This is a genomic window from Paenibacillus uliginis N3/975 (assembly GCF_900177425.1).
Lineage (GTDB): Bacteria > Bacillota > Bacilli > Paenibacillales > Paenibacillaceae > Paenibacillus_AQ > Paenibacillus_AQ uliginis.
In genome coordinates, this window is sequence record NZ_LT840184.1 from 1,174,490 (window position 1) to 1,635,862 (window position 461,373).

The following is a 461,373-nucleotide window of genomic DNA, read 5'->3' on the forward strand; positions in this document are numbered from 1 at the left end:
ACGGTGTTTTTTAACCCGATGGGTCTAGCGATCTTCGACATAGGGGTCGCGGGTTATTACTGGGCTAAGGCGCAAAGGCTTGGCAGCGGTGTGAAGCTCGATCAAGGGGAATAAATGTAGACATGACGGGAAGATTATTGTTATAATGAGACCAATTCATTCCAAGAACTGTGAGGTAACCTATACGATGAAGTAAGACACCCTTTCTTTCGACAACTGCAAGCGTTAATGCAGGCGTTTTCTCTACGGCGGTAGAGGGGAAGATTTGGTGTGTCTGAAAAAGACGATACGGTGAACTTCATTCGTATGAATCGGCGAGATTTGATAGGGGTAATTGCTTCTTTGGTGTACCAATGAAGTGGCTGTGTGTGGAATGAACAGCATGTGTACTTATTCCCTGTAAATTCGCACTTATTTCAGATATACACTTTTCCAATCATCTGCCGCAGACGTCGTCTGCGGTTTTTTCGTGAGTTTTCACATGAAAGGATGAGGAATATGACCATTATATTAAAGGCTTCCGATATCAGCATTGAACTACAAGGAACTCCGTTGTTTTCAAATATTCAATTAGAGGTAGCTGAAGGGGAACGGGTTGCTCTGTTTGGCAGAAACGGCTCGGGGAAATCGACACTTTTGTCCATATTGACAGGGGATACGGAACCAACAACTGGACGTGTTGAAGCACGTTTATCACGAAATCGTTGGGGCTGGCTTAAACAGCAAGACCAACCAGAAGATCATATGACAGCGCTAGAAACAGTTCGGCGAGGCAGTAACGAAGCATTATGGCATCTGAAGCATGAATTAGCCGAGCAAGAGCAGCTAATGCAACAGGCCAGTCAGGATCAGAGTGCAGAGTTGCTGGAAAGATACGGTCAGCTGCTTGACGAATATGAGACAAAAAATGGTTTTCAGTGGGAAACCGAGGTTGAAAAAGCGATGACCATGCTCGGGATTCATTCTGAGCTGTGGACCGTTTCATTCCGCGAATTAAGCGGTGGGCAAAAGACCCGGGCTCAACTCGCTGCCTTGTTAGTATCAGAGCCGCAGCTGCTTCTGTTGGATGAGCCGACCAACCATCTAGATGGGGAGAGCCTTCTGTGGTTGGAACAATGGTTGCTTTCTTATAAAGGAACCGTTCTGTTCGTGTCCCATGACCGGGTATTCATGGATAAGGTAGCTACGGCAATCTGTGAATTAACTTCCGAAGGCTTGAAACGGTATAAAGGCGGTTATAGCGCATACCAGCAGGAGAAGGAGCGAGAATTGCGGGAACAGGAGGCGCTGCACCGTAAGCAGGAACTAGCTCGTAAAGCCCTGGAGGAGTCCATCCGGAGATATCAGGAGTGGTTTCATCAGGCGCATAATTCGGCTGGGGACAACAACGAAGTGAAAATCACAGCGAGTTTCTACAAGGCTAAAGCGAAAAAGAACATTTCCCGCTATCATGCGAAGCAGAAGGCGCTGGAGCGTCTTGAAGCCGAGAGCGTGGATAAGCCACGGAATGATTCTAAACTCAATATGAAGCTTGGCGGGGAAACGTTGGGTGCACGAATGCTGATTCGTGTAGAAGATCTGAGCTTTGGATTTGGAGACGGGCTTCTTTTTAACAAGCTTTCTTTTCAATTGTCCCGCGGTGATCGCTTGGCGGTTCGCGGTCCTAACGGAAGTGGCAAGACAACGCTGCTTAAGCTGCTAATGGGTGATATTGAACCGTCTGAAGGCAAGGTGATACAGCATCCGGCGTTAAAAATCGGATATTTCTCACAAGAGCTGGAAGGATTAAGTTTGGAAACGACCCTACTGGACAGTTTGTTGATGCTCCCCGACATGACGCAAAGCCGGGCGAGAACACTACTGGGATGCTTTTTGTTCAGTCGGGATGATGTATTCAAAAAGATAGGCGATTTAAGCATGGGTGAGAAATGCAGAGCCGCTTTTCTGAAATTGTATTTTAGCGGTGCTCATCTCCTGGTGCTTGACGAACCAACCAATTACCTCGATGTGGATACCAGGGAAGTGATTGAAGCGGTACTTGGAGATTACCCTGGTGCCATTGCGCTTGTATCCCATGACCGTTTTCTCGTTCGGAAGCTGTCGAATCGACTGCTTACATTGGCCTCTGGAAAAGATCCCGTATGGTTTGAAGGCAGCGCAGAAGAGGAAGAGGAGCAGATGTCTCGAACCCGTGTTATCAGGGGGGACAGCCAGAAGGAGAATCGGCGGATGGAGCTGGAGTTCCGGATTCAGGAGCTTTTGGAATCCACCCCGGACAGCAGCGATAAAGAAGCCGAGCAATTGGTTGAAATACGTGCGTTGCGACATGAGCTGGAACAGCTACGTGGCTAAACTTCACCGCATCATGCTTGGGATTGAGCCGAGCATGATGCGGTGTCATTGATTAACTGATGTTATTTTCGCATGAGTAATCTGGTTTAGGAGATGACAACAATGACTGTAGATGAAATCGTAAAGTACGTTAGCAATGAACTGGAACATGTACCCGGGGTGGTCGGTATCGTTCTTGGCGGATCAAGAGCCAGGGGGAACCATAAGCCGGCCTCCGATATCGACATCGGTATTTATTACGATGAACAGGCTGGTTTTGATATCGAAGAGATGAATCGAGTAGCTGAAAAATTGGATGATGAACAAAGAGGGAAATTAGTTACGCCATTAGGCGGCTGGGGTCCATGGGTAAATGCCGGGGGCTGGCTTGCTGTTCAGGGGTATCATGTCGACCTGATTCTTAGAGATATTCACAGAGTTTCGGGCGTCATTGATGAATGTTTGTCAGGCGTAGTATCAACGCATTATCATGCTGGTCATCCACATGCTTTTCTAAATGTAATGTACATGGGGGAGATATCGATATGTAGAGTACTGGTGGACCCCATCGGTAAAATACGAAATCTAAAAGCCAAAACGACACCTTACCCCAAAGCATTGCAGGATGCATTGATCGGATATTTCAGGTTTGAAGCATCTTTTTCTTTGATGCACGCTGACAGCAATGTTAACAAAGATGATATCTCATATGTAGCGGGCTGCTGCTTCCGGACGATATCCTGCTTAAATCAGGTGCTGTTCGCAAAGAATAAGGAATACTGTATCAATGAGAAAAAAGCGGTGGCCTTAGTGGATAGTTTTCAAATGAAACCGAAGGATTACAAGCTGCGTGTTGATAAAATTATGACGCTCCTGTCTTCAGAGCAAGACTGTACAAGAGAAGGTGTAGATATGCTTGGTCAGCTTGTTCAAGAAACTGAAATGCTGATTGATCGACACTGATCCACGGAGTACTTTTTACTCATCTGTAAAATAGGCATATGAACTTGTCATGAGAGGCATAATTGAATATAATATAGACTATATATGCTGAAAAATGTAAATGCGTAGATGGAGAAGAGTAAGCAGTGCCTCTTTACAGGGAGGAGACGCCACAGATTGAGAGCGTTTCTATGGAAACAGGCTGCTGAAGTTCGCTCCGGAGCAGTTCCCTGAACGCGGCTTAGACTGATCAGTAGGGGATAACGGGTTCCGACACGTTATGTCGGTTAAAGTGAGCATGCGGCTGATGGCTGCTGAATAACGGAAGTTGTTCGAGTTATGTATTAGCGTGCTAACAAGGGTGGTACCACGGTCTTTTCGTCCCTTTCGGGAGAAAAGGCCTTTTTTTGTTGAGTTGAACTACTTTTTACTTCACTGAGATGAAGAAGGGGGCACAAGAGGCTATGAAAGAAAAATTGGAAGCATTGAAGCAGGAGGCATTGGCCCAACTGCAGGAGGTAACAGATCCGCAAAGTTTAAATGATCTACGGGTCAAATACTTGGGAAAAAAAGGTGCCTTGACTGAAATTTTAAGAGGGATGGGATCTCTGAGCGCTGAAGAGCGTCCGGTTATCGGCCAGGTCGCAAACGAAGTGCGTGGAGCCATCGAAGAAGTTATCACAAGCAAACAGGAGGATTTTCAGCGTAAAGAAACCGAAGAGCGTCTGCGCGCGGAAAAGGTGGATGTTACACTGCCAGGACGCAAACTTGCTCAAGGTGCGGTTCACCCGCTGAGCAGAGTTATCCAAGATATCGAGGATGTTTTTATCGGGATGGGATACCGTGTAGCAGAAGGCCCTGAGGTAGAGACTGACTATTTCAACTTCGAAGCGCTGAATCTTCCTAAGAACCACCCTGCTCGTGATATGCAGGACTCCTTCTATTTGACTGAAGATCTGCTGATGCGTACACAGACATCGCCGGTTCAGGCTCGCACGATGCTGGACATGAAGGGCGAAACGCCTGTTAAAATTATATGCCCTGGTCGTGTATTCCGTCGTGATGATGACGATGCAACACACTCCTTCCAGTTCCACCAAATTGAAGGGCTTGTGATCGGACGCAATATTCGCATGAGTGATTTAAAAGGTACTCTGTTGCAATTTGTACGCGAAATGTTCGGGGACAATACACAAATTCGTCTTCGTCCGAGTTTCTTCCCGTTCACAGAACCGAGTGCAGAAGTGGATGTATCTTGTGTGAGATGCGGGGGCAGTGGCTGTCGTGTATGCAAGCACACGGGCTGGCTGGAAATTCTGGGCTGTGGAATGGTTCATCCAAAGGTACTGGAGATGGGCGGATATGATCCGGAGCAGTATAGCGGTTTTGCCTTCGGAATGGGTGTTGAACGGATTGCGATGTTGAAATACGGTGTTGATGACATCCGTCATTTCTTCAATAACGATATGTCATTCTTGAAGCAGTTCGCACGGATATAACTTTAAACAAAAGAAGGAAGTGAACGGTAATGAGAGTATCAACGGAATGGTTGTCTGATTATATTTCTCTGGAAGGTGTACCAGCTGAAGAGCTGGCAAGTCGTATCACCTCGGCGGGTATCGAAATCGACGTGATCGAGGATCGCAATCAGGGAATTAATAAAGTAGTTGTTGGATATGTAAAGAGCAAAGAAAAGCACCCTGATGCGGACAAACTGAACATTTGTATCGTGGATGCTGGACAAGAAGAAGATCTGCAGATCGTGTGCGGCGCTAAGAATGTGGATGCAGGTCAAAAGGTGCCTGTCGCTATGGTTGGTGCAAAGCTTCCTGGAGGATTGGATATTAAAAAAGCGAAGCTGCGCGGCGTCCTTTCACAAGGCATGATTTGTTCCGCGAAAGAGCTTGGCATGAATGATAAGCTGCTCCCTAAAGAGCTGCAGGAAGGAATATTAGTGCTGCCGGAAGGAACAGATGTCGGCGTACCAATTGTAAATGTGCTTGGACTTAATGACCAAGTGCTTGAACTGGATTTGACTCCGAACCGGTCCGATTGTCTTAGCATGCTAGGAGCTGCTTATGAGGTGAGTGCGATTCTGGGAAGAGAAATCACTCTCCCTAAGCCTGAGAAGGAACTGGTAGAAGTTAGTGATCCGGCGGCGAAACATATCTCCGTATCGATTGAGGCGGAAGAGCAGTGTCCTCATTATGCTGCCCGTTATATTACAGGCGTTAAAGTTGGCACTTCGCCCCTTTGGATGCAAAATCGCTTGATGGCTGCCGGCGTTCGCCCGATCAACAATATTGTTGATATTACTAACTACGTTATGCTGGAATACGGACAGCCGCTGCATGCATTTGATGGTGATCAATTGACTGATGGTTCTGTACTTGTCCGTATGGCTAAAGCCGGCGAAACGATGACGACACTTGACGGTCAGGAGAGACGTTTGGAGCCGCATATGCTGGTCATTACAGCAGGCGGTAAACCTGTAGCTCTGGCAGGCGTTATGGGTGGACTGGATTCTGAAGTGACAGACAATACGGTAAACATTTTCCTGGAATCGGCAAAATTCGATGGTGGAACGGTTCGTAAAACATCACGTCAGCTGGGCCTCCGTTCTGAAGCAAGCTCCCGCTTTGAGAAAGAAGTAGATCCAGCCAGAGTCATTCCGGCACTGAATCGTGCGGCTGCCTTAATAGCCAAATATGCCGGAGGAACTGTGCATCAAGGGATTGTAGAAGCTGGAGCAGTTGATTCCAAACCGAAATTGATTGAGCTTTCTCTTGAGAAACTGAACTCTTATCTCGGCACAGACCTGTCTTTGCTCGAAGTCAAAACGATTTTTGCCCGTCTGCATTTCGCATGTGGTGACGCGGCTACCGGTTTGATTGAGGTGGAAGTTCCAACGCGTCGAGGTGACATTCAGTTAGATGTAGATCTGATTGAGGAAATTGCCCGTCTTTACGGATACGACAATATCCCTACAACTGCAATTGAAGGACCGACGACACCGGGGGCATTGACGAAATCACAGGCTATCCGCCGTGGAATCCGTCGTATGCTGACTCACGCTGGATGGCAGGAAGTACTTGGATATTCATTCATCCACCCTCAGCAGTCGGAAACGTTCACGTCACTCGGGGACGGAGGAAAAGCGGTGAAGCTGGCGATGCCAATGAGCGAGGACCGTGGCGTACTCCGCACGAGCCTGATTCCACAGCTGCTGGATATCGCTGTTTACAATGCTAACCGCAAACATCCGGATCTTGCGATGTTTGAGATCGGAAACGTGTTCCATACACATGAAGATACATTAACAAAGCAACCGCTGGAACGTCCTGTGCTTGGACTCCTTCTGACAGGACGCCTTGGAAGCAAGCAGTGGAATATGCAGCCTGAAAAGGTTGATTTCTTCGATCTGAAAGGTGCGTTAGAAACGGTATTTGAAATGCTTGGTCTGGATGGCGAGCAGATCACTTATGCGGCCGACCAGCCTGATGGCTTCCATCCTGGACGTTCTGCATCCGTATATGTTCAGAACGGAAGTACCAAAGTGAAGCTTGGAACACTCGGCCAGGTTCATCCTCAGCTTCAGCAAGATAAAGATCTCGAAGATACGTATGTAGCTGAAATTTTGCTGGATCCGCTTTACGAACTCGCTAACAGCCGCGTACAATACCGTGATCTTCCGCGATTCCCGGCTATGGAACGAGATTTAGCGGTAGTAGTCGATGAAGCGGTAGAAGCTGGATCGCTGATCAGAGTTATCCGCGAACATGCAGGCGAGCTGCTTCAGAATGTACAAGTGTTTGACGTCTTCACCGGCAGCAAATTGGGTGAAGGAAAGAAGAGTGTGGCTATATCCCTCACGTATCGTCATCAGGAGCGGACGCTTACCGATGAGGAAGTTGCGGCAGCAAATGAAAAAGCAGTTCAGGCGCTAGAGCAAACTTTTGGCGCGGAATTGAGAAAATAGAAGGAATTGGGGAAAGCCGCATCGAATTACACATTCGATGCGGTTTTTTTTAAGATAAGAAAGTATAAACACCGGAATAAAATGCATCCTGATCTCGCAAAAAAACTACCGCTAAATGCGGTCTGTCTTCTTTGGAGGTACGTCGATGACGTTTTTCTTTTACATTTAAGATATCTTGATAGTCAGGAGAACAGACTACCTGATCGATAAATATACAGTCGAAAATACGGTCTAGCTTACTTGGAGTTCGTCTAGAATGACTTTCTCATATATAATGTAGAAAGAGGAAAGACCGTAAAGACACCTTAGAATCAACACACAATTGAAGGAGGGCACAACAGTGACTACACCGGATCGTACACGTGTTACCGTAGAAATTTACGGAACTTCCTATAAACTAGTTGGCAGCAGCAGTGATTATATGAAACAGGTAGCCAATTATGTCGATGATCGTATGCGCACTATATCGAAGGCTCATTCCCGTTTGGATACGCCTAGGATTGCCGTACTTGCTGCCGTGCATATGGCTGAGGAAGCTGTTCAAATGCAGCAGTTCCAGAACGAGGTTAAACTTCTTACGGCTGAACGGAGTGAACTTCGCTCCGAATTGGCCCGTATTCAAACTTTGCAATTAGAGCAGCAGGAATCATACGAGAAGAAGAACGAAGAGCTTGAACGCAAACTTAATGAACAGACCCTGCTTGCATCAGAGCTTGGAACTGTAAAAGAGAATTTAACTGCGGAATCCGAGCGTATGAAAGAGCTTCTACAGAAAGAATCTGCGCGGGTGGCAGATATCCAGAAGGAGAAACAGCAGCTGGAGCAGAGACTTACCCAACAGAGTAGTGATTTGGAGAAGCGTCATAAACAGGCGTTGGAGGAAATGAAGCGTCAGCATGAAGTGCAGATCCAGCAGATGCAAAAAAATCATAAGCAATCCACAGAGCAGCTGGAGCAAAATTACAAGCGTGCTTCCCAGCAGGCGGAACAGAAGCATACTCAGTCTGTTCAACAACTGGAGCAGAACTACAAGCAGTCTTCTGCACAGCAGGATCAGCAGCATAAAACGGCTATTCAGGCCTTGGAGAAGAAACTTGCGGAACAACAAAGTAACGCGAACAACCTGCAATCCCGTCTGACTGTAACGGAGAAAGAGCTTTCCACACTAAAGGGAGAGTCATCCAAGCTGAAGGAGAATCTTCAACATTCACGGCAGCAGCTTGAAAGTTCCACCAAAGAGCTGAAGACTTCCAAGGATAATGCAGAACAGTTAGCTAGAGAACGGGATTCTCTAAAGCAGGAGGCTGTGAAGTCGGAGGAAGAACGACGCCGGCTCCAGAAGTTGGTCGTAGATGCGAACCAAAGTTCCCGCAAGCTGCATGATGATATTCAGCGTCTGAATGCTGAGGTCAAATCATGGAGTACTCTTGCTGAGCAGCGTAAAGAGGAAATCGGAGATTTAGAAATGCGCATGGTTGAAGCGCTTGAGGTTTCTGAAACTTTAGAAGAGGGCATGAAGACTCTTCAGGAAGAATTGAATGTTCTGAAAGACGAAGCGGCACGTGACGTGGCCCGGCGTCAGTCATCTGAACAGGAGCGGCGTGAACTTCAACTCAAAGTCGAAGAGCTGGAGAAGAGTAGCCGAGAGGCTTCGACCCAGGAGGCAGAGACCCGTAAACTGTACGCCATGCTTGAAGAAGAATATGACACCGTATCCGGTCAGTTGGACCAGCTACGCAAGTCGGCATCTGAACGAGAAAACCGTGAACAAGAACACAGTGAGCTTCTAAGGTTGGCAGAGGAAGAGTTGGCTATGTGGCGAAGTAAATACGAGACTCTGGTCAATGAACGGGAACAATGGGAGCAGACGGAGGGGACACTGAAGGAGGAGATGGACTCCTGGCGTCAGGAAGTAGCAGCGTCCCGTCAGACGTGTGAACTGCTGGAAGATGAGAAGAAAGCCACGTCCGAGGAGCTTTCTCAGTTAGGTGAACAGTATGAGCTGGTAATGCATCAACATCGACTGTTGCAAGCAGAAATTGAAATTCAGCGTGAGAAGTCGGACAAGCTGGAGGAGGAACACCGGAAGCTTCAGGAAGAGTATTCTAAGCTTCAGGTTGAATATAATGAATGGATTGAATTGATAGAGCAGGATCACCGTTGACACCCGAGAACCTTGTCACGGGAAACATTGCTGTGAAATTCGTTTCAGGATAAAACAAACCTCCAGATTCACAAGTGACTTTCCCTTGGAATTCTGGAGGTTATTATCGTGCTTATGATCGAAAAGAGGTGTCCTACTCTTCGATAATAAGTTTGGAGATCATTTTTGTATGTCCAGGACCGCACATGATGGAGCAGGAGATATCGAATTCGCCTGTTTTATCTGGTGTTACAACAGCTGTATTATTTTTGCTGTCGAGTTGTAGGTTAAGTACAGGAATCAGTACACCATGATTGCCTTCTTCATTTTTGAAAGTAATCTTTACAGGAACACCCTTTTTAAGTGTGTACTCAGGCTGATCAAACTGGTAGTTTGATCCGCTAATTACAAGCTCTGCTTCAGGTGCAACACCTGTATCTGTTACTCCGGTTCCGTTGGTTGGAGCAGCTTCTTTATCTCCGCCGCAGGCCGCCAAAAGAAGCAGCAGCATACAGGATGTGATTAATGCAAGCGTTTTTTTCATATCATTCTCTCCTAACTATTAATATTATGTGTCAATTACTTCTATATGATAACGTAAAAAAATGGTTTATGCGCAGAAATGAATATGAATAATTAGTGAACTTACAGAAATAAAAGAGATTTCTCTTGACATGAACAAGCCCCTGTTCGTAGGGGAACAGGGGCGTTGTTTTTGAAAGCCGGATTATTTCTGTTCGCTTTTGGTCTCATCGAAAGGCCAGGCGATAGGGATGAACAGGTCAATGATTCCAATGACGAGTGCGGCAAGAAGAGCTCCTAAGACCGTTACTCTGACATCGGCTATAAAGAACTGGGCGACGTAAATGACCAGCGCACTGACCAGAAAACCGACGATTCCCCGTCCGAATGGTGTGACCCGTGTCCCGAATACACTTTCAACAATCCAACCCAAACCAGCAATAATCAGAGCCAGCAGCAGGGCGCTACCGAATCCGCCAACGTTGAATTGGGGAACGATCCACCCGACAAGCATTAGAACAAGGGCAGAAACGATAAATCGAACGACATGCCCGAGAAACTGCATCGATCGTACCTCCTTATATGCTGCAATCATGCGCAAAATTATTTTGTTCAGATGTACTCTGAGTTATGTGTGGAAGGATTTATTGAAATAATCCCTATAAATGGCGAAAATTCAAGGTCTCGGCTATAATAAAGGCATTGATTGAGAGGAGTTGTGAACTTCTTGGATGACAAGATTTTGCATACGTTGGAATATCGAAAAATTTTAAATACATTGTCACAATACACCCAAACTTCCATGGGTAAGGCAACAACGGAACAGTTGAAGCCATCGGTCCAATTAGACGACGTTAAACAGCTGCTTGCGGCTACTGACCAGGCCTACACGGTAGACCGGTTGAAAGGAAGCCCATCGTTTGGCGGAATAACGGATATTACAGACTCGCTGAAACGTGCCCGGATCGGCGGAACACTCAGTCCCCATGAACTGCTGGCTGTAGCGAATACCATCATGGGGTCGCGCCGACTAAAGCGATTTATTGCGCAGATCCATGAAGACGAACCCGTTGAAATTTTATATAACCTGAGTGATTTGATTTCGGAACAAAAGTCGTTGGAAGATGGCATCAAGGCATGTATAGACGAAAGTGCTGAAGTTATGGATTCGGCCAGTTCGGAACTGTCTCAAATCCGTCGTGAACTGAGAAATGGAGAGGTACGTATCCGTGAAAAGCTCGACGGTATGATCCGCTCACAGTCGGTATCCAAGATGCTGCAGGATCAACTTATAACGATCCGGGGAGATCGTTTTGTTATCCCGGTAAAAGCGGAATATCGTTCTTATTTCGGCGGGATTGTACATGATCAGTCCGGATCGGGAGCAACTTTGTTTATTGAACCGGAGTCCATCGTAGCGATGAACAACAAGCTGCGTGAGACGCGTATGAAAGAAGAACGAGAAATTGAAGTGATTTTACAAAAATTAACCGCTCTGGTTGGCGATCAGGCCGATCTGCTCAGTATCGATATTGATATTACCGGTCAGCTTGATTTTATCTTTGCCAAAGCCCGGCTGGCTCATGTTATGAAGGCCTCCTTGCCACGTATGAATGACCGTGGTTATTTGAAACTTAAAAAAGGCCGGCATCCGCTTATTCCGATCGACCAGGTCGTTCCGATTGATGTGGAATTGGGTAACTCATACACGTCCATCATCGTTACTGGTCCGAATACGGGCGGTAAGACCGTTACGCTCAAAACCATTGGATTGCTCAATCTGATGGCGATGTCCGGCATGTTCATACCGGCCGAGGAAGGAAGCCAGATGTGTGTGTTTGATGCGATTTACGCAGACATCGGTGACGAGCAGAGCATTGAGCAAAGCCTAAGTACCTTCTCCAGCCATATGACGAATATTATCCGGATTTTGAAAAATATGACTCCGAAAAGTCTGGTGCTGCTGGATGAGGTCGGTGCGGGAACGGATCCGGCTGAAGGGTCAGCTCTGGCTATAGCTATTCTGGAGCACATTCACCGGATGGAATGCCGGATGATTGCCACAACCCACTACTCTGAGTTGAAGGCGTATGCTTACGAACGAAAAGGGATCATTAATGCCAGCATGGAGTTTGACATTAATACACTGAGTCCAACCTACCGCCTTCTGATCGGTGTTCCGGGTCGAAGTAACGCTTTTGCCATTGCAGAACGGCTTGGTCTTCCGGGGATGATTCTGGATTATGCCCGCGGTGAAGTGAAAGAAGAAGATCAGCGGGTAGAGCATATGATTGCATCTCTTGAAGAGAATCGTCATGCAGCTGAGACCGAGCGTATGAAGGCAGAAGTTCTTCGTAAAGAAATGGAGGAACTGCGGAGCCGGCATAATCACGAACTTGCAAAGCTTGAGGAACAGCGGGATAAATGGGTTGAAAAGGCCCGTCAGGATGCCAAGAAGATTGTGGATAAAGCCCGGAGCGAAGCAGAAGATATTATTACAGATCTGCGTAAACTCGCTCAAGAAGAGGGTGCTTCGGTTAAAGAACATAAACTTATTGCGGCGCGTAAACGTCTGGATGAAGCAGAGCCTGAGCAGAAACGGAAGACGGCTGGAAAGCGCAGCGCCACCGAGAGACGTTCGATCGAACCTGGTGACGAGGTTATGGTATACAGCCTCAATCAGAAAGGCCATGTCGTTGAACTGGCTGGCCCCAAAGAAGCTCTTGTCCAGCTGGGCATTATGAAGATGAAGGTATCTTTAGAGGATCTGGAGCTTGTGTCCGCTCCGGCATCTGCCAAGAAACCCCAAGGTCAACGTCATGTTACGACACTGAAGCGTACCCGTGATGAAAATATCCGTAAAGAGCTTGATCTTCGCGGGGCGAACCTGGAAGAAGCTCTCATCGAAGTGGACCGGTTTATGGATGAAGCGTTTTTGGGCAATCTTGGCCAAGTTTCTATCATCCACGGCAAAGGGACGGGAATTTTACGGACAGGTATTCAGGATTATTTGCGGAAACATAAGCATGTAAAAACCTACCGTCTTGGAAATTACGGGGAAGGCGGAACAGGGGTTACGATTGCGGAACTGAAATAGTGCAATATATTAGGAACCGATGCTTTCTCTAACTCGTATACAACTATAGCATCTGCATTACGGCCGGTGAACCGTTTATCTTAAGGTGATGCCGACTTCGGGGAGGAACGCGGGGAATGATGGAGAGTATTGATCAGTTGCTGGAACACCCTGTGGGTGTTCTTGTCGGCTATTTCTCGGTTGCGATTTTAGCGTTGATCGTATATTTGGCCTGCTTTGAGGTGGTCACAAAATACAATTGCTGGGATGAAATTCGAAAAGGAAATGTTGCTGCAGCGATGGCTACCGGCGGCAAAATATTCGGCATATGTAATGTAATGCGGTATAGTATTGAGTCCAATACGTCCGTTTATGATATGATCAAATGGTCCTTCTTGGGGTTCATTTTGCTGTTAGCTGCGTATTTACTGCTCGAGTTTTTGACACCGGTGTTTTCAGTAGATGAAGAAATCGGCAAAGATAATCGGGCGGTTGGATTGATTGTTCTGATCATTACCGTGTCCTTGTCATATGTAATAGGCGCGAGCATTATGTAAATTTTGGAGGAACATGGCCATGAAATATTTACCGCGGGTGTTGTTCGCGGCAGCCTTGATCTTTTTCCTGTCAGGCATTGTATACTTGATGTGGAATTAATGTATACGATCTTTTTGGATCGTTTGAATAATGAAAGGGATGAATGAGTTTATGGAACCAACTATATGTCCATGGTGCCAGACTGAGATTGTATGGGATGAGGAGATTGGTCCAGAAGAGAACTGTCCGCACTGTGATAATGAATTAAAGGGCTATCGTACGCTCAGCGTCCCACTTGATGGAGATGATGAGGAGAATGGGCATCAGGAAGAGTTTGATGAGTCTTACAATGATTTTGATAGCAGCGACATATTAAACAAACCGTTCTGGGGATCTGAAGATGGAGCGGTACCAGCTATACGAACGTTGGACAAGTATGGGGAAGCCCATGATCTCATGGCATACGAGGAGTCTGTGGAGCAGGTGCTGGATCATCAGGATGAGACACCCGAATGCTTCCATTGCCGGGAATATATGATGCTCGCGGGAACACAGCGTGTAAGTGGAGAAGGTTTTGATCCTACATTAATCCCATTCATGAAGGGGCCTTTGCTGAAACCTCCGTTTAATATGAATGTATATATTTGTTCAGGATGCTTCCAGGTGCAGTATAGTCTCACAGAAGACGACCGTCTTCGGTTGATTGAAGGGTTGACGAAAAGCAAATAGGCAGGCAGCCTGAAGAGGCCACTCAAGGATTCTCATCCTTGAGTGGCTTTTTTGTGGTCTTCAAAAAAATTTGGGGGCAAGAGCGATTGTAGGAACGATTCGTACACGTAGCGTCTTACAACAGACAATAGTCTTTAAGAATAAGTTACCAATTCCGCTTTTTAGGTTATGAACCATTCCGAGGTTGGGCAACTTAACCTGGAATAACAAGTCGGCTGCTGAGGAGGGCGAGTTTATGAAAGCGCCTAAGGACCGCCAAGTGGTTCTCTTGTTGGCGGTAAACGGTATGTTTGTACTAGCTGGCGCATTGTCAGGAACTTTTCTGAACATATATTTTTGGAAAAGCAGACAGGATTACTTGATGATCGCCTGGTTCACGATGGCGCAGCAGATCGCGCTGGGATTGACGTTTTGGATTGCGGGCAAGTGGGTGAAGGAAGGTAATAAAATGAACGCACTTCGGCTGGGAATCGCCGTGTCAGGTTTGTTTTATTTGTTTATTCTGGGTACCGGACAGAATGCGGTTCATTATATTTGGCCGCTGGGCCTGCTGTTGGGAACGTCTCTGGGATTATTTTGGCTTGCATTTAACGTTGTTTATTTTGAGGTGACAGACGCTGGGAATCGCGATTGGTTCAATGGCTGGGTCGGTTTGCTTGGATCTATGATCGGAATATTAGGTCCATGGGTATCTGGCTGGCTGATCACATTGCTGCATGGTGAGAAAGGATACCGGTTAATTTTCACCATGTCTATGGTTATATTCGGCTGCACAGTCCTGCTCAGTTTTTTTCTCAAAAAGAGAGAAGTCAGCGGCCAATATGACTGGATTGAAGGAATTAAACGATTAAAGGAAGTTGACGGAACCTGGCGCTTTGCCATGGGCGGGTTGGTCATGCAGGGAATTCGAGAGGGCGTGTTCTCCTTTCTCATCTTTCTACTTGTGTATTCAGCAACAAGTCAGGAAGCCAAAGTTGGACAATTTATGCTCATCACTTCTGCAGTATCACTGGTCAGCTACTGGGCTGCAGGGAAATGGTTTAAGCCGGCTTACCGAAGCTACGGAATGCTGGTGGGGGCCATAATCATGCTGCTTGTGATCTTACCGCTGCTGTGGAAGGTAAACTACACGACCCTTCTTATTCTAGGCGTAGGCACATCTTTATTTATACCATTGTACATGCTCCCGGCGATCTCGGTCAGTTTTGATCTGATGGGAACGAACCGCAATAATGCGGAGAAAAGAGTGGAGCTTGTTGTTGTAAGAGAAATCAGCCTGATGGTCGGAAGAATAGCTGGTCTTCTTATATTCATCGGTGTGTTATCTTTCCGGCAGGATCCCTTGACCGTCACGCTGCTGTTGTTAGTGCTGGGTATGTCACCTATAGGAACTTGGGTGTTTATGCGAAAAATTATGAAAAGCCGGCAGCCAGCCGCTTAAAAAAGAAAGCCTCCGTCGGCAAAACTGCGGAGGCTTTCTTTCATGTTCCTTTTTTAATTGCATGAAGAATTAGTCTTTAATGAACGGGTTAGAGAGAACCAATTCAGCTCTTCAGGCTCGCTGCCATTAGCCACCTCCGCAAGCAGATCAGCAGCTAACATGCTGTACACTGTCCCGCTGCCGCCATAGCCCTCAATAAAATAACTGTGAGGGAAATGAGGATGCCGGCCAATGAGAGGAATTCCATCCTGAGTGGAAGCGAAAACACCGGCCCAAGAACAAGCCACTGAAATTTTTCCTAATTCAGGAAAAAGGTCGTGGATATCCTTCAGAAGGCGTCGGCTTCGGGTTGTAAGATTCACATCAGGACATCCAGATTCATGAAGTGGTTCATCCAGTCCACCTGCCATGATCCGGTTGTCCTGCGTTGTGCGCATATAAAGATAAGGACGGCTGCTCTCCCAAATTAAGGCGCGTTCATACCATGAGGATAAATCCTGTATCGGCTCGGTCATGATTGCATAGGTACTTTTCAGTGATGCTATGCGGTCTGGCTTCCACTCCTGTGTTTCATACCCGGCAGCCCAGATCAGAATCCTGGCGTGGATGCTACCGTGTTTTGTTTTTACAGTGGCGCCATTGTCTGAGTATTCAATGTTCTCGGTACCGCTGTGCTCAAATACCCGCAGTCCTTGGTGGACAGCGTCACTGACGAGGCCGTGTACCAGCTTATACGGATTCACTTCAGCATCTCTTTGCGTATATATAGCAGCAGGTTTGGAAAATGGAAAGTGTGACTTAATGGTCTGTCGATCCCAATACTCGACGTTAAAGCCGTGGCGAGTAAGTGTATCGTATTCATTGCGTATTTTTCCCGCATCATCCTCCGTGCTGGCATAATAGAGACTGCTACGATGCCTGAATTCCGTATCGACAGAAAGGCTGCTGGCGATTTCAGACAAGCGGTTTACTGATCTTTCACACATTCTGTAAAAGCCAGTTCCTTTATGCTCTCCGAGCGTTTGGATAAGCTCTGTCAATGTATCATCGTTCATAAAGTGAAGAAGTCCGGTATTGGCTGAAGTGCTGCCTTTTCCGATGCACCCTTTTTCAAGCAGAATTGTATCTGCTCCCTGCTTGGACAAAATATAAGATACGAGCGCACCACTTATACCGCCTCCTATGACCAGCACATCACATGAGAGATTGCTCTCCAGCTGAGAGAAACGCTGAATATCTTGGCCGCTCCATGGCGTATTGCCTCCGGTTAACTTCATGAAATGCACCTTCCCGTATATAGACTTCGAAGTGAACTCATTACACTGTATCCTCAGTATGATCTTCCTTCAGACATTTATTGCGTGACATAGAAATAAACGAACAAGCCATACTACACATGTACACCTAATATGGAAGGGGGATAATAAATGAATACCATGCCATCCAATAACCAACTAAAGCCTCTTACTTCGAAGGAATTAGATTACATCGTCGATTGTATTTCTAATGAGAGCTCGCTCGCCAAGCATTGCGCTGCAACAGCAGCATCCATTCAGAATCCGACTGTACAGCAGACAATTATGGGATTACTGCACAAGCATGAAAACCATATGGATACATTGATTCAAACGCTACAGAGTCATCAAAGCGTCGCACCTACCCAGTCTCAGTAAGATTCCATCACATAAAAAATGTTTAAGGAGGAAGTTCATATGCCATCCCCAAATGAGGGTTCCTTCCTGCCGGAAGAGGATTTGCTCAACACCATCTTGGATGGGTTGAAACGTACTGTAAGTGAATACACGACAGCAACAACGGAATCGGCATGCCCGACCGTTCGCAGTATGTTCAGTAATTTGACTGCCGAAACGCTCAAAATGCAAGGGGAAATGTACCAACTGATCGAACAGCAGAATCAGTATGCTGCTCCTGTGCCTCATGCCATGAAGAGTGATGTAGATAAGCAACTGCAGGAGATGCAAAACACAGTTCAGCAAACTCGTCAGCTCATTAGTCAAAAAACATCCGGGCTGGCTCCTACTTCACATGCTCCTAATGTACCTATGCATCAGTCCAACGTTCAACCTACACATTAATATGTAACCCGTGTACTAAACTTTAGCAAAGAGGAACCGACTATCTAAACGGCGTATGCCGGAAGGCAGTCGGTTTTTCTTTGCACAGACCGCCCGAATTATTGTAATATAAGTATTAATCTCTTTACAGGAATCCGGCTATGGCCGAATTGCTGAAATAAACGCTGGAGGACTACGAATGGAAGAGCTAAGCGAATTGAAATTGAAAGTGCTTGACCTGTTGAAAGAGGACGCGAGAAGATCTCCGGCTCTCTTGTCTACTTTGCTCGGCGTAGAGGAAGAGGAAGTGAAGGTCGCAATTGCGGAACTGGAAAATGACCATGTTATCGTAAAATATGCGACGATCGTTAACTGGGGCAAGGTGGAGGAAGAAAAGGTCACCGCACTCATTGAAGTGCAGATTACACCAGAGCGCGGGAGAGGTTTTGAGGGAATTGCAGAGCGAATTTATTTATTTCCTCAAGTGAAATCCGTATATTTGATGTCAGGGGCGTATGATCTCCTTGTAGAAGTGGAAGGCCGTAATTTGAGAGAGGTTGCGAACTTTGTGTCTGAGAAGTTGTCACCCATTGACTCGGTGTTATCGACCAAAACGAATTTTATTCTTAAAAAATATAAACAAGACGGGATTATCTATGAAGAACGTCAAGAAGACAATCGTCTCCTGATCTCGCCGTAAAGGAAGAGTGTGTATGATTGTGAACGAAGAGCATCTTAAAGAAAACAGCAGGAAGCCGATGGATTCCTATTTGGCACCATTGGTTCGTGATATTCAACCATCAGGTATTCGTAAGTTTTTTGATTTGGTAAGCGGCAATAAGGATATTATTACTCTTGGTGTTGGCGAGCCTGATTTTGTAACGCCATGGCATGTTCGTGAAGCATGTATGTATTCGCTGGAGCGGGGATTTACCGGTTATACCTCGAACGCAGGTATGCCTGAGCTGCGTGAAGTGATTGCCAAATATCTTCATGACAGCTTTCACGTTGCCTACGACCCGAAGGATGAGATCATCGTTACGGTTGGCGGAAGTGAAGCTATCGACTTGGCGCTGCGGGCACTCATCGTTCCAGGAGATGAAATTCTCATACCTGAACCATCCTATATTTCTTACTCACCGATTACGTCCATCGGCGGAGGGGTTTCTGTCGGAATTGAAACGACCGCGGAGAATCATTTTAAACTGACGGCTGAGGCGCTGGAAGCCAAGATTACGCCGAAATCCAAAATATTGATTTTGTGTTATCCTAGCAATCCGACAGGCACAACGATGACCTATGAAGATTGGCTTCCAATTGCCAAGGTTGTAGAGAAGCATGATTTGATTGTGATTTCGGATGAGATCTATGCTGAATTAACCTATGATGGAAAACACGTCAGCTTCGCATCGATTCCAGGTATGAAGGATCGTACTATCTTGGTCAGCGGCTTTTCGAAAGCTTTTGCAATGACCGGCTGGAGAATGGGTTATGTTTGTGCTCATCCGGATCTGATCAGTGCTATGCTAAAAATACATCAGTATACGGTAATGTGTGCGCCTGCTATGGGACAAGTGGCTGCGCTTGAAGCACTTACCAACGGTATGGAGGAGAAGGACCGGATGATGGAGTCCTACAACCAGCGCCGTAGACTGATCGTTAAAGGCTTGTGTGATATCGGATTGGACTGTCACGAGCCACAGGGAGCGTTCTATGCTTTTCCAAGCATTAAACGTACCGGCTTGTCTTCGGATGAATTTGCCCAGCGCCTGCTGACGGAAGCTAAAGTTGCCGCTGTTCCAGGTTCCGTATTCGGACTTGGCGGTGAAGGTTTTATCCGGTGTTCTTATGCGACGTCGATTTCTCAGCTCAGTGAAGCTTTGGAACGTATGGGTAAATTTGTGGAGAAATTAACTTGAGAAGAAGATAGTTGTTTCATTTCCTTGAATTAACAAAAGTTTTACTTTTCATTACAGATATCTATGTTATAATTTTGTTTTGGGAGCATTATTTCACTTATCCAAGGAGGGATTGCCAGTGTATTGTGATTACGAATTGTCGCCATACCGTGGTGATTTTGTAGCCGAAGGCCAAGAGCATGGTAAATGGTCAATTAAATCAGCTAAATCCACTCCGCAGGATATTTCCTTGGAAGAAGAGATTCATATGCTCCGTCGTAAAATGGAACAGCTTTTTTTGCAAGAGCAGTCTTTTACATCGGAGATCGTAATTGAGATCAGCAGCTTGCTGGACTTAAAGATCAACGAATATATGAAGGCACACCCGAAGAAAAAATTATAAAATGTAATTATATAAAAGGAGACCTGATCAGGTCTCCTTTTTGTTTTACTGAGCGAGATTCATCTGTACATCAAGTTATGTTATAGTGAAGCATAACCAAAATTGAAGCCTGGCCTATGAGGGATAACAAGGCTAGCTGCAAACGGAGGAATGAAAAATGAAAGTATATACAAAAACCGGAGATAAAGGTGAAACGTCAATTATCGGCGGCCGAGTGCCTAAAGATGATCCACGCATTGAAGCCTATGGAACAATAGATGAACTGAACAGCTTTACGGGGCAGGCTGTCTTTTTGGCACAAGAGGCTGGTTTTGAGGAGCTTCGCGAACAACTGCTGCAGATACAGCACGAACTGTTTGACTGCGGATCGGATCTCGCGTATGCGAAGCATAGTGAGGACAAATACAAAGTGAGCGGACCGCTGGTGGAGAGACTGGAAGAGTGGATGGACCAATTTGAACTGGAGAATCCGCCGTTGGAGCGGTTTATTCTGCCAGGTGGCTCTGCTTTGTCTTCAGCACTTCATGTGTGCCGGACGGTATGTCGCCGTGCTGAGCGGCTCACTGTGACGCTTGCTCGAACGACTGAAATTAATCCTGAGGTACGTATGTATCTGAACCGCCTATCTGACTACTTCTTTGTGACAGCACGTACGGCTAATGTTCGAGCAGGTATGCCGGATGTGGAATATGTACGAAGCGGAAAGGTGTTCCGATAATATATGGAGTTGTACTACCCGCCAATTGCTTATATAGTGCCTGTAAGCGAAGACGGCATGCTTCTGAAAACCATTTTGCAAAAACGGATGGGTGTATCACGAAAGCTCTTGTCCCGGCTCAAGCTGACCGAACAGGGAATTATGCTGAACGGAACAAGGGTTTATATCAGTGTGAAAGTTCGAGCAGGTGATGTGGTGGAAATCCGTATGGAGCAGGAGCGCTCGGACGATATTTTGCCGCAGCCCATGCATTTGGATATATTATTTGAGGATGAGCATTTACTTGTCGTCAATAAAGCAGCGGGTACGATTGTGCACCCAACCCATGGCCATTACACGGATACATTGGCGAACGGCGTTGTTCATTATTGGCAGCTGAAGGGCTGGAATTACCGCTTCAGGGCGATTCACCGTCTGGATCAGGAAACATCGGGTGTACTTGCCATCGCCAAAAACCCTTATATCCACCAGCATGTATCGGAGCAAATGATAGCCGGAACCGTCGATAAAAGATATCTGGCACTCGTTCACAGTGTTCCCCAGCCGACAGAAGGGAATATTGACGGCCCAATCGACCGGGATCCGCTGGATCCTCACCGTCGTATTGTCACGCCGGACGGCTATCCTTCGTTAACCCGTTATACTGTTCGTGAGGTTTATCGCGGAGCGTCTCTGGTAGAGCTGAAACTGGAGACGGGGAGGACGCACCAGATCCGTGTACATATGAGCAGCATCGGATGCCCGTTAATCGGAGATAAGATGTACCGGCATCCGATTTATACGGCACCACCTTTGGTGGAGAACGGTAAACCCGTTCAAATCGGCACTTTATTTGATGAAGCAGATCTCACGAACATAACTTGTCTAGACGAAGGGATTGATCGGCAAGCACTGCATGCGGAGCTTCTCACTTTTGTCCACCCGATTAAAGGAGATGTGATGACCTTTCGCGCACCGATTCCGGAGGATATAAAGTGGCTGCTAGAGCGATTGGGTGAAGAAGGAACAGATGCCGACGAGAATAACTGCTAGACAAAATAGAAGGAGAGTTTAAATCAAATGAGTCAATTGATCGTATATCAATATCCCAAGTGCAGCACATGCAGAAATGCGGTGAAATGGCTGCAAAATGAAGGACATGACCTCACACTCCGGCATATTAAAGACGAGCCACCTACACCAGAGGAACTGGCTGAATTAATTGATAAAAGTGGTTTCGAGCTAAAGAAATTTTTCAACACGAGCGGTGAGGTATACAAGCAAATGTCTTTAAAGGACAAGCTTCCAAGTATGCCTGTAGAGGAACAGATTAAGCTGCTGTCATCCAATGGAATGCTTATTAAGCGTCCAATCGTATCTGATGGAACGCGGGTGACCGTAGGGTTTAAAGAGGAACTGTTCAAGGATGCATGGAAGGCTTTGTAGGCATCGGTGAAATCAAGTAATTTACGATTGAGCTCGGAGACAATAAATGTTTCCGGGCATTTTTTGTATCTATGAACAGGTTTTCAAATGGAAATATTATATGAATTGCGGGACACTACGAAATAGGCAGATATGGTATAATGACATATTGAGATTATGATATAACAAGATTTTGAACATATTAGCAAGGGGCGATTTATTACAGTGAACACAACGAAACAACCTTCTCTGATGCTCGTCGACGGTATGGCCTTATTGTTCCGAGCTTACTATGCTACGGCTACTAGTGGTTATATCCGCCGAACCAAGGCAGGGGTTCCTACAAATGCTATTTACGGATTCCTTCGCTATTTGTGGGACGCTATTGACACATTTCAACCAACACACGTGGCCTGCTGCTGGGATATGGCTGCAAAAACGTTCCGCAGCGACCAGTTTGCAGCTTATAAAGGCAATCGGCCTGAAGCGCCAGAGGATCTGATTCCCCAGTTCTCCCTTATTCGTGAAGTCACAGATTGCCTTGGCATTCCGAACCTTGGCGTTGAGGGCTTTGAGGCCGATGACTGTATCGGAACACTGGCTTGTCGTTTCGGCAGTGATATGAATGTTATGATATTATCAGGCGACCATGATCTGCTTCAGCTTGTAGATGAACGGACTTCGGTCATCATTATGAAAAAAGGACACGGCAATTATTTGGTATACACTCCGGAGACGCTGTACCAGGAAAAAGGGCTTTCCCCACGTCAGGTTATTGATGTCAAAGGTCTAATGGGCGATACGAGTGATAACTATCCGGGTGTGCGTGGAATCGGTGAGAAAACGGCCATGAAGCTGATTCAGGAATACGAAACAATCGAAGGTATACTCGCAAATATGGATTCTCTTACGAAGAGTGTTCGGGGCAAAATTGAAGCGGATCTTGAAATGCTGCACCTATCTAGATCTCTCGCAGCTATTCATTGTGAAGTACCTGTGGATTGCGATCTGGACTTGTGCCTTCTTGAGATAGACGATGAGCGTGTCCTGTCCAAGCTTGAGGAGCTTGAGATGAAGAGCTTAAGTCATCTGATGGGAGTGGCACTGGTGCCATGATCGATAGATGATGCCTTTTGGCTGTGGGTGTGGCTGTCTGTAAAACATCACTGTGTTCCAGTATAATTATATTTTATACTGGGAACAGCAGCGGCCGATGGATGCACCGTGCTGTATTCTGTGGTAAAACGATGGTAGAAATTTATCATGCTGTAGGTAACGGGCGGCCAACCCAGAACGAACCGAAAAAACATAATGAATATGACATCATACACCTTGGAGAGGATGAACTCACATGATACTTGGAGCAATTGAAGCTGGCGGCACAAAATTTGTATGCGGAATCGGTAAGGAGGATGGTACGGTTATCGAACGTACGAGCTTCCCGACCACAACGCCGGAAGAAACGATGGCGCAAGTGTTTTCGTTTTTTGCAGACAAAGGGGTGGAAGCCATCGGTGCAGGCTTTTTTGGACCGATCGATCCGGTAAAAGGAAGCCCTACATATGGCTCTATAACAACAACGCCGAAGCCGCACTGGAGCAATTTCAATGTGGTGAAAGCGCTGGAGGAGCGTTTCAACGTACCGATCGGTTTTGATACGGACGTAAATGGTGCAGCGCTTGGAGAACATACCTGGGGAGCGGCTCAAGGTCTTAACAGCTGTTTGTACATCACGATTGGAACCGGTGTTGGTGCCGGAGCAGTTGTGGATGGAAAGCTGATTCATGGTTTATCTCACCCTGAAATGGGTCATATCATTGTACGCCGTCATCCAGATGACAAGTACGAAGGTACTTGCCCTTATCACAGTGATTGCCTGGAAGGTCTGGCTGCAGGCCCATCCCTTGGAAGACGCTGGGGGGTTGCAGGAGCTGAGCTGACACCGGATCATCCGGCTTGGGAGATGGAAGCTTATTATCTTGCACAGGCATTGATGAACTATGTGCTGATCCTTTCACCTGAAAGAATTGTGATGGGCGGAGGGGTTATGAAGCAGCAGCAACTGTTCCCACTGATCCATAAGAAGTTGCAGGAAATGCTGGCGGGCTACGTTTCGCATCCAAGCCTGAACCAGGACATTGCCCAGTTTATCGTACCACCGCAGTTGGGTGACAACGCAGGTCTGTGTGGTGCATTGGCACTGGCCAAGCTGGCTGTAGACGAGGCTTCGAAGTAATTTTTGAGAGTAAGGCAGAGGATACTGTCGCATAAGTAATTTATAGGCCGCCTTGAGGATTGATCCTCAGGCGGCTTTGTTTGATTTTTGGGGAGATGAACGCGTACAGATTACAGCGTGCGGTGCGGCGTTGGGTGCCGCCGATTTACTACCTGAGTACTTAAACGCTGCGGACTGGCGTTCCGCTATTTTATGATTTTTGCCACAATCAAGAAAGAATGAGGACAGGTAAGCCGTTATTTGCTTGATATCGTGTTGATAGGTGCATGATTTTACCGAATAACGGAATCTGAGTCCTCATTTACCAAAAAAAGCTTCTTAATGGTGTAAATAGCGGATCTGTAGTCCGGAATGGCGGATGCCTTTGCCGCATCGGACACATGCGATAGAGTAGAGTACTTGGCTGTATATCTCTTTTAGAAAGTAATCAAAGTTTTTTGTTTCACATTTAATTACAGTGAATTTTGGAATGCGCAGTACAAAATTTTAGATCTGATATTACTTAACGACAATCTGGAGACAACGGCGATGGAACGACGGCTGACCACGTAGCGTGATAAATTAGGTGAACTTGTTGAGAAGAGAGAGCATCTTATAGACCACCTACATAGAGAAAATGAAATGATGCACACGTACGAAGGAGCGGAGAGGGCAGACGATTGTGGACAAGCGATAGCGATCGCCTAAAAGCTTTCCGTAGGAAAGCTAGCATCGAAAGCGTGTACCTCTGGATTGTTACCGATAAAAAAAAATCAGAATAATCTGGAGACAACAGCGATGGGAACAACGTCTGACCTCGCAGCGTGCCAAGAACAACAACTGTAGCTTAAATCTATAGCATCCAGCTAGGTTATACTATACACTTGTTAAAAGAATGCCAAGAAAAAGTGTGGTGACTGTTTTGTTTAAAATTATGTTAATTGAGGATGACATGACCTTATTTAAGGAGATTAAAGAAAGGCTATCACAGTGGTCTTATGAAGTGCATGGAATCCATGATTTTAGCAATGTCGTGCATGAGTTTACCGCGATTAAGCCGGATCTAGTTATCATAGATATCCAACTGCCGAAATTTGATGGCTTTCATTGGTGCCGAATGATTCGTTCCCATTCCAACGTTCCGATTATATTTTTATCGTCACGAGATCATCCTACCGATATGGTTATGTCTATGCAGCTAGGCGCTGATGATTTTGTTCAGAAACCATTTCACTTTGACGTACTAATCGCGAAGATTCAAGCCATTCTTCGCCGCGTATATAATTATAATACCGAACGAATCGAACTCAGATCCTGGCGAGGTGCAACGGTGGAATACGTGAAAAATACCGTGACTAATGATAAGGGTTCCATTGAACTGACAAAAAATGAAATGTTTATACTGAAGGTGCTTATTGAGCGGAAGAATCAAATTGTCAGCCGGGAAGATATTATTAAAAGCTTGTGGGATAATGAGCATTTTGTGAGTGATAATACGTTAACCGTCAACGTTAACCGCTTGCGCAAAAAGCTGGAGAATATCGCGCTCGACCCTTTCATTGAAACAAAGGTTGGACAAGGGTATATGGCTACGGAAGAGGCGAACTCGTATGGTTAAGAAATATGTTGTGGAGAGACGAAGCTGGATAATGCTTTTCTTGTTTCTACAGCTGCTTATTCTCTTCGTTGCCTTCGTTGATTCTTCAATCCCCTTTATGTCTATCCTATATATAGTGTTTTTGTCCACACTTATTTTCACAGGTTTTTTCCTTATAAGGTATCATAATGAAACCAAATTTTATAAAAGTATTGAAGTATGGGATCAATCGAATGGGTTCTCGGCGCTTGCAGAAGCAGAGAGCCCTTTTGAAAAAATTGTGGAAGAGAGCGTTATTGCTCAGAACGAGCTATACCGAAACGAACTTTCCCAGCGCCTGATCGAAGTGGAGCAGGAGAAAGACGAATTGTTGTCCTGGATTCATGAAGTAAAAACTCCTCTCACAACGATGCAGCTAATGATTGAACGCTCTAATGATGAAACTTTAAAAGGACAATTGATGTATGAGTGGCTGCGTATTCACCTGCTGCTTGATCAGCAGCTGCACCAAAAGCGCATACCTTTTATTAAAAATGATTTGTATATAGAGCAAGCTGCATTAGAGCCAGTCATTTTCAAAGAAATTAAAGAACTGAAAATTTGGTGTATGCAAAAAGGAATAGGCTTCGATGTTACCCTTCAGGTCGCCGAAGTGCTGACGGATGCCAAATGGCTTGGTTTTATAATCAGGCAGCTGTTAACGAACGCTGTTAAATACAGCGAAATCTCCGACATTATCATTGAAAGTGATTATGACGACGACGGTCAAGCCAAGCTTGTGATCAAGGATTTTGGCCGTGGAATTGATCCGAAAGATCTGCCTCGCATATTCGATAAAGGTTTTACATCAACAACCCAGCATCAAGATAGTGCTGCGACCGGAATGGGTCTATATTTATCACAAAAGGTGGCTGACTCTTTATCCATCCGTATAGATGTGTCCTCGGAGCTTGGGGTTGGTACAACATTTACGTTAACGTTTCCCAAAAAAAATGAATTTGTGAGTATCACAAGCATGTGACAGGAATGTCACATGCTTTTATGATTTGTTCGGAGAATCGAAGGATTTGTTCGGAGAGCTGTTTTATGATGAAAGTAAGAAAAAGGAGTGAGTGAAATTGGTAATATTAGAATCTAATAAAATTTATAAAAGTTATGGCAACAAGCTTAATAAGCAAGAAGTGTTGAAAGGCATCGATATTAGCGTAGACAAAGGCGAGTTCGTGAGTATTATGGGGGCATCCGGATCAGGTAAAACGACGCTGCTTAATGTACTTTCGTCCATTGATAAAGTGAGCCAGGGAACCATTAAAATCGAGGGAAAAGAATTTACAGGAATGAAAGAAAAGCAGCTGGCTGAATTTAGAAAGCACCATTTGGGCTTTATCTTTCAGGAATATAACCTGCTAGACACTCTGACTGTTAAAGAGAACGTGCTGCTGCCGTTATCCATCAAAAACGTATCCAAAAAAGATGCTGACCAAAAATTTAAAACGGTGGCAACGGAGCTTGGTATTTTTGAACTGAAGGACAAGTATCCCAATGAAATATCAGGGGGGCAGAAGCAGCGGACATCCGCAGCCCGTGCCTTTATTCATGAACCAAGCATTATTTTTGCGGATGAGCCGACAGGCGCGCTGGACTCCAAATCAGCTTCCGATTTATTGAATAAGCTGAGCCAATTAAATCAGAAACTCGCGGCAACCATTATTATGGTTACCCATGATCCGGTTGCTGCCAGCTACTGCAGCAGAGTTATTTTTATTAAAGATGGACAGATTTACACACAACTGAACAAAGGTGAGGAGTCAAGACAAGCCTTTTTCAATGATATTATAAAAACACAAGGTGTTCTGGGTGGTGTTCAAAATGAGCATTAACTCTCTCATCTTCCGAAATCTGAAAAAGAACATAAAAAATTATTTTCTCTATGTGTTTGCCCTGATTTTTAGTGTGGCGCTGTACTTTGCCTTTGTCACTTTGCAGTATGATCCGGCGATGGAAGAATTGAAAGGATCGATGAAAGGCGCTGCAGCTTTAAAAGCTGCCTCGGTCCTGCTCGTTGCGATTGTTGCGATTTTTCTTCTGTATGCAAACAACATTTTCATCAAACGCAGAAGTAAAGAAATTGGGCTGTTTCAATTAATCGGGATGACCAAAGGGGAAATATTCAAGATTCTCACTTTGGAGAACTTAATGCTCTATTTCGGATCCATGCTGATCGGTATTTTTGCAGGATTCTCGGTTTCCCGGCTCATTCTTATGGTTTTGTTCAAAGTAACAGATGTAAAGTCAGAAGCTACTCTAAGGTTTTCAACGGAAGCGTTAATCCAAACGGTTATTGTGTTTGCCGTGGTTTACATTCTCATCATGATCATGAATTATACGTTCATTAAAAGACAGAGCATTTTATCCTTGTTCCGTGCCGTTTCGACCACTCAGGAAAAAGTGAAAAAAATGTCCATGTTCGAGATGTTGATGGGGCTGGCAGGAATCGGGTTAATCCTTTATGGTTACTATCTATCGACGGATATGTTCAGCGGTAAACTAACACAAATGAATGAATTGTTTATGACGATGATTTTGATTTTGGGTTCGGTTATTATCGGGACATATTTGTTCTACAAAGGCTCAGTCAGCTTCATTTTTAATATGATTCGTAAAAGCAAGGACGGGTATTTGTCACTGAATGAGGTGCTGTCTCTCTCATCCATCATGTTCCGCATGAAGTCGAATGCTTTATTGCTAACGGTTATAACAACGGTTTCCGCTCTGGCGATTGGATTGCTGTCACTGAGTTATATTTCCTACTATTCGGCCGAAAAATCAGCGGAACAAAGCGTGCCTAACGATTTCGTTGTCACTAGCCCCGAACACAAAAAACAATTTACAGAAGCATTGTCAGCTCAAAATATTGTTTACGATGAGATTCAGAGAAACGTTTTACATGTGAATGTAGATGTATCTCAATTAGGCTCTAAGCTAGAGGGAAAGGACGCCGAAAGCATGGTCCTTGCCGTGGTAAGTGAAAAACAGGTAGAGGGAATGGACCTAACTCCGAAGGAGACACTTTTTACTGGTACTAATGATACAGTTGATAAGTTTGTTGGATTAAAAGAATCAGGAAACATTATTTTACATGGAAAGACCAGCTCGATTGAGCAAAAATTAATAGGAACCAGTAAGGAAGCGATACTGTCATGGTATTTTAACAGTGGCGGATTGCCTACGGCGATTGTGGATGATTCGGTCTATCAAAAGCTGGTTCAGGATATGGACCCTAAGCTCCAGAAAGAATATTCCGATTATTTCGGTATTGATATTAAGGATGAAACGAAGATTGAGCAAGCAAACGAGATTTTTTACGAATTGAATTTTGACGGAGAAGCGATGTCGCAGAGTGATCTCAGCACTACGCAGAAAGCTAATATGGGACTGATCATGTTTGTTGTCGGGTTCTTAGGCCTTACGTTCCTCATTACATCCGGATGTATTCTTTACTTTAAGCAAATGGATGAAGCCGAAGAGGAGAGAGGTAATTACACGATCTTAAGAAAGCTTGGATTTACGCAAGGAAATTTACTGCGGGGTATTCAAGTGAAACAGCTTTTTAATTTTGGTATTCCTCTCATCATCGGATTATCCCATGGCTATTTTGCTGTCCAATCCGGGTGGTTCTTTTTCGGGACAGAGCTGTGGACACCAATGATCATCGTTATGCTGTTGTATACGGCATTGTACTCTATCTTTGGGTTGTTATCCGTGCTCTTTTACAAAAAAGTTATTAAAGAGGCCCTGTAAAATCCTTAACGTTATAGCTTAGTTGGCATCGAAAGTATACGCTCCTTTGTCCCCGAATTTCTTCCGCTAAGAAATAAATCTAGAAATTCGGGGGCAAGAGCGATTGTAGGAACGATTCGTACGCGTAGCGTCTTACAACAGACGAAGGGGAATCCTAGGTCGATGGACCGTAAGGGATCCCCTTTTCTGTTTATTGCAAACTGATTAATCAGTAAAATGAGCATCTCCCAGCACCAGTGTCAGAAATTCACGCAAATCTTCTGCCTGATCCCGTTCCAGACTAAACGTGCGCTCGAGGTACCCTTCCTGCTCTAGATCATCGGCAGCCAAAATGGCAGTTCTTCCGAACTGCAGGTCGGTAACTAACTTCTTCCCATAGAAATAGTTCGTGGTCGTAACGGCCAGATCGAAACGTTTGAGTGATGGGCCGATGAACGTGACGAAACGGGTAGATGTGGACTCAGTACTATCGGATAAAAAATCAAGCTGCTGCGATTCCCCGGTCATATCGGCAATTCACTCCTTCCAAGGATGTTTGTTGTCCATTATACAAGAAAAGTTGAGACAACCTATATAACATTTTGATTTTATAACATCCCCATTGACGTTGTTACAAATTATGGTATCATGATGGGTAAACAGTATAACGGATGTTTTAAACGAGGGAAGCACCTTTCTGACGCTACGGCGGGAAAGGTGCTTTTTTTTGCGTTGTACTGATACAAAATAAATGACGGGAGGTTAATGGATGTGCAGATTGTTTTTATGAATCAGATGTCTAGAAATGATGGGGCGAGTGATGAGAACAGCGCACAAGTGTGGATTGGGGAGGAGGAAGGAATGTGGCGATTGGGCTGGCGAGATATCGAGCCAGATGGACATGCGCAGGATGATGATTGGTATGAGGGAAGCTCATGGCAGGAGCTGTTGTGTGTGTACCGTCACCGCCTTACCATGAAACTAAGTGAAGGTTACCGGCCGGTGATCGAAGGAATATTTCATGAGCCGGAAGATTCCAAAGGGAAGAATCACGCGGCCCTGAAGCTCCAATGCTACAGTGAGCTGTACGGATCGGAGGAGCTGTATACAGAGCTGTGTGCCTGGCGCCGAAGGAAAGCGGCCGCTGGACGTAAAGCCCCTTATTTTATAGCGAGTAACCGTGTGCTTCGCCTCATTAGCGCCTTTACGCCTCAGACAGAGGAAGAGCTGCTTCAGCTGCCGGGGATCGGGTCAAATAAGGCTGCTGAGCATGGTGCCGACTGGATAGAAATGACATCCAAGTTGGAAAGAATTACAGCGTTTCCGCTAGATTGGGTATTTCGTCAGCTGAAGGAGGAGGAGTTTTTGTCTTGGCTCTATAAGCAGAAAGAGCATAAGTATAAACAGGAACTGGAGAACTATCGTATGAGCCGGACGATGCTGATGGGCATAGCGGAAGGCTTGACACTGGATCAACTGAGTCAGAATACGGGAATGTCGCGCAGAGATTTGGTCGAACATTTGGAAGGGCTAGAGAAGGAAGGATACGATACTGAACTTCTTATCCGTATGGAGCTTGAGAGCATGCCGGATACGGAACAATCGGCCATCTGGAAAGCTTTTGAGGAACTGGGAGACACTTTTCTTAAACCAGTAATGCAGCGTGTATATGGTCAGGAACCAGCAGCGGAGGGCGGTATGGAGCAGCGGTACGAGCGTCTTCGCCTAATCCGGATCCGGTTCCGTCGGCAGCATTTTGAGAAGCGCGACGCCGTGTAGACTATGCCAAAACGGGTGCCTTCCGTGAATGGAGGACACCCGTTTTTAGCGTTTCATAACCATTCTTTTTTACGGAACAGATAGTACATGCCTGACCCGAGAAAGATCATAAGTCCGAGAACGGCAAAGTACGAATACTTCCAATGTAATTCAGGCATATTGTCAAAGTTCATGCCGTATATTCCAGTAATTACGGTAAGCGGCATGAAGATGGTGGTCATGGCAGTAAAAACTCTCATAATTTCGTTCGCCCGGTTCGCAATACTGGACTGATAAGCTTCTCGAAGGTTACTCATCAGATCGCGGTAGGTTTCAAACGTCTCGGATATTTTCACAGCATTCTCGTAAATATCGCTGAAGTACTTTTGTAGTTGATCATCGATCAGGCGCAGGTCTTTTTTGTTCAGCGTGTTGATGACTTCCTTCTGGGGTCCAAGTACTTTTTTCAGCCACAAAATCTCGCTTCGCAAACCGATAATTTCATTCAAATGTGATTTCTTGGTATGCATCAATATGTCTTCTTCAAGCTGATCGATGCGTGCCTCAATCCGGTCACCAACCGTAAAGTAGTTGTCTGTGACCAGGTCAATCAAAATGTATAGGAACCGGTCCGGTGAGTTTGCTTCATCTTCCCACAGAAGGGGCTTCACAGCCCGGAGTTCATGAATTTTCTGCTTGGTTACAGTAATGATAAAATGTCTTCCCAGAAAAATGTTCAGGGCCCGGAGGAAAATCTCCTCATCGTCAAAGCGGATGCTGTTTACTACGATAAAATAGTGGTTTTCGTATATTTCAATCTTTGGGCGCTGCTCTTCTTCACTCTGGGAGTCTTCAACTGCCAGGTCGTGCAGAGAGAATAGGGGCTGGAGTTCCGCCAAGTCTTCCACATCGGCATCGATCCAGTAAAACCCGTCAGTAGGGGCTGTAAGTGTCGTTTTAATGTCGTCGATGGGGGTAAAAACACCCGAATTCACCAACCGGATTTTCATCTGATATCACTCCTTTAATTCACTGCTTGCGCATACTCGAATAAAGGCATAGGGGTATCAGCTTACCGGTATACCGGCAGGTGTTCTGAATAATTCGGCATAAAGGCTTCTATAAGAGCGCATGAAAAATAACGCTGCCCGCCACCGGTGAGCTGATCTTGGTCCTATGCGGTTTTTCGTCACTCACATCCAGCTTATGGCTCGGGTCACCGTCCATCCTCCATGTCACCTCTTTCATATGGTTAATTAGCACTTGTCTAGTATAACGCTGGGGTTATTACCTTTCAAGGTGGAATTAAGCGTAAGATACTTCCTTGTACAGGGTATGGAAGAAGGAGGTGAGACGTTACATTTTTTTAGCTCAAAGCTTCTTGACGAAAAAATGTTCTTGATTTAAAGTAATAATCAGTATTAACAGATGACAACTTCATACAGCTAAATCTTATCAAGAGCAGGTGGAGGGACTAGCCCTATGAAACCCGGCAACCGGCGGCAATATCGCACGGTGCTAATTCTTGCAGGATGTACGCGACCTTATCGTTAAGGACCGCGAAATTCTGACAGATGAGAGAGGCGCATAGTTTACGTATACGTACATATGACCTTTCTCATTAGAGATAGGTCATTTTTGCGTTACTTTGGCCTTCTCTGACTTTTTGTAATCAACTATTTATTAACCCGAAGGAGGAGTAATTATGCCGATCAAAATTCCAGACACACTGCCTGCAAAGGAAATTCTTGCTGGGGAGAACATTTTTGTAATGGATGAAAGCCATGCGTTTCATCAAGATATCCGCCCGCTGCGGATTGCCATTCTGAATTTGATGCCGACCAAGGAAACGACGGAGACACAGCTGCTTCGCCTGATCGGTAATTCACCGCTTCAGGTGGATGTTGTCCTACTTCATCCGGGATCTCATACTTCTAAAAATACCCCGGCAGAGCATTTGGAGTCGTTCTATAAAACATTTGAGGAAGTAAAGCATCGCCGCTTTGACGGCATGATCATTACGGGTGCGCCTGTCGAGCAGCTTCATTTTGAAGAAGTGAACTATTGGAATGAGCTCACCGAAATTTTTGAATGGAGTAAGAGGAATGTAACCTCGACCCTTCACATATGTTGGGCTTCCCAGGCGGGTCTTTACTATCATTATGGTGTACCGAAATACAGTCTTTCCGAAAAATGCTTCGGTGTGTTCTCCCACACCGTAAACGAACCGACGGTAAAACTTCTTCGGGGCTTTGATGAGGTGTTCTATGCCCCTCATTCCAGGCATACCGAAGTGCGCCGGGAAGATGTCGAGCAGTCGGTTCAACTTGAAATTTTGTCTGAATCCGAGGAGGCTGGCATTTATCTGGTAGCCTCAAAGGACGGTAGACAAGTGTTTGTAACAGGGCACTCGGAGTATGATTCTGATTCGCTTCGGTGGGAATATGAACGGGATGCTGCGAAAGGATTGGACGTTGCACTTCCACGCCATTATTACCCGAAGGATGACCCGAATATAAAACCGCCGTCCGTTTGGAGAGCCCATGCGAATTTATTATTCTCTAATTGGCTGAATTACTATGTATATCAAGAAACGCCTTATGATATTGGACCGCAAATCTAGAGAGAAAAGAAAAGTAATGTTAAAAGGAGGAGCGAACATGGAGAAGAAACAACTGAGAATTGAAAGCAGGCTGGCTCAAATTGGTTCAGTAGAGGAGCCGGTGACGGGAGCCATTAATTTTCCGATCTATCCAGCTACAGCATTCCGTCACCCGAAGTTGGGTCAAAGCACAGGCTTCGATTATTCCCGTACGAAAAGTCCGACAAGACAGGTTCTGGAGGAAGCGGCGGCTGCATTGGAATCAGGGGATGCCGGGTTTGCCTGCAGTTCTGGGATGGCGGCATTACAGACTGTGTTCGCCCTCTTCGGACAGGGTGATCATCTTATCGTATCACTGGATTTATACGGAGGCACTTACCGTCTGATCGAAAAAATATTGTCCAGGTATGGAGTAAGCGCAACTTATGTCGATACGAATGATATGGACGCGCTGGAGCAGTCCAGAAAACCGAACACAAAAGCGGTCATTATCGAGACGCCAACGAACCCGCTGATGATGATAACAGATATTGAGGCTGTCTGTAGTTGGGCCCGGCATCATGGCCTGATCAGTATTGTGGATAACACGCTGCTGACACCGTTCTTTCAGAGACCTATCGAGCTTGGAGCTGATATCGTTGTACACAGCGCAACCAAATATTTGGGAGGGCACAACGATGTGCTAGCAGGATTAATCGTTACCAAGGGGAAAGAGCTGTCAGAGGAAATTGCCTTTTTACACAATTCGATCGGGGCGGTGCTGGGTCCGACGGACTCTTACCAACTGATGCGCGGCATGAAAACACTGGCGCTTAGAATGGAGCGTCATGAAAGCAATGCAATGGCTATGGCAATGTTTCTCAAGGAGCATCCGGCAGTATCCGAGGTATTCTACCCGGCATTTCCTGATCATCCGGGATATGAAGTTCAGCAGAAGCAGTCCAGTGGAAATACAGGTATTTTTTCTTTCAAAGTGAAGGATGCAAGGTATGTTGAGCCTTTGCTTCGTCATATCAAGCTGATTGCTTTTGCCGAGAGCCTGGGAGGGGTTGAATCTTTAATGACCTATCCGGCGGTTCAGACACATGCCGACATCCCGCTGGAGATACGCGAAGCTGTTGGCGTGGATGACCGATTACTTCGTTTCTCCGTAGGTATTGAGCATGCAGACGATTTAATTGCGGATCTGGATGCCGCTCTAAATGCTGCTGCAGCTGAAATAGAAGGAGGAGCATAGAGATGAGTCAAGACAACCAGAACAGACATCCCCTTAGATTTGAAACCAGACTGCTTCATTTCGGAGGAGAAATTGACCCCACAACGGGCGCTTCCAGTGTTCCGATTTATCAAGCCTCTACGTTCCATCATGAGGATGTGTTTGCCCCGCCGGTTCATGATTACAGCAGATCCGGCAACCCGACACGACAAGTGTTGGAGGATTATATAGCATTGCTGGAAGGCGGTGTTCAAGGCTTTGCCTATGCATCAGGTATGGCGGCAATCTCAAGCACATTCATGATGCTCTCGGCGGGAGATCATATCATCGTGACAGAGGATGTATACGGCGGTACATATCGATTGCTAACGAGCATATTGAACCGAATGGGCATGGAATGCACATTCGTGGATATGACCGATCTGGAGCAGGTGAAGAGAGCATTAAAATCCAACACAAAGGCCGTATATATGGAAACTCCTTCGAATCCGACATTAAAAATAACAGATATCGGCGCAATAACGGCTTGGGCTCAGAATCACGGACTATTAACGATACTGGATAATACTTTTATGACTCCGTACTATCAACGGCCGATTGAACAGGGAGTAGATATCGTTCTTCATAGCGCAACCAAATTTCTTGGAGGACACAGCGATGTGCTGGCAGGCTTGGCTGTTGCCCGAACCGAGAGCATTGGAGTGCAGCTGAAGCAGCTTCAGAATGGACTCGGAACTGTGCTTGGCGTACAGGATTCCTGGCTGCTGATGCGTGGCATGAAAACGCTGGGCGCACGTATGACACATAGTGAGCAAAGTGCTGCTAAACTTGCTGCATGGCTTACCGGACGAAATGATATTGAGGCGGTATACTATCCGGGTTTGCTGAATCATCCGGGACGCGAGATTCATGAGAAGCAGTGCAGCGGTTATGGTGCGGTCGTATCGTTTGATGTAGGATCAGGTGAACGAGCCAAGAAAGTGCTGAATGCGGTTAGACTGCCTCTGGTAGCTGTAAGCTTGGGTGCAGTAGAGAGTATTCTCTCTTATCCTGCAATGATGTCCCATGCTGCAATGGGAGAGAAAGTACGCCATGAACGTGGGATCACCGACGGGTTGCTTCGTTTTTCGGTCGGGTTGGAAGATATTGATGATCTTATTGCTGATTTGGATGGAGCACTTGGAGTGTTCAGATGACATAATTTGTAGAATGGCATCCAGTAATCTGGATGTCGTTTTTACTTCCTTTATGTGGTACGATGAAAAAGTTATTATATGTAGGCAAGTGAGATTCACTGTCTTTTAGCCGTGATAAGGGAGGATCCTATATATGAGCACTGTTAATAGTATTCTGGATAAAGCGCTGCGAGGTGAGCGCTTGAATCTGGAAGATACCGTGACACTCTTTGAGAGTGATGAGATTGAAAAAATCGGTCATGCCGCCAATGTTATGACCAAACGGCTGCATCCTGATCCGATTACGACCTTCGTTATTGGACGGAACGTAAACTACACGAATGTGTGTGATGTGTACTGCCGATTCTGTGCTTTTTACCGCAGACCGGGACATGAAGAAGGATACGTATTGTCCGATGAGGAGATTTTCCAAAAAATTCAGGAAACTGAAGATGTGAATGGAACGGAGATTTTAATGCAGGGCGGAACCAACCCAAATCTATCGTTCAGTTACTATACGGATTTGCTTCGCAACATCAAGAAACGTTTTCCTAACATTACGATGCACTCCTTCTCACCGGCAGAGATTGTAAAAATGATGGACGTGTCAGGGCTTAGCATGGAAGAAGTTGTTCGTGATCTACGAGATGCTGGTCTGGATTCGCTGCCTGGCGGCGGGGCTGAAATTTTGGACGACCGTATCCGTCAGAAAGTCAGTAAGCTGAAGGGTAGCTGGCGCCAGTGGATGGACGTCATGCAGACGGCACACAAGCTTGGAATGAATACGACAGCAACTATGGTTATCGGGTTGGGTGAATCGATGGAGCAAAGAGCTCTTCATTTGCTTCGGATACGTGATGCCCAAGACGAATGTATTCAGAACGGATGGAACTCCAAGGGCTTCCTTGCCTTTATACCTTTTACCTTCCAGCCGGATAACACGAACCTGAAGCGCGAACGCGAGACGCCTGAGGCATACTTGAAATCAGTTGCGATCGGTCGTCTGGCTATCGATAATGTTCCGAATCTCCAATCCTCATGGGTGACGATGGGGCCGGAAATTGGCAAGCTGTCTCTGTCATACGGCTGCAACGACTTCGGTAGCACGATGATGGAAGAAAATGTGGTTTCTTCAGCTGGAGCGGTGTATAAAGTGAACATCGAGTCCATTTTGAAGCTGATCCGCGAGAGTGGTAATATCCCTGCCCAGCGGAACACGAAGTATGATATTCTGCGTGTGTTTAATGACAATAGCACCGTTGATCGCGATTTTGTGATGCAGAATTAATACGTATCCTAACATTAAGCCCTCTCTCCCGATGGTATCGTGGAGACAGGGCTTTTTTTACGGTGAAACCGTTTCTACTTGCGTGACTTCATCAAGCAAACCCCGTCAGAACAGGCAGGAGATCAACTTGCTTCTTTTTCCAAAAATCAGTTCCGTATATCCCCCCTCAGGTCCCCATATACTGAAACAGGGAACCCGAAAGGAGCGATTCCATGGAACTGTTCAGCATATCGGTCAATACACGGACTGACGGTGAAAAAGAAGCCTTTTACCGTATCTTGTCAGACAAGCAGAAAGAGTTACATAAACAATGCAGGCAGTTGAAGTTTTCGTTCAGCGCTTCGAGAGATCGGGTCATTTGGACGTGTTCCGGAAAGCTGCCGCTCACGGCATGGACCTCATCCGCTGAGATGGTGCGCAGGCTGGTATCTGAAGCGGCAGCAGCTTACATCTTGGAGGAGAAAGAGCAGGATATTGCAGCCCGGCTGCTGCTTTCGGAATTTGAGTTCAATGATAATGAAGAATCCGAGCGTGTTCTGCAATGGTTTTTGATGTTGCTTGCAAAGGATGACAATCCGTCAGGTGATTATTCACAGCAGCGCAGGCGGAAGCTGAAGGACAGTATATTTGTCTGCCTGTCGGAGTCTCCTGATCTGAATTTGGATGGCTTTATGACCTTTCGGATGCAGTCATATGAACAGGAGCTAAGGGAAATGGCGGAGTATGCGGTAGATGAGTTCATGCTGGATCAGCAATATGAGGAGTTTGTAAGTCTGCTTAAATATTTTGTGTATTTTCAGGAGCCGCTTATGCCTTTAGTCCACGTCGTGCATAAGGGAGGAGAGGATTTCCTTCTGCTCGACGGCAGCCTAAGACCGATCGAGAAGATGCGGGACGAAGGGCTGGTTATGGAACGGCTCGATCAGGATATGGAATTTGAGGATATGGTCGTTAGTACGTTGATCTCGGTATCCCCTGCACGTATGATCATTCATACACGGGAGCCGGACCTTCCGGTTATTGTCACACTGGCACATATTTTTGATAACCGGGCGGAGGTGTGCATCAGCTGTCCTGAATGCAGCCCCTTTCTTGGAAGCTTGGCTAATGATGACTTGACGTTCCCGGCAAAACGGGATTATAATAACTGATAAATTCACGTAAAAAGCATCGACAAAGACATGGATCAAGCAGGCTAAGACCGACCAGAGAGAGGAAACAAGGCTGTAATTTCCTCCGGTACGCTATTGATTTACCCCTTTGTAGCTGCGTTGTCGAAATGTCCTTGGATACTGTATAAAGTGTTCTAGAGAGAGTAGGCTTCGCCGGTTCATTACCGTTACCCAATGCCAACGAAGGATCTTCTCAGAGCAGTAGATACATGACTGTTTCTGGAGATCGAACTAGGGTGGAACCACGAGTATAACACTCGTCCCTTTGCGGGACGGGTGTTTTTTATGTTGTCCTGCAGGTGTGGATCATAAGGATCAAACGTGAAATTAAACAATGATTCTTTCAGGAGGAATGCAGGATGGCTATTAGCATTAAGCTTCCGGACGGCTCCGTCCGGGAATATTCGGAAGGCAGCAGCATTGAAGATGTGGCGGCTTCCATCAGCAGCGGACTTAGAAAAAATGCCGTTGCGGGTAAATTGAACGGTCAAGTGGTTGATTTGTCTACACCTCTTGAGGAGGGCGCTCTCATTGAAATTGTGACCCAAGATTCACCGGATGGTCTTGAGGTAATGCGTCATAGTACTGCGCACCTAATGGCCCAGGCCACAAAGCGCTTGTTCGGCGCAAAGGCAGTTAAGCTTGGAGTCGGTCCTGTAATTGAGGATGGCTTTTACTACGATATGGATCTTGAGGAACCGCTGAATCCAGAGGACCTCCAAAAGATTGAAAAAGAAATGGAGCGCATTATCGGGGAAAACCTTCCGATTGTTCGCAAAGAGGTAAGCCGTGAAGAAGCACTCCGCATTTTCGGCGAGCTGGAGGACCCTTATAAGTTGGAGTTGATCAATGCTCTGCCTGAGGACAGTGTCATCTCCATTTATGAACAGGGTGAATTCTTTGACCTATGCCGCGGCCCTCATGTGCCTTCCACTGGCAAAATCAAAGTATTCAAACTGATGAATGTGGCTGGAGCTTACTGGCGCGGTGACAGCAAGAACAAAATGTTGCAGCGGGTATACGGTACTGCATTTGTGAAAAAGGCTCAGCTTGATGAACACCTCCATTTTCTGGAAGAAGCTAAAAAACGTGATCATCGCAAGCTTGGTAAAGAGCTTGAAATGTTTACCTTCTCCCAGCTTGTTGGCCAAGGCCTGCCGATTTGGCTGCCAAATGGCGCGAAGCTCCGCCGTACCCTGGAGCGTTATATTGTGGACATGGAGGAGCGTCTCGGATACCAGCACGTATATACACCGGTTCTTGGCAACGTGGAGCTGTACAAGACGTCCGGACATTTGGAGCACTATGAGGAAGACATGTTCCCTAGAATGGTTATGGACAATGAGGAACTTGTGCTCCGTCCGATGAACTGCCCTCACCATATGATGGTGTACAAGAGCAGTATGCATAGTTACCGTGATCTTCCGATCCGTATTGCGGAGCTTGGTATGCAGCATCGCTACGAAATGTCTGGAGCACTGACTGGTCTTCACCGTGTTCGCGCCATGACTTTGAACGATTCTCATATTTTCTGCCGTCCGGATCAGATTAAGGAAGAATTTGCACGAGTTATCGAGCTGATCATGACCGTGTACAAGGACTTTGGTATTAACGATTACCGTTTCCGTTTGTCTTACCGCGATCCACAGGATACCGAGAAATATTTCCCGAACGACGAAATGTGGGAAATGTCCCAGCGTATGCTGCGTGAAGTTGTGGAAAGCTTGGATATGCCGTTTTACGAAGCGGAAGGTGAAGCCGCATTCTATGGTCCAAAGCTGGACGTTCAGGTTCGTACGGCGCTCGGCAAGGAGGAGACTTTGTCCACTGTTCAACTGGACTTCCTGCTTCCGGAACGTTTTGAGCTTGAATATGTAGGCGACGACGGACAAAAGCATCGCCCGGTCGTTATCCACCGCGGTATTCTTGGAACGATGGAACGGTTTACGGCATTCCTGCTGGAGAACTTTGCCGGAGCATTGCCATTGTGGCTTTCTCCTGTACAGGTTAAAGTCATTCCGGTATCGACTGCTTTCGAAGATTACGCGAAGGAAGTGGCAGACCGACTCAAGTTAGCAGGCGTTTCCGTAGAACCAGATTTGCGTAATGAGAAGCTCGGTTACAAAATCCGTGAAGCACAGCTTGAAAAAGTGCCGTACATGTTCATCGTAGGAGAGAATGAGATGAATGCAAAAGCTGTATCCGTACGTAAGCGTGGTGAAGGAGATCTTGGCGCTCAAGTTCTAGATGAAGTCATACTCAAGCTCCAAGAAGAGATCAACAACCGCGTAGTTTAATTTTTCGAACATCTCTTGAAACAAGTAATATAGATATCTCATAGGCCTCTGTCATGTAACGTATAAACCTTTTGGAAAATGGGAAACCTCACTAGCAAGGGGGAGGTTCTCAAATGAACAATTGGAAAACATGGCAGAGGTTTTTAATATGCATTTTACTATCAGGGTTCTTGTATAGCTTTGGCACATCTGAAACAAACGCTTCAACGATGACGCCGGTGTCTCCAGATTCTTATGGATTCAGTGTTCGTGATCAGTTGCAAGCAGGCGGTGAAGAAGAGGTCATTGAAGGAAGCAACTTTAGCGAGATGTCGAGTTTTTATGCATTCAGTGCTGTAGGACTTGGGAATATCAATCACTACTTGCTACCGCCGCAGTTATCGGCAGAGAATGAGGATAACGAAGCCAAACAACACAACAAAAAACGGGTGCCTTCCATGGCGGTTTCAGCTCCAAAGGAAGATCAAGTTCTCCGTACTGTAAAAGTAACAGCTACCGGTTATACCGCGGGTTATGAATCAACCGGCAAAAACCCGGGACATCCGCAGTACGGGCTCACCTACTCTGGCGTAAAGGTTAAGCGGGATAAAAACAAGGTGTCGACAATTGCAGCTGATCCGGATGTGTTTCCTATGGGAAGTATTTTGTACATTCCTGATTATGGTTACGGTGTAGTAGCTGACACTGGTTCTGCTATTAAAGGTGAAAAGATTGATCTATACTTTGCCACTACGAAGCAGGTATTTAAAGAATGGGGCAAAAAGGACGTCGAGGTACAGGTAATTAAACGCGGAAACGGCAAATGTACTGAAGAAATGTTGCACAGACTTGACGAAGCAATTGAAACGTACCGGTTTCTGCCTTCTTCCGTGTTGGAAGAAGCTATCTAAGGTAGGATATTACATTCTCGGTTAGCTGGAATAATGGCCGCCTGTCCATCACATACTATTGTTCGGGGAGACGTTCCCCGAAGAGGATGATGGTATTGCTGAACAGGGAGGTGAATACCGTGGCTAAGAAAAGCAAAGTGCAGGAAAACTACAAAACCCCAAACGAAAAGTTTAATGCCGAGTTTGCTGAGGAGAATAGCACTTCTGTCTCCCAAAAAGGCTCCCAGAAAGTTCAAGAGAACTTTAAGACGCCAAACGAAAAGTTTGACGCTGAGTTTGCCGAGTTCGGCGAGAGTAGCACAAACAGAGCTAACCGCTAAACATCAGCATCATATGCTTAACGCAAACAAGACCTTCGCAAATATATGCGGGGGTCTTGTTTTTCCATAATGATCCATTTGCCTCGGTCCCGAGACCGAGGCATGTTTCATCCCGCCGCCGCTATCCATGCAGTATCACTTGTTGTACACTGTAATCAAAGGAAAAATACGAAATGAAAAGCAGGAGGATGCTGCATATGAATAGAAGAGGATGGAACCAACTGACTGGCGGGCTTCTTCTCATTGGCGTGGGAGTGTACTTTATACTTCAACAAATGGGCGTTATTGATTTGAATCTAGGACACCTGATTTCCACATATTGGCCAGTAATTCTGATTTGGGTCGGACTGCAGGGATTTATGTCTCGTCCGAAACATGGAGGAGCGATGTGGGGATCAATAGTGCCGCTGATTATCGGTCTGTTTTTTCTTGGACGGAACTTAGACATGGTCGACTTTTCGTTTGGGGACCTGGTAAAATATGCGCTTCCTGTCATATTAATCGGGTATGGGTTATCAGTCATTTTTAAGCCAAAGAATCACCAACCGCCAAGTCCACCCAAGCACTATAAAAGGGAAGAGGACAAAAGAGTGAATGATATCCCAGAGGTTCCGCAAGCACCGAAAATGGAATCTTCGCTGGATGAAATGTTTGAACGGACTTTTGGAAAAAAGAAAGACCGGGAGAAAGATTCTAGACCGGAGCAGGAGGAATTCATCATCCATGAACAGCATCATCATAAGGCTCATCATAAGTATGATCATAAAGAGTACAGAGAGCGTAAGGAAAGCTGGAATGACCATGGATGGAATCATGGCGATACGATAAATAAATCAGCCTTTATCGGCGACGTGCATATGGGGAATGAATATTTCACCCTCAAACCGACTAACATTTCGCAGTTTATTGGGGATACGGTGCTGGATTTAACCAAAGCTCAAATTCCTTATGGGGAAACCAAAATCAATATTTCGGCTTTTATCGGAGATGTTAAGGTGTTTGTTCCTAATGATTCGGATCTTGGCGTATATGTACAAACGAGTTCATTTATCGGCGATATGTCGGTTCTTGGGCAGACCCGCAGCGGTTTCATGAGCAGCGCTGGGATGGAAAGCCCGCACTACAGGGAAGCAGGAAAGAAGCTTCGTATCAACGTCAGCGTATTTATTGGTGATGTAAAAGTGAACAAGGTAGGGTAAGAATATGAGTTTTATTAAGAACACTAAGTGGGTGCTAATGCTTTACTTTTTGTTGATTGGAGCTGCGGTGGCTGTGTTTTTATATGTCGCAGACCAAGGAGGGTACATTATAATTGAAGATAACCGGCTGTGGGTCTATTACACGGTCGGTATCGTTCTGTTTACAGGAATTGCGGGATATATCGCAGGCCAGCGTATTCAGAGGCCGCTGGACCTGCTGCATTTGAATATGCTGCAGGTTGCTAAGGGCAATCTGACTGTACGGATGCCGGCTGCGGAGGATGCTTCATTTGCACGGGTGTATGGAGAATTTAATGGTATGACAGAAGCGCTTGAGAAGAAAATGAAAATTCTTCAGCGGCTTGGGGAACAGGATGTTATTGAAAAAGAAATCGCTGCGGAAGCTGCTGTTCTGGAAGAACGCAGAAGAATGGCCCGGGATTTGCATGACACGGTCAGTCAGCAGCTGTTCGCTATTCATATGTCGGCATCCTCTCTGCCAGGTGTCATGAAAAAAAATCCGGAGCATGGCGATAAAGTGTTGGAGCAGTTGATCTCGATGTCACATACAGCCCAGAAACAAATGAGAGCTTTAATCGCTCAGCTGCGACCGGTCGAGCTTGAGGGAAAAACATTGGAAGAAGCGCTGGAGCGTTGGTTTCCTGACTATTGCCGTCAAAACAGCTTAAAAGGTGTGAAGGATGTTGAGCTGTATGACGGGCTATCCGAAGCGATAGAGCATCAGCTCTTTCTCATTATTCAGGAGGCTGTGGCTAACATTGTGAAGCATGCCGGTGCGAGTCTTGTGAGCATGTCGCTCCGTGAGGAACAGAAACGGGTCGTGTTAAGCATAAGCGACGACGGAATGGGCTTTGATGAAATGACACAAAGACAGGGCTCGTATGGCTTGTCTACGATGCGTGAACGGGCCGAAAAACTAGGAGGCCAAGTGGATATCATCAGCCGCCGGGGGGCTGGAACGACTGTCAGAGTACATATACCGTTGTTTGAAAATTTGGGTGAGGATGAAGGACGCGCTGATTCTGGTGAAAAAAGTCGGGACGGGCTGGATTCATCAGGAGCGATAGGGGGAGAATAAATGAGTGTGATCAAAATACTGCTTGTTGATGATCATGATATGGTTCGGATGGGATTGAAAACGTATTTGTCACTGGATCCGTCTTTTGAAGTGATCGGGGAAGCTGCAAATGGATTAGAAGTACTTGAATATCTTAGAAACGTTGAGGTGGAGACCAAGCCTGATCTGATATTGATGGATCTGATGATGCCCGTTATGAACGGAGCCGAAACGACACGGGCGGTCATGACGGAATTTCCAGAGCAGAAGATTGTCATCCTGACAAGCTTTTTGGAGGATAACCTGGTGGTGGAATGCGTTGAAGCGGGCGCGGTCAGTTATGTGCTGAAAACCGTTTCTGCAGATGAACTTATCTATGCTCTGCAGGGTGCATACCGGGGGATGCCTGTTATGACGAAGGATGTATCGGAAGCTTTGACCCGGGGAATCCGCCAACATATGGTTCAGGAAGATCACTCGGGACTTACGGAACGTGAGAAGGAAGTGCTTCTACTTATAGCCGAAGGAAAAAGCAACAAGGAAATTGGCGAAGAACTTCATATCAGTATTAAAACGGTCAAAACTCATGTCAGTAATCTGCTGATGAAATGCGAGCTGGATGACCGGACACAGCTGGCTATTTACGCTCACCGAAAAGGATGGGTTAATACAAACTGATTGTAAATTTTATTTTTTTGTTTTATCCGTTTTTATCTCCCTTTTAATTGTTTTTAAGGTGTTATTAAGGTTTATAGTACACAATAAGAACAGATAAAACATTAAACACCTGCAGATGGTCAGGTGATCTAATAGGAGGTAAGAATATGGACGATCAGAGAAATCGGTTTGGTCAGAATGATGAGGAACAAACCAATGAGCCGCAAGAACGTCTGGATCAGTCATCGGACAACTCTTCTTATTATTATTCGTATGGCCCGTTTAAGTCTATCAGTGGTGAAGATGACCGGAATGAAGGGCATGATTCTAATGGACGACGTGAACCGCAAGAAGTGGAGATCACAGCTCCACAGCCGGTAAGACCCGTCCCATCCCCAAGCTATTCAGCCGGAGCTTCTGGCCAGGGAGATGGAGGTGGAAACGGCAGAGGGGGTTCCCTTCCAGAGAAGACCTCGAGCGGACAATGGAACTTCAATCATAAACCAAAGAGTTCTGTTAAAACAGTGCTCCTGTCATTCCTTGCAGGTATGCTCGTTATTACCGGTCTGATGTTTGCAGCAGACAGAGCTAATCTGTTCACTCCTGAAGCCGCAATCATGTCCCAGGCAGCCGGAAATGAGAACGTAAAGTCGGCTCTGGCACCTGCAGATGAGAACAGTGCTTCTACGACGTCAGCGCAAATCCCTTCTAACCCCGGCGATGTAGCGTCCGTAGTTGATGAAGCGAGTCCTGCCGTCGTACTGATTGAAACGCTTGTAAAGAGTAATGGGCAAAGACAAAACAGCTCGAATATGGATGATCCGTTATTCCGTTACTTCTTCGGCGATCAGTCGAACCAAGGAAGCAACGGCAGCAATGAAGGCAGCAACAATGAATCTTCTCAGCTGCAGCCATCTGGTATCGGTTCCGGATTTATTTTCGACAAGTCCGGATACATTTTAACGAATGAGCACGTGGTTCACGGCGCTGATGTCATTCAAGTTACTCTCCAGGATAACAAAAAACCTTATGAAGCCAAACTGCTTGGCTCGAGTTATGAGCTGGACTTAGCCGTATTGAAAATCGAAGGAGATGGAGATTTTCCAGCTGTAAATCTCGGAGATTCGGATGATCTGAAAGTCGGAGAGTGGCTGGTTGCCATTGGTAACCCGCATGGTTTTGAACATACGGTAACAGCCGGTGTACTTAGCTCCAAAGAGCGTGATATTGATATTTCAGGTCAGAATGGTGAGAAGGACCGGAACTATGAACATCTGCTGCAAACCGATGCTTCAATTAACCCCGGAAACTCAGGCGGCCCACTGCTTAACTTGAAGGGTGAGGTCATCGGCATGAATGTCGCAGTTAGTTCAGAGGCGCAGGGTATCGGATTCGCGATCCCTTCCAAGACGATCAGCGAAGTTCTGGATTATCTCAAAAATGATCAAGAGGTTCCGAAAACCCCAATTCCTTTCATCGGAGCAAGACTTGGAACCTTGACACCGCAAGTATCTCAGCAGCTCGGTACGGATGTGACGGAAGGTTCTTATGTTGATAGTATTGTATTCCGTTCCCCGGCTTATGAAGCGGATCTCCGCCAGTATGATATTGTCACAGGAGCTGATGGGACGAAATACGCTACATCCCAGGATTTGATTGAGTTTATTCAATCGAAGAAAGTCGGGGATAAGATTACGCTGAATGTGGTGCGGAACGGGAAGAAACTGGATCTGCCGTTAACGATCGGTGACCGGAATGAATTCGAAACTTCCCAGCAGCAACAGCCATAAAGAAAACAAGGAGACAAGCGGAAGGGAGAGTCCCTTCCGCTTGTGCTGTTCTCTAGGGCATGGATATAATGGGGTTGTAAGAGAAACGATAGAACACAAATAAGAGGAGATATCCGAATGCGATCCCGAATTTTAATAGTAGATGATGATGAGAAGATTATTTCTATGCTAAGGCGCGGCCTTGCCTTTGAAGGGTATGACGTCCATACGGCTTCAAATGGTGCTGAAGGTTTGAGAATGGTGCTGAAAGAAGAGCCGGACGTTGTAATATTGGACGTCATGATGCCTCAGGTGGATGGATTTGAAGCGCTCCGCAGGCTTAGAGAAGGTGGAAGCAAGATCCCCGTATTGATGCTTACCGCGAAAGACGAGGTCGAAAACCGGGTTAAGGGACTGGATACAGGAGCGGATGATTATTTGGTCAAGCCGTTTGCACTTGAGGAACTGCTTGCGCGCGTTCGAGCGCTACTACGCCGGAAAACGGGCGAAGAGTCAGGGACACAGAAAATAATGTATGAGGACCTGACTATGGATGCCGATGCAAGAGAAGTAATCCGGGACGGGAAAAGACTGGAGCTGACGGCCAAAGAATTTGAGCTCCTTCATTTGTTTATGATGAATCCAAAGCGGGTGTTGTCCCGTGACTTGATTATGGATAAAATCTGGGGCTATGATTACAGCGGCGAATCGAATGTACTGGAAGTTTATATCGCAATGCTTCGTCAAAAAACAGAAGAGCACGGTGGTAAAAGGTTGATACAGACGATCCGCGGAGCGGGGTATATTTTACGGGGGGATACGTAACATGTCTATTCGGCTGCGTCTTACAGCATGGTACTCCGGTATCCTGTTTATAACGCTGCTTGCATTCAGTCTGGCTGTGTATGGTTTTGTTCATTTATACACCTATGATGAATTGAAATCGCGGATTCAGCAGCAGTATAACAAAATCCGCCCTGTGCCCACCATCAATGAAGACGGCAGTATGGGCTTTACCCCGGACCGATCTTCCACGATGCGTATGGAGGAGGCGGACCTTTACGTTCAATCCTACACGTATCAAAATGAGCGAACGTGGTTGTCAGATAACATGAGGCTTAGAGGGCTTGAATTCGAAGTTCCTACGGTCTCCAAAGCGAAAAAGGAGCAGGGCTTCAAAAAGAAGAATGTCGCAGGGTACCCGTTTATTGTGTATCAAGACTTTGTTTATACACAGGATAACCAGATATACGGATGGCTTCAGGTCGGAGCCTATACTGGGAGCGTTGAAAAAACGCTCGCCCGGCTGAAATCCATTCTGTTCACAGGTTCCTTGGCTACACTCATCATTGCTTCGACCCTAGGTCTTTTCCTGGCTCGAAAATCGATGAAACCGATTCAAACGGTAGCCGATGCCGCCAACCAGATTCAGAAAGGGACAGATCTCAGTGTCAGGATTGAGTATGACGGCCCACAGGATGAGATTGGAAGGCTTATTGGCACATTCAACGGCATGCTAGAAAGAACGGAAGGTTTCTATAAAGAATTGGACGATGCCTACGCGGCACAGCGCAGATTTGTCTCGGATGCGTCTCATGAGCTGAGGACACCTCTTACGACCATCCGGGGAAATGTAGATTTGCTTCATAAAATCTGGGCCGGATCACCATCCGAGCGCCCGGATATGGATGAGGAAACGTTGAAGCAGATAGTCGTTGAGGCTGTTGGGGATATTTCAGATGAGGCGAAACGAATGAGCCGTCTGTTGTCCGATATGCTCTCCCTTGCGCGTGCGGATACGGGTCAGACCTTCGAGAAGGATCCTATAGCTCTGCAGCCATTAATTGAAGAGGTGGTTCGACGGGCCAATTTCCTTCCGAGGAAGGCCGAGTGGCATACCGGCGATTTGTCGGTGCTAAATGGGGTTTACGTGGAAGGTAACCGCGACTATTTGCAGCAGATGCTGTTCATTTTTATAGAAAATGGCTTTAAATATACACCGGAGGGTGAGGTCAGACTGGATGTAATCCTGTACAAGGGCCAGGTAGGTATCCGCTTTTTGGATACAGGAATCGGGATGGACAAGGATGAAATTCCATATATATTTGAACGGTTTTACCGTGCTGATCAATCCAGGGGGGTAACCGAGGGGACCGGGCTTGGATTGTCGATTGCGAAATGGATTATCGACGTGCATGAGGGATCGGTAGAAGTCGTAACTAGACGGGGAGAAGGAAGCACGTTCATCGTCTGGCTGCCGACAATCTTTGCTCCTCCGCTGGAATAGAGTATAATGAAAGGGATTGTGACGCATAAGCAGAAAGCAGGTGAAGACCATGGAAGTGATCAAAATCTCTCCGCGCGGTTACTGTTACGGCGTTGTGGACGCAATGGTACTGGCACGGCAGGCAGCGAAAAATTTGGATCTTCCGCGGCCTATATATATATTAGGTATGATTGTTCATAACAGTCATGTTACGCAGTCCTTTGAGGACGAGGGCATTATAACACTGGACGGTCCGAACCGGATGGAAATATTGAATCAGGTCGACAAAGGCACCGTCATATTTACGGCTCACGGCGTTTCGCCGGAAGTGCGCAAGCTGGCCCGTGATAGGGGTCTGACAACGCTTGACGCAACTTGTCCGGATGTAACAAAGACGCATGATTTAATTCGAGAGAAGGTAGCCGAAGGGTATTCGATTATTTATATCGGCAAGAAAGGTCATCCCGAGCCGGAAGGCGCTATAGGTGTTGCTCCGAATCACGTCCATTTGATAGAGAAGGAAGAAGAGATAGACACTCTGCAAGTGGATCCTGGCCGGATAATCATCACAAACCAGACGACGATGAGCCAGTGGGACATCAAACACATTATGAAACGGCTGCTGGAGAAATACCCAGGTGCCGAAATTCATAATGAAATCTGTCTCGCGACACAGGTCCGGCAGGAAGCGGTGGCCGAACAAGCAGGTCAGGCTGATCTCGTTATCGTCGTGGGCGATCCGCGCAGCAACAACTCGAATCGGCTTGCCCAGGTATCCGAGGAGATTGCAGGAGTAACGGCATACCGAATCGGTGATATCACGGAACTGAAGCGTGAGTGGCTCGAAGGCATAAGTAAGGTTGCGGTCACGTCTGGTGCATCTACGCCAACACCGATTACCAAGGAAGTTATCGCGTATTTGGAACAATATGAACATGATCAGCCCGATACATGGGAGGTTAAAAGAACCGTCAATATGAGCAAGCTGCTTCCTCCGGTAAGGTCGAAGAATGCTACATCCTCCAGTTGACCGTTGTTTAGTATCATTTGTTTTGTTATGTATAACCCGTTGCGGCACTTTCGCTTCGGGTTTTTTTTTGTGCCTTTAATGGTCAATAAGTGAAAACGCTTCACAACTCGATTGTTGAGTATCATATTTCGTTGAATAGGCAAATAGTAAGAGCGGTTTCATTTCGCTAGAATTAAAGCATACAAGAAATCAGTCGGGGGAGGAACAGACATGGCTCAGATATCCGTTGAAAGGGAACATGTTCCAAGACGGAAACGAAACAACATCCTGATCCGGTTTATACAACAGTGGGATATTCAATTGATGGTACTTCCAGCAATGTTGCTCATTTTCATCTTTAGCTACATTCCAATGTATGGCGTGCTAATGGCTTTTCAAGACTATAATCTCTTTGGAGGTATGGGTGAGAGTCCATGGGTAGGACTTAAGCACTTTCGGATGTTCTTCGAGTCTCCTGAATTTTTTAATGTCATGAGAAACACCATTGCCATCAGTCTTTTGAAATTTTTTATCGGGTTTCCAGCTCCGATCTTGCTCGCTTTGATGCTGAATGAGATCCGGCATATGGCATTTAAACGAATTGTACAAACTGTCAGCTATCTTCCGCATTTTCTATCATGGGTTATTGTGTCAGGTTTTGTAATGTCTCTCCTGTCCACAGATAACGGAAGTATCAATATACTGCTGCAAAAGCTCAATCTTATCGAAGATCCGGTAAGTTTTCTATCCATTCCTGAATACTTCTGGGGCATTCTGGTGACGACAGGGGTTTGGAAGGAAATCGGATTTGCTTCGATTGTATATCTGGCTGCCATTGCGGGTGTTGATCCGTCTATGTATGAAGCGGCTGATATGGACGGTGCAAGTAAGTTACGTCAGATTTTTACGATTACACTTCCGACGATTATGCCGGTTGTTATCATCTTTATGATTCTTGCGATCGGTAACTTGCTTACTGCTGGTTTCGAAGACATTTTGCTCCTTGGTGTGAATCCGGTTCTCCGTGAGGTATCTGATGTTATTGATACATACGTTTATCGAGTCGGTATTCAGAATTCCCGTTTCTCATACGCTACCGCAGTCGGACTGTTCAAAGCCGTAATCAGCGTCGGTCTGTTGACCATAGCGAACTTCGTTGCACGTAAATCAGGAAACAGTCTATGGTAGTATTTAGGCCTCTAGTTGAAAGGAGCGAATTATCTTGGTACGTCTAAGTTTTGGAGACCGTCTAATGGTCATCATGATATATGTCATTCTGGCGTTGCTTGCATTCTCAACATTTTATCCGTTCTGGAATGCTGCGGTTATCTCATTTAACAAAGGTGCCGATACAGCGCTTGGCGGCATTACCTTCTGGCCCAGGGAATTTACATTGGAGAATTACAAAATTGTATTTAACGATGAACGCTTGCTGAACGGCTTTTATATTTCCGTGATGCGGACCGTTGTAGGTACAATTGCATCAATCATTACGACTGCGATCTTAGCTTATGGCATGACTAAAAAAGAGTTGATCGGCCGTAGATATTACATGATCTTGTGCATCATCACGATGTACTTCAGTGGTGGATTGATTCCGAGTTTCTTGTTGACCCGCAGCCTGGGATTAATGGATACCTTCTGGGTGTTTATCATACCGTCACTGGTTAGCGTCTGGAACATGATTATATTTAAAACCTTTTTTCAAGGACTTCCCGGTGGCTTGGAGGAGTCAGCCAAAATCGACGGATGCGGCAACTGGGGAACGTTCTTCCGGATCGTGCTTCCGCTTTCAGGTCCAGTCATCGCTACTTTGTCTTTATTTACAGCAGTTAACCATTGGAATGATTGGTTCTATCCGAGTATTTACATCAACAATGAAAATCTGTTGCCAATACAAACGATGCTTAAACAAATCCTTAATACGAATATCGTATCGGATCAGATCGGTAACTTGGATTCAGCGGCACAGGGCCAACTTCAAAAAATGCAGAGTGTCACATCTAAGTCACTGTCGATGGCTACGATGATGATTGCCACATTACCTATCATTATGGTATATCCTTTTGTTCAAAAATATTTTGTCAAAGGTGTATTGGTAGGTTCATTAAAAGAGTAGAGTTGCTTCATAATCGATGTTAAAAGCTAAAGCTTTAACATAAAACCATGGGCATTGCGAAAGGGGAAGAAAGAGAGATGAGGTTGAAAAAAAGGGCACTGACGTCAACAATGACGGCTTTGTTGGCAGGAGCAATGATACTTACCGGATGTGCTGGAGGCACTGGGGGAAAAACAGCAAGCGAAGGGGCTAAAGAACCTGAGAAGACAGAAACTCCAACAACAGAAAGCAAATACGTTGTAGGCCAAAACCCCTTGGATTTTACTTTGTATGGTCATTATGATTGGTATACGATGCCTCCATGGGGTGGAGACGATGCCTCAAAGTACATCAAGGAAACTATGAAAGTTAACGTAACACCGATTCAATCCGGTGGTAACGCAGCCCAAAAATTCAATACGATGATTGCATCGAATTCATTGCCTGATATTATTTGGATGGACCGCGGCTCGGATGTAGAGAAGCTTCGCCAGGCCGGCTTGCTGGTTCCTTACGATGAGTATCTTGATAAATATCCGAATCTGAAAGAATGGCTCGGAGAAGCCGGGATTAATATGCTTCGTTCGGAAGACGGCAAACTGTATCAGTTCCCGAACTGGTATTCAAGCCAGCCGTACGGTAATGCCGGTTATGTTGTCAACAAAAAAATCTATACAGAATTGGGCTCTCCAAAATTGGAGACAACAGATGATTTGTACAAGTACCTGGTAATGGTTAAAGAAAAGTATCCAAATGTAGTTCCGTTTGACCCACATTTAGCGAAAGACGGACAAGGACTGGACATATTGTACACCGCTTTTGCTGAAAATGCGCAAAGTCGCTGGATTGGTATTCGCGGCGTACCTCAAGGTGATAAACTGACTTCCATCTTTACGGATCCGATATTCCGGGAATCTATGCAGTATTCTGCTAAATTGTTCCGTGAGAAATTGATGTCCCAAGATGCGATGACACAAACCGCCGACCAGGTAAAAGAAAAGATGAATACGGGCAGAGTGGCTGTATATGCTTCTGCAAGTCCTACGGAAAATGCGATGAACGCTCATCCTTTGCTGACAGCTAACGACCCTGAAGCAGGTTACTTTATGATCTGGCCGATTCACAAAGAGGGACTAGATAAAAACAAAATCTTCCCGGGTACGTATACTCAGCTCGGATGGAACGTAAGCGTAATTACAAAATCAGCGAAAGATCCGGAAGCTCTCTTTGCTTTCCTCGACTGGTATACAAGTCCTGAAGGACAACGTATCCAGATGTGGGGACCTGAAGGAAAATATTGGCAAGGCCTTGAAGATGATGGCTTAACACCAAAGTTCACAGAACAATATACAACCGATGCAGAAGGTTTGGCTAAATTGCAAGCGATCACAACCAATATTCAGTGGACTGGTAACACGATTTATGTTGACCAAGCAAAAGCTAAATTCGAAAGCACTTTGCCCGAAGAACAGCGTAACTGGTCTACACGTTGGCAGCATGAAATTACATGGAAAACACAATCGAACGCTACAGAGTTCATCAATTTGGATCCAATGCCGGATAGTGAGGAAGGAATTATCCGTCAGCGTGTCGAAGATATTTACTTAGAGGCAAGAGCTAAAGCCCTTTATGCTAAAGATGATGCGGAAGTCATTTCCGTCCTGGATAAAGCAGAAGCAGATGCACAGGATGCTGGCTACGCAAAATTGCTAGAATATAAAACACAGAAATGGCAAGAAAATCTCAAAAAAATGGACGGGAATTAATGATTAATTCCTGATCACCTACTGGGTATACTGCACTTGCAGTATACCCTTAGGGTTTTTGTGAGGGGTGAACAGACTCATGTATAAAGTATTATTAGCCGACGATGAGATTTTGGATTTGGAAGGAATGAGGAGCTTCATACCTTGGGAGTCTCTGGGTATGTCTGTTGTAGATAGTGTGAATAACGGGTTTGCAGCCTGTGAAGTTCTAGAGAAACAAGAGATAGACATTCTAGTAACGGATATACGGATGCCGAATATGACGGGGCTGGAGTTAGCTCAAAGAGCGCTTGAAACGCAAGAAGAAATACGTATTATATTTGTAAGCGGTTACCAAGACTTCGGTTACGTTAAGCAAGCCATAGCATTGAATGCTTGCAGTTATGTTCTGAAACCGATGGATGACAAAGAACTGATTGATGCGCTGAATAAAGTTCGCCGCGAGTTGGATAAAAGCAAGGAACATCAAATAACTGAACTTGCTTATCAGCAGATGGTGCCCATAGTCAAGAATCAGTATCTTCTTCAGCTGTTGGAGAAACCTTACGAGGTTGTTCCTCTGGACGTCCTTAATAAAGAGTATCGACTGAATGAAATGGCATGGCCTGTGTGTGTAGCATTGCTGGAGATCGACGATGTGTCTTGGCAGCTTAATCATTTAGAGGAGACCGATAAACGAAACATGGCAGATCATTTTTTCACACGATTGCATACACTTCTTGCGGAACAAGAGATTCATCATGTATGCAAAGTAACAGATCATCGGACTGCCATACTTCTTGATGAAAGAAATGATAAAGTTATCGCAAGCAAGATCCTAGATCAATTGAAAGAGGAATTTCCATTTACCGTAACCGTTGGGGTAAGCAACCCTGTAAACGGGCTGCAGGACTTGCATCCGTCTTACCGTCAGGCTGTAGCGGCATTGGATTATAAGATGTTCCGTGGAAAAGGAAAATGGATACCTTATGGGGATGTTCCTTCCGAAGATATAAAGGATGCTGAAAATTTATATATCCGGCTGGATTCATTGCTCAGCGCGATGACAAATTATGAGCTTGTACGGATCTATGACGAGCTGGATGCACTGCTACTGCTGGCATCTAGCTTACGTTCTAAATTTACGATTCGAAATTTCGCCATGTATATCATCCTAAAGCTCGACGAGCATCTGCATACCATTAATGAGGACTTATTTAAAATATCAGGCATGGAATTCAAGAACCTTGATGTTTTACTTCAGTTTGAGACGATTGATGATATTTTTTCATGGTTAAAGAGACTCGTTTTTGAAATATCGGAGCAGCTGCACAATCGGAAGCACTCCAAAAATGGACGTTTGATTCAAGAAATTATCGAGGATGTAAGGGGACGGCTTCATGAGAGCATTACCCTTCGGGATATAGCAAACCGATTTTCATTTTCACCCAATTATTTAGGGCTTCTCTTTAAAGAAGAGACGGGTCATAACTTTAGTGATTATGTAATTGCGATGCGCATGGAGAAAGCCAGGGATTTGCTGCGAAATACGAATCTCAAAATTTATGAAATCGCATCTCAAACGGGATATCAATATCTCCCTTATTTCAGTCGTCAGTTCAAGGAAACGTATGGAATGACCCCGCTGGAATACAGACGAAGTCTTTCATGATCGATAAGCAGGGGCGTGTGCAGCATGTGGGCTAAAAACAAAATATCACAGATGTCGTTTGGGTATAAGTTAATGCTATCTTACTGCATTCTCATTATGATCCCTGTTATTCTCATCGGCAACGTCGCCAACCGGATATATACGGAATCTATAAGAGAGCAGACCCGCAGCATTATTCAAGGGACTCTTCACCAGATGAAAAACAATATTGCATTTAAGATGGAGGATACGAAACGGATATCGGACATGCTTTATTTTGATTATTATCTTGCAAGAGTGCTCCGCCATTATGAAGAAGGATGGTCCAGCTACGACTCAACAAAAAATATACTTGTACCGAAATTTCAAACCGCAGTGGAGACGGCAAACCGGCGTATGTGGCTGTCTGTATACCTTAAAAATGATACAATCCCTGAAGTATACAACCTGTATGAAAATGTGAACCCGCTCGATACCAAAGCAAGGTTATACGATATTTATCAATACAAACGGTTAGTAGATAAAGAATGGTATATCAATTTTCCATCAGATGAGGTGTATGGAACAACACTGCAATGGAGGCAAATTGAAGAAGACAGCAAATATGGCAATATCTCACTCCTTCGAAGAATTATAGATGTTGGCGGAGATAAGTATCCCTATGAAGAAATTGGATTTATGCGGATCAGCGTATCTCTTAAAGATTTGTTTGATGGCGTGGATTTTCAAAAAATAGGGGAAGGCACCACGATATATATTTCGGACCCCAGCAGCCATGTTATTGTATCATCAGGATCAGATGGTGTTTCGGAAGTTGCGGCATTAAACCAGCTAAGCAGGAACGAAGATGACCTTATTATCCGTGATAGCTTGCCAGGGTTAGATATGGAACTTGTGGCTATAATACCCGCAGATATCGTTGAAAAGGACTCCGTTAAAGTTCGAAATCTGACGTTGTTTATTGGTTTGGGATGTGTTGTCATCTTCTTTTTCCTAAGTGTTATCGTATCCCGTTATTTCGGAAAAAGGGTATCAAAAATTGTGAAGGTTGTGGACTCTTTTCAGGAAGGGGAGTTCCATAAGCGGATCTATTTTAAAGGCAATGACGAATTCACAAAAATTGCTTCGGCTCTAAATGAGATGGGTAATAATATTGGCAGGTTGATCCGCGAGGTTTATTTGGCCGACCTGCAGAAAAAAGAGGCGGAACTGGAGTCCCTTCATGCGCAAATCAATCCACATTTTTTATATAATACGCTGTCTTCAATCAGCCGACTGGCTAAATTTGGGAAGCTGGAGAAGCTGCAACGGATGGTGCTTGATCTAGCTAAGTTTTATCGTCTTTCGCTTAATGATGGCAGGAATGTTATCCCTGTAAAGAATGAACTGGAGCAGGCTCAGGCTTATATTGATATTCAAAAAATCAAATATGAAAGCCGGATGCAGGTACAGTACGACATCGCCCCAGAGCTTGTACGTTATGAGACGGTAAAGCTGATTCTGCAGCCCTTCATCGAAAATGTGCTAGAGCACGCCTGGATGGGGGACAACATTTATATTCGGATTAGTGGGCGCGTAACAGACGAGGGTCTTGAGTTTAAAATTATCGATAACGGTGTCGGCTTTCCACCTGGAATGATAAAGGAGCTGACTGGCGCCCAGGATTTGACGAATGCCGGCTACGGTTGTAAAAATGTCGATCAGCGGATTAAGCTGCACTATGGTCAGCAATACGGAGTAACCCTGTTCAGCCGCCCCGGAATAGGAACGACGGTGAGAATTATAATTCCATTGGTTAAGCGCCAAGTAGCAGAGGGGCGAAGCAAAAATACTTGATTGGATTGGATCCCTATTTGTCAGTCATTGATTTTGGCTTGACGAGTAGGGATATTTTTAGTATATTTGCTTTATTGCTTAAAAGCTTAAAAGCTAACAAGCGCGAAAGCGAATTATCAACGTAAATGATGAATGAAAAGATAAAATTTAGAAAGAAGGCTGTATATATGATCGTCATTACATCTAATCAAATTCCAGAGGAACAATTCCGTCAAATTGTAGGAGAAATCGAGAAAGAAGGACTTCAAGTCCATGTCTCTAGAGGAGCTGACCACACAGTAATCGGTCTCATCGGCAGTGTGAATCCAAAACTTTCAGAGCATCTTCGGCAAATGAAGGGTGTAAAGAATGTTGTTAAGATTACTAAATCCTATAAGCTGGCAAGCCGGGATTTCCATCCTGAAGACACAGTGATTGATATCAAAGGTGTCAAGATCGGAGGCGGCAATCTGGTTGTAATGGGCGGGCCTTGTGCGGTAGAATCTGCAGAGCAGATTGATGAAATTGCCAAGCTGGTCAAAGCTGCTGGTGGTCAGGTGCTTCGAGGAGGCGCGTTTAAGCCTCGTACGGGACCTTACAGCTTTCAAGGTATTGGAGTGGAAGGTCTTATTATGATGGCTGAAGCGGGAGAAAGACATGGCCTGCTTACGATTACAGAAGTAATGACACCGGAATATGTGGACGTCTGCGCAGAATATGCTGACATTTTGCAAGTAGGAACCCGAAATATGCAAAATTTCGATCTGCTGCGGAAGCTGGGCACCTGTGGCAAGCCGGTGCTGCTGAAGCGCGGGTTCAGCTCAACCTATGATGAATTCCTCAATGCAGCTGAATACATTCTTGCAGGCGGTAATCCGAATGTAATGTTGTGTGAGCGCGGAATCCGAACATTCGAGACTTATACTCGTAATACACTTGATTTGTCTGCCATCCCTGCCCTGCAGCAGCTGAGTCATCTGCCGGTTATATCTGACCCTAGTCACGGAACAGGCCGACGTGAGCTTGTTGAGCCTATGTCGAAGGCTTCCGTTGCAGCTGGTGCGGACGGACTTATCGTCGAAATGCATACCGATCCGGACAATTCCATGACTGGTGACGGTGTTCAATCTCTGTTCCCGGACCAGTTCGCGGAGCTGCTTAAAGACCTGGAGAAACTTGCGCCTATCGTGGGAAAAACCTTTAACACCACTAAAGCTCCTGCTGCAGAATTCCAACGGGTTTAGGCCATACAGTTCAATAAAGGCGTCTTTCTTAGGAAAGGCGTTTTTTATTTGTGTGTAAGTATATATAGAATATTATGTTATGTTATATAACACGGATTCAGAAAATACCTTACATGAGTATTGACGTTACGCATTATGGCAGAATATAATGACTGAAAAGAAATCAAAAGATGATGAACATTCACTAGTGATACTATGTTTAATGTTCGGAAATTAGGAGGAAGAGACATGTCGGCTGAAAATGTAATGAAGATGATTCAAGAGAACAACATTGAGTGGGTTGATTTTCGCTTTGTAGATTTGTCGGGACGTGCGCACCATATTACCCTGCCGGCATCCGAAGTGGATGAAGAAACGTTTGTAAACGGGGTAGCCTTTGACGGTTCATCCATTGCAGGCTTCCGGGGAATTGAAGAATCAGATATGGTTATGATGCCGGATCCGGAATCTTGCTACATTGATCCTTTTACCGCGCATCCTACACTTAACATTATGAGCAATATTTATACACCAGATGGTGAAGCATATGAGCGTGATCCCCGTGGGATTGCAGCACGGGCAGAGCAATTTTTGCAGGACAGCGGCGTAGGTACGGCAGCGTTTTTTGCGCCAGAGTCTGAATTTTTCCTGTTTGACGATGTTCGTTATGAAAGCACGATGAACAGCTCCAGCTATGTTGTTGAATCAGAAGAAGCGGCATGGAACACCAACCGTAAAGAAGAGGGCGGCAACCTGGGATTCAAGATTGGAGTCAAAGGAGGATACGTGCCAGTAGCTCCAGTTGACACACAGCAAGATATTCGCAGTGAAATGTGCCGCTTGCTGAACGAAGCTGGTCTTCGTGTAGAGCGTCATCATCATGAGGTAGCGACGGCAGGTCAGGCAGAGATTAACTTCCGTTTTGATACCCTCAAAAAAACAGCGGACAATCTGTTGATTTACAAGTACATTGTTCACAATACTGCACGTCAGTATGGTAAAACAGCTACCTTTATGCCAAAGCCGCTCTTCGGTGATAATGGCAGCGGGATGCATGTTCACCAGTCCATTTTCGATGGAGACACACCTCTCTTTTATGAAAAAGGCGCTTACGCCAATCTGAGCGAAATGGCCATGCATTATATCGGCGGTATTCTATATCATGCTCCAGCCCTGATCGCACTGACGAACCCTAGCACAAACTCCTTTAAGCGCCTTGTTCCAGGATATGAAGCTCCAGTTAACCTGGTATTCTCCAAAGGTAACCGTTCGGCAGCGATCCGGATTCCAGTTGCGGCTGTAACGCCAAAGGGCTGCCGCATTGAGTTCCGTACTCCAGACTCCACCGCAAACCCATATCTGGCCTTCTCCGCTATGCTGATGGCTGGCCTTGACGGTATTAAGCGTAAGATTGATCCGGTAGCACTGGGCTATGGTCCGTTCGACAAGAACATTTACGAGCTGTCTGATGCTGAGAAAAAAGAAATCCGCAGCGTACCAGGCACACTGGATGAAGCGCTGGACGCACTGCAAGCTGACTATGAATTCTTGACTGAAGGCGGCGTGTTCACGAAGGAATTCCTCGATAACTTTATTGAATTGAAGCGCGGTGAAGCCAAAGCAGTATCCATCCGGGTACATCCGCACGAATACTCGCTCTACTACGATATTTAATACAACATGTATGAACAGGAAATACGCCTGCGCATTAAGAGCGTAGGCGTATTTTTTTAGAGATAAGTAACTTATGTCAGTTAAATATTTTGATGATTAAACGTGGAATGTAGAATAAAACATCGGATACCAGGGTGATGATGTCGGCAAACCGTTCAAATTTGGTTCTTCCAAATTTCTTCATTCTTCCACCTCGTTTTTTTGGGAAAAGTTTACTTAAGTTTATCACAAATTTGATTGGCTAGGTTTTAAAAGAATATTTAGAAAATATTTATATTTATCCTTAGGTAAAGTAACAAGTAATATGATAAAACGAAGTTATTATCAATTTATTCCAATCTATATTTGTGTCTTTAAATAGAGAAAAAAGCACTTGCTGCACTTCCGGATTGTTGCTATGATAAGCGAAAATCTTTAGTGAGGTAGATAAAGAAAGGGTGGAGAGTCGTTTGAACAAAAGAGCTTATAATTTTAACGCAGGACCGGCCGCATTGCCGTTGGAAGTACTGGAGCGGGCGCAGGCGGAATTTGTTGATTTTAGGGAGAGCGGCATGTCCATCATGGAAATGTCTCATCGTGGAGCCATTTATGAGTCGGTTCATAAGGAGGCGCAGGAGCGACTTTTAGCTCTACTCGGTAATCCTGATGGTTACAAGGTCTTGTTTCTACAAGGCGGAGCGAGTACCCAGTTCGCCATGATTCCGATGAACTTCCTTGGTCAGGGACAGCAGGCCAACTATGTGATGACTGGGAGCTGGGCTGATAAAGCTTACAAAGAAGCGAAGTTGATCGGTGAGACACATATCGCGGCATCATCTGAAGCTGACAATTACATGTCGCTACCTAAGCTGACTGATATTTCGTTATCTGACAATCCAGCTTACTTGCATATCACTTCCAATGAAACGATTGGAGGAACTCAGTTCAAGCAGTTCCCAGATACCGGATCTGTACCTCTGATTTGCGATATGTCCAGTGACATCTTGAGCCGGCCGTTTGATATGAAACAGTTCGCTATGGTGTATGCCGGAGCTCAGAAAAACCTAGGTCCATCCGGGGTAACCGTTGTGATTGCAAAAGAAGATATGATTACAAGCTCGCCGAAGCATCTTCCAACGATGCTGCGTTACAGTACACATACAAGCAACGACTCGCTGTACAATACACCTCCATCTTTCGGGGTATATATGATTAATGAAGTTCTCAAATGGATTGAAGAACGCGGCGGTTTAGAGGGAATACGTGACCTGAACCGGGAAAAAGCGGCACTTCTCTATGATATGATCGACGGAAGTGAAGGCTTCTATCGTGGCTGTGTGGATGCGGGCAACCGTTCTGACATGAACGTCACATTCCGTTTGGAATCGGAGGAGCTGGAAAAGGCATTCATTAAAGCCTCCGAGCAAGAAGGATTTGTTGGTCTTAAGGGCCACCGCAGTGTAGGGGGATTGCGAGCTTCGATTTATAATGCTGTTCCTTTGGAAAGCTGTAAAGCACTTGTTGATTTTATGGGACATTTTAAGCGGACTCACGGATAAATGCAAACTGAGGAACCTTCCGTCATGACGGAAGGTTCTTTTATGTGATTGCGATGAAATCTGATTTTTAAGTTATAATAGAAGAAAATAGATGAAAAGGGTGGATTGTTACAACATGGCATTACACATCGTACTCGTTGAGCCTGAAATACCGGCCAATACGGGAAATATAGCTAGAACTTGCGCAGCAACCGGGACACATTTGCACTTGGTGCGGCCGTTGGGCTTTAATACGGACGATAAAACACTGAAGCGTGCGGGACTCGATTATTGGTACGCTGTACACATCGAGTATCATGATTCATTTGAGGAGCTTAAGGAGCTTTATCCGGAGGGGCGATTCTTCTACGCATCGACCCAATCGGATAAACGCTATACCGATATTGCTTATCAGGACGGTGACTTCCTCGTATTTGGTAAAGAGACGAAAGGTCTTCCTCCTGAGCTGCTGGCTGCGAATCCCGATCACTGCATTCGTATGCCGATGACGGACAAGGTGCGTTCCTTGAACCTCTCCAATTCGGCAGCAATTGTCGTATTTGAGGCACTTCGCCAGCTGGATTTTCCGGATATGAATTAGGAATAAATGTACTGTTATACACATTTTCTCAGACACGCTACCTATGATGATATTAAAGAAAAGTAAAAAAACAAATAATTTCTTAAAAACTAGCAGGATTCGACAACTTTATATCGAACTATTATACTAGGCCCATTTTATCATATGACTGGGAATAATGCAGAAATTACTTGTTGAACGGAGAGGTGTATCATTGTTATGAAACCTGCTGGTGTTGTACGTAAGGTGGATCAGCTGGGGAGAATCGTCCTGCCCAAATCACTGCGCAAGAGATATCAAATGAACGAGGGCGATCCTGTTGAAATTTTAGTCCAGGGTGACCATATTATTTTGGAACGCTATCGTCCTAAATGCGTATTTTGCGGATCCATGGATGGAGTAAGCGAGTTTAAAGAACGTTATATATGCGCACAATGCATGACCGAGATGAACCAGCTTCCGAAACATGCTTAATGAAGTGCGATGGGGCGCCGCTATTGCGGTGCTTTTTTGTTTTGTTTAGTGCGGACAAAAGAAAAAGCTTCCCCGATTTGAGGAAGCTGCGCCTTACAGGCCTTTGGTTTTATCTTCATTGTACGATGCAGTCAAAATGCCGACCAAGTATAAGACAAGAACCAGAGTGACGATCCAAAAGGTTAAAGAGAAAGACATTTAAGGCCACCTCCTGCTAAGCTATTTCTTATTATACCCAGCCTTGGTGAAAAAATAAATGAGAATATGACGTATATCATAGATTTAGTGCGAAATTATGGTTACTTAAAAAATAAAAAGTGCGTTGGAACGGGTCGAAGTCTTCCATCGGAAGGCTTATTCACAACTCTGCCGTTTAGGATTAAGGAAGAGGAACCGCCTCCGTCCAGATTATAGGCGTCTTTCACACCCAGGTTGTACAGCTTGTTTTGCAACTCCTGTAAAGTTGCGCCTGACTTGCCTTTTTCATCATAACCTTCCGTCACGATAATGAGCAGTTGGTCGTCTTTATAGTTCGCGATGACGGTACGGGGGGCACGTGCTGGTGCCGTTTTCCATTTCTCGGGAATCGGCGTTTTTTTGCCGTTCTTAATCAATACAGGAACGAACGTAGCACCGAACTTGGGATCCAGCTGGTCAAGCTGTTCTTGGCTCCAGAATTTGCCGCCGATCAGTTGGCCGGATTGATTAAGCCCCACGAAGGCCAGATCCTTGAAAGAGGGCTGAAATCCGGTTACATATTTGCCGTCGATGAACGTTGTGCTTAAGGGGTGTCTACCTCCGTTACCGTCGGCATAACCTCCTGCATTAATTCCGGCTACTGCACCATGGCGGGTAACCGCCTGTAACGTCGTTTCGGTAGAGCCGCTTTTCCCAGTGTCGTTTCCGAGCGACATGGCCATTGCGTTTGGATCGTTGAGCTTTACCTTCATGGCGTACCCGTGATACGATCCGGGATTAACTTTGAAGAGTTCGATGTTGATTCGGTCACTGCTGACTCTCTCCGTCGGGACACCCAGCTTGGCCGTAATCCTGCGGTTGTACACTCGTTCTGGCACTTCAGCCTGAGCCGTAGTATCCTTTAGGATACTGCTCATGGCTGCAGTCGTTTGCTGATACAATCTGCCTGTTTTCTCAATGGAAGCAATGGTCTTGTCCACCGTGAGTGCAGCTTGATCCAGGCCTTGGACAATGTGGCCCGTTTCTTCCGATAACCCGGAGTCCGGGACATAAGCGGAAGTATCAAGCTCAAGACGTGGTGGTTCGGATAAAAGCCAAATGCAGAGCGAGGCGCCTATAAACGGCGCAAGGGCAAGCATGAACCACCGGTTGACTTGTTTGGGAGTCATGCGGGTCAATGTTTTCACTTTAATAGCTCCATTTTTCGTTCAAGCTTGTTAAGCTGCTGTTTCACTTCGTTCAGCTGGCTGTACAGCTTATTGCTGTTGTCCGTCTTTCCGCTGGCCTGGTCCTTCGTAAACGTCAGCAGTTCATTGAAGGACTGCACCATACTCTGCATTTCGTTCATCTGCTCAGACAGCTCTGTAAAGCGGCTGTCATATTGGGCCTTTAGGGCCGCCATCTCTCTTTGGGTATCCTGCTGCAGCTGCGCTACCATTTCTTTTTTTAAATGATTGCTGTATGAGTAGGCTCCAGCCACACCTAGCGCAATAAATATGATCCAAAACATCCAAAACCATCGTGCCTTTGGTCCTTTACGAGACGAAGTTTCCCGTGATGAATAAGGAGGTATTGTCTCTGTTTCCAGCGTTGGCATCTCATCACTCCTTGCAATACCTATCATTTTTTCCAGTAATCATTCTATCATGGTAAAAATAATTTCGCAAAGACGAAAAAACATCTATCAATTGTCAAAAATAGATTGCTTATAACGAGGAAAGTGGGATACAATCTGTATAGATTTGTTTATCTAAAGAGATACATATAAGTCGTTTGCCATGCTGTCCTGCCTGGGTCTAAGTCTCTAGAATTATTTTCATCTTATGTCCAGTTCGAAAACGTCCGGCGGGGCTATAGAGCGGCAAACAACGACATTTCGCGTTTCGTATTTTGGATGCTGCAGCAGATTTCCTAAGAATAGCTGCGCTTAACTCTACCAAGATATTAGCTTGTTTGAAATAGGGGGGTTAAAGGATCATGAATCAGGTTTGGCGAGTAGTTATTGTGGGAAGTCATCCTACGAGTATGCTGGGAACCAAATTGATTTTGGAAGAAGAGAAACAATTGAGTGTACTAGGGATGGTTTCTTCCTCTCAGGAAGGAATCAGGATGGTAGGAGAAATCGTGCCTGACCTCGTTTTGCTGGATTACCGGCTTCCGGACACAACTGCCGAAACCGTGCTGGAGCAGATGAAGCTTCTGTCACCGGAGTCTCATGTCATTATTATGACAGATAATGACGGACTTTCATTGCTTCAAGCATTAATCAGCCGAGGAGCGAGTGGACTTTTATCGAAACAGGCGTCTCCTTTCCAGCTTATGCACATGATCGCAGGTCTGCGGGAAGGTGTCACAACGTTGCCGTTGGAATGGGTTAAGCAGGGTATTTGGCCGCTGACTGCCTCGGCAATGTCTGAAGGAGGTCTTCCACTTTCCGAGACGGAAACATTTATCATGGAGCGAATCGTTCAGGGGATTACCTATGATAAAATCGCTCTTGAAATTGAAGTGAGCCGGCGTTCGATAGACAATTATCTTCGCAAAATTTATGTGAAGCTAGGTGTAAGCACAAGAGCCCAAGCTATTGAGAAGTACGCGCTATATACGCACCAAGGACGTCAATTGTATGCTTAAATAGCGACGTAAGTTATAATCGTGAAAGACTAGGAATACCTTAAAGAGGCTGACTAGAATTAAACCGAGGATTTGAAAACGGTTAGAAGGAGGGATTTCGATGCAGTATTCCTTTGCTTCCCGTGCACAGGCCTTATTGTCTTCCCCGCTGCGCAGTATTCGGGAACTTGCGAAGCGGGATTCTTTTATTTCTCTGGCGGAAGAGCTTCCTGCTGAAGAGCTATTCCCTCTGCCGTCACTGGCTGAGGCCGCCAGCTCCGTACTTAACGCCGATCGGCGTTCGCTTCAGTACGGGGAAGCTGAAGGGTATGGTCCGCTGCGTGAATGGCTCAGTCGTGACTGGAGCCGTCGTAAGAAGCTGAACATGTCTCCGGAGCAAATATTGCTGACCACTGGAACCCAGCAAGCACTGGATCTGCTAATCAGGGGGTATGTGGATCCTGGAGATAGCGTTCTTGTGGAAAATCCGACTTCACCGGGCCTGCTCCAAGTGCTTAGGCTGCAGGGTGCTCACATCATTCCGGTGGAGGGGGATTGCAATGGGATCTTACCTGATTCCCTGGAGACTCTTATCGAGGCGAATCATCCGAAACTGCTGCTGGCCGCCCCCAACTTCACGAATCCGACAGGTGTGCTGTGGAGTCTGGAACGACGTAAAGAAGTGCTGCGGTTATGTGAAGCACATGATGTACTAATCGTTGAGGATGATTCGGTCGGGGATTTGTATTTTCCGCAAGGGGGAATATCACCACCGCAGCTTCCATCGCTGATTTCCCTGGAGGAGAAGCAAGGAGATCATGTTCTGTATGTGGGCTCATTCAGTAAAACCGTTGCTCCTGCCCTCCGGACCGGGTGGGCAGTGGGTAATCGGCAGATTATTGAGATGATGACGGCGATTAAACAAATGGCGGATTGGCAGTCCAGTTTGTTAAATCAGCGGCTGCTTCACCATCTATTGGATTCGAAGCATTTTAATTATGACGAGCATATCCTGATGCTGAACAGAGAGTACGGAACACGGCTGAAACTGATGGTTGAGCTGCTCAAACGGAACGCGTGGAAAGACGCGGCTTACAAGGTTCCATCTGGCGGCATGTTCCTGTGGGTGACTCTGCCAGCAGGGCTGAATGGAGACGCGCTGCTGAGAGGCTCTTTGCTGAAGGGGGTTGGTTTCCTGCCCGGCTCCATGTGTTCACCGGGAGATGAGGCTAATGAAAGTATACGTCTGAACTTTACCCATCCCGGAAGAGATGAGCTGCTCCTTGGCATGAACCTGATCAGTGAAGCGGTTATGGAATTTACCGCCCGCAGCTAGTCAATCATTTCAGGAAGCGTTAAATCATAAATAGGGGTTGTCTACAGTATCCAATGTATTGGATACCGTAAACAGCCCCTTTTTGTATGTTCAATGCATATGTAATGATCTTCATCATTTATTTGTGTATGAGGAATAAGGGATGTGTCCAGAGATTGAAGAGGATTCAAGAACGGATGCGTAGTCTTGTAATGCTTGTAAGCCAGTCTTCGTAAGAATATAGCGTCCGCGTCCGACACGGTCGAACCATCCGTAATAATTGTGCTGAAGAATGGCGGCGGTGTTGCCGACTCCGGTTAAGTTCCTTATAGCGGCGGGTGTAATGCCTGATTTGAGAGGGGAATCTGTCTTCGTTCTGCTCTTCTCCGGAAGCTGACTGAGTTCAGAGTCAGAGCCAGGCGCTTCTGTAAGCTTATCTATAACGCTCAACTGCTGTATAGCCGCAGCAACGCGAAGTGCCTTTTCACGGTAGGCTGTAACGAGTTTGGCCCGTGTTACGCCGCCCGTGTTATAATCTCCGCTGCGCTCGCGAAATTCCACCAGCAATTTTTCACGTCTTCTCGGCGCTTTGCGGTCTGTATCGTTCCCTTCACCAGGCTCGCATAGTACTTCTACAAGCGGGGCTTTCGTCTTATAGAACGTAACTGTAATTAGTCCGAGGCCGAGCTTGCGGCACAAGCTGCTTAGCTCCGACCAGCGCTGGTTAACCGCCCCTTTTTTAGCCCGGCTCTTTTCTACGGCCAAGTACACGAGAGGGCTCATCTTGAGACGTTCCAGGCCCTGCAACAGAAGTGCTAGGTTGAATGTTTTTTTCATTTCTACGATCAGCGGCTCATCCAAGCTGTCTTTCATGCCGACCATATCACAATTACGTACTTCGGCTTTGATGTTAAATCCGTGCAGCTCAAAAAAAGTTTTCAATGGAGCGTACAGCTCGGATTCATGTTTTATCGCCATGGCTTTCTCCTTTGTAATTAACATGTCAGAAAGTGCCTGCGGAACTCTATTCCATCAGTATAACATGTCGGGAACGGATGTGCGTATGTACAGGTGACAGCACCCGTATTCGTAGAAAAAGGAAGCTCTTTAGTTCGAAAACTGGTCAACTATTCCGAGTACGCCGCATAGGTATGTAATACACTTTTTCGGTGGTTAAAGGGTTAACGACACGAGTGGAATGGAAGCCAATCCTCATAATCAGAGTCATAGGAGGTAGCGGTATGGATATTTTCAAACGCATAGCATCGTATCGGGCAGAGAGCGATCGTCTGGCGTGGAGCGGCACATTCAGGGAATATATCGAAATAATTAAGAAGGATCCTTCTCCCGCCATGACCGCGCATGCGCGCGTATACGACATGATCGAATCTTATGGATTTGAGGAGAGTGGAGGCCGGAAAAAATACAAATTTTTTGAACAGGAAATATTTGGTCTGGATCGGGCAGTTGAAAAGCTTGTAGAAGAGTACTTTCATTCCGCAGCCCGTAGGCTGGATGTCCGTAAACGGATATTGCTACTGATGGGCCCAGTCAGCGGCGGTAAATCAACGCTCGTCACACTCTTGAAGCGCGGACTTGAGAAGCATTCACGTACAGAAAAGGGAGCTGTATACGCAATATCCGGTTGCCCCATGCATGAAGAACCTCTGCATCTGATCCCGCTCGAGCTGAGGCCTGAAGTGGAGAAACAGCTCGGCGTCCGCATTGAGGGGAATTTATGCCCTTCCTGCCAAATGCGGCTAAAAACGGAGTATGGCGGCGATATAGAGTCGGTAATGGTGGAACGTGTGCTCATCTCGGAGGAGGGCCGAACGGGTATCGGTACATTTAGCCCTTCTGATCCGAAGTCTCAGGACATCGCAGATCTGACAGGGAGTATCGACTTCTCCACCATTACCGAATATGGCTCGGAATCCGATCCACGTGCATACCGCTTTGATGGTGAACTGAACAAGGCGAACCGGGGATTGATGGAATTTCAGGAAATGCTGAAATGTGATGAAAAGTTCCTATGGAATCTGCTTTCCTTGACCCAGGAAGGCAACTTCAAGGCCGGGCGGTTTGCGCTCATTAGTGCGGACGAACTTATTGTAGCCCATACAAACGAAACGGAATATAAAGCTTTTATTGCGAACAAGAAAAATGAGGCGCTCCAATCCCGGATGATCGTTATGCCAATTCCTTATAACCTGAGAGTGAGTGACGAGGAGAAAATATACGATAAACTGATTGGACAAAGCGATATGAAGCATATTCATATTGCACCTCATGCACTGCGATCGGCCGCTATTTTTTCCATACTGACACGCCTGAAGGAAACTAAAAAGCAAGGCATGGACCTGATCAAAAAAATGCGCATGTATGATGGAGAAGAAGTAGAAGGTTACAAGGAAGCCGATTTGAAGGAGATGCAGAGCGAGTATTTGGAAGAAGGTATGTCCGGCGTCGATCCCCGGTATGTCATCAACCGAATTTCGAGTGCTTTGATCAAACAGGATCTTCAGTGCATTAATGCGCTGGATATGCTACGTGCGATTAAGGACGGATTGGATCAGCATGCCTCCATTACGAAGGAAGAACGGGACAAATATTTGAATTTTATTTCTGCTGCACGCAAGGAATACGATGATCTCGCCAAAAAAGAGGTTCAGAAGGCGTTTGTGTATTCTTTCGAGGAGTCTGCTAAAACGTTGTTTGAGAACTATCTCGATAATATCGAAGCGTTCTGTAACTGGAGCAAAATTCGTGATCCACTTACCGATGAGGAGATGGATCCGGATGAAAGACTGATGCGCTCCATTGAGGAACAGATCGGGGTATCTGAGAATGCGAAGAAAGCTTTCCGCGAGGAGATCATGATTCGGATATCCGCATACTCCCGTAAGGGCAAAAAATTCGAGTATCACAATCATGAGCGTCTGCGTGAAGCCATTGAGAAAAAGCTGTTTGCGGACTTGAAAGATATTGTAAAAATCACCACCTCAACCAAAACTCCGGACGCTGTACAGCTCAAGCGAATCAATGAGGTAAGCTCCCGTTTGATTGAGGGGCATGGTTATTGCCCGGTATGCGCGAATGAGCTGCTGCGGTACGTGGGAAGCCTGCTGAACAGATAATGACGAATAGGAAAGCAGCGGCCTTTAGACAAAGGCCGCTTTTGCTGTACAAAAATTGTTCTGTGCGAATTGTGGGCCGTTTCGGAAACGGATTATGCTAAAAGTAATCATATTTTGGGAGAAAAGATAGTTTCTTGGTGCAAATATACATGCAATTGGGCCTTTGGGATTATGTGTCTATAGTAGAAATAGTCTATAATGAACCCATCGAGGTATAAAATTTTGTGATATAGATCACCGAATTAGGAGTGAGATTTTTCGAAATGATCGACGTATCCCCTGAAAGACGCAAACAGTTGGAGTATCTCGGGCTCAGTGACAAGGAACTATTACTTTTGGCTAGTCATCGTGACATCTTTAAAAAAGTGGTGGAAGAAGTCGTTGGACGATTTTATGATCAAATCGGAACACAGCCTGAGCTGATGAAAATTATCGGTATGACTTCGACTGTGGACAGACTGAAAGAAACCCAACGTGTTTACTGGATGTCACTAGCAGATGGAATCGTTGATGACGCATATATCGATAACCGGATTAAAATTGGACAAGTCCATTCCCGGGTTGGTCTGACAACTGACTATTATTTGGGAAGCTACATGGTGTACCTGGACATTGCTACAGACCTGCTGAAACAGATCGTACCAGATGGCTGGATTTATGTTGTTCATGCACTGAGCAAGATGTTCAACCTGGATTCTCAGCTTGTCCTGGAAGCCTATAATATGAAAGAAAAGGAACAAATTCATGCGCTTGCGGCAGAACAAGAGAATATGTTGAAAGCGATTACTGCAGTAGTCCAGGAGCTGACTTTAATGATCGTGGAGCTGGATCAGAGTGCAGCGCTAATGGCGGATAACGCCACTAAGACAGCGGAAGCTCAGGAGAAAGCACATACGCTGACGGGAGAGCTGAACCAGGAGATTCTCCATATCGAGCAAATGGGAACGCTCATCCGGGAAATTTCGGACCAAAGTCATCTGCTCGGTCTGAATGCCGCAATTGAAGCTGCACATGCAGGTGAGTACGGACGGGGATTTGAAGTGGTAGCCGGTGAGGTACGTAAGCTGGCGAAGCATTCCCGGACAGCGATGGAGGAAATTCAGAGCAAGGTGTCGGGCATCATCCGAAAGCTGGAGCAGGTAGAGTATGAATCTGAGCAAACTTCTATTAATGCCCGAAACCAGGCTGCAAGCTCGCAGGAATTGGCGGCCTTCGTCAAGATGATGGAGAAGCTGGCGGAAGATTTGGAAACTCTGCAGCAGAGCTCTGCTGCAAAGGTAGAGGCTGTGGTATCAAAGTAAGGGTGTGCCTATATAATGAAACGCGGAAACAAGTCTGGAAATAAGATGGCGAGTGGAATTTCCATAGGTATTGCTTTAGGTGCTGCGTTTGGTGTAATTTTCGATAATATCGTCATTGGCATCGGTATAGGAATTGCTTTCGGAGCTGGTATCGGGGGTTCAATGCACAGTAGAAGGAAGTGAATTTTGGATATAAGAAGGGTGGGCTCAAAGATTCAATATGTGGGCTCTTCTTTTATTCGTTGTAAGGCGCTACGTGTACGAATCGTTCCTACAATCGCTCTTGCCCCCGAATTTCTTGAATTATTCCTTGGTGGAAGAAATTCGGGAACAAAGGAGCGTATGCTTTCGATGCGAGCTTTCCTTTGGGAAGCTTTTACCGCTACTGCTTTTCCAGAATCGATTCGTCCTCTCCGCTGCTTGCGGCCTAAATAGAATGCCAAGAATACTCGGCTCTAGCCGAAGAATTCTTGGCATTAATTTTACATACGATTATCTAACTGTTGAATGATGTTGGGTGAGGCCCTTAATAACTCATATAAATCGTCGATGAAGCTTTTTTCCGTCGTAGGAGAACATGATTGGTTTAGTCTCGATGACACTGTGCAGGTGCACAGGCTTACCCCACAGGTAATATACATATGGCAGCGTGCGTTCCATATACTTCAGATCCAGCTCTATTCCTTCGTATTGATGTTTAATCATTAATTCCCCGGAACGGTGGTAATCTCCATCCTGTACGACAAGGTAAGGAGACCCGCCGTTTACACGGGAAACGACAAGTTGATCACGGATGTTCTCCCATGACTTGTCGGTTATTTTCCACTCCGGTCCTTTTTTCTCAAAAACATACAGATCGAGGTCGTTAACCAGCTCTTTGGTCAGGTAATTTCGCAAGAACGAGATGTCGGAATCGTATTCGCGGACCTCGAATATTTTTTCCCGATCCCAGCGGCGTTCGATATCCTCGAATATTTTCAGTCCCAGGTAGTACGGGTTCAAGCTATGACGGGACGGCTGTACAACGGAAGCGTTAAGCTTCGCAAATTCCACGGTTTCCTCGCTGGTTAGGTCCATCTCGCGCAGGATGCGTTGATGCCAGTACGAAGCCCAACCTTCATTCATGATCTTGGTCTCCATCTGGGGCCAGAAATACAACATCTCCTCACGCAGCATACTCATGATGTCCCGCTGCCAATCCTCCAATATTTCAGAATGCTCCTGAATGAACCACATGATATCCTTCTCTGGCACAGGTGGAAACCTCCGATGGAGTGACATTTCTTCTGCTGGTTGAACGTTGCTGTCTTGTTCCGTCTCCCAAAGGTCGTCATAGGGTCCAATCGTTTTTTGACGTTTCGCGTCATCCTTTTGTCCTTGGATGATCCTTTCCGTATATCTCTGCTTATCGAGTTTTTCAGGCCTGAGTATTTGCGGATCTACATGCTCCTGGATAGCCAGAACCGCGTCAATGAACTTCTCAACAGCATCCGTTCCATGTTCCAGTTCGTAGCGGGAGATTCGTTCGGCGGTGGCGGACATGCTCTCGACCATGTTGCGGTTGGAGACGGAGAAGCGGGCATTATTTTTGAAGAAATCGCAGTGCGCAAGAACATGAGCAACGATCAACTTGTTCTGGATCAAGGAGTTTCCATCGAGCAAAAAAGCATAACAGGGGTTAGAGTTGATGACCAGCTCGTATATTTTGCTAAGTCCAAAATCGTACTGCATCTTCATTTTGTTAAAGGTTTTTCCGAAGCTCCAATGGCTGAAGCGGGTGGGCATTCCGTATGCCCCAAAGGTGTATATGATGTCTGCCGGGCAGATTTCATAACGCATGGGGTAAAAATCAAGGCCAAAGCCTGTAGCGATCTCCGTTATTTCCGAGATAGCCCGTTCCAGTTCCGCAATCTCGTCTTGATGCACGAGAACTCCCCCCTCTGTAAGTTAAAAAGATGATTCTTATCATATATATGGAGTTTGCGCGGCGATATGCGGATATAAGGCTTAAGTCATGGAGCTCAGAAGGCTGCGCAGGGAATAAAGTCACTTTTTCAAATATACAGAGCTGTAGTTCGAAGGTTGCTTTGACAAAGCTCAAGAAAGCGTGACAAAATATGAGTACTTCACCAAAGGGAAATTGTGGAATCTATGGAGGTACAGTAATGACCGAAGTGGCACTAAATGAGAACAATAAAATGATCCGGGTCATCGGATATCGTGAGCTGTTCTTTCTGATGCACATGCTTGAAAGCAGCGGCATAGCGGGTTTTGCGGATCCGTATCGCGGCTCTCTGAAGGATGAACTGGAAGAGGAATGGGGGCAGTGCAAGCAAAACTTGCTGGAAGCAGGGCTGCTCATACAGAAGGAAGATGAACTCGAAGTCGAGCCTATTATGGAAGTTTTTATGGCGGTTATGGACAGTCCTTATGCGATGAGAATTCAAATCATACGGAGGGGTATATCCGTATATGACGGATATATGCATATGTTGCCGCAGATGGTTATTGAACGGATCGAGGATGAGGAGAAGAGAGATACATTTCGTATTAGCGCTATAGCTAATGTCCAGTCGGCTACGATGTTCCTGGAGCATGTGTTTCCTGCTGATTCATCGGAAGGGCCTCAAGGTTTCGCAGCCCCTTTTACAATTTCAGAGGAAGTATATGATGCTTTGCTTCCTGATGGGGAAGAAGCAGGCACGGACATGAGTATGAACGAAACAGATACGAAACGACTTAAGAGAATGATGGATGAGGCGACAGAGCATGGCAGGTTGACACTGCTCGAGCGGCAGGGACAGGTATGGAAGCAAGAGATGCTGACCTATGGTTTTGGAACTGGCGGAGGATGGATTGCGAAGAGTGATGGAGAGGACGGAGTCCAGGTAGAAAATTACCGGCAAGGGAAGATGGGGCAGGCGATGAAGGCTTTTGTGAAAGACTTGCTTATTAGAATGGAACCAGAAAACGGAGGTTCGGATAATGACCAACATTAAGATTAATCCTGAATAGCTGGATGAAGCAGCAACCCGATTTTTGGTGTCCAGTCTCTGCTTATCTCCTATTTCAAGGTTACATATTTTTTAGATAGCTCGATATATGCTAATTTACCATCTCTTATTACTACATGGACATTGGGAGCTCCGTAATTTCTGAAGATGCCTTATATATGGATTTATGACAATGCCATATCAAGATAATGTGTGGGACTCTTTCTAAAGAACAGTTTGCTCTAGAATTTAATGTTGACTCAACCTATGTGAAGCAGTTGCTAGAAGTTGCCTACGATGAAAAAAATGAAGATGATGTTGATCTTCTGAATTATGTTATGTTTGGATTTAATCTTGTTACAGAAGATTATGTAGACTTACTGTGCAGACTAATGTACGCTCCTTGGCATCATCAACACGAAGATATAGCAATCATATTTCAATCTTTTAGATTTCCACAAACAGTAGAATGTTTATTTAAAACAGCACAAACTCAATTTGAGTATCTAGAATATGACGGAGAATTAAAAAATGAAAGAAGCTTATAAAAGAAAAAAATCCTTGCTCAATTTAATGATAACACAATTAGAATTTATCAAGCTTATAATAGCAGTATTGCAGATGAAGCCGTTAGTTTAGGAACATTTGGTCCGTCCTTCAAAGTAGATAGGATGACTTGGATAAAGCCATCTTTTTTATGGATGATGTATAGGTCAGGGTGGGCAACGAAAAAAGACCAAGAGAGAATATTGGCAATTGATATAAAAAGAACAGGATTTCATGAAATTCTTGAAAATGTAGTTTTATCTTCATTTGAAGAAAGTGTATATGGATCGCATGAAAATTGGAGATCTCAACTTGAAATCTCAGAGGTTAGATGCCAATGGGACCCTGATAGAGATATTTATGGGAAGCCTTTGGATAGACGTGCTATTCAATTAGGTCTCAAGGGTAATATGGTTCTAAATTATGTAAATAATTGGATTGTAAAAATTAGTGATATCACAGAAGAAGTGATAGAGATAAGAGAATCAATAAAATCAAATACTTTTGGAGTAAGTATGTTGCCAAGTGAACATGAATACCCTTTGGATGACGGAGTAAAGGCTATTCTTGGAGTATCATAAAGAAGTTGAAGAACAAACTTGTACTTGAAATAAGGAACATGGGTTAACAATATCTTGATAATGAAAGCTATTGGACTTCGTAGAAATTTGATTACCTTGAGTTGCCCCGTGACGCTACTCAAGGTTTTCTTTTTGTATTTCAAGATGATGATGAGTGGTTTGGAACTGTTGTATTTGATGATAAACTTCCATATTCGTTTCAGTGGTATATAAAATTAATTGCATGTACTTGTGTTAGATGAGAAGGAAATTATTTTATCGGAACTGGATAATGGAAGGTCTGATAAATAATGAGTTCGTTAGATGAATAGGGTGAATAAAAAAGTGATAAGTATAAACAAAAGCGGTAAGTATTCTTTTCATATAAAATTTGATGCCGACGGTGTAGAAGATCTGATTGAAGAGTTGAAGGCAGCTTTGAACGGTATACATGCAAATCTCCGATTAAGTAATGCATCGCGTATAGATCAAAAACAAATACGAAGTCTGACGATTTCATGCAGCAACGAGCAGGATACATTAAGTTACAAAGAATCTGGCTTGTTTCTACAACTGGAGGATGAAGTTATCGAATATATCATGAGCAGGCTGGAACGATGTTTAACAGGAGATGATTTTTATCCTGCTGAGCTTTGCGAAGTGACATTCGGAAACCGTGATATGATGATTTATGGCGAATTGGACCATAGAAACCCTTATGAAATTCGAGTAACTGAGGACGTAAATGAAATATGCCCTGGTTCATACGATCATATGAATAAAATTTCTGAATACCCTCCAGAAACCGGTTTGAAGCTCCTTATTGTACTTATTGAATATGCGTGTAAAGGTACAAATATAGGACCGATCTTATTAGCACGAAGTCAGATTAAAAAGATCCCTTCTTGCTGGCTCGTTTCGTTTTTTCCTGAAGCTACGAAACAAAGTGTTGATTTTAATGATGAATGGGAATTTCGTCGACTATTGGAGCTTGTACATGAGGCGGTACCACAACTGTTAAAAAATTATGTTGAAATCGGATTGGCGTCAGAAAACAAAGAGGTGAAAGAGGCGGCTGAGGATTTTGCTACGAGAGTTATTACTTAGTATAATCCGCCCGTAAATAATGATGCCTTAACTGCTGTAGAAAAAGAGCGGGTGTTAAACTTCCACATATCTATAAGCAATTATTGAACTATTCCAATGGATGGATTTCGGGATAATAGAACATATCGAAGAGTTTTATCATTCCTTTAACGACTAACATTTTAGAATGGAAGGTGAAACAATGGATTATTTAAAGCTAAGCAAAGGGGTGGCACACGCCTTGCGTCACGCTCCCTGGGAGTATGAATTGGAGATGGATTCGGAGGGATGGGTGGAAACGGAACAGTTGGTGATGGCTTTACGGCTGGATAAACAATGGGATTTACTTCAAGCCGGAGATCTGAGCAACATGCTGGATGCTGCCGATAAAAAGCGGTATGAAATCAAGGATGGAAAGATTAGAGCCTTGTATGGTCACTCGTTTCCGCAAAAAATAAAGAAATCTCCGGGAACTCCTCCTCCTGTCGTGTATCATGGAACGCCGAGGCATCTGGTGGAACAAATTATGAATGATGGATTACGGCCCATGGGCAGACAGTATGTGCACCTCGCTGCGGAATCCGATATGGCTATCATGGTCGGTAAGAGGAGGGATTCCGAACCGGTGCTGCTGGGTATTCATGCAGAGATGGCTTCTAAGGACGGTATAATATTTTATCAAGGAAACAATACGGTATGGCTTTCTGACTTTGTTCCTTCCCGATACATTTATATATGTTAGGCGATTAAAAAACCTTGATGAGCTGCTTACGCTGATCAAGGTTTTTTGCATCTTAAAGATTGATAATGATAATGGCAAATACGCCGAGCATAATACCGATTTTGCCGAAGGTGCTAAGCTTTTCCCGGAACAACAGCATGGAGCAGAGGGTGATGGAGACGATAATGCTGCCTTGAACAAGCGGAAAGAGATAGGAGCTTGGTACAACACCTGAGAGAAAAGTCATGATGATATTTCCAATAAGTGATGTCGCGGCCAGCAACACCATGGGCAGTAAATTTTGGCGCAGCACTGTGCCTTCTCCAGAGATCGTGAGGCTTTCCTGTTTCTTCCCGGTCACATATTGAACGGTATACGCTAGAATGTAAAACACAAATGCGGAGCAGAACCCGACGAACATTAAACCGGAGGATTGTGTTCCCTCCATTTGATGCTGGTGGAATTTTTGAATGACTGCAAGTAAACCGTTGAATAAAAAAGTCAACAGACAATACAGCAGCCACTTGTCACTCCGCTTTGTGCTGCCGCCTTCGCTCTTCTGATCGGGGTTTACATTAATGAAGTAAAATGCGGCTAAGAACAGAAGAATAGCAGCCACGGTCGTCAGCGTCATCGCTTCATTAAATGCGATAATGCCTGTAACTGTTGGTATAAGCATACTCGCCGAGAAATAAAACGCTGTATAAGAAAGTGGCCCTGTACTGATCGCCAAATTATAAAAAATGATGGTCAACATAAAACCGAGACCGAATAATATGCCGAACATCAGTGTTTCAGGGCTGATCTGACGGGCTTCAGGCTGAAACAGGCTGAACAGAAGCAGCCCCATCGATGCTATAAAAGTGAACCCAGCATAAATCAGCAGCCGCTCTCTGAGGGGGCCAGCCTTGATAAGTTTCATAGACAAGGTTTGTGTAGAAAACAGCATGATGGTGATTACGATAAGCAAGGTATTCAACAGTAATTCCTCCAGTTATCCAAATCCGTATAATGAGCCGTGCACATCCGTATTAAGTATAGCCAGTGAGCGAAAAACGTGAAATGATCAAATATTAAAGTGACTTTAAAAGTTTAAGATTATGGCTCTAACCCTTGTATTATGTGAACTGGGAGGGGCATGAGAGAAATTATGAATGCGTTTTCTTTATTTTTGTCAGCAGGTTCACATTTTGATGTGTTCAACCTTTAAAAATTGAACGTTACTTTAAATACAGGCTATTTACGGGCGATGGATGCATCCTCCTATAATATGGGCAGGCGAAAGAGATAGCCTAGTTCATCACAACAGGAGGGGGATATACTTGAGATTAGCAAAGAAGCCCAAACCGCAGCGCGCTCCGCTGCGAACGGCAACCGGTAAGAATCTGAAGCTGCTGCTGATCAAGCGCAACTGGGTATTATACTTATTTATACTGCCGGCATTTTTATACTTCTTCATTTTTTCCTACGTGCCCATGTACGGTGTGCAGATTGCGTTCAAAGACTTTATTGCAACAAAAGGTTTCAGTGGGAGTCCGTGGGCGGACCCGATATTTAAACACTTTATTACCTTTTTCAGTTCCACGCGATTTGCAGAGATATTCTGGAATACCATCTCCATTTCATTCTATTATTTACTGGTCAGCTTCCCGGCACCGATTATCTTGGCACTGTTGATCAACGAGGTGAAGAACAACAAATTCAAGAAGCTGGTACAGAACATTACATACATGCCATACTTCATCTCCATGGTTGTACTGGTAGGGATGATTGATCTGTTCTTCTCGAATACGGGACTTGTAAACCAGCTCACTGCTCTAGTCGGTATGGAGCCGATCCATTTTCTTCAGAAGGATAGTCTATTTAACGACATGTATGTGTGGTCAGGCGTCTGGCAGACGACAGGATATGGATCCGTCATTTACTTTGCCGCACTAGCTGGCGTATCGCCAGAGTTACACGAAGCGGCTACGATTGATGGGGCAAGCCGGATTCAACGAATCATCCATGTCAATCTGCCGGCAATCATGCCAACAATTATAATCATGCTGATTATTAGCGTTGGGGGAATCATGAACCTTAGCTTCGAGAAAGTGCTGCTTATGCAGAAGGATATTAATATGGAAGTGTCCGAGGTCATTTCGACATATGTGTACAAACTCGGTATCCAAAAGGCCCAGTATAGCTTATCCTCTGCAGTAGGATTATTCAACAATATCATAAACTTAACACTTCTCATATTAGTAAACCGCTTCTCCCGTAAGGTTGGAGAGAATTCATTATGGTAGGGAGGGAGATTGCATGCTTGTAAAAGAAACCAAGTCCGACAAGGTGTTTAATTCGGTCAACCTTGTTGTTCTGACCGTGATTCTACTTCTGACAATGTATCCGCTCTGGTTTATTGTGAGCGCTTCCATCAGTAATCCTGATTTGGTCAACTCCGGCAAAATGCTGCTGATTCCTAAAGACATTTCCTTCAGTGGATATGCGAACATCTTCAATGATACTAGCATTTTAAGGGGATATCTGAACACGATCGTGTACACGGTGGTAGGAACGATTATAAATGTGACGGTTACGCTGCTTGCTGCGTATTCGTTATCGCGGAAAGATTTCGTAGGAAATAAATTTTTCACCATAATGTTTCTGATTACGATGTTCTTCTCCGGCGGTCTGATTCCTACCTTTATGACGGTCAAAAGTGTAGGTCTTTATAACTCACCATGGGTTATGGTGATTTTGGGGGCAACGTCGATGACCAACATTATTATTAGCCGTACTTTCTTTCAGACAACGATTCCGATTGAGGTGCAGGAAGCGGCACAGATTGATGGATGCTCCAATTTCCGATTGTTTGCTCAGGTGGTGCTGCCGTTGTCCACGGCTATTATCGCCGTTATGGCATTGTTCAGTGCCGTAAATCACTGGAACAGTTATTTCACCGCATTGATCTATTTAAGAGATGATCAATGGCAGCCACTTCAAATCATTTTGCGCGAAACGCTGTTGAAGAGTCAATTCAATGCTGAGCTGCTGCAGCAGGGCGGGGATACTGCCGGATTGCTTCAGGAAGAGCTGCGTGCAGCGGAACAGATCAAATATGCACTTATTGTTGTTGCATCCTTGCCTGTTATGGCTCTGTATCCATTTGTGCAAAAATACTTTGTTAAAGGCGTTACGCTGGGCTCTGTTAAGGGCTGATAACCCATGCTTCACTTACACCGGCAACAAATGATTTTACATATATACTCAAGAGGAGGAAGGATCATGAAAAAGAAAAGCATGCTCGCATTACTACTTAGCACTATTCTGTTTGGAAGTTTATTATCAGGCTGTGCATCTCCAGAGAAAGAAGCAGAAGGGAATAATTCGGAGAATACCCCGGGAGTTGAAGCGGGGCTTCCCGATTATTTGAACCCTGTGGGGGAGTATCCCATCACCAAGGAAAAAATCAAAATTAAAGTGATGGGTAAAAAAGATCCCGGCGGCTCGGATTGGGGCGAGCTGGAGATTTTTAAAAGATTGGCGGAAAAAACGAATATTGAGCTTGAATTTGAGCTTTCAGAGGGCGACTCGTTTAATGAGCAAAAAAATATAGCTCTCGTTGGCGGTGAATATGCGGATATCATCTTGAGAGGGGCAGATAAGACAGATGAAGAAACTTATGGTCCCCAAGGTGTATTTCTTGACCTGACGAACCTGATTGACCAATATGCGCCGAATCTGAAAGCCTTGATGGAGAAGGATCCGGTCATTAAAGCTTCGATTACTTCCATGGATGGAAAAATCTACGGACTACCTTATATTTTTAATACATCAATGACACAAGGGCATCTTGGATTCTTTGACTCTCAATGGATGAAAAATGTAGGAATAGAAAAAGTTCCAACAACGACGGATGAGCTCTATGAAATGTTGAAAGCATTCAAAGAAAAGGATGCGAACGGCAATGGTGATCTGAGTGATGAAATTCCATTCTCTGCAGTCGGACTGAACGCATTTCAGCAGCTCTTGGTGCCTGCATTTACAGGGCTTACAGGAGGAATCGGCTTTGACGTTAATGATGCGGGTGAGGTCGTTTATGTTCCTGCGATGAAAGAGTATAAAGATTTCCTCATATACACGAATAAGCTGTATAAAGAAGGATTGATCGATCCTGAATTCACAACCCAGACATCTCAGCAGTGGCAAGCAAAGGTAAAAGGTGGTCTGGTTGGTATTTACAACGCTTCCCCAACAGTGCTCGATCCAGAGGCAGCTAAGTCGGAGCAACTTAGCCTAGGACCTTTGACTTCACCTGTGAATGACAAAAAAGTGGTTAGATCTCCGTTTAACTTGTACACCAGCAAAGCCATTATTACAGATAAAGCCAAGCATCCAGAAGCTGCCATGAGATTATTGGATATGTTCTACGCAACAGAAGATAAAGCTGTCGATGGTTTTTCAGGCAACACTATATTTGTCGGATATGAAGGTGAACACTGGAAATACACGGATGATACGAAAGCTCAATATGAATGGATTGATCCGATTACGGGTTTTGGAGATATTAATAAATCGATTTCCGTAAACATGGAACTGCCGGGTTACTTGGACTTCATAGCAATGCCAGCCAATAATCCGCTTATGGAAATGAAGGTTACCCAGGTAAAAGAAAAACAAGTCCCTTATTACAGAGATGCTTATCCGGTGAATGCCCGTTTTACAGCCAAAGAATCCGAGAAAGGCAACGTTATCGAGAATGATCTCTTTACTTATGTAACGTTGATGACTACCAAGTTTATTATCGGCGAAGAAAGTCTGGATAACTTCGACAGCTACATTGCTACATTGGACAAAATGGGCCTGCAGGAACTGCTAACCATCAAAACAGATGCGCTGAAAAGATGGAATGAATCATTGAAATAATCGGAGGACTTGCCGTGTTACATCAACTAAGTTGTATCCGGGAGATGACTCAATTACAACCAGACAAGTTGAAGGACGGGGATCTAGCCCTCGTCCTTGGCTATTACGAGCCGGGAGACATCTCGATGCAGTATAAGTGGCGAAGTGACAGTACATTAACGCATAACGGCGGAACCGTGATTGCCCCTGAAGAGTACAGCGAAAGCGGGCGATGGCTACTGATTCACCATGGGGTATGTGATTTTAGATATTTTGGGATAATGAACTCTTCTGTTCCCGCTGACGAGGCGCTCACAACTATGGTGAATGATCCCTCAATTAAATTGATTGAAGGTTATACGGATTTGCGCTTTACGAAGCGCCAGAAGTTTAACCGAAGTGATCTTGAGCTTGATTTTCACAATTGCAACGTGACGGCTCAAGGTATTGAGCCGGCTGCACACAACGATCCCTTCGGTGCGGTCATGCATTTCAGGGGACAGCTTATGGAAGAGAAACAGGAGCTAAACCTGTCACATTCTTTGGAAGAGTTATATGATATATTTGAAGTAGAAGACAGCAGCGCATTTCATCTGTATGATTGGTGGATCGTAACGGTAAACCGATTGACAGGTAGGGAAGAAAAAGAGATCGACAAGATGCTGATGGTGACAGAAATAATTGACGATACTCACGTGCGCTTCAATTACAAAATGGGATGGGAGCTTCAAGAAGGACGGACGCTAACCTATCAAAGGGTAGAGCCTGTTAAAAATGTAAACGTTCGCAATATGGTGTTTTGGGGAAATGACGGAGGTGAAGACAAAGGAGCACAGCCTTTGGTGCTGGAATATGCCGTGAACTGCGACGCCTTTGGCTTACATGCTTATCACACCTACTGGCCTGTTCTTTTGAGAAGGCATAACACGTATTATGTGACTGAAAAATGTTCCCTCAGTAATCCTGTTGAAGTGGTTGTTGGCGGTACAGGCTACTTGACGCAGCAAATTCATTGTCTCTATGGCAAAGTTCGCGACTGTGTCGCAAGCAATGCCCGTCATCTGAATGATTTTACGGGAAGCGCTTACTGCTTGGTAGAGAACTGCCATGGTGATGGTGATTTCCACGGTGCATTTGTAACCCATGGCCAATTCGAGCATGATCTGACCTATATAGGCAATTCAGGTTTGATATCTTTTGCTAATAGTGGGTTTACATGGGGAGATAGCGCCAAGCGAATTACGGTCAAGCGCCACTCCGCCTGCTGGTTTATTTCTTTTGCGAAAGTAACCGATTTGACGTTAGAGGATGTGTATATCACCAAGACGGAAAAATACCCCGAGTGTGGTACCATACTGATCAATGCGGATGGTGCCCAGATACGCGGATGTACGGCCGACCAACTCGTATTCACACAGCGAAGTTCACGGTCCAAGCGTCCTAATGTAGTTCAGGACTGTCACTTTACAGAAGGTGTCGAGATTGTTCGCGAAGGGGATACGGCAGTTACCGCCAAAATACATATCCGCGATGAACTTTAGAAGGGTGGCCGTTCCATGGGACAATTGAAGATCCTCGTTACGATGCCAAAAAATCAAATCTTCTATACTTTTTTTAACGAAGATTTGATTCGGCAGTTGGAAGAAATCGGAGAAGTAATTTGGAATGAAAGCAGTACAACGCATTATACGAAGCAGGAAATTTGCGAGAAAATTAAAGATGTGGATATATGTGTGACAGGCTGGGGTACGCAGGTCCTCGATGAGGACGTGATGAGCTATGCCAATAAGCTGAGAATGGTTGCACATACCGGCGGCTCTGTAAGACCATATGTAACAGATGCCGTGTACGAAAAAGGGATCACGGTCATTAGCGGGAACGAGGTGTTCGCACAGTCGGTAGCCGAGAGTGTAATCGCCTATTCCTTGGCATCCCTACGGGATATTCCGCGGTTTTCCGGAGACCTGAAGAATGGCATTTGGCCTTCCGCCTATTATAACAAAGGATTGCTGGACAGAACGGTTGGCATTGTAGGCTATGGAATGATCTCTAAAATGGTTGTGCAAATGCTTAATCCGTTCAATGTGAAGATTAAGGTATTTTCCCGTCATATCGCTCAGGAGGAACTGGACAAGCACCAAATGGAAAAAGCCGATCTTCCGGAGATTTTCTCCACCTGTGATATCGTCTCGATTCATAGCGGTATGACCAAGGAGAACTATCATCTTATTACTGAGGAGCTCCTGCGCTTAATGCCAGAAGGGTCCCTGCTCGTCAACACGGCCCGTGGTGCTGTTATTGATGAGCCTGCGCTTTGCCGTGTGCTGGCGGAAGGTAAGATCAACGCGGTTCTTGATGTGTACGAGGTTGAGCCTCTGCCGCAAGGACATCCGCTGATGGGGTTTGATAATGCAATTTTGATGCCTCATATGGGAGGGCCGACGATAGACCGCCGTTTGGTTGTCGTTCAAGCACTTATTACGGATATGAGGCGTTACCTGCAAGGCGAACCTTTGAAATGTGAAATAGATCGGGCTTATGCCGGTAAGATGTCCACGCATTAATACGACCATAGAAATGGAATGGGGGACGGCATGACTGCTGTCCCTCTATTTCTAAGTAATAACGGGGAGGAACAAAGGTGGAAATTTACAGTAAAGGGACGCTTGAAGACGCCCAGGATATTATTGATTTTGCAGATTACATATTCAGTAAGTCGACAGCACCGCATGATTTTGCTTCACTGATTCCGAAGCTGTATGGTGAAGGTCGGATGACGCAGCAGTACCACTACCTTGTGAAGGAAGATGGTAAAATTCGCGCGATGTTATGTGTTCTGCCGATTCATTTTAAAGTTGCGGATATAGAGCTTAAGGTTGGCTGTGTAGGTACGGTATCTGTCCATCCGCGGGCAAGGGGAAAAGGATATATGCAGAAGCTGCTCACATTCGCATTGGATGAGATGAAAGCAGAAGGCTATGACTACAGTCTCTTGGGCGGACAAAGACAGCGCTATGAATACTTTGGATATGAGCCAGCAGGGGTGAAGCTAGACTTTACACTGACCAGTGATAATGTCCGGCACAAGTATAGAGGACTGGATGCGGATCATATTACTTTCGAAGAACTAACAGAGGCTTCGGCTCTGTTGGATGATGTTTTTGATTTGTATCAAAAAGGGAAAGTGAGCGGTGCGAGGAACAAAGAGCAGTTCAGTGACCTGCTGCGGACGTGGAATGCCCAGCCTTATGTTATCCTTCATAACGGTATGTTTGCAGGCTATCTCAGCCTGTCCAAGGACAGCGGCATGATCTTTGAGATCGAGCTTACCGATACAGATCTCCTGCCTTCAGTTTCCAAATCGTTGATGGCTTACAAGGGCCTGCCAGATCTGCATTTCACGCTTCCTGCCTATGATAAGGACAAAATTAGACGACTCGGCAGCGTTTGCGATATGTACAAAGTTGGATATCAGCATAATTATAACATGTTCAAATATGCACCGGTTATAGAGGCGTATATGAAGTGTAAAGCGTTAGAGAGTAGGCTCCAAGACGGAAGGTTCGTATTACAGATAGAGAGTGGGGAAACCGTAGACATTCAAGTTCGGAGCGGAGAAGTCATAGTCGAACATATTGACGGAGAGAATTGTGATGTTCAAGCGGACGCTATTCTATCGGCGAGTGAAGCAACGGCTCTGTTATTCTCGCCGCTTAGTTCGTATGCCGGATTTTCAGCTGAGGACGAGAGCCAGCCGAACTGTCCGCAAGGTTGGTTTCCGCTCCCGTTATTTACACCGCCGCAGGATTGCTGCTGATAAGGATTTGAAATACAACGAAGAAGATATCCCGGAAGTAGATTTTTAAATCTCAGAAATAGAGATACCTCTCAAAAAAACGACAAGCAGGACACCCGAGGATTCATTGATATGCTCCCATCATAGTAGACAGTAGAAAAAACAAAAACTTCTACTTCTACCAAGATGGGAGTTTTTATGATGTCCAAAAGGAGTACACCCGGGAACTTGAAATTCTTTCGCTCGCTAAGGAAGTGAATTTCTTCCGTAGAGAAATAATAATTCAAGAAATTCGGGGCAAGAGCGATTGTAGGAACGATTCGTACTCGTAGCGTCTTTCAACAGACGAAACGGCATCTCAGGTCATTGAACTTTTAGGCCATCTCTTTTGATTTGCAGTCCAAACGATAATCACCAGGCGTCATGCCTTCGTACTTCTTGAACAGACGGATAATGCCAGCTTCACTGGCGTAGCCCAAGCGGGATGCGATTTCACGCACCGGCAGATCCGTAGATTCCAGCAATTCCTTGGCGATATTCAGCTTCAGCTTGGCTATGTAATCTTTAACGTTCTCCTGCTTGTACTTCTTGAACACATTGGAGATATACTGCGGTGTAACTTCAAACTCCTGGGACAGCATATTCAGATCCAGCCAGGTTTCACCGGCATGTTGATTAATGTATTCGGCAATCCGGTTAACAAGTTTCTCCGTTTTGCTTACGTTTTTATTTTCCGAGAGCACGGAGATTTTATCAATCGTTTCCATGAACCTGCGTTTGGCGACCTCCATAGAGGAGTGCTGAATCATCTCTTCAATGACATGTTCGTTGGTGGATGGAACTTCCCCTTTGGCTACCAGGAAGAAGTTCATTACCTTCATTAAAGTGGAGGCAACTTCATACAAAAGAAGTTTTGCCGCACCGACTCCGATATTTTTGGAAATGTTAACTTCAAAAATATTGTCCAGAAACTGTTTGGCCTGCTCATAATGACCACTCTTCAGTAAGTTGATGAGCTGATGCTCACTTTCCATGGAATAAAAATAATCAAAGCTCAGGTTTCCTAAATCCTCAAAGCTCATAGTCTCGTAATCATCCCGCAATTTGCTATGTTCCAGGGCTTTTTTAGCCTCATCAAAGCATTTGGGTATGTTTTTCAGCTCTGAATATGCCGTGCTCAAACCGACATTTAGATTCAAATGATAATGCCTGTACGTGAAGTGGATCAGCGCATTCGCCTGCTCTCTTGCGATGGACACTGCCTCAGCCGACTCAAAGTCATCCCTCAATTGGATCAGAAACATAGATTGGTTACGCCCCAAGTCCAGGAAATAACAAGTGAAATGCTTCTTCATAAGTTCACAGCTAACGTTTTCCGCTACGACACGTGCGAGGGAAAGATTTTTCTCGGATAAATTGGTATTGTCCATAAAGAACGGACTGTCCATGTCAATCTCCAATGAGCCGATCAGGTACATATTGGAAGTGAACTCGATACCGATGGACGATAACTGCTGAGCTACATCATCGTAGTTCGTCACCATACCCCGGATCAGATGCAGCAAATAATCACGCCGGACAATCGGAAGCTGTTTTTCGATAATTTCGTTCAGTTCCTTATCATTCTGAATCTGGTCAACAATCGTTTTTTTAATATTCTCATACTCATTTTTACCGCTTACCGAGGTTTGAGCATGAATTTGTATGAGCTCATTGATTTCCTTTAGCGGTTTGTAGCTTCTTTTCGCCAAGTAGCGGACAACGATAAGACCAGCCACTAAATAAATTAAGAAAATCGCTATAAAGTTCATCAAGTAGTTGAGATTTTCCTTAAAATACAGGCTCTTTGGCGTCGAAGCGATATACTTCCAGCCATTTTTCTCGGATACGATTTTATTTAAAATTTCATGACGGGACTCTGCCATTTTATCAAAGCTATCGAGCTTTTGGACATTTAGCGGTGGCACGTCCGGAGAGCTTAGAATTAGACGGTCCTTCTCGTCAAGCACATAAATGTTCGAGTTTGTGACCTGATGTACTTGATTAATTAATGAGAACATATTACTAGCATCCATTAAAAAAATAACTTGTCCTAGCGGCTCCGATTGGGCATTCATCGGAAAAGACTGGATGTAAGGAAGTACATCCACCATATTGCTCTCGTATTGATTCATTTTTTGAATAGGCATATATTCTTGAAAATGATAACCATGCAAATAATCTTCATTAAAGGTTTCATAATCCAAATCTACAAACTGATACATCAGGTCAAAAAATTTCTGGGCTTTCATTTTTATCGTTGGCGTTATGATTTCATCCGTGGAGTTGATGTAAACAAAATAGTCAAATAGAAAATCGCGGGGCTTTTGCTTGCTGGACATATCTTTCATCAGCTCAGCATAGCTGTAGGAAGGAACGCCTTTGGCCACCTGTTCGAGTTTGGAATTAAATACAATCGCGTTGCTCAGTTCTTTTATATAGGATATATCGTCTTCAATATCAGACTTGAGTTGGCCAAGTAAAGTAACTGTCGACAGCTCGGTCTGCATCGTGATTTGTTTATTTATTTTGGCGTAATAGACGAAGGCGCTGGAAAGGGTAAGAATTAGGATAGAGACATATGACAAGACGAAAATAACATAGACGCTGTTTTGTTTTTTTTGTTTTTTCTTGTTGTAAGGTAACAATAGCCCCACGTCCTAGTCTCGTCATTTTTAATAGAAGCCTTTTAAGCTTATCATTCAGTGAAAGCCTTTTCAATAATATTCAAGTAATTGTACTTGACAGGAATGTTCCATACAACTGAAGAATGAGATGAGATCATCCCACGGTTTGATTTATTTACCAAATCGAATGCTTTATAATTAGATCATCTGTAGGACAATGGACATATTAATTATCCTATGGACAATAAATTAGTTGTGAACAAGGGAGGCGTTGTCGATGATTCAATTTCCTAAACCGGATGTGGAGCAGTTCTTTCAAACGTATGTTATTCGTTCCTTCGGAGTCCATGCGGATGAGTCGCGTTTGGTGTTCAGCAGCAGCTTGAACGGCAAGTTTAACTTATGGGCTATCGATATGAATGGGGAGACATCATATCCTTATCCACTTACTTATAACGACCAGATTTGCAGCTTTATTAAGCTGGATCCAGAGGGACGTCATATTTTAACGGCATTTGACCGCGACGGGAATGAAAACTATCAGTTTCATGCGCTTCGCTGGAACGGCGGTGATCCTATGCCGTTGTTTGAAGGGGCCTCGCCAGAGGATAAGCACTACTTCGTTCATTTATCGGAAGATGGAAAACGGCTATATTACAGCACTTCCAAGGATAACCCTTCCTATATGAATTCATGCGTATATGACCTGGAAACGAAGCAGAATAAGCTCTTGATCGAAGGGCAGGATACGACAACCGAACTGGCTGCGGTAAGTCCTGACGAGAAAAGTGTTGTGTATAGCAAAATGTACGCCAATACATATTATTTAAGTTTTGTGAGTCGTGAAGGCGAGGAAGATCAGTGCTTGACTCCTTCACCGGAACAGGTTCATATTGCTGGGGATGTCATCTTCCTGGATAATGACACCCTGTTGTTCGCGACCAACTTTGACTCGGAATTCACTTATATTGCGAAGTATGATATTCCTAATAAAGAATTTAAGCCGCTCCGTCATATTGAGCGGGAGAGCGTCAGCCTGATGCGATATCATAAAGATTCGCGTACGGTCTATGTGGTCACTGAAAAGGGAGTCGAGGATAAGCTGTACGCTTATTCACTGGATAGTGGCGAATTGACGCCAATTCCGCTTCCATCTGATATCGTCGAGCAGCTTTCAGTGGCAAAATCGGGAAATCTGTATCTTCTGGCCCGCGGAGCGGTTAAGCCACATAACATCTACCGCTACCAAGAAGGAGCATGGAATATGCTCACCAGAAATGTCATGACCGGACTGACCGAAGAAGATTTGGTATCTCCTGATGTCATTACATACCAATCGTTTGACGGTATGGAAATTGAGGCGATGCTGTTCCGTGCCAAGGAGCAGCAAGCGAATGGTTATACGGTATTCTGGCCTCACGGCGGGCCTCAGGCGGCTGAACGGAAGCAGTTCCGCGCTATGTTCCAGTACATAATCGCACAGGGTTATAACATCTTCTGTCCGAATTTCCGCGGAAGCACCGGTTACGGAAGCTCTTTTGTGAAGCTGGTAGAGCAGGATTGGGGCGAGGGTCCGCGGAAGGATTGTCTGGCCGGCATGGACTGGTTGTTCGAGCAGGGGATATCAAGCCGTGAGAAGCTCTTCGTTATGGGCGGCAGCTATGGCGGATACATGACGCTACTGCTGGCAGGGCGTAACCCGGAATATTTCCGCGCTGCTATTGATATTGTTGGTGTCAGCAATTTGTTTACATTCTACAATTCTGTACCGGAACACTGGAAGCCAATTATGGAGCTATGGATCGGGGATCCGGAGCGGGACCGTGAACGGTTTATCAAGGATTCGCCGGTTACGTATCTGGATAACATGGTTAATCCAATGCTTATCATCCAGGGGGCTAATGATCCGCGGGTTGTAAAGGAAGAATCGGATCAGATCGTCGAAGCTCTTCGGGCCAAGGGCCGCGATGTGGAGTATCTTGTGTTCGAGGATGAAGGTCACGGAATTACGAAGAAAGCAAATGAGAAAATCGGGTATGCGCGTATGGTTGAGTTCCTTAACCGCTGTCAATAAGTCCTTAGTTAGATTCATTGACAAATTATTAACGGTAGGCCAAGAGATGTCATTTTCTCGGCCTGCCGTTTTATATTAGTACACAGTATCACTTTTTGCTCATAAGTTGATTTTTACGACAATACACTATGCTTAGAAGGTCTGAGCAAGATCCTGACAATCGGCTGTCCGGAATGAACGAAAGCGAAAAACTGAGGAGGAATAAGATGAAAACGCTCACAAACCTGGTGACTGGGAATGCAGACAATAGCAAGGACATGGGGCTGATCATATGCTCTGTTTGCGATGAGTTGATTGACACTTTGCCGACGGATGGTGTGAAGATCATTCATAGCCAGTGCGGTAGGGATGAGTGCAGGGGGACATGTCCTAAGGATTTGTGAGCGAAAGGAATGGTCTTTTATTAACAATTTTTTGGCTGGATCCGAAAGGGTCCAGTTTTTTTATGTGAAAGTCACCTTAAGGCAAGTCTCATTTATTTCTTAGGTTATTTAGCCGATATAAAAAATGAGTGTGCTCGATTAGTAGACCATCCTATCCTTATATTTGTTAAATCGAGGAATTCGTTGATATACTGAAGTAGCATCTGTCTATTCCTTTTGTTGTTCGGTCGAACAACAACAATACAGGGTTATAGATGTTTTTCTCATTTTTCCGCTTCGTTTGACTGCATTAATCGCTGGTGGTGTTAAGAATGATTCATCTCATTATGGCTATTCAAATATTAAGCTTCTTTTTTATTTTTCAATCCATTTCACGCTATTCATTTACAATCAAAGAAATAACAATTTGGTTAGTGATTTTTTTAATGATTGGATTTGTATCCACATATTTTATTGGAGTATGGGGAGCCGTTACGCTATTTTTCTGTTTTATTGGCATGTCCTACTTTAAAAATCATAAAACATTTACCGCTTTAGGTGTTTTTTACGGCGCATATGCGTTGGTCATGAATTCATTTCTAGGTTATCTTGCAGCAGATCCGATTACATGGTTCGTTGAATTTTTATTTAGACAATCATCAGCCAATATTGAGTATCTTCCTTATCTTTTGACAGCGATGGCACCGCCTATTATTAATGAAATCGGGCTTAGATTGGTACGTCGCTATTTTCCGCAGCTTAACAAAGATCTCATACAGGAATCCAGCAAAGTCATTCTTTTTCCGGTAATTGTTCTCTTAATTATTATTATCATTTCGGTATATCCGATTTTATCCATTGGCAATACAACCGGTGAATTTAGTTCCTTCCAAAGAACATTACTCTTAGGCATGTGGTTGCTATTTGTTATTGCTCTGCTGTACATGCAGTTTCAATACAATCATATTCAAAAAAGGGAAATTGAAAGATCTAAAAGTGAGCAATTGGTACAATTAAAAGATTACGCAGCACAGCTAGAGAAAATCTATGATGAATTCAGAGGTTTTCGTCATGACTATGCGAACATCCTATTAACTCTAGAGGACGGGATCTATAGGGAAGACTGGGATCAAGTGAAACAAGTTTATCAACAAACCGTTAAACCGACGAGGCAATTGATGCGTAAGAATGAATACAGCTTTGTTAAGCTGCGAAATCTACATGTCTTCGAGGTTAAAAGTATTTTGGCAGCAAAAATTTTAATGGCTCAACAAATGAAAATTGATGTGACGTTAGAAATTGAAGAACCCATTCATTCGATTCAGATGGAATTGATTTCGTTTACCCGGATTCTTTCCATTTTATTGGATAATGCGATTGAAGCAGCGGCTGAGACGGAAGATCCAAAGCTTTGGATTGTGTTATTGGAAGACCCAACAATTCAACTTATTAAAATTGAAAATAGTAGTAGAGAGAAAGTCAGTTTATGGCGATTGGAAGAACGCGGATATTCAACAAAAGGTAAGGGGCGCGGCTTAGGTTTATACAATGTACAACAAATGTTAAAACAAAATAAGTTTGCTTCACTTGAAACCGAAGTTCAATCTAACGTATTTTCACAAACGCTAATTATAAGAAAGACTGGAGTACGGTCATGAATATATTTATATTAGAGGATAACCTTATCCAGCAGCAACGTTTAGAACGAATTATTAAATCCTTGTCGTTAAAGCATCAGATTCATTATCGAAATATAATTTCGACGGCAAAACCGGATCATTTATTATCGCAAATTGAAAATGCGGCCAATCATCAATTGTATTTTCTAGATTTGGAGATCAAGAATGAAGAGCAAAAAGGATTGGCTGTCGCTAAGGAGATCAGAAAAAAAGATCCCTATGGCACGATTGTTATTGTCACCACCCATTCCGAGTTAGCGCCCAAAACCTTTGCATATCGTGTGGCTGCTTTAGATTTTATTGAAAAAGATTTGCGAGAAGAAGAATTTATTCAAAAAGTTGAAGAGTGTCTATTAATTGCCGATGAGCGCCGAACTATCCCAGTAAGCCCGGATCATTTTTGTTTCGAGAATAAATATACCAGCTTTCAAATTCCTTTTTCAGATATTCTTTATTTCGAGACCATAGAAATTGCACATAAAATACGTTTAATCACGAAATCTAAAGTCCTTGATTTTTATGCTGAATTAAATGAAATTGTCGATTATGATGAACGCCTCTTCCGCTGCCATCGAGCATTTGTCGTTAATTTAGCTAACATTCGATCGATTGATAAAAAGAATAGACTTATTTTGTTTGATGATGATGTGAGTTGTTCCGTTTCAAGAAGATTGCAGAAGGAAACGATTGAAAAGATGGAAGCTTTAAGGGGGAGTGAGTTTCTGAACTAAAGGTTTCTGAAAATGATGAAGTGCTAGAAGCTATTTCTTAAATGGCTGCTGGCACTTCTTTTTTATTTGGAAAGGGTCAAAAAAGAACCGTTTACGAAGGTTAAAGGACTGTTGGTGATATTGCTATCTATAATCGAGCGTAAAAGCCTTATCCTATGAATGTCAAATCCAAGCGGGAATAAGGAGCGAACAGAATAATGGATACCATGATCCAAATCAATCAATTATCAAAATCTTATAAAGGTACCGAAACGGTCTCAAATGTAACGATGCATATCGAAAAAGGTGAAATTTACGGTTTCTTAGGACCGAATGGTGCAGGGAAAACGACGATTATGAAAATGATTCTAAATTTGGTGAAGCCCACATCAGGTGAGATATTGGTGCTAAATCAACCGATATCACATACGTCTTATCAATATTTAAAAAACATCGGCAGTATCATAGAATACCCCGTTTTTTACGAACGTCTAACCGCAGCTGAAAACTTAAAGTTTCATTGTGAATACGCACAGTATCATGGCGAGAATCGGATTCAGGAAGTGTTAGGAATCGTTGGTTTACAAGGGGTGGGAGATAAAAAAATACATGAATTTTCATTAGGAATGAAACAGCGGTTAGGCATTGCCAGAGCCATAATTACAAAGCCGGAAATTTTGATTTTAGATGAGCCCATCAATGGTTTAGACCCTGTGGGAATTAAAGATATTCGGATGCTTTTACTGAAGCTAAAGAATGAGTACGGTATGACAATTTTAGTCTCCAGTCATATTGTTTCAGAGATGGAATCGATTGCGGATACGATCGGAATTATTAATCATGGAAAATTAATAAAGGAAGTTAAAATGTCGGAAATCAGAAAAGAAAGCAATTTAGAGGAGTATTTCCTAAATCTTATCGACGGAGGCAGACAACATGTTTAAACTTATGAGATTAGAATGGGAGAAAAACAATCTAGCAGGGTATTGTGCAAGAGCTGTGATTTGTATGATTATTATTTTTGGAATGGTAGCCGGAATGGCTTTATTGGCAAACGCTCAAAATGAACCTATGTTTTCAAATTTTACAGAATTCATGTCATTGGCTAATATCTTCGTTCGCATTACCTTTGTCGTTTTTTCAAGCATCATCATTTCGAGATTAGTGATTGACGAATATAGGAGCAAAACCATTCAATTGCTATTTACGTATCCCTTGCAACGCAAAAAAGTGATTCAAGCAAAGTTAATGATCGTTCTTAGCTTCTGTTTTTCTTGTGTAGTGATTTCCACATTAATCATTGAAGGATTGACAGTCGTATTGAATCCGACGCTTCATTTATTCGAAACACCCGTGTCGATGGGAGAAATGTTGGCTACCATTCCATCGATTTTAATCGCTTCAGCGATGACAGCTGGCTTAAGCCTTATTCCTTTGTATTTTGGTATGCGTAAAAAGTCTACTGCAACAACAATTACTAGTGCTGTAATCATAGGAACACTGCTTAATGCGATGGTTTCGGATGGAAGCGGCAGCTCTGTATCGATGTTTCAATTTATCGGCGTTCCTGCTATTTTTGGTTTGTTTGGTTTAGCCGTGGCTTATCTATCATATCGTAAAATTGATAGAATAGATCTTTAAGAGAGGTAGTCATGAAAACAAATAAATGGATTTGGTTATTAACGGTAATTGCTTTGGTAGGAGTACTTTACATTACTTCGCAAATTGGATCTAAAAAGTTGGAGATCACAGAACACCTCCCATCGGAAGAAGTTCAGAGCATCGAAATCATGAATGATTCATGGGATATTGAAGTGAAAGAATCGACAGACAATCAAGTTCATGTAGACATTAATGGTAAGCAGAAGGATAAGAAGAAAGTTCCTGTTTCAGTAACTCATCAAGATCATAAATTAATCATTCAACAAAATAAACAAATTGGCGGGGCGTTATCGGCCTTTACTTTTGAAAAAGAGGGAACCATCACGATTTTAGTGCCCAAAAATACAGTAGAACAAGTTACATTGATCAATAAAGAAGGAGATCTCGATATTCATACGTTAGCCACCCAAAAGCTAACCGTTAAAAATCAAGCGGGTAATGTGAAATTCAATCAAGTTGAAGCAGATTCAGGAGTTTTTAATCTAATTGTTGGAGACTTAACCGTAAACAATAGCTCATTTAGGAATTTAGACGTAGTTGCCAAGGCTAATGATCTTTATTTTAACAATACAATCAGCTCCGTTTGGAATGTTTTTTCTGAAAATGGTGAAATCGTTCTAAAGGGGATCGATGAAAAAGGTGAAATGAACGTTGAAACAAAAACGGGTGATATTCAAGTTGGTTATCAAAATGCACCATCCAGCTTGAAAGTAGCAGTAGAAAATACTAAAGGAGATACAACGGTTAACTTGGCGAATCTCTCAACTACAATGAATTCTGATGAGGAAGTAAATGGAACGATTGGCGCTGGAGAGTATCTATTGCATCTCAAAAGTCATTCAGGAAACATTGGTATTAAATAAGGTATGCTGCTCCGCATTGCCCCAATCAGCAGTTTTATGAGCCTGTTTATTATGCCAAGTCAACCAGTATCTCTATAGTCAATACATATTCATTCTGGTACTATTTTTATAATCTACCGGACACACTCCTACTCGGTTTTTAAACAGGCGGCTGAAATAATATTGATTCATATAGCCTACTTTGATCGCCAAATCACCGATTTTGATATTTTGCATGGAGTTATCCAATAATTCCTTCGCTTTCGAGATGCGAAGCTCAGTCAAATATTCCAGAAAAGATACTCCAACCTCTTTTTTCATTCGTTTACTCAAGTAATTGGAATTAATATGAAATAACTCCGCTACATGAGGTACGGCCAGTTCCGGATCATTGTAATGATAGTGGATATATTCTGTTATTTTCGCCATAATTGGCGAGAGATCACAGGAATTCGGGAGCGATTCCTGTGTCATCTCTTTCTTGAGCTTCGTAACTTCGTCAGGATGAAGACTGCACAAGTGATCGTGTAACTTAGCAAGTATTCGGTTTAGATCGCTCTTGGGTACCGGCTTCAGTAAGTAATCATAAGCATGCAATTGCAGGGCTCTTTGCGCATATTTAAAATCATCGTACCCACTAATGATCACCACGACCATGTCAGGATAACGACTCGTTACAAGTTGGACCAGATCAAGGCCATTCAAACCCGGCATGTTAATATCCGCTAGTAATACGTCTGGTGTAGATTGCTCGATTAGAGACAGCGCCTCAGCAGCATTCCTTGCTTCTCCTGATGGTTCAAAAGGCAGCCGACTCTCTTGGATATATTTCCGTAAGCCATTACGGATAATTTTCTCGTCATCCATGATTAGGACTTGCCACATGATTTGTTACCTCCAAGCGGTATATTTATCGTCATACAGGTTATACCTTGTCCACTACTGATCTGCAAACCGTAAAGCTCACCATAAGCAAGTTTGATGCGATGGCTGACACTATATAGACCGAATCCGATCTCTTCGTTTCTGTCTTTTTTTCCGTTCCGCAACGTCTCCTGAAGTGATGCCAGCCTGGATTTAGGAATGTCTACTCCGTTATTCTGGGCGGTGACGATCAGTTGATCCCCTTGTTTATATGCACGAATTGATATTTTACTTTTCTGGTTTGTCAGCGGCTTGATTCCGTGATAAATCGCATTTTCAACGAGTGGTTGAAGGATGAACCGAATGATCTGTTGTTGTTCCAAATGCTTGTCATAGCTCAATTCGTAATCCAGAATATCATCATACCGAACACATTGGATATTTAAGTAGCTCTCGACATGTTGAAATTCTTGTTCCAGTGTTACAAATTGACTGCCGCTGCTGAGCCCAAGCCGGAAATACGTGCTTAAGGATTCTACAATGTCCACCACATCATTTGCGTCATGACTTGCAGCCATCCATTGAATCGTATCCAGTGTGTTATACAGAAAATGGGGCTTAATCTGTTCGTGAATCATCTGCAGCTCCATTTCCTTCTTTTCTTGCTGGGATTGATACAGCTTAATGAGCATTTGATTGAAGCTGCGCCCTAACTCTCCAATCTCATCGCGTCGCTTATCGTTAGAACGCACGCTCCAGTCACCGTCTTCCACTTGTCTCATCAATTGACGCAGCGCCTGAATCGGCTTCGCTATGGAGGAGCCCAGCAATAGGACGAGAATCAAAAAGAAGATACCTACTACAGTTCCTACCATAAGAGCCGACCGCTGGGTCTTCGTCATACCTTGGGTAAGCTGGGATTTCGGCACTTGGAATATGAGCTTCCAGCCCGGAACACCGGCAATCGAAGCCGTAAAGGTAGCCATGTTAGCTCTGGAATCTTCCAGTTCTGGAAATTCCGAATTGACGATAAGCCACCCTCTGCCGTCATACACCAAAATGTCTTGGGCGATTTCTTTCATTTTACCGATAGGAACGGCGGCTGCGATGTAAGCTGTATCTTCATTTACTAGCGGTCCAATACGGTATAGAATAACGACAATCTCTGCTTTGTTGGCTCTAGAAACAATAACGTTACTTACAACGTAAGGAGCATCCGACGAAATCAGTTCTTTATAATAGTCTCGCGTTAATATAGAGAAAGACTTGCTATCCGACGTCCAAGAGTTTCCTTTGAGATCAACAATCCGAATGGACTCGTAGTCATGACCTCGTCGTTGCTCTAGCTTGCGACTTTCGCGTAACAGCTCTTCTCGAGTCCAGTGGTGATCAGAAGCAAGGGTGGCGAGCATTTCGACTTCTCCAATCCGCTGCTGAAACCAATAGGATATTTGTTCGCTCCGGGCATTGACGATTTGCTGTGTCAGTGATTCGTTGAGTGGGACGACCGTTCGTTCCATCTCTATGTATATGGAGCCTAACAACGCAAGGAATAGTAAGAGAAAGCATCCTCCGGCATATAATGTAATTTTTCGTTGTATTGAGTGCATGTCTTTATTACATCATGTTGCATTCCATCTTTAAATGAGAAGTATCACTTGTCCAAAATGTATAAATAAAATCCGAAATGTGCAAATACTTTTGGAGATGCATAGCCTATAATACACATTGTACCTTTTTTCACAATGTCAAAAATACTAGTACAATCAGTATCAGGGGAGGAACTATGAGAAAACACGCGGGTAGAGTATTGTCCATTATTATGGTGCTGGCACTTGTATTTACGATGGCCGCTTGCGGCTCGAAAGAAAACGCAAAGGAAGCATCGAATGGTACGACGACGGCCATTGGGGTAGGTAGTGGTAAGCACGGTGACATTAAAGTTGAGGTAACCTTTACGGATGAAAAAATTATGGATGTGAAGGTTCTGGAGCAGAAGGAAAATGAAGTTCTATCGGAGCCTGTATATACCCACTTGAAGGAAAATGTCATGCAGGCAAATAGTGCAGATGTAGATGTTATTAGCGGATCTAGTGTGACGAGCAAGGGGTATTTGGATGCAATTCAGGATGCGATTGTTAAATCGGGAATTGCGCTGGTGGCAGGCAGTGGAACAGCTGATGCGAAACAGACCGAAGAGTCGGAGCAAACATACGATGTCGTCGTGATCGGCGCGGGTGGTGCCGGCTTTAGTGCAGCGCTTGAAGCAGCAGAGGCCGGAAAAAGCGTAGTTATTCTGGAGAAGATGCCGACCGTTGGCGGTAACACATTGATCTCCGGTGGGGAGATGAATGCTCCTGACAACTGGGTTCAGCATGCACTTGGCATTACCGATGATAGCCCAGAATTATATTATCAGGATACGATGAAGGGTGGCGACAATCTAGGCCAGCCGGAAATCGTGAAGATTTTGTCCGAGCAAGCACTGGGTTCAGCCGAATGGTTACGTGACGAGGTAAAAGTGGAGTTTTTATCCGATCACCTCTTCCAGTTCGGGGGACATTCCCGCAAGCGTGCACTTATTCCTATCGGCCATACAGGAGCGGAATTGATTACGAAGCTCAAGACCAAGGCCGAAGAACTTGGAATTAAGATCAAGACGAACATGAAAGCTGAGAAACTACTAACGGATGAGAGCGGTAAAGTAGTTGGCGTTGATGCGAGTACAAATGGTCAAAAGGTGACCTTCCATGCGAACAAAGGCGTTATCATAGCGACCGGTGGATTTGGTTCTAATATTGAGATGCGTAAGAAATATAATCCTGAGTTGGATGAGAGCTATATGTCTACGGACACGCCAGGGACGACGGGTGACGGGATTGTTATGGCTCAAGCAGTTAACGCAGATATTACGAATATGGAGAATATTCAAACCTATCCGATCTGTGACCCTGTTACAGGTGTAATCTCACTTGTGGCCGATTCTCGGTTTGATGGTGCGATACTGATTAACCAAGGGGGAACACGGTTTGTAGAGGAATTGGAACGACGCGATGTCATATCTAAGGCTATTCTAGCACAAGAAGGGCGTTACGCTTACCAATTCTGGAATCAGGAAATCGCCGATATCGGCAAGACGATCGAAGTGCACCAAGATGAGTATGATCAATTAGTTAAAGAGGGAATGCTCTATAAGGCTGACACGATTGAAGATGCAGCTAATTTCTTCAAGGTAGATGTAGAAACATTGAAAGAGACTATAAGCAAAGTCAACGAGTATGCGAAGACAGGCAAGGATCTTGATTACAACCATCGTGGCGGTTTGGTATCGCTGGAAAAAGGCCCGTATTATATTCAAAAAGCGGTTCCGTCGGTCCATCATACAATGGGTGGATTGGTCATTGATACGAAAGCACATGTTCTGTCGACAGAAGGCACGGTTATTCCGGGACTGTACGCTGCTGGAGAAGTGACAGGCGTTGTTCATGGTGCGAACCGTCTGGGCGGAAATGCCATTTCTGATATTATTACTTACGGCCGGATTGCTGGTCAGGAAGTCGCAAAGTAGAGTGGTGAAATCGTTATAAAGAGGGTAGATGAAAAAGGTGAGCTGATCGTTGAAACAAAAACTGGTGATATTCAAGTTGATTATCATACCGCACCAGCCAGCTTGGAAGTAGCAGTGCAAAATACCAAGGGAGATACAACCGTTAACTTAGCGAATCTCACAACTACGAAAAAAACAGACGAAGAAGTAAATGGAACCATTGGCGCCGGGGAAAATTCAATGCATATCAAAAGCTATTCGGGAAGCATCGGTATTAAATGATCAACCGGCTGTATAATAAAACGGCAGTTCTGCAGGCTTTCGCCAAAGCAGACTGCCGTTTATTATTGGCTCGTATCAGCTTGGTTTCTTGGTATACATAAGTCCGACTGTATGTGGACCGCAGTGACTGCTAATTACGCAGCCTGCAGTGGAAATACTGACTTGTCTTGCGCCTGTCTTTTCTTGAAGAGCTTTTTTAAGCATGAGTGCTTCCGATTCAGCCATAGTATGTACAACGACAATAAGGTCGTTATCCATATCTTGAACGCGATCCAGCGCATTACTCAACATCTGTTCCAAAGCTTTCTCTTTCTTGCCCCGAACTTTATAAGCAGGTATCATGCCGCCGTTAACAACCTTAATAACAGGTCTGATCTTCAGTAAACTTCCAATCACATTTTGCATGCCGGAGCAGCGTCCACCCTTATACAAATAATCAAGTGTATCAATGACAAATTCGCATTCCACTTGATCCGTATAGCTGTTCACCAGATCCACGATTTGCGGAATCGTAGAACCTTCTTTAGCAGCATGGACCGCTTTCATAACCAGAAGTCCGATCCCGCAGGACAGGTTGCGCGAATCAATCACGGTTACCCGGCCTGATGGCAGCTCTTCAGATGCGATGACGGCATTTTGATAAGTAGAGGACAGCTCTGATGAAAGGCTCAAGAATAATATGTCGTCTCCCTGCTCGATAAACGGAGAAAATGCAGCAATAAAATCAGAAGGCGACGGTGCAGCAGTCTTCGGCAGGCTACCTGTTTCTTCAACCTTGGCATATAGCTCTAAAGGTGTAATGTCCACTCCGTCCCTGAAAGAGTCTTCCCCAAACACAACATATAGCGGTACGATGCCGATGTCGTATTCTTCAATCCACGATGACGGTAAGTCACAGGTGCTGTCAGCGAATATTTTTATTTTACCAGACATGAACATCTCCCTTTAACTCTTTTAAATTCCTTTTATTATATCAAGGTTAGGTATGTTTTCAAAGGATAGAAATAGTCCCGTCCAAAAGTTCCAACAGTTCTGTACATTGCAGCGACCGGACCCGAACATCTTATATGAAAAAGCCCCGTTTAGAGGCAGATATCCTCATTACGGGGCTTAAGCTTATTCATCCTTCTATTGATTTGTCTTTGCTGCTTCCAAATAGGTTTTAATAAAAGCTAATGCATTGGTTTCTTTCTCGGATCCGCCACGAATTCCGGCTATCATTTCTGTTTTGGCTAAGGGCAGAGCTTCAGCGAGCGGGCTGTTCATGATATCCACCGCGTACACTTTCTCAGCAGTTTCTTCTTCCAGTTTGGTCTTTACTAGCATATCGGGGGTGACCAGTGACTTGAGCTCGCCCTCAAGTTCCGGTTCCAGACTTCGCGCAATGCCTTGATTGCCGACCCAGTTAAAGGCTGTCTTATCCATAATATACAAATCCGGACGCTCGGTAGTTAGCATAAGCATTGCTTTTTGGAGAAGGGCGACATCATTTGGTGAACCGGAGTCCATTGGAGGAACATACGTGATGTTAACCTGTACCCTTTTCCACTCTGGGAACTGTGCCAAAATGGCATCCTCAATCGGCTTGTAGTCCTGGCCACCGTCAGGGGTCATATAAGAGCCCAAAAACATGACGGATAGATCTACCGGCGGCAGTTTGGCGAGCCGTTCCTGCTCGGCTCGGTGGTTGAAAATACTAATGATTGCATAAATGATAATACCGAGGATAACGAGCCCGCCAAGTACATGGTATCTATAGTAGCGAAAGAAATGTTCCGTCTTCTCCGCAGTTCCTGCCATGCCTTTAAATTTTCCATATTTCTTGCGGCTTATTTCTTCCAGGGAATTGCGTTTTTCCTCATCTAAAATATAATTATATGCCCGTGTTACTTCTGTGAAACGTTCTTCTACTTCATCAGCCTTATCCGGATCCCGTCTTTGCTCGGAACGGGACTGTCGCATGAGCAGGGTATATCGGTCATCAAGTTCTTCTCTGGTTGCTGTTTCCGGAAGTCCCAGCTTCTCAAACGCTTCTTTCATCTGATCCATGAGTATGTCACCTCTTCATATACTGTGAGAGTTTCTTAGTTACCAGTATATAGTGTAACGGCCTCATGATACAAACGATTTAACATAGTACATAGATACTCAGTTCCTGATTTCTTTGTGCGATTACAAAACTATTTAAATAGGACCATTTTGGATTTTTTTTCTATTTAAATCTGACATGGAGTACAGTTTTTACTCAGACAAGCATATGAATAGACATTCCTTCTTTTGGAGCTGTTCATTATGCAGTCTATTATCAAGTATTTTATTATCATTATCGGAAGTGTTCTGATCGCCGCCGGGACGAACTTCTTCCTCGTTCCGTATAAGGTGCTGGATGGCGGGGTCATCGGCATTGCGCTGATCACCAATTATTTGTTCGATTTTCACATTGGCTTTGTTATTATACTGTGCAGCATCCCTATGTTCATGGCTGCTTGGCTATTAAACCGTGCCATCTTTTACAACAGTTTGACGGGAATGTTGATTTCCTCTTTTGTTATTGACCTGTTGTCCCCATTACAGCCTATTTTTCATCCATACTTAGATTGGGGAGCCATTCCCAGTGCTTCGGTCGGCGGTTTTTTGATCGGGACGGGGCTCGGCATCATGCTGCGATTTGAGACAAGCACGGGAGGAACAGATTTGCTCGCCCATTTTCTCGCCCGACGCATTCCCTTAAATGTGGGAGTCATTATTTTATTGATGGATGCCATCATTATCGGAATCGGCGGACTTCTTCTGTCTGGCAGTACGTTTGTTCTATCGATCTTCACGATCATTTCAGGTGGAATAGCTACAGGTCTATGCACAATGAAAAGATGGTCCAGAAAAAAATAAAAAAACCGCAGTGTGCGACATTCACAATAGGATGCGCTCTGCGGTTTTTTCATGTTCTTTATTATGATAAATGCATTATTTCAGATTTGCCTTAGCTTCATAGAAGGCGCGCATGTAAGCTTGAGCTTTCTCGGAGATCAGATTGTAGTCTCCCGCCTTGACGGCTTCTTTGGTTAAATCGGAACCAATGCCGACGGCAAAGGCGCCTGCTTGTACCCACTCAGCCAAATTAACCAAGCTTACACCGCCAGATGGCATAACATTAGCTTGTGGCAGAGGACCCCGCAGAGAAGGAATTACCGATGGAGAGAAGAGGTTGCCCGGGAACAGCTTGACCACATCAACACCAAGCTCCAGCGCAGCTAAAATATCGTTTACGGTGAAAGTTCCCGGCATTACCGGAACCCGATATCGGTTACAGAGAATAATGGTCTCCTTATCTAAGCCTGGAGAAACAATAAATTCAGCGCCAGCCAGAATGGCAAGTCTTGCCGTCTCGGAATCGAGAACCGTACCGGCTCCGATAATGGCGTAATTGTCCGCACTCGGGTCGGCTGATGAGTACTTTTTGGATAACGCTGTAATGGCTTCCATGGCAAATGGCACCGTCAGCGTGATTTCCATAATCTTAATTCCGCCTTCGATGGCCTTTTCCGCCATTCTGACGACCTCTTCCGGCGAATCGCCGCGAAGAACCGCAATAACACCAGCCTCATGGATTTGTTGGATAAGCTTCATTTTTTTCATTCTGTTCACTCCTAGTCTAATTGTCTACATCTGTGTCTGCTCCTTACAAAACTATCGCTCAATATGCTCTGTGTTTCCGCGTCGAAGCTCGACTTCTTCCCAGGTTGGAAGTGCTTCCCAATCGCCGGGTGCTTGGATGACAAGAGAGCCTGTTAATCCGCCTAAACGGATGGATTCCTCGAGAGAATAGCCTTTGGAAAGTCCCGCGAGAAAACCGGCACAAAATCCATCGCCTGCCCCAATGGTATCTACAACCTCATCCACCTTGTCAAATGGAACCGAATGGACATCGCCTTCTCGAACGATAATATTGTTACCGTGAAAGCTTTTAACAACGGTTACAGCTTTAAGCTGACGGAGATTTTGGAGTATCTTATCATCGTCATCCGTCTGATACAAGAGTTTGCATTCATCGTGGCCCGGAAGGAAATAATCACACGATTGTGCCAGCTCCAGCAGAACGGGACGGGCTTGTTCGATATTCCAGAGCTTCAGGCGGAGATTGGGATCAAAGCTGATCTGCACATCATTCTCCTTACACAGGGAGATCACGTGACGAATGGTATCGAGACAGCTTTGGCTCAGGGCAGCCGTAATCCCTGTGAAATGAACGATTCGTGCCTGGGCAATATAAGCAGCATCGACTTGATCAGGAGTCAGCCTGCTTGCTGCAGAGCCTGCACGGTAATAATAAACGGATGATTTTCCTCTGACGGACTCTCGTAACATCAGGCCTGTCGGAGCATTACCAGTATATCGAACCCTGGATACATCTACGCCCTCCCCACGAAGCGTTTTCACAATTCCTTGTGCAATCGGATCTTGTCCCAGTTGTCCGAACCATCCTACTGGACAGCCTAATCTTGCAAGGCCAATGGCTAGATTGCTCTCTGCTCCGCCGAATGATTGGGCCATGGTACCGCCTTGTCCAATCCCCCGAGGGCCTTCTGGATATAATAGTCCCATGGACTCTCCGAAAGTGATGACATCATAGGGACGTTGTGTTTCAGTGGTCATAAACAGGCTGCCTCCTCATACTTACTTATGTATAATTATCACTTTACCTCGCGGTAGTGGATAACTCAATGAAAAAAAGCGCTTTCGGATAAAAGATAATTTAATGACACTGTCTCTAACTTAATATAGGAAAGAATGACTTGTTTTAGAAAATAACTTTTACGAATAATTTATTGGTAGACATACTGCATCAACTGATAAGTGAAGTTAATCCTTTACTGCAGCAAAAAAAGAAAATTAGGGACAGTTATAATTGCCATTTGTGGGGAATAGGATATTTTTGTGTACCGAATTGGGTCATCCATTTGGACAGCAGACAGTCCATTGCAAAAGGAGCCGGTGGCAGCCGGCTCCGGTGACAACAGCCAGCGGGGCGGGGCGGATTATGGTTAAAGTGCTTCAATCAGCCGATAAGAAATAGGATCATTCAAGAAGGGAAGGACCTATTTCTTATTATGGAAAGCAAGCATCGATACAACCAAGGTGGCGAACGAAATCATCAAAGTTAACGCTTCATTCACGCCCATACTTTCACCTCCTTTTCTTCCGCCCCCTTGTCAGCTGGTATTGTAATATATAATATGCCAAATGCTTACATAAAAAGAACTAATTATAGGAAGCGCTTTCACGATTTATTCATAAATATTTGAAAATATCGTCAAATTGAGCAGTTATTTAAAAATTTAAAACAGCTGTAAACGTAGAAGCTTGTATCTATCAACGGGACAGGTGTCTTTTTCGTGTGATATTATAGATGTCACTGATATTGATAGGAAGGCAGGCATGAGCATCACATGAACACAAGATCAGGCAAGTTGTTTGAACAAATGAAGGACCAGGTACTGAACATTATCTTGGAGAGCGGATTAAAACCTCATGACCCGTTACCCTCTGAGGGAGAGCTTGCGGATCGCTTTGGAGTCAGTCGAATGACCGGGAAGCTGGCACTTCAAGCGTTGCAGGAGGAAGGAATCGTGTATCGTCTTCCGAGAAGAGGAACCTTTCTGGCGGATGTGGAACTGGAAGAGTTGAGACAATCGGCAGGTATGAAACTGGCGTATGACTCCAAGCATCCCCGGCGTACCGGTCATTATATTGCTCTGATTGTACCTTCGATCGATGATTATGTCGGTAGCATCATAACTTCTGTCGAACTGGCAGCAAAAGAACAGGGGTTCGAAGTAGTTATCAAAGTTACGGGAGATGAAGCGGCTGAGGCTAAGGCTGTCCGAAGTCTTTCCCGCCAGTCCGATATAACCGGCATCCTGCTGTTTCCGGTCGATCGAAAAATATGCGGCGATCATCTTCTCCGTCTGAAGCTTCAGAAATATCCGATCGTTATTCTGGACCGCCAATTCAATGAAATTGGCTTTGATAGTGTAAGCCACGACCATTACCGCGGTGCCTATGATATGACTTCACATCTGCTGCGTATCGGTCACCGGGAAATCGGGTTTATTACGAGTCATATGAACAAGGTTAGAAGTCGGGAGGAGCGCTATCAAGGATACATAGACGCTCTGCTGGAATGGAAAGTGGAGATACATGCAGATCGGATGCTTTTTATGGAAGTCAATGAGACAGGACTAACGGGAGTAACAGCCAAGCAGACCGCTATTCAAACGTTTCTTAACACAGACTGTAAGCTTACAGCTGTATTTTGCTCGGATGATTTTCTTGCGATGTCCACGTTGAATGCCGCGCTGAGTCTTGGATTCAAACTGCCCGAACGGCTGTCGATTGCCGGATTCTCTAACCATAGCGTGCTGCAGTATGCTCAGTTACGAATGACCACTGTCGGCCAGCCAATGAATGATTTTGGCAGCTCAGCCGTCCGCTTGGTTATGGATCGTTTGGATAATCCGGATGGTGATCCAGTAACCATTAGGCTAAAAACAGAATTAATGACGAGTGATTCCACCATGTCTGTAATTTGATAAGTAATCTCTATAAATCAATTTGTAATAATGTCCATTTGTTAACCCTTTTTCCTAGTGAATCAGCTATGATAGAAATATTAACACTAGGGATATAAGAAGGGAATTTTATATATATGAAAAAATTACTGGGCTCATTTATTGCCGCTGCTTTAATTTCATCGGTCATTCACATATCAGATAGCTCATCTTCTGCATCTGCTGCATCTTCTGCCGTATTGTCGCTTCGGACTGATGAGCAGATCGTTGAGCTGGATACAGATCCTGTAATTAAGAATGGAAACCCTTTCCTACCGGTCTATATGCTAAGAGAATGGTCGGGAATGAAGCTAAAATGGGATCAGAAGAGCAGAAGCGTAACGGTCTGGTCAGATGGCGAACAGTATGTAATGAAGAACGGAAGCAGGACAGTAGTCAACGGAGAAAAGAAAATTACCCTCGACACAGCTGTTTATATTGTTCATGGTCGAGCTATGATTCCAGCCTCGCTGCTGGAGCAGATAACGGGTGCTGAAGTGGAATGGGACAAGGATCTTCAAGCGATTATGGTGAAGTCTAATGGAAAAAGGCCGATTGCAGTGGCGGACAATCGGCCCGATGTAAAGCTTTTTGGGATGGATGAGAAGGACGGTGTTTTTGAAGGGCTTGTATTGGAAGCAGCAGGTAAACGTCATAAGTATAACTGGGAGACACCGTTAAGTTGGAAGGATGTACCCCAGATGACGGTGCAGGACCTGAATAAAGATGGTAAATCAGAAGTTGTGGTTATCCTGAATCAAGGCTCGGGAACCGGGCTGCATGTGCAGGAAATTCATGTGGTCAATCCTGTAAACTTCAAGGAGATACCTGTCGAGTCTCTGGAAGATACGATTAAGAAACGGGTTTCAACCCAGCTGAAAAAAGATGGCGACATGCTTCATGTGACTGTTGATATTAAAGGCTCGCAGAACAATGTGAACATGCATATTCCGGATTTTGATTATGTTGATCAGACCGAGATGGGATTCGGCGCTGTGATGTACTATGCTGTTGAGAATAACAAGCTGGTACTACGTACAGGAGGTAACGTTTCAATTAGTGCATTTATCGGCGATTTAGAAATCACCTATGGTCTCAATAATGGACAATATGTAGCAGAAAAGGTACAGTTTATTCCGTTTGAGGAATACAAACAGTACATACAAGAGCAATAAATTGTAAGCGGATAGAAAGAGCTGTCCTTCGGATTCTTAGTCTTCATACGGACAGCTCTTTGTACAATTTGTCGAGCCTTTGAGAGACATCGGGATTAAGAAAATTTATTTTTTTTCGATAAACGGTTCATAACCCTTTGCTCTAATCGCTGTAACCAGCTCTAATCGCTGTAACCAGCTCTGGGCTCATGCCGAAATTTGATGTTTCATTCGTTTTGTAATTCACGCTAATATTGAAATTTTGTTCTTTATTTCCGATCACAGTTCCTTCCAATATGACTTCGTCAGCTATATATGATGGAAGCATCTTTGATTTCGTTATTTCGACATCCAGCTCATACTTATCTTTTAAATGCTTGATGGCGGTACCTTTGGCTTGATCAATGATTTCTTGGTCTTTAGCGTTTTTAGCGATATTTTTACTGATAATTTGTTGGCATTCTCCCAGCAGAAAAATGATGACCATGAAAAAAAGTAGGTTCATGATTGTTCTGGACTTTATTTTAATTATAACCAGCTCCTTGTCCTTATTGTTGTAAAAAGTGTAGCAATTTGACCCAGAGGTATATTCGTTGAAAAAGACAAACAAGAAAGAAGATGAGCCCAAACGAGTTAAGGAGTCATCTTCTGACAGTGCAATTTTTCTTTGTTCTTTTTATATCATTCATCTATTGATTTATGTTTTCTTTATTTCATATAGGTTAGTCACGATATGCCGTCTACTTGCCTCATGTGTTGAACGTATCGAACCAGTTCCAATTTTTGCTGTTCGATCTCATAGATCCTACGTGACATATCTTCAAAAAAAGTTTCGATCTGGTTCCTGACCACATTCGCTGAATGTCCCTTCCAATCGTGCAGTCGGTCGTATAGTGTTCTGGCTTCCTGTACATCTGTACGCATGCTTGCAAGTAGACCTGACAATTCTCGTTCCGCCTGCAGCAGGTCGTTCAGTTCTAGAAGAATTTCCCCGTTCAAATCTGACTCCTCCCCCGATTGTTATATATACTCTGTTATCTGCCGCAATCAGCTATTGTCTGTCTGTTCGAACAAGTCTGCTTTATGATTGATATAGTGTAATATCTCATTCGTATGCTGGAGATGCGACTGACTCATGGAGACAATAGAGGTATCAAGTTGCTGAACGATCGGCTGCAGACGGCGGCTATGGCTAGAATACATATATCTGGAGAGACTCTGCCGGATTCCTTCCAATTCAGCGTGACACTGCTGGGCATTTAACTTCCACCGTTCTGCGACACTACGAAGCTCTGCTGGCGTAACCTGGATTGTTCCTGCGGATGCTGATCCTGCAGCTGCGGATACAGATGCTCCAGCGGCAAGAGACATTTTTTGAAAAGCAGTCAATGCACTTCCAACTCCGCTAATCATATCCTTCACCTCATCGAAGAGGTTGAAGGAAGAAGGGATTCGTGGTGAATCCACGGGTTCGCCAGTTTTTCCATCAAATACTGGATTGGAAATATATCCATCTTTAAAGTTGTAGCGATCAAGATGATGATAGTTGGGTCCGTCCAAGGTGTTGTAGGCTTTTTCTTTAATACCGACACCATCGTTAGCATCTTTATAGTTGGAGTCAATATAATAGGTCGAACCTACATGGCCTTCATAACCGCCAAATTCACCACTAGCAATAATGTCTCCGGGATGAGCGAAATTGATAATCTGGGAGTCAAAATGACCCTCTTCCGCTTTTCTTCTAGCGTCTGGGGTCAGACTACCCACAACCGAAGGTGCACTGAAGGTAACGGCATTCATTCCTGTATAGGCCGATGCATATTGAGCATTTGCTCCTCCCAAAGAGTGGCCGGTCAAGGTGAAGTTAAGGTGCTCGTATTTGCTCTGCATTTCTTTAGCGTAATCCTCGGCTTGATAGAGCTGATTTGTTCCTGGGAACTGGAAGAATTTATCTACTTCTTTTGAAGCTTCGCCCATCCAGTTATTAAGTTGGGTTATACCTACGGCATCTTCAAATTTAGTAACCTGTTCATCCCAAGGAAGCTTAATTTCTGTCTTTCTGTTTATTTCACCAAGACCGATATCGATATCGTTTAAAAAATCAGGCCCGGAGCGACTAAGCTCTGCGTCTCCTTCTGTTCCTCTAAAAGCTATTACTGCCTGATTTGTTTCATGATTTACGAAAGTAACCGCATCAAATCCGGAAAATGCTTTGCTTTCAGTATCTTCTAATACCTTCCATCCTGGAAGTTCTTCAAGTTCTTGATCCTTTTCTAGATCATCATAGGCTGAGCTGGACATTAATTTGTACGTCTCATCATCGATTCTGGACGATGTAGTCAAGTTACGTACCTCCAGAAATTATTTTTTTTTGATAAACGGTTCATAACCTTTGTCTCTTATCGCTTTAACGAGGTCTGGGCTCATAGCGAAATTTGATGTTTTATTCGTTTTGTAATTGACAGTAATATTGAAATATTGATCTTTACTTCCGATTACGTTTCCTTTCAATCTGACTTCGTCGGCTATATATGCTGGAAGTATTTTTTCCTCCGTAATTTCAACATCTAGCTCATACTTATCTTTTAAATGCTTGATGGCGGTAGCTTTGGCTTGATCAATGATTTCGGCCTCTTCTCTATTACCATTATTAGCGTTATTGTTTTTGTCCATTTGTTGACATCCTCCAAGCAATATAATAATAACGAGAAAACCAAGTAGCGCTATTAATGATCGAGATCTAGCTTTAATAACGTTCAACCCCTTCGAAGTTTGCTGAAAAAACAAACAAGATTGTGGTACCCCTAAAATTTATTTTTTTCGATAAACGGTTCGTAACCCTTGCCTCTTATCGTTGTAACCAGCTCCGGGCTCATGCCGAAATAAAATACTTCGTTTTTTTCGTAATTCACACTAATACCGAAATTTTGTTTTTTACTTCCGATCACATGTCCTTCCAATATGACTTCGCGCCAGCTATATATGATGGAAGCATCTTTGATTGCGTTATCTCGACATCCAGCTCATACTTATTTTTTAAATGTTTGATGGCTGTAGCCTTGGCTTGATCAATGATTTTTTCCTCATTGCTGCTATTTTTGGTCGAGGTCTTGTTAGCTATGGATTGGTATCCTCCAAGCAATAATACGATTACGAATAAGCCAAGAAATATATTTATGGATCGAGATCTGGCTGTAATCATGATCAACCCCTTCGAGGTAACCTGACTTAGGTTATGATAAATAAAAATCCAATAATTGGATGTGTTCAACCTTGAATTCTACAATCTGAAATTGTTTATTTCTATAGGAATAGATGCTCAAATAAATACAGGACTCAAGCGGGGACTTCCTTTTTTAGGTTATTTTTACAACTTTGGACTCATGACAAAATACTCAGTTTCTTTTTTCTCTGTTTTTTACGTGTTAGTTGTATTTATGTGTAAGGATCAAATCCATTGGCTAGGATTGTCTTTTCAAGCTCTGAAGGGTAAAACAATAAATAAAATAAAGAAGCCTCACGCTGTCTTTCGATCATCACGAGGCTTCTTCATCTTTAATTTGCTCTACTTGGGCACGTTTCCTTTTGGATGTTCTTTTTATCTTTAAGAGTAGGGGTTTACGGTAGTAACACAATAACAGACGGAATATAAAATAAACTACGACAGAGGATACAAGACTATTTACAATAGATCCGATTAGGAAGTTTAAGCCCATATCGCCGAGTTTGCTAAAATAATCGGCTAGGACGGAATACTTTCTATCCGGAACAGGTATATGGATTACATCTTGGAGTTTGATAGGTGTCGTAGAAGAGAAGAGATGGCTGACCAGGACTCCGATTTTATAATTAATGAAAAAAAGCAGAGGCCAGAGCAATTGGCCGATGGATGCGGCAATTACAGCGGCTGCCATATTGCCCCGAACCATCCGGCTAAATGCCATGGCAATTAATATATCGATCCCAAAGGTAGGGTACCAGCAAGGAAAAAAACCGGAAGAAAAACCGATAGCAATTTGATGGTCGCTGTTTTTCATACGAAGCAGCGATAAAAAGTAATATTTAAGTGTTCTCAAGAATTTTCGAAGCAATTGAAGTTTCCTCCAGAAGTTGCAGAATGGCAGGCATGGATCATTGCATGATGAAGTGGCTATACAGAACGCAGACAGAAGAAGGGGCCGTGTTGAACGCGGCCCCTTCATTAAATATTGCCTTATTTATAGTATACAGGATCGTTAAAACAAAAGATATGTGACACAGATATTACTTTGACACGCATAGTTATATGTGTTAAGTTGTACTCATCCCAATATGAGGGAGGAAAACAGATGATTGAGTCATTACATAACAGCGACCTGGTTCGCGGTAATATTGATACGTTTATATTGAGGGTGTTAAAAGACGGAGATAATTACGGTTACCAGATTATTAAGGAAATATCTTTACGCGGCAACAATCGCTTTGAGCTGAAGGAGCCCACCTTGTATTCAAGTCTAAGAAGATTGGAGAAGCAGGGTTTCATTACTTCCTATTGGGGAGAAGAGACGCAAGGAGGACGGCGCAAATATTATACGTTAACGGCGGAGGGGCAGGACAGATTCACTCAGAATTGGGAAGAGTGGAAGGCAGCGAGGGAAATTATTGACGTCCTGATTGGTTATGGAAAGGAGCAGTAAATGATGACAAGCAGAAATGATTTAGAAATTTTTGTTGACCGTTTATTTGCGAATCATAGAAAGACCAGAGCCGTATTAGATCTCCGAAACGAAGTTCTTAGTAATTTGGAGGCTAAAGTAACGGATTATATGGACAACGGAATGGAGTATCAGCATGCTGTTTGTCTCGCCATAGAGGATATTGAAGCGATTGATAATTTAATTGATGACAACCAGAAGATATATATTAACCATTTCCGGTATGACATGACGCAGAATGTGCTCTTATACACGTTGATTGCCTGGATTCTAACCATTCCGCTACGGCTTATGCCGATGGGCATGATGGCTAATAACTTGCTTATTTTACTGATCGTACTATCAGGGATATTCTTCTTTCTGTCCCGCAGTAAAAAGGATGAGCAACGGACGGCTATGATCAATACGGTGAGAGTAAAGAGATTGAGTCGTGTAGTGTGGATTATTTGGGGAATATATGCTGCCGTAATTACGGCTTATACGCTGATGACTCGATTTGGCAGTGATTTATGGTTCGGACGAAGTATCCGGATTGATGGCCCTTATGCTTTTTACGTTATCGTATTGGAGATTGTCATCCCACTGATCACTGTAATCATCCCACTGCTGTTTCACAAGGCGGACCGACTTATTCAAAAGTATGAGGTGAGTGAATGATGAGTAAGAAAAACATATGGATTCTTATTCTGCTCATTATTGGAATCGGAGGCATCATTGCCATTGAAGGGTATGCCAAGCCGAAAGCAAGAGAGCAGGCAGCACAGTATGAAGCGGAACAAAAAAGTCCTTATACTCACGATATATCGCGCTCTTTGAAGTTTAGAAGCAAATACATGGGTAACGCCGGGAATATTATTAATCTCAACAACTCTCTCCCGTATAGCGATATGAACAACACATTCCAGCTGTATCCTGATGAATTGACTGCGGAATTGAAATATAAAGTTTTATCGGCTGAGCTTGAAACTGCGAAGCTACAGGAAATGCTCTTATATGTTGCTACTGCGAATTTTGTAATGATTGATAACTTGCAGGCACTGCGCTTGACGTTCGAAGATGCCGTCTTTACGATTCAGAGAAAGACAGTCGAGGAATGGTATGGTGGAGAGGGAAGTCTGGTTTTATTGCAAAATAAACAGAACTGGCGTGAGCTCGTTCAAGACAAAATGAAGGATCGAGAGTTCACTCAAAAGTTTAATGATCAATTGGTGAAACGCGAAGCAGTTCAATAACGTTGAGTAAGGTGATGTAAGCTTCGGGGTTGGAAAAACGGCTCGCAAGGGTTTCAATTGCGAGCCGTTTTTCTTTACTATTGTGTTGTCCCGCCCGCTCTTACACTGCGGCCATACTTGAGGGTGAGTGCCACACCGAATAGCATACCGATAAACGACATGACGGAGACGGATAAGTACAGCGTTTGTCCGCCAAAGGCGTTATAGATAGCTCCTCCTGCATACGATGCAATGATGCCAGAAACCCCAAAGAACAGGAGAGCCAGAACGGTCTGGCCTGTTGCACGCCACTCCTCGGGAACGATCCGGTACAGATACTGGATTGCGGCCGAGTAGAAGATTGGAAAAGTGAACAGCTGCAGAACCTGCAGGTAGGCGAGTACATAAGGATCTGTAACCCATGCCGATATGAAAAACCGCAGAAAATAAAAGGCACCAGCTATCGTAATGATGATAAGTTCTTTTCCTTTCCGAAGCCACCAGAAGCTTAGGGCAAAAATCGCAATTTCGCTCCCAGCAGCGATAAACCAGGCTTGCCCGACTAGCTCTGGACTTCCTCCCAGCTCCTTGATATAAACACCGAGGAACGTGTCATTCATTCGTGCAGGAACGGAGCTGATGAAGACAAGCACGAGGAACAGCAAGGTCTCTTTGTTGCTCAGAAATTTTTTCAGACTGCTAAGAGAAACCGGCTTTCCTGTTACCGGAGCATCGGGCATTCCTATAATGATGATAAAGCTGATAAGTCCGATTCCAGCGAACAGATAGGCAAGACTGTGGGCACCCATATAGGACATGAAATAGCCAGAACATAGCGCCATGACGCCATAGCCGAGTGCACCATATGTACGAATGGAGCCGTAGCTGATTCCGGCAGCCTCCGATACGCGAAAGTTCAAACTTTCTGTTAAGGGATCAATCGGCATCAGGAAAAAATATAACAGCATGGCGAATATAATGAGTATGGAATAGCTGCTTGATGCATATAGCAAGTATCCGATTATGCTGGAGCAAATAAGCAGTAGAAGGAGAACCTTCCGGACCGTTTTGGTCCGGTCACTGATCATCCCCCATAATGGCTGGGCAAATATCGTTATAATACCGCCGCTGCCTACGATAAATCCAATTTGCGCTGGGTTCAATCCTTGCTCAGCTAGATATACGGGTAGAAAGGGAATGAAAATCGCCAGCAGTGCAAAGTATAAGAAGTTGAATGCTCGTAATGATGTGGTTGCTTTCATAAAATGTCCATTACCTCACTTGTTAGATTTGGAGGGGATTTATCCGTTGGCTTTTTCAAAAGTGATTAATATGTCTGCATATGACATGATAACATGGTTTTAGATTTCTATGCAGATTATCACTCCACATCTCGGCAAATGTCCAGTAATACACTAAAATCGCAACATTTTCGCTATGAAAGGTTTTCGTTTTCGAAAAAATTGTTAGAATAGGAATAGCAGGATCTCAAGAATAAGAAAGATATCATTCGATTTAAAGAGAGGAATTTTAAACCTATGATTATTAAACCTAGAACACGCGGTTTTATTTGTACGACCGCCCATCCGGAAGGCTGCGCTCGTCAGGTGCTGGAGCAGGTGGAGTATATTAAGTCCAAACCTGAGATTAAAGGTCCTCGCAATGTTCTCGTCATTGGTGCTTCAACGGGGTACGGTCTTTCAGCGCGTATCGCTGCGGCATTTGGGGCGCACGCCAACACGGTTGGGGTGTATCGTCCGAGCCAGGCAACCGAGAAGAGAACAGCATCAGCCGGATGGTACAATTCAGCTGCGTTTGAGAAAGCGGCGAGGGAAGCCAACCTTAAATCATTCAGTGTAACCGGAGACGCGTTCTCCGATGAGACAAAACAAAGAGTGATCGAGCTGATCCGAAGTGAACTGGGTCATGTGGATCTGGTCGTGTACAGTGTGGCATCGGCTCGACGCACAAATCCGAAGACTGGAGAAGCTGTAAACTCTGTTCTTAAACCTATTGGAGCGACGTATACGAACAAAACGGTCAATTTCCATACTGGGGAAGTAAGTGAAATAACGATCGAGCCGGCAACGGAGCAGGAAGTTCGTGACACGGTTGAGGTTATGGGAGGCGAGGATTGGGAAATGTGGATCCATCAGCTTCGCGAAGCTGGTGTGTTGACAGATAACGTCAAAACGATTGCATACTCCTATATCGGATCGGATATCACACAAGCCGTTTACCGGGATGGCTCAATCGGACAGGCGAAGGATCATCTGGAGGCGACAGCTCAGAAATTGAATGAGGAGCTCTCAGACGGTGGAGGCCGAGCATTCGTATCAGTCAGCAAAGCACTGGTAACGCAGTCCAGTTCAGCGATTCCTGTTGTTCCTCTCTATGTGTCTGCCCTTTATAAGGTCATGAAAGAGAAAGGGCTTCATGAAGGCTGCATCGAACAGACCTACCGGTTGTTTACAGAGCGTTTGTACTCCGGTCAAGAAACCCCGGTCGATGGGAAGGGCCGCATCCGTATTGATGACTGGGAGCTCCGCCCGGATGTGCAGGAAGAAGTGATCAAGTTGTGGGACCAGGTGAGCAGCGAGAACATTCATGAGCTTACGGATCTTGAAGGATACCGTCGCGAGTTCTTCCAGTTGTTTGGTTTTGAAACCGAAGGCGTGGATTATGACGCGGATGTGAATCCGGTTGTGGACATACCTGAAGCACGATAAGCTATTCACAACAGCAGCAAGTTATAAGGCGAGGAGATCCCGAATGATGCGGGATCTTCTCGTTTTTTTTGTATCGCCAACTTTATTCGGGCAGATAAATAAGTTTCGAGAATTTTAAAATCAATAATGTGTTATATGGTTGACGATCTATCCGAGCCGGATTATTATTATCGTGACTGGAGTAAATAGGTTGATGAATTTAGAAAAGAACAATTTTGATCATGAAATATGCTCGTTATACGCCAGATATTGACGTTATATGAGGAGCATTAATCCAATGAAGAAAATAAATAGGGGCGTTTCAATGAAAAAGCACGACCAGGATTTTATGAGACAGCAAAACAAAATAACCGTCTATGAGTTGATTAAGAACGACAGTCCGATATCCAGAGCCTCCATAGCAAAGAAGACAGGAATGAGCCCGACAACAGTCAGCCGGATCGTTGGAGAACTGACGAATCAAGGATATGTTGCGGAATTTGAGCAGATATCTTCTGGACTAGGACGTAAAGCAACAATGCTAGGACTGAAGGGAAATTCTGTTTTGTCCGTTGGAGTGGAGATCGATAAGCACCGGATCAGTCTTGGTGTTGTGGATGTAAATGGCGCCGTAATGGTCTCCAAAGTTCATCACCGGATACCCGAAGAGAGTGTAGAGATGACGCTCTCCACTATTGTCCGTATGCTGCAGGAGACAGTAGAGTCGGAAGGTCTTGATTCCTCCCGTATCGCCGGGATTGGGGTAGGTCTTCCCGGAATCGTTGATAACGAGAATGGCCAAGTGGTTTTCTCTGTACAATTGGGTTGGAGAAACGTTGATATCGCACAACGATTGAAAGCGTTAACAGGATATGAGGTGGCGGTAGATAACGAGCTTAAGGTAAAGGCGCTTGCCGAGCATGTTCGTGGCGCTGCCGCGGGTTCTAAGCGGACAGCTTTGCTTGGTTTCGGAACAGGTGTGGGTTCGGCTCTTATTATTGAGGGCGAGATTTACCGGGGGGAATCCAATAGTGCCGGTGAAATCGGGCATACGACCATTGATCCGAACGGTGCGATGTGTGAATGCGGCAAAGCAGGTTGTCTGCAGACGTATATCATTACAAGCGCGTTGCTGCTTGAAGCGAACAAGATCCGCAAGGTGGATACATTGGAGGAGCTCTTTGAAGCCCGGCGGTCCAAAGAGATGTGGGCTGTACAACTGATCGAGCGTGCACTCACTTATATCGCGATTACTGTGAACAATGTGCTCTGTGTATATAATCCCGACATTGTTATTTTGAGCGGTGAGTTGATCGAGAATTTTCCGGAGATTCGACAGGAGATTGAGGATTTGTGCTTTAACCGATTTGTGTGGGAGCCGCTGCGCGATTCATTCAGCCTGCAATACACTGCCCTTGGAGAAGACGGTGTTATGATCGGTTCCGCTTTGCTGGCTCAGACGCGTTTTTTTTCATTGGAATAGAACGAAAAATTGATGAAAAGGTGGATTGAAAATGACTGGATTTACTGCTTTGGTTGAGGAATATCGGGGCGGGTTGCTGGAAAATGTGCATTACGGGGCAATTAGTGTTGTGGATGAGACAGGGGGAGTGCTTTACAGCACAGGGGATCCTGAGCATGTGACATTTCTCCGCTCTGCCGCTAAACCGTTTCAGGCTATACCGGTAATAAAGCGTCGTATAGATGAGAAGCACGGACTAACTGGGGAAGAAGCCGCGCTATTTGCAGCCTCACATCGGGGTGAAGCCTTTCACATCGACGCCCTGGAATCCATTTTGCGTAAAACAGGCATTCAGGAAGAAGAATTGCACTGCTGCCCGACTTATCCGTTGAATGAAGATGCTAAGTCTCAACGACTGCGTGGGAACGAAGAGAAGCGCCGAGTATTTCATAACTGCTCCGGTAAGCATGCAGGATTGATCGCCCTTAGCAAACATATGGGTTGGGATTCTCAGACATATTACAGACTGGAGCATCCTGTTCAGCAGGAAATCATTGAAACGCTTGCTCTGTTTACCGGGGTTTCGCAAGAGCAGATTGGTCTGGGAGTGGATGGCTGCGGGCTTCCGATTTTTGCGGTACCGTTAAAATCGATTGCTTTAGCATATCTGAAGCTGGTTTGCCCTGATCTGATCCCGAATGAGGAGACACGCCTTGCGGCAGAGCGGATATCCAAGCTGATGAATAATCATCCGAACATGATTGCAGATACCCAATTTGTTTGTTCCACACTATTAAAAGATTCAAATTTGACAGCTAAAGGCGGCGCAAAAGGTGTTTATGGAATTGGACTTCATAAAGAACGAATTGGAATATCGCTGAAGGTATCCGACGGATCGGAGCAGGTATGGCCGAGTATCATTGCATCTATCCTGAGGTTTATTGGATATAGCAACCAGCATACGATCGACAGTTTATATGAGTTGATTCCGAACCAAATCGTAAATGACAACGGTCTGGTAGTCGGTGAGCGCAAGGCGATATTCTCGTTACAAGGTTAAGCAGGGAGGGGATAAATATGCATATTAAGTTGATTGCAGACCGAAAAACGGATGTTCAGATATACCCGTTATATCAGAAAGAAGAGTTTATTTACCCGATCCGCGATGCATACCGGAAAGCAGGCCATACGGTTTGGTTTCTCAGCCGCAGTGAGGAAGATAGAGATATCCTCGTTGTCGGTTTGGGTGAGCGTAACAGGCTGGATCTGGAAACCGTACGGCGGGCGGGAGGTTTGTCCGCACGAAAGATTCAGAAGGAAGGATTGGTGTCGGCTTGTCTCGTTCGAAAGGCAGATCCCGGATGCTGTTCATTCAGTTCAGTGACATCATCCGAGTGGATTCAAGCTTGGTTGGAAGGCTGGTTGCTCGGGCTATACGAATTTAATAAATACCGAACCTCATTCCCACTGCCTGTGGAGGTAACCCTGCAAATTCATCCGGGAGACTGGCCGGAGATGACAGAGAACGAACTACAGCAGGTCATAAGAACGGCTAAAATCCGGGCGGCCGGGACTGTGTTTGCGAGGGACCTCGTGAATGAAACACCTGATTATTTGCATCCGGACCGGATGGTTGAGTGGATAAAAGCTCGTTTTAAGGATATACCCGTAAAGGTCACGGTTTATAGAGGTGAGCAATTAGCGGAACGTCAAATGAACGGCCTTCTCAAAGTGGGGGCAGGGAGCGTTTACCCACCTGCCATGATCGAGCTCCGGTATGAAGGGGATGCGTCACTGCCGCTTATAAGTCTTGTCGGCAAAGGAATCACATTTGATATGGGCGGCATGAATGTAAAGAGCGGTAAAGATATAAGTGATGCGCGAATGGATATGGGAGGTGCAGCGGCAGTTGCTGGTGCAATGGATATTCTTGCTTCACAACGTGCCAAGGTCAATGTGGTGGCGCTGATTGCAGTCGCCGAAAATGTGCCGGATGCCCATGCTATGCTACCTTCTTCAATCGTTACATTCCCGAATGGTATAACGGTTCAGGCAGCTAATACAGATGCAGAAGGAAGGCTGGTGCTTGCGGATGCACTGCTACACGCCGCAGCACTTGGAGCGGTTGAAGCCATTGATATTGCGACGCTTACGGGCAACGTAGGCGCAGCGCTGGGACTGGGTATTGCAGGTATATGGGGTGATGAGGCCATGACACAACGCCTAGTTTCCATCGGTGATCGAAATGGGGAGAGATTGTGGCCGATGCCGCTTATAGATGAATATGAGTCGGAGCTGCATAGCGATTATGCGGATCTTAGTAATATTGGTTCCTCATCACTGGCCGGGGCGATTACCGCAGCACTCTTTATACGCAGGTTCGTCACCAAGCCTATGAAGTGGGTTCATATCGACATGGCTGGAACCGTACAGTATAAAGGGGATGCGGGCTATTCAGCATCAGGTGCTACCGGCTATGGTGCACGTTTGCTTGCCGACTATGTCTTATCGCAGCATTGTACGGGTACACTTTACGAGAATGGTAAGGAGGTATTGTTATGATATTGGAAGTAATCGCGACTACGCTTCAGGATGCTTTGATTGCAGAAGAGTGCGGTGCGGATCGAATTGAACTAATTACAGCGGTAACGGAAGGGGGATTAACCCCCAGCATAGGATTAATCGAGCGTGTAACTGAAAGAGTTAATATTCCGGTTAATGTGATGATTCGTCCTCACAGCCGGTCATTTATTATGGATGACGAGGATTTGGAAACGATGCTGGCAGATATAACTCGAATTAAGACTACCAGAGCGGCAGGGATTGTTATGGGGCCTTTGACATTGGAGGGTACGATTGATGTGCCGGCGCTGGAAAAGTTATTGGCTGAGGCGGGATCTCTGGATGTTACCTATCACCGGGCTTTTGACGAAGCATTGGATCAACTAGCGGCGTATGAGGTGCTTAGCGGCTATTCGCAAATTTCCCGTATCTTGACTTCTGGTGGTCCTTCGCCTGCACCAGAGTCGGTTCCACAACTACAGCGGCTTGTAGAGCGTTCACAGGAAGGCGGGCCTCGAATTCTTGCTGGTTACGGTTTGACGCCGGAAGGGATCCTATCCTTTATTGAAGAAACGGGTGTGAAGGAGGTTCATTTCGGCTCTTCGATTCGGGAAGGACGCCGGGGTCTTGGATTGATTGATGGACCCCTTCTTCGGTCTTTAGCAGATAAACTGCATCAAATAAACTAAGCTGTTAACGGTTTTTATCGGTATACAAAATAACCCGTTTCTTCACTGATGGAGAGACGGGTTCTTCTGTCTTTTTATGAGATGCACACTCGCTTATTTCAATGGAACCTGCTTGGACATTTTTTGGAACTGCTGCAGGTGCGGTGTTACTTTAGATTGAATGCTTTGAAAATATTTTAGTACGGCTTCATGTTTACGCTGCTCTGCTTTCGTGTCGCCTGGGAAGAAGGAGTATTCCTTGTTGACAGACCCGTTTTTATACTGCGCGCTGAACATCCTACCTGTTTTCCATGACTCCAATATGTTCACGTTACTACCCAAAATGGTTAGTGATTCAGTACCGTTTTTGTAGCTGAAACTGTAATCCGGATCGGCTAGCGCATGAATGACGTCATAACCGCTTTGAAGCTGATTGTTTTTGAACGTGCCGGTCTGAATCTGGTTCCATCGTACGGTGCCGTCTGCTAGAGTCACTTTATGGGTCAGTGTACCCGTACCCTCCATTTTGTCCCCGCTCCAGGACCCGCTGTATACGACTTTGTGCTGTTCGCCTTCTTTTATATATTGATTGATATATTTTCCGTTACCGGAACGCTTACCGTTTTTGAAGTCACCTGAGTATTGTTTGCCATCTCCCCAGTTGATGGTTCCGCGTCCGTCTGGCTGGCCATTCTCCACATCACCGTAGTAAGTCGTACGTTCTGAGATATGTATCCATTCCTTGGAGGAAGCGGCCTCGGCAGAAGGTGAAGCTAAAACAAGCGAGGTGGCTGTAAGTGACGCAGAGAGCGCCAATGACAGGGATAAAGCAGCAATTTTTTTCATGGTTTATATTCTCCTTTCAGTTCTCATTCCGTCTTAGATTATTATACTCCTTTCGGATCGGGCGCATCATAAACAAGTAGGCCCCCGGCTTCCATCCGTTGTTACCAGACTACTACGGCATGGCAACAACGGCGGTTCGGTAACCCTTGGAAAATCGAGGTAACCAGGAATTCAGCGGTAATTTCCGGTTTTTATTTTGAAATATCAATAAAACCTTCTCCAAACACATCTCTTACATCGTGGATCGTGACAAAGGCGTTTACATCCTCAGCCCGAACGATTTTTTTAAGACTGGAAACCTCCTGCTTGCTGATCACAATGTAGAGTATATCTTTCGTTTGTCCGGTGTAATAACCGTACCCTCGTAACACCGTCACCCCGCGATCCATGACCTCCGTAACGTGATTTGCGATGCGTTCGTGATGGGCCGAAATGATGGTCACCGCTTTTTTAGGATTCAAGCCTTCGATGATGAACTCCATAGCTTTGGTCCCGATATAGAGGAGGACAACCGTAAACATGACCTTCTCCACCCCAATGACAAAGATGGACATTCCGGCAACGATGAGATCAAAAAACAGCAGGGCATAGCTAACATTCCAATCCCAGTATTTATTCGCGAGACGGGCTAAAATTACTGTACCTGCCGTCGTGCCTCCAACCCTGATAATCAGTCCAATCCCGACACCGGCAAACAGTCCGGCAAAAATAGCATTAATTAAGGGTTCGCTCGAGGATATCTGCCAGTTCTCTGTTAAGTGTAAAAACAGGGCGTTAAAAGCAACAGCGATGATGGTATAGTACGTCGTTCTCTTGTCCAGCAATTTGTAGCCGATGATCAGCAAAATTCCGTTGATAACGATGCTGACAAGTGCCGGGGACCACTGAAATGAATAATACAGAATGATTGAAATCCCGGTAACTCCGCCTTCTCCGAGATCATTGGGAATGACAAACAGATTCACCGCCAGAGCAAAAATAAATCCTCCGACGAGCAGCATAATCATATCAAAAGCTCTTTTTTTCATTCAATTTACCTCCATCACTTCAATAAACTCACAAAAAAAGCGATTAAAGGAAAAAAATCATCCTTTAATCGCTTTATGCAAACAAACATAGATTGCGCAGCTCTTTTGATAATCCCATTATAATGAGCATTGTATGTAATGTAAATGATTTTCTGTTAACGTTGTTGTACAGACGATTAACGATATTACTGAACAGACGAAGCTGCTTGCCTTGAATGCCAGCATCGAGGCTGCTCGGGCAGGTGAAGCTGGACTAGGCTTTGAAGTCGTAGCTACTGAAATTCGCAAGCTCGCGACGCAGTCATTCGAAGCTACTGCACAAATCAAAGATACGATCTCAAATATCAATAATGAATTCTTCAATACGTTATCTATCATGAATACGACTGAAAAGATTGCTAGCAAGCAAAGCCAGATCGTTGCCGATGCAGGCGTTGTTTTCGAAACGATGTTCGTAACGTTCAAGCAGATCGTTAAATTTGTACATACAGTCAACAGCGACATTGAGCAGATGGAACTGTTAAGAGATCATATTGTAAATGCCATTCAAGAAATATCTGACGTTGCTTCAAAGGCAGCTGCAACGACAGAACAGATTGGTGCTTCTTCCTCCGATCAGCTTGCGGCATTCAATTCGTTGCACAAGGCAGCAGAACGGCTTCATTCACTCAGCGAAGTTGTATCTGTCAGCATCGGAAAGTTTAAATTTAGCGAGTAATCACTTTTAAATATCAAGGGCCAGGGGAGACCTACAGAGGTGCATCCCCGGCCCTTAAAGTATCATTTTCTTATACGCAAGTAATAGAGAATGCCGAACGATCTTGAATCTCCACTTACAGGAGATAGTAATTATGTTCCATTCTAAGCCCGCAATTCCACATGCTTCGCCTCGTCTGTTCAGAAACGAAAAGCTTCTGAAAATGGATTTATCATAACAGATGAGCAGCGCATCTGTTATAATAACATCACATCAATTGATAATGATTATCATAATCAAGGAGGCACTCAATGTTAACTCCAACAGCCATGCTTCCCCCGTATTCTTTTCATATACCCATTCGTTTAATTGGATTGGAGAAAGGGATTCCAAGCACCAGCGGGGATAGTCAAGGGGCGGATTACCGAATCGTGATCATCCAGGATGGAGTCGGTATGTTGCACTTGGATGATCGATCGTACCCAATTTCCAGGGGAAGTGTATTTGTCTCTGGTACCTTGCCGGATTTGAAGCTAGAATCGAAAAGAGCAACACCGTTAAGGGGGATTTATATAGAATACCGGTGCATATCTATAGCTGACAGCGCATCTTATGGACTTGATTGCTCTGTTCCGCTTCATGCCATCTCGTCCGAGATTCTAAGAATGGCTGGTGAATTTGAGAGCTTCTGGAGAGGCCCGAATCGAGACGAGCCTTTTCAGATGCAGCTTCTGTTTATTAAACTGCTGCAGGAGATACATAGGGAGATGGAATTCAGGAACTCTTCATTACAACAATCTTGGGTGGAACAAGCTCTTCAGTATATAGAAAAGAATTACCATAAAGATGTAACACGTGAGCAGATGACCGCTCTGTCGGGTGTCAGTCCGGAGCATTTCTCACGCATGTTCCGAAAGCATACCGGACGTACCTTTAATGCTTACCTGACTCTGCTTCGAATTCGCAAAGCGCAAGAACGACTGTTGACCGGATCGCAAGATTTGAATGCGCTGGCGCAGGAGATAGGATATAAGGAGGGCTTGTACTTAAGCCGTAAATTCAAAGAATCCGTCGGCATGTCCCCTACGGTCTACAGACGCAAACCTAAACGTATCACGGCGTTGAACCTTAACCATACCGCATCGTTATTGGCACTTGGCATCATTCCAGAGCTTGGTGTGTATACCCCTTGGCTACAGCAGACTCAATATAACAAGAACTTGAGTACAGGACATCATTTCGATCCACATACGCTCGCCACCGATGGTTACTATGAAGCAGTGGCTTCATCCAGTCCGGATCTGATTATTAGCTACAATTCTGCAGAGGAGAATAAGAGGATGCTCTCTTTGGCGCCTGTTCTGGAACTGCCCTTCAAGACGATGAGCTGGCGTGAACAATTTCGATTCATTGCATGTACTATGAATAAGCAAACGGCGGCAGAGGATTGGCTCTCGCGTTATGACGAACTTGCCGATCGTGTGAATGGTGAGCTGAATCAAGTGCTTGGTGAGCGGGGAACCGCTGTTGTCTGGGAGATATGCACGGACACGGCCTACTGCTTCAGCGGTAGCTTTGGCAGAGGTAGCCAGGTTCTATATGATGATTTCGGATTTCGCCCACCTGAACGGCTAGTGGAGGAGGGCTTGCATCGTGATGGGTTCGTAGAAGTCGATATTGGAGAAATCGCTTCTTATGCTGCAGATCATATTTTTATCACATCACTCCCTAACCACCCATATGGTGAGGAACGCGTCAATGTATTGTTCAGATCACAGGAGTGGCGGAATTTGGATGCAGTCAGGAGCAATCGAGTCTATGTCCTAAATCAGCCCGATTTATTCTTCGGGTATGATCCCATCTCTTCAGAAGCACAGTTGCACGAATTGATGAAGGTGCTGAGACGACATCACAAATTTGCATGAACGGATATCATTTTAAGGCATAGCTATTTAAGGGGACAGGAGGTAAAGTTTATTTGAGAATGATTATCGTTATCGTTAAATGAGGGGGATTTATATTGTTTTCTTTACGTTATTTCAGCAGACGGGGGCTCACGTTGATTACCACCATGCTCATAATGGCACTTATGATCAGTGCCTGTGGAACAACAGAGACAGGTAATGGCAATAACAACACGGAGACTGTACAGACTGCAACCGCTGATCCAGCGCAAGCTGTTGAGACGAATTCGGTGGAAGAATCCAAAGTGAAAACCGTATCTACCATTAATGGAGATATTGAAATTCCGGTACATCCGCAGCGAATTGTCGCTGAAGAATATTTGGGCAGCCTTATTGCGCTTGATGTTATTCCGGTCGGAGCTCCAGGGTTAACAATCAAGAACTACTATTTTAAAGAATCTTTAGAAGGACTCGAGGATATTGGGGATTACGGAAATCCGTCGGTCGAGAAAATCGTGGCCTTAAACCCTGACCTCATCATAACCGGCAATGGAGATAAAAGCTATGAACAGCTTAGCAAAATCGCACCCACCATCGTGATTCCTTACGGGGATTTAAAGAATGCCCACGAAGAGTTGACTTATTTCGGCGAGTTGTTCGGCAAGGAAGAGGAGGCTAAAACCTGGCTGGAGGAGTATGACAAGCGTATTGCAACTGCTAAAGCTAAAGTCGATGCAGCAATTCCTGCGGAAGCCACCTTCAGCATTATGGAAGATGGCGGAAAATCAATCTGGGTGTACGGTGATAATTTCGGCCGTGGCGGTCAGGCTGTATATCAAGCTTTGGGGCGAAAACCTCCGAGCGGGGTGGCCGCGGAAATATTAGAGAAGCAATGGGCTGAGTTAACGGCTGAAATGGTGAGCAAATATGCGGGTGATTATATTATCATGACTTCCAATTCGCGTACGATGGATGATTATAAGGCAGATCCGATCTGGGGCAGTATCCCTGCGGTCAATAAGGGGCAAATGTACGTATGGCCTGAGGAACGCTCCTGGTATTACGATCCGCTTGCAGTTCTTGCTCAAACAGAAGAATTGGCGGAATGGCTCTCCAAAAAGGATAGATAGATACAGCGGTGCTCTCCAACGTCTTGTCATCATACAGGACGTTGGTAGAGCACCTTGTTATTTGATCGTGATGCAAGCAGTCCTTATCAAAGACATTCCCTATATATCCTCCTTGAATCTCCTGTAAGGGGAGATGTTATACTAAGTCACGAAGGTGAATGGCTTGCAATCAAATAGCGTCACGAATTTGCAGAAACATGACGGTACTGATTCCACAACACAACATGGAACGTATTCGATTGGGGAAGCATCCAAAATGATCGGATCCAACGTAAAAACGGTCCGTTACTATGACGAGATCGGTTTACTTAAGGCTACAAGCTATACCGAGGGAAGACATCGACTATATACGAAGGAAGATATATGGCGTTTACAGCTGATTACAACCCTACGTTATCTGGATTTTGGAATTGACGATATAAGCAAGATGATATCTGGAGAAACACCCGTCGACAAAGCTCTCGACTGGCAGATTGAATCCTTGGAGACACAGGTGAGTACGCTCACGAATATGATCTCGATTTTGCGTCAAGCGAAAGAGCATGAAGGTAACTCCCTTCGATATATCCATGACTTGGTGAACGCACGGACAATACGTAGAGAAAAACGAAAACAATTTATAAATGAAACAGTGGTAGCATCCAATTTTTTGGATGGAATTCCACCAGAGTGGAGAACTTCGTTTTTATATTTTTTCAATAAATATATTGTTAATCAAGTAAAAATATCGGCTAAACATACCGTTGCCTGGAATGAATTGCAGGAACTCATCTGTGATCCCCTGTTCATCGCCGATATTAAGAACGACGCGGAGTTCCTCTTTTTTAACCTGATACACCGGCCTCAATTGGATGCAGCTGCCTGGGTTAAGAGGCTTGAGGGGATTCATAACCGGCTGAATACGGCACTGAAGCAGAAGTTATCGGCGGATAGCCCCATCGTACAGGCCATTGTTGAGGACATGGCTATGCTATATGAAAACTCGGAGCAATCGATGGGTAAAAAAGATTTTTTTCGCATCTTTGCCAAACATTCACTAAATCCCACAACAGAGCGTATCGAACGCTTCATTACATTATGTTCCATTCTAAGCCCACAGTTCCACATGCTTTCGAAAGGAAACCACTTACTGCTTCAAGGAATACAGTGGAAGCTTGAACATATGTAAGCAACAATATCGAACAGCCGGGAGCTAGCTGCATGACTGGCAAACACGTTTGAAGTGATGATTCAACGGGGAAAGATCCAGTAGGCAAATCTGGGAGCTTACGGATCAGGTTGTATCATCTGCATAAACCTCCAGCCTGAACGGCACATTGATTATCTATATTTTATTGCGCTATAGCTTTAAAATATTGAAAGACCTGATTTAGTTTCTTCTCGTGTTTGCCTTTCGGACTTTCCATGCTCCCAAATTCGAAAAATTTCACTTTTCGGATGCCCACGTATTGAAGCAGTGCTTTTCTCATGAGAATCTTATGTGCATTACCTAACCAATATAAAGGATAGAAGGCAGGCCCTTTCATGGTAGATATACAAACCGCCGATTTCCCTTTCAGCAACCCTTCTGGCAGTAAGCCCCCATGATCTCGATAGGCAAAATTCGAAGCAAACATTTGGTCAAAATAACCCAAGAGCATTGCGGGAGGACGCCCCCACCAAATCGGATACACAAACACGATTTTATCAGCCCAACGAATTTGCTCCCGGTGCTTCTCTAGCTTAGGATCGATGTGCATATCTCTTCTCCGTTTGTTCTCGTTAAAAACCAGAACCGGATCAAACCCCTCCTCATATAAATCAAGCACCTGAATCTCCGCTATATTTTTGTTCTCGCTGCTCCCTTGGATGACTTTTTGCAAAAATGCATAACTTAGACTCCGATGATTCGGATGCGTATAAATAACTAAAACTTTCATTATGCCACCTCAATACTTATCATTTGATAACCAAATAGTATCACACCATGTTTTTAGTTGTCAAATGATAATTGTATAATGAAAATTAATTTGTTATTGTTTCAATTATGAGGTGATTGTTATGGACAAAGTAGCGCTATTTCATAAATTCGTGACCTTTACGACAGCAGTGCATGAAGTGACGCATGAAATAACTAAAGATATCAAACCGGACGACATTACGCCCGTTCAATATAGCATTCTGGAGTATATCGCGGTTAGCCAACCTGTTACCCTAAGCGAAATTAGCGACTGTAAGCATATCTCCATGCCGAATACGAGCCGTGAGCTTAAGAAATTAACCGAAAAAAATCTGTGCGAAAAATTTGACGTTGCTGAAGACCGGCGCAAGCAATTGATCCGGCTCTCCGAAGCAGGACAGACCATGATGGACGGGGCTTTTCAACGGATCGGGGGACGTTTCCTGGAACGAATCAAGGATGTTTCCGCAGAAGAACTAGAGGACATCGAACGTGCACTGAATGTGCTTCAATCCAAAGTATTTTATGGGGAATAAGCGATTCAGGCCGGCCGTATGATGAACTTACTCAATCAAAATATAAAGGGCACTCCTAATCCAGGAATGCCCTCTTTCCCTTGCAGGCGCCGCAAGACCATTTCAAAAATATCAAACAGGGTGTGTGATGCTTTACCGAACAGCTGAGGGGTATCTACCCTTGGGCTATTCGTATTCAGTATCATAAACTTCGGTCTCAGCCTTTCTGCAACGTAAACTCTGGATGGTCGCCAATATTTTGCTCCAATAGCTAAATGGCTGTTGCTTTAAATAGTGATCGAAGAAATCCAGCGAGTAATCGTTAATGAGGCGGTAAGCCTTTCGGATATCGACTCCTTCCATTTTTTCATATAGCGGTGAAAATAGATATAAATCGGAGAAGCCCATATGCTTCATATTATTTATTTTCATCCAATAATTACCACCAACGGGTACATGCTCGTACCGTGGTAGAGTTTCCTCTACAAACTTGATAAACTCCTTATCACTCGAATTCCGTGCGTCTCTTAGTGAGTCATCGGCGCTCATCATCATAAATGGCTTCTTCAGCCCGTCTGCCGGAACCCGGAGTTTGCCATATAGAACGCCGTCCATATTGAGAGCTACTTTGATTCTGGAATCCGTCATTAGCATCTGGGTGCTTGTCGCCCCACCGAAGGAATGACCAAACATCCCCACATTCTGCATATCCATTCGGCCTGAAAAACGGTGATCCGGATCATTCTTGGCCAGCTTCTCCACTTGATCCAGCACAAACTTCGCGTCTTCCACCCATCCTTCATTGGCTTTATCTAAATAGGCGATCGAGTTCGTATCTTGCGGCATATAATTTGCCACACGACCGTCAGAAAAAATGGAGGCGGTGCTGCTGTAAGAGTGATCCATACCTACCACGATATATCCTTGACTGACTAATTGTTCGATCTGAAAGGTGTTCTGATTTTTATGTCCACTAAATCCATGTGAGAAAAGAAGCACCGGATAAGCGGGTTCCTGATTGGAAATCTCCGCGTTCTCAATGGCATGCGTTTTGACATAACCAAAAGTTGAAAACAACAGTTTAGGCAGATTCAGAATCTTACTATAGCCCTCTGCAAAAACATCCGCGTTGGGAATATAAGGGGCTACATTTCCTTTGGCTGTCGAATCAGCAGGATACCAGATCTGTACCATTAACTCGCGCTTGTCGCCAATCTCCGGTGTCAGAGTTTCTTCCCGCTGCTCATCCTTCCAATCGTAGGTGACGGTGCCGATTTTGTACGGTCCAGTTGGCTTATCGAAGGTGAATACCGGAAGCAGGAGAGGCAGCGCCACGGCGATGATAGAATAAAGAGCTGCGAGCGTCGTAATAAGTACAAGGCGAACAGGAGATGCTTTCTTTTTCACTTCCTTCGGTTTAAGGTAGTGCCTGATAGTGAGGATAGCGATAGGAATGAATGTCATTGCATAGGCAGGAATCATCTGCCAACGTATGCCTTCGACGAGTCCGTGTGTCAGCATGAATATGGCGGAAATGCCGAAACCAATGAGCAGTCCTCGCAGTGACTTGTTTCTAGCAAATATCAACCAACCGAGCAATAGGACATTAAAGATGATAAACAATATTTCAAAAGACCTCATAAGATAAAACCCCCTAGTTACTGTTCTTGGTGCCTTCTGGTTCAAAGTATAAGACCTCCTGTAAGAGGACAATCAACACTTATTTTTCAATCCATCAGAGAGCCAAGAAGAAACAAGAGTCGCACCATGTAACAATGGGATAGAACGTTTATCGGGTCTTATCCGGTTGCTAACTTCATTCCTATTCCGCCGCTATTCCTACGCTTGCTCGTGCCGCTGCCGATACTGACCCGGGGTTATACCCTCCAGCTTCTTGAACGTTCGGTTGAAGTATGACGGCTGATAGCCGATTGCTTCCGCGATTTCGTTCATCATCATATCGGTTTTGACAAGCATTTCCTTCGCGCGGTTTATTTTCAAGGCCGTGACATAATCTACGTAGTTAGAGCCGATCATTTGCTTGAACGCACGGCTCAACTGCGAAGTGCTGACCCCCGCTTCGACGGCTATCGTCTCGAGTGATAGTTCGTTCATGAAGTTGTCCTCAATGCGGGCAAGGACATCTTCCACAAGCTGCTTCATCGTCGTGTTGTAGCTCTTGGTTAGCGAATCGATATACGGCCGGATAATTTTGCTCTGGAACCAGTCGAGGCACGCCTTCGTATCGCGGAGCGCGCTCAGCTCCTCGTACAGCCGGGCGCCGTCATAGACGGCATACGGATTATGTCCGGCCTGCAGCATGGCGCGGTGAATGTTGCCCATAAGCCGCATCAACCCCTGATGCACGAGCCATTCGGCCGCTCCGCCTGCTTGCATGGCGGCAACGAAACGCTCGAGTCCTTTCATTGCCTCGTCTTCCAGTCCCATGTTGAGCGCATGTATCAAGTCCTGTTCTAGTTCAATTGGGAACTGGACCCGGTCAACCAACTCCGGCTGGGATAATACTTGCTCCGCTTCGAGCAACTGGCTAGCGGCGTCGAAGACACGATAACGCAATGCCCGCCGCGCCTGCTCCAAAGCATACGGCACGTCTGTCCATCGTTCGGTTGGGCCGCTCATTACGATGGTCGCCTTTAGACGGAGCACGTCGCGTAGGGCGCGCTCATACTGCCTGCACAGTCGGCGGAGCGACTCCCGCCCCTCCGTTTCCGATGCAGGCTGCGGTAGAATGAGCACGACACCGAAGGATCCATCGTCGAAGGCAAGTGTATGCGCGAAGTCAGAAACATCCTCTGACAATTCCTCTACGGCATTAATGGCGGCATACGCCAGTAAATCATCGTCCTTGTCAGACAGAGGAGTACGCTCTTCGCCGAGCGGGTGCTGGCGGAAGACGACGGCGGCGAATCGCTTGCCCTCGATGTCCACGCCGAAGTTATGCAGCTTTGACGTCAACTCCGCCTCCGTCAAGTGCGTGGCCTGTCCGGTGACGAAGCGGTTGATGAATGCCTCGCGAAGGGCCGGCACGGACTGATTCAACCGGCTCTGGAGCGACTCGTTCGCGAACCGGTATTGCTTCCACTCGTGCTCGATATAATCGAGCTCGTTGCGCACGGCCGCGTCCGGTTTCCGCCAGCTGGCAAGCATATCCATGACCCGCCGGATCGGATTATAAATCCGTCTTGTTGCGTACCAGCTCAGAACAAGAGCGGCTACCAGCACTACGGAGAAACAGATAAGAATAATGTGCGTGTACGCCTTGGTCGGAGCAGTGATAACCGATCGTGGCGTGCCAGAGACGAACGTCCAGCCGCTGCCGAGCTTCTCGAACGTGACGGCATTAACGAGCAGTGTATCTCCGTTCAAAGGAACTTCCCAACCTTCTGGCGGCAAGCTGCCTTCCTCAGCTTCAGACAGCTCGCTGCGGATAGCATCAAGCGCTTCGGGGGATTGGGCAGCACGCTCGGACTGGCCGATGACGTGCCCTTCGCTGTCGAGCAGGACTGCCACCTTATCCGTATCGGTGAAGAGGTGCAGCTTTGACGGATTCAAATAAATGACGATCGCCCCATACGGCGTTGCGCCGTTATAAGGCAGTTTCATGACGATGGCATGGGTGGAGCCGCCTTGCTGGAACGGGGTATCCAACTGATGTGTCCAGAAGATGCCGGCGTCGGCATCCATAAGTGCCTGCCACTGTTTCAACTCCACTGTGTCCTCCAATGTACGGGCGCCGAGCGACGTCTGCAGCACCTTGGCTTGCTTGTCCACATACAAATACACCTGATCGATAAGAGGATCAGCGTTCTGAACGAGCGACAGCATATCCAGGAGCTGATTCGTCTCTTCGAAGCGATTGGCGAAGTCCATGTCGGACAATGTCGGCTTGAAATGCGGCTTCACGACCATCTGTACCGCGTATTGGATAAGCTGTCCGAACTGATTGTCGATTTGCTTGGCCGCATCCATCAGGGCTTCCTCGTTCTTCAATTGAAACTGCTTGACCAAATGCTGATTGCCGAAATACAAATAGGCCGCGCTAATGACTGTTATCGGCAGAGATGTCAGCAGCACGGCAAGAACCATGCTCTGCCAATAGAACACTCCTTTCTCTGCGAACTGCTTCATCCAAGGATGCCTCATCTTTAAGTTCCTCCTTGTCGCTCCCACGAATGCCTGTACTTCGGTACAACTCGTTTATATCATAAATATACTTAATCGGAATCAGCTTGAAAAGGTTTTCATTGCTCTCACAAGACAGGTACGTTCGATTTCCGCTGCAGAAAAAAAGTGCAATCTGGGGAAATTGATACCTGTTTCACAGCGATAGCAATATAGAAAAGCCTTGTCCGATGAGGCTTTCAGCCGTTGAAGCGGATGGGGATCGCCATGACGCTCCGAGCGGAAAAAAAGTCAAATTGCACGGAATTATGATAGCGTTTACATTGAGGTTAACCGTTTCGGAAATGACATCGTTAGCATGAACATGAAAGTGAGGTTTTTATATGAATCGACAAGATATCGCCGCAAACGCCGCGGGGAAGAAGGGTGGCTCTGTCTCTACTAAACGGATGGGGCGACGGAGCGTTTGGGCGGATGTCAAGCGGGAGAAGTATCTACTTTTCCTAGCTTTGCCAGGCGTCATTTTCTTCATTATTTTTAAGTATATTCCGATTACGAACTTGGTTATTGCCTTTCAGGACTATTCACCGTATTTCGGTATAACGGGGAGTCCATGGGTCGGATTCGAACACTTCAGCCGTTTTTTCAGCAATGAAGATTTTTATATGCTGCTGCGCAACACACTGGCCATAAGTTTTCTGAATTTAATTTTCTTCTTTCCGGCACCCATCATTCTGTCCATCATGCTGAATGAAGTGCGCAATTCCATCGTCAAGCGGACGGTGCAGTCGCTGATTTACATTCCGCACTTTCTGTCTTGGGTACTCATTTATGGCTTGACGTTCCTCATGTTCTCTCAATCCGAGGGCTTGGTGAACAAATTTATGATTTCCATGGGTAATGACACGATAGATATTTTGTCCAACCCCAATTATTTCTGGGGAATGCTGACTGCGCAGTCCATATGGAAAGAAGTCGGCTGGGGCACGATTATTTTCCTCGCGGCTATCGCCGGCATCGATCCGCAGTTGTATGAAGCAGCCGTCATGGACGGGGCGGGACGGATGCGCCGCATTTGGCATATTACGCTGCCCGGCATGCGCAACGTCATTATGATTCTGTTCATTCTTCGTCTCGGGACAATTATGGATACGGGCTTCGAGCAGATTTATCTTATGATGAACGCAGCGGTGTCGAATGTGGCCGAAGTGTTCGACACGTATGTGTACCGAGTCGGCATCAAGCAAGGGGAATTTAGTTACAGTACAGCCATCGGCCTGTTTAAATCGCTTGTCGGCGTTATCCTCGTCGTGACGGCCAACAAAGTAGCGAAGAAATTCGGGCAAGACAGCCTGTATTGACGGGTGAAAGTAATGCGCATGAGAGGAGTCGAGCTTCATGAGAGATTTAGGCTGGAAAGACCGCCTGTTTAACATTACCAACGTATCGTTATTGCTGCTGATCAGTTTGGCAACTGTATTTCCCATTTATTATACGGTTGTACTGTCCTTTACGGATCCAACGGAGTATTACAGCCGGCCGCTTATCCTGTTTCCGCAGAATTGGACGCTTGATGCCTACAAGCATCTGTTGTCGAACGGTCTGTTTATGAGCTCGCTTGGCATGAGCACGTTTCTCGCTACAGCGGGGACGGCGTTTAGCCTTATTGTAACGGGCGGGTTGGCTTATGCCTTGTCGCGAAAGCGCCTCCCGTTCCGCAAAACGATTATGTTTCTTATTCTACTGACTTTTCTGTTCCAGCCGGGCCTGGTGCCGCTGTACTTGATTGTCCGCAATTTGGGGCTCATAGACAGCGCGTGGTCGCTTATCCTCCCGGCTCTCACGAGCGCTTGGTACGTACTCTTGATGAAGGGCTTCTTTGACAGCATTCCGGACAGTCTGGAAGAAGCGGGACGCATTGACGGCTGCAATGAAATCGGTGTCTTCTGGCGTATTATGTTGCCGTTGTCGCTGCCGGCGTTGGTGGCGTTCGGACTGTTTTTCGCGGTCGGATATTGGAATACGTACTTCAACGCCCTTATGTTCATCAACGATCAGACGAAGTGGCCTCTGCAGGTACTGCTACAGAATATGTTGGTGGATCCGTCGACGATGGGTGGAGGAACAGGTGGGCTGGAGTTTCGCTTAAACCGTCAAATGCCTTCTGAGACGCTCAAGATGGCGGCGGTCGTTATCGCGACCGTGCCGATTATGCTGGTGTATCCATTCTTACAGAAGCATTTCGCCAAAGGCGCGATGGTCGGTTCTGTCAAAGAATGATAATGATATAAGGATGCACAAGGTTAAATACCATGACAAGGTGAAAAAGGGGAGGGTCCACACATGCAAATCAAACACAAAAAGTTGACATCTGTGCTCAAAACGTCGATGCTGCTTCTGTTGGCAAGCTCGGTGCTGCTGTCGGGGTGCGGCGGCGGTAAGGACAACGCGTCTGGTCAAGCAGGCGATGGTAGCCCAACAAAGATTACGATGCAGACACTGAACTACGCGCAGGATATGGTGGACAAGAGCAGTCCGCTCTGGCAGGAGCTTGAGAAGAAGACGAATACGGAGCTCAGCATTACGTGGCTCACGCCGACGACGATCCAGGACAAAGTGAACGTGATGCTTGCTTCGGGGGACTTGCCGGACGTGACGTTTGTCGAAACCCTCAACAACTCGCAGCTTCAGAAGATGATCCAGCAAGGAGTGTTCTGGGATTTGACGCCGTATATTAAGGATTATCCGAATCTAAGCAGCCCGCAGCTCGCACAGATGTGGGAGGATTCGAAGGTTGGCGGCAAAAACTATGCCATTCCGCGCTATTACCCGAGCTATGGCGGGGGGATGTTCCCGATGCTGCGCAAGGATTGGTTGGACAAGCTGGGCTTAGAGGCGCCGACAACGATGGACGAGTTGTTCGACGTGTTGGTGGCGTTTAGAGACAAGGATCCGAACGGAAATGGTCAGAAAGATGAAATTCCTTACGCAACGACACCAGCTTCTCTTCTCTTCATGTATGGCATTTATAACGAAACATTAGGCAACTGGAAGTTGAAGGATGGCAAGCTTGTACCAGTCATTACAGAGGATGCATCCCGCGACGCGCTTCTCTGGATTAAAAAGGCATTCGACGAGGGGCTGTTACCGAAAGATTTTGCCATTATGAAGTTTTCCCAAGTGGTTGATCTCGTGCGCGGCGGCAAGGTGGGTGCGAGTGACTTTTCGATGAATGCGGTATGGGGACACGGCAAGGTAATCCGTGATGCGATTCCGAAAGCTGAACTTATTCCAACTGCGTATTTAGAGAACCCGAACGGCTACAAATATACGCCATCTGGCTCGTCGTATTATGGGGTGTATCTTATTCCGAAGAAAGTGCCTGAAGAGAAAGTGAAGAAGATTCTTGAGGTGTTCGATTATGGCAACAGTCCGGAAGGTAACGTCATGCTGTATCATGGCATGCAAGGTGTTCACTACAATGAGGAAAATGGAAAGAAAGTACTTACGGAACAGGGTAAAAAAGATATGGTGGGCGATGGCAATATGTCGAGCTTGTTCCATCTCATCAGTGACGATATGTCGATCGGCGAAGTCGGCATGCCGGACGACTTGTATGAGCGCAACGTGCAGATCGTGAACGAACGCAAGAAGATTGTGGTGCCGGAGCCAGCGAGAGGATTGTATTCAGACGCGTATAACCGTCTCTATCCGGAGATTGAGAAGAAAGTCGATGACATACGTACGAAGGTCATCATCGGCCAAGAAACGATCGAGGCGTACGATCAATTCATCGAGCAATTGAAGCAGGATAAAAACTTACAGCTCATTACTGAAGAAATGAACAAAGAATATGAGAAGAAGATTGCGAAGTAAGTAATTGACAGAGAGGTGCGCCTTTGTATGGCGTACCTCTTTATATTTTTTTGTACTTTTTGAACAAACAAGTATTGATATTGTGTCCTTAAAAAGTCTGTAAATGTAAAATCATTGACAGTTATAATTAGGCTCTACTAGTATTAAAGTCAGCTATCAAAATGTACACCAATGAATGTGAAGTCGAAACATCTAACAATAGTGAAAGGAGTGTATTGGGGAAAAGCAGATGAAACAGAATACTAATGTGAGAGAGGGAGATGAAATGATGTATTCATTATTTCGGAAATCAATGCTCTGGTGTCTGTCGGTACTTATTCTAATCTCTATGTTTTTGAGCAGTTCCGGACGAGCAGAGGCGAGCAACGCCGATACCACATTCGGACAGCCGGTTGATCTGGGATCTCCGATACAACAGATCAGCATTTTTGATAGTGCGTATAACAAGGTTAATGGCAATGATTATATGTATACAACAGTGAGTGGTACACCCGCAGTGCTGAACGTAATCAATCTCAGCACTTATGAAATCGTGGATACACTACCGCTGAAGGGCAGTGCACAGGCATGGGTACATAAAGCGGATAAAAATGGAAGCGTTTACGTGGGGTCGACCTCCAATATTTTGTATCGTTATGACTCATCAAGCGGGAAGATTGAAGAGCTGGGAGCGCCCATACCGGGAGAAGGTGGCATCTGGTCTATGACACTTGATGATGATGGGAACGTATATGGAGGAACTTTTCCTGGCGGGAAGATTTTTAAGTATGATGTTACTCAAAAACAATTTATTAATTTCGGCAGCGCAGTTGAAGGACAGCAATATGTTCGGTCAATGGCTTTCCATAACGGATCGATCTATGCTGGTACAGGCTCAACCGGACATTTGATTAAGATGGATCCGACAAGCGGCGCAAAAGAAGAAATTCCGCTGAAACCAATACCGGGCGTAAGTGAATATCCATTTGTTTACAATCTTGATGTGGCGGGAGATTACTTGTTTGCCCATTTATCAGGCGGCTCCATAAAGCAGTTGATTGTCTATGATCTGGTCAAGAAGGAGTGGCTTGACGTTGTTATAGATGGATTCGACGGCGTTAAAGTATCTCCGGAACTGAACGGAAAAGTTTATTTATTGAAAAGTCAAAAACTGGTGTCCTTTGACCTTACCTCTCATGAAGTGAGAGATACAGGCATCTCACAGGTCATGTCTATGAAAAATTCCGGTTGGATTGGTTCAGACATTCAAAATATGAAACTAGCCAGCATCCAATTCAATGGCATCGTCACTTTGATGCAGCCTGAACAAGGCGTTCGTGAAGAACTTCATCCAATTGTGGAAGGGCAAAGCGCACCTCTTCATATTCTTGAAAAAGGTCCGGACGGAAATCTGTACATGAGTGCTTACCCTAGCGCCAACGGTGCACGTTATAATCCGGTAACCAAGTCCCGCGAAATGTTTACAATGAATCAGGCAGAAAGTATGGGGGCCTACCGGGATAAGCTTTATATTGGCATATACCCTAGTGCTCAGATCCATGAACTCACTCCTGACCTTCCTATCAAGCCAAATGAAAATCCGATATACAAGTTCAGTATCGGTGAAGAACAGGATCGGCCGTATGTGTTTGCAGCAGGGGATGACAAAGTGTTTTTCGGAACGGTGCCTTTATACGGTAAACTCGGAGGTTCATTAGTGACTTACGAACCTGCCTCTGTTACATCGGTTACATATTCGGTTTACAGAAATGTTGTCGAGGACCAGAGCATTGTCGGTCTGGCATACAGAGACGGAAAGGTTTATGGATCCACCAGTATTCATGGCGGACTTGGCATAGAACCTACAGCAACCGAGGCTAAAATGTTTGTCTGGGATACGGTAACAGACAGCAAAATAACTGAATTTACTCCAGACCTGTCAACTGCTCTTAAAAATCCGGTTATGATCAGCGGTTTAACCTTTGGTCCTGACGGGTTGCTCTGGGCAGCGGCAGACGGAATCATATTTGCGGTGAACCCGGAAACGCTGGAAATCGAGAAAGAAGCTTCAATATATCCGGAAGTGCAAGATTACGGCAAGTGGAATCCTATACACCTGCGATGGGGACAAGATGGACTGTTATATACAGATCTATACGGAAAGATAACTGTGCTCAATATCAGTACGATGGAAGTTGTGTACACTGGTCCTAAAACTAACTATATGACCATCGGAGATGATGGAAACATCTATTATGTTGAAGGAACCCGTCTAAAAATGATTCCAGTCAATGACAGCGGAACAGAACAACCCGGAACTAAACCTTCCACAGATGTGAATGGTGATGGTAAGGTCAATCTCCTCGATTTAATGATGGTTGCAAAACATGCTGGTAGTCCTGTTTCGGATACAATCTCTTATTTAGATATGAATGGAGACGGAATGATAGATGTGGCAGATGTCGGATTAATAGGCTTATCGATGATGGAGAATTGATTCCAAGAATGAGGAGAGGGTAGATCAATGATGAAATGGATGCGAATCACCATACCTGCTATAATGCTGTGCCTCATCATGGCAGTTGCTTCCCCAGCTGCGGCGGATGCTGTTACTAAAGGAGGAGATGAAAGCGTTATCTCACTAAAAACTGAAACTTCTACAGTATCCAAAGGTGATGTGGTGAAAATAAAGGTTTCGGTCCACCATGTTACAGATTTATATGGTATTCAGTTCCGCGTGAAGTATGACGCATCAAAATTGGCGTTGAAAGAAGCTGTAGCGGTTGGAGGATATAACGATTTTGGCGGTAAAAAGACAGATGCCGATAAGGGAACGGTTCTCCTGCCTCTGCTGCGGGAGCAAGTGTCAAATGTGTCAGAAGTACCTGCTCTAGATATAGCTGAACTAAGCTTTACCGCTCATGAGGCGGGTAAGGCAACTGTCGAGCTGCTAGAGATAAAGGCAGTTTCAACGGAGTCTTTTAAGAATGAAGCAGGATTGAAAGATTTGAAGGCAATTACAATGATCGTTCAGGGTCCACTGAACATATCCGTCCAGGGTTCCACGAATCCAGGCGTGCCTTCAAATCCCGATACTCCCTCATCTCCAAGCACACCGGTAAACCCTGGGGGTCAGAATACAGCAGATGGTGATTTAACCAAGGCTCTCAAGGAAATTGAACAAATGCTTAATAAACGTCAGTTGAAAGAGGCGGTATCAGCGGTCAGCAGTTTGTTTGCAAAAGAAATCCCTTCTTTCTCGGTCGACAAGCGGACGCAGTGGGAAGCCACGTTTAAGAAACTGATCGAAGATCTTCAACGGAGTGTAACCCTGGGAACAGATTCCTCAGACGGATCTGCCATAATAAACGATGAATCCTTGCAGTTTGCCGTGAGATCTATAACGGATCTGCTAGCACTGTCCAAGAGGCTTGGCCTGCAAACAGAAGGAGACAAGCTTATCATCTTACCGCTTGCTTCAAATACAAAGTCGGCGACGTCACTTCACATGACGCCAGAACAAATGGTGCTGTTAGAAAAGAACGGAATGACGATGGTATTGGAGTGGGCACAGGGTAAGGTGAAGGTTTATCCTGAATCGCTTCCGAAGAAAAGTGCTGTACGGATAAGTCTTTCTTCCTCATCTTCAACGGTTAAAGAATACAGCAACGAACTGCGTCATCTTGTTTCCTATAACCTTGCTGTGTCGACGGTGGCAGGGGCTGAGAACGTATCTGTTACTCAATTGCCGGGTACTATGGACCTTGTCCTTCCATTCAAAGCAGCAGATGGACAGCTCCATAAACTGGGCGTTTATGAGTGGGATGAGCAAACCGGTTCTTGGAAATACATGCGGAACGCCAAGCAGACGAATGGGCTGTATGAGCTTGGCGTCAATAAACCGGGTACTTATGCGATTATGGAATATTCCGTGGATTATACAGACATTCAGAAATTATATAACGAGGCAAAACACGCGGTTGAAGCATTAACAGCGAAGCATTTAATGTTCGGAACAGGGGAGGGGAAATTTTCACCTAACCAAGAAATTACACGTGCTGAATTCACTTCGTTGTTGGTAAGAGCGATGAATCTTGAAGTTTCAACCAAGGCACCGAATGTATTTAAGGATGTAAAACCGGGAGCATGGTATACCGGAGAGGTGTATGCGGCCTGGGAAGCGGGAATCGTCAAAGGGAGCGGCAATAGCTTCCAACCTAATGAGAAACTGACCCGGGAGCAAATGGCCGTTATGCTGATGAATGCAATCGGCGCTGCCGGAAAGGAAGCAGTTTCAGAAGGCCATAACAAATTCCGGGATGATGATCAGATTAGCAGCTGGGCGAAAGAAGCCATCTATTCCGCTAAGGAAAAAGGATTCATTAAAGGTAACGCCCTTAATAACTATTCTCCGAAGGAACATGCTTCCCGTTCAGAAGCGGCAATCATATTGCTTCGCTGGATAAACCAACTATAAGGAGGGAGTCTATTGAAACTTTTACAGCAAGGGTTGATTATATTTACCGCCTTTATTCTTTTGATGACAACGGTGCTCACCGTCTCTGATGTTCCAACGGCTGATGCTGCGAGTGGATTCCAAACAAAAGAGATTGAAATTCCAAATGCCGGATTTGAGGAAGAGGTTATCGATTCTGTTATACCGGGATGGAAGCCTTTGTGGCAGCCTTATGAAGATGCTTACTATGAAGTGACGACTGACCGCGCTTTTTCGGGAAAGAGCAGCGTGAGATTTAGAGATACATCAACAACAAAAGGAGCAATCATTCAGAGCGCTCTCTTGCCAGTCAAACCGGGAACGGAATACACCGCTTCTGCAATGATGTATCTTGAAGAACCTACCGTAGCGGCAACACTGCTCCTTCGTTTTTTTGATGAGGATGGTAAGCAGGTAGGAACTGATACTTTATTCCATTATCGAAGTCCTAAAAATGAGTGGTTTAAAGGCGAGGTAAAGGGGATTGCACCTGAAAACGCAAAATATGCATCCGTCTTTGCATCACTTAGTAATTTTTTTACCGCGGTCGCTTATTATGATGACTTCAAATTGACCTATGAACAGCAGGATATGAGTCTGTCGCTACTCGCACCTGCTTCAACAACGAAAGACAAACCGGTTACAGTAAATATTTCGGTAAATGATGCCGTGAATCTTTATGCGGCCGACCTGAGTCTCACCTATGATACAAAGGCTCTGAAGGTTACCGAAGTTAAGCTTGATCCGGAATTTGAAGATGGTCAGGAGGCTTTTCTGACTTGGAAGGATCAAAACGGAAAGCTTCGGATTATTGCTTCTCAGCTCAAAAACCATTCTTTAAACGGTAATAAGACCATCGCGAATTTAACATTCCAGGTGCTGGACCAGACAGGAAATACAACGCTTACTATTCAGCGAGACTCTATTCTTGCACCTGTTAATGCTCAGGTTGATCAAGATCTTGTCCTGTTGCCGAGTGATGTCAAAGCCAGGATTACAATCATGGATAGTGAGGAAGACTTGAACCGCGACGGGGTGGTGAATCTGGTTGATTTGTTGCTGATCGGAAAAAACGTAGATAAGAAGCCGGACGGAGATATTCAACACTATGATCTGAATGGGGATGGAAGCATCGATATCACGGATGTTGGCTTAGTTGCTCTTAAAGTGATGAAAAACTAATTTTCTTCTGAAATAACGAAGTTGTTACAAAATTTTTATGAGGAGGAATACGGTGCATATGAAGCTGAAAAAATGGATGATGCTATCATTCGCTATCTTAATAATATCTTCTGTAACGTTCTCCGGCGCTTTACCCGCAGGAGCGGCGAGCGGAGAGCCAGTTCGATTCAAGGGTAAAACTTTTGGACAACCGGTAGATCTCGGCGTGCCTGTATCCAGAGTAGCCGTTAGTGATGCTGTGGTCGGCAAAGAGGATGGAAGAGATGTATTTTATACAACCGTTAATGGTGACACGTCTATATTCAATGTCGTGGATGTTATGGACAACAAATTAATCCGTTCTTTTCCATTAGACGGAACCCAGCAAAGCTGGAGACATACGATCGCCCCGGACGGAACCGTGTATATCGCCGGGATTACGACATCCGGACAAACCAAAGGCGACTTATGGGCATATTCGCCCCTTACGAAAACCGTACAAAATTTAGGAGAGCCGATTAAAGGAGAGAAATCGATCTGGACCTTGACCACGGATGAGAAGGGGAATGTGTATGGCGGTACCTTTCAAAGCGGCAAAGTGTTTAAGTATGATCCAATGAACAAAAAATTCCGTGATTATGGCAGTATGGTTCAAGGACAGGAATATGTCCGGTCTATTGCATATCATGAAGGTTATGTTTATGCCGGAATCGGAACAAAGGGCGATGTGGTCCGCCTGAATGTGGAGACCGGCGAGAAGCAGGTCATCTCCGATGGAGTGGCAGCCTTACTCGGTGTAGAAGCGAGTGCTGTTCCTTTTGCCTATGACATGACAGTTGTGAATGGATTGTTGGCCGTCAAGTTTGGCGATCCGTCCATGACGCTGCTGTTCTACGATTTGACAACAAAAGAGTGGCTGCCTCACAAAGTCGGGAAGGATGCCGGAGGCGTTACAGGCGCTGGCGTCTTTTCATTTAATCAGTTGGTTGCGAGAGACAACAAATTGTATGTACCCGCCAATGGTCATGTGACGGAAGTCAATCTGGATACGTTCGAAACGCGTCTGACCGCCATCAAGTATGGAACGTCGTTCCGGGGCGCAGGATGGGTGGAATTCGACACGAACGGCAAAGAGCAGTCCTTTGTGACGATGAAGGGCAACGGCGATTACAGCATTTTTAATGTTGTGGACGAGACGATTGAAAACTTCCCGTCCGTTCTGCAGGGACAGCCGAATCCGATTCACAATATCGAACAGGGACCTGACGAAAAGCTGTATATGTCCGGTTATCCGGGAGGCATGGCAGCCCAATTCGATCCAGTAACCCTTAAATACACAACGTTTGTCCTCGAACAAGCCGAGGGTATGATCGCCCATGGAAATGATATGTATTTTGGCGTATATCCGGGAGGACATGTCTATAAAGCAGATACGACACAATCTGTACCCAAAGCCGAAAAGGTATTTACCATTGGTGATCATCAGGATCGGCCTTATATAATGAAGACGATGGAAGACAAAATCATGATCGGGACCATTCCGGACTACGGGCAGCTTGGCGGAGCGCTTACGATTTACGATCCGGTTACAGACAAGCATGAGGTATTCCGGGATATCGTCAAAAACCAGAGCATTGTCGGACTCGCCTATAAGGATGGGTATATTTACGGCTCCACGACGGTGCACGGCGGATTGGGCATTTCGCCATCGGAACGATCCGCTAAAATGTTCGTTTGGGATGTGGCTAACAAGAAGAAAGTGACCGAATTTACGCTGGATATTCCGGGGTTAAGCAATCCGCCGATGATCAGCGGACTGACGGTGGGGCCGGACGGGAATATTTGGGGCGGCGTGAACGGGGTTTTGTTTAAGCTGGATCCGAAAACCTATGAACTGATCGATTATAAAAATATTTATTCGGACATTAACAATTACGGCATGTGGCGTCCTTATCATTCCTACTGGAGCAAAGACGGACTGTTGTACATGGACCTTGCCGACCGGATTACAATCATCGATCCCAAAACCATGGATCATGTTCGTTTAGTTCCTGACAGCATGGAAGTGAAATTCATGAGTACCGCAGTAGACGCGAACGGCAACGAAAATATTTATTATGCGGATGCGTCAAGCATGGGAAATCTGATGATGATCCCAATTTCGGATGCTGAATATGAAAATGCCGGTCAGCTGAAGCTGGCTGCGCCCGCCTCAGCGGGATCTGGGCAGACGGTTTCCTTGACACTTCAGATGGAGCAAGCGTCTCAATTATATGCTTTCAAGGCAAAAATTCAATATGAAACAGATAAATGGGAAGTCGTTAATGTCCGTGCAACTGAGGCCTGGAAAGACCAAGGCTATCTGACGTGGTCGGATGAGGAGGGGATCATTACCCTAGTGGGAACCCAACTAAAAGAGAATAGTATTAACGGTGATGCCAGCCTTGCTGAAATTACATTAAAAGCCATCGGAGCTGAAGGTGATACTGCTATTACGCTGTTAAAGGGAGCGGAAACGATTCGTTTAGACGGTGATCAGACAGGACATATTGATGTGATCGGGCAGGATAAGCCCATAAATATTTCGATAGGCTTATCGAAAATTCCGGAAGACTTCAATGGTGACAACAAGGTTGACGTGCTTGATCTGATGCTGATTTCGAAACAGGTTGGACTTTCGATTCAAGATCAAAACCGCCATATGGATTTGAATGGGGATGGAAAGATCGATGTAGCAGACATGGCACTTGTCGGTCTTAAGATTATGAATTAAGGATGGCATTGACCGCTATAGCACTAACAAAAAGAACCCGCGCCCTGCGCGGGTTCTTTTATATTATTCATTTCCCTTAGCTACCGGGTTCTCTGGATACGAGGTCCAATCACTTCAGCTTCCTCCGTACAGCTTCACGTTTTCGCATCCTACTTATTTCAGCGCAACGAAGTTCGGGCAGGCGGATACGCCTGAGCCGCAATAGGTACCAACGATTATTCAACCGTATCAACTTTTTTTCAACTGCACGCATGCGAAGTAAAAACAGCAGTCCATACGAAAAGATAACGATTGTCGTCTTCGTCCTTCTCTGGTTACAATTCAATCCGTAAGACCATATCCATACCGGGGAGGAACGCAAACATGAAGCAGATTAAAGATGAAGGTATTCAGGATGCCGGCAGGTATGACCGTACACCGCAGCTGACCAAAGAGCGCTGCAAAGAGGCGATGGACTTTATTTTGGGACAGGTGGACCGTAATCTTGAAACATTCGAAGGCACTTTTCCTTCCGAAGCCAGTACGAACAACATTTATAGGCAGGTTGGAAATACCGAATGGACGCCGGCGTTCTGGACGGGGATGCTATGGCTTGCCTACGAAACGACAGGGGATGAGAAATACCGCCTGGCGGCCGAAAATCAGCTGGGCAGCTACAAGCAGCGGGTGGAAGAACGCCGTTACACAGATACGCATGATTTGGGTTTTCTCTACACATTGTCCTGCGTCTCTGCTTACAAATTGACCGGAAATGAAGAGGCCAAGCAGCTTGCTTTGGCAGCCGCGGAGCTTCTTTACTTCCGCTATTTGGATAAAGCGGGGATCATTCAGGCATGGGGGAATTTAAGCGATCCAAGGCAGCGGGGCCGGATGATTATCGACTGCTTGATGAATCTGCCGCTGTTATATTGGGCCAGCGAAGTGTCCGGTGAACATAAATATCATGATGCTGCGGCTTCCCATGTCCAGATGGCGGCACAATATTTGATCAGGGAGGATGCATCCAGCTTCCATACCTTTTATATGGATACCGAAACGGGTGAACCGAAGTATGGCTCCACTTCGCAAGGGTATGCGGACGATTCCTGCTGGTCGCGCGGGCAAGCCTGGGGGATGTACGGCTTCCCGTTATCTTACGGCTATACGGATGATTTCGAGTTGATTGAGCTGACGAAAAAAATTACGAATTATTTCTTAAACCGGCTGCCGCAAGACTATGTCAGCTATTGGGATTTGATCTTTACTGAAGGCGAAGAAGAGAGGGACAGCTCCGCCGCCGCCATTGCCGTCTGCGGCCTGCTGGAAACTGCCGGGCATCTGCCGTTGGCCGATTCCCTTAAACGGCTGTATGAAAACGCAGCCCTGCTCATACTGGAATCCTTGATCGACAATTACATGACGCGCGAAACGCCGGAATCCAACGGCATTCTGCTGCATGCGGTGTACAGCAAGCCGGGAAATAACGGCGTGGACGAGTGCTGTATCTGGGGCGATTACTACATGTATGAAGCGCTTGTCCGGGTCACCAAAGACTGGAAGCCATATTGGTAGAAGGGGAACGGTAACGATGGGGAAAGCAAGTGGCGCGGAGAACGGGAACAATCATGCAGGGATAAACGGGAGGGATCCGCGGACGGCATGGTGGACCGAGGCGAGATTTGGCATGTTCATCCACTGGGGATTATATGCGCTTCCGGCGCAAGGCGAATGGATCATGTATGCGCAAAAGACGCCGGTATGTGAATATGAGCAGCTGGCGCAGCAATTCAATCCAACGGAGTTCGATGCCAAAGCTTGGGTATCCCTGGCGAAGGATGCGGGCATGCGTTACATCGTCATTACGGCCAAACATCATGACGGCTTCACGATGTATCACTCGAAAGCAGATCCATTTAATATCGTGGACTCGACGCCTTTCAACCGGGATCCGATGAAGGAACTGGCCGAGGCCTGCCGGGAAGCGGACATCGTCTTATGTTTCTATTATTCGCATGTGATCGATTGGCATCATCCGCATGCCGTTCATAAAGAGCATAACAATACATGGGATTACAAGCTGGAGGAGAAGCGATTTACTGAATATTGGGAAGGAAAAGCAAAACCGCAAATAAAGGAACTTCTTACGGAATACGGCTGGGTCGGCCTATTGTGGTTCGATACGGCCGGAGGTTTGTCCGAGGAGGACAGCAAGGACATCGTAGAACATGTGCGCAGTCTTCAGCCGGACTGTGTAATCAATTCAAGGGTGTCCCATTACATGGGAATGGGCGATTACGTGTCCAAGGGAGACAATGAAATCGGAATGAGTGGCGAGGACACGAGACCTTGGGAGACGCCGATGACGCTGAACCTGTCCTGGGGATATACGACCCGGGATCAGATATGGAAAACAGCGGATGTATTAATTCAAAAGCTCGTCCATGTCATCGGGAAAGGAGGCAACCTGCTGCTTAATGTCGGACCGACTCCGCAAGGAACCATCCCGGAACGGTCTGCGGAACGTCTGCGGGAGGTCGGCGAGTGGACCCACCGCAATGCGGAAGCGGTATACAGTACGGAAGGTAGCCCTTTCCCATGTGAGCTGGATTGGGGGGCAATTACAACAAAGCCGGGACGGATGTATCTTCATATTCATAATGCCAAGTGGCCGGTGGGCAGTCTGCGGTTGTGTGGTATCCGAAATAAGGTATGGATGTCCCGCATGCACAAATAAGCATTCTCCGGGCTGCTGACGAAGAGCAGGAACTTCCCGCGCTGCGGTGTGCGGAATGGAATTTCAAGCTGATCGCGCCTGGCACATACGAATTGATGCTCGTCAGTTTTAAGCGTTATGACAAGGAATGGGCTGATTTGTATACGGAGCCCCTTCTGCTCGAAGCGGCCGGACAAAGTATCGTCAAAAATCTTGTGGAAGATGCGGTGGATGAGCATTCTCCGTCGTGCCAGCATCCGTATACCGCCGTTTTGTCTCGGATCGGATATGTCACCTGGGAACAGGCTGGAATGCAAACGTTGGTGATTGGCTCGTCCAAACTGAAGGATCCATCCCCCCGGTTTACGGAAATTTGGCATGCCGATCCGGTCAAACTCCGGGCAATACGGCTTGTACGCGTCGCTGATTAGGAAAAATTGCTTCGCATGAATCAGATGATACACATTGCTGAAAAACCCCGACACGACAGGCTATTTCTGCCCGGTTGCGATGAACCGATCTTAAGAAAAGATAGAAAAATGAAGATTCGTCAGTCCGGAAATCTTACGAAAATACAAGGCTGATGAAAATGTTCCAGTTTCTTGTGAAGGGGACTTCTCCCTATACTTTAGATACCGGCTTGATCGAAATAAAACCAAAGTCCGGCGATTTAGTAACAATCAAAAAGGAGGCGCTTACATGATGGGGAAAGGAAAAAAATTAGGAACCGTTGTATTAGCAGCTACTTTGGTTTTATCGCTTGCGGCATGCGGAAGCAGTTCCGGAAATGAACAGCCAAAAGGGGGCACATCAGCAGAGAATCAGGCGGGCGAGACGAAAAAGCTTACAAATCTCACCTATTGGGTAAGCATGCATTCCGCAGTAGCGGCTCAAATGAAAACATATGCCGAGATGGGCATGTACAAGGAGCTGGAGAACATTACCGGCGTGAAAGTGGAATTCCAGCATCCGCCAACAGATGCGGCCCAAGCGCAAGAGCAGTTTAACTTGATGATGGTTTCCGAAAAGCTGCCGGATGTGATCGAAACTTCATGGATTGGATATCCGGGAGGACCGGAGAAAGCCATTCAAGACAATAAAATTATTAAATTAAATGATCTGATCGATCAACATGCACCAAATTTGAAAAAGCTGCTGGAAGAGAATCCCGATTGGAAAAAGCAGGTGACGACGGATGACGGAAGCTTGTTTATGTTTCCGTTCTTCCGGGGCGGCGAAAAGGTACAGGTGTTCTATGGACCTTCGGTCCGCAAGGACTGGCTGGATAAGCTTGGACTGGAAGTTCCTACAACCATTGATGAATGGCATGAAGTGCTGAAGGCTTTTAAAGAAAAAGATCCGAATGGTAACGGCAAGGCGGATGAAATCCCGCTTTATTTCACTAAGGATGACGTAGGCGTTGGCGCTCCTTTCCTGGGAGCCTGGGGAATCAACTACGGTTTCTATCAAATCGATAATCAAGTGAAATACGGTCCGATCCAGCCGGAATATAAAGAGTTTCTGGTCACGTTGAACCAGTGGTATAAAGAAGGACTGCTGGATAAGGATTTTGCGGCTCCGAACGACAAGCTGTTTGACGCCAAATTGACGGGCGACCAACTTGGTGCGGCTCCTACATATAATGGTGGCGGTATCGGTAAATATGCCAATCTGATGAAGGATAAAGACCCGAATTTCAATCTGGTGGCTGCTCCGTATCCGGTACTGAACAAGGGCGATAAGGCGATCTGGGGACAAAAGGATTTTGCCACGAACGGCTTTGGTGCCGCCATCTCGACAAGCAATACGAATCCGATCGAAACGGTAAAATGGCTTGACTATGCTTATGGTGAAAAAGGAGATCTGCTGTTCAACTACGGCAAGGAAGGCGAAGCTTATAAAATGGAAAACGGCAAGGCGGTCTTTTTGCCGGAAGTGCTGAATCCTCCAAGCGGGGTCAGCTTGCAGCAGTCGTTTGCCAAGCATAACCGTTCAACCTGGAGCGCGCCATTCGTTCTGAGTGATGATTTCCAAATGCAATATCTGGCTTTGCCGAACCAGCGGGAGGCGCTGGAGGTTTGGTCTCAGCCGACAGGTGAACGCAGAATGCCGCTCGTCACGCCAACCAAAGATGAAAGCTCGCAGTACGCTTCGCTCATGACGGATATCAACACTTACCGGGATGAAATGTTCTTGAAGTTTATTATGGGGGCCGAGCCGCTCGAGAACTTCGATAAATACGTGAAGAAAATTGAGACCATGGGTATCGAAGATGCGATCAAAATTCAACAGGCAGCTCTTGACCGGTTCAACAAGCGGTAATCGTTCCAGCAAGGCAAGTGCCTTTCGGCCCGGGGGATGAGCGGTTCATCTCCCGGTTTTTCAAAAATTCCGGAAAAACTTTACGAGAATTACGACATGGAAAGGCAGGGAGACGAATGTGGCAGGAAATAAATAAAAAGCCGATGAACAAGCGGCCGGCGAAAAGCAACATGGATCTTTCCAAAGGTCAAATCATACGGAAGGACCTGCGCCGGAACTGGATCATTTACTTGATGGCGCTGCCCGTCATTGCCTATTATCTTATTTTTCACTACGGTCCGATGTACGGTTTGCAAATCGCGTTTAAAGACTTTGCGCCTGCCGACGGCATATGGGGAAGTCCATGGGTCGGATTCAAGCATTTCGATAGTTTTTTTAACGGCATCTATTTCTGGAGACTGATCCGGAATACCGTGCTGATCAATGTCTACGACCTGATTTTCGGGTTCCCGTCAGCGATCATCTTGGCCATTCTGTTGAATGAAATCCGAAAAATGATGTTCAAACGCGTTGTTCAAACGATTTCTTATTTGCCGCATTTTATATCGATCGTTGTTGTTGCGGGCATGCTGTTTGATTTTTTGAGCCGTGACGGCCTGATCAACCAACTGTTGGGTTTTATCGGGGTTGAACCGATTGACTTCCTGAAGGAAGCCGGCTGGTTCCGGTTTATTTTCGTATCGTCCGGCATTTGGCAGGGTGTGGGCTGGGGCTCCATCATTTATTTGGCTGCGATTGCCAATATCGATCCGACGTTATATGAAGCGGCTAAAATTGACGGGGCGAACCGCTGGAAGCAAATTTTCCATATTACGATCCCGGGAATTATGCCTACGATCGTGATCATGTTCATTCTGAATATGGGCAGCCTGTTGTCGGTCGGCAGCGAAAAGGTGCTCCTGCTGTATAACCCGCTCACTTATGAAACGGCGGACGTGATTTCCACTTACGTATACCGCAAAGGTATTTTGGAGGCAAGTTACAGCTTCTCGGCGGCGGTTGGTTTGTTTAACTCCGTCATCAGTTTGATTTTGATCGTGTCAGCGAATGCCATCAGCAAACGTGTATCCGAAAATAAATTGTGGTAAGGAGGAATCAAACAATGGGCGCACAAACAACAGGTGAAAAAGTATTCAGCGTTATTAATACGCTGCTGATGCTGCTTCTTTGTTTCGTTACGTTATACCCGTTTTTGTATGTTCTGTTTGCCTCCTTAAGTGAGGCATCGAGTTTTATTCAACACCGGGGCATGCTGCTGAAGCCGCTCGGATTCAACCTGGAAGCATACAAAGCGGTTTTCCAAAATCCGATGATTACGAGCGGTTACAGGAACACGCTCTTCTACGTGGCGGCCGGAACGGCAATCAATCTGTTGATGACGGCACTTGGGGCATACGTGCTTTCCCGTCGAAATTTGTATTTCAAAAATGTGATGATGTTCGGGATTGTACTGACGATGGTGTTCAGCGGCGGATTGATTCCGAATTATATTCTGATCAATAAGCTGGGGATGATGAATACACCGTGGGCTCTGCTGATTCCCGGCGCCATCTCCACCTTTAATATGATCATTATGAGAACCGCTTTTCAGGGAGTGCCGGTTTCCTTGGAAGAGTCGGCTAGAATCGATGGAGCCGGGGAACTTACCATTCTGTTTCGAATCGTCATTCCACTGTCTATGCCGGTGATTGCGGTCATGATTTTATGGTATGCGGTTGGACATTGGAACTCATACTTTTCGGCGCTGGTCTATTTGCGGGACCGTACCATGTATCCGCTGCAGCTGATTTTGCGTGAAATTTTGATTGCCAATTCGACGGACTCGATGTCAACGGGCGTCGCAGCGGACGATAAATATGCGATTGGCGAGACGATCAAATATGCAACGATTATCGTTTCCACGCTGCCGATTATTTGCTTGTATCCTTTCCTGCAAAAATACTTCGTCAAAGGGGTATTGATCGGCGCCATTAAGGAATAAAATGGTGTCCACCCCTTACCGATTGCATTATAATGAATTTAAATAATCATTTTTACACATTAAATGCATGAAATGGTAGGGGGGGATGCTTGTTGAAAAGGCTGCTTCGTCCGCTTGGATTCCGCAATTTGAGAAGTGTATGGATGACGATGTTAATCTCCAACCTGGTTCTTCTGCTGATCCCTGTATCGATGGGAGCTTTTCTGTATACCAAAGTGGAAGCAAGCCTGCAAAATGAGGCTAACCGTTCTAACCAAGCGATGTTGGAGCAGCTTAAGCTGTCTTTGGACAGCAAACTGAACGAAGTGAAAAAACTTGCCCAGCAGATTGTTTTCGATCCGAAGCTCGAGTATTTATTAAAGCTGAATGAGGATCAAAACAGCCCGGACCGCTATAAATTTATCGAATTTATGCGAGACACGATGTCCCGGCCGGGCAACATAACCAACTTTATATTGGATTATTACGTATACTTCCGCAACAGCGATCTGGTACTGAAGTCCGGTCTGTTGACGGACTCGCATAAATTTTATGATATGTATTACAGCTACCAGGGTATGTCATATGAGCAGTGGCGGGAAGGGATGCTGACCAGCTTTCACACGATGGCATATCTGCCTTCGGCTACACTGCTCCGGCGCGCGGAATATGATCCCATGCAAAGCATCCAGAAAACGCCGCTGAACGTCATTACGTTTACGCAATCTCTCCCCGGACGCGACCGGAGCGACATTACGGGTAGTTTTGTCATTTTGATCGATGAAAGCCAAATCAAAGCGATGTTTGCCCAGATTGAATCCGCAAGCGACAGTTCGATCTATATCGTTGACGGTGATGGGAGAACCATCATGGCATCGGATAAGGAGCCACTCCCTTCGCAGCTTTTGTCACGGATCAACGGGAATGGAGGTCTGTTCAACCAAACCTTGAACGGGGACCCGAAAGTTATTTCGTATACCCCTTCCCAAGAGGAAGGTTGGAAATATGTTTTAGTTACGCCAAGAAGCGTTTTTATGCAGCAAGTTATTCTGATTAAAAACTGGACGATCATTTTGTTTGCCTTATGCCTTACCGTCGGCTTGTCGGCCGCTTTTATCTTTACATACCGAAACTACAGCCCGCTGCGAAGAGCGGTGAACACCATTCTCAGAGGGAAAAATTGGAGCGGCAAACCGTCTGTAAATGAATACGACTTTATTTTGCAAACCATTGAAGGCTCTCTTCATGAAGAAAAGACGCTGCGTAGCATGTTGGCCCAGCAAACTCCTGTCATACGTTCCAATTATCTTTCGCGTCTGATCCGGGGACAAATGGACGTGGATACCTCGGAGAAGGGCGGGCAAGCGCTGATGTTTATGGACATTTCATTTGTAAGCGATTACTTTGCGGTGATCGTTGTCCAGCTTGACAGCATTTTGAGGTTCAACGAGGAGCAAAGCGAGGAGATGTGGGCGCTCGCCAGATTTATCGTCTCCAACATCGGCATGGATATCATCCAAGAGCCGCATAAGGCTTTTGCCGTCGAGCTGGACCACGACCGGGTGGCCTTGCTGAACAACTTTTCGTCGGAACAGCCCGAGAATGCGGAGCAGGTCATCAAGGAGATGTCTGAGTCGCTGAAAAACCTGATCGAGCAGCGGTTCAAAATTGATATTACCGTGGCCGTCGGTCTTCCGCACGTCGGGGCGAAGAGCGTTGGCGAGAGTTATGCGGAAGCGGTAGCGGCACTTGAATACCGCATCATTAAAGGCGGAGGGACGATTATCTACTTTCAGGATATTACGAACGTCCACTCGCATTATTACTATCCGATCGACATCGAGGTGCAGCTGATCAATTTCGTCCGCAGCGGGGACATGGAAAATGTTCTTAAGCTGCTGGACACGATTTACATGATGAACTTTGAGTCAGGCAGCATTACGCCGGAATTCGGCAGATGCCTGTTCTTTAACATCACAAGCACGTTTTTGAAGATCATCAATTCAACCGGGACGGACCAGCATGATATTTTAGGACGGGATATTGACCTTGTAAAGGATATTTTTTCGTATGAGACCGCGGAGGGCATGCAGCAGCGCATCAAAAAACTGTATGAATTGCTGACCGAATCGCTTGTCACGGATCGTACCGATCATTGCATTCAGCTGCTGCAGGATATGGAGCAATTTTTGGAGGAGAATTTCACGGACCCGAATATGGGCCTTGGCATGATGGCCGAACGCTTTGAGATGACGCCTCAATATGTATCTACTTTTTACAAAAAGCATAGCGGCATCAACCTTAGCGACTATATTGCCAGAAAAAGAATTGAGCTTGCCAAGCAGCATATGTGCGACAAGGACCTCACCAACGCCCGGATCGCGCTGCTTGTCGGATATACAAGCGACGTTGTTTTTATCCGTGCCTTTAAAAAGCTTGAAGGGGTTACGCCGGGCAGGTACCGTGAGAACATGCTGTCTTATGCTTCCGATGACGTCGGATAATGGGATGCCATTGTTCTGCTTTGCAGATTCCGGCAATGAGGTGTGGCATCTGCCATTTGGTGCTAATGTTGCGTTTTTTTCGATCAGCAAAAAAAAAAGGAGGCAGTTTCCTTGGGAATTCCCAAAGAAACAGCCTCCTTTTTTGTACCTTGAGAGCCCACGTCTGAAGCGGGCTCTTTGTTTTTATTCCTCTCCCGTTGCAATCGGATTGTCCTCATACGAGATCCAATCGCTCCAGCTGCCCCCGTACAGCTTCACATTCGTGAAGCCTGCTTCTTCCAGAGCGAGCACGTTCGGGCAAGCAGAGACGCCGGATCCGCAGTACACAATTACATCCTTATCCTTCGGAACGTCGTGGAAGCGCTGCAGAATTTCCTCGATGCTGATCCAGCGTCCTTGTTCATTCAAAAGCTCTTTCCAAAAGTAATTCACAGCTCCTGGGATGTGACCAGCGACGGGATCAATGGGCTCCTCGACGCCCTCATAACGGCGTTGTTCCCGGGAATCGATGAGATAAGCCGATCCGTTGTTGATTGCTTGTATGACGTCCTCAACATCCACCAGCATGGTCTGCTGGATTTCCGGTTCATAACGGACCGGAATGACGACCGGTGTTTCTGCCGTCACCGGGTAACTCGCGTTCTTCCACGCCGAGAACCCTTGATCCATAATATAAACGTTCTGGTGCCCCGTATATTTCAACATCCACCAAAGCCGGCTGGCTACCATGCCGCTCTGATCATCGTATATGACAACACGTTTTTCTTTATCGATGCCTGCATGGCCGAGCTTCCCGGCAAATACGTTCATGTCCGGCAAGGGATGGCGTCCGCCATGCGATGAAAGGGGGGATGAGAGGTCTTTATCCAAATCCAAGTATACTGCGCGTGGAATATGCCCCTCCTTGTAACCCTGCCTTCCGGTTTCGGGCTGCCCTAATGTAAAACGGCAGTCAACAATGACCAGGTCCGGTTCAAACATTCGGGCAAGGAGCCACTTCATGGATACAATATATTTCATAAAGAAAGGCACCGCCTTTGCTGAAATGTACATGGGATTTATATTAAGCTGCAGCCAGCTGCTCCATGAATTGGTTGAGTTGACCGAAAGATTTGGATAGAGTAGTGGCCGCCACTTCATGTTTGGTAGCAAGCTCGGTTTGAGTGACAGGAATATCGAGCGCACGTGTGTACAGCTGATCCAAAGCTGCCTTAAAGCCGCCCGGTTTGCGGAAACGCGGGGACTCCTTCATACAGAAGCCGTTCCAGAGAATGAGCACGTTAAAAAGAACGACCATTTTTTCTTTCTCATTGAACTCATAATCGTTGTATAACTGCGGGAATAGTTCTTCCGCCAACTCGCGGTAAGAATCATTGTCCCATTTCATTTCCCGAAGCGAAGCCAAGAACTCCGTTAACGTAGACGGTGCGTTCAGCATAGCCTGCTTCTCTTCATGGGAAGGTTCGATATGATGGGGTTGTCTTTCTGCCTCGCGGTCTTTCTCAAGACAACATTTTTTGTATTTTTTGCCGCTGCCGCAGTGACAGGCATCATTTCTACCTATCTTGTTCAAAAAACTCACTCCTCAAATGGTTGTTTAACGGATAGTTAATTATTACTCATCTATATCATCATAAAAGATAATATAAAATTTGACCACCTGTTGAACTGGGATTACCCTGTATTTTCGATAATTTCTTATAAAAAAAGACAAAATTAAGGCTTATTCCCTTCTTTGAAAGAGAAGGGAATAAGCCTTTTGGGTGAATTAACCATGTTCTTCTATTCAACAGGTATAAGTGCGAGTGTTTACTTTTTAATGGCATTCATAATAAGAGAGGTGTATGCAGCAGCTCCTTCAGGCTCCAGATGTACACGGTCTGATCTGAAATATTCGGGATGATCCTTACTTGCAGCATACCAATCCACAAGCGTGGTATTCGTGAACTTCTTGCTGGTCTCAGCCAGCATGGTGTTTACGTTGCGCTCCCAGTCTCTTGGAACTTTAGTGTTTACAAGAATTACTTGTTTGGCCGTGCTCAAGGAACTGAGCAGAGACTTCAAATCCTTCTCAGCAAAAGCTCCGTTCGTTCCCAGGCCAATGATTACGACCCCGTTCAGCCGTCCTTTGGCTTTTAGCCCTGGGATTAGCTCATCCGCCTGATACATTTGCCGGCCGATCTTGGCATCAATCATTATTCCGGGAAGCTGTTTTTGCAGATAAGGCGTGACACCGACCATTACAGAATCGCCTATCGCTGTGACGGATGATCCGTCCTGAGGCTTTTGGGTACCGCCGCCTGGCTGTTTCGAGTTGTTGGGTTTCTTGGCTGTACTATCCGATGGTTTGTTGCCTGGTATCTTGGATTTATCCGGATTCTCGGCAGGTTTTTCCTTTTCGGGTGTACCTGGTTTACCGGTAGACTCGTTTCCATTCTTGCTGCCATCGGGATTCTTAGCTGCTGGCTCTTTATGTACAGGATTTTCTGTTGGCACAGCTGCCTGGTCCTCTTCAGGATTCTGGTCAGGCTTGGGTTTCTTTACAGGTGTTGCTCCTTGATCTCCGGAAGTAGCCGTACTGTCCGGAGGGGTGTCATTACCTTGGGAAGGAGCTTCTATACTGTTATCCTGTTCTGGCTCTACAGCTGGATCAGCAGGGGGCATAAGGACGTCCACGAGAGCTTCTTCGGATTCCTGAGCCGTTGTAGCACCGGAGACGCTTGTCATCATCCCTGCACAAAATATTCCGATCAACACAAGAGTGCTGCATGAAACGACCCAGCTTTTTAGAGAGAGCCGTCCCGGACGCCATTGTGGATGACGCACTTTTTGCCATAGTGTTTTAAGGGCTCCATGGCGAATCGGCTCCTCAATGTACTTCCAGGATAGGGAGGCCAGAATAACGCTGGCTGCAACCTGCAAGGATGTGTGCAAGACGCTGTTCCCTATCGGGTTCCCGTCCGGACTTGTAAGGATAATAACTGGATAATGCCATAGGTAAATGCCGTAGGAACGGACACCGATCCATCGCAGCGGCTTACTCCCTAATATTTTGCCGAGCAGTGCTGCTGGATGAGCCAGGACAGCAACGACGACAGCTGAAGCAAGAGACAAAATGACCATACCGCCCTGATAAAGACTTGCATCATAGCGGTCTGTTTTCCACATCATGTACAAGACGAGGACGAGAGCGGCTGTTCCGGCGGTGTCCAGCCCCAGGCGAACGAAAGGTGAGGCATTGGAGGACCGCTTATAGCTGGGCCAAATAATGGCGAGACCGGCTCCGATCAGCAGTCCAAATGCACGGGTGTCTGTGCCGAAATATACGCGGCTTGGATCTCTGCCAGGCTCGTAAAGCAGTACCATGGTTAACGCTGAAATACTAGCAAGGATGAAGATAAAGTACAACATTTGTCCTCGGCGTGGAAATACACGAAGACCGATCAGCATAATGAGCGGCCATAAAAGATAAAACTGCTCTTCTACCGCCAGGGACCACATGTGTCCCAAGGGAGAAGGAGGGCCGAAGGATTCGAAATAAGATACGTCTTGAAATATAAACTGCCAGTTGCTTATGTATGTGACTGCCGCTGTAACGTCTCCTCGGAGCGTCGACATTCGGGAGTGATCGAATAGAGTAACCCATGCAACAATGATGATAAGCATTGCGAACATGGCTGGAAGCAGCCGCCGGAATCTTCTGTACCAGAAATCTTTCAGGTCGAGTCTGCCATTTGTGCGCCACTGCGCTGCCAGTATATCTGTGATCAAGTAGCCGGAGAGCACGAAAAATATGCTAACTCCCAAGAAACCACCAGGGGCAAATTTAAGGCCCCAATGATAGCTCATGACGCCGATCAACGCCAAAGCTCTAAGTCCATCCAGTCCCGGCATGTAGCGAGATTCTTTTTTCAATGGTTCAGGCACAGGTTATCACCCCTGCCTTGCACGAATTACGGAAGTTTTTGTCGTAAAAAAACCGGTTTGCCGCAGTGAAGTTCATATTCACAAACGTCTGGGTGCTATTATACAAGAAAGTCATTTGGAACATGTTTAAACCTTCCCTTTCCAAAACAAGATGTCGTAGGTTAATACTAGCACCGCTGGAAAAAAAGTAGGTGACAAAAAGGTAAACCTGAGGAAACATATCGATGTCAATAAAAAGACAGAATTTTAACTAACCCTCATGTCGAAAAAAAACGAAAGGTAGAAAGAGGTGTCGGCTCGTTGTTAACTACCGTCTGCAGCTCCATAAAGAAGAGGAGGTGTCTGTAACCTCCCCCGTAGCCTTTAATGTGTATTCCAATAATTACTAGCTAATAGCCCCCTCCTTTTTTTTGAAAAAAGTTTTGAGTGCCTCGTAAACCTCGCCTTTGTCCTTGATCACATGGTATAAAAACTGATCCATTTTTATGTTCTTATACGCTGACATCAGCGTGCTGCTGCGGTTGTACTGGTTGACTTCGCCATACCCGAACATATTACTTACTTTGAGAAGCTCACCGATCAGCTTAACACATCGTTCATTATCTGAGGTCAGGTTGTCGCCATCCGAGAAATGAAAGGGATAGATGTTGTATTTGGAAGAGGGATAGCGTGAGTGGATAATATCGAGTGCCTTAATGTAAGCCGAAGAACAGATTGTACCTCCGCTCTCACCACGTGTGAAAAAATCCTGCTCGGTTACTTCTTTGGCTTCCGTATGGTGTGCGATGAACACAATTTCAACTTTTTCGTACTGCCGGCGAAGGAAACGTGTCATCCAGAAGAAGAAGCTGCGGGCACAATACTTCTCGAAGGAGCCCATCGATCCTGATGTATCCATCATGGCAATGATCACTGCATTAGACTCGGGAATGACCGTGTCATCCCACGTTTTATAACGCAGATCGTCAGGACTGATGTGATGAATACCTGGATTGCCTGTTGTAGCATTACGGCGGAGATTTTCCAGAATCGTTCTCTTTTTATCGATATTAGACATGATGCCTTTTTTACGAATATCGTTGAAGACGATGGAATGCGTTTCGATCTGCTCTTTATCCTTGGGCTGAAGCAGCGGGAGCTCGAGTTCTTCGAACAGCATGTTTTCAAGCTCTTCGATACTGACCTCTGTCTCCACCACATCCTGACCCGGCTGGTCTCCGGCCTTCTCTCCCTTTCCGGGTGCCTGTTGTGAAGGATCGCGGCCGAGAACGTCACCAACCTGGCTGTCACCGTCTCCCTGCCCAACATGCTTTTGCTTCTGGTAATTATAAATGAACCGGTACTCGTCAAGGCTGCGGATCGGTACTTTGATAATCTGCTTACCATCCGAGAGAATAATGTTCTCCTCTGTGATGAGATCAGGCAGGTTCTGCTTGATTACTTCCTTGATCTTACGTTGATGGCGAACCTGGTCCTGGTAGCCTTTGCGGTGGAGCGACCAATCTTCACGGGATACGACGAACGACAGGGCATCTTCGTTTTTCACGGACAGGCACCTCCCACTTTCGGCCTATGCCTAATACGGTCATAAGGTCTGTAGTATTTCATTATATTCTCGCAAGCGGTTGTTATGTGAGTGTGGATGGCTGGGAACCCGGTTTTCAGCTTGGTCTATTTTTGAATAACGAAAGAGCCTGCGACAGCTCACATGATGTGTAAACTGTGACAGGCCCTTTTAATAAAATGCATACTCTTTACATTAAGAAAGTGCCTACTACGATGGAAACCCCGATGATGATCGAACGTAGAAGCTGGGCGACCGCCATATTGCCCTTCGCGATTTCTTCGCAAACTTTAAATTGCGGCGTGATCCAGTCAAAGATGAGATATACGAGACAGAGAATGGCCATTCCGATCAGTGACCAAATGATCATCTGCAACCAGGAATGCGAACTGTAGGATACCATGGCAACGATGATACAGAGACCAAGCAACTTGCTTCCCATATAAAGACCTGCTGCCGTATTTCCTCCCGTGATTTCTTTGCGGTCGTCAAAACGTGTCAGAGAACTAAACACGAAATAGCCAATGATAAGTACACCAAGAATAATGCCTAGACCGATGATGACATTGAGTAGATTTAACCCGAAATTTTGCAAAAAGAAGCTCCTCCTTTAAGTTGATGAAATTTATTCTTCAGGTGCGAAGATGGCTGCAGGAAGGTAGTAAGCATCGTCTCCGGTAACCTTTCCTCCTATTCTGGATAAAACGCCGCCGAAGCGGCCGCCCACTACGAAAGCTCCCGTTAGGAGACGACCGCTGTACACACCTTCTTCTGTTTCGACCTCTGCCGAAGGCATAGTCCAGTATTGTTGATAAATCTTTGGTTGATCGCTGTAATACGCCAGAATGTCCGCGTCTTCCTCTGAATCGTGATTACTGTCGGTCGATGAAGGTGCATTAGCATCTTTTTTCTGACTCCCATGAAGCGAGGTTCCTTTCCCTTCACGGCCCCAATAGCTTTTGGCAACATACGGTAAATTCTGCAGCTTAAAGGGCTCAGGACTAAAATAGGTGGGCAAACAGTACGTTGAAATAATCTCAAGTTCTTCAGGTTCAAACAATGTGAATCCACAGTAATCAGCGGTCTGATGATTTCGCTCATACAGCGACCAAAGTGTCGCGAGAAACCCTTTGCTCTGCAAAATGAAATTTTGCGGCGGATTGATTAATCCGATCTTGCCCGCAGATGCCAACTCCAACAGTGCTTCACCGACATTGAGACCCGAGGTCTCATCCCGGTCCTGTGTCAGATACTCAAGCGGGTAAAGCCGGTACCAAATGTCGATTTGGCGTCCGTTATGGTAAAGGCCTTTACCTGGTATGATGTCCAGCTCCTCCAGAGGAGCATAGTGAGCAGGAACGTTCATTCTACGCAGCTGCTCCATCAGATAGAGCGTATTGAAGCGGTCCTCAGGATGCCAATCATAGCAGCTGAATGTAACGGATTTCTCAAGTCCTCGAGCTTTATAAAATTCGGCGAAGGCAGCTAATTCTTCCCCCAACAGCTCTTGCAGGTTAACCGAAGGGCCTTTCCATGATGTATGTCGTTTAAGAATCTGCCCCTCAAGGTAAGCAGACTCCGGAATACCTGTCGGTGTGTCGGCATTGTTCTCGATCATTTTCATCCCTTGCGGTCCGAGGATCCAATCCTGCCTGGTTATTCCGCCTAACGGAATTTCTTCACGGATAAGCGGCAGAAGAGAGGGGGGGATGTCGAGCTGCCGGATCAGATAGCTATCTGGCATGTACCGTTGTACAAAACGCATGGTTTTACGGAATATGGCATCCATCGCTTCTGATGCGGTGCTCAGCTCTGATATTTCTCCAGGACTGTATAGAGCGATAGAAGGGAGGCAGTAGGCCTTTTCGTACATACGGTGATATGACACGATGTTGGAGGTTTCGCCACCGTATACGTCCTCCTGAGTGCTGCCAAGAGGATGTATAGGCCATAATGAATCAGTCATCGTCAATCAGCCTCCTGATCTTACACCGCTCGAGCCGCCGCTGCCGAATCCTGAATGGCTTTTTGAAGAACGGATCGAATCACTTTGAGAACGGGTAAGAGGTGTGCCTTTACCGTGATAAACTCCGGATCCACCGTTATAGTAATAATAGCCGCCGGATGAATCATATTCGCAGTATTCAATATTGGGATCACAGTCATCATAATAGTTGTCCCCGCATCCGGTTAAGGTCGCCGGAACAGCCAGCATTAAAGCAAAAGCCGCTAATCTCATTTTTGAACCGGGGGCCATGTCGTTATTGTTCATCACTATCTGCCTCCTTCAGGAACAGTAAGACTCTATCGTGGGTTGGATCATATATGCTGAATAATATTTCATAGGTCAGACTGCTGAATACTAGATAATGATTGAGAAGGTAGGCGGCGATATCCCGTTTAAACGTGGGAGCGGGAAAAAGCCGATCCGGTGTTTGAAAGGCTGTGCCATCCCAGAGCAGATACTCTATACGGGAGAAGCCAACGGAACTGCTTTTGACAGCAGATTCGATAGCATTGCCGTAGGTCTCCACTTCTTCTGGATTAAAGGATGTAACGTATATGAACTCTCCGGACTGATCATCACTTTCATGGGACAAATGCACGAACAGCTGCCCGGACAAGAGCGTAGCATCGACCAATTTTCTAATAAACAGCTCATCCTGTGAGACCGATGATTCCTCAGCTGGCTTCGATCTTCCACGCTTTTCTTCCGGCCAGACGACATATTTCAATAAATAATAAATAACAATTACCTGCCTTTCTTGATTATCCCGGCGTAAGTCTCGGGATTACAAATAACATACAGCTTCGGATCCTGACCGATGGGATCATCAAGCATGCGGTTAATTCCGAGATTGCCGCGATTAGCGATGAGTGTTGCACCTTGTGTCAGCAGTGCCTCGAAAGCATTTCTGTAGGTGACCCAGGCAGGATCACATGGAATTTCATACAGATCATCTCCGAACCGGCTGCTGAGAAGCTGGGTGTATATCTCTGTACTGCCTTCATGTAATGCGGAACGTACAGCCAAGCGTGATACCGCATCATGGGAAACGATAAAATCATTGATGTTTACATGACGGAAATTGTGAATATGCTTTTCTAGCATAATTTCCACGGTCGTATGTACTTCCGGAGCCAGCCTTTCAATGCTAGAGGAGATTAACAGTGACTTGCCGTCTGTGAGTGAAGGATCGTCGATCCTTATGTCACCAAAGATAATGGCTGATTTCGCCCGTTCGATGCCTGCTTTCCGGAGCGTGTCTTCCGAAGCCGGATCACCGCTTATAAAATGCACTCTCGGATGTTCAACAGGCATTCTGTCCAGATCATCGATCAGGACAATCTCGTTCAGATTTCCGGCACCAAGCAGTTCATCTATCGCAGATTGGGCTTTTTTGTTCCAGTGGATAATGATGATATGGCTCCTATTCGGATAATCCACTTTACCGCTCATCCTCCTTTCTTTGGCGTTTACGAACAGATCTATGATTTTTCCGATAACCAAGCTGAGTAGGCCAATACCGAACAAATACAGAAATATTGCGAATACTTTGCCAGCAGCTGTTACTGGATAAAAGTCACCATAACCGACTGTAGTCAGGGTAGTCATGACATACCAGAAGGCGTTAAACGGATTTTTAAATGTGTCCGGTTCAAGAAGGTACATGATGCATGAAGCCAGGATGATAAATATCCCTGAGAACACAATAAGAAAAGGAGCAGGGAGACGGAACAAACGATTGGACAAACGTCTTAACAGTAGATACAAGATTTTTTTCACCCCGCTTCATATCCCTGAAATTGGATCACTTGGCTATTATATACGGGTTATACGCTGGTCTGCCATAAAAAGATTCAGAAAAATATAAAGGCCCTTAACCTCATAAATAATGAGGTTAAGGGCCTTTATCAGTCGATCAAACGCTGGGTAATATCGCAGGGATTTTATGCTATCCGTTCAGAACGAATACGAAAAGAGCCAGAATTATAAATAGGACGATACCATTAATAATTGCACCGATAACCGAGTGAGATCTTTTGTGGTTTTTGGAGAAGCTTCCAGCCAGTCCTAACAAAAAACCGACCAGATTGATAGCCAGGATAATAACGAACACAGCGGCCAGGGATGTCATGGCTTCGAGTGCCTCCTGAGGTGGTTGTAGTATCGGACCTTCCGGAGTAACATATGGCTCTATCATTGTCGTTCCGAGCGAAGCCATAATAATATAACCCAATAAAGTTATAATAGAGATGATAAAAGATGCAATTCCAAAACGGGATTGTTTTCTGTCCTCTGGTGGGATGAATGTATTCTTAGATTGTTTTGAAGGCTCCTTCGGCTTCGAAGGAGGGGACGGGGTCTGATGGTCCATAATTATTTCTCTCCTTATTCAAACATTTAGTTTCGAATCGTATCTGTATTAATTTTTCACAAAACAGCCGTGAAATCAAGTACTTGCTTTTGTTAGATTGGTGGCAAACGTGTATTCCTTCGGTTAAACTGAATAATAAGTATCGAATACAAGAAAACGCTGTATAAGGAAATGCAAAAGGAGTTGTCAAAAAAGATGCAGAGGACATTCATGGCATGGGGAGCTGTCCTAATGGCACTGTCCGTAGCTATCGGCGCATTCGGCGCTCACATGCTGGAAGGAAGAATCAGTGCGGATGAAATGGCAGTATATGAGACTGGCGTACATTACCACATGATTCATGGTATTGCTGTCATCATTACGGGACTTGCTGCAGGTTTGTTCGGCGAATCCAGAAAGTTGTTCTGGGCCGGTGTGCTGTTTATCGCAGGAGTTCTTATTTTCTCCGGAAGTTTGTATGTGCTGAGCCTGAGCGGAATCAAGTGGCTTGGTGCGATCACGCCGATCGGAGGCGTATCCTTTATTGCCGGCTGGCTGGTTCTTATGTCTTCGGCCTGGTCTGGAAAAAGGACATAGCAATAGGCAGTAAGTAAATCAAAACGGCTTGCCTGTTCCCGTGTGGGGAGGCGAAGCCGTTTTTTTATATGTTCTAGCTGGTACTGAATTCGTCAATTTCATTCACATTAAAAGTATAAACCTGCTTTTCATCCACATGATAAACATTCACCAGCTGATTGCTGTCATCATAGTTGAGAATTCGGCAGGGCAGACTTACCTGTTTACCGTTACGGTTCGCCGTCAGCCTCACAAGGCGGTTATCCTTTGAGTATATTTTTATCCATTCATAAGGGTCACTCTCAGGGGGGACTGGAGTGCTGGCGGCAGCAGGCTTCTTTTCCTTTTCTGGTAAGGAAGCGCCTTTAGCTGAATTAGTCTTGGCGGTATTTTCTTTTTTGGTAGAGGATGATGATTCGTTTAACGTAGAAGACTTAGAGACTTTGGAGATGACAGAGCGTTTTTTGGCTTGGATCAGGGTGTCGATGATTTCACCAAGTTCTAACCCCGATTTGACGCGAAAATCAATGACTTCTTCATGATTGTTTAGCATCTCCAGTAAGTGTTGCAAAGCTAGTGCGTTGGAGCGGCTTTTTATTAGAATATCAACGTTAAATAAAAAACCGTTATCATCAGTAGTTGCGTTATTGTTCATAGGTTTATGGTTCACCAGCTTTCAAAAACTTTCCTAAACACAACTATATCATACCTTTCAGATAATCATAGTCCTAATGTCACGCAGAATTTCATAAAAATGTTTTATTAGCTAGAGACGTTAGCACCATACTGTATCCTACAGAATACACATAATCTTAGCCGTGTGAGGGGAGATGTGTTTCATGGTTACACTATTGCCTATCGAAATTGAGGGACATACCGTCATGGGTGTGGAAGTAAAATTGCCTAAAACTACACTTTTGGCGATTTACACGACTCGCGGATATATTATGTGTGGGGCTCTGGACGTAGGTCTACTTAACCAAAAACTTGGAGACCGCCAGATTATTGCCGGAAGAGCTGTCGGAGTCCGTACACTAGAGGATCTGCTTGAGGCACCATTGGAGTCAGTTACCGTTGAAGCTGAAAAATGGGGGGTTCATCCGGGTTTGAAAGGCAAGGACGCAATCATTCGGATGTTGTAAGAGGTACTGATCTACAAATAAAGGACGATTCCGAATAGAATCGTCCTCTTCTTGGTTGTTTTGTTTATTCAGCGAATAAAGTCTTCAGGTTTTCCGGATATGGAGCCTCTATAATTCCTTTTTCTGTAATAATGGCCGTTACATATTCATGAGGTGTAATATCAAACGCCGGATTGTAAACCTTCACGCCGGATGGAGCCGTTCGTTTACCGAAGCCTTCGGTAATTTCTTCTGCCGGACGTTCTTCGATCGGTATGTCTGCACCCGTCGGTGTGCTCAAGTCGATGGTGGATAAAGGACAGGCTACATAAAATGGTATTCCATGTGCTTTAGCTAAAACAGCGACCCCATAGGTTCCGATCTTGTTGGCGACGTCTCCGTTCGCAGCAACCCTATCGGTTCCCACGATGACAGCCTGTATCCATCCTTTAGACATGACCATGGCCGCCATGTTGTCGGCGAGCAAAGTTACATCAATTCCCGCTTGCTGAAGCTCGAAGGCGGTAAGACGCGCGCCCTGAAGCACAGGTCTAGTCTCATCAGCAAATACTTTAAAGGAAATCCCCTGTTCGTGAGCGAGATACATGGGAGCGAGTGCTGTACCGTATCTGGCTGTTGCCAGACCTCCTGCATTGCAGTGGGTAAGAATGCCCATGCCGTCCTGAATAAGCGGCAGCGCATGTTCACCGATCTGCCGGCATACTTCTTCGTCTTCGGAGCGGATAGCATGAGCTTCAGCGAGAAGTCCTTCATTCAGACTAGTGATATTTTGATTCCCACTGGCAAGTTTCTCGGCAGCCAGTTTCATCCTGTCCAAAGCCCAGAATAAATTGACTGCGGTTGGCCGTGATGTTGCCAGATAAGCACAAGTTTGATGAACATGATTTACCCATTCAGCTGAAACATCGCCTGGATAGCTGTTTGCGCCAAGAACGGCACCGTATGCTGCGGCGATGCCGATGGCTGGGGCTCCGCGGACCTTCATGGAGTGTATTCCTTCCCAGACATCTTCCGGGGTATAGAGCTTCAGGTTGACGATCTCACCCGGAAGAAGCCGCTGATCCAGCATAACAAGATGGTCGCCGCCCCATAGGAGGGATCTTAGCGGGCCAGTTGTTGAATCAAGAATTGTGTTTGTGTTGCTCATATAGACACCCCTATTTCTGTAGTTGCAAGATGTACAAGCTTTAGTAAGTCATCCACGGTACCGATATTCCGGTGGTGGCGGACCAGATTTTTTCCGACAGCGAGTGCTTTACGCTGCGCTGTTTCACGTGCCATATCATTTTCAATTCCATCAATGTCTGCTACATGCGACAATCCGACAATTCTGCGTATCATTTTGCATCCCGCGAAACCTGTAGCATCTCGTAATACCTCAGTTAGGTAATGATCCTGATATCCAGGTGTCCGTGACATTTCGTCAACCAGGTCTTTGTTCCATAGGCTGCGGAAGGATGATTCAAAATGATTCCATACATCCTTAACCATCTCAAGAAGACGTTCTTCTCGTAATGTTAAGTCTTCATTGCTTTGGTTCCATCCCGGTTGGGAAGCATAGTTGAGCAGCAGATTTCCGATTACAGCGCCAATATCAAATCCCATCGGTCCAAAGTAGGCAAATTCGGGATCGATCATCTTGGTAGATTCAGGAGTGACGAAGATACTTCCTGTATGCAAATCTCCGTGAAGGAGGGCTTGGCTGTGTGTCAGGAATTTCTCTCGAAGAAGTGCTACCTCAAAATGAAGAGGAATATCGTTTCGTAAGGCTTCGGCTTCATCTTCAATGCTATCCGAGTAGCTATTGTTGGCTGAGCTGCGGTAAGGATCTTCAAAAATGAGATCTTCCGTAATTTTGCACAAATCCGGATTGACGTAGCGCCCTGCAAGTTCTTTTTTCTCCTGTTGATTCATGCCAAGGTCAGAGGTGTAGAATAGTGTTTTTGCGAGAAATTGACCAATATGCTCCGCAAACCGGGGATATGTAATCCCATCGATTAATCCCTTCCGCATAATGGTATATTGGCTCAGATCCTCCATTATAGTATAAGCAAGTTCGTCTGAATAGGCGAATACCTTTGGAACGAAATCGGGACAAAGCCGATGCTGTATTTCGAGAGATTGTCGTTCAATACGCGCCCGTTCAAGTGATAGAGGCCAGGATTCCCCGACAACCTTTGCATAAGGAACGGCTTGTTTGATAATGATACTTTCAGCGGAATTTTCCGTGGTCACATGGAATACAAGATTTAGATTACCGTCACCGATCTCTCGGCAGTTAAGCACAGCGTTTTCGGAAAAGACCCCGGGAAGGCGTTGCGCAAGCGTGATCGCTTCTTCCGAAGTCAGTGGATGATATGCGGACATAGATGGTCACCTCCATATATAATAGAAAAAAGAAAAACCAACTTTTCTAGTAGGTATAATTCAGTATAACGGCAAACCAGGCACTTTTGTACATTTTTTTAACAATGACTCATTCGGCCTTTGACTTGATTCGGAGCCAGCCCGCTGGGGTAAACTATAAGTAGACGCCCGGCTTATTCGTAAATGTTGATAATTTAAGTGCGTGTTCAAAAAGGTCGGTTTTCAGCACCGAAGCATATGCTTCCGATGTGCGTTTTTTCAAAACGCTTGAGTTGGATGAAGCTAGGGACTGAGGAGCGGAGCTACACGTTTTCGTAGAAAACGTCTTCGGAAGCATCAGCTGTTTTGGGTACGTGAGCACCTAAAATGTTTCCGGAGGAAACATACTTCGTAAGCATCCACTTAGGACCGGCTGAATTCAAAATTCGATGCCGAGCCCACTTCTTGATTCACTTCGTGATCAAAAGCGGACTTTTTGAACAACCTCTTTAAGGGTGAATCATATATGGAAAAGGAAGGGATTACTTATGGCTAAAACTCAATCGACTAAATCGAGCAGCAAAACGAGAAACTCAGGTGTAGAGCAAGCACTGAACCAGCAGGTAGCTAATTTTAATGTCCTCTATGTGAAACTCCATAATTACCATTGGTATGTTGGTGGCGAGCAGTTTTTTTCCCTTCATGCTAAATTCGAAGAACTATATGATGAGGTTACCTTGAAGATGGATGAGGTGGCTGAACGGCTGCTTGCAATCAAAGGACAGCCGGCTGCTACGATGAAAGAATATCTTGAAATCTCTACGATTCAGGAGGCGGCAGGCAATGAGGATACCCGCGGCATGGTGCAGCAGCTCGTAGAGGATTTTGCTACACTTTCTGAGGAACTGCAAGAAGGTATCGAAATTGCCGAGAAAGCGGAGGATATGCCTACTGCTGATATGCTGACAGGCTTCAAAGCGGACTTTGAGAAACATATGTGGATGCTTCGTTCTTTCCTAGGATAAGAAAATAGATTGAACGGGATGACTGGTGGATAAGGTCAAGAAATTCATTCTTTTGTTGAAAAATACAAATATGCCTGGGCAGTCGTAACACCTTAATCCTTCCGAATGTGACAACCGTCTGGTGAGGTACAGTTATTGAACAACGGTGCTGGATGCAGATCGAAAGGGGAGAGGGCTCAGCTTATAGTAACAGCTGTTCCGGGGACAGGCTGTAAAATAAAGGGCTTGGCCGTATAGACGGTCAGGCTTTTTTTATGGACATTGGTGCAATGATAAATATCACACATTGGCTTGTCCGGTTGAATTAAAGTACCTTTTATTATAAGATGGGTTGAGAATCACTGAGAATCAGTTTAGAATAATTATAAATAAATCATCTTGTGATAAATCAGGGCGACCGATCCTGTTATCATATCACACCACTATACTTTTTTCGACGGAGGGAATATCACATGTCAACGAAGTTTGTCATTGAAGGTTTGAAAGCACAAATCGAAGGCAAAGAAATCCTTAAGGGTATTAACCTGGAGATGAATGGCGGTGAAGTACATGCCATCATGGGACCGAACGGAACAGGTAAAAGTACTCTAGCTTCTGCTTTGATGGGTCATCCAAAATACGAAGTTACAGAAGGAAGCGCGACTTTGAACGGTGAAGATCTGCTTGAAATGGAAGTGGATGAGCGCGCTTTGGCAGGATTGTTCCTGGCGATGCAATACCCAAGCGAAATCGCTGGTGTGACCAACTCCGACTTCCTTCGCAGTTCGATCAACGCACGCCGCGGTGAAGGAAATGAGATTTCTCTTATTAAATTCATCCGCCAAATGGAAGGCAAGATGAAAGAGCTTGAGATGAATCCAGAATTTGCTCATCGTTACCTGAACGAAGGCTTCTCCGGCGGTGAGAAGAAACGTAACGAAATTTTGCAGATGATGATGATGGAACCGAAGGTTGTTATTTTGGACGAAATTGACTCCGGTCTGGATATTGACGCACTGAGAATCGTGGCTAACGGTGTTAATGCAATGAAAAACGAAGATCGTGGTTTCTTGATTATTACCCACTATCAGCGTTTGCTTAACTACATCACTCCGGATTTTGTACACGTGATGATGCAAGGACGTATCGTTAAATCCGGTGGTCCTGAATTGGCTCAACGTCTGGAAGCGGAAGGTTACGATTGGATTAAGGAAGAGCTCGGCATTACTGACGAAACTGTAGGTCAAGAAGCGTAAATAGACGGGAGGAGGAGAAGAAATGACTACACAAACCATTCTTCCGGTCAACGCTGAAGCATTGAAGGCACTGTCCGCAAGCAAGCAGGAGCCTGCTTGGGTAACGGAAAGCCGCCTGACATCGCTGGAACTGGCCGGCCAGTTGGAACTGCCTAAGCTGGAGAAGCAGCGGATTGACCGCTGGAACATCCAGGCGTTTGGTGAATACAAGCAAAGTGAGCAGCTTTCGTCTTTTGAAGATCTTCCACAGGAAGCGGCAAAACTTGTCGAAGGTTCAAGAGAAGGCGGACTCGTTATTCAGCGCAACTCGGGTACAGTGTACTCGAAGCTGTCTGAGGAGCTGGCTGCACAAGGCGTCATTTTTACCGATTTGGAAACAGCGGTTAAAGAACATGAGAATCTCGTGAAGCCTTACTTGCACGAGGCTGTGAAACGGGATGAACATTACCTTGCTGCATTGCACGCTGCAACTTGGAACGGTGGAGTATTCCTGTATGTCCCTAAAAATGTAGAGGTAGAACTGCCGCTACAGGCTGTAATGTTGACAGATAACGCTGAAGCGCTGTTTGCACCGCATGTGCTCATCGTTGCTGAAGCGAACAGTCGCGTCACTTATGTAGACAACTATCTATCCAATGGCTTGTCGGGCCATGTTACTCATAACGGTGCTGTTGAAGTGTTTGTTAAAAATGGAGCCAAGGTTCGTTTCGCATCGGTTCACCAACTGACATCGGAAACGACGGATATCACTTACCGCCGTGCAGTTGTTGAGAACGACGGTTCCATCGAATGGATTGTCGGTGAAATGAATGATGGCGACACGGCAAGCGACACGATGAGCGTATTGCAAGGAAACGGTTCCTTGTCGGATCAGAAGGTAATTGCTGTCGGTTCCGGATCCCAGAAGATTAATTACACAACACAAGCACGCCATTTCGGCAAAAGCTCTGCGAGCCAAATGATTACCCGTGCGGTTATGCGTGAAGAGGCTCAAGCGATCATTAACGGAATTACGAAGATCGAGAAGGGTGCAACGAAAGCGGACGGACAGCAAACCGAGCGTGTACTGATGCTCAGTCCGAAAGCACGCGGTGATGCGAACCCAATTCTTCTGATTGATGAAGATGATGTTACCGCAGGACACGCGGCTTCGGTAGGACAAGTGAATCAAGAGCAGATTTACTATCTGATGTCTCGTGGTATTTCCCGTACGACAGCAGAATCCTTGATCATTTACGGTTTCTTGGCGCCGGTAGTAAGCGAGATTCCTTTGGAAGGACTGCGCGACCAGCTTCAAGGACTTGTTGAAAGGAAGCTGGGACAATGAATGCCTCAATCCGAGAACAGTTTCCTATCCTACATCAGGAAATAAACGGGCATCCGCTGGTGTATCTCGATAACGCTGCGACTTCTCAGAAGCCGCGTGCTGTTATTGACGCCGTTAAACACTACTACGAGTGGGAGAACGCCAACGTACACCGTGGCGTTCATACACTTGGTAGCCGGGCAACGGATGCGTATGAAGGAGCCCGAGAGAAAGTTGCCCGATTCATCCATGCGAAAAGCACGGAGGAAATTATTTTTACACGCGGGACAACGACAGCTCTTAACCTGGTAGCCTCATCGTATGCACGTTCCGTCTGCGGACCCGGTGATGAAATCGTTCTGACGGAAATGGAGCATCACAGTAATCTCATACCGTGGCAGCAGGTGGCTCTTGCCGTCGGCGCTACGCTGAAATATATACCGATTCAACCGGATGGTACAATTACATTGGAAGATGTAGAGAAGACCGTAACAAACCGCACCAAGATCGTGGCTATTGCACATGTGTCTAATGTAATGGGTGTGGTTCACCGGGTGAAGGAAATTGCAGAGATTGCTCACCGCAACGGTGCCGTGATCGTTGTCGATGGAGCCCAGAGCACTCCGCACATGAAAGTGGATGTTCAGGATCTGGACTGCGACTTTTACGCTCTGTCTGGGCATAAAATGTGTGCTCCGACTGGTATCGGGGCACTATACGGTAAGAAGGCACTGCTTCAAGAGATGGAGCCGATAGAGTTCGGTGGTGAGATGATCAACGATGTCGGCCTCTATGAGTCCAATTGGAAGGAGCTGCCTTGGAAGTTTGAAGGCGGAACCCCGATTATTGCTGGTGCTGTTGGATTAGGTGCAGCCATAGACTTTCTTGAAGAGATCGGCATGGATGAGATTGAGCGTCATGAAAGCCGCCTCGCGGCTTATGCCATGAACCGTTTGGATGAGATTGAAGGGATTAGCCTGTACGGCCCGCGTAAGCGGGATGTTGGTCTCATCACTTTTAATCTGGGTGATGTCCATCCGCATGATGTCGCAACTGTGCTTGATGCACAAGGCATTGCGATTCGCGCTGGTCATCATTGCTGCCAACCGCTGATGCGCTGGCTCAAGGTGTCTTCTACAGCACGCGCCAGTTTTTATCTGTATAATACAGAAGAAGACGTCGACAGGCTTGTCAGTGCCTTAATCCAGACAAAGGAGTATTTTGGCGATGCAACTTGACGATTTGTACAGACGTGTCATTATGGATCATTATAAAAATCCTCGTAACCGTGGGAAATTCGAAGACGATGCCGTCACGATTGACTTGAACAATCCGACATGCGGAGACCGGATTTCACTGCAGATGAAGGTGGAGGACGGTATTGTAAAAGACGCCAAATATACGGGCGAAGGATGTTCGATCAGCATGTCCTCCGCGTCGATGATGACGGATGCCGTTAAAGGAAAAACGCTGGAAGAAGCTCTTGAGCTGGCTTCCAAATTCTCCTGTCTGATGCAGGGCGAAGATGTGGAATTTGAAGAATATGAAGATATTGAAGCCCTATCCGGTGTGAACAAGTTTCCTGCACGCATCAAATGCGCAACGCTGGCCTGGAATGCACTGCGAAAAGGAATAGACGATACAGAATAGAAACATTAGAACGATAGGGAGGTAAGACGAATGGCCAAAAAAGCTCCTGAAATGGAAGAGTATAAATATGGTTTTCGTGATGAACACAAGGCTGTTTTTCAAACTGGTAAAGGTCTGACTCGCGAAATCGTGACTGAGATTTCTAAGATCAAGAACGAGCCGGAGTGGATGCTTGACTTCCGTCTGAAGTCTTTAGAACAGTTCGAGAAAATGCCAATGCCTAAATGGGGCGGAGATCTCGATGGACTAGATTTCAACGACATCCAATACTATGTAAGACCTTCTGAGAAACAAGGTAAGACCTGGGAAGAGGTTCCTTCCGAGATTAAGGAAACCTTTGACAAGCTGGGTATTCCTGAAGCTGAGCAGAAGTTCCTTGCTGGTGTATCGGCTCAGTACGAATCTGAGGTTGTATACCACAACATGCAAAAGGATCTTGAAGACCAAGGTGTTATCTTTACAGATACCGATACAGCTCTGAGAGAGCATCCTGAAATCTTCAAAGAGTACTTCTCGACCGTAGTTCCACCTACGGACAACAAGTTCGCGGCGTTGAACAGCGCAGTATGGTCCGGCGGTAGCTTTATTTACGTTCCAAAAGGCGTAAAATGTGAAATTCCGCTGCAGGCATACTTCCGTATTAACTCCGAGAATATGGGCCAATTCGAACGTACACTGATCATTGCGGACGAAGACAGCTTTGTTCACTATGTTGAAGGATGTACGGCTCCAATCTATAGCACGAACTCGCTTCACAGTGCAGTTGTTGAGATCATCTGTAAGAAAAATGCACGTGTCCGTTACACGACGATTCAAAACTGGGCTCCGAACATTTACAACCTGGTTACGAAGCGTGCAGTTGCAGAAGAGAACGCGACTATGGAATGGGTAGATGGTAACATTGGTTCCAAGCTGACGATGAAGTATCCTGCCGTTATCCTGAAAGGCCGCGGAGCGAAAGGTATGGTGCTCTCCATCGCTGTTGCCGGTAAAGGCCAGCATCAGGATGCAGGCGCCAAAATGATTCACTTGGCTCCGGATACCACGTCTACAATCGTATCCAAATCGATTAGTAAGCACGGTGGTAAAGTGACTTATCGTGGACTTGCTTCCTTCGGACGCAACGCTGATGGTGCCAAAGCTAACATCCAATGCGACACCTTGATTCTCGATAACGAATCCACATCGGATACAATCCCATATAATGAGATTAAGAATGATAATGTGATGCTGGAGCATGAGGCAACGGTATCCAAGGTGTCCGAGGAACAGTTATTCTATCTCATGAGCCGCGGACTGAGTGAATCGGAAGCGACTCAAATGATCATTATGGGCTTTATCGAGCCGTTCACCAAAGAATTGCCGATGGAATATGCGGTAGAGATGAACCGTCTGATCAAGTTCGAGATGGAAGGCAGCATCGGTTAACCTTGATACACCAAGGTTTTCCTGCTTTGATTTAGGGGTTTGTCCGTTTTTTGTCCGGTTACTTCACATATTGCTCGTACAGGGCAATAGCATCATCTTCAATTTTATCTGTAACATGTAAATACGTGTCCGCTGTGACTTTCACGCTTGCGTGCCCAAGTCGCTCGGACACGTATTTTATTTTTGCGCCGGCTTCAAGCAAAGAACGGCGTGAGTGTGTCTACTTGGATTTCAAGAAAACAATTACCAACATAAACACCCAGCGTATCGAAAACAGAATTTACCCCATGAACTTGTCATCATGAGTTTTCCAAGGAGTATATCGGAAATCGAGTATATGGAATTCAATGATTACTTAATAAAAACGATTATGAAGTCTGACATATAAGTTAAGAGCCGTTGAGGAAGAATCCCACGGCTCTTATTTATTAATCTTCAAATAATTCCTCCACTAGCTTGTCAACTTCACGTCTACGTTTTTTAGTCGCCTGTTTATCGACAGTTATAACGTTCCCACTTATTTGAACAACATCTCCTACATCCGCTTCGCTTGGCAGCAGATGCTTCGGGTATTCGATAGTATGCCCGTCTTCCATTTCGATTTTGGCTATATCGCATTCAATCTGGTCGATAATACCTTTTATCATTCTCCATTACCTCGCAGTCTTAAATATTATATTCTTCCCATCACTCATTGCCGTAATCGTTCCTCGCTTGTCTGTCCGGTATACTTCTACATCCGCTTTCTTTAATCGGTTCGTGACAATCCCCTTCGGGTGACCATATTTGTTATCCTTACCTACGCTGATTACAGCATATTTAGGATCTACGGCCTTTAAAAGTTGGGGAGAGGATGATGTTTCCGAGCCGTGATGCCCGACTTTAAGCACGTCAGCACCCAGTTCCTCAGGAGACTTCAACATATCCGTTTCGCTCTTGTGCTCAGCATCCCCCATGAACAGGAACGAAGTATCTTTGTATGTAACCTTTAGAACAGCGCTCCAGGCATTAAGATCCTTGCCATATTCTCCAATCGGCGTAATGAATTTAGCAGTCACACCATCTAAAGGTAACTCTATCCCTGCCTTTGCTGATTTAATCTTTAGGTTTCTATTCTTCACAGCCATCAAGAAGTCTTTGTATGTGTTCGTGGTATGTGAAACTCGTGGTGCATATACGGACTTGACTGGAATTGCATCTATGACCGTATCTAGTCCGCCAATGTGGTCGGCGTCCGGGTGAGTAGCAATGACCGCATCAAGACTCTCTACACCGAGCTGTTTAAGATAATCTACCACATCGTCGCCCTTGTGGTTGTCTCCACCGTCGATCAATACATGCTGTCCTTTAGGCGTTCGGATCAATGTCGAGTCACCTTGGCCGACGTCCAAATAGTAGACCTGTAACTCACCTGCTGCTTGCTCCTTCGGGAATGCTTGGTTTTCTGGTGTTGTTGCTGTTGGTAAACTCGGGGAGCAGGCAACCAGTACAAATAAAATAAGTCCTAATGATATGTATAGTTTTCTCATGAGACCCTCCTTATGTATAAATTTTAACACATTAAAATAAATAGAAGGACCCTGGGGACGGCGGTTTATGCTGCAAGTCTGCAGATTAAAGGTACGATTCAAAACTTTAAGTATCTTTTGAACGGAAAGAGCTGGAATCACTCCGATAAACCTATTCTGGTGAATGGACAGTATTATCTCCCCGTTAGTGTTGTAAAGGAAGCGACAAAGACAAACGTAACGATTGATAAGGCAAAAGGTACAGTACATATTGGAGAAAATTTAATTAGGTTTCCGAAAAGAATTCACACACTTCAAGGAATGTGTAAGGCGTAGCCCAGTGAGTAAGTGGGAGATGAATTTTCGGTTGAAGATTGGAATCACGATAAAGACCATATTCATGTGATGTTCAAAGCACATCCCAATAGTGAATTGTCAAAATTTCTAAATGCGTATAAAAGTGCTAGTTCTCGATTGATAAAACGTGACTTTCCCATTGTTCGCAAAAAGCTTTGGAAGGAAATGTTTTGGTCAAGAAGCTTCTGTTTGATTACAACAGGCGGCGCATCTAGAAACGATTAAACAGTATATTGAAAAACAAGGCAGAAAGTAGGTGTAGGTAATGTTAAAAGCATACAAGTATCGTATTTATCCGAATGCGGAACAGCGGATATTTTTCGCAAAAACATTTGGTTGTGTACGCTTTGTATATAACAAAATGCTTGCTGATAGAATCAATTCTTATCAAGAATCTCAAAAAAACATGGATAAGTCCATCAAGTATCCTACACCGGCACAATACAAAACAGAATTTCCATTTCTCAAAGAAGTGGATAGCCTTGCTTTAGCTAATGCACAAATGAATCTAAGTAAGGCATATGCTAATTTCTTTCGAGATAAATCTGTGGGATTCCCAAAGTTCAAAAGCAAGAAAGACAACCATAAGAGCTACACGACTAACAATCAAAAGGGAACGGTGAGCATTGGCGGTGGATACTTGAAGATTCCAAAGCTCAAGACGCTAATTAAGATCAATCAACATCGTCAATTCCAAGGGTTGATTAAATCTGTTACCATTTCTCAAACACCGAGCAATAAGTATTTCATCTCTATCTTGGTCGAGGAAAATGAACAATTGTTCCCTAGGCTAGACACTAGTGTAGGGATAGATGTTGGACTCAAGGACTTTGCCATTCTGTCGAACGGAACGAACTATGAGAATCCAAAGTGGTTTCGCAAAGCTGAACAGCGTTTAGCCTTCTTGCAACGTTCGCTGTCTCGTAAAAAGAAAGGCTCAGCAAATCGCAACAAGATGAGGCTTAAGGTTGCCAAGCTTCATGAAAAGATCAATAATCAGCGAAATGACTATCTCCATAAGGTAAGCCATGAGATCACAAACGACAACCAAGTAATGGTGATCGAAGACTTACGTGTGAAGAATATGCTACAAAACCGCAAATTATCTAAAGCGATCAGCGAGGTATCTTGGGCAAAGTTCAGAACGATGCTTGAGTACAAAGCTCAATGGAAAGGTCGTGACATCATCGTTGCGCCTAAGAATTACGCGAGTAGTCAGCTTTGTTCAAACTGCGGATACCAAAACAAAGAAGTCAAAAACGTAAACTTGCGTGAATGGGATTGTCCATCTTGTAACGCACATCACGATAGAGACTTCAATGCAAGTCTGAATCTGCTTAAACTAGCCAACTAATTGGCATTGATCTTCGGGGCAGGAACTGCCCTTGGAGCTTGGTGAATTCATTTGGCTAATAGAAGCAAATGTTACCCAAGAAGCTCCCACTTCAACGAGCATCAGTGAGTAAGTGGTGAGTAGTTCACAGAGGTCATTATAACTAAGGGATCTTTGCCTAGTGTATACCTTTATCCGGAAGCTAAATATCAAACATTGGTTTTAGATATTATGGCAATTGAAGAAGATGCAATCGTTGTCATCAATAACCAAGATAAAAGTGAAGAGATGAAATCTTTATTGATACCCAAAGATTCGAAGGAGCAAATTGAAATAAATATAACCGGGATCAAGAGACTTGACGTAGCAATAAAAGGTAAGGTAGTTGTTTATCCAACTTCTCATTATAAGTAAGCAAGAAAGTGCACCTCCTAAAATGGACATTGGAAAAACCTCCGGGTTGATCTGATTGAAATTTTTGGGGGTGCATTTTTTCTTGGTCATTAAAGGACACATTATTTTTTTTGGGCGAAGGTACCGAATGATTTAAAAGGCTTGAAAAAGTGACACGCGTGTCGTATATTCTAATAAGTAATAAAGTGACACATGTGTCACTCGCTTTATATTAGTAATTCCAGGAGGTACATTTTTATATGGGGTCAAAAGCTGTTGAGAAAAGAAATTATATTTTAGCAAAGGCTACACATGTTTTTATTCGGGAGGGCTATACCTCCGTGACTATGAAAGACATTGTTGAGGAATGTGGTATAAGTCGAGGCGGTTTATACAAATATTTTAGCTCCACTAAAGAAATTTTCGAGGGGATTTTATCGTCTCAGAAAAGCGTAGATCATTCTTATTTTTTTGAGAGCATGAAAAATGAAAAAAATGCCGTAACCATTTTAACTGAATTTTTGCAGCAGCAGAAAGAGGAGTTATTAAATATTGGTAGCACCATCAGGTTAGCCATTTATGAGTTCTTCTTATCTCAAAAAGATAATTCGTTCGAGGGGATTTTAGAGCAGTACTTTAATGTTGCTGTTGCTATGATTTCGAAAACACTCTCCTATGGAATTGAGCGAAAAGAAATAATGCCTCTAGATACAGATGGAATGGCAAGGCAAATTGTGATTTTGCTTGAAGGGTTAACGATTATGGCTTTGAGCATGTCTGTTTCACCAACACTGATAGACGAGCAGATAGACATGATGGTGAAAAGAATAGTTTCAGCTTGAGAATGGAGGACAATAATGAAGCCAATTATCAGGGCAGAAAAAATAATAAAAAAATTCAACAATAACGAAACGGTCTTAAAAGGAATAGACCTGTCCATCTCATCTAATTCGTTCACGGTTATTTTAGGTCAAAGTGGTTCTGGAAAGTCTACATTACTTAATGTTTTATCTGGTCTATTACGTCCGACTTCTGGCAAAGTTTTTTACAATGATATTGATATCACCAAACTAAGCAAAAGAGAACTATCAAATTTAAAGCGCAATGAACTTAGTATTATTTTTCAAAATTATTTATTGCTTGCAGATTTAACCGCCGAAGAAAATATCACAATTGGCATGTCTCATCAAAAAGTAGATCTATCGTATAACGAATTAACAAAAATATTAGGAATTGAGGACATTCTATATAAGTTTCCATCCCAATTATCAGGAGGGCAGCAACAGCGCGTTGCCATTGCAAGAGCGATTATAAAAAAACCTCATGTTCTATTTTGCGATGAAGCTACAGGCTCACTTGATGAAGAAAATAGTAAAATAGTCGTCGCCCTTTTACATGAAATCAAAAAGAGATATGGTGTAACAGTTATTTTTACTACTCACAATTTAAAAATTGCAGAAACGGCAGATCGAGTCATTACGGTGAAAGATGGTGCTGTTTATAAAGATATATGGAATGAAACCCCTTTATCTGCAAATGAAATAGATTGGGAGATCAATTAAATGAAATATTTATTTAAACAGTCATTTACAAGCTTATTAAAAACGAAAAGCAATATTATCATCCTTTTTGCATTGGTAACATTGACGTCTTTTATGTATTTTTTTGTCCAATTCTCAGTAGATGAAAATATGAGTACATTAAATTCAATGATTCAATCAGGCCAGACTTTAACGGATAATCAGGAAAAATTTCTTACAGCTTTACAATCCAATACCATTCTTGCGCGTAGTTTTCTAATTATTTTAATTCTGATAACTGGATTTATTTTCTACATGTTCTATAAACGATATTTTACTCTTCATAAAAAGGAAATCGGATGTTTTAAGGCTCTAGGCTATACTGATCAAACGATATGTTTTATATTCATCTCATTTACTTTCCTAATTTCAATAGTAGGCTCATTGCTAGGAATGATACTAGGATGGTTCGGTTCTGATCTATTACTAACTGCCAGCATTGAAGCTTATTCTGTTGAAAATGTAAAAAAAGGTATTCATCTCTTTAGTTTCATGTTGGGCGTTGTATCAGTAGTTATTGTCTTGTGCGTTATTACAACTTGGGCTTGTTACCAGTTTTATAATAAAGAAACAGCATTACTTCTCAATGGTTCAGACAAGCAAAAAGAAAATCGCTTGGCTGAAAAACTCGTAAATATTGTACCAAAACGTTATAAATTGTCTGTCAGGATAGCAATGAGAAAACCAATAACTATTTTATTAACAATTATTACTGTAGGAATAGTTACATCTTTGTTTGTCATAAGTATTTCTTTAAATTTAAGTAGTAAAAAAGTATATACATCCCAAACAGAAGGACATAGATATAGCTTTGACACAAAATACGACGAGTATCAGACAGACGATGAAAGTAATCATGAAGTTAGCTATTATTTACGAACACCTATCGCCATAGAAATTGAATCTAAACAAGAAGTTGTTCAACAGATCGTTGGAATGGATGGACCTGTCCATCTGCTTGAACTAAAAAATGAACAAGGCACATCATTGACAATTCCAACAGATAATCAAGTTCTAATTAATCCGGCACTCAAGGAACTGTATGGATTCCACAAAGGGGACAAAATTACTTTTACAATTTCTGGACAAAGGCAAACGGCAACCATATTAGATATAGCTGAAAATGCAGAGACGAATTCGATTTATATCTCTAAAAAACAAGTGGCCGAGTGGTTAGGTGTTCCGAAAAACGTTCATACAGGCGTTTTGAGTACGGAGCCTTTAAATATGCACAATGGAAAGACCATCACGATGACAGACAGATTGATAGAATTGGATAAAAATGCGGTATCTAACCGTATGAGTGGGGTCATTAATCAAGTATTGGGATGTATAATTGGCTGCCTTTTAATTTATTTAGTGTTATTACTCCATTTTCAAGAAAAAATAAAAGATATATTAGTATTGGATTTATTAGGATACCAAACAAAGCAAATTAATAAAATGCTAATTAATATTTATAGACCAATTTTGTGCTTCTCATTTATCGTGACACTTTTTCCGAGTATCTGGATAAGCCAATTAATACAAAAGAGACTATCAATACAAACTGGTGACTATATGCCTTTTCAAACAAATGCGATTACTATATTAATAATTTTGTTAATATTAAATGTAATTTATACGTGTGTACAGATGATATTTAATTTCAAAATAAAAAAAATTATAAATCAAGAACAGATAACAGATTATATTTAACTTATTGTATAAAAACTAAATTAGCAGTTCTATATAGAAGAAACCATTCTGATCAATCTTTGTTCAAAATAGTTTCTTTTTGTTTGTCTAACGCACACCTTGTTATTTGTGATTAACATCATAGTATTGGTGTTTTCACGATGGTTTCTAGCCGTAGAATGGTCATGAAATCGCTTTACATTTAACAATTTGTGAATTCAATCACAATGTGAATGTTCGATGCTATAATTAATATAATTCAAATTTTAACATGTTTACCCAGAGTGGTAAGGAGGAACGACTATGGCCAGATTTTTTAACGGAAAAGAAGTCGAACTGTTAGCTCCTGCTGGAACATTTGATATTTTTAAATCAGTTATTGATATGAATTGTGACGCGGTGTATTTTGGTGGACCTTCCCTGAATATGCGTATGATGCGCAAAGGATACAACCTGAGCTATGAGGAAGTTCGTCAAGCAATCGAGATGACACATGAACGCGGCAAGCGTGCGTATGTTACAGTGAACAATCTCATGAATGAAGAGGATCTGGATGAAGCTAAACGTTATTTTGCCTTCTTGAATGAGGCTAAACCCGATGCTATCATTGCACAGGACTTGGCCGTGTTCCCACTCATTCAGAGCATGAATTATACGAATATCCCGGTGCACTCTTCCGTAATGATGAACGTTCACAATATGGATATGATTGAAGCTCTGAAGGAAATGGGGGTAACACGTGTCGTTGCCTCTCGCGAGATGGACCTGCGCACAGCGGAACTTTTACAGTCGAAGACAGACATGGAGTTTGAATACTTTATCCATGGTGACATGTGTACGGTTCACGGAGGGAACTGCTTGATTAGCTCAATGCTGTATGGCAACAGCGCGAACCGTGGACGCTGTATGAAGCCTTGCCGCTGGGATTATCGGGTGAAGAAGGATGGTCATATCTATCCTACGGAATATCCGTTAGCAGCGAAGGACATGTACATGTATGAGCATATTCCAGAGCTCATTAAGTCCGGCATTGTGTCTTTCAAGATTGAAGGACGAATGCGTGACGAGGAGTTTCTCCGCTTGCTTGTCAATAGCTATGGCGATGCAATTGATCGCTATATCGCCGATCCAATCGGCTTTAATCGTAAGCAGGATGCAGAAGCGTTGTATGAGAATCGCAAGCGTGATTTCTCGACAGGCTATGCTTTCGATAAGCCTGGCTTGAATTACATTAACCGCCGTTATGAGGGCACAGGCAAGTTTTACAGCACGGGCAAGGTTTTCAGCACGCCGACAGCGGAGCGTGAGCTTAAGCTTGATCGTGTAGAGCAAGTCCGTGACAGACTGGGCAGTGCAAAGCGTGAAGGAACTGCTCATGCAGCACCTAAGGTGAGCGTCCATGTGAACAATGTCGAACAAGCCCGTGCTGCTCTCGCAGCAGGCGCTGATGTGATATATCTGACCGGAGATGTGTACCAGCCGGATCGTCCTTTTACCCGCGAAGAGATTGAGGCACTTACTGCTGAAAAGGGCCATGCACAAATTCTGCTCGGCATGCCGAGAATGATGACGGAGCTTCATATGGAGCAATACAATCAATTTATTCGTGCGGGTGCAGGCAATGGCTTCTATGGATTGGACGGCTTACTCGTGACAAATATCGGTGCGATGCATAAGTTCCGTGATGTGCAGTTGCCGATGGTTGCGGACTTCAATCTGAACGTATTTAACCATATGTCGGCTGCTCTCTATCATGAGCGTTTCAATATGGAGCGTCTTCATGCTTCGCTTGAGCTTCCTCTGAATGACTTGACGAAGCTGCTGGACAACACGAATGTTCCAATTGAGGTTATTGTGCACGGTTCGCCAATCGTCATGTATCTGGAGCTTGATCTGTACGAGAACACGGAAGTGATGGAATCGATTGGTGAAGAGGATAATAAATTCGTCGATAACCAGTACCTCGTACTTATGACGGATAAAGGGGAGAACCCGGTATACCGCGATTGGAGCGGACGTAATCATCTGGCTCTCTCGAAAGAGCTGTGCTATTTGCCTATGCTAAAGGAATTGCACGAAGCAGGGGTTGATCATTTCCGCATTGAAGGTAAGACTTATACGCCTGAGCAGCTAGGCCATATCGTCTCTGTCTATAAGGAGGCCGTTAAGGATCTGACGCAGTGTGATTCTCTGTTTAAGGGGATGCAGCCCGTTTTTGCAGGCTATACCCTTGGCTCACTGCAGTTCGGTCAAGCGCTTAAGCTAGAGCCAGTAGAGGTATAGGGATTAATTAATATCTGTCTATTTCTGTCATACATCATCGCAGCACTCAAGGAGGGCGGCAGACATCCTTGTCTGCCGCTTCTTGCGGGAAATCATATATACAAAGGGTGGATGAACGTGAGTAACTTGAATCAAGATCATGGTCATAGTCAGCAGGCGTCATATATCGGTCCAGAAGGAGTATTGGAGAAGCGTAAACAATATTTCTTCCCGTGTACGCATCATTTTTATAGAAATCCGCCGCAAATTGTGCGGGGAAAGATGCAATATCTGTATGATGAGCAGGGACGTGAATATGTGGACTTCTTCGCAGGCGTATCTGTCGTTGCCTGCGGACACTGCAATGAGCAGATTACGGCGAAGACGATCGAGCAGCTTCAGACGCTGCAGCATACAACGACGATCTATCTGACGCAGCCAATGGTCGATCTGGCTGAACGGTTAGCGAACGGAGTGCTGCCGGGCAGCCTGAAGCGCACCTTCTTCTGCAATAGTGGATCAGAGGCGAATGAAGGCGCTATGCTGCTTGCTCGGCTGCATACAAAGCGCCGAGACTTTATCGCACTTGAGTACGGATTGCATGGCCGCACGTATCTGACGATGGGCGTGACAGGTATTCCGATGTGGCGCTCGGATGATCACCTGGATACAGGCGTTACGTTCATTCCGCGCCCTTATGATCCGGAACTGGATGATGAGACGGCTGCACGCCGCTCGGTTGAAGCGCTCCGTGAGGTGCTTGACAAGAAGGGAGATACAATCGCAGCGATGATTGTTGAACCTATTCAAGGCAACGGGGGCATGATTACTCCGCCGAATTGGTACTTCCGCGAGGTAAAAGCGCTGCTCGAACAGTATGGCGTTCTGCTCATCGCAGATGAGATTCAGACTGGTTTCGGCCGCACGGGTAAGATGTTCGCCATGGAGCATTACGGCGTCGTGCCGGACATTATGGCGATGGCGAAGGCGCTCGGCAACGGGGTGCCGATCGGAGCGTTTGCGACGACAGATGAGATTGCAGCGAGCTTCAATCGACCGTCGGCGTCTACTTTCGGCGGTAATCCAATGTCAGCTGTGACAGCACTGGCTGTGCTGGATTATATCGAGCATGAAGGCCTGGTTGAGCGTGCGGAGCGGGTGGGCGGACGCCTCATTAAAGGGCTCCGTATCCTGCAGGAGAAGCATCAGCTTATCGTGGATGTACGCGGTAAAGGCTTTATGTGCGGAGCGGAATTGCGCGGAGCAGATGCACAAGCGAGTGCTGACTTGACGGATGCTGTGCTAGAACAGATGAAGGATCTCGGCTATATTATCGGCAAGAACGGCACTGGCCGCAATGTGCTGGCTTTCCAGCCGCCGATCATCATGCCGTCTCAAGACGTTGATGCAATGCTGAAGGCGCTGGACGACGTGTTGACAGCTTGCGAAGCAGGGGAGTGCTGATCCGGTCATGGAACTGATTCGCAAGTTTACGCGCAAGACCCGAATGTTTGGTGAGCTCGTCATGTTTTCGCATACATTATTCTCCCTGCCTTTCGCACTCATCTCGATGGTGTGGGCAGCAGGAGGCATCCCATCCGGGTATGTGCTCCTATGGTCACTTATTGCGCTTGTTGCCGCACGTAACGGCGCCAACGCCTTTAATCGCCTCGTAGATCGGCAATTCGACGCGGCGAATCCGCGTACGGCGCATCGCCATCTGCCGCGCAAGCTGCTGCATGAACGCGAAGTGACGACCTTCGTTGTTGTCAACTTTGCAATTTTCATACTCGCAGCGGGTATGCTGAATCCGCTATGCTTGTGGTTGTCGCCGGTGGCCATCATACTAATCTGCTCGTACTCTTACACAAAGCGCTTTACATGGCTCTGCCACCTGTATCTTGGCTTTACCATCGCCTCCGCACCGATTGGCGCATGGTTCGCTGTAACGGGCGAATTCGCCTTCACGCCATTCGTGATCGGCACGATCGTCATGCTGTGGATCGGCGGCTTCGATATTATCTACGCGACACAGGATATAGAATTCGACCGCGAGACAGGCCTCTGGAGTGTGCCGCGCGTGTTCGGTCTGGATGAAGCGCTCTTTATTGCGCGCGGCTTGCATACGATTATGGTACTTCTGTTATTCTCCCTGTACGTTCTTCAAGACCTCGGTTGGTTGTACCTGATTGGCATCCTGTTCGCGACAATACTGCTTGCAGTTGAGCATAACATCATTAAGCCATCAAATCGCAAGCGGATGAATGTGGCCTCCTACAATTTGAATCAGGTGATCAGTATGGTGATTCTGTTCTGTACGATGGCGGATTATTTTCTAACATAGGTTCATAATACATTCGCTATTACGATTGATTCAAAATAGAAAAGCCTTCCCAGTAGATTAGTCTACTCTACTGGGAAGGCTTTTCTTTCGTTGATGATAATTAAAATAGTATTTCTTGAATCGCGAATTCCCGTTCCTTGGAAAGATCAATAAATCGGTCAGAGGTTTGAACGAGTGGACGGAAATAGTCCGATTGGTTATTCATGATAATGATTCCGGACTCCCCTGAGGAGAGAATGACTTTTTTTCCAATAAAGTTCGGAAGCATGTTCTGGATAAAAGCATGTGAAGGTTTGCCATTCAATTTACCGAAACTAAGGCTATAGAGCTCCCTCAGAACGATAAGCAGTTGTTGTTTGGACTGATAGACCCTGTTGGTTGTCATGGCACTGTAAACGTCCGCTACAGCTGTAATATGAGAGTATGGGTGAATCTGTTCTTCACGAAGGCTCTTTGGATATCCAGTTCCGTCATCCCGTTCATGATGCTGCAGAGCAACAAGTGCTGTAACCTTGTCGTCGATGGACTCGCGAATGATATCATAACCATAAACCGTATGCAGTTTAATCTCCTCGAACTCCTGAGGAGAGAGTTTACCAGGCTTGTCCAGTATTTCTTTCGGTATTTTGCTCTTGCCGATATCGTGCAGATAACCAGCTTTGCCAATGTCATAGGATTCTCTAGAGGAGTAGCCCATCCATGTGGCAAGGTAATAGGAAAGCATACCGACCTGCATGGAATGCTTGTATGTATAATCGTCCTTACCGTTCAGCAGCAGAAGAAGAGAAACGACGTCTTTTTGTCCCATTAAGGAACCAACAACAGGCTGAAATGAATCATCAACGACACTTTTGTTAAATTTTCCGGTTTTAAACGCTTCCATAAAAATAGTGGAAAATCCGTCAATGGCTTGGTCAAAATGCGGTTTGACCTTGCTCAGTGATTCCGGTGTTTCAGACGACGGATCAATAGACAAGAGGATCTCACGGGGTTCAATATCAATATAGTCGATACTATGCTGCAAAAGCCTCGATATTTCCTCGAGCTGAACAATCGTTCCTTTTTTTAGGACATGGACACCATTTCTGTTGAAAATTTCTCGCAGCATTGTATCACCGGGTATCAGGTCCGTGACGTGTACTCTCAAATCATTGCACCTCTTACCTGTGTAATTAAGTATATAGTTTTATTATAAATCAATCTTAGCAAGAAAAAAATGGATTTACAATGACTTATTGACTAACAGTCATTATTGATTGGGTCCCAAGTCCCTGTCTGTGGCCCTTTCCATTGAGACCCGTCTTCCCAGCGTTCTTTCTTCCAAATAGGAACCGTTCGTTTTAATTCCTCGATAGCGTAGCGACTTGCGTCATAACATGTATCACGATGTGGGGAAGAAACGGCAATAACGACACTGATTTCTCCTATATCGACGGTGCCAATCCGGTGTGAAATTGCACATGCTGTACCAGGCCAAGAGGTCTGAATGTTAGAACGGATTTTTTGCATTTCTTGCAATGCCATCGGGATATAAGCCTCGTACTCCAATGTGATAGTGCGAAGGTCGCCTGTCATCTCTCTTGTCGTTCCGACAAAATTCAACGAGGCACCGTGGTTAGGGTGGAGAACTTTTGCGAGTGTATCTTCAGGAGATAATATATCGGTTGTGATGACACACATGCCATCCGGTGTACATCCGGCATATTTCTTGTGCTCCTCTTCATCACTAGGCAATCCGTCACCGCCGGAAACGGGAGGAATCAGAGCTACTTCGTCGGTTTCAGTAATAAGGCTATCCTTAGCTGCGTATTGTTGGTTTACAGCAGCGAATGATATATCGATTAGCGAGCCTGCGTGGGGGTAGGTCTCGCGGATAATAGCTTTAAGCTCTTCGGTACTGATGGGGAATTCCTTGACGGGAACGCTAAGGACAGATGCACCGATTCGGTCTGCTAAACCTGCAAAAAGTAAGACTTGAACGTTATTTTTCATATAGGTTCACCTCGAATTCTTATGGGCTTCAATATACCATAATCACGGTTAAAATGTTATGCTTGTAAGACCGAAAAAATCGATTATGTCACGGGGAGGGGCCGCTATGAGTCAGATGGCGACTGATAAGCTGACGATATTGCACACCAACGATATTCACAGCCATTTTGAAATGATGAGTGCAAATGCGGCAGTTATTTCCCGGGAAAGAAAAGCTGCAGGGGAAGAAGCTGTGTTAGTCCTGGATATAGGTGATCATATGGACAGAGCAGCTGTTGAGACGGAAGGTACGATGGGGCAGGCAAATGTGGATGTGATAAATCTGACCGGCTATGACGCCATCACGATCGGCAATAATGAAGGCCTGACTGTTCCAGTGGAAGCTTTGGAAACAGCCTATTCAGGATTGCTGTGTCCTGTCGTATGTTGCAACATTTTTGAGATTATCGGAGGCAAGCCCCCCGCCTGGATGAAAGAGCATGTCATTCTAGAGAAGAATGGCATTAAGGTCGGAATAACAGGAGCAACGGCAGCTTTTGACAGCTTTTATAAACTTTTGGGTTGGGATGCCAAAGATCCTGAAGCTTCAATTGCGGAACAGGTACAAATCCTGAGAAATCAGGTAGATGTAGTGATTGTCATGTCTCATCTAGGCATTACAGCCGACAAAGCTATAGCAGATCGTGTATCCGGCATCGATATCATTCTGGGCGGTCACACCCACCATGTATTAGAGGAACCATTATTTATTAATGGAACTGCTGTTTGTGGAGCTGGAAAATTCGGTCATTATGTAGGCAAAGTCGAGCTGGAACGCAAAGCTCCACAAGAGCATTTTACCGTTATGAGCGGGCGCTGTATTCCTGTGGAGCGTACGGAGATTGATCCTGAAGTGGAGAATGCGGTGTTAATACATCGTGAACAAGCTGAAGAGCGTTTGCAGGAAGCTGTTGCGGTTACGGATCGAAAGCTTGAAGTGGATTATGAGAAGGAATCCTCATTGGCCAATTTGCTTGCACAGGCGGTTCGCCATCACACGAACACAGATATTGCAATCGTAAATTCCGGACAGCTGCTTGGTCATCTTCCTGCAGGACAGATTAGTGTCGGAATGATACATGGGCTATGTCCATCGCCTATCAATCCTTGCGTTGTGAAGCTTCGTGGCTCCGATATTCTTCAAGCTCTGGAAGAGAGCTTGCTCCCTGAGTTTTATAATAAGAAGATCATGGGCTTTGGCTTTCGGGGAAAAGTCCTTGGAGTTTTGGCTTTAGATGGATTAGAGGTACTGTACAACGAAGCAGGTCTTCATTACCACAAAATAACTCAGGCCAGTATCCAAGGTGTACCGATTGAGAAGGACCGGGAGTATGCTGTTGGAACGCTGGATATGTTCACCTTTAAAGTCGGATATGAAACATTGGCTAAAGGCCAAGATGTACTTTATATGCTTCCTGAGTTCATCCGCGATCTGCTGAGGCAAGAACTTTCGCGCCCTGGAGCGCTGGAGGAAAGCTTTCTTACCCGGTGGTTATCCTGAACATCCGACTATCTTCCTTCGGCCGAGCATACATATGAGTAGGACAAAGCTGAAGGATGAGAGGGGATGGCTATGGATTTTATCGCATCCATTATTTTAGGAATTGTTGAAGGACTTACGGAATTTATTCCGGTATCATCGACGGGGCATATGATCTTAACCGCTAAGGTGATGGGGTATGACGATCAGACACCGATTATGAAGACGTTTGAGATCGTCATTCAGCTCGGTGCGATCCTCGCGATCGCGATTGTTTATTGGAGTCGTATTATGAATCTACTGGGCTGGAGCCATAGTGAACCGTTGATCAAGCAAGGGGTACCGAAGAAGAGATTGAACCTTATGCATGTTATTCTGGGGATAGCTCCGGCTCTCACCGTTGCTTTTTTTGCGAAGGATTTCATTAAAGGTTTGTTTAGCGCCCAAACTGTGCTGTATGCTCTTGTGGCAGGTGGTATATTTATGATGTTTGCGGAGTGGTACAATAAAACAAAATCTCGGATTACTGCCCATGATATGGATGACCTGACGTACAAGCAGGCGCTTTTGATCGGCTTGTATCAGATTATATCGGTGTTGTGGCCCGGTTTCTCCCGTTCAGGCTCGACGATTTCCGGAGGGATGCTGAGCGGAGTGAGCTACAAGGCAGCTGCAGACTTTTCGTTTCTGATTGCAATTCCGATTATGTGTGCGGCGGCAGGGTATGAGCTGTTGAAATCGTATCGTTACTTTACAACAGATGTGCTGGGACTGTTTATTACCGGTTTTATCGTATCATTCGTGGTAGCTTACTTTGTAGTTCTGGCATTTATGAAGCTGATCCAAAAAATCCGGCTGACTCATTTTGCAATCTACCGTTTTGTACTGGCCGCTGTTTTCTGGCTATTTATCATGCAGTAATTAATGCTGTCTGCATTAGTTTGAAATCCTTCATTCACAAACCCCAAGCACAACATTTTTTGGTGCGAAACAATTCATATATCGAATGCAGAGGAAGTGGCAGTTTGCGTCTTATACCCGTAAACTTATTGAAGCCAGGAATGGTTCTTGGCAAAAAAATATACAATAGCGACGGATTGATTCTGCTCGCGGAGGGTGTGAAGCTGACGGATGGTTTAATCCGTCGGTTGGGCGGTCTAGACCTTAGTTATATTTATATAGAGGATGCGAAGACAGAAGATATCGCAATTCCGGAACTGCTGAGCCAGCAGACCAAGCTAGAGGCGATCCGCTCCATCCGAACGGGCTTCAAGAACCTGGAGGAACGGCCAACAATGAAAGGCAGTTTTCTTCATTTGGGCAAAACCTTTTCCGGGATGATGGAGACGATCATGGACGAAATATCGGCGGTGGACGAATCGATGGTGCTACTTACCGATATGAACACGAATGATTTTAACCTGTACCAGCATTCCCTGAATGTATGTCTGTATTCAATGGTGCTTGGCATCTCCTACGGTTACAGCCGGGAGGAAATCAGAGTACTAGGCCTCGGAGCACTGCTGCATGACATCGGCAAAACCCGGATTCCTGCGGGTCTGATTCAGAAGCCGGGACGATTGACCGATGAGGAATTCCGGGAAGTACAGAAGCATACCGAGATTGGATTCAAAATTTTAAAGGACGAGCCGAATATTCCGCTCATCTCTGCGCACTGTGCGCTCCAACATCATGAGCGTCTGGATGGCTCAGGATATCCAAGAGGCCTGAAGGGTCCGGAGACCCATGAATATGCTAAATGGATCGCAATAACCGATTCTTATGACGCGATGACAACACACCGGGTATACAAACCTGCAATGCTGCCTCATCAAGCGGTAGAAGTAATGTACGCCGGTTCGGGAACGCTGTATGAACAAAGTTTTCTTGCAATATTCCGGGATCGGGTTGCCATATATCCTCCAGGGATGACGGTTCAACTTTCAACGGGGGAAACCGGAGTGGTCTCCAAGATTCATTCTGAAGTGCCTCACCGGCCAGTGGTTCGTATATTAAACAACGCTGCCGGGGAGGAACTCAGACAACTCTATGAAATTGACTTGTCGGAATCACTTGCTGTGATGATAGCCGGTACCGGACAGACCAACCCAGATTAATAGAGATGCAAGGAGGATGAACCGTGAATCAACATGGCGAGGAAAATATGTTTTACAGGTGGGGACGTTTTGTTTACCTCTTCCGCCGTGCCATTGTTGCTGCATGGTTTGTTTTGTTCTGCGTCTTAATTCCGTTTGCACTGCAGCTCCCCTCACAACTGCAGCAAAACGGATTCTCACCGGAAGACAGTCCATACCTGATCGGGATCGAGAAGCTTGAGGAAGGGCTGGGCCTGTCTTCAACTACAATCGATATCGTCATCGTAGGCAAAGAAGGCGAGAATCTGACGACAGGAAAGCAGCAGAAGCGGATACTTAATGAACTTGCTCCGCTGCAGGACAAGCCCTATGTTCGTGATATGTTTATCAACATCGCTTCAAGGCAGCCTGGGCAGGATCATATTATTTCTGTAACTGTAATGCTGAATGAAGATACGGTAGAGGCGCTGAAGCATTTTGATGAGATTAGAGCGGACATCCCTCCGATCACAGGAGCAGATACATATCTGACCGGTAATACAGCTGTGTTTGCGGACATGAACGAAGCTGTGAAGAATGATATTTTCACGGCAGAAATTATCGGCTTGCCATTGGCCCTTCTTATTTTGCTGCTTGTCTTTGGCACATTTACGGCAGCAGTGCTGCCGCTGGTTGCAGGTTTGGTCAGCGTAATGGTGACGATGGGCTTGCTTTATTTTGTTGCTGTTTTTGATGGAAGTATCAGCAATTTTCTTCCGAATGTGGTTACCATGCTGGGCCTTGCGGTAGGAATAGATTATGCTCTCTTTGTTGTCAGCCGCTTTCGAGAGGAAATCTCAAAAGGGAACACGGAGCGGGCAATAGCCATTTCATGCGGTTCGGCTGGAAAAGCGGTTGTATTCTCAGGTGCAGCGGTTTGGATCGGTTTTCTAGGCATGGCATTTATTGACTTGCCAATCTTTCGGTCGTTCAGTATCGGTGGAATTGCGGTCGTGCTCGTATCGGTGTTGGCTGCCAATACACTGCTGCCGGCTTTATTATCTATGCTCGGTCCCAAAATCGATACCTTGCCTGTTTTCGGAAGTCGTTTTCGTCATGCTCTTCATGGACGAGGATCGGGCATGTGGCGTAAGATTTCAGCTTTTGTCATGGCAAGGCCTATTATCATTTCCATTTCGGTCATCGTGCTGTTGGTTATTGCTATATATCCGGTCAAATCCATGAAGGTCGAAATTCCGGCGGCGGAGGTGCTGCCGCCATCCTATGAATCCCGTTATGGATATGACCTGTTGAAACAGGCTTATGATATACGGGAATTGAGTTCGATATTGGTAGCCGTTGAATTGCCGGATTCATATGAAACAACGCAAAGCGTCGGGGCAATGAAGAGCTACATGGATCAGGTGCGGCAGCTCCCAGGCGTTCAACGGGTGGAAAGTTACACCAGTGTTTCCCGCGGTAGCGTTGAGCAAGTAACAGAGTACCTGTCGCGTCCAGAGATTCGTCAGCAGCTGGAGAAGTATCATGTTGTTCGGGACAAGATGGCTGCGGCTGCCATTGTACCGAAATATGGCGATTCTGATAAAGTGACAGAAGAACTCATCGTCCAACTGCGAAATATGGATATGCCTGGGATTCAGACTTACATTACGGGAACTCCGCCCTACAAGCTCGATATTGTAGAAAAAATCAGGCAGGGAATACCCTATGTACTTCTGTTTGTGTTTGTTACCACGTATGTCGTGCTACTGTTTGCTTTCCGTTCTGTCATACTTCCGCTGAAGGCGGTAATTATGAACGTCCTCAGTTTAGGAGCTGGACTTGGCATCGTTGTGTGGGTGTTCCAGGAAGGAATGGGCGCTCAGTGGTTTGGAGTTACACACACCGGCTCTATTTTTGCGCTACTGCCCATACTAATCTTTTGCGTCGTATTCGGTATATCTATGGACTACGAGGTTATTCTGCTATCACGTATAATGGAAAGCTACGAGGCTACGGGAGATAATGAGCTAAGTACGGCTGAGGGACTGGAGAACACAGGAGGATTAATTACAAGTGCGGCACTTATTCTGGCCTTTGTCGTAGGGGCGTTTATATTTACAGACAATGAAGTGATGAAAGCCATTGGCCTTGGATTGACTGCCGCCGTCTTGCTGGATGCAACCGTCATTCGGGTATTGCTCGTTCCAGCTTTCATGAAGCTGCTGGGTAAAGCGAATTGGTGGAGTCCGGCATGGATGTTCCGGCGGCGCCATGGTTCAGAGGCTTCGGTAAAATATGACGGAAAGATCGGATCAGATCAAAGCGAGATATAAGGTCGATGCCAATGAGAGTACGGGTTATGGGTATGCTATAATAGAGGAATGGACATTATCCAGACTTTTACGTTACTACATAGATCGATTGTAATTTAAGCATTCGGTTAATAAAAGAAATAAAGGTGGAAAACAATGAGTAATACAGCAAGGTCCTATCAGCCAGTCTTTAAACCACTTTCTCCGAGTTATGACCCGTGGGATCCGATCACATCATTGCGTGATCACGGACGACATGTGCTGACCAGTGTGGAAATGACGGTTACCCATTTATGTAATATGCGCTGTGAGCACTGTGCGGTTGGCGATATGCTTGTCATGAAAGAGGCGCCGATGCTGCCGCTGGATATCATGCTGAAGCGACTGGATGAGGTGGAGCATTTGCAGACAATCAGCATTACAGGAGGAGAGCCGGCTTTTCTAGGTAAAACGGTGGATAACGTTATCGTACCCTTGTTGAAGTATGCCAAGGAGCGCGGCATCCGTACACAGATTAACTCCAATTTGACGCTGGAGCTCGGCAGGTATGAGAAGATGCTGCCCTATCTCGATGTAATGCATATTTCGTTCAATTATTTGAACGGAGATGATTTTCATGAGGTTGGTTTTGCGAACAGTGGACATCCCGTGTCCAAAGAGGCGGCGTATCGACTTTACGACACCATGATGCTCAACTCAGAGAAGCTTAGTAAGGAAGGCATGTTCATCTCGGCCGAGACTATGATTAACTATCGTACGCATGAGAAGCTGGACGGAATTCATACGTTGATCAAGCAGATGGGCTGCAAGCGTCATGAAGTGCATCCGATGTACGCTTCCAATTTCGCAGCTTCACTGCCGGTACTGTCTTTATCTGATATGAAATCGGCGATCCACCGTTTACTCGACGTTCGTGACCCGGATATGTGGATGCTATTTGGCACACTTCCTTTCTTCGCTTGCAATAGCGATAAAAGTGACCAGGAACTGATTTATCGTCTTCGTTCCGAACCGAATGTGACGGTTCGGAACGACCCGGATGGACGGAATCGTGTTAATGTTAACCTGTTCTCGGGTGATGTTTACGTGACTGACTTTGCGGACATTCCTCCTTTTGGAAACATTAAAGACCAAAGGCTTGATGAGATATTTGATGCATGGTCAACGGGTCATCCGTTGAATCAGACGGTAAATTGCCACTGTGACGCTGCAAGTTGCTGTGGTCCGAATTTACTCGTTGCGGATATGTACTATAAGGGTATTGATTTCAAAACAAGAAAAGCTATTACAAACTAGAATCCGAAAGAAGGCGTATTGCAATGGAGGAGTTTGAGGTCGGGAGACTGATTTTAAACCTGCTCTTGGTTTTCCTGCTTGTTCTGTTGAACGGCGTGTTTGTAGCAGCCGAATTTTCTCTCGTCAAGATGCGGCAATCCAGACTAACCCAACTGGTTAGTGAAGGAAACCGCATGGCGGGTGTAGCTCTCAAAGTGAACCGGAAGCTGGATGCTTATTTATCTGCCACGCAGCTCGGTATCACATTAACCTCTTTGGGGCTAGGTTGGATCGGGGAACCGGCCATCTCAAAACTATTAGTAGAGCCACTGATGTATAGGATGGGAATGACAGATGGAGTACTGATTACGACGATTTCCGTCGCTATCGGCTTCTGTATCATTACATTTCTGCATATAGTGTTAGGGGAGCTTGCACCAAAATCATTGGCTATTCAGCGAACAGAAGGAACAGCCCTTCTTTTATCTGCTCCACTTCTGTGGTTTTATCGTATTTTTCTTCCAGTCATCTGGGTTTTGAATGCATCTGCGAACGGTATTTTACGGTTGGTTGGGATCGAACCGGCGAGTGAAGCGGAAGCAGCTCACTCTGAAGAAGAAATACGCATTCTTATGAATGAGAGCGCCAAGAGCGGAGTCATCGATGAGAACGAAATGAAGTTGATGGACAACCTGTTCGATTTTTCCGATCTGCGGGCAAGAGAGGTTATGCTTCCACGTACGGATCTGGATGTCCTGTACACGAATCTATCTTTGGATGAGAATCTGAAAATTTTGACTGAAACGAAGCATTCCCGCTATCCTGTAGCTAGTGAGAACAAGGATCGGATTATCGGGTTCATCCACATTACCGATTTGCTCATGGCCCCTACTGAACAGCAGAGGGATTTAGCCGCTATTGCCAGACCCATCATGGACGTACCGGAGTCAATGGAGATCAGCCAAGTACTCCGTTTAATGCAGACAAGGCATGAGCAGATGGCGCTGGTCGTAGATGAGTATGGAGGAACAGCTGGTATTTTGACAGCAGAGAAGATACTTGAGGAGATTGTCGGGGATTTATATGATGAATTTGAGGACGAGCGTCCTGAAGTGGAAGTGAACGGAGATATGATTTCCGTGGACGGCCGGATGTTAATTGAGCATGTCAACGATCTGACGGGGGTAGTTATTGAGGAGCAGAAGGTTGACTCGATTGGCGGCTGGTTGTTTAAAGAGCTTGAGGGAAACCCGCACAAAGGCAAAAAAATTGTGTTTGACGGTGTTGTCTTTGAAGTTGAGGAGGCCACCCGCTTGCGCATCACTCGTGTAAATATCAACAAAAAGCGCGCTGCGGACCAAGTCTCAGAACCGGAATAAAAAGAACGGAACTTGATGAGTAAGGAGGTGGACTATGTCGGGGAAGCAGTTAGTTTTTATCGGTCTGGGCCTCTTTTTAATCTATGGTATGTTCACCGTAGGGGCCCCTTTTTTACTGGCGTTGATCATTGCTATATCGCTTGAGCCGTTTAACCGTCTTCTAATGAAAAGAGCCCGTCTGAACCGGACAGCCGCAGCAACAATTACTTGTACGCTGTTTTTGCTCGTACTGATGTTCTTGGTTTATATAATGGGCTTACAGGTTTTCGCCCAATTAGTAGAGTATTGGAGTAAGGCTCCTCAGTATTTTGAAGGGGCGAACCATTTTTTGCAAAATACCATTTTACAAGCACAAGGCATGCTAAATGGTATTCAGCCGGGTCTGGCGGATAGTTTAACTGCATTCATGTCTAACATATCATCATATGTGCAGTCTTTGGTTAACACGCTCTCATCCACATTTCTATCATTTGCCAAAACACTGCCTAACTTGTTCGTTACGTCCATTGTTTTCTGCGTTGCACTGTATCTGTTCAGTCTCAGTCTGGACACGATGCGGGCAAGCGTCCTCTCTTTCTTTGACGAGAAGTCACAGTCCCAAGTTAATGAAGTTCTCGGCAGCTTGAAAAGCTCAATCTTCGGTTTTTTGCGGGCTCAGTTAATTCTAAGCTTGTTCACTTATGTGATAACGTTGTTCGGTCTCCTGCTGCTCGGCGTAAATTACCCGCTTGCTATTGCGCTATTGGTTACGATTGTCGATGTTTTACCGATACTTGGCGTGGGCTCGGTGCTCGTTCCATGGGCAATCTACCTGCTGTTTGTAGGCGATCTTTTTACAGGTATAGGGCTTGTTATATTGTTCATTCTCATAACCGTGATCCGGCGTGTTCTGGAGCCTAAGGTTATAGGAGATGCGGTTGGTATCGGAGCACTTCCTGCCCTGATAAGTATGTATGTTGGTTTTAAGCTTGTTGGAGTGATCGGTTTTTTTATCGGACCGTTGGTCATCATTCTATACTCAGCCTTGCGCAAGGCAGGGTTGTTCCAGATTAAGATCAAGTTTTAATAAGGCTGTCGAGAAGCCCTTTTCCCGTTATTTTTGTGGAGAAAAGGGTTTTTTTGTGTTTTCTGAGTTCATTTTCTGGGCGGATGACATATGTTAGTTACGAAGAACCGAGATTTTGTGCTGCTTGAAGTGAAATCCAAATGAAGGAGGAAAATGTTTTGAAACCGAATCCTGAGGAACGTGTGTACGTCCCGTATCGCGGCCCATTTGATCCTTGCCCTCCACTACCATATAGAACTTATGTTGTTCCTGTAAATCAATTCATCGTATTTCAACCGGTCGACTTGCCGCAGTTCAGTCCAGCGGAGGCTCTGAGGCATGGAACGTTGTGGCCTGCTCTCTATAGTCCCTACAATTCTAGAAAACTGAAAGGGGAGTAGATCATGGAGGAAGTCAGACCTAAGCCCGGAGATCCCCGTTATTATGAGCTTCTGGAGCAGCTGCAGGCTATCGATTTTGTGTTGTTGGAGCTCAATCTGTTTCTCAATACACATCCGAATGATCTGAAGAGTATAGAGCAGTATAACAAGCTCGCTCAGGAACGAATGATTTTGGCAAGGCAGTTCCAGGATCTTTATGGTCCTTTGATGAATTTCGGTCACTCTTATACCAGATATCCGTTTCAGTGGTCCGAGACCCCGTGGCCCTGGCAGGTGTAACAGTGTCAGCAGCTGGGCTGTCTCGATATGTCATTCAGCTCGGCTGTCAGTAAGTCTTAGAATAAGGAGGCGGTTCATCCCATGTGGGTATATGAGAAAAAGTTGCAATATCCCGTAAGGGTCAGCAAGTGCGATCCTATGATGGCTAAATTCCTCATTGAACAGTATGGAGGAGCCGATGGAGAGCTGGCGGCGGCTCTGCGGTATTTGAATCAGCGGTATACAATCCCGGAAAAGGTCATTGGTGTACTCAACGATATCGGGACGGAAGAATTTGCCCACTTGGAAATGATAGCAACGATGGTATATAAGCTGACGAAGGATGCTACGGTTGAACAGCTGATGGAAGCAGGCCTCGGAGCCCATTATGCAAATCATGACAAGGCTCTTTATTACGAGAATGCGGGGGGCGTTCCGTTTACTGCAGCCTACATCCAGGCGAAGGGTGACCCCATCGCGGATCTCTATGAGGATATTGCGGCAGAGGAGAAAGCGAGGGCTACATATCAGTGGCTGATCGATATGACGGATGATGTGGATCTGCAGGATGGTTTAAAGTTTTTGCGGGAGAGAGAAATCATTCATGCTATCCGTTTTCGAGAAGCGGTTGAAATTATTAAGGAAGACCGGGGTACGAAAAAAATATTCTGAAAAGCTTGTAATCTGTTGCCTAGAGTACTACCTTGTCTGTTGTTAGACGCTACGCGTACACGTAGCGTCTCTTTATAGTACCTTTCAGGATAAGCCCTCAGTATTGTCGCATTATTCAAGCCTCCAGCAGCAGAGACGACCATACAAAAATTACATACAGCAAAACAGGCAGTGCAATTCCGCCAGCAACGATGAGCCATATGTAAGGAGCGCGCCAGACTTCTTTTATATCCGTTAAACGGTTGGCTCTATGCCTTTTCATCTCCAATTGGTTTAAGAATCGGTTCAAAATCACTCCCCGTTCCTCTTCATCATATTTTTCAAGTTCTGCTTCAATGCAGCTCTGCAGCTCACGAAGCTTCAGGGGAAGATTGTCATGCTTCATGTTGATCATGATCCTTTCTCCTCACGGGTACAGTAAAATAACTGAGATTGTGGATAATAGTATTACCTTAATAAACAACTATATTTGGTAAAAGTTGTACGTTATTTGCCATATATCGATGTCTTTTTATCTAATGCTGTGAGGATATCGTTTGCAGGGGCGGGGGGCATCCTTTATGATGAGGGAAGATTATTACAATCATCATGAGGGAATGAAGGGGATGACAGAGAGATGGAGAGAAACGAGAGTCTGACCAAACCGAAAGCGATGATTTTTGATATGGATGGTACATTGTTTCAGACAGAGACCCTGCTGCTGCCCGCATATCATAAATTGTTCGACATATTGCGGGAGGAAGGTCTTCATAAGGGAGAAACACCGAAAGAAGAATTGATGCTCGGCTGCTTGGGGATGCTGCTTGAGGATATATGGAAAATTGTATTGCCTGATGGCTCTCCGGAAGCCCACCGCCGTGCTGACGAACTGCTGCTTCAATTGGAGCTGGAAGGATTAAAGGAACCAGATGCCGTACTGTATCCCGGTGTGGAGGAGACATTGCAGGAACTTAAGCGCCGTGGAGTTCGTTTGTTTGTAGCGAGCAACGGACTTGAGCATTATGTGAAGGGCATCGCGGACGCACGGAACATCATGCCATTGTTCGAAGAACTTTACAGCGCTGGGCAGCATGGCACGGCTTCGAAGGTGGATTTGGTAGCACTCCTGCTCAAAAACCATGGTATCGAGCGTGCATGGATGGTAGGAGACCGTTCATCCGATGTTGAAGCAGGTAAGAAAAACGGACAGACCGTCATCGGCTGCCAGTACGCAGGGTTCGGAAATGATCAGGAGCTGAAAGGTTCAGACGCTATCATTACATCTTTCCCTGAGCTGTTGAACCTGTATGAAAACGCTGTGGAATAAATGAATTATAAAGTATGAAAGCCCTGCCGATTTGGCAGGGCTTTAAATTTAACTACAAGCAGAGTTCGACAGGGCTACTCTGTTGCTGTTTTAGGGGTTCTTCGAATGATTCGGCTGTTATAGACCCACAGCGCATATTCTAGCGGTCTTATCAAGGATACACGATAAGCATCCTTATCGCCAACCTGTGAAAATACCTCACGTGATGGTTTTGGATTCACTTCCAAAAGCAAGATGCGACCGGATTTATCAACAGCCAGATCAAGCGCAAGTTCACAAAGAGCCCCGTATTTTTCCTCAAGGTAACGGGATACATCTACGCCGAGCATCGCGGAATCCTCCCGTACCTTTTCGCGTTTCTGTATTTCAGGAATCCATTCATCCAACAACTCGTTCATGCCTGTTGCTCTTCCGCCGCCGTGCAGATTCGAAGTCACGCTGTTAATCGCGCCGACACGGCCGACACAACCAGTTACTTCCCATTCTCCGAAACCATTCTTCTGTACGAGCATCCGGTAATCATGAACCCTTCCGCTTGGCAGTTCAAGCGGAATTCCTTCTTGGACCAGATACCGGCCCTTGATATCCCAGCCGGACAGGAATGAACTGAGCATAGCTGCTGGAAGCCTCTTAGGGGTAATGATACTCCGATTTGTGTTTCGGCCGCGGATCTCATAAGAGCCATGGACACCTATGCTTTTGGAGATTCGTAAAATGCCGCGTCCTCCGGTCCCATTGATTGGCTTCAGGTAGACAGCATGATGTTTGCCTAGCATCCGATTGACGTCTCCGATACTGCTCACGAGCATCGTATCCGGCAAATGGGGTCTAAACCGTTTAAGACCGGAAAGTGTCTGATGAACGGTCCATTTATTGCGAAGCGGTCTGTTAAGAAACAAAAGGTGTCTATATCGTGAGCGAAAGCGTAGTAGCTGCTGGAATCGTTCACTTTTTTGAATGCGGCAGCGGTCATAAATCATATGGGGAAAAGGTCGCCACCGTCTGGTCCAGCTGCCGGTATCCGGATTGAACTGCAGCGCATGGATGAGCCCTTGGGATGAATTCACATCAGCAGGTGTAAATACGAACACATCCAGCCCCAGTTCACGTCCTTCCGTAATCATACGCTCATAGACAGGGACCTCTTCAAGCCTTTTCCGGTTGTTCAAGTACAGTGTCAGGATACCTAAGACGGGTTGAGACACAGTGGTTCACCTTCTTGAGTAAGAGTCTAAGTCTAAGTTATTACAGGCACCGACAGGCGTTTCACAGTCTCCGCTCAAGACGAGCGTAGGTTTTCCTGTGGGGCCTTTCTCTAAAGCTACGGCTTGCATACCGGCATGAAAACACATTTTAAGACTTGAATAATTGTCAGCGGCTACCTTGCATCGCAGACGCCCAAGTCTTGACAGCTGGAAGAGGATCAGGGAGGTGCCGATATGCCTGTTCCGGTACAGCGGATGAACAGCAATCAAGCATGCATCCTCTCCGAAACCAGTCACGAAGCAAATACCAACAGGCATCTTGCCATGCTCTCCGCGGACGGTTGCTGCAATAAGAGATGTACCTGGATGTTGCACCTGATCAAACGACATCTTCTGCAAGGTGTTGCACCCTTCACGCGTGAGTCGGCGGTTACCGAAACGGCACATGAAATCATAGCACTGCTCGCGAATGTCCGGCCAGTCTGCCGGATTGACCGGCGAGATGGATGTAATCTCCACTTAATCCCCTCCTTTAATATAAAATTATCTATTTTCTATAAGATACTCGCAGTAATTGAATATCCGTTCGAGTGACCGCTTGCGGATGGCAGGCTCATCAAACTTCATCGGTCTGGAGTTTGCTTCAAAGAACCATAGCTCGCCGGACGTATCTAAGCCGAGATCCATAGACATCTCGCCTAGACTGTAACGGCAGCCTTGCTCTATCTGTTTGGCAATGTGCACGGCCGCGTTCCGCACTTTGCTCAGGATCACTTCGGTTTGTTCCGATCCGAACAGGGGCGGAAGAAGCTTCTCGGGATCCTCAATCGAACCGCCACGTGGAACGTGGGTGGTGATGCTATGGGTACCCGCCATGCGGGCGCCAATTCCAGTGACCCCCCATACGCCGAGATCCGACTTCTGAACCAGAAGCCGAAGGTCGAAAGAACGTCCGTGGACGGCAGTCAGTTCAATTCCTTGCTGGATAATGTAAGGTTCACCTTTAGTCTCTCTATATACACGTTCCCATAACCTCTCAAGTGTTGCCGATTTATAAGTTGTGCTGTTTTTATTGTTTTGAATTTGGAGCCGGTAAGGCATAGGTTTGTTTTTTTGATATCTCAATCTCATGATGCCCTGACCGGCCTTTCCCTCTTCCGGTTTGAGGTAGAGGTAAGAGCAGAGTCTTATCATTTCGTACAGAGACGGCAGACCCTTAAGTTTTTTGGTGACCGGGGCCCATTTCCGGGTCAGCCGTGATTTACCTAACCAGGAGAATAACCGCCGCTTGTTAAAGAAGAACGGATTATAAATATCCATGTTGGGATGACGCATACATTCTTTTATTTTACGCCGTACCTGCGGCTTCATTTCATCTTCACGGTAAGGAATGCGGTTATAGATTACCCGGGGCAGAGGAAACAACCTCTGCTCCCAGGAATGCGGGTCACTGCCAGGCGTAAAACCTCTGACCTTGCCGGAATTCAGCTTTAGATCACGTACGGTGACAACATAGACGAGATATCCCATATCTTTGCCGGTCTTGATGATTTCGTGAAAATTTTGCCGATTACCTCGAAATAGTCGGACGGAATCATGCATTGTAAGAATCGCGACAACAGGTTTGGTATCATCCTCAAGTCGATTGGTCACGAATCATTCCCCCCTGTGGAACCCGCCGAGATACAAGCAGTGCTCAAAAATATGTTCAACCGACGCTTTTCCTTCGACTCGAAGGGAAGGGTGACTGAAGATAGACCTGCCGGGTTTTGAATTGGCTTCAAACATCCAGATTTTTTCATCTTCGTCGATTCCAATGTCAAATCCGATTTCAGCCAGAACATGAGAGTGGTGGTTTTCAATGGCTTCCGCGAGTGTAACGGCCGTCTGCTTAGCTCGCTCCAGAACTTCCCGAGACTTTGAACCAAACGTACGGCCTAAGGCCTGTTCTGGAGTCATCAGTTGACCGCCGTTTTTGATGTGGGTCGTTACGCTTCCCCGCCCGGCCTTCTTGGCTCCAATTCCGACAGTTGACCAGCGGTTTCTGCCGTCTTTATGCATATGGAACCTGAAATCAATAGGGCATCCATCAATTTCAATCAGCCGGATTCCCTGCTGGATAACATAGTTTCTTAGGCCGGAACCGTGCCTGGATTGTAGCAGGCGCATGAGGCTTGTGAATGTAGGAAACTTAAGCAGGGTGTTTCCTCCGGTGCTGCGGTAGCGGGCAAAGTAACCTTTTTTTGGTTGGTAGGTAAGTCGGTAGATCCCGTTGCCGAGGCTTCCGGCGGACGGCTTATAGTACACGAACCGATGGCGCTCCAGCATATCTTTGATTCGTTCCGGGCTTGGATTCGAATACGTTTCAGGCACATACCGTCCTGCTTGCACATCATTTTCCAGTTGGTTATAAATATCTGCTTTATTAAAGAAAGCCCAGTTGAAAAAGGAGATATTTCGCTTCATAAACCGATCCCTCAGCTGATTAGTGAAAGGTGAGAAGTCTGTGCGTCTGCTCGGGAGTCGATTATAGACAACATCCGGAAGCGGTACAGTCTTGCGAACAAATTGGCCGTTTGCGCTCAAAAGGTAGGCATAGACGGTTTCCCTCTGCCAATTGATATCCCCTGGGGCAAAGGCATAAACATACATTTTTTTGTTCCCTTCACGCAGCAGCTGTTTAATGTAAGCTGTTCGCGCACCGAAGGGACTCGAGGGACTGGAGGGGCCATCGGATAATACTCCGACTACCGGTCCGATCTGAATCTCTCCATCCTTAGGCATATGAACATATGCTGGCCCGCTTCTTGGGACGTGAACACTGTTACGGATGCCGGAACTCAAATACAGATGTTTGCCGGAACGCTCAATAGGTTTCAATGAAGCTGATATGGCATTCCTGCCCAGGCGGAGCTGGATTTGTCTCCTGCTTGTAAGACCCAGGCTTCTCATGAGCGAGCCAGACATAAAGACCACTTTTTCGGGCTGATGCGAGAAGTGAACGTTACTAAAAGTCAAACTCATGTATTAACCCTCCTAAGTTGTCGAAGCAATAAATAACGTGCATAACGAAGGGGGTTCTCCACTGACAGCTTTGCTGCCGGAATGTCCCCTGTTTGCCTGAATGCGCGCCGCCCCGGTTTTGAATTGACCTCAAGCAGCCATACCTTTCCGAAACAGTCTATTCCGAAATCGATGCCGAGTTCGCCCAGACGGCCAAATCCGCCTTCAAGAATGGGGGGGATGAGGTCGCTCAGTTGGTTGATACAGGCGATGATATTGTCGGACACGGGAGCGCTGAACTGAGATTCTAGAAAGGAAGGGACGGGTAACGCCGTGCCCCCGCCATGAAGGTTGGAGGTCATTCCTTCGGCCGGACCCTGGCGAACGGCCATCCCTGTTGTAGCCCAACGGCCCCGTGCATTTTTTTGAACCAATACTCTGACATCATAGGGTTTGCCAGCGCAACTGGTTAACTTTAAATATGGCTGAATGATAAAACGGCGGCGTCCGGTGAACTTTTTTACCCAGGATGATAGTTCACCGGTTGGTAAAGTCATCTTGAATATCGAGTTCGATCGGTCTCTTCCTTGTAATACGGTTTCTTCATTACCAGTACAATGCACATAGAGGGTATGTTTGCCATGGGAGCCTCCGCTTGGTTTCAGAAACAGCTTCCCGTCAAACAAGGATAAAGCCTGATTTAATGATTCACTCCCGTTATAGCTTAGGGTATGTGGGAGATAAGGCGAGAGGCACTGTTCACGCTTTAGAAGATTATACACACGGATTTTTCCGGGCAATCCCCGTGACCACATAGACCAACGGCCGTCAGGCAGATCACTCAGGAACGCCGCAGCGGAAGAAGTTTCATCAGTGTTCTTAAATAGGCAGCGGTCGTATATAATGTCCGGGACAGGAAAGTTTCTCTTTTCCCAGCCTCCGCGTCTGTAGGTATAGCCTGAGATTAGGTGATTCAGCTTAACTGAATCTGGTTTATCCTCCGGGAAAAACACAAATACGGTAATGCCGAGGCAGGAAGAGGCCAGGCACAATTCGCGAAGGTATTCCTTTTCCGCGAATGGAGGTGATCCTGTTCTCCGGCATACCATGACACCGAGTGTTCCAATGTAATCAGAGGGCATAGTTGCTCCTTTTTTAAAAGCCAGTCAAGTAATGGCTGTATTGGACAAGGCGAATCGCTGATGGACGGACCTTCTGAACATTGAGCGGAGCATTGTCGCCCTTGGACGGCTTGGAGTTGACTTCAAGAAGCCAGATTCGTCCTGCAGTATCCACCGCTAAATCAATCCCAAGCTCTCCGAAGTGTGAAGGAATCGCTGCTTCAATGCCTTTGGCGATATCGAGTGCAGCCTTCTCCATCCGGTTGCTCGCTGTTAGCTTTGCGGTAGGAGGGATACCGCTCATGGCAAGCGCGTCTTTAACCGTGGACAGCGTTCCTCCACGGGCGAGATTGGATACATAATGATTTCCTCCCGCAACTCTGGCCACAATAGACGTTAAACTCCACTTACCTTTTTTGTTTTTGTGGACGAGCGCGCGAAAGTCCACATTTTTTTTATGGAGTCGGACCAAGTCCAGGCCTTGTTGAATCTGATAGCGGTTTTTTTTGATTTTGCCGGATAGACTGCTGTACAGCTTAGTAAGGGACGAGTAACTATTTTTTTTAATCCCCTCAAGTGAGGTGGTTAGGGTTTGATAGGTGCCGTCTGCCTGGCGGGAGATTCTGATAATACCTTTGCCTAAACTGCCGCGAACCGGTTTTAGAAAGACCATCGGATATGCAGCACACATTTTTTTGAGTATAGGGTAGCTTTTCAGTGAATAGGATTCGGGTAAGTATTTCTTAAGCTTCTCATCCGAGCCCAGTGCATCAAAAACTTCCGTCTTATCCAGGAACTTCTCGTTGAAAATGTGAGTGCCCAGTCTGGATTTTACTTCTTTCATAAAATGCTGTACGCTAGGACTATTCTCCAATTTGCGTGTGGGAAGCCGGTTGTTGACCACATCCGGTGCGGGTACGGGACCCTTCTTCCACCCCTCGTCATATCGTACCCCTTCAAGTGTTGACGGGTTCGGACCGATCATCTCTGGGGTGAAAAAGTATACATACGCACCTAATTTTTGACAGGCATTGACCATCTCCATGCAAAATGATGAGATCGATCCGAAGGGTTTGCTTGGATCCTCTGGATCATAACGGCTTATCATAACTCCGATTACGGGACCGAGTCGCAGTGTTTTGTCGGCGGCGTTGTATTTGACGTTCAGAACCGATTGAGGAAGAAGTCCGGAACTGCTTGACAGGGAAGGGCTTATACGGAGTACAGTCGATTTTATCCCAGGTATGACACGTATCTCCTGCTTGAAGGAGCCGATGGCAAGCTGTATGGGGTGTTCTGTTGGAATTCGGAGCAGTTTTATCAGCTTCTCGCCAAGCTTGATATCGTTATCCTGCAGATTGCCCGAGCGGAACAGTTGAACCGATATCTTGGTTTTGGACATCTTGGATCTCCTTCCGACAACTACTTGATGTCTAGTGGACAGATTGGACTTCATCTGAACATTGCATGTAATTCATCATATGAGGACATATATCCCTTGGTGATTGTACGGATTTGGAAAAAGGGAGGACTTTAAAAATGCCGGACTGGCTGTTTATATTAGTGAACGTGGGGGTGGCTGCGTTTGTCGGCGGCATTACGAACCATTTTGCAATTAAAATGCTCTTCCATCCTCGTGAAGAAATTCGTATACGCGGATGGAGGCTGCCTTTTACGCCTGGACTGATTCCGAAGCGGAAGGAAGAGATTGCGGAATCTCTCGGTAAAGTGGTATCCGATTATCTGGTGACGAGTGAAGGGCTTCAAGAAATGATTCGCAAACCACTTTTTCGTACAAGGGCGGAGGATGCGGTAAACCGGAAGTTGAAGTTGCTTTCGGAGAGCGAGCAGACACTGGGCGATCTGGCATTGAAATTGTGGAGCCCGGAAGAGTGGCAGCAGTTGAAAGATCGTGCTGTTCTGACGGCTCAATCGGTAACGGCCCGCGGGGTGACCGCAGTCTGGTCCGATTATGGCTTAGAAGACAAACCGCTGAAGGATCTGATTCCCGGCTGGTCCGAGGAAACCCGGCAGCGCTGGAGTGAGGTGGCTGCCGAAGCGCTATTAAAGGAGCTTGGGGATACGCTGTTGTCATCGGACGGCCAACGTTTGCTTAAAGAAATGGCTTCTGCGATGATGGATAAGGCAGGGGGATTTCTCGGCACGATGGCCGCTATTTTTGTGGATGAGGACAAGCTGGTTCAGAAATTGACGCCGATGCTGATCGGTCAGCTGGAAGGAAAGAAGGTTCGCCAGACGATCGTTTCTGTTGTATCAGGTAAGCTGGAGCAATATGGAGAAATGTCTCTTGGCCGTGTGGTGGAGGCTGCAGCCGGAGAACTTGGTCCAGGTTTGATTACGCGAAAGCTTGAAGAAACGATTCCGTGGAAAGCATGGATTGAGCGTCTGGAGAATGTCCGGATCACGGATTTCATCACACCCCGGCTTCCTGCGATCGAGGGTGCACTGCCAGGCTTGATCGATAAAGGACTCCGAATGCTTGAGGACGCCGTTCCGGCAGCAATGAAGGCAGTAGATCTGCCAAACCTGGTACAGGAGCAGGTAGAGAAATTTCCGGTTGAACGTCTTGAAGAAGTCATATTGAGCGTATCGGGCCGGGAATTCCGGGCTATAACCTGGCTTGGGGTTCTGCTGGGCGGGCTTATCGGAATGTTTCAGTCGTTCATTACCTTGCTGTGGAGATAAGAGTAAAAAAATAATGTTGCGGTAATAGTCCGCACGGTAGGAGGACAAATATGAATATTTATGACAAGGCGAATGATTTGGCTAGAGCGATGAAGGAAAGTCAAGAAGTACAGGAAATTACCTCTGCAATGAAACTGATTGAAGCTGATCCAGAAAGCAAGCAGATGCTGGATAGCTTCCGTGAGCGTCAGATGGAAGTGCAGCAGCGAATCATGACCGGCGATATGCCTTCACAGGAAGAGATGGAAAAGATGGAGAAGCTGTTTGAAGTGCTGAGTCTTAACCTGAACATCCGCCGTTTGTTTGATGCGGAGCGTCGTTTGAGCATTATTATTGAGGACGTGAACAAAATTATATCAGACAGTCTTCAGCATTTGTATGGGTCAACTCAATCATAATAGTTAACAATCCGCGGCGGATGCCGCGGATTTTTTTGCTCACTCTTCATTCTTCTTTCATATTTTGGACCAGCTCCTCATAGAGTAGATATATAGAGTTCAGAAGAAAGTAGAGGAGCTGTATAACTCATGAAGAAAAAGAAAAGTAAGATTAAGCATTCCGCTTATCTCTTGATTGCGCTGGGGATGCTGGTATATGCGCTGCCGAGCATTTCGTTCGCAGGAGGTTTTTCTTGGGCATCGCTGTTTGGGGCTGTATGGGCCGGATTCGCCCTGTTGGTCATTGCATCGCATCTGCATATTTTGATTGGTGTAGATGAAGCGAAACAGAAGGCATTGGATGAAATCCGAAAGGAAAAGATGAACCAATGGCAGCTAAAATGGCCTGAGGAGCAAAAAAGCCGTGGCGCCTAAAATTACTTCATAGAACATAAAAAAAACCGTTCGCGTTCGCTGGCGAACGGTTTTTTGCTGTGTCGCATGTTATTTTATAATGCATGTCTGGTATAATAGATACAGTATGGTACAGATTGAGTAGGGGGGTGGAACAGTTGGATGTTCGAGATGAGACAATTACGAAGCACGAACAACTTGTACAGCATATCGAAAGTTTAAAGGTAGGAACCAAAATATCAGTCCGGAGGCTCGCCAAAGAGCTTGGTGTAAGTGAAGGTACAGCTTACCGTGCAGTTAAGGAAGCAGAAGGGCTGGGAATTGTTGTAACGAAGGAACGGATCGGAACTGTACGTATTGAGCGGAAGCCGCGGAATATTTCAGAGCAGCTGACCTTCGCTGATGTGGTGGAGATCGTTGAGGGGCATGTACTTGGCGGGGCTGAGGGTCTTAATAAAAGTCTGCATAAGTATGTGATCGGGGCCATGAAGGTTGAAGCGATGGTCCGCTATATTGATGCCGGAAGCCTGATGATTGTCGGAAACCGAGAGGATGCGCATTCTCTGGCCCTCGAGCAAGGAGCAGGTGTACTCATAACAGGTGGTTTTGGGACAAGCCGTGAAGTAAAGCAACTAGCGGACCAGCTGGGACTGCCAATCTTTTCTTCACGTCACGACACCTTCACCGTAGCTTCAATGATCAATCGCGCCATTTTTGACCGGCTAATCAAGAAAAAAATTATGCTTGTCGAGGACATCGCAGGCGAAAAACCGAGAATTCACGCGCTTAAGAGCTCGGTTACAGCTCGAGAGCTTATCGAAATGGCGAAGGAATGCGGAGAACAACGTTTCCCGGTTACGGATGAATGGAACCGTGTCATCGGCATCGTTGGCGTAAAGGATGTTGTCGGACTTGCCGATAATCAGGCGATTGAACGAGCAATTATCCGTAACCCGATTACGGCCACTTTAAAAACATCACTAGCCTCGGCTGCTCAGATTATGATGTGGGAGGGTATTGACTTCCTTCCCATCGTCGACCGCAACCGTAAGCTCGTTGCCACAGTTACACGGAAAGAAGTGCTTGAGGCGATGCGGAATGCCCGTAATCAGCCTCAGCTGGGGGAGACGTTTGATCAGCTGATCTGGAATGGAATGGCTGAAGATCGGGATGGGGAAGGAAATCTGTTCTTTAATGGGTTTATCACACCACAGATGGCGACAGAACTCGGGACGATTTCGCAAGGTGTCCTGACAACAGTTATGAGCCAAGCTGCCTTTAAAGCAGCCAAGGACATTAGCGGTAGTGATCACGTGCTCGATAATCTGTCCACTTATTTCATCCGCCCGATTCAGATTGAGGATCCGATTGTGGTGACGCCGCGACTTCTGGAGATGAGCCGGCGGACTTGCAAGATGGAAATCGAAATCAGTCACCAATCCAACCTGATCGCGAAATCGGTCATGACACTGCAGGCGATAGATCCAGGGTAACGGAACATGTTTCATGCAGGAACACATAACAAAGAGGGCTACTCATCCGGCGGAAGTATATCCGGCCGATGAATAGCCCTTTTTCATTTAAATTGAATGTTTGTATTCTAGCTGCGAGCCGATTTTTGACGGCTGTAATAGCTTTTACTTCTAATGCCAGCAAAAATATTAAAGGCGCCCATTACCATGAAAACAGCCTCAACGATCACTGCGGGAGTGGAGCCGCTGAACATAAGCATGGCAATAAAAGACAGGGCGACCAGCATAATGCCCATATAGATATTCGTCGACGCATGAAAGATACCTCGATCGAGCGGGTCGGACATTTTGCGGGCACGAATGCTGTATAAAGCAGCAGTGATGCAGGAAATGACCAGCACTGCGAATAAGACATAGCGGATAATACCAAGCATGGTAGAAAGGCACTCCTTTGGTATGGACATGGTTACATGAATACTCGTATTGTATCATGAATCTATTCAGATGTGATGTACACTTTAGTTGCCGATATCCACCCAGATCTGCAGAACGCCTTCCATGACCAGCATGGTCCTGATTTTGATCTTGTAGTCTTTATCCCGGACGGTATATATTTTATCATCCAGCAGTGAGCGTGTGAGCTTACTGTCGGTATCGATATCAAATATGCTTCTACCCCGCAGTGCTGCTAGATCTTTACCCATCATCTGAACGATTTCTTTCTCAATGAGGGAATCAATCGGTTCGGATTTTTGTTCCGTTCGGATTTTAATTTCCCGGATGACCGTTGGCTGCTTGCTGTATTTCTTCAACGTCTTGATATCTTCTTCATATTGGAGAATTTGGACTTGCAGGTCTTTGTTATTTATCCATAACTTGTTGTAGCTGGCGTGGTATAACGAATTATAGACGACACTCCCGATGACCATACCGAGAATAAAGATCGAGGCGGCCTGATAAAAAGGACGGAAACGGCGGAACGGAGGCACCCTCATACATTAACTCCGGCTGGAGCAGACCCATTTGACCAGCTCACTGCCCATATGTGCCCCTAAGAATGCGAAGATCAGATACAAAATCTGTTTTATGGCGGGAGACAAATTTCCATCCAGCATATTGCTCTCAATAACACGCATGGGATCAATGGTTCCACCGACAGCGGCAGCAAGTGCCCAAATTTTGATGCGGCCCGCAATGTCAAGCATCGTTAAAGTCGGAGGCTGCATCGAGAGCACGGCGCCAACCCCTCCGACCATAGCCCCCCCAACCACGATGCCGAAAGCTATGAAAAAGTCCAGTATCGCTTTAGATAAAAAAATACTCATCCTTTTTGTCCCCTTTCTTGCCGGGAAGGCGGTGTTGACCGCCTGTCCAGATGCTCCTGATTTCATTCTATGGGCGGGTAGAGCCACATTATGATAAAATAAGAATAAGAATTTAAGGGGCGAAAGGAAGGCGAATGATGAGTACTTTCGTGCATTTGCATGTGCATAGCGAATACAGTCTGCTCGACGGAGCGGCGCGTATTGAAGACCTTGTACGGGAAGCGGCAGCGCTTGGCATGAAATCATTGGCGCTGACCGATCACGGGGTCATGTACGGCGCCGTTCCATTTTATAAATCATGCCAAAAGCATGGCATAAAGCCGATCATCGGATGTGAAGCTTATATTACAGCAGGATCGCGTAAGGAGCGGGGGAGTCGTAAAGACCAGCCTATCTATCACCTCATTCTGCTCGCAAAAAATGAAACCGGCTATCGGAACCTGATGAAGCTTTGCTCCATCGGCCATCTGGAAGGCTATCATTATAGACCTAGAATTGATATGGAGGCGCTCGCGTCTCATCATGAGGGAATTATATGCCTCAGTGCCTGTCTTGGCGGAGAAGTTCCACAGCATTTGCTGCACGGCAGGGAAGCAGAGGCCAAAGCTGCTGCGCTGCGTTATAAGGCTGTTTTCGGAGATGACTATTACCTGGAGCTGCAGGATCACGGATTGCCGGAGCAAAAACGAGTCAATCCCCAACTCATCGCCTTAAGCCGGGAATTAGGCATTCCACTGGCGGCAACAAATGACGTGCACTATTTGACGTCAGCCGATGCGGAAGTACAGGATGTGTTAATCTGTATCGGGACAGGCAAGACGGTGGAGGACGAAGACCGGCTCAGAATCCCGACCAGCCAGCTATATTTGAAGAGCGAAGACGAAATGAAACGGCTGTTCCCTCACGTGCTGGAAGCGGTGGATAACACGGCCGCTATTGCGGAACAGTGCAACCTTGAACTGGAGTTTGGCAGGTCTATTCTTCCGGAATACCGGCCTTTGCCAGAAGGGATGGATGCAGCTTCTTATTTACGGCAGCTGTGCGGTGCCGGTCTTCGTGAACGTTATGAAGGTACAGAGCGCTTCACATCGGCAGATAACCGAGCAGAGCTGGAGCGCCGGCTTGATTATGAGCTGAACATCATTGAGAGTATGGGCTTTAGCGATTATTTTCTTATCGTGTGGGATTTTATCGCATACGCTCACAAGCAGGGCATTGCCGTTGGACCCGGAAGGGGCTCTTCCGCCGGCAGTCTTGTTGCGTATACACTGTGCATAACGAATGTGGACCCAATAAAGTACAATCTGCTCTTTGAACGGTTTTTGAACCCGGAACGTGTCACGATGCCGGATATCGATATTGACTTCAGTGACGAACGACGGGACGAGGTTATTGATTATGTGGTTCATAAGTACGGGCGGGAGCATGTTGCCCAGATTATAACTTTTGGTACGATGGCTGCAAGGGCTGCGGTCAGGGATGTCGGACGTGCATTAAATGTGCCGTATGGAGATGTGGACAGAGCGGCTAAGCTGATTCCGAACCATTTGGGTATCAGCATATCACGAGCGTTGAAAGAAAGCCCTGGTCTGAAAGAACAGTACGATACCAAGCCCAAGGTTCGGGAGCTGCTCGATATGGCGCTCAAAGTGGAGGGGATGCCTCGTCATGCATCAACTCATGCGGCGGGCGTAGTCATATCCCGCGATCCGTTAACCGATGCGGTTCCGCTGCAGGAAGGCAGTGAGAAGACGGCGCTAACCCAGTATTCCATGGAGCATCTGGAAAGCATAGGCCTCCTGAAAATGGACTTTCTCGGGCTTCGGACCTTATCGATTATCGAGCGAACTATGCGCTGGATTGGTGAAGCGGCTCCGGATTTCGAGAAAGTGTCTGATGACGATCCGGGGACCTATCAAATGTTGGGACGCGGTGAAACGACAGGTGTATTTCAGCTGGAATCAGCGGGGATGCGCCGCGTATTGAAGGATTTAAAGCCATCGGCGTTTGAAGACATCGTGTCCGTTCTGGCACTGTACCGCCCCGGTCCGATGGAGTTTATACCGAAATACATTCAGGCCAAGCATGGCATGATTGAACCGGAATACCCGCACCCTGACCTGATCCCGATTCTGGGGGATACCTATGGAATTATTGTTTATCAGGAACAGATTATGCAGATCGCTTCGGCCATGGCGGGATTTTCGCTTGGTGAAGCCGATTTGCTGAGACGAGCGGTATCGAAAAAGAAACGGGAGGTATTAGACAGGGAGCGAGGCCATTTTGTGTCCGGCAGCTTGAAGCAGAATTACAACGAAGAGGATGCAAATCGGGTGTACGATATGATTGTACGCTTTGCGGACTACGGTTTTCCGCGGGCGCACGCAGCTGCTTATGGTGTACTGGCTTTTCAAACAGCTTATCTTAAGGCTCACTATCCGGTTCAATTTATGGCCTCTATGCTGACGGCTGTGATGGGCAGCCATCGGAAAGTGGCGGAGTACGTGCTTGAATCCCATCGTATGAACATTAATGTGATGCCGCCGGACGTGAATGAAAGCAGAGCTTTGTTTACACCGGTATCGGGCCGTTCCGGCTCCGATTCGGATGAAGACAACCTGGCGACTGAAGGACGAAACGGTGGGATTCGCTTCGGACTGGCGGCAATCAAAAATGTTGGGACTCAGGCTGTGGAAAATATCGTCCAGATCCGGGAAGACAAGCCGTTTGAAAGTCTGCTCGATTTCTGCCGCCGGGTTGATCTGCGTGTGTGCAATAAGCGGGTTATCGAATCGCTCATTCAGGCGGGTGCTTTTGATACGCTCCCAGGGCACCGGTCCCAGCTGATAGCTATGCTGGATGAAACCGTAGAAGCTGCCGTGAAGTGGCGGAAAGAACGCGAAGATTTGCAGATACAGCTGTTTGATTTTGTAGAAACGACAAATTGGGACATCGAATATCCGGATATTCCCCCGTATTCTGCGGGACAACAGTTGGAATTGGAACGCGAACTGCTCGGTATGTACCTGTCCGGACACCCGCTCGATGATTACGATCTTTTGCTTGAGAAATCGGGGGCAGACCGGTTGATGGATTTGACGGAAGCGCCGGACGATACGGTGGTTACGGTGGCGGGTATGGTTGTGTCACTGAAGACAATTACGACCAAACAGGGAAAAGCGATGGCTTTCATGGAATGGGAGGATCAGATCGAACGCTGTGAGGTGGTCCTGTTCCCGGAAGTATGGAAACGGAGCGCCCAACTGATTGAGAAGGGGGCACTTCTCGCCCTTCGCGCCAAGGTTCAGCAGCAGGATGAAGGATTTAAGCTGCTGGCTGAGGAGCTGGCTCCTCTAGAGGAAGAGCGGCTGATCCAGCTGATCCGCCGAGGCCGAATCCGTACGGCTTCCGCCGGAAAGAGCGCAGGAGGAACTGCTCCCCAAGGTGCTGGTTCAACTCGCCGGACAACGCCACAAACGTCAACATTAATAGTGTCTCCGACGGATAAACCGATTGTTCAGGATATGGTTTCCCGTACCGATGCGACGCCCCGTACTGCTAACGTTGAGATGAACGCTCGATCTGTAACTGCTGGACGGACGGATTCGGTGAAGCACGAACAGCGCGTCTTTGTGAAGATTACGCGGGAGGCGGAAGATCCGCAGCTATTGACCCGCTTAAAGGAGCTTCTGCAAGAGCACCCGGGACCCGTGGCAACCGTGCTATTTTATGAGCGGAGCCAGAAAGTGCTCGGTCTGAGTGACGCCTACCGGATTAAACCATCCCCTGCATTGTTTACCCGCATGGAGGACATGCTTGGAAAGGATACTGTTAAAGTTAAATAGACGTTACTCCCGTTAAATAAAATTCATGAACGTTTCATACCCCTCCCGCATACACATAGGACACTACAGGACAACAATATCCGGAATATCGTTACCGAGGCCTTTTTCCTATCCAAGGCGCAGCAGCGGTTGTTCCGGTTAACGCGCGGGGGGGATTAGTTATGTCAATGGAATTAGCAGAGGGTATGCTGAACCGAAGAGGCGTCAGTGTATCCTCCATTGCGGATATTGTCTATCGTTTGCAGAGAAAGTATCATCCGACCCTGACGATGGAGCAGTGTGAAGAGAGCGTGCGGGCAGTGCTTGGAAAGAGAGAAGTGCAGTATACACTGTTTACAGGAATTGCGCTGGATGAGCTGGCCGAGCAAAAGCTTCTTCCAGAGCCACTTCAATCGATCATGGAGAAGGATGAACCGCTGTACGGCGTGGATGAAACGATGGCTTTGGGGGTTACGAGTATTTACGGTATGATCGGACTGACCAGCTTCGGTTATTTGGATAAGGAAAAAATAGGAGTTATTGAAACATTGAACGAGAAGACGGACAGCATACATGTGTTTCTTGATGATCTTGTAGCAGGTATTGCCGCTGCCGCTTCTTCACGTATTGCCCATAACAATCCGCAAGCAACCCTTTACACTGTAGAAGGGGATTAATTTTTTTATGTTGCTATACCCCTTTAGATAAGGGGAAATGCTCTTTCTGCCCCCTTCCTCTTTTGTTGAGGTAAAAAGTGAAGTGTGTTATCATTATCCATTATATCGGCACAGGATATGCCTATGGCACGAGATTAGGGGGAACTGAAAGGCATGTGGACGGTAATCTATATCGCGCCAACCGCCAAAGTGGCGGAAATGATTAAAACCAAGCTTACGGAAGAAGGTTTTTTGGTTCAGAGCCGTCCTGTAAATCTTTCCAAACAACAATTTGAGATTTTGGTTCCCTCCGGAGAGCTTGAGGAAGTACAGGAAGTGTTGAATTCGATTTTGCACCCCTAGCTTAAGGGATACATAGCGAAGCTTGTTTATTGGAATCTAAGGAAGTATAAGTTTGACACTATACTTAACTTAGATTTCTCTGCGAAACGTAAGCTTTGCCTGTCAAAGACGGCGAAACCGTTTACGCTTGGAATATAAGTAAGTATAAATTTCATATTGTATACTTGGCTTATATTTCTCGCAGAAACGCCGCCGTCCTTTAAAAAGGACGCCGAAGGCGTTTCTTCTTGGATGTACAGATTTGCTAAGTTTGCGGCCATTCAAATTTGCGGCTGGAGAGGTGTAGTTGTGTTTAAAGATCTGTTTCAGAAAAAAAGAAAATATGCCACCATTCCTTCGGAACGTCTTGGACGGACAGGACAGCCAGAAGAAGGCGAACGTCCGAAACGGGAAATTCCTGAAGGCCTAATGAATAAGTGCAGCAAATGCGGCAGTATTCAATACAGTAAGGAACTTGAGAAAAATCTAAAAGTGTGCTCAGAGTGTGGTCACCATATGCGTTTGAACGCATGGGAGCGCATTGGCATGACGCTGGATGAGACAGGCTTTGAAGAATTTGACGCCGATATGATTTCCGTTGATCCTTTGCAATTTCCTGGTTATGCAGCCAAGTTGGAGCAGCAGAAGATGAAATCAGGCCTTCATGATGCGGTAATCACGGGTAAAGGTTTTATTAGTGAACAACCTGTTATCGTGGCAGTGATGAGTTTCGACTTCTTTACTGGAAGCATGGGATCGGTTGTTGGTGAGAAAATTACCCGGGCGATCGAGTCTGCAACGGATCAAGGGCTACCGCTCATTATTTTCTCTACTTCTGGTGGAGCTCGGATGCAGGAAAGTATTCTCAGCCTGATGCAGATGGCCAAGACGAGTGCAGCACTTTCGCGGTTCAACGAACGGGGTGGCCTCTTTATTTCGGTCATTACAGACCCGACAACAGGTGGTGTTTCAGCTAGCTTTGCATCACTTGGAGATATCAATATTGCTGAACCCGGTGCTGTGTTCGGCTTTGCCGGACGCATCGTTATCGAGCAGACGATACGTCAGAAGCTTCCGGATGATTTCCAGACCGCCGAGTTCAACTTGGCGCACGGTCAGCTGGATATGGTCGTTCATCGCAAGGATCTGCGTACGATGCTTGGAAGATTGTTGGAAATGCACACCTCGAAAGGGGGATTTTGATGTCAGGCGAACTTCCTTTTGAAATGCCGCTTGCAGAAATGCGTAAGAAGATTGAAGAACTAAAGCAGTTCGGACAGGAAAAAGGAATCGATTTTACGGATGAAATCGCTCGTTTGGAAGAACGCTATAGTCGTCTGGAAGAAGAGATCTATTCCTCCATTTCACCTTCACAAAAAATGCATCTGGCCCGACATCAGCAGAGGCCAACTTCGCTTGATCTTATTCAACTGATATTTACCGATTTCATCGAACTGCATGGAGACCGGCTGTACGGTGACGATCTGGCAGTTGTTGGCGGATTGGCTAAGTTGAATGGTATCCCGGTTACAGTTGTGGGCCAACAGCGGGGAAAGGATACGAAAGATAATATCGCCCGTTTCTTCGGAAGCGCGCATCCGGAAGGCTTCAGGAAGGCACTGCGGCTTATGCGGCAGGCTGAGAAGTTTAAGCGTCCTGTGATCACTTTTGTTGATACAAAGGGTGCTTATCCAGGTAATACAGCTGAAGAGAGAGGTCAATCCGAGGCGATTTCCAGTAACCTGAGGGAAATGTCGGCACTCGGAGTGCCTATTGTTTGTGTGGTCATCGGCGAAGGCGGTAGCGGCGGTGCTCTTGCGATGGCCGTAGGTAACCGTGTCCTGATGCTTGAGAATGCGATTTACTCGGCTATTTCACCGAACGGAGCAGCTTCTATCCTGTGGAAAGATGCATCGAAAGCCGACCAGGCTGCACAAGCGATGAAGATTACTGCAGAGGATCTGCTCGAGATGGAAGTCATTGAAGAGATTATCCCGGAACCGAAAGGTGGGGCGCACCGAGGGTATGAAGAGACGGCTTCAGCGATTCAGGATGCACTCGTCCGTCATCTGAAGGAACTGTCTATAATGGATCCTTGTGAGCTGAAAGAAGACCGTTATCGGAAGTTTCGCAAGATCGGCAGTTATGACTATGCAGTGTCCGAACAGACTGATAAGCTCGTTTGAAAGGACTTTCGATTATAGATATATGACAAAATTCCTATACAAACGAGAAGTTTTGTAGTAGATTTAGTTGTTGGAACAGAGATATAGAGAACCCTTGAAAAACGGAGGAAACCCAAATGCGTAAAACTAAAATTGTATGTACTATCGGTCCTTCCAGTGAATCGTTGGAAAACACTAAGAAGCTCATTATGGCCGGCATGAACGTTGCCCGTCTGAACTTCTCCCATGGCGATTTTGATGAGCATGGCAACCGGATCAAAACCATTCGCCAAGCTAGCCAGGAATTGAACAAAACGGTTGCTATCCTTTTGGATACGAAAGGACCAGAAATCCGTACCGGCAAATTGGAAGTGGAACCGGTGGAGCTTGTGCAGGATGAATACATCACACTTACTACCGAAGAAATCCTTGGTGACAAGAACCGTCTCTCCATTACTTACAAAGAACTGCCGGAAGATGTTCATGTGGGATCTACGATTTTGATCGATGATGGTTTGATCGGTCTTACAGTCGTGGAAGTTCAAGGCACTGAGATTAAATGCCGTATCGTTAATGGCGGAACAATCAAGAGTAAAAAAGGCGTAAACGTACCGGGTGTGAACATTTCCCTTCCAGGTATTACTGAAAAGGACGCCAACGATATTATTTTCGGGATCGAGCAGGGCATCGATTTTATCGCAGCTTCCTTCGTTCGTAAAGCCAGTGACGTACTGGAAATCCGCGAACTGTTGAAAAGCCACAACGCTGAGCATGTGCAGATCATCTCTAAAATCGAGAACCAACAGGGTGTGGATAACCTGGATGAAATCCTGGAAGTTTCCGACGGCCTGATGGTAGCCCGTGGTGACTTGGGTGTTGAAATCCCGGCTGAAGAAGTACCTCTTGCGCAAAAACGCATGATCGAAAAATGTAATATTGCAGGAAAACCAGTTATTACGGCAACACAAATGCTGGACTCCATGCAGCGTAACCCGCGCCCAACTCGTGCGGAAGCAAGTGACGTGGCGAATGCGATCTTTGATGGCACGGATGCAATCATGCTTTCAGGTGAAACAGCTGCAGGTAAATATCCAGTAGAATCTGTTCTGACTATGTCCCGTATTGCAGAAAAAGCGGAATCCGCTCTGAACTACCATGACCTGTTCTTGAAGCAACGTATTGCTCAGGACACAAGTATTACAGAAGCGATCAGCCAATCCGTTGCTATTTCCGCATTGGACTTGAACGCGAAAGCGATCATCTCTTCGACAGAATCCGGACAAACCGCACGTATGGTTTCCAAGTACCGTCCTAAGGCTCCTATCGTCGCTGTAACGACGCAGGAGAGAACAATGAGACGTCTAGCATTGTCTTGGGGTGTAACTCCGGTTAAAGGCGAAAGAGCTACGTCTACAGATGAGATGTTTGAATATGCCCTTCAAGGCGGACAAAAATCCGGGCTTGTAAAGGAAGGCGACCTGGTTGTTATTACAGCTGGTGTACCGCTTGGTAAATCCGGTTCTACAAACCTGATTAAAGTTAGTCAAATCCCTGCGCAGAACTAATCTTCTGCCTTGGGTTAGAATAGAGTCGTAAAAAGCAATGGACGAGCAATCGCCCATTGCTTTTTCTATAAATAACGGGGTGAACTTATGCCAAAAGTATCAGATGAACAGGTAAGTCGTTGGTTTACAACATCCTTTCGGGTACGCTATCAAGAAAGCGATCAAATGGGTGTGGTATATCACGCTAACTATTTGAACTGGTTTGAAATTGGAAGAACCGAGATGATTCGGCAGCTGGGATTTACGTACAGGGGAATGGAAGAGGAAGGCGTCCTTCTCCCTCTCGTGGATTTGGATATCCAGTACAAAAGTCCGGCACGATACGATGACCTTGTGACGGTGTTCACACGTATGACGGTTTTCTCGCCGCTTCGGATTCATTACGAGTATGAGGTGCGCCGACTGAATGATGAGGATCGGGGATTGCTGGATACTGTAGGACAGCAAGAAGCAGGAGAGCTTCCGGGAGATAAACTTGTGATCGGCGCAACGCGTCATGTATGGGTGAATAGAGACTGGAAACCAGCAAGACTGGATAAAAATGTTCCCAAGTTGTATGATGCTTTAAGAGGTTCTCTTTTGGGAGGAAAGGAGTAGTAAATCATGTGGAAGTGGATGCTGGCGGCCGTTATTTTTCTGCCTGCCATTGAAATATTCGGATTTTCTTTAGTAGCGGAGCGGGTCGGTGGCATGAATACGCTACTACTGACACTGCTTACCTCCGCCATCGGTGTTGCGATGATGAGATTTGAAGGGCGTAAGGCTATGGAGGATGCCAAACTGAAGATGAACTCGGGTATGGTGCCCGGATTATCGATGGCAGAAGGCCTCTGTATTTTTGCAGGGGGAATTTTACTGATTGTGCCTGGTTTTGTGACAGATATTGTTGGGTTTACATTGATTTTTCCTCTGACACGGCCTTTGTACCGATTCTTGCTGCTGAAGTGGATGAAGAAAAATATGAAGAATGGCAAAATTACGATTTTTCGGCGTTAACATTGGGAATTTTGCAGTTTTTAATTTTTACGAAGACCGGATCCCTGATTGTACAGGGGCCGGTCTTTTCCAATATATGCAATTTTGATATTATCAAATGGAAAAAATCAAGATTCGACAATGATAATTATCACGGTTATAATGGAATTGTAAGTGATTTCAAAAAATAGTTTATGATGTCGATAAAACAATTTGATATAGAGAATGACTCTGTCATTGTTCACATATCAGACATTATCCAGTATGATATGAGAAGGTTTTACGACTGATAACATGGCTATTGGCCTCTTCAAGGTTTTTTCTTTATTATTCGGCTTCATGAAAACATTTTCATGACGATCCAACGCAGTTTATCCCGAACAAAAAGGAGAGATGATGCATGACAGCTACCAAGGGTTTGGAAGGCATTGTAGCCACAACTTCCTCGATCAGCTCGATCTTTGATGGTGTTCTCACATATCGAGGCTATGACATTGATGACCTCGCAGAACATGCCAGTTTTGAGGAAGTGGCTTATTTGCTTTGGTTCGGAAAGCTTCCGAACGCACAAGAGTTACAATCGCTGCAACAGGATTTGAGCAATTACGCGGCTATTCCGGATAAACTGATACAACAAATCAAACTGTATCCGCAAGATGCGAATACGATGGCTGCTCTTCGATCCGCCGTATCTGCTCTCGCACTGTATGACGAAGCTGCAGACGATATGAGCCGTGAAGCAAATGAAAAGAAAGCGGTTCAACTTCAAGCTCAGTTGCCTACAATCATCGCGGCTATCGCACGAGTTCGTCAAGGCAAAGAGCCTGTAGCTCCGAAAGCTGGCGCATCTATTGCTGAGAATTTCCTTTACATGCTCAGAGGCGAGCAACCGGATGAAACCTCGATTAAAGCTCTGGACCAGGCCCTTGTGCTTCACGCCGATCATGAGCTGAACGCTTCAACGTTCGCATCCCGTGTAACCGTGGCTACGCTGTCCGATATTTACTCGGGTGTTACATCCGCTATCGGTGCGCTCAAAGGCCCGCTACATGGAGGAGCTAATGAAGCCGTTATGAAGATGCTGAACGAAGTTGGAACCCTCGATAAAGCAGAAGCCTATATTCAAGAGAAATTGGACAACCGCGAGAAAATCATGGGTTTCGGACACCGTGTATACAAAAACGGCGATCCACGTGCCAAGCATCTGCAAAAAATGTCTCGTGAACTCGGAAAGATGAAGGGTGACACAACCCTGTATGATATGTCAGTTCTGATTGAAGAGACAGTGACCGGCCAGAAGGGTCTGAAGCCCAATGTGGATTTTTACTCGGCATCGGTATATACGCAACTTGGTATCGAACATGAGCTATTCACCCCTATTTTTGCAATCAGCCGCGTTTCCGGATGGACAGCGCATATTCTGGAGCAGTACGACGGTAACCGGATTATCCGTCCGCGCGCAGAGTACACAGGATTAACGGATCAAAAATATGTGCCGGTTGAACTTCGCTAATTAACTATCAATCATGTACAATAGGGGCAGAGAAAACGCTTGAGCGGCACATTTGCCACAGGCAGCGGTATTCTTTGTGCCCTTTACCCGTGTTTTTTAACGGGAATTTTAGAGAAAGTAATTAATTTAAAGGAGGAATTCATACTTATGAAACTTGAGAAATTCGCACTACCTACTGAAGGTGAGAAGATTACGATTGATAACGGCAAACTGCAGGTGCCTAGCAATCCGATTATTCCTTTTATTGAGGGCGACGGGACAGGTCGTGATATTTGGAGAGCATCCAAACGTGTTCTTGACGCGGCTGTAGAGAAAGCTTACAGCGGTTCCAAGAGTATTGCATGGTACGAAGTGTTTGCCGGAGAAAAGGCTTTTAATACATATGGAGAATGGCTTCCAAATGATACGCTGGAGGCAATTCGTGAATATATCGTTGCCATCAAAGGACCACTTACAACGCCAATCGGCGGCGGTATCCGCTCCCTGAACGTGGCTCTGCGCCAGGAGCTTGATCTGTACACTTGCTTGCGTCCTGTTCGCTACTTCAACGGCGTACCTTCTCCGGTGAAGCGTCCTGAGCTTGTAGACATGGTTATCTTCCGTGAGAACACTGAAGACATCTATGCAGGTATCGAGTACAAGGAAGGTTCTGAAGAAGTTAAGAAAATGATCAAATTCCTTCAGGAAGAAATGGGTGCGAACAAAATCCGCTTCCCTGAAACTTCCGGTATCGGTATTAAACCAGTGTCTTCGGAAGGTTCCAAGCGTCTTGTACGTGCTGCAGTTGAATATGCAATCAAGCACGGCCGTAAGAGTGTAACGCTCGTTCACAAAGGCAACATCATGAAGTTTACCGAAGGTGCTTTCAAGAACTGGGGATACGAAGTGGCTGAGCAAGAATTTGGCGATAAAGTATTCACTTGGGCACAGTACGATATTATCAAGGAAAAAGACGGCGTAGATGCAGCCAATGCAGCACAGAAGGCTGCTGAAGAAGCTGGCAAAATCATCGTTAAAGATGCTATTGCTGACATCGCTTTGCAGCAGGTGCTGACTCGTCCTACAGACTTTGATGTGATCGCGACACTGAACCTGAACGGTGACTACCTGTCTGATGCGCTTGCAGCTCAAGTTGGTGGTATCGGTATCGCTCCTGGAGCGAACATTAACTATGTGACAGGACATGCAATCTTTGAAGCTACTCACGGAACTGCTCCGAAGTACGCTGATAAAGACGTCGTTAACCCGGGTTCCGTTATCTTGTCCGGCGTTATGCTCCTTGAGCATCTAGGCTGGCAGGAAGCGGCTGACCTCATCTACAAGGGTATGGGAACATCGATTAATAATAAGACCGTTACGTATGATTTCGCCCGTCTGATGGAAGGCGCTACAGAAGTGAAATGTTCCGAGTTCGCGGACGAAATCATTAAAAACTTGTAAGGGGGATAAACCATCGTGGCAATTACTCGTAAAAAAATTACTGTAATCGGTGCCGGGTTTACCGGAGCGACCACTGCACTTATGCTTGCACAGAAGGAACTTGGAGACGTCGTATTGCTGGATATTCCACAGCTCGAGAACCCTACCAAAGGTAAAGCTCTGGATATGATGGAAGCAAGCCCGGTTCAAGGTTTTGACAGTAACATCGTTGGTACATCCAACTATGAAGATGCTGCTGATTCTGATGTGGTCATTATTACGGCTGGTATAGCCCGTAAACCTGGGATGAGCCGCGATGACCTCGTGAATACCAATGCGGGAATCGTGAAGTCCGTATGTGAGAACGTAAAGAAATTTGCTCCTAACTCAACGGTTATTATTTTGAGCAACCCGGTGGATGCTATGACTTACGTAGCTTACAACACTTTAGGCTTCCCTAAAAATCGTGTAATCGGCCAGTCCGGCGTACTGGATACAGCTCGTTACTGCACATTCATTGCGCAGGAACTTAACGTATCCGTTGAGGATGTACGTGGATTTGTTCTGGGCGGACACGGGGATGACATGGTTCCACTCGTTCGTTACTCCAGCGTTGGCGGTATTCCTATCGACACGCTGATTCCTGCGGATCGTATTGAGGCGATTGTACAACGCACTCGCGTCGGCGGCGGTGAAATCGTCAACTTGCTAGGGAACGGCAGCGCTTACTATGCACCGGCTGCTTCCCTTGTACAGATGACTGAAGCGATTCTGAAGGATAAGAAACGTATCCTGCCGATCATTGCTCTTTTGGAAGGCGAGTACGGCTATGACAACCTGTTTATGGGCGTTCCGGCAATCCTGGGTGGAGACGGCATTGAGAAGGTATTCGAGCTGGAGCTGACATCAGATGAAAAAGCTGCACTCGATAAATCTGCAGAGTCAGTACGCAATGTCACTTCCGTGGTGAAGCTGTAATATACTCCCCTACCTATTTTTGACGATTGAATGACAAAGCAATCCCGTTCCAAATTTTAGGGACGGGATTGCTTTTCTTTATGGCATTTGTTCAGTATAATATGATTCAGTACATTAAATGTAATAAATATCACACTAATAAAATTGGAGGAGTAGTATAATGGATTATAAAATTTTCTTTCTGCTACATATGATCGGAACAGCAGCTGTTGGATTTTACTTGATTCTCCCATTTATCGTGGGTGGCGTTCAAAAACTATCATTGGGCGCACAGGAAGGTGCGGTAAATACGGTTCGCGTAGCTAATCGTTTTGCTCAATATGGTTTAGTCGTTCAGCTTGTAACCGGTGGTTACATGATGTCGAAGGGCGAGTATTCGGTACCTTGGATGATTATCGTTACCGTTCTGCTTCTAGCGATGTTTGCATTCGGCGGTATTATGAGCAAGCCTCTTAAAAGTGCTCTTGCGGGTATCCGTGAGAAACGAGATGTGAAACCCGAAACGGCCAAGCTTCGCACATTTAGCTCGCTGTTGGCACTCAGTTTGATTATTATGATATTCTTCATGGTATACAACCAAGTTATTTAAAAAATATGTTTCATATCAGAAGTCATCCCATTTGATGGGATGGCTTTTTTTGTTTATTTACATTTTTCAAAGGTCTGAGGCTATTGTGTTTGATCAACTCTCGTTTGTGGTTATTAACATATCGTAAAGAGGTTGTGATAATATGCCCGGGCCTAACGCATCCTAATAGGGAAGTATAGTCATGAATAGTAAACAAATGAACTGACCTGAAAGGAGAAATGCACTATGCCACAAGGCGGACAAAAACAAACACTCCCCCCGCAACATCAGGATCATCGTCCCGGAACCGAGTCGGAAATGCATCCACTTCCGGAGTATGAATCCAGCGAGTACAAAGCAGCCGGCAAGCTAAAAGGGAAGGTTGCCTTAATTACTGGGGGTGACAGTGGGATCGGTAGAGCGGTTGCAGTAACCTACGCTAAGGAAGGTGCCGACGTATCTATCGTTTATTTGAGCGAGCATAAAGATGCGGAGGAAACGAAGCGCCAAGTTGAGCAGGAAGGTCGGAAATGTATCCTTATCGCTGGTGATATCGGGGATGAAGCATTTTGCCGGGACTCAGTAAAACAGACCGTAGAGCAGCTTGGTCAATTAGACATTCTAGTTAACAATGCTGCTGAGCAGCGTCTTCAGAAGAAGATCGAGGATATTACCAAAGATCAGCTGGAGCGCACATTCCGAACTAATATTTTTGGGATGTTCTACATGACGAAAGCGGCTATGCCGCATTTTGGCACAGGCAGTGCGATTATTAACACGGCGTCCATTACCGCTTACCGGGGTAGTCCTGAACTCATCGATTATTCATCGACCAAAGGAGCGATCGTGTCCTTTACACGTTCTCTGTCTATGAATGTCGTCGATAAAGGGATCCGTGTCAATGGAGTGGCGCCAGGTCCGATTTGGACTCCGCTCATTCCATCAACGTTCCCGGCAGACCAGGTGAGCAAGTTCGGTGCAAACCAGCCGATGAAGCGACCTGGACAACCGGAAGAGCTAGCACCGGCGTATGTGTATCTGGCTTCTTCTGACTCCTCATATGTCAGTGGACAGATCATCCATATTAACGGCGGTGAGGTTATTAACGGTTAATTCGTCGATTTCCCTAACATCAATAAGGCCCTGTCTACCGCTTCAAGCGGAGGCAGGGCCTTTACGGTTAGATTCTTCTAAAGCCTTGTGGCAGAACGCCTGTGTTGCGAATATTACGGATCTGAGCAAGCGAGAGACGGAAGTTAGCCATAACTAAAGATTCCGCATCTTCCCCTCTAATGATATCATCTAAATCTGCAATGTTTCGGTTACCGCGGAACACTCTGAATTGGCCTCTAAAGTTCGGACGCGAGAATAATACCAAAGTGGCGTTTGGATTCGTAGAGAAGAAGCGAAGACTTTCAATGTCTCCGAACAATCTATCGAGGTTTCTGATTCCGAGGTTACCACGCACTACAAATCTTCTACCCCGATAGTTCTCATCACTGAACAATGCCAGCCTTGGAAACACCTGAGAAATCGAAACTTTTTTCATGTTTGATCACCTCCTTCTCCATCAATATATGTAAGATTGATATTATTGCGTGGTCAGGAGACAGGGGAGAAAAGCTCAATTTGAGAGAATAGTTAAATTTAAAGTAAACCCTTTCATGAACTTTTTTGTATGATATGATAGGACTAAATAAGAGTACTTCAGATCACTTTGCACAGTTAACGGGTTATAAAAGAGAGGGGAAAGTAAACAGACATGAAGCATTTTGAAGAGAGTGTATACAGGCTAATCGTGGAAACCTCGACAAACCTTCCTGGAGATGTTCGAAAAGCGGTCAAACGCGGCCGTGAGGCAGAGGATGCGGCTACCCGTGCGGGTTTGGCGCTGGCAACAATCGCGCAAAATATTGAGATGGCAGAAACGCAAGTTTCGCCGATCTGTCAGGATACGGGCATGCCTACATTTGTTGTACATACTCCTGTAGGGGCCAACCAGATTGAAATGAAGAAGGATATTTTCAAAGCGGTCATCCGGGCTACTCAAGACGGCAAGCTGCGTCCGAACTCTGTGGACTCACTGACAGGTAAGAACAGCGGGGACAATCTGGGGCCGGGAACACCGGTAATTCACTTTGAACAATGGGAAGAGGATACAATTGATATCCGTCTTATACTAAAGGGTGGCGGCTGCGAGAACAAGAACATTCAGTACAGTCTGCCTGCCGAGCTTGAGGGATTGGGTAAAGCCGGACGTGATCTGGATGGGATCCGTAAATGTGTTATGCATGCAGTTTATCAAGCCCAAGGTCAAGGATGCAGCGCAGGTTTCATCGGAGTTGGTATCGGAGGAGACCGTACAACAGGCTACGAGCTGGCTAAGCAGCAGTTGTTCCGGCATATTGAAGATGTAAATCCGAATCCGGATTTGCAAAAGCTGGAGGATTACGTTCTAGATAACGCGAACAAGCTTGGTATCGGTACGATGGGCTTTGGAGGAGAAGTTACGCTTCTCGGATGCAAGGTCGGTGCGATGAACAGGCTTCCGGCAAGCTTCTTTGTCTCGGTTGCTTATAACTGCTGGGCATTCCGCCGTCAAGGCGTGCTGATCGAAGCGGAAAGCGGAGAAATTCAGGAGTGGTTGTATGAAAGCGGAAGCGGGATCGCGATGACCGAAGCTGAGACGGAAGCTGTTACAGTGGCCGCATCGGAGTCTAGCGAAGTTGAAGCAGAGCGTGAAGGAAAGGAAATCGTGCTTCAAACACCGATCAGTGAAGAGCAGATCCGCAGTCTACGGGTAGGAGATGTGGTCGTCATTCGCGGAGAAATGCACACGGGACGCGACGCCCTGCACAAATATTTGATGGATCACGATGCACCGCTGGACCTGAACGGCGCTGTTATTTACCACTGCGGTCCCGTTATGCTTAAAGATGACGAGGGATGGCATGTGAAGGCGGCAGGACCGACCACAAGCATCCGGGAGGAGCCTTACCAAGGAGATATTTTGAAAAAGTTCGGCATCCGGGCAGTCATTGGCAAGGGTGGCATGGGACCCAAAACACTGAAAGCACTTGAAGAGCATGGCGGGGTGTACCTAAACGCGATCGGTGGTGCGGCACAGTACTATGCAGAGTGCATTAAAAAGGTGAACGGCGTCGATTTTATGGAGTTCGGCATACCAGAAGCTATGTGGCATCTTGAGGTAGATGGCTTTGCGGCTATCGTAACGATGGATTCGCACGGCAATAGTCTTCATGCGGATGTCAGCAAGGATTCGGCTGCCAAGCTCGAAATGTTCAAGGAACCTGTTTTCCTTTAATCATAATAAATTTCTTATTTACGTTTACGTATCCTTCGGCAAGTTTGTTGCCGGAGGATATTTTTTGTACTTGTCATATGAACGTTGCGGTTCAGGAAAATGAGGTTTATCATTGAAAACAAAGTAGAAATGAAGTCGGCAGGAGGAGAAGTGTGAAACAATTCGGCTTGTCATTTGCATCTTGGTTCGAACAATACACGTTCATTCTGATACCCGGATCGCTTGTAATGGGCTGGTTTCTGTCAGATCACCTACTGCCGTATGTATCTTCCATCCCATATCTGTTCGGGTATATTACACTGGTGATGGCGCTCGGTTGTGGCATTGGACATCTGCGTGCGGTGATGAGGTATCCACTTCCTGTCATCTTGACGCTACTACTCGCTCATGCTGCTGCCCCGCTGCTGGCGTACGGGCTTGGGACGCTCGTGTTCGGGACACATTCGGAATATACAACCGGACTGGTACTGTTTGCTATTATACCGCTTGGCGTGTCCTCTGTTCTCTGGGTTGGCAGCTCGGGTGGAAGTGTGCCGTTTATTTTGTCTGTTGTTGTGCTGGATACGCTGCTTAGTCCATTGGTTGTTCCTGCACTCATGGAGCTATACTTCGGAACGGCTTCGTTGACCTGGGATATGACGGGTCTCGTGATTGATCTGCTGCAAATGGTTGTGCTACCCACTGTCGTAGGTGTGGTGTTGTATGAGCTGTCGAAAGGCAGAGCTAAAGCTTGGTCAGCTCCAATCGCCCAGCCCTTATCAAAGATTGCCTTTATGCTAGTGGTGATGCTGAATGCTGCAGCCATCGCGCCTCATGCTGCAGGAATGAGGCAGGAGATGGTCATCATTGTACCAATTGTAATTGTACTGATCTGTATTTGTTACGGACTTGGTTATTATGGTGCATTTTCGCTTCCAAATCGAACGAGGGAGATGCAGGTAACGCTGACGTACGCATCCGGTATGCGTAACATCTCGCTCGGTATGGTGCTGGCGACAGCATATTTTTCACCGAAGGCATCGGTACCTGTAGTTCTGTCTATTATGTTTCAGCAGCCGGCGGCCACGATTATTCATTCACTGATCCGCAAGTTCAAGCAAGTGCCTAATTCACCGTTAAAGGAAGAGATGGATGAGACCGTTTCGTAATCGACTTACATTTATTATGATGACACTGATTGGTTTATCCATGCTCGGCGCAGGATTTACGATGGCCAGTATGTTCAAACAATCCCATATTGCCATACAGGAAGAAAACATGGTCCGTGAAATTAATCTCATTCAGGCGACCTTGGATTTCCCGTCCCTCAGCGGAGAGCAGAAAATACAGTATTACACCGAGAAGTCACGTCAGTTGGAGGAATTAGCAGACGCCAGGGTAACATTTATATCGAAAGACGGGACGGTTATAGGTGATTCGGAGAGTAATCCTGAATCGATGGATAACCATGCGTATCGTGAAGAGATGGTTCAAGCGCAGGAGGAAGGAATCGGCAGTACGATTCGTTACAGTAGCACACTTGGGCAAGATATGCTGTATGTAGCGCTGCCTGTAAAGCAGGGAGATTATGACGGATATATCCGTTTGTCCATGAGTTTAAAGGCCGTAGATCAAGGCGTCTGGCAGGGATGGCTTGTTATGGGCGGAGGGCTTGTCATCCTGTTTATCATTGCTGCCCTTGTGAGCTACAAAGTAGCGGCTAATTTGACATCTCCACTTGAGAAAATCACGCGTGTAGCACGGCAAATCACCCGGCAGGATTATGACGCTCGCGTCCCAATTCATCGCAAGGATGAGATCGGCCAGCTGGCACATGCAATCAACGGAATGGCTGACAGCCTTCAGACTCAATTGCAGACGATAAGGGACAACGAGGATCTCCTTCAAAGCGTCCTTAACAATATGACCGGTGGAATTGTGATGCTCAGCCATGACGGAAATATTGTGCTGGTGAACCGGGCGGCGGAGGGAATGCTCGGTGTTAAGGCAGATTATGTGACTGGTAAGTCTTACAGGGAGCTGCGTCAGCATTATGAACTTACCAAGCTTATGGAGGAAGGGCTAGAACACAGAAACAATTTTCGTGAAGAACGCAGTTTGTATTTTCCGGTAGAGTCCATAGTCCGTCTGGACGGAGTATCTATGGTTCAGGACGACGGATCGTACCGCGGGATGCTGTTCCTGCTTCAGGATGTGACTGATATCCGAAGACTGGAGCGGATGCGCAGCGAGTTTGTCGCAAATGTCTCTCACGAACTGAAGACACCGCTGGCGGCGGTGAAAGGTTTTGCCGAGACTTTGCTTGGCGGGGGAGTGAAAGATGAGAAGACCTCACGGTCTTTCCTGCAGATTATTTATGATGAATCCGAGCGGCTAAACCGGTTGATCCGGGACATTCTGGAGTTGTCCAAGATTGAATCCAAGCGGATTGCCATGGAGTTTTCACCGATCCATCTATCTACGTTCTTCGAATCTTTAGTCGAATTTATGCGGCCTGAAGCTGAAAAGAAAAAAATCAGCCTGAGTCTGCATGTTCCGGAAGAGTTGTTTATGGAAGGTGATGAGGATAAGCTTAGACAAATATTTACCAATCTTCTGTCTAATGCTATCAACTACACGCAGGAAGGTGGAAGGGTCCAGCTGATGGCAAGGGATATGCATCCGAATGAACAAGGAGATACCGTTGAGTTTATCGTCAAAGATTCGGGGCTTGGAATTCCGAAAAAAGATCTGCCTCGCATCTTTGAACGGTTCTATCGGGTGGATAAAGCACGTTCCCGGAGCTCAGGTGGAACCGGACTCGGGTTATCAATCGTAAAACACCTCGTTGATCTTCATCACGGGTCCATCAAGGTTGAGAGTGAGCTTGGCCTTGGTAGTTCTTTTGTAATCGAAATGCCGCTTCTTCAAGAAAATGATTAAGAGGTCAGGCTGCTTTTTAACATTGGGATAACATTCTGTTGATATACTGTGACAAGTATTAAAAATATATGGATCTGAGGGCGGGGTTAACATGGCTCAACGTTTGCTTGTTATAGAGGATGAACCGACACTTTCAAGGCTCTTGTCGTATAATTTGACGCAGGAAGGCTTTGATGTCACCGTGGAGGAACACGGAACGGCAGGGTATGACCGGGCGCGTGAGCAATCTTTTGATCTGATATTGCTGGACGTGATGCTTCCGGGCATGAACGGTTTTCTCATTTTGGAGAAGCTTCGTCAACAAGGGATAACGACGCCTATTATTATTTTGACAGCCAAGAATGCCGAGGAAGAGGTTGTGCAAGGCCTTAAAATGGGGGCCGACGATTACATTACGAAGCCTTTCGGTGTATCCGAGTTGTTGGCTAGAGTGTCGGCCGTCATGCGAAGGGTTTCCGGACACACTGAAGAAGTAAAAGAGACTGAAGAGCAGCGAAATGTAATCACACTAGGTCAGCTCGAAATTTTTCCGGATAAATACGAAGTGAAGCTGGGCGGTCAGAACATTAACCTCCGGCCAAAAGAATTTGAAGTGTTGTTATACCTGGCCAGAAAGCCAGGAGTCGTCTTAACCCGGGACGATCTCATGAATGTCGTCTGGGGATTCGACTACATTGGCGGTCAGCGGACAGTTGACGTGCATGTCAGCTCTCTTCGCAAGAAGCTGGAACTGGATCCCGAGTCGGTATTTATTGACTCTATTCGGGGTGTAGGATATAAGCTGGTAGTAAACCCTAAAAAAGCTCCCATCATTACTTAAATGATGAGGGCTTTTTTTATATGTAGGCGAAAAGGTGCATAAAAACTTAAGAGTTTACATTCCCTTCATATTCCAAACACATTCCGTTAATACTATTTCGATAAGATGCGTCTTAAGAACTAGATAAAGGAGTGGGGCTGCATGACGCTGCTTCAACTTAAGACACACGGCACGATGAATACGGAAAGTGATAATAAGCCAGAGCTCCATAATCATCTGACACAATCACAAAACACTACCGCGCTTGTCTTATGCAGGCCGGTTCCAGTCATCGGGATGAATGAGACCTGCCGCGAAGTGATGGACAAGTTCAAGACTAATCGAGAAATACCATGCATGGTTTATTGCAGTGAATCGGGCAAACCTCAAGGACTTATTATGCGGGGGGATATGTACCGCCGTATGACAGGCAGATTTTCCAGAGAAATTTATGATCACCGCCCGGCAATCTGTATTGCAGAAATGCAGCCTATGGTTGTGGATATTTCGCAGCCTCTATCACAACTGCTTCATCAAGCATTGCAACGTCCGGAATCTCAGTTTTATGATTGTGTGCTCATTACAGATCAGGATAAGTTTATCGGTGCTCTCACCGTGAAGGATTTATTGCATCTGTCCACCGTACTGCAAGAAGAAGCGGAGAACAAACGGGAATTTATTTTGAATGAAAACCATCGTCAAACTATTGAGATTGAAGAGTCTTTAAGCCAAGTAGCGGAGGCCGCAGAGGTAACGCAGACCCGAAGTCAAGTGATGAAGGAATGGTCTCAATCCGGAAAAGAGAAGCTGGAACAGGTAAGCAATTCATATACAGGACTAGTCAATGGTATGGAGGAGAGGGCTGGATTTGTCTCGCAGCTTTTACAAAATGCCGACAGTATTTCCTCGATTACCAAGCAAATTACCGAGATCGCTAACCACAGCAGCCTGCTCGCTATAAACGCTTCAATTGAAGCGGCACATGCTGGCGAACACGGGAAAGGGTTTCAGGTTGTCGCTGGTGAAGTTCAAACTTTAGCCAAGCAGACACGGAATTTATCTGAAGACATATCCAGTCTTCTGATCCAAATCCAACATCTCGTTGCAGAAACAGCTGAAGTTACCGCCGCTAGTCTAGAGGAAATCCGTTCCTGTGAGAGTATTGTTGCCGAGGGAGGCGGGATATTTATCCAAATGGAGCAGGTGGTTGACGAGGTAAGGGATGCCGGCAGCCAGGTCTATCATTTGTCAGAGGAAGCGGCTGAACGGGTCAAGCGGGTCAGGAAAGAGATGGACGAAATGAATGTCAGTCATTCCTATGATCCGCAAATTGAGTCTGAAAATCTTGAAAATGGTTAAAAAATTTACACAGAGTTTACAATTCTCGATAACTGAAATTACATTTCAGGATTAATATCAATATTGTAAAGCGGTAAGTAAAGAGACCAGATCTGAAGGAGTGGATAGGTTTGTTTAGTAAAAGGGGTCGTAAAACAGCAGGTATTCTCGTATTGATCATGATGCTGAGCACAGTGCTCGCAGCTTGCGGAGGCGGAGATAAGAAAACAGAAGTCGACAACGCAGGAGCCGGTGATTCACTTACCGGAACGATTGAAATTGATGGATCCAGCACGGTTCATCCGTTGACAGAAGCAATCGCTGAAGAGTTTGGAGCTGTAAACAAAGATGTCCGCATTCCGATTGGAACAGGTGGAACAGGCGCTGGCTTTAAACGGTTCCTGAATGGCGAAATCGCCATTACGAACGCATCCCGTCCGATTAAGGATAAGGAAGCTGCCGAAGCTAAGGAAAAAGGATTTGAATATCTCGAAGTTATGGTAGCCTATGATGGATTGGCTGTCGTTGTAAATCCGGAGAATGATTTTATTGATAAGCTGACTATTGATGAGCTGAAGAAAATATATGAGCCAGAAAGCAAAGTAAAGACATGGGCGGATGTACGTGAAGGTTGGCCTGCTGAGGAAATTAAAATCTACTCTCCTGGTACGGACCATGGAACATTTGATTATTTCACAGAAGTTATTAACGGTGAAGCACAAGTTAGCCGTAATGACAGCCAAATTACATTCAGTGCAGACACCAATGCGATTGTTCAAGGTGTAGCAGGTGATAAACAATCGATCGGTTACTTCGGTTTCTCCTTCTATGAAGAGAACAAAGACAAATTGAAACTGGTTCCTATTGATAACGGAACAGCTACCGTCTCACCAAATACAGATACAATTAAAGATAACAGCTACGCGCCATTGTCCCGTCCTTTGTTCATCTATGTAAGCAAGAAGGAAATGGATCGTCCAGAAGTGAAGGCTTTCCTTGATTTCTACCTGAGCAACGCAGGATCACTGGCTGGTGAGGTTGGATTCGTACCACTTCAAGATGACCAGTATCAACAAGAAAAAGACAAGTTGGCTCAATAAGTCATGGATAGAAAGGGAAGAGAAGAATGAATAAAACATCATCCGTGGCGAGTAGTTCCGGGAAAATGACGTTCCGCAGAAGCAAAACGCGTCTATCCGACAAAATCATACCGATTTTTCTAGGATTATGCGCAGCGCTTTCGGTATTTACCACCATCGGTATTGTGTACACACTTCTACAGGAATCCATCATTTTCTTCAAAGAGGTACCGGTATGGTCCTTCTTGACAGGAACGGTATGGAGCCCTATTCTCTCCCCAAAAGAATTCGGCGTGCTGCCCCTGCTGGGCGGCACATTGCTGATTACAGGCATTGCGATTATATTCGCAGTGCCTATCGGCTTGGCATCCGCTATTTATTTAAATGAATATGCGCCTGCCCGGGTTCGGGGAGTTGTTAAGCCGGTACTGGAAGTGCTGGCTGGTGTGCCGACGATTGTGTACGGTTATTTTGCGCTGGAGACCGTAACACCTTTATTACAAAAAATATTTCCGGATATGAGCCTGTTCAATGCACTGAGTGCAGGTATTGTTGTAGGTATTATGGTGCTGCCTATGATTTCATCTCTTAGTGAAGATGCAATGCGAGCCGTTCCGAAGAGCCTCCGGCACGGAGCCTATGCACTTGGTGCCACCCGATTTGAAGTGGCGCTGAAGATTGTGCTGCCGGCTGCCATGTCCGGTGTTGTTTCTTCGTTCGTGCTGGCATTCTCCCGCGCGATTGGTGAGACCATGATCGTTACAGTTGCCGCAGGGGCAACACCGCGTCTGACAGCCAATCCGCTGGAAAGCATACAAACGATGACTTCATATATCGTTCAGGTCAGCAGCGGTGACGTTCCGCGCGGAACGATTGAATATGGAACGATCTTTGCCGTCGGTCTGACTTTGTTTGTCATTACCTTTTTGCTTAACATCTTGGCGCAGTGGGTTGCTCGCCGCTTCAGGGAGGAATATTAGATGGAATCAATGAATCTGGGCGAAACCAAAGGCATAACCCGGAGACGCCGCGGCGACCGCACCCTGCACCTTGTTTTTCTGATCTGTACAAGTATCGGAATTGTGGCATTGATGGCATTAATCGTGACGATTTTGATGGACGGTCTTCACAGACTTTCGCCAGAACTATTCACAAATTATCCATCACGTATTGCAGCAAAGGCAGGGATGAAATCGCCTATAGTTGGCACGGTTTACTTGCTCTTGCTCATGGCTCCACTGTCATTTATTCTTGGTGTTGGGGCTGCGATATTTCTGGAGGAGTACGCCGGGAAAAGCCGCTGGGTGCGTCTCATTCAGCTAAATATCAGTACGCTTGCAGGCGTTCCTTCTATTATATATGGTATTCTCGGCCTCGCGATTTTCGTCCGCGGTATGGGTCTTGGACGAAGCTTGCTGTCTGGGGTATTGACCATGACATTGCTTGTCTTGCCGATTATTATTGTTTCCTCTCAAGAGGCGCTCCGGGCAGTGCCGAAGAACCGGCGTGATGCATCCTATGCTCTTGGAGCGACGAAGTGGCAGACGGTTTCCAAGTCGGTATTGCCATCCGCCATGCCTGGTATTATGACAGGGGTTATATTGGCATTGTCCCGCGCAATCGGGGAAACGGCACCGCTCATTATGATCGGGGCTCTCACCTATGTAGCCTTTTTGCCAGAAAATCTGCTGGATTCATTCACGGTAATGCCGATTCAAATTTTTAACTGGATATCGAGACCGAGTGCGGAGTTCCATGAACTAGCTGCCTCAGGTATTATTTTGCTGCTGATTATGCTGTTCATTATGAACCTGCTCGCTATCTGGCTGCGGAACAAATATCAGAAGAACACCTAAGACTTTGATGCAACTGCCAAATCGATATCGTGAATGTTCAGAAGAAGGAGACATGATTATTTTATGGAAGCCATAATTCATATTGAGAAATTGAATCTCTATTACGAGTCTTATCATGCGCTGAAAAGTGTGGACCTTGATATACCTGAAAAAACGGTGACGGCGTTTATCGGTCCTTCCGGCTGCGGTAAATCGACATTGCTGCGCACACTCAATCGGATGAACGACATGATCCCGGGCACACGGATTGAGGGCAGCGTAAAGATCGGCGGTACAGAAATTTACAGTGAGGAAGTCCATGTTGAGGCTCTGCGCAAACAGGTCGGCATGGTATTTCAGCAGCCAAACCCTTTTCCTAAATCGATCTATGACAATATCGCTTACGGACCACGCCTGCATGGCATCCGCAACAAGTCAGAACTGGACGGTATTGTGGAGCAGAGTCTTAAACAGGCTGCGCTGTGGGGAGAGGTAAAAGACTATTTGAAACGTTCCGCGTTCAGTCTGTCCGGCGGTCAACAGCAGCGTTTATGTATTGCCCGCGCCTTGGCAGTTCAGCCTGATATTCTGTTGATGGACGAGGCAACTTCGGCATTAGATCCGATCTCAACACTTAAGATTGAGGAATTAGTTCAAGAATTGAAGAGCAAATATACCATTGTCATGGTTACTCACAACATGCACCAGGCCGCGCGGATATCAGGTCGGACAGTATTTTTCCTAAACGGTGAGGTAATTGAGTCGGCAGATACGGATGTATTGTTCTCCACACCTTCTGACGCTCGTACCGAGGATTATATTTCCGGTCGCTTCGGCTGATGGCTTGTTAAATAATGAATTGGAGGGGCATCTTACATGATCCGGAGAATTGAGTTTGATCAGCAGCTCGATGAACTGAGAACGCTGCTGCGGGATATGAGTACGCATATGGAGGAGGCACTGGCGGCTGCCGTGTCATCACTTCAAACATTGGATATGGAAAAAGCTCAAAACGTCGTTAAGCAGGATACCGATTTGAATGCGATGGAAGAGCAAATTATGGATATCGGTTCCCGTCTTATTGTAACTCAGCAGCCTGTAGCGAAGGATTTGCGCCGAATCTTGGTTGCTTTTCGGATTGCGAGTGATCTGGAACGGATGGGTGATCTGGCACGTGACGTTGCGAAGGTAACCATTCGATTGCAAGGCCAACAGCTGATCAAGCCGCTTGTGGACATCCCTCGCATGGCAGATATCGTAAGGTCCATGGTAACGGAATCTATCGAGTCCTATTTGACAGAGAATACGGATATGGCCTATAAGATGGCACAGGTTGATGATCAGGTTGATCATCTTTATAGTGTGATCTTTCATGATCTGTTCTCGCATCTGACTGGTGACCCGGAGTCAGCGAATCAGGCGATGCTGCTCGTCATGGTCGGTCGCTACATTGAACGGATTGCCGATCATGCAACGAATATCGGAGAAAGCACTGTTTATCTGGTGACAGGGCATCGACCAGATCTCAACCAATAAATAAAGCGTCGGCGAAAGCCGACGTTTTTTTATTTTAACTATTTTCTATGAATATACAGGAGACTTAGGCTTGGCCTTCGGTTTTATGGGGAACCTATGTTATCATGTGTGAAGGAAGTTATAAAGGGGTAGGTGCCTGAATGGACAAGTTGATTGTAATTGATGGAAACAACATTATTTACCGTGCGTTTTTTGCGATGCCTCCGCTTACGAATGCCAGCGGGCAGCAGACAAACGCCGTCTATGGATTTACTACGATGCTGCTTCGTCTGATCGACGAGCATAAGCCTACACATATGATGGTTGCATTTGATGCGGGGAAAGAAACGTTCCGTCATGCGGATTTTCAGGATTATAAAGGCAAGCGCGAGAAGACGCCGCCGGAATTGTCTGGACAGTTCCCACTGCTTAAGGAGCTTTTGCAGGGACTTGGAGTAGCCCAATTCGAGATTAAAGGCTATGAAGCCGACGACATCATCGGTACGATTACCCGGCAGGCTGATGAGCAGGGCCGTCAAGTTATGGTCATTTCAGGGGACAAGGATATGCTGCAGCTGGCCTCTGACCACATCACGATTGGCATGGTCCGCAAAGGCGTGACCGAAATTGAACAGTATGGCCTAGCTCAGATTAAAGAGCGATATGACCTGACACCCGAACAGATTATTGATCTAAAAGGTTTGATGGGGGATGCGTCGGATAACATTCCCGGTGTGCCGGGTGTCGGCGAGAAGACGGCACTTAAACTGCTTCATGAGTTCGGTTCCGTTGAGCAGGTATTAGCCCGAACGAACGAGCTCAAGGGCAAAATGAAGGAAAAGATTGAGGACAATGTCGAGTCTGCCATATTGAGCAAAAAACTGGCGACAATATTCCGCGAGGTTCCGCTGGAACAGTCTTGGGATGATATGAAGTTTGATGGACTAAACCAGGAAACCGCCGGACCGGCACTGGCGAAGTTGGAGTTCAAATCGCTGCTAGAGCGATTGAATCTGGATGCAGGCGGGGCAGGTAACGCAGAAGCAGAGCAGCCTGAAGCCGAGGTTGAAGTAGTGACTGTAGATGTGGACCTTCTTCCGGAGGTCGTAAATCTACTTGATCAAATCAGGGTTATGCATGTGGAAACGTATGGAGATAATCCGCATCATGCGAGTGTGATCGGTATCGTACTGGCTACGGAGAACCTTCAATATTATGTTCCGTTCGAACTGTTGAAAGAAGATACGGCTGAACCTATTCGAAACTGGTTGGCTGACAGCAGTATTCCTAAACGGGGTTACGACCTGCACCGTATCGATCTGGCACTTCATTGGCACGGTATCGCTTTTGCCGGTGCATCCTTTGATGTTCATTTGGCTGCATATTTGCTTGATCCTACGGAATCGAACCAAACGCTCAGTGGTTTAGCGGCCAAGTACGGTGTATCTTTTCTTACCTCGGATGAGGATGTGTTTGGAAAAGGCGCGAAATACAAAATACCGGATGTGGAAATCCTCAGCAAACATCTCGCGCGGAAATGTGCAGCTGTTGCTCAGGTTATACCACTGCAGGAGCAGGAGCTGAGCGATAACGAAATGCTGCCGCTATTCCACGAACTTGAAATGCCGCTGTCCCGCATTTTGGCCGACATGGAGAAGCAGGGAATATCGGTTAACGTGGAAGATCTGAAACAACTCGGACGTGAATTCGAAGAGCAGATCAAGTCTTTGGTTGAGAAAATATACGAGATTGCCGGCACGGAGTTCAACTTGAATTCTCCGAAGCAGCTTGGCGAGATTTTGTTCGTGAAGCTGGAGCTACCGGTCGTCAAAAAGACAAAAACCGGTTATTCCACAGATGCGGAAGTGCTCGAGAAGCTGGCGCCATATCATGAAATCGTCCGTTATATTCTCCAGTACCGCACGATTGCGAAGCTCCAATCAACCTATGTCGAGGGATTGCTTAAGGAGATATCGCCGCAAACCGGCAAGGTGCATACGTACTACCGCCAGACCATTGCTGCGACCGGACGGCTTAGCAGCCAATATCCAAACCTGCAAAATATTCCAATCCGGCTGGAAGAAGGACGCAAGCTCCGCAAAGTGTTCGTTCCGTCCGAGCCTGGCTGGTCTATTCTCGCGGCTGACTATTCTCAAATCGAGTTGCGGGTTCTTGCGCATATCTCTGACGACGATCGTCTGAAAGAAGCGTTTTTGCATGACATGGACATTCATACGAAGACCGCTATGGATGTATTCGGTGTAAGCGAAGAAGATGTGGATTCGAACATGCGCCGATCGGCCAAGGCTGTTAACTTCGGTATTGTGTACGGAATCAGTGACTATGGTCTGTCTCAGAACTTGAATATTACACGGAAAGAAGCAGCCAAATTTATCGATCAATACTTCGAGGTATTCCAAGGTGTTCGCCGTTATATGGATGAGATTGTGAAGCAGGCGAAGCAGTACGGATATGTCAAAACACTATTGGAACGAAGACGTTATTTGCCTGAGATCAATGCCAGTAACTTTAACCTTAGATCATTTGCCGAACGGACCGCTATGAATACGCCGATTCAAGGAACGGCAGCTGATGTAATCAAGCTCGCCATGGTTCATATGGATGCGGCGCTGCATGAACGTCAATTGAAGAGCCGTATGCTGCTTCAAGTTCACGATGAATTGGTGTTTGAAGTGCCTGAAGATGAGATGGAAACGATGAAGACACTTGTACCTGAAGTGATGAGCAAGGCGCTGGAATTGGTAGTTCCTCTGAAGTCTGAAGTAAGTTACGGTAAGAACTGGTACGAAGCGAAGTAAGCGGTAGAGCAGCCTTTTTTCCAAAAACCGTGGTCCCGCAGACGCTTCACATCCGTTATAATGGGGAAGAGGTGAAGACATCATGCCGGAATTACCGGAAGTAGAAACGATAAAAAGAACACTTAATCAGCTCATTCGGGGTAAACATATAGATCATGTCACTGTAAATCTTCCGCGGATCATTCAGCGCCCAGATGATAGTGAGGCATTCGCTTTTCTTCTGCAGGGACACACCATTGAAGGTGTAGAACGACGCGGGAAGTTTCTGAGAATCAAACTGGACGGTCTGGTGATCGTCTCCCATCTTCGGATGGAGGGACGATACGGACTTTATTCTTCCGGAGATCCGGTGGAGAAGCATACGCATGTCATTTTTCATTTTGATGATGGGACTGAGCTGCGCTATAAGGATGTTCGTCAGTTTGGAACGATGCATCTGTTCGCTTCAGGGGAGGAATTCAACAATCCTCCGCTTTCGAAGCTGGGCATCGAACCGCTGGACGATACATTTACGCTGAATAAATTTAAAGAAATTATTGGTGTGAAAAAGACCAAAATTAAGGCTGTCCTGTTAAACCAGGCATATATCGTTGGGATCGGTAATATTTATGTAGATGAAGCACTCTTTCGGTCGGGCATTCATCCCGAACGAAACGCCTATACATTAAGCGATGCCGAGTTGGAATCTTTGTATGAGGCTATTATCGACACCCTGTCGGAATCCGTAAAAGCAGGCGGCTCTTCGATTAAATCCTATGTGAACGGACAAGGCGAAATGGGTATGTTCCAGCACAGCCTCCGTATCTACGGACGAAAGGACGAGCCATGCGACAACTGCGGCGGTCCAGTCATGAAGACGGTGGTTGGCGGCCGCGGTACCCATTACTGTCCACGCTGTCAGCCCGTTAAACGTTAAGTCATAGGCGTGCACCCATCCCTTCCTGAATCCATATACTATTGGAGAATAGCCGAAAGACGTGTGATAAAGCTCGTTAACGGCCGGAGGAGGGAAATGGGTGCTCAGTCTTATTTTTTCACCTGTACTGCTGGCTATGGCGCTAAGCCTTGACGGCTTTGGAGCCGGCATTACATACGGGCTGCGTAGAACGAAAATTCCGCTGTTGTCGGTGCTCATTATTTCGCTGTGCTCGGGTCTCGTGCTCTGTATCTCAATGCAGGCTGGGGTATTGTTGCAGCGGGTTTTCTCCCCTGCATTTGCTTCGATTATCGGAGCGGTCATTCTTATTGCGCTCGGATGTTGGTCCTTTATTCAACAGATCAGGTCCAGATCAGATCGTGCGGGTGACGCAGAACCGATATCGCCAAAAGCAAACACAGCAGGTCTTACGGTTCTTGCTGATGGTGCTGGTTCACAGCCCCAAACGGCTGTGTTCTCTCTGGAGATCCGCAAGCTGGGACTTGTTATTCAGATTTTGCGAAGTCCTACACGGGCGGATATGGACGACTCCGGCAGCATTTCATCATGGGAGGCCATGTGGCTTGGGATTGCACTATCCCTGGACGCTTTTGGTGCCGGACTTGGCGCAGCTATGCTCGGATTTTCACCCTTATTGACATCAGGGGTGGTTGCACTGTTTAGTGGACTGTTTCTCGTGCTCGGTATGAAAACCGGGTTTCGGGTTGCTTCCAAAGGCGGTATGAGATTTATCTCATACGCGCCGGCGTTTTTATTAATCTTCATGGGTATAATGAAGTTGTTATGAGGTGAAATCATGAATATCGGTTTAACCGGGGGAATTGCAACAGGTAAAAGCACCGTGTCCTCCATGCTGATCCGGAAGGGGGCACTTCTCGTGGATGCAGATGTAATCGCTCGGGAGGTAATGCTCCCGGGCCATCCGGTTTTGGCAGAGGTGGCCGCGTACTTTGGACAAGATGTGATACAAGCGGACGGGCAGCTGGATCGGAAGAAGCTGGGTGAAATCATTTTTAATGATGATAAAAAACGGCTGGCGCTGAACGGAATTACTCATCCTGCGATACGCCATGAGATACGGAAGCAGATGGCTGATTATGAAGCTGCCTATCCTGATCGACTGGTCGTGGTGGATATTCCGCTGTTGTACGAATCAGAACTGCAGTCACTTTTTGAGAAGGTCATGGTTGTATATGTACCGAGAGAGAAACAGCTCTGTCGTCTAATAGATCGTGATGAGATTACAGAAGAGCGGGCAGAGGCCAGGCTGAATAGCCAGATGGATATTGAACAGAAGAAGAACATGGCGGATTACGTAATCGATAACAGCGGAACCCTTGCAGAGACGAGCCAGCAAGTGGACGAGCTGTGGAACAGGTTATACGGATTATGAGCTGGTTTCGTAAAAAACGTGTGCTGTTGGTTCTGCTGATCTCTTTTGTGGCGGTACTCTTCATGAATAACATCTGGATGACATGGTTATATCCGATTTATTATAAAGATCAAATTCGCGAGCATGCTGTTCACTATGAAGTCGATCCGTTTCTGGTCGCATCCATTATTCGAGTAGAAACCAACTATAAACCGGGTAAGGAGTCTAAAAGAGGGGCTCTCGGGATCATGCAGCTCATGCCAGATACGGCCAATTGGGCGATGGAAATGGCCAAGCTACCGACTGTGACACTGGATAGTGTCAAGCATGAAGCGGATGCCAATATCCAACTCGGCACCTGGTACATTAAGAAGCTCCACGATGAAATGGACGGTAATCCGATTGCTGTTATTGCTGCGTATAACGCAGGGCCGGGAAATGTCCGCAACTGGATAAAGAAGGGGATGTGGGACGGGACATATGAAGACGTCAAGAACATTCCGATAGGGGAAACCCGTCACTATGTACAAAGGGTCATTTATTATTATAATCAATATACCGATGTGTATGATACGTTCTAAAACGGGAAGAACAATAAAAAGAGCATTGGACAGGCTTGAGAACCAAGCCTGTCTAACACTCTTTGAATGAAGAATTAATTATTGACCGGAATATTGACCAGCCAATTGTTGCTCGGCCAGGGTTACCAGACGTTTGGTAATGTATCCCCCGATCGAACCGTTCTCGTAGGAAGTCATGTTACCTTGGTAACCGTCTTGTGGAATGCTGATGCCAAGCTCTTGAGCAACCTCATATTTCATTTGCTCCAGGGCACCAGTTGCACGAGGTACTACCAGGTTGTTGCTGCTTCTGCTGTTACCGCCTTGTCCCATATCTGTTCACCTCCTTGAGTTGGTAAAAGTATTATGTCTCGGAACTGCAATCTTCATAACAATCAATTGCAGTCCAGTTTATGGAAATTAGATTGGAAGCCATGTGATTAGTTCATACAAAGGAAGTGATTTAGCTTTATGAAATGCCCATACTGTAGTTACGCCGGAACGAAGGTGCTTGATTCCCGTCCAGCTAATGAGAATAAATCTATCCGCCGCCGCAGAGAATGCGAGCAGTGCAGCCGCCGTTTCACTACGTTTGAAATGATTGAGGAGACCCCGCTCATGGTCATTAAGAAGGACGGCAGCCGGGAGGAATTCAGTCGAGAGAAAGTACTTCGCGGCTTAATTCGGGCTTGTGAGAAACGCCCTGTATCTGCAGACCAGCTGGATATGATCGTCTCTGAGGTGGAGAGTGCACTCCGTAAAACAGCCGCTGCTGAGGTAGAGAGTCGTCAGATTGGCGAGCTTCTAATGGAACAGTTGTATCCCGTGGATGAGGTAGCCTATGTTCGCTTCGCTTCGGTGTACCGGCACTTTAAAGACATCAACATGTTTATGAAAGAATTGAAAAGTCTGCTATCCAAAGATTCACTGCCGGACTCAAACATTTGATCGGCATGTGTATAGCAGGGTAGAGGAAGTCCTCAAGGATATGAGGACTTTTTCTCATCCAGGAGGGTGAGGAAATAGCGTAACATGTGTAGTAAGATAGGGCTTTGAATGGTGTATAATCGTGATCTATTGAATAAAATTTGTTGTTGCAAGTAGTACAATGCTGTGATATATTATTAAGGTACTATTTTGAAAATAAGTTGCTTAATAAGGGGCCTTAGCTCAGCTGGGAGAGCGCCTGCCTTGCACGCAGGAGGTCAGGGGTTCGATCCCCCTAGGCTCCATACAAAGAAAACCCTTGATGATCAGGGTTTTTTTTATTTTTTTTAAAGAGCTTAAAATGCTGTCGTTAAATGGTTCTGGGGACGAATTGGGGACGAAAATTCAAAATGGAGAAAATACAAAGAACCAATATTGAGGATATGGAATAATCCGTGGCACATACAGATGGTAAAAACAGATACGCATAAAAAGCCGCGGGCGGTAACGAAAGACAATCACGTTATCGGAGAATCCCGATGGTTGTTCAACGTTCTGTCCTGTGTATGTCAATGGGCGTAAAGGGGGGATTATCAATCCCCATAATCCTTATCTGACATAACAAGATTACACAGGTACCATTGAAATGGTCACGTCTGAAATCTCACTTCACCTTTCATTTTGAATCGTGGGCTATGAGGCTTATGGCTGAAATGCCTGTTAATGCTGCTGCGCGTGAACTTAGAGAGCGTGACACAAGATTATGGAGGATCTTACCCCACTATGTAGATGAAGCGATGGAGCAAATTGAACTTAGTGAGTTGAAACGAATTGCTATTGATGAAACCTCATCTCGCCGAGGGCATCGTTACATTACGCTGTTTGTTGACGCGGATACAAAGATCGTGCTATTTGCAACTGAAGGCAAAAGCATGACAACACTAGAACAATTTAAAGCTCATTTAAGAAGAAAAAGCTTTATAGCAGAGCAGATTGAAGAAGTGTGTTGCGATATGTCTCCGGCATTTATCCGTGGAATTGAAACGTGGTTCACCAAATCTGAAATTACGTTTGATAAGTTCTAGGTCATGAAGTTGGTCAATGAAGCTGTTGACGAAGTACGTAAAAAAGAGCAAGAAAAACAGCCGGAACTAAAGCGTACAAAGTATCTCTGGCTCAAGAATGAACGCAATTTGAACGCAGAACAGCGAGAGGCGCTCATTGGTCTTAAAGACTTACATTTAAATACAGGTCGTGCTTACCGATTGAAGTTAGCGTTTACAAGAATTTTGGACGAGCCCGCACATCTTTGCTGATGTATATTTACGTGAATGGATGGGCTGGGCGAGACGCTCCAAGTTAGAGCCAATGATGAAGCTCGCTAAAACAATTAAACAACATGAAGAAGGTATTCTACATTGGTTCCACAGTAAAATGACAAATGGCTTTCTCGAAGGACTGAATGGACTGGTTCAAGCAGCAAAACGAAAAGCCAGAGGATACCGAAACGTTGAAAACTTGATCGCCATGGTGTACATGACTGCGAACAAAGGTCGTTTAGGGCTCGCGGCACGTCGAGCACAATAACCTTTTATCCCTTGTGACCCCGCCTCATAGGTTGAAGAAGCGGTCAAGCGATCTTCTTGAGGGCTTCTTCAACCTATGAGAATCTACATACGGGATAAAAGTTATTAAACTATGTTTTGGCATTCTCCATCCAATAGAGCGAAGAGCCAAAAAGTTCAACACTAATTTTTAGATTGAGCCTCTTTAAATTGATAAAAAAACAATTGATCGCATATGATAAAAACTTGAGATAAGGAAGAATAAACTTTGGAGCCATCCAACCGAGTAGTCATGCTAATGAATTGTCAATCCTTTTTGCTTCAATTGAAAAAGCAGAAATATAAGATCGTCCTCTTGTGGTTGTAGGCTATCCAGAACGACGCGTCGAGTCCAATAGCATAGATGAGCAATTTCTCGATATACAGGCTCCTTGCATGTATTCGCTGACACACTGGATGGTTAAAGCTCATCTTCCGCTGCAAGTGTGATCCTTTTATCTTTCAATAATAATTTCTCTCACAAATGCACTTGTTCAAACGAATGACTTTTATGCAACGAAAAGGTCAGCGTGTGCTGTCCTGTTATATTTTTGTTCATGACTCTCTTTTGCCCCGAATCCATGAATCGATAGCATGTCATTGAAACAGAATCCTTATTCTAAAGGACAACAGTTCCTTTTGGTGCAAATGCTTCTCTATGCGATATTTTACCTGAATGAACCACAACTGCGGTTCCATTCATCCCAACATACGTGTCTTCAAACCAGTTCATACTATTACTGATCTGTTCTGATTCTGCTTGTAAACTTCAGTTCTTGAAATCTCCACTTCATTTTTAGCTTCAATAATCAAATAGTTGTTTACGTATAGGTTCTATACACATCACAACCAACCCCAAACTCCATCTATGGTTCCTGGCTTTCGAACCGAAGCTTTCTATCCAACTCTGCAAATGCATTCTTAAACTGTTTAGAAGTCCCCAGTGCAAAACTTTCTTGCAAACAAAGACTAGATCGAGTAGACGTTCGATCGATCTACATGGTGAAACTGTCAAACATAAGGGTCTCGTCAAAAAGAAATAAACCTTCTTCAGAGCAAATTACTAGGTCAACGATCTGGTTGTCTGTACAACTAAGGGACACCAGTTATAGAAAAAATAAAACTGAGATCATTACCTTATAAAGAAGGAGCGGAGTACAGCGGTTACATTTCACGATCTTCGTTACATCCATGCTTCCCTTCTGCTAAGCAGGGGATGTAAAAGTTGTTCAAGAGCGACTAGGTCACTCAAGTTCTAAGATAACCGACGTTTCATATTCTCGTCGATACAGAATGAAGCTGAAAGGAAACTTTGGGACTTACTATTTAGATATAGATTCTTAAAACCCGATCATTGAGCAGGTTTTATTATGTTAATCATTAAGAATGTAGGCAAAAAGTAGATTGCTTAGATTTTAGGATACTTTTAAAAAACCAGTAGACATTTTAACTGCAGTGTTTTAGCATTATTATTATACTATTTCCCTAATCATTTCCAAATTATTCAAATCTTAATCTAAACTGATTTTATTTACTTTCCTAGAATGAAATAATGGAGGGATTTGATTGTACACTTAATGTAATACATATAGTAGTGTTTTATTTCTAGGGGAAGATAGAATATATGAAAGAGTAGTATATAATTCTGCTGAGAAAGTTGTTATTTTTGCTATAAGAGATGAAAATATCACTCTTAATCAAGATTTCATAGCTGCTCTTTTAAAATTACTGTATAAATCTGTAATTATGAGGAGGGAGAGGTTAAGATCCAACCGAACTTTTTGATAGGGCTATCAGTTGGATGAAACAGTAGGTTTTGATCCTACAATATAAATAATTCCTATCGGCTAGGGAGAGCTTGATGGAAATGATATGATGAAGTACTCTAAATATAAAATATAATGCTTCCTCGCTATACTGGATAGGTAATGTCTGTATAAATATCTACACTGTTATAAAATCATTCCTTAGAGGGGGAAATATCATGCGCAAAAGGATACTCCATATTACTGAAAAGCCGCTGGTAGTTTGCTACGACCCACATCCTCATTCCATAATCCCTGTCAACGAGAATTACATGAACTGGATATATGAAAACTATATTCAACTCAGTTCTTTTAAAAATATTAACGACAGAATTAATTTTACATGGATTGAGTTTATTTTTCTAAATGATTACCACCAAAATAATCCTTTTGTAAACGTTGAGGTAATATCTGATGGAGAAATCATGGATCATATTGACGATTTTATCATCGATTGCATAGACCGGAACAAGTATGTAGGTATTTGTGTAGACCGATTTTATATCCATGAGCATCACGATTACAATCTTTCTCATGAGCCCCATGGGCTTCTCATTTACGGATACGATCTAGAAGAAAAAGTTTTTTATACAATGGACTTTTATAAAGGAATATATTCTTGCAGAAAAGTACCCATTTCAGAAATCGTAAAAGGATATACTGCCGAGACGAATGAACCTAAAGTGATGAGCTTTATTTACGAAGAAAATGTAAAATATGAGTTGGATATCCAGAAAGTATTTAGAGCATTGGAAGATTACTATTTGTCTACCGATCAACATTTCAAAGTGAAATATTCACTCAATCCGGATGTTCCCAAGACATTCGGTCTAGATGTATACAGAGTTCTTAAACAGTTGTATGAAGTAACAGCAATCGAGAAGAAACGCTTAGATATACGTCCACTGCATAACTTGTTTGAGCATAAGAAGAGAATGGTCTATCTGTTAGAGTATTTATCACAGAAAATGTTAATTGAGATTGATCCGAAATGGATTAGCGGCTACAAGGAGATTATGAACGAAGCCGAAAGTCTTAGGAATATGTTAATTAAGATTGAATTAACAAAAAATGATCAATATTCAAATAGGTTCATTCAATCGATTGTAACACTCTCAGACAAGGAGAAGGTCGTACTTGGAGGACTGATTAACCAAATTATAAAGTAGATGCTGACCAAGAACTTTATGGATCTAATCGAAAAAAGGGGGTTCTCAACATAAACCTTTCACCTATTCTAATTTGCTCTTTTATATTATAGGCATTTTAATATGTTTGTCATTTATAGATGGAAAGGATTCAGATTGTAATCAAATACTCCTGCATGCAGGACGAGAGATTTCGTTGGTGGCGAATTTTCCGACAGGCAACCGCTCTCTTAATCTAGATCTGATTTGATTTTGCTGTGAAATTGTGCCACTTGCAGCTGGAGTTGATCACACGCAAGGAGCAAAGCTAATGTATACATGAATCTCAATCCCTTAAGAGGAGTATTAGCCGATTTGATCTATAGTTCCTTCATTTAGCGTGAAAAATTTGCCCAATGGCGTGTAATCCTTATTACCCCAATGCGCCGACGAATTCTACTTTTCTTTTACGTTTCGGGTACGGCATTTCATTCGCGTCTATAATTGTAAGCTATGTATAAGTGGAAGTAATAATTACGTTTGTTACTGGCGTTCTTAATAAAAAAACTGCAAAAACCGAAAACGAAATCAATGATGCCTAGTTTTAAACTAACTAGGCTCTTTCTCTTGCAATTTTATAGCTGATCTAACCATATTTGTTTCCAGGCTTAGACGCGCGTTAGGATACCGAGTTGGACCACAGCTTTTTTGATTCAACGTTAATACGTGTTTCGAGTTGCTTAATAATTAGCGTTTTTCTACCGCCAAGACATTCTTCGCGCCTTGCTTGCGGGGCTCCCCTAGAGAATATCGACACATTCACTAGCTTGCAATGCAGGCTCGAGTTCGATCTTCGTTTCCGTTACCAGTGTGGACTTCGACTGGATCGATCGGCTCCTTCAATTTCTACTTTGAGCCGGGTATTTGCTGAATTAACTAAGAAAGGGATTGCGCAGCGATTATTTGAGGATCTGGTGGCTCAGTGCCAGGAAGTTGAGTTCATCGACGGCACTCATGTCGCCATCGACAGCGCCGCTATTCATGCTTACGAGAAAAAGGAACCGAAGCGAAGCGTAAAAGCGAACTCACGGCAATGCCAACTGGGGAGTGAAGCTCGATATGTTTGGCAACAAGGTTAAGTGGTTTGGATACAAGCTGCATCTGCCTGTCGATGTGAAGAGTGAACTCTCGATGGTGCTCACAGTGACGCCAGCCCATGTGAATGATGGCGATGAGGGCCTATGCTCATGAAGCTTGCAGCAGCCAAAACCAAGGTCCAATTCTTTATGCTGGATGCAGGCTATGACCAAATGAAAAACTACGAAGCTGCCCGGAACGTCAAGGCGCAAGCGATTATTCCACCCAATCCTAGAAATGAAAAAGAACCACACGCGGGTATGACGAGCAAAGGAACGCCCTGTTGTTCCATGGGTTTTCCGATGACGTATTGGGGGCAAGAGAAAGAACGGTTAAAATTCCGCTGTCAGCACGCCACGGGTAAAGTCGATTGCCCTCTGGGCATACGGCTTGTTCCACCTCTAATTACGGAATGGTGGTCAAGGTCAGCACGCAGCAAGACCTTCGTCGTTATGCGTTACCGCACCGGGAAAGCCAGAACTGGAAGCAGTTGTACAACAAGCGAACCAGTGTAGAACATGTAACTCCCGAATGAAGGCTTACTAGGCGCAGACCAATTACATTTTTGGGGCATTCAAAAAGTTACGACTTACCAATATTTGAATGCGATTGTTCTGCTAGCATCGGCGTTGGCTACATTCAGAAAACAATCCAAAAACGCTACTTAAAATTTTATTTTTCTGGAAATTCTGCCCGTCTGTCCATTTATACCTTAAGCTCTCTCAAACTGCGATTTTATTTTAGTCTAACTTTGACTCTGATTCGAAATATGAACTATGCAAAATGCTCGTCTAAGTACCAAGGAGGCTAATGCCTTAGCTCATAAAGGAATTCCGAATAAGTAATTAAATCAACTTTATGGATCTGAAAAATATCCTGTATGTTTAAAAAGATGAATCTTTTGAATCATTTGTTCTCTGTCTTGTGAAAGGTGTATATCTATACTGAGATTGATCAGTTGAGTACTTTAGTGGATTAGGTTTTGCATAATTGATCATCTAACTATTAACTTGGTATAAGGCCAATAAAACAAAAAACCATAACCGTTTAAATAATCGGTAAACGTAGTAATGATTGGAATTGAATGTGCGAAAGAAAAGTTAATAGTTTACAATAAAGTGTTTATAATGGTAAGGTTGTGTGTGATGTGATACATTTCATGAAAATATTTCAAAAATTGACAAATCAAAAGAAAAAGTAGGATAGAATGCTGTTGGTCATGACTAGTGAAATATTCTTTAAAGAGCATATGGAGTTAACATTCTATCTTTTATTTCGAAAAATGGAACTATACTGAGTTACAGATTTGACTCTATGTGACTAATTTACTTCGTGAGGTTAATTCATATGAAATGGTATGTAGCTTTTGTCCAAACAGGAAAAGAAGAAGCTGTAAAAAAACGTTTTTGTGATTTAGATATCAATATTAAAAAATGTTGTGTGCCAAAAAGGAAAGTACCCGAAAAAAAAAATGGTATTGTATATGAATCTATAAAAATTTTGTTTCCAGGTTATGTTTTTTTTTGTACGGAAATAGATTTTAGGACTTATTACCAAATTAACTCTATACCTGGAGTTATTAAGATATTAAATTACTCTAATAAAAAAGATAAGTTAATTTCGAGTGAAGAAAGTAGTCACGATTTGTTTTTTAAATCTGTACCTGATGAGCAAATGAGTATAATATTAGAAATGCTTAATGAGAATGACATAATCGACTACTTGAAAATTTTATTTAGAAATGAAAAAGTTAAAGTTATTTCAGGACCTTGTAAAGGGTTGGAAGGAAGAATAAAGAAAATTGACAAGCATAAAAAGCGGGCAAAGATACAGTTGGATATATTAGGATTAGAGAAAATTGTCGATATAGGTATCGAAATCATTCGACCTATAATATCAACTGATGATACTGATGTTATAAATAATATAGTGGGAAATAAAATGATGGATATCGAGATTAAAATTAAAAAAATTATAATTGAGATTCTAGAACTTCCACATGATATTTCACTAGATAATGATCTAGTTAATATTGGATTGGATTCAATCAGCTTTATTCGTTTAATGGTTAGTTTAGAAAATGATTTTGGGATCGAAGTGCCTGATGAATTTCTTACTATGAAGAAATTTTCAACAATTGATGAGTTGGCTCTTCTTGTTACTAATCAATAATGATGGTTATTCATCGGATTAATAAAAACTAAAATTATATAGAATCGTTGTTTCAGCAAGTAGTGTCGAGATTTTATGGAAGGGCTTTCAATCATGGAACGATGGAGGGTGCCGGTAGCCTGGTGCTGTTTTGCCAAGGTTTCTCAGATGTCTCTGTTCTCGTCCGCTTAGAAGCTGGCTATAAAGATCTGATAATATAAATCGTCTGCTTGATCACAATTTTGCCAAAAACAATGACCTACATATCGAAGTACGTCCGGGAAACACATCTATTTAGGCGCCATCGCCACACCTCCTGAACTTTACATTAAATCTGTTTGAATGGTTAACCGTGTGACGGAACGCACCTAGAGGGATATGGTCAAGTGCTTCTTATTTTTGAGAATGAACTTGCTTTGTTTTGTACGTCACTCGAATGTTCAGAAGAGAAAATCATCGAATTGTACAAAGAGCATGCGGCAAGTGAGCAGTTTCAAAGTGAGAATATATCGGAGATCGACCTAGAGCGTCTCCCCCTGGAAAAATAATGGATGTGAATCTAACGGGGTCAATATTAGGATAACTAAAGTGTCACATAATATTAGTTGCTTCGATTAGTCTCATAGAGTTTTTTTTTAGGATCAAGTCATGTCGTTTTGTGTTGTTTTTTGTTGTGAAATCTTGGTTGAATTTTGTGATATAGTGTGTTATTTTTATCTTGAGCTTACTGAAGATATCTAATATGGTCGAAATTCCCTATAAAAAGTCAAAGATATTTGATTTCGAATTGAAATATCAACAAGAAAAAGCGAAGTTATAAGAATGCATTTAATCGATGTTTAGGCACGTTAAATGTTCAATTTCATAGATTATAGTCTTGTAGTGCATTTTCTTGTGCATGAGCGGGCGAAGCTTTGTCTTAGTAACGATCTAGAAGTGGCAACTTACATAAGTGATAAGGGTCACCATTTAAGAGAAAGAAGTATAACTAGTCTTTCATTGAGTGATAGAGCAAAGATATACTTCTTTTAACAAGTGACAATCAACATTATAGGACCCTGTATTTTATAGTCGAAGGTAAAACCACTCGTTTTGAAGTGACCCCATAAAGTTAGACAGGTTATGTCATTAGGCGACTTGTTGGGCATGAATTCGGTACTGTACCGGACTCATGCCTTTTAGTTTTGCCTTAATACGCTTGTTGTTGTAATAATCGATGTATTTTGATAGCTCTTTTTTAAAATGTGCGATACTTTCAAATTCCTTTAAATACAGAAATTCAGATTTCATGATGCCAAAGAAGTTCTCGATGACAGCGTTGTCGTAGCAGTTACCTTTTCGGGACATACTTTGCTTGATACCGCATTCTTTGAGGGCATGACGATACTGTTTCATCTGATAGTGCCAACCTTGGTCAGAATGAATAAGGGGCTTATCTTCATCTGTTAATCGGCTACATGCTTGATCTAACATCGTTGAAACAAGCGAGTAGACCGGTCTTGAACCGATCGTATACGTAATAATTTCACCATTGTATAGATCTAGCATTGGAGATAAATACAGCTTTTCTCCAAATAATTTAAACTCTGTAATATCTGTAACCCACTTCTCATTTGGCTTTTCAGCGTAAAAGTTACGTTCTAATATGTTCGGTGCAATCTTGCCAACCGTCCCTTTGTACGAACGATATTTTTTCATGCGTACCAAGCATTTTAATCCCAATACTTTCATCAAACGTTGTACCTTTTTATGATTCACACGGTATCCACGATTCACTAACTCGTCACGAATACGACGATAACCATAGCGCCCCTCATGCTCCTCATAAATGGCTTGGATAATGTCTTTTAACTCCGTATCTCTATCTGGCATCCCAAACGTTTTTACCGCGTAATAATACGTGCTACGAGGGATATCTGCTAGCTGTAGAAGTGCTTTCACCGAAAATTCGTTCCTTAGTTCATAGACTACTTGAGCTTTGTCTTGTTTGGTGATTTTTCCTTGTTTTGAACTAAGGCATTCAACTTTTTTAAATATGCATTCTCCATTCGTAAACGCTCTACCTCTGCATGTAAAGCCTCTACAGATCCTTCTACTAACGTTTGATTCTTTTGTTTATTAGATTCTTTTTTCATGGGTGAACGCCCCTTTTTCTTTGGTTGTAGAGCGTCCATTCCATGTAATTCTAAGCTCCTTTGCCAGCTTAAAATGGTACTATGACTCGCAATATTAAATACCGCAGCCGTTTCTCTAACAGACGTCCCAAATTCGTTCATATAATTAAGTACGTCTAGTTTAAACTGTACAGGATATGATGTATAGCCCTTTTTAAAAGCTTCATCACCATGATGCTCATATTGTCTAATCCAGTTTAAAAAGACAGTATGGTGAATACCTATGGATTTTGCGATAGCTTTTAAGCTGTCGGATCCCTTTTGGTAACGCATAACTGCTTGTATTTTTTCATCTGTACTGAATCTGGTCATATAAAAACTGCACCTCCAATAGTTAGATGGTGTCTAACAATTGGGGTGCAGTTCATTTAGACGGGTGGTTTTTGATTTTGGAATTTTTCAGTATAGGGGGAAGATTAACATTGGAAAACACAAACAATAATTTCATTAACTCGTCTCCAAAAACGAATAGACTATACCGAAATAAATGAACTAGCAACGACTATTCAACGACAATTGATTTATTCGTATCATTACCGAACACGAAAAGTCATCCATTCGGCATTGTTATTGGGAAAAGATGTAGAATCTATCCCGTCTTGAAATGACAAGTTTGTCTCATACGATTTTTACAGCATATTTACTTAAGGAAGTGATAAAAAGTTGACTTTAAAACAGAAAATCCCTTTGGTTAGCGTTGTCATGCTCTTATGGAGCAGTTTGCTCACTCCTTTTACGGTGCTAGCATCGCTGTCATCGGATGAGCTGAATAGGCAGCTTGATAAATATATACATGAACGTCAGGAAGCTGCTAAAGTCCCTGGATTGGCAGTCGTTGTTGTACAGGGAGAAAAGATTAGTTACGAGCAATATTCAGGTTACAGCGATGTAGAGGGTAAAAAACGTGTGTCAGCTGACACTGTATTTGAAATAGGATCTAATTCAAAAGCCTTTACCGGATTAGCTATTTTAAATTTGGAGAATGAAGGCTTGATCCGACTGAATGATCCGGTAAGTAAGTATTTGCCCTGGTTCTATATGAATAATCATGGGAAGAAAATCGAAATGACTATTAGCCAGTTACTGTACCATACTTCAGGTATTCCAACAGAAACTATTGGTGATATACCTATATCGAATGCAGATGATGCGTTGGAACAGACAGTGCGGAAGCTTGTTGGCAAAGAGATATTGCATCATAAAACGCTGCAGCCTGGAGAGTATTACACTTACGCTACCATTAACTACGATATTCTTGGACTGATTATACAAGAAGTAACAGGAATGTCGTACGAAGACTATATGCAGCAGAACATTATCCAGCCAATTGGGCTCGAAAATACCTTTGTCAGACATGAAGACGCTGTGAAAAATGGACTTGCAACAGGGTACAAATTGGGATTTCTGAGTCCTCGTGCTTACGAGGCTCCACGGTATCGAGGAAATATACCTGCGGGTTATGTGAACTCTACTCCAGCGGATATTACAAAATGGATGCAGATTCAGCTCGGTGTAGTTAAGCCAGGTGGGTTAGATTCATCGCTTATCGAGAAATCACATGAAATCGATACGACTGTTTCTCCATACTTTGATGGTTCTTCTTATGCAGCTGGTTGGTCAATCTATCAATCAGGTGGCGGAGAAATTACGCATGGTGGAAGCAATCCGAACTTCTCGTCATTTATTATGATGCGGAATGATGGTGAACTAGGTGTCGCGGTTATGGCCAATATGAACTCCGACCATACGGAGTCGATAGCGCGCGGAGTCATGTCAATTTTACGTGATAGAGCGCCAGTTGAGCCGTTGCCTGAAACATACAAAAAATTAGATCAAGTAGCAACTTTTGTACTAGCTGTCTTTAGTTTGGCTGTACTTGGTCTTCTATATATGATGGGTCGCAGTGTTGTAGAAATTCGCAATGGAAAGCGGCGCTGGACTAGTCTAAGCGGCTGGCAAATCGCAAAAGTCAGTAGCTCTGTCATTTTTTTGGTTCTGTATCTAAGTGGTTTGTACTACATGCCGATCGTTCTGCTAGACAAGCTTCCATGGAGCATGCTTTATGTATGGGGGCCGTACTCATTTGTTCCTGCGGTGATTGTTGCAGCTGTTTTTGGAGTGGTTTACACGATTTATCATATCTTGACGCAGTTGTTTACGGTAAAAAAAGAAAAGCCATTTGCTTCACTTCTCATGCTTGGTTTAGTTAGTGGATTCGGTAATGCATTTATTATATTTGTCATTAATCAGTCCTTCGGCAAAGAAGATAATTTGACGAATGGACTTCTTTTTTATTTTGCGCTGGGTATTTTGATGTACGTCTGCGGTCAACGTTATATAAGCACGAAGCTAGTAACACTTACGAACAATCTGGTTTATGAAAAACGAACAGAGCTGATCGGTAAAGTATTAAAAACGCCGTACGAGAAACTGGAGCAAATGGAAGATGGACGCTTGCATGCTGTGTTAAATAACGACACAGAAGAAGTGAGTGGATCTATCAATGTAATTATTTCAGGTGTTATTGCATTTGTGACGTTGATATGCTGCTTTATTTATTTGGGAATGCTTAATCCTTATGCATTGTTGCTTTCCATCGGAGTTATCGTGTTAGTAGCAGGATTATTCTTCTTGCTAGGCAGTAAAGCGGAGAAATTATGGGAAGAATCACGCGACATCCAAACGATATTCTTTCGTATGATAGGCGATATGTTAAAGGGATTCAAGGAGCTTAAGCTAAATCAGAATAAAAATCGAGATTTCGAAGCTCATATGGAAAGCAGCTCGAATTTATATCGACTTAAAAGAACAGAGGCCGACGTAAGGTTCGCAAATGTTAATGTAGTAGGGGAGTTGCTGTTTACGGTAGTTATTGGAGCAGTGGCATTTTTGTTTCCCGTCATTTTTCCTAATTTGCTTACAACGACGGTACAAACGTACGTGTTTGTCTTTCTGTATATGACCGGTCCAGTGAATGGTATTTTGAATGCATATCCAACTTTATTACGGTGTCGTATTTCATGGAAACGAATTAAGGATCTATCTTCTGAAATAGAGCAGCTTCAGGATAGTGAGAACTATGTTGAAAAGGGACACACTTCGAACGATAGTTTAGAGCTTTCAGTTCGCGATGTATGCTACGGATATGGTGGAGAGGAAGATTCTCATTTTTCCGTAGGCCCTTTCGACCTGTCATTCGGTACTGGAACGATTACGTTCATAACGGGTGGAAATGGCAGTGGTAAAACAACACTTGCGAAATTAATTACGGGTTTGTATAAACCAACGGCCGGGGAAATTTCTGTTAATGGAAAAGCCACATCATCAGAAGAATTAGGCAGCATGTTTTCGGCAATATTTAGTGATTACCATTTATTCGAGCGCTTATATGGGATTAATTGTTCTGGTAAGGAGGAGCAAATTGCTTTGTTATTGCAACGACTCCAATTGTCTGACAAAGTCTCGATACAAGACGGGAAGTTCTCGACAACGTTGTTATCTACCGGTCAGAAAAAACGGTTGGCATTGTTGCTTACCTATTTGGAGGATCGGCCAATTTGCTTGTTTGATGAATGGGCGGCTGATCAAGATCCGGAATACCGCAGGCATTTCTATCATGAAATTTTGCCTGAATTGAAGGCTCGTGGAAAATGCATTATTGCGATTACGCATGATGATCGATATTTCCACCTGGCTGATACATTAATCAAGCTTGAAAGGGGAAAAACGGTATTGTCTGAAAATTCTAAGATGTTACTCGTATAGAGCAGCGGTGATCTTTATTAAGAAGAATGTGAAATATCCGTAATAAATAGATGATAGACCACGGATTGAGAGGATGTAATATTTTGAAATTATTTTGTATCCCTTATGCAGGAGGATCGTCTTCGTTTTATTTTTTTTGGAAAAAGACATTAAATGAAGATATAGAGTTAATTCCTCTGGAGTTGGCTGGAAAAGGTAGGCGAATTAGCGAGGATATGTACAAGTCATTTCATGAAATGGTAGATGACGTATACAGTCTGATGTTACCGCACATTAAAGACGGAAGTCCATTTGCTGTGTTTGGACATAGTATGGGAGGAAGCATTGTATATGAAATAGCTGAGAGATTAGAGGTGTTTAACGTTAAACATCTTTTTATTTCAGGATGTAGAGCACCACACTTAAAAAGAGAAGAAAGAAAATTTGAAACTGATGAAGAAATGATACGAACGTTAGTGCAACTAGGTGGGACACCTATTGAATTTTTACGAAATAAAGACTTTGTACAAACATTTTTTCCAATTATTCGTGGAGACTTAAAAAATCTATATGCTCATTCTTTTGAAAAAAAGAAAATAACTACTCCAACTACAATTATGCATGGTACGAAGGAAGACTGTATTATAGATGATGTCTTAATGTGGAATGAATATTTTTACTCAAAGCCTAATATCGAATTTTTCGATGGAGGGCATTTTTTTATTGAAAAATTCGAAAAAGAAGTAACTTATATTATTAATAAAGCACTAATTGAAACGACAAATCAAAATAAGGAGGTTAAATAATGTTTAATAATATTCTAGAGAATGCAGGAAGTACCCCGTTAGTTAACGTTACCATGAATGAATTAGAAAACATAAAGATTTTTTCGAAGATGGAAATGTTTAATCCTACCGGAAGTGTGAAAGATAGAGCAGCGATGTATACACTTAAAAAATTGCTTGAAGATGGGACGATTAATAAGGACACGATTATTATAGAATCTTCTTCCGGGAATTTTGGTCTTGCACTTGCGGCGGCCTGCCGCTACTACGGATTAAAGTTTTATTGTGTTATCGACAAGAATATTATGCCAGACAATGAACGATTAATAGAGGTACTAAGTGAGAAAGTATTTAAAGTAGAAGAAGCAGATGCATATGGCGGTTACTTATTAAATAGAATAAAAAAAGTACATAGTTTAAAAAATGAGATCGCTAATTCTTACTGGATAAATCAATATGAAAACCCAATAAATGCAGAATCTTATTATCAAACATTAGGAACTGAAATTGTGAATTCCGTGGAACATATTGACTTTCTGTTTATGGGAGTAAGCTCAGGAGGGACAATAACAGGGGTATCTAATAAGGTTAAAGAAAAGTTTCCTGATGCAAAAGTTATTGCTGTAGACATTGAAGGTTCGGTCATATTTTGTGATAAATCGGGGAGACGCAGAATACCTGGTATTGGATCTAGTAAATATCCTAAAATACTGGAAAAGGCCCAAATAGACGGACATATAATCGTGAGTGAGTCAGAAACAGTAAAGATGTGCCATTATTTATTCGAAAATATGTATATACTAGCTGGTGGTTCATCAGGTTCTGTTATGGCTGGAATAGTGAAATATTTCACTATTAATCCGGTTAATAGTATGAAAAATGTAGTCACTGTATTTCCTGATAGAGGAGAGAGATATGCAGGTACGATATATAATCCGGATTGGTATTCAAGTCTATTATCAAAAGATAAAGGAGAATTCATATGCTATATCTAAATGAACATGATTTACAAAAAGTAGGTATAAAGTGGGAAGAAACGATCGAAGTGATTCGTAATACTATTCAGTTATTAGACACAGACAATATTGTTCAACCAATAAAGCCATATCTCAGATTTAAAGATCAAAAAAATAGAATCATTGCTATGCCTGCCTATGTAGGGGAAGGCTATGATGTAGCAGGAATTAAGTGGATTGCTAGTTTCCCGGATAATATAAATAAAGGAATTTCTAGAGCGAATAGTGTGGTTATTCTTAACAATGCTGATACGGGACAAGTTAAAGCTATTGTAAATGGTTCTTTGCTTAGTGTTATTCGAACAGTTTCTGTTAGTGGTCTGTTTGTAAAATTATATTTAGAAGCAAAGTCTTTAAAGCGCTTCTCTTTGGGCATCCTTGGTTGGGGGCCGATTGGGCAACATCATTATCAAATGTGTCGTCATTTATTTGAGGATCAAATAGAGAGTATCTATTTATATGATATTAATAACACAAAGTTTCCAGAGGATGTTATGAACGACTCTAAAGTTAGAGTGTGTGGAAACTGGAGAGACGTGTACAGTCAGGCAGATGTGTTCATTACATGTACGGTATCTAGTGAGCGATATATTGACTCTGAGCCAAAGCAGGGTTCTTTATTATTAAATGTATCACTAAGAGATTATAAATCGGGTGTTTATGAATATGTGAAAAACGGAATTGTAGTAGATAGTTGGAAAGAAGTGTGTCGGGAAAATACAGATGTTGAATTATTCCATTTGCAAAACGGATTAATGGAATCAGATGTACTAACTTTCAAAGATATTGTTTCTGATTCTATGCTAGAGAAAATAAACAATGATCAATCGATAATGATAAATCCAATGGGGATGTCTGCGTTTGATATGTCTATTGGGGAGTATTATTTTAGGCTCGCAAGTAAAGAAAACATTGGTCTTCTACTTGAGTGAAGCACGCTTTATAGGTTGGAGCTAAATTATTAATATCATGAAGGGAAGATTACATGCTGCACAAACTTGATCGTGCGAATGTAGAGGATATGTATGAATTAACTCCTCTGCAGTCAGGTATATTATTTCATTATTTAAAGAATCCAGACAGAAATCAATATCATGAGCAAATTAGAATAACCATACAAGGCGAAATTGAGCAAGATTTGTTCATCGAAGCTTGGCAACAAGTTGCTTTTCAAAACGAAATTCTTCGAACGGTATTTAGATGGGAGAATATTTCAAAATCAGTTCAAATTGTATTAAAACAAATTGAGTTGAACTACACATTTTATGATTTGTCGAATGATAGCTGGCAAGAGCAAAATGAAAAGCTTAATCAGCTTGATGTTCTCGATCGTCAACAAGCATTCGACTTACACAACATCCCGTTTCGAATCATGCTTGTTGCGCTTGGAAACAGTCGTTACGAGCTGATTATCAGCAACCATCATATTCTATATGACGGATTTAGCAATGTAGTATTGTTAGAGGAATTTGTTCGTAATTATGAGTTTTTAATAAAAGGGAAAAAAATCCAATTTGCAAGAAAGCCCAAGTTTAAAGATTTTGTCCGGCATATTCACGAAGATGGACTTGGTTCAGAGAAAGAGTCATTCTGGAAAAACTATTTTCAGAACTATGAATCGTACGAGTCGTTCTCTCCGAGTGATGCAGTAGTTAATAGTTTGCCTGCAACGGATAGCTTGCATACATTAATAGACGAGAACCTGCACGAGTCGATTAAATCGTTTGCTATAGCGCATGAGGTTACTCCCGCGATTATTTACTATGCTGCTTGGGGTATTTTGCTACAGCGGTATCATAATACTGATGACATCATATTTGGTGTTCCGATGTCTGTCCGTTCCAATCAGATTGATGGGATCGATAGAATGGTTGGTCTTTATATTAATACTCTCCCTATTCGGATTAATACAGCTAAGGATGACAAGGTATGTGATCTCTTAAGATCGGTAGCCGACTATTTTTATCATAAAGAGCTCTTCCAAAATACAGCGCTTCTAGATATTAAAGCATATAGTGGTAGTGAAGAGAGTATTGGGTTTAACTCGATCTTGGCAATTGAAAATTACAGCAGCAGTCTGGAGATAAAGAGTGAGGCTGCAGGGTTATTGTTATCATTGCATTCTGCTTTTGAACGAACTAATTATGATATGACAGTCCGACTTTCGCTGCTTGGTAAGCCAGAGCTTGACTTGATATATAATTCGTCTGTTTATAATAAAGAATTTGTATCTCAAATGGCGCGTCACTATCTTTATATCATTGAGCAGTTGATTTCAGAATCAAATCTGCTTGTCTCTGAGATCGAGTTACTATCGAATAAAGAGAAACAATTAATTGTAGGCCAGTTTAGCGGTGAAAAGATTGAAAATCATGATGTTTTATCCTTCCGACAGTTGTTAGAGAAGATTGTAGCTATTAAACCGAACCGCAACTGTGTTTATGAACATGGGGAAAATCACACGCAAAGCGTTACCCTTGCCGAAATGTATAAGAAGTCCAAGGACGTAGCAGCACACTTGTTAACTAAAGGCTTGCGTCATCAAGAGCGTGTTGCGGTGTTGATGGATAACTCTAGTAAAATGGTTTATACCTTATTAGGTGTTCTAATGGCAGGGGGAGTATATGTTGCATTGGATCCGGAGTATCCTACTAATCGTATGAAAGCTATACTGGAAGATTGTCAGTGTCAATATGTATTGACATGCTCTGGTATCGAAGTACCACAGGATATTACCGCTAATGTGATTTATGTTGACCAGTTTGGGGGTCAAGGAGAATTGGATCATTCTATACTAAATCAAGTCGTCACTTCTCCTGACGATTTGGCCTATATTTTATATACTTCGGGGTCAACAGGTAAGCCGAAGGGTGTAATGATCGAGCGTGTTTCCGTGTTCCAGCTCTTAAGCTGTCTAGAAAATCAATACAAATGGGATAATAAAGATGTTTTCTTAGTAAGAACATCTTTTACTTTTGACGTTTCGATACCTGAGTTATTCGGATGGTTACTAGCGGACGCTAGTCTTGTTATTCCACAGAAGAACGCAAGCAAGGATCCGGTCTTTCTGTTAGACATTATAAAAACGTACAAAGTATCCCAGATCAATTTCACTCCAGCAATGTTTAATGTATTTATGGAGTATTTGTCTCCAGCCACGATTGCGAAACTAAACAGTGTTAAGCATATTTATTTGGCTGGCGAGCGGCTGCTTGAAAGTACAGTAGATAAATTCCATGCACTTGGAACTAGTGTTACCTTGCACAATTTATATGGTCCAACCGAGTCTACGGTTTATTGTACGCACTTAACAATGGAAAAGGGGTTCGCTGGAAAGGTTACAATTGGTCGTCCTTTGCCTAATGCTCAAATCTACATTGTAGATAACGAACTTAGATTATGCCCTGTTGGTGTGCATGGACAAATCGCGATTGCTGGTACTGGTACTGCAAAAGGGTATTTTGGAAATTCGGAGCTGACCAATTCTAAGTTTATCCCTAATCCGTTTGGAGAAGGAAGGCTGTATTTATCGGGCGATTATGGAAGATGGTTGCCGGATGGGCAAATCGATTACCTTGGTCGAATTGATGGGCAAAATAAATTACGTGGATATCGAATAGAAAATGAGGAAATAGAAAATACGATTTTGAACTACCCTGGAGTTAAAGAGGCTTCGGTTATGATCACTAAGGATTCTAATGGGGTAGATTCTTTGTGCGGCTTTTTTACGTCGAGACAGCTAGAAGACACAGAGAAGATTAAAAAGCATATTGCTTCACAACTACCTTTTTACATGGTTCCTAACTTTTTATTCCAAATTGACCGATTGCCGCTAACGAGCTCTGGTAAAGTGGACAAAAAAGAGTTGCAGAGAATTATGAATGAGGAGAAGCGTATAAACTCAGACTCTCAAGTCTCCTTAAACTCGCAAACGGAACATACTTTATCTCAATTATGGAGCGAGATTCTGGATTTAGAAACTTCAGAAATAGGATTGGATTCGAATTTCTTCCAATTAGGCGGACACTCTTTAAAAGCGATTAAATTAGTAGGGGCTATTCAAAAGCATCTGGATGTCCAACTTAACTTACACACAATCTTCGCTTCACCGTTTTTGAGTTCAATGGCAGATACAATCGACCGTTTAAAATCGAAAACTGATGATAAGTTAACCACACAGTCGCTAGAACAGTATACGAATCTTTTTACTGCCTCAGATGGTCAACAGCGAATGTGGGTCTTGGATAAGATAAGTCCGGGAACTTATCACATTTCAGCTTCTTTTGAAATAAAAGGCGAAATTGATTATTCGCTATTAAATAAGGCGATGAATCAAATTATTGACAGATATGAAAGTCTTAGAACGACTTTTGAAATCGTTGATGATCGCTTATGCCAGCGTATACATCCTGCAGGGCAGCGGTATTTTGAAGCTGAGCGAATCGAAATCCCGATTCAATGGGATGTCCAACTGATTAATGAGAGGCTTCAATTTATTCAATCGAGACCGTTCAACCTGGAGCAAGAGGTATTGTTTAGATTTACCGTATTGGAGCGCACCGAGCAAGAAAATATTCTATCAGTAACGTTCCATCACATTATTTGCGATGAGCAATCGGTCGGCATTATTATGCATGATTTTGCTACTTTATATAAGGGCTCAATTATTGGAGAGTCCATTATATTACCTGAAGTAACGTACCATGCCAAAGATTTTGCATACTGGCAGCAGAAGCAAAGCAGCGAAGATAAGCTGGGACGAGAGTATTGGGGAAAGCAATTTCAACAGAACATTCCACTAACGCGATTCCCAGCTGATTTCACAACAAGCGGCGCAGATATCTCAGTTAGCAGAAAAATCAATGCATACATTGAGAAAGAGCTTTTGGATAAGATAGAAAGAGCCTGCGCAGCAAACGGGGTATCTTTATTCGTTTATATGGCTGCAGCATTGAAAGTATTACTTTATAAAAATACCGCTGAAAAAGATGTCATTATTGGAACGCCTATTTCGGAGCGGGATAGTGGTTTGTGGGGTGATTCGGTTGGATTGTTCCAAAATACAATTCCGTTAATAACCGAAATCAAGGATGATTTATCGTTTAATGACACCTTAGAACTTGTGAAATCCAACTTTATCGAAGCACTTGCTCATAAGCATTATCCGTTTAATAGGATGGTAGAAGACCTGAATGTTGATACATTAGCTCGGAAAACGCCTCTATTTACGGTTATGATTGTTTTGCATGACGATGAGTTGAAGACGGAGAGCATTAGGTTAACCGATGATTTGTCTTTGGGGGAAAGGAACCAAGAGCAGGGACTTGCCAGTTACGATCTTGTGTTTTATATAAAACCGCAAAGTGATCAGATAAGAATCGAGTTGGAATACGACACATCGTTGTATCTCCCATCTCGCATGCAACGAACGTTAGAACACTTTATTACGCTCATTGCTGATTCTGCCGCGAATGGTGTTAATAAGGTCTCAGATCTTAAAATGCTGAGTCAACAAGAAGAATATACGCTTGTTCATGAATACAATAATACGGCGTCAAGCTATGATAGCAATGTTCCAGTGTTTCATTACATTGATAATTATGCCGTCAAATATCCGGAACATACATGCGTGGTATGTGAAGATAATACGTTAACTTACAAAAATGTTGTTGAAAAAACGAATGCCTTAGCTAATTATTTGAATACTGAAAGAAACATGAACGTGGGCGATCATATAGGCGTATTCATGCGGCGCAGCTATTTGTCACCCATTGCCATGATCGGCGTACTTAAGTCAGGTGCGTGTTATGTGCCACTAGACCCTAGTTATCCTCAGGAACGTATTCATTATATGATCGAGGATTCTAAGATCCAACTTTTAATCACAGACGATGAGACAGATTTGAATGGCATTCCTGATTCCATTAAGGTTATTCGTATCTCGGACTCATTCCTAGACGGATATGAGAAAGAGAGAGCGGGATTGGAGACTCATTCTTCAGATCGAGCAGTTGTGCTGTATACATCTGGTTCAACCGGGCTACCTAAAGGAGTTATGCTTAGTCATAAAAATTTAGCAGCATTCATACATTGGGCGCTCAATGAATTTTCGCATTCCCCTTACGAAGTAGGGTATTCTGTAACATCATACTGTTTCGACTTATCCTTATACGAAGTGCTGCTGCCTTTATGCAGCGGAAAGAAAGTCCGTATACTCCAATCTTCAGTAGATATCGCTAAGTATCTGAATGAAGATCGGGGTGTTTTACTAAATACGGTGCCGTCTGTCGTAGAAGGACTATTGAAAAATGACGTTAATTTGGATTCAATCACCGTTTTGAATATGGCGGGCGAACCAATTCCGCTTTCCGTTAAGGAAGGTTTAAATTATAAGAAGATTGAAGTGAGAAATTTATATGGACCAACGGAAGATACGATTTACAGCAGCTGCTATCACATTCACAATGAGAGTAATCTAATTCCGATCGGACGACCAATTCTCAATACTCAAATCTATCTTTTAGATGAATATCTTACTCCAGTTCCGAATGGAGTTGCTGGTGAAATCTGCATTTCAGGTGACGGAATTGCACTAGGATACTGGAACAAACCAGAAATTACAGACCAACGTTTTGTAAGGAATCCTTTTGCAGAAGATCATAACCTCATACTCTACCGGACAGGTGATCTTGGAAAGAGGATGGAAGACGGAAATATTCAATTTATAGGAAGAAAGGATAATCAAATCAAAATAAATGGTTATCGTATTGAACTAGAAGAAATAGAAACCGTCATCAATCAACACGATAAGATACAGGCCGCGACTGTATTAAAGAAAGCGAATGGAGAGCACGCCTATCTTGCAGCATATGTTACATTAAAACGCCATTCATTGATGGAAAATGGAAATGATGTAGTACCTGAAAGAAGTACTGATAATCAAGCGTTATCAGTCGTATCACGTATTCCTGAAGGAAATGAAGCGAAAATATATCAGTTTAGTAAGTGTTACCATACGATCTATGAAGATCAAGCCATGAGTAACCCTGATAAAGTTTCCTTTGTATCTAACGGAAAATCATTTACTTATAACGAAGTCAATGAAATGTCAAACTCACTTGCTCGTTATATGAGGAAGAAAGCAAACATTGAAAGAGAAAAACCTGTAGTTATATTAATGAATCGTTCCATACATTTTGTGACGGCTGTACTGGCAACATGGAAATGTGCTGCAGCTTATGTTCCAATAGATCCGAACAACCCTGATAAGCGTATTTTTGCGATGATTGAACAAATTAATCCCGCTTTAGTTCTAGTTGAATCAGAAGTATTATCAGATTCAGCACTTCATCATATAAGTAAAGCGCATAAAGTTGTTCAGATCGATCGCGAATATGATGCAATTGTTCAGGAAAGTAAACATAATCTCAATCTTCCATCTGATCCATACCAGCTAGCTTACATTTTCTTTACATCAGGCTCAACTGGTACGCCTAAAGGCGCCATGATTGAACATATAGGTATGATAAATCATATGTATGGGAAAATAACCGATTTATCATTAAGTTCTGATTGTGTCATTGCACAGAATGCAAAGCAATCCTTTGACATTTCCATCTGGCAGTTGTTCACGTCAGCATTAGTCGGTGGAAAAACAATTATTTACTCGAATGAACAAGTCCTTGATCCGCGTAAATTCATTAGCAGAATATCTCAAGATAAAGTAAACGTACTTGAAGTTGTACCATCTTATCTGTCACTATTACTTGATTATGCTGACGAGAGTTTGCATCTAGATTTGGACTGTTTAATGGTGACAGGCGAGCAGCTTCATTTGCCGCTTGTACAGAAGTGGTTTGAGCGTTTTACTAATGTACCAATGGTAAATGCCTATGGCCCTACCGAAGCATCGGATGATATTACACATCATTGGATCAAGCAGCCGCCAAGTGAGGGGGTCATTCCTGTGGGAAGTCCATTGCCTAATACAACAATTTATGTTGTGGACGAGGAGATGCGAATCGTTCCACTAGAGGAAAAAGGAGAAATTTGTGTTGCTGGTATCGGCGTAGGAAGAGGTTACTTGAATAACATTGATAAAACAAATGAAGTTTTTATGGAAGATCCGTTTACGAAAGGTAATGGCAGAAAGTTATATCGGACAGGAGACATCGGAGTTCTGATGCCTGATATGACCTTGCGATTTATTGGAAGGAAAGATCAACAAATTAAGCTGCGGGGACATCGTATTGAATTAGGTGAAGTTGAAACGGCCATGATGCAAATCGTTGAAATCAAAGAAGCTGTAGTTGTACATGTTCAAGAAGTAGCAGAAGAAGATGGCTACTTGTGTGCGTATTACACCACGATTGAAAATGATGATGAACAAATGGAAGTAATCATCGCGAATCAGTTAAATAAACGACTTCCTGCTTTTATGATTCCAGAGCATTTCGAACGTATGGAAGAGTTCCCATTAAATCAAAATGGGAAAATAGATCGCAAACAACTTCCTTTGCCATCCAGAAATGCAAGCAAACTGTCTGAAAGTTTGAAACTTTATTTAAGAGATAAGCTTCCTTATTATATGATTCCTGAGGTTGTTAACGTTATGGAACAGTTCCCGAGAACGCCTAATGGGAAAATTGACAGAAAAGCGCTTGAAGCGTTGAAAGACGTCTCACCAGAGTATAAATCGTTGACACATGAGATGGAAACACGTTCGTTAAATAAGTTTCAAGCAAGTATCCTTAAAGCTTGGGAAGCAGTTTTAGACAAGCAAGAGATTTCTATCGAGAGTAATTTTTTTGATCAGGGAGGAAATTCTTTCAAGCTAATGAAAGTCTTCGAGAGTTTGAGCTCGGAATATGAAGGTTTGAAAGTTACTGACCTATTTACGTTCCCGAATGTGAATGAGCTTGCAGGTCACCTCGCCACCTTAACCAGTGGCAACAGCTCGCTTCAGCGTATATTAAATCGGTATGGTATGGAATATAAGCCAATTAAAAAGGAACCATCCAATTCTGGTCATAGCGTGTTTGAAAACAATCGAATTATTATCGAGGGAGATCAGTATAAACAGCTAAAGAAATTAAGTGACAGCATAGGTGGTTCGATTGACTCCATTGTACAGGCTATCTGTTTCTTCCTTACAAAGTATGTGGTTCGCAGTAGGTCAGTTTGCATACAAACGTATAATCCAAGCAACGGACAAATAAGTGTATTACAACCGCCTATGGATAATGTTGAGCGACCTGTAGATCTGTTCAAGTTATTTGCAGAGGGAAGAACAAGTAACAAAGAGTCATATGATTATAAGGCTGTACAAAGTGTTACGAACAGAGATAAGATTTTACCTCTACTTTTTTCATCGAATGCAGGCCATATGGATTTGCAAACGTTGATTAAAGTATACAAATTGTTATTTGAATATGTTGATAATGGGGAAGATCGTGCTGAGATCACGGTTTACTTTGACACGCAGTTAATTGATGGTACAACGAAAACGCAATTTATGATGCTTTTGGAAGCTATGGTAGATAAGTCTTCCAAAATCCCATCGTGAATTTAACATCTTTCCTGTGGGGGGATTAATATGATTAACGAAGTGCAGTTATGTGAAGTGCTGGAAGAGCAAAAGTCTGTTCTTAGGCAATTAATTGAATTGTACGAATATGACTTTAGTGAGTTTAACAATAACGATGTGAATCAGTATGGATATTATGGATACAGTTATTTTGATCATTATTGGTTGGAGCCCGGACGGGTTCCTTTTTTTATATTAGTTAATGGTAATTTGGCTGGATTTATACTTGTGAATAGTTTTTGCTATTGCTTGAAGGAAGAAAACTCACGTTCAATCAGTGAGTTTTTTATTATGCGGAAATACCGCAAGCAAGGTGTTGGCATTAAAGCAGCTCATATGGTGTTCAATCTTATGCCAGGTCATTGGGAAGTATTACAGCATCCAGAGAATCATACATCCCATCATTTTTGGAATCGAGCAATTGATTCTTATACGAACGGTCAGTTTAACATTGAAGCCGGTGAAACTGAAGATTGGGTAGGTCAAGCTATTTTGTTTAAAAATAGCCAATTATCTAAAAAGGATTAATAGTGTAGGAGGTAAGACGATGTCTAAAGATTTATTTGGATTGGACGCTTTGTTAGCTTCAAATGATAGTCTGCATTCTGATCGTAAGAAAAACAATGCTGTAGCCGTGGTTGGTATTGGCCTTCAATTGCCTAAAGCGAATACGATTGAACAATTTTGGAATGTGATTATGGATGGAAAAGATTGTGTGTCAGGACTTCCGGCGAGTAGAATTCCTGATATAGAACAGATTGTGGCTTACGATGAAAAGGATCCGAGTACATTCAGATACTATGAAGCGGCTTTTTTAGATCATATTGATAAATTTGATTACCGTTTTTTTGGGATTACACAAAAGGAAGCTGCTTTAATGGATCCCAACCAACGTATTCTTTTGCAAACGATATGGAAAGCTTTGGATAATTATGGTTGCGCATCTGAACAATTATCAGGTTCCAAAACTGGCGTTTATGTAGGTTACCCATCAAAAAATCGATACTTAGAGATTATTGAAAACGTAGAGCCAGAGTTTGTTGATATGGCAACACCTGGGAATATCATGTCGATTGCAGCAAGTCGAATCTCACATTTATTGAACTTGCAAGGGCCTAATATGTTAGTTGATACTACGTGCTCCTCATCACTAGTTGCTGCCCACCAGGCCTGTAATGCATTGGAGATTGGAGAAATAGATCTTGCTATCGTAGGCGGGATTAATTTGCTGCTGGAACCTTATTACTCGGCAGAGAGAGAATTGCCAGAGATTATTTCATCTACCGGAAGAACGAGTACTTTTGATGCAGATTCGGATGGAACTGGAGTTGGTGAAGGTTCTATTGTAATGATTCTGAAATCTTATGACAAAGCCAGCGCAGACGGTGATCATATCTATGCCGTGATTAAGGGAAGTGCAATTAATCATGATGGGCGTTCTATTGGATTGACCGCACCAAATGTGAATGCACAAAGTGATGTCATTTGTCAGGCATGGGATAAAGCGGGCATTGATCCTAGCACAATTCAATATATTGAAGCACATGGAACAGGCACTAAAATGGGTGATCCAATAGAAATTGAAGCGCTGTCAAAAGCTTTCACTAAATTCACGAACAAAAGGAATTTTTGCGCAGTTAGTTCAGTTAAAACGAACTATGGACATTTGGATTCCGTTGCCGGTCTCTTGGGGTTGTTAAAAGCGGTATTGTCTTTATATTATGAACAAATTCCTTATCAGATCAACTTTAAGAATCCGAACCCGAATATCGACTTTAGCGGGTCACCTTTCTATGTCGCCACTGCTCCATCGCAATGGGAAGAACAAATTCCTAAACGATGTGGAGTAAGTTCATTTGGATTAAGTGGAACAAACTGCCATATGGTATTGGAAAGCTATCCAAGTAATCATTTGCCTGTGCAGAGCGCTGAACCCGGACTCGTTACATTGTCTGCTAAAAATATTGATTCTTTGCAACAAGTAGTTTCAGGCTTTGCAGATTATTTGAAGAAACAGGGGAGCAACTATTCTTTTAATTCGATATGTTATTCGAGCAACATAGGCCGAGACCAATTGGACAATCGGATTGCCATTGTAGCGACGGATGTACAGGATCTGATCGCAAAATTGGACTTCGCGCAGAGTCGATTACGCCAAGGGGGACAATTCGAGGAAAGCACAGATGTGTATATCGGGTTGCAAATAGCTGTCAACAATCAGGAGCGTTACGGGGATCTGGAGCTGAATGACATTGACGGAGACAAGCTATCACAGTTGCGTCATGCTGCAAGACAGTACATTCAAGGTTTCGGGGCTGATTGGAACTCGCTTTATACAAAAGCGTTCCAAGTCAAAGTCCCGATGCCCTCTTATCCATTAAATGAAGAGCGTTGTTGGATTGATTATTCTCGTTATAACAAAAAGGGAGAAAAAGGAGATTATTCAATGGGTTACAACCGTCTAGATGAAATAATTACAAATTTGCGATCATTTATTGCAGAAACTTATGAAATCCCAGAAGAGGAGATCGACAATGAAGCTAATTTCTTTGAACTTGGTATAGATTCGATCTCTATCCTTTCTTTGAAACAGGAAGTTCATGAAAGATACGGTGTGGAAGTTTCGTTTAATCAGCTTTATACAACGATGTCTAGTATCCAGAAATTGTCCGTTCATTTAGATGAATTACTACCTGCTCAAAGCGAAGCTATACCTACTGAAGCTTCGCCTGAACAGATGGTGAAGCCTATTTCAGTTCTGAACAACGGGAGCAGAAATGATTTATTACAGCAGGTTCTGAAAAATCAAATTGATTTACTCTCTTATCTCGTAAAAGAGCAATCAGGCTTGGAGGTTGCACCGACACAAACGTACGAGTTGTCGAAGAGTGTGCCTACGCAGCCGGCTACAGCTCCTTCTTCGGGTGAACAACAGAATAAATTTTTCAGAAGATTTATTGTTAAGGAGGATACAAAGCTTGATGATAAGCAGCTGAGCTATTTAGAAAAGATGATTCCTGAATATAATGCGTACACTCGTAAATCCAAGGCATACGCAGAACAATTTAGACCATACTGGGCTAATGAACGATTGGTACAAGGTTACAGCCAAGTTTGGAAAGAGATCATCTATCCAGTTATTGCTGAACGAGCTGAAGGATCTAAAATATGGGATCTTGATGGAAATGAATATTTGGACTTTGCTATGGGATTTGGGGTAATGTTGCTGGGGTACAATCATCCAGCCATCCGTGAATCGATATCAACTTGTTTAATGGATAAAATTATTATTGGTCCTGTTACTTCACTCGCTGGTGAGGTGGCAAAACTCATTACGAATATAACAGGTGTAGAAAGAGTTGCATTCTATAACTCTGGAACTGAGGCTGTAATGAATTCGGTTAGAATGGCACGTGCAACAACAAATAAAAATAAAATTGTTATTTTTAATGGTTCGTTCCACGGAACATTTGACGGTGTATATGCTCAAAGGGATGTTTCAGCGTCAGGACACAAAAGTAAGCCTATGAGTCTCGGAACCCCTCCAAAAATGGCGGAGGATATAGTCATTTTAGAATATGGTGATCCGAACGCACTCAAAGTTATACAAGAGCATGCCCACGAACTAGCCGGTATACTAGTGGAGCCGGTTCAAAGTAGACGTCCACAGCTGCAGCCGAAACAATTTCTACATGAATTACGCAAAATTGCAGATCAACATAATTTCGCCCTGATATTTGACGAAGTCATTACGGGATTCAGACTTCATCCACAGGGAGCACAAGGTTACTTCGAAGTCGAGGCAGACATTATTGCATATGGGAAAATTGCTGGAGGAGGTATGCCTCTTGGTGTCGTAGGCGGGAAAGCGAAGTTCATTGACCGCGTGGATGGAGGTAATTGGAACTATGGGGATGAAAGCTATCCAAATATGACCTTAATGCATACCGGCGGCACGTTTAACTGCCATCCTCTTACAATGGCGGCAGCTAAGGGAGTATTGCAGTATATTATAGACCATCCTGATCTTTATGATCGGTTAAATAGTCGGACCAATATCATTCAAAAAGAACTGAACGATTTCTTTAGTAGCTATGAAATCCCGTTAGAAATTGTATCTTGTACTTCTATGTTTTCCTTTAAGCCTAAAAGTGATGTTTTGTTCTTGCGCGTTCTATTTTATAAGCTCGCTATGAACGGCATTTATTTATGGGAGGGTGCTACATGTTTCGTTTCAGAAGCACACTCTGATGAAAATATTCTCACATTTATACAAAAAGTGAAGATGTGCTGTATGGAACTCATTGAAGCGGACTGCTTCTCGGTAAAAAAAAAAGTGAACTTCCTTCACAACAGATAGTGATGGCTCCGTCCGAGAAAAAGGTCAAAATGACTGATGAACAAATGTATTTGTTTTTATTCTCACAGCGAAACACAAACGCATTTCATGAATATTGGATCACTTCATTGGAAGGAGAGCTAGATCCGATTCAGTTGGAGAAAGCAGCCCAGATGATTGTTGATCGACATGAAGCGTTGCGAATAACGAAGTTCAAAGATGGGTATCAATATATTTCCTCTCATGTTGACTTTAAGTTAAACCATGTCGATCTATCAGTGACATCTAATTTAAATGATGAGATTATGTTGGGCCATATTAAGAACGAAATTGATCGTCCATTTGATTTGACTGAAGGTCCAGACTCATTGATGCGTTGTACGCTGTTTAAGATAGCTGACAAGCGCTATATTTTTGTATTTGTCGTGCATCATTTAGCTGCTGACGGCTGGTCACTAGGAATCATAAGGGATGAGTTAATTACATTGTATAGCAACGATTCTATGCATTCTAACTTGTTACCTGAACCGGTTTCTTATAGTTCTTATTTAGAATGGGTTGAATCCCGTGGAGCAGAACAGCGAGAGGAATTGGAATCTTTTTGGATAGAGAGACTCTCCAGAACATGCAAACCAAACATGTTTGAGATGACAAATGATTCCTCCCTATTAGGGTCTAAGGGCGTAGAGTCCTTTGTACTTGATGTAGAATTAGTTAATGAACTGAAAAAATTCAGTAAAAAACATGCAATTACACTATATATGAGCTTATTGAGCGCATATCGGATATTACTATATAGATTGTCGGATAACGAAGAGATTGTCATTGGAACTCCTGTATCCGGACAACTGTTAATGGAAGCTAATCATCTAGTAGGGCATTGTGTGAAGATGCTGCCCCTTTATGTAGACTTAGATGATGAAAAAGAAGTAGGTACATTTGTAAAAGAAGTAAAAAATGAAGTGCAAACGGCTACGCAATATCAGCATTTTTCTTATGAAGAGCTGATGAAGCTTGCTCAGAGCCGAAATATTGCGTTATCTCTTCCTGAGATTAAAACGGTATTTAACATGGATAAAAAGCTGCCAGGTTCTATAACTATGCCGGGCTTATCCATAACGAATAATGTTGAGTTAGATGAGCAGCTTGCCATGGAAAGCAAATATAATTTATTTCTCGATATTGTTGAAGATAGTAACGGCGAACTCAATGTGAAATTTGAATTCGACAAAGGCATCATCTCCGAGGAAGTATGTAAAGTCTGGGCTATGTACTATAAAAATTTGCTGGTTCAGATGGTTCAAAACGAAACTATGAAACTATATGAATTGGAAATGTAAATTTAGGCTATTTGCCTATCTAACGTATCCTGAAGTGCGACAGTTGGCCAACTGTCGCACTTTTTCTTAATGCATTGAGAAAAATCTTACTGAGGTGAGAAAGTATGTATCTTCTGAATAGAGATAGCGACCAAGAGTGTTCGTTATCCTTAACAATCTTTAATCAGGAAACTTCATATGACCAACTTAACAGGAAATCGAACCAGATAGCGCATTATTTATGCAGCTTAGGCGTGAATTCGGAGACGGTTATCGGCCTCCATTTATCAGATACAGCAAACTTAATAGCATTTGCTATTGGAGCTTTAAAGTCAGGGGCACAGTTAGCAGTACTTGATAATAAGAAGGCAGATGCAATTCCGTTACATCTATTGATTACAACTTCTGACGAAATGAGCGCTCGAAATTATTCGTCGCATACAACCATAGCTCTGGATCTTCTTGATGAAGAGATCAGCAAACAACCTACTGGAGATATCTGCAATATTCAGAATATGGAGTCAATTGCCCTGCGAGTACCTGTATCTGGGCAGGAAGCTGCAATCTATTCACACACCGATTTCTTAAAATATGTTTTGCAGATTGAAGAACATTTTATTGGTGCGAAGCATTCCAGAGTAATCATTCATACTCACTCCTTAAGTCCGCTTATTGTTTTGGTTCTTGTGTTTATGGGATTACGTTCGACTCGTATAGAATATATCGATATCACAGACAGTCTCGACTATAGCGGAGATAATGAAACGGCTTTATTTATCCATAAAAATGAATGGAGTACGTTATCCCAAAAAGAGCAGAACGATCATCTTTCTTACATTGTGTTAGATGAAAAGCCAATGCTGTGTAAACAGATCGTTACATGGTTGGAGCAGGTGGGAAGCAAGAAGATTACCTTTGGTTATATCTCAAAACATTTATCGCAAATTATGACCTATTTGCATATCGCAAATCAAGAAATAACGTTGAATTCTGATATGGATCTAATGCCAATCGGAAAGTTAATACTACCAGACAGCGGATATGTACTAGACAAGAGACGCAGAAAGTCCCCTGTTGGCGTCAGAGGGGAATTGTTCTTTCAAGTAAAGTCAGGTGAACAATTAAATAATAATTATAACATGAGTCTGTATAGAGCCGGTTTGAGCGCTACGTTAATGCCAAATCAAAATATAATGCTGAATGATTATACAGATAATATAGTCGAAGTTGATGGTGTAAAAATAAATGGTGATTTGATTCAAGATTTGCTCCAGCTTAATGATGATATTTTATTTGTTAAAACCGAGTACGACGAAGTGGATGGACAAATAAAAGTATATGTATCCGTAAGGGAGCAAGAACAGCATATTTTTGAGACCATCCATAAACAAATCCAGATGATAATACCTAGAAGTGCGCATAGAGCAAAAATTTACATCATACAAAATAGTTCAGCTGTTCTATCTGAAGAGATTGATATCAAAACTCTAGAAACAGCAGAGGTTACGCTTGCGGCAAAAAACAGTGAGAATCAGAACGAAGAAAAGATTATTCAAATTATAAAGGAAATACAAGGCTCCAATCATATCGCAGCTGATATAAATTTATTCGAGCAAGGTTTAAATAGTTTGCAGTCACTGCGACTTATTGCGTCGATAAATGCTGAGTTTAGTATTCAGCTTGAACTTTATGATGTATACAACCATCCAACTGTACGAGAAATTGCAGGCTTAATCCAGGATTGTCCTGTCGTAAATGAAGGGATTGAGAAAGCCCCAAATAAAGAGTATTATGAGCTTTCTCTTGTACAAAAACAGATATGGGAAATAAGCAACCTTAAGGAAGGTTCAACTTCCTATAATGAGATTTCTGTACATACGGTAGAGGGTCAATTAAATATAGATGCCTTGAACCGAGCATTCCAAAGTTTGATTGAACGACATGAAAGTTTACGAACGACCTTTGTAACCGTGGATAAAGAGCCAAGACAAAAGATTCATAGTTCAGATGAATACGGCTTTGCACTAGAAAAAATAAATGTAAATAGTAGTGGTGATGTTGAGGAAATTATTAATGAAGAAAAAATGTTTGTATTCGATCTTCCAAACGGACCATTGCTTCGTGCTAGGCTTTTATGTAAATCAGAGAAACAGCAGTATGTTTTAATCATAAATAGGCACCATCTTATTTCAGACGGTTGGTCTGACGCTGTCCTTTTTAATGATTTAATTACGTTGTATAACGCATACGCAACTGGTAGCCATAATCCTCTTATACCACTATCTTTGCAATATAAGGATTATTCAGAATGGCAAAATAATATGTTGCAGTCAAATAAATTTGACGAGCATAAACATTACTGGCAAGAGCGTTTTGGCGGGGAATTAAATCGATTAGAGTTACCGAGATATAAAAACCGTCCTAAAGCGTATTCTTTCACCGGTAAAACCGTTAAATATACTTTTAATCATGATAGAGCTCGTAAAATAGGCAGTCTGGTCAAAAAAAATAGTACCAATCTCTTTACTGCCGTAGTGGGAATACTTAGTGTTATGTTTCATAAGTATACGGGCTTGAATGATATCATACTGGGCACAACTATGGCGGATAGATCCCACATAGGGTTGGAAAAGCAGATCGGTTTCTATGTTAATACGTTACCGATCAGAACGATTATCGAAGAAAACGATAGCTTTCTACAACTTATTGATCATGTCAAAACGGACTTGCAGAGCATGATTAAGTATCGCGACTATCCATTTGATAAAATTGTGAGAGATTTGGATATTAAAACAGAACTGGGTCATATGCCGTTATTTGATATTTTGGTTGAAGTGTTAAACTTCGAGACTCTTCAAAATGAGGGGATAAGCCTTGAAGGAGATATACAGTTACAAAAGTATGAGTGGGAGAATGAAACAAGCGTATATGACTTAAATCTTATGTTTGGCGAAATAAACGAAACGATCCAACTAGAAATCAGATATAATACGGATATTTATGAGGAACAGCAAATTGAGCATATTTGGATGCATTTAAATCAATTGGTTGATCGTATCACAGATGATCCGACGAGTTTAATCCAAAATTATAATATGGTCCCTGACTCAGAACTGAAACTGTTAGAACAATTTAACCTAACTTCTTATCCGATACCTGAAGATACTTTAGTAACGATTATAGAAAGAGAAGCAGTTCACAATCCAACCAAGGCAGTGATACAATTTGGCGACGAAGTTGTGCGGTATGGAGAATTACAACAACGCTCAAATGAAATCGCTCACTTTTTAATGAATACATCGCAAGGTTCGAAAACTGCTGTTCTAATGGATCGTTCACCCGAAATCGTGGAGAGTATTTTGGCAATATGGAAATCTGGTGGGATTTATATTCCTGTGGAACCGAAAAACCCCTATGAACGGATCAAAAATATTATTGATGATGCACAGATTCCATATCTCATATTTAGTAAAAAATATTTAAAAATTGCGAGTCAATTACAGTGGGAATGTCCTAGTTTAACATATATCCTTTGTATTGATAGTGACAATATCGCCAAAGAAGAAGAAGAAAAACGACACTCGATGAATTCCGATCTCTGGAATCAGGTTGTCCAGAGAGCAAGCGACCAAATTGAAGAGGGTGCTTGGTTTAATAGTTATACAGGTAAACCATTCAGTCGGTTGGAAATGGATGAATACGCTGAAAATGCAAAAAACAAGCTGCTTCCATACCTTCATAAACAAGCGAAGGTTTTGGAAATAGGATGTTCTTCAGGAATTACAATGTTCTCTATTGCTCCATATGTGAAAAAGTATGTTGGGATAGATTTGTCGAAAGAAATTATCGAGCGAAATAAGAAGATTGTGGAGAATGAGGGTATTTCTAATATTGAATTGCATTGTAAATATGCACATGAAATAGATGAACTAGAGGATGAAGACTTTGACGTCATTATTTTGAACAGTGTCATTCAAAATTTTAACGGGCTTAATTACTTGCGAAAAGTAATTAACAATATAATTAATAAATCAAAATCCGAAGCACTTATCTTTTTAGGTGACCTTATGGATATTGATAAGAAAGAGGAATTTATCAGCTCATTGGTTGAATTTGAAAGTCAAAACCGAGGTATGGGTTATAAGACATGGAAGGACTGGTCGGAACATTTATTCATTTCTAAAAATTTCTTAAATGAGTTTGTTTACGACATAACTGAAATTGAATCGGTTACTCATTCGGATAAAATATTTACGATTGAAAATGAACTCACGAAATATCGTTTTGATACGACAATCAAAGTCAAAAAAACCTGTGCAAAGGAAAACACGATTTACGATAAGACGAAATATCAATTTGATCGGAATGACCTCAGTAACTATAAATCTGAGAAGCAGTCCATAAACCTCTCGAAATTTGATCAAGAGGCTTATATTATTTATACGTCTGGTTCTACCGGCAAACCGAAAGGTGCAATCGTTGAACATGCTGGAATGGTAAACCATATACATGCAAAAATAAAAGATTTGAAAGTGGATTCTACTGCGGTAATCGCGCAAAATGCGTCACAAGGTTTTGATATATCGATATGGCAATTATTCACTTCTTTGGCGGTTGGGGGAACAACGGTTATTTATAGTGATGATTGTGTAAAGGATCCAGATTTGTTTCTAACTCATATATTTAAAGATGAGATCAATGTGCTTGAGGTTGTACCTTCTTATCTGTCTGTATTGTTAGATGGCATAAAGCAGATGCGTTTAGTTAATCGTGCTGGATCACTCGAATATCTGCTAGTTACGGGAGAAGAAGTAAAAGCAGAGTTAGTAAACAGAGCTTTTGAAATTCTAGAAGATATAATAATTGTCAATGCTTATGGACCAACTGAGGCATCGGATGATATTACTCACTATATTATCAATGAGCCACTTGATAAAAGTACGGTACCTATAGGTAGACCGATTATAAACACAAACATATATATAGTGGATAAGTACATGAATCTATGCCCAGTCGGAGTATGGGGAGAAATTTGTGTTGCCGGAATATGTGTAGGTAAAGGCTATGTAAACGATAAACAAAAAACAGATAAAGTATTTATGAGAAATCCTTTTGTAGACAGCAAGCATGAGAGAATGTATTTAACTGGTGATCTGGGAAGATGGTTGCCTGATGGAACGATAGAATTTTTAGGTAGAAAAGATAAGCAGGTTAAAGTTCGCGGATTTAGGATAGAACTGCAGGAAATTGAAAATACAATCCTGACGTATCCGCAAGTAAAACAGTCTGTTGTATTGGCACTTGATAAACCAGATGGTTCAAAAGAGTTGTGTGCCTATATTGTCGCAAACCATGAGCTAGTAGAGGATACGCTTAAGGAATATCTATATTCAAAGCTTCCTGAATATTCGGTTCCAGCGCATTTCATATCTTTAGAGAAACTTCCGCTCACCATCAACGGTAAAGTGGATCAGAGAAGATTGCCAAAGCCAGAAGGTCATGCTTTACAGCAGCATGCTTATGTCGAACCGACAAATAAGATTGAAAAAGAGCTGCAAACGATTTGGTCCGAAATATTAAGTAATCCCCTTATCGGCATAGATGATGATTTGTTCAAAATCGGGGGACATTCCATTGTAGCTATTAAGATATCTAATAAGATCAGAGAAGTTTTGATGGTTGGTGTACCTTTAAATATCATTTTTGATAAACCAACGATAAGACAGTTGGCATCGTATATTGAGCAACTACCAAATAAATCGTATAACGAAGACAACGCATGGATCGAAATAAATAAAGCGGGCAAAAAAGATAGTTACAAACTCGCCCCTGTTCAGCTGCCTGAATGGTATTTGCATCAACTGGATTCCGAAAGCACGAATTACAACATTCCTATTGAGTTAATGTTTAGAGGTAATTTAAACTTGAAGGCATTTGAGAAGGCTTGGAACAGTTTGATTGAGAAAAATAGTGTGTTTAGAACTACTTTCGATATAACGAACGGAGAACCAATTCAAATCATACATGAGGAGATCAAGTTTGAACTAAGTGAAGTCTATTTTGATTATTCAGATCTACCTAAATATGAGGCATTGAAAAAAGCGGAAGAACTAGCTTTATCTCATGCACATCAAGTTTTTGATTTTACGAATGGACCTATGTTTAGTGTTCAGCTAGTCCAAATAGATCGTGATCATCACTTGTTCTTATTTGCTACCCATCATATTTTATGGGATGAAGTATCTTCAATTAATCTCATCAGTGAATTATCCAGACTGTACAATTCCTTTAATCAGGATATCAATAATCAAGTCATTTCCCAGTCTTCTGAAATCGACTACATCGATTATGTAGAATGGGTGAATTCTTCGCTTGAAAAAGGATTATTTCACAGACAAAGAGACTATTGGTTGGAAAAATTCAAAACGGTTCCAGAACCATTACAATTACCTACTGATTATGTGCGCCCAGAAATTCAAACATTTGAAGGGGCAACAATTTTCGAGGTCATTCATAGCGAACTAAGGGATGAAATCCATAGATTCTGTGAAAAAAATAACATTACAGAATTTATGTTTATTTATGCGGTTCTAAGTTTGCAAATGCACATATTAAGTGGTCAAAATGATTTTGTTTTAAGTTCGCCAATCAGAAATCGTAACCATGAAAAATTGGATAAACTTCTTGGTTCTTTTGCAAGTGCGATCATGCTACGAAGTCAATATAACAAAAATATTTACTTTACTGATTTTATAAGACAAGCCAAAGAAACAGCAGTTGGTGCTTACGAGAATCATTTATATCCAAGTAATTTATTGCTGGAGGATTTAAAATTAAATCGGGATTTGTCTCGTTCTGGATTCTTTTCAATCATGTTTGGTTTACAAAATGATAAAAATGACTTCCTTAAAGAAGATCATTTTGACGGACTCAAAATGGAAGTGCCTTCGGAAATAAAAGTCCATGATAAGGCATCGCGTTTTGACCTTAACCTAGCATACGATGATATTAACGGAGTAATTACAATATACTGCAATTTTAATACAGCACTTTTTAAAGAAAGTACCGTACAAAAAATTGTACAGCAAAATATAAATTTGATGAAACAAGTATTGCAGCAACCAGATAAGCTTCTATCGGAATACAGCTTGGTTTCAACGGAAGAGCTAAACCGAATTGTATTCGAATTTAATGACACTGCAGCGAGTTATGATATTTCTGGCGGCCTTCATAGGAAGTTCGAGGAGAAAGCGGAGAGCGATCCTTATGAAATCGCAATTATTTATGAGAATACGACAATGAGCTATGAAGAATTAAATGCGAGAGCAAACAAACTAGCAAACTATCTCATACGAAATGGAGTAAGGAAAGAAGATAAGATAGGTGTGCTTGCTGCTCCTTGCCCAGATCTTGTGGTGGCCTTGTTAGGAATACTTAAAGCTGGATGCGCTTATGTTCCACTGAATCCAGATTTTCCACCTGCACGAAAGCAATATATCATTCAAGATTGTTCCATTCAAAAAATTGTGCTGGCTGGTCAATTTAAAATCGATTCTCTAAATTTTGAAGGAGAATACGTGTTGTTGGATAGTGCAGAGATCGCTGAGTGTTCTCCATTTAATCCAAATAAAACGATAGATTTAACGCAGTTAGCTTATGTTATATATACATCGGGCACGACGGGTGTTCCAAAGGGCATCGAAATTGAGCATAAAGGTGTATCAAATTTATTGGAATGGACACAGAAAACGTATAGGTTGAACAAAAATGAATCTACGTTGCTGAATACGTCATTCACGTTTGATGTTTCAATTTTAGAGATTTTTTGGCCGCTTACTGTTGGAGCAAAAATAGTTGTTTTAAATGAAGAAAACAGAAACAAACCGGAAGTCATAGCTCAGGCTGTCAATGATCATCAGGTTGCAGTCATTCAATTTGTTCCTTCTTCACTTGAAATGTTCATCAGGGCAAAGAAAACGAACAGTATGACTGATCTGTTAGCTTTAAGGCATGTCATTTGTGGCGGTGAAAAACTGACGAAACGTTTAGTATCTGAATTTTATTCTGTCTTCGACTGCCGTTTGTCAAATCATTACGGTCCTACCGAGATTACAGTAGATGCCGTTGTTTACGATTGCTCTATACCATTTGATGATGAAATTGTACCGATAGGGCGCCCAATTGATAATGTGACGGTATATATATTGGATGAGGATATGAGGGTCGTGCCAGTAGGGGTGGAAGGTGAAATATACATCCATTCTCCTGGATTAGCTAGAGGGTATTTGAATCAAGAGAGCTTGACAGCAGATTCGTTTATTTCCCATCCATTCGAATCCGGTAAGAAATTGTACAGGACGAAAGATCGTGGAAAATATACAGATGACGGTACAATTGTGTACTTAAGCCGTAAAGATGATCAGATAAAAATTCGAGGGAACAGAATAGAGCTTGGTGAGATTGAGAGACAGTTGGATAATATCTCTGGTATCCAGAAAAGCGCAATTCTGTACAATGAAGCGCAGCATGAATTATGTGCCTATATCGAGTTGGAGGAGAAAGACATTCAAGTAACCACTCGTATCGGCGAACGCTTTAAAAAGTATACGGCTAAACAAAGACCGCAGGCTATGGCTCGTGCAGAAGAATTGCATTATAAGGTTTGGCCGGCATTTTTTAGCGGCGATGAAATCAACGTTCGCTACTGGCCGCTGTTGTATACAACGTTCGCAGGCTATCAAATTATGTTGTTTAACGAGAAAGATGAAATTGTAGCAGTAGCTAATTCCATACCTATCCACTGGGACGGAGATATTAATCATCTGCCATCTGGCTGGGATGGGGGACTGGAATCTGGATTTGTTAACCACGGAATCTTAGAGCCTAATACGTTGCTTGTATTGGCAGCGGTTGTGAGCGAAGAAGCTCGTGGAAAAGGATTGAGTACTGAACTTTTAAAGCAGTTTAAGTCATTAGCCCAAGATTATAACCTTGATAAGGTTCTTGTCCCAGTAAGGCCTACAGATAAGGTGAAGCATCCTGACATGAGCTTTAAAGAGTGGTGCACATCAAGAAGAAATGATGGACAACTCGCGGATAGCTGGTTAAGAGTTCATGAAAAGATTGGTGGAGTAACGCTTAAAATTGAAACCCAGTCCCAATTGATCGTGGCCTCGCATGAGAACTGGGAGAAATGGAGTAACCAAAAGTTTGTAAAGAGTGGTGAGTATGTATTACACAATACGCTGCAGCCGGTTCAAATAGATATAGAACGTGGTATTGGGAAATATTACGACCCATGTGTATGGGTAGAGCATCAACCTGCTGAGCAGGAGGAAGCGTGGGAGATTGTTGACGTTGACCTAATCGTGAGTCAGCTTGAGAAATATTTGCCTTCCTATATGCTACCGAAACATTATATGCTGTTGGATCGTTTGCCTTTGAACTCTAATGGGAAAATCGATAAGAAGCAACTTCCACGATTTGAACGGATCGAACGAACCACGACATCTAGAAAACCAAGCACTGAAATGGAGAAACTATTGGCTAATATTTGGGTGGAACTGCTCGATCAGGAGCAAATCGGTGTCGATGATAACTTCTTTGATTTAGGCGGACATTCCTTAATTGCGACCATTATGATCTCAAAATTTGAAATGACTACGGGATTAAAGATTCCTTTAAAAGAGTTTTTGAAAAATCCAACCATTCAATTGTTGGCGGAGTATTTGGAGAGTCAAGTTGACACGAAGGAGAGCGAGCACTCGCATCAGCAAACCATTAAGAAGCAACATGTTATTAATAGGGAAATATCAGAAAAGGATCATGCCCTAACTGTATCAGGGAATGGAAAGGAAGCTCGAATTTCTAATATAGAGCCCTTCAATGACCTTTTCTACAACAATTGTTTGTTCAATTCCTTCTTTCCTGTCATGAGGCATTTTAACAAAAATATTCATTCAGTTCTTGCTAATGATCTAGCAATGTATCACATTGACAATGCGGCTGAAATACCTGTTGTGAGTGCAAGTTACTATTCGCGAAAGCCGCATGATGAGATCATTGTAGAAACGGGAATACAAGCAGACATGCAGCAATACTCAAAGCAATTAATAGATGATATAAAAAGAGCCATACTACAAAATAGACCAGTAATTATCTGGGTGGATTGTTACTTTGAACCATTTAGAAAAGACACATACATGAAGAACCATCTGCAACATACATGGTTAGTATATGGCTTTGATGACAAAAGAAAGATATGCAAGATTATCGAGCATAACCATCGTGATAGCCTGCGCTATGAGCCGATGGAAATTGGCTATGGGGATGTTGTTGCCTGTTACGACGGTTTCCAGACCTATTTTGCGGGGGAAGGAACTCTTCGACCTAGTTACTACGAATTTTATATTGCGGATGAGCATCATTCACAAAGTGAAGATGATATCCGATTACGAGAATGCTATAACATGTTTGCTGTCACGAATAAAAAGATTATTGAAGAGGGACTCAAGCAATTTGAGGAATGGGCGTTACATTTTGAAAGATTAGTACTGTCCATGGATAGAATGAACGAAGTCACAGAGTATTTCCTACCGTCTATCAATAATATATTAAATATTAAGTATGTAGAGAAATATAAAGTGGAGTTCTTGTTTGCAGAGCAGAAGGATATGCACATCTCTCTTGATGTAATAATTAATGCTTGGACTAGTATTCGTACGATTTTAATAAAATTTGCTTATGCGAATAAATTTAATAAGGATCAGCTTGTAGTGATGCATAGACACATGTGTGACATTATTCAACACGAAAAGCAGTTTGTTGAGGGATTAACCTCCTGAATGTATTTGAAGTAGGTAGTTGAAGTCTAAAGCAATTCGGATAATAAACGAATAAAGTGCCCCCTGTATACTGAGGATTGTACCGACAAAGAACAACTCAACAGGAGGCACTTTACATGAAATAGAGGATATAAATTCGATAATGTTTTCATTAGCATCGTAAGTAATGGTCAATGTTAGTCGAAGCTTCGGAGCATGTCTAAGGTGTTGCTATTGCATAGTATTATTATTCTTATGTTTATGAGGAAAAATCATTAACTTAATTGGAACATCTATGTAAAATTATAAACTTGAACATACATTTTTAAATCTGGTTTGTCTTTGGAGGTTTTTATATGAAGAATTCACTAATGACGAATATATTCAATTGTGAGAGGGAGTATTTAGTTAATTTTTGTTCTATAAATAATGGACCTTATACGTGGAAATTTAGTAATATTCATTTACCTGATATGTATTTGCATAATTTCATCTTGATTGAAGTTGAATTTGATGGGATTGAACGTTATATCAATTCTGAAATTGAAAAGGCTCAAAGAAATCACAGTAGTTTTTTGAGAATAGTGACTCCCTTTCAGTTAAGTAATCATACAATCAAAGGTTTATCTTTTAACCCAGAAGAAGGGGCATATGATTACATGGTAATCAATACGCGGGATTTCAAGTTATTACATGGGAATCCAGATTGCCAAATAGAGAGAGCAGTTTCATCGAATATAATCGATGATGGCTTTCTTGTTGATAAGCAAGCCAATCAGCATCTTGAATGGGCGGATTTTTATCAAAGAAGATTCGAAAGAAAAAAGAAAGTATACGAGAAATTTGATCAGAATTTTCAGTTTTATGTTTGTTACCATAATAACGCTCCAATAGGCAAAGTAGAATCAGCGTTTTTGGATGAATTTGTAAAGATTGAAGATTTTGATATTTTGGAGAAGTATCAACGAAAGGGGTTTGGGACATCTGTAATTAAGCACTTGTTGAAGACAGCCAACTCAATGAATATCAACCAAGCGTACTTAATGACTGACGGATCTGATAGCGCGAAGGAGATGTATACCAAATGTGGCTTTGAAAAAGCTGGTGAAGTTTGGGAGTATATATTCTTTTTAGATAAGTAGACACTTTAGCTGAAACATAATTCATGACGAATTTACATGCAGATCGAAGTTAACATACACTACCTAGAGGATTTGTCATGAATTATATTTTTTTAGTAACAAGTGTGTTAAGAACAATCTTTTTCTCAAATTTGAACTGTTACTTAACCTTGATACTGAATCCCTAAATTGAAGTATTCATGGATGAATGGGCGTAATGCGTTTAATTAAATTCGATGATTAGAAGGTATGGGATAGAGATGACTGATTTAGTGAAAGAAAATATATTCAAATATATTCAGGAACTAGAGGGAATAAGGCATCCGGTTACTTCTACTGAGCATATAAATTATACGGCTAAATATATAAAAGAGAGATTCGAAGAGAAAGGGTTGGAGATTTTACCTAATTCATTTAAGTTAAAGGGTTCTGAGGAGTACTTTGAAAATATAGTAGGCTTAATTCGCGGTAAAAATGAAAAAAAACTGGTCATTGGAGCTCATTATGATTCAGTTTACAATTCACCTGGTGCTAATGATAATTTGTCTGGATTATCTGTTTTATTAGAAATCTGCAATTGTTTATCATTAGGGGAAACACCTGAATATAGCATTATATTTGTTGCATTTACATTAGAAGAAGGTAATCCTATCTTGTATAGCAAAAGGAATGAACTATTAAAAAAACATGGTTTAGTAGGCTCACAAGAAAGATATGTTTCATGGCAAACTTATACGAGTGTAAGAGAACTTGAAAAGGTAATCGAACAGCTAGTTTTTAAAGGTTTTAATTACGAGCAGGCTGCACGGTGCGCTGTTAAATTTACAAAGAATTTGAAAGAATCAAGTTCACAACAATTAGAAAAATATTCAAATGACTTAATTGACATGTATACACAATACTCTGAACCAAGTGAGATGAGTCTAATTGGTAGTAAGATTTTCATGGATAGCTATATCACAGGTAATGAGAGTGATGTAGTAGGGATGATCAACCTTGACACATTAGGCTATACGTCAAAAGAGTTTGGTTCACAAGTAATTCCAGAAGCGTTTTTAAAGGCGGATGCAGATTTATTCAATGTAAGCCTCGAAAAAAAAATCGGGAATTTTCTGACGATTATTTCTTCTAGAAATGCTACACATCTAGTAAGTAAATTAACTAATGAATTCAAATGTAACGAGAAGCCTGTTCCATATTACTCTATGAATATTCAAGAACAAGATGTCAAAAAAATATTTCGGAATTATGGAGAATTAATGTCCTCTGATCACGTACACTTTTGGCTAGCAGGTATTCCTGTGCTTTATTTAACTGATACTGGGCGATATAGATATCCGTATTATCATACACCAGCAGATGCATCGGATTATTTAGATTTTGATTTTATGGAAGAAATCACGAAGAAATGTGTGAAATTTATACGGAATTTGTGATATGAGACTACACAATTCAATGATTTGATCACTAATAGAAATTATAGGAGGAGTTAAATATGCATAGTTTAGAAGAAAGCATAACAAAAATTGTTTTAGAGGTTCTAGAATTTCCCGAAGAGAAAATCGGGGCACATGATTTGTGGAATGGATTCGTTTAAGTTTATAATGATTTCCGTTCAAATAGAGAATTTGTTAGGTATAAGTATTGCGGATGAAAAACTGTTATTGGATAATTTTTTGAGTTTAGATTCCATTATCAATCTTGTGGAAGAAAGTAAACAGAACTAATTATGGTTCAAGCTAAAATTATTGGGTGAGCGTCTATTACTATTCTTCTGTTTATAAGGAAAAATCATAATAACTTAATCAAAGGAATATCTGCAAAATTATGAACTTGAACATAGTTTTTGAATTGAGTTCTGGGAGGTATGAAATTTAATGAATGACAATAAAGCGGTATATCCATTAACTCATCCTCAAATAAGGATTTGGTATATTGAACAACAATATCCGCATACTTCAATTCATCATCTTGGTGGACTGGTAAAGATTTGTGGAGTGCCAGATCTATCGGTACTAGAGCAAGCCATTCAACTTTGCATTCAAAAAAATGAAGGTTTACGCTTGCAGATGATAGAGTTGAAAGGTCAACCGTATCAGAAAGTCGATCACCCAGTAAAGGGAAAATTTGACTACGTTGATTTCAGCACAAATCCTCATAGCGCTGAAGAAGAGTGTAAGAAATGGGTTAAAGAAAAAATGGCAAGCCCGTTTATTTTGCTAAACAGTCCATTATATTATTTTGCACTTTGTAAAGTAGCTGAAAATAAATACGGTTATTTAATTAAATTACATCACATTATTTCTGATGGTTGGACGATGAATATTCTGACCAAGCAAATATCAGAATATTACACACAACTTTTAAAGGATGAATCGATTGATCTTCAAGTTGAACATTCTTATTTAGCTTATATTGAGCAAGAACAAGCATATTTGACTTCTAAACGCTTTTCACAAAATAAGCAATTTTGGAAGGAACGATTTGATGATCTGCCTGAATCTTCTTATGAGAGGATAAGTGATGGAATAGCAGGTAAGCGTATGACATATGAGTTGAGCCCTGTACTTTCTACTAAATTGCGAGAGTATACGCAGCGTAATCGTTTCTCGATTAACGCTTTTTTTAATTCGTTAATGATGCTTTATATTCACAAGATGACACAGCAAACGGATATCATTATTGGTTCTCCTGTCCTAAATAGATCGGGACAAGCTGAACGAAAAATGATCGGGATGTTTACTAGTACAATGCCTTTTCGTTTGAAGTTAGATACAAAAGAAACACTCTTAAATGTAATACAAAAAGCTAATAAGGAACTTTTGTCCTGTTTTTTTAATCAAAAGTATCCTTTCGATTTGTTTGTACAGGATATTGAATTGCAAAAAAAAGGAAGAGACAGGCTATTTCATGTTTGTGTTAATTATTACAGTACTAATCTTGTTAATACGTTGGCGGGGATTCCATTGGAAAATAAGGAAGTACACAATGGAAATCAACTTTATTCGCTACAAATGGTCATAAAAGAATGGTCAGACCAAAATGTAATTACGCTTCATTATGATTATAAAATTGATGACTACCGAGATAAAGAAATCGATAGAATGCATCGTTATATGATGTATTTGATGGAGCAGATAATTAGCAATGATGAAATTACTGTTTCTGAAGTTTCTCTATTATCACCAAAAGAAGAACAGCATTTGCTTTATGAGTGGAATAATCCGGAGTATGATAATGTTGAATACGGGACTATTCAACAATACTTTGAGGAACAAGTTGCTAAAACACCTGATCATATTGCTTTAATATTTGAAGAGAAGCAAATAACCTATAGGGAATTAAATGAAAAATCTAATCAATTAGCCCGTTTATTAAGAAGTAAAAATGTAGCCAATGATTGTCCAGTAGCAATACTGGGCAATCATTCTCCAGAAATAATCATTGCAATGTTAGCTGTTTTAAAGGCAGGAAGCTGTTATTTACCAATAGATCCAAAATATCCAGTAGATCGGATTCAGTACATTCTGAATGATGCTAACGTAGCTATACTTTTAACGGATGATTGTTATGAGCCAGAATTGAAATACCAAGGTGAAGTCATTCGTATTGATGAAGGAAATAATTATGTAGGTGATAGGAGTAATTTGAATTCAATTAATAATTCGAATGATTTAGCCTATATTATTTATACGTCAGGTTCTACAGGTAAACCTAAAGGCGTTATGGTTCATCATGAGGGAGTACTAAACTATATTTTCTGGGCTAGTGAACAATATATACATTCACAAAACGAAACGTTTGCATTTTATTCTTCTATAGCATTTGATTTGACGGTCACATCTATTTTCACGCCATTGTTAAATGGAAATTCTATCGTTATTTATGAAAGTAATAATCAAGAATTTATACTTGAGCGTATTTTACAGGATAACCGTACTCATATCATTAAAATGACTCCTGGCCATTTATCTTTATTAGCAAAGTTGAATGTTGATAAATCGGCCATTCGATGTATTATAGTCGGGGGAGAAGAATTAAAAACAAATGTATCTAGCCAAATTTACGATGCATTTAGAGGTCAGGTTGATATTTACAATGAGTATGGCCCAACCGAAACTGTTGTTGGCTGCATGATTCATCGATATGACAGACAACAGGATATTAATGTCTCAGTACCAATAGGGCGTCCAATAAAGAATATACAAATTTATTTATTAGATCAAAACATGAAATTAGTTCCACCAGGTGCATGTGGTGAAATATACATTTCTGGGATGGGAGTTGCTCGAGGGTACTTGGGTCGTGAGACATTGACGGAAGAAAGGTTTCTTCCTAGTCCATTTAAAGAAGGATCAAAAGTTTATAAAACAGGTGATTTGGGAAGATTGCTGGAAAATGAAACAATCGAATATTTGGGCAGAATTGATCAACAAGTAAAAATAAATGGTTACCGGATCGAGACAGGCGAAATAGAGCATTACTTATTAGCTAACGATAAAATATCTGAAGCAGCAGTTATCGCTATTCATGAAGGAGGGGATACTGCTTATTTAACTGCTTTCATCGTACCTAAAATAGATATTTTTATTATCGAGATTCGAAGTTACTTAGCTGAATTATTACCATATTATATGCTCCCGTCTGTGTACAAATTTATAAAAAATATTCCATTGAATAAAAATGGGAAAGTAGATAAATTTGTATTAAATGAAAAAATCAAAATGGATACGATAATAGATGAAGATGGTCGTAATGATACTGAGCTTACAATTTGTAATATTTACAAAGAAGTATTGAATATTAGCAAGGTTAGCATCCATGATCATTTTTATCGTATGGGCGGAGATTCTATCAAAGCAATTCAAGTTACCTCAAAGCTTCGAGAGTTGAACTATCAGGTAAAAGTTCAGGATATTATGACATACCCAACAATTTCAGAATTGGCTATGAAGCTGAAAGAAGGCGGGGAATTCATGGTTCCTCAAGAAACTTGTGAGGGGGAAGTCGGCCCACTTCCTATAGTGTCTTGGTTCTTTGAGCAAAAGTTTCAAAATGTTCATCACTGGAATCAATCGGTTTTTCTCAAAATAAAAAAAATGCTAGATGTTCAAATGCTAGAGTGCATTCTAGTTAAACTTGTTCAACATCACGATTCATTACGGTTAAACTATGATAGTCAATCAGAGTCACTATACTATAATCAGAAGCATTGGATACCTACTGAGATGGTATATCATTATGATCTGTCTAGGTATAATGTGGCAGAGCAACAAACCCTAATTAAATCGATTGGGAAAAAACTAAAAGCTAGTATGAATATTGAATCAAGCATATTATTTAAGGCAGGTCTTATTGATTGCGGGAGCGACAGAGGCCTATATTTACTCCTGACTGCCCACCACTTGGTTATTGATGCAATTTCTTGGAGAATACTGTTGGAGGACTTTGCAAGACTTTATGTTCAACTTGCAGAAAATCAAGCATTAATCCTGCCTTTGAAAACGCACTCAATTCAACGGTGGTCTGAGTGTATGAATAGCTTTAAAGAAAATGAAGGTATGGTGGACTTGGCATACTGGAATAAAGAAACGGAAATCGATTTTTCATTAACCACCACTACTCTGAATCAAGATGAATACCCGGCTGTAAAGGAAACCATATCACAAAGTCTTACAATTCCAGAAACGGAAACATTGTTGACCACAGCTAATATAGCCTATAATACAAAACCTCAGGAGTTATTAGTAACAGCTTTAGTACAGACGTTAGCTCAATTTACGAATATCGATGAGATTCTTATTGAATTAGAAGGACATGGTCGGGAAAATCTTGATTCTAATGTAGACATTACCCGCACCGTTGGATGGTTTACATCGATATATCCGGTCCATTTTAAATGGAAAGAGCAAGCGCTAGACAAGCAGATTGTATCAACTAAAGAAAAGTTGCGAAATATCCCACGGAATGGGATAGGTTACGGGGCTTTGAAATATTTAACAACAACAATCTCGCAACCTCAGAATAAACGAGTTAGATTTAATTATTTAGGTCAGTTTGAGCAGAATACGTACGAAAATGTCTTTGAAATTTCAGACGCAAGTTTGACTGGGGAAGATATAGCAGTTGAAAATGAAATGACTGCAATGATTGATATTGTAGCCTTAGTACTAGAGAAAGAGTTGCGAATAGCTGTTACCTATTCGAATCATCAATTTGATTTGAATGAAATGACTGGATTCGCAACATTATTTGCTAATAACCTTAAGCTTCTTGTCAAGTATTGCAATGGAAAAGAGATTCAGGGATACACACCTTCTGATTTTGACGCCGTAGATCTTTCTCAAGAAGAGCTTGAGATGCTCTTTGAATAGAATAAACAAAGATCAAGACTTCTTAACATTTTCGAGAGACACCCTTTCTAGGTATAGTGATTGGTTAAGCCATTCGCTTTACTGAGTGAAAAGGTGTTTTCTATTTGTTTTAGATCGTTTTTAAAATATATAGATTAAGGAGACAGTATGATTGACTTGAGAACCTCACTAAAGCTGTTACCTGTTGACAACATTAAAATGCATGAAAGTTTTCAACCAACCAGATTGGAAAAAACAATGTCAGCTATATTAAATGAAAAAGTATTGATAAACCCTATAGTCACAACCAGGATCAATGAAAGCGATTATATGATAATTGATGGAGTACATCGCTACCTGTCTTTAAAAGAACTTGGTTTTAAAACAGTTGCTTGCCAAATAGTAAACGAAGTTGATGCGAAGCTTAATATGTGGTCTCATCTTGTAAAAGCGGGTAAATCGCTAAAAGCTATTACGGACAAAAATTTGATAAAAGTGGAAAATGAGATTAATAATAAAAGGTTTGTTTTTAAAATAACGGACTCTAAACAAAAAACTTTGTATTTTTATTTGGATAATGACAAAAACATAATGAATTTTGTTGATGCAATGCACTATGTTGTTGCAAGGTATGACTGTACATGTTTCACAAGAGTTAGTCAAATGAATAAGAGTGAGATTGATGAAGAAGACGTACTTGTAGAGTTTTGTGATTTTAATTTAAAAGAAATAAACAGTCTAATTTTTAATGAGGTTCACTTACCAACTGGTGTAACTCATTTTTCTATAAATAATAGACTGCTAAATTTAAAAATCCCTTTAAAATTTATGGAATCCAATATTAGTGAAAGTGATTGGCAAGGTTTTATTCAATCTACTCAAGAGAAGTTAAGATATTATCCAGAATCAATATATTTTTGTGAATAGCAATCGTTAAGAAGAATTTGGCGGGTCTGTCAATTATTTTGTGTAAACTCAATTACCAAGGAATTCCCCCGAGGGGGAATCGGTGAGTCGGTGCAGACATCGCAAAGAAAACGCATGTTGCAAGAGCCATCGATTTCCGAGAGATTGAGCTAGGTAAGGATTGCGTGTTTCACAACGATCATGCAGGCTTATCTAAGTTAGTGAAGAGGATGAAGGAGCTCAATCAGCAACATACCAAGACTAACGTCATCTTGGGCATTGAGCCAACTGGACACTACTGGTTTCCGCTAGCAGAATACTTGTAGCATGAAGGAATTTGTGTGGTGGTTGTAAATCCTTATCATGTCAGCAGAACGAAAGAGCTTGAAGATAGTTCACCAACGAAAAACGACTGCTAAAGTCATAGCGGACTTAGTGCGAAGTGGCAGATATACTGAGCCTAAGTTACCGACGAAAGAATAAGCAGACTTAAGGATTCTGATGAATACTCGTGAGAAATTGGTGAATAGCCAAGGACAAGTCGAACGACGAATTCAGAATTGGCTGGATCGCTTTTTCCCTGAGTACTCAGAGGTATTTAAAGTGTGGGAAGGTAAAGCGTCACTCATTACCCTGCATGATTTTCCAACTCCAGATGAATCGTAGCAAAGGGCGCATTTGCGATCCTTAGACGTTGGAAACAAGACGTAAAACGAGCTGTGGGAATGAAAAGAGCAGAGGAACTGGTTCAAGTAGCTAACCACTCCATTGGTTTATCAGAGGGTTTAAGCGGTGCTTGATTAGAACTTAAATTTTGCTTGTGCAATACGAGATGTATGCTAGACAACTTGAAGAACTGATGGAGCAAGTCGAACGAGTGCTAGAACAGATTCCAGGTACAACAGAAATGTTGACGATACCAAGGAAATAGAAATAGTTACATTAGCTGGGTTCTTGGCAGAAGTCGGAGACTTGAGTAGCTATGAGCATGAACAGCAGATTATACGGCTAGCAGGCCTAAATCTGAAAGAGAACAGTACTGGTAAAAAGAAAGGTAAATCGACTATAACCAAACGGGGGCGATCTCGATTACGTGCATTACTGTTTCGAGCAGTGATGCCAATGGTAGCGAGTAACCCAGAGTTTAAAGCATTGCACTGTTATCTGACAACCCGAAACCAGAATCCATTAAAGAAGAAACAGTCAATTGTAGCTTTATACGGCAAACTGATACGGGTGCTGCACACATTGGGAACAAAGCAGAAAGTATACAACGCAAATGATGTATTAGGTCCATTAAGACAAAAACAGCTACAGTTTGCTGCTTAACGATTCAAACTAACGCAAATACTCAAAACTTTGAATAGAACGAAATAAACGACAAAAGAAGCACGGAGCAGCCGTAGAAAATATTCCGTAAGGGCAACGACCCAGTATAGGAGCAAGAAACGGCGTCCACCTCTTGAGAGGCAGAACGAAGGAATGTAAGGGCATAGACCCAGCGTGATATGGGAGGGTAAGCTGTCGAGGGAACGGTGTGGATATTCAAGGTGCGGTCATACAACAACACCCATTGATTGGAAACATAGATCCAACCTCTATTCTCGCATAGGCTTTTCCAGAAAATTATGTGACAACTCCATGACTTATTTACCTTTCTTAAGAGTCGATTGTTGAAAATCTAAGAATGAGTGAGTAAATGCGAGAAAACGTTAATTTATAGTGGGGGGAATAAAATATGCACAGTTTAGAAAAGAGCATAACAAAAATTGTTTTAGATGTTCTAGAATTTCATGAAGAGGAAATTGGGATACATGATTGCCTAGAAAATTATGGGATGGATTCAATTAAGTTTATAATGATTTCCGTTCAAATTGAGAATATGTTAGATATAAGTATTGCGGATGAAAAACTGTTATTGGATAATTTTTCTACTCTAGAATCTATTATAAATCTTGTGAAAGAAAGTAAAAAGAACTAATTTGGTTTCATTAAAATATTTGTGGTTAGCAATTAGCTTGTCAGATTTCAAATGAAGAATATGTAAAAAATATTATGTGATCTCATCTTGTAAAAGCAGGTGAATCATAACAAGTGTTCTTGGATTAGAGTTACTGTAAAGGTGTAGAAACTGCCTTTATAGTTGAACAAAAGGGATTCATGTCAATCCAATTAAAAGCAAAGCCAACAAAGGCTCGGCGGGAGTTGATGGAGAAACACTTGCAGAAATCGAAAAGCAAGGAGAACATCTCTTTATCCATGAATGCCAGCGAGTACTCAAGGAAGGTGAGTACCACCCTCAGCCTGTTAGACGACATTACATCCCAAGGAAAGACGGGAAGCAAAGACCGCTCGGGATTCCCACCGTTCGGGACCGCGTAATACAGATGGCAACGAAACTGGTGAATGAACCAATCTTTGAAGCGGATTTCCAGGAATCCTCCTACGGATTTAGGCCAAAGCGAAGCGCGAAACAAGCGTTCGACCGAATTCGGAAAGCATGCAACCGCAAAGGTAATTGGGTAGTTGACGTCGACATCCAAGGCTACTTCCAACATTAATCAAGAGAAACTCATGAAGCTGATGGAAATGCGAACCAGCGACAGGCATTCTTGAAACTCGTGAGGAAGTGGCTAAATGCAGGCGTAATGGAGGAAGGAAAGGTTAGGCGCTCAGACTTGGGTACACCGCAAGGCGGGGTCATTTCACCACTCTTGGCGAATATCTACTTGAACTACTTCGACATACTGTGGGAACGACATGGAAGCGGAATCGGGGAACTTACGCGTTACGCAGATGACCTCGTAGTCGTGTGCAAAACGAAGAAAGAAGCAGACCGGGTGTATAAACTGATAGAAGCTATCATGGAGCGTCTGGAATTAACACTGCACCCGACCAAGACGCGCATTGTCGGACTATGGACAGGAGAAGACGGTTTCGACTTTCTAGGGATGCATCATCGGAAGACGAAGGCCGAAACTTCCAAAGGACAGGTGTACTACACAACACAACAATGGTTGACTCGGGAAGCGGAGGAACGGATCCGGGAAGTGGTAAAGGATCGTCTTGCCCCACCAAACATGCGGCACAAGTCATTTCTTGATCACGTGAAATTTGAATCCGAAGATTCAGGGGTGGCGAAACTACTACTACACAGCCTACAGTGGGCGAAAGCTAGCAAAGTTGGATTGGTACATCCTACAGCGATTTACAAGGTGGTATGCCAGAAAGCGACAGCGCAGAGGTTGGATGAGTTCGTTTCGAGAAGTTAAATATCTTGCCAGTCAATGTGGGCTCAAAACGCTCTTGTAATCTGCATGCACATGAATGACGAATATCGGAAAGCCGTATGAGGGAAAACCTCACGTACGGTTTGATGAGGAGGGGCAGAATGTTCTGCCCTTTACTCTAGTGGAATTGCCTAAGGGAGATAAACCCCTAAGGGCGTTCCGCGCGCAGAAATCCGACAGTAATGGTTACTTCCCCCCTTATTCATCAAAAAATGAATTAGACCGCTTCCCGAATGCAGTATTCGAGAAACGGCCATGAGACAGAACTCTATTTTACTCTTTTTGCCATTTAAATCGACTGTCCTTGTGCTCTTAACTTCTTACGCGTGCTGAGCTTCGCAAGCTCCACAACGATTAGTGGAACGATGGAGAGAATCGTGACAATCACCCAGTGCGTGAAGCTTAGGGAAACGATTTGGAAGATCTCCATCAGTGTAGGAATAATCGCAATTCCGAATATAATCGCAATGGAGAGCATCGCGCACCAGAACAACGAACGGTTGGACATGAATCCAATCGTAAAGATCGATTGGGTGTTGCTTCTCACATTGAAGATATGAACAACGGAGGACCAGCCCAAGATAACAAAGGCCATCGTTTGTCCAACTTCATGTGAAGTCGATACTTGATCCGAAATGTGAACAAACTTTCCGACATAGAAGCCAAGCAATGTCAATACCGTATAGAGTGATGCTTGAAGCGCAATCTTCTTGCCTAATCCGTTCGAGAAGATGCCTGCATTCTTAGAAATCGGCTTCTGACGCATTGTATCCGGCTCCATCTTCTCACGGCTCAAGCAGAAGCCTGGAATCCCATCCGCGACAACGTTAATCAAGAGTAATTGGATGGCGATAACCGGAAGCCCCCAGCCAAACGCAACTGCAATAATCATGATCATAATCTCGGAGAAGTTACAGCTAAGCAAGAAATAGAGTGTCTTGCGGATATTCTCATATACGCGTCTGCCTTCTGCAACTGCATCGACAATCGTTGCAAAGTTATCATCCGTAAGAACCATATCGGAAGCGCTCTTCGCTACATCCGTTCCGGTGATACCCATCGCCGTACCGACATCTGCCGCCTTCAAGGCTGGAGCATCATTTACGCCGTCTCCAGTCATGGCTACCACTTCTCCGTTAGCCTGCCAAGCTTGTACGATACGAATCTTGTCTTCAGGTGAAACACGACCATATACAGAGATATGACGTACCTTTTGCTTCAACTCTACATCGGACATACGCTCAAGCTCAGCTCCAGAGATGGCAAGATCCCCTTCTTTCAAAATACCAATCTCGCGCGCAATCGCCGATGCAGTAGCCATATGGTCACCTGTGATCATGACCGTCTTGATGCCTGCATCCATCGCAGCTTGTACCGCAGCCTTGCTCTCCGGACGAGGAGGGTCGATCATGCCGACCAATCCCGCAAAGCGAAGGCCCTGCTCCAGCTCAGCAGCATCCAGCTGCTCTGGGAGCTCCCCATAATGCTTGTACCCCAGCGCTAGAACACGCAGCGCTTGCTCTGCGAACTGATCATGCACCTCATTCGCTCGAGCCTGATACTCATTAGTGCACGATGCATGAGGGTCTAGCGGAATACGGTCGAAGGCGCCCTTCGTAATGGAGATATATCCGTCCTCCGTGCGATGTACCGTCGTCATAAGCTTGCGTGAGGAATCGAATGGTAGCTCATGCACGCGAGGATACTTCGCCTCAAGCTCGGACTTCTTCGTTCCCTTTTGATGCAGCAAACGAATAATCGCAGTCTCTGTTGGATCTCCAATGATGGTTTCTTCGCCATTATTGAGTTCAATCGATGCATTGCTCGCAAGACTGAACATCGTGAGCAACTCAGTTTCTGTATCATTAAACGCTTCTGTATCTGCCTTCGGTTCGTGAGACACAGCCCAGACCTGCTTAATTGTCATCTGGTTCTGCGTCAACGTTCCAGTCTTGTCAGAACAGATAACCGACGCACTTCCCAATGCTTCTACCGCTGGAATGCGGCGAATGATCGCATTTTTGCGAACCATGTTTTGAATACCAAAGGCTAGCGTAACCGTTACAATAACCGGCAGTGTCTCCGGAACGGCCGCTACCGCCAAGGATACCGCCGTCATCAGCATCTCCATGATCGTCTCTCCATGGAGAAGACCAATACCAAAGATGATGACACCAGATACGACCGCTACCAAACTCAGCTTCTTGCCAAGTTCTATCAGACGCTGCTGGAGTGGCGTCTTGGACTTCTTCGTGTTGTTGAGAAGAGAAGCGATCTTCCCCATCTCTGTCTCCATCCCGGTTGCTACTACTACAGCTCTGCCACGGCCATTCGTAACCAAGCAACCGGAGAAGAGCATATTGACTCGATCCCCTAGCGGATCGGACTCTTTCACCTCTGCCTGTGCATTCTTCTCGGATGGAACACTCTCTCCCGTCAAGGCCGATTCCTCAACGAGCAGGTTGGAACTCTCTATAAGACGGGCGTCTGCAGGAATCATGTCTCCTGCTTCCACCATGATAATATCGCCTGGAACTAGCTCCTTCGAATTGATGGGCTGCAAGATTCCATCTCGTACAACCTTTGCTGCAGGCGTATTCATATTCTTAAGTGCATCAAGCGCCTTCTCTGCACTAAGCTCTTGCCTGATGCCAAGCACGGCGTTTAAGGCTACGATTGCGATGATCACGAGCGGCTCCGCATAGCCATGCCCTTCCGTAACCGCTAGATATGTCGATATCAATGCTGCTACCAACAAGATTATCGTCGTTACCTCAGAAAATTGATGCAGCAGCTTGGCTCCAATGCCCTCTTTTTTCTCCTCTTCGAACTCATTGTAGCCCTTCTGCTGCAGCACCTCTGCTGCCTGCTTGCTGCTAAGGCCATTCTCTCTATTTGTCTTAAGCGCCTTAAAGATATCCTCCAGTTTTCTCTCCATCCACTTCATCAAATGCACCTCTCTTTAAATGATTTCTATTGTCCCCAAAGTCGAATTAACATCTCAATGAGCGTCTCCTTTTTGATATCCAGTCGGACAGGATGTCCGTAACATTCGGCTTTCATCTTTTCAAGAATGATGGCCATGAGCACGCTGTTCGCAATCATGGCGATGGCCTGCAGCTCTTCCTCTGGAATCGAGTCATCTGCCATCTTCGCAAGTTCCTTTTCCAACTCCTCCGTGATGTATTCAAAGATCGACGGATACATGAATTCGAGCTCTTTGCTACCTTTTTCCTTAATGGTGACCAAGAAAAAGTCCTTATGGCTTTCGTAAATATGATTGATGAAATCAATCTTCGCCAGCAATAGCTCTCGGATGTTCTCATGATCGGTATGGAAAAAGGTGTCGACCTCTGTCTTAACCAAGCTCATCTGCTGTTCAAGTGCCTCATGTATAAGTTCATCTTTTCCCTTAAAGTGCTTAAATATAGTCGCTTCATTCACAGAAGCTTGTATGGCGATACATTTCGTGGTGGTTCCCTTAAAACCGTGGAGCGCCATATGTTCAAGAGCAGCTGACATAATTTTATCTCTCGTTGTCAGTTTCATTGCTCATCCTCCTCTCTTATTTGACAAGCAAGTACTTACTTGATATTTAGTTTACGAATATGTACCCATGGTGACTATGATCTACATCACGCGCATTGTTGGAAACTCTCGAGTTGGTTAATGCCAAAAGTCCCCATATTATACAGAAAAGTACCCTATAGGTAGACTTTTTTTTACATGTCCACTCTATAGGGTACCCTTTATTTTTTGCGTTGAAGGGTTGGAAAGACCCCTATTTATTGTTCAGCTTGATGTTCAGCTTTTTGTCAGGCGTTGCCGGTATTCTGTCGGTGTCAAATAAACAAAGCGTTTAAACAATTCAGAAAATCTTCCGGCACTTTGATAGCCTACTGTCCGGGCGATTTCGTTAATAGACAGATCCGTTTTTGTAAGTAACTGTTCTGCTTCAGACGATTTCTATGGTGGACCAGGATGTTTTTCTGTTTAACGATACCATTCTAAACAATATCCGTTATGCGAAACCGGAAGCCACGGAACAAGAGGTTATTGCGGCAGCGAAGGAAGCGGGCTGCCATGCATTCATTGAAAAGCTGGAGCATGGCTACTATACGGTGGCCGGAGAAAACGGCAATAAGTTCTCCGGCGGCGAGAGACAGCGAATATCTATAGCGCGCGCTATATTAAAGGACAGTCCTATTTTGTTGCTAGATGAAGCTACAGCGTCTTTGGATATAGAAAACGAATTGGCTGTAAAAGAAGCCATTAAAAATCTTTTGAGAAAGAAAAAAACAGTCGTGATGATCGCCCATACGCTTTCCATTATTAAAAATGCAGACAAGATTTTGGTGATGGATGGAGGCAAAATGGCAGAAGGGGGAACTCATCAGGAGCTTCTCGAAAAAGGCGGGAAGTATGCGGCCATGTGGCATACGGAGTCCAAGCTAAGTATGGCCTAGTCCAAAAAAATGGGTTTGGGAAATCGCAATAAAAAATACTGTTAATAGAACAGTTGACTTTGACGTCGTGTCGTACTTTAAGGTGGTAATTGAAAGGAGGAAAACATGGAGCTCCAGACAATCAGCGAGGTTACAAAAAGCTATCAAATCTCAACAAGAACACTCAGATACTATGAGCAAATCGGACTGCTTCAGAGCTCGAAGAAAGAGGGATACGCTTATCGCACCTATGATGAAGATTCGTTGAAAAGATTGGAACAAATATTGATCTTACGAAAGCTAAGAATTCCATTAAAAGAAATCCAGAGCGTTTTGCAAAGTAAGGAATCAAGGATAGCAATAGCTGTGTTTCAAGATAAGATCGAAGAACTATCCAATGAAATAACGGCATTGTCTGCGGTTAGGACAGTTTTGGAACAGTTTGTGATCGTTCTCAGAGATCAAACTGGGTTGGCAATGAATCTAGGATTTGCAGATGAAAAGATACGGCAGATGATTGAAACCCTCCCGGGAATAAAAACGAACTTAAAGGAGGAAGTAACCATGAATGATTTGAATATGGTCGACAATCAATTATCACAGCTAAAGGATGTAAGAATTGTGTATTTACCCCCATCTACAGTGGCCTCAATACAATTGGTAGGCGGTACACCGGAATATGATACAGGGGTAAAACTTCAACAATTTATGATTCAGACGAATCTTGCCAGTCTCAAGCTTGATCTACGTCATTATGGCTTTAACCATCCGAATGGAGTTAAACCTGACGGGTCTGACCATGGGTACGAAAGATGGGTCACCATTCCAGACGATATGGAAGTAAATGAATCATTTGTTAAAAAGAAATTTCCTGGCGGTTTATATGCTGCCCATATGATACCTATGGGGAATTTCGAGGAATGGGGTTGGCTTACCGAATGGGTTAATAACAACAGCAATGAATATGAGCCGAATTGGGGAGACCCAGATTGCATGAATGGCTCAATGGAAGAACATTTAAATTACATCAATCAATATAAATTGAGCAATGAAGAAATGGACAAAATCGTTCAATTGGATCTGCTTCTTCCAATTAAAACAAAGTTGAAATAGAACTATGGTTTACTTCGTATTTCACGCAACCTGTTAAGGGTTGCGTTTTTTAGTGTGCCACGAATGGCGATTAACTAGGTGGTGAAAGTCCACTGTGGGGGTTTGTAGTTACCAACCACTAGCCAAGAGCAAAGGTGTCCATCGCGAGGTGGAATCTGAAGGAAGCTGGAGGCCTGTGTACTCAAGGTTCTTGGTCGTATTGAATTTGTTTAGGCATTTTACTTTTATCTCAATAATCCCCTTATTAATTCGAGGAAGAAAACCTTCCAATTGTCGGGATTGGAAAATAAAAAAAGACCGCCAATGGCGGCCGGGAAGGCGCTTTTGACGGTTGTTGCCCTTATGCGAAAAACGAAATAGGAATCATAAAAAACCATAGGAACTGCTTGTACCGCGAATAAACGCTATCTCGTAACCCTGCGCGCTCGACAGATGGAGCGTAAGCTACCTGTTCGTATCCCGCCTTACAACTTCATAATCAGCAGCCGTGTAATTCCCCATATACCACAAGGAAACGCCGTGAAGTCCATAATACTTGGCCAGCCATATCTTGGCTTCGATGCTCTGTTCATCCTCGTACCAGATCAAATGATTGCCGCGTTCATCTTTAAAAGTAATTTTCTCTAAAAAGTAAGGATAGTCAAAAACTGACTTGCTGCCCGTCTTAGCTACCCGCTCCTCCACAAGCTTAATGGCCGGATTTTCAAGTACAACCGTTCCATCTTTGCGTGTAATCCATTGATTCGCTTGCTTGGAGATCCCGAGAACCAGTTTATTCTTCGGAATATCCTTAAGCACAGTCTGGATTGTTTCATTGACTAATGGAAGCGGAGCCGAAGGCAGATCGCTCTCCAAATGCGTATAATCGTAAGCCATCACAATCACTTGATCTGCAATTGCGCCAATTTGGCGTAAGTCATAACCTTTGTACCATTCCGTTGGAGGAACCGTTACCGATAGGGTGAGTCCATCAAGTTCCTGTCTTAATGCCTTCAGAAAGGCAACAAAATCAGACTGCTCTGATGAATTTTTCAATCCCTCAAAATCGATCGAGATCCCAGTAAATCCATACGGATTATTCTTCATCGTATCATGCACGGACTGGATAAAGGCCTTCTGCGCTGGGAGATCCTTCAGAAATTTGCTCAGCTTTTGATCCCTGTTATCGGAAAACACACTCAGCTCTTTCTGAACCTGATACTGATCAGCAATCTGGATGGCAGACTCCCAGCCGCTTGGTACCGAATAAAAACTATTATCCAGATCCAGAGCCGCTATGCCATCTGCCATGTAAGACAGCTCAGACCAACCGAATTTCACTTCATTCAAGAACTGCATCTGCTGAGCCTGCTTGAAGGATTCAATAGCGTAGTAACCAATGCCTGCTACCTCGGTCTCCTTTATTCGCTCATTGATCATTCGTTCGATGATTACAGCGGCTTCTTTGCGTGTTAGCGATGCTTTCGGTCTGAATTTACCTGCTTCGTCGCCAACCATCATGCCGAGCTGGGCGCTGTAATAGAGATCTGCTTGATAGCTTGAATCAATTTGAGTGGCATCTTTGAATTTTCGTTTGTCCGCCTCGGCCTTCCAGCCTGTCTGATTCCAGCTAGCTTGCTCCTGATCATCCAGTTTTTGAAGCAGCATACGACCGGTGAGTACAGCGACTTCTTCTCTTGTAATCTCTTGGGTAGGATTAAATCGGTTGTCCTTGATCATAAAATCAATTAGGTCTTGCTCATAAGCACTTTCAATATAAGGATACGACCAACGGTTCGGATCCCGCATATCTTGTAATTTCATGGTTTGGGTTGTGGAGGAGTCTACTTGAAGCGAAGCCATCAGCATTTTCACAAAAGCTTCTCTCGTAAGAACGGCATCTCCTTTAAACGTACCTTTTCCCATACCTGATATTACACCTAATGTGGATAACTTATAAATACTGCTGGCAGCCCAATCATTCGGAACGTCAGAAAATGCCTGCGTTTGTGCACTATATGCCATTGTACTGCCCGACCCTGCACAAAGCATGATAGCCATAGAAAATGCAACAATCTTTTTAAGCATAATTCCCTCCTATTGTTCGCTTCTCCGATTGAAAACGTCTTGGTGACACGCTTGGTGAACGCCTTCAACTCCTTACTGTGGATTCACGTTACTGATTCTCATAGTCTTTCAGATTGCTAAGGCGAATTCAGATAAACCATCCACAGGCATCCTTATTCTACCATTCCAACCATCTTCTTTATAGTGCTTTTTTACAATGAAGAACCTTCTACTAAACTTTAGATGAGCCTGGTAGCGCCCTGCTTGATGACCCGGCCCTGCTCCATCACAATGACCTGGTCCGTATGGCGGATCGTGGACAGCCGGTGGGCTATGACGATGATCGTCATTTTTATGGTTAGATAGATACACCAAGGAACCAGTGATTTTGGTGTAATGAAAGAACGGATAGGTGTACGATTCAAAATTGAGACGAAAGGTGGATAGACGCGGGACAAGCGATCATTACAATAGAGGAAGAGAGACAGCCAAGAACTGGAGGAAATCAAATGAGCTATGATTTGATGATTTTCGAGCTAAGGCGCCGAAGGAAAGGAAGTCGTTTATGGATGCTTAAAACCAGCCGGCAAGGCGTGGATGAGGCGGTGCCATGTATAATTTCACAGTCTTTGTGAAACCGCTTCCATTTATTTTTTGAAAAAATGCTGGAACTGTCAGTCTGTACGTAACACTAGTCTCCATTGCCTCAAGTATGCAGAGGGCCAACATTACAACCTAGGAGGAAAGACCAGTGAAAAAAAGAAAACTAGCACTTCTATCAGCATTAGTGATGACGCTTTCAACACCTCCCCTTCATGTATTTGCAGGAGACGCCATGCCGCCTACAGGCGATGCTGTCTTTAAGAAGAATCAACCGGTAACCCACGGATATCGAGCTGTGGACATTGAGAATTGGAATCCAGAGACTGACCCGGATGCAGAAAGATTAAGAGCCCATGTGCCTTTGCAAACCAGAAATCAGTCATTTGCACCAACACAAGCCAATCCGAAATTAAGTCCAGAAACCGAGTTTTTTAACTTGACCGGGGATTATGACAACTATTTCTTTGGATCTACACCTTACAATAACGAGTTTTCGAACTATTTATTTAATTTCTGGCAGTATACAGACTATTATGGCGGTTGGCATGGAACAGCAACTGAGGATGTGCCCTCCAACTTATACGACCCTAACGAATCGTGGGAGAAACGAGCATTTGAATTTGGTATCGTAGATTTACCTAATCCGGCTTATACGAATGCTGCCCACAAAAATGGCGTGAAATCCGTAGGCTGCATATTTATTCCGCGCGGAGGACAGCCATATGATCTTTTGCTCAGACAACGAGAAGACGGGACATTCCCCGTAGCTGAGAAGCTGATTGAAATGAAGGAATACTTCGGCTTTGACGGGTATTTCATCAACCAGGAAACCTCGATCAAACCTGAACATATTAAGAAATATAAAGCATTCACAAAAACGTTGATAGATGCAGGGGTATACACACAGTGGTATGACACGGTGGATGACAAGCAGGGGAAACTGACCTATCAGCCTTCGCTTATTCCATCCCACAGCTCTTTTGTTCGAGATGACGAAATGGGCGGAACCATAAATAACTCTGTCTTTATGAACTATAACTGGAATTCGCCGGATGGTTGGAATAATGGAGATAGTACGGATCAAAAGTATATTAAGAAAACTGTTGAAGAAGCGAAACAGAGAGGCATAGATCCGCTAAAAACAGTCTTTTCCGGTGTAGAGGCAGGAATGGGAAGCTTTGGGGGATCCCATAACTCGACTCGCAATATGGATATCATTTTAGATCAAGAGACAGGGAATCCATTGACATCGATTGCAACATTGGGCGGAAATTTCGTTCAGCATGCGCTGGACGAGCATCTAGGCGATCCAAGCAAGAACCTTCGGGGAGATGACGATCATCAGTGGATGATCGCCGAGCGTGAGCGTATGTGGTATACCGGCGTTAAGATTGATCCGACCGATACGGAGGAACAGAAAGGGTACGCAAGACCCGATGTGGGCGTGAAAGACGCCTCGGAATGGACAGGGATTTCCAGATATATCACAGAACGTTCCGTCATTAATGAAAGCACCTTTGTGACGAACTTTAATACGGGGCACGGCATGAAATACTATATGAATGGCAAAGTATCGAATGACGAAGAGTGGTCAAACATCAATTTACAGGATATTCTTCCAACGTGGCAGTGGTGGATCGATACAGAGGGAGCCAAACTGCAAGCGGATTTTGATTATGGGGATGCCGTGGAGAATGGTGATAAATTCACTTATCGACCGATTGGAGGCTACAGAGGTGGAAGCTCACTTGTTCTGAATGGATCACTAGATGCGAAGAACTTCCTGCGTCTTTATAAAACAGATCTGGACGTAAAGAATACAACAACAGCTTCGATTACGTATAACAAAACGTCAGCCGATGATCGTTCTGAGATTCAGTTAGGGGTTATTTTTAAAGATGCTCCCGATCAAGTTGAATATATCGCTGTACCTAATAGCGGTGAGAAAACAAAAGGCTATGTCACAGCAAAACTTGATTTAAGCGCTTACGCGAATCGAGAAATTGCAGTCTTAGGACTTGCGTTTGATCCCAAGGGAGAGTCTGTCCAAGATTATCAAGTCAATATTGGTGAGCTAAAACTCACAGATGGGCAAGATTATACGCCAAGTACGCCAAGTGGAAATGAAGTCAAAAATAGGTTTGATACCAATGAGATCAATGTCGTATGGAATCGAGAAGATTATAGCAAGGTAAAACAATACCATCTTTATGCACAGTTGAATAATGGTAAAGAGGAATTTTTGGGCGGTGTATACGGCGACAATTTTTATGTGAAAAACCTAGATAAACATGTCGTGGCCCTTAAATTAACTGCTGTTGGCCCTGATAATACGGAAAGTGAGCCGGCTATCATTTCTCTTAACAGGAAGGACTTCATTTCAAATGTGAAGGTTAAAGAGAACTCAGAAGGATTGGATATTACCTGGGGCAAAGAAAACCGCGGTAGTAAGATTCGATTCGACTTAAGCTTTACCGATGGCAGACAAGATACGTACACCAAGACGGTAGATAAAAATCTGGCTTCTACCCAATTTGAAGTACCCGTGAAAGACGATGATCGTTACCTCTTAAAAATATCAAATTTGGATTCTACAGGCAAAGCCATTGATACCGTCAGTTACGCAGGTAAAATGAAAGATATTTATTCCGAACCATTCGATGGCAGTTACTATATCGATGGCAGTACATTAGGGATTGATGTTCCTTCATCAAAAGATTGGTGGCATATGTACATTACAATCAATGGCGAGGCGGTAAAACCTAAGAAAGATTATAACGGGACAACAACGGATTACTTTATTAGAGGATATCATGATTTGAATGGACTTGCTGTGCCTAAGCAGGGATCCGTCATTGGTATTACATTGGAAGATTATATGGGGAATATGTCAGAGGTCAAACATATAACCGTAAATTAAGTCAACATATACGGAAGAACCGATATACAATTCGAAAAAACTGGTGAAGAGACCCTGAAGCTACTAGCTGCTTCAAGGTCTCTTTTTTTGATATTATCAACTTTCCAATATTGGACCCGCTCCGCTCGCGGAAAGCGGAGCTGCTAGCACTTATCTCCTTTCGCCCCGCCAAGCATCCAACTGCTTCTGCACTTCTTGCCGTACTTCGTCCATGCCTGCATGCTTTAGCTCCTCGTTAAACTTGGGGAGGATCGTGTCAACATCGACGGAACCCGTCATGAGGCTTGGATAATATTTCTGCCAGACCATTTCGATGTTATCGGTTTGGGCGGTTAGTTTGGATAGATCAGGAGTAAATCCAAGCACGGTGGACTTGATGACGCCAGCGTTGTATTTACGGAATTGATCCCATTTGTCGAGGGGTTCCGGGTTATCGCCGCTCATGGTTTTCAGGATAAACCAATTACCTTGTGTGTATTGTACTCCTGAATAGCTGCTTACAGGCGTATCCGGGATCTCGTCGCCATTGCTGTCTTTGTCGGTAATTAGAACCACTTGCCCATGTTCATCCAGCGTGTAGTGAACGCCTTCAATCCCATAATTGAATAAGTTTCGTATTTCAGGGTCTGTATTGAGAAAATTCAGAAACTTAATGCACTCCACGGGATGCTTGGTATTGGCATTAATGGTCATGATGCCTCCCCGGACGGATTCCGTGGTGACGGTGGTTGGGGTTACGGGATTCGCTACAACCTTGTAGCCGCGATCCTTACTCCAAGTTGTTTCCGAGAGCGGACCGCCGCCTGAGGACTTCCAGAACACTTTGGCCCCTCGTTTGAGTCCTCCAGGCTCTCGCAGTGCGGCGTCCTCGTTAATGAAGCCCTCTTTGTAATAACGCCGTAAGGTATCCAGTACCTGCCGCGCTTCCTGTGTTTCGAAGATATTCACGGCCTGAGCGCCCGGGTCCAGTGATTTTACCATCAAGGGAAGCTTGTGGTTCATAATATATTCGTATCCATGGAGAGCGAAGAAGTTGTGCGAATCCCGATCCAATTCCATGGGTATGTATGCCGGCTCTTCCTGCCCTATCATCCGGAACAACGGGTCAAGCGATTCCAGTGTATTGTACTTGGTAATGTCGATATTGTACTTATTTACGATGGAAGCGGGATACATCCACTGATCACGCACGGCTAACTCTTTATTGGTCGGCACACCGTAAATGCTGCCATCGTTCATACGTACCCCTTGCCAAAAGGTTGGGTCAATGGCGTCGTACATCTCCTTACCCAGGCCTGCAAGGTAGTCATCAAGTCTCAGCCATGCGCCGCGCATCGCGCTGGTTGCATAATCGGGTGCAAAAGCAATGTCAAATGGACTTCCGGCGGATATAAGCGTGTTCAGCCGATCTTCATAATCCTGCCAACCTACCTTGACATACGTGATCGTCACGCCTATTTTACGAGCCATGATTTCATTGATTTTATCATTTACGAGCCGTAGATCCTTATCAGGCTCTCCTATCGTATAATAGATCAGGTTTACCGTGTCATCATCATAGTTATCATCGTTATGACCAGGCTGCCGGAAGCAGCCGGTTGTATATGATGTGAGTAGCAATATAAGACTGATGATCATTAAGATGCGTCTGTGTCTTGGGTGCTTAGACATCGATATCCTCCTTTCTGCAGCGTTCGTTGTTAACCTTTTCCCCGCAGTTCAGAAGGAGATTTTTCGAAAAAGCTGTGAAAGTGCGTATAGAAATAATTGAGATTGTTATAGCCGACGGAAAACGCGATGTAGGAAATTTTCTCATCTGTTGATTGAATTCGTTCTTGTGCAAGAAGCATTCGGTAAGCCATGAGGTATTCTGAAAACTTCATAGCGGTTTCTTTAAGAAACAATTGTCCAAGGTAGGTGCTGTTCATCTGGAAACGCTCTGCCACTGATTTTAAGGTTATATTCTGAGCGTACTCTGTCTTGATCATCAGTAGAATACGGTTGACCAGTTTGGATAAGCTGTCGTAGCTCACACCTAATACCGGATCCTTGTTCAAGCTCTCGCCGTTCATATTACCTATCGAACCGCCCAGATCTTCGACTATGATCTTCTCAATCACTTGCTGTAGCTTGGTACGTTCTACAGGCTTGAGCAGATAGTCTTTGACACCACAGCTAATGGCTTCTTGGGCATACTTAAATTCACTATAACCGCTCATAATAATATATTTTGTAGGGATCTGAAGTTCGTTGAGTCTGCGGATCGCTTCATATCCAAGTTCCTTGCCAATGCAAACATCGAATATGGCGACATCCGGCAGCAGGTCTACCACTTTGGACATGGCCTGCTCCGTAGATTCGCAGGTTTCGATCCGACCAAATCCGTATTGTTTCCAATCCAGGATTCGCTTCATTCCCTCCAAAATCTGAGGTTCGTCATCCACAATCATCAGTTTGTACATGTTCAATCACCTCTTTTGAAATCCGAACAGAAATCTTGACTCCGGCTTCCTTATTATTCTCAATCTCTATAGAAAAGTTGTTTCCATAGAAGAAGTGAAGGCGCGTGTATACGTTGCGTAAACCGATACTATTGGAAGATGCATCATCATGGTTAGACAGTGTGCTTCGTACGCTATTTAAACGCTCCGTAGGAATACCGCGTCCGTTGTCCACGAATTCCAGTACATAACGGTCTTCAGCTTCAAAGCCATTTACGACATACAGATTAAACTCATGATTAGCATTAAAGCCATGGATGAAAAAATTTTCAGCCAAAGGCTGCATCCAGAATTTTACGGTAGGGATCGAGAGTAACGTCGGCTCTACATTGACTTGATAATAAAAACGCTCCGGATACTTAAACTCCATAATCTCTAAATATTTCTGCAGCAATTCCAGTTCGCTTGCAATCGAAATGATATTCTCCTGTTTGACAATTTCACGATAGAGCGTCCCTAACGTAGCAATGGCATCAGCGGTGTCCCTGTCCTGATTAACAAGAGCAGTGGAGCGGATAACCTCTAACGTATTGTATAAAAAATGAGGGTTAATTTGATGTTGAAGCGCTTTCATTTCGGTTTCCTGCTGTTTGATCTTTAGCAAATATTCATTACGGATATGCTTATCTAACTGCTGAATCATATCGTCCAATTCCCGGGCGATCATGCCGTATTCATTTCGACGGTAACGGGCAGGGCGGTTAGGTGTAAAATTGGCCATTTTCACACGTCCGATCGATTGAATGATACGACGCAGAAAGAGGGCATCATCCCGCATATTGTATGCAATGAGAAGGAGGACACTAATCATGGCCGCTAATACGATCAGAAAGATGGTGATCAACATCCCGGCATGCTGACGAATCAGCATGTATAAATCAATGATGCTAACGAATTTGAAATTAAACTTGGTGGATGGAATGGAGACGAAAAAGATATGTTTCAAAGCACCTCTCGAAATAAAACCGTAACTGCGTCCATTCGCCGCAGCCAGACGGGATAGTTCCTCCAGGTCTTGGTCCTCTCCGTTACCGATGAGGTATATATCACCGGAAGGACTGACTGCAGCAGCATTACCTAAGCGAAAACTTTGGACGGATTTAAAGATTTGCTCACTGCTGACCAAGAAGCGCAGCTCTCCGAATTCCTGGGAGCCAAGCGTTGGATCTGACAGTTTCTTACGATATACGAATCCCTTCATAATGGTATCGTGAAAGGTATCATCCGTATTCGGAAGCCCGAATGCAAAGCTTGCAATTCCGTTATCATTAAAACGAACAACATTGCCATACTGGTCGGTATGCAGACTAATCTGCGTTATTTCACCTTGCGCCCAGCTGTACAGATAGGTCTTAACATCCTCCGGAAAGGAAACCAGCGGCTGTGAAAATTGGCTGTTCTGCAGCCTGCTCGTTAAGTAGCCCTCAGCACTGCTGCTTAAAAAGCTGCGAGCATCATCCATCAGACCAGTATTGGAGTAAATACGCTGCATGTAAGCCTCAATCCGGTCGGCATCATACTGCAGCTCATTCTCTACGCGCGAGAAGGCATTAGCCGCCTCTATACGGGCATTGCCGACCCATTGATTCAGCAGCATGGCACAGGTCAGCGTGCCAAGCGTGAGCCCGATGGCCACGACGAAGATGACATAGGCAATAAACTTGTGACGATAGATTTTGATTTGTAAAAAAGAGCCCATACGACACCTCAATTGCAGCAGGTCGCCCGAAATAAGCGTTGCTATATCTCAATTTAACACGATTAACACCAAGCTTCATAGATAGTAAGGAAAAAGCATCCCTTAAGAGTGACTCATTAAGGGATGCGTATGAATTCAAACTTACTTGAAGTAATTGTTAATTTGCTCTTGAGCAGCTTGCATAATCGTGTCCATGCCGGCCGACTTTAATTCAGCCGTGATCTTCGGCACCGTTTTCTCCGGATCGGATGCACCTGTAATGAGTTCATATTTGTATTTATCCCACACAGCTTGGCAATTCGCCACTTCGGTCTGAAGATCGGTGATGTCCAGCGCAAAGCCTAGGACCGTAGAAGAGGTCGCTGCATCGTTCAGTTTTTTAACCTGTTCCCATTGATCTTCAGGAGCGCCTTTCGTAACCGCTAAATTAAAGAATGTACCTTGCGTGTAAGCAGCCAGCGGCCAAGTATCGGATGTACGCTCAATAACCTTCTCACCATCGACCTTATTGTAGTCCACGCCTAACTCACCGAATGCCAGCATATTACGAAGTTTGGGATCCGTATTCACTAATTCGAGGTATTTCAATGCTTCCTTCTTATATTTCGAATTCGCCGAAATCGCGTTTAGTGAGCCTTGTATCGTACTGGTCGTATAAATAGGTCCGTAATGCTGAAACATATCATACTTTTCAATGGCGTCATTGATTTGCCAGCTGACCTCTGCTCCCGGGAATGCCTGGGCTGCAAAGAATGGTCTGCCTTTGTCGTTCTCCGTTTTCGTTGGAGCATCCGGGTTGATGATGCCATCCTGGTACCATCCATGCAGGAACTTCAGATTTGCCATGATATCAGGCTGCTCGAGTACAGAGACAACCGTGCGTGATGCATCGTCAGCTTTTACGCCGATGGGAGGGAAGCCCAATGTCAAATCGTCATAATCATTAAAGAAGCCATTTAAGCCTTCGCCTTGCGTCATTGGCAGCGGATAGAAACTTTTGCCTTCGCCAGCCTTCATGTCATGAAGAGGCTTATCAAGATCCTGCAGTGTCTTGATATTATTGATATCAATATTGTACTTTTGCACATACTTATCATCGAGTACCCAGTACTGCGTTAGTGCTGAATCCTTGTAAGTCGGAACGGAATAATATTTTCCGCCGATTTTAGTACCTTCCCATACCTTTTCAGGAATCAATTTGTACAAGTCAGGCGTGTCACTCTGAACCAGATCCGTGATATCGGCAAATGCGCCCATAGCCACTTGCTTGCTGTATTTACCGCTGTTCGTAAACATGATGTCGAATGGCTCGCCGGTATTCACGATGGTGTTCATTTTTGTGTCCCAATCCCCCCAGCTAGCTACCTTGATGTCAATTTTCACGCCAATCTTCTCGGCCGTGTATTCATTCATAGCATCAATCGCTTTGCTGAAATTATTAGGCACTTGGCCGCCGATGGTCCACCAGGTCAACGTTGGAATATCCTTGCTTGTTGTTTCGGTGTCCTTCGATGTGTCTGGTGTCGCCCCAGATCCATCTGTTGTAGATGCAGGCTTCGAGCCGCCGCAGGCTGCTAAAGCAGTCAACATGAGTGTCAGCACGCACAGTGTAGAGATGAATTTCAAAGATTTCTTCATTCCATTTCCCCCTTTTTTGAAGTTAAATCACCTAAGAGTTGTACAGAGTGATCTATCATAAACCAAGCTTGCTTGGCTTATTTCGTCATTAGCCTTTCACGGCGCCGACCGTCAGGCCGGAAATAAAATACTTCTGGAAGAATGGGTAGGCGAATGCTACAGGCAGCACAATGAGAATGGCGACAGCCATACGGGCCGATTCTTTCGGCATCGTTGCGACGAGCATGGCGTAGCTAACGCCCATACTTGCGGCATTCTTGGCTAGTGCATCTACATTGCTCATTAAGCTGTTTAGCAGCGCTTGCAGAGAATACAGGTTCTGGTTGTCGATATACAGCATCGATTGGAACCAGTCATTCCAGTAAGCAAAGCAGAGAAACAGTCCGATGGTTGCTATTACCGGCAAAGAGATCGGCAGGATGATCGAGAAAAAGATTCGCAGCTGGCTCGCGCCATCAATTTCAGCTGATTCAATCAGCCCATCGGGAATCGTACTTTTGAAGAAGGTTTTACATATGATCACGTTGAACGATGAAACAGCCAGCGGTAGAATAAGTGCCCAGATGCTATCCTTGAGTCCTAATAAATTCGTATTAATGAAGTAGCTGGATACCAAACCTCCATTGAATACCATGGGGATGAATACCACCCAGGTCAAAAAGCCCCTCAGCTTGTAGGTTGGGCGAGAAAGTACATAACCCATAGAGGTGGTCAGCAATACACCGAGCACGGTACCGACCACGGTAACAAGTGCGGATACGCCGAGCGCTCGCAGAATCATCGTCCCTTGCTTGACAATATAGACGTAAGCCTCGGCTGACAAAGCAACCGGCAGCAGATGATATCCTGTCTCACGGATTGACTCTTCACTGGAAAAGGAAATGGATAGAACAACAACTACGGGTATGACACAGAGCAGCGCCAAGATAATAAAAATCAGATTGAAAAAAATGTTCACGACTTTGTTTGTACGGTTAAACTTCTCAAGGCCCGTCTCGTAAGTGGTTTTCGGTGTCATCGTCTTGCCTCCTTACATCATCGCGCTATCCGGATCAATTCTGCGAACAATCCAGTTAGCGACCAGAATAGTAGCACAGCCCAGAACAGACTGCACGAATGCGGCAGCAGAGGCCATCCCTACAGTGGCGCTTTTCAGTTGTTTATACACCATGACATCGATGGTGGTAGACACGTTGAACAGAGAATTGGAATCTCGCGTGACCTGATAGAACAAGCCAAAATCGGTGTAAAATATACGTCCAACGGCTAAAATGAACATCATGACGATAACTAGCTTGAGCATGGGCAATGTAATAAATCTCGTCTGCTGCCAAATGGAAGCGCCATCAATAACAGCTGCTTCATAATAGGTGCTGTCAATACTCGTGATGGTTGCCAGATAAATGACCATACCATAGCCCAAGCCTTTCCAGACATTTAAGAGAATCAGAAAGTACGGCCAATATTTCGGCTCCATATACCAGTTAATAGGATCGCTACCCATACTGACGAGCATTTGATTGACAATCCCTTTATCGAAGCTTAGGAACGCCCAGCCTACGGCAGAAACGACAACCCAAGATAGGAAATAGGGCAGGAACATCATTGTCTGATAGACTTTACTTGCTTTGCGGTTGTGGAGGAGTCCGATCATAATAGCGAATAGAACGGGCAGAACAATGCCTAGTACGATAAAAATAATATTGTATCCGATGGTGTTTCGAATAATGATCCAAGCGTCATTCGATTTGAATAGGAACTCGAAGTTTTTGAAGCCTACCCATGGACTGTTGAACACATTGCTCAAGAAGCCGCCGCTAATCCTGAAATTTATGAAGGCGATAATGATCCCGAACATCGGTAAGAAACTAAACAGGATGTACCAAATCGTGGTCGGCAATGCCAAGAGGGTTAGTTCCGTATCCTGCTTGTGCCAGCGAATCTGTAAGCGCTTTCGTTTATCTTTTGCTTCGACCTTAGAGCTCATGTCTGTCACTCCTTACGGTGTTATCTCGCTTGTATTGCACTTGTTAATTTTCATTGTATAAGAGGAGGATTCGATGCTTCCAGATAACAAACTTGATACTATAGTCAACAAACGTTAGATTCGAAAGAATTCTATTGAAATTTTCCTTGAAGCGGAATCAGATCGGGGTCCAGAATAATTTGGTTTACGAGGCGGTTCCGCATGCCGTTTACTCAACGAGAGTGCCAATTCAAGGTGTGCGTTTACTTCCGAAACGCCCAATTTAAAGGAGTTGGGTAATCATGTCCAGACAACGTTCCATGGAGACCATATTGACCTCTGAGTTCGTATCCATAGGGGAATTAGTACGGCTTACGAATGCTCGCTATAGCACACTGAAATTTTACACAGAAGAAGGTATGCTGCCTTTTGAACAGGCAGAAGAGAATCTGACACGCAGATATAAAAGAGAGGAAACCGTCACACGCATTCTTTTGATTAAAGAACTGAAAACAGGCGGTTTATCTATCCCGCAAATTAAAAAAGCTCTCAACATGGATGAATAAGCAAAATAAGCATGAAATTATCGCATCTATATTCACCTAACTTTCCATAAAAATACCGCATAACATCGGGGTTTCCCGGTGTTTTTTTGTTGTTTGATGGAGCCATATTCATAAGGCCGTCACCCTGTAGATAGGAGCTTGATTAGGTTTTGGTTGCAACTAGCAGGAAATAATTACAATCACTAAAAATTGCTGAAACGTATTTACTCTGCGTTTATATTTAGGTAAACTAACTAATAGTTAATCTAATTAATTGGTTGTCTAATTATTAAGCCGAGAATGGTAATGTCGAATGGAGGGAGAGCATGGATCAGGAGCGTAGTCAAGGTAAACGATTGATTGAGGCTATGGCCAAAATAAAACGTGTGTCATCTAAGCATAAATTTGATGACCTTTTGCCCCAACGCGAATTTTATGTAATGGAAATTATTAATAGTCGAATGCAGTGCAATAACTCCGATGAACAGGAGCAGCTTGCTCCGCCAGGTATTAAAGTATCTGAATTGAGCGAGATATTGCACATTACGATGCCTTCAGTCTCACAGATGATCAATGGTTTAGAGCAGAAAGGCTATGTGAAACGCATCACTACTAAAAATGACCGGCGAGTTGTGTATATAACGCTTGATGTTGAAGGAGAGGCCGCATTAAAAAAAGCCAAAAAAACCTTCTTATCCTTTACCGATGAAATTGTAACTCGGCTTGGACATGAGGAAACAGAGCAGCTTATCACATTATGTACTCGCCTTTACGAGATTATTGGTGACATCAAGAGTCGTCAATCCTAATCATGCCAGTCTGTAAGAACACTCCCCGGATTATCATTCTCGATCTTTACTTAACGATTAGAAAGGAAAGGAACATGTTATGGTTAAACTTGCAAAGTATTTGAAGCCATTCACTGTGTCGCTCATCGTAGCGATTGCGCTGTTGTTCGGACAGGCGCTGTCAGACCTGAATCTGCCGAATTACATGTCTGACATCGTCAACACGGGCATTCAGCAGAACGGTATTGAGAGTGCTGTACCTGAAGCGATCAGCGAGGACGGCTTCGCGCTGATGACCTCCTTAATGAAGGAGCAGGATAAAACGATTGTTGAACAGCATTACTCGCTGGTCAACGCAGGAGATGAGAAGTATCTCGATGAATATCCTCTGCTAGAAAGTCATAATGTATACCTTTTAAAGGATACGGACAGTAGTATCATTGACCAATTGAATCCAATCTTCGGCAGAGCTGCTTCAACCTTCATCGAAATCTCGAAGCAGTTGGCTGCGTCCTCAGGTGATCAAGCTGCTCCTGCTAAAGAGATGGATATGAGCAATATTGATTTCAATGAACTGTACGCATTGACACCTGTATTCCAGCAGCTCCCTGCTGAGAAGCTCGATGAGGCAATCGCATCTGCTAATGAGATGGATCCTGCCATGCAGGTTCAGACGGGAACAGCTTTCGTTAAGCTAATGTACGGTGAACTGGGAATGGATGTAGGCAAGATTCAGAGCATGTACATTATGAAGACAGGATTATTCATGCTTCTGATCGCCTTAGGTGGAGCTATTGCTGCGATTGGTGTCGGATATCTATCTGCACGAGTTGCAGCTGGAGTAGCCAAGAAACTTCGTCGCGATGTGTTCAGTAAGATTGAAAGTTTCTCGAATAATGAGTTTGACAAGTTCTCGACTTCTTCACTTATTACACGTACGACAAACGATATTACGCAGATTCAGATGCTCATTATCATGGGTATTCGTATCTTGTTCTACGCTCCAATCTTAGGGGTAGGCGGCGTTATTATGGTGCTGAGGGAGAATAGCTCCATGACCTGGATTATCGGTTTGGCTGTTGCCCTACTGATTGCGCTAATTGGAGTTGTATTCTCTGTCGCGATGCCGAAGTTCAAGATGATTCAGAAGCTCATTGATAAATTAAATCTCGTTTCGAGAGAAAATTTGAGCGGACTTACGGTTGTACGTGCATTCAGTACACAGGAATTTGAGAAGAAACGTTTTGACAATGCAAACCAAGATTTGACGAAAACGAACTTATTCGTAAACCGCGTCATGGTGTTCATGATGCCAGCTATGATGCTCATAATGAACCTTATTACCTTGCTGATTGTATGGGTCGGTGCTAATCAGGTCGCTGAATCTGCGATGCAAGTAGGGGATATGATGGCGTTTATGCAATATGCAATGCAAATCATTATGTCCTTCTTAATGATCTCGATGATGTTCATTATGGTGCCGCGTGCTTCGGTATCTGCTCAGCGTATCGTAGAAGTGCTGTCAACAAAACCTTCTATTGAAGATCCTGTTCAGACGAAGCCGTTTAAGTCCAATAAGACTGGTGTTGTTGAGTTCCGCGATGTTAGCTTCCATTATCAGGATGCACCGGAAGATGTGCTGACTAATATTACATTCACAGCCAAGCCTGGTGAAACAACAGCATTTATCGGTTCTACAGGTTCAGGCAAATCCACGCTGATTAACTTGATTTCTCGCTTCTATGATGTCACACAAGGTGAAATTATTGTTAACGGTGTTAATGTGAAAGATGTAACACAGCATGATCTTCACGACCAGATTGGTTATGTACCTCAGAAGGGTGTGCTGATGTCAGGCTCGATTGCGAGCAATTTGCGTTATGGAAAGAGAGAAGCTTCCGATGAGGAAGTGCACCTAGCTGCTGAAATTGCTCAAGCCACTGACTTTATTCTCAAGGATGAGGACGGTTTTGAGAAGAAGATATCAGAAGGCGGTGCGAATGTGTCCGGCGGTCAGAAGCAGCGTCTATCGATTGCACGTGCACTTGTGAAGAGACCTCCAATCTATATCTTTGATGACAGTTTTTCCGCGCTTGACTATAAGACCGATATTGCTCTCAGGCAGGCCTTGAAGAAATATACAGGAGACAGCACAGTTCTTATTGTCGCACAGCGCGTTAGTACGATTCGCCATGCAGAACAAATTATTGTATTGGATGAAGGTAAGATCGTCGGAATAGGCACACATGAAGAACTGCTTCAGAACTGCCCGACATACTTGGAGATTGCTTCATCCCAGCTGTCGAAGGAGGAATTGCAATGAGTGAGAAAGCCTCCAAGTTTAGAAAACCGAAGAATAGAGGGCCGATGGGCGGCGGACCTGGTGGACCAGGGATGATGATGCCTGGTGAGAAGGCGAAGGACTTTAAAGGAACCTTTAAGAAGCTGATTGCTTACTTGGGTCAATATAAGATTGCAGTAGCATTCGTTATCCTGTTTGCTATCGGATCTACAATATTCAATATATTAGGACCTAAAATACTTGGTCAAGCAACAACCAAAGTATTCGAAGGTGTCATGAATATAATATCGGGTACAGGTAACGGCATTGACTTTAGTTATATAAGTCAGATTATGTTTATCCTAGTCGTACTCTACATCATCAGTGCACTGTTTGCTTACATTCAAGGTTATATCATGTCTCATGTTTCGATGAAGGTGACTTATAATCTGAGACGTGATATCTCTGAGAAGATTCATAAGCTGCCATTGAAGTACTTTGATAAACGTAATTATGGTGAAGTATTGTCGCATATCACGAATGACGTTGATGCAATCAGCCAGAGCTTGAATCAAAGCTTGACTCAGATCATCACCTCGGTAACGAGCATCATCGGGATTATGATCATGATGTTTACGATCAGCTGGCAGATGGCGTTAGTCGCGCTCTGCGTTCTGCCGATGTCTTTTATCTTTATTATGCTGGTAGTGAAGAAGTCGCAGAAGCACTTCGTTGCACAACAAGAGTCTCTCGGACATGTCAATGGGCACATTGAAGAGATGTATGGTAGCCATACGGTGATGAAGGCGTTCAATGGCGAGGAAGAGTCGCTTAAGAAGTTTGATGAACATAACGAGAAGCTGTACAATTCCGCATGGAAATCGCAATTCCTCTCTGGAATGATGATGCCTATTATGAGCTTTATCGGCAATATTGGGTACGTAGCGATCTGTATTCTCGGTGGATACTTGGCTGCAAATGGCCGAATCTCTGTCGGTGATATCCAAGCCTTTATCCAATATATGCGCCAGTTTACGCAGCCAATTGCGCAGGTTGCGAATATCTCAAACGTCCTGCAGCAGACAGTTGCGGCTGCTGAACGCGTATTTGAATTCTTGGCTGAAGAAGAAGAGCCTGCAGATACGACAACGCCAGCAGATGCTTCTCATGTACAAGGTGCCGTTCGCTTTGAAAATGTTCACTTTGGATACAATCCGGAGAAGACAGTTATTAATAACTTTACAGCAAGTGTTCAACCTGGACAGAAGGTCGCTATCGTTGGACCTACAGGTGCGGGGAAGACAACGATCATTAAGTTGTTAATGCGTTTCTACGATATTCAAGATGGTGCAATCATGATTGATGGCAACGACATCCGTGACTTCACTCGCAAAGACTTGCGCTCGATGTTCGGAATGGTTCTGCAGGATACTTGGTTGTATAACAATACCATTAAGGAAAATATCCGCTACGGTAAGCTCGATGCAACCGATGATGAGCTCTACGCTGCGGCTAAGGCTGCTCAGGTTGATCACTTCATTCGTACGCTGCCTGATGGCTATGACATGGTGCTTAATGAAGAAGCAAGCAATGTGTCACAAGGTCAGAAACAGCTGCTTACGATTGCACGTGCGATCTTGTCCAATCCGAAGATTCTGATCTTGGACGAAGCGACCAGCTCGGTTGACACCCGTACCGAAGTTCTGATTCAAAAAGCGATGGCGAATCTGATGAAGGGACGAACGAGCTTCGTGATTGCTCACCGTCTGTCAACGATTCGGGATGCCGACCTCATCTTTGTGATGAAGGATGGCGATATTATCGAGCAAGGTACGCATGATGAGCTGTTAGCACAGGGCGGCTTCTACGAAAACCTGTACAACAGTCAGTTCTCTGAGGGCGAGGAAGAAGCGAGTTAATGAAGTAAATGAGTCCCCTGCCGCTGTGCGGATCTGTATAGGTTCGATCCCCTAGGCTTCACCTAATACAAATATCAAACACGCCAAATAAGGCGTGTTTTTTTGTGTTTAGTGAGGCTCGGCGTCTGATTTCGGTAACCTGCAGGATATTGGATTTTTTATGTTTACATTAATAGTAACATAGGTTACTATTAACATACGTTATTGATAACAATTAGAGGTGAATTCATGTCTATCCAATATGCAATACTTGGTCTTCTTAGTTGGAAGCCTTCTTCAGGGTATGAACTAAAAAAGATTATTGAAGAATCTTCAACAATGTACTGGTCTGGTAACAACAATCAAATATACAAATCACTTGTAAAGCTACTGGGTGAAGGTCTGGTGACTAACGAGATTCAACATCAGGAGAGTTCTCCATCAAAGAAAATTTATAGTATTACGGATGAAGGACTTGCTAGATTAAGAGAGTGGGTTCTTTCAGAACCGGAAGTTCCTGAGTTCAAGAACACTTTCCTAATTCAATTGGCGTGGGCTGAACAACTAAGTAACGAGGAATTAAATGAATTGCTGATACAATATGAAAGCAAGTTAAACATACACATTTTATTCCAGCAGGAAAAAATTAAACGCGGAGTTATTTCACCTGATAGAAACTCACGTGAAGTATTTTTATGGAATAAGATTTCCGAAAACCTACTTTCCTTCTATCACAATGAACTGAATTGGGTCCAAGGAATTCGTAAAGAACTCTATGAAAAAGAATCGATTGAGGAGCGGATGGTAATGAACTATAAAATTATTGAGAACGGAAACCAAAAATATATCGAGTTTATATCAACCCCAACCCCGTTTAGCACGGAACAGGATGCTGTTGATCTCGTTGCTTTATGCAAAGAAAATGAGACGAATCTTCTTTTGCTGCATAGCCATGTTCTGTCAGAAGACTTTTTCAAACTTAGAACTGGCGTAGCAGGAAATATGATTCAAAAATTTATCAATTATCATGTGAAAACTGCAGCTGTCATTCCAAAAGAGTTGGTTAACAAAGGCAAGTTTAAGGAAATGGTACTCGAATCAAATCATAGTAACCATTTTAGATTTTTTGAAAATAGGGAAGATGCAGAGAGTTGGCTGTTGAAATAATAATGCAATAGACTTCCCTCATAACTGGAACAAGTTTGCTGGTAGGTGGAGGGTACATTGCAGTTTAAGAAAATCGAAACTGCTCCACCATACATAAATTATAGACACGCCAATTGAGGCGTGTTTTTTTATATAATCCAAAAGGAATTTTACGCTATGTATCGAAATTTCTAGATATGGAAAATATGAACAAAATAGAAAGGTGGGACTTCCGGGATAGGCTCACTCTACGTTCGTCCGTAATAGGAAACAATAGTAAACAGTATACATGTAATGCGGTCAAAATGAATGAGAAGGAGAAGGTGACGATGAAAAAGAAAGTCGCTCTTATATTCACTTCCATCTTAGTAATCGCAGCAACTGTCATGTTTATATGGGATCAGAGTAACTCTCAAGTAAAGAATAAGGAACCAAAGCCTGTGCAAAGTGCGACGGTGACTGAAATTCTCAGTGATGAAATTTCTATTGAGGATAAGGCAAAGAAGCTTGTAGCGCTAATGAACGACAAGGAGAAGATAGGCCAACTAGTGATGTATACGCCTACCGTTCAAGCTGATTCTTTTTCCAGTAAAATGATCAAGGAGTATTACGTGGGCAGTGCTCTTTTAAATGGACAGATGAGTAGTGCCGCAAAGACTGCTCAGTTTACGAATCAATTACAGGAATGGGCATCAGAATCCCGATTAGGTATACCTTTATTTATTTCTGGTGATATGGAATATGGAACCGCACAAAGAGTTCCTGGAGAAGCTACGATTCTTCCAAGACAGATGGCAATTGGGGCCACAGGTAATGTCAAGTATGCTGAACAAGCAGCACGGGTAACGGCTATTGAAGCTAAAGCAATGGGCTTTCATTGGAGCTACTCTCCTGTAGTGGATGTAAACTCTAACCTCCAAAACCCGGTTATTGGTGTCCGCTCTTTTGGTGAAAATACGAAGCTGGTTAGCGATATGGCTGTAGCCCAAGTGAAGGGCTATCAAAGCGAAGGAGTGTTATCCAGTGCTAAACATTTTCCGGGGCATGGGGATACCGGCTTCGACACCCATTCAACTCTATCCAAAATATCCTACAGCGAAGACGTACTGCGGCAAGTGCACCTCCCTCCATTTCAAGCGGTAATTAAGCAAGGCATTGAATCTATTATGACATCACATATTATTATCGAAAGCATTGACCCTGAACTACCCGCCACATTATCGGAAAAGGTTCTAACAGGATTATTGCGAGATGATTTAGACTTCGAAGGAATCATTATTACTGACGCAATGATTATGGAAGCCATATCGAAAAATTGGGGAGCGGGTGAAGCTGCAGTTATGGCCGTTAATGCAGGAGCAGATATTGTGATGGCCAATGGCTCTGTAGATGATCAAATCGATACACTGGACTCTCTGTATGAAGCACTTCAGGCTGGAAAAATTGAGAGAAGCCGTGTAGATGAGTCTGTAGAACGAATTGTTACATATAAATTAAAGTTGAACATGTTTCATAATCGCTTTGTAGACGTTGAGAATGCTACCGAAGTGGTAGGAAACGAAGAGCATTGGAAGATCGCAGAGCGTATTGCATTGGATTCCATTACACTAGTTAAGAATGACAACGTACTTCCATTCGATCCGCAAACGAATGAAACAACCCTTGTCGTGAGTGTGGCTTATGCGAATCGAATTGCAGAGACAGTAAAGAGAGTAAGCAAGGGCGAAGTAATTGCTTACCAGGCAGCTCCAGCTACTGGCGAACGATTGGATGCAACAAAAGAAGCTGTTGAGAAAGCCCTTGAACAGGCTAAGAAAGCGGATCGTATTATTGTATTTACTCAGTCGGATCGAGAAATACCGCAAGGGCAAATTGATTTGGTAAACAAGTTAGTTGCAACAGGCAAGCCTGTTGTAGCTGTCTCTCTCGGCAATCCCGGCGACCTTTTGGGCTACTTGGATGTTAAGGCGTATGTGTCAGCATATGCTTTGGATAATTGGTATTGGTTAACGCCCATTCCGGTTTCGTGGGATGCTGCCATTCAGGTCATATTTGGTTCGAAGCCGATGGGTAAATTGCCAGTAACATTAAATACGAGTTACGCGAGAGATTTTGGCTTGAGTTATCCTTAGGTTCCAAGAGAGTATACATACGATATACAGATCAAACATTTGTTAAGCAATACTTCGGGTATACCTGATTATTTTGAGGATAAGCCTAGTGTACATCAGAAGATCTGCTGATCTTTATGAAAGCTCTTGTTAACAATCAGATTATTCAAAAAGAAACCTTGGACATCATGCAACAATGGAACAAAATGTGGATAGGAATGGATTATGGCTATGGGTTGATGAGGATGCATTTTCTTCCATTCACTCGGAAATATATCGGGTGGGGGCATCTTGGTGCGAGTGGCGCCTCCATGCTTTACTTCCCCAACAAGGATGTATATATAATGGGGAGTTTCAATCAAACCGCTTATCAATCCAAAAGCACAAACTATATATTTTTTAACATTCTGCGTAAATTAGCAAAGTATGCTTATAGTTAAGGGAGGTAATTAATCAATACAATTCAACATCATGTAAATGGTTTGAAATGGATTTTTTTCGGTTTGATTTATGGTTCCGACGATAAAAATCTGCTTTGACGGACAGTAAAATGCAAAACTGCCTGTAGACCCGGAATGACCAAGTATTTCTGGTGCAGGGAAAAAGGGTGACATCAGCCGAGACATTTTAACGCGCATCATGCCCTTTCCATACTCTAAAGGGAAAAATTGGATTTTATTCCACTCGATATTTTCAATATTTGACGGTGAAAAAAGTTCTCCATTGAAAAAGGCTTTTAAAAACTTCATCAAATCCGATGCATTAGATATAATTCCGCCGGAAGCTCTTGCACTTGATAGATAGATTGGACGAAATACCTTTTCTTTTCCCATATAGATCGGAGCGAAACTGCTGTCCATTTGACTTAAATAAGTAGATTCAAGCGTTAGCGGCTTTATTATATATTTGTCATATAAGATCTCCAATTTTTCGCCGGATACCTTTTCAGCAATTTTTCCTAGTAAATCAAAATTAAGATCTGAATAATATGCTTCTCCCTCGGTCCCATTGACGAAATGGGCTTCTAACTTTTTGCTACGTTCCAAAATTTCTTCAAAGGTAATCGCCGCATCCTCCTTTACTAATTCATCTTCGTAGGATGTTCCATCCCCGGTTTTTTCCGTGTAATAGTCCGGAAGGCCAGAGGTCTGGGATAATAATTGGCTTACAGTTATCGTACCGGTAGAATCAATCCCTTTATACATGTGCAATTGATCGATCTCGCTTGTATCAAAAAATTGTTCAATCGTATCGTCTAATGACAGTTGTCCTGAATCGATTAGATTAAAAATGACTGCAGCAGTAAACATCTTTGTAATACTGGCGATGGCAAACGGACTATTTTCTTGCATATTGCCCGCTGAATTTTTATATGAGAATTTTCCATCGGCAGATTCGATATTAATCGCCATATCAAATACCTTTTTATTATCAACCGTTCTTTTAAAAATAATATCTAGTTTTTCATTCGTGCTTTTTCCTCTCCAAATGCTTTGAGTTATCACTGTTCCAACAGCAATTGCGAATACAAATAGGATCAATACCATATTATATCCCTCGCTCTATTCTTTGGATTTTAAGATGTCTACGAGCCAATCTGGCTCAGGGCATGGCGTGTCGGGATGCAGTGCTATTTCTTCCGCTATTCCTTGGATCGAACACCAAAAAGCTGTAGACAATGCCCATGCGTTGCCATTTCTAATTTCGCCTATTTTTTGGCCTTCTTCAATCAGAGAGATACTTCTTTTTATGATGTCTATTCGAGCAACCATTTCTTTGGTGACATCCGGTATAGAGTCATTGTTTTGCGCATGTTCCATTAACACAAACATTTTTGCAGACATGGGATTTTGTTTAATGTTATTTAAGATTTCTGCTGCCACTGCCTTAAATATATGAATAGGACTTCCATCTATATCTTCCAAGTTTAATTCTGTTCCTGCACATCCTATCTTGATAAGTTCCTCATAAAGCTTTTCTTTGGATTCAAAATAATGGAACAGCAGCCCCATGCTCATATTGGCTTTTTTTGCAATATCCGCAATTTTAGTAGAACCATAACCTTTACGGATAAATAAATCTAAACCTGCCTCTAAAATATCAATTCTGCGTTGTTCCTTATGTTGAGTGCGTTTATTTACCATCATATCACCTTTCGTTGAAATTAATTTCATTGAATTATTTTTCAACTAAATAATAAATTGGTTTCCGTATTCTGTCAATATTATAAAAAGCTCATTTGGTGAATACATCGAACACGGCTTTAGATTGGACGCAAGCAATTGCAATGAATCACTTGGAAGAGATAATAATCAAAATCCCTGACTCATATTGATGTCAGGGATTTTGATTATATTAAAAAGTGATTGATTCACCATCATTAGGTACTAATATGTTGTTGGAAAGACCTTTTTCATCGATAAAAGCTTTTAATTCTTGTCTTGTTAATAAGCAGTGATTGACAGCCTCCATATGTGAAACGATAATAGTTGATTGTTGAGCTTCCATATAGGTTTGATAGATGTCTTCTTTCGTCATCGTAATAGGATCACCTTGAAGAAATTGTGCAGCGCCTCCATTTACAATAATCACTTCGGGATTATGATGCTTAATGGCATCCTGAACATCACTACACCATACTGTATCTCCTGCAATATATAGCGTTTTTTCATCGGGATGGTTAAAGACAACGCCTGAAACCTCACCCATTAATTTTCCTATTTCGCCTGTCCCATGTTTTCCACTTGTTCTAGTTAAGCTAATGCCCCCAATACTCAAAACACTGGCTAAAGATTCTACATTTTGAAAACCTTCTTTTTTAATGATTTCTACATCTTTTTCAGACTGTGCAATAATTCTAATATTTTTAGGTAATATTTCTATCGCAGCAGAATCAAAATGATCTGGATGTAAGTGAGTGACAATAACGATATCAACCTCAATTATTTCTTCAACAGGGATTGGTAAATCTATTGTTGGATTAAACTTGTCCTGATTCAGAGTGTTTGGAAATGGAGGATAAGTTCCTTTTTTGATAAGAAGGGATCAATTAAAAATTTCTTGTCTGCATAGTTCAAAATAATTGTTGCATTACGTATTTGTCTAATATTCATGCTGTATTCCTCCTTTAATAACCCTCTTCTATAGGATAATATTTAAGGGAGAATGCTGTACATAAATTAAATCAAGAGTATTCTATATAATACTTGAATTATGAAAGAGGCTGCACTTATGTTAGATAACACAGATAAAAAAATCCTTGAAGAGTTATCAAAGAATGGTCGTATAACAATGAAGGAATTAGGTGAGAAAGTTCATTTGACGGGTCAGGCAACTGCATCTAGAGTGTGCAAAATAGAGGAACAAGGTGTAATAGAGGGATACACGATTCATCTAAATCAAATAAAAGCAGGATACTCTCTCCTCTCATGTCTACATATTTATACACATAGTATGGATCATAGACCCTATTTAACATTTATAGAAAAACAACAAAGATTCATCATGAACAATTATAAAATTAGTGGCGAGGGCTGTTATCTCCTGGAGTGTAGGTTTCCAACTAACCATGAGTTGGACCTATTTTTAACCGAATTAAACAAACACGCTAATTATAAGTTATCTATTGTAATTAATAAGTGAAACTAAACTGTAGGGGATTAAAATGAGCGAAGGAAGAAAAAGAGGATGGATATACGTAAATTACATTACTTCATTGCAGTAGCGGAAGAACTTCATTTCAGCCGTGCTGCGGAAAAATTGAATATGACACAGCCACCTTTAAGTCAGCAAATTCAAGACTTGGAAAAAGAACTTGGCGTGAAACTGTTGGAACGCAACAAGAGACAAGTTCGTCTCACACCTGCGGGGGCCGTTTTTTTAGAGGAAGCCAAAATGATTTTATCCCAATTGGAGCGGTCTATTAAAACTACGCAACTGACCAGCCAAGGAATAATCGGACATTTAGTCGTTGGATTTGTAGATTCAGCAGCGGGAGATATAATGGTTGATATTTTGAGAGTATTTCGGGAACGATTCCCGCAAATACAGCTTACTTTATGCGAGATGACTTCTGCCCAGCAATGGCAGGCTTTACATGACGGAACCATTCATGTTGGGTTTCCGCGTTTCATCGAATCGACAAAGCATATCGACTATCGTACCATTACAAACGAATCACTTGTTGCTGTACTGCCCGAACAGCATCCGTTAGCCAGACTGTCTGCAATTTCTGTCCGCTCTTTGGAATTAGAACCGTTCATTTTGTCTCCGCGTTATCTCGGAGTTTCTTTTCATGATCTCATCATTGGTTTCTGTGCACAACATGGCGTTTATCCGAAAGTTGTACAGGAAGCCATTCAGATGTATACCATTGTAAACTTGGTAGCTGCGAATCTGGGCGTTTCCATCGTACCTTCTTCAGTTTCCGTTTTTCAGCGCAGCGGTGTCGTATTTCGGCCATTTGAGGAAAGTGTGCCGCCGGTTCCCCTCTACACTGCTTGGAGAACCGACGTGAATAAGGCCGTCCTATCAGCATTTATTAGGACAGTTGAAGAAGTAAGTTCAATAGCAATTGATAGTAGATAACGTGGTATTTATCCGGTTTTTGCCGGATCGCGCTCAACTAGCCCATCTAATATAGTATCGATTTGTTTCATCATCTCAGAGTCAAGGCGAGTCCCAGCAGCCTTGACGTTTTCTTGTACCTGCTCTGGTTTAGATGCCCCAATAATGGCGGATGATACCTGCGGATTTTGCAGCACCCATGCTATTGCAAGCTGTGGCAATGTCAACCCGGCTTCATGTGCGATAGAGGAGAGCTTAGAAACAGCTAGCAGTACTTCGGTGCGCAGCCATTGACCTGCTAATCGCTCGAAAAATGGAGCTCCCGCCGAAGTTGAAGCACGAGACCCTTGCGGCAACGGTTTGTTTGGCGCATATTTTCCGGAAAGAATTCCTTGTGCAAGAGGTGACCAGACCACCTGCCCGATTCCTTCCCGCTCACAAACGTGAATGACTTCCGATTCGATTACACGCCATAACATCGAGTATTGGGGTTGACTGGCCACTAATGGAACCCTCAACTCCCGCGCTAATGCAGCACCCTTGGCAATCTGGTCTGCCGTCCACTCGCTTATCCCGACATATAGAATTTTTCCTTGGCGAACCAGATCCGAAAAGGCTAGAAAGGTTTCTTCAAGGGATACCGTCGAATCAAAGCGGTGGGCGTAATAAACATCGATGTAATCCGTTTGCAATCTGTTCAGTGAAGCGTGGCAGGCTTCCATAATATGTTTACGGGAAAGACCTCTGTCGTTGTGTCCTGTTCCTGTCGGATGGTAAACCTTGGTGCATAACTCTATGCTCTCTCGACGCATTCCTTTCAAAGCTTGACCTAGTACCGTTTCCGCCCTCGTTTCCGAGTACGCATCCGCAGTATCAAATGTAGTAATCCCCGCATCCAGTGCAGCATGAACACAGGCATAGGCCGTCTCATTATTTACTTGAGCGCCGTGGGTAATCCAGTTACCTAAAGCAATCTCACTTACTTTTAAGCCGCTGGAACCTAATTTTCGATAGATCATCTTTTTTACCTCCTTTAGATAACAATTCGATAGTAGCAAACCTTTATAAATAGGTGAAATATTCTTTTCTATACGTTTTGAGTCAAAAAAAATATTACTGGAGTATGAATTGTTTACAAATCAAACGATACGGAGAGATCATTGCCAATGAGAATGATTATCAATTATAATGAGTCTTAGTTGAAATACAGAATCAAGTCAGGTATGGATGATGATTTTGATCGGGGGAGAACAATAGTTATGAATTTGGATGATCACATCCTGCTTTGGAACCATGTTTTTATAAAAGTAATGGATGTCCGTTTTCAGACAATGGATAAGGGGGAGGAGTTGCCAACCTATCGGCTGCCGGCCAGCGCATTTCTATATACCGTGCGCGGAAGCGCCCGGGTGTGGTTGGATCATAGCGTTCATAGGGTCGAACGATTCCATGTGCTGCATGGCGGAAAGGGGATGTGCCTGAATATCGTCTCGGAGGATGAGCTTGAATACTACATTATTCTTTATAGGGCAATTCTAGCCTTGCCATGCCGCCAGGAGATTCAACAACTACTGGAGAGGGAGAATCCTTTTCAGTATCAATATGCTTTTGCACCGCATCATCCGCTGTCCCTGTACGATAAAGTTGAATTGCTGGAACAGGAGTGGCGTCAGGCATCGGGACTAGGTAAACTGCATGTCAAAGCTTTACTTCATCAATTTGTGTATGAGCTGTTGTCGCAGCTGCACCAGCAAGGGATTCAGCCGCTTAAACCGGATCTGATGGCGCAGGCTGTCGTGTATATCCGCGAGCATTTTAAACAGCCCATCACATTAGAATTGATAGCGGAAGAACTGGAATGCAGCACCGGGCACCTGTCCAGGCTGTTCAAGAAACAGATGCACACCAGTCCTATTCATTATCTTGGTCAAGTACGGGTGGATAGAGCGATGCAGTTGTTACTGCAGACGGACGCTACTTTACAGGAAATTGCGGAGAGCGTAGGGTATCCGGACGCCCATTCGTTAAGCCGTAGTTTCAAAAAATACAAGGGAGTATCTCCTGTCCGTTTCAAAAAAGAGCGGCGGCAGCAACATTGGGATCAGGATTTGCCCATAACGATGCTAAAATATGCCGTTCAAGAGAAACAACCCCCACGCTATAATGAGATTGATTATCAATATCAACATGGTACGAGAGGGGAATTTTTGATGCAAGGAAGGATCAAAATTACAGCGATGACGATGCTGATCTGTTTATCGATGTTGCTGGGAGCCTGTTCAAATCAGGCAAATACACAAGTAGGTTCGCAAACGGAGACCAACCCGACAACAACCCAAACTAAAGGCGATCAGCCGACTGGAGACGGGCAAACAGGAGAGCAAACAAAGACGAGAACGGTAACGACGTTGAAAGGCGATGTAGAAGTACCGGCGAACCCGAAACGGGTAGCTTCAGACCAGTATATGGGGCATCTTTTGAAACTTGGTATCATTCCAGTTGGGGTGAGAAGCTTTATGCTTAGTGAGGCCTGGATCGAGAAAGCGGGTATTTCCAAAGATGTTATTGCCGGAATCGAGGATCTCGGCGAATTTCCTATGAATTTAGAGAAATTGACTTATTTGGAGCCAGACTTAATTATAGGTTCGATCGAAAAGAACATCGAAGACTACCAAAAAATTGGAACTACGGTGTTTCTGCCATATTGGGAAGGCTTATCAACAGCGGGGCCATTGGAGAAATTCCGGAGAATTAGTGAAATCTTCGGAAAGCAGCAGGAAGCGGAGCAATGGATAGCCGAATATGAAAACAAGGTTGAAGAGGCCAAAAAGAAAATTGACGGTATAATCAAAGAAGGTGAGACGGTCTCGATCGTGCAAGTTGCTAATAAATCACTGTATGTGCTTGCGGCGGAAGGCGGCAATTATGGAAGTTCGACCATATATGGGATGTTGAAGTTACCGCCTACGGAAAAAGCCTTGAATATGAAAGAAGGGTTTGAGAATATCTCGCTCGAAGTTTTGCCTGAATATGTGGGGGATCATATATTTGTATACGGTTCAAATGATGAAGGGGCTAATGAAGTATTAAACAGCAACTTGTGGAAGGGACTCCCTGCTGTCAAAAAAGGTCAGGTATATATGTACGGTGGGTTCGGAGAGAAAGGCGATGAATTTGTAATGGAAGATCCTTACTCGATGGAGCTTCAACTTGACACTATTGTAAATATTTTAATAGCCACTAATAAATAGCACTTGAGATTATCCGGGTACAATGTTTGTCTATTCAATCGTTTGACAATACGAAGGACCTTGCCGACTATAAGCTGGCAGGGTCTTTTTCGTTAGTGGAGTACGGTGTTGAAATCTACCGTTAGGGGGTGAACCCCGGAGTTCAGTCCGAGTGGACGGATGTATTCAGCAAAAGATGATGCAGGCTTTGCATATTTCACATTACATTAAGATTGTATAGAATCTGGATTAAGTTTGCTCGTTTACTCAGATAATGCAAGGAAATGAGACAGAGGAGAGAGCAAAAAAATGAACATATTTTCAAAACGTATGACGGCCATTGCACTGACCTTCACCGAGTAACTGGCTTACTAAGCGGTACTGGTTCACTATCGAAAGTATCGGTGAAGCCCGTGAATATAACCCGGAAGAACCACTTTTTGTCGAGATGGACCAAGTCCATATGAGCCGTGTCATCACCAACTTGATTAGCAATACACTCCGATATAATCCGGCGGGAACTGTAATTTATGTGTCATGTGAACAGCAAGACATGATTAATGGTGTAATGGGATCGTAATTTGTTTATTACACCAGGGACATAAACATCAGGAGAAGGTTGCCGATAGCAATGGATCTTAAGGCAGGGCATCATCAGCGATGAGAATATTTATTTCAATTAAACAGTTGACAGAACTTGATGCATTCATTATATTATATGCATGTGCATGCATTTATTATTCTCTTATTGTATTTATGATTTGTGCATGCTAAATCCAGTTGTTATACAAAGAGGAGAGAGATCATGAAAGATTTATTTGCCCCCTATGAAGTTATGGATTTGAAGCTGAAAAACCGGGTAGTTATGCCTCCGATGTGTCAATATTCAGTTAACAATAAAGACGGAATTGCTACCGATTGGCATTATACACATTATGTGAGCCGAGCGATTGGTGGAGCTGGATTGATTATTATTGAAATGACCGATGTTGAGCCTGATGGCCGAATTAGTGATTTTGATCTTGGAATATGGTCCGATGAACAGATTGCCCCGTTGGCCAGAATTGTTGAGGCTTGTCATGCTTATGGTGCCAAGGTAGGTATTCAAATTGCCCACGCAGGACGCAAGGCGGAAGATGCGGTAGTTCCAGTAGCGCCATCAGCAATTCCGTTTAGTACGGAGTCCACAACTCCAAGAGAATTAACGACTACAGAAGTGAAAGCAATGGTCGAGAAATTCCGGCAGGGTGTAGCACGGGCTGTTAAAGCCGGATTTGATGTCATTGAGCTTCATGGCGCGCACGGTTACCTTATTCATCAGTTCCATTCACCGTTAACAAACCATAGAACAGATGAGTACGGACAGGATCTGACTCTGTTCGGTACAGAAGTTATTCGTGCAACCAAAAGTGAAATGCCTGCAGGGATGCCTTTAATCATGCGTATTTCTGCTAAGGAATATGTAGAGGGCGGATATGGAATTAATGAGAGCATAGAGTTTAGTAAGGCGTATAAAGAAGCTGGAGCAGATATTTTCCATGTCAGTACCGGTGGTGAAGGACCCATTGGGATTGGGCCAATGGCAACGAAAGGCAAACCGGGTGCGCATGCCGCTTACCAAGTGCCATTCGCTAGTGCAATCAAGAAGAGTCTGGGTGTACCAGTGATTGCGGTTGGAAGGTTGGATGAGCCGGCGCTTGCCGATGCCGTAATCGGCAATGAAGAGGCTGATCTTGTTGCAGTAGGACGAGGCATGCTGAGAAATCCTTATTGGACGTTAGAGGCTGCTGTACAACTTAATAAGGAGACGGATGTTCCCGAACAGTATAGATTCGGATTTCCCAGAAAGAACAGATAAAGAGCACCGCTAAATATTATGATTATTTTTAGGAGACCTGCCTGATTAGCTCGGGTCTCTTTTTTTACACAAAACTGAGAGCGTTTTGCTCGTTTATGGATATCGTCCTATAAGGACGGCGTGACCGCATCTACTTGACGATTAATGTTACAATGTTAAAATTGTAAGGATAAATTAATTATATTGATCAGTAGCATTAAGCTCAGGAGAGGAATTGTGAGATGGACAACGTTCTTAACAATGACTTTATAAATAATTGGTTGACTTTAACACATATACAAATGAACGTAGCCAATGAATTGGAAGCGAATTTGCAAGAGAAATATCAGTTGTCTTTAAAAGAATTTTATTTACTATTGTTTTTGTCTGAGGCTCCAGAAAAGAAATTAAAATTACAACAACTAGAATCAATGGTTGGTTTAAGTCAAAGTGCCGTTTCCAGACTTGTTAGCCGATTCGAAGCCAGGGGCTGTGGAGCTTTAAAAAGACATGTCTGCGGCGATGATCGCAGAAGTATTTATACCTCGCTTACACCAATAGGTCAAGATAAGCTTGATCGGGCACAAGTAACATTTGAAGAAGTTTTGTTAGCAGCCTTTCCTGAACAAAAGGTTAAACAGTTGCTGCAACAAATGCTCCGTTTAAAACAGAACGAATCTCAGTAAAGCCCGCAGCGGGCTTCTTTTTTTTTGGGGCTCTTTTAAAGATTATTGTTGATATTGATTAAACAGAAGACCTCCAATTTCTTTGGAGGTCAATACGAATTCGAATTTTTTCTATTTTGAGTTTATGTAATAAACCATATTGTCAGTCCATTCATCAAATTCATAAATAACCCCTTTTCTTACACATATCTTCTCATAAGGAAATATGGTTATGAGTAGCAAAGCGGATATTCAGATAATACTTGAATGCACTCTTCTCTCTAGTTAACATAACCGCAATGTTTAATGATAACCAAGTCACATTGCAGATTTGTATTGGAGCATAGATTACCTCGTATATAATAAGTTGACTGGACATACTCAAATTATATCTAATCCTAAGTTCACAGGCGTAGATATGACAGAAAGACTCAAGGCAGCAGGGGAAGGAAATTTTCTCACTGCACTTGGTATAAACAGTTACTCAGAAAGGCGCGCTATTTTTTATGGAAAAATGGAGAATAAATTTAATTTTAATGATAAAATAAGAGGAAATATTCTTCCTTGAATGTGAGTTGTATGTTATGGTGAATATAACGATTCATTCACATTTTTGGGAGTAGGTAGGTTGTATGAAGCACACACAGAAACTAATTAATTCCACCAACATGTTATTACTGATCTCTAGTATTTATTCTTCCTTGACGAAGGCGGAGAAGAAAGTTGCCGATGCTGTACAGAGCAATTCTGAGGAAGCGGTGCTGGCTATAGTGACAGATTTAGCGGAACGAGCAGGTGTAGGAGAAACGTCTGTTATTCGATTTTGCCGGGCTTTAGGGTTAAACGTGGAAATTCAACATGATTCACAAATCATAGCATAAGAGGAATACCCCATAATTATTGTTGGAGGTGATGCTTATAAGAAATTCGGCAAAAAAAATAGAATCATAGATGAGATAAGTTGTATATAAGAGGGAGTGCTTGGGAAGCTGTTTTTTCATGATCAATATGGGGAGGTACGATAATGAGATTAAAGAATACGCTGTCTTTCATCTTATGTTTTGTTCTCATTTTTTCAGGAATGACGTTGAGTGTGTCGGCCGATGAAGCCATCACGGCGAAAGCTTCAAATGGCAACACCATCAGCATTACAGCAGTGAATCGAGCCATCGGAGCTTCAGATGAAATGATTTTGTTTACGCGAGAAAACAGTAGTAAGCTCACAGATTCGAACCCTTACGCGGCTGCCGCAGTCGTGGACTACCATGAAGGTACTTACAGCGTTACGGACGTCACTTATCGTGAAGGTGCTGTACAAATACCGACGAATGGTTTTGTACTGTTTGGTCACGGATCGAGTGAACAGTGGATTAAAGACAATATGAGTCCGGGGGACCCGGTTGAGATTGTTGGCTACACGCTACCTGTACCGGTTGTCGGAGGGCCACAGCTCATCACAGAGCAGGGCAACATACCGATCGACGTTGTAGATCAGGATCAACCGACCAACACCATCGCAGTTTATACACGTCATTTTGGTGAGATGACAAGACCATTCTCTGAAGATACCGTTCAATATATCATCACCAATGAAGTGTCGGTCGTGAAAAGCACATATGATGTTCATGGCCAGAGTGGAACCTACATTCCTGCGAATGGTTATGTCATTTCGGCTTCTGGCAATGCTGCGTCATCCTTGAATTTGGTGGTGGGGCAGTCCGTACAAGCGATTAACGTAGATATTCCTATTCTGCCTAGCAAATATTTGAAAGTGAATGGTATTGCGGTAGGCATTGATAAAATAAATGGACCGCGTGGAGCGGGAGAAGTGGTGTTGTACCAGCCTACTTATGGCGCAACCACCAATCAGAATGCTTGGGGAATGGAGCTTACAGTTGTTGGCAATAAGGTAACCAACGTCGTGGCGATTGCATACGATCCCAACACAGGGGCTTATCTTAATAACAACTCCTCCATTCCATCGGATGGATATGTACTGTCGATTCAATCGGCAAGTCCATTCTATAACCAACTAGCGGGTCAAGTGCGTATTGGTGCAGAGGTTGAGCTCGTGACGGATAGTTTAATTTACCAAGCGGCTAGAACCTCGTTTGATGCATTTAATCCGAAAGTAAAAGAAGATAATCCCGGAGGCTGGGACAATGTTGACAATGTGCCTTATCCAGGATTTCGTGGATTGGATCAGTTGATCGTCTATGATCATAATTATGGCGAGGAGACTGGCACGAACCCATGGGGCAATGAAGTGATTGTTAATGCGGACGGATATGTGACGAACAATGGCGGGAACAACAGTAAAATTCCTGAAGGCGGCTATGTATTATCCGGTCATGGGGTTAAAAACACATGGTTAAAGAATAACGCACTGGTCGGAGCCAAATTGAGTCTAGATTTTGCTAAAAAACAAGTGTTGGTTATTTTTACGCCGGAATCTTACTTAGATAAAGCATCGATAAGTATCGATAGCGCAGAGAAGGCGCTCCAGTTATCCAAGAATCAATTTATGGATGTTCCTTATGCCGAAATTGAACAGGAGATCGTAGAGGCAAAGGGCGTTTATGAATTGGCTAAACAGCGACTAAATGAAAGCGGTACCAACGGATTAATGGATTTACTGAATGACTTGGATCAGAAAGTTACGGATGCAAGCTATATGAATTTTGAGTCTCCGAAAGTACAAACTCGAGGTCTCTGGATGCGGCCGAAGGAGAAGAACTTAGAGCAGGTTCGAGATCATGTGAAGAAAATCAAAGAGACCGGTATCAATGCCATCTATCTAGAAACGTGGTGGGATGGATATACCACTTGGCCAACGTCTTTACCAGATACCGAATTAAATCCTTTGTATGAAGGCTTTGATGTACTTGGAGCATTTATTGAGGAAGGCAAGAAACAGGGGATTGAAATTCATGCCTGGGTGGAGAACTTCTTTGTCGGCGGACCGGTTGTGGTGAATCATCCCGATTGGCGTTTGATAAGCAGACAAGGTATTGATTATGAAGTGGGCATTAACAATGCCAAGTGGTATTGGCTAAATCCAGCACTCCCGCAAGCTAGAGATTTCGTTGCTTCTGTATACGATGAACTCGTCACGAAATATGACATAGCTTCACTGCATTTGGATTATGCGAGGTATCCAGGGTCCGGAGATTACACGAATGATTTTGGTTACGACACGTATACCCGCAATTTGTTCAGCGAGAAATATGGCGTTGATCCGCTTGACCTTCATCCAGGAGATCGCTACTGGGATGAATGGCTACAATTCCGTGCGGACATTATCAATACCTGGGTCGTTCGGGTAGTTAACGAGGCGCATCAAATCAAACCCAAGCTACAAATTACAACTGCGGTATGGCCGAACTATGATGAAGCACCGAAATCGCACGCACAAGAAGCAAAATACTGGTTAGATCATAATTTAATCGATCACTTGTTCCATATGTCTTATGCTCCGGGTTCGGAATTAACAGTAACTGACTTGAGAAACTCCATGGCATTAGCAGGGGACAATGCGTTCGTCTCATCGGGTCTAGACACGTTCCAAGGCAATCCTACATCGGCTGTTGTGGATCAAATTAACGAAGCGACAAAGAATGATGGAGCTGGATCCGGATTATTCGAGTTCGAAGGACTTTTCAATTATAAGTATGACAAGGTGCTGAAGATTGGGGTGTTTCGTAATGAGGCAATTTTGCCTCAATATGATACGACCAAGCCGCTAGCGACCGTGATGGAAGAAATGATCCGTAAAATCAATGAGATTTACGTTCCTTTCCAAGGGATGAGCCGTAAGGACGGCGAGAAACTAATACAGAAACTTGAATCTGCTGTAAAAGATCTACATGTGAATCCCAATATGACGGATGAGACTGCAAGTGACGTGAAACAGAAGATCGACAGCATAAGCAAACTTCTTGCAAGCAACTCGATTAATACAGAAGTAAAGAATCGAATGAAGCATGATTTGGACTATGGCAGTAAAATGATAGACGTCTATTTCTCCAAAACAGCGAAAACGCAATTAAGTAAATTGACGGTGAGCTCGGGGAAGAAGTTAATGAAGTTAACGCCTTCCTTCACACCATCGACGTATGATTACAAGGTAAAGGTCGGTCATTCGTTTACGCAGGTAAACATTACGGCGAGTACAAGTAATCAGAATTCAGTTATTTCCGTGGATGGCAAGCATGTTGAAAATGATTCGGTCATTCCCGTACAACTTAAAGTGGGATCGAATCTGGTTACGTTACAAGTGATGTCCGAAGATGGATTAATGAAAAACTACACGGTAACGATTCAGCGCGCTGGTAATGATAAAGGGAACCACGAAGAATAACGACAGAGTTGAAATTGCAATATTTAAGCTTCATCAATTCCTAATGAATTCACGGGGGGCCGCAGATCAATTTGGCACCCCGAATTTTAAAAATTATATAGTTGAGGTGATCCCAATATGAGTATATCCATGGAAAAAGGTGCAAATGTGTTGTGGGTTGATTTTATCGCGAATGGGGTTCGACTAGCGGATCGTGCAGAGAGGCAGCGCCTTGTTAACAATGCGAAGCAAGCTGGAGTAACCCACTTGGTGGTGGATGCCAAAATCCCCTATGGACATACGACATTCCCAAGTTCTTATGCTTATCATGTAAGTTGCTGGTCGGACGGACGTTATCACGTATGGGAAGGAAGAGACTTTCTTGCGGAAATGATAGAGGAAGCGAGTGTTGTCGGGCTTCAAGTCATTGCCAATATGGATGTATTCGCTGAAGGTACGACGCATTCAAGAGACGGTATCGCTTATGACAAGAAGGATTGGCAGGTCATGCTTTATAATCCGAGTCTTTCTTCGGAATCGGTTGCAGCTGAAAATGCGGATGATGATACGATTTTTGTGAATCCGATTCATGAAGAAGTTCAACTGCACGAACTTGGGATTCTGAAGGAGATTGCCTCGAACTATAAAATTAGTGGTATTGTGCTAGACCGCTGCCGCTATCCGAATGTCTATGGTGATTTTAGCGAATTAAGCAGGAGAGCATTCGAACAATATATTGGGCAGCCGGTAGCACAATGGCCACAGGACATTTTTACCTTACAAGCAGGTACGAAACATATCGAGTATGGGCACTGGTTCGCGAAATGGACGGAATGGCGTGCTCTGAACATTAAACATTTCGTGCAATCTGCTAAGCAAGTTGTTAAATCCACAAATCCAAGTCTGTCGTTCAGCATTTATGTCGGATCGTGGTATCCGTTATATTACAACGAAGGTGTCAATTGGGCCAGTGAAACATATCGTTCGAACTTGCCATGGGCATCAGAAGAATATCATATTTCCGCGTATGCCGATGAATTGGATTTCATTATGACAGGTTGTTATTATCCCGAAGTGCGAATTGAAGAAGCCGTACATAATGGCAGGCCTGCGGAATGGTACAGCGTAGAAGGCGCGATCCAAATGAGCCTAGAGGCAATTAACGGGCAGATTCCAGTCATCGCGAGCTTATATTTGAAGGATTATGAAGGAAACGTTGATCAATTTGAAAAAGCTGTTCGGATGTGCCGAGAACGTACGCACGGTGTCATGTTGTTCGATGTGAGCCATTTGGATGATTATAGCTGGTGGGAGCAACTGGATTCTGTATTATCTGTGAAATCTTGAAGTGAGGGGCGAATGATGGCGGGTTACTATATCAGCATGTGCAGAACGAAGCTACGTCGTATTTCGATCGATTCAAAGCCAACGTGAATAGGAGTCAATACATGTGAAGAAAATAATCTCCTATTATTTAAAAAATAGTGGAGAATTTATTTGATACGTGTTACAATGAACATGCAAGAAGGGAGAAGGTTGCAGGAACGACTCTTATTCCGAAATAATTCATGGATTGGAGCAATTACAGATATAGCGTAGAATAATAAGGCTTTTTTGTAAGCGCTGCCGTTTTCGGACTTACAGTCATTTCTTCTCCTAGCTTTAAGAGATAGTTTATAAAGAAGAGAGGGTGTTGTGGCATGAGTTTCAAAGGTAGAAGGTTGATTTCATTACTATTGGCATCAATGATGATGGTGGGGCTATTGGCGGCGTGTGGTTCGGATTCATCGGGCAACAAGGAAGCTGCTTCAAGTGGGAACAACGATAGCGAGAAGCCCGCGGAACAAGTCACGGTAGAGTTCTGGACAATCTCATTGCAGCCGACCTTCGATGATTACTTCAACAAATTGATTGCGGATTATGAAGCGCAGAATCCGAATGTCAAGATCGATTGGAAGGACTACCCTTACGATGCTGTACTGAACAAGCTCATGACGAATATTGCTGGCGGTGAAGCGCCAGACGTGGTGAACCTTAATACGGAGTTGGCCAATCAGATGGGAACCAAGGACGCATTGGTTGACTTCAACCAAGAGCTGACAGCGGACCAGAAGGCAGCTTATTTCCCGGGGATCTACTCCTCAACGGAAATGAACGACAAAGCGTTCGCACTCCCTTGGTACACCGGATTACCTGTCCTATTCATGAATAAGGATCTGGTGGAGAAAGCTGGACTGAATCCAGATAATCCGCCGAAGACGAAGCAGGAATTGAACGAATGGGGTCGCCAGATTAAAGAGAAGACCGGCGCCTACGGCTATATTTTCACGATGGAAGCGCGTACTCTGTTAGAAGAGAACCTGCCGTTCCTGACTGAGGATTATAAGAAGGCAGCTTTTAATACACCGGAAGTGGAAGAGTATGTCAATGAGAATTTACAGCTGTTAAAAGACGGCGTCATTCCAAAAGACATTATCGACTACGATAAACAAGTGCAATACTTCGCGGGTGAGCAAGTGGCCATGTCCTTATCCAGCTCGCCATTCATTAACAAGATCAAGACAGCCGCGCCGGATGTATACAACAAAATGCTTGCCGTTCCAAGTCCGGTTGGCAAAGCGGGCATCCGCTATTCCAACACGATGAACATTGTCGTGCCTTCGGCAACATCTCATAAGAAAGAAGCGGTCGACTTCGCTGTATTCGTAACGAATGCGGCCAATCAACTGGAATTCTCCAAGCTCGCTAATACATTGCCTTCCACAGTAGAGAGCGCCAAAGATCCGTTCTTCTCGGAAAATGACGGAACTCTGGAAGGGATGGCTAAGGCCGTATCTGCAGTCAGCCTTGATAAAGCCGAGGATTTCTACATCGGCGTTGAGAGTGCCAAAGACGTCAATCAGGCCGTCACCAAAGCATTGCAGGAAATTTATTTGAACGGTGCTGATGCGAAGAAGACATTGACTGAGGTCGAGGGCGAGGTTAACAAAATCTTAGGCAACTAAATACGTCTGAGTGGGCAGGCTTGTCCTGCCCGATTCTTATAGATATAGAACTATCTTTAATAAAGGTGGTGGAGGAGTACTATCATGAAAAAAACATCCTTCTTTACTAGATTCGGCAAGTCGGAAGCGTCAGTGGCTTGGCTCTTCATGACACCGGGTTTGATTCTACTGGCCCTATTTGTCTTCTGGCCGATTATTTATAGCGTACCGCTGGCGCTGACGAATTACTCCGTCATAGGCAAGACCGAGTTTGTCGGTTTGGATAATTTCGTCAAAGCATTGCAGGATAAGAGCTTCATCACATCGCTGGTCAACTCGTTGCTATATGTAATTGTTGTGCCATTTATTCAGATTTTCTCTATTCTTATGGCGATTCTAGTAAATAGCAATGTCAAAGGAATTAAAATCTTCCGTACTGCTTATTACATCCCCGTCGTTACTTCTATGGTTGCAGTAGCGCTTATTTGGGGCTGGCTGCTCAACCAGAATGGGGTCATAAACTATGTGCTGTCCAATGTAGGGTTAATGAAAGAGCGAATTACCTGGCTGTCCAACAAAGATACAGCACTGTGGACACTGATGTTCATTACGATGTGGAAGGGCCTTGGCTACTATATGATGATTTATTTGGCCGGATTGCAATCCATTCCGAAGGATCTGACAGAGGCTGCGACGATTGATGGCGCGAACCGGGCGCAGACGATTCGTAAAATTACAATTCCGCTGTTGAAGCCGTATGTCTTTTTCTGCACGCTTATTTCACTAATGGCGGCAATCCGTGTGTTCGATGAAGTGTTTATCCTGACGAAAGGTGGACCGGGGGATTCAACTTTAACATCGAGCTTGTATATTTATCAGCAAGGCTTCCAACAATTTAATTTTGGCTACTCCTCGGCACTTGGCTTAATTGTCAGCGTCATGATTGCCGCGCTTAGTATTATCATCTTCAGATTCAACCGGAAGGGCGGTGTCAATCCATATTAATGGATGCATGATATGAGAAGAAAACCACTTCGATTAGCGAAATCATTATTGTTGTATGGAGCTTTGATTTTATTTGCCATTTTTATGATGGGACCGTTCCTATGGATCTTCAGTGTGTCGCTTATGCCCGGCAAGAATGTATTCAGCTTTCCGCCGGCGATCTTCCCGACTTTTATCGACTTTGATAATTACGTCCAAGTGTGGAATTACATGGACTTTCCAAGATATTTAATGAATACCGTTATCATTGCTCTGATGGGCGTCGTTATGAACATCTTTTTCTCCTGTCTAACGGCCTACCCGCTCGCCGTATTTCGGTTCAAAGGACGGGATCTTATCTTTGCCTTATTGGTGGCGACGATGATTATCCCAGCTGCAGCCGGGATGGTCGTCAACTACTTAACGGTGAAGGCACTAGGCTTGATGGGCGGGTTTCTTGCAGTCGTGCTTCCTTCAGCGGTTACCGTGTTCAACGTATTCCTAATGAGACAGGCGTTTATGGGCATGCCACATGAGCTGCGCGATTCCGGCAAAGTGGACGGTGCCAGCGAATTTCGTATTTGGCTGCAATTGGCGCTGCCGATTGTGAAGCCGGCGATCGCCGTTATCGGACTATTGGAGTTCATGGGGATGTGGAATAGCTTTCTCTGGCCGATGATTGTGCTTAATGATACGAAGCAGTATCCTATCGCGTCCGCGCTTAGCTTTTTAAATGGCCAATTTTCCTATAATTTTGGCTGGATTGCCGCCGGTACCGTCATTTCGGTTATACCGATTATCATCGTGTTCCTGTGCACCCAGAAATATTACATGGAAGGTGTATCCGGAGCAGTTAAAGGATAGGAGGACACTACTCACATGAGAAAAATTATATATATTCCGCTGGACGAACGTCCGTGCAATTACGAATTTCCGGCACTTCTTGCCGCGGGAACGGATTATCATGTCGTCCGTCCGGATTTGAGCATCATGGGGCTGAAGAAGCGCCCTGGAGACATCGAACAGCTATGGGCCTGGCTATTCGAGCAGGCGCGTGATGCAGACGGAGCGATTGTGGCCTTGGACACATTGCTATACGGAGGAATAATCCCCTCGCGGCTGCATGAGATGACGGAGGAACAATGCGGGGAGCAATTAGAGAAGCTCCGTCAATTGAAGCGGATCAACCCGGCTTTGCATGTATTTGCTTATCAGCTCATTATGCGTTGCCCGCGCTATTCCAGCAGTGATGAAGAACCGGATTATTACGAGAATTGGGGCAGGGAGATTTTCCTGCGCGGATATATCCGCCACCGGTTGGAGCTGGGCATCGCGACAGAAGAAGAGCAGAATGAATTGCAGCAGATTGAGGGCGTTTTGCCTGAATCCATGTGGCAGGACTACACGGAACGCCGTGCTGTTAATTTAACAGCGAATAAGAGAGCAATCGAACTGGTGCAGGACGGGGCCGTCGATTTCATGATCATCCCACAGGATGACTCGGCTCCTTATGGTCTGACTTCTGTGGATCAGCAGCACGTTCGCGAGCATGTCAAGAAGTGTCAGCAGCAGCTGTCCGTCTATATGTATCCCGGGGCCGACGAAGTGGGATGCACGCTACTTGCCCGCATGATCAATCATTTTGAGCGTCGTAAACCACGGGTGCATGTTCATTTTGCCAGTGTGCAAGGGCCGTTAGTGATACCTCTATATGAAGACCGCGTACTATATGAATCGGTCAAATATCAGATTATGGCGGCCGGAGGACTAATGTCGCCTTCCCTGGCAGAAGCCGATATGGCCCTATGCATCAATACACCCGGCGAGAGCATGATGGAGTCGAATGATCAAGGACGGCCCTTTATAGGGTATCAGGTATACCGGAATCTAGTTGAACTGATCGAGGTGGCTGATGATATTGTTCACCATCTCGGCAAGCCTTGTGTTATCGCCGATGTAGCTTATGCCAACGGAGCAGATCTTGAACTGCTGCAGCTGCTTCGCGATAAGAAGCTATTGTTCGAATTGGCCGGTTATGCAGGCTGGAATACAAGTGGTAACACGCTCGGAACTTGCATTGCACAAGGCATGATCTATGCCGTGTATGGCAATACGCCGCAGCATCGCGATTTCCTGTCACTACGCTATGTCGAGGATGGGGGCTATTGTGCCTCCGTGCGTAGGGATGTAAGTGATCGGGTGCTGCCTGGTACGGGATACAATTATTTCTCGATCGACGGACAGCGGGGACAAATCGCCGAGCGAGTCAGAGCTGAATTGACTCGGTTCATCGAGCAGCATTTGCATGATCCAGAGAATAATTATGAGATCGTGATCGACGATTGCTATATGCCTTGGAGTCGGATGTTTGAGGTCGGATTGAAGACCCATGTCCGTGATACTAAGCAAGGACAATAAAGTACGACGAGGGTTCGAGCTTCGCTAATGCTGCGAGGGTCTACAAATTTTGCAAATAACAGAAAAGGTGCATGAACAGCTCAGGTGGATGCTGGAAGCGCCGGAGAAGGAGCCAGCGAGAGATGAATAACGAGCGAATGACAGACGTCGTCGTCCTAGGCGGCGGGTTGGGCGGATGCATGGCCGCATTGGCTGCAGCCAAAATGGGCGTGCGTGTGATCATGACAGAGGAGACGGATTGGCTCGGCGGTCAGCTGACAAGTCAGGCGGTTCCGCCGGATGAACATCAGTGGATCGAGGAATTCGGCTGCACTGAGACGTATCGCGAGTTTCGAGACCGGGTGCGTGCTTATTATCGAGAGAACTATCCGATGTCAGAGGAAGCGAAGAATAATGAACTGCTTAATCCCGGCAACGGTTGGGTAAGCCGCTTATGCCATGAGCCGAAGGTGGCGTTGCGCGTCATCGAGGATATGTTGGCCCCGTATGTGAACAGCGGCCGTATCACGGTATTGTATCATTTCAGACCAACTGCAGCCTCAGTGAACGAGGATCAGATAGAGAGTGTAACCGTTACACATATAAGCTCAGGTGAAGAAGTTGTACTAAGGGGATCATACTTCCTCGATGCTACGGAATGCGGAGATGTGCTGCCATTAGCGGGGGTTGAATATGTGATAGGTGCGGAGTCCAAGCATGAGACAGGGGAGCCGCATGCGCTGGAAGAGGCAAATCCGCTCGATATGCAGTCGATTACCCATGTGTTTGCACTCGATTATGTAGAGGGTGGCGATTTCACAATTGAGAAGCCAGAGCAATATGATTTCTGGCGCAAGTTCGTACCAAAGCATACGAATATTCCGCTGTTAAGCTGGTACGCGAACGATACGGATGACGCGGAGAAAATGAAGGAGTTCGCCCTATTTCCAGGCAGCACGGACGCTTCCGGGCGGGAGCTGTTGTCGCTGTGGACGTATCGTCGTGTCATCGACCCGGCTTTATTTGAGCCTGGGTTATATGAAGGTGATATTACCTTGATTAACTGGCCGCAGAACGATTATTTCTTGGGTTCAATTATTGACGTTCCTGAAGCGGAACGGGAGGAGCATCTGGCAAATGCTAGACAATTAAGCCTCTCATTGATCTACTGGCTCCAGACCGAGACGCCTCGCCCAGACGGAGGAAGAGGGTATCCGGGCATCCGGCTGCGTACGGACGTACTGGGTACGGAGGACGGACTGGCGAAATATCCGTATATTCGCGAGTCGCGCCGGATTAAAGCGATGTATACCATTACTGAGCAGGATGTCAGTAAGGAAATCCGCGGTGAACAAGGGATTTGCCGTTACGATGATAGCGTCGGAGTAGGCAGCTACCATCTAGATGTTCATCTGACGACCGTCACGAACCGGACATTCTATATTCCGAACTATCCGTACGAGATTCCGCTTGGTGCGTTACTGCCGATCCGGGTCAAGAATTTGCTTCCCGCTTGTAAAAATATCGGCACCACTCAAATCACGAACGGATGCTACCGCCTTCACCCGACAGAATGGAATATTGGGGAATCGGTCGGTTATTTAGCGGCCTATGCGCTACAGAATCAAGTGACGCCGCATGAGGTACACGCCAATTCGGAGCATCTTCAGGCCTATCAAGCGCTGATTCAAAGGCAAGGGGTCCAAATCCACTGGCCGGACGATCTGGTTCTTTAACACCGATAGAGTAGAATAAATCAGCAGACAGCCACTCTATTGATAATAAGGGGTGGCTGTTTGCTGATTCTAAGGAAATGGAAGAGTACGTACCCATGCCTTATTGTCTCTGCCGAGTCATGGGACAGGCCTTGTGGTCCTTTTTTTGGTTCGATCTAGATTATCTGCTCAAAGGGTGTTTACAAAGAACATGTATCTGCTATAATCGAAGAAAATAACCATCATTAAAATGAAAAGTGGAGATAATATCCACGAAAAATGCACTACATATTACACAATGAATACCATTTCTTGTTATATGGAGGTTTGCACTATGTTACATTCAATTATTCAAACTTTAAAAGGTGGACTTATTGTTTCCTGTCAAGCTCTTGAGGAAGAACCATTCTACGGAAGTGATTATATGGCCCGCTTTGCTCTAGCGGCTGAAATGGGCAAGGCGGTAGGGATCAGGGCGAATACGCCTCAAGATATTAGAGCGATAAAAAAGGTGACGAATTTGCCGGTTATCGGCTTATGGAAGAAGGAGTATACCGGTTCTGACGTTTACATAACTCCTACCTTAACAGAGGTTGAAGGTATAATCGCTGCTGGAGCCGATATTGTTGCTACGGATGCTACATTACGCAATAGGCCGGGCAATGTTTGTCTTGCGGATTTGGTTAAAGAAATAAGGGAGAAGCACCAAGTACTATTAATGGCAGATGTATCTTCTGTAGCAGAAGGAGTAGAGGCGGAGAGATTGGGTTTTGATCTTATTTCTACTACGCTATCTGGTTATACAGCCTACAGCCCGCAGAGTGAGGAACCAGATATTCAATTAGTTGCTGATTTAAGTCAAATGGTTAGCATTCCCGTATTAGCTGAGGGGAGAATTCATAGTCCTGAACAGACTGTTGAGTCTCTGCGGGCCGGAGCTTACGCAGTTGTAATTGGCGGAGCCATTACCAGGCCGCAATTGATTACTAAGAAATATACTGATGCTATACTTCAATATCATAACGTTCCTGAAATTTAGTCTTTATTATTTTATTTGCAGCAGCCTTTAAACGAGGAGGTTCTATGGATGGGACATACTGGGGAAGTAGCTATAGGTCTGGATATCGGTGGAACAAACATTAAGTCGGGGATTGTAAATGCGGAGGGAGTGGTCATTCACCATTTGAATTGTCCGACGAAGGCAAATGAAGGTGGGGAAGCACTGTTAAATCGAATTGCCGAAATTACGAAGGAATTAGAAAGGTATTCAAGCAGTCAAGGATGGAAGGTAAAAGGTGTCGGCATAGGGACTGCTGGTCAAGTTAATAGTCGGACAGGCGTTGTAATGGGGGCCACAGCTAATTTGCCGGGATGGGCCGGAATGGAGCTTGGAAATCGGCTGCATTCCATGACAGGTTTGTCTGTGTTGATCGATAACGATGCGAATGCCATGGCATTCGGCGAAGCGTGGGTAGGGTCTGGCAGACAATGGAACGATTTCATCTGTGTTACCTTGGGAACGGGAGTAGGCGGTTGCCTGATCATTAATCATAGGCCGTATCAAGGACGGGATGGGTTTGCGGGAGAAATAGGCCATCATGTTATTGAGTACAGTGGTTATCCATGCAATTGCGGAAGAACAGGCTGTTGGGAACAGTATGCTTCTGTTACAGGATTGATGAGAATGGTAGAAGAAGCTGGGGCAGAGCTAAAAGGGATTAGTACCGCGGAAAGTATATTCACATCTGCGCAGGAAGGAAACGAAGCATCTATTCACGTGCTGAGAAGATATACTCAGTATATTGCTGCTGGTCTGGCTAATATGGTCCATAAATTTAATCCAGAGGGGATTGTTATTGGAGGGGCCATTACTCGGCAAGGCGATTTTTTACTTAATCCGGTTCGTGAAAGTCTGTCGCGCCAGCTGCTTCCTGTTTTTAGAGAGAGGGTTCGGGAAATTGAGGTAGTTTCGGCTTCTTTAGGAGATAATGGAGGTGTAGTAGGGGCTGTAGCAGGTTATTTTATTTAAAATTAATTTATTATAGTGTAACTTGTTATAGCATACTAGTTTGCCTTTTAAAGGAATTTGTGTATAACATAAATGTAGGTTAGTCTACAGTATCATTATTTGTTAGGCAACCTGAAAGGAGAATGGATTTGTCTAACGAGCAGGGAATGGGAAAGACGTTGTTATCCATAAGAAGTCATTTTAATGGATTAACCAAAACAGAACAAAAAGTTGCAAATTTTATTCTGGAAAACGCCCAGGATATCATTTATCATTCGGTGACCGAACTTGCAGAGAGAGCGGACGTCGGTGAGACGACGGTGATTCGCTTCTGCCGGAAACTGAAATTCCATGGTTTTCAGGATTTTAAATTATCTCTGGCACAAGATTTGGTTAAGCCTTCCGATCGTTTGTATAATGAAGTTACTGAAGAGGATGATGCAGCGACTTTAAACCGTAAGGTTATATCTATGCATATTGAGACGCTGGAACAAACTTCGGAACTTATTAGTTCAGATCAGTTGGAGAAGACCATTGAACTATTGACTGCAGCTAATCATATTCACTTTTTTGGAGTAGGATCTTCAGGATTGACGGCGTTACAGGCCGCGCATAGTTTCTCTAGGATTGGCAAGCAAAGCTTCGCTAAGACAGATACGCACTTTCAGGCCATGACAGCTGCATTAATGCATCCAGGAGATGTAGCTGTTGGGATATCCATTTCGGGAAGCACCAAAGATACGCTGGAGAACTTAAGCCTAGCCAAGAAAGCGGGCGCCAAAATAGTCGTTATTACCAGTAATGCGCGTTCCCCTATAACCAAACTGGCAGATATCGAACTGTTAATGGTTGCTAGAGAAAATCCATTACAAGGTAGTTCACTTGCTGCAAAGATATCCCAGCTAGCTGTTATTGATATTTTGAATGTCGGGGTTTCTTTAAAAATAAAGGATGAAGCTCTGAAATACCGCGAGATAACGGCAAAATCAATCTCTGAGAAACTGTATTAATGATTAAATCAATAATTTCAATTATAATTAGTCGATAAAATGAGAAAGCTCTCCAATTGCATGGAGAGCTTTTTGTCATTCTATGGCCAGATATTAGGCACTGAATGTTGCCTTCGGTTGTGGATCAGTCGAAGTTGCCAAGTGGATTCGAGAGTGCGTATGACAATGTCATGGCTGCGCATGTGAAGCAAAAAAGAAAGAATCAAGAGATATTGCAGCAAGTTACAGAAATTATTCAAATGGGTACACCAGCTTATAAGGAAGAGGCACGAAATTATTTGTTACCCGTGATTCAGGCTATTCTTTCGGAAAAGACTATACGTACGCAGTATCATACACAGAGTCGAAATGAATTAACAGAGCGAAAAATTGATCCATATTATCACATATGCAAAGAAAATCCATTTCATAAAAAGATTATCTTAGCCAATCGATTTGAACAAGGCGAGCATTGGCTCAATCGAGCTTGTACTGAATGTGGTCCGGTGATGAATGTATTGGTTTACCCTCTAGTCTTCTCTCGTAACTAGGTTCCCCCAGAAGCAGGAAATGTGAATAAAATGTCTTAAATAGTATATAAGTTACAGGTAAAGTGAGGTTTAAAGATGACTACAGATCATTCTTCTTCTGGACAAGCTTTAGGATATGTGTATCAGTTTGACCGTGCGACTTATAGACTATTCCAGTCTGGGGTAGATGTAGTCGAAATCGGAGTCGAAGACATTGATGAAGAGTAAACATGAAAAACCTCTGCTGGGGCTTCGCCCCGGCAGTGGGTGGTCAACTCAGGAGATAATTATAGTATCCCTTTAAGCTTCAAGTAACTGTTCTAAAAGTCTGCATATAATAGGTTTGCCAGAAAAACATAAAATTCGTGTTGTTCATCTTTCGTAGAGGTTGTCACTGGTTTATAAATTTCAATTTCACCTAGTTCGGTTTGAAACTTTTGTACGCTCTCCCACATCGGCTTCACCTCTACAACATATGTATGTTTATAGCAGAGGAAAGTATTAAAAGAATTATTACAAGTTGTCCTAGAAGAAAAGCTCCTTCGTGTAACGTATCTATTGTTATATTACAGCATTTCCTAAACGGGAAAGCCCACTTCTTTAGGTGTGGGATGAAAGTGAGGTCGGATACGGAGTGCCACTAGCCGAAAGGTTTGTGGTGCTTTAAGTATCCGAAAAGTCTATGCCCTTTCTCTGTTGCAGTATATCTGTTCAATTGATACTATATAGACATGAACGAATACAGAAGAACCAACACAACCGTATCTCTACTGAATTATCATTTTTGTGTTCTGCCCACGATACAGAAGAAAGATTTTTCTCAAAGCAGAGGTAGAGCAACGCTTCAAAGAATTAGTACATGAAGTGTGTGCGGAACTAAAAATTGAGATTGTCGCCCTTGAGTGCGATAAAGACCACACTTACATGTTCCTCAGTGCACTACCAACATTAAGTCCTGCCGATATTATGGCGAAAGTGAAAGGGCGCACCTCTAAAAAGCTACGTGAAGAATTTCCACACCTCATGCATTTGCCGAGTTTGTGGACACGTTCATATTTTGTTTCTACTGCTGGAAATGTATCAAGCGAGATGATTAAGCGTTATGTTGAAGAACAAAAGACAAGGGGGTGACGTATATGGCACAGACCATAACAGTTAAGGTAAAGCTACTTCCCACAACAGAACAAATCCAACGATTGAAACAAAGTAGTAACGAGTACATTGGGGTCGTGAATATGCTCATAGCTGAGATGGTTGAAGAAAAGAAAAGTAAATACTCAATTGTTCCGATTCTAAAGAAACCAGTTTGTGTATGGAACAACCAAAACTATTCTTTTGATTTCACGCACATTTCTATTCCACTTATGGTAGAAGGTAAATCCAATCGTGTTAAAATTCGTGCATTATTCATCGACAAAGATAATCGAAATATTGAGTTATTAAAGCATAAACTTGGTACGCTCCGTATCACACAAAACTCAGGTAAGTGGGTAGCGCAAATATCTGTCACGATTCCGACAACTGAAAAAACGGGTACAAGAGTTTTAGGCGTTGATTTAGGACTGAAAGTCTCTGCGGTAGCTATCACAGAAGATGATAAAGTTCGTTTTTTTGGTAACGGACGAGAAAACAAATATAGGAAACGGAAGTTTCGTAGTGTTCGTAAAATACTTGGGAAACAAAAGAAAGTGAATGCTATTCGCAATTTAGACGATAAAGAACAACGATGGATGAAAGACAAAGACCACAAGATCAGTCGCGAAATCGTAAATTTTGCAGTTGAGAATAAGATTTCTGTCATTCGCTTAGAGCAACTAACGAAGATAAGGCAGACGACAAGAACAAGTCGTAAAAACGAAAAGAATCTACATACATGGTCTTTCTATCGTCTATCGACCTTGCCCATGTGGATTCGAGAATCATCGTGATATCGTTGGGGCGATGAATATTCGCTACGCAACTGTGGTTGGCGGTAACAGTCAATCAGCCTAAGATGCTATACGCACTGTCTTAGGAGGGGCGATGACACACCCTAAACTTAAGAGTTGTCCAAAACAGAAATGGATTGAGGGCGTTAACTACTCAAGAATCCCAACTGCGTCAGCAGACTTGCCCCTTTAGGGGTGGGGGTGTCAAAACAGTTTCCTTTTCAAATAATGATCAATAGTGGATCGTGAGAGGGAGCATCATATTGACTTTAGGGAGGAACATATGAAGCCTATTAATAAGTTGATCATTCAGGATGAATTCATCGGCTTTTACTTGCTAAAAGAACTTAATGTTAGACAGACGAGCAGCACTCCTCCGAAAGATTATTTCGACATCGTGCTCTCGGATTCGAGTGGTCAAGTCTCAGCTAAGTATTGGGATGTCACCATACAAGATAAAGAAACATTTTTTCCAATGCAATTAGTGAAGATTCAGGGTACCGTTCAAAGCTATCGAGATCAGCCTCAAGTGAAAATAAGTAAAATCCGCAAAGCCAGAGAGGACGACGGGGTTTCATTAACCGACTTTGTAAGGTCTGCCCCCATACGCCCAGTGGATTTATTACATACCATCAAGCTTACCATTCATGAGATTACCGACCATAAGATCCGAAATATTGTTCAGTTTTGTGTGGACAGGGTTGAAGAGAAGCTAATGCACTATCCTGCGGCGAAAACCTATCACCATGCCTATTTTGCTGGGCTGGCCTATCACATTGTACGCATGCTTGAAATAGGGGATTTTGTATGCAAACAACGGCCATTTCTGAATCCGGATTTATTAAAGGCAGGAATTATTCTGCATGATATCGCAAAACCGGAAGAGATGATTGCTCAGATGGGTATCGTTACCGAATACAGCAACCAAGGAAGACTTCTTGGGCATATCGTCATGGCATCCAATTGGATTGTGGAGGCTGCCGTTACATTCAACATACCTCTCGATTCCGAGATGGTACTCGGTTTACAACACCTGGTGTTATCTCATCATAACTTGGGAGAGTGGGGGAGTCCGGTTCAGCCTCAAACAGCCGAAGCCGTTGCACTGCATTATATTGATATGCTCGATGCCAAGCTGCAGATGGTGGAAGACGCCTTAGACACGACAGTTGAAACCGAACCCTGGACACCCATGATTAGAGGACTTGAAAATAAGTCTATTTATCGTCTGAAGGTGTAATTAACGAAATGATTCAGGATATTGGGCCAAATACTGGATCACTTCATCTGAAATTTCCCAATGGAAGATTGACGTCAATGTAGGGTCTCTAAAAAAAGAATGTACGACGTTATGATTGAATTCAGTAGTATAGGTGACGAAATCTTCCTGAACATGTGAAGCTCGGAGCAATTGAAGGTCGGCTGCCACAGCGAGCGATTCATTAGAGTAATCGAAATCGGCCATACGGATTATTCTTGTTTCATCGTTTTGACTGGTTTTTGCGTGAATCTCCATTTCGCCAGGATTGTATATGATGCTAAAAACCGTATCCTCTCGCTTGGCTGCCTTCAGAGTCTCAAATCCAAAATCGATCATGTTCATGTCGAGTGTAGATTTCTTTGTTCGTTCCCATACCGTCAAAAAGCGTTCCATTGAGTTTTTCTCATATTCGTCACGGTCCGTCCAATTCCGATCTCCAGATATCATTTCCTCAACAGCTTGTAGATAAGCCGTATTTGCTATAACTGGAGTCGACAGATGATCGGTATAAATGTGCATTTGTCCGTCTAATAACTCGATAATCGCACATTCTCCACTTCGATCGGCAATCAGATAATGCAATTTGGATGTGGTCTGGTCAATGCGAATTGTTGTTACTGCTTGCAGTACTTCCTTCACAGTAGCGCAAGTGTCAAGCATATATTGAATCCACTGCAATTCATTAACCGTCGGCTTATCATCCGCAGGCAGGTGTTCCGTTGACCATAACGTCGTCTGTTCTACGACGAGACCCTCCTCATTCATTCCGCCGTTGGGGTTCTCTTTACCGTTCTGGGAAATCGTTATGCTACCATAGCGAGATACCCACGATGCAGGAACCGCCGGTGGCATCATGAGCGCTGTTTTGTGAACACCTCTTTGGTTTGTAAACAGGTAGACACCATCGTATATCACATCTTGATTTTTACAGATAACAATTTTTTCATCCTGTTTCATTTGAAATGCGGTACTCATCACTCAGCCTCCTTTATATTCAAAATGGTTAGGAGAGCGTCTAAATCACGGCTTTTAACTTGATCTAAAAAAGCATTGCATAGGCGAAGGGTTTGCGTATCGGCTTCCTTAACCATTGCAGTAAATTTGTCGATAATCATCTGCTGCTCTTGTTCTTTCTGAAGTTGAATTAGCTTCTCGCGATAAGCTTCCATGTCGGTTTCTTCTTCTGCATTTTCTAGTAGCTCATTAATAAAATGAATTTGAATTTTTATCTTCATATCAATCGACAGGTCTTTCAAGTAAAGGTTGTCATCAACCAGCAGAGTGGGCTCTACGTTGAAATATACTCCAAGGGCTTGAAGCCGCTCCTTGGGAACAGGTCGTCTCTTCTTTACCCAATCGGAGAACTGTTGAGGGGTTATCCCGGCATCTTTACATACATTCGTGTATGAAACTTGATGAATCAGAGCAAGGTATTGCAACGTTGTCATGGATGGAACGGATTTTATTTTCATGGCGCCCTCCCTATTGACATAAAATATGCCATTTGAATACACTTCATTATATCTAAGACATATTTTATGTCAATTCGATATACTTATATCGGTGAATTTCCTGATGAAGTCAATGCGATAATGCTTGACTTTATTAATAAAAATGAGTATTATTTACTGCGTCGACGCAATATCGCGTTTAAGTGTAGACTTGCGATGACTATACCTATTGTAATATGATTCCTTTAAATTTATATTCCCACGTAAATCCAATACAAGCGATGAAGGAAAGAGTAAGCGGAGAAAATTCCTGACAGGGACGGTATGCCACCCGACTGAAAGCATCCGAGCGAACGTTCCCGCCGAAGTTCATTCCTGAGCCGGTATTCTGATAGCTTGCGTTATGGCAGGCGGTAGGAGTACCCGTCCCCTTGCGTTAAAAGGTTCAAGTGAGATATGCGGCTATTTTGAAATATAAGAAAGTATAAGTTTTATACTTGGCTTATATTTCTCGAAGAAACGCTGTCGTTTTTTGAAAAAGACGACAAAGTTGTTCTTCTTAGCATATCTAATAAGGGTGGTACCACGACTCCACGTCCCTTTACGGACGGGAGTTTTTTTGTTTTCAATAGATAAAAAAAGGAGAGAGTCGGTATGAGTCAAGGAAGTTTAGAGCAGTTAAGATTACAATTGGATTCAGTAAATCTTCAGATGTTGGAACTGTTGTCGGAGCGGGCACGTATTTCCCAGGAGATCGGGCAGGAGAAACAAAAGCAGGGAGTTCCTGATTTCGATCCGGTAAGAGAGAAGAAAATGTTGGATGTAATTATCGAAAACAACAATGGCCCTTTTGATAATGAAACGGTTCGGCATTTATTCAAGCAAATTTTTCAAGCGTCGTTAAAACTCCAACAGATCGATCTTAAAAAACATTTGCTGGTCAGCCGTAAAAAGAAGAAAGAGGATACGATTATACATCTGGGTGATACAACCGTTGGCGGTGGTAAACCGGTGATGATTGCAGGACCGTGTTCTGTTGAGAGTTATGAGCAGGTACGTACCGTTGCAGCAGCTCTTAAAGAAGCCGGCATTACCGTAATGCGGGGAGGCGCGTTCAAACCGAGAACTTCTCCTTATGATTTCCAAGGACTCGGGATTGAGGGACTAAAAATTCTAAAAGAGGTTGCGTCCGAGTTCGGACTTAAGACAATCAGTGAGATTGTAGACCCTGCTCATGTTGAGATCGCTTGTGAATACATCGATGTTATTCAAATTGGCGCCAGAAACATGCAAAACTTCGAACTCCTGAAAGCTGCGGGGGATGTGAAAACTCCGATTCTTCTCAAACGTGGTCTGGCTGCCACGATCGATGAATTTGTTCATGCTGCGGAGTACATCGTATCTCGAGGAAATACACAAGTCATGCTGATTGAACGTGGTATTCGTACGTATGAGAAGGCGACAAGAAATACATTGGACATCTCTGCTGTACCTATTCTGAAACAAGAAACTCACCTTCCGGTACTGGTCGATGTGACACATTCAACGGGACGCAAGGATATTCTGGCACCGTGTGCCAAGGCAGCTTTAGCCGCTGGAGCAGACGGTGTCATGGTTGAAGTTCATCCAGATCCTGCAACCGCCTTGTCTGATGCTGCTCAACAGCTGAATATTCCTGAATTCAATGACTTTTATGAGATTGTTAAGAAATCGGGATTGTTATAAAATTGTGCAGATGTGAATTCTGGAAGATTAAGGGTTGACAAAACGCTGTCAATTCCCTAAAATAATTATCAATTTCATATTCAAATGTTTTGATTAGAAATAGTAGAAGTGAAATGACTTTTCAGAGAGCCGTTGGCAGGTGCGAAACGGTAATGTCGTTCCCTTTGAACTCGTCTATGAACAGCTACCTGATCATGTAGGGTTAGCCGGAGTTCCACCGTTACAGGGATAGATGGTGATGGCCATCGAAGAAGATCATTTTGTATAAAATGAATTAGAGTGGTACCGCGGGTTCAACCTCGCCTCTATACGTAGAGGCGGGGTTTTTTTGTTGATTAAATTCCGGGTTTAATCAACCCCGCTTGATATAGATTAACTAAGATCTCCAAGGAGGAATTGCTGATGGACCGCAACATTATTGTATTGGACACTACTTTGCGCGACGGAGAACAAGTTCCGGGCGCCAAACTGAATGTACAACAGAAGGTTGAATTCGCACAGCAGTTGAAACGGTTGAACGTCGATATTATTGAAGCAGGTTTTCCTGCGTCTTCTGCAGGGGATTTTCAATCGGTTCAGGAAATTGCAAGAACCGTAGGCGACAGTGTCTCGATTACCGCACTCGCACGGGCCGTGAAGGGCGATATCGACGCCGTGTATGAAAGTATTAAGCTTGCGCACAATCCGCTAATTCATATTGTGCTTGGCACCTCGAACATCCATGTCGAGAAGAAATTCAACCGCTCCAAGGATGCTGTGCTCCAGATGGGTGTTGATGCGGTCAAGTACGCCAAGACACTGCTGCCTCATGTGCAGTACTCGACGGAGGATGCTTCAAGATCCGACTTTGAATATTTATGGAAAACGATCGAAGCCGTTGTTAGAGCTGGAGCAACGATGATTAATGTACCGGATACGGTCGGTTACGCTGTTCCGGATGAATTCGGTGAGTTGATCCGTAAAATTAACGAGCGCCTGAAAAACCTGGACGATAAGGTAATCCTCAGCGTGCATTGCCATAACGATCTCGGGCTGGCCACGGCCAATACACTCAGCGCTGTGAGAAACGGTGCCGAGAAAGTGGAATGCACTATCAACGGTTTAGGGGAGCGTGCTGGCAACACTTCGCTTGAAGAAGTGGTAATGGGACTAAAAGTCAGGGCAAATCACTTTAACGCTCACACCAATATTCAGTTGAAAGAGCTGATTAGAACCTCCCGATTGCTGACTCATTTGACGGGATTGGATGTGCAGGTGAATAAGGCGATTACGGGTGAAAACGCATTTGCGCACTCCTCCGGTATTCATCAGGATGGACTTCTCAAGGATAAGCAGGTCTATGAGATCATGTCGCCGGAGGAAGTCGGTGCTGATAGTATGGAGCTGATCCTGACCGCCCGTTCCGGAAGACATGCTTTCAAGAATGCTGTTGAGAAATTAGGTTTTGAATCAGGGGAAGATGACGATTTTGAAGCACTGTTCCAAAAATTCCTTACATTGGCCGATGCGAAGAAGGAAGTATATGATCATGACGTATTTTACCTGGTGACCCATCACCGTACTCATGAAGAAGTTAGTAGCCATCTGTACGAGCTGGATTCCTTCCAAGTCGTGACTAATGATCTGTACCCTACGGCAACCGTCAAACTGAAAAAAGGCAATGAGACATTTAAGGACAGCATGGTGGGTGATGGTCCGATTGATGCGCTGTACAGCGCCATCAAAGCATTGGTTGGCTTGGAAGTCCAATTAAAGGATTACAAAATTAACAGTCTGTCGAGGGGGAAAGAGGCCATTGGCCGGGTGAACATCCGGATTGAATACGAAGGCAAAATCTATTCCGGGCGTGCTATGGATACGGATATTATTAAGGCAAGCGCGTTAGCTTTTCTTAACGGAATTAACGCCGTTTTGCTTGACGTTACCCAGGATGTACAGGCGTAAGCCCCATGAAGCCTGCTTAATTCCTGCTATAGAACGGATTATTGCTTGAATTAGAAAGGTGAAGGGAGCTACTCTATATGGAACCCTTAAAAGAAAGGCACAGCGGGTGCAGAATATCTTAGGGGATATGGGATATAGTAATCAAGTTGTGGAGCTGCCTGAAAGCACGCGTACCGCGGAGGAAGCTGCTGCCGCCATCGGATGCGAGGTGGCACAGATTGCGAAGTCGATTATTTTTCGTCTTGCGAATTCAAGCAAACCACTGTTAGTTGTGGCCAGCGGTGTGAACCGTGTCAATGAGAAGAAATTCTCGACCTTACTCCAGGAAAAGCTTAAGAAAGCGGACGCAGACTTTGTGCGGGAGCAGACTGGATTTGTCATTGGAGGAGTGGCTCCAATTGGTCATGTGAGGGAGATCATGACTTTCATCGACGAGGGCCTTTTCCAATACGGAACAGTTTGGGCTGCAGCAGGCCATCCCAAGGCCGTGTTTGAATGCTCACCCGATGAGTTGGTTGCATTCACAGGCGGTCAAGTGATGTCGATTACGTAAACCTCGTCGGTCTGGAGTCTCGGCCTCCATAGTCTTCTGAAGTGAGCGAGGCTTGTCGTGCAACGGTTTGGACATCAATTTGACGCCCCAAAATGACAACGTTTATGCTATGATCAATGGATGGGCGGAAAATTTGGTTCCAAATTTTGCGAAGGAGGAGATGCGATTGACTAAGCTTAAAGATATCGCCGAGCGGGTCGGGGTATCCATATCTACGGTTTCGCGGGCAATCAGTAACGATGCAAGCCGTCCGGTCAGTGAAGAAACCAAGCAGAAAATCCGGGAAGCGGCACTTGAACTTGGTTACAAACAACATGAACCATCCAGAAACGCAAATGATAACAACGCGGCGATCAAGCGGATCGCCTGTATCGTTCCCCAACTCCTGATGGACGACCACCCTTATTTCTCCAAGGTTTTAGTCGGTTTCCATAAAAAAATGGAGGAACTCGGGCAGCCTCCAGCCATTGTTCGTACATGCGAGGAAGTTAATGATGCGGAAAAAATACGGCTAATGCTGAGGGAGACAGGGGCACAGGGGATTGTTGCCATCAGTTGGTACGACGAGGAGCTGTTTGAGCAGATACAGCAGGATGGTGTTGTGATCATGGGGGTGAGCCTGAATGATGAACGGCTGACGGTACCTGTCGTAGACTGTGACCGCATCCTTTCGGCGAGGGCAGCGGTACGCCACTTGATTGACCAAGGACATACGCGGATCGCTTATATCGGGGGCCCCGCATATTCCAAGCAGATGGAGAGCGAAGAACGGTTTGTCGGTTATAAATTTGCGATGCTGGAAGCCAACCTGCAGCTGCGGGAGGAGTGGCTGATGAATACCCGCTGGAATGTGGATCGAAGCTTCAGTAAGATGTCCGAGCTTCTAGGACGGCTTCCAAAGGCGGAATGGCCGACCGCTGTTTTTTGTGCTAGTGATATGCTGGCTATTCCGGCCATGCGTGCCGTTGTTGAGAATCATGGTAGCATACCGGAGGATATCGCGATTGTGGGGATGGACAATATTGATGTGGCCCAGTATACGACTCCGCCGCTAACCTCCGTTTCCGTGCCCAAGTACGAGATCGGCAGGGTAGCTGCTAAATCCATCGTGGATTATTTGGACGGACATTTCCCGATGGCGACCAAAATATTGCTGCCGTGCTCCCTTATTATCCGGGAATCCTCCAGCTTCTCCAGAATTTAAAATTTACATTAGATGTACATTTATATTACATATAATGATAATTATATGCTCAAAAAGCAGCCATCGGTGTGAAAGCCGGCGGCTGCTTTTTGCATTCTTAACCAAAAACCAGGATGGTATTACGCCAAAATAATCCAAAAAAATATTTGACAATACATATTAGCTATATTATCATGAGTGAAAATCAAAGAGACGTTTGGAAAGTCTTTTTAGATTTGGAATCGATATATATTATTCTTCGTTCAAATTAACTCTTGATATGATTGCGTTTTCATATCTTTCATAATAAGGGTATTTCAGAATAGAGCGCATCCTCTTATTGATGATATAAGTCCTTGTGTTGCAGTGGATTTATCTTCCGCATACCAACTATACTCCAAATATAATCCAATTTAATCTCATGATTTGTCCGAAATAAATCCAAACTTGTATGATGACATCCGAATCCTTCGGGTTTTATTTATAGATTGATTTCACGTTATTATAACTGACATACAATGCGTCGGAAATACCGCAATCCACCAACCTGTGACTTAACGGTAGCCGAAGAGCATGGCAGATGCCAGAAAAAATAAGGGGGGAATTCATGAACTAGTACATAGCAGGTCAACAAATACATACCCGAGGTGATGCTCATTGGCTAATACGACCATACAGCCCGCAGTAAATGCGGTACCCGAAACAAAATGTAAGCGCTTCAAGAGGAATCGTATTTTACGTAATTGGCAGCTTTATGTGCTTATTTCTCCCGTCATTGCTTACTACATCCTGTTCCAGTACGTTCCGATGTATGGGATCCAGATCGCCTTTAAGGATTTCATAGCAACTCAAGGGATTTGGGGCAGTCCGTGGGTCGGATTTGAGCACTTTGATCGGTTTTTCAACAGTTATTATTTCTGGCGTCTAATCAAAAACACGCTCGGTATTGGCTTATACACCCTGGCTGTTGGATTTCCGATTCCTATTATTTTGGCTTTGCTCATGAATGAGATCCGAGCTGAAAGATTCAAAAAATTCGTGCAGACGATAACTTATGCTCCGCATTTTCTGTCCACTGTGGTAGTTGTCGGGATGATGATGATCTTTCTGTCACCCCGTTACGGCATCATCAATCATTTTATTGAAATGTTTGGAGGCCAGCCGATCAATTTCATGACCGAGCCATCCTGGTTTAAGTCATTATACGTTCTGTCGGATGTATGGCAGACCATGGGCTGGAGCTCCATTATTTATTTGGCAGCCCTTGCCGGTATTGATAACCAACTGCATGAAGCTGCGCGTGTAGATGGTGCGACACGGCTTCAGCGCATATGGCATATTAACATACCCGGCATCATGCCAACGATTATCATCCTTCTGATTTTGAACATGGGGAGTATCATGGGTATCGGTTTCGAGAAGGTGCTCCTGATGCAAAACAATCTGAACATGGAGAGCTCCGACATTATTGCCACCTATGTCTACCGAATGGGGATTCAGAATGCCGAATATAGCTTCTCGGCAGCGATTGGATTGTTCAATTCCATCATCAACTTTGTCCTGCTGGTTGTTGTGAACTTTATTTCGAAGCGCGTGAGCGAGACAAGTCTTTGGTAAAGAGGGGAGAGTTGAACCATGCAAATTGAATCCAGAGGGGACCGCATTTTTAATGTTATCAACTATTCGATTCTGATCTTGGTCACCATCATCGTTATGTACCCGCTGGTCTTTGTGCTCAGTGCATCGTTTAGCGATCCGCAGGCGGTTCTCCGGGGCGAAATGATGCTGTGGCCAAAGGGGATCAATCTGAACTCATACGAGAAAATATTTCAGAACAAGGATATTATTAGCGGATTTACCAACACGCTTGTTTATACATCGCTTGGCACGCTGATTAACCTTACGATGACTGTCCTAGCGGCCTATCCGCTGTCCCGGAAGGATTTTGTTGGGCGCAATGCCATTATGGCTCTGCTAGTTTTCACCATGTTCTTCAGCGGTGGTCTGATCCCGACGTATTTGCTGATCAAGAACCTCGGTATGCTGAATTCGCTCTGGGTTATGATTATTCCGAATGCGGTATCCATCTGGAACATCATCATTATGAGGACCTTCTTCCAGCAGTCCATACCAGGCGAACTGCAGGAGGCAGCGACTATCGATGGATGCTCGAACATCAAAATTTTGACCCGGATTATCCTGCCGCTCTCCCTGCCGATTATCGCGGTGACTATTTTGTTCTATGCGGTTGGTCATTGGAATGCTTTTTTCAATGCACTGTTGTATTTGTCAGATAAAGATAAATTCCCGCTGCAGCTGATCCTCCGTGAAATCCTGATACAGGGACAAACGAATGATATGGTCAAAATGTCGACGGAATCGGCGATTAAGCAGCAAAGGGAAGTGGAGGGTATTAAATACGCCGTGCTGGTCGTTGCGAATATCCCGATGCTGGCGCTCTATCCGTTCCTTCAGCGGTATTTTGTCAAAGGCGTTATGATTGGGGCCATCAAAGGATAATTCCTTGTATGGATATAGTGTTGGAACATAAAAAAGGGGAGGAAATCGAATGAAGCTTAAGCAATGGGGAAGTCTTCTGTTGAGCTGCATGTTGTCGGTATCATTGGTGGTGGGCTGCAGTTCCAATGGTTCAGGAGGAACGAAAGAACCGGATTCATCGGGAGAAGCCGCGGCCAAGATTAACGAGACGGGATTTCCGATTGTAAACGACAAAATCACGGTCACGGGTTTTGCCGGAAAGTTCTTTGCCAACGCCGACTGGAACAACATTAAGCTGTGGCAGGAATATGAAAAAATGACGAATGTTCATGTGCAGTGGGACACGGTGCAGAAAGACAATTTGGCGGAAAAGCGTAATCTGCTGCTCGCCGGCGGCGATTATCCGGAAATATTCTACGCCTCCGCATTCCCAAGAGCTGACCTGCTGAAGTACGGCAAACAGGGCGCATTTATACCGCTGAATGATCTGATAGATAAATACGCGCCGAATTTTAAAGCGTTGATGGAGAAGTACCCTGTCATCGAGAAGGGGATTACGATGCCGGACGGTAATATTTACGGGCTGCCGACGCTGTTCGATCCGGAGTTCAGATCGGTGCTGTACGGAACGCCTTGGGTGAAGTCGGAGTGGCTCACGAAGCTCGGTATTGCGGAGCCGCAAACGCTGGATGACTTTTATAACATGCTGAAGGCATTTAAGGAGAACGATCCGAACGGAAACGGCCAGAAGGATGAATATGCCTGGGGTGGTGTCAAAACTACCGGCATCGTGAATTATTTGCGCGGTTCGTTTGGCCTCAATTATCACGGGACCTCGAATATTAACGTTGATACCGATCCGGAGAGCGGAAAGGTCCGTTTCATACCGTCTGACCCACGATACAAAGAACTGCTTCAGTTCGTGAACAAGCTGTACAAGGACGGCCTGTTGGAGCAGGATATCATGTCCGTTAAAAGCACTGAAGTGGACGCAAAAGGGATGGAAGGGCTCCTCGGGGTTGTAGATAACGTGGACCCGGTCGCCATTTACAACCAGGAGGGCTATGTCGGACTGCCGGTACTGAAGGGGCCGCACGGAGATCAGATGTTCAGTGCCACAGGCTCACCACTTGGAAATATCGGGATGTTTGTCTTGACAGATAAAGCGAAGAATCCGGAGGCGTTGATCCGCTGGATGGATTACTTCTACAGCGATGAAGGTATCCGAATGTTCTTTATGGGCTGGAAAGACGAGACGTATACGGAAGATGCAGACGGTAATGTGGATTACGTGGACGATATCAAGAACAATCCGGGCGGACTTAATCTGGACCAGGCGGTAGGGCAGTACCTGATTTGGCCTGGCGGATACTATCCTGGCTTTGTAACGCAGAAGTATTTTAAAGGAGCGGAAGGGTTGCCGACGTCCGTAGAAAATGCGAAAAAAGCCGAGCCATACGTCATACCTCAAGACAAGATCTGGCCGCCGTTTAACTTTACAGCTGATGAACAGTCTGAGCTTACCGGCATCCAGGCAGACATTAACACGTACGTGGAGGAGATGAGTGATAAATTTATATCCGGCAATGAGTCCTTTGATAACTGGGACCAATATGTAGCTACTCTGCAAAAAATGGGGCTGGACCGCTACCTGGCCATTTACCAGTCCGCGGCAGATCGATACACCAAATAATGATGTGCACTTGAACATAAAGGAGCGACACGATATGACTCAAATCAATGCCGTATTGATCGGGGCAGGAGCACGCGGCGCCGGGGGCTATGCCCCCTATGCCCTGGATTACCCGCATGAGCTGACCTTTGTAGCTGTAGCCGAGGCTGATCCGGCGCGGAGAATCCGGTTTGCCGAGAAGCACGGTATCCCCCCTGAACGGTGCTATGAATCATGGGAGCCGCTGTTGGCAGAGTCTTGTGTAGCCGATATCGCGGTAATTTGCACGCAGGACCGTATGCATTATGGTCCCACGATGCAGGCTTTAAAGCAAAAGTACCACGTGCTCCTGGAGAAGCCAATGTCTCCGGATCCGAAGGAATGTCTGGAGATGGAGCAGGCGGCTGTTGAAAACGATCGGCTACTGACCATATGTCATGTTCTAAGGTATACCCCTTTTTGGAGTACCATCAAACGGGTGATTCAGCAGGGAACTATTGGAGAGATCGCTTCGATCCAGCTGAACGAGAATGTGGGATATTGGCATATCGCCCACAGCTTTGTAAGGGGGAATTGGAATAATTCCGACAAGGCCAGTCCGATGATTCTAGCCAAATCCTGTCATGACATGGATGTGCTGTCTTGGCTGATGGACCGACCGTGCACGCAGGTCAGCTCCTTTGGCTCATTGATACATTTCCGTGAAGAGCAGGCACCGGAAGGATCGACCGATCGCTGTATCGACTGCAAAGTGGAGTCCACCTGCCCATACTCGGCACCCCGCTTTTATCTGAGTAATGAGTACAAGGGATGGGCAGGGCATTTTACCCAAGAGCTAACCAAGGCGAACATTATTCAGGGACTTCACGAAACGGACTATGGCCGCTGTGTGTATCGGAGCGATAACAATGTGGTCGACCATCAGGTCGTTAATATGGAGTTTGAGGGCGGTGCTACCGCCATGTTCAGCATGTGTGGGTTTACGTATGAACAGGAACGCAGAATTCAGATCATGGGGACCCGTGGCGAGCTCCGGGGAGAGGAAGGGAAAATCACAGTCTTCGATTTTTTAACAGGACAAAAAACGGAGATCACGATTCCTTCACAGTCCAGCGGACATGGCGGGGGCGACAGCGGTATTGTTGCCAGCTTCCTAAATGAGGTCCGTAACTATAACGGGCAAGAGAGTCTGACGTCTGCCAGTGCTTCCGTACGGAGCCATCTCATTGCGTTCGCGGCTGAGAAATCCCGGTTGAATCACGGCCAATCCATTAATCTGAATGAATATGCACAGGAATTGATGGCAAAAGAAGAGACAGCAAAGTAAATCGAGAACTATATTAAAATTGCATTATATGAAAAATTCGTGATAGTTAAAACAGAAGATGTTGCTGATCTTAAGGTCGCAGCTTCACAGTCTATGCGAAGAATAATGAATGAGATGAAACGCCGCTGCGTGATCGCAGCGGCGTTTTTGCGAGAACTGAAGTAAAGGCAGAGTAGCGGAGAGGACGAATCAATTCCGGAGAAGCGGCAGCGATCGCCTTTGTCCCCGAATTTCAACCATGTTACATGTGATTTCAGGAAATTTGGGGGCAACAGCGAGCGGAGGAATGATTCGTACTCGTAGCGCCTTACAACGAATAAGAGGGGCGTTCTAAGATCTTATAATCTTTTGGGACAGCCCCGTTTCACATCTATATCTACACGTATTTTGAAGATCAGAAGCGTGTTAGGTTCTAGAGAGGAAAACCTCTTATTTTGTCGAATAATCAACTATGTTGAAAAATATTCCAAAACTAGAGAGGGGTCATATTGTTGAGGAAGACGTTATATCATATCGTCTTAATCGGTTTGCTGCTTGGTTTGGGTTCAGTCACTTGGACAGCCGGGCAAGCTTCCGCTGCGGATGCTTCGCCCCAGATTAAAGACATCATAGGCAAGAAAACATTATTGATGGAAGACGGCAGCATGTGGTCATTAATTAATGGTAACCAGGTCATTCTTACTCCGGGGAATATCGCATCGATTCACGGTACGGAGTACGAGGGCATGGGAGTGACCCGCGATGGCAAGCTGATTCAGTGGGACATAGGAATGGCTCCACATGTTGTGAAGGACCAGACAGGAGTCAAGCAGGTGGCGGGTAATACATGGCTTAAGACGGATGGAACTGTTTGGCACAGTACAGGAAAAATAAAAGAACTCAACAGCATCTCGTTAATCAGTTACGGAGATCGGGAATTTGCGGCTTTGACCCAAAATGGTGATGTGCTGTTGGAAGACTCCTATAAACCGGGATCTTACAAGAAGCTGGGTACGATATCGGATGCGGCCTTCGTTACAGCTCTGACGGTACATGATAGTCGTGTCGCCTTGTTGTACAACAGCGGTAAAGTTGTTGTGTATGAAGTCCACAACTTTGATGATAACGGTAAAATCATCCCGGTTACGATTGCAGAAGATGCCGTTCATATCGTTTATACCTCAGGAGACCCTACAGATCAATTGTTGGTCACACGTAAGGACGGTACGGTTTGGACTACAGGGAATTACAAGGATCGTTGGAAGTTAGCTAATCAGGTGCCTGGTCTAAGTGATATCGAACAGACAGCTGCACTGGACAATTCCGAGCAATTTTATGCGAAACGCAGCAACGGTAGTTGGGTGATGTTCGACAAGGGGGATGTGAAGCTCGTCGACGTGCCAAGCGTAAAAAAATTGGATGTATCGTTTTCTGATCTGAAGCCGTTTGTGGGTGATAAACTAAATGTCAGCATACAGGAAACATACACAAATGGAGCGAAAATCAAAGTTCCTGCTAGTAAGGCAAACATTGAGGTTGAAAAGCCGCATTTGCTTCAATTACAGTCGAACGACACGCTCAAAGTTCTCGGTGTAGGCGAGACGAAAGTCACGATAACTTCAAATGACATATCGAAAACCGTGACCGTATCCGCCAGTCTGCGTAATAACCTGAAATATTCCAAGCAGGCTGACGGCATCGTGTTTGTGCCTGCTAAATCGGTATTTCAAGCATTAGGCGGCATCGTTTCTTCATCAGGAGGGGGATTGGATGTGAAGCTCGGCGATACAAGTCTGTCGTTTAAGGCGGGCGATACCCAAGCCAAGCTGAACGGACAAGCAATCCAATTAAAAGCGGCTCCTATAAATGATAAACAAGGGACCTTAATCCCTGTCTCGCTGTTGTCAGACGCTCTAGGGGCTAGTACCAAATGGGATAGCAAGTTTAAGCAGGCTGAAATCTCTTTTGGAGAAGCAAGTATGACTGTTGTGTCCTCCGAAACGGCATCGTTAATCAAGAAAGCGGCCCAAGGCAGTCTATCCAGATTTATTGGAAAAACCTATTGGATTAACTATTTCCAAGGATGGGAACGTTTCTCGAAAGTTACAGTAACCGATATTGTACCGGATGACACAGGATCTTTCACGATTCTTTTCAGATCTGCAAAAGGTAAAACTTTGAAGAGTTATTCTATGTCATCTTCCAACGTTTCACAGCTGCTTGCGGATGAGACATATTTTTACAAGTTTGATCCGTACAAGAAATATAAATGGTCCGCATCCACCTGGAAACTGATAAAAGCTGAACAAGTTTCTCTCGGCATGACGAAGGATCAAGTTCGAATGTCAATCGGGAATCCGGGTAGCAAGAGCGTTACTGCTATTAACGGAAATACGATTGAGATATGGGAATACAGCAACTTTGATACGGTTTCTTTCGTGAACGGCAAGGTGTTTTTGATAATTATGTGATGATAAAAAAAGGGAATCCAAAGTTGTTCTTTTGGATTCCCTTTTTCTTGTTTATTTAAACAAAAAAATTAATAGTTGTTAGGAGTATAGAAAATCCCAAAATCGTTCCTACCACAATGCTATGCCGTTTACGATTCATCACAATAATAGCAATATATTCCCGAATCATTGCATTTGGCCAGTAATAGAAAGCGGTTTTTGAACCAATTCCTTGGCTACTTAACCCAGCTTGTTTTGCATATAGGCTAGCACGGAATAGATGGAAATTGTTTGTTGTGAAGATGCTGTTGTATTCGCTACCCTTTAATGAATCCATAATTTGTTTTGAGAAAAGCATATTCTGATATGTATTTACAGAGCGATCTTCTTTCAGCGTGTGCTCAGGAGGAATCCCTTTTTCTATAGCATATATTTGCATAGCTTGGGCTTCAGGAAGGTTTTCATTAGGTCCTTGTCCACCAGAGAAAATAATTGTAGGCGGGGAAGCCACAGTCGCTTGTTTCCTATAAAAATCGATAGCCTTATTAATTCTGCTCGCTAAAAGTGGCGGTACTTTATCGTTAATTAAACCACTCCCAAGAACGATGATGAAATCCTGATTATTTTTTGGTCTGTTAAATTGATACAGAAAATAAGCAGTTAAGAAATTTGTTAAATGAAAAAAGAAATAAACCACAATTAAAGATGCCCCTGAAAACATATATTTGAAGTTCGGGGATAAAAAACGAGCGGGATCAATAATTAAGAATAGGATTAATAATAAAAGACATGTCCCCAAAATAAAAGTTAAACAGTTAGAAAATCGTCGTCCTTCTTTTTTTATAAGAATTTTCGCATTAAGAAATAATCCAATGATTAAAGCAAATAGACCAAACGTTGATATAAAGAGAAAAATGAAAAATGGTGCAATGGCGATTAGCCTGAAAATCGCAATGTCGGAGCTAAATGCCAAATAACAGAAAAAAATAAGAAATGAACAAAAAAACATGTTGAATAAAAAACCGTTTATTATTCTTCTAGGATCTGTTAAATAAAAGCCTAGAAAAGTAATTAGTAAAATAAGAGTAACAATTCCAAGAAACATCACGTTTGTAGACACCTCAATTTTTTATATAAATAATTGTCTTGTTATTATATAATGAAAGTGTTGTAAAACCACCGAAATAATTGATATAGATGACTGATAGCATATCATTTAATATTGCCAAACCATAAAAAATCATTCGAAACTCAGAACTAGATAAATTACATAATCGATAAGAAACAAAAGGAATCCAAATTTGTTCATTTGGATTCCTTTTTTCTACTTCTTATGAACGTCTTACGACAAAAGCGTTGCCTGTCTGGTTGGGACGGGTGGGAATGGAGATGATTCGGTCGTCCTGAACCATTACAACTCTCTCAGCATGGTTTAGCCTTGGGATTTTGCCGTTAACACGGCAGCGAGTAAATGTCACGGCGGTTAAACGGGCTAATCGTGTATTATATCCTCCAACCTGGGGAGCTTCCACGATCCATTCTGCAGAGGCCTGCGGGCCTGTGTAGCGCTGAAGTGTAAGGAAAGTCCAGTTCTGGGTCAAATTTTGAAGGGAAATCAACCATTTGTTGCTGGTGCGCTTGAGAATGATAGCCTTCATGCGGTCTCCGGGATGAACAGGCTTAGCTATAAACGTTGCTGTAGCGGGGAGTATTTCCCACCAAGCATAATATTCGCTTTTCCCATTCACGAAATCATGACCGGTTCCGGTCTGAATCAGGTTTCTATTCTGAAAACCATCAATCCCGATCCAGGCGGAGGAATAAGAAGCGTAGGGAGTAGGCCGAACGAAGGGGACAGTCCACTCTGCTGAAATCCGATGATATGCCCCTTTTTTGCCGGAAAAAGCATATCCGCTCCAATTGCTGGACACCCAGCTTATGCTGCGCCGTACCTTGCTTGATTTTTCTATCTGACAAGGTTGCTGATATTTCATATGATTATAGGTTCTCATCTGTTCACCGCCTTCAAGATGGTTAGTATATTTAATGCTGTTCTGAAAGACGGTGAATGGGTATTCTGTTAAGAATATATTCAATGTTAAGCAATGCAGTGAGAGACTAGAGATTTTCGTGAACGAAAAAAACTGTCCGGCACACATTCATTGAGTGTTGGACAGTTTTTGTGTTTAGATCTAATGAAAGATTGAGGTTATTGGTTACGCTCCATGTTATCTACGTAGTTCTTTGCTTCTAAAAGTGATATCCCTCTCGCTTCCCTCAGCATCTTGATGGCCTTAATCTTCTGATCTGATGTAAGTAATACGCGGAGCCGTTCTTCCAGATCTGCGTCTATGCCATAGGTATTCGGTTCAGAGACTACTGGAGTTACTGATTTGTATGTTTGTGGGTTTTCCGGACGATTCTTCATCCACTCCAGGTCTGATTGTATGTCATTCAGTTTGCTCTGAAGGCTAAAAACTTTAATCAGTAGAAGGAGGGATAGGATGAGTGCGGCAATCGCGATAATTTCGGTAGTTTCCATTTGGTATTCCCCTTTCTTTTAACTATTAAAATGCGTTTAACTTTATATGTGCAACCTCATTCCTCAGTTAGTATATCAGAAGTACATACAAATATAATTAATGTTCTGACAAATGTATATAAATATTGGAATCCCCGATTATTAACCGCCCCTTTCGCAATAAAGTTGAGTCGACCCTTCATTTTACTATGGAGGTTTTTTTATTTGTGATGTTTAAAGTGGTGTATGCGCGCAGCGTCTTACAACATATGCATGGGATTGTCTTGAGTCTACGGGCCTTTTGAGAACCCCCCATTTTTTGTATGATAAAAGTTCAGAATATCCTTATCAATACTTAAATATGCTTTAGTAATGTGTTGTGTAAACGCATACAAATCGGAATCGTTGCAACTAAAAGGAGGGTGAAGAATGAAGAAAGCTAAGAGGTTACTATTTCTTATCGCAATGACGGTCTTATGTGTTTCTGTGTTGTTTGGTTGTACTAGCAAAACGGATAAACCAGCGGATTCCAGTAAACCAGGGACAGGGGAGGGAACACAGACTCCAAAGACAACTATCACCATTACCTTTAGAGATGACGGAATTGGAGAGAATGGAACGTTATATAAATGGATAAAAGAAGTAGCTGCAAGCTACCCTGATAAAAATGTGGAGATCAAACCGGCACCTATTCAGGCGTCTGAAGGAGATTATTTTGCCAAGATCGCTTTAGCATTGAAATCCAAAGATACAGCACCGGATATTGTAACAGAGGACACGTTCATTCTGAACTCGGATGCAAGCGCAGGATTTCTGGAACCGCTAGATGAGCAATTAAAGGGTTGGGAAGATTGGACCAACGGTTCCTTTATTGAAGCTATGAAAAAAGGCGTAACCGCAAGTGACGGAAAGGTATACGGGGTGCCATACAACACGGATTCCAGAGGATTATGGTACAACAAGGATATTTTTAAACAAGCAGGACTTCCGGAAGATTGGCAGCCGAAATCATGGGATGATGTCTTGAATGCAGCGAGAACGATTAAAGAAAAAGCACCTGATGTTGTTCCCATCTGGATGAACATGGGCAAGGCAACAGGAGAGGCGACATCGATGCAGACCTATGAAATGCTTCTGTATGGAACCGGAGAGAGACTTTATGACGATGCTAGCGGGAAATGGATCATTAAGAGCCAAGGGATCATGGATGCGTTGACCTTCATTGAGACAGTGAATAAAGAAAAGCTGGGTCCACCGCTGTCTAAAGTGCTGAACGGTCAAGCAGGAAATACATCGACACGAGAGTATTTGCCGAAAGGCAAGCTGGCGATATCGCTAGACGGTTCATGGATTACGGGCAATTATTTCCCGGAGGGCGCTTCCCCGTGGCCGGAATATAAAGATGTGCTCGGTTTCGCTCCGATGCCGACAAGTCAAGGTCAGGCACCGGGATCGATTACACTCGCCGGAGGCTGGGCGTTATCGATTCCAAGCAATTCGAAGCACAAAGAAGAGGCTTGGAATTTTATCAAGTATGCACTTAATAAAGAGAACACTCAAAAGCTTGTTATCGCTTCAGGCAATATCACGGTCCGTACAGACGTGGCTAAGGATCCTGAATACACGAAAATGCCTTTTAACGAAATTGCAACGGAATATTTGAAAAATGCTGAATTTAGACCTGCTCAGGAAAAATATCCGGAAGTATCAACTCAAATCCAAACCATGGTTGAGTCTGTGACTACGGGAACCTCACCAGCAGATGCGATGAATAAATACGCCCAGGATGTGACCAGAATTGTGGGCGGAGATCATGTAATGGAAAAGTAATTGTAAAGAGCTTGCTCAAGCGAGTCCTTTTGAACGAGAGCGTTTGGGCAAGCTGTTTTTTCAGACCTTCAGCGGGTGGGAGGAGAACCGGAACATGAGCAGTTTGGCAGTTAATGATTTCAATAAGAAGAGACAGACTTATACGTGGCTCTATTTCTTACTTCCTTCAATTGCTATTATGTTAGTGTTTTTTATTTATCCGATCCTGTTAACCTTTTTCTATTCCTTCACGAATCTTGCTTTAACAGGAGAAGCGGCCAAAGATCTGAAATTCATCGGGCTTGATAACTATATTCGTATTGTTGAAGATCCGACAGTCCGGGTGAGCATATGGAACACGATCATCTTCTTGATTGGTTCTGCTGTCATTGGACAACAAGTGTTAGGATTTCTCATTGCTCTATTGATGAAGCATAGAAACAAAACGTTCAGGCGTGTGATTGGAACGATTGTATTAGCCGGCTGGGTAACTCCGGAAATCGTATGCGCTTTATGTTTATACAGCTTTTTCGCGGATGAGGGCACACTCAATGCCATTATTACCTTCTTCGGATTTTCAGAGGTTACCTGGTTGTTTACCGTTCCGATGCTTACCATCATCCTGGCGAATATTTGGCATGGTACAGCGTTCTCCATGCTTGTATTCCAGGCAGCGCTAGACGACGTTCCAACTGAGATCGAAGAAGCGGCCGTTGTGGACGGCGCGTCAAAGTGGAAGATCTTCACGAGAATTATTGTACCGTATATCAAAGGCACGATTACAACAAATATGATGCTGGTTACGTTGCAGACGCTGGGTGTATTCGGACTGATCTATGCGATGACCGGAGGCGGACCAGGTACTTCGACGACCACATTACCTATCTTTATGTACAATCAGGCGTTTGTTAATTATCAGCTTGGTTATGGAACCGCGATATCCTTATTGCTGCTGCTTATTGGTATTGTTTTCAGCCTGCTCTATATTCGATCGATGAAAGAATGAAGGTGAAATGTTCACAAAACTCTGAGGAGAATTCATATGAATGCCAAACAACGTAAAATGATCTATCGAGTGATGCCGTATACGATACTTACTCTGATAGGAATCTGTTTCGTATTGCCGCTGCTGTGGGTTCTTGTTGCCTCTATTGATTCCAATGCGATGCAGTCCCTAAAGCTTCCGACCCGGGTAACCGGGGACAACTATGTTGAAGTGATCACTAGTAGTGAAAATCAGCGTGCCTTTCTGATTGGTCTAATCATGTCCATTGGCCAAGCTGTACTCGTGGTATTGTTGGCACTGCTTGCGGCTTATCCATTATCACGCTATCAAATGAAATATAAGAAGCCGTTTATGCTAACTATACTATTTATGACTTCTCTGCCAATCACGGCTGTAATGGTACCTGTATACCAATTGTTTCTCGGATTGAAGCTGTATGATAACATTTTTGGCGTTATATTGTTTTATGTCGCCTCGTCTATGCCTTATGGAATATGGATGATGAAAAACTTTATGGATTCGGTGCCGAATGATTTAGAAGAAGCTGCCTGGGTGGATGGGGCTTCTATCTTCACCGGGATACGAAAAGTAGTCGCTCCACTAATGGTTCCGGGCATTTGCACGGTCGCGATCTTTACGTTCTCCGGAAGCTGGGGTAATTTCTTTGTGCCGTACATCTTGCTGCAGTCACCCGAGAAATTTCCAGCATCATTAAAGCTGTACCAGTTCTTTGGACAATACGGTATGGTGGATTACGGCAGTTTGGCGGCGTTTTCGGTCTTGTATGCCATTCCAGCTATCATTATGTACATTCTGTCACAGCAGTTTATGTCCAAAGGCTTCGGGCTGCAGGGCGGGACAAAAGGATAGGGGTGAATCATCCGGGGTGAAATGGAACCACGTCGATTAAGACGTGGTTTTTGTACTGATGATTGTAGACAAACTTATCTGTAACGATTAAGTTGCATATTTTCAGTTTTTAGATGATTATAACGAGTAGGAAATGATACATCGGAGGTACACAACATGAGTCAAATTTTCAATGGAATACCGGATGCGCATACCTGGAACAAAGCGGAAGCCATTCATAAAGGTTGGTCCAAAGACAAGAAATATTATATCCAAGACGCAGACGGCGGGGAAATGCTGCTTCGAACGTCTGACATTTCTCAATATGATAAGAAAAAATGGGAATTTGAATCGTTGAAGCAGCTACAACATATTGATGTTCTCATGTCCCGTCCCATTGATTTTGGGGTATGTAATGACGGCCAGTCCGTGTATTCCTTGCTCACTTGGATCGAAGGAGAAGATGCTATTGACGCTCTTCCTTTATTAAGCGCTAAAGATCAATATATGCTCGGTGTAAGGTCAGGAGAGTTTTTAAGAAAAATGCATCAAATTCCTGCCGAGAACAATCACACACCATGGGTAGAGTATTACAATCAAAAGATCGATAAATATATAGCCAACTATAGAGCTTGCGGCATTCATCTAGAGGGAGATGATATCATCATCAACTATGTTGAGCAAAATCGATATTTGTTGGATGACCGCATCTCAACTTCTCAACATGGTGATTATCACATTGGAAATATGATTGTTGCACCAACCGGTGAGTTGGGAATCATTGATTTTAACAGACTTGATTATGGAGATCCGTGGGAGGAATTCAATCGTATTACGTTCGATGCAAGCTTGAGTGGATACTTCGCATCAGGACGTGTTAACGGATATTTTAACGATGATGTACCAGAGGCATTTTTTAGATTGATGGCATTATACATAGCAAGCAACCAGCTTTCATCGATTCACTGGGCGATTCCGTTCGGGGAAGAAGAAGTTGAATTTATGCTGAAAAGAGCAGAAGAGGTTATGGATTGGTATGATGGATTCCAGAATAATGTACCAAACTGGTATATATCAAAATACGTTGAGTAAGACTATTTTTACTTCTGGCTAACGAATGACGAGTAAACTATAATCATAGAATAGACATAAAACAAAACGAGGGAAGCCCATGGAATTTTTGCGAACATTTTTCGCCCAAACTATTGTAAAAAGAATACTTTTTCTTATGCTGGTTGTAATACTGCTATACAGCCTTCGGCACATGCTTAATTTACTGCTTCTCTTGTTCCTAGTTACGTTTGTAATGGGGCGTCTTGAGGGGTTCGTAACGAGAAAGCTCAACCGCCTGTTCCCTGTCTCACCACTAGTGGTAAACATCGCCTTATATCTGCTTTTGGTAATCTCATTGGTGTTTGGCATTTTGAACTTTGTACCTAAGATCGTGGTTCAAGTTGTGGATATGTTCAATAATATTACTCGCTTCATGAATTCTTCCCAGCAGAATGAATTTGTGGAGATGACTGCTGCTGCACTTGAAAAGCTGGATTTCCAAAAATACTTGGGTAACGTAGTGAATTACATTATGATGTTGGGGAAATGGCTGGAAATCATTTTGTTCGTCCTGTTGTTAAGCTTTTTCTATCTGGTCCAAAAAAAGAAAGTTGTACAATTTACGGAGAAATTCCGTCACAGTAAAATTAGCTGGGCTTATAAAGAGTTCTACTATTATGGTAGGAAGTTCACTTCTTCCTTCGGTAAAGTAATTGAAGTTCAACTGCTCATTGCCGTGTTCAACACGGTTTTAACGATCATCGGCCTCTGGATATTAGGTTTTCCGTATTTGTTCGCCCTCACGATTATGGTGTTCCTGTTAAGTCTCATTCCCGTGGCGGGAGTAATTATCTCATTTATTCCCATTGGTATCATTGGATACCAGATTGGCGGTTTGAGTCTGGTGTTATGGACAATCCTTATGATTTTGGTTGTTCATGCCCTCGAGACGTATTTCCTTAATCCAAGATTATATGCGTCCAAAACGAAACTTCCGATGTTCTATACGTTTATTATTCTTATTTTTTCACAGCATTACTTAGGGATATGGGGGCTTATTATTGGTATTCCCATCTTCATGTTTCTGTTGGATGTGCTAGGAGTTGAACAGTCGGAAGAAGCGACTGAATAAAATAGACCACACAAATATCACGTCATTTATGGCGTGTTTTTTTGTTGGTCTGTTGGAGGGATTTTTTAACTAAATGTGACCATTACGCGTCCTTAATTGTGTTAAGGGTAAAAGGAGGTCTAACCCATATGCAGAGTGATTCGCTCCGGCCGGGCGGAGATTTTACAGAAACCTATCAATTGTATGGCAGTATGCTTTTTAAAATAGCGATGATTCACCTTGGCAACAAACAGGATGTGGAGGAAGCTATCCAGGAAACATTCATTAAGCTGATGTATAAATCGCCAGAGTTTAGTGACCAGGAGCATAAAAAAGCTTGGCTGATCCGGGTGATCACGAACCATTGTAAAAACATGCAAGGCAGTCTGTGGCGCAAACGGGTCATCAAGATGGAAAATTTGAATGATTATTTTGAGCAGCCTTCTGACCGAGCACTGATGGATCATGTGATGAGCCTGCCGTTCAAGTACAAGACAGTCATACACCTGTTTTATTATGAAGATTATTCTGTACGGCAGATCGCCGGGATTTTGCAAATAAGTGAATCCGCCGTGAAAATGCGTCTCCAGCGCGGAAGGAAACTGCTAAGAATGGACTTGGAAGGAGAGGACGAATCATGAACCGGAATGAATACAAGACATTGATCAATCAGATTGTGCCTGATGAAGGGCTCGAGCAGCGGATCCTAAAAAAGTTAAAGCGCAAGAACCCCCGCACAATTAGGTTGAGCCGAATGGGAGTTGCTGTCGCTAGTGTGGCAGTCATGATCGGTCTGGGACTTGTTATTTCCTTAGCTTGGAGCAACGAAAAGACACCTGCTACCTATACGATCCGGCCATCTGTGGATAGTCCGGCTCTCAATCAAAAAGAAGATCCGGAGGCAGTGAAGATTCCCAAGATAGAGCTGCCGAAACAATCCAATGCAATGGCGGACATGATCGGCTTAATTGTGTACAAAGGGAATATCTATACCCAGACGGGAACGCGCATTACGCCTGAAACCGCCAAGCAGCTGCGGGGAGATAAACTCGGACGGTCCAAGGCTGGAATCGATGAATGGAGCCAACCTTCTGATTATACGGAGCTTGCATCAACCATAGGAGAAATGGACGTATACTCGGTAAAAGAATACGATGAAGATTTTAGAATCATGTCATATCAAGAGGACGAAGGACAGATCTACGCCGAATTGTATGAGCGTCTGAACGGGATTACGATTGCCACGGGCGGGGATTTATTCGGTAAGCTAAACCTGAAGGGCAGCATTAAATCGGTGAAATGGCAGGATTTTGGCAGCTGGGATATGGGGAAGGACAGCTTTCAGGAGCTTGAAATGGAATCGACGCTGCAGGATTTTGTGAAGAAGTTATATGAGGCAAAGCCTGTTGCCGAAGATCAGTTATATAAGGCCGGAATTTATGAGTCTAAAGCGGAGGATCAGAAATTTCTGTACTTTATGTTGCAAGATGGGACAGAAGTACAGCTAAGATTGTTTAAAAGCGGAAATTATGTAAAATACGCTGCTGCTCCAGTCTTTTTTCAGTTGGAACCTGAAGTTTTCTCTGCCATATGGGAACGAATGTAGCATGATACTAAAGCCCTTGCGCTGCAAGGGTTTTTTTGTTGTCACAATAATGTCAGAGTTAAGCTCATATTTACACAGTTATAAGCAATAAACAACTTACTTTTTCACAGTAACTGTGATAACATAGAATAAAAATAACAGATTACATAAGGAGAGTTTATATATGAACGGAATAGCGAACTCATTCACCGAGCTTTTAAAATCCAGGAGATCTGCAATGAAATTCATTCCGGATGTGAAGATCAGCCGGCAGGAGCTTGAGGAGATGTTCAATCTAGTCAAGTACGCGCCTTCCGCATTTAATTTGCAACATGCCCATTATGCGGTCGTGACAGATCCGGCATTAAAAGAGCAGGTATATGAGGCGTCATACCGGCAGTATAAAGTTCTCACCAGCTCAGCGGCTATTGTGGTTCTGGGCGATCTGGAAGCTTATCATGACATCGGACCGATGAATGAAGGTATGCTGAACCTCGGCATTATAGATAAGTTTGAATTTGATAAGAACGTTCGAGAAGTACATGAGTTGTATGAATCCAGAGGAGAAAATTTCAAGCGGGATGAAGCGATCCGTAACGCAAGTCTGTCTGCTATGCAGTTTATGCTGATTGCTAAGGAGCGGGGATGGGATACTTGTCCGATGATCGGTTTTGACCCTGAAGCGATCCGGCAAACACTTCAAATCCCTGAAAGATACGAACCGGTCATGCTTATTACACTCGGGAAAGAAGACACGAGCAAGCAACGGCCTCGCGGCTATCGCAAACCGAACGGAGAATTTGTAACATATTACGGTGAATAAGTTTGTGGCGTCTATCGCTCAATCCGACAACGAAAATATTTCCAGCTTGTCAAGTATTGTCGAATTATAAATATGAATATTTGTTGACAATATTCGGATGGCGATTGTAAGATAGGATCAAGATGAACATGTGATGGAGAACAGGAGAATCACATAAATTGCGTGTCTTTTGACATGTGGCTTATGTGTTTTTTTGTTCTCTTTTTTTATGGTTCTCATGCCGCGGGTGGATACAGACAGAGATTTTAAAGAAAGGGGTAAATCGATTTGACTAATAATGAAAGCGTTTTATTTGGTAAAAACTCTAAAAGTAGGATTGTCAAAAAAAGAGAACGGGGGGAGCAAGCGTTAGCCTATGCGTTTTTAGCCCCTTCAGTCATTCTGTTTATTATGTTTTTGTTCTACCCGATGCTGAAATCGGTGTATCTCAGTATGACAATAACTGATCCGCGGGGGCAGGTCGCCGAATTTGTATGGTTTGAGAATTTTGCGAAGCTGCTTGGGTCCGAAGCGTTTTATTCGGGGTTGGGTGTTACTTTACTGTTTATTTTGTACACCGTGCCTACTTCACTCGTGTGGTCGCTGTTTCTGGCTGCAGTTACACACAATAAGCTCCGCGGTATGAAGGTGTTCCAGTTTGTATTTTCTCTGCCGATTGTCATATCCGTCGGTACAGGATCTATCATCTGGTTTCTCCTGTTTCATCCGACAGCAGGCATGCTGAATTACTTCTTGAGTCTGGTGAACATCAGTCCGATTCCTTGGCTGACCGATCCATCCTGGGCGCTCATTTCGATCTCGCTGATGACGATATGGATGAACATGGGCTTTCTATACATCGTTCTCTCCAGTGGTCTTCAGGGGGTACCTGAGGAAATTTATGAAAGTGCCAAAATGGACGGTTCCGGCCCGATTCGTACGTTCATTCAAATCGTCCTTCCGCTGCTGTCGCCAACGATCTTTTTTGCGCTTATCGTATCGGTCATCGGCGCTTTTCAGGCATTTGGCCAAATCCATATTCTCACCAAGGGGGGGCCGATCAATTCGACCAACGTGATCGTGTACTCCATTTACCAGGATGCCTTCGTCAATTTCCGTTTCGGCATTGGCAGCGCGCAGGCATTGATTCTGTTTGTCATTATTCTGGCGCTTACATTGCTGCAGTTTAAAGTTCTTGAAAAGAAGGTGCACTATCAATGATAGCCAAAAGAACAACGTCCCTTTTCACATATTTGCTGCTGCTCGTTTTGGCGCTTGTAGTGTTATATCCTCTCCTATTTGCCGTGTTTTCTTCGTTTATGACCGAGCAGGAAGTTTCTAACTTCCCACCGCCGCTTTTTCCATCAAGCTTATACCTGGGGAACTTTGCAGAGGCTGTATCCGGATTTCCGATCGTGCGTTTTATTCTGAACAGCTTTATCGTATCCACGGCGATCATGATTTGTCAGGTGATCACATCAAGTCTTGCAGCGTATGCTTTCTCGTTTCTGAAGTTTAAAGGGAAAGCCTTGCTGTTCGCGCTCTTTCTCTCCACGATGATGATTCCGTGGGAAGTTACAATCATTCCGAATTACTTGACGATCAAGGATTGGGGCTGGATGGACAGTTATCAAGGCCTCATTGTGCCGTTTATGGCAGGCGCATTCGGGGTGTTTCTGCTGCGGCAGTTTTTCCTCCAGCTTCCGGGGGAGCTGTTTGATGCAGCAAAGATTGATGGCTGTGGTCACCTGCGTAATTATTTTTCCATGGTGATTCCGCTGTCACGTTCGGCCATTGCCACTCTGGCGGTATATGTGTTCTTAACCCACTGGAATCATTACTTGTGGCCGCTCCTGATCACGAACAAAGCATCCATGCGAACAGTTCAGATCGGGGTGGCGATGCTGCAGCATGCCGAGGTTATGTCGTGGAACCTGATATTGGCCGGAGTCACACTGGTACTGCTACCATCCTTTATATTGCTGGCTTTCGGAGTCAAACAACTGGTGCGCGGCATTACGGCTGGCGCGGTCAAAGGGTAACTTTTGGTGATTCGCCTGTCTACCAGTCAGGCTTGTCATATAAGTGGATGATTTAAAAAGGGGAGGAAAATGAAGAGATGGGAAAAATGAGATGGGTCAGTCTGCTGCTCGCCACCATGATGCTGCTCATAACGGCCTGTAATGTAAACATGGGCGAGGAAAAAAAACCACAGCCAACCGATAACAAGCCTGGGACCGAAACGGAAGTGAAAGCCGGGACGCAGAAGGTCGTGTTCTGGCATGCGATGGGCGGGGCCAATACGAAGGTTGTTGACCAGCTCGTAGCTAACTTTAATGAATCCCAGGATAAGGTACAGGTTGAAGCTGTGTACCAAGGCAACTATGACGATTTATTAAGCAAGCTGAAGGCGTCCATGGGAACCAATGATGGACCATCTGTTGTGCAGATGTACGAAATCGGTAGCCGGTTCATGATCGATTCCAAGTTGATCAAACCGATGCAGGATTTTATCGACACGGACAAATGGGATGTCAGTCAGCTGGAGTCGAACATCAGCGGATATTATACATTTGATAACAAGCTATACTCCATGCCGTTCAATACGTCGAATCCGATTTTGTACTATAACAAGGATTTGTTCAAGGATGCGGGGCTGGATCCTGAAAATCCACCAAAAACGTTTGAAGAACTGAAAGAAGCAGCGGACACAATTTCGAAAAAAGGAAAAGCGGTTGGTGCAAACTTCGCGATTTACGGCTGGTTTATGGAACAGTTGTTTGCGAACCAAGGTGCAGAATATGTGAACAACGGCAACGGCCGGGACGGACTCGCTACCGAATCGCTTGTGAATACCGAGGCTGGTGTGAAAGTGCTGACCTGGTGGAAGGACCTGATCGATACGAAGGCGGCTAACAACTTGGGACGTAAAACGGACGATTCCAAGAAAGCATTCTCTGCTGGTCAGGTGGCTATGATTCTCGATTCCACTGCAGCCTTGAAAGGGTTGGTTGACAGCAGCACAGGTAAATTTGAAGTAGGTACGGCATTTCTTCCTAAACCGGCAGATGCCAAGGATGGTGGAGTTATCGTTGGCGGCGCCAGTCTGTGGATGATGAACAACCGTCCGGACGAGGAGCAAAAAGCGGCGTGGGAGTTTATCAAGTTCCTGACTTCTCCTTCACAGCAAGCGTACTGGCATATCAATACCGGTTACTTCCCGATTACAACCAAAGCGTATGAGGAAGAAAGCGTGAAGGAAAACCTGAAAAAGTTCCCGCAGTTCCAAACAGCGATTGATCAGCTGCACCAAACGAAATTGAACAAAGCTACGCAGGGGGCGGTGATGGGAGTATTCCCGGAAGCGAGACAGATTGTCGAAGGTGCGATTGAAGAGGTGCTCAACAACAAAAAATCACCACAGCAGGCTCTGGATGATGCGGCAAAAGAAATTACGTCCAAAATCCAAGATTACAATCGTACAGTGAAATAACATGTTCGTGAGAAGCTCTTCCCGATTTCGATTCGGGGAGAGCTCTTTTGTTGGAAAGATATCATTTAAATCGTCGATGTCTCAATTTGATGAAAGATCGCTTTGTTCACAATTTTCCAATTTAGAAGTAATATCATTTTAACGGCGGACTTTGTTTTTAGATCAATCTTCGAGAAGGAGGCACACTATGACAGAACGAATTCCATGCAAAAACCAAGGCTGTTCAGCAACGATATTGCCGAACACAGCTGCAAGAACCGGCGGTTATTGCATGCCGTGCAAGCAGGAGATGGAACGGAAAGAAAGGCAGCGTTATATCGAACAAAATCGCAGAGATGTGGACTTGTATGCGGGAATAACGGATCCGGTGGAAATCCTCAAGATTATGTATCATCATCCCCCGTATGATCCCTTGATTCATTACGTCCCTTACAAATGGAACAAGGAAAAAATTTATCTGTCCTTGACATCGGAGGATGTCAGCAGGATGCTGAATTATGCGATGGATCTGTTGGATTCAGGAGAAAAGGACACGGTGCAGGACATCTTGTTATCGCTAGTTTGCTATAAGAATATGTCGATTGCTGATTATATCCCTAAGCTGATGGAACATGAAATATATTACCCAGGGATATTGTTTAAGGATGCGTCCAAGGAAGTTCGGGATCAATTGCTGGATCAGATACATCATGATCAGGAACACCGTAACCATCTGTTACTGGCTTTGGCTTGGATTGGCGATGAAAAGGTCGTGCAATGTTTTCATCATTGGCGGCAGTCGCCACCGAAATGGGCTAAGGAACTCTTTGTATCTCCTGAGTGTTATTCACAAGAGGCAGGCTGGGAGCTTACCAAGAGTGGGGAGCTCCGGAATTTATTTCACTCCTGCAGCTACGCTGTAGAGAAGGTAGAAGCTGAGGATCATTCCGTTAGGACAATCAATAAACCTGCAATCTTTCTGGAGACTGACTCATCGACCTGTCCATGGTGCGGCAGCAGATTAACGACACTTGTTGATTTGGAAGTTAATCAGCCTTCACTTCACTTTTTGGGTTTAGGTGGAGATAGAGAGGGCAAGACGCTCAAAGTAAACACCTGTGTCAGTTGCAGTTCTTACCATACGATATATATGGACATTGATAGGAACGGAGAGAGCAGATGGAGCACAGCAAATCAAAGGCCCGAATATTTGCCGGACTTGGAACTGGATGATTATGATGATCAAAATATCCATGCGGGTAAACATTTGAGATTAGCCAGCAAGCCTCGCAATAGGTATCATGCCGCAGACTGGACGCTTGAGCCCATCATTTCACAAATAGGCGGACATCCCTCCTGGATTCAGGACGCTGAATATCCGGCTTGTTCCTGCTGCTCTGAAAGCATGACTTTTATTGGGCAGTTGGATTGGGGGGAGGTTGAGGAATACGGTGAGGGAATCTATTATATGTTCTTATGTTCAGATTGCAGGGTCACCGCGACACTATTTCAGCAAACATAACTTGAATGTAAACCGCCAAGAATGACTGTTTTTACATAGAACCTTATTGGAGGAAGTTAGTACACATGAATTATGTAATTGACGGTGATACCAATTTTATGGGGATCGTAAATGCCGATCGTTATACATCCTTTGTAGATTCAGATTGGGATTTGGATTTGGATATGCTGCGGCAACATGTTGCAGAGGAAATGAAGAAAGGCAATGTCATCGTCTGGCAGCTTACCTCGGAAGGTGTTGAGGTGGATTAGGGGCAAGAGTGATTGTAGGAACGATTTGTATATACGTAGCGTCTTAAAACAGACAAAGGGGAGTCCCGGGTCGATAGACCTTTTGGACTCCCTGTCTTTTTTGTTGGTGAAGTACTTCACTGCTTCTGTTAATTCTCATTCAATGCCTCTGCCGCTAGTTGATTTAGTACCGTGTTATCCATCGGGGGATTATGCAATCCTGCACGGATGTCACGGTAGTAACGTTCTAGCGGAAAATCCTTGGACAGACTTGATCCGCCTACGATGCGCATAGCCAGATCCACAACGGATAAAGCATGGTTGGTCACAGTGTATTTAGCGAGTCCAAGCTGTGCCCGCATGGATGATCGGGCGGAAGGGTCGCGGTCCCACCGATCAGCAGCTTCATACATGACCGTTCGGGCAATGCGAAGTTCACTTTCCATTTTTCCAATGGACTGTTGCACGGTTGGAAGGGTGGCAATGGAAGCTTGAACACTGCTTGGTTTATAGGATTTGGCATATTCCAGAGCAAAATCTCTCGCAGCAAGGGCAATGCCCATGTAGCATGCCGGAATGTGAAGAAGCCATCCGCCGCCGTCATCGGTTCCCTTACCAGTAATCCGGGCATTGTCGGCTGCAAAAGCTTCGTGTAACACAACATCATGACTTCCGGTGCCGCGCATACCAAGCGTATTCCAAGTCTCATCGATGGTGGTACGGTCACTCTGATCAATGAGAAATTCTCCAATTGTGTCTTCCTCTGGAACATAGGCGGTTACGACGAATCGATCTAGTATCGGAGAGAGTGTGCTGAATGTTTTACGGCCCGAGATATGCCATCCGCCTTCAGTCCGCACAGCGGTCGTTTCGGGTTTGCCACCGCGACTGGGGCTGCCCGTACCAGCTTCACTGGCGAACACGTTCATCATAGCGCCTTGAGCTACGACGTCCCTGCACAGATCCGCATACAATGCTTCCGGCCATTTTTCGGCCGTTCTTAGATGAAGCATTTGGCCCAGATGCCATCCTACGGCCAAAGCCGTAGAGCCATCGCCGTAAGCGAGCCGCTCCTGCACCTGTACCATCTCGTACAGCGTAATTTCATCACCGCCGTATTGGCGGGGGACGGTTAGTTTCATATAGCCCGCCTGCCGAAGATCGTTAAAATTTTCAAAAGGAAAGCTTCCTTTTGTATCGTGGATCGGTGCTCTTTTTGCAAAGCGTTCGGCCAAGACATCCACCTGTTTCAATCGCTCACGCTCCGCCTCACTTCGTATATAATAATCGATAAAACGAGTCATGGTATGTCACTCCTTCTCGGATCGTATCAATGCATACATTTTATCATAAGAATGAAATAATCCCCAGAAAGCAGGTTGTGTTAAACGGGATTGTAGTTGTCTGGATTTGCTTATTTTCACAAAACTAGTTCCAAAGACGCCGAAAGAACTCAAAAAATCCCGCTGATTTTTGCGGATATTGATCATTATTTCGTGAATGCTCAAATACTAGCTTTTTAAAACGGGCATAAAGCCCGCTTTTTTGTATACCACCAGACCTGTTGTGTTCTGTAATGCACCTTCTATATACTTTTTGTAAGGGGTGCTACCGAAGCTTTTACTATACTACTAGGAATGAATGCTTATATGGAATAACCATTAGGAGGATCAAATCATCATGAAATCTACCATCTGCGATCTTATGGCAGAGCTGGACGAGTTGCTTGAGGACAAGGTGTCGGAGGATCTTAAAGATTTACATCGGAGTTATAAGCTGGGAAAAGGTGCAAGCGAGGAAAGCCTGGACCAATTCGAGAAGAAATTCGGGGTGAAACTGCCTGATGATTTCAGAGGTTTTTACGGCCTTAAGGATGGCAGTGGTTATGCCTTTCATATTTTGTATCCGGGAGATGAACTGGATGAGGAGTTCACTCCGTTTTATCTGATGAGCCTTGAGGAAATGGAAGAAACGAAGTCATATTTCTGTGAGCGGGATGAGCGCTTGGATGAGTATTATTCTAAGGAAGAAATCAGCAAGCTGGACCCCGAGATCAAGCCGTTTCTTTTTCATAAACAATGGTTTCCTTTTGCATCCATGGCGGGAGGCTCACTTTACTTAATGCTGGATTTCGATCCGGCGGAGTCCGGAGATTATGGGCAAGTCATTGTATACGTACATGACCCGGATTTTATCTATTATGTGGCGAAATCTTTTACCGAACTGTTGAAGGAATCCAACCACAATTTGAAAACGAATATTGAAGAGATAGAGTACTGATTGAATACGGGAGGAAAAAGAATGAATTGGTTGAATCAAGAAACCGCAGCTGCTTGGCGTTCGGAAGGACATCGTTATGCCAGGGAGATCAACGAGTATGTCCGGCTCGGAATGGAATCAGGATGGGACAAGAAATTGAAAGAGCCGGAGAACGATTCCCGCAGTAAACTTGCAGCAGATGTCTGGAAGATGATTCGGGAAGCGAACAAGGCAGGAGAGGTGGAACAGCTCCGTCAAGAGCTACCTGCGGCAACATGGCCGCTGGTTGATAGTTACAGGGAGGATACACAAGCAATAAAGTCTATTTCATTTGTAGGTGAATCATCTGTCATCTTCCGTGCCGGAACTTCTTGGGAAGAGGGGGCTGTCTATACAGCTGGCAAGCATGGGATTTGCAAGATGCCGGAGTTAAGCTTAGTCGGACGCTCTGTCCAAGGCTCTGTATACGCGTTGGTCGGGCCGGACGATATCCGGTTGATTCGTAAGCCGGATGTGCAGCTGCAAGGAGAGGAGCTTGCCGTCCTTCCTTGGTCAACGATCAAGCGGCAGCTGAAGGAAGAGATGCCGAATCTGGAGACACTTGCGGATTGTGAGCGGCCGGATCAGATTATTGAGGAAGTCATTCCTTTTTCCGATGGGAGTGGACTGCTACTGGTTAGCAGTGAGGGCATTTATTTGATCGGGAAGGACCGGACGCAGCTGCTTCATCCAAGTGCCAGCGAGCTTGAAGAAAACGAAATGGACAATACCTCCATCGCTATGGCCCACGGCTCTGTTTCTCCTGATGAGCGGTGGCTCGCTTTCGGAAGTCAATCGAGTGATCATCTGCTACTGGACCGGAGTACTGGAAAGGTGCATAGCATTTATCCAGAGTCGAGTTATCCGCATTACAGCGTATTTACTCATGACGGACAGCAGGCATGGTTCAATTCCTGTCATTTTTATAATGGCTCGACTATAAGGGTTCCACTCGATGAAGTGTTATCGGGAGCATCCGATAAGAGGGAGGAATGGCCGCTGGCGGAGGACGGTGCTAGGGTATATGCGGCAGGAGTACTTTCTGACGGCGTTGTGCTGGGGGATGCCTACGGTTATTTACGTATGATTGATGTAGAGGGAGCGGAGCTGTGGCGTCATTTTGTAGGCAGTACGATTTCCGGGATGGCCGTTTCGGATGATGAAGGCGTGTTGGCTGTTGGTACTTACGGTGGAATGCTTCATCTGCTTGATCTCCGGGCGGAATCAATGGATGAGTACAGCATTGGAACCGGAACGATCCGGGAGCTAGGACGATATGTCGTATGGAAGAGTGAAGCGGAGCCTCTGCGGTGGTAGCAGAGAACATGAACTAGGGTGGCTTGCAGAGATGAAAAAAGCGACGATTATAGCTGCTATCCTTGGCGTGACAATGCTTGGATTGGTTATGGGCGGTGGAGGATATTATCTGCTGCTTCGACCGGAAATGGAACATTTATTTTTAGAGCGTCCGCTGTTGTTTATCGTTATGATCGCTGGATGGATCGGACTTTGTAGGAATTATAGTAGGCTTTTCTGCGGTATGGTTGTAGGCTGTTCTCGCCTAAGGGGAAGGAGGAAGGACGATGCAGCGTTTTGTAGACGAGCTCGGATATCCATATTCGTTCTGTTATGTTCTCCATCAGGGAGGACAAGTGGCCGTGAAGTGTCCGGATTGTCGTGGTCTTGCTTACATATACGGAACAGAATGCTTGAAGGAAGTAAGATGCACGAATTGTTTTTATCATGAGAAGGAAAAAGAGCAATTCCGTCATACAGCCAGTGGTGTGTGCGGGACGTGTGAAAGATGGTTTAATGAGGAACTGCATGATGACAAACAGCTTGCCCATAAGCATATTCATATTCCATGTCCTCATTGCGGCGCTTTTAATCAGGTAGCGGTAGAGCAAAAAACCGGATCACGGGTGTATCGTACCGATATTCAGGATGGAAAGGATCCTGTGTTTCATTTGGAGCTTTATTATCTCGATTATTTGCGCGGTAAACCAGTATGGGCGGTGAATCGGGATCATTTGAATTATTTGTTGTCGTACCTGTCGGCCACGCTTCGCGAGAAACCTGTCGGTGCCATGAAATGGACAGCTTCCTATTCAGTGCCCAAATATATGAAGGAAGCGAAGAATAGAGATGCGGTCGTTAAGATTTTACGGAAATTGCAGCAAAAAGCTCCGGTCAAAACGCAGGATGGATAGAAACACCGATTATAAAGAGGAGAGAAAACATGAGGAGAAGAAACCCGGTTTTGAAATTGATCTTGTTTATCGTCGTGGGGATTCTGCTCATTCCGACCTTTTTCATAGCCCGTTCTTTCGGTGTATTCCAGAAGGAAATGGTGCTGACGAAATACAAGCTCGCTGTTGAGGAAGATGGTAAATTGTATGATGCCTGGCCGCTCTTCGGCAGCTTTGCAGCGGTAGATAAGAGGGGAGATGACAGGACCTTTTATTATCGGATTGAAGATAGCAGTACTCATTATCTGTTCCAGCTGGCTTATGGAAAATATGAGACCGTTCCATCAAAGGAAAATCCTTTTATGGCAGGTAACGCCCGGTATGATATGGATGCCAAATTCGTCGAGAAGGAGTATACCAACGCCAATGATTACACGGAGACGTACGTCTTCTATAATAAGCAAAAAGAGCCGGTCTACCGTTATAATCCAGAGGATAAAGCAGATAAGGCGTACATTAAATCAATCATCGCGGCAGGCATGACACGAAACAGCGTCAATGGCGGAAGTAGTGCAGCAAAAGACCCTTATCTAAACGTTACCCGATTGTTCAGGGATAAGCTGGAGATCGAGGTCAAGGTGGAACTGGATGAGGAGAACAAGCTGGCCATTCTTTCGATGGAACCGTTGAAGTAAAGAGAATCTGGGCTACACATACAATGGAAGGGAAGAACGCGAAAATGAAAAAAACATCCGTTACCCAAGAGGTGGATTTAGCCATTTCACATCATCAGATACAGGTGCGTTCCCGTGATTTTGACGAGGACCTCTGTCAGTGGGGGGAACAAAATGTCGAGCAGGGAGCAGTTATTCATCCCGGGTACATCACTTTTGATCCGATCCCGGATGATGCATTTGGAGCTTGGGTGAAGCTTACCTTGTGTGAGAAGTTTGAGGAGGACCCACTTGCCCAGCGACGGATGGTTGTACCTTTTGATGTCATAGAACCGGAGAAGCTGGAGCTTTTGTCTGTGCCCATGAGTGCGATGATCGAGCTTCCCCTTGAACTAAGGCGGTATGCGCTGTATTACGAAATTTGCGAAGATGAAGAAGTTTATTACAGAATGACTTTTGTACCAGAACATGAACCGCTGCAGGCAATGTATCTCATGGATGATGATTGGGGTGGGGAAGCGGGTAAACCACTACGGGAAGGCCGTTGTTAAAAATGATGTTAGTGTTATAGGATGGTCCAAAATTAAATTCTTATAGAGAGGAATGAATCCAGTGACGTTGCAGCAATTGAAATATGTGATTGAGGTAGCCAATCGGGGTTCCATGAACGAAGCTGCGAAGCGATTGTTCATATCTCAGCCAAGCCTCTCAAATGCGATACGTGATTTGGAGGAAGAATTCCAAATTACGATTTTTGAACGTACGAACAAAGGGATTTCATTGTCCAAGGAGGGTGCTGAATTTCTTGGTTATGCCCGGCAGGTTGTAGAGCAGGCAGAGCTTTTGGAGACCCGTTATGTGAATGCGAAACCATCGCCGCAGCACTTTTCGGTATCTACCCAGCATTATGCGTTTGCGGTCAATGCTTTTGTAAATCTGGTTCGAGAGCATGGTCAAGAGGAGTATGAACTTGCTTTGCGGGAAACCAAGACGTATGAAATTATCCAAGATGTCAAAACGCTGCGCAGCGAGATTGGAATCCTATATTTGAATGAGTTTAACGAGAAGGTAATCAATAAGCTGCTCAAAGACGCCGGTTTGCAGTTCAACAGCCTGTTTACGGCTAAACCTCATATTTTTATTAGCATAAAAAACCCGCTGGCCAAGCAGTCCGTCGTGAAGATTGAACAGCTGCAGGACTATCCGTACTTGTCCTTTGATCAGGGGGAGTTTAACTCTTTTCATTTCTCGGAAGAAATTTTGAGTACACTGTCACATAAAAAAAGCATCACAGTGAATGACCGGGCGACCCTGTTTAATCTGTTAATCGGGCTGAATGGATATACGATTTCTACCGGTGTCCTTAGCGCTGATCTGAACGGAAATGAGATCATTCCGGTTCCGCTTGAGAGTGATGAGAGTATCAATGTGGGGTGGATTAGCCATAAAAATATTACGCTATCCAAGCTGGCAATCGCTTATACTGAAGCACTGTATGAGGCTATAGGGGATAGTTAGACCAACCTCTGCACATAAAAAAGGAAGGGAGCCATGTCATTGGCTCCCTTCTTGTATTGCGTTCAAATCAGATATACGTCTCGAGTTTTTCCATACTCGTTGATTTGATACTATGTGGTTAGCTGTTTAGTGCCCTATGAATAGCAGCTCTGTCCTTATGGTCTCTGTGCAGTTGCACATTTCTGGATGAGCGATATCTGCCCTGCGTGAATGCCTGTATGATACATGAGTCTGCCCACAGCTTCGAGCGGTGTTGAAATGCCCATCGGAGACTTGACAGGTTCGTTCCATTTTTCATCAGGCAGCTCTCGCATCGCTTGAATCATATGCTCGTTCGAGGCTTTCAGGATGGCGAGGAGCTCTTCCAAGTTGGTAAACTCATTCTCTGCTCCTGCAGCTCCACGGGCGGTATGGATAATCAGCCCCTCTGGCAGTGGACGATTGAAAAACCAATCGGCGAACATATACTCAACCTCTGCATTATGGCGAAGCATGTAGCCGATAGAGGCATTGCCCAGCTTTAGCGGTAAATCTTGTTCGGGCAGGTTTTTGGCTGTCTGATGAAATCGATCTTGAACAGCATTCCAGATTTGAGATACGGTGGTAAATGTCATCAAGTAACACTCCTTTGTCTGATTTACAATTGTGCTTCGGACGTGTGTCCGTCCCTTGAGACAAGGTCAAATCTGTTACCCGACAGATCGATATCGAACGCTTGACCGAACCCTACCACATAACGCCCCTCGCGTACGGTTAGCTCGAACAGTGAAAAATCCAATCCCTGGAGCATTCGGATCATACTGTCCCCAAAAGACTGACCAAACAAATTAAAAATATCCTCATTTTCTTCGTTTCCTACTTTGATAGCAGTACATGCGAATCTTGCTCTCTGACGAGCAAATAGGTTTCTGGACTGTGATTCGTCCTCGATAAACATGACGTCAACAGCGGGATTGTTCTCGATATGATGGTAATGATTGGCGATTTGACTGATATAGATATAGAGTTTACCGTTCTTTTTCACGAACGGGGCATAGGAGATGAACGGCTGCCCATTTTCATCCAGAGTGCTTAGCATGATTGTCTTTAGGCTATCCGTAAATGTTAAATACTCCAGCTTGATCTTTTCTTTATCCAATTGCTTCATGAATGATCCCTCTACTTTTCTTCAATATATGAATACGTGGGGCGGAACTGCCAACAACATATTCCACTTCGGACTCAACGCCGTATACCTCGCGGATCAATTGTGGGGTGAGCACCTGTTGCGGAGGACCGTATTCACGCATGACGCCATTCTGGATGACAGAGATCTTGTCACTATAGGCACCTGCATGATTCAAATCGTGAAGCACCATGACAACCGTAAGGTTCAATTCACGATTTAGTCTGCTTATAAGCTCAAGCACTTCCAGCTGATGGGCGATATCCAAGTAAGTGGTCGGTTCGTCAAGCAGCAGTACTTTGGGTCGTTGCGCTAGTGCCATGGCAATCCAGGCACGTTGCGCTTCTCCGCCTGACAAGGAGACGATCAATCTGTCCTTGTATTGAAGCATACCAGTCTGTTCAAGCGCCCACCCAATGACCTCCTCATCACTTGAATCGAATCGTTCGTACCACTTCTTGTGTGGAACCCGTCCGTATCCGACCAACTCTTCGACGGTCATGTCTGCTGGACATGAATTCGATTGACAGAGCATGCACATAATGCGAGAAACCTGCTTGGTGCTGAGGGAGGACAACTCTCGGTTCGCAATGCATATACGTCCGCTTTCGCAAGGAATGCTGCGTGACAATCCTTTGAGAATGGTTGACTTGCCTGATCCATTTGGCCCGATAATGGATACAACTTCTCCTTCGTTTACCTCAAGTGAAAAGTTATTAATAATCGTTCGATCTGCATAGCGTATCGTCAGAGACTGAACCTCAAGCATCTAAGTGTCCCCCTTGCGCATCAGGTATAGAAAATATGGACCTCCAAGCATCGCCATCACAATGCCGGCCGGTATTTCAGTGGGTGCGAAAACCGTACGTCCTGCAGTATCTGCGGCGAGCAGGATCAATGCTCCGAGCAGAAGGCTCATCGGCAATGCTTGCTTATAATCAGAACCGACGAGCATGCGGGCGATATGTGGAACGATGAGTCCGACAAAGCCGACAAGTCCGACGGTTGATACGGAGATGGCTGCCAAATAAACGGCTATAAATGAGAGTGTAAACCGGATGCGGTTCAAATTTTGCCCCAGGTTATGTGCGACCTGTTCTCCTAAACGTAAAATATTGGCTTGTCGGATACACAGAATGGCAGCAATCCATCCGATAATGGAATAAGGGAGTAGAACCTTTACCGCAGACATACCTTTGCCGGACAAACTGCCATTCAACCATTGCAAGGCAGAGGGGAGCTGATCGCTGTACAGCAAGGACAACAGCCCTATGACTCCACCGAATACAGCGTTAACGGCTACACCGGACAGAATGATGCGGATGGGTGTGAACCCGGTCCTCCGATTCCATGCCCAGACATAGACTAGGACCGCTGCGATCATACCACCGACAATTGCAGCTAATGGAACCAGTGAAGCGTAACTGGGCTGAGCGAGCAAGATGAACAGTACGGCGACCGCAGCTCCGCTCGATACACCCGTCAGTCCGGGATCAGCTAAGGGATTCAACATGACTGCTTGAAGTAATGCGCCTGAAGCCGCTAAGTTTGCCCCAATCAACAGAGCAAGTAACACTCTTGGGATTCGTATATCCCACAGAATCGTATGATTGGCATCATCCCCATTTCCAAACAAGGTACTCACGGTTTCAGTCGGAGATAACCGGACACTGCCCAGCCCGATAGAAAGCAGAACGGCGGCTATTAGAGCTAGGGCAGTGATCCCGAGGAGTACGGCTTTTCTGATGTGTTTCTCCGTCACTCTGGATTCCTCCGTATCAGTTGTACAAAATTTTGAACATCTCTTCATATGCTTGCGGAGCCTTAACGATCGATGCAATACCGAACAGGCTGTAATCGAGCGCGATCAGCTTGTCGTTCTTGAATGCATCAAGCTTCTCCCAGGCACCGTTTTTCTTGGTGTCCTCCTCGAATTTTTTGGCGACCGCATCTGGATCTCCGTGAGCAACCAATAAAATAACATCCGGATTCGCGGCAACGATGCTTTCCATGTTGAGCGGAATGTAAGTTTCCTTCAGCTTCAGCACATCAGTAACCACATTAGATGCACCGAGTTTCTTCACCAAACTACCAGTGTATGTATTCTCATTCATGAACATGAGTGATTCGGCAGACCCGAACAGGATCATGACGGATGGAGCTTCTTTTCCTTTGGTCTTTTCAATGACGGCATTTTCTTTCTCGTTGAACTGTTGCAGGAATGCTTCTGCTTTGTCTTCTTTCTTGAATAAACGTCCAAGGGTGACCATCGAGAGCTTCAATTCATCTAATGAATCAGCTGGTAAGTAAGCGGATGGCAAGGATGCGGATTTAAACAATTTGTCCAGATTGTCTTTTATGGAAGCTGGGCCAAGTACAAAATCAGGCTGCAATTTGGCAATCTGCTCCAGATCTGGCTGATGGGATGATCCGATACGAGGTACTTGGTCAAAAGCAGCTGGCAGCTGACTGCTTGTAGTTGGAACGCCCACAGGAATGACGCCAAGCTCATTCAACAATTCCGATATGGAGACAGATACCGTCACTACTTTATCAGGCGTTTCCCCTTCAGGCGTCTTCTCTTTGAATTGCGTCAGCAATTCCTGAAGCTTCTCCTCATCAACAGCGACAGAGGATTGTGCTTCTGTGCTTGGAGCTGTTTCAGTGCTTGAAGCTGCTTCCGGGGTCGATGCAGCAGTAGAGGAAGCCGCAGGCTGTGACTGTGATGATGTGCTAGAGGTAGATGGCGTCTGACTGCAGGCAGCGACGAATATTGTGAACAAGGTAAGAATAAGTACAGGTTTAAAACGAGATAGCTTCATGGGATAATTCTCCTTTTCATAACTGATAATGATTATCATTATATTGATAACAATTATCATTATCAATAGGTATTTTAATTTTTTATAAAATAAATTCAAAATGAATGGAATTTATTTTGTGAATTTTATCTAATCTCAGCAATAAAAAGGCATGACGGGGTTCCGCCATGCCTTTTTATCTACGCCTTTACTTCGGTTGTGATATTCCAAGTGACGCCAAATTGATCTGTTACGATTCCGTAAGCAGGGCTCCAGAACGTTTCCTGAAGAGGCATGCGAATCTGGCCGCCTTCTTTTAGAACCTCATAAATCTGCTCAGAGCGCTCCGCTGTAACTGTGGTAATGCAGATCTGAACCTGATTACCCGAATGCACTGGCTGACCCGGAAACGTATCCGAGAACATCAAGTCCGTCTCTCCAACCTTCAAGTTCGCGTGGGATACTCGATCCTTGGCGCCCTCCGGTAAAGGGAAATCAGGGTTGGCCGGCATTTCCCCGAACGTCTGCATCATTACAACTTTGGCATCGAGCGCTTTCTCGTAGAAAGAGATTGCTTCCTTCGCATTTCCATCCAGGATAAGATACGGGTTCATCCGTAGTGTCATGATTTTCTCAGCCACCTTAACCTAATTTGTTTTCATATTTCATTATCACACAAGTGGAATTATTTAATCAAAAATGCACTGTCCAACGATAACGAAACACTGAATTTGCTTCCAATCAATTCTGGTAAATGGAGATGGTTATAGTTTTAAGCTATAGCCAGCTATAGTTAATTGGAGTTACTCTATAGCTGGAAAACTGTGCTATCTTTCTTATAACGATTTTTTACAGATAAATAGTTTAAAGGGGATAGTACAGATGAGCAATTCATTGGAGAGCGCTAAACAAAGAACGGTTACACCTTTCAGGCATGATACGGTCGGTAGTTTTTTGCGTCCGGAGGTGCTGAAAGAGGCTAGAGTCAAATATCAAAACAACGAGATTAGTGCGGATGAACTGCAGAGGGTAGAAGATCGGGAAATTATTAAGCTGGTAGCCAAGCAAAAATCGGTAGGACTGAAAGCCGTAACGGATGGGGAGTTCAGACGCTCCTGGTGGCATCTTGATTTTATGTGGGGGCTAGATGGGGTCGAGAAAGCAAATGCAGATAGAGGATATCAGTTCCAAGGCGAGGAAACTCGTGCAGAAACCGCCCGCTTGTGCGGTAAAGTCGGCTTTTCCAGTCATCCGTTTGTAGAGCACTTCAAATTTCTTAAAGAAGTGGCTGGAGAGGATGCGATCGCTCGCCAGACGATACCGGCACCGGCCCAATTTCTTGCGGAGCTTCAACGTCCAGATAACAAGGCCAGTACCGATTCCTATTACAACAGCACGGAGGAATTGGTAGCTGATATTGCAACGGCATACAATGCAGCTATTCTTGCATTCTATGAGGCGGGCTGCCGCAGTCTTCAACTGGATGACTGCACTTGGGGAATGCTCTGCGACAAGAATTATTGGGAATTAAGACAAGAGGATGTGGCGAAGTTACCTGATATTGCAGAGCTTTACGCCAGTGTTAACAAACAAGCCATTACCGGGCTCCCTGAAGACATGATTGTTACAACGCATGTGTGCCGGGGGAATTACCATTCAACATGGGCATCCTCTGGCAGCTATGAGCCTGTTTCGGAATATCTTTTCGGAATCGATCATATTGACGGATACTATTTGGAGTTTGATACCGATCGTGCGGGGGATTTTACACCGCTGAAACATCTGAAGGACCAGCAGGTTGTACTCGGATTGGTTTCGTCCAAAACGGGTGAGCTTGAAGATAAGCAGGAGATTATTCGCCGAATTAAGGAAGCTGCTCAATATGTGGATCTCAATCATATTTGCCTAAGCCCTCAATGCGGATTTGCTTCTACCGAGGAAGGTAATATTTTAACAGAGGAGCAGCAGTGGAAGAAACTTGAATTCATTAAAGAGATTGCTGATGAAATCTGGAAATAAGGAAATAGAAATACCCCTTTGGGTAGAGTGGAATCCCTTACAGGATATCCGGTTCTCACTCAAAGGGGTGTTCTTGTTAAGAAAACTAGTCTAAAAAGCTAGAGCGCGAATATATTTATACTAGCTTCCAAAGTGCAGGAACATTGGTTGGCTCCCAACCGGTCAGTGAAGTGTGGGATTGGCGACACTCATATACTGAGCCGTTGTAACTTACCTGAGTCCCGGCAGTATATGAAGTGTTTGGCGACCAAGCTTGAACGGCAGGTGCATCTGCCGTTGTCGCACTTACTGAATTACTGGCGGAAGATTCATTGCCGGCTGCGTCAATCGCATGAACGGTAAATGTATAAGCCGTATTTGGACTTAGACCTGATACAGTGTAATCAGTAGTTGTACCGGATACGGTTCCTACCAAGGATGAGCCGCTATAAATTTTATATCCGGTTACGCCCACGTTATCCGTTGACGGGCCCCACATCAGGTTGACACTTGTGGAAGTTGGACTACCCATGACATGCAGATTGCCTGGGGCGGTTGGTGCTTCGGTATCTACTACTACGAGATCCGTGGTCACATTAAGTGCATTACTGGCAATGGACAGATTGCCTGCGGCATCCACAGCCTTTACTGTAAACGTATAGGCTGTATTTGCTGTTAAGCCGGTTACAGTGTAATTCAGGGTAGAACCAGATACCGTTGTGATGAGGGTATTTCCATTGTAGACCTTGTAGCCTGTTACACCTACGTTATCTGAAGAAGCGTTCCATGCCAAGGATACAGTTGTGCTAGTAGTGCCTGTGGAAGCAAGAGAAGACGGTGCAGTCGGAGCTTCCGTATCGATCGGGTTGCTTCCGTTGAAGTTCACATCAATTACGTTGTAAAATGCATTTGGCGTATCTGCAATTTCCCAAACAGCCAGAATGACATGATACCCGGTACGCTGTGGAACATTGCAGGTATCCGAATACGTTGACGGAGGTCGAGTACCATCATAAGTGACAGAACAGAATGGGGTAAGGTCGAAGGAATCACGTGTTAGTGCAGCGTTAGGATTCCAATTTGGTTTCGTTATATAATATTTCCAACTGGAAGTGGCATGGGCAGCAGTCAGCTTCCAGGTAAACGTATTTTGTCCGGAGGACATGTTCACTTTGGCCCATCGGGTAGCGGATTGTTCATCCAGTTTCGGAAAGGCGCCGCCTGCACTTGCAATTTTGCCATCAGCTGGCCCTGCTGCAGGGAAGCCTTTAGGCGCTTCCAAACTTTGAGGCTCATAAATGATCGCTCCGCAATCGGTATTCTGTCCGTTTTTACATAAAATCGCCCGGCTGCCTGGACTGTCGACGTAGCCGTGAGCGGATACTTTTTCCGAGAAGAGAAACATACTTAATGCAGCAACAATCATCATTCCACACAGGGTAAGCAGCTTTACCAACATTGGATTGGATAATCGAATAGAAGTCATTAGGATTAGCCTCCTTTTAATTTGGAATATCATGTTCATTCGGCCATTCGCGTAAAACTATAAATTTAACACCTCCTCCTGTCTAATAATTGATCAGTCGTCTTGGTTGAAAGACACGTAGAACATCACCTCCTTTACTGTATTTACATTTATACAAACTCATAAAGAGTTTATACACGACGGAATTGATCAATAGAATGTGATATGGACATAGAAAAGATAGAATGGATGGCAGAATAGATCCGACGGAAAGAGATCCTAAATAAGGAGAAAGAGTAGTTGTAAGATAGAGGAATGAAATAATTATCAGATAAGTTATGGAAATTACGGAAAAGGTGTTCTGATTATAAACTGAAATGTGAATTTTGTGTGAAGATATTTTCCATTTAATTGAAAATTATAACATTTCGTTTAAAAGTATAAATTTCAAAGTGACATTATGATGCATTAATTCGGTTTGGGCAGCATACTGTAGAGTATAGACTTATCACCCGGGTTGTCATATAATGGGCCTTATTATATCTATGCTTAGACGGGCGGAGATAACGGAGAACCCTTTTTTGCTGAGTATATACTGTCTTCAGTATGTATTCTTGGCGGAAGGGTTCTTTTTTGTACCCTCTTGGATCTCGCACGCACGGGTGTCGATAATGGAGGTAAGGCAATGGATAGCAGGTTCTCGTCAAGTGAACGAACAGTGTATTTGAAGGAGATGTCGGCGGTTAAGTTGGATCTGCTTATCATCGGAGGAGGCATTACAGGAGCTGGCATCGCCTGGGATGCAAGTTGCAGAGGGATGGTAACAGGCCTTGTGGAGATGAATGACTTCGCATCCGGAACGAGCAGTAGGTCTACGAAACTGATTCACGGGGGGCTTAGATATTTAAAGCAAGGTGAGATTCGACTAGTCCGTGAAGTAGGATCGGAACGGGCTCTCCTGCATAAAAGCGCTCCCCATCTTGTAGATCCAATCCCAATGCTGCTGCCTATCTATAAAAAAGGAACATACGGGTATTGGGCAAGCTCATTTGGTCTACTTCTATATGATTGGCTTGCAGGCGTAAAACGCAGTGAGCGCCGAAAAATGTACGGCCTTGAAGATACGAAAAATCTTGAACCGCTCTTCAAGCAAGAGGGGTTAAAAGGTGCAGGCTACTATTATGAGTATCAGACGGATGATGCCCGCTTAACGATTGAAGTGTTGAAGAGCGCCCGAGATAATGGCGCCTTAATGACGAACTATACGAAGGCAACGAAGTTCATTTACCGCGGAGGAAGAGTGGTTGGTGTAAAGGTAAAGGATCTGATTAGTGGAGAGGTCTATTCCATTTACGCCAAAAAAGTTGTGAATGCTGCCGGCCCATGGGTGGATGAAATAAGAATCAAAGATAATTCGCTAAAAGGAAAAAGACTACTTTTGACTAAAGGAGTTCACCTGGTGGTGGATAACAAAAAGCTGCCGGTGAAGCAGGCTGCATATTTCGATGTACCGGGAGGAAGGATGATCTTTGTTATTCCTCGCGGCATGAAAACGTATATTGGCACGACGGATACAGTATACGAAGGGGATATTGGTAGTCCAGGTATTTCAGAGGCTGACCGTAAATACCTACTGAATGCGGTTAACTATACATTTCCGGAAGTCCAACTAAGATTAACCGATATTGAGGCTGCATGGTCTGGTCTTCGTCCGCTGCTCAGAGAAGAAGGCAAGAATTCTTCCGAAATATCCCGAAAAAATGAGATTTTTGTCTCGGATTCGGGACTTATCACTATAGCCGGAGGCAAGCTGACCGGATTTCGAAAAATGGCCGAAAAGGTAGTCAGTCTTGTCTCCAAACAGCTACAGGACGAAGATGGTACGATATTTCCGCCCTGTACGACGGATCGGATACCGATCAGCGGCGGTCTGCTGGACAACGGATCCTATCACGACCTGAAAAAAGCGATGGTGAAACAAGGTCGAACCCTCGGCGTCAATATAGATGATACCTTTGATCTGATGTCACGCTACGGTTCTAACACAAGTGAAATATTCCGATACATACAAAGATCTGATCGGGATGAAATGATGAAAGACCGGCTGCTGCATGCCGAAATTCAGTACTCTATTCATTATGAAATGACATTAACCGCGGTTGATTTTTTATTAAGAAGAACAGGATGGCTGTTATTTGATCGGCAAAAGGCTGAAGTAATCATGGGAAATACAATGATGATGATGAGTGAATTGTTGGATTGGGATGACAGTGAGATCGATAAACAATGGTCTATGTTGCAGGAACAATTGAAATCAACCTGGGACTTATCTGGGGATATCCGAGAAGAGAATTCTATGGTTAGAAGACCTAAGAAAAAGAATCAGGATGAGCCATCACAAACGAGATTTTATGCATAATATTCGATGAATTCGAGTTAAATTTAACATTCATTTTACAAAATTCGCGAATGTCAATGATAATTTCTGTCATAGAAGGGATATACCAAAAATATTCTTGTCAAACAAGTGAACAGATTGTAGTATAACAATATAAGTTTTAGAGCTGGGTAGAGATGATGAGAAGCCCTTTGCATAACTAAAACACTTTCTTTGTAATGAAAGTCGTTTTGTGCAGAGCGCTTCTTATTTTTTTTGTGCCCGGACGATGAAAAAGGGGGATATATGTGAGAAAATTCGGTTTTCTGTTCATCGTATTTGCACTAGTTCTTTCAGCTTGCAACAGTGGGGGAAATACCAAGGGAGAATCCGCTGGCAAGACGGAAAGCGGTGGAAAGGACGGGAAAGTAGAACTTCAATTCTATTTCCCAGTTGCTGTTGGCGGACCGATTACAAAACTGATAGACCAGTTGGCCAGTGATTTTGAAAAGGAAAATGAAAACATCGACATTACGCCGATTTATGGTGGAAGTTATCAGGATACGATGACAAAAGTAGCTACAGCGGTCCAAGGAAATAACTCGCCGGACATTGCGGTTCTTCTATCAACTGACTTGTACACCTTGCTTTCCATGAACGCAATTGAGGATTTGACTCCGCGCTTTTCCAAGGAATACTTCGATGATTTCTATGAAGCTTTCCTAGGGAACACCAAATCAGGAGACACCGTGTGGAGTGTTCCGTTCCAGAGAAGCACGATTGTTATGTACTACAACAAAGATAAGTTCAAGGAAGCAGGACTCGATCCGGAGAAAGCACCAAGTAATTGGAATGAGCTTCGTGAGTATGCCAAAAAGCTGACGAAAGCAGATGGCTCTCAATGGGGAATCGAAATTCCAAGCACAGGCTATCAATACTGGATGCTGCAAGCACTGTCACTGCAATCGGGTGAGAATATCATGTCAAACGACGGGACGAAAGTGATGTTCAACCAACCTCATGTAGAGGAATCGCTGCAGTTCTACATGGATCTCGGACAGAAGGATAAGGTTATGCCAAAAGGAACAATTGAATGGGCAACGGTTCCTTCGGACTTTATCAGCGGAAAGACAGCCATGATGTTCCATACGACAGGCAATCTGACTAAAGTCAAGAACGAAGCGGCATTTGATTTCGGTGTGGCCTTCCTGCCTGCGAACAAGCAGTTCGGATCTCCAACAGGTGGTGGCAACCTGTATGTGTTCAAAGACATTCCGGATGCCAATAAAGAAGCGGCTGCAAAGTTCATCGAGTTTCTGACCAAACCAGAGCGGGTAGCTCAGTGGTCCATCGATACCGGTTATGTTGGAACTACGAAATCTTCGTATGAAACAGATATACTCAAGAAATATGTAGCCGATTTCCCGGCAGCGGCCATTGCCAGAGACCAGTTGGAATATGCGGACAGTGAATTATCTACATATCAGAACGGTCAAGTAACTAAGATATTTAACGATAACATTCAAGCCGCTCTGCTCGGAAACATGACTGCAAAGGAAGCACTGGAAAAGTCACAGCAGCAAGCTGAGGGTATTTTGAAGCAATTTCAAAAATAGAGCGTAAATTTTTGATTAAAGAATAGCAGGTTCACGCAGCGCCGTGAATCGAACCACAATTGAAAGCGCAATCATTGCATTCGCGGCCTGCATTTCTTAAAACTCTCTGAGGTAGAATTGGGGGATTGAATTGGCACAACCAGCCGTACATAGACGCACAAGGCGAAGATTCAATTGGAGGGAAAATGTGTTTGCTTACGCATTGCTGTTTCCTTCACTAATATTTCTTGGAATGTTTACTTTTTACCCGACCTTTAAATCGATTTACTTAAGTTTCTATAATTCAACGTTTGGCAGTCAGACCTTTGTTGGGTTTGACCAGTATTCCAGGGTGCTGCAGGATGAAGTGTTCCATAAAGTAATTAAGAACAACCTCATTTTGGTTATTGGGACGGTGCCAATCAGTATTTTTCTGGCGATATACCTTGCCATTTGGGTGAACAACAAGATGAAAGGAAACGGCATATTGAGAGCGGCCTTTTTCTACCCGACGATCATTCCGATGATTGCGATCGCCAACATTTGGCTGTTCATTTACACCCCCGATTATGGTCTGCTGGATAAGTTCCTGTCCTTTTTCGGAATTGATGGAGTGAATTGGTTGGGAGAACCGGCCTGGGTTATGTACGCAATGATCGGGATGATTATATGGAAGGAAGCCGGATTTTTTATGCTGTTCTATCTTGCCGGATTGCAAAATCTGCCGAGTGAAGTGTATGAGGCCGCAAAGCTTGAAGGAGCACGACCGTTCCAGGTATTCCGCAAAATTACGTTCCCGTTAATCATGCCGACTACGTTGTTCTGTCTTGTCATCGCGACAACAAATTCATTTAAACTGGTCGACCACTTATACATTATGACCAAGGGCGGACCGGACAACGCAAGTAACCTGCTATTGTTCTACATTTATGAAACGGCATTCAGCTTTTGGGATATGGGTGCGGCTTCCGTACTAACGGTTATCCTGCTTGTTATTCTGCTGTCAATCTCAATATTCAATTATGCTTATCTGGATAAGCGCATCCATTACTAGGAGAGGAGAAATTGAACCATGTACCGCGTAATTAACCGACTGCTCGTCATTATTCTGGCTATCATTTTCCTCGTTCCGTTGGTATGGGCTGTAATTACTTCTTTCACACCTTCATCTGAAGTAATTACGCGTGCGAATCCATTTGCTGTTAAAGATCCAACGTTTATGAACTATATTTCGGCTTGGGACACGATTCCTTTTCTTCAATATTACTGGAATACGTTGGTCATCGTTCTAGGGATATTAGTTGTCCAGATGCTGACCGTTACGCTTGCTGCGTATGCTTTTGCGCGTTTGAACTTTATTGGCAAGGGATTAATTTTTATCGTATTTCTCGTTCAGATCATGATTCCGCCGGATATTTTGATCTTTCCGAACTATGCGATTATGAAAGAACTGAATCTGATCGACACAAAACTTGCCATTATGCTGCCTTACTGGGCTTCTTCTTTCGGGGTGTTTCTGCTTCGTCAGACGTTTAAACAAATTCCGCTTGAATTGGATGAAGCGACAAGAGTGGACGGCTGCCGCTGGTGGCAAACGCTGTGGTATGTTTATCTGCCTTCAGCAAAGCCGACGTATATCGCCTTTGGACTCATCTCGGTCAGTACGCACTGGAGCAATTTCATGTGGCCGTTGATCGTAACCAATACAGTGGAATCGCATCCACTTACCGTAGGGATTGCTATCTTTGCTCAATCTTTTGAAACGGGTGCCCAGTGGGGAACAGTTACTGCAGCTACGGTTCTTGTAATCCTTCCACTTCTAATAGCATTTTTCGTTTTCCAAAGACAGTTTGTTGAGAGCTTTATGCATTCAGGCCTTAAGTAGGGAGACATAGTATGGAGATAACACTGATGGGAACTGCTAGTGCGGCTTCCGGAGCAGGTCGTGACAATACTTATCTGCTCATACGAAACGAAGAAGATTGTACGATGGTGGATGTGGGGGGGAACCCGCTAGGGAAACTAAAACAGCTGCAAGTATCCACTCATCAGGTGAAGAGGGTTGTATTTACCCATCTTCATATAGACCATATATATGGACTTCCTTCCTTGCTGTGGGGGATGTGGCTTGACCATCGCACGGAACCGCTTGATGTGTACTGTGATGAGGGGGGCCGTGAATGGTTGAAGCAATGGCTGGAGCATTTGCAGGTGACGGAGTGGGCCATCCGGTTTGAAATACGTATCAAGACATATATATGGAAGCAGCAATCCATTATAGCCGAGGGATCGGAGTGGACGATGTCCGTATTACCGGGCAGACATAGTGTGCCAACCGTTGGCGTAATGATGATTCATGAAGGCAAAGTACTGGTCTATTCGTCGGATACGATGATAAACCCTTGCATTAAGGGGCTCCCAGCCATTGATCTTCTTATTCATGAGGCGACAACAGCACGAATAGAGCTCGAGTCTCACACGAGTCTGGAACAGCTTGTCAGCTACTACAACTGGGCGACAGTTGACCGCGTGACTCTTGTCCATACGACCGATGGTGAACCTTATACAGACATCCTTGAGCAGATGCCAGAGGAGATTTCCCGCAAAATTACGTTGGGTCAGGAGCTGACCACCGTCACATTATAGCGGAAATTACATGCAGAGGAGAAATTAGATGGATCATTTTACAGGTTATATATTCGATTTGGATGGAACGATCTATCTTGGGAATCAAGCGATTGAAGGCGCAGTAGAAACCATTCAATATTTGCAATCGCTGGATAAGAAGCTGCTCTTCTTAACGAACAAGACCATCGAGTCCAGAGAAAATTATTTGAAGAAGCTGAACGGATTCGGCATTAAGATTGGCTTGAACAATATACTGAATCCTGCACTTGTTACGATTCATTATTTGCAAAAGAATCATAACGGAGGAAAAGTGTACGTCATTGGAGAAGAGATATTAAAGCATGAGTTCCGTGAGAACGGAATTGAATTTGCCACATGTCCTGAGGAAACCGATGTGGTGGTCGTCTCTTGGGATCGGGAATTCCATTATAATCATCTGGATTTCGCCTACCAAGCGATTAAAAGTGGTGCGAGTGTTATCGCCACCCACCCGGACCGGACCTGTCCAATGCCCGGCGGCGATGTGCCTGATTGCGGCGGGATGATTGGAGCCATTGAAGGAACGACCGGCATGGAAATCAACGTGGTCATGGGTAAACCTTCGGTGTTAACGGCACTGGCTGCTCTGGATATATTACAGGTTGATGCGAAGGATTGCCTGATGTCGGGAGACCGGCTGGAGACTGATATTTTGATGGGTAACAATGCGGGAATGAGTACCGCACTCGTCCTTACAGGCGTAACCCAGCAGGAGGATTTATCAGTTGTTCAGGTAAAGCCGACGTATGTACTGAATTCTGTCCATGATATTTACCGGAACAGCAGTTTGCAAAACGCGTAAATTTAATATCTGTACCATGTTACACAAAATATGTTGTTACAACGGGAGAACCGGAGAAGTTGTTGCAACAAAGAGGTGAGCATAAATGAAAACTAATGTAAAAGCTAGCGTGAATGGTGCACAACGAATTGCTTATTGTCTGAAGCGTAAACCAATTATTACTTCATTAATGAATATAGATGAACTACCTTCTGTTCTCGAGACCGATTCCAATATCGTATTCATTCTGAAAACGGACATTTTTGTCATTGAATCGATTGTTGAACAAATTCGAGAAGCGGGTAAATTGTCTTTTGTCCATTTTGATCTTATTGACGGAATTGGAAAGGACAAAATGGGTGTGGCCTACTTGGCTGAAAAGGTTGGAATCGACGGTATTGTCACAACGAAAAATACAGCGATCGTTGAGGCGAAGAAGTTAGGGCTACTTACAGTGCAGCGGTTGTTCGTGTTTGACTCGGTGTCACTAGACAACGGAATCAAAATGACAAAGGCATCTGATCCGGATGCAATTGAAGTTTTGCCTGGCATGGTATGTCAGCGAATTATGGACAGAATTCGCATGGAAGTCGATGTGCCTGTTATCGCAGGCGGACTGATGATTGATCTGGAGGATTTTGATACGGCGCTGAAAAGCGGAGTCATTGGAATTTCAACTTCCAGTAAGGAGCTCTGGCGCTGGCAGGATGAGAATATGAGTTAGCAACCTGCCTTCACAGTTCATTTGAAAGATGGGTGAGGGGTTCAATGGTTATTATACAGCTAGATACAGAAACCTTGCTAATGCGCCTGCTGCTGGCTGCATTACTTGGCGGTTTGATCGGTTGGGAGCGTGAGCGGAGAAATAAGCAGGCTGGTTTAAAGACGCATCTGCTCGTGGCTGTGGGGTCTACATTAATTATGCTTACATCCATATACGGTTTTGATAATTCGCTGATTAATCATCCGAATGCCCGATTTGATCCGGCGAGACTGGCTGCCCAAGTGGTGAGCGGTATTGGTTTTCTGGGGGCGGGTGCGATACTGCGGCGTTCCAATCATATTATTTCAGGTCTCACGACTGCGGCTACGTTATGGGTCGCGGCAGCTATTGGTCTTAGTGTGGGGTCAGGTTTTTACTGGCCTGCGGTAATCACGACGGCTATCGTTTTATGCAGCACCCTGATACTAAATAAACTGGAGTCCAGATTTTTGTTCATCAAAAAATCCGGAAGTTTGCGTATTACGATTGAAGCGGGAGACCAGCCGGTTCAGGTCAGTAAGATTACATCACTTTTGCAGAAATCAAACATGTCGGTGGAGCAAATGATCGTAAATGATGATGGGGCTGAAGAAGACTCATCGAAAGTAACGATGGAATTTCGGGTGTTTTCCTTTAACAGCAAAGGGATCGATACTTTATTTGAAAGATTGTGGGAGGTCGAAGGTATTAAGCAGGTCCGCATGAATTGGAGGGATAAAGAATAGCAGGTTTGTTGAAGTGCGCTTAAATAACGTAGGTGATGGCACAAGGCTGCCATGATCCATAAACGAATGTAAGCGTTTACATTAAATTGGGAGGTAGATTATGAGGAATTGGATGAAGAAATGTACCGTTTATACCTTATCGTTTATTTTGATTTTAGGAAACATGACATTTCTAACACCCTTTGAATTTGCAGAAGCCTCAGTGAACACGGAACACGGTACAGATACGGTACCTCCTGCAGCTCCGAGCGGACTTTCGGCAATGCCGGGTGATCAGCAGATCACGTTAAACTGGGGGGCTAATCAAGAGGAGGACATGGCGGAATACCGGATTTATGTCGATGGAGTAAAACATGGAACTGTTACGTCCTCGGTATATACCTACAATGTGTCGCCGCTGGAAGCGGGACGGGAATATGATCTTGCGCTGAGTGCCGTGGACGGATCCGACAATGAATCGGAAAAAGTTACGGTGAAGGCAATCCCTGCAGGAGCTCTTCCGGTCACTGTTCCGAATCTGCTCATTACAGAGCTGGTGCCTGATACATCCAATTTTGTGAGTTATGATGCTTTTGAATTTATCGAACTATACAACGCTGGCGATGGGGCAATTGATCTGAAGGATTATCGGATATTATCGGATAAATGGAATAAGGTCATCGATACGTCAATTGTCATCGGGGCGCGGGAGAGTGTTGTGTTCTGGACCCGGAGAGCGGAGATCGAGCCGCTGACTTGGGAAGCATTTAATAGCTATTATTTCACCTCTTACACCAGCAAATATGTGCCGAATGAACGGTCGTTCATCATCGGAAACGTTGGAGGCCTTGTAAACAGCGGCACACAATCGGTCGTTTTGCAGGACTCTGCCGGAAACGAGGTGGTAAGGGCGCCTTATATAGGCGGCGATGTGGCGGAAGGCAAATCGATTACGTTCACTTATCCTGAGGAAGGTAGTAAGCAGATGAGGCAGCTCGCTTCCAAACAGCAGCCGACACCAGGATGGGTCATTGAAGGGCAAGCACCTCCAAGAGAGAAGGATGATCAAGCGCCTATGAAGCCGACCGGATTAAATGCCGAGGCAGGTAACGGAATAGTCAAGCTTACTTGGGATCCGAATACCGAGCCGGACATTGAACGGTACAACATTTATAAAGACGGTACCTTGGAATTTTCTGTTCCGGCGGATCAACAAATTTTTGAAGTGTACGGTCTGACCGGGAATGTAGCGTACAACTTCGAGGTTACGGGTGTAGACCGCTCGGATTTGGAATCACCGAAGTCGGATGTCGTAACTGCTACCCCTTTCCATCAGAAGGTCACGCAGGTCGAGCGAACTCCGAACCCATTAGACAGCAAGTATAAAATGCTGTGGGACATAAGCGGAGTGGGGCCCGTCATACCTGGACTGAAACAGGATCTGGTTCCGCAAGGGCTTGGTTATTATAAGGAAAAGAACTGGATTCTTGCGGTTTATTATATGGATGATGGAAGACCGGGAACCTTGTCTGTTCTGGATGAAGCTAGCGGTAAGCTCTTGAAGTCTGTCGTCTTGATGAATGAGGATGGAACACCTTATACCGGGCATGCGGGCGGTGTTGCCGTCAGTCCTGGATATGTATGGATTGCTTCCGGGGAGTTTCTGTTCCAGATTAAGCTGGAGGATCTGGTAAAGGCTGAAGACAATGGAGAAATACAGTTTATCGATTCTGTACCCGTTCCTGTTCAAGCTTCATTCAACTATTTTGCGGATGGCGTACTGTGGGTTGGGGAGTTCTACGAGCAGAAAAGTTACCCAACGGATGCGAGCCACACTATGACCAATAGAACAGGTGAAACGTATTATGCCTGGATGGCAGGATATGAGCTTGATCAGACGACAGGCAGTATCTCTTCTGAAGACTGGATTCCGGGTTCAACTACACCGGCTACTCCTGATAAGGTGTTATCCATACCTGGTAAGGTGCAGGGAGCTGTTGTAAGAGAAGACGGCGTCATCTTGAGTACTTCATGGGGCAGAGGAAATGACAGTTTGCTCTATTGGTACAACAATCAGCTTAAAGAGAGTGCCCATGCTACAGCAGCCATCAATGGCCGTGATGTACCGGTATGGTTCCTGGATACTCAGGCCGAGAAAGAGCATAACTCCCGACTTAGCATCGTGCCGATGTCCGAGGGGATCGTCGATGTGGATGGTGAGCTGTACGTTCAATTAGAATCCGGTGCAACGAAATATCGATATACAACGACTTATATTATGGACCGGATGGTTAAAATCAACCTGAATCGCTGGGCAAAGTATGGTCTAGAAGAGCCGCCGGTTGATCCGGGAATTCCTCAAGTGCTGATCTCCCAGTTTATGTACGACGTACCGGGGACTGATGACGGGGCGGAATACATTGTGATCAAGAACTATGAAGAGAAGCCAGTTGATATTAGCGGATTTATGATTGGAGACGGCATCAATCAAACTAAAGGAGAAGGCATGGCGGCTTTTCCTCCGGATACGATCATAAATCCCGGACAAGAAATTATTCTATCGCAGTCAGGTATACGCTTCAAGCAGATTTACGGTACTGTACCGGACTTTGAAACGCCTTGGATCGGGGTGACCCGACCGGTGGATGATCCTGATATTCCGGATTTGCTGCCAACAGACTGGTCGACGGGAATCATCCAGTTGGCTAATGGCGGAGATGAAATTCTGTTGATGAACGCCAAGGCCGACATTGTGGATTTTGTGCCTTATATCATCGACCGGACATACCGAGATGTTTTTTATAAGGCGGTAACGGCAACGGCACCGGGAGATGGAAATGCGATTCATCGGATAGGTAGAACCGGAAGTCTTCCGGCTGATTTTGCCGCAGCGCCGCCATCGCTCGGAGATCGTCCAATACCGCTTCCGACCAGTGACAACTTGCTGATCACTGAGGTCATGTATGATCCGTTGTTTGACGAGGTCTTGGGCGAATTTGTGGAGATAACGAATATTTCTGATCAGGATGTCGATATTAGCGGTTACTATTTGGGTGATGAGGAGACAGAAGGTCAAGCGTCACCTGATGGGATGTTCAATTTTCCAGCAGGAACAGTCATCAAGCCTTATGAGGTGTTACTCATTGCACGCAACGCTAAAGGAGTCGAGGATCTTTACGGAAGGAAAGCGGATTTTGAATTGGAGGATTCGGATTCTTCAGTCGCGAAAATGGAGCCAAACTGCAGCTGGGGCTGCGGCACAATGCAGCTTGCCAACACGGGAGATGAGGTCCTGCTGCTCGACCGGAACAAAAAACTCGTTGACGCCTTTGTATACAAATCTGGAATGTACATGGGGATAAAAGCTCATCGCGGTGTGAACAGCGGCCACTCGCTCGAGAGGATCAACGGAAAAGATACGAAAAACAGTGCCGCCGATTTTGTGGATCAGCCCCGTCCGACACCAGGTGTACTGTTGTTTGGTCCTCAGGGAAGAGAAGATCTGATTCCTGTATCCGATCTGAAGGACAACGTTCTTCAGGTTAAGGAACCACAGAGTGCCGTCGCCGCAGCACCGACCGTTATCGATGCTTCCAACGGCATGCCGGATGAACTTCCTGGAAATATCCCTTCATTTCTGATTCAGGTTCGTTGGTCAGGTAGCGAATTGTATGCAGCCAATCGGAAGATGTCACTCTCGGCAGCACTGGACCGTATTCATGGAAGGATGCTTCCTGTTATTGAAATCAATGAGAATAGCATGGTTCAGCCACTTCATCAGCTTTTAAGTGCCCGTGGAATGACAGATGTGCTTATTGTTTCAACAAACCCGGACATTATTAAGCAGATCAGAGGGTTGAATGATGAATATCGGGGCGCTGTTCGATTTGAAGATTCAAAGCTTAGTAAACAGGATATAAAAGAAATTGTTCGTACCGTGCGCCGAAGCACGGGGGTGGTTGCACTCATTGATCAGCAGGCTTTGACCAAGGAACATGTAAGAAGTCTGTTTGTCCGTTCTGTATCCGTTTGGGGATACGATGTGAAGTCGGAGAGTGAGGCTCACCGCCTGATCTCGATGGGCGTATCAGGGGTTGAAGCATCAGATTCAACAGCAGTTGCTGCAGCACTAGGTAAGTACGATGTTACAGACAGTATTACACAGCAACCGATCATTGTGGCTCACCGCGGTATGAGCGCATTGGCACCCGAAAATACGATGCCCGCTTTTGAGCTTGCGGTAGAGAAGGGTGCAGAAGTGATCGAGTTGGATATTTTGGAGTCCAAGGATGGTGAACTTGTTCTAATTCATGATTATACAGTCGACAGGACAACCAACGGGAAGGGTAGGGTGAGTGAGCTTACCTTGGAACAGTTGAAGAGTCTGACTGCGAATAAAACGAACAATCCGGACTGGCAAAAAGAATATGACAAGTATCCGGATGCTAAGATCCCGACACTTGAGGAAGTACTGACCTTTGCCAAGGGTAAAAATGTGGTCCTTGCTCTTGAAATGAAAGGTTTCGGTCATGAGGATAAAGTAATTGATTTGGTTGAGAAGTATCATATGGAGTCGGATGTTTATGTGACAAGTTTCAGTCAAGATGTGCTGCAGCGGGTTGAACTGGAGAATCCGGAGATCGGCAGAGGTTATACTCTGGATGGAGGTAAACCATCTCCGGCGGAAGCACTTCAGGACGCAGAAAAGGTTGTTACGGATCATGTACAGCTTGGAACGTTTTATTTTGCGAATTATTCCATACTCACACCCGAGTTGATAAGCTACGCCAAACATCGCGGACTTCCGGTCATTGCCTGGACCATTAACAACAAGCAAGGACTTCAGGATGCTGTAAGTATGGGGATTACCGGGTTAATTACCGATTATGCACATTGGATGGACCAAGTGGCTGTAAACATATCCAGCGGGAAAGATTCCTATGAGTTGAAAGTGGGAGAATCATTATCTTTGGAAGATATGAACGCTTTGGTTCATTTTAAAGCTATGGAGCCCGTTCCATTTACAGGTGGCATGCGAATAGTTACCGGCAATGAGGGAGCAGTGTCTCTGGAAAACAGCGGGGGAATTAAAGGACTAAAGCCAGGAACGGTATCAGTGCAATTGTATCTGGACTATAAGCCGTTTAGCATTCCGGTTGATGGAGATCCAGTCGTATTAGACAATACTTGGCGTATGTATTCTGAACCCGTAACGGTAATAGTGAAAAAGGGTGATGGAGGCAATCCCGAAGGACCCGGAAATCCACCGGAAGAACCGGGTTCGTCTGCCCCTTCTACGGGCGGAATAAACGTACCGCCACAGGGAACCGATTCGACGAAGAAAGAATTGCTTGAGCCGACTGAACAGGAACGTAAGGCTGCAAAAGGAAGTTTTACACTTACCGGAGATCAGCACACGTTGATCATTCCTGCGGAGTTCAAGAGCTGGCTTAACACAAATCAGCTTCAAGTACAACGTGATGGGTTTGTACTTACTATCCCTGAGGCCGTTCTGGAAGGTGCTTCCGGAATGATTGACCCGTCTTCAGGAGCAGCTGCGAAAGTAATGATCTCTATCCATCTCCTGGACGCTGAACAAAGTAAACAAGGAGCGGAGCAGTTAGGTCGCCAAGCTTCTGCTGATGTTAAGGCTGTCTCAAGGATGGCAGAATTTCAAATGAAAGTTGTCACGAAGGATGGAGTAACCATTCCAATTGGGGAGCTGAAACAGCCTGTGACAATCAAATTGCCGCTTAACGACAATACGGATCCTTGGCTGGTTGGTTTGTATCATACCGCGGAGGATGGCCGATTCAAGTACGTTAATAGCCGGATAACTGACGAAATTCTGGAAGGGCGAACATCCCTCCTCGGTAAATACACAGCTCTGGAATATCGTAAGACCTTTACGGATGTTCCAGAATCTTTCTGGGCGGCTAAGGTGATCCAGCAGCTTACGGCTAAACATTTGGTGGAAGGTACGGCTGTGGATCGGTTTTCCCCTCAAGACAAAGTAACCCGTGCTCAGTTCGTAACGCTGCTGGCCAGAGCGCTGAATTTGCAGGGTGGGCAAAAGATGCCATTCTCTGATGTGCCTACGGGACAGTGGTATACAGGACCTGTGGCAGCAGCACATGAAGCGGGTCTGATCGAGGGCGTTTCGGCCAGCAGGTTCGCACCGAACCAGACGATTACCCGTGAGGAGATGGCCGTCCTTATGGTGCGCGCTTATCAATATGTATCGAAGGAAAACGGTACAAACGCCCAGCAGATACGTTTTGCCGATGAGGGTGACATCAGCGCCTGGGCACAGGAGTCCGTTCGAAAAGCTGCTCAACTGGGACTGATGCAAGGGCGCAAAGATGGTAATATGGCGCCCAAAGCAATGACAACCCGGGCTGAAAGTGTGCAGGCGCTATACAATTTAATAACATCTTTAAAACGGCTTCCTTAAAGCCTAACAAGTAATAAATGCAGAAGATGGATCTGACAATAATGAGATGATTGGTGGAACATTTCCAATGTATACTAAGCGCATGACGAAGTCTGGAATATGGTTTTTGTCAAAGGAGAAGGAAGGGTGATTAGATGTGAAGAAGTTACCCGGCGTGTTGGCAATAGTCCTCGTGCTGTGCTTGACGTTATCTGGAAACAGTAGTGGCAATACAGCCGCTTTTGCTGCAGTTGATCCCAAGCCTGTAGAAATGATCTCTATAAAAGTGAATGGTGCGCAGCAGTTAGGAGAAGCATTTATTCGCAATGGCCGTATAATGGTACCTCTGCGAACCGTCTCGGAGGCTATGGGTGCCAAAGTGAAATGGAATGCATCAAAGAAATCCGCTTCGGTAGTAAAAGGTAAACATAGCTTTGAACTTTCGGCCGGACAGTTGAAAGCACTGCGAAATGGTAGCCCGATTGTGATGGATACAGAACCAGTTATGAAAGAAGGACATTTGTTCATTCCACTGCGATTCTCGGCAGAAAGTTTGGGCGGTACTGCAAAGTGGAATAGTTCAACGAGAGAAGTCAATATATATCCAGACCTGACTCCTGAACAAGCGAAGCAAGCGGTGAAAGAGTTGGCAGACCAGGTTATTCAGTCTCTGAAGGATCAGGATATTGAACAACTGGCTAAGCTGTCCCACTCGAAGGGAGTAACCTTCTCGCCGTACGCATATGTTGACCGTACAAAGGATGTTACTCTCAGTAAAGAAAAACTATCTGAAGGCTTTGAGAATAAAAAGACGTATCAGTGGGGCAAGTTTGACGGCAGCGGTAAACCAATATCCATGAGCTTTGAGAACTACTATAAGAAGTTTGTTTACAGCCAGGACTTTGCCAAGGCCCCTTACGTTGGGTATAACGAATCGAAGAGTCAAGGGAATACGATTAATAATGCGAGCAAAGTCTATCCTGGAGCGGTGTTCGTTGAATATTACTTTGATGGCATTAACCCTGAATACGGAGGGATAGATTGGCAGAGCCTTCGTCTCGTGTTCCAAAAAGAAGGCAGCAGCTGGGTATTGTCCGGCATTATACATGATGAATGGACCATTTGATAGACTGAAAGAGAGGCTCTTATAGATCGATAAGGGCCTCTCTTTTTAATGTGCACCCAGCATGGGCGCCATCCTTAGGGTGAAAGTCCTGAATGGTGGCTTTCTTTTAGTACTACTCAGGGGAGATCACCATAGGAAGCTGCATAGGCTCCCTTTCTTCCACATACATCCGCTCTCCGATGACGCCTTGCTCTTCTAGCTGTTTTAACTTGGCTCTAGCCTCAGTTTCAGTCGCATAATACCCTGCTTCAACAAAAAAAGTACCTTCTCTATCCTTTAATATCCGAATGTTTTCCCATCCCAACAACGCTTCTTCAGCAGCACCTTGTGTTTCGCCATACGGATGAGAAGCCGTCCGCAGCGAATATACAGGTTGACGTTGCTTTTCCTTAGCGTCATCAGGTGTAATCGTTATGACTACCTGCGCTGGATCTGCGTATTCTTTTACATCATAAGTTATCGCTTTATTGAACGTCACATTGAATCGAATTAAAGAGTCGTCCAGCGTAATAATTTCGTAAGCGTCTTGAATGTATTCGCTCTTCTTTAATGTTTCAAAGTCTTTAACTGCGGAAAATGCTCGCGCACCGCCCACTGAAAAGGTCATCGTATTCGGATACTCCGTAAATTTGACATGAAATGCGTTTACCTTCTCCTGCGTTTGGTTCTGCTTCGTAAAATTCAACGTAATCGTTTCATTGCTGCCTTGCTGTCTTAATGTGATAAAACTAACGTCCGTCGAATCCTGTATCGTACCGCCTTCGGCACTGCCTTTGTTGAATTGCAGTATTTTCACCAGTTTGCCAAGACCGGGTACATCTTCCAGACTATTTGCAAAGGCCGGCATCGTGTTTACACTAATTACGAATATCGCCAATACTGCAGCGGTGCTTGCACTCATCGTCTTCATCCAACGGTTTCTTGTTATTGTACGTTTCCGCTGACTCTTTCCTCTTTCAATCGCCTGCTGCGTAACAGCAGCAAGCTCTGCTGGAATCTCAATATCATGATAGGTTTGTTTCAAACGACTAAGCTCCTTATCCAAGAAATTCACGCTCCCCAAGGTTTACTTTTAATTTCTCTAACCCACGGTATATGATGGACTTTACCGAGCTAATAGGCGTATTCAGCACCTCTGCAACTTCCTTGATCGTCAAATCTTCAAAGTACCGTAGCATAAGTACCGTTTTTGATTTTTCATCAAGCTGTTCCAATGCCTCGAGCAAATCTAGCGCATCGTCTCTTCCTGCCTGCGTGTAGCTGCCTTCGTGCTCCTTATCCATATACACAACTTTTTTAGATTTGCGAATATAGTCTAGTGCGCAGTTTACAGCAATTCTCGTCAGCCACGTGTTAAAATATTGCGGCTGCCTTAACTTGTGTACTGAGATAAAGGCACGATATACAGCCTCTTGTACAATTTCCAGCGCATCTTCTTTATTTCGTACATATGTGTACGCCATCCGGTATACACTTTCTCTTCTTTCTTCTATTAGCAAGGTAAAGCTGTCCTCGTCACCGGCAATCGCTCTTTTTGCTAGTTCGGTTTGATTCACGCGGTTACACACCCTCCTTCTGAATGTATGTGTTTATGACAAACCCGCAGTGCATAGGCACTGCGGGAATATGTCATTACTTCACAGGCATAACCACTTTATTGGTGATCTTTCCAGTAGCTTGATCTACTTCGAACAATTCAACTGTGAGCGGCTTGTCACCGGATAATTTGCTGACAGGGATTGAAATTTTTCGGGTAAATGTTCCCCACTCTGGGCCACCTTTGGATGCTGTTCCGAAGCCTGTTGCTACAATCTTATTACCTTGCTTGACCGCATATTGATAAGTTCCTTCATGTACGCTTGCTTCGCCTTTTACAGTGTAAACGACAGCTGACGATGTTACTTTTGTATTACGAAACACCTGATTTTGTTTTGCTTCGCCGATCTTATTCATAGGAACTGTAAGTTTGTTTACGCTAGCGCCAGTAGCTTGATCTATTACAAACAGTTCAAGTGTCATCGGCTTATCACCGAAAAGCTTGCTTTTCGGAATGGAGATGTATTGTGAGAATGTTCCCCACTCTGGACCACCCTTTGATGCTGTTCCGAAGCCTTTTGCTACAATCTTATTACCTTGCTTGACCGCATATTGATAAGTTCCTTCAAATAAACTTGCTTCACCTTTCACCGTAAATGTGAAAGCCGACTCCATTACTTTAATGTTACGGAACATTTTTTGCTGCTGTTTAGCAGTTGCTTTTTTAACGTGCTGCTGTGTAACGGACTTTGGTTGTGCTTGATCTGCCAAAGTCGTGTTCATAAAGCCCGCGAAAGCGGAACCTGTCAAAATAGTTGCTGTTAAGAGTGCGATTGTTTTGTTTTTCATCATTTTATATACTCTCCTTTGCGTAGCTTACAGCCTAATTTGTTTTTTTATTTTGTAGCTTCATGATGTTTACATAGGTTAGACGCAGAGAGATATCAAAAGGACGCAAAAGCTTAAGGAAATATTGTCCTTGAAAACTACTATAAAAACAATAAGTAAGGAATTAGGAAGTTATTCGAAAAAAAATTCTTGCAATTTTTAAACGAACGGGATATACTCTTAATTACGGTAATTGAAACATCCTCTTAAACAAGAGAGTGTTTTTGATTCCGGAATCAAATCTTCATCATATTTATGAGGAAGATACATACTTGCGGTCGTGGCGGAATTGGCAGACGCGCACGGTTCAGGTCCGTGTGGGCTAACCCCCGTGGAGGTTCGAGTCCTCTCGACCGCATAACCTTAACAATGAACGAGCTCTTGAACTTGTCTTTCCGACAATTCAGGGGATTTTTGTATACTCGGGATTTGCAATGTACTGCTAATGACTTGCGCCGAAGAAATCTTCGAGCTGTAATCGAGATGAGCATAAATGTTTGCGGTAGTGAAATAATGGCTATGCCCCAGACACTCCTGAATTTCCTTCAAGCTGACACCGTTAGCAAAAAAAAATGCTGGCACAACTATGACGAAGATCATGAAATCGAATCCGTCGCAAGTTATGCTTCTTAAGGACGAGCGGATAATGTTGTGTCCATATACCCCAAGTCATGAATTTGAAATAATTGATTAAGAAAACAGAGATCCTGGAATTGACTTTATACGTGATAACTTTTACAATAATGAAAATAATCAAAGGAGCGATAAAACATGGCCTTTCTACAACTGTATTGATTCATACACATATTTTAGAAAAATGCACTCTGGTTGAGGGCATATTTGCTATGTGTATGGGTTAGATATGTTGTAGAAATCTTTTCGTTCTACGGGATATTTATGCCAATTTGAGTACACGGAGCAGCAGTCTGTGTACTTTTTTATTTGGAGGGATTTACATGATGACATTACTTTTTTATTGATACGAGCTTAGCAAGCTAAGCTCGTATCGATGAAGAATCGATACGCTAATTTTAGGAGGTATCGATCAAAATGGAAAAACAGAAATGGAAACGAATATTTTTCGCATTATATACAGGTCAATTTTTTTCTTTGCTGAGTAGTGCTGCTGTTCAGTTCAGCATTATTTGGTGGTTAACAGATACAACCGGTTCACCGCTTGTGTTGGCAGTGGCAGGGATGGCAGGGTTTTTGCCACAAGCGTTGATTGGCCCTTTTGCAGGAACAATTGTTGATCGCTATTCTCGTAAAATGATGATGATTTTGGCAGATATGACGGTTGCAATAGGCAGTTTGTTTTTATTTGTAATGATGTATTTCAACGATTTGAGTAATGTGCTAGTTTTACTCGTCTTAGTTGTTCGCTCACTTGCGACTGCCTTTCATATGCCGGCCATGCAAGCTTCTGTGCCATTACTTGCGCCTGAAGAGCATATGACAAAGGTGGCAGGCTGGGGACAGATGATCAGTTCGATAACCAATGTTGCAGGACCAGCAGTGGGTATGGGCTTGCTTGCCGTTAGTTCGCTGGAGTGGGTACTGCTTTTAGATGTTTTAGGTGCTGTTATTGCTTGCAGTATTTTACTGTTTATTCGCATTCCCAGAGTTTCAAGAACAGAGGAGCAGGGGGCTAACAGTTTTGTAAGGGAAATGAAAGAAGGGTATTACGCCATTGTGAAGCATCCCTTTATTCTAAGGCTAACTATCTTAATGACTGCTGTAGCTGTCCTCTATATCCCGGTAGGAACGTATTTTCCACTTATGGTACGGAATCATTTTGAAAAAGGGGTCGTAGAGGCAGGTATTGTTGAAACTGTCTTTGCAATTGGATTAATTGCTGGAGCTTCGCTTTTAGGTACATTAGGAGATCGTTTTAATAAAATCAAAACGATGGCAGCCGGTATGATGTTGATGGGAATTGCTATATTCATTTCAGGTGTACTCCCGCCGTCAACCTTTTATGTATTTGTTGTCCTAAGTGGCTTAGTTGGTTTATCCGGCCCGTTATTTTCGGCTCCATTCTACGCTTATATTCAAACAGAAATTGAACCGCATTTACTTGGGCGAGTGTTTAGTTTTATTACAAGTCTTTCGTTGCTTGCAACGCCTATTGGGTTAGGTTTGGCCGGAGTATTCACGGAATTAACCAATGTAGCACTATTATTTACGTTGGCAGGTTTTCTGATTATTTTGAATGCAATACTGACTATGAGAGTGAAATAGGAGGAAAGAAACATGCAATTTTTATTATTCTATTGATACGGGCTTGAATTATAAGCTCGTATCGGTCTTAGCTATCGGTACGAAATTACGAATTTCGGAGGTAGCGAACATGGAACAAATCTGTTTTGAATTAGAGAATATTGAAGTGACCTATTTAGATAAAGAAGTGTTGAACATTGAGCGATTGGCTGTACATCAATTTGACCGGATCGGCATTGTCGGGAAAAACGGCGCGGGGAAAAGTACCATGCTGAGATTATTGGCCGGGGAAATTGAGCCTACCAAGGGGAGAGTGAAGTCGCATGTGGAGAGTACCTATTTTAAACAAATCGAAGCTCCCACGGTGATCGAAGTGGACCCCGCCTTGATAGGCAGACTGTCGGTGCCGACCGAATCACCTCAGTTGAGCGGTGGTGAGCAGACCCGGCTGAAGCTAGCAGGGTTATTCACCCATTATCACGAGGCGTTGCTTATTGATGAACCGACGACTCATTTGGACAGGGAAGGCATCGACTTTCTGCTGGACCAATTACGGTACTATTACGGCGTACTGATCATGATTAGCCATGATCGTGATGTGCTGGATGAGTTGGTGACGACCATTTGGGAAGTGGCAGATGGAAAGGTCAAGGTGTATAACGGGAATTATAGCGATTACGCCGAACAAAAGCTCTTGGAACGATCTCAGCAGATGCAAGAGCATGAGCAGTACGTGAAAGAAAAAAGCCGTTTGGAAAAAGCCGCTCAGGAAAAAATGAAAAAAGCTGAAAAAATTGCCCAGGGCGCAGGCCTGTCGAGACGAGAAGTGAACGCCAAACCCAATCGGATGTCCGAGACGAAATCGAAAGGGACGAGTCAAAAGGCGATGCATCGTGTGGCCAAGGCCATTGAACAGCGGATGGAGCAACTACAGGAAGTCGAGGCAGTGCAAGAGGAACGGCCTATTGTATTTCGGCAGGTGGAGGTATTGAAACTTCATAACAAGTTCCCGGTAATGGCGGATCGGCTCACGCTCCAGGTGGAGGGCAAACGGCTGCTGGATGAAGTCAACTTCCAATTTCCGCTTGGACAGAAAATTGCCATTACTGGGGCAAACGGATCGGGCAAGAGTACCTTGCTTCATCATATTGCCTCCAACGGGAAAGGGATTATCCTTTCTCCCAAAGTGCAGATCGGGTATTTTCAGCAATTGAGCTATCAAGTGGCAACCGACGAAACGGTCTTTCAATTTGTGAAAAAGCGATCGGAATATGATGAAGGGTTTCTGCGCAGTGTCCTGCACGCAATGCAATTTGACGGTACGGATATTCAGAAAAAAGTGAAATCACTGAGCGGCGGCGAAATGATCCGCCTTCAGCTTTGCCAGTTGTTTTTAGGCGAATACAACCTGCTGCTGCTTGATGAACCAACGAACTTTTTAGATATTCGTGCGATTGAGGCATTGGAGCATTTTATTCATGCGTATGAAGGAACCATCATTTTTGTTTCTCATGACCAGAGCTTCATTCTAGAAGTGGCGGACATTTGTTACAAGATTGAACGAAAAAAAATGGTGAAAGTCTCTTTAGATTAACCCGGAAAAGTGCTAAAAGCCGCAGGTGCCTATGCACAAACTCTCGTTTTTTAACAGTAAGTATCAAATAAAGCCTACCTACTCGAAGCGTATAGTACTTAGAGCCGGTAGGCTGTTTTTCTGCTATCGATAGGCTCTTTGTTTGCCATGTCCGTTAATGGCCCGAGATCAGCCTAAGATTTTTTCTTAGTTTGCGCCTTATTTCTCGTCTTTGCCGCAGCATTGATGGTTAGTAAGCCGAGGAAGGGTTCGTATCGATGATGATGTAGTCATAGTTGGCTTTCATCCATGGATCCTGGGGGCTTTTATTTATATACTTGCTATATGAGAACTGTACAGTTTTTTATTGAAGACGCAACATCGATCAGTTTTATCGCAGAGGGAGGCAGATGATAATAGCCGGCGGTTACGATAAACACATATTTTACGGTAATAGTATTGAGATACATAGGCAGGATGAAGAGTGTACGATATTTAAGATGAAGGATGATAGCGGTACAGGCGTCATGACGAGCTACGATGTGTTTCCCGGCACTAAGCTCATGTATAATGATTTTCAAATGAAAAGCTGTTTTTCCGAGTTCCGGCCGAATGCACAGATGCTTACGATTAATCATTGTCGTGAAGGTCGGATTGAATGTGAAGTTCAAAATGGTTCTTATATGTACCTAGATGAAGGAGATTTGCAAATCAGCACGAAAAATCATCCTGATCAGACGTTTGGATTTCCGCTGAATGAATATAGAGGCATTACTATCGGTATTTATCTGGATGAAGCCATGAAAGCATCTGCTTCTATATTTGAACCATTTTCAGTCGATCTGCGTTTGCTGTGTGCAAAGTTTTGCAATGAAGACCGCTCATTTCTAATGCGAACTACAGAACCGATCCGACAAATTTTCACAGAGTTGTATGCTGTTCCAGAACTGATCCGAATTCCGTATTTTAGAATTAAAATTATAGAGCTGCTGCTCATTTTAAGTGCCGTAGACGTTTCCGAAGATGGGGAAAGCCGCCCCTATTTTCCTAAAAAGCAAGTGGAGACGGTGAAAGTGATTATGGAATATATTCGTAAGCATTTGGATCGGCATATGACATTGCAAGACTTATCAAGTCGATTTAATATTTCGCAAACGGCGATGAAACTGTGCTTCAAGGCTATTTACGGGCAATCCATCTATGCTTACTTACGAAAGTACAGAATGGAAAGGGCTGCCTATTTACTGAGACACAGCGACGATACTATAACGATCATCGCAGGAAAGGTCGGCTATAGCAATCCGAGCAAGTTTGCAGCGGCATTTAAAGAGATTAAAGGGATGACACCAGCCATGTATCAGAAAGACGTTGTCCGAATGGAGCATACTCAGACGGATTGGAGCGGTTAAACCGCTCTTTTTTTATTTATGATATTAACTATGTAAATGATATTGATTATCAATGAGAAAAAGGATGGTGGACGGCATGGAGAAAGATCTGGCTTATAGCAAGCTTGTACAGCGCAGGAGGGCTGTTTGGAATACAAAGGATATTTTGATCACAGGAATGATTGGCGTTGTGTTTGCTTTTGTTTTGCTTGCCGTGACGTTTGCTTATTTCCCGCTAGCTGCCATATTAGGTCCGGCGTATTCGAGAATAACGGACGGGATTTTTATGATTCCCGGTCTCATGGCTCTTTATCTCATTCGAAAACCTGGTGCTGCTTTCATTTCGATGACGATTGGCGGCCTTGTCATGCTGCCATTTTCACCCTATGGTTTAATCGGAATTGTATGGGCAGCCCTGGCCGGGGTTGAGTGTGAAGTTCCTTTTTTAGCGGTACTGTATAGAAAATATTCAACTCTGTTTTTGATGATAAGCGGCTCGGTCGCCACCATTTTAAGCACTCTTCTTGAATACCCCTTATACGGTCATGCGGCATTATCGATTGGAGTTCAAATCACCATGCTCGTGGTGAGTGCCTTAGGCGGAGCGATCGGTGGAATATTGTCCAAATTGTTGGCAGAGTCGATGTTGAAATTAGGTTTGTTAGCAGATTATCGCAGATCATCATTAGATCATACTTACAGGAAGTGAAACTCATGATTGAAATGCACGATGTTCGCTTTACTTATGCGGGAACAATCAAGCCTGTACTGGACGGCATAGATGTAATGATCGGCAATAATGAAACGGTTTTGCTGCTTGGTGCTTCCGGAGCGGGGAAAAGCTCGCTCGTGCTCTGTTTGAATGGCTTGATTCCTAATAGTATTTATGGGGAATTCAGCGGAGTCGTCCGAGTGGGAGGGAAAGATACATCGATAACGCCGATTGCGGAACTGGCAAGACAAGTCGGCATTGTTTTTCAGGATCCGGAAGCACAACTGGTCACCATGAAAGTGGAAGATGAGATCGCTTTTGGTATGGAAAATTTATGCCTGGATCCCAGCGAAATGGAGCGGAGAATCGAGGCGGCGTTACAGCAAACCGGTTTGTCGGAATTCAGGCAATGGCAGATCGACAAGCTTTCCGGAGGACAAAAACAACGGCTCGCTCTGGCCTCTGTATTATGTATGCAGCCGCGAATTCTCGTCCTGGATGAACCGACGGCAAATCTTGATCCAGAGGGCACGAGGGAATTGTTTGCCGTTCTGCGAAATCTTCGAAAGAGCGGCAATTATACGATTATCATGATCGAACATAAGCTTGACGATGTAATGGATATAGCGGATCGTGTCCTGGTCCTCGGAAAAAATGGAAGGATCATAGCTGATGGTCATCCTCGTAAAGTTTTTTATCACAAGTACGATGAATTAATACAAGAAGGCGTTTGGCTGCCATATAGCGTTAAATTCACCCATGAGTTAAGGAAACGGGGGATTGCCGTAGCCGAAAGTCCGCTTACCGTAAAAGAAACCATAAGCATGCTGGAAAGGATCCGCTTGACAGGCGAGACAGAGGAGCTTGCGCTCCAAGCTGCGACAGGAAGTGTCTCTAGTAGGATTGCTGAAGCTGCTAACCATACAGATACAGCGCATATCTTTGCGGAAGACATGCAGCCCGGCCTGGCAGCAGCGGAAAAGGAGCTTGCCATTGAAATCCGGCCGGCTGAATTCAAACGCAAGAATGAATGCATCTTGCAGCCCATGCATTTGTGTGTGCCCAAGGGTGACTTTCTGGCCATTGTTGGAAAGAACGGAGCGGGCAAGTCGACTCTGGCGCGCTACATGATCAAGCTGCAACAGGCGGGTAAAGGGGTCATCTATTTGCACGGACGCGATCTTGTGGAATGGTCTGTACATAACATAACGAAAGAGATTGGATATGTCTTTCAAAATCCTGAACATCAATTTGTCACGAATCGAGTGTTCGACGAACTGGCCTTTGGACTGAAAGGTATGCAGCTGTCTCCAGATGAAATTTACTCACGAGTTGAACAGATGCTGGATCGATTTGGGCTTAAGAAATATATCGACGCCAATCCATTTCAATTAAGTCATGGCGAGAAACGGCGTTTAAGCACAGCTTCCATGCTCATTACCGGGCAAAGACTGCTAATTTTGGATGAACCAACATTCGGACAAGATGGGCGCAATGCACATCAGCTTATGCAACTGATGAAGGAATTACAAGAGACGGGCCATACCATCATCATCATCTCGCATGATATGGGCTTGATTGCTGAATATGCCGATCACGCAGTAGTTTTGAAGACAGGCAGGCTAATCTTCCACGGAACGGTACAAGCATTGTTTGACCGGAAGGAGTTGCTTGTCGAAGCAGGCCTGAACTTGCCGCCATCTGTGGAAATCGAACGGCAATTTCGGGCGGTATCTGTATGAGTTATCTGCATCGTCTGAATCCCCTTAGCAAATTATTGGCAATAGGCCCGCCAGCCATTTTCCTGGCTTTGACGACCAATGTTTGGACACCGCTGCTGTTTATCATTCTAACGATAGGCATCACGCTTGTGCTGGGGAGAATTCCATTGATGCGTTATGCCAAAGTATGTGCGCCCATGCTGCTCATTGTTCTTGGATTCATTCTTCTGTATCCGCTCTTGGTCAGTGATCAGATCAACGAAGGCTCGGAACTATTATTTTCTTTCGGATTCGTTGAGGTATATGAATCGGGGGTATTATTTGGGTTAGCTACAGGATTAAGGTTGCTTGCCATGCTCGTTCTATCGCTGTTATTCACCTTAACGACAGACACAGCGGATCTTATTCGCGCGCTCATTCAACAATGGAGAGTAGGCTATCGCTTTGGATACGGTACAATGGCTGTTCTTCGTTTCATTCCTATTCTTATGCAGCAGTTTCAGCTTGTCAAAATGGCTCACCAGGTTCGTGGCTATACAGGGAAAGGGGCTCGCAGAATCATGGAACGAACTCAAAGATATGCACTGCCTCTCCTATCCTCATCCTTACGTCACGCAGAACGTATGGCCTATTCTATGGATTCGCGTGCCTTCGGAGCTTACCGAACTCGTACCTATTTTCGCCGATCATTAATGGCGAGACAGGATTTTTTCTTTATAGGAGCCTTTTGGATCGGATCAACCTTGGCAGTCCTCATCCTGTTTCAATTTGACATGCTTGGCAAGCTTTCTTTATTCAAGACATATCATTAGCGGATGTGAATAATATTAATGAAAAATTCAAATTGGGTTTCCATTGTCTGGTCGTTTGCCGATGCCTGTAAAAGTCGGCTGGCGCTCTCTGTAGCGTGTGCAATCATTAGTGTTGCTGGAGGAATTATCCCCTATTTCGGCGTCTACCGAATTATTAATTTGTTTATGACTCATGAAGTTCAGTTTCGTGACATTGTTTTTTGGGCTGGTGTTTGTCTTGGGGGCTATGGGGTGAAGATCATTTTTCATGCTGTTTCAACGACGCTAGCTCATCATGCAGCTTATCAAATCCTGGAATCCATGCGTGTTCGGATTGCTGAACGGCTAATGAAAGCTCCGTTAGGAGCTGTACAGAACCAATCGGTAGGAAAGCTGAAGAATGTCATGATCGATCGGGTAGAAACGATCGAGCTGCCGCTTGCGCATATCATCCCTGAAGGCATTTCAAACCTTTTATTGCCGATTTGCGTGTTTGCGTATTTGCTGTTTATCGATTGGCGGATGGCATTTGCAGCCCTGATAACCGTACCTATTGCAGCAATCGCCTTCGCTTATTTAATGAAGTCCTTTAGTAAGCAATATGCGTCTTACATGGAATCCAGCAATCACGTCAATAGTGTCATTGTAGAGTATGTAGAAGGAATTGAAGTCATCAAAACATTCAATCAATCATCGTCCTCTTATGAAAAGTTTGAGCAAGCCATTCAATCCTTTAAAGACTATACGCTGAGCTGGTTTCGAAATACCTGGAAGCTGATGAATTTCTCCAATGCCGTCTTACCTTCAACCTTGCTCGGTACTGTACCTATCGGGATGTATTTGTATCAGACCGGGACATTGGGTCCTTCTGAGCTGGCGATTTGCTTCATTTTATCCTTAGGGATTGTTGGACCGCTCACGAGCTTCACCTTATTTGTGAATAACGCGAAGACGATCGAATATGCCGTTATGGAAGTGGGTGGATTTTTACAGTTAGAAGAGCTGGAGAATGCATCAGAACAAGTCCAATTCGAGCAATACGGAGTAATCTTTAATGATGTTTCCTTTTCGTATTCAGCGCCTTCGAAAGACTCAGTGTTCGCACAAAACAAGGTGCTCAATTCGATCAATCTAACGTTTCCGGAAGGAAGCTTTACGGCACTGGTAGGCCCTTCGGGAAGCGGGAAATCGACCATTGCCAAATTGATTGCGAGGTTTTGGGATGTAACGGACGGGGAGATTTCGATTGGAAATGTTCCGCTCAAACAAATTCCCCTGGATCAATTAGCGAATACCGTCAGCTTCGTATCGCAAGACAATTTTCTTTTCGATTGCTCCTTGATCGACAACATTCGGCTCGGCGATCCGAATGCGACAGATGAAGAGGTGATTGCAGCGGCTAAGGCCGCTTGCTGCCATGATTTTATCGAGCAATTAGAGCATGGCTATCATTCTCTTGCCGGAGAGGTAGGGGGCAGGCTGTCCGGAGGAGAAAAGCAGCGAGTAGCGATTGCGAGAGCAATGCTAAAAAATGCTCCCATTATCATTTTGGATGAAGCGACCGCTTTTACCGATCCCGAGAATGAGGAGAAGCTGCAGAGGTCGATTGCCGCTTTAACAAAAGGAAAGTCTCTGTTCGTCATTGCCCATAGATTATCAACGATTCAGCATGCGGATCAAATTATCGTGCTCAATCATGGACAGATTGAATCCACAGGAAGTCATAACCAGCTTCTTCAGACATGCGAATTGTACCGGCATATGTGGGAGGCCCATATCGGCGCAAAAGCATGGGCGGCGAGCAGCAGTGCCAAGGAGGTGCATGCCAATGGTTAGATCGATCCAGCGGTTGCTGAATTGGACGGGTACTCGGCGAAAGCGTATCTATATCGGGTTTGTCTATTCTTTTTTCCATACTCTCTTCACCGCCTTGCCTGTCATCATTGCCGCATATAGTTTAAAGCTGATTTTGGAAGATATGAATGGCAAGGAGTCCCTCGCGACAAGCTCTATCGTGTATATCGCCATTTCCATGGTGATCGCTGTGGCCGGCCGTTTTATGTTTGGCTATCTTCGTGCATCCACGCAAGAAAGTGTGGGGTATGAAGTGACGGCTGAACAACGAATTCACATTGGTGGACTCTTAAAGCGGGTATCATTGGGTTTTTTTCATCGTAAAAAAGCGGGAGATATTACTTCGGCTGTAACGACAGATTTATCCTTTATCGAAATGCACGGCATGAAGATGATCGATGTCATCGTAAACGGCTACATCAGTGTATTTACTCTAGTTCTGTGCTTGGCTTTTTATCATTATGCAGTTGCGCTTGTGGCTATTGCAGGCATAGCGTTTTCTGCACTATTCTTAAAATTGCTGCGCAGCAAAAGTGAAGAGAACGCGCCGATTCATCAGCAAGTCAAGGATCGCATGATTTCAGCGACGATTGAGTATATTCGGGGAATGCCTGAAGTGAAAGCCTATCATCAGCAGGGCGTTACGAAAGATAGTATTCATAAGGCGTATGAAATGAGCAAAGAGATCAATATCAAAATCGAAAAAAATTATATGCCGTACAATAGCCTGCATCTGCTCTCCCTTCATGCTGCTTCAACTGGCATCGTTGCCGTCTCAGCATGGCTGGCGATGAATGAAATCATTCCGTTATCGACGATGATCATGATGGTTATTTTTTCATTCGTGATCTTTAATCAGGTTGAAGCGATGAATAACGCCTCCCATGTATTGAAGGTGATTGACGCAACGCTGGACAAGCTGGAAGAGATGAATGAGACGGAATTTCTGGATAAGCATAGTAAAGAAATCCATTTGGAGAAATTTGATATTCAATTCACGAATGTATCGTTTGGCTATGAAGGGCGGCAGGTGATTCGGGACGTTTCCTTTACGGTTCCGGAACATACAACCACGGCAATCGTCGGACCTTCCGGAAGCGGGAAAACAACGCTATGCAAGCTGATCGCGAGATTTTATGATGTGGATCAGGGGCAGATCGAAATCGGCGGAGTAAATATCCGCGAGGTTACGAGTGAAAGCTTGTTGAAAAATATGAGTATCGTATTCCAAAAGGTATATTTGTTTCATGATACCATACTAAACAATATCCGCTTCGGAAAGCCGGATGCCACCTTGGAGGAAGTCGTGGAGGTATCTAAAAAGGCACGCTGCCATGAGTTTATTATGGCATTGCCGGATGGCTATGACACGATGGTTGGAGAAGGCGGATCAACGTTGTCGGGCGGCGAAAAACAACGGCTTTCCATTGCAAGAGCGATGCTGAAAGATGCGCCTATTATTATTCTGGACGAAGCAACGGCAAGTATCGATCCGGAAAACGAGCATGAAATTCAAGCAGCGATCAGTGCGCTAGTTGCAGGAAAGACGATCATTATTATTGCGCATCGCTTGGCGACCATCCAACATGCGGATCAAATTATTGTGCTTGATAATGGCGGAATCGCTCAAAGGGGAGCGCATGAAGACTTGATAAAAGGAGACGGAATTTATAAGAACTTTTTGCAAATAAGAAAAAGAGCAGAAGGTTGGAGTTTATGATTAATTGGTTTGATTTCAGACTTTAGCGTAGAATGAAACGATTCAATGGGGGTATTATCAGCGGGCGTTCCCTTGCGGGACATGCTCATGATAATGCCTTTTCCTTTTACGGCTTCCTGATAACTCATTCATCCCAATCGCGTACGCGGTTCAGGTTCTAGTGCCCGCAAGGGCGTGGAGGTTCGAGTCCTCTCGGCCGCAGCACTAAAGTTGTCAAATGACCGCTATATGCGTCTGCCTCGTAGTAAATCATCAATAAACAACAACTTATATCAAAACTTTCATTATCTTTTCATTTATCATTAATGCAAGGGTAAAGGGGGTGAACAATATGATGCAGGAGATGATAGATTGGATTGAAGACCATCTTTTTGATGATTTTTCTTTAATGAACTTAGGCAATGATATGGGTTATTCACCTTTTTACTGTTCTTTCAAGTTTCATCGAATGGCAGGAATCACTATTAAGAGATATATAGCACTTAGAAAAATATATCTATCTTCTATTGAACTTAAACAAACAAATCAAAAAACGATTGATATTGCGTTTAAATATGGGTATTCATCTCAAGAAGCTTTTACAAGAACTTTTAAACATATATTTGGTATCAGTCCGAATGCCTTTAGAAAAAATCCGCAGCCACTGCAATCCTATGTGAAACTTAATATGAATGGTATAAAGGAGGGTTTTAGGTTGGATATTTCACAGAAATTAAAAATTGAAACTTTACAGAGTAAAATCGCTGGTCAGTTTGATCAGGATATATTGAATATTTTAAATGGACAGATGATGTATGAAGAGTTTTATACACAGCAGCTAATGGGGAAAAGCGACTACGTTCCTTTTAATGAAGCCATGTGTTCCAATGATACCTGTTCCACAATATTCAGTGACGAATTTAATAAAATAAGAGCGTCAGGACATCAAGTATCTTTAAAGGATTATGAGAAAATTACCATTAACACTTTAAAACCTCTATTTGAAAAACAATACAAATGTATTGTTTTATGGTTTGGTGATGACATGTTTTGTCAGATGAATTTACTTACAGTACTAGCATATTTGAAACAAATGGGGTATAAAGGAAAAGTATACTATCATATGGTAAAGGAAACGACTTATGATGTAGAAGAAACTGAGATACGACTAGAAGGTTATAAAGAAATTTATGAACAGGTTTTGATTCAACATCGTATTCCTAATGTTCAACTAATGCCCGTCATGTATCAGGGAATAAAACTTTATTTGGACTATTTAAAGGAAGATAACGAAATTACAGCTTATATAAAAAAACATCTAGATAAGTCTCAGGATGACTTGCTGAAACATTTATTTCATCTTTTCCCGCAATACGGTCTGGGAGATGTTCAATATTTAAGAATCATTAAAACTATTGGAGAAGCATAACATTTTACTAGATAAAAAAGAGCATGTTTTGATAAAATTGAAAACGATTGGATAAATTTTTATATTGCATGGAGAGGGGCTTATCCTGTTCAATTTTGAACGGGAATTAAGCCCCTGAACCATCTTTACTTTTATGAGTTGAAGCGTTTTTACTTATTCAATGCTGTTCGATTGGGTTTAAAAGTGATCTTCCAGGCCTTTTAAAATTCCTGCTGCAAAATCAAGAGATGCTTCATACATGGGTTGGTCATCAAGCACTTTCATAGCGGCTGAATTCGAAATGTATTCAACTTCAACCAGTGCCCTTGGATAATTTTTGTTGGTTGGGTAACGAAGGACTCCTAAACTGCCAACGGCGGCTTTCGTGTCATCTTTTACTCCAATATTTTTCGTTCCGAGGTATTCAACAACTCTTTTCTGAAGCTTTTCTGCGAAAGCTTTGTCACCAGATCTAGTCTGTGCATAGAAGGTTTCTGTACCTTTAGCAGAAGTGCTGCCACTATTAAAATGGATACTGATCACTGCATCAACAGCGTTATCTTGACCTTTTTTCCATCGGTCATTTATTCCGACGGCAGTGTCGCTATTGCGAGTCATAATAACAGTTGCACCGGCACCTTCAATATACGACTTTGCTGATTGTGCAAACAGAAGCGCCAAATCCTTCTCATATTTTGTTTGTCCGTTTACTGTACCGCTGGCACCACTATCACTTCCTCCATGACCTGCATCAATAAGAATCTTTTTTCCCGATAAACTCATTTTTCTCATCCTTTCGCTTTGATTATTTTTGAATCTATTAATGTACAGTGTGTTATCTATCTAGAAAAACAACCTGTTTTGATCATTTAGTTGAATAAAGGAGGGAAAGTATGAATAAAGTTTTATTGCTGATGTTCATGAGTTTATTTATTATTGCGGGTTGCAATAGCAACAGCGATAACCAAGTAACTGTTGAGCTGGATGAGCAATCTATGCTCATTTCTGGCTTGGATTTCACGATCTCAGGCCAAGTAAAAGGACTAAAGCAAAATTACTTTTTTTATCAAATAGAAGATGGACATGGATTTTTGTCTGAGGGAAAGATTGATGTGCAGAAGAATGGAACTTTTAAAACGAGCCTTGCAATAAAATCGCCCACGAATGAATTTGGAGAGCTTACATTCTATTCGGATGCAAATGGCAATGGGGTATTTGATGTTGAGCTTGATACTGAGCAACGTTTAGTTTCCTGCGAACTTACATTTCATAAATCTATTGTAATTCCGCTTTCGACAAACGAAGAAATGAATGAAAGCCAGAAGGAAGACACAGAAATAGTAACCACGCTCTACACAATAAATTTGAATGATTATAAAAATAGAAATGTAAGCGAAATTCCATTCTATTCTTTAGGTAAGATTGAATACATTACAGAAAAGACGGTTAAATCCTTTCAGGAAGGTCATCATCCCTGGTTAGGACATGCCGAAACATTCATTAGTATCAAAGCTTCCAATTTAGTTCCCCCAGCCTATAAAAAAGATAATGAGATAAAAAAAGAGTTCATTCAAATAAAAAAACAAACAGATAATCGTGCTGTAGCAACAATCAAGTTTGATGATAACTTTTTTTACGAAGTGACGGCAGAATCATCAGAGATGACGGGAGGTATTTTCTTTATAACAAATATCGAACTTCACATGCATATAAAAGAAAAATAGGAGGGGGGCTCCTCCTATTTTTAAGAGATAAGGAAGTAATAACATTGGAGTGAACAGCATCCTTATCTCACAAGAAAAACTATCGTTAAGCGCGGTTTATCTTCTTGGAGGTACGTCGATAGACGTTTTTCTTATGCCCAGCGCCACAAAGCATTATTGAGTGATCTAGTGTTGGCTGTACCAGTGACACCCAAGTCGTCCATGATCAATTTGCTCAAATCAATGATTGCGCCATTCACTGTATACTTGCAGTTCGATCCGCATAATTTTGAGCGATCTTTATCTTTATTGGTTTCGGCCCAAGGAACCGTACCCGTATTCCAATATGGATCTGCTAAACAAGTGCCGCAGGGAACCCAAGGTCCCACATCTTTTACCAGGGCTGTAACCGATTTACTTGTACCTGTATTATGAACAATAACATTATCGCTGCAATGACCTGTCTGAGGCAACGCAATATAACGAGAGGGCAAAGTTCCTTGACATGAGACCGTTGTATCATTAAATTCGGATGCTTTTCCCTTAAACCATACTCCGACCAGCTTATTTGCCTGGTCGCCATTCGATGCCTTCACGGTAATTTTTCGAGAACTGCCTGTTGCATAAACGGATGTAATATTAAGATTTGAAGACGTTCCCCGCCCTGAGCTCATGTTAATTGTTCCAATTGTGAATGCAGTGTCACTGGATGTTGAGTTTGCATAGACGGTCAGAGTGCTGTTATAAGCAGTATCAATTGTTCCGTTAGAATTACGAGCAATGACGGAAACGGTGAAATTTTGACGAGCAATGATGCTACCGGGATGAGTCCCCTCGGCTGTAACTACTTTTGGAACGGTGAGTTCTAATATTGCCATATTCCCCTACCTCCTTTTTTTGAAGAACGAAAAAATGTATTCAAGCCCCTGAGCCATTAAATCGCTCTTGTTCACTACATTGTTTGAACTCCCCCAAAAAACAACCAGTACTGCCATATTGATATATTTGTAAAAAAAACTTGTGATCGCAGAGGGTGGATGCTCCTCTTCTTGGTCACAAGCTTTTTCATATTCTCATATGAAATTCTAATCATTATTAATGATGAAATAATTTCCATTTTAGGATAACCTTAGTCTTAGAATGGTATAAGCACATAGACCTATATAATTCACTCTCTTTGTTTGTATCCACATAAAATGACCTTCAAAAAGACAAAATTTAAAATATTTGGATTGCAGGTTGTTTTTTTATGAACTTCCAGCAATGTAAATATATAGATAGTCTGAATTTGAGAGGGGGAGGTCCCATGGCAGTATCATGGCCATCACTTAATCATTCAAATGTAGAGAGAATAACAGTATCACCTCAAAAGTTTTTATTATTTTCCAATGATTTTATTGTCCAGCGTTTTTTTTCATATCCAGAACATTGTCTCCTTCTCAGTTTGTTCTTAAATGGTCAATCCCTGAAATACTGGAAGCAGTTAGAAAATGCATTTTGTGACTTTTATTTTGAAGTCAGGTTTACGAAATATTTGAGCTCTACGATAAAGTATGCTTTTATTGATTATCAAAGGAAAAAGGAGCGCAGAGAAGAACGAAATCCGGTAATTTTCGATATGGAATTGAATGAGGAAAATAATCAAAGTTTTGGCGAAAAATATTCACCTCAAAGCATTAATGATGAAGTTAATGCAAGCCCGAACCCTGAGGACCTTCTTGATTCAATTTCAGATGAAAGCGTATTCAATTCCTTCTCTGATCTAACAATTACTCAGAAAAAAATTCTTACGTACACGTACTCCATGAGTTATTTAGATAAAGAAATTTCAAGAATATTATCTATCTCTCCTCAAGCCGTATCCAAGTCTAGGAACACAGCTTTGGAAAAAATCAGAAGGCGAATGTCTATTATTTACCCAGAACTTTTTATAGAAGGGAGGAAAATAAAATGAATGGCTCAGAATGGTTAATAACGGCAATAAGCAACTTTGGTTTCCCCATTGTTATTACAGGATATTTACTCATACGATTTGAGAAAAAAATCGAAAACCTTAATGATTCTATTCAAGCTCTGGCTCAGGTTATAAGAGATGGAGGTCGAAACAAATGATTGAGGCAGAGAAATATCTAATTGATCTGGTGAAAGAAGCACAAAGTGGAGACCAGAAAGCTTTATTGGCCATCATACATCGATTTTACCCAGCTATAAAAAAAGTAAAGAAGAAGATAAGTTCTCAAGAACAGGAGGATTTGGAACAAGAGCTATTGGAGAAAATAATTCGCGCAATTCTTTTGTACGATTTAAATATGGAAATAGACTTATCTCATTTCAGAGAGAGTATTAAAGCTTTTATGAATGAAAAACATTATGAAGCATAGATACACATGCATTCAGACACATAAATCTATTATTTAATTTGGAGGGATAAAAATGTCTAATCTTGATCATTCAATTCTTTCGGCCGGCAGCAATTATCCGCTTGATTTGTTAGGACTTCCAACAGAATCAGAAAAGATTCGATTAGTTTGTGCAGTCTCTTTAAGTTGCGGTCATTGCCTCCGACTGATGCCAGAACTCAAAATGTTTAATGAGAGCAGCCCCTTTGAGTTTCTTCTCATAACAAATGGTTCAGAAGAAGATAATGAGGTGGTTCGTGAGCAACTTGGCTATAATTTTCATCTTATTTCTTTTGCTGATAGACCATTTGTAGATATTGGTATAGGAGGAACTCCTCAAACGTATTTCATTGACACTCGAGGAAAAGTAATCAGTTACAAAGCTATTCGGCAAGTCAATGATCTTCTGGACTTATGGAAAGAAGGTGATGAAATTGCACGTAGTCGCTCATTATCTTGACATTTTTATAGCCAGTGTTTTCCTTTTCTCTTTTCTTTCAAAAGTAAATCAAATCACCGTGTTTAAATCCGAAATTTTCTCTTATAAAGTTTTACCTGTGTATTTGGTAGCATTAGCTGCATATAGTGTGTTGATCCTTGAATTTGCAATTTTCATAGCTTCTTCAATCAGTTATCCGTCTCTTATAAAAGAATTCATAGTAATAGCTTTATTAGTTTTCTTCACTACATTTTTATGGATCAAGAAGAGAAGAACAGGTAGTTCCACTTGCGGATGTTTTGGTAAAGCTAAAGTATTGAATAATAATCCATTTCTTAGAAATTTCATTTTGATTAGTGTTGTAGTATTAAAGTGTTTCTTACCTTTTTATCATGCAACCGTCTTAGAGTCCATATACACGGTTTTAGGCATTGCAATAATCATGCTGCTAATTAATATCTCTTTATTCTTTGGAGATAAAAAGGAGTGGGCACATTGGAAACAGTAGGCGCAATGCTATATTTGTCAATTATTCTTCTTATTTTGGGCTATATTAAATTCCGGATAGATAGGGCAATGGCTCTCTCAGACTATTCGATATTAAAAGCAGTCATTGAACACAATCATTCATTGCGAATCAATACAGAACAATCTTTTAACATTGTTTTTCTAGATACAAAATCGGATTTGTTCAGCGAAATTGATGCCCAGATTACAAATGCAAACGATAGATTTATTATTGTTTTACGTTCACCTGAATGGTTATTTAAGTTAAAGAGCAACATTTGGAAACAGCACAGCGTGATAGACGGAAAGAGTTTCTATTTAACAACCGCAAATGAGGGGCTTGTACACTACAAAAAGTCAGGAAAAGTATTTTTTTATTCGAAACCCCTTGAATTTCTTGACTATCAAAATGCAAAAACCAGGTTTCTCTCTCGATTAAAAATCAGTGGTAAAGGATGAGCACCAGAATACTGGTATTCTTTGCAATAAAAATCACCGCCCACTTTCCTTGACGGAAATCGAGCGGTGATATTTATGTGTGATGTTTGTTGCAATAATATCAGGTAATTATGGTTAATTATGGTTGACACTTGAATATGAGTGCAATATATTACATGTGTAGTATCTTGAGGGCGAATACTTTTAAGTCAGGGGGAGATTTTAATGAAAAAAATGGGATTGTCCATTGCTGCTTTGCTTATCTTTGGAGCTGTTAATGTTGCATATGCTGCAGACGTAGTGACCATCTTGATTAATGGAAAGAAAATCAGTTCGGAAGCCGTAAAAATTGAAAATGGAACGACATTAGTTCCATTGCGTGTAATTGCAGAAGGCTTGAATCAAAATGTAAATTGGGACCAGCAAACAAAGACAGTAACCATTGATGAAAAGGAGCAGTCTTCCCTAATCACTGGGATTGTTGTTCAGAGAGATCAGGACATTTTTGTAACTGAGTATCCAGAAAGTTCGAGTACAGGGCAAGAGGCTAATCGGGCGATTATTTATAACTTAACAACGTTGTACAATGAAGTATACAGAGGATTTTTGACCGCAGATGTGGATAGCGACATTCGTGTGAAAACTGAAGATGAATTGGATTTTATTAAATATAGTGAAGCCACCCAGGAAGGGAGCGTTTCATCTAGCTATACTTATGTAAGACTAAATAAGCCATCTTATGAGCCTCAGGTTGGTGAGAATGCTCCATCCAGCAAAGATATTTTGTTCTATATAGATGATAAAAAGCCTGAAGACCTTTTCTTAGCAGTTCAGAATCCAAAAAAGTTGAAAGAATGGAAAGTTTATAAAGTAAAAGGCTATGGGAGCTGGCTGCAAAAAGAGATAGATATTTACGTATATGGCTCAAGGGGATTATAGCTTGACTCATATAATGCCTGTGACCGCGTGTTCTAGAGAGACACGCGGTCACAGGCATTTTTAGTCTATCGTCGAAAGTTTCTCTTAGCAATAGTCACTTCGATTGCAGAGGGTGCTCATGTATCCAACCAAGAGATCATAATAAGCCTTATGATCCGAGCCGCCATAACCAGCATCTGCAATGTATTTTGCGCATGAGTTGGCGTCGGGACTGCTCGTTTCTTTAAGATATTTGATTAAATCAGAATAACGGGAGTTGTTCTTCAAGAATCCAGCAAAACCTGTGGCAAAAGTATTTCTACCACAAAATTTTGCCCAACCGTTACTACCTTTACCGATATTACCAGGGGGATTCGAGTCATTCGTGTAAGTCATGTTGGCCCAGTTTTGGTTGTTTTTCTGGGTATTCCCGGTAGCCCAGCCCGATTCTCCTCCCCACAGGCCGAGAATGAGTTTCCCCGGCAAGTTGTGGCAATTCGAGCTTGCGGTGCTCGCCGCAGAACTAAAAGCATCAGCAAATGCTTGAACTTTATCATTGGCATTTGTATTGGGATTGAGGCCGACATTCGTATCCGTTGTTGTTCCACATTTAGCAGAAGATGTAGGAATTGCAGTTACTGCCATAAAAATTCCTCCCTTAAGTGATCCTTTTTAAAGGAGGGGTGTCCAGCAGCCTAAATCACCCCATTTAGCCTACCGGAATTCCTTTATGATTAAATACAGTGTGATGAAGTTCAAAATAAACAACCAGATTCTCTGTTCCATACATCCGATGGCGGAAAAACGTGGATTACGGTTGTCGCTAATTCTACTGCCGGCGGCGGTCCGGCTCCCGGATATTCGCCCGATAAGACCGATGCGCCTAAGAACGAGGGTGTTGCCCCAGGACCGCTGTATGTTGTGGACAGGAACACAGCCGTGATGGGAGGCTACTGTGCGCCTTGTGACAAGCCGAACACCGTAGGGCGGACGACAGACGGCGGGAAGACGTGGGAGAACGGTAAGCAGGCGCTGGAAGGAAGCAGTGGACAATTGCTCGCTATGGCAGACGAAAGCCACGGGTGGATGATCACATTAGACAGTGAGAAACCAGCCATTCTGTACAAGACGACAGACGGAGGCATGCACTGGAAAAAGAGTGGTGTGTTGAGGTTGTAGGTATTAAACGGATGGGCAACTTGTTAATTTTGTCGCGATCTGCGTGTACGGTGTGATCTAAGTGCGAACCAGAGACCAGCCAATACGCCTATTCCGCCGCAAATGGTTACGATCCAAATTAGATTATAGGAATGCCAGCTTAGTAGAAATCCAATCCCACTTCCAAATGTCGTTCCCGCTAGAAGCCCGAGTGCCATACCCGTATCTTTATCTATCATGTATGTAGTTGCTCCTTTAATTGTTTGTTACTTGTATTCCCTAAGAGGAGCTAAATATGTATAAGTTGACAAAAGCTCCGATTCTTGGCGTTGAAGCCTGAATCGGAGCTTTTGTATGAATTAACGGGATGATTTCGTATCCGGATGTAGTACGCAATCAGCGAACAATACGGATTTTGGAATACGGAAGAATAATTCTGCTTTTTCCTGAAAAGCATTGGATGGCAGAGTTCCTTGGTGCAGCCATTTGCGGAATGTTCCTGGATGAACACCGATCCAACGGCTTACATCGCTAACGGACAAATCATGCACCATGCAAAGTCCGGTCAGTATTCGGTTGCTCACAGGCGAACGTGTCAGTGTTCTTTTCATAAAGCGGGAAGGTTCGGGCTGACAAATCAGCGGCGACTTCTCCAGCAGTTCCTCTCTGAACAAAATATGACGTGGGTATCCTAGATAATCGCAAGCTTTCTCAAGATTGTTCTTTCCAGGAATACGACCTTCATATACCCAAGCGCTGACGCTTCGAGAAGAAACGCCCAGCTCCTCGGCTAACTGGGATAATTTAATATCATTGGCCATTAGGATGGCAAGCAGTACGCGGTTACGAATCTGGCAGCGGGTTGGCTTACGGAAACGTTTAACGCGTACGCCTTTTCCCAAATATTTGCGATTGATCAGGGACCACGCCTCGATGGAGTGTTTTTCTTGTTGCGGTTTAGTAGGCATAATTCCTCCGACTTTTTTTACCACCATACTACAATATTCGACAAGGTACTTTCAATAGGCTTCGTCTATCATTTGTTTCCATCTCATGTACTTGAGGCTTTGGGACTGATTTAGTCCCGGAAATTAAAAGATGTGTTTCATTGTCCCATTCTTAGCTAATGTTCGCTTTTAATCCTCATAATAGTCGAATTCCGTTATTACATTCTCTTATCAAGACTCTAAATACGAATGATATTTTATTTTTTTTGTTGACGCATTCGTATTTATGATTTAAATTATGGATGAGTGTTTAACTTGGAAATTGGTACAAATTCGTATATCCCTAAAAATATGGTTTGGGGGTTTCTACAGGGGACCGTAAATTCCTGGCTACGAACGGGGTGCTTTTGCATACCTATTCATAGCTGGGATTTTTTTGTGCCTGCATATTTACATTGGTTGGCCGAAAATTTTAAGCGCCCATCTGCCAGAACAGTATAGTCATACAGGGGGATAAGATGAGTAAATATGATGTGATTGTCGTTGGAGCGGGTCCGGCCGGTATTTTCGCGTGTTATGAATTGACGTTGAAGTCACCACACAGCAAGGTATTGCTGGTAGACAAGGGACATAATATTTACCGGAGAAGCTGTCCGATTCTGGAGGAGAAAATTCAATTGTGCCCGCCTGCTGCGGGGAGAAAGGAATTCGCCGGATGTATGCCTGCTTGCTCCATAACGGCCGGATTTGGCGGGGCTGGGGCTTACAGTGATGGGAAGTTTAACATTACTACGGAGTTCGGCGGTTGGATGACGGACTATTTACCTGGATCCAAAGTACTTGAATTGATTAAATATGTGGATGATATTAACCTGAAACATGGGGCTACTACAGCTGTAACCGATCCGACCACGACAGCTATTAAGGATATAGAGCAGCGCGGTTATGCGGCTGGACTCAAGTTGCTACGTGCTCAGGTACGGCATCTGGGAACGGAGCAGAATCTGGAGATTTTGCAATCCATTTATGAATATTTAACGTCACGAATTGATATGGTCTTCCGGGCTGAAGTGGAAGATTTGAATACCGTTAAGGAGGACGGCGGACACCGAATTACCGGTATTTCCATGAAAGGTGGAGAAATTCATGAAGCCGATCTGGTCATGGTGGCTCCCGGGCGTGACGGATCTGCATGGCTGAGCAGTGTGCTGAAAAAGCGAAGGCTCAAAATGCATAACAATCAGGTAGATGTCGGTGTCCGGGTAGAGACCTCTGATATCGTGATGAGAGAAATTAACGAACATCTGTATGAAGGCAAGTTCATTTACAATACCTCGGTTGGAACCCGTGTGCGTACGTTCTGTAGTAATCCGTCCGGTCATGTGGTGGTGGAGAATCATAGCGGTGTTATGGCTGCTAATGGGCATTCTTATAAAGATCCGGCACTTGGATCATCCAATACGAATTTTGCACTGCTCGTTTCGCATAAATTTACGGAGCCGTTTGATAAACCGAACGAATATGCACGCGAAGTATGCAAACGGGCGAATGATCTGTCAAGCGGGGGTGTTATCGTGCAAAAATATGGCGATGTGCTTAGGGGCCGCAGATCTACGGAAGGCAGAATCCGTGAAGGATTTTTGGAGCCGACTTTAAAAGAGGCTGTTCCAGGAGATTTGGGTCTTGTGCTTCCGTACAATACGATGAAGAGTCTGGTGGAAATGGTTGAGGCTCTGGATAAGGTTACTCCAGGTATCGCCTCTGAGCATACGCTTTTTTACGGGGTGGAAGCGAAGTTTTATTCAGCCCGTCCCAAGCTGAAGGAGACGTTTGAGACTGAGATCAAGGGACTGTATTGCGGCGGAGATGGCGCTGGAATAACCCGTGGTCTGGCTCAGGCTGGAGCAGCGGGAATATGGATCGCACGAAACATGATAGAACGGATGGGGCAGGCGTAAGCACTGAATCCACTAAATGTGCAGAGGCCTTCTTGATGACAGCGATTTCTTTTTTCGGTGGGTAAAGGTATGATAGAATAGGAAACATAACATTTCAGTGACGGAGGAACAGAGCATGATTAAACATATCGTATTTTTCAAATTGAAAGAGCCGACAACGGACAACATCGAACGGACCGTTCAGGTGCTGAGAGATATGCAGGGTAAGATCCCCCAGCTCCGCTCTCTTGAGGTAGGAAGTGATATCATCCGCTCGGAGCGGTCGTATGATCTGGCTTTGATCACGGAGGTGGATTCACTTGAAGATTTACAGGCGTATAATGTGCATCCTGTACACCAGGAAGTCATTCGTTATATCAGCGAAGTAAAAGAATCCTCGATTAGTGTGGATTTCGAAATATAATTACGGTTACTAATCATATTTACATTGAACACTTTTGTAGATCATATATAAGACATGCTGGAGGAGATCAGCCGTGTATTATGTTAACCAGGAACAAATTGAACGGCGTCTAAACGCCATTCCCGAAATTGCCAGTGGGCTGCGACAGGCGGTTGAATCTTGGGACGGGGGTCTCATATTCGGATTAGTCCAGGAGCGGGCTCTTCATTTGGCGATTGAAGTTGTGACAGATGTAGGCAGTTATCTGATCGATGGCTTTATTATGAGGGATGCTAGTAGCTACGAGGACATTATGGATATTACTCATGAAGAAAAAGTGATGACAAGTGAGGTCCATACTGTGCTGCTCGAACTGGTACGGCTGCGTAAACCGCTCGTTCAGGAATATTATGATTGGGAACGCCACACCCTTCACCCGCTGTCATCCGTTCTTCCTGATGTACTGGAGCAGTTTGCAGTGAATGTGCGTGATTATCTCAAGCAGGAACTTTAAACCGCATGATATAATCAGCATTCACACAGTTACATATCATCGTTACTTAATTAGCCTTTGCGCAGGAGATTACTGTGCGGGGCTTTTTTTGGTTCATCTGGAGAGCAGGCAGTACCTCCTCATAAAAAAAATACAATCCTTGTGTCAATACAAGCCCATCCTGCTTATAATGCATCATGCGACTAGGCATTCGCCCGGTCAGCCGGACATTAGGGAGGGTGGACATATGGCGGAATGGAGCGCCTTGGCTGTTGCTGTAGGCATCTTGTTAATTGCTGCCGCGACTATAGGTATTATGCTGCCGGTCAGAAGAATGCTGCTTCGCACTGAGGCAGTGCTTGGAAAGCTGGAAGGCGAATGCACACAGCTGTCGAGGGAAGCCTCAAGGGTGCTGGAGCGGGCCTCGGTATCTTTGGATAGCATCCAGCGTCAGTTGGCGGCAGGTGAATCCATAGCGATATCCATTAGCGAGGCAGCCTCTGTTGTAGTGAAAACTGCCAATGCTGTGCATTCGGTCAGCAAGCGGGCATCGCTGGCTGCAGTCGAGCATATGGAACGGGCCCGTCTGGAGAACGAACGCTGCATCGGTGAAGTATTTCGTTGGTTCGATGCAGGTATGACACTCTGGTACACGTGGAACCGCCGCACTTCCAAGTCAGGTGACGGGCATGCCGATTAGACAAAGAAGGAGAGATGAACAATGAAAGAGAAGAGCAAGGGTCTTTTGTGGGGAGCTTTGATCGGAAGTATTGCCGGCTCTGTGACTGCACTTCTTTTGGCACCAAAATCCGGCAGAGAATTGCGTCAGGATATTGCGGACGGCGCTCGCCAGGTCGGAGGTAAGGTTCAGGAGGTTGCCGGAAAAGTAGGCGAACAGGGAATCAATCTGATTGGCGTGGTAACAGATCGGGCTGAAGGCGTAATCTCTGACATTCAGACATGGCGGAACAAAAAAGAAGGCTGGGTCGCTAATGAAGAGGGAACTGTCCAGGTATCATCTTTTAACGATGACGATGTGATTATTAAGGATGAAGAAGAAGTGTAGTTAGACCGTTAATTAAGCAAGCCCTGATTGAATCCGGGAAACGGATTTTTCAGGGCTGTTTTACTTACTTTGAATGAATCAGCTTGTTGAAGTCTCTGATCATGGTCTTATAATCTTCACTACTCGCCATTTTCTTAACGTATTCGTCCCATTCACTCAATGAAACTTTCCCCATAATGACTTTAATTTTCATGTCGTTCAGTTTGTGAATGAACTCGGTGTGCTGACCCTGGCTCCACAATAGGTTGGCTTCGGGCAGTGTTTGGCCTTTATAGGAGATATTATGCCAGCGAGTGGCTGCTTCTTTATACAATTTCTGTGTTTCAGGGGCAAGGTCATTCAGCAGAGCGTTGGATTTCAGTAGGTCGTTACGGCCGAACAGATTTTGAATGGCGGAGCGGTCTCCTTCTTTCAATCCCTCAATTTCCGCCCATTTGCCGGTTTCCGACATCTCAATTCCTCGGTCCAGCCATTCCAGCACCTTTACGGCGTCCACTTTCGCCATCCTTGATACGATGTACATACCGCCGCCTGCAGAATTCCAAGGAGCAATCTCCGGTGCATTGCTACTAGCCTTCAGTCCTGATAGCGGTGTCCAGCTACCTTGTTTGTCCAGGGTTAGTTTGGCAGCCTCATCGAATTTCAGCACTGCAAGGCCGACATTTTTTTTCTTAACTCCTTCCATAGCCGTCTCGGGATCAATCGTGGCAAAATCTTTGTTTATAAGTCCTTGGGCATACGCACGGGTCAGCCATTCCAAGGCTTGTCGCTGGCCTTTGCTTAACGCATGATCTACGACGGTACCCGATTCTGAAATGCTGAACCGTTCCGGACTTCCAGTAAACGTATGCTCTACCCATGCGAGGGAGCCCAGATTATTAGCGTTCACATATCCGTACATGCCAATTGTGTTGCCTTTGCCATTCCCATCGGGATCTTTATTCACAAATTGTTTCAGTAAGTTAAACATTTCGTCCATTGTTACGGGCTGTTTGCTTCCCAGTGTATCTATCCAGTCTTGGCGCAGAGCAGGGAAGGGGGCATCATTAAGATCAGAGGGTCTTGGGATACCATACACTTTTCCGCCGATTTTACGCACGGCTATATTGGAAGCATCAGTAAGCTCTTTTAAGGATGGATAGGACTGAAGGCTTTCACTTAGATCCAGAGCTATCGACTCCAGCAGATCATCTCGAAATTCATAGGCGTCGCCAAGCAGCATTAATGAATCCATGTCCCCTGCCGCAATTTTAACTTTAGTTTTGTTGGAGAAGTCTTTGGGGCTTGTGAGGTTAATTTGAACATTGGTTTCCCAGTTTTCTTTCATGTATTGAATAAGGGCGGAGGGCTGCCCGGTATTCTCATTATCTGCCTGTGTTCCGACACGTAAATGAATCTGGGCATTGGGATCACGGACTGAAACAAAAGACCCTTTTGCAGTCCAGGTTACCGCTAATCCACAGCTCTGCGCAGTAAAACGGAGAGGAATCCAAAGCTGGTCCTCGTGCACAAATGGTGCCGCGGGGAGAGTGTGAACGGACTGGCCATCTATTTCCGCCTCAGTACGCTGCGCCCAAAATGTAAGGGAAACCTTTCCGGCTTGCTCAGCGGTAAGTTTCTTCTCTGTAACATCCCATGTAACTTGATACCCAAGACTTTTTAGCAGCGGTTCCGCTTGAACCATGACCGTTCCTTTATGGTTTATTGGCTGCCTGCCCACATAAATATTGAGATTGTCAAAATACACAGATGTAGGGGGGCCGTATTTAGTCATACTGGCTGCTTCATATTCCCATGGAGAGCGATCGGCCTGGACCGTCCCGATGAAACTTCCGGATAGCGCAGCGGTGAGCGCGAGAACTGTTAACATTTTTAAAGGTCTGGACAGCGCATTTGAATATTTCTCACCCATAATTATCTCCTCGGATTCCGTTATTATTTTTGAATCACACCTTACATCTACCCAGATGATATGAATATATTCTCGTCTAGAATGGTAAAATCCCCCTCTGGAATAAAAATTAACTATCGAATGATTAGAGAGATTGGAGGAATGATTCGTACGCGTAGCGTCTCATAACAGACTAAGGGGGTGTCCCAGGTCAACGGCCTTTTGGGACACCCCATCTTAAGAGGATATCGGAGGTTTATGATGTAACGTTTCTAACAGCTCGCATAACCGGCTTTTCGTATTGGCATCAGTCAATAAGGTGTTTTCGTATATTGAAAGGAAGGGCTTTGAATTTCATCTTTATATGATTTGTGAAAAATATGGGTAGTTGCCGGAGATACCGGGGGAATGAGCCATGTCCAGTCTCCCGTAACTTCACGCCCTGCTCTGTCCTCCCGTTCCTCAAAGGTACGGAACTGCGCCGCAGCGGTATGATGGTCAACGATGCTGATGCCGGCCTTTTTGTAGGAATAGAGAACGGCATAATTCAGCTCGACTAACGCCCGGTCACGCCACAGTGTTGTTTCGCTGCTAACATTCAATCCCATAAGCCCGGCCAGAAGGGGCAACTTGTTATAGCGATCAGTATCCGCTAAGTTGCGCGCCCCGATCTCCGTTCCCATGTACCATCCGTTAAAAGGTGCCGAAGGGTAGGTAATCCCGCCAACTTCCAAAGACATGTCCGAAATGATGGGCACGGCATACCACCGCAGTCCGAGAGAGGAGAATGAAGGAATATCAGGATGCTCTAACTGAACTTCCAGGACGGCTTCCTCGGGAATGCGATACCATTTTGGTGTATCTTCCCCTCTCTGAATGACAAGGGGCAGGATGTCATATTCAGTTCCAGCACCGGACCAGCCGAGCTGCTGACATTGTTGTGTAAATGAAATGGAGGCCGGATCTCCGGTGATTCCTTCGGGTGTTTCGTAGCCCGCATAGCGGATAAGCTGATGGTTCCAGATCCGGATCGTGTCCTGTCCCGGAGTTGAAGGACCGAATACGGTAATTGTGGGTATGACTTTTCCACCGTTAGTGGCGCTGTTAATATGATGAAGAAGCTGGGATGCTGAATCCTCAGTTGCCCTGCAATTGCGGGCATCTATGACGCGGAGTTTGTCCCAGAACAATCTTCCGATACATCGATTGCTGTTTCGCCAAGCCATTTTCGCACCGTGTTCTAGTTCTTGAAGAGTATGTTCATATGTACCGGTTCGTTCGATTTCGTTCCGGATATTGTCGATTCTTTCTTCCGCCTCTTCGGGTGTCCGGTTCAGCTCTTCGTAACAGCGAAAGATGAATTGTTCAGCGGCTTCTTGTAATTCCAATCTGCCAAGCATATCGTAGTTCACCTGTCTTTCTCTTGTAGGCTCTATAACCTTTATAGTATACGATAATTGATGACTCTCGAGGCCGGGTGATCTTTTCCATTCTGTGGACAATGCCTTGAAATACACTGTGCCCAGATCCTCTCAAAGTTGAAGAAGAGGCAGAATTGGGTTAAGATCTAGGTACGTTTCATGTGGAAACGACATATGGTAACACAGCTAAATGATAAGAATAATGACAAGAAGGAAGCGGTGTGTTCGTGCAGCAAGCAATCGCAATACTAGACTCGGGTGTAGGTGGGCTGACTGTTGTTAAAGAAGTGATGAGACAGCTCCCAAGAGAGAAAATTATTTACTTCGGAGATACTGCCCGTGCACCCTACGGACCCCGTACCAAGGAACAAGTCCGTTTATTTACGGAACAAATCGTAGATTACTTACTTCAATATGATCCCAAAATGATTGTCATCGCGTGCAACACGGCAACTGCAGCGGCGCTTGATTATATCTCAGCAAAAGTGTCTGTTCCGGTGATTGGCGTTATTCATCCGGGAGCCCGCGCGGCGATCAGTGCAACGAAGACCGGGCATGTCGGTGTAATCGGTACGGTAGGAACGATAAACAGCGGTGCTTACACGGCGGCGCTTAAACAGCTGTCACCTTATGTGGAGGTAGAAAGCCAAGCATGCCCCGCGTTAGTACCACTCGTTGAACACGGCTTGTTCCGATCCTCTGACTCGTTTAAGGTCGTACAGGATTCTCTTTACGGCATTCAACAATCAACGATAGACTGCCTGATTCTCGGTTGCACCCATTATCCATTCCTAGTGGATACGATACAGAAGGTCATGGGGCCAGGAGTGAAACTGATTAGCTCCGCAGATGAAACGGCCCGGGAGATCAGCACGATTTTGTATGACAAAGGCCAACTTTCCAGCGGTGAAGATATGCCGATTCATCAGTTTTTTTGCTCAGGTGACGCCGAGATGTTCCAGAGCATCGCAACAGAGTGGCTGGGAGAACAAATAAAGCGGACTCCTGTCGTATGGCAGATTACTAAGTTCTAATCTAATTCCATCTATCAATAATGCAAACACAAACCGGATTCCTTTAGGAGTCCGGTTTTTCACATTAAAAGCACTAACGACGACATTTCGTACAACCTCTGCCACATACATATGCAGTAGACGGCAAATAGGCGGCGGCTATGGCTGCCAGAAAGGAATAACGTCATGCGGCAGTATATCGTGCAAAAAGGGGATACACTTCTAAGGATTGCGGCGAAATATGGCTTGGCTAGGGAACAGCTTATTACTGCTAATCCATGGGCTGGACAGCAGCCTTATCTGCTGCCGGGTCAAATGATGTTTCTTCCGGCGTCATTACGCCGAAGATACGTAATACAGGAAGGAGACAGTCCGGAAAGTATTGCCTGTACATTTCATTTCCAGCCAGAAACGCTGGAGGACATGAACCCCGGGATGTCGATTTATACTTTTCCCATCGGTAAAACGATCGTTCTTCCGCCTTCGAAGCCGAGACATAGGATCAGGTTGTCCGGTGAATATGGACCCCGGGATTTGGCGGTGGATTTGGATGTGCTGACGGCACAATATCCCAAGATCGAATGCAGCACAATTGGAGTTAGTGTTATGGGTAAACCGCTGTATGCGGTCAAAATAGGCGTCGGTCAAAGGCATCTTCATGTGAATGCGTCTTTACATGCGAATGAATGGATCACTACTCCATGTCTTCTTAGGTTTCTGGAAAATTACGCATCGGCCCTAACAGAAGGTTACCATATTGATGGCTATGATCCGGACAAATGGTATCAGAACTATACGCTGTGGCTTGTTCCTATGGCTAACCCGGATGGCGTTGAGCTTGTCCAGGAGGGAGTTTTGCCGGATCATAAGTATTACGATCAGTTATTGCACTGGAACGGTGAAAGGGACGATTTCCGCCGGTGGAAAGCAAACATTCATGGCGTGGACCTGGGTGACCAGTTTCCTGCTCATTGGGAGGAAGAGATAGAGAGACGGGGCAAGACAGCTCCCTGCCCGCAGGATTATGCAGGAACAGCCCCGCTGTGTGAGCCCGAAGCGGAGGCTTTAGCCCGGCACACGCTCCAAATTTCTCCTGTTCGTGCCTTATCACTCCACAGCCAAGGTCAAGAAATATACTGGAATTACCGGGGATATGAGCCGCCAGAAAGTGAGAGATGGGCAGTTACATTAGGTAAGGCTAGCAGCTATCGTCCGGTCAAGCTGCAGGGAAGTGATGCGGGATATAAAGACTGGTTTATACAGCATTTTCGCCGGCCGGGATTCACGGTTGAAATCGGACGGGGAATTAACCCTCTTCCAGTAGAGGACTTCGAGGACTTGTGTGTCGAGGTGGGTTCAATAATGACTGCTTTCATGTCGTTGGATTGAAATGGGAATGAAACTTTTTCAGTAAAAATGCGTAAGCTATACAAGGGGAGACAGCCGCCATGTTTGAGTATTTTGATAATCCGGTGGTTGTCTCTTCTTTCATATCCTGGAATCGCTACTAAGAAATAGGAAAGAAGATAATTCAGATGGGAGGAAACGCCATGAAATGGAGAAAACTGCTATCGCTTCGGCGTTGGTCTCACGTCTTTAAGCGTATATTCAAATACTTGTCCTCACCGCGTGTTCCTATCGGAGACAAGCTGTTGTTCTTTATACCGGCTGTGCTGTACTGGGTGCTGCCTGATATTATGCCGTTTATGCCAATCGATGACATCGGAGTGACCATGCTGCTCATGAACTGGTTCGTAGGTCGGATTGAGCGAAAGTATCCTGAACTGAATTCGGACAACCCCCAGCGTATTCCGCCAGTTCGTTAACGGAAACGTCGCTTGCGAAAACATTCTGTGGGGTCTAAAATGAAATATTGAGTGATTGAAACTTGAGGAGATGAACATAAATGAACTGCAAAATTACCCGCAATGCGGCTAAAGTGATAAAGAGAGAATTGGACAAGGAAGAAAATCAAGACAAAAAACTCCGTGTTGTTATTACACACGCCCATGGTGATCATGCTCATTACGGGCTTGACTTGGATACGCCGAAGGAAAGCGACGAGGTAGTATCAACCGATAAAGAAATCGATGTAATTCTGGAGTCCGGGCAGGAACTCCTTGATGGCGTCAAGATCGATTATTTATACCTCCCACAAGAAGGGTTCGTTATAACCAATCCGTCCAAGGGAAATCACGGCGACCACTAGGTCGTTTAGTAAAGAGGGTTACGAGACATGGCAAATGATATTCGCGTATGTGAAAAATGCAAGACTACTTCACTTAAGACTATTATTCCTAAGTTGAAAAAGCTGGCGCCCGATGCCGACATTAAAGTGGGTTGTAAATCGTACTGTGGGCCCTGCAAGAAACGTGCTTTTGTTTATGTGAACGGTCGTTACATCAGTGCTCCGACAGAGGATGAAGTGCTGGAGAAAGTAAAGCCCTTTATCAAGTAGTGTTCTTAACGGTCTGGCTATAAACGGTTGCTCTGGATTTATATTTCCCCTTTTAGTGAATAGTTCCTCTCGAACACATCCATGCTAAGGATGCAACAGGAACCTTGAAATGAGAAGGGAGCAACCGTCATGAACAGTCACGATTCCAGTCTTCAGTCGAACAATCCGGCCAATAGCGCCATGGACTCGGCAGAGAAATTGCATCGTTCAGTTTCTTCAGCTTTGTCTCATCCCACAGAGCAGCTAATTCAGCAAGCGAACAATTCCTTGGCTCATGCCGAACAGGCTGTCCGTCAAATCAGGGGAAACGCTAATAAGCAAGCTGTTGAATTGGCGGAGGAGATGCTCGGCGAAGAGAAGGAACGTCTGTCCAAGCTTCATTCAAATCAAAGGTAAGAGCACGATCCTGTGCTGCCCGTTAAGAGTCAGACTCTTAACGGGTTTTTTTTAGAGATAAGAAAGTATAAAAAAACACACGAACCATATACTGCTGAACGGTTCGTGCGCTAAAAGGAATTTATTTTTTATCTCGAGGGGAAGCTTTGTACTGCTTGAGCAGGTCATATGTGATAACCTGATCGGATATTTTTAATAATTTGTTAGTTTCCTCATGCCCTTGGCGACAAGCATTGATATCGGTTGGTTGACGTGTCGACAAATTGTAGCAGGTGCCATTCTCAAAACTGCCTGTTTCCGCCGGAATGTAGAATACTTCATTGTCTGAGAATACTCGGCTGCGGAGAGGGATTAAGCGTTTCTGATCTCCCAGAAGGCTGTCTCCCATCAGGTAGTACGGTTCCGGCGAAATTCCGAGCAAATGATAAATCGTTGGTGCTGTGTTCATCATGCCTGCTGCTTCCGGATAAACACCGGCACTACCTCCATCAGGCAGATGGATCAGAAGCGGTACTTGATTCATGATCTGCTCCATATCAAGATCGTTTAGTGGGCGGTCCATAAACTGTTCATACATGGCTTTATCCTTGATGGAATTATCATGATCCCCATAAATAATCAATATCGAAGAATCCCACAGTCCTTGGGTTTTCATCTGTTCCACGAACTTGCCCAGTGCTTGATCAACATAGTGCATGGACTGCAGATAATCCCCAAACATGGTCCCTTGAAACTCACCGGTATCAAGTTGTTGTCTCTCTTTCGGTAATGCATAGGGATGATGGCTGGTTAATGTAATTAAAAAAGAGTAAAATGGCTCCGGTACGTCCTTCATCATGTTTAACGACTGTTTGAAAAAGGATTCATCGCTGACCGACCAACCGATCATCTCATCCTGCTCGAAATCTTTTTTACTGTAATAGCGGTCATAATTCATTTCTTTATACACGGTATGCCGGTTCCAAAAACTGCTGTCATAGGAATGATATACATTTGCTGCATAACCGTGTTCCTTGAGTATCGTTGGTATGGTGTCGTACTCATGGAGAGGGTAGCGTGTAAATACCGAACCCGCCGGAAGCGGAAGCAGGGAACTCTGTGTTACAAAGTCTGCGTCCGAAGTCCGTCCAAGAGCCGTTTGATGGTAAAAGTTGCTATAATACATACTTTCATTTATAAGCTTATTGAAGTTCGGAGTGATTTCTTGTCCGTTAATGGTTTGATTTACTATAAAATTCATGAACGCTTCAACTTGGATCATGATTACATTGCTTCCCTGATATTTACCAAAAGTTGCGTTCGTTGTGCTCAGCTCAGCTTGCTTGTCAAACCATTTCCGATTCTGATCCACTTCCTCTTGATCTAAGACAGGCTGGAGACCTAAATGGTCTTTGGCATATCGGTAGATGTCGTATCCATGAAATCCGATTAGTCCAGTGACGTTATAAAGGGTAACGTTCCACCAATTGCTCTCAAACAGACCGACAGCCCATGTTTTGGATATCTTTTTAATCGGTACAAAAGTGAGAACGAATCCAAGGAGAAGCGCAATTGTACCTGTAATGAATCTGCGAACCGCGACTTTGCGGCGAGAGGTAGTGCCAAAGATAGGCCCTTCCATATACCCCCGTACTCGGCGTTTACGAAAGAAAAGGGATACCGTTAAGGGAACAAGGACGATCCAGTCGATAAAAAAGAACAGATCCCGCCAATGAATCAGCGATCTAATGCTCTCTCCCAGCGATCCTACCTGACCGGCTTGCATAAGAATCGGGACTGTAATGAAATCTTCAAAATAACGGTAAAAGACGAGATCGGCATAAATGATTCCCGTGAGGATTAGGTTCAATAGCATTAATGCGCTGAGCCTGCCTCTCATTGGAAGCCAAAAGGTCCAGAATGATACTAGGATGAGTGAACCGATGGCAATGATATAATCGACCGGATTCATGTCGATATTCTTTACCTGCAGGTTGTAATGCATCAGGACAAGTTTGATAAGCATGATGATGATAAATAAAATGTAGGCCGCGTACCGGTTCTGCAGACTACGGCTCAGTCGGTCTTTAAAGCCTCCCGGCGACAATGTCAGCAAATGGATACCCTCCTTGAAGCGGCTGTAAAAGCCTTATTTTCATATCTAATGAATACTAAAGAACGAAAGCCGCCTATGCAGGCGGCTGTTGTAACAAGACGATGTTGTTAATTATTCAGCCGGGCGTGGACGAGGTGGAAGCGGGCCGAGATATTGCAGGTACTGACACTCAATCCGTCCGTTGAACAGCTTGCGTCGCTTGTCCGCTTTGCGGCCAAAGTAATGCTCGAATTGCTTTGTCGGACTCAAGGCAAAAAAGGACCATGTCGGAATCCGATTGGCCATTCCGCCAAGCTGCCGGACGAGACGTTCCACTTCTTCCTTCTCGCTCAGGCGTTCACCGTAAGGCGGATTGGTAATGAGACAGCCATAGTCGCCTTCTGGCAACGCTTTGGAAGCGGGAAGCACCCGGAAATCGATGACTCCAGCGAGCCCTGCGCTTTTAGCAGCAGCTTTGGCAACTTCAATAGCTTTTGGATCAATGTCGCTGCCAGCCAGTTCGAGCGGAATGTCGTCTGTGACAGCATCAAAGGCCTCATCCCGCGCATCCGCCCAACGATCGCTGCCAATGATGTCCCAATGCTCTGAAGGGAATGAACGACGCAGGCCTGGAGCGATATTCCATGCCATCATAGCCGCTTCGATCAGAATCGTACCTGAACCGCAGCATGGATCATAGAGCGGACGATGCGGGCCCCAGCGGCTTAATTGGATCAGAGCGGAAGCCATCGTTTCCTTTAGTGGTGCTTCGGTAATGAGCTTGCGGTATCCCCGTTTGTGCAGCGCGGGGCCCGTTGTGTCGAGGGTCAAGATAGCCCGGTCCTTGAGCAAGGATACTTCGATGACATATCGCGCACCATTTTCCGGGAACCATTCTGTATGATGGGAAAGCTTAAGCTTTTCTACAATCGCTTTCTTAACGATACCCTGGCAGGCTGGAACGCTGCTCAGTTGTGACTTGTGCGAACGTCCTTCAACAGGAAATTCGCCATTCGCGGGAATCCAGTCTTCCCAAGGAAGAGCCTTGGTCCCTTCAAATAGTTCGTCAAAGGTGAGCGCGTTAAACTCTCCCATTTTGACAAGAATCCGGTCCGACGTACGAAGCCACAGGTTGCAGCGGCAGATGTCGATTAGATCCCCGGAAAATGTCACTCTTCCGTTCTCCACTTCGGTGTCAGTATATCCGAGTTCTTTCAATTCACGTGCAACTACAGCTTCAAGGCCCATGGGGGCGGTAGCGATTAGTTGTAATCGAGACATTAACAAAGTCAACTCCATTTACGGTGTGTACGGCGCAGAAGCACCGTCGGTTCAATTTATATAGTATATGCGATTGTACAAGGCAAGACAATTATCATATGATAGGATTCGTCAGATTCACATTTTTAGCACGTTATTTTGATATTATTTAAAGGAGGATATCTCTTTGCATATGACACCTGATGATTATGTTAGCCAATTATACCCCGAAGATGAAGAATTGCAGCATGTAAAAGAAGTGATACGGGAGCAAGGTATGCCTGAAGTGTCCGTCGCGCCTGCATATGGCCGTCTACTTACTTTGCTGGTCCAGACATCTGGTGCGAAGGAAGTATTGGAAATAGGCGCTCTGGGCGGCTACAGCGGCATCTGCCTCTGTCGCGGTTTAGGTGAAGGCGGAAGACTGACTTCGCTGGAGTTGAAAGAAGAATATGCTTCACTTGCCGGGTCTCATCTGGAGAAGGCAGGATTCAGGGACAAGACGGAATACCGGATCGGGCCGGCAGCGGATAGCCTGGAGCAGCTCAAATTTGAAGGACGCCGCTTCGATTTCTTCTTTATCGATGCAGATAAAGAGAATTATCCGCTTTATCTCGACTATGCGATCGAGCTTGCCAATCCCGGTGCCATTATTGCAGGGGATAACTGTTTTCTGAGAGGGCGGACGCTGGACAGTGACAAAAACGGACCATCCGTGCAAGCTGTTCGAAGCTTCAATGAAACCATAGCTAATGATGAACGGCTGGTCAGCACGCTTTTGCCTGCTTACGACGGCTTGATTCTGGCGCGGGTGAAGTAAGAGGAGATGGAGCTTGTACTAAGTATGTATGGGCAACAAAATGAATGTTCTTTCACCGCTTAACCACGAGGAAGTTTCACAGGAGAGGTACCGTCGCAAGGTAATTTATTAACAGATACTAGCCTTTAGGCATGGGATGAATCGGAGCAAACAACCTATCTCATCTGGTAACAGGGTGAGAGCAGACTTACCCCTTTAGGGGGAGTGTCAATTAAAGGCTTATGGGCATGACACAAAGCGTCTCATAACAGACAAGACAAAAGGGCATCCCAGGTCAGTGACCTTTGGGACAGCCCTATTTTTTATAAGGTTAGTTGGCAGATTGCTATTGATTTCTCCCTCGAAGCTCCTTAGATCAAATCTCAATCAGCCTCAAATGACTTTTCCGATGGCACGGAACGCCGTATTCCCTTATATTTCTCACCTTTGAACATCCGCTCATTCCATCGTGCCAGCAAGAAAAGTGTCTTAGCATCAACGAATTTATAGAATAAATGCGCAATTGCGAAAATTACCAATAGAGTGATAACGGCTGTAAGCAATACATTGATCCCGTAAGGAAGGAAAGTACTGAATTGCAAAAAGATAAAGCTTCCGAATGAACAAATGATAGTAAAGTGCACGAGATACAGCGAGAAAGACACTTTGCCAAGATAAGCGAAAAGCTTGAGGTTAAACAGAGACTGCATGCGGCTCGAATTCAACAAAGCCGTAATTATCAGGAATGATCCTATGACATGATAGAACACGAAGAAAGAGAAGTTAGCCGATTCCCAGACGAGAACGGAGTATAATGTCCCCTGAGGATTGATGTAAGGAAAGGAACCTGCATAAATACCAGTGAATAACATGAGGACGTTAACCCAGGGACGGTTGATATACGCTAGCCAATCCCCATTGCTGTTCTTTAAATCACTCAGAAGCATGCCGAGTACAAAGCCTAGGTAGTATGAATCGATAAAAAAATAGATAAGGATTGCATATCCCGCAAAACGTATACTGCGTCTGCCTAAAATCAACAAAAAGGCAAAGATTAAAAAGGATCCAAGTAGTTCATAAGTCATGGTCCAGAGTACAGGATTGTACTGTGAGCCGTATGTGAAAAAGGTATTGAACAAGCCCTCCTTTAACATGGTCAGCAGGCCGGTGTTGGCCACAAACGGATCCGGCATGGAAGATAGTGTGATTCCGCGAATGTTATCAAAGGCCCCGAGACCAAATATCACGATCAAATAAGCAAGGATTACGGAGAGGAAGGCAGGTGCGGCCAAGCGAAAGTATCTGCGGGTCGCAGAAGAATAAATAATGTGGTTATCTTTCATTTGGAAAAATTTACAGCTAAGCACATATCCGCTTAAAACAAAAAATAGACAAACTGAAAAATTACCATTAAACACTAGATTGAGGGGTGTACGGGCGGCAATGTTCTCAAATGCGAAATGTTCAATCTCCGTTCTGCCTTCAAAGACAGACGGCGCAAACACTTGAAAAAAATGAGATATGACAACGATACAGGCAGCCAAACCTCTCAAGCCATCCAAATATACGATTTTACTCCTCATGTCAAACAACCCACTCCTGACGTTAATTGGGATTTTGATTAATATCGATTTAAATAGAAAGATAATTCAACAAATGTTTCGTGCAGAAAAGAAAAATTTATGGATAATGTTTATATGCACTCACAGCTTTTGCCGATTGTTATGTAAGCGCTTACTTTAACGAAAAGGGAGGAAATTTAGTGGGTATTCATTGGCAGAAAGTAAATGTTGAAGAATTAACGAGCTCGGGTGTGGTCTATTTTAACTCAAAGATGGAGATGTTGGAAGATTTACCTTGCAAAATGTATAAATTGACTTCTCAGAACAGCTTATGGACGCACTGTCATGATTATTTTCAAATCTGGTATTTGGCTAAAGGATCATTTGTGCATACGGTAAACAGTCAGGTTTACGAAATATCGAAAGGAGATATTTTTGTTATCCCACCGTTCACATTACACAGTGTTGAAATCTTTCCAGATCAGGAAATTGAAATTTATGGGTGTGAATTCATGCCTTCTTTTGTGAATGAAAGATTGGAGGATATGCCTACGGAGCCTGCCTTTTTTGATGTAGTTTTCCTCGAATATTTTTTGCGAAAGGAAAGTAATGCTCAGTCAAAAATTACGCTAGATAGCGTAACCGAGGTTACGGTTAGAAATGTGATGGAGGAAATGCTCACGGAATACAAGAGACGATTTCCATTTTTTCAAATTGCGCTTAAAGCCAATCTGCTTCTGTTACTCTCCATTTTGGTGCGGCAAGTAAATGGTGAGCTTGTTAGGGCAGGCTTCGAGAAATCAGAAAAATACAGAGGAATCATGACGAGAGTTGTTGATTATATCCATAACCACTATCACGAAGATTTGAAACTGAATACGTTATGCTCTTTATCCAATTTATCAAGGTCTACTTTTTGCATCCTGTTCAAGGAATGGACAGGGAAGACATTTAACCGGTACGTGACGGATCTTCGTATCCTTCAGGCGATGATGATATTAAAGCAGCCAGAATTATCTGTAACAGATGTTTGCTTTTCTACCGGATTCAATGAGCTGTCTTATTTTTGCAGAATATTCAAGAAGTATACGGGAATATCACCGACAGATTTTCGAAAGCAAGCGATGAAATAGGCTGATAAGAACATACGAT

At 44.2% G+C, this 461,373-nt stretch carries 386 protein-coding genes, 2 tRNA genes, 14 pseudogenes, 2 riboswitches and 2 other annotated features (1 of these 406 running past the window's edge); of the genes and pseudogenes, 297 read left to right on the forward strand and 105 right to left on the reverse strand.

Annotated features, from left to right (window positions below):
- The 6 genes and pseudogenes from B9N86_RS05515 to zapA all read left to right on the forward strand — a co-directional run.
- Positions 1 to 114: pseudogene (locus B9N86_RS05515) on the forward strand (2,3-diaminopropionate biosynthesis protein SbnB) (it extends 860 nt beyond the left edge of the window).
- Between the two features lie 384 nt (positions 115 to 498).
- Positions 499 to 2,352 (forward strand): ribosomal protection-like ABC-F family protein, encoded by a 1,854-nt coding sequence (abc-f, locus tag B9N86_RS05520; RefSeq protein ID WP_208918122.1) that lies wholly within the window; start codon positions 499 to 501, stop codon positions 2,350 to 2,352.
- 102 nt (positions 2,353 to 2,454) lie between these two features.
- Positions 2,455 to 3,294: a nucleotidyltransferase domain-containing protein gene (locus B9N86_RS05525; protein ID WP_208918123.1), complete on the forward strand. Its 840-nt coding sequence runs from the start codon at positions 2,455 to 2,457 to the stop codon at positions 3,292 to 3,294.
- A gap of 96 nt (positions 3,295 to 3,390) precedes the next feature.
- Positions 3,391 to 3,662: a binding site (T-box leader), on the forward strand.
- Between the two features lie 75 nt (positions 3,663 to 3,737).
- A complete protein-coding gene (pheS, locus tag B9N86_RS05530) occupies positions 3,738 to 4,772 on the forward strand; it encodes a phenylalanine--tRNA ligase subunit alpha (RefSeq protein ID WP_208918124.1) in 1,035 nt (344 codons plus the stop codon).
- 29 nt (positions 4,773 to 4,801) lie between these two features.
- Positions 4,802 to 7,252 (forward strand): phenylalanine--tRNA ligase subunit beta, encoded by a 2,451-nt coding sequence (pheT, locus tag B9N86_RS05535; RefSeq protein ID WP_208918125.1) that lies wholly within the window; start codon positions 4,802 to 4,804, stop codon positions 7,250 to 7,252.
- Between the two features lie 340 nt (positions 7,253 to 7,592).
- Positions 7,593 to 9,416, forward strand: coding sequence for a cell division protein ZapA (zapA, locus tag B9N86_RS05540; RefSeq protein WP_208918126.1), 1,824 nt, complete (start codon positions 7,593 to 7,595; stop codon positions 9,414 to 9,416).
- A 133-nt stretch (positions 9,417 to 9,549) separates the two neighbouring features.
- Here zapA and B9N86_RS05545 read toward each other — a convergent pair whose 3' ends face one another.
- The gene (locus tag B9N86_RS05545) at positions 9,550 to 9,939 is read right to left on the reverse strand and encodes a cupredoxin domain-containing protein (protein ID WP_208918127.1); all 390 of its coding nucleotides are present in this window, start codon (positions 9,937 to 9,939) and stop codon (positions 9,550 to 9,552) included.
- A 183-nt stretch (positions 9,940 to 10,122) separates the two neighbouring features.
- A complete protein-coding gene (locus B9N86_RS05550; protein ID WP_208918128.1) occupies positions 10,123 to 10,482 on the reverse strand; it encodes a phage holin family protein in 360 nt (119 codons plus the stop codon).
- A 162-nt stretch (positions 10,483 to 10,644) separates the two neighbouring features.
- Here B9N86_RS05550 and B9N86_RS05555 point away from each other — a divergent pair, with 162 nt between their 5' ends.
- From B9N86_RS05555 to B9N86_RS05570, 4 genes are all read left to right on the forward strand, one after another.
- Positions 10,645 to 13,014, forward strand: a complete 2,370-nt coding sequence (locus tag B9N86_RS05555) for an endonuclease MutS2 (RefSeq protein WP_208918129.1) — start codon at positions 10,645 to 10,647, stop codon at positions 13,012 to 13,014.
- A gap of 116 nt (positions 13,015 to 13,130) precedes the next feature.
- Positions 13,131 to 13,550, forward strand: a complete 420-nt coding sequence (locus B9N86_RS05560; RefSeq protein ID WP_208918130.1) for a DUF350 domain-containing protein — start codon at positions 13,131 to 13,133, stop codon at positions 13,548 to 13,550.
- 151 nt (positions 13,551 to 13,701) lie between these two features.
- Complete coding sequence (locus B9N86_RS05565) at positions 13,702 to 14,259, forward strand: hypothetical protein (RefSeq protein ID WP_208918131.1); 558 nt, start codon at positions 13,702 to 13,704, stop codon at positions 14,257 to 14,259.
- 235 nt (positions 14,260 to 14,494) lie between these two features.
- Complete coding sequence (locus tag B9N86_RS05570) at positions 14,495 to 15,700, forward strand: MFS transporter (RefSeq protein ID WP_208918132.1); 1,206 nt, start codon at positions 14,495 to 14,497, stop codon at positions 15,698 to 15,700.
- A gap of 53 nt (positions 15,701 to 15,753) precedes the next feature.
- Here B9N86_RS05570 and B9N86_RS05575 read toward each other — a convergent pair whose 3' ends face one another.
- Positions 15,754 to 16,977 (reverse strand): NAD(P)/FAD-dependent oxidoreductase, encoded by a 1,224-nt coding sequence (locus tag B9N86_RS05575; protein ID WP_208918133.1) that lies wholly within the window; start codon positions 16,975 to 16,977, stop codon positions 15,754 to 15,756.
- A 150-nt stretch (positions 16,978 to 17,127) separates the two neighbouring features.
- Between B9N86_RS05575 and B9N86_RS05580 the strand changes: the two genes are divergently transcribed.
- The 15 genes from B9N86_RS05580 (at position 17,128) to B9N86_RS05650 (ending at position 29,811) form a co-directional block, all read left to right on the forward strand.
- On the forward strand, positions 17,128 to 17,373 hold the full coding sequence (locus tag B9N86_RS05580; RefSeq protein WP_425298574.1) for a hypothetical protein: 246 nt from the start codon (positions 17,128 to 17,130) through the stop codon (positions 17,371 to 17,373).
- A gap of 39 nt (positions 17,374 to 17,412) precedes the next feature.
- A complete protein-coding gene (locus B9N86_RS05585; protein ID WP_208918134.1) occupies positions 17,413 to 17,796 on the forward strand; it encodes a spore coat protein in 384 nt (127 codons plus the stop codon).
- A 178-nt stretch (positions 17,797 to 17,974) separates the two neighbouring features.
- Positions 17,975 to 18,475 (forward strand): Lrp/AsnC family transcriptional regulator, encoded by a 501-nt coding sequence (locus B9N86_RS05590; RefSeq protein ID WP_208918135.1) that lies wholly within the window; start codon positions 17,975 to 17,977, stop codon positions 18,473 to 18,475.
- A gap of 13 nt (positions 18,476 to 18,488) precedes the next feature.
- The gene (locus tag B9N86_RS05595; protein ID WP_208918136.1) at positions 18,489 to 19,694 is read left to right on the forward strand and encodes an aminotransferase class I/II-fold pyridoxal phosphate-dependent enzyme; all 1,206 of its coding nucleotides are present in this window, start codon (positions 18,489 to 18,491) and stop codon (positions 19,692 to 19,694) included.
- Between the two features lie 118 nt (positions 19,695 to 19,812).
- Complete coding sequence (locus tag B9N86_RS05600) at positions 19,813 to 20,076, forward strand: aspartyl-phosphate phosphatase Spo0E family protein (RefSeq protein ID WP_208918137.1); 264 nt, start codon at positions 19,813 to 19,815, stop codon at positions 20,074 to 20,076.
- Between the two features lie 157 nt (positions 20,077 to 20,233).
- Positions 20,234 to 20,794, forward strand: coding sequence for a cob(I)yrinic acid a,c-diamide adenosyltransferase (locus B9N86_RS05605; RefSeq protein WP_208918138.1), 561 nt, complete (start codon positions 20,234 to 20,236; stop codon positions 20,792 to 20,794).
- A gap of 3 nt (positions 20,795 to 20,797) precedes the next feature.
- Positions 20,798 to 21,826: an RluA family pseudouridine synthase gene (locus tag B9N86_RS05610; RefSeq protein ID WP_208918139.1), complete on the forward strand. Its 1,029-nt coding sequence runs from the start codon at positions 20,798 to 20,800 to the stop codon at positions 21,824 to 21,826.
- A 27-nt stretch (positions 21,827 to 21,853) separates the two neighbouring features.
- Complete coding sequence (locus B9N86_RS05615) at positions 21,854 to 22,219, forward strand: arsenate reductase family protein (protein ID WP_208918140.1); 366 nt, start codon at positions 21,854 to 21,856, stop codon at positions 22,217 to 22,219.
- Between the two features lie 231 nt (positions 22,220 to 22,450).
- Entirely contained in the window at positions 22,451 to 23,314 is an 864-nt protein-coding gene (locus tag B9N86_RS05620; protein ID WP_208920112.1) for a 5'-3' exonuclease, read from the forward strand.
- A 235-nt stretch (positions 23,315 to 23,549) separates the two neighbouring features.
- Entirely contained in the window at positions 23,550 to 24,434 is an 885-nt protein-coding gene (locus B9N86_RS05625; protein WP_277883689.1) for an ROK family protein, read from the forward strand.
- Between the two features lie 52 nt (positions 24,435 to 24,486).
- Positions 24,487 to 24,630 carry a hypothetical protein gene (locus tag B9N86_RS05630; RefSeq protein ID WP_208918141.1) on the forward strand — a complete coding sequence of 48 codons (144 nt, stop codon included), beginning with the start codon at positions 24,487 to 24,489 and terminating at the stop codon, positions 24,628 to 24,630.
- Between the two features lie 705 nt (positions 24,631 to 25,335).
- Positions 25,336 to 26,031, forward strand: a complete 696-nt coding sequence (locus tag B9N86_RS05635; protein WP_208918142.1) for a response regulator transcription factor — start codon at positions 25,336 to 25,338, stop codon at positions 26,029 to 26,031.
- A complete protein-coding gene (locus B9N86_RS05640) occupies positions 26,024 to 27,031 on the forward strand; it encodes a sensor histidine kinase (protein ID WP_208918143.1) in 1,008 nt (335 codons plus the stop codon). Before B9N86_RS05635 ends, B9N86_RS05640 begins: the two co-directional genes overlap by 8 nt.
- A 97-nt stretch (positions 27,032 to 27,128) precedes the next feature.
- Positions 27,129 to 27,890: an ABC transporter ATP-binding protein gene (locus B9N86_RS05645; protein ID WP_208920114.1), complete on the forward strand. Its 762-nt coding sequence runs from the start codon at positions 27,129 to 27,131 to the stop codon at positions 27,888 to 27,890.
- A complete protein-coding gene (locus B9N86_RS05650; protein ID WP_208918144.1) occupies positions 27,880 to 29,811 on the forward strand; it encodes an ABC transporter permease in 1,932 nt (643 codons plus the stop codon). The genes B9N86_RS05645 and B9N86_RS05650 overlap by 11 nt, the downstream gene beginning before the upstream one ends.
- A gap of 204 nt (positions 29,812 to 30,015) precedes the next feature.
- Here the strand turns inward: B9N86_RS05650 and B9N86_RS05655 are convergent, their stop codons facing one another.
- Positions 30,016 to 30,318 (reverse strand): DUF3055 domain-containing protein, encoded by a 303-nt coding sequence (locus B9N86_RS05655; RefSeq protein WP_208918145.1) that lies wholly within the window; start codon positions 30,316 to 30,318, stop codon positions 30,016 to 30,018.
- A 243-nt stretch (positions 30,319 to 30,561) separates the two neighbouring features.
- On the opposite strand from B9N86_RS05655, the gene B9N86_RS05660 reads away from it, so the two are divergent.
- A complete protein-coding gene (locus tag B9N86_RS05660; RefSeq protein WP_208918146.1) occupies positions 30,562 to 31,569 on the forward strand; it encodes an HRDC domain-containing protein in 1,008 nt (335 codons plus the stop codon).
- A gap of 53 nt (positions 31,570 to 31,622) precedes the next feature.
- Here B9N86_RS05660 and corA read toward each other — a convergent pair whose 3' ends face one another.
- A complete protein-coding gene (gene corA / locus B9N86_RS05665; protein ID WP_208918147.1) occupies positions 31,623 to 32,558 on the reverse strand; it encodes a magnesium/cobalt transporter CorA in 936 nt (311 codons plus the stop codon).
- 109 nt (positions 32,559 to 32,667) lie between these two features.
- Entirely contained in the window at positions 32,668 to 32,796 is a 129-nt protein-coding gene (locus B9N86_RS30570) for a hypothetical protein (protein WP_280174970.1), read from the reverse strand.
- A 201-nt stretch (positions 32,797 to 32,997) separates the two neighbouring features.
- Positions 32,998 to 33,129, forward strand: a riboswitch (SAM riboswitch).
- A gap of 124 nt (positions 33,130 to 33,253) precedes the next feature.
- Between B9N86_RS30570 and metA the strand changes: the two genes are divergently transcribed.
- From metA to B9N86_RS05790, 25 genes are all read left to right on the forward strand, one after another.
- Positions 33,254 to 34,171, forward strand: coding sequence for a homoserine O-acetyltransferase MetA (gene metA, locus B9N86_RS05670; protein ID WP_208918148.1), 918 nt, complete (start codon positions 33,254 to 33,256; stop codon positions 34,169 to 34,171).
- Between the two features lie 37 nt (positions 34,172 to 34,208).
- Complete coding sequence (locus B9N86_RS05675; protein WP_208918149.1) at positions 34,209 to 35,387, forward strand: aminotransferase class I/II-fold pyridoxal phosphate-dependent enzyme; 1,179 nt, start codon at positions 34,209 to 34,211, stop codon at positions 35,385 to 35,387.
- A gap of 2 nt (positions 35,388 to 35,389) precedes the next feature.
- Complete coding sequence (locus B9N86_RS05680; RefSeq protein ID WP_208918150.1) at positions 35,390 to 36,562, forward strand: aminotransferase class I/II-fold pyridoxal phosphate-dependent enzyme; 1,173 nt, start codon at positions 35,390 to 35,392, stop codon at positions 36,560 to 36,562.
- Between the two features lie 133 nt (positions 36,563 to 36,695).
- The gene (mqnC, locus tag B9N86_RS05685) at positions 36,696 to 37,829 is read left to right on the forward strand and encodes a cyclic dehypoxanthinyl futalosine synthase (RefSeq protein WP_208918151.1); all 1,134 of its coding nucleotides are present in this window, start codon (positions 36,696 to 36,698) and stop codon (positions 37,827 to 37,829) included.
- A 212-nt stretch (positions 37,830 to 38,041) separates the two neighbouring features.
- Entirely contained in the window at positions 38,042 to 38,980 is a 939-nt protein-coding gene (locus B9N86_RS05690; protein WP_208918152.1) for a putative sporulation protein YtxC, read from the forward strand.
- 380 nt (positions 38,981 to 39,360) lie between these two features.
- Entirely contained in the window at positions 39,361 to 41,298 is a 1,938-nt protein-coding gene (gene thrS, locus B9N86_RS05695; RefSeq protein WP_208918153.1) for a threonine--tRNA ligase, read from the forward strand.
- A 308-nt stretch (positions 41,299 to 41,606) separates the two neighbouring features.
- Entirely contained in the window at positions 41,607 to 42,188 is a 582-nt protein-coding gene (locus B9N86_RS05700) for a 3D domain-containing protein (protein ID WP_425298601.1), read from the forward strand.
- A 119-nt stretch (positions 42,189 to 42,307) separates the two neighbouring features.
- Positions 42,308 to 42,508: a hypothetical protein gene (locus tag B9N86_RS05705; protein ID WP_208918155.1), complete on the forward strand. Its 201-nt coding sequence runs from the start codon at positions 42,308 to 42,310 to the stop codon at positions 42,506 to 42,508.
- 191 nt (positions 42,509 to 42,699) lie between these two features.
- Complete coding sequence (gene liaF, locus B9N86_RS05710; RefSeq protein WP_208920115.1) at positions 42,700 to 43,707, forward strand: cell wall-active antibiotics response protein LiaF; 1,008 nt, start codon at positions 42,700 to 42,702, stop codon at positions 43,705 to 43,707.
- Between the two features lie 4 nt (positions 43,708 to 43,711).
- Positions 43,712 to 44,806, forward strand: coding sequence for a sensor histidine kinase (locus B9N86_RS05715; RefSeq protein ID WP_208918156.1), 1,095 nt, complete (start codon positions 43,712 to 43,714; stop codon positions 44,804 to 44,806).
- Positions 44,807 to 45,463: a response regulator gene (locus B9N86_RS05720; protein ID WP_208918157.1), complete on the forward strand. Its 657-nt coding sequence runs from the start codon at positions 44,807 to 44,809 to the stop codon at positions 45,461 to 45,463. It abuts the gene before it with no gap.
- A 146-nt stretch (positions 45,464 to 45,609) separates the two neighbouring features.
- A complete protein-coding gene (locus tag B9N86_RS05725) occupies positions 45,610 to 47,232 on the forward strand; it encodes a S1C family serine protease (RefSeq protein ID WP_208918158.1) in 1,623 nt (540 codons plus the stop codon).
- A gap of 117 nt (positions 47,233 to 47,349) precedes the next feature.
- Positions 47,350 to 48,036, forward strand: a complete 687-nt coding sequence (locus B9N86_RS05730) for a response regulator transcription factor (protein ID WP_208918159.1) — start codon at positions 47,350 to 47,352, stop codon at positions 48,034 to 48,036.
- A 1-nt stretch (position 48,037) separates the two neighbouring features.
- On the forward strand, positions 48,038 to 49,498 hold the full coding sequence (locus B9N86_RS05735; RefSeq protein ID WP_208918160.1) for a sensor histidine kinase: 1,461 nt from the start codon (positions 48,038 to 48,040) through the stop codon (positions 49,496 to 49,498).
- Positions 49,499 to 49,547: 49 nt separating this feature from the next.
- Positions 49,548 to 50,507, forward strand: coding sequence for a 4-hydroxy-3-methylbut-2-enyl diphosphate reductase (locus tag B9N86_RS05740; RefSeq protein ID WP_208918161.1), 960 nt, complete (start codon positions 49,548 to 49,550; stop codon positions 50,505 to 50,507).
- Between the two features lie 210 nt (positions 50,508 to 50,717).
- Entirely contained in the window at positions 50,718 to 51,674 is a 957-nt protein-coding gene (locus B9N86_RS05745) for an ABC transporter permease (RefSeq protein ID WP_208918162.1), read from the forward strand.
- Positions 51,675 to 51,708: 34 nt separating this feature from the next.
- Positions 51,709 to 52,605, forward strand: coding sequence for a carbohydrate ABC transporter permease (locus B9N86_RS05750; RefSeq protein ID WP_208918163.1), 897 nt, complete (start codon positions 51,709 to 51,711; stop codon positions 52,603 to 52,605).
- 77 nt (positions 52,606 to 52,682) lie between these two features.
- Positions 52,683 to 54,350 (forward strand): extracellular solute-binding protein, encoded by a 1,668-nt coding sequence (locus tag B9N86_RS05755; protein WP_208920116.1) that lies wholly within the window; start codon positions 52,683 to 52,685, stop codon positions 54,348 to 54,350.
- 79 nt (positions 54,351 to 54,429) lie between these two features.
- Positions 54,430 to 56,001, forward strand: coding sequence for a response regulator (locus B9N86_RS05760; RefSeq protein ID WP_208918164.1), 1,572 nt, complete (start codon positions 54,430 to 54,432; stop codon positions 55,999 to 56,001).
- Positions 56,002 to 56,025: 24 nt separating this feature from the next.
- Entirely contained in the window at positions 56,026 to 57,816 is a 1,791-nt protein-coding gene (locus B9N86_RS05765) for a sensor histidine kinase (protein ID WP_244562960.1), read from the forward strand.
- 167 nt (positions 57,817 to 57,983) lie between these two features.
- Positions 57,984 to 59,039: a 3-deoxy-7-phosphoheptulonate synthase gene (gene aroF / locus B9N86_RS05770; protein ID WP_208918165.1), complete on the forward strand. Its 1,056-nt coding sequence runs from the start codon at positions 57,984 to 57,986 to the stop codon at positions 59,037 to 59,039.
- A 228-nt stretch (positions 59,040 to 59,267) separates the two neighbouring features.
- On the forward strand, positions 59,268 to 60,692 hold the full coding sequence (glnA, locus tag B9N86_RS05775) for a type I glutamate--ammonia ligase (RefSeq protein ID WP_208918166.1): 1,425 nt from the start codon (positions 59,268 to 59,270) through the stop codon (positions 60,690 to 60,692).
- 449 nt (positions 60,693 to 61,141) lie between these two features.
- Positions 61,142 to 62,230, forward strand: coding sequence for a 3-phosphoserine/phosphohydroxythreonine transaminase (gene serC / locus B9N86_RS05780; RefSeq protein ID WP_208918167.1), 1,089 nt, complete (start codon positions 61,142 to 61,144; stop codon positions 62,228 to 62,230).
- A gap of 115 nt (positions 62,231 to 62,345) precedes the next feature.
- A complete protein-coding gene (gene trmL, locus B9N86_RS05785; RefSeq protein ID WP_208918168.1) occupies positions 62,346 to 62,810 on the forward strand; it encodes a tRNA (uridine(34)/cytosine(34)/5-carboxymethylaminomethyluridine(34)-2'-O)-methyltransferase TrmL in 465 nt (154 codons plus the stop codon).
- Positions 62,811 to 63,008: 198 nt separating this feature from the next.
- Positions 63,009 to 63,263, forward strand: a complete 255-nt coding sequence (locus B9N86_RS05790; RefSeq protein ID WP_208918169.1) for an AbrB/MazE/SpoVT family DNA-binding domain-containing protein — start codon at positions 63,009 to 63,011, stop codon at positions 63,261 to 63,263.
- A 299-nt stretch (positions 63,264 to 63,562) separates the two neighbouring features.
- Here the strand turns inward: B9N86_RS05790 and B9N86_RS05795 are convergent, their stop codons facing one another.
- Both B9N86_RS05795 and B9N86_RS05800 read right to left on the reverse strand, forming a co-directional pair.
- Positions 63,563 to 64,630, reverse strand: coding sequence for a phosphodiester glycosidase family protein (locus B9N86_RS05795; protein ID WP_244563122.1), 1,068 nt, complete (start codon positions 64,628 to 64,630; stop codon positions 63,563 to 63,565).
- 14 nt (positions 64,631 to 64,644) lie between these two features.
- Positions 64,645 to 65,058, reverse strand: a complete 414-nt coding sequence (locus B9N86_RS05800) for a hypothetical protein (protein ID WP_208918170.1) — start codon at positions 65,056 to 65,058, stop codon at positions 64,645 to 64,647.
- A 380-nt stretch (positions 65,059 to 65,438) separates the two neighbouring features.
- Between B9N86_RS05800 and B9N86_RS05805 the strand changes: the two genes are divergently transcribed.
- Entirely contained in the window at positions 65,439 to 66,095 is a 657-nt protein-coding gene (locus B9N86_RS05805) for a response regulator transcription factor (RefSeq protein ID WP_208918171.1), read from the forward strand.
- A 100-nt stretch (positions 66,096 to 66,195) separates the two neighbouring features.
- The gene (locus tag B9N86_RS05810) at positions 66,196 to 67,410 is read left to right on the forward strand and encodes an aminotransferase-like domain-containing protein (RefSeq protein ID WP_208918172.1); all 1,215 of its coding nucleotides are present in this window, start codon (positions 66,196 to 66,198) and stop codon (positions 67,408 to 67,410) included.
- Positions 67,411 to 67,524: 114 nt separating this feature from the next.
- On the opposite strand, the gene B9N86_RS05815 is transcribed toward B9N86_RS05810, so the two are convergent.
- Positions 67,525 to 68,367, reverse strand: coding sequence for a DUF2161 family putative PD-(D/E)XK-type phosphodiesterase (locus tag B9N86_RS05815; RefSeq protein ID WP_208918173.1), 843 nt, complete (start codon positions 68,365 to 68,367; stop codon positions 67,525 to 67,527).
- A 263-nt stretch (positions 68,368 to 68,630) separates the two neighbouring features.
- On the opposite strand from B9N86_RS05815, the gene B9N86_RS05820 reads away from it, so the two are divergent.
- The 3 genes from B9N86_RS05820 to B9N86_RS05830 all read left to right on the forward strand — a co-directional run bounded on the left by B9N86_RS05820 (position 68,631) and on the right by B9N86_RS05830 (position 72,010).
- Complete coding sequence (locus B9N86_RS05820) at positions 68,631 to 70,526, forward strand: PrkA family serine protein kinase (RefSeq protein WP_208918174.1); 1,896 nt, start codon at positions 68,631 to 68,633, stop codon at positions 70,524 to 70,526.
- A 263-nt stretch (positions 70,527 to 70,789) separates the two neighbouring features.
- A complete protein-coding gene (locus tag B9N86_RS05825; RefSeq protein ID WP_208918175.1) occupies positions 70,790 to 71,827 on the forward strand; it encodes a globin-coupled sensor protein in 1,038 nt (345 codons plus the stop codon).
- A gap of 15 nt (positions 71,828 to 71,842) precedes the next feature.
- Positions 71,843 to 72,010: a glycine zipper domain-containing protein gene (locus B9N86_RS05830; protein ID WP_208918176.1), complete on the forward strand. Its 168-nt coding sequence runs from the start codon at positions 71,843 to 71,845 to the stop codon at positions 72,008 to 72,010.
- A gap of 351 nt (positions 72,011 to 72,361) precedes the next feature.
- Here B9N86_RS05830 and B9N86_RS05835 read toward each other — a convergent pair whose 3' ends face one another.
- On the reverse strand, positions 72,362 to 73,753 hold the full coding sequence (locus B9N86_RS05835; RefSeq protein ID WP_208918177.1) for a SpoVR family protein: 1,392 nt from the start codon (positions 73,751 to 73,753) through the stop codon (positions 72,362 to 72,364).
- Between the two features lie 239 nt (positions 73,754 to 73,992).
- Here B9N86_RS05835 and B9N86_RS05840 point away from each other — a divergent pair, with 239 nt between their 5' ends.
- The 5 genes from B9N86_RS05840 (at position 73,993) to B9N86_RS05860 (ending at position 77,754) form a co-directional block, all read left to right on the forward strand.
- Entirely contained in the window at positions 73,993 to 74,826 is an 834-nt protein-coding gene (locus B9N86_RS05840; RefSeq protein WP_208918178.1) for a hypothetical protein, read from the forward strand.
- 263 nt (positions 74,827 to 75,089) lie between these two features.
- Entirely contained in the window at positions 75,090 to 75,368 is a 279-nt protein-coding gene (locus B9N86_RS05845) for a hypothetical protein (protein ID WP_208918179.1), read from the forward strand.
- A gap of 9 nt (positions 75,369 to 75,377) precedes the next feature.
- Positions 75,378 to 75,947 (forward strand): DUF4291 domain-containing protein, encoded by a 570-nt coding sequence (locus B9N86_RS05850; protein WP_208920119.1) that lies wholly within the window; start codon positions 75,378 to 75,380, stop codon positions 75,945 to 75,947.
- Between the two features lie 303 nt (positions 75,948 to 76,250).
- Positions 76,251 to 77,033 carry a hypothetical protein gene (locus B9N86_RS05855; protein ID WP_210190642.1) on the forward strand — a complete coding sequence of 261 codons (783 nt, stop codon included), beginning with the start codon at positions 76,251 to 76,253 and terminating at the stop codon, positions 77,031 to 77,033.
- 166 nt (positions 77,034 to 77,199) lie between these two features.
- Complete coding sequence (locus B9N86_RS05860) at positions 77,200 to 77,754, forward strand: RNA 2'-phosphotransferase (RefSeq protein WP_244562961.1); 555 nt, start codon at positions 77,200 to 77,202, stop codon at positions 77,752 to 77,754.
- A gap of 52 nt (positions 77,755 to 77,806) precedes the next feature.
- Here the strand turns inward: B9N86_RS05860 and B9N86_RS05865 are convergent, their stop codons facing one another.
- Positions 77,807 to 78,712 carry a hypothetical protein gene (locus B9N86_RS05865; protein ID WP_208918181.1) on the reverse strand — a complete coding sequence of 302 codons (906 nt, stop codon included), beginning with the start codon at positions 78,710 to 78,712 and terminating at the stop codon, positions 77,807 to 77,809.
- Between the two features lie 343 nt (positions 78,713 to 79,055).
- Between B9N86_RS05865 and B9N86_RS05870 the strand changes: the two genes are divergently transcribed.
- From B9N86_RS05870 to B9N86_RS05895, 6 genes are all read left to right on the forward strand, one after another.
- Positions 79,056 to 80,021, forward strand: a complete 966-nt coding sequence (locus B9N86_RS05870; protein ID WP_241930388.1) for an ABC transporter permease — start codon at positions 79,056 to 79,058, stop codon at positions 80,019 to 80,021.
- Between the two features lie 13 nt (positions 80,022 to 80,034).
- Entirely contained in the window at positions 80,035 to 80,934 is a 900-nt protein-coding gene (locus tag B9N86_RS05875) for a carbohydrate ABC transporter permease (RefSeq protein ID WP_208918183.1), read from the forward strand.
- 66 nt (positions 80,935 to 81,000) lie between these two features.
- Positions 81,001 to 82,641, forward strand: coding sequence for an extracellular solute-binding protein (locus B9N86_RS05880; RefSeq protein WP_208918184.1), 1,641 nt, complete (start codon positions 81,001 to 81,003; stop codon positions 82,639 to 82,641).
- A gap of 14 nt (positions 82,642 to 82,655) precedes the next feature.
- Complete coding sequence (locus B9N86_RS05885) at positions 82,656 to 84,161, forward strand: hypothetical protein (protein ID WP_210190643.1); 1,506 nt, start codon at positions 82,656 to 82,658, stop codon at positions 84,159 to 84,161.
- A gap of 15 nt (positions 84,162 to 84,176) precedes the next feature.
- A complete protein-coding gene (locus B9N86_RS05890; RefSeq protein ID WP_208918185.1) occupies positions 84,177 to 85,184 on the forward strand; it encodes a hydroxyacid dehydrogenase in 1,008 nt (335 codons plus the stop codon).
- 77 nt (positions 85,185 to 85,261) lie between these two features.
- Positions 85,262 to 86,437, forward strand: coding sequence for a GNAT family N-acetyltransferase (locus tag B9N86_RS05895; protein ID WP_208918186.1), 1,176 nt, complete (start codon positions 85,262 to 85,264; stop codon positions 86,435 to 86,437).
- Positions 86,438 to 86,790: 353 nt separating this feature from the next.
- Here B9N86_RS05895 and B9N86_RS05900 read toward each other — a convergent pair whose 3' ends face one another.
- Positions 86,791 to 89,112, reverse strand: a complete 2,322-nt coding sequence (locus tag B9N86_RS05900) for a helix-turn-helix transcriptional regulator (RefSeq protein ID WP_208918187.1) — start codon at positions 89,110 to 89,112, stop codon at positions 86,791 to 86,793.
- A gap of 247 nt (positions 89,113 to 89,359) precedes the next feature.
- On the opposite strand from B9N86_RS05900, the gene B9N86_RS05905 reads away from it, so the two are divergent.
- From B9N86_RS05905 to B9N86_RS05935, 7 genes and pseudogenes are all read left to right on the forward strand, one after another.
- Complete coding sequence (locus B9N86_RS05905) at positions 89,360 to 91,156, forward strand: S9 family peptidase (RefSeq protein WP_208918188.1); 1,797 nt, start codon at positions 89,360 to 89,362, stop codon at positions 91,154 to 91,156.
- 206 nt (positions 91,157 to 91,362) lie between these two features.
- Positions 91,363 to 91,539, forward strand: coding sequence for a GapA-binding peptide SR1P (locus B9N86_RS05910; RefSeq protein WP_208918189.1), 177 nt, complete (start codon positions 91,363 to 91,365; stop codon positions 91,537 to 91,539).
- Between the two features lie 311 nt (positions 91,540 to 91,850).
- Positions 91,851 to 93,176, forward strand: a complete 1,326-nt coding sequence (locus tag B9N86_RS05915; RefSeq protein ID WP_208918190.1) for a sensor histidine kinase — start codon at positions 91,851 to 91,853, stop codon at positions 93,174 to 93,176.
- A complete protein-coding gene (locus tag B9N86_RS05920; protein ID WP_208918191.1) occupies positions 93,173 to 93,928 on the forward strand; it encodes a response regulator transcription factor in 756 nt (251 codons plus the stop codon). Before B9N86_RS05915 ends, B9N86_RS05920 begins: the two co-directional genes overlap by 4 nt.
- A gap of 197 nt (positions 93,929 to 94,125) precedes the next feature.
- Positions 94,126 to 94,797: pseudogene (locus B9N86_RS05925) on the forward strand (ABC transporter ATP-binding protein); the annotation flags it as partial.
- 46 nt (positions 94,798 to 94,843) lie between these two features.
- On the forward strand, positions 94,844 to 95,548 hold the full coding sequence (locus B9N86_RS05930; protein ID WP_208918193.1) for an ABC transporter permease: 705 nt from the start codon (positions 94,844 to 94,846) through the stop codon (positions 95,546 to 95,548).
- Between the two features lie 11 nt (positions 95,549 to 95,559).
- Positions 95,560 to 96,432 (forward strand): DUF4097 family beta strand repeat-containing protein, encoded by an 873-nt coding sequence (locus B9N86_RS05935; RefSeq protein WP_208918194.1) that lies wholly within the window; start codon positions 95,560 to 95,562, stop codon positions 96,430 to 96,432.
- A 78-nt stretch (positions 96,433 to 96,510) separates the two neighbouring features.
- Here B9N86_RS05935 and B9N86_RS05940 read toward each other — a convergent pair whose 3' ends face one another.
- Both B9N86_RS05940 and B9N86_RS05945 read right to left on the reverse strand, forming a co-directional pair.
- Positions 96,511 to 97,296 carry a response regulator transcription factor gene (locus B9N86_RS05940; protein ID WP_208918195.1) on the reverse strand — a complete coding sequence of 262 codons (786 nt, stop codon included), beginning with the start codon at positions 97,294 to 97,296 and terminating at the stop codon, positions 96,511 to 96,513.
- Complete coding sequence (locus tag B9N86_RS05945) at positions 97,281 to 98,819, reverse strand: sensor histidine kinase (RefSeq protein WP_208918196.1); 1,539 nt, start codon at positions 98,817 to 98,819, stop codon at positions 97,281 to 97,283. The genes B9N86_RS05940 and B9N86_RS05945 overlap by 16 nt, the downstream gene beginning before the upstream one ends.
- A gap of 242 nt (positions 98,820 to 99,061) precedes the next feature.
- Between B9N86_RS05945 and B9N86_RS05950 the strand changes: the two genes are divergently transcribed.
- Positions 99,062 to 100,843, forward strand: coding sequence for a flavocytochrome c (locus B9N86_RS05950; protein ID WP_208918197.1), 1,782 nt, complete (start codon positions 99,062 to 99,064; stop codon positions 100,841 to 100,843).
- Positions 100,844 to 100,852: 9 nt separating this feature from the next.
- Complete coding sequence (locus tag B9N86_RS30740) at positions 100,853 to 101,104, forward strand: DUF4097 family beta strand repeat-containing protein (protein ID WP_208920122.1); 252 nt, start codon at positions 100,853 to 100,855, stop codon at positions 101,102 to 101,104.
- A 75-nt stretch (positions 101,105 to 101,179) separates the two neighbouring features.
- Here B9N86_RS30740 and B9N86_RS05960 read toward each other — a convergent pair whose 3' ends face one another.
- A complete protein-coding gene (locus B9N86_RS05960) occupies positions 101,180 to 102,037 on the reverse strand; it encodes a DegV family protein (protein ID WP_208918198.1) in 858 nt (285 codons plus the stop codon).
- 195 nt (positions 102,038 to 102,232) lie between these two features.
- Positions 102,233 to 103,153 carry a J domain-containing protein gene (locus B9N86_RS05965; protein WP_208918199.1) on the reverse strand — a complete coding sequence of 307 codons (921 nt, stop codon included), beginning with the start codon at positions 103,151 to 103,153 and terminating at the stop codon, positions 102,233 to 102,235.
- 243 nt (positions 103,154 to 103,396) lie between these two features.
- Between B9N86_RS05965 and B9N86_RS05970 the strand changes: the two genes are divergently transcribed.
- Positions 103,397 to 103,993 carry a YitT family protein gene (locus B9N86_RS05970; RefSeq protein ID WP_208918200.1) on the forward strand — a complete coding sequence of 199 codons (597 nt, stop codon included), beginning with the start codon at positions 103,397 to 103,399 and terminating at the stop codon, positions 103,991 to 103,993.
- 75 nt (positions 103,994 to 104,068) lie between these two features.
- Here B9N86_RS05970 and B9N86_RS05975 read toward each other — a convergent pair whose 3' ends face one another.
- The 3 genes from B9N86_RS05975 to B9N86_RS30920 form a co-directional block, all read right to left on the reverse strand.
- Positions 104,069 to 104,740 carry a bifunctional 2-keto-4-hydroxyglutarate aldolase/2-keto-3-deoxy-6-phosphogluconate aldolase gene (locus tag B9N86_RS05975; protein WP_208918201.1) on the reverse strand — a complete coding sequence of 224 codons (672 nt, stop codon included), beginning with the start codon at positions 104,738 to 104,740 and terminating at the stop codon, positions 104,069 to 104,071.
- Positions 104,741 to 104,791: 51 nt separating this feature from the next.
- Positions 104,792 to 105,757, reverse strand: coding sequence for a sugar kinase (locus B9N86_RS05980; protein ID WP_208918202.1), 966 nt, complete (start codon positions 105,755 to 105,757; stop codon positions 104,792 to 104,794).
- Positions 105,758 to 106,200: 443 nt separating this feature from the next.
- Positions 106,201 to 106,284, reverse strand: coding sequence for a putative holin-like toxin (locus B9N86_RS30920; RefSeq protein WP_379249454.1), 84 nt, complete (start codon positions 106,282 to 106,284; stop codon positions 106,201 to 106,203).
- Positions 106,285 to 106,551: 267 nt separating this feature from the next.
- Between B9N86_RS30920 and B9N86_RS05985 the strand changes: the two genes are divergently transcribed.
- Both B9N86_RS05985 and B9N86_RS05990 read left to right on the forward strand, forming a co-directional pair.
- The gene (locus B9N86_RS05985) at positions 106,552 to 107,694 is read left to right on the forward strand and encodes a GntR family transcriptional regulator (RefSeq protein ID WP_208918203.1); all 1,143 of its coding nucleotides are present in this window, start codon (positions 106,552 to 106,554) and stop codon (positions 107,692 to 107,694) included.
- 116 nt (positions 107,695 to 107,810) lie between these two features.
- Entirely contained in the window at positions 107,811 to 108,887 is a 1,077-nt protein-coding gene (locus B9N86_RS05990) for a copper amine oxidase N-terminal domain-containing protein (protein ID WP_208918204.1), read from the forward strand.
- Between the two features lie 142 nt (positions 108,888 to 109,029).
- Here the strand turns inward: B9N86_RS05990 and B9N86_RS05995 are convergent, their stop codons facing one another.
- From B9N86_RS05995 to B9N86_RS06020, 6 genes are all read right to left on the reverse strand, one after another.
- Positions 109,030 to 109,371 carry a hypothetical protein gene (locus tag B9N86_RS05995; protein WP_244562963.1) on the reverse strand — a complete coding sequence of 114 codons (342 nt, stop codon included), beginning with the start codon at positions 109,369 to 109,371 and terminating at the stop codon, positions 109,030 to 109,032.
- 221 nt (positions 109,372 to 109,592) lie between these two features.
- Complete coding sequence (locus tag B9N86_RS06000) at positions 109,593 to 109,865, reverse strand: hypothetical protein (RefSeq protein ID WP_208918205.1); 273 nt, start codon at positions 109,863 to 109,865, stop codon at positions 109,593 to 109,595.
- A 48-nt stretch (positions 109,866 to 109,913) separates the two neighbouring features.
- On the reverse strand, positions 109,914 to 111,167 hold the full coding sequence (locus tag B9N86_RS06005) for a Tle-like phospholipase domain-containing protein (RefSeq protein WP_208920124.1): 1,254 nt from the start codon (positions 111,165 to 111,167) through the stop codon (positions 109,914 to 109,916).
- A 60-nt stretch (positions 111,168 to 111,227) separates the two neighbouring features.
- Positions 111,228 to 111,539 carry a hypothetical protein gene (locus tag B9N86_RS06010; protein WP_208918206.1) on the reverse strand — a complete coding sequence of 104 codons (312 nt, stop codon included), beginning with the start codon at positions 111,537 to 111,539 and terminating at the stop codon, positions 111,228 to 111,230.
- 271 nt (positions 111,540 to 111,810) lie between these two features.
- The gene (locus B9N86_RS06015; RefSeq protein ID WP_208918207.1) at positions 111,811 to 112,068 is read right to left on the reverse strand and encodes a hypothetical protein; all 258 of its coding nucleotides are present in this window, start codon (positions 112,066 to 112,068) and stop codon (positions 111,811 to 111,813) included.
- A gap of 334 nt (positions 112,069 to 112,402) precedes the next feature.
- A complete protein-coding gene (locus B9N86_RS06020; RefSeq protein WP_244562965.1) occupies positions 112,403 to 112,942 on the reverse strand; it encodes a DUF2062 domain-containing protein in 540 nt (179 codons plus the stop codon).
- Positions 112,943 to 113,194: 252 nt separating this feature from the next.
- Here B9N86_RS06020 and B9N86_RS06025 point away from each other — a divergent pair, with 252 nt between their 5' ends.
- From B9N86_RS06025 to B9N86_RS06035, 3 genes are read left to right on the forward strand one after another with little or no spacing between them, the layout of a single operon-like run.
- Positions 113,195 to 113,542 carry a PadR family transcriptional regulator gene (locus B9N86_RS06025; protein WP_208918209.1) on the forward strand — a complete coding sequence of 116 codons (348 nt, stop codon included), beginning with the start codon at positions 113,195 to 113,197 and terminating at the stop codon, positions 113,540 to 113,542.
- A complete protein-coding gene (locus B9N86_RS06030; RefSeq protein WP_244562966.1) occupies positions 113,543 to 114,217 on the forward strand; it encodes a permease prefix domain 1-containing protein in 675 nt (224 codons plus the stop codon).
- Positions 114,214 to 114,792 carry a DUF4825 domain-containing protein gene (locus tag B9N86_RS06035; RefSeq protein ID WP_244562967.1) on the forward strand — a complete coding sequence of 193 codons (579 nt, stop codon included), beginning with the start codon at positions 114,214 to 114,216 and terminating at the stop codon, positions 114,790 to 114,792. Before B9N86_RS06030 ends, B9N86_RS06035 begins: the two co-directional genes overlap by 4 nt.
- A 77-nt stretch (positions 114,793 to 114,869) precedes the next feature.
- Here the strand turns inward: B9N86_RS06035 and B9N86_RS06040 are convergent, their stop codons facing one another.
- A complete protein-coding gene (locus B9N86_RS06040) occupies positions 114,870 to 116,033 on the reverse strand; it encodes an MFS transporter (RefSeq protein ID WP_208918210.1) in 1,164 nt (387 codons plus the stop codon).
- A gap of 276 nt (positions 116,034 to 116,309) precedes the next feature.
- On the opposite strand from B9N86_RS06040, the gene fabV reads away from it, so the two are divergent.
- The 5 genes from fabV to B9N86_RS06065 all read left to right on the forward strand — a co-directional run bounded on the left by fabV (position 116,310) and on the right by B9N86_RS06065 (position 122,192).
- Positions 116,310 to 117,500, forward strand: coding sequence for an enoyl-ACP reductase FabV (fabV, locus tag B9N86_RS06045; RefSeq protein ID WP_208918211.1), 1,191 nt, complete (start codon positions 116,310 to 116,312; stop codon positions 117,498 to 117,500).
- Between the two features lie 304 nt (positions 117,501 to 117,804).
- Positions 117,805 to 118,962 carry an ROK family transcriptional regulator gene (locus B9N86_RS06050; protein WP_208918212.1) on the forward strand — a complete coding sequence of 386 codons (1,158 nt, stop codon included), beginning with the start codon at positions 117,805 to 117,807 and terminating at the stop codon, positions 118,960 to 118,962.
- A 31-nt stretch (positions 118,963 to 118,993) separates the two neighbouring features.
- Positions 118,994 to 120,001 carry an asparaginase gene (locus tag B9N86_RS06055; protein ID WP_208918213.1) on the forward strand — a complete coding sequence of 336 codons (1,008 nt, stop codon included), beginning with the start codon at positions 118,994 to 118,996 and terminating at the stop codon, positions 119,999 to 120,001.
- Positions 120,002 to 120,018: 17 nt separating this feature from the next.
- Positions 120,019 to 121,503, forward strand: a complete 1,485-nt coding sequence (locus B9N86_RS06060; protein WP_208918214.1) for a leucyl aminopeptidase family protein — start codon at positions 120,019 to 120,021, stop codon at positions 121,501 to 121,503.
- Positions 121,500 to 122,192 (forward strand): copper homeostasis protein CutC, encoded by a 693-nt coding sequence (locus B9N86_RS06065; RefSeq protein ID WP_208918215.1) that lies wholly within the window; start codon positions 121,500 to 121,502, stop codon positions 122,190 to 122,192. Before B9N86_RS06060 ends, B9N86_RS06065 begins: the two co-directional genes overlap by 4 nt.
- Before the next feature lie 93 nt (positions 122,193 to 122,285).
- On the opposite strand, the gene B9N86_RS06070 is transcribed toward B9N86_RS06065, so the two are convergent.
- Together B9N86_RS06070 and B9N86_RS06075 are read right to left on the reverse strand one after the other, a co-directional pair.
- Positions 122,286 to 123,017, reverse strand: coding sequence for an MORN repeat-containing protein (locus tag B9N86_RS06070; protein WP_208918216.1), 732 nt, complete (start codon positions 123,015 to 123,017; stop codon positions 122,286 to 122,288).
- Between the two features lie 191 nt (positions 123,018 to 123,208).
- A complete protein-coding gene (locus tag B9N86_RS06075; RefSeq protein ID WP_208918217.1) occupies positions 123,209 to 124,045 on the reverse strand; it encodes a YitT family protein in 837 nt (278 codons plus the stop codon).
- Between the two features lie 211 nt (positions 124,046 to 124,256).
- On the opposite strand from B9N86_RS06075, the gene B9N86_RS06080 reads away from it, so the two are divergent.
- The 4 genes from B9N86_RS06080 (at position 124,257) to B9N86_RS06095 (ending at position 128,944) form a co-directional block, all read left to right on the forward strand.
- The gene (locus B9N86_RS06080) at positions 124,257 to 124,763 is read left to right on the forward strand and encodes a methyl-accepting chemotaxis protein (protein ID WP_244562968.1); all 507 of its coding nucleotides are present in this window, start codon (positions 124,257 to 124,259) and stop codon (positions 124,761 to 124,763) included.
- Positions 124,764 to 125,053: 290 nt separating this feature from the next.
- Entirely contained in the window at positions 125,054 to 126,667 is a 1,614-nt protein-coding gene (locus B9N86_RS06085; protein ID WP_208918218.1) for a helix-turn-helix domain-containing protein, read from the forward strand.
- A 92-nt stretch (positions 126,668 to 126,759) separates the two neighbouring features.
- The gene (locus tag B9N86_RS06090; protein ID WP_244563124.1) at positions 126,760 to 127,776 is read left to right on the forward strand and encodes an ABC transporter substrate-binding protein; all 1,017 of its coding nucleotides are present in this window, start codon (positions 126,760 to 126,762) and stop codon (positions 127,774 to 127,776) included.
- Between the two features lie 154 nt (positions 127,777 to 127,930).
- Entirely contained in the window at positions 127,931 to 128,944 is a 1,014-nt protein-coding gene (locus B9N86_RS06095; protein ID WP_244562969.1) for a MerR family transcriptional regulator, read from the forward strand.
- A gap of 163 nt (positions 128,945 to 129,107) precedes the next feature.
- Here the strand turns inward: B9N86_RS06095 and B9N86_RS06100 are convergent, their stop codons facing one another.
- Positions 129,108 to 129,695 (reverse strand): NAD(P)H-dependent oxidoreductase, encoded by a 588-nt coding sequence (locus B9N86_RS06100; RefSeq protein ID WP_208918219.1) that lies wholly within the window; start codon positions 129,693 to 129,695, stop codon positions 129,108 to 129,110.
- Between the two features lie 121 nt (positions 129,696 to 129,816).
- Here B9N86_RS06100 and B9N86_RS06105 point away from each other — a divergent pair, with 121 nt between their 5' ends.
- Positions 129,817 to 130,251 carry a MarR family winged helix-turn-helix transcriptional regulator gene (locus B9N86_RS06105; protein WP_208918220.1) on the forward strand — a complete coding sequence of 145 codons (435 nt, stop codon included), beginning with the start codon at positions 129,817 to 129,819 and terminating at the stop codon, positions 130,249 to 130,251.
- 165 nt (positions 130,252 to 130,416) lie between these two features.
- Here the strand turns inward: B9N86_RS06105 and B9N86_RS06110 are convergent, their stop codons facing one another.
- Positions 130,417 to 131,871 carry an alpha/beta hydrolase gene (locus B9N86_RS06110; protein ID WP_244562970.1) on the reverse strand — a complete coding sequence of 485 codons (1,455 nt, stop codon included), beginning with the start codon at positions 131,869 to 131,871 and terminating at the stop codon, positions 130,417 to 130,419.
- 198 nt (positions 131,872 to 132,069) lie between these two features.
- Positions 132,070 to 134,379 carry a helix-turn-helix domain-containing protein gene (locus B9N86_RS06115; protein WP_208918221.1) on the reverse strand — a complete coding sequence of 770 codons (2,310 nt, stop codon included), beginning with the start codon at positions 134,377 to 134,379 and terminating at the stop codon, positions 132,070 to 132,072.
- A gap of 443 nt (positions 134,380 to 134,822) precedes the next feature.
- On the opposite strand from B9N86_RS06115, the gene B9N86_RS06120 reads away from it, so the two are divergent.
- From B9N86_RS06120 to B9N86_RS06150, 7 genes are all read left to right on the forward strand, one after another.
- Positions 134,823 to 135,734, forward strand: a complete 912-nt coding sequence (locus tag B9N86_RS06120) for an ABC transporter permease (RefSeq protein ID WP_244563125.1) — start codon at positions 134,823 to 134,825, stop codon at positions 135,732 to 135,734.
- 37 nt (positions 135,735 to 135,771) lie between these two features.
- The gene (locus tag B9N86_RS06125; protein WP_208918223.1) at positions 135,772 to 136,653 is read left to right on the forward strand and encodes a carbohydrate ABC transporter permease; all 882 of its coding nucleotides are present in this window, start codon (positions 135,772 to 135,774) and stop codon (positions 136,651 to 136,653) included.
- 63 nt (positions 136,654 to 136,716) lie between these two features.
- Complete coding sequence (locus B9N86_RS06130; RefSeq protein ID WP_208918224.1) at positions 136,717 to 138,249, forward strand: extracellular solute-binding protein; 1,533 nt, start codon at positions 136,717 to 136,719, stop codon at positions 138,247 to 138,249.
- Between the two features lie 229 nt (positions 138,250 to 138,478).
- Complete coding sequence (locus B9N86_RS06135) at positions 138,479 to 140,725, forward strand: dockerin type I repeat-containing protein (protein WP_208918225.1); 2,247 nt, start codon at positions 138,479 to 138,481, stop codon at positions 140,723 to 140,725.
- A 27-nt stretch (positions 140,726 to 140,752) separates the two neighbouring features.
- Positions 140,753 to 142,705 carry an S-layer homology domain-containing protein gene (locus B9N86_RS06140; protein WP_208918226.1) on the forward strand — a complete coding sequence of 651 codons (1,953 nt, stop codon included), beginning with the start codon at positions 140,753 to 140,755 and terminating at the stop codon, positions 142,703 to 142,705.
- A 12-nt stretch (positions 142,706 to 142,717) separates the two neighbouring features.
- Positions 142,718 to 143,905: a cohesin domain-containing protein gene (locus B9N86_RS06145; protein ID WP_208918227.1), complete on the forward strand. Its 1,188-nt coding sequence runs from the start codon at positions 142,718 to 142,720 to the stop codon at positions 143,903 to 143,905.
- A gap of 58 nt (positions 143,906 to 143,963) precedes the next feature.
- The gene (locus B9N86_RS06150; RefSeq protein WP_208918228.1) at positions 143,964 to 146,657 is read left to right on the forward strand and encodes a cohesin domain-containing protein; all 2,694 of its coding nucleotides are present in this window, start codon (positions 143,964 to 143,966) and stop codon (positions 146,655 to 146,657) included.
- A gap of 114 nt (positions 146,658 to 146,771) precedes the next feature.
- Here B9N86_RS06150 and B9N86_RS06155 read toward each other — a convergent pair.
- Positions 146,772 to 146,861: pseudogene (locus B9N86_RS06155) on the reverse strand (sulfurtransferase); the annotation flags it as partial.
- 159 nt (positions 146,862 to 147,020) lie between these two features.
- Between B9N86_RS06155 and B9N86_RS06160 the strand changes: the two are divergent.
- From B9N86_RS06160 to B9N86_RS06185, 7 genes are all read left to right on the forward strand, one after another.
- Positions 147,021 to 148,208 carry a glycoside hydrolase family 88 protein gene (locus tag B9N86_RS06160; protein WP_208918229.1) on the forward strand — a complete coding sequence of 396 codons (1,188 nt, stop codon included), beginning with the start codon at positions 147,021 to 147,023 and terminating at the stop codon, positions 148,206 to 148,208.
- A 16-nt stretch (positions 148,209 to 148,224) separates the two neighbouring features.
- The gene (locus B9N86_RS06165) at positions 148,225 to 149,370 is read left to right on the forward strand and encodes an alpha-L-fucosidase (protein WP_244562971.1); all 1,146 of its coding nucleotides are present in this window, start codon (positions 148,225 to 148,227) and stop codon (positions 149,368 to 149,370) included.
- On the forward strand, positions 149,346 to 149,780 hold the full coding sequence (locus tag B9N86_RS30150; RefSeq protein ID WP_244562972.1) for a hypothetical protein: 435 nt from the start codon (positions 149,346 to 149,348) through the stop codon (positions 149,778 to 149,780). Before B9N86_RS06165 ends, B9N86_RS30150 begins: the two co-directional genes overlap by 25 nt.
- A 268-nt stretch (positions 149,781 to 150,048) precedes the next feature.
- A complete protein-coding gene (locus B9N86_RS06170) occupies positions 150,049 to 151,671 on the forward strand; it encodes a type 2 periplasmic-binding domain-containing protein (protein ID WP_208918230.1) in 1,623 nt (540 codons plus the stop codon).
- Between the two features lie 170 nt (positions 151,672 to 151,841).
- A complete protein-coding gene (locus tag B9N86_RS06175) occupies positions 151,842 to 152,759 on the forward strand; it encodes an ABC transporter permease (RefSeq protein ID WP_244562973.1) in 918 nt (305 codons plus the stop codon).
- A gap of 14 nt (positions 152,760 to 152,773) precedes the next feature.
- A complete protein-coding gene (locus B9N86_RS06180) occupies positions 152,774 to 153,652 on the forward strand; it encodes a carbohydrate ABC transporter permease (protein ID WP_208918231.1) in 879 nt (292 codons plus the stop codon).
- Positions 153,653 to 153,741: 89 nt separating this feature from the next.
- Positions 153,742 to 156,135, forward strand: a complete 2,394-nt coding sequence (locus B9N86_RS06185) for a helix-turn-helix domain-containing protein (RefSeq protein WP_244562974.1) — start codon at positions 153,742 to 153,744, stop codon at positions 156,133 to 156,135.
- A gap of 183 nt (positions 156,136 to 156,318) precedes the next feature.
- Here the strand turns inward: B9N86_RS06185 and B9N86_RS06190 are convergent, their stop codons facing one another.
- The 10 genes from B9N86_RS06190 to B9N86_RS06235 form a co-directional block, all read right to left on the reverse strand.
- Positions 156,319 to 157,155: a sulfurtransferase gene (locus B9N86_RS06190; protein WP_208918232.1), complete on the reverse strand. Its 837-nt coding sequence runs from the start codon at positions 157,153 to 157,155 to the stop codon at positions 156,319 to 156,321.
- A 43-nt stretch (positions 157,156 to 157,198) separates the two neighbouring features.
- Positions 157,199 to 157,708 (reverse strand): SEC-C metal-binding domain-containing protein, encoded by a 510-nt coding sequence (locus B9N86_RS30155; RefSeq protein ID WP_244562975.1) that lies wholly within the window; start codon positions 157,706 to 157,708, stop codon positions 157,199 to 157,201.
- Positions 157,709 to 157,944: 236 nt separating this feature from the next.
- Positions 157,945 to 160,062, reverse strand: a complete 2,118-nt coding sequence (locus tag B9N86_RS06200) for an acyltransferase family protein (RefSeq protein WP_342193639.1) — start codon at positions 160,060 to 160,062, stop codon at positions 157,945 to 157,947.
- A 385-nt stretch (positions 160,063 to 160,447) separates the two neighbouring features.
- Positions 160,448 to 161,608 carry a sporulation protein YhbH gene (yhbH, locus tag B9N86_RS06205; RefSeq protein ID WP_208918233.1) on the reverse strand — a complete coding sequence of 387 codons (1,161 nt, stop codon included), beginning with the start codon at positions 161,606 to 161,608 and terminating at the stop codon, positions 160,448 to 160,450.
- A 208-nt stretch (positions 161,609 to 161,816) separates the two neighbouring features.
- A complete protein-coding gene (locus B9N86_RS06210; protein ID WP_208918234.1) occupies positions 161,817 to 162,221 on the reverse strand; it encodes a DUF350 domain-containing protein in 405 nt (134 codons plus the stop codon).
- A 30-nt stretch (positions 162,222 to 162,251) separates the two neighbouring features.
- Positions 162,252 to 163,592: a glutathionylspermidine synthase family protein gene (locus B9N86_RS06215; protein WP_208918235.1), complete on the reverse strand. Its 1,341-nt coding sequence runs from the start codon at positions 163,590 to 163,592 to the stop codon at positions 162,252 to 162,254.
- A gap of 6 nt (positions 163,593 to 163,598) precedes the next feature.
- The gene (locus tag B9N86_RS06220) at positions 163,599 to 163,898 is read right to left on the reverse strand and encodes a hypothetical protein (RefSeq protein ID WP_208918236.1); all 300 of its coding nucleotides are present in this window, start codon (positions 163,896 to 163,898) and stop codon (positions 163,599 to 163,601) included.
- Complete coding sequence (locus B9N86_RS06225; protein ID WP_208918237.1) at positions 163,888 to 164,361, reverse strand: hypothetical protein; 474 nt, start codon at positions 164,359 to 164,361, stop codon at positions 163,888 to 163,890. Before B9N86_RS06225 ends, B9N86_RS06220 begins: the two co-directional genes overlap by 11 nt.
- 17 nt (positions 164,362 to 164,378) lie before the next feature.
- The gene (locus B9N86_RS06230; RefSeq protein ID WP_244562976.1) at positions 164,379 to 165,413 is read right to left on the reverse strand and encodes a potassium channel family protein; all 1,035 of its coding nucleotides are present in this window, start codon (positions 165,411 to 165,413) and stop codon (positions 164,379 to 164,381) included.
- Between the two features lie 169 nt (positions 165,414 to 165,582).
- The gene (locus B9N86_RS06235; RefSeq protein ID WP_208918238.1) at positions 165,583 to 166,005 is read right to left on the reverse strand and encodes a hypothetical protein; all 423 of its coding nucleotides are present in this window, start codon (positions 166,003 to 166,005) and stop codon (positions 165,583 to 165,585) included.
- A 195-nt stretch (positions 166,006 to 166,200) separates the two neighbouring features.
- Here B9N86_RS06235 and B9N86_RS06240 point away from each other — a divergent pair, with 195 nt between their 5' ends.
- Entirely contained in the window at positions 166,201 to 166,581 is a 381-nt protein-coding gene (locus B9N86_RS06240; protein ID WP_208918239.1) for a DUF423 domain-containing protein, read from the forward strand.
- Between the two features lie 73 nt (positions 166,582 to 166,654).
- Here the strand turns inward: B9N86_RS06240 and B9N86_RS06245 are convergent, their stop codons facing one another.
- Positions 166,655 to 167,215, reverse strand: a complete 561-nt coding sequence (locus B9N86_RS06245; protein WP_208918240.1) for a hypothetical protein — start codon at positions 167,213 to 167,215, stop codon at positions 166,655 to 166,657.
- 184 nt (positions 167,216 to 167,399) lie between these two features.
- Here B9N86_RS06245 and B9N86_RS06250 point away from each other — a divergent pair, with 184 nt between their 5' ends.
- On the forward strand, positions 167,400 to 167,702 hold the full coding sequence (locus tag B9N86_RS06250; RefSeq protein ID WP_208918241.1) for a YunC family protein: 303 nt from the start codon (positions 167,400 to 167,402) through the stop codon (positions 167,700 to 167,702).
- Positions 167,703 to 167,766: 64 nt separating this feature from the next.
- Here B9N86_RS06250 and mtnA read toward each other — a convergent pair whose 3' ends face one another.
- On the reverse strand, positions 167,767 to 168,849 hold the full coding sequence (gene mtnA, locus B9N86_RS06255; protein ID WP_208918242.1) for an S-methyl-5-thioribose-1-phosphate isomerase: 1,083 nt from the start codon (positions 168,847 to 168,849) through the stop codon (positions 167,767 to 167,769).
- Entirely contained in the window at positions 168,846 to 170,069 is a 1,224-nt protein-coding gene (mtnK, locus tag B9N86_RS06260) for an S-methyl-5-thioribose kinase (RefSeq protein WP_208918243.1), read from the reverse strand. The genes mtnA and mtnK overlap by 4 nt, the downstream gene beginning before the upstream one ends.
- A 527-nt stretch (positions 170,070 to 170,596) precedes the next feature.
- On the opposite strand from mtnK, the gene B9N86_RS06265 reads away from it, so the two are divergent.
- The 6 genes from B9N86_RS06265 to sufB all read left to right on the forward strand — a co-directional run bounded on the left by B9N86_RS06265 (position 170,597) and on the right by sufB (position 176,692).
- Complete coding sequence (locus B9N86_RS06265; RefSeq protein ID WP_208918244.1) at positions 170,597 to 171,073, forward strand: Dps family protein; 477 nt, start codon at positions 170,597 to 170,599, stop codon at positions 171,071 to 171,073.
- Between the two features lie 452 nt (positions 171,074 to 171,525).
- Positions 171,526 to 172,308, forward strand: a complete 783-nt coding sequence (sufC, locus tag B9N86_RS06270) for a Fe-S cluster assembly ATPase SufC (RefSeq protein WP_208918245.1) — start codon at positions 171,526 to 171,528, stop codon at positions 172,306 to 172,308.
- A 22-nt stretch (positions 172,309 to 172,330) separates the two neighbouring features.
- On the forward strand, positions 172,331 to 173,635 hold the full coding sequence (gene sufD / locus B9N86_RS06275; RefSeq protein ID WP_208918246.1) for a Fe-S cluster assembly protein SufD: 1,305 nt from the start codon (positions 172,331 to 172,333) through the stop codon (positions 173,633 to 173,635).
- The gene (locus B9N86_RS06280) at positions 173,632 to 174,852 is read left to right on the forward strand and encodes a cysteine desulfurase (protein WP_208918247.1); all 1,221 of its coding nucleotides are present in this window, start codon (positions 173,632 to 173,634) and stop codon (positions 174,850 to 174,852) included. The genes sufD and B9N86_RS06280 overlap by 4 nt, the downstream gene beginning before the upstream one ends.
- Positions 174,842 to 175,264: a Fe-S cluster assembly sulfur transfer protein SufU gene (gene sufU, locus B9N86_RS06285; protein WP_208918248.1), complete on the forward strand. Its 423-nt coding sequence runs from the start codon at positions 174,842 to 174,844 to the stop codon at positions 175,262 to 175,264. Before B9N86_RS06280 ends, sufU begins: the two co-directional genes overlap by 11 nt.
- Positions 175,265 to 175,294: 30 nt before the next feature.
- Positions 175,295 to 176,692, forward strand: a complete 1,398-nt coding sequence (gene sufB / locus B9N86_RS06290) for a Fe-S cluster assembly protein SufB (RefSeq protein WP_208918249.1) — start codon at positions 175,295 to 175,297, stop codon at positions 176,690 to 176,692.
- A gap of 58 nt (positions 176,693 to 176,750) precedes the next feature.
- On the opposite strand, the pseudogene B9N86_RS31085 reads toward sufB, so the two are convergent.
- From B9N86_RS31085 to B9N86_RS06305, 3 genes and pseudogenes are all read right to left on the reverse strand, one after another.
- Positions 176,751 to 176,914, reverse strand: a pseudogene (locus tag B9N86_RS31085) (tyrosine-type recombinase/integrase); the annotation flags it as partial.
- Between the two features lie 206 nt (positions 176,915 to 177,120).
- Positions 177,121 to 177,339, reverse strand: a complete 219-nt coding sequence (locus B9N86_RS06300; RefSeq protein WP_208918250.1) for a DUF3006 domain-containing protein — start codon at positions 177,337 to 177,339, stop codon at positions 177,121 to 177,123.
- A gap of 6 nt (positions 177,340 to 177,345) precedes the next feature.
- Positions 177,346 to 178,221 (reverse strand): ComEC/Rec2 family competence protein, encoded by an 876-nt coding sequence (locus B9N86_RS06305; protein WP_208918251.1) that lies wholly within the window; start codon positions 178,219 to 178,221, stop codon positions 177,346 to 177,348.
- 84 nt (positions 178,222 to 178,305) lie between these two features.
- Here B9N86_RS06305 and B9N86_RS30925 point away from each other — a divergent pair, with 84 nt between their 5' ends.
- The 10 genes and pseudogenes from B9N86_RS30925 to B9N86_RS06355 all read left to right on the forward strand — a co-directional run bounded on the left by B9N86_RS30925 (position 178,306) and on the right by B9N86_RS06355 (position 188,146).
- Complete coding sequence (locus tag B9N86_RS30925; RefSeq protein WP_425298602.1) at positions 178,306 to 178,536, forward strand: stalk domain-containing protein; 231 nt, start codon at positions 178,306 to 178,308, stop codon at positions 178,534 to 178,536.
- Between the two features lie 36 nt (positions 178,537 to 178,572).
- Positions 178,573 to 178,813: pseudogene (gene tnpA, locus B9N86_RS06315) on the forward strand (IS200/IS605 family transposase); the annotation flags it as partial.
- A gap of 9 nt (positions 178,814 to 178,822) precedes the next feature.
- Entirely contained in the window at positions 178,823 to 179,911 is a 1,089-nt protein-coding gene (gene tnpB / locus B9N86_RS06320; protein WP_208918252.1) for an IS200/IS605 family element RNA-guided endonuclease TnpB, read from the forward strand.
- Positions 179,912 to 180,064: 153 nt separating this feature from the next.
- Positions 180,065 to 180,304: a hypothetical protein gene (locus B9N86_RS06325; protein ID WP_210190644.1), complete on the forward strand. Its 240-nt coding sequence runs from the start codon at positions 180,065 to 180,067 to the stop codon at positions 180,302 to 180,304.
- 239 nt (positions 180,305 to 180,543) lie between these two features.
- Positions 180,544 to 181,125, forward strand: a complete 582-nt coding sequence (locus tag B9N86_RS06330) for a TetR/AcrR family transcriptional regulator (protein WP_208918254.1) — start codon at positions 180,544 to 180,546, stop codon at positions 181,123 to 181,125.
- A gap of 15 nt (positions 181,126 to 181,140) precedes the next feature.
- Positions 181,141 to 181,845, forward strand: coding sequence for an ABC transporter ATP-binding protein (locus B9N86_RS06335; RefSeq protein WP_208918255.1), 705 nt, complete (start codon positions 181,141 to 181,143; stop codon positions 181,843 to 181,845).
- Positions 181,846 to 183,561, forward strand: a complete 1,716-nt coding sequence (locus tag B9N86_RS06340) for an FtsX-like permease family protein (protein ID WP_208918256.1) — start codon at positions 181,846 to 181,848, stop codon at positions 183,559 to 183,561.
- A gap of 282 nt (positions 183,562 to 183,843) precedes the next feature.
- Positions 183,844 to 185,823 (forward strand): peptidase U32 family protein, encoded by a 1,980-nt coding sequence (locus B9N86_RS06345; RefSeq protein WP_208918257.1) that lies wholly within the window; start codon positions 183,844 to 183,846, stop codon positions 185,821 to 185,823.
- A 117-nt stretch (positions 185,824 to 185,940) separates the two neighbouring features.
- A complete protein-coding gene (locus tag B9N86_RS06350; RefSeq protein WP_244562977.1) occupies positions 185,941 to 187,266 on the forward strand; it encodes an aspartate aminotransferase family protein in 1,326 nt (441 codons plus the stop codon).
- Between the two features lie 7 nt (positions 187,267 to 187,273).
- Positions 187,274 to 188,146 (forward strand): UbiA-like polyprenyltransferase, encoded by an 873-nt coding sequence (locus B9N86_RS06355; protein WP_208918259.1) that lies wholly within the window; start codon positions 187,274 to 187,276, stop codon positions 188,144 to 188,146.
- 100 nt (positions 188,147 to 188,246) lie between these two features.
- Here B9N86_RS06355 and B9N86_RS06360 read toward each other — a convergent pair whose 3' ends face one another.
- A complete protein-coding gene (locus B9N86_RS06360) occupies positions 188,247 to 189,293 on the reverse strand; it encodes an HD-GYP domain-containing protein (RefSeq protein WP_208918260.1) in 1,047 nt (348 codons plus the stop codon).
- A 92-nt stretch (positions 189,294 to 189,385) separates the two neighbouring features.
- The gene (locus B9N86_RS06365) at positions 189,386 to 190,138 is read right to left on the reverse strand and encodes a molybdenum cofactor biosynthesis protein (RefSeq protein ID WP_208918261.1); all 753 of its coding nucleotides are present in this window, start codon (positions 190,136 to 190,138) and stop codon (positions 189,386 to 189,388) included.
- 106 nt (positions 190,139 to 190,244) lie between these two features.
- Here B9N86_RS06365 and B9N86_RS06370 point away from each other — a divergent pair, with 106 nt between their 5' ends.
- The 10 genes from B9N86_RS06370 (at position 190,245) to B9N86_RS06415 (ending at position 201,077) form a co-directional block, all read left to right on the forward strand.
- Positions 190,245 to 191,678 (forward strand): bifunctional metallophosphatase/5'-nucleotidase, encoded by a 1,434-nt coding sequence (locus B9N86_RS06370; RefSeq protein ID WP_208918262.1) that lies wholly within the window; start codon positions 190,245 to 190,247, stop codon positions 191,676 to 191,678.
- Positions 191,679 to 191,750: 72 nt separating this feature from the next.
- Positions 191,751 to 192,578, forward strand: a complete 828-nt coding sequence (locus B9N86_RS06375) for an undecaprenyl-diphosphate phosphatase (RefSeq protein ID WP_208920135.1) — start codon at positions 191,751 to 191,753, stop codon at positions 192,576 to 192,578.
- A gap of 104 nt (positions 192,579 to 192,682) precedes the next feature.
- Positions 192,683 to 193,774, forward strand: coding sequence for an HD-GYP domain-containing protein (locus B9N86_RS06380; RefSeq protein ID WP_208918263.1), 1,092 nt, complete (start codon positions 192,683 to 192,685; stop codon positions 193,772 to 193,774).
- A gap of 23 nt (positions 193,775 to 193,797) precedes the next feature.
- Positions 193,798 to 196,068, forward strand: coding sequence for an MMPL family transporter (locus tag B9N86_RS06385; protein ID WP_208918264.1), 2,271 nt, complete (start codon positions 193,798 to 193,800; stop codon positions 196,066 to 196,068).
- A 135-nt stretch (positions 196,069 to 196,203) separates the two neighbouring features.
- A complete protein-coding gene (yfkAB, locus tag B9N86_RS06390) occupies positions 196,204 to 197,343 on the forward strand; it encodes a radical SAM/CxCxxxxC motif protein YfkAB (protein ID WP_208918265.1) in 1,140 nt (379 codons plus the stop codon).
- Positions 197,344 to 197,366: 23 nt separating this feature from the next.
- The gene (locus tag B9N86_RS06395) at positions 197,367 to 198,701 is read left to right on the forward strand and encodes a hemolysin family protein (protein WP_208918266.1); all 1,335 of its coding nucleotides are present in this window, start codon (positions 197,367 to 197,369) and stop codon (positions 198,699 to 198,701) included.
- A 34-nt stretch (positions 198,702 to 198,735) separates the two neighbouring features.
- On the forward strand, positions 198,736 to 199,767 hold the full coding sequence (gene ytvI, locus B9N86_RS06400; protein WP_208918267.1) for a sporulation integral membrane protein YtvI: 1,032 nt from the start codon (positions 198,736 to 198,738) through the stop codon (positions 199,765 to 199,767).
- A 158-nt stretch (positions 199,768 to 199,925) separates the two neighbouring features.
- The gene (locus B9N86_RS06405; RefSeq protein ID WP_208918268.1) at positions 199,926 to 200,147 is read left to right on the forward strand and encodes a spore coat associated protein CotJA; all 222 of its coding nucleotides are present in this window, start codon (positions 199,926 to 199,928) and stop codon (positions 200,145 to 200,147) included.
- Positions 200,148 to 200,150: 3 nt separating this feature from the next.
- Positions 200,151 to 200,426 (forward strand): spore coat protein CotJB, encoded by a 276-nt coding sequence (locus B9N86_RS06410; RefSeq protein WP_208918269.1) that lies wholly within the window; start codon positions 200,151 to 200,153, stop codon positions 200,424 to 200,426.
- Positions 200,427 to 200,507: 81 nt separating this feature from the next.
- Entirely contained in the window at positions 200,508 to 201,077 is a 570-nt protein-coding gene (locus B9N86_RS06415) for a manganese catalase family protein (RefSeq protein ID WP_208918270.1), read from the forward strand.
- A 115-nt stretch (positions 201,078 to 201,192) separates the two neighbouring features.
- Here the strand turns inward: B9N86_RS06415 and B9N86_RS06420 are convergent, their stop codons facing one another.
- Positions 201,193 to 201,471 (reverse strand): hypothetical protein, encoded by a 279-nt coding sequence (locus B9N86_RS06420; RefSeq protein WP_208918271.1) that lies wholly within the window; start codon positions 201,469 to 201,471, stop codon positions 201,193 to 201,195.
- A 222-nt stretch (positions 201,472 to 201,693) separates the two neighbouring features.
- Between B9N86_RS06420 and B9N86_RS06425 the strand changes: the two genes are divergently transcribed.
- Complete coding sequence (locus tag B9N86_RS06425; RefSeq protein WP_208918272.1) at positions 201,694 to 202,383, forward strand: HAD family hydrolase; 690 nt, start codon at positions 201,694 to 201,696, stop codon at positions 202,381 to 202,383.
- Between the two features lie 74 nt (positions 202,384 to 202,457).
- Here B9N86_RS06425 and B9N86_RS06430 read toward each other — a convergent pair whose 3' ends face one another.
- Genes B9N86_RS06430 through B9N86_RS06455 form a run of 6 tightly spaced genes read right to left on the reverse strand, consistent with a single transcriptional unit; the run spans position 202,458 to position 209,114 of the window.
- Positions 202,458 to 203,588, reverse strand: coding sequence for a YheC/YheD family endospore coat-associated protein (locus B9N86_RS06430; RefSeq protein ID WP_208918273.1), 1,131 nt, complete (start codon positions 203,586 to 203,588; stop codon positions 202,458 to 202,460).
- A 6-nt stretch (positions 203,589 to 203,594) separates the two neighbouring features.
- Positions 203,595 to 204,107, reverse strand: coding sequence for a GNAT family N-acetyltransferase (locus tag B9N86_RS06435; RefSeq protein WP_244562978.1), 513 nt, complete (start codon positions 204,105 to 204,107; stop codon positions 203,595 to 203,597).
- A 24-nt stretch (positions 204,108 to 204,131) separates the two neighbouring features.
- Positions 204,132 to 205,241 carry a YheC/YheD family endospore coat-associated protein gene (locus B9N86_RS06440; protein ID WP_208918274.1) on the reverse strand — a complete coding sequence of 370 codons (1,110 nt, stop codon included), beginning with the start codon at positions 205,239 to 205,241 and terminating at the stop codon, positions 204,132 to 204,134.
- 3 nt (positions 205,242 to 205,244) lie between these two features.
- Positions 205,245 to 206,612 carry a YheC/YheD family endospore coat-associated protein gene (locus B9N86_RS06445; protein WP_208918275.1) on the reverse strand — a complete coding sequence of 456 codons (1,368 nt, stop codon included), beginning with the start codon at positions 206,610 to 206,612 and terminating at the stop codon, positions 205,245 to 205,247.
- Positions 206,609 to 207,733 (reverse strand): YheC/YheD family endospore coat-associated protein, encoded by a 1,125-nt coding sequence (locus B9N86_RS06450; RefSeq protein WP_208918276.1) that lies wholly within the window; start codon positions 207,731 to 207,733, stop codon positions 206,609 to 206,611. The genes B9N86_RS06445 and B9N86_RS06450 overlap by 4 nt, the downstream gene beginning before the upstream one ends.
- 13 nt (positions 207,734 to 207,746) lie before the next feature.
- Positions 207,747 to 209,114, reverse strand: coding sequence for a YheC/YheD family endospore coat-associated protein (locus B9N86_RS06455; RefSeq protein ID WP_208918277.1), 1,368 nt, complete (start codon positions 209,112 to 209,114; stop codon positions 207,747 to 207,749).
- A 137-nt stretch (positions 209,115 to 209,251) separates the two neighbouring features.
- On the opposite strand from B9N86_RS06455, the gene B9N86_RS06460 reads away from it, so the two are divergent.
- The 4 genes from B9N86_RS06460 to B9N86_RS06475 all read left to right on the forward strand — a co-directional run bounded on the left by B9N86_RS06460 (position 209,252) and on the right by B9N86_RS06475 (position 212,702).
- Positions 209,252 to 210,418, forward strand: coding sequence for a DUF445 family protein (locus tag B9N86_RS06460; RefSeq protein ID WP_208918278.1), 1,167 nt, complete (start codon positions 209,252 to 209,254; stop codon positions 210,416 to 210,418).
- Between the two features lie 50 nt (positions 210,419 to 210,468).
- Positions 210,469 to 210,816 carry a YlbF/YmcA family competence regulator gene (locus B9N86_RS06465; RefSeq protein WP_208918279.1) on the forward strand — a complete coding sequence of 116 codons (348 nt, stop codon included), beginning with the start codon at positions 210,469 to 210,471 and terminating at the stop codon, positions 210,814 to 210,816.
- Between the two features lie 129 nt (positions 210,817 to 210,945).
- Positions 210,946 to 211,230, forward strand: a complete 285-nt coding sequence (locus B9N86_RS06470; RefSeq protein ID WP_208918280.1) for a hypothetical protein — start codon at positions 210,946 to 210,948, stop codon at positions 211,228 to 211,230.
- 137 nt (positions 211,231 to 211,367) lie between these two features.
- Positions 211,368 to 212,702: a DRTGG domain-containing protein gene (locus tag B9N86_RS06475; protein ID WP_208918281.1), complete on the forward strand. Its 1,335-nt coding sequence runs from the start codon at positions 211,368 to 211,370 to the stop codon at positions 212,700 to 212,702.
- A gap of 107 nt (positions 212,703 to 212,809) precedes the next feature.
- Here B9N86_RS06475 and B9N86_RS06480 read toward each other — a convergent pair whose 3' ends face one another.
- The 3 genes from B9N86_RS06480 to B9N86_RS06490 are packed head-to-tail and all read right to left on the reverse strand — an operon-like array spanning position 212,810 to position 214,006.
- On the reverse strand, positions 212,810 to 213,145 hold the full coding sequence (locus B9N86_RS06480) for a YtpI family protein (RefSeq protein WP_244562979.1): 336 nt from the start codon (positions 213,143 to 213,145) through the stop codon (positions 212,810 to 212,812).
- Between the two features lie 54 nt (positions 213,146 to 213,199).
- Complete coding sequence (locus tag B9N86_RS06485; protein ID WP_208918283.1) at positions 213,200 to 213,676, reverse strand: sporulation membrane protein YtrI; 477 nt, start codon at positions 213,674 to 213,676, stop codon at positions 213,200 to 213,202.
- Between the two features lie 3 nt (positions 213,677 to 213,679).
- On the reverse strand, positions 213,680 to 214,006 hold the full coding sequence (locus B9N86_RS06490) for a YtrH family sporulation protein (RefSeq protein ID WP_208918284.1): 327 nt from the start codon (positions 214,004 to 214,006) through the stop codon (positions 213,680 to 213,682).
- 137 nt (positions 214,007 to 214,143) lie between these two features.
- On the opposite strand from B9N86_RS06490, the gene B9N86_RS06495 reads away from it, so the two are divergent.
- The 13 genes from B9N86_RS06495 (at position 214,144) to B9N86_RS06555 (ending at position 229,124) form a co-directional block, all read left to right on the forward strand.
- Entirely contained in the window at positions 214,144 to 217,851 is a 3,708-nt protein-coding gene (locus B9N86_RS06495; protein ID WP_208920136.1) for a DNA polymerase III subunit alpha, read from the forward strand.
- Positions 217,852 to 218,012: 161 nt separating this feature from the next.
- Entirely contained in the window at positions 218,013 to 218,507 is a 495-nt protein-coding gene (locus tag B9N86_RS06500; protein WP_208918285.1) for a phosphatidylglycerophosphatase A family protein, read from the forward strand.
- 153 nt (positions 218,508 to 218,660) lie between these two features.
- The gene (locus B9N86_RS06505; RefSeq protein ID WP_208918286.1) at positions 218,661 to 218,849 is read left to right on the forward strand and encodes a glutamate decarboxylase; all 189 of its coding nucleotides are present in this window, start codon (positions 218,661 to 218,663) and stop codon (positions 218,847 to 218,849) included.
- Between the two features lie 288 nt (positions 218,850 to 219,137).
- Positions 219,138 to 220,031 (forward strand): acetyl-CoA carboxylase, carboxyltransferase subunit beta, encoded by an 894-nt coding sequence (gene accD / locus B9N86_RS06510; protein ID WP_208920137.1) that lies wholly within the window; start codon positions 219,138 to 219,140, stop codon positions 220,029 to 220,031.
- A complete protein-coding gene (locus B9N86_RS06515) occupies positions 220,031 to 221,014 on the forward strand; it encodes an acetyl-CoA carboxylase carboxyltransferase subunit alpha (protein ID WP_208918287.1) in 984 nt (327 codons plus the stop codon). The genes accD and B9N86_RS06515 overlap by 1 nt, the downstream gene beginning before the upstream one ends.
- Positions 221,015 to 221,130: 116 nt before the next feature.
- A complete protein-coding gene (pyk, locus tag B9N86_RS06520; protein ID WP_208918288.1) occupies positions 221,131 to 222,558 on the forward strand; it encodes a pyruvate kinase in 1,428 nt (475 codons plus the stop codon).
- Positions 222,559 to 222,645: 87 nt separating this feature from the next.
- Positions 222,646 to 223,155, forward strand: a complete 510-nt coding sequence (locus tag B9N86_RS06525) for an acyl-CoA thioesterase (RefSeq protein WP_208918289.1) — start codon at positions 222,646 to 222,648, stop codon at positions 223,153 to 223,155.
- Positions 223,156 to 223,161: 6 nt separating this feature from the next.
- A complete protein-coding gene (locus tag B9N86_RS06530) occupies positions 223,162 to 223,554 on the forward strand; it encodes an FxsA family protein (protein WP_208918290.1) in 393 nt (130 codons plus the stop codon).
- A gap of 379 nt (positions 223,555 to 223,933) precedes the next feature.
- Positions 223,934 to 225,046 (forward strand): citrate synthase, encoded by a 1,113-nt coding sequence (gene citZ / locus B9N86_RS06535; RefSeq protein ID WP_208918291.1) that lies wholly within the window; start codon positions 223,934 to 223,936, stop codon positions 225,044 to 225,046.
- A 147-nt stretch (positions 225,047 to 225,193) separates the two neighbouring features.
- The gene (icd, locus tag B9N86_RS06540) at positions 225,194 to 226,486 is read left to right on the forward strand and encodes an NADP-dependent isocitrate dehydrogenase (protein WP_208918292.1); all 1,293 of its coding nucleotides are present in this window, start codon (positions 225,194 to 225,196) and stop codon (positions 226,484 to 226,486) included.
- Positions 226,487 to 226,501: 15 nt separating this feature from the next.
- Entirely contained in the window at positions 226,502 to 227,443 is a 942-nt protein-coding gene (gene mdh / locus B9N86_RS06545) for a malate dehydrogenase (protein ID WP_208918293.1), read from the forward strand.
- A 160-nt stretch (positions 227,444 to 227,603) separates the two neighbouring features.
- Positions 227,604 to 228,032 carry a hypothetical protein gene (locus B9N86_RS06550; protein WP_208918294.1) on the forward strand — a complete coding sequence of 143 codons (429 nt, stop codon included), beginning with the start codon at positions 227,604 to 227,606 and terminating at the stop codon, positions 228,030 to 228,032.
- A 225-nt stretch (positions 228,033 to 228,257) separates the two neighbouring features.
- Positions 228,258 to 229,124, forward strand: coding sequence for an SDR family oxidoreductase (locus B9N86_RS06555; RefSeq protein ID WP_208918295.1), 867 nt, complete (start codon positions 228,258 to 228,260; stop codon positions 229,122 to 229,124).
- Positions 229,125 to 229,191: 67 nt separating this feature from the next.
- Here the strand turns inward: B9N86_RS06555 and B9N86_RS06560 are convergent, their stop codons facing one another.
- Positions 229,192 to 229,560, reverse strand: coding sequence for a hypothetical protein (locus B9N86_RS06560; RefSeq protein WP_208918296.1), 369 nt, complete (start codon positions 229,558 to 229,560; stop codon positions 229,192 to 229,194).
- Positions 229,561 to 229,773: 213 nt separating this feature from the next.
- Here B9N86_RS06560 and B9N86_RS06565 point away from each other — a divergent pair, with 213 nt between their 5' ends.
- From B9N86_RS06565 to B9N86_RS06635, 15 genes are all read left to right on the forward strand, one after another.
- Entirely contained in the window at positions 229,774 to 231,336 is a 1,563-nt protein-coding gene (locus B9N86_RS06565; protein WP_208918297.1) for a fumarate hydratase, read from the forward strand.
- Between the two features lie 152 nt (positions 231,337 to 231,488).
- On the forward strand, positions 231,489 to 232,484 hold the full coding sequence (locus B9N86_RS06570; RefSeq protein ID WP_208918298.1) for a bile acid:sodium symporter family protein: 996 nt from the start codon (positions 231,489 to 231,491) through the stop codon (positions 232,482 to 232,484).
- Positions 232,468 to 234,258 carry a two-component system histidine kinase PnpS gene (pnpS, locus tag B9N86_RS06575; protein ID WP_208918299.1) on the forward strand — a complete coding sequence of 597 codons (1,791 nt, stop codon included), beginning with the start codon at positions 232,468 to 232,470 and terminating at the stop codon, positions 234,256 to 234,258. The genes B9N86_RS06570 and pnpS overlap by 17 nt, the downstream gene beginning before the upstream one ends.
- A 91-nt stretch (positions 234,259 to 234,349) precedes the next feature.
- A complete protein-coding gene (locus B9N86_RS06580) occupies positions 234,350 to 235,078 on the forward strand; it encodes a response regulator transcription factor (RefSeq protein ID WP_208918300.1) in 729 nt (242 codons plus the stop codon).
- A gap of 141 nt (positions 235,079 to 235,219) precedes the next feature.
- Positions 235,220 to 236,416, forward strand: a complete 1,197-nt coding sequence (locus B9N86_RS06585) for a methyl-accepting chemotaxis protein (protein WP_208918301.1) — start codon at positions 235,220 to 235,222, stop codon at positions 236,414 to 236,416.
- Positions 236,417 to 236,526: 110 nt separating this feature from the next.
- Positions 236,527 to 237,495: a PstS family phosphate ABC transporter substrate-binding protein gene (locus B9N86_RS06590; RefSeq protein ID WP_208918302.1), complete on the forward strand. Its 969-nt coding sequence runs from the start codon at positions 236,527 to 236,529 to the stop codon at positions 237,493 to 237,495.
- A gap of 26 nt (positions 237,496 to 237,521) precedes the next feature.
- Positions 237,522 to 238,454 carry a phosphate ABC transporter permease subunit PstC gene (gene pstC, locus B9N86_RS06595; protein ID WP_208918303.1) on the forward strand — a complete coding sequence of 311 codons (933 nt, stop codon included), beginning with the start codon at positions 237,522 to 237,524 and terminating at the stop codon, positions 238,452 to 238,454.
- The gene (gene pstA / locus B9N86_RS06600; RefSeq protein WP_208918304.1) at positions 238,455 to 239,330 is read left to right on the forward strand and encodes a phosphate ABC transporter permease PstA; all 876 of its coding nucleotides are present in this window, start codon (positions 238,455 to 238,457) and stop codon (positions 239,328 to 239,330) included.
- A gap of 63 nt (positions 239,331 to 239,393) precedes the next feature.
- Positions 239,394 to 240,149 carry a phosphate ABC transporter ATP-binding protein PstB gene (pstB, locus tag B9N86_RS06605; RefSeq protein ID WP_208918305.1) on the forward strand — a complete coding sequence of 252 codons (756 nt, stop codon included), beginning with the start codon at positions 239,394 to 239,396 and terminating at the stop codon, positions 240,147 to 240,149.
- Positions 240,150 to 240,185: 36 nt separating this feature from the next.
- Entirely contained in the window at positions 240,186 to 240,845 is a 660-nt protein-coding gene (phoU, locus tag B9N86_RS06610) for a phosphate signaling complex protein PhoU (protein ID WP_208918306.1), read from the forward strand.
- 140 nt (positions 240,846 to 240,985) lie between these two features.
- A complete protein-coding gene (polA, locus tag B9N86_RS06615; protein ID WP_208918307.1) occupies positions 240,986 to 243,643 on the forward strand; it encodes a DNA polymerase I in 2,658 nt (885 codons plus the stop codon).
- Positions 243,644 to 243,725: 82 nt separating this feature from the next.
- The gene (mutM, locus tag B9N86_RS06620) at positions 243,726 to 244,559 is read left to right on the forward strand and encodes a DNA-formamidopyrimidine glycosylase (RefSeq protein ID WP_208918308.1); all 834 of its coding nucleotides are present in this window, start codon (positions 243,726 to 243,728) and stop codon (positions 244,557 to 244,559) included.
- Positions 244,560 to 244,659: 100 nt separating this feature from the next.
- Positions 244,660 to 245,367 carry a sporulation membrane protein YtaF gene (gene ytaF, locus B9N86_RS06625; protein ID WP_208918309.1) on the forward strand — a complete coding sequence of 236 codons (708 nt, stop codon included), beginning with the start codon at positions 244,660 to 244,662 and terminating at the stop codon, positions 245,365 to 245,367.
- A 9-nt stretch (positions 245,368 to 245,376) separates the two neighbouring features.
- The gene (gene coaE, locus B9N86_RS06630) at positions 245,377 to 245,973 is read left to right on the forward strand and encodes a dephospho-CoA kinase (RefSeq protein ID WP_208918310.1); all 597 of its coding nucleotides are present in this window, start codon (positions 245,377 to 245,379) and stop codon (positions 245,971 to 245,973) included.
- Complete coding sequence (locus B9N86_RS06635) at positions 245,970 to 246,533, forward strand: lytic transglycosylase domain-containing protein (protein ID WP_208920138.1); 564 nt, start codon at positions 245,970 to 245,972, stop codon at positions 246,531 to 246,533. The genes coaE and B9N86_RS06635 overlap by 4 nt, the downstream gene beginning before the upstream one ends.
- A gap of 78 nt (positions 246,534 to 246,611) precedes the next feature.
- Here the strand turns inward: B9N86_RS06635 and B9N86_RS06640 are convergent, their stop codons facing one another.
- Positions 246,612 to 246,845, reverse strand: a complete 234-nt coding sequence (locus B9N86_RS06640; RefSeq protein ID WP_208918311.1) for an alpha/beta-type small acid-soluble spore protein — start codon at positions 246,843 to 246,845, stop codon at positions 246,612 to 246,614.
- 138 nt (positions 246,846 to 246,983) lie between these two features.
- Here B9N86_RS06640 and nrdR point away from each other — a divergent pair, with 138 nt between their 5' ends.
- The 7 genes and pseudogenes from nrdR to loaP all read left to right on the forward strand — a co-directional run bounded on the left by nrdR (position 246,984) and on the right by loaP (position 255,284).
- Entirely contained in the window at positions 246,984 to 247,460 is a 477-nt protein-coding gene (gene nrdR / locus B9N86_RS06645; RefSeq protein ID WP_208918312.1) for a transcriptional regulator NrdR, read from the forward strand.
- Between the two features lie 211 nt (positions 247,461 to 247,671).
- Positions 247,672 to 247,744: transfer RNA gene (locus B9N86_RS06650), tRNA-Ala, on the forward strand.
- Positions 247,745 to 248,080: 336 nt separating this feature from the next.
- Positions 248,081 to 248,755: pseudogene (locus B9N86_RS30160) on the forward strand (transposase).
- 19 nt (positions 248,756 to 248,774) lie between these two features.
- Positions 248,775 to 249,026 carry a transposase gene (locus tag B9N86_RS30575; protein WP_280174971.1) on the forward strand — a complete coding sequence of 84 codons (252 nt, stop codon included), beginning with the start codon at positions 248,775 to 248,777 and terminating at the stop codon, positions 249,024 to 249,026.
- Positions 249,027 to 251,027: 2,001 nt separating this feature from the next.
- Positions 251,028 to 252,017 (forward strand): hypothetical protein, encoded by a 990-nt coding sequence (locus B9N86_RS06670; protein ID WP_208918315.1) that lies wholly within the window; start codon positions 251,028 to 251,030, stop codon positions 252,015 to 252,017.
- Positions 252,018 to 252,737: 720 nt separating this feature from the next.
- Positions 252,738 to 253,780 (forward strand): annotated as a pseudogene (locus tag B9N86_RS30930) (transposase); the annotation flags it as partial.
- Between the two features lie 679 nt (positions 253,781 to 254,459).
- On the forward strand, positions 254,460 to 255,284 hold the full coding sequence (loaP, locus tag B9N86_RS06680; RefSeq protein ID WP_208918316.1) for an antiterminator LoaP: 825 nt from the start codon (positions 254,460 to 254,462) through the stop codon (positions 255,282 to 255,284).
- 1,107 nt (positions 255,285 to 256,391) lie between these two features.
- Here loaP and B9N86_RS06685 read toward each other — a convergent pair.
- Positions 256,392 to 257,749 (reverse strand): IS3 family transposase gene (locus tag B9N86_RS06685; protein ID WP_208914705.1). Its coding sequence is split into 2 segments (ribosomal slippage): positions 256,392 to 257,296 and positions 257,296 to 257,749, totalling 1,359 coding nucleotides; the frame shifts between segments, so codons are not numbered across the junction.
- A gap of 351 nt (positions 257,750 to 258,100) precedes the next feature.
- On the opposite strand from B9N86_RS06685, the gene B9N86_RS06690 reads away from it, so the two are divergent.
- The 18 genes and pseudogenes from B9N86_RS06690 to B9N86_RS30175 all read left to right on the forward strand — a co-directional run bounded on the left by B9N86_RS06690 (position 258,101) and on the right by B9N86_RS30175 (position 300,741).
- Positions 258,101 to 261,202, forward strand: a complete 3,102-nt coding sequence (locus B9N86_RS06690) for a cyclic peptide export ABC transporter (protein WP_208918317.1) — start codon at positions 258,101 to 258,103, stop codon at positions 261,200 to 261,202.
- A 50-nt stretch (positions 261,203 to 261,252) separates the two neighbouring features.
- Positions 261,253 to 261,987 (forward strand): thioesterase II family protein, encoded by a 735-nt coding sequence (locus tag B9N86_RS06695; RefSeq protein WP_208918318.1) that lies wholly within the window; start codon positions 261,253 to 261,255, stop codon positions 261,985 to 261,987.
- Positions 261,987 to 262,961 carry a 2,3-diaminopropionate biosynthesis protein SbnA gene (sbnA, locus tag B9N86_RS06700; RefSeq protein ID WP_208918319.1) on the forward strand — a complete coding sequence of 325 codons (975 nt, stop codon included), beginning with the start codon at positions 261,987 to 261,989 and terminating at the stop codon, positions 262,959 to 262,961. Before B9N86_RS06695 ends, sbnA begins: the two co-directional genes overlap by 1 nt.
- The gene (locus B9N86_RS06705; RefSeq protein ID WP_208918320.1) at positions 262,949 to 263,914 is read left to right on the forward strand and encodes a 2,3-diaminopropionate biosynthesis protein SbnB; all 966 of its coding nucleotides are present in this window, start codon (positions 262,949 to 262,951) and stop codon (positions 263,912 to 263,914) included. The genes sbnA and B9N86_RS06705 overlap by 13 nt, the downstream gene beginning before the upstream one ends.
- A 53-nt stretch (positions 263,915 to 263,967) precedes the next feature.
- On the forward strand, positions 263,968 to 272,547 hold the full coding sequence (locus B9N86_RS06710) for a non-ribosomal peptide synthetase (protein WP_208918321.1): 8,580 nt from the start codon (positions 263,968 to 263,970) through the stop codon (positions 272,545 to 272,547).
- A gap of 30 nt (positions 272,548 to 272,577) precedes the next feature.
- Positions 272,578 to 273,096, forward strand: a complete 519-nt coding sequence (locus B9N86_RS06715; RefSeq protein WP_244562980.1) for a GNAT family N-acetyltransferase — start codon at positions 272,578 to 272,580, stop codon at positions 273,094 to 273,096.
- Positions 273,097 to 273,115: 19 nt separating this feature from the next.
- Positions 273,116 to 276,928, forward strand: coding sequence for an aminotransferase class III-fold pyridoxal phosphate-dependent enzyme (locus B9N86_RS06720; RefSeq protein WP_208918322.1), 3,813 nt, complete (start codon positions 273,116 to 273,118; stop codon positions 276,926 to 276,928).
- A 2-nt stretch (positions 276,929 to 276,930) separates the two neighbouring features.
- Positions 276,931 to 278,247, forward strand: a complete 1,317-nt coding sequence (locus B9N86_RS06725) for a condensation domain-containing protein (RefSeq protein WP_280174991.1) — start codon at positions 276,931 to 276,933, stop codon at positions 278,245 to 278,247.
- A gap of 233 nt (positions 278,248 to 278,480) precedes the next feature.
- Positions 278,481 to 289,070: a non-ribosomal peptide synthetase gene (locus tag B9N86_RS06730; protein ID WP_208918324.1), complete on the forward strand. Its 10,590-nt coding sequence runs from the start codon at positions 278,481 to 278,483 to the stop codon at positions 289,068 to 289,070.
- 335 nt (positions 289,071 to 289,405) lie between these two features.
- Positions 289,406 to 290,191: a GNAT family N-acetyltransferase gene (locus tag B9N86_RS06735; RefSeq protein ID WP_208918325.1), complete on the forward strand. Its 786-nt coding sequence runs from the start codon at positions 289,406 to 289,408 to the stop codon at positions 290,189 to 290,191.
- Between the two features lie 239 nt (positions 290,192 to 290,430).
- Complete coding sequence (locus B9N86_RS06740; RefSeq protein ID WP_208918326.1) at positions 290,431 to 291,606, forward strand: M28 family peptidase; 1,176 nt, start codon at positions 290,431 to 290,433, stop codon at positions 291,604 to 291,606.
- Positions 291,607 to 292,047: 441 nt separating this feature from the next.
- Positions 292,048 to 296,544: a non-ribosomal peptide synthetase gene (locus tag B9N86_RS06745; RefSeq protein ID WP_208918327.1), complete on the forward strand. Its 4,497-nt coding sequence runs from the start codon at positions 292,048 to 292,050 to the stop codon at positions 296,542 to 296,544.
- A gap of 147 nt (positions 296,545 to 296,691) precedes the next feature.
- The gene (locus tag B9N86_RS06750; protein WP_208918328.1) at positions 296,692 to 297,450 is read left to right on the forward strand and encodes a ParB N-terminal domain-containing protein; all 759 of its coding nucleotides are present in this window, start codon (positions 296,692 to 296,694) and stop codon (positions 297,448 to 297,450) included.
- Between the two features lie 86 nt (positions 297,451 to 297,536).
- Positions 297,537 to 298,758, forward strand: a pseudogene (locus B9N86_RS06755) (IS110 family RNA-guided transposase); the annotation flags it as partial.
- A 409-nt stretch (positions 298,759 to 299,167) separates the two neighbouring features.
- Positions 299,168 to 299,410: an acyl carrier protein gene (locus tag B9N86_RS06760; protein WP_208918329.1), complete on the forward strand. Its 243-nt coding sequence runs from the start codon at positions 299,168 to 299,170 to the stop codon at positions 299,408 to 299,410.
- Between the two features lie 179 nt (positions 299,411 to 299,589).
- A complete protein-coding gene (locus tag B9N86_RS30165; RefSeq protein ID WP_244562981.1) occupies positions 299,590 to 299,811 on the forward strand; it encodes a hypothetical protein in 222 nt (73 codons plus the stop codon).
- Positions 299,811 to 300,326: pseudogene (locus tag B9N86_RS30170) on the forward strand (reverse transcriptase domain-containing protein); the annotation flags it as partial. The gene B9N86_RS30165 and the pseudogene B9N86_RS30170, both read left to right, overlap by 1 nt.
- Before the next feature lie 217 nt (positions 300,327 to 300,543).
- Positions 300,544 to 300,741, forward strand: a complete 198-nt coding sequence (locus tag B9N86_RS30175; RefSeq protein WP_244562982.1) for a group II intron maturase-specific domain-containing protein — start codon at positions 300,544 to 300,546, stop codon at positions 300,739 to 300,741.
- 267 nt (positions 300,742 to 301,008) lie between these two features.
- Here B9N86_RS30175 and B9N86_RS06770 read toward each other — a convergent pair whose 3' ends face one another.
- From B9N86_RS06770 to B9N86_RS06780, 3 genes are all read right to left on the reverse strand, one after another.
- The gene (locus B9N86_RS06770) at positions 301,009 to 303,666 is read right to left on the reverse strand and encodes a cation-translocating P-type ATPase (RefSeq protein ID WP_208918330.1); all 2,658 of its coding nucleotides are present in this window, start codon (positions 303,664 to 303,666) and stop codon (positions 301,009 to 301,011) included.
- Between the two features lie 26 nt (positions 303,667 to 303,692).
- Entirely contained in the window at positions 303,693 to 304,268 is a 576-nt protein-coding gene (locus B9N86_RS06775) for a TetR/AcrR family transcriptional regulator (protein WP_208918331.1), read from the reverse strand.
- A gap of 255 nt (positions 304,269 to 304,523) precedes the next feature.
- Entirely contained in the window at positions 304,524 to 304,646 is a 123-nt protein-coding gene (locus B9N86_RS06780; RefSeq protein ID WP_208920141.1) for a helix-turn-helix domain-containing protein, read from the reverse strand.
- Positions 304,647 to 304,687: 41 nt separating this feature from the next.
- Between B9N86_RS06780 and B9N86_RS06785 the strand changes: the two genes are divergently transcribed.
- Together B9N86_RS06785 and B9N86_RS06790 are read left to right on the forward strand one after the other, a co-directional pair.
- A complete protein-coding gene (locus B9N86_RS06785) occupies positions 304,688 to 305,185 on the forward strand; it encodes an ATP-binding cassette domain-containing protein (protein WP_208918332.1) in 498 nt (165 codons plus the stop codon).
- A gap of 105 nt (positions 305,186 to 305,290) precedes the next feature.
- Positions 305,291 to 306,277, forward strand: coding sequence for a MerR family transcriptional regulator (locus B9N86_RS06790; RefSeq protein ID WP_208918333.1), 987 nt, complete (start codon positions 305,291 to 305,293; stop codon positions 306,275 to 306,277).
- Between the two features lie 444 nt (positions 306,278 to 306,721).
- Here the strand turns inward: B9N86_RS06790 and B9N86_RS06795 are convergent, their stop codons facing one another.
- Together B9N86_RS06795 and B9N86_RS06800 are read right to left on the reverse strand one after the other, a co-directional pair.
- Complete coding sequence (locus B9N86_RS06795) at positions 306,722 to 308,344, reverse strand: glycosyl hydrolase family 18 protein (RefSeq protein ID WP_208918334.1); 1,623 nt, start codon at positions 308,342 to 308,344, stop codon at positions 306,722 to 306,724.
- Between the two features lie 218 nt (positions 308,345 to 308,562).
- The gene (locus B9N86_RS06800) at positions 308,563 to 308,748 is read right to left on the reverse strand and encodes a hypothetical protein (protein ID WP_208921013.1); all 186 of its coding nucleotides are present in this window, start codon (positions 308,746 to 308,748) and stop codon (positions 308,563 to 308,565) included.
- A gap of 326 nt (positions 308,749 to 309,074) precedes the next feature.
- Here B9N86_RS06800 and B9N86_RS06805 point away from each other — a divergent pair, with 326 nt between their 5' ends.
- Entirely contained in the window at positions 309,075 to 311,846 is a 2,772-nt protein-coding gene (locus tag B9N86_RS06805) for an endo-beta-N-acetylglucosaminidase (RefSeq protein ID WP_208918335.1), read from the forward strand.
- Positions 311,847 to 311,996: 150 nt separating this feature from the next.
- On the opposite strand, the gene B9N86_RS06810 is transcribed toward B9N86_RS06805, so the two are convergent.
- The 6 genes from B9N86_RS06810 to B9N86_RS06835 form a co-directional block, all read right to left on the reverse strand.
- Positions 311,997 to 313,517: an ABC transporter substrate-binding protein gene (locus B9N86_RS06810; protein WP_208918336.1), complete on the reverse strand. Its 1,521-nt coding sequence runs from the start codon at positions 313,515 to 313,517 to the stop codon at positions 311,997 to 311,999.
- 29 nt (positions 313,518 to 313,546) lie between these two features.
- Positions 313,547 to 314,308: a response regulator transcription factor gene (locus B9N86_RS06815; RefSeq protein ID WP_208918337.1), complete on the reverse strand. Its 762-nt coding sequence runs from the start codon at positions 314,306 to 314,308 to the stop codon at positions 313,547 to 313,549.
- Complete coding sequence (locus B9N86_RS06820) at positions 314,283 to 316,046, reverse strand: sensor histidine kinase (protein WP_208918338.1); 1,764 nt, start codon at positions 316,044 to 316,046, stop codon at positions 314,283 to 314,285. Before B9N86_RS06820 ends, B9N86_RS06815 begins: the two co-directional genes overlap by 26 nt.
- Before the next feature lie 141 nt (positions 316,047 to 316,187).
- On the reverse strand, positions 316,188 to 317,684 hold the full coding sequence (locus tag B9N86_RS06825; protein ID WP_208918339.1) for an ABC transporter substrate-binding protein: 1,497 nt from the start codon (positions 317,682 to 317,684) through the stop codon (positions 316,188 to 316,190).
- Between the two features lie 88 nt (positions 317,685 to 317,772).
- Positions 317,773 to 318,702 (reverse strand): carbohydrate ABC transporter permease, encoded by a 930-nt coding sequence (locus B9N86_RS06830; RefSeq protein WP_208918340.1) that lies wholly within the window; start codon positions 318,700 to 318,702, stop codon positions 317,773 to 317,775.
- 12 nt (positions 318,703 to 318,714) lie between these two features.
- The gene (locus tag B9N86_RS06835; RefSeq protein WP_208918341.1) at positions 318,715 to 319,671 is read right to left on the reverse strand and encodes an ABC transporter permease; all 957 of its coding nucleotides are present in this window, start codon (positions 319,669 to 319,671) and stop codon (positions 318,715 to 318,717) included.
- Between the two features lie 281 nt (positions 319,672 to 319,952).
- Here B9N86_RS06835 and B9N86_RS06840 point away from each other — a divergent pair, with 281 nt between their 5' ends.
- The 7 genes from B9N86_RS06840 to B9N86_RS06870 all read left to right on the forward strand — a co-directional run bounded on the left by B9N86_RS06840 (position 319,953) and on the right by B9N86_RS06870 (position 328,859).
- The gene (locus B9N86_RS06840; RefSeq protein ID WP_208918342.1) at positions 319,953 to 320,216 is read left to right on the forward strand and encodes a helix-turn-helix domain-containing protein; all 264 of its coding nucleotides are present in this window, start codon (positions 319,953 to 319,955) and stop codon (positions 320,214 to 320,216) included.
- A gap of 305 nt (positions 320,217 to 320,521) precedes the next feature.
- Positions 320,522 to 321,004: a MarR family winged helix-turn-helix transcriptional regulator gene (locus tag B9N86_RS06845; protein WP_208918343.1), complete on the forward strand. Its 483-nt coding sequence runs from the start codon at positions 320,522 to 320,524 to the stop codon at positions 321,002 to 321,004.
- A gap of 79 nt (positions 321,005 to 321,083) precedes the next feature.
- Positions 321,084 to 323,306, forward strand: a complete 2,223-nt coding sequence (locus B9N86_RS06850; protein ID WP_208918344.1) for an ABC transporter ATP-binding protein — start codon at positions 321,084 to 321,086, stop codon at positions 323,304 to 323,306.
- The gene (locus B9N86_RS06855; protein ID WP_208918345.1) at positions 323,303 to 325,183 is read left to right on the forward strand and encodes an ABC transporter ATP-binding protein; all 1,881 of its coding nucleotides are present in this window, start codon (positions 323,303 to 323,305) and stop codon (positions 325,181 to 325,183) included. Before B9N86_RS06850 ends, B9N86_RS06855 begins: the two co-directional genes overlap by 4 nt.
- Positions 325,184 to 325,411: 228 nt before the next feature.
- Entirely contained in the window at positions 325,412 to 326,329 is a 918-nt protein-coding gene (locus B9N86_RS06860) for a PadR family transcriptional regulator (protein ID WP_208918346.1), read from the forward strand.
- Positions 326,330 to 326,637: 308 nt separating this feature from the next.
- Positions 326,638 to 328,440, forward strand: a complete 1,803-nt coding sequence (locus B9N86_RS06865; RefSeq protein ID WP_208918347.1) for a glycoside hydrolase family 3 protein — start codon at positions 326,638 to 326,640, stop codon at positions 328,438 to 328,440.
- A gap of 116 nt (positions 328,441 to 328,556) precedes the next feature.
- Entirely contained in the window at positions 328,557 to 328,859 is a 303-nt protein-coding gene (locus tag B9N86_RS06870; protein ID WP_244562983.1) for a hypothetical protein, read from the forward strand.
- A 9-nt stretch (positions 328,860 to 328,868) separates the two neighbouring features.
- Here B9N86_RS06870 and B9N86_RS06875 read toward each other — a convergent pair whose 3' ends face one another.
- The 3 genes and pseudogenes from B9N86_RS06875 to B9N86_RS06885 all read right to left on the reverse strand — a co-directional run bounded on the left by B9N86_RS06875 (position 328,869) and on the right by B9N86_RS06885 (position 331,532).
- Complete coding sequence (locus B9N86_RS06875) at positions 328,869 to 329,966, reverse strand: serine hydrolase domain-containing protein (protein ID WP_208918348.1); 1,098 nt, start codon at positions 329,964 to 329,966, stop codon at positions 328,869 to 328,871.
- A 15-nt stretch (positions 329,967 to 329,981) separates the two neighbouring features.
- Entirely contained in the window at positions 329,982 to 330,593 is a 612-nt protein-coding gene (locus B9N86_RS06880) for a TetR/AcrR family transcriptional regulator (RefSeq protein WP_210190645.1), read from the reverse strand.
- A 181-nt stretch (positions 330,594 to 330,774) separates the two neighbouring features.
- A pseudogene (locus tag B9N86_RS06885) lies at positions 330,775 to 331,532 on the reverse strand (MBL fold metallo-hydrolase).
- 118 nt (positions 331,533 to 331,650) lie between these two features.
- On the opposite strand from B9N86_RS06885, the gene B9N86_RS06890 reads away from it, so the two are divergent.
- Positions 331,651 to 332,061: an Lrp/AsnC family transcriptional regulator gene (locus B9N86_RS06890; protein ID WP_208918349.1), complete on the forward strand. Its 411-nt coding sequence runs from the start codon at positions 331,651 to 331,653 to the stop codon at positions 332,059 to 332,061.
- Positions 332,062 to 332,106: 45 nt separating this feature from the next.
- Positions 332,107 to 333,006 carry a LysR substrate-binding domain-containing protein gene (locus B9N86_RS06895; RefSeq protein ID WP_208918350.1) on the forward strand — a complete coding sequence of 300 codons (900 nt, stop codon included), beginning with the start codon at positions 332,107 to 332,109 and terminating at the stop codon, positions 333,004 to 333,006.
- A gap of 8 nt (positions 333,007 to 333,014) precedes the next feature.
- Here the strand turns inward: B9N86_RS06895 and B9N86_RS06900 are convergent, their stop codons facing one another.
- Positions 333,015 to 334,004 (reverse strand): aldo/keto reductase family protein, encoded by a 990-nt coding sequence (locus B9N86_RS06900; RefSeq protein ID WP_208918351.1) that lies wholly within the window; start codon positions 334,002 to 334,004, stop codon positions 333,015 to 333,017.
- A gap of 240 nt (positions 334,005 to 334,244) precedes the next feature.
- Between B9N86_RS06900 and B9N86_RS06905 the strand changes: the two genes are divergently transcribed.
- The 21 genes and pseudogenes from B9N86_RS06905 to B9N86_RS06995 all read left to right on the forward strand — a co-directional run bounded on the left by B9N86_RS06905 (position 334,245) and on the right by B9N86_RS06995 (position 357,831).
- The gene (locus tag B9N86_RS06905; protein WP_208918352.1) at positions 334,245 to 336,236 is read left to right on the forward strand and encodes an AraC family transcriptional regulator; all 1,992 of its coding nucleotides are present in this window, start codon (positions 334,245 to 334,247) and stop codon (positions 336,234 to 336,236) included.
- A gap of 427 nt (positions 336,237 to 336,663) precedes the next feature.
- Positions 336,664 to 336,795 (forward strand): hypothetical protein, encoded by a 132-nt coding sequence (locus tag B9N86_RS30580; RefSeq protein WP_280174972.1) that lies wholly within the window; start codon positions 336,664 to 336,666, stop codon positions 336,793 to 336,795.
- A gap of 225 nt (positions 336,796 to 337,020) precedes the next feature.
- Positions 337,021 to 338,073 (forward strand): NADH:flavin oxidoreductase/NADH oxidase, encoded by a 1,053-nt coding sequence (locus B9N86_RS06910; RefSeq protein WP_208918353.1) that lies wholly within the window; start codon positions 337,021 to 337,023, stop codon positions 338,071 to 338,073.
- A gap of 221 nt (positions 338,074 to 338,294) precedes the next feature.
- Positions 338,295 to 338,738, forward strand: coding sequence for a MarR family winged helix-turn-helix transcriptional regulator (locus B9N86_RS06915; RefSeq protein WP_208918354.1), 444 nt, complete (start codon positions 338,295 to 338,297; stop codon positions 338,736 to 338,738).
- Between the two features lie 346 nt (positions 338,739 to 339,084).
- Positions 339,085 to 339,285, forward strand: a complete 201-nt coding sequence (locus B9N86_RS06920; RefSeq protein ID WP_208918355.1) for a hypothetical protein — start codon at positions 339,085 to 339,087, stop codon at positions 339,283 to 339,285.
- Between the two features lie 64 nt (positions 339,286 to 339,349).
- Positions 339,350 to 339,556, forward strand: a pseudogene (locus B9N86_RS06925) (MurR/RpiR family transcriptional regulator); the annotation flags it as partial.
- Positions 339,557 to 339,741: 185 nt separating this feature from the next.
- The gene (locus B9N86_RS06930; protein WP_208918357.1) at positions 339,742 to 343,077 is read left to right on the forward strand and encodes a family 10 glycosylhydrolase; all 3,336 of its coding nucleotides are present in this window, start codon (positions 339,742 to 339,744) and stop codon (positions 343,075 to 343,077) included.
- 117 nt (positions 343,078 to 343,194) lie between these two features.
- Positions 343,195 to 344,403, forward strand: a complete 1,209-nt coding sequence (locus B9N86_RS06935) for an alpha amylase family protein (RefSeq protein ID WP_208918358.1) — start codon at positions 343,195 to 343,197, stop codon at positions 344,401 to 344,403.
- Between the two features lie 353 nt (positions 344,404 to 344,756).
- On the forward strand, positions 344,757 to 346,061 hold the full coding sequence (locus B9N86_RS06940) for an ABC transporter substrate-binding protein (protein WP_208918359.1): 1,305 nt from the start codon (positions 344,757 to 344,759) through the stop codon (positions 346,059 to 346,061).
- Between the two features lie 84 nt (positions 346,062 to 346,145).
- On the forward strand, positions 346,146 to 347,045 hold the full coding sequence (locus tag B9N86_RS06945) for a carbohydrate ABC transporter permease (protein WP_208918360.1): 900 nt from the start codon (positions 346,146 to 346,148) through the stop codon (positions 347,043 to 347,045).
- A 12-nt stretch (positions 347,046 to 347,057) separates the two neighbouring features.
- Complete coding sequence (locus tag B9N86_RS06950; protein ID WP_244562984.1) at positions 347,058 to 347,888, forward strand: carbohydrate ABC transporter permease; 831 nt, start codon at positions 347,058 to 347,060, stop codon at positions 347,886 to 347,888.
- 15 nt (positions 347,889 to 347,903) lie between these two features.
- Positions 347,904 to 349,442 carry a DUF4127 family protein gene (locus B9N86_RS06955; protein ID WP_208918362.1) on the forward strand — a complete coding sequence of 513 codons (1,539 nt, stop codon included), beginning with the start codon at positions 347,904 to 347,906 and terminating at the stop codon, positions 349,440 to 349,442.
- Between the two features lie 122 nt (positions 349,443 to 349,564).
- Positions 349,565 to 351,157 (forward strand): FAD-dependent oxidoreductase, encoded by a 1,593-nt coding sequence (locus B9N86_RS06960; protein WP_208918363.1) that lies wholly within the window; start codon positions 349,565 to 349,567, stop codon positions 351,155 to 351,157.
- 313 nt (positions 351,158 to 351,470) lie between these two features.
- Positions 351,471 to 352,175: an N-acetylmannosamine-6-phosphate 2-epimerase gene (locus B9N86_RS06965; protein ID WP_208918364.1), complete on the forward strand. Its 705-nt coding sequence runs from the start codon at positions 351,471 to 351,473 to the stop codon at positions 352,173 to 352,175.
- Positions 352,176 to 352,223: 48 nt separating this feature from the next.
- Positions 352,224 to 353,165: an ROK family protein gene (locus B9N86_RS06970; protein WP_208918365.1), complete on the forward strand. Its 942-nt coding sequence runs from the start codon at positions 352,224 to 352,226 to the stop codon at positions 353,163 to 353,165.
- 122 nt (positions 353,166 to 353,287) lie between these two features.
- The gene (locus B9N86_RS06975) at positions 353,288 to 354,154 is read left to right on the forward strand and encodes a MurR/RpiR family transcriptional regulator (RefSeq protein ID WP_208918366.1); all 867 of its coding nucleotides are present in this window, start codon (positions 353,288 to 353,290) and stop codon (positions 354,152 to 354,154) included.
- 119 nt (positions 354,155 to 354,273) lie between these two features.
- Positions 354,274 to 354,684 carry a WYL domain-containing protein gene (locus B9N86_RS06980; protein WP_210190646.1) on the forward strand — a complete coding sequence of 137 codons (411 nt, stop codon included), beginning with the start codon at positions 354,274 to 354,276 and terminating at the stop codon, positions 354,682 to 354,684.
- A 75-nt stretch (positions 354,685 to 354,759) separates the two neighbouring features.
- Positions 354,760 to 354,891 carry a hypothetical protein gene (locus B9N86_RS30585; RefSeq protein WP_280174973.1) on the forward strand — a complete coding sequence of 44 codons (132 nt, stop codon included), beginning with the start codon at positions 354,760 to 354,762 and terminating at the stop codon, positions 354,889 to 354,891.
- A 503-nt stretch (positions 354,892 to 355,394) separates the two neighbouring features.
- Positions 355,395 to 355,794 (forward strand): annotated as a pseudogene (gene tnpA, locus B9N86_RS06985) (IS200/IS605 family transposase).
- Positions 355,795 to 355,799: 5 nt separating this feature from the next.
- A pseudogene (locus B9N86_RS06990) lies at positions 355,800 to 356,655 on the forward strand (IS200/IS605 family accessory protein TnpB-related protein).
- Positions 356,656 to 356,874: 219 nt separating this feature from the next.
- Positions 356,875 to 357,831, forward strand: coding sequence for a 3'-5' exoribonuclease YhaM family protein (locus B9N86_RS06995; protein WP_208918368.1), 957 nt, complete (start codon positions 356,875 to 356,877; stop codon positions 357,829 to 357,831).
- On the opposite strand, the gene B9N86_RS07000 is transcribed toward B9N86_RS06995, so the two are convergent.
- Positions 357,832 to 358,827 (reverse strand): linear amide C-N hydrolase, encoded by a 996-nt coding sequence (locus B9N86_RS07000; RefSeq protein ID WP_208918369.1) that lies wholly within the window; start codon positions 358,825 to 358,827, stop codon positions 357,832 to 357,834.
- Positions 358,827 to 359,324, reverse strand: coding sequence for a hypothetical protein (locus tag B9N86_RS07005; RefSeq protein ID WP_208918370.1), 498 nt, complete (start codon positions 359,322 to 359,324; stop codon positions 358,827 to 358,829). The genes B9N86_RS07000 and B9N86_RS07005 overlap by 1 nt, the downstream gene beginning before the upstream one ends.
- Before the next feature lie 633 nt (positions 359,325 to 359,957).
- On the opposite strand from B9N86_RS07005, the gene B9N86_RS07010 reads away from it, so the two are divergent.
- The 10 genes from B9N86_RS07010 to B9N86_RS07050 all read left to right on the forward strand — a co-directional run bounded on the left by B9N86_RS07010 (position 359,958) and on the right by B9N86_RS07050 (position 372,656).
- Complete coding sequence (locus B9N86_RS07010) at positions 359,958 to 361,028, forward strand: bifunctional 3-deoxy-7-phosphoheptulonate synthase/chorismate mutase (protein ID WP_208918371.1); 1,071 nt, start codon at positions 359,958 to 359,960, stop codon at positions 361,026 to 361,028.
- A gap of 80 nt (positions 361,029 to 361,108) precedes the next feature.
- Positions 361,109 to 361,338, forward strand: a binding site (T-box leader).
- 92 nt (positions 361,339 to 361,430) lie between these two features.
- The gene (locus B9N86_RS07015) at positions 361,431 to 362,972 is read left to right on the forward strand and encodes a 2-isopropylmalate synthase (RefSeq protein WP_208918372.1); all 1,542 of its coding nucleotides are present in this window, start codon (positions 361,431 to 361,433) and stop codon (positions 362,970 to 362,972) included.
- A 58-nt stretch (positions 362,973 to 363,030) separates the two neighbouring features.
- Positions 363,031 to 363,525 (forward strand): YbaK/EbsC family protein, encoded by a 495-nt coding sequence (locus tag B9N86_RS07020; RefSeq protein ID WP_244562986.1) that lies wholly within the window; start codon positions 363,031 to 363,033, stop codon positions 363,523 to 363,525.
- 166 nt (positions 363,526 to 363,691) lie between these two features.
- A complete protein-coding gene (locus B9N86_RS07025; RefSeq protein WP_208918374.1) occupies positions 363,692 to 364,729 on the forward strand; it encodes a LacI family DNA-binding transcriptional regulator in 1,038 nt (345 codons plus the stop codon).
- Positions 364,730 to 365,365: 636 nt separating this feature from the next.
- On the forward strand, positions 365,366 to 366,325 hold the full coding sequence (locus B9N86_RS07030) for an ABC transporter permease (RefSeq protein WP_208918375.1): 960 nt from the start codon (positions 365,366 to 365,368) through the stop codon (positions 366,323 to 366,325).
- Between the two features lie 18 nt (positions 366,326 to 366,343).
- Positions 366,344 to 367,228 carry a carbohydrate ABC transporter permease gene (locus B9N86_RS07035; protein WP_208918376.1) on the forward strand — a complete coding sequence of 295 codons (885 nt, stop codon included), beginning with the start codon at positions 366,344 to 366,346 and terminating at the stop codon, positions 367,226 to 367,228.
- A 49-nt stretch (positions 367,229 to 367,277) separates the two neighbouring features.
- A complete protein-coding gene (locus B9N86_RS07040; protein ID WP_208918377.1) occupies positions 367,278 to 368,900 on the forward strand; it encodes an extracellular solute-binding protein in 1,623 nt (540 codons plus the stop codon).
- A gap of 34 nt (positions 368,901 to 368,934) precedes the next feature.
- The gene (locus tag B9N86_RS07045) at positions 368,935 to 370,206 is read left to right on the forward strand and encodes a Gfo/Idh/MocA family protein (protein ID WP_208918378.1); all 1,272 of its coding nucleotides are present in this window, start codon (positions 368,935 to 368,937) and stop codon (positions 370,204 to 370,206) included.
- Between the two features lie 39 nt (positions 370,207 to 370,245).
- Positions 370,246 to 370,371 (forward strand): hypothetical protein, encoded by a 126-nt coding sequence (locus B9N86_RS30590; RefSeq protein WP_280174974.1) that lies wholly within the window; start codon positions 370,246 to 370,248, stop codon positions 370,369 to 370,371.
- Between the two features lie 326 nt (positions 370,372 to 370,697).
- The gene (locus tag B9N86_RS07050; protein ID WP_208918379.1) at positions 370,698 to 372,656 is read left to right on the forward strand and encodes a stalk domain-containing protein; all 1,959 of its coding nucleotides are present in this window, start codon (positions 370,698 to 370,700) and stop codon (positions 372,654 to 372,656) included.
- 55 nt (positions 372,657 to 372,711) lie between these two features.
- On the opposite strand, the gene B9N86_RS07055 is transcribed toward B9N86_RS07050, so the two are convergent.
- From B9N86_RS07055 to B9N86_RS07065, 3 genes are all read right to left on the reverse strand, one after another.
- Complete coding sequence (locus B9N86_RS07055; protein ID WP_208920143.1) at positions 372,712 to 373,740, reverse strand: YdcF family protein; 1,029 nt, start codon at positions 373,738 to 373,740, stop codon at positions 372,712 to 372,714.
- Between the two features lie 226 nt (positions 373,741 to 373,966).
- A complete protein-coding gene (locus tag B9N86_RS07060; RefSeq protein ID WP_244562987.1) occupies positions 373,967 to 374,629 on the reverse strand; it encodes a G1 family glutamic endopeptidase in 663 nt (220 codons plus the stop codon).
- A 215-nt stretch (positions 374,630 to 374,844) separates the two neighbouring features.
- Positions 374,845 to 375,177, reverse strand: coding sequence for a ribosomal protein L7/L12 (locus tag B9N86_RS07065; RefSeq protein ID WP_208918381.1), 333 nt, complete (start codon positions 375,175 to 375,177; stop codon positions 374,845 to 374,847).
- A 408-nt stretch (positions 375,178 to 375,585) separates the two neighbouring features.
- Between B9N86_RS07065 and B9N86_RS07070 the strand changes: the two genes are divergently transcribed.
- From B9N86_RS07070 to B9N86_RS07130, 13 genes are all read left to right on the forward strand, one after another.
- Entirely contained in the window at positions 375,586 to 376,986 is a 1,401-nt protein-coding gene (locus B9N86_RS07070) for an ABC transporter substrate-binding protein (RefSeq protein WP_208918382.1), read from the forward strand.
- Positions 376,987 to 377,080: 94 nt separating this feature from the next.
- Positions 377,081 to 377,971, forward strand: a complete 891-nt coding sequence (locus tag B9N86_RS07075; protein ID WP_208918383.1) for a carbohydrate ABC transporter permease — start codon at positions 377,081 to 377,083, stop codon at positions 377,969 to 377,971.
- A 36-nt stretch (positions 377,972 to 378,007) separates the two neighbouring features.
- Complete coding sequence (locus B9N86_RS07080; RefSeq protein WP_208918384.1) at positions 378,008 to 378,841, forward strand: carbohydrate ABC transporter permease; 834 nt, start codon at positions 378,008 to 378,010, stop codon at positions 378,839 to 378,841.
- Between the two features lie 156 nt (positions 378,842 to 378,997).
- A complete protein-coding gene (locus B9N86_RS07085; protein ID WP_208918385.1) occupies positions 378,998 to 379,912 on the forward strand; it encodes an aminoglycoside phosphotransferase family protein in 915 nt (304 codons plus the stop codon).
- Between the two features lie 136 nt (positions 379,913 to 380,048).
- On the forward strand, positions 380,049 to 381,005 hold the full coding sequence (locus B9N86_RS07090; protein WP_244562988.1) for an AI-2E family transporter: 957 nt from the start codon (positions 380,049 to 380,051) through the stop codon (positions 381,003 to 381,005).
- A gap of 128 nt (positions 381,006 to 381,133) precedes the next feature.
- Complete coding sequence (locus tag B9N86_RS07095) at positions 381,134 to 381,625, forward strand: RNA polymerase sigma factor (protein ID WP_208918387.1); 492 nt, start codon at positions 381,134 to 381,136, stop codon at positions 381,623 to 381,625.
- Positions 381,622 to 382,590, forward strand: a complete 969-nt coding sequence (locus B9N86_RS07100; protein ID WP_208918388.1) for a hypothetical protein — start codon at positions 381,622 to 381,624, stop codon at positions 382,588 to 382,590. Before B9N86_RS07095 ends, B9N86_RS07100 begins: the two co-directional genes overlap by 4 nt.
- A gap of 163 nt (positions 382,591 to 382,753) precedes the next feature.
- Positions 382,754 to 383,392 carry a nitroreductase family protein gene (locus tag B9N86_RS07105; RefSeq protein ID WP_208918389.1) on the forward strand — a complete coding sequence of 213 codons (639 nt, stop codon included), beginning with the start codon at positions 382,754 to 382,756 and terminating at the stop codon, positions 383,390 to 383,392.
- 267 nt (positions 383,393 to 383,659) lie between these two features.
- Positions 383,660 to 384,592 carry a carbohydrate ABC transporter permease gene (locus tag B9N86_RS07110; protein ID WP_208918390.1) on the forward strand — a complete coding sequence of 311 codons (933 nt, stop codon included), beginning with the start codon at positions 383,660 to 383,662 and terminating at the stop codon, positions 384,590 to 384,592.
- Positions 384,589 to 385,413 carry a carbohydrate ABC transporter permease gene (locus B9N86_RS07115; protein ID WP_208918391.1) on the forward strand — a complete coding sequence of 275 codons (825 nt, stop codon included), beginning with the start codon at positions 384,589 to 384,591 and terminating at the stop codon, positions 385,411 to 385,413. The genes B9N86_RS07110 and B9N86_RS07115 overlap by 4 nt, the downstream gene beginning before the upstream one ends.
- Positions 385,414 to 385,490: 77 nt before the next feature.
- Entirely contained in the window at positions 385,491 to 386,864 is a 1,374-nt protein-coding gene (locus tag B9N86_RS07120; protein ID WP_208918392.1) for an ABC transporter substrate-binding protein, read from the forward strand.
- A 187-nt stretch (positions 386,865 to 387,051) separates the two neighbouring features.
- Positions 387,052 to 388,365, forward strand: coding sequence for a DUF1963 domain-containing protein (locus B9N86_RS07125; RefSeq protein ID WP_208918393.1), 1,314 nt, complete (start codon positions 387,052 to 387,054; stop codon positions 388,363 to 388,365).
- Positions 388,366 to 388,430: 65 nt separating this feature from the next.
- On the forward strand, positions 388,431 to 388,616 hold the full coding sequence (locus tag B9N86_RS07130; protein ID WP_208918394.1) for a hypothetical protein: 186 nt from the start codon (positions 388,431 to 388,433) through the stop codon (positions 388,614 to 388,616).
- A 128-nt stretch (positions 388,617 to 388,744) separates the two neighbouring features.
- On the opposite strand, the gene B9N86_RS07135 is transcribed toward B9N86_RS07130, so the two are convergent.
- Positions 388,745 to 389,899, reverse strand: coding sequence for an acyl-CoA dehydrogenase family protein (locus B9N86_RS07135; RefSeq protein ID WP_208918395.1), 1,155 nt, complete (start codon positions 389,897 to 389,899; stop codon positions 388,745 to 388,747).
- A 376-nt stretch (positions 389,900 to 390,275) separates the two neighbouring features.
- Between B9N86_RS07135 and B9N86_RS07140 the strand changes: the two genes are divergently transcribed.
- From B9N86_RS07140 to B9N86_RS07165, 6 genes are all read left to right on the forward strand, one after another.
- On the forward strand, positions 390,276 to 390,875 hold the full coding sequence (locus tag B9N86_RS07140; RefSeq protein ID WP_208918396.1) for an SMI1/KNR4 family protein: 600 nt from the start codon (positions 390,276 to 390,278) through the stop codon (positions 390,873 to 390,875).
- 21 nt (positions 390,876 to 390,896) lie between these two features.
- A complete protein-coding gene (locus B9N86_RS07145; RefSeq protein ID WP_208918397.1) occupies positions 390,897 to 392,210 on the forward strand; it encodes a WD40 repeat domain-containing protein in 1,314 nt (437 codons plus the stop codon).
- A gap of 266 nt (positions 392,211 to 392,476) precedes the next feature.
- On the forward strand, positions 392,477 to 393,103 hold the full coding sequence (locus B9N86_RS07150; protein ID WP_208918398.1) for a hypothetical protein: 627 nt from the start codon (positions 392,477 to 392,479) through the stop codon (positions 393,101 to 393,103).
- Positions 393,104 to 393,132: 29 nt separating this feature from the next.
- Complete coding sequence (locus B9N86_RS07155) at positions 393,133 to 393,777, forward strand: hypothetical protein (RefSeq protein ID WP_208918399.1); 645 nt, start codon at positions 393,133 to 393,135, stop codon at positions 393,775 to 393,777.
- Positions 393,778 to 393,821: 44 nt separating this feature from the next.
- A complete protein-coding gene (gene comJ, locus B9N86_RS07160; RefSeq protein ID WP_208918400.1) occupies positions 393,822 to 394,307 on the forward strand; it encodes a competence protein ComJ in 486 nt (161 codons plus the stop codon).
- 61 nt (positions 394,308 to 394,368) lie between these two features.
- Complete coding sequence (locus B9N86_RS07165; protein WP_208920144.1) at positions 394,369 to 395,274, forward strand: LysR family transcriptional regulator; 906 nt, start codon at positions 394,369 to 394,371, stop codon at positions 395,272 to 395,274.
- A gap of 155 nt (positions 395,275 to 395,429) precedes the next feature.
- Here the strand turns inward: B9N86_RS07165 and B9N86_RS07170 are convergent, their stop codons facing one another.
- The 6 genes from B9N86_RS07170 to B9N86_RS07195 all read right to left on the reverse strand — a co-directional run bounded on the left by B9N86_RS07170 (position 395,430) and on the right by B9N86_RS07195 (position 399,866).
- Positions 395,430 to 395,888 carry a DinB family protein gene (locus tag B9N86_RS07170; RefSeq protein ID WP_208918401.1) on the reverse strand — a complete coding sequence of 153 codons (459 nt, stop codon included), beginning with the start codon at positions 395,886 to 395,888 and terminating at the stop codon, positions 395,430 to 395,432.
- Positions 395,889 to 395,911: 23 nt separating this feature from the next.
- Positions 395,912 to 396,421 (reverse strand): HugZ family pyridoxamine 5'-phosphate oxidase, encoded by a 510-nt coding sequence (locus tag B9N86_RS07175; protein WP_208918402.1) that lies wholly within the window; start codon positions 396,419 to 396,421, stop codon positions 395,912 to 395,914.
- On the reverse strand, positions 396,405 to 397,208 hold the full coding sequence (locus B9N86_RS07180) for an ABC transporter ATP-binding protein (RefSeq protein ID WP_208918403.1): 804 nt from the start codon (positions 397,206 to 397,208) through the stop codon (positions 396,405 to 396,407). The genes B9N86_RS07175 and B9N86_RS07180 overlap by 17 nt, the downstream gene beginning before the upstream one ends.
- Positions 397,209 to 398,201, reverse strand: a complete 993-nt coding sequence (locus tag B9N86_RS07185; RefSeq protein WP_241930181.1) for a FecCD family ABC transporter permease — start codon at positions 398,199 to 398,201, stop codon at positions 397,209 to 397,211.
- 16 nt (positions 398,202 to 398,217) lie between these two features.
- Positions 398,218 to 399,261, reverse strand: coding sequence for a helical backbone metal receptor (locus B9N86_RS07190; protein ID WP_208918405.1), 1,044 nt, complete (start codon positions 399,259 to 399,261; stop codon positions 398,218 to 398,220).
- 179 nt (positions 399,262 to 399,440) lie between these two features.
- The gene (locus B9N86_RS07195; protein WP_208918406.1) at positions 399,441 to 399,866 is read right to left on the reverse strand and encodes a VOC family protein; all 426 of its coding nucleotides are present in this window, start codon (positions 399,864 to 399,866) and stop codon (positions 399,441 to 399,443) included.
- Between the two features lie 256 nt (positions 399,867 to 400,122).
- On the opposite strand from B9N86_RS07195, the gene B9N86_RS07200 reads away from it, so the two are divergent.
- On the forward strand, positions 400,123 to 401,259 hold the full coding sequence (locus tag B9N86_RS07200; protein WP_208918407.1) for a 5-methyltetrahydropteroyltriglutamate--homocysteine S-methyltransferase: 1,137 nt from the start codon (positions 400,123 to 400,125) through the stop codon (positions 401,257 to 401,259).
- A gap of 115 nt (positions 401,260 to 401,374) precedes the next feature.
- On the opposite strand, the gene B9N86_RS07205 is transcribed toward B9N86_RS07200, so the two are convergent.
- Positions 401,375 to 402,724: a lytic polysaccharide monooxygenase gene (locus B9N86_RS07205; RefSeq protein ID WP_208918408.1), complete on the reverse strand. Its 1,350-nt coding sequence runs from the start codon at positions 402,722 to 402,724 to the stop codon at positions 401,375 to 401,377.
- Between the two features lie 664 nt (positions 402,725 to 403,388).
- Between B9N86_RS07205 and B9N86_RS07210 the strand changes: the two genes are divergently transcribed.
- The 10 genes from B9N86_RS07210 to B9N86_RS07255 all read left to right on the forward strand — a co-directional run bounded on the left by B9N86_RS07210 (position 403,389) and on the right by B9N86_RS07255 (position 419,149).
- Positions 403,389 to 405,122 carry a glycerol-3-phosphate dehydrogenase/oxidase gene (locus tag B9N86_RS07210; RefSeq protein ID WP_208918409.1) on the forward strand — a complete coding sequence of 578 codons (1,734 nt, stop codon included), beginning with the start codon at positions 403,389 to 403,391 and terminating at the stop codon, positions 405,120 to 405,122.
- Between the two features lie 266 nt (positions 405,123 to 405,388).
- Positions 405,389 to 406,696, forward strand: a complete 1,308-nt coding sequence (locus B9N86_RS07215) for an ABC transporter substrate-binding protein (RefSeq protein ID WP_241930175.1) — start codon at positions 405,389 to 405,391, stop codon at positions 406,694 to 406,696.
- A gap of 187 nt (positions 406,697 to 406,883) precedes the next feature.
- Positions 406,884 to 407,729: a carbohydrate ABC transporter permease gene (locus B9N86_RS07220; RefSeq protein WP_425298575.1), complete on the forward strand. Its 846-nt coding sequence runs from the start codon at positions 406,884 to 406,886 to the stop codon at positions 407,727 to 407,729.
- An 18-nt stretch (positions 407,730 to 407,747) separates the two neighbouring features.
- The gene (locus B9N86_RS07225; RefSeq protein WP_208918410.1) at positions 407,748 to 408,560 is read left to right on the forward strand and encodes a carbohydrate ABC transporter permease; all 813 of its coding nucleotides are present in this window, start codon (positions 407,748 to 407,750) and stop codon (positions 408,558 to 408,560) included.
- Positions 408,561 to 408,571: 11 nt separating this feature from the next.
- Positions 408,572 to 409,321 carry an MBL fold metallo-hydrolase gene (locus B9N86_RS07230; RefSeq protein ID WP_208918411.1) on the forward strand — a complete coding sequence of 250 codons (750 nt, stop codon included), beginning with the start codon at positions 408,572 to 408,574 and terminating at the stop codon, positions 409,319 to 409,321.
- Positions 409,322 to 409,349: 28 nt separating this feature from the next.
- A complete protein-coding gene (locus tag B9N86_RS07235; RefSeq protein WP_208918412.1) occupies positions 409,350 to 410,144 on the forward strand; it encodes an HAD-IIA family hydrolase in 795 nt (264 codons plus the stop codon).
- Positions 410,145 to 410,229: 85 nt separating this feature from the next.
- Entirely contained in the window at positions 410,230 to 410,847 is a 618-nt protein-coding gene (locus B9N86_RS07240) for a glycerol-3-phosphate responsive antiterminator (RefSeq protein WP_208918413.1), read from the forward strand.
- Between the two features lie 44 nt (positions 410,848 to 410,891).
- Entirely contained in the window at positions 410,892 to 411,611 is a 720-nt protein-coding gene (locus B9N86_RS07245) for an MgtC/SapB family protein (RefSeq protein ID WP_208918414.1), read from the forward strand.
- A gap of 100 nt (positions 411,612 to 411,711) precedes the next feature.
- Positions 411,712 to 418,044, forward strand: coding sequence for a glycerophosphodiester phosphodiesterase family protein (locus B9N86_RS07250; RefSeq protein WP_208918415.1), 6,333 nt, complete (start codon positions 411,712 to 411,714; stop codon positions 418,042 to 418,044).
- 136 nt (positions 418,045 to 418,180) lie between these two features.
- Positions 418,181 to 419,149 carry a stalk domain-containing protein gene (locus B9N86_RS07255; RefSeq protein ID WP_210190647.1) on the forward strand — a complete coding sequence of 323 codons (969 nt, stop codon included), beginning with the start codon at positions 418,181 to 418,183 and terminating at the stop codon, positions 419,147 to 419,149.
- 112 nt (positions 419,150 to 419,261) lie between these two features.
- Here the strand turns inward: B9N86_RS07255 and B9N86_RS07260 are convergent, their stop codons facing one another.
- From B9N86_RS07260 to B9N86_RS07270, 3 genes are all read right to left on the reverse strand, one after another.
- Positions 419,262 to 420,173, reverse strand: a complete 912-nt coding sequence (locus tag B9N86_RS07260) for a DUF4179 domain-containing protein (RefSeq protein WP_244562990.1) — start codon at positions 420,171 to 420,173, stop codon at positions 419,262 to 419,264.
- Positions 420,174 to 420,186: 13 nt separating this feature from the next.
- Positions 420,187 to 420,705: a sigma-70 family RNA polymerase sigma factor gene (locus B9N86_RS07265; RefSeq protein ID WP_208918418.1), complete on the reverse strand. Its 519-nt coding sequence runs from the start codon at positions 420,703 to 420,705 to the stop codon at positions 420,187 to 420,189.
- A gap of 76 nt (positions 420,706 to 420,781) precedes the next feature.
- Entirely contained in the window at positions 420,782 to 421,537 is a 756-nt protein-coding gene (locus B9N86_RS07270) for a Gmad2 immunoglobulin-like domain-containing protein (RefSeq protein ID WP_244562991.1), read from the reverse strand.
- Between the two features lie 310 nt (positions 421,538 to 421,847).
- Here B9N86_RS07270 and B9N86_RS07275 point away from each other — a divergent pair.
- From B9N86_RS07275 to B9N86_RS07320, 9 genes are all read left to right on the forward strand, one after another.
- Positions 421,848 to 421,931, forward strand: a tRNA-Leu gene (locus tag B9N86_RS07275).
- Between the two features lie 692 nt (positions 421,932 to 422,623).
- On the forward strand, positions 422,624 to 423,814 hold the full coding sequence (locus B9N86_RS07285) for an MFS transporter (RefSeq protein WP_208918420.1): 1,191 nt from the start codon (positions 422,624 to 422,626) through the stop codon (positions 423,812 to 423,814).
- A gap of 109 nt (positions 423,815 to 423,923) precedes the next feature.
- Complete coding sequence (locus tag B9N86_RS07290; protein ID WP_208918421.1) at positions 423,924 to 425,387, forward strand: Msr family ABC-F type ribosomal protection protein; 1,464 nt, start codon at positions 423,924 to 423,926, stop codon at positions 425,385 to 425,387.
- A gap of 389 nt (positions 425,388 to 425,776) precedes the next feature.
- Positions 425,777 to 426,775: a helix-turn-helix domain-containing protein gene (locus B9N86_RS07295; protein ID WP_208918422.1), complete on the forward strand. Its 999-nt coding sequence runs from the start codon at positions 425,777 to 425,779 to the stop codon at positions 426,773 to 426,775.
- Between the two features lie 76 nt (positions 426,776 to 426,851).
- Positions 426,852 to 427,463 carry an ECF transporter S component gene (locus B9N86_RS07300; RefSeq protein ID WP_244562992.1) on the forward strand — a complete coding sequence of 204 codons (612 nt, stop codon included), beginning with the start codon at positions 426,852 to 426,854 and terminating at the stop codon, positions 427,461 to 427,463.
- A 5-nt stretch (positions 427,464 to 427,468) separates the two neighbouring features.
- The gene (locus B9N86_RS07305) at positions 427,469 to 429,208 is read left to right on the forward strand and encodes an ABC transporter ATP-binding protein (protein ID WP_208918424.1); all 1,740 of its coding nucleotides are present in this window, start codon (positions 427,469 to 427,471) and stop codon (positions 429,206 to 429,208) included.
- The gene (locus B9N86_RS07310) at positions 429,205 to 429,999 is read left to right on the forward strand and encodes an energy-coupling factor transporter transmembrane component T family protein (RefSeq protein WP_208918425.1); all 795 of its coding nucleotides are present in this window, start codon (positions 429,205 to 429,207) and stop codon (positions 429,997 to 429,999) included. Before B9N86_RS07305 ends, B9N86_RS07310 begins: the two co-directional genes overlap by 4 nt.
- Before the next feature lie 18 nt (positions 430,000 to 430,017).
- Positions 430,018 to 431,814 carry an ABC transporter ATP-binding protein gene (locus tag B9N86_RS07315; RefSeq protein WP_208918426.1) on the forward strand — a complete coding sequence of 599 codons (1,797 nt, stop codon included), beginning with the start codon at positions 430,018 to 430,020 and terminating at the stop codon, positions 431,812 to 431,814.
- Positions 431,807 to 433,552: an ABC transporter ATP-binding protein gene (locus B9N86_RS07320; RefSeq protein ID WP_208918427.1), complete on the forward strand. Its 1,746-nt coding sequence runs from the start codon at positions 431,807 to 431,809 to the stop codon at positions 433,550 to 433,552. The genes B9N86_RS07315 and B9N86_RS07320 overlap by 8 nt, the downstream gene beginning before the upstream one ends.
- Here B9N86_RS07320 and B9N86_RS07325 read toward each other — a convergent pair.
- Positions 433,552 to 433,674: pseudogene (locus B9N86_RS07325) on the reverse strand (IS3 family transposase); the annotation flags it as partial. The gene B9N86_RS07320 and the pseudogene B9N86_RS07325 sit on opposite strands and share 1 nt — an antisense overlap.
- Before the next feature lie 200 nt (positions 433,675 to 433,874).
- Between B9N86_RS07325 and B9N86_RS07330 the strand changes: the two are divergent.
- Positions 433,875 to 434,960 carry a helix-turn-helix domain-containing protein gene (locus B9N86_RS07330; RefSeq protein ID WP_208918428.1) on the forward strand — a complete coding sequence of 362 codons (1,086 nt, stop codon included), beginning with the start codon at positions 433,875 to 433,877 and terminating at the stop codon, positions 434,958 to 434,960.
- 177 nt (positions 434,961 to 435,137) lie between these two features.
- Here the strand turns inward: B9N86_RS07330 and B9N86_RS07335 are convergent, their stop codons facing one another.
- Entirely contained in the window at positions 435,138 to 435,722 is a 585-nt protein-coding gene (locus B9N86_RS07335; protein WP_208918429.1) for an N-acetylmuramoyl-L-alanine amidase family protein, read from the reverse strand.
- Positions 435,723 to 435,832: 110 nt separating this feature from the next.
- Here B9N86_RS07335 and B9N86_RS07340 point away from each other — a divergent pair, with 110 nt between their 5' ends.
- Positions 435,833 to 436,663: a hypothetical protein gene (locus B9N86_RS07340; RefSeq protein ID WP_208918430.1), complete on the forward strand. Its 831-nt coding sequence runs from the start codon at positions 435,833 to 435,835 to the stop codon at positions 436,661 to 436,663.
- Positions 436,664 to 436,794: 131 nt separating this feature from the next.
- Here B9N86_RS07340 and B9N86_RS07345 read toward each other — a convergent pair whose 3' ends face one another.
- Positions 436,795 to 437,520 carry a hypothetical protein gene (locus B9N86_RS07345; RefSeq protein ID WP_208918431.1) on the reverse strand — a complete coding sequence of 242 codons (726 nt, stop codon included), beginning with the start codon at positions 437,518 to 437,520 and terminating at the stop codon, positions 436,795 to 436,797.
- A 428-nt stretch (positions 437,521 to 437,948) separates the two neighbouring features.
- On the opposite strand from B9N86_RS07345, the gene B9N86_RS07350 reads away from it, so the two are divergent.
- From B9N86_RS07350 to B9N86_RS07380, 7 genes are all read left to right on the forward strand, one after another.
- Complete coding sequence (locus tag B9N86_RS07350) at positions 437,949 to 438,596, forward strand: sigma-70 family RNA polymerase sigma factor (RefSeq protein ID WP_208918432.1); 648 nt, start codon at positions 437,949 to 437,951, stop codon at positions 438,594 to 438,596.
- The gene (locus B9N86_RS07355; RefSeq protein ID WP_208918433.1) at positions 438,593 to 438,754 is read left to right on the forward strand and encodes a YvrJ family protein; all 162 of its coding nucleotides are present in this window, start codon (positions 438,593 to 438,595) and stop codon (positions 438,752 to 438,754) included. The genes B9N86_RS07350 and B9N86_RS07355 overlap by 4 nt, the downstream gene beginning before the upstream one ends.
- Positions 438,751 to 439,023 carry a helix-turn-helix domain-containing protein gene (locus B9N86_RS07360; RefSeq protein ID WP_208918434.1) on the forward strand — a complete coding sequence of 91 codons (273 nt, stop codon included), beginning with the start codon at positions 438,751 to 438,753 and terminating at the stop codon, positions 439,021 to 439,023. The genes B9N86_RS07355 and B9N86_RS07360 overlap by 4 nt, the downstream gene beginning before the upstream one ends.
- A gap of 52 nt (positions 439,024 to 439,075) precedes the next feature.
- The gene (locus B9N86_RS07365; protein WP_208918435.1) at positions 439,076 to 439,501 is read left to right on the forward strand and encodes a TlpA family protein disulfide reductase; all 426 of its coding nucleotides are present in this window, start codon (positions 439,076 to 439,078) and stop codon (positions 439,499 to 439,501) included.
- Entirely contained in the window at positions 439,470 to 439,988 is a 519-nt protein-coding gene (locus tag B9N86_RS07370) for a MauE/DoxX family redox-associated membrane protein (protein ID WP_210190648.1), read from the forward strand. Before B9N86_RS07365 ends, B9N86_RS07370 begins: the two co-directional genes overlap by 32 nt.
- Positions 439,976 to 440,446: a hypothetical protein gene (locus B9N86_RS07375; protein ID WP_208918437.1), complete on the forward strand. Its 471-nt coding sequence runs from the start codon at positions 439,976 to 439,978 to the stop codon at positions 440,444 to 440,446. The genes B9N86_RS07370 and B9N86_RS07375 overlap by 13 nt, the downstream gene beginning before the upstream one ends.
- A gap of 204 nt (positions 440,447 to 440,650) precedes the next feature.
- A complete protein-coding gene (locus B9N86_RS07380) occupies positions 440,651 to 441,364 on the forward strand; it encodes a stalk domain-containing protein (RefSeq protein WP_208918438.1) in 714 nt (237 codons plus the stop codon).
- A gap of 84 nt (positions 441,365 to 441,448) precedes the next feature.
- Here B9N86_RS07380 and B9N86_RS07385 read toward each other — a convergent pair whose 3' ends face one another.
- On the reverse strand, positions 441,449 to 441,988 hold the full coding sequence (locus B9N86_RS07385) for a glucosaminidase domain-containing protein (protein WP_208918439.1): 540 nt from the start codon (positions 441,986 to 441,988) through the stop codon (positions 441,449 to 441,451).
- Between the two features lie 276 nt (positions 441,989 to 442,264).
- On the opposite strand from B9N86_RS07385, the gene B9N86_RS07390 reads away from it, so the two are divergent.
- A complete protein-coding gene (locus tag B9N86_RS07390; RefSeq protein WP_208918440.1) occupies positions 442,265 to 442,522 on the forward strand; it encodes a WD40/YVTN/BNR-like repeat-containing protein in 258 nt (85 codons plus the stop codon).
- Between the two features lie 23 nt (positions 442,523 to 442,545).
- Here the strand turns inward: B9N86_RS07390 and B9N86_RS07395 are convergent, their stop codons facing one another.
- Both B9N86_RS07395 and B9N86_RS07400 read right to left on the reverse strand, forming a co-directional pair.
- On the reverse strand, positions 442,546 to 442,740 hold the full coding sequence (locus B9N86_RS07395) for a hypothetical protein (protein ID WP_208918441.1): 195 nt from the start codon (positions 442,738 to 442,740) through the stop codon (positions 442,546 to 442,548).
- Positions 442,741 to 442,860: 120 nt separating this feature from the next.
- Positions 442,861 to 443,469 (reverse strand): helix-turn-helix domain-containing protein, encoded by a 609-nt coding sequence (locus tag B9N86_RS07400; RefSeq protein ID WP_208920148.1) that lies wholly within the window; start codon positions 443,467 to 443,469, stop codon positions 442,861 to 442,863.
- Positions 443,470 to 443,761: 292 nt separating this feature from the next.
- Positions 443,762 to 443,861, forward strand: a riboswitch (purine riboswitch).
- Positions 443,862 to 443,966: 105 nt separating this feature from the next.
- Between B9N86_RS07400 and B9N86_RS07405 the strand changes: the two genes are divergently transcribed.
- The 5 genes from B9N86_RS07405 to B9N86_RS07425 all read left to right on the forward strand — a co-directional run bounded on the left by B9N86_RS07405 (position 443,967) and on the right by B9N86_RS07425 (position 447,347).
- A complete protein-coding gene (locus B9N86_RS07405) occupies positions 443,967 to 445,406 on the forward strand; it encodes an NAD(P)/FAD-dependent oxidoreductase (RefSeq protein WP_208918442.1) in 1,440 nt (479 codons plus the stop codon).
- 115 nt (positions 445,407 to 445,521) lie between these two features.
- Positions 445,522 to 445,809 (forward strand): Dabb family protein, encoded by a 288-nt coding sequence (locus tag B9N86_RS07410; protein ID WP_208918443.1) that lies wholly within the window; start codon positions 445,522 to 445,524, stop codon positions 445,807 to 445,809.
- A gap of 73 nt (positions 445,810 to 445,882) precedes the next feature.
- The gene (locus tag B9N86_RS07415; RefSeq protein ID WP_208918444.1) at positions 445,883 to 446,302 is read left to right on the forward strand and encodes a DUF86 domain-containing protein; all 420 of its coding nucleotides are present in this window, start codon (positions 445,883 to 445,885) and stop codon (positions 446,300 to 446,302) included.
- Between the two features lie 226 nt (positions 446,303 to 446,528).
- Entirely contained in the window at positions 446,529 to 446,981 is a 453-nt protein-coding gene (locus B9N86_RS07420; RefSeq protein WP_208918445.1) for a DUF948 domain-containing protein, read from the forward strand.
- A gap of 21 nt (positions 446,982 to 447,002) precedes the next feature.
- Positions 447,003 to 447,347 carry a YtxH domain-containing protein gene (locus tag B9N86_RS07425; RefSeq protein ID WP_208918446.1) on the forward strand — a complete coding sequence of 115 codons (345 nt, stop codon included), beginning with the start codon at positions 447,003 to 447,005 and terminating at the stop codon, positions 447,345 to 447,347.
- 64 nt (positions 447,348 to 447,411) lie between these two features.
- Here the strand turns inward: B9N86_RS07425 and B9N86_RS07430 are convergent, their stop codons facing one another.
- Together B9N86_RS07430 and B9N86_RS07435 are read right to left on the reverse strand one after the other, a co-directional pair.
- Positions 447,412 to 449,259 carry a stalk domain-containing protein gene (locus B9N86_RS07430; protein WP_208918447.1) on the reverse strand — a complete coding sequence of 616 codons (1,848 nt, stop codon included), beginning with the start codon at positions 449,257 to 449,259 and terminating at the stop codon, positions 447,412 to 447,414.
- A 290-nt stretch (positions 449,260 to 449,549) separates the two neighbouring features.
- Positions 449,550 to 450,638, reverse strand: a complete 1,089-nt coding sequence (locus B9N86_RS07435) for a nitric oxide synthase oxygenase (protein WP_208918448.1) — start codon at positions 450,636 to 450,638, stop codon at positions 449,550 to 449,552.
- A 248-nt stretch (positions 450,639 to 450,886) separates the two neighbouring features.
- Here B9N86_RS07435 and racE point away from each other — a divergent pair, with 248 nt between their 5' ends.
- From racE to B9N86_RS07465, 6 genes are all read left to right on the forward strand, one after another.
- A complete protein-coding gene (racE, locus tag B9N86_RS07440; protein WP_280174975.1) occupies positions 450,887 to 451,693 on the forward strand; it encodes a glutamate racemase in 807 nt (268 codons plus the stop codon).
- A gap of 165 nt (positions 451,694 to 451,858) precedes the next feature.
- Positions 451,859 to 453,061 carry a M14 family metallopeptidase gene (locus B9N86_RS07445; RefSeq protein ID WP_208918450.1) on the forward strand — a complete coding sequence of 401 codons (1,203 nt, stop codon included), beginning with the start codon at positions 451,859 to 451,861 and terminating at the stop codon, positions 453,059 to 453,061.
- A 161-nt stretch (positions 453,062 to 453,222) separates the two neighbouring features.
- On the forward strand, positions 453,223 to 453,498 hold the full coding sequence (locus tag B9N86_RS07450) for a hypothetical protein (RefSeq protein WP_208918451.1): 276 nt from the start codon (positions 453,223 to 453,225) through the stop codon (positions 453,496 to 453,498).
- A gap of 80 nt (positions 453,499 to 453,578) precedes the next feature.
- On the forward strand, positions 453,579 to 453,881 hold the full coding sequence (locus B9N86_RS07455; RefSeq protein WP_208918452.1) for an iron-sulfur cluster assembly accessory protein: 303 nt from the start codon (positions 453,579 to 453,581) through the stop codon (positions 453,879 to 453,881).
- A 27-nt stretch (positions 453,882 to 453,908) separates the two neighbouring features.
- Positions 453,909 to 454,130 carry a YuzB family protein gene (locus tag B9N86_RS07460; RefSeq protein WP_208918453.1) on the forward strand — a complete coding sequence of 74 codons (222 nt, stop codon included), beginning with the start codon at positions 453,909 to 453,911 and terminating at the stop codon, positions 454,128 to 454,130.
- A gap of 129 nt (positions 454,131 to 454,259) precedes the next feature.
- Positions 454,260 to 454,526, forward strand: coding sequence for a hypothetical protein (locus B9N86_RS07465; RefSeq protein WP_208918454.1), 267 nt, complete (start codon positions 454,260 to 454,262; stop codon positions 454,524 to 454,526).
- A gap of 121 nt (positions 454,527 to 454,647) precedes the next feature.
- Here the strand turns inward: B9N86_RS07465 and B9N86_RS07470 are convergent, their stop codons facing one another.
- Together B9N86_RS07470 and B9N86_RS07475 are read right to left on the reverse strand one after the other, a co-directional pair.
- On the reverse strand, positions 454,648 to 456,621 hold the full coding sequence (locus B9N86_RS07470) for an LTA synthase family protein (RefSeq protein ID WP_244562993.1): 1,974 nt from the start codon (positions 456,619 to 456,621) through the stop codon (positions 454,648 to 454,650).
- A 111-nt stretch (positions 456,622 to 456,732) separates the two neighbouring features.
- Entirely contained in the window at positions 456,733 to 457,881 is a 1,149-nt protein-coding gene (locus B9N86_RS07475; RefSeq protein ID WP_208918455.1) for a THUMP domain-containing class I SAM-dependent RNA methyltransferase, read from the reverse strand.
- 172 nt (positions 457,882 to 458,053) lie between these two features.
- Between B9N86_RS07475 and B9N86_RS07480 the strand changes: the two genes are divergently transcribed.
- Positions 458,054 to 458,680 carry an O-methyltransferase gene (locus B9N86_RS07480; protein WP_208920150.1) on the forward strand — a complete coding sequence of 209 codons (627 nt, stop codon included), beginning with the start codon at positions 458,054 to 458,056 and terminating at the stop codon, positions 458,678 to 458,680.
- Positions 458,681 to 459,042: 362 nt separating this feature from the next.
- Here B9N86_RS07480 and B9N86_RS07485 read toward each other — a convergent pair whose 3' ends face one another.
- Positions 459,043 to 460,242, reverse strand: a complete 1,200-nt coding sequence (locus B9N86_RS07485) for an acyltransferase family protein (protein WP_208918456.1) — start codon at positions 460,240 to 460,242, stop codon at positions 459,043 to 459,045.
- A gap of 179 nt (positions 460,243 to 460,421) precedes the next feature.
- Between B9N86_RS07485 and B9N86_RS07490 the strand changes: the two genes are divergently transcribed.
- Entirely contained in the window at positions 460,422 to 461,354 is a 933-nt protein-coding gene (locus B9N86_RS07490) for an AraC family transcriptional regulator (RefSeq protein ID WP_208918457.1), read from the forward strand.
- Positions 461,355 to 461,373 lie beyond the last annotated feature (19 nt).

Bases quoted from the DNA above. Each gene is read 5' to 3' on its own strand.
- B9N86_RS06460 (WP_208918278.1), top strand. From the start codon at position 209,252: ATGCCGGACTGGCTGTTTATATTAGTGAACGTGGGGGTGGCTGCGTTT.
- B9N86_RS06085 (WP_208918218.1), top strand. From the start codon at position 125,054: ATGTTAACTCCAACAGCCATGCTTCCCCCGTATTCTTTTCATATACCC.
- B9N86_RS07000 (WP_208918369.1), bottom strand. From the start codon at position 358,827: ATGAGTACCGCATTTCAAATGAAACAGGATGAAAAAATTGTTATCTGT.
- B9N86_RS06935 (WP_208918358.1), top strand. From the start codon at position 343,195: ATGAGTATATCCATGGAAAAAGGTGCAAATGTGTTGTGGGTTGATTTT.
- B9N86_RS07405 (WP_208918442.1), top strand. From the start codon at position 443,967: ATGAGTAAATATGATGTGATTGTCGTTGGAGCGGGTCCGGCCGGTATT.
- B9N86_RS07135 (WP_208918395.1), bottom strand. From the start codon at position 389,899: ATGACTCGTTTTATCGATTATTATATACGAAGTGAGGCGGAGCGTGAG.
- B9N86_RS06065 (WP_208918215.1), top strand. From the start codon at position 121,500: ATGATATTGGAAGTAATCGCGACTACGCTTCAGGATGCTTTGATTGCA.
- B9N86_RS06910 (WP_208918353.1), top strand. From the start codon at position 337,021: ATGAAAGATTTATTTGCCCCCTATGAAGTTATGGATTTGAAGCTGAAA.
- B9N86_RS07075 (WP_208918383.1), top strand. From the start codon at position 377,081: ATGAGCAGTTTGGCAGTTAATGATTTCAATAAGAAGAGACAGACTTAT.
- B9N86_RS06635 (WP_208920138.1), top strand. From the start codon at position 245,970: ATGAGCTGGTTTCGTAAAAAACGTGTGCTGTTGGTTCTGCTGATCTCT.
- B9N86_RS30580 (WP_280174972.1), top strand. From the start codon at position 336,664: ATGGACCAAGTCCATATGAGCCGTGTCATCACCAACTTGATTAGCAAT.
- B9N86_RS07335 (WP_208918429.1), bottom strand. From the start codon at position 435,722: ATGAGTTTATCGGGAAAAAAGATTCTTATTGATGCAGGTCATGGAGGA.
- B9N86_RS07455 (WP_208918452.1), top strand. From the start codon at position 453,579: ATGAACTGCAAAATTACCCGCAATGCGGCTAAAGTGATAAAGAGAGAA.
- B9N86_RS06735 (WP_208918325.1), top strand. From the start codon at position 289,406: ATGAAGAATTCACTAATGACGAATATATTCAATTGTGAGAGGGAGTAT.
- B9N86_RS07035 (WP_208918376.1), top strand. From the start codon at position 366,344: ATGCAAATTGAATCCAGAGGGGACCGCATTTTTAATGTTATCAACTAT.
- B9N86_RS06840 (WP_208918342.1), top strand. From the start codon at position 319,953: ATGTCCAGACAACGTTCCATGGAGACCATATTGACCTCTGAGTTCGTA.
- B9N86_RS06525 (WP_208918289.1), top strand. From the start codon at position 222,646: ATGCCAAAAGTATCAGATGAACAGGTAAGTCGTTGGTTTACAACATCC.
- B9N86_RS07140 (WP_208918396.1), top strand. From the start codon at position 390,276: ATGAAATCTACCATCTGCGATCTTATGGCAGAGCTGGACGAGTTGCTT.
- B9N86_RS05680 (WP_208918150.1), top strand. From the start codon at position 35,390: ATGAGTCAAGACAACCAGAACAGACATCCCCTTAGATTTGAAACCAGA.
- B9N86_RS06055 (WP_208918213.1), top strand. From the start codon at position 118,994: ATGACTGGATTTACTGCTTTGGTTGAGGAATATCGGGGCGGGTTGCTG.
- B9N86_RS05985 (WP_208918203.1), top strand. From the start codon at position 106,552: ATGAACACAAGATCAGGCAAGTTGTTTGAACAAATGAAGGACCAGGTA.
- B9N86_RS05745 (WP_208918162.1), top strand. From the start codon at position 50,718: ATGGCTCAGATATCCGTTGAAAGGGAACATGTTCCAAGACGGAAACGA.
- glnA (WP_208918166.1), top strand. From the start codon at position 59,268: ATGTCGGCTGAAAATGTAATGAAGATGATTCAAGAGAACAACATTGAG.
- B9N86_RS07010 (WP_208918371.1), top strand. From the start codon at position 359,958: ATGAGTCAAGGAAGTTTAGAGCAGTTAAGATTACAATTGGATTCAGTA.
- B9N86_RS05940 (WP_208918195.1), bottom strand. From the start codon at position 97,296: ATGTGGCAAGTCCTAATCATGGATGACGAGAAAATTATCCGTAATGGC.
- B9N86_RS06695 (WP_208918318.1), top strand. From the start codon at position 261,253: ATGATAGACCACGGATTGAGAGGATGTAATATTTTGAAATTATTTTGT.
- B9N86_RS05805 (WP_208918171.1), top strand. From the start codon at position 65,439: ATGAATCAGGTTTGGCGAGTAGTTATTGTGGGAAGTCATCCTACGAGT.
- B9N86_RS06530 (WP_208918290.1), top strand. From the start codon at position 223,162: ATGTGGAAGTGGATGCTGGCGGCCGTTATTTTTCTGCCTGCCATTGAA.
- B9N86_RS06220 (WP_208918236.1), bottom strand. From the start codon at position 163,898: ATGAACAATAACGACATGGCCCCCGGTTCAAAAATGAGATTAGCGGCT.
- B9N86_RS05875 (WP_208918183.1), top strand. From the start codon at position 80,035: ATGCTTGTAAAAGAAACCAAGTCCGACAAGGTGTTTAATTCGGTCAAC.
- B9N86_RS06190 (WP_208918232.1), bottom strand. From the start codon at position 157,155: ATGAAATATATTGTATCCATGAAGTGGCTCCTTGCCCGAATGTTTGAA.
- B9N86_RS06865 (WP_208918347.1), top strand. From the start codon at position 326,638: ATGAAAAAGAAAGTCGCTCTTATATTCACTTCCATCTTAGTAATCGCA.
- B9N86_RS05700 (WP_425298601.1), top strand. From the start codon at position 41,607: ATGTCGAGTTTTTATGCATTCAGTGCTGTAGGACTTGGGAATATCAAT.
- ytvI (WP_208918267.1), top strand. From the start codon at position 198,736: ATGTCGGGGAAGCAGTTAGTTTTTATCGGTCTGGGCCTCTTTTTAATC.
- B9N86_RS06555 (WP_208918295.1), top strand. From the start codon at position 228,258: ATGCCACAAGGCGGACAAAAACAAACACTCCCCCCGCAACATCAGGAT.
- B9N86_RS06945 (WP_208918360.1), top strand. From the start codon at position 346,146: ATGAAAAAAACATCCTTCTTTACTAGATTCGGCAAGTCGGAAGCGTCA.
- B9N86_RS07450 (WP_208918451.1), top strand. From the start codon at position 453,223: ATGAAATGGAGAAAACTGCTATCGCTTCGGCGTTGGTCTCACGTCTTT.
- pyk (WP_208918288.1), top strand. From the start codon at position 221,131: ATGCGTAAAACTAAAATTGTATGTACTATCGGTCCTTCCAGTGAATCG.
- B9N86_RS05840 (WP_208918178.1), top strand. From the start codon at position 73,993: ATGACCGAAGTGGCACTAAATGAGAACAATAAAATGATCCGGGTCATC.
- B9N86_RS07380 (WP_208918438.1), top strand. From the start codon at position 440,651: ATGAAAAAAATGGGATTGTCCATTGCTGCTTTGCTTATCTTTGGAGCT.
- metA (WP_208918148.1), top strand. From the start codon at position 33,254: ATGCCGATCAAAATTCCAGACACACTGCCTGCAAAGGAAATTCTTGCT.
- B9N86_RS06915 (WP_208918354.1), top strand. From the start codon at position 338,295: ATGGACAACGTTCTTAACAATGACTTTATAAATAATTGGTTGACTTTA.
- B9N86_RS07060 (WP_244562987.1), bottom strand. From the start codon at position 374,629: ATGAAATATCAGCAACCTTGTCAGATAGAAAAATCAAGCAAGGTACGG.
- B9N86_RS07155 (WP_208918399.1), top strand. From the start codon at position 393,133: ATGAGGAGAAGAAACCCGGTTTTGAAATTGATCTTGTTTATCGTCGTG.
- B9N86_RS06465 (WP_208918279.1), top strand. From the start codon at position 210,469: ATGAATATTTATGACAAGGCGAATGATTTGGCTAGAGCGATGAAGGAA.
- mutM (WP_208918308.1), top strand. From the start codon at position 243,726: ATGCCGGAATTACCGGAAGTAGAAACGATAAAAAGAACACTTAATCAG.
- B9N86_RS07130 (WP_208918394.1), top strand. From the start codon at position 388,431: ATGAATTATGTAATTGACGGTGATACCAATTTTATGGGGATCGTAAAT.
- B9N86_RS06455 (WP_208918277.1), bottom strand. From the start codon at position 209,114: ATGTCCAAAACCAAGATATCGGTTCAACTGTTCCGCTCGGGCAATCTG.
- B9N86_RS05960 (WP_208918198.1), bottom strand. From the start codon at position 102,037: ATGTCTGGTAAAATAAAAATATTCGCTGACAGCACCTGTGACTTACCG.
- B9N86_RS07040 (WP_208918377.1), top strand. From the start codon at position 367,278: ATGAAGCTTAAGCAATGGGGAAGTCTTCTGTTGAGCTGCATGTTGTCG.
- B9N86_RS07195 (WP_208918406.1), bottom strand. From the start codon at position 399,866: ATGACACTACGGATGAACCCGTATCTTATCCTGGATGGAAATGCGAAG.
- B9N86_RS05595 (WP_208918136.1), top strand. From the start codon at position 18,489: ATGATTGTGAACGAAGAGCATCTTAAAGAAAACAGCAGGAAGCCGATG.
- pstC (WP_208918303.1), top strand. From the start codon at position 237,522: ATGAATAAAACATCATCCGTGGCGAGTAGTTCCGGGAAAATGACGTTC.
- loaP (WP_208918316.1), top strand. From the start codon at position 254,460: ATGAAATGGTATGTAGCTTTTGTCCAAACAGGAAAAGAAGAAGCTGTA.
- B9N86_RS06445 (WP_208918275.1), bottom strand. From the start codon at position 206,612: ATGAGTTTGACTTTTAGTAACGTTCACTTCTCGCATCAGCCCGAAAAA.
- B9N86_RS07120 (WP_208918392.1), top strand. From the start codon at position 385,491: ATGGGAAAAATGAGATGGGTCAGTCTGCTGCTCGCCACCATGATGCTG.
- phoU (WP_208918306.1), top strand. From the start codon at position 240,186: ATGATCCGGAGAATTGAGTTTGATCAGCAGCTCGATGAACTGAGAACG.
- B9N86_RS06960 (WP_208918363.1), top strand. From the start codon at position 349,565: ATGAATAACGAGCGAATGACAGACGTCGTCGTCCTAGGCGGCGGGTTG.
- corA (WP_208918147.1), bottom strand. From the start codon at position 32,558: ATGAAAATCCGGTTGGTGAATTCGGGTGTTTTTACCCCCATCGACGAC.
- B9N86_RS07230 (WP_208918411.1), top strand. From the start codon at position 408,572: ATGGAGATAACACTGATGGGAACTGCTAGTGCGGCTTCCGGAGCAGGT.
- B9N86_RS06900 (WP_208918351.1), bottom strand. From the start codon at position 334,004: ATGATCTATCGAAAATTAGGTTCCAGCGGCTTAAAAGTAAGTGAGATT.
- fabV (WP_208918211.1), top strand. From the start codon at position 116,310: ATGATTATTAAACCTAGAACACGCGGTTTTATTTGTACGACCGCCCAT.
- B9N86_RS07240 (WP_208918413.1), top strand. From the start codon at position 410,230: ATGAAAACTAATGTAAAAGCTAGCGTGAATGGTGCACAACGAATTGCT.
- B9N86_RS30570 (WP_280174970.1), bottom strand. From the start codon at position 32,796: ATGAAAGAGGTGACATGGAGGATGGACGGTGACCCGAGCCATAAGCTG.
- B9N86_RS07200 (WP_208918407.1), top strand. From the start codon at position 400,123: ATGAGCAATTCATTGGAGAGCGCTAAACAAAGAACGGTTACACCTTTC.
- B9N86_RS06300 (WP_208918250.1), bottom strand. From the start codon at position 177,339: ATGATAAAAGGTATTATCGACCAGATTGAATGCGATATAGCCAAAATC.
- B9N86_RS07180 (WP_208918403.1), bottom strand. From the start codon at position 397,208: ATGCTTGAGGTTCAGTCTCTGACGATACGCTATGCAGATCGAACGATT.
- B9N86_RS06370 (WP_208918262.1), top strand. From the start codon at position 190,245: ATGAGTCAGATGGCGACTGATAAGCTGACGATATTGCACACCAACGAT.
- B9N86_RS07045 (WP_208918378.1), top strand. From the start codon at position 368,935: ATGACTCAAATCAATGCCGTATTGATCGGGGCAGGAGCACGCGGCGCC.
- B9N86_RS06970 (WP_208918365.1), top strand. From the start codon at position 352,224: ATGGGACATACTGGGGAAGTAGCTATAGGTCTGGATATCGGTGGAACA.
- B9N86_RS07315 (WP_208918426.1), top strand. From the start codon at position 430,018: ATGAAAAATTCAAATTGGGTTTCCATTGTCTGGTCGTTTGCCGATGCC.
- B9N86_RS06105 (WP_208918220.1), top strand. From the start codon at position 129,817: ATGGACAAAGTAGCGCTATTTCATAAATTCGTGACCTTTACGACAGCA.
- B9N86_RS07300 (WP_244562992.1), top strand. From the start codon at position 426,852: ATGGAGAAAGATCTGGCTTATAGCAAGCTTGTACAGCGCAGGAGGGCT.
- B9N86_RS06115 (WP_208918221.1), bottom strand. From the start codon at position 134,379: ATGAAGCAGTTCGCAGAGAAAGGAGTGTTCTATTGGCAGAGCATGGTT.
- B9N86_RS06565 (WP_208918297.1), top strand. From the start codon at position 229,774: ATGAAGCATTTTGAAGAGAGTGTATACAGGCTAATCGTGGAAACCTCG.
- mtnK (WP_208918243.1), bottom strand. From the start codon at position 170,069: ATGTCCGCATATCATCCACTGACTTCGGAAGAAGCGATCACGCTTGCG.
- B9N86_RS07285 (WP_208918420.1), top strand. From the start codon at position 422,624: ATGGAAAAACAGAAATGGAAACGAATATTTTTCGCATTATATACAGGT.
- B9N86_RS07150 (WP_208918398.1), top strand. From the start codon at position 392,477: ATGCAGCGTTTTGTAGACGAGCTCGGATATCCATATTCGTTCTGTTAT.
- B9N86_RS06905 (WP_208918352.1), top strand. From the start codon at position 334,245: ATGAATTTGGATGATCACATCCTGCTTTGGAACCATGTTTTTATAAAA.
- B9N86_RS06895 (WP_208918350.1), top strand. From the start codon at position 332,107: ATGGATATACGTAAATTACATTACTTCATTGCAGTAGCGGAAGAACTT.
- B9N86_RS06355 (WP_208918259.1), top strand. From the start codon at position 187,274: ATGGAACTGATTCGCAAGTTTACGCGCAAGACCCGAATGTTTGGTGAG.
- B9N86_RS06815 (WP_208918337.1), bottom strand. From the start codon at position 314,308: ATGTACAAACTGATGATTGTGGATGACGAACCTCAGATTTTGGAGGGA.
- B9N86_RS06745 (WP_208918327.1), top strand. From the start codon at position 292,048: ATGAATGACAATAAAGCGGTATATCCATTAACTCATCCTCAAATAAGG.
- B9N86_RS07005 (WP_208918370.1), bottom strand. From the start codon at position 359,324: ATGAAAATAAAATCCGTTCCATCCATGACAACGTTGCAATACCTTGCT.
- polA (WP_208918307.1), top strand. From the start codon at position 240,986: ATGGACAAGTTGATTGTAATTGATGGAAACAACATTATTTACCGTGCG.
- B9N86_RS06880 (WP_210190645.1), bottom strand. From the start codon at position 330,593: ATGAAATTAATTTCAACGAAAGGTGATATGATGGTAAATAAACGCACT.
- B9N86_RS05855 (WP_210190642.1), top strand. From the start codon at position 76,251: ATGAATAGGGTGAATAAAAAAGTGATAAGTATAAACAAAAGCGGTAAG.
- B9N86_RS06515 (WP_208918287.1), top strand. From the start codon at position 220,031: ATGTCAGGCGAACTTCCTTTTGAAATGCCGCTTGCAGAAATGCGTAAG.
- B9N86_RS07295 (WP_208918422.1), top strand. From the start codon at position 425,777: ATGATAATAGCCGGCGGTTACGATAAACACATATTTTACGGTAATAGT.
- B9N86_RS06740 (WP_208918326.1), top strand. From the start codon at position 290,431: ATGACTGATTTAGTGAAAGAAAATATATTCAAATATATTCAGGAACTA.
- B9N86_RS07210 (WP_208918409.1), top strand. From the start codon at position 403,389: ATGGATAGCAGGTTCTCGTCAAGTGAACGAACAGTGTATTTGAAGGAG.
- pstA (WP_208918304.1), top strand. From the start codon at position 238,455: ATGGAATCAATGAATCTGGGCGAAACCAAAGGCATAACCCGGAGACGC.
- B9N86_RS06305 (WP_208918251.1), bottom strand. From the start codon at position 178,221: ATGAGAAAACTATACATATCATTAGGACTTATTTTATTTGTACTGGTT.
- B9N86_RS05800 (WP_208918170.1), bottom strand. From the start codon at position 65,058: ATGCCAACGCTGGAAACAGAGACAATACCTCCTTATTCATCACGGGAA.
- B9N86_RS07250 (WP_208918415.1), top strand. From the start codon at position 411,712: ATGAGGAATTGGATGAAGAAATGTACCGTTTATACCTTATCGTTTATT.
- B9N86_RS07235 (WP_208918412.1), top strand. From the start codon at position 409,350: ATGGATCATTTTACAGGTTATATATTCGATTTGGATGGAACGATCTAT.
- B9N86_RS30575 (WP_280174971.1), top strand. From the start codon at position 248,775: ATGGGCTGGGCGAGACGCTCCAAGTTAGAGCCAATGATGAAGCTCGCT.
- sufB (WP_208918249.1), top strand. From the start codon at position 175,295: ATGGCCAAAAAAGCTCCTGAAATGGAAGAGTATAAATATGGTTTTCGT.
- B9N86_RS06025 (WP_208918209.1), top strand. From the start codon at position 113,195: ATGATTGAGTCATTACATAACAGCGACCTGGTTCGCGGTAATATTGAT.
- tnpB (WP_208918252.1), top strand. From the start codon at position 178,823: ATGTTAAAAGCATACAAGTATCGTATTTATCCGAATGCGGAACAGCGG.
- B9N86_RS05585 (WP_208918134.1), top strand. From the start codon at position 17,413: ATGCCATCCCCAAATGAGGGTTCCTTCCTGCCGGAAGAGGATTTGCTC.
- B9N86_RS07145 (WP_208918397.1), top strand. From the start codon at position 390,897: ATGAATTGGTTGAATCAAGAAACCGCAGCTGCTTGGCGTTCGGAAGGA.
- B9N86_RS05740 (WP_208918161.1), top strand. From the start codon at position 49,548: ATGGAAGTGATCAAAATCTCTCCGCGCGGTTACTGTTACGGCGTTGTG.
- B9N86_RS05655 (WP_208918145.1), bottom strand. From the start codon at position 30,318: ATGACCGGGGAATCGCAGCAGCTTGATTTTTTATCCGATAGTACTGAG.
- B9N86_RS07055 (WP_208920143.1), bottom strand. From the start codon at position 373,740: ATGTTTCTTGGAATTGTTACTCTTATTTTACTAATTACTTTTCTAGGC.
- pstB (WP_208918305.1), top strand. From the start codon at position 239,394: ATGGAAGCCATAATTCATATTGAGAAATTGAATCTCTATTACGAGTCT.
- B9N86_RS05720 (WP_208918157.1), top strand. From the start codon at position 44,807: ATGAGTGTGATCAAAATACTGCTTGTTGATGATCATGATATGGTTCGG.
- B9N86_RS05610 (WP_208918139.1), top strand. From the start codon at position 20,798: ATGGAGTTGTACTACCCGCCAATTGCTTATATAGTGCCTGTAAGCGAA.
- B9N86_RS06975 (WP_208918366.1), top strand. From the start codon at position 353,288: ATGGATTTGTCTAACGAGCAGGGAATGGGAAAGACGTTGTTATCCATA.
- B9N86_RS05970 (WP_208918200.1), top strand. From the start codon at position 103,397: ATGCAGTCTATTATCAAGTATTTTATTATCATTATCGGAAGTGTTCTG.
- B9N86_RS06490 (WP_208918284.1), bottom strand. From the start codon at position 214,006: ATGAGTATTTTTTTATCTAAAGCGATACTGGACTTTTTCATAGCTTTC.
- B9N86_RS07065 (WP_208918381.1), bottom strand. From the start codon at position 375,177: ATGGAAACTACCGAAATTATCGCGATTGCCGCACTCATCCTATCCCTC.
- B9N86_RS06485 (WP_208918283.1), bottom strand. From the start codon at position 213,676: ATGAGGGTGCCTCCGTTCCGCCGTTTCCGTCCTTTTTATCAGGCCGCC.
- B9N86_RS07420 (WP_208918445.1), top strand. From the start codon at position 446,529: ATGGCGGAATGGAGCGCCTTGGCTGTTGCTGTAGGCATCTTGTTAATT.
- pheS (WP_208918124.1), top strand. From the start codon at position 3,738: ATGAAAGAAAAATTGGAAGCATTGAAGCAGGAGGCATTGGCCCAACTG.
- B9N86_RS06100 (WP_208918219.1), bottom strand. From the start codon at position 129,695: ATGAAAGTTTTAGTTATTTATACGCATCCGAATCATCGGAGTCTAAGT.
- B9N86_RS05905 (WP_208918188.1), top strand. From the start codon at position 89,360: ATGATTCAATTTCCTAAACCGGATGTGGAGCAGTTCTTTCAAACGTAT.
- nrdR (WP_208918312.1), top strand. From the start codon at position 246,984: ATGAAATGCCCATACTGTAGTTACGCCGGAACGAAGGTGCTTGATTCC.
- B9N86_RS06480 (WP_244562979.1), bottom strand. From the start codon at position 213,145: ATGTCCATACCAAAGGAGTGCCTTTCTACCATGCTTGGTATTATCCGC.
- B9N86_RS05830 (WP_208918176.1), top strand. From the start codon at position 71,843: ATGAAACGCGGAAACAAGTCTGGAAATAAGATGGCGAGTGGAATTTCC.
- sufD (WP_208918246.1), top strand. From the start codon at position 172,331: ATGACTACACAAACCATTCTTCCGGTCAACGCTGAAGCATTGAAGGCA.
- B9N86_RS07225 (WP_208918410.1), top strand. From the start codon at position 407,748: ATGTACCGCGTAATTAACCGACTGCTCGTCATTATTCTGGCTATCATT.
- mqnC (WP_208918151.1), top strand. From the start codon at position 36,696: ATGAGCACTGTTAATAGTATTCTGGATAAAGCGCTGCGAGGTGAGCGC.
- B9N86_RS05725 (WP_208918158.1), top strand. From the start codon at position 45,610: ATGGACGATCAGAGAAATCGGTTTGGTCAGAATGATGAGGAACAAACC.
- B9N86_RS05755 (WP_208920116.1), top strand. From the start codon at position 52,683: ATGAGGTTGAAAAAAAGGGCACTGACGTCAACAATGACGGCTTTGTTG.
- B9N86_RS06580 (WP_208918300.1), top strand. From the start codon at position 234,350: ATGGCTCAACGTTTGCTTGTTATAGAGGATGAACCGACACTTTCAAGG.
- B9N86_RS07190 (WP_208918405.1), bottom strand. From the start codon at position 399,261: ATGAAGCTATCTCGTTTTAAACCTGTACTTATTCTTACCTTGTTCACA.
- B9N86_RS06135 (WP_208918225.1), top strand. From the start codon at position 138,479: ATGAAACAGAATACTAATGTGAGAGAGGGAGATGAAATGATGTATTCA.
- abc-f (WP_208918122.1), top strand. From the start codon at position 499: ATGACCATTATATTAAAGGCTTCCGATATCAGCATTGAACTACAAGGA.
- B9N86_RS06030 (WP_244562966.1), top strand. From the start codon at position 113,543: ATGATGACAAGCAGAAATGATTTAGAAATTTTTGTTGACCGTTTATTT.
- B9N86_RS06845 (WP_208918343.1), top strand. From the start codon at position 320,522: ATGGATCAGGAGCGTAGTCAAGGTAAACGATTGATTGAGGCTATGGCC.
- B9N86_RS05910 (WP_208918189.1), top strand. From the start codon at position 91,363: ATGAAAACGCTCACAAACCTGGTGACTGGGAATGCAGACAATAGCAAG.
- B9N86_RS05930 (WP_208918193.1), top strand. From the start codon at position 94,844: ATGTTTAAACTTATGAGATTAGAATGGGAGAAAAACAATCTAGCAGGG.
- B9N86_RS07475 (WP_208918455.1), bottom strand. From the start codon at position 457,881: ATGTCTCGATTACAACTAATCGCTACCGCCCCCATGGGCCTTGAAGCT.
- B9N86_RS06335 (WP_208918255.1), top strand. From the start codon at position 181,141: ATGAAGCCAATTATCAGGGCAGAAAAAATAATAAAAAAATTCAACAAT.
- B9N86_RS05735 (WP_208918160.1), top strand. From the start codon at position 48,038: ATGTCTATTCGGCTGCGTCTTACAGCATGGTACTCCGGTATCCTGTTT.
- B9N86_RS05730 (WP_208918159.1), top strand. From the start codon at position 47,350: ATGCGATCCCGAATTTTAATAGTAGATGATGATGAGAAGATTATTTCT.
- B9N86_RS07175 (WP_208918402.1), bottom strand. From the start codon at position 396,421: ATGAAGCAATTGGATAAAGAAAAGATCAAGCTGGAGTATTTAACATTT.
- B9N86_RS05980 (WP_208918202.1), bottom strand. From the start codon at position 105,757: ATGACCACTGAAACACAACGTCCCTATGATGTCATCACTTTCGGAGAG.
- B9N86_RS06995 (WP_208918368.1), top strand. From the start codon at position 356,875: ATGAAGCCTATTAATAAGTTGATCATTCAGGATGAATTCATCGGCTTT.
- B9N86_RS06930 (WP_208918357.1), top strand. From the start codon at position 339,742: ATGAGATTAAAGAATACGCTGTCTTTCATCTTATGTTTTGTTCTCATT.
- B9N86_RS05550 (WP_208918128.1), bottom strand. From the start codon at position 10,482: ATGCAGTTTCTCGGGCATGTCGTTCGATTTATCGTTTCTGCCCTTGTT.
- B9N86_RS06070 (WP_208918216.1), bottom strand. From the start codon at position 123,017: ATGAAAAAAATTGCTGCTTTATCCCTGTCATTGGCGCTCTCTGCGTCA.
- B9N86_RS05715 (WP_208918156.1), top strand. From the start codon at position 43,712: ATGAGTTTTATTAAGAACACTAAGTGGGTGCTAATGCTTTACTTTTTG.
- B9N86_RS06375 (WP_208920135.1), top strand. From the start codon at position 191,751: ATGGATTTTATCGCATCCATTATTTTAGGAATTGTTGAAGGACTTACG.
- B9N86_RS07395 (WP_208918441.1), bottom strand. From the start codon at position 442,740: ATGATAGATAAAGATACGGGTATGGCACTCGGGCTTCTAGCGGGAACG.
- B9N86_RS06550 (WP_208918294.1), top strand. From the start codon at position 227,604: ATGGATTATAAAATTTTCTTTCTGCTACATATGATCGGAACAGCAGCT.
- B9N86_RS07105 (WP_208918389.1), top strand. From the start codon at position 382,754: ATGAACGGAATAGCGAACTCATTCACCGAGCTTTTAAAATCCAGGAGA.
- B9N86_RS06250 (WP_208918241.1), top strand. From the start codon at position 167,400: ATGGTTACACTATTGCCTATCGAAATTGAGGGACATACCGTCATGGGT.
- citZ (WP_208918291.1), top strand. From the start codon at position 223,934: ATGACAGCTACCAAGGGTTTGGAAGGCATTGTAGCCACAACTTCCTCG.
- B9N86_RS06035 (WP_244562967.1), top strand. From the start codon at position 114,214: ATGATGAGTAAGAAAAACATATGGATTCTTATTCTGCTCATTATTGGA.
- B9N86_RS07290 (WP_208918421.1), top strand. From the start codon at position 423,924: ATGGAACAAATCTGTTTTGAATTAGAGAATATTGAAGTGACCTATTTA.
- B9N86_RS06830 (WP_208918340.1), bottom strand. From the start codon at position 318,702: ATGACACCGAAAACCACTTACGAGACGGGCCTTGAGAAGTTTAACCGT.
- B9N86_RS07480 (WP_208920150.1), top strand. From the start codon at position 458,054: ATGACACCTGATGATTATGTTAGCCAATTATACCCCGAAGATGAAGAA.
- B9N86_RS06180 (WP_208918231.1), top strand. From the start codon at position 152,774: ATGGGCGCACAAACAACAGGTGAAAAAGTATTCAGCGTTATTAATACG.
- B9N86_RS07445 (WP_208918450.1), top strand. From the start codon at position 451,859: ATGCGGCAGTATATCGTGCAAAAAGGGGATACACTTCTAAGGATTGCG.
- B9N86_RS07115 (WP_208918391.1), top strand. From the start codon at position 384,589: ATGATAGCCAAAAGAACAACGTCCCTTTTCACATATTTGCTGCTGCTC.
- B9N86_RS05690 (WP_208918152.1), top strand. From the start codon at position 38,042: ATGGAACTGTTCAGCATATCGGTCAATACACGGACTGACGGTGAAAAA.
- B9N86_RS07320 (WP_208918427.1), top strand. From the start codon at position 431,807: ATGGTTAGATCGATCCAGCGGTTGCTGAATTGGACGGGTACTCGGCGA.
- B9N86_RS06855 (WP_208918345.1), top strand. From the start codon at position 323,303: ATGAGTGAGAAAGCCTCCAAGTTTAGAAAACCGAAGAATAGAGGGCCG.
- B9N86_RS06450 (WP_208918276.1), bottom strand. From the start codon at position 207,733: ATGCCCTCTGATTACATTGGAACACTCGGTGTCATGGTATGCCGGAGA.
- B9N86_RS05950 (WP_208918197.1), top strand. From the start codon at position 99,062: ATGAGAAAACACGCGGGTAGAGTATTGTCCATTATTATGGTGCTGGCA.
- B9N86_RS07355 (WP_208918433.1), top strand. From the start codon at position 438,593: ATGAATGGCTCAGAATGGTTAATAACGGCAATAAGCAACTTTGGTTTC.
- B9N86_RS06060 (WP_208918214.1), top strand. From the start codon at position 120,019: ATGCATATTAAGTTGATTGCAGACCGAAAAACGGATGTTCAGATATAC.
- B9N86_RS06050 (WP_208918212.1), top strand. From the start codon at position 117,805: ATGAAAAAGCACGACCAGGATTTTATGAGACAGCAAAACAAAATAACC.
- B9N86_RS07245 (WP_208918414.1), top strand. From the start codon at position 410,892: ATGGTTATTATACAGCTAGATACAGAAACCTTGCTAATGCGCCTGCTG.
- sbnA (WP_208918319.1), top strand. From the start codon at position 261,987: ATGTTTAATAATATTCTAGAGAATGCAGGAAGTACCCCGTTAGTTAAC.
- sufU (WP_208918248.1), top strand. From the start codon at position 174,842: ATGCAACTTGACGATTTGTACAGACGTGTCATTATGGATCATTATAAA.
- B9N86_RS06875 (WP_208918348.1), bottom strand. From the start codon at position 329,966: ATGGTATTGATCCTATTTGTATTCGCAATTGCTGTTGGAACAGTGATA.
- B9N86_RS06720 (WP_208918322.1), top strand. From the start codon at position 273,116: ATGTCTAAAGATTTATTTGGATTGGACGCTTTGTTAGCTTCAAATGAT.
- B9N86_RS06795 (WP_208918334.1), bottom strand. From the start codon at position 308,344: ATGCTTAAAAAGATTGTTGCATTTTCTATGGCTATCATGCTTTGTGCA.
- B9N86_RS07100 (WP_208918388.1), top strand. From the start codon at position 381,622: ATGAACCGGAATGAATACAAGACATTGATCAATCAGATTGTGCCTGAT.
- B9N86_RS06790 (WP_208918333.1), top strand. From the start codon at position 305,291: ATGGAGCTCCAGACAATCAGCGAGGTTACAAAAAGCTATCAAATCTCA.
- B9N86_RS05965 (WP_208918199.1), bottom strand. From the start codon at position 103,153: ATGGATCAGATGAAAGAAGCGTTTGAGAAGCTGGGACTTCCGGAAACA.
- icd (WP_208918292.1), top strand. From the start codon at position 225,194: ATGAAACTTGAGAAATTCGCACTACCTACTGAAGGTGAGAAGATTACG.
- B9N86_RS07345 (WP_208918431.1), bottom strand. From the start codon at position 437,520: ATGGCAATATTAGAACTCACCGTTCCAAAAGTAGTTACAGCCGAGGGG.
- B9N86_RS06505 (WP_208918286.1), top strand. From the start codon at position 218,661: ATGTGGACGGTAATCTATATCGCGCCAACCGCCAAAGTGGCGGAAATG.
- B9N86_RS07080 (WP_208918384.1), top strand. From the start codon at position 378,008: ATGAATGCCAAACAACGTAAAATGATCTATCGAGTGATGCCGTATACG.
- B9N86_RS07365 (WP_208918435.1), top strand. From the start codon at position 439,076: ATGTCTAATCTTGATCATTCAATTCTTTCGGCCGGCAGCAATTATCCG.
- B9N86_RS05990 (WP_208918204.1), top strand. From the start codon at position 107,811: ATGAAAAAATTACTGGGCTCATTTATTGCCGCTGCTTTAATTTCATCG.
- B9N86_RS05675 (WP_208918149.1), top strand. From the start codon at position 34,209: ATGGAGAAGAAACAACTGAGAATTGAAAGCAGGCTGGCTCAAATTGGT.
- B9N86_RS06415 (WP_208918270.1), top strand. From the start codon at position 200,508: ATGTGGGTATATGAGAAAAAGTTGCAATATCCCGTAAGGGTCAGCAAG.
- B9N86_RS06150 (WP_208918228.1), top strand. From the start codon at position 143,964: ATGAAGCTGAAAAAATGGATGATGCTATCATTCGCTATCTTAATAATA.
- B9N86_RS06705 (WP_208918320.1), top strand. From the start codon at position 262,949: ATGCTATATCTAAATGAACATGATTTACAAAAAGTAGGTATAAAGTGG.
- B9N86_RS06950 (WP_244562984.1), top strand. From the start codon at position 347,058: ATGAGAAGAAAACCACTTCGATTAGCGAAATCATTATTGTTGTATGGA.
- B9N86_RS07015 (WP_208918372.1), top strand. From the start codon at position 361,431: ATGGACCGCAACATTATTGTATTGGACACTACTTTGCGCGACGGAGAA.
- B9N86_RS06340 (WP_208918256.1), top strand. From the start codon at position 181,846: ATGAAATATTTATTTAAACAGTCATTTACAAGCTTATTAAAAACGAAA.
- comJ (WP_208918400.1), top strand. From the start codon at position 393,822: ATGAAAAAAACATCCGTTACCCAAGAGGTGGATTTAGCCATTTCACAT.
- B9N86_RS05565 (WP_208918131.1), top strand. From the start codon at position 13,702: ATGGAACCAACTATATGTCCATGGTGCCAGACTGAGATTGTATGGGAT.
- B9N86_RS06170 (WP_208918230.1), top strand. From the start codon at position 150,049: ATGATGGGGAAAGGAAAAAAATTAGGAACCGTTGTATTAGCAGCTACT.
- sufC (WP_208918245.1), top strand. From the start codon at position 171,526: ATGTCAACGAAGTTTGTCATTGAAGGTTTGAAAGCACAAATCGAAGGC.
- B9N86_RS06240 (WP_208918239.1), top strand. From the start codon at position 166,201: ATGCAGAGGACATTCATGGCATGGGGAGCTGTCCTAATGGCACTGTCC.
- B9N86_RS06330 (WP_208918254.1), top strand. From the start codon at position 180,544: ATGGGGTCAAAAGCTGTTGAGAAAAGAAATTATATTTTAGCAAAGGCT.
- B9N86_RS06165 (WP_244562971.1), top strand. From the start codon at position 148,225: ATGGGGAAAGCAAGTGGCGCGGAGAACGGGAACAATCATGCAGGGATA.
- thrS (WP_208918153.1), top strand. From the start codon at position 39,361: ATGGCTATTAGCATTAAGCTTCCGGACGGCTCCGTCCGGGAATATTCG.
- B9N86_RS05825 (WP_208918175.1), top strand. From the start codon at position 70,790: ATGATCGACGTATCCCCTGAAAGACGCAAACAGTTGGAGTATCTCGGG.
- B9N86_RS05545 (WP_208918127.1), bottom strand. From the start codon at position 9,939: ATGAAAAAAACGCTTGCATTAATCACATCCTGTATGCTGCTGCTTCTT.
- B9N86_RS06110 (WP_244562970.1), bottom strand. From the start codon at position 131,871: ATGAGGTCTTTTGAAATATTGTTTATCATCTTTAATGTCCTATTGCTC.
- B9N86_RS05590 (WP_208918135.1), top strand. From the start codon at position 17,975: ATGGAAGAGCTAAGCGAATTGAAATTGAAAGTGCTTGACCTGTTGAAA.
- B9N86_RS06835 (WP_208918341.1), bottom strand. From the start codon at position 319,671: ATGAGCTCTAAGGTCGAAGCAAAAGATAAACGAAAGCGCTTACAGATT.
- B9N86_RS07485 (WP_208918456.1), bottom strand. From the start codon at position 460,242: ATGAGGAGTAAAATCGTATATTTGGATGGCTTGAGAGGTTTGGCTGCC.
- B9N86_RS05525 (WP_208918123.1), top strand. From the start codon at position 2,455: ATGACTGTAGATGAAATCGTAAAGTACGTTAGCAATGAACTGGAACAT.
- B9N86_RS05620 (WP_208920112.1), top strand. From the start codon at position 22,451: ATGCTCGTCGACGGTATGGCCTTATTGTTCCGAGCTTACTATGCTACG.
- B9N86_RS06410 (WP_208918269.1), top strand. From the start codon at position 200,151: ATGGAGGAAGTCAGACCTAAGCCCGGAGATCCCCGTTATTATGAGCTT.
- B9N86_RS07070 (WP_208918382.1), top strand. From the start codon at position 375,586: ATGAAGAAAGCTAAGAGGTTACTATTTCTTATCGCAATGACGGTCTTA.
- B9N86_RS07425 (WP_208918446.1), top strand. From the start codon at position 447,003: ATGAAAGAGAAGAGCAAGGGTCTTTTGTGGGGAGCTTTGATCGGAAGT.
- B9N86_RS06420 (WP_208918271.1), bottom strand. From the start codon at position 201,471: ATGATCAACATGAAGCATGACAATCTTCCCCTGAAGCTTCGTGAGCTG.
- coaE (WP_208918310.1), top strand. From the start codon at position 245,377: ATGAATATCGGTTTAACCGGGGGAATTGCAACAGGTAAAAGCACCGTG.
- B9N86_RS06750 (WP_208918328.1), top strand. From the start codon at position 296,692: ATGATTGACTTGAGAACCTCACTAAAGCTGTTACCTGTTGACAACATT.
- B9N86_RS05820 (WP_208918174.1), top strand. From the start codon at position 68,631: ATGGATATTTTCAAACGCATAGCATCGTATCGGGCAGAGAGCGATCGT.
- B9N86_RS06955 (WP_208918362.1), top strand. From the start codon at position 347,904: ATGAGAAAAATTATATATATTCCGCTGGACGAACGTCCGTGCAATTAC.
- aroF (WP_208918165.1), top strand. From the start codon at position 57,984: ATGATCGTCATTACATCTAATCAAATTCCAGAGGAACAATTCCGTCAA.
- B9N86_RS06825 (WP_208918339.1), bottom strand. From the start codon at position 317,684: ATGAAGAAATCTTTGAAATTCATCTCTACACTGTGCGTGCTGACACTC.
- B9N86_RS05605 (WP_208918138.1), top strand. From the start codon at position 20,234: ATGAAAGTATATACAAAAACCGGAGATAAAGGTGAAACGTCAATTATC.
- B9N86_RS07460 (WP_208918453.1), top strand. From the start codon at position 453,909: ATGGCAAATGATATTCGCGTATGTGAAAAATGCAAGACTACTTCACTT.
- B9N86_RS06890 (WP_208918349.1), top strand. From the start codon at position 331,651: ATGTTAGATAACACAGATAAAAAAATCCTTGAAGAGTTATCAAAGAAT.
- B9N86_RS07125 (WP_208918393.1), top strand. From the start codon at position 387,052: ATGACAGAACGAATTCCATGCAAAAACCAAGGCTGTTCAGCAACGATA.
- pnpS (WP_208918299.1), top strand. From the start codon at position 232,468: ATGAGACCGTTTCGTAATCGACTTACATTTATTATGATGACACTGATT.
- B9N86_RS06125 (WP_208918223.1), top strand. From the start codon at position 135,772: ATGAGAGATTTAGGCTGGAAAGACCGCCTGTTTAACATTACCAACGTA.
- B9N86_RS06710 (WP_208918321.1), top strand. From the start codon at position 263,968: ATGCTGCACAAACTTGATCGTGCGAATGTAGAGGATATGTATGAATTA.
- B9N86_RS06160 (WP_208918229.1), top strand. From the start codon at position 147,021: ATGAAGCAGATTAAAGATGAAGGTATTCAGGATGCCGGCAGGTATGAC.
- B9N86_RS06770 (WP_208918330.1), bottom strand. From the start codon at position 303,666: ATGAAGTGGATGGAGAGAAAACTGGAGGATATCTTTAAGGCGCTTAAG.
- B9N86_RS06940 (WP_208918359.1), top strand. From the start codon at position 344,757: ATGAGTTTCAAAGGTAGAAGGTTGATTTCATTACTATTGGCATCAATG.
- B9N86_RS06850 (WP_208918344.1), top strand. From the start codon at position 321,084: ATGGTTAAACTTGCAAAGTATTTGAAGCCATTCACTGTGTCGCTCATC.
- B9N86_RS07310 (WP_208918425.1), top strand. From the start codon at position 429,205: ATGAGTTATCTGCATCGTCTGAATCCCCTTAGCAAATTATTGGCAATA.
- B9N86_RS05650 (WP_208918144.1), top strand. From the start codon at position 27,880: ATGAGCATTAACTCTCTCATCTTCCGAAATCTGAAAAAGAACATAAAA.
- B9N86_RS06015 (WP_208918207.1), bottom strand. From the start codon at position 112,068: ATGATTACAGCCAGATCTCGATCCATAAATATATTTCTTGGCTTATTC.
- yfkAB (WP_208918265.1), top strand. From the start codon at position 196,204: ATGAGTAATACAGCAAGGTCCTATCAGCCAGTCTTTAAACCACTTTCT.
- B9N86_RS05795 (WP_244563122.1), bottom strand. From the start codon at position 64,630: ATGACTCCCAAACAAGTCAACCGGTGGTTCATGCTTGCCCTTGCGCCG.
- B9N86_RS06870 (WP_244562983.1), top strand. From the start codon at position 328,557: ATGAAAGCTCTTGTTAACAATCAGATTATTCAAAAAGAAACCTTGGAC.
- B9N86_RS05920 (WP_208918191.1), top strand. From the start codon at position 93,173: ATGAATATATTTATATTAGAGGATAACCTTATCCAGCAGCAACGTTTA.
- B9N86_RS05880 (WP_208918184.1), top strand. From the start codon at position 81,001: ATGAAAAAGAAAAGCATGCTCGCATTACTACTTAGCACTATTCTGTTT.
- B9N86_RS05765 (WP_244562960.1), top strand. From the start codon at position 56,026: ATGTGGGCTAAAAACAAAATATCACAGATGTCGTTTGGGTATAAGTTA.
- B9N86_RS05615 (WP_208918140.1), top strand. From the start codon at position 21,854: ATGAGTCAATTGATCGTATATCAATATCCCAAGTGCAGCACATGCAGA.
- B9N86_RS07270 (WP_244562991.1), bottom strand. From the start codon at position 421,537: ATGATGAAAAACAAAACAATCGCACTCTTAACAGCAACTATTTTGACA.
- B9N86_RS05625 (WP_277883689.1), top strand. From the start codon at position 23,550: ATGATACTTGGAGCAATTGAAGCTGGCGGCACAAAATTTGTATGCGGA.
- B9N86_RS07410 (WP_208918443.1), top strand. From the start codon at position 445,522: ATGATTAAACATATCGTATTTTTCAAATTGAAAGAGCCGACAACGGAC.
- B9N86_RS06075 (WP_208918217.1), bottom strand. From the start codon at position 124,045: ATGAAAAAAAGAGCTTTTGATATGATTATGCTGCTCGTCGGAGGATTT.
- mtnA (WP_208918242.1), bottom strand. From the start codon at position 168,849: ATGAGCAACACAAACACAATTCTTGATTCAACAACTGGCCCGCTAAGA.
- B9N86_RS30920 (WP_379249454.1), bottom strand. From the start codon at position 106,284: ATGGGCGTGAATGAAGCGTTAACTTTGATGATTTCGTTCGCCACCTTG.
- B9N86_RS05640 (WP_208918143.1), top strand. From the start codon at position 26,024: ATGGTTAAGAAATATGTTGTGGAGAGACGAAGCTGGATAATGCTTTTC.
- B9N86_RS06715 (WP_244562980.1), top strand. From the start codon at position 272,578: ATGATTAACGAAGTGCAGTTATGTGAAGTGCTGGAAGAGCAAAAGTCT.
- B9N86_RS06265 (WP_208918244.1), top strand. From the start codon at position 170,597: ATGGCTAAAACTCAATCGACTAAATCGAGCAGCAAAACGAGAAACTCA.
- B9N86_RS06495 (WP_208920136.1), top strand. From the start codon at position 214,144: ATGAGTACTTTCGTGCATTTGCATGTGCATAGCGAATACAGTCTGCTC.
- B9N86_RS05975 (WP_208918201.1), bottom strand. From the start codon at position 104,740: ATGAAAAAAATGAAGCTTATCCAACAAATCCATGAGGCTGGTGTTATT.
- B9N86_RS06785 (WP_208918332.1), top strand. From the start codon at position 304,688: ATGGTGGACCAGGATGTTTTTCTGTTTAACGATACCATTCTAAACAAT.
- B9N86_RS06860 (WP_208918346.1), top strand. From the start codon at position 325,412: ATGTCTATCCAATATGCAATACTTGGTCTTCTTAGTTGGAAGCCTTCT.
- B9N86_RS07095 (WP_208918387.1), top strand. From the start codon at position 381,134: ATGCAGAGTGATTCGCTCCGGCCGGGCGGAGATTTTACAGAAACCTAT.
- B9N86_RS06470 (WP_208918280.1), top strand. From the start codon at position 210,946: ATGAAGAAAAAGAAAAGTAAGATTAAGCATTCCGCTTATCTCTTGATT.
- B9N86_RS07350 (WP_208918432.1), top strand. From the start codon at position 437,949: ATGGCAGTATCATGGCCATCACTTAATCATTCAAATGTAGAGAGAATA.
- B9N86_RS05560 (WP_208918130.1), top strand. From the start codon at position 13,131: ATGATGGAGAGTATTGATCAGTTGCTGGAACACCCTGTGGGTGTTCTT.
- B9N86_RS06585 (WP_208918301.1), top strand. From the start codon at position 235,220: ATGACGCTGCTTCAACTTAAGACACACGGCACGATGAATACGGAAAGT.
- B9N86_RS06280 (WP_208918247.1), top strand. From the start codon at position 173,632: ATGAATGCCTCAATCCGAGAACAGTTTCCTATCCTACATCAGGAAATA.
- B9N86_RS05760 (WP_208918164.1), top strand. From the start codon at position 54,430: ATGTATAAAGTATTATTAGCCGACGATGAGATTTTGGATTTGGAAGGA.
- B9N86_RS07385 (WP_208918439.1), bottom strand. From the start codon at position 441,988: ATGGCAGTAACTGCAATTCCTACATCTTCTGCTAAATGTGGAACAACA.
- B9N86_RS07465 (WP_208918454.1), top strand. From the start codon at position 454,260: ATGAACAGTCACGATTCCAGTCTTCAGTCGAACAATCCGGCCAATAGC.
- B9N86_RS05815 (WP_208918173.1), bottom strand. From the start codon at position 68,367: ATGGCGATAAAACATGAATCCGAGCTGTACGCTCCATTGAAAACTTTT.
- B9N86_RS06670 (WP_208918315.1), top strand. From the start codon at position 251,028: ATGCGCAAAAGGATACTCCATATTACTGAAAAGCCGCTGGTAGTTTGC.
- pheT (WP_208918125.1), top strand. From the start codon at position 4,802: ATGAGAGTATCAACGGAATGGTTGTCTGATTATATTTCTCTGGAAGGT.
- B9N86_RS06140 (WP_208918226.1), top strand. From the start codon at position 140,753: ATGATGAAATGGATGCGAATCACCATACCTGCTATAATGCTGTGCCTC.
- B9N86_RS06425 (WP_208918272.1), top strand. From the start codon at position 201,694: ATGGAGAGAAACGAGAGTCTGACCAAACCGAAAGCGATGATTTTTGAT.
- B9N86_RS07205 (WP_208918408.1), bottom strand. From the start codon at position 402,724: ATGACTTCTATTCGATTATCCAATCCAATGTTGGTAAAGCTGCTTACC.
- B9N86_RS06005 (WP_208920124.1), bottom strand. From the start codon at position 111,167: ATGTCCAGCTCAGCCTATGATGATCTAGAAAAGGATCAAGAACTTGAA.
- B9N86_RS06760 (WP_208918329.1), top strand. From the start codon at position 299,168: ATGCACAGTTTAGAAAAGAGCATAACAAAAATTGTTTTAGATGTTCTA.
- B9N86_RS05790 (WP_208918169.1), top strand. From the start codon at position 63,009: ATGAAACCTGCTGGTGTTGTACGTAAGGTGGATCAGCTGGGGAGAATC.
- B9N86_RS07170 (WP_208918401.1), bottom strand. From the start codon at position 395,888: ATGACATTTACCACCGTATCTCAAATCTGGAATGCTGTTCAAGATCGA.
- B9N86_RS05810 (WP_208918172.1), top strand. From the start codon at position 66,196: ATGCAGTATTCCTTTGCTTCCCGTGCACAGGCCTTATTGTCTTCCCCG.
- B9N86_RS06040 (WP_208918210.1), bottom strand. From the start codon at position 116,033: ATGAAAGCAACCACATCATTACGAGCATTCAACTTCTTATACTTTGCA.
- B9N86_RS05915 (WP_208918190.1), top strand. From the start codon at position 91,851: ATGATTCATCTCATTATGGCTATTCAAATATTAAGCTTCTTTTTTATT.
- B9N86_RS06345 (WP_208918257.1), top strand. From the start codon at position 183,844: ATGGCCAGATTTTTTAACGGAAAAGAAGTCGAACTGTTAGCTCCTGCT.
- B9N86_RS07435 (WP_208918448.1), bottom strand. From the start codon at position 450,638: ATGCTTGGCAGATTGGAATTACAAGAAGCCGCTGAACAATTCATCTTT.
- B9N86_RS05575 (WP_208918133.1), bottom strand. From the start codon at position 16,977: ATGAAGTTAACCGGAGGCAATACGCCATGGAGCGGCCAAGATATTCAG.
- B9N86_RS06365 (WP_208918261.1), bottom strand. From the start codon at position 190,138: ATGAAAAATAACGTTCAAGTCTTACTTTTTGCAGGTTTAGCAGACCGA.
- B9N86_RS05860 (WP_244562961.1), top strand. From the start codon at position 77,200: ATGGAAGGTGAAACAATGGATTATTTAAAGCTAAGCAAAGGGGTGGCA.
- B9N86_RS07085 (WP_208918385.1), top strand. From the start codon at position 378,998: ATGAGTCAAATTTTCAATGGAATACCGGATGCGCATACCTGGAACAAA.
- trmL (WP_208918168.1), top strand. From the start codon at position 62,346: ATGGCATTACACATCGTACTCGTTGAGCCTGAAATACCGGCCAATACG.
- B9N86_RS05995 (WP_244562963.1), bottom strand. From the start codon at position 109,371: ATGAACCTACTTTTTTTCATGGTCATCATTTTTCTGCTGGGAGAATGC.
- B9N86_RS07430 (WP_208918447.1), bottom strand. From the start codon at position 449,259: ATGGGTGAGAAATATTCAAATGCGCTGTCCAGACCTTTAAAAATGTTA.
- B9N86_RS06130 (WP_208918224.1), top strand. From the start codon at position 136,717: ATGCAAATCAAACACAAAAAGTTGACATCTGTGCTCAAAACGTCGATG.
- B9N86_RS06120 (WP_244563125.1), top strand. From the start codon at position 134,823: ATGGGGCGACGGAGCGTTTGGGCGGATGTCAAGCGGGAGAAGTATCTA.
- B9N86_RS05890 (WP_208918185.1), top strand. From the start codon at position 84,177: ATGGGACAATTGAAGATCCTCGTTACGATGCCAAAAAATCAAATCTTC.
- B9N86_RS06245 (WP_208918240.1), bottom strand. From the start codon at position 167,215: ATGAACAATAACGCAACTACTGATGATAACGGTTTTTTATTTAACGTT.
- B9N86_RS06725 (WP_280174991.1), top strand. From the start codon at position 276,931: ATGGCTCCGTCCGAGAAAAAGGTCAAAATGACTGATGAACAAATGTAT.
- B9N86_RS06810 (WP_208918336.1), bottom strand. From the start codon at position 313,517: ATGTCTAAGCACCCAAGACACAGACGCATCTTAATGATCATCAGTCTT.
- B9N86_RS06775 (WP_208918331.1), bottom strand. From the start codon at position 304,268: ATGAAACTGACAACGAGAGATAAAATTATGTCAGCTGCTCTTGAACAT.
- B9N86_RS06175 (WP_244562973.1), top strand. From the start codon at position 151,842: ATGGATCTTTCCAAAGGTCAAATCATACGGAAGGACCTGCGCCGGAAC.
- B9N86_RS06820 (WP_208918338.1), bottom strand. From the start codon at position 316,046: ATGGGCTCTTTTTTACAAATCAAAATCTATCGTCACAAGTTTATTGCC.
- B9N86_RS06235 (WP_208918238.1), bottom strand. From the start codon at position 166,005: ATGGACCATCAGACCCCGTCCCCTCCTTCGAAGCCGAAGGAGCCTTCA.
- B9N86_RS07340 (WP_208918430.1), top strand. From the start codon at position 435,833: ATGAATAAAGTTTTATTGCTGATGTTCATGAGTTTATTTATTATTGCG.
- B9N86_RS30585 (WP_280174973.1), top strand. From the start codon at position 354,760: ATGACTACAGATCATTCTTCTTCTGGACAAGCTTTAGGATATGTGTAT.
- B9N86_RS07360 (WP_208918434.1), top strand. From the start codon at position 438,751: ATGATTGAGGCAGAGAAATATCTAATTGATCTGGTGAAAGAAGCACAA.
- B9N86_RS06010 (WP_208918206.1), bottom strand. From the start codon at position 111,539: ATGGACAAAAACAATAACGCTAATAATGGTAATAGAGAAGAGGCCGAA.
- B9N86_RS06560 (WP_208918296.1), bottom strand. From the start codon at position 229,560: ATGAAAAAAGTTTCGATTTCTCAGGTGTTTCCAAGGCTGGCATTGTTC.
- B9N86_RS30150 (WP_244562972.1), top strand. From the start codon at position 149,346: ATGGATGTCCCGCATGCACAAATAAGCATTCTCCGGGCTGCTGACGAA.
- B9N86_RS07400 (WP_208920148.1), bottom strand. From the start codon at position 443,469: ATGCCTACTAAACCGCAACAAGAAAAACACTCCATCGAGGCGTGGTCC.
- B9N86_RS06500 (WP_208918285.1), top strand. From the start codon at position 218,013: ATGTCAATGGAATTAGCAGAGGGTATGCTGAACCGAAGAGGCGTCAGT.
- B9N86_RS07090 (WP_244562988.1), top strand. From the start codon at position 380,049: ATGCTGGTTGTAATACTGCTATACAGCCTTCGGCACATGCTTAATTTA.
- B9N86_RS07370 (WP_210190648.1), top strand. From the start codon at position 439,470: ATGAAATTGCACGTAGTCGCTCATTATCTTGACATTTTTATAGCCAGT.
- B9N86_RS06395 (WP_208918266.1), top strand. From the start codon at position 197,367: ATGGAGGAGTTTGAGGTCGGGAGACTGATTTTAAACCTGCTCTTGGTT.
- B9N86_RS06965 (WP_208918364.1), top strand. From the start codon at position 351,471: ATGTTACATTCAATTATTCAAACTTTAAAAGGTGGACTTATTGTTTCC.
- B9N86_RS05570 (WP_208918132.1), top strand. From the start codon at position 14,495: ATGAAAGCGCCTAAGGACCGCCAAGTGGTTCTCTTGTTGGCGGTAAAC.
- B9N86_RS05935 (WP_208918194.1), top strand. From the start codon at position 95,560: ATGAAAACAAATAAATGGATTTGGTTATTAACGGTAATTGCTTTGGTA.
- B9N86_RS30165 (WP_244562981.1), top strand. From the start codon at position 299,590: ATGTCAATCCAATTAAAAGCAAAGCCAACAAAGGCTCGGCGGGAGTTG.
- B9N86_RS05580 (WP_425298574.1), top strand. From the start codon at position 17,128: ATGAATACCATGCCATCCAATAACCAACTAAAGCCTCTTACTTCGAAG.
- B9N86_RS06640 (WP_208918311.1), bottom strand. From the start codon at position 246,845: ATGGGACAAGGCGGTAACAGCAGAAGCAGCAACAACCTGGTAGTACCT.
- B9N86_RS06215 (WP_208918235.1), bottom strand. From the start codon at position 163,592: ATGACTGATTCATTATGGCCTATACATCCTCTTGGCAGCACTCAGGAG.
- B9N86_RS07305 (WP_208918424.1), top strand. From the start codon at position 427,469: ATGATTGAAATGCACGATGTTCGCTTTACTTATGCGGGAACAATCAAG.